Consider the following 461,373-nt stretch of genomic DNA (forward strand, 5'->3'; position numbering starts at 1 on the left):
GAAATGTATTTTTCCAAACTTACTAAGATGAGCTTTGCCTTCAATGGTTTCCTTATTCCAATTATGGCACGTACGGGTTTATATAGGTTGCTCGGCAGCAAAGCGGGAAGCATTCAGCCTAACGATGTGGTGGCGGATCACCTCAAGGAAGATTTCACTGTAACAGCAGCCAGCACGATGCTTGCGGAGGGCAAAATATTTCTGAGTGACATGGCAGCGCTGCTGGAACATCCTCCGGCTCTGGGTGATCTGGAAGTCAGCGTGATCTCGGGTACGAAACCGGGTAAGGGAGAGGGGAAAATCAGACCTGCACTCATCACGGCGCATCGCCAGACGGTGAGCAAGCTATCCAATGCAAGATGGATTGGGGCGGATCAATCGGGACATATGGTTATATATACAGACCCTCAGGTCATTATCGATGAAATTGTACGAATGATAAATGATGTAAGCTCAAGCGCAAGAACAGAACAAAAGTGATACAATACAAAGAAAAGCAGTGCGCGACATTGCTAGACCATAAAAGCGGAGTGTGGAGACAACATGAAACCAGTTGAACAAGAACCAACGGGAACCACAAATCCCGGCCGTGCCAGTGTTGGCATGGAAGATATCGTGCGTGCACATCATGTGCTGCGTGAGGTCATTGTAAGAACGCCGTTGCAGCGGGACGCTGTATTGTCGGCCAAATATAACTGTAATGTGTATCTGAAAAGGGAAGACCTTCAAGTGGTGCGCTCGTTCAAAATTCGGGGTGCCTATAATATGATTCGCAGTCTGACACCAGCCGAGATGGAGAAGGGTATTGTCTGTGCAAGTGCGGGCAACCATGCCCAAGGCGTCGCTTTTAGCTGTAATGCCCTTGGAATTAACGGCAAAATCTTCATGCCGAGTACAACCCCGAACCAAAAGGTGAAACAGGTAAGACGTTTTGGTGGTGACAACGTTGAAGTGGTGCTGATCGGGGATACGTATGATGATGCGTATGCTGAAGCGATGCGTGCATGTGACGAACAGGGCATGACGTTCATCCATCCGTTTGATCAACCGAAGATTATTGCAGGTAATGGTACAGTAGCGATGGAAATCATGGAAAGTCTCGATGAGAATGCCGACTATGTGTTCGTGACGATTGGTGGCGGAGGGCTGGCGGCCGGTGTGGGAACCTACATGAAAACCGTGAGTCCGGAGACACGAATCATTGGTGTTGAGCCACTTGGGGCAGCTTCCATGAGTGAGGCGATGTTCCGCAAACAGGTTGTAACGCTGGATGATATTGATAAATTCGTGGATGGCGCAGCGGTGAAGCGAGTTGGCGACCTGACCTATGATATCTGCAGCAGTATACTTGATGACATTGTGAAAGTGCCGGAAGGCAAAGCTTGCACAACCATTCTGGAGCTCTATAATGAAAATGCAATCGTGGTTGAGCCTGCCGGTTCCTTGGCAGTTGCGGCGCTGGAGCAGTATCGTGAGCAAATTGTGGGCAAGACGGTGGTCTGTGTCATTAGTGGCGGGAACAACGATATTGACCGGATGCAGGAGATCAAAGAACGTTCTCTCATCTACGAAGGTCTGAAGTATTATTTCATGGTTAATTTCCCACAGCGTGCGGGAGCTTTACGTGAATTCCTGGAGGAAGTTCTAGGGAAGAATGATGATATCACCCGGTTTGAATATACGAAGAAGCATGATAAGGAAAATGGCCCTGCCCTGGTGGGCATTGAGCTGATGTACAAGGAAGATTACCAACCGCTCATTGAACGTATGAACCGCAAAGGTATCGCCTATACTGAGCTGAACAAAAACCTGAATCTGTTCAACATGTTAATCTGATGAATTATTCAAGAAGGCAGTCAGACATGCAGTCGGAGGTGAAATGAAGTATGCAATCAGATCACCAAGAAACATCTCCTCTAATCAGACCAGGGCGCATAGAAGATGCTGATCAAGTCATTCCATTGTTGGTTCAGGCGATAGGAGATATTGCTTACGCGCTCGCGGGTGAGGCGGATCATGATAAGGCGATGCAGATTTTGCAGGCGTTCTATGTACAGGAAGACAATCGGATTAGCTATCGTCACGTAACGGTGATGGAGCAGGATGGACTTGTGGCGGGAATTCTCGTAGCCTATGATGGCGGTGAAGCGGATCATCTGGACCAGCCGATTCTGAATCGCCCTGGACGAAGTCGGGATGAGAAGTATGCTTTGGTTAAAGAAACCCGCCCGGGTGAGTATTATCTGGATACTCTCTCGGTAAGTGAAGCTTATCAGGGGCAGGGCATCGGCCGGGCACTGATGGCTGCTTTTGAGCAGCAGGGCAGAGATCTGGGTCACTCGCAGGTATCCCTGATTGTAGAACGGGACAACGGCCGTGCGCTAATGCTTTATGAACGGCAGGGATATGTCAAAGACGATGTCATTGTCATCGCAGGACATGAGTATAATCATATGGTCAAGCCACTTCAATAGAGTAAGAAACCAAGAAGAAACCGCTACAGAGAGATCCTGTGGCGGTTTTTTGTCGTAATGAGATGTTGTAACGTAGCCTAAGTATTTAGGCCTCAATGTTAATGTGGCAAGGAACAGATTACTCAATAATTTGCATAATCGCTGACCGGCACATGCTGCTCCAGCCATTTCTCGACTTCAGCCGTTTTCTCATACTTCGATTCTTTCACCACATCCATAAAGGCATCCAGTTTGTCGAGGAATTCGCTATCGACAGATGCAAGACGCTGCAAGACGCCATTGTAACCTCTTTGAGCATTCGCCACCATTTTGTTCGTGTCATAATCAAACAGCGGTGTGTTATTCAGCCCATAAAAAGTATACAGGGTATAACTGTTTAACAGATTATGCACCTGCTTGACCCGATTTGATTTCGGATAGAGTTCCAAAAATTTTTCCTGGCTGAGTGCTCGAAGGAGAATTTCCTGATAGCCAATGATTAGAGCTCCGTCATCCGCAGGCAATTTTTTCGTTTCCTTCGTCATGATACTGATATAGCTTGAGATATCTGCTGTAATATCAGATGAATATTTCACGAATGCCGCATAATTCATTATGGGATAGAGGGAGCCTTCGAGCATGACGAGGCGGTAGCCACTGTCACGGGCTTCTTTTAGCAGTGCACGCAAATCGGAGTCCTGGGTACGCTCCATGAGTTTGGTGAAGCTATCGTTCATCTTGTATGCCTTGATCATCTTGTCCTGAACGTTAGGAACGAGCAGGCGGTCCGTCATGGCACTCAGCGCCATCAGGCGAGCATTCTCCAATTGAAGCACCATCAGGGTGGCGTGATGTTTTGTTACTTTTTTGATATGAGATTCGAGATAAATGTCCGCGGCAGGCAGGCCGTTTTTTTTGTAGAGCATGGATTGAAATGTTTGATATATGGTTGTTGAACTGGCAGTTGTGACTTTGGAATCTGTACTGGAAGGAGCGGCAGAAGCAACTCCGGATAATGGAACGACAGTCGATTGGATCAGCATGAGGACGGCGGTTGCTGTAATGAAGGTACGCATGCCTTTACGTTTGGCAGATTGGAACGATGATGTCATAGATATGAACCTCCCGTAGTTAAGAAAATGATAGGCGTTGTTCACTAGTCACTATACATTAACGCAATTGGGGCAGGATGAGGTTGCGGAATAGTGACAAATTCTTCTGTTATTTTTAACTTTTGGAGGGTGGAAGATAGAGGAAGATTTCTGCGAAAATATTTTTTGTACAACTGGAAACTTTTGAGCTGATCTGAACGTCTTAGTTGTGCACAGGTAAATACAGGAATGAATGAAAAGAACAACGAATCTATTTCGGTGTTAACTACATGCGAGAATGGGGATATGGGATATGAGGAAAGCGGGAGGAACACAAGTGAAGAAGGTAATGTCAGCGCTGGCTGTATCGGCCATGCTGATGTCCGCACTTCCAACGTCGGTTATGGATGCAGCTGCGAGGATCAGCATATATATTAATGATGCAGAGTTATCATCTGCTCAGGCACCTGTGATGAAAGGTGGACGTGTACTGGTTCCGCTGCGGTCGATTTTTGAAGGATTGGATGCGAAGGTACAGTACACAAACAGAACCAAAACGATTGTTGCAACTCGCGACGATCAGGAAGTTACATTGACACTCGGTTCCAAAACGGCATACATCAACGGGGAAGCGATATCGCTGGATGTACCTGCAAACACGATTAAGGGCAACACGATGGTTCCGATTCGTTTTGTCAGTGAAGCTTTTGGAGAGAAAGTATTCTGGAACTCGCGTAATCAGCGTGTAGATATCAAGACAACGGCAACGCCACCAGTGGATGAGACACAATATGCTGCATGGAACATCTATGGTTCGGTATCTGGAAGTAACGGGGATGGTCGTGACCTGACCGTGAGCTTCACACGTCCAACGTCGGAGAAGGCGGTCTCTGCTTACCGGATTATGTTGGTGAAAACACGCGATGTGAATACCTTCACGGAGTCGGCAGCATCGGCCGTACCTTCTGCGAACTATACATCTGTAACACCGAATGGCAGCAACCCGAAACTGACGCTTAATGCACAGACGCGTGACGTAAACGGGGATTTGCTCAATAGCAATGAAACGTATCGCCTGTATGTACTGACTGTTGGTAACAGCAGCAATAATTATAAAAATGCATTGAACTGGTCTTCCCAGGCATTGAAGCTCAATATTGTGAAATCCACAGTACAGGCAGTTACAAGTCTGCGTGCCGCAGATATTAGTGACTATGGGAATGGCCGCGATCTGGAGATCAATTTCACACAGCCGAGCACGACATCGAACATTACGTATTATCGTGCATTTGTTGTTAAAGCGAAGGACTCTTCTGCATTCAATCTGGCTGCAGCGAATAAAGTGTCCAGTGCAAACTCCACGATTATATACAAAGGCAACACCGCTGCGGTCAAAAGCCAGCTGACTTCTTCGACACGGGACACGTCCGGCGAATTGATCAAGAGCGGTACTGCATATGTAGTATACATCTTGTCTGTAAGCACAAATACAACAACAGACAGCAAGCTGTCCGCGGCATCCTCTTCACTTACATTGTCCGTGAACACAGCAACTTCTCCGGTAATTACGCAGGTGAGAGACAACTCGGATTATGGAGATGGTCGTGACATTCAAGTGAGTTTCAACCGTTCATCAGATGAGTCCAAGGTAGCGAACTATCGCGTCTTCGTGGTGCGCAACTCGGTTGCCAGCAGCTTCAATCTGACGACAGCAAGCAATCTGTCCTCCAGTCTGTATTATACGGTGAACAAAACAGGCAACAACATTACAACGACATTGCCTTCATCCATGAAGGATACAAGTGGTTATAACGTAACGAATCTGCAAGATTATCGCATCTACGTAATGGCAGTGGGCAATCAGCAAAATGGATACACCAATGCGCTGTCAGCTTCCTCCACTGTGCTGAGACTTACAACGAACGGTAATGCGGGAGTTATCAGCAACCTGGCTGTTGCGGATATTAGTGACTACGGTGATGGTCGTGATCTGCGGGTTTCGTTCAACAAAGCTGCGGATGAATCCAGAATCTCTGCCTACCGTGTATATGTCGTTCGTTCCGCTAATGTGGGCAGCTTTACGTTGAGCGCAGCTAATGCGTCAAGCAACTACACACAGGTGAACAAAACGGGTGGTAACCTGTCCTTTACGCTTCCGAACTATGCGGTAGACACTAATGGTTACACGATTACCAATAACGTTGCTTATCGGGTATTCGTGCTGTCGGTGAATAACAACGGAAACTCCAGTCAGAATGCGTTGTCTGGTTACTCTTCCCAAATTACGCTGACACAGAACGCGGCTATAACGGCTCCGAGCAATGTGGGTGCAACGGATATTGGTGATAACGGAGATGGCCGTGATTTGCGTGTGACATTTAATAAATCCGCGGATGAGACGAATGTGAATCATTATCGGGTGTTTGTGGTGAAAGCGGGCAGCACGTTTAATCTGAACATAGCGAATGGTGTGAGCAGCGCGTATTACAGAACCGTCAGTAAAACAGGAGTTAATCAGACTGTTACTTTAACAAGTAGCTCAAGAACAGTGGATAACGAACCGATTCGTAATGATGTGGCCTACCAAGTATATGTGATGGCCGTGAATAACAATGCTTCTCTGGCAAATGCATTGTCATCGCCTTCCGTCGCAATCACATTATCCTCGAATGTCACTGTAGCAGCGGTGAGCAAATTAGAAGCGACTGTTAAAGATGCATCGCAAGCCTCAGGCAATGTAACTGATGTAACAGTTACATTTACGAAGCCTAGTACCGATACTGGCATTAAGCGGTATGTGCTAATGGTTGTACCTGCCTCAACGGCATTTGATCTGAATGCGGCCAAAACAACTGCAAATTCAAGTTTTGCAACAGTTGTTAATACTAGTCCTACAGACTTGCCGCTTTCATTGAAGGACAGTAATGGCGTTGATATCAAAGCAGGAGTTTCATACAAGGTATATATACTATCGGAATCATCAGATAGTAAGCGGGAATCCAATTTGGCATCTTCCCCTGTTTTCACGATTAACGCCAAAAAGCAGGCACCAACACCTGTTGAGAAGGTAACGGGTGTAAATGCAACGGTAACTGATAATTCCATCAATGTAAGTTTCACTAAGCCGACTAATGAGGCAGGCATTGCTCGTTACGATGTGTACATTGTTAAAGAAGGGGGCGGTACAGGTACTTCTGGTACAGTTCTAGCCACAGTAATTACGGGTACTGCTCCATGGACAGCAACAGTGGGTATTACAGCTAAGGATTCAGATAATGTAGATTTTGGAGCAGGAAAATACCGGGTTTTGGTAGTCGCAGTGGCGAGTGACACATCGTTAAATACATCCGTCACTTCTGAAGGGACTTTGACCATTCCGCCATCTTCTTCTGGTACTGATCAGGGAGCCGAAAATACAGGTACATCCTCTAATCAGGATACCGATGCAAGTGCCTCTGGTGGTAGTGGTATTTAAGTATCAGCTTGAGATACCTCATAAAACAAATAAATTTTAATACTTGGATGCATAATCTGGATAAGTGACAGAGGTAGTGAAGGGCACGGAATCGATTCTGAAGAAGCGTCAGCGTTCGCCTTTGTCTCCGAATTACTACCTTTTACAGGTTAATCAAGAAATTTGGAGACAACAGCGATCGCAAGAACGATCCGTGACCGGAACGGCCACTCAGAGAAGCGCAATCTATTTTTGGTAAAGTAACATGTTAACTCCCTTTCCAATAGAGAAGGGGAGTTTTTTTATTACCATATTGAAAATCTTGTCGCCAAAAAGGTTCCTTAGACCATTGCTGCAATAGGACAACCCGATAGATAATAGAAGGAATAAGCTAGAAGCCTATGAGCCGAAAGGAATGATGGAATGCTTGCGTTTCGTTTGACGGGCCAGCCGGATTCCCGGTTGCCACTGTACCTGTATTGTGTGGGCACGCAGGAAGCGAAAGTTCTGCATAGACCGGATGGATTTCCGGTGTATCAGTTGTTTTTGTCACGGGGTGGTGAAGGGCAGTTCAGGATTCCGGGAAAAGGGACGTGGACGATGGGAGCAGGGCAGTTATTCATCGTGGAACCCGAGGTTGCGCATGAGTATGTGCCTCATTCCAAATCCAAAGAAGAACTTGGTTATATCGGTATTGGCGGTGCATCTGCTGGATCGGTACTTCATAGCGCAGGTTTGCTTCAGAACGAGCCGTATTCCATCTCCAGTTTTGAATTCATCTGGTCGCGGTTAGCAGATCTCTGGCACGCGCTGGATCAAGGAGCAACGGAGATGTGGAACACATCAACTCTGATCTACCAGCTCATTTTGGATATAGCACAATCAAAAATTGCATCGGATGTCGGTCGTGTGGATATTGGATCATCTATGGTGCAGGAGGAGATAGTAACACGTTCGAATCGGGAGTCCGATATGGGCAAGGATGCACTCGTCCGGGCAGTAGCATTGATGCATACGCATTATCAGGATGACCTGTTATTGAGGCATGTCGCTGACGCAGTGGGTTATTCGGTGCAGCATCTCAATCGATTGTTTCATCATCATTATGGCGTGACAGGACATCAATATATGCAGCGATTGCGGTTGCAGAAGGCTTCGGACTGGTTGAACAAGCATCCAAGTGCAAGCGTGCGAGAGGCGGCAGAGAACATCGGCATGGAAGTGAACTATTTTATCCGGATGTTCAAGCGGGAGTTTGGAGAAACACCAGGCAAAGGAATCAAACATCGGCACCAGCTCCAAATGGAAAAAGACCTCACGAATTCGTAAGGCCCCTTAATCCATGATATAACGTGTTATGCTGTTTTCTTTTGTCCGAATAAGGGCCTTAACGTTGCAAGCCCCACAATGCCGATCACTGCACTCACCCATGGAGCTAGTGCAAATACCGGAAGTTTATCACGGAGCGGATACCCAACAAACAGCACGAGTACCACGACCACGATGTAGATGATGATTCCCCGAATATTGAGCTTAGGTACCTTATTTCTGTCGGCTCCTTCATCGTCTGGACGCTCAGCAAGGCGGCGGAGCATCTCTACCAATGCGATTCCGCCAACGGCGGCTACGATTAAGGAGAATAGGCTGATGTGTTGGAACGCTTCCGTATCTCCGCCAGTCCAACCTACGAATAATCCCGCACATCCTTGGATTAACATGACAAAAGACAACGCCGCCCAAGCGATCATGCCATACCACTTCGGTGTCCGTTTCGCTGGCTCGGCATTCTCCGTTGGCTGTGGTTCTGCAACGTTGGCTTTCTTTTTCGATGAAGCTGATGGACTATTGCCACGGGTTGGAGTGGATGTACCCACCTCAGTGGCAGCCGTCTTCTTCGGTGCTGTATCTGTTATCCCGAGCTGTGCATGGATGTCTTGTTCCAGATCAGGTCCGTATAGCTCGCGTGCGGGTTTGTTATCCCGCTGAGCCTGCACGATTGCTTTTCCTGCGGAGAGAATCCATTCTTCCTGTGTTCTCTCGTCCGCTGGTGCATGACGCGCAATGGTGCTGATCTCGTCATACAATTTCACATGTTCAGGTGTCATACGACTCATCTCGGTTATTTGCCGATTCTGTATTTCTTTCAGTTTCTTATAGGAAATCCCCAATGATTGCTCCCCCTGTCTACACACGTTCTGATCTTCCAGTTATCTGAAGACCCTGACGGTATTTTAGTATACGGGAAGGGCTCTCGTTTCGCAAAGTCATTCCTTATTAAAAAGCTGCTCATGGTTGGCCCAGATGCCCACACAGGCAAGAATGACACAGGTGCATAACAGTACCAGTTTACCGTGATGTTGAATCCATTCCAATAAATGTTCCATGAATTCATTCCTTTCGGCAGAAGGATTCCGAGGCATATGCTGCCAATGATTGTTCGTTTATTTTCCCCCATTCATGTGAAAAAATACCTCAGGCATCACAGATCTAACGATTGTGTGAAGTATGCATAAAGAGCAGCCAATTCCATCACAATAGTAGCATTTCCAACAGAAATCCAAGATTGGAGTGTTGTTATGGACAAACAAACAGATTTGACGCGTAAGCTGCTACTGAACAGCAACTCCCGTGGAGTTGTGGACGAGGTTGTATCCTTTGAGGAGAATCTGGAGGACACGGAGTATGCAGAAGAACTGACAGATGGGAATTTGAGGGGAAGAAGTTTCTGGGACAACAGTGATTCGGGTCATGAGCATGAGTGGAATGGACGGGTGGAGACCCACGAGATGTTCCGCAGAAGCTACGAATAACGATCCTGCAACCCTTGGTTTGAATTCCAAAAAGATAAAAGATATCCGGGCCAGCTGTCATCAGCATGGCTCATTTTTTTGCGCTTATCATCCGATAAAATGAAGACTAGCATTCAACGTAGAAAGGGTTCTTCCTTACGTTGACTTGCAGGTTACGGGATGATAATATATGAATAACATCTTAATACACACTAAACTTATCGGATTATATATATTTAATAAATGAAACATAACAGGCTAAGCGTAGAAAGGGGAAATCGGTATGGAACGTCAGATCAGTATCCGTCATGGACAGGAAGAATTAACAGCCACGATTCACTATCCGGTTGTGAAAGATATCAAGGAGGAGAAGAGTCAGCAGCGCGTACCTTTGGCAGTCATCTGCCACGGTTTCGTGGGTAGTCGGATCGGTGTGGACCGTTTGTTTGTAAAGACTGCCCGTGAGCTGGCTGAAGACGGTTATCTGGTTCTGCGTTTCGATTATATCGGTTGCGGAGAGAGCAGTGGGGAGTATGGAGCGGAGGGACTGGAGTCCATGGTGCTGCAGACACGCTCGGTGCTGGATTACGCGGTGAATTGCAGTGATGTAGATCCTACACGCGTAACGCTGATTGGTCATAGTCTGGGTGGTGCCGTTGCATTACTAACAGCTGTGCGCGACAAACGTGTCAAGAATCTGGTGATGTGGTCCTCCGTGGGTTATCCATTCAATGATATCGTGAAGATTACGGGACGGGAAGTCTACGATGAAGGCGTGAAACTGGGTGCGGCTGATTATCTTGGATACAAATTCACACCTACCTTCTTCGAATCTCTCGCTGAACATCAACCATTCCAGGAAGCAGTCAAGTTTAGTGGTGATGTTCTCGTCATGCATGGCACGTCAGATGAGATTATTCCTGTAGATTACGCATTCCTGTATCAAAAGGTATTCTGGATGCGTCAGGAAGGGCGTTGCGACAAGGAGATCATCTTCCAGGGCGATCATACCTTCTCTTCAGGTAAAGAGCGGGAACAGCTAATTACGCGTACCAGAGAGTGGCTGGGTGAACGTCAGAAGATCGAGCAGGATTGGCAGCACTGGATGATATAAATGGCAGGATTGCAACGGTTTGGGGATGTCAGCTTGGAAAAGCGCCTTCTTAGGGGTAAAATAGAAGAGTAAGCATTCTATCCGTGTCTGGAGGTTGGCAGCAATGACATTACCCGCACTTTTCATTGCGCATGGTTCTCCCGCTCTGGCGGTGGAGAGCAATGACTACACTCACTTCTTGAACCAGCTTGGAGACAGGCTGCCGGCTCCGAAAGCCATTGTCGTATTTACGGCACATTGGGATTGTCCTGAACCGTCCGTGACGATGGATGATACACATCAGACCTTGCATGACTTTTATGGATTTCCTTCTACGATGTATACGATGGAATACCCTGCATCCGGGCAGCCAGATCTGGCGAACGAGATATGTGCTTTGTTCACCCGTAGCAATCTTGCACATCAGCCGATTCGAGGCCGAGGATTGGATCATGGCGTATGGGTACCGTTGCTCCATATGTATCCCGAAGCGAATATCCCTGTGATTGCTGTATCTGTAGACTCGCTGCGTACGCCGCAGGAACAGTATGATATTGGCCGAATGCTGGAACAGCTGCGTCATGATGATGTGCTGATCATTGGCAGCGGTGGAACGGTTCACAATTTACGTATGTTGGGCGATACGGATGAACCGCAGGAGTGGGCGGTGGAATTTGATAACTGGATTGGGGATCGCTTGGAGCAGTGGAACACAAGAGAACTGTTTCAATATGAGAAAAAAGCCCCTCATGCACGTACGGCAGTGCCGTCGTATGGGACAGAACACCTTGCGCCTTTGTTCTACGCGATGGGTACAGCGGATATGTCCCGATCAGCGAAGCGTCTATTCCAGTCTTACCCTTATGGAACGCTCAGTTTGAACTGCTGGCAGTTTGGAGACGGCGTGTAACTTGGAACAGACAACAGCCTGAATATGGTGTCAGAAACCAGTTGGGTACGGATAACATGTGTTAATGTATACCATCACAATATATAAATAAAAGAAGGTTCCTTTAGACCCTTGATGGGCTAAAGGAACCTTTTTTCAATACGAGGACTTATGCATGCAATGGATCTTTATTTGCGAATTTCGAACAATTCACAGTCTGTACGCGAATGATAAGCTAGTTCACTGACACTGGATTGTACAACTACGGTATTGCTGTCAAAACGGATAATAATGCCACCCGAGTCAATCTGGTGATTATCTTTAAAAACTCGAACCTTATACTTCATATTCATGGCTTCCTGGAAGTCTGCATCGGTCTCAAGACGTCGCTGGGTCGGCATATCGTGTACTCCTTTAAAGTTCAACTTTATGTTCATCATAATATGATTTTCTGTGGATGGGCAAGTCAGTCAGGACATTCAGGATATCTTGAAAAGCAAAAAGCCCTGCTCTCCGGGGGATGGAGAGCAGGGCGGCAGCGTTGTTGATTATTGTTTAAGCTGTTTTATGAGTTGGGCTAATCGTTGGTGTGTCTTTTGGGTGATTACCTTTGTTACGAGTGATCAATCCGCGAAGGTAAGGCAGTACCCAGTGATCCAGACCGATTTTACCTGCATTTGCACCAGCAACTACTAGGAAGATTTGCATCAGAACCAGTTGAGCGTTCGTGCTTACTGTACCCGAGAAGAGGAACGCGAAGTTCATCACGAGAGCCATCAGCGCAGCCAGTGTTGTGAAGCATCCGAGAATGAGTCCTACACCTACAAGGAATTCACCAAGCGGAATGATGAAGTCGAACAATCCTGCGTTTGGTACTGCGAATTTCTCAAGGAACGTTCCCCACCATGCTTGAACTGTTGGATTTTCACCCGTTGCTTTACCGACTGCCCCGGCGAGGAACCCGCCAGCTTGGAATCCGCCAGTCAATTTGCCCCATCCGTGAGTCATCCAATCGTAACCGATATACACCCGAAGTACTGTCAAAATCCACATTGCCACTTTGTTTTCTCTAAGCCATTGGTTGAAGCTGAACATATGAACCACTCCTTCATGGAATCTAGTGTGTGTTGTTTTTGTTTTTTCTAAGTGATCACCTTTGATGTCTTTATTGTATAGTCCAAAAGTCGTTTTGTTTGTGATTAAAATCACAATCTAGTTCAAATTTTAAGTAAGGTTTGAGAAGTTCACATTTAGGACATATTTTTCTCGCTATTCACTGTTTCAAATGTGAATTTCACGCTGTATCAAGGCCTTCAGGGCGCAGACAAATCGGATGGGGTGTGATTAAATGGAAAGAAATACGTGAAATGGTTGCCCACATGAGACATATATCACAACTTAGAACCAGGCCATATCGTTCAGGAGGTCCTATATTGAAGCTTTTTAAATGGAACAAAGCAGCATCGGCTGCATCTCTGTTTATCCTCTCATTAAGTCTTGTTGCTTGCCAAAACCAGGAGGCGGCTCAGATGCCACTTCAGCCAGAACCGACACCTGCACCTGTACAAGAAGAACAGACTGTGGAGGAGTCCAACACGTCTCTCTATACAGCACCTCTTACAGGTCTGCCTGTAGATGAAGCGATTACGCGTCGACCACTCGCCGTCATGATTAATAATGCACCAGCGGCTCGGCCACAATCGGGTTTAAGTTCAGCCGATATCATTCTTGAAGTCCTCGCAGAGGGAGGCATTACCCGGTTTATAGCCATCTTCCAGAGTGAAGGCGGTGCTGAGACGGTTGGACCTGTTCGCAGTATACGTCCATATCTGATTGAGCTTGGCGAGAGTTATGATGGGGTGCTTGTTCATGCCGGAGGCAGTCCGGAGGCATATTCCATTTTGCAAAGGCAGCAGAAACAGCATATGGATGAAATCTCGAATGGTGGACCTTACTTCTGGCGTTCCAAGGATCGTAAAGCGCCACACAATCTGTATACTTCAGCGGACAAGTTAAGAGAAGGGGCAGACATCAAGGGTTATAGCCATGAGTTTAAATCTCCCGTATATATCTATAACGAAGAAGGCGCGACTTCCGCAGGAGAGGCAGTGAAGCAATTCGACATCCATTATTTATTGGATAGTTACCGGGTGACGTATGATTATGATGAAGTTAGCGGACGATATATGAGAATGGTGAATGGTAAGGCAGATCAGGATCTGGATAATGGGACTGCACTTGGCGCAGCGAATATCATTGTGGCAGGTGCAGATCACAAGGTGCTCGATAGTGTAGGTCGGTTGTCCGTCAATTTGGAACAGGGCGGGGAAGCCATGTTGTTCCAGAAGGGCAAAATGATTCGTGGGCAGTGGGTGAAGAAACAGGGGGATATTATCCGGTTTGTTCAGGATGGCAGTGAAGTGGCTCTTGTGCCGGGTAAAACCTTTATCAACATTGTTCCCAATCAACCGGAATTCTCCAGTCATGTGAAGCTGGCTGTGCAGCAATGAAGGATGTAATGAAAGAATACAATGAAACAGGTATGCATTTTGTTATCGAAAAGGCGTTATATTGTATCTTAGCGTGAAAAATAGAATCGTGTCGATTCTGTCTTTGGATGTCGAATTGTAAACGCAGTGTAAAATCTTGACTTGAATTTACCATTATTCCAAATAATTAAGATTCATTTCAGATTAATGTGATAAGAATATAAAAAAGGATCACACCTTTTGTACAAACCATGAAACAAATATGATAAGATATCAAAGGTTGTCATTTCATGTTTCATCGGTTATCGGCAATTTTTTCCGTAAAGGGGATAGGGCTATGAAGCTTAAGAAGAAGAAGGATATATTTTTTGAGACACTGGAGAACATGGCAGATACGGTTGTTCAAGCGGCAGATTATTTCTCCCAGCATGTTTCCAACCTTCAGGATGTGACTCTTTTTGCCAATGAAATGAAGAAGTACGAGTCCCAATGTGATGACTATGTGCACACAATCATTACGGAACTCAACAAAACGTTTATCACGCCGATCGAACGCGATGATATTATGGAGCTGACAACAACACTTGATGACGTATTGGACGGACTCGAAGCAACGGCTTCCCGTTTCTATATGTACCAACTGACGGATCCTGACGAATATATCGTGCAATTTGCTGAAATTTTGCGCCAATCGGCTTACGAAATTCAGAAGGCTATTCATTTGCTGTCTCAGAAAAAATTGCTGGCGATTCGTGAGTACACGATTCGATTGAATGATCTGGAAAATCAGGGTGATGAAGTGTTGCGCATGTGTATCAAGAACCTTTTCGCTACCGTTCCTGATCCGATTGAATTGATCAAACGTAAGGAAATTTACGAACGTCTTGAGACAACAACGGATGCTTGTGAACACGTAGCAAATGTGCTCGAATCCATCATCATGCGTAATTCTTAAGGAGCCAGAGAATAATGGAAACAACGATTTGGGTATTAGGTATAGTCGTCTTCCTTGCACTGGCGTTTGACTTCATCAACGGTTTTCACGACACGGCCAATGCCATTGCTACTTCAGTATCGACACGGGCACTAACGCCACGTCGCGCGATCCTTTTGGCAGCGGTAATGAACTTTGTCGGTGCGATGATGTTTACAGGCGTCGCGAAGACGATTGGGGGGAGTGTAACCGACCCCACCACGCTAGATAACGGGATCGAGGTCGTCATAGTCACCTTGATCGCTGCGATTATCTGGAACCTGGTTACATGGTGGTTTGGTATTCCGTCTTCTTCATCACACGCATTGATTGGAGCCCTTGCTGGTGCCGTGCTCGTTGGCGCAGGTTCCGATAAAGTGAAGTGGAGCGGGTTCATTGATATTGTCGGAGGTTTGCTATTATCACCTCTAATCGCATTTGCCATCGGTTATGTGGTCATGACGATTCTCAAATACATTTTTGCCAAACGCAGTCCGCATAACGTGAATAAAGGTTTCCGTACGGTACAGATTTTCACGGCAGCACTGCAAGCTTTCACACATGGTACGAATGATGCACAGAAAGCGATGGGTATTATTACGTTTGCTTTGGTTGCAGCAGGTGTACAAGATCATCTGGAAGTGCCGCTGTGGGTTAAAATCTCAGCAGCAACCGCGATGGCTCTGGGTACATCCATTGGTGGTTGGAAAATCATCAAAACGATGGGTACCAAAATCTTTAAAATTGAACCGATTAACGGTTTTGCCGCCGATCTGTCAGCTGCTTCCGTTATTTTCACAGCAACGTTGCTTCACCTTCCAGTTAGTACAACGCACGCGATCACATCAGCTATTCTGGGTGTGGGTTCCGCAAAACGTTTCTCTGCTGTGAAATGGGGACTTGCTGGACGTATCATTATTACGTGGTTCATTACGATTCCAATTACTGCTGGACTGGCAGGATTGCTGTACTGGATTATTTTCTAAAAAGAGAAGTGATCCCGTACGAATCCGGGGTTACCAGACAAACTGTTCATAACTGTGTGAATATCGGGATATGTGGACAATTATACAACCAAAATCAAGAGACGCCTGTGCATGAACGTGTGGACAGGCTGGATATGTGGATAGCCATCCGTGGAATGATAAACCAAAAGAAGATATTCCTGTGGATACAGGGAACTGTGGATAGGGAAATGAGAGAAGCCAACAGGGTTGGCTTTTTTTGTTGTCGAGTTTGTAGGTGTCTGTGGATATTTGGGGACACGTGGGAGACGTGTCTATGGTTAACGTTGTACAATGATCTAAAGATACAGGACAAGGACGTGGTCTGATTTATGATTCGTACACTCGCCATTACACGAGAACATCAAGTCTCCGTGAACGTACCGCTTACACAGCTGGATCTGAACGATTACGCCTGGGTATGGGCGGATTTTAACCAGCCAACGGAAGAGGAAAGCCGTTTGCTGGATACATATTTTCATTTTCACCCCTTAGCTATTGAGGACTGCCTGCATGTGTTGCAGCGGCCAAAGCTTGATTATTATGAAAATCTGCAGTTTCTTGTACTGCATGCACTGAACCCGTCCACACTGGAAGCCGAGGAGGTTGACTTGTTTCTCGGAGCGAACTTCCTTGTATCCTTTCATCATGGTGTACTGGAGGAAGTGGATGAAGCGTGGGAGCGATTATTGCACCATGCACATGAACGTACGATCTGGGCGCGAGGTCCAGTGGCAGCGGCCTATACGGTGATGGACAAGCTGGTCGATCATTATTTTCCGTCCCTATTTGCCATCGAGGATGAACTGGCTGAACTGGAGAACCGGGGTGGACAAGAGTCCGTTGAAGACCTGATGAATCAGGTGTTTGACTTGCGAAGCCGATTGCTGAAGCTCAGAAGAACGGTCGTACCGATGCGGGATCTGCTCTATCGAGTGGTGAACTCCCAGCATGTGCAGCGAACAGGCGAACATACGGCTTATTTTACCGATATCTATGACCATTTATTGAAGCTGACGGACATGATTGAAGCCGATCGGGAGATGACGGCCGACCTACGCGACAGTTATATTTCCCTGAACTCCAACCGGATGAATCAGATCATGAAGACACTTACGGTGATTACGACTGTATTTATGCCACTCACGCTGATCGCGGGTATTTATGGCATGAACTTTGCCTATATGCCTGAGCTTCAATGGAAGTTTGGGTATGGGGCGGTGCTGCTGTTGATGTTTGTGCTTGGCGGAAGTATGGTGGCCTGGTTTGTGAAGCGCGGATGGTTTAAGTAGAACGTGCTACATTTGGATAGCGGTGAGGGTAGGTAAGAGGAATTGCAGTTAGAATTACATATAAAAAAGGCCACTGGGTCATGATCTCGGGCAGAAATAACTGTAGGGAGATGATGTTTGCCAGGTGGCCTTTCTGATGCTGCTATAGATATGCTAGAAATATTCTATCCACATGTGAATAAGTATTTCTTTGGAGTGAGATGTGTATAACTTACGATTGCTTCCTGTTACTCCATTTCAAGAACAAAAGAAGTTGTTGCTGCCGCTTGACCATTCACTACAATCGTTAGCGTATGTAATCCGGCATAGTATTTTCTCGTTGTAATGATTTTGAACGACTGTTTGGTGGCTACCTTGGTTCTGCCTGTCGGATACATTTTATCAGAGCATTTGAATCGTTTGGGAGCCTGCTTGCCGTTTGCCTTCATATAACCCATCTCATATTCAATTCGCAGCATCTGTGACTCACCACTCTCATTAACAACATCAAATGAAAAATGAAGATCCTCGCCAATGGCAATCGTATCTTGTACAAGCTGAAGCTGCTCAATGTGAATTGAATCCTGCTCGTTATAACCAAAAAGACTTAGTGCTTTGGGATGTCCTTTCTTCAGTAAGGACCTGCTGGCATGCCGGACAATCCAATCTGTGTGGGCATGTTGTCCATACCAGGTGGTGGCCAGATCCAGGACCAGTTCGGGGTGGTCTTTGGAGATGTCATTCAGATGATTGGCAACACTTTTGCGCACATAGAGGGACTCGTCCTGTTTCAATGCGTGCAGAATCGGAAGTACAGGTGTTGGATCAGTGATAAAGTTCTGAAGTTTGGCGCCCCATGGCAAACGTGGCCTACTGCCCTCACTGGCAAGTCTGCGGATATGCTCATTGTGGCTATCTGCCCACGCCATCATATGTTTCATCGTTTGCATGGGATAACGTTCAATAAACGGGCGTACCGCAAACTCGGAGCTGGAATAAGGTGTGAAGAGGGTCAGATACTTCATGGATAATTCGTAATCCTCCGGCTCAAGTCCGTTCACTTCGATAAAATCCGGTACAAACAGATATTCAACACCTCTCATATTCGGAGCCGCTTGTTCGATAATATGTAACGCTTCTTCATAATTATTGGGCAGCACTTCGGTCAACGCTAGTGTGATTCGGCGAATGCGCCCTTTGAATTCCAACTGTTCCCAGCCTTCAGCGAAAACCAATTCATGAAATAGATGTGTATCCAGCTCTGGGTAGAATTGATGCAACAGTTCGCCTGTCCGATCGATTAGTGCGGGCGTGTATTTGTCTTTGAAAAGTTCCATGGTCCGCCTCCTTTAGTTACTATCCAGTATACCTCAAAGTTGCAAAAATAAGAACATAGGTTCCTGGGATTTTATGTGTGTAGTGATGAACGCGGTTAAGGCACCCACCTTCTGTATGGGGGTGCCTGGATGAGTTTAACGTTTGCGACTTTTGGGACGGCGCTTCGTGGAATTGGATTTGCGGCGGACTGGAGTTGTGTTGCGACGACGTGGAGTGCTCGTTTGTTTATTCGTCCGCTTGCGCTTCCGTCTCCGGGGCGGCGTATATTCTTCATAGTCTGCGTCAGCCGCGCTGTTATTACTTTTACCTTTTCCAAAAGGCAGAATGCCCATAACGAGTTTCATCATCGGAGCCATCTGCTGGATGCCGCCGACGACCTTCTGCATTTTGCCTATTCCACTCATGATTCCATCGATACCGCCGAAACGGTCGATCATTCCTTTTAACTCACCGATGTTAGCTAATGAAAAGCCTGAACTGCCAGAAGCAGGTGTCGGTACTGGAGCTGGGGCAACAACCTGTGCTGCACCTCCGTATAAGTTCCCTCCAGCTACACCTTGCCCATAGGGTACGACTGCAGATGCTTCGACTTCACCGAAGCCCGGGTAATGGGGCTCTACTCCAGGGTACATCGGTTGAACCTGAGTTTCATTTAAAGACCGCTGAACCATACCGGGCGGCACATAGGCAGAAGTATGTGCCTGCCGATGTGCATGAGAAGACGGTCGGTGCCCTTGTGCTGGCTGGCGGTGATAATAATGCTGTGGCATGAACGATCACGTTCCTTCTATTGGATTTCGGAATTGCGTTCCACAAGTTTCATGACAGTATACATCATATGCGGTAGTGGAACTCCCTTTTGTTATACTGTATGTCATTCGCGGAGAGACGGCGTAGGCGGGTATCCCGGAAAACGGGATATTTGCGGATTTGGGCGCATGGCATGATGGCAGGTTGTCAAAGAGTAAAATGTAGTTTAGACACAAAATTGTCACAATTTAGCGGGTTAAAATCCTACATAAGTAATCGGATATATACAGGTGAAAACTGGGAAATAGCGGGGTAATTTCATCTGATGTGCGCGAGAGAAGGACAATAGTACCTTTTGTAAGCGGTAACATGTATTTTTATTCTGTAGTGCGTGAAATCGGTAACGCTTGAAATACCAACTCAGTGTGAGTACAATGTAGGTACACAGTAACCGCTAGGGGATGATGATGAAATGCAGCTGAAAAAGCTAAATGATAAAAGCATTGAACAACTATTTGAGGCTATTTTGACGTTAAAAGATATTGAAGAGTGTTATGTTTTCTTTGATGACCTCTGCACAGTAAACGAGATCCAATCCATGTCCCAACGGCTGGAAGTGGCTCGTATGTTGGGTAAAGGCAATACGTATAACCAGATTGAAGCAGAGACAGGTGCGAGCACTGCTACAATCTCACGTGTCAAACGCTGCCTGAATTACGGAAATGATGGTTATAAAATGACGCTGGAACGCCTGGGACGCTAACATGAAGAAGCCGGGCGTACTCATCATCAGTCACGGTTCACAGGAGCAGACCTGGGTGGAATCCGTCGATGACGCGATCTCCCGGTTGAATCTGCCTATTCCATTGCCAGTTGAAGCTGGTTTTCTTGAACTAGTGGAAGGACGCTTAATCCAGGACGGTATCGACCGACTGGAAGCACAAGGCGTAACCGATATTCTGGTCGTACCTCTATTTGTTTCATCCGGGAGTACACATGTGGATGAAATTGAATATGCCATTGGTGCAAAGGAAACACCTGATCGCGAAACGGATCTGGAACCGTTCCATGTCAAGGCTCGGGTTCACTTCGGTTATCCAGTAGATAACGATCCGGATATTGCCGTTATGGTGTGGGATAAGGTCAAGTCACTCTCGCAGCAGCCTGAGCAGGAAACGATTCTGCTGGTGGGACATGGGAGTATTCATGATGGTTTTCGCGAGCGTTGGGAAGCCGGAATCTCTTCTCTTGCAGAGCTTGTGCAGGAAGTTAGTGGTGTAGCCCATACGGATTATGCGTTGTTGAATCCGGAGAGTGTGTATGACAAAGTGAAGTACTGGAGCGAAGAGCGGGGGAACCGGGTTATTGTGGCGCCGCTGTTTTTGAGTGCCGGTTACTTCACGAGGAACGTAATCCCGGACCGATTGAAGGAACTGGATTATGAGTATAGTGGTGAGACGCTGTTGCCTCACCCACTGCTTGGGCAGTGGCTGGAGCGCCAGATCCAGATTTTGTTGGAGAGATGTAATGAGGTTGGGGCTTCTTCTTGAAGTATATCAAAACCACGTCCAAGGACGTGGTTTTTTTGTTTGTTGTAGACCACTCGACCACTCAAACGAGGGCCCAGGTTACCCACTTATGGGAGCGTGCAAATTCAGATGTAGTTCCAGTAGATCTATTAATTGGTCAACGATCTCCTCGGCCGGATAAGGCATGGCATTCATAATCCACCACTCCAGGAGGCCTACAGCAGCGGAAGCAAGAAACTGTATGGTAATCTCTTTTTTCATACCTTCCTGGATGCCACAGGCATCCATCTGATCCTGTACTCCCTGGACCAACAATGTCATCAACTTACTACGGAATGCCGGAATACCTTTTTTGGTTAGAAGTGTAGTATAGGTAGAGGCATACTGTTCCAGATAACGGAAAGTTCTGAGCAGCGCATCCTTGGCCGTAACAGGTGTTGTAGTAGAGCTTTCGATCATGCAGGCATCCAACAACTTTTGCAAATAGGTCTCAATGCATTGATCCAACAGGTCGAACTTGTCAGCGTAATGCAAATAGATGGTTCCTCGGTTTACGTTAGCCCGATCAGCAATATCGTTTATCGTAATTTGCTCGAAATCCTGTTCCTCCAGTAACCCGACAAAAGCTTCGATTATCGCCTTTCGTGTCTTGAGTACTCGTCTGTCCATGGCCCCTCCTATAGGTGGTTTTTCAACAATAAGGAAACATTCGTTGATTATTCAACAAAAGCGGATATTTTAACGATTGAAGCATAGTAGGTGCTTTGTTACTCTTATTTTATCAACAAATGTTGATAAAACAACGATTATTCATAAAATATGAAATTGAGGGATAACCAATGAAAATATTAGTGTATGGTGCGGGGATTCTGGGGAGTCAACTGGCGCACGTCCTGGTACGCGGTGGCAATGATGTCACTGTTCTGGCTAGAGGGAAGCGGGCAGAGGAGCTGGAGAAGGATGGAGTCGTCATCCGGCATATGTTTCAATTCAAAACGACAGTTGATCCGGTTCGGGTCACCAGAACGTTGGAGGTGGATGACCAATATGATCTGATTTTTGTTGTGATGAAATATAATGATTTTCCTTCAATATTACCTATTCTGGCAGACAATCAGAGCAGCAATATTGTAATCGTAGGTAACAACGCAGATGCACGAAGCATGCAAAACTTTTTGGAGGCAAACAGCAAGGTGGCAAAACAGATCGCGTTTGGATTCCACGTAAGTGGAGGGAAGCGTGAAAAAGATCGCATGTTATCGATCGGTGGAGGCAGCGGACAAATGGTGATTGGCAGTCTGGACGGTGATATCAAATTTAAACCTTTGCTGGATCAAGCTTTCCAACATGTGAAATACAAGTTGAATGTTCTAAGAGATATTGATGCCTGGTTGAAAAGCCATATTGTGCCCATTCTGATGCTGAATGCAGTGAGCTTTAATGAGAAGTTTGAGTTGATCAAGTTGGACGGGAACAGAAAGCAAATTCATCATATGATTAGGGCGATGGATGAGGGCTTCAGCGTACTTGAGGCAATGGGCATAACGATTATACCGGAGATTCAGGCTAAAATGATTCGTAAGCATCAACGGACGTTGTACCTTCTGTTGAAGATCTACAGTGTGCTTCCAATCCATAAGCTGATTGCGGGTTCTTTTGGAGAGATTGAGGCACTAAATAATGTATTTAACGATTGGAAAAAGACAACAGGCACCCCGACACCCCATTGGGACGTGCTGAAAAGAGATTTTACTCCCCTTAAATAAAGTGTACTCTTGCTCATTAACCCAATACCGACTACAATAAAACCAACTAATAAAATAGGAATAAGGTGATATTTTGATGCGGGAAGTGCCCATGCGCTATGTGAAAGCGAATCAGGTCGGTATTGTGTTGTTTGTTTTACTTTCTTTTGTGTTCAATCCACTTGTAGTTCTGGGCGCGCTGTGGAGCATTCAGGTGGTTGGTCTGGCTTCCGGTGGCAAGCTTAATCTGTTTGTGCAAATTGGGAAAGTTGTGTTAACCGATAAAGGGACAGAAACGCAGGCGGTGGAGCTGCAGCGATTCAATAATATTCTGGCTGTGCTCTTCCTGTCTCTGGCGATCATTTCATTTTCACTCGGCTGGACGGTCGCAGGTTATCTATTTGCTGTGATGCTTCTTGCAGCTGCAAGTGCCGCCCTGGTGGGCTATTGTGTGGGCTGCACCGTATACTTCTGGTACAAACAATTGCGAGCAGGCAGAAAAATTGGATTTTGAGGTGGCCGAAGTGAGACGAAGATACGATGACGAGAACGCCCGATACTTCGAGTAAAGAGAGCTATACTCCGAGGAGTTTTCTTGCGGCAAGTATCAGCTGAACCTATAGCGATCGTGATACGATCACTTCATCATGAAATCCCCTTCAAGTGAACCGTTCACTTGAAGGGGATTTTTTTACTTAAACCAAGCCTTGTTCAGATTGTTCGTGAAATTGTTATCGTTAAAAGGTACGTTGGCGCTGCCAAAGTCCGTAGTATTAAGCGCATTTCGTGCCGCAGAAGTCAGGTCGTCCCATCCGATTAAAGGTTGTGTTCCCCCAACAGTGTTAGTAACACCAAGTTCATGGTTTAGCGGCCAGGTGCTATTATAGGAAATTAACGGATGGTTACCTTGTGTATTGGTATTGCTCGGTGAGACGTTGGTGAACTGGCCGTGACCGGAATACGCGATGGAGAGGATCTGGGGGTTGGCCACTGCTGGATTATCCACCCACACGACGATGCCTTCCCAATCATGACGATGGCCGAGTCCGGGGGAAGGGGAGTCTTTGGGGAAATACCACGAATACATGATAGCCCACACCCCATTATGCCATGCCGAGCGTGAGTAGATCTGCCCTGTACTTGAGCTACAGTTTCCATTCGATGACCCGGACGTATTCAAGCCAGCACTGGTATTGCCCTGTTGATCCACTGCGGGGAAAGGTACACAACCATGATAGACTTTGAGAAAAGGCTGAAAACGCTTGGCTGCTTGTTGTGTCACGGTAACGGGTGAGAGTTCCTGAAATCCGACAACCTGATCATGATTAATCTCCGCTGCTTCAACAACGGTGACCCAAGGGACACATGCCATAAGAAAGGCTAGGAGCATTAACACAATTTTTTTCATTCCTAATTCTCCTTCGCTGATAAGGTGTGATGCTGGGGGAGGGTGCACTAAGACTATAGTGTAAAAAGGTTTATATTATTTATCTTTTTATCTTAAGATTTGTAAATTTGTAGTATATCCATGTCATAATCAGATGAAGGTATCGAAACCGAAGACTAATTCCTGTGCAAGCGGGCAGAATGGTTGAATAATGAGACTATTTTACATAAAAGGCAGTGGGAAAGATTCAGGACTGGTGCAGGATGTTTATTGGGTATTAGATGGATTAGTGGGTACATATATGAAAAAATATACTTATAGATTATAGGCTAGGACATCTTTACATTTGATGATATGATAGGAGTTAAAGGCTTTGGAATGAGACGGAATTCCTGATGCATAGATATAGGTAAGACGAAAGATTAGAGCAGAATGAACGGAAGTTCATTGTTGTGTTAAAGTTTTGCCCTTTTGTGGACTGATGCAAGGTAAGATTATGAGGTCGTATAGACTCATGGATAATGTGGAATAGGTGGCGTATGAGATGAAAAAAGCTCGCTTAATATATAATCCGACCTCAGGCCGGGAAGAAATGAAGAAACGTCTGGCTGATATTTTGCAGCGTTTGGATCAAGGTGGTATTGAAGCTTCATGTCATGCAACAACAGGTGAAGGTGATGCAACCCGCGAAGCTGAACTCGCGATTGAACGCGGCTATGACATGATTATTGCTGCTGGTGGCGATGGTACATTATACGAAGTCATTAACGGTATGGCTGAGCGGGAGAACCGTCCTCCACTGGGTGTGTTTCCTTTGGGAACAACGAATGATTTTGCGCGTGCACTCGGCATTCCGAGACAGTGGGAAGATTACGTGGATCTGGTCATTAACCAACAGCTTCGTCCGCTCGATCTGGGCAAAGCGAATGATAAATATTTTATCAACATCGCCGGTGGCGGATCATTAACTGAACTGACCTATGAAGTACCGAGTCGTCTGAAAACGATGATTGGGCAACTGGCCTATTATATGAAGGGTATTGAGAAAATGGCGAGCCTGTCTCCTCAGGAGCTGATTATTCGCGCCGACGGTCAGGAAGAGATTCATGATGAATTCATGTTATTCCTCATCGCCAATACCAATTCGGTCGGGGGCTTCGAAAAGTTGGCTCCAGGTGCAACCATTGACGATGGTCTGTTCGATGTGATCGGTGTCCGTAAATGTAATCTGGCTGACATGATCCGACTCGTCACGCTCGCGCTGCGTGGGGAGCATCTGAACGACAAGAAAGTGGTTCATTTCCAGACGAGTCATATGGAAGTTACCTCGCCAGGCTATGTGCAACTGAACCTTGATGGAGAGTTGGGAGGCACGCTGCCAGCCACATTTACGAACCTCAAGCATCATCTGCAATTGTATCGTTAAAAATGTGGGTGCTGGGGGCAGTGTGGGGCTTGAGAAAAGCAACGTTGATCGCCTCAGAAAAGCTATGAAGCTGCAGCGGTGGTTGCACAGTATCGCATAACTGTTGAGAAGAGTTGAATTCAGCTTTGCGGTAAGGCGAGATGGAATTGGATTTTCCAGTTGCTGTGTACGGTGGGATCGCGTATAATCTCATGTGGTCACCGTGAGGTGAGCTTAACGAACTCAGAAAGCCTTAATGTGACGAATTCACCGAAGTTGCGAATTTAACGAATCTCAACGTTGTTATTTTGGAGAAAATGATCTAATAAGGTCGTAAAACACCATCTGAGGTTGATATAACGTTTCTGAAGTTCATTAGAATTCGGAACGTTATTTTTGATGTGAATAAGGTATGCCAGATTCGTTAGAATCAGGAACAAAATGAAAAATGAGATTTTTCCCTCGCCTGCACAGGCAGGGTACTATATAAGAAGAAAGAAGTGAATGTACGTTGTCTAATACGAACCGCAGCGGTCGTGGAAAAAACCGCCGGAATTCGGCTGCCTCTCAGGGGCAAGGGAACGCTTCGGCGTCCCGTCAGCCAAGTCAATCATCTCGTCAATCATCACGTCAGCAAGGAAAAGAGGTGCGGCCACAAGGCGCATCTCTTTCTGCCATTCGTCCAAAGGGGAGAGCGCGTGAATCTGCACCAATCGAAGGGCTGCCCGTTAGCAAAAATGAAGAGACCGTCATCGACATCATTGGTATGAACCATGACGGTGAGGGCGTAGGTCGTGCGAATGGATATACGCTCTTCGTGCAGGGTGCGCTTCCAGGTGAAACTGTGCGTGTGCGCGTGATGAAAACCAAGAAGCAGTATGGCTACGCCAAGTTACTGGAGATCGTGAACGCCAGCCCGGATCGTGTGTCCGCGCCTTGCCCGATCTATGATCAGTGCGGAGGCTGCCAGATCCAGCATATGAGCTATGCCGGACAGCTTGCGTGGAAACGCCAGTTGGTCGTAGATAATTTGCAGCGGATTGGCAAGTTGAACGTGATGGTGGAGGATGCAGAGACGTTGGCATCCAACGTGCAGGATGACGCTTCAGTTGGTGATGCGAATCAGACAACTGGACTGGCTACTTCTGAAGTGCAGATGATCGGCAGCAATCGTATTCGACTTCGCCTTGAAGGTGTCATGAACGGAGAAGATACGGAGCAGGGCATTCGTGTACTGCCTACGATGGGTATGGACAAGCCATGGCGCTATCGGAATAAAGCACAGGTGCCAATTGGTGTGACCGAGGGTGGCCTGGTAGGAGGATTTTATGCCAAAGGAAGCCATCGGATCATCGATATGGAGAGCTGTCTTATTCAGCATGAGCACAATGACGAAGTGGTTGCGAAGGTGAAAGAGATCGGCAGTCATTTTGGAATCAGTGCATATAACGAAGAGACAGGTCGCGGCCTGCTGCGCCATGTGGTTGTGAAGAAGGCGTTCCGTACAGGCGAGATGATGCTTGTACTGGTTACCAATGGTCGAGATATTCCGTACAAAGACGAATGGATTGGCGGTATCCGTGAAGCGATTCCGCATGTGGCGAGCATCTGCCAGAACGTGAACAAAAAACAGACCAACGTCATTTTTGGCGATGAGACCCGAGTACTGTGGGGCCGTGATGTAATTTATGATTATATCGGTGATGTACAGTTTGCGATCTCGGCGCGTTCGTTCTATCAGGTGAATCCGGTGCAGACGGAAGTACTGTATGGGAAGACGGTAGAATATGCCGGACTGAGCGGCAAAGAGACGGTAATTGATGCCTATTGCGGCATTGGAACGATTTCTCTTTTCCTCGCACAACATGCGGATCAAGTGTACGGGGTAGAGATTGTACCTGAAGCGATTGAGGATGCTCGCAGCAATGCACTCTTGAACGAGATGCGTAACGTGAAGTTTGAAGTTGGCGCATCCGAGGACGTTATTCCACGCTGGAAAGAACAAGGCATCGAAGCAGACGTCATCGTTGTCGATCCGCCGCGTAAGGGCTGCGACCCACGTTTACTCGATACCATCCTGGAGATGAAGCCGGAACGCGTGGTTTACGTGAGTTGTAATCCGAGTACGCTGGCACGTGATCTACGTGTGCTGGAGGATGGCGGGTATCGCACGGTTGAGGTAACGCCAGTGGATATGTTCCCACACACGGTGCATGTGGAGTCGGTGGCGATGCTCAAATGGAAGGGGCAGGATTAATTCCTACGCCTCTCGTTGTTCCAACTTCCTTATGAATTGAGGATTGGAAATATGTAATGTATGGCTTTGATTGAACCGTCTTGCTTTATATAGGCACGGAGTTGTTCTTCCGTGTCTTTTTTGTACCCTATAATACTAGAGACAACCAGATGACAATGGAATTCCAGAGGGCATCAACGGGCTTTTTGAAACTGTTGACAATTGGCATATATGTAATTATATTTAATATATCAGGCACTTGGTGCTGTAAAACTACTAGTGTAAACGCTACCAAGCAAAACTTTACGCAATATAGTTCAATTCCGCCGAGGAAGAAAATGGAGATTTGATGGTGTACTTAGTCTCGGTTTTGTACACGCACTGTCCATTTACGAGAGACATTCATCGTAGTTTTGTAGAGCATTTTCAGCAACGCTTCATTGCTTGGGAAAATGCTTTTTTCTTTAGGCTTTGCGATGTTGACGAAGGAACCCTCAAGTATTTCCGTCGTTGTACTCTTCGCGTCAAGCTTTTTATGTCCTGCATCGTGTCATACTCCGCCTCCAGCATGAATTGCAGAGTCTCTGCATACAACTATGCAAACAACTCTTTCAGTGCAAATTCACCTTGTCCATCATTATGGACTCATTCTTCTGCACAATTACTTTCACTTGCTCATCACGTATACTATCCTCTTTAATCAGCCTTTCTAAAGATTATCTAACGGGGGAATATGATGTCTAAATCAATAGAATTGATCTTGAGAGATGAAATTTTTGCTGAGCTGGACATCGAGTATTCGGATGACCACGATACCCGTTTGTTGGAACAAGGGATCGATTCAGTAGGCTTCATCAAGCTTATTGTTTTAGTGGAATCGAAGTTTAACATCTCGATCCCTGATGAAGATCTGTTATTTGAGAAGTTCTCCACGGCTGGATTAATCCTTAATTATTTGACTGAGAAAACGCTATGATGACTATCATTCAGCGTCTATTTCTGGAGGCCTCTGATCGCCAAGATCATATTATCCTTGAAGATCTAAAGCAGCAATGGACTTACGCAGAGGTGATGACAGAAGCTTATTTGATTGCTTTATACATCCACAAGAATTTTGAGCTTGAGTCCGGAAGTCATCTTGCATTATACACAAATAATGAGCCCTTGTTCATTTTTGCGGCGCTTGGCATTCAATTCTGCGGTTTTGTGTTAGTACCGGTTCCTTATTCGGCATCCAATACTGAAATTGAAAATATTTTAAATGCCAGTGACGCCAAATTGGTTATCAGCAAATCTGCACAGCCTGCGCATTTAAATTGCGATATTCCTTGGGTTACCGCTCAGGATTTATCGCAAGAACCAATGCCTGCGTTCGAATCGATCTCGTTAACCAATCAGTCCAATCCCAATCAATGTGCGATTCTCCTTCCTACATCAGGCACAACCGGAAAATCTAAAATCGTTATGTTATCCCATTGGAATGTATTAACGAATGCGTTGGCACATGGCGGAAAGGTGGGGTATACGGATCAAGATTCGTTTCTTGTAACGATGCCCGTTCATTTCAGTTCTACGATTGTCACGCAATTGATTTCTTGCATGTTATATGGAACCCGAATTAAACTGATCAGCTTGCCTTTGCTGCCGCGCACAGCGTTTAAACTGTTTCAGAATAAGGCGGTCACGGGATTCTCAGCGGTGCCTACGCAATTGATGCACTTTGTTTCCGATTTCCATCAGACAAAGAACTGGAGTGCTTTTGATTCAATTGAATTTATTGTAATTAGCGGTGCGGCGATTCCCGCGAAATTAGTAGACCATCTCCAGACTGTATTTCCTCACGCGGACATTATTCAAACCTATGGATTGACCGAAGCTTCTCCGCGGGTGAGCATGATGGAACGGGGAGAGCGCAGCTTATCCTGTGGATCACCCATCAATGACGTTTCTATTCGTCTTGTTGACGAAGAAGAGAATGAGGTTGAAGGAGCAGCTATCGGAGAAATTTGGGTCAAGGGCCCGAATGTGATGCTCGGTTATTACAAAAATCCGGAGTTAACGAACGCTACCATTGTTGAGGGTTGGTTAAAGACAGGAGATTTGGGATATCGGAATGAATCAGGATGTCTTATACTCACAGGCCGAAAGAAGAATATCATTATATCCGGCGGTATCAATATCTATCCAGAAGAAATCGAGGAATTTTTGTACGGCTTGAAAGAAGTGGAGGAGGTCATGGTTGTTGGTGTACACGATAATTTGTTAGGTGAAGTGCCCATCGCATTTCTGAAAGTCTTTAATGATTGCCTGGTTGATATAGATGCACTGACACGACATTGCAAATTGCATTTGTCATCGTATAAAGTGCCTAGACAATGGAGGATTGTAGATAACATTCCAAAAACAAAGACAGGAAAACTGGACAGAGCAAGTACGAAGCGCTTATTGCTAAATGAGATATACTGATTCGGAATCCTTAAGCCATTTAACCAAATAACCAGGGGTGAACGAAGGTTGAAGAATTCAACTCAAACATTGGGCAGAAAAATATTGCCGGTCAGTTATCCGATGATTACAACCTATACGCAACATGCTCATCTCTTGTCGATCCTTACTCATTACGAGTGCGCACACCCATGGATATATAGCAATTATATTCAATTATTTATTAATAAAGATTATAAACACCATTGGGGAGATTTTTATTTCCCTCTGACTTATGAGCTGAGACCTTCGGATGCGTGCAAATGGATTACTACTCAAAAGCTACATAGAGATACTGTAACAACGAAATGGGACTCTGTTATTCATTTTATTGTAGAAAATATTAATGCCAATAACTATGTCCATACCATGATCAATTATTTCTACGTGCCCTTAAGCGATCGCTACAATAAACTTCAATTGCATCATGACATATTTGTTTACGGCTATGATTTGGATAGAGAGATATTGTATGTTTCCGATTTTTTTAAGAACGGGGTGTATAGTCAGGCTGAGATATCATTTACTGATTTCAATGTTGCGTTCGAAAAGAATCATCTAACAACGAATCATGATTATCTAAAAGAAATGGTTTACCTGTATACATTCAATGATCATTATCAGGATAAATTCAGTGCAGATACCCTAGTGAATTCGATAAGAAATTATTTCACTAAGAAAACGCCGGAGTATTGGGAGATGTTTAACTACGGGGGCGACAGGCAAAATCTTGACTTCGGCATGCAAATATACACAACTCTATTTAATTATGCGAAAGAGACATCGGAACATAAGGCTATGCTTGATATAAGACCCTTTCATTTACTTTATGATCATAAGAAGATAATGACGCTAAGATTCAAGTACTTGTACGATAATCAGCATTTAATTGAATTAAATCAAGAGCATATAGATGAATTCACAGCTATTGAAATTAAAGCAAAAATCCTTGTGAATCTAGCGATTAAATATAATTTGACAAAGGATACGAGTATTTCCGAAAGTTTACAAACGCTGATTACGAATATAGAAAATGAAGAATCCATATTCTTTGAACGATGGTTGAAGAAGGTAGACATTCAGTAATGTTGAGGGAGCAGATGATCTCAGTTTTGGATATCTCTTCTTGCACCCGAATAGAACTTAGCCCGAAGCCCGTGGTGATCCGGGCATATTTATGGAGGGAGTGATGCCGGGATTATAATCGTTGCGATACAGCGTATGGAGTAAGCCGAACGTTGCTCTTGTCTTAACGATTCCGTTTGCTGACAGCCTATCGCCTTCTTGTCTTTCAACGATCCGCATTGCTTCAAGCGCTTTTTTCCGGCACAACCACAGCGAATCAGCTCACCTCAAGAATCTCTCCTTTTATTTGACCCGACATCTTGTGATTCATGCATAGCATTATACCTGTTCGATTGAATTAATAGTGGTTTCACAAACCTTAAGCAAGGGTGGGGATCATAATATTCATTGTATTAACAGGAGTTGCAGGTTTCATCGGTTCCAACCTTGCCGAGAGGCTGCTGCGGGAAGGCCATTCCGTTATCGGCGTCGATAATTTTCTGACCGGGTCTACTGTCAACATAGACAATCTCTTACGGTCGCCAAATTTCAAGTTTATCGAGCATGACGTCATTTATCCGCTCGCAATTGAAGGCCCTGTCGATTGGGTGATGCATTTTGCAAGCCCTGCCAGTCCGCCTAAATATTTGTCCTATCCGATCGAAACGATGAGGGTCAACAGCGAAGGGACGATGCATCTGCTGTATCTGGCCAAAGAAAAGCAGGCTGCCTTCTTCTTGGCTTCAACAAGCGAGATCTACGGTAACCCAACTGTTCACCCTCAGCCGGAGAGCTACTATGGCAACGTGAATTCGATTGGAGCAAGAAGCTGCTACAACGAAGCGAAGCGCTATGCAGAGGCGATCACCTACTGGATGAACAGGAAATACGGTATACCGGTAAGGGTCATTCGGATCTTCAATACATTCGGCCCGAAGATGGATCTACATGACGGACGCGTCATTACCAATTTCATTAATGAAATCATGTCCAAGCAAAACCTTACGATTTATGGCGACGGCAGACAGACGAGAAGCTTTCAGTATATCGACGATTTGCTGGAAGGGATTGTGAGACTGATGAGCACCACGTATGAACAGCCAGTCAATTTGGGGAATCCGGAGGAAGTCACCATACTTGAAGTCGCCCAAATATTGAAGGAGTTAATGAAGTCCAACGCGCAGTTAGAGTTTCTCCCGCTGCCGGAAGACGATCCAAGGAGAAGGAAGCCGGATATTACCATTTCAAGGACGATTATGAACTGGGAACCGGCGATCAGTTTACATGATGCACTCGCTAAAACGATCCATTATTACCAGGGTCAATATATCCATTAAACGGGAGGTACCTATGCAAGAACAGATCATAGCGATGATAAGCGAAATCAAGGAAGACGCTGAGCTGGCAAACCGTTTGAACGAGCATTCCAACATCATGGAAGACGGGGGATTGGACTCCCTACAGCTAATTACTTTTGTATTAAATGTGGAAGAGCGTTTCGGTATTGAGATCGATTTTGAACAATTCGACTTCGATCTTATGGAGTCGGTAACGACCTTCTGCAATTATATCTCGGAGCTACAGAAGACAGCGCCTGTATGAACGATAGACGCAAGTTCGAGCTCATTATCGGGACATTTGATGCGGAACGCTTCTGGCGCGACCCTAATCTAGCCAAACTGCCGTCGTTTCACGATCCTGAAATGGAGAATATCGTGATGGCCATGGATGAGCTGCTCTTCCCATTTTGCGAGGCGCAGGATAGGCTCATTACTCGCTATCGAATGAACATTTGCCATAAAGAGTATTTGCATGAGATCGGATTTGAATTTCTTTCTAATTCAACCGATCTCGAGAGTCCTGATGTAGGAAGCGCAGGCAGAACCGCCAATATCTTCGACCTGCTCACATCAGCCGATCGAATGGGGGACATGGATCTCTACTTGCTGGATGGCGCCCGGTTGTCGCCCTTTGCAATCATTCCGGGGGCGGATCGTACTGCAGCGCGTTACGGGTTGGAACAAGATTTTCCAGCTATCGAAACGGTTCAGACTGTCAATTCGAAGCTGTATTCAACCGAATTGAACCGTCGCCTTGATCTTCAGTGTGACAGCCAGACGGTCTATTCTCCCGAAGAGCTGCGGGCAAGCGGCTTGACTTTGCTGAATCAAGGACCCTTCCTGATCAAAGATGAGTTTGGGGTATCGGGGAAAGGGAATTTGTTGATCGAGTCGGAAGCGATTTTGCGGCGAGTCACATCCTATGTCGCCGATCAGTGTAGCAAGGGAAAAACGGTTCGGTTTATTCTTGAGCCGTTCCTCCGCAAGGAATTGGATTTTTCTTGCCAATTCCACATCGATCCGGACGGTACTTACCGACATATCTCAGTGCAGCAGTTGGTCAATCACAATTTCGCTTACCAAGGCTCCTATACAGCAGACGATAGGTTGCTTCATATGCTGCAGGAAGCGAAGTATTTTGATGTAATGAAACGGGCGGCTCGCGAGCTTTATCGTTCGGGTTATCACGGCGACGTATGCGTAGATTCTATGCTGTTGACAGACGGCCGCATCGTTCCGATTGTTGAGGTGAATGCAAGAAGATCGATGAGTCTGATCAAGCATTACGTTGACCGCTACCTGAAGAAGCACGACACGGCCGGGAGCATGACGCATGCGACTTTACAGTTTGCATGCGATGTATCATTCGATCAATTGCTTGAATCGCTGGACCGCGAGGGTGTTCTATATAAGCCTGATCGAGGATTCGGTATTTTACCGTTAAGCGCGAATACGCTCCTTATTAACAAAGTCATCAATGAGTGCAAGGGGATCCGGAATAAGCAGGTGAAAGGCAGATTATATTATTCGTTGATTGAAGGGGAATGGGATAACGAACGATTGATCGCTAAGGTTAAGGAGGTGCTGTCGTCGTTATCCTTCAAGATCGCCCGCTGATGCAGTCCGAAGCGCTTGAAGCCTTGAATGGAGGAAGAAATTTTATGGGTAAGCGGAAAGTGACGATTCTATGCTCGGGTTTCGGTCTGGGTTTCTATATTCCCGGTCTGTTAGCTGCAAGTGATTTCGAGAAAAGGGATATCGCGACGGAAGTACTCGTGTTCGAAAGCTATTTGGAGCAAGACAAGATGGATCATATTGTAGACAGCAGAAGGGCTTATCACAATAATTTCGCACTTGCCAATCTATCGGCCCGAATGCCGATGGATATCCGGGGCAGCATTGATTATGCCCAGGTCGAGCTGTTGCTGGAGGCGTGGAAAGCGGAAGACCGATACGAATTCATATCGCTATCCGGACACTGGATCTATATTCTGGATTTGTATAGGGAGAAGATGCTGCCGAATCGAATTCATGTAGACCTGCTCTACGTCGATTCAGATCTGGCCCCGTCCTGGAAGAGCTTGAAGAAGTTTCATCCTCACTACGACGAGTATTATTACAATGCTTGTCTCTATGACACCGACAAGATGGAGATTCGATGCGAAATCCCGGTTCTTCATCGTACGCCAATGCCCTTCGACTCAAGGAAGCGGCGGCTTGTTGTTCATGGCGGCGGCTGGGGGATGGGCACTTATCAAAGTACAATTCCAGAGCTTGCCGGCCATAACTACGGGCTTGATATCGTAGCTTACGATTGGAAGGAAGCGAAGCCCGATCCCGATCACCGATATTGGATGAATGATCCGGAATGGTGTGCATGGGTGAAGAGTGCGAACGGCCTGCACGAGTTTCCGCCATACATGGAAATAACGGGAGAAGGCACGAAGTCATACGCCGCTGAGGTTGATCATCATTGGTTATTCGATATCGCTTCGGAGGCGATGGCTATCGTGGCCAAGCCGGGAGCGGGCACATTAATCGACTCCCTTGCATCCGGTACCCCTCTTATTTTGCTGGAGCCGTTCGGAAGTCACGAGCTTAGCAATTTGGAATTGTGGGAGTCTCTGGGGTTCGGAATCCGCTACGAGAAGTGGAAGGAGATGGATTTTTCTGTAGAGGTCCTTAAGGAGATGCATCAAGCGATCATGAACAGACCCGGAGAACGAACGAATTATGTGGATCATTATTGTGCGAGAGTCGCGTTAACGAAGGGGTAACATTTCAATGGCAAAAGGGGTTATGCGATGAGCGTAAACAAATTGAGTGTCGTCCAAGATAAGACAATGACAAGCTATCCGAGATGGATCGTCATGCAGCTGTTGGAGGAGTGTAATTTACGATGCAAGATGTGCTATGAGTGGGGACTCGAAGGGCCGTACAAAAGCAAAAAAACGTTAGCGCATCTGGATCCGGATCTCATTAAAAAGATCATCGTCGAGTGCAGCCCGGGCAAGCCATATTACGATTTCTTCGGTGGCGAGCCACTGATGTACCCTTGGCTGGGCGACATTCTCGCCATGATCAATCACTATGGAAGTAAAGCAGATTTCCCCACGAACGGCACATTGCTTGAGCAGCATGCCGAGATGCTTGTCGAGACTGCTCCAAATAAGATCTGGATGTCTCTCGACGGCCCTGAGGAAATCAACGATAAGCAGAGAGGCAAAGGCGTATTCAAGAAAGTAATCAAGGGGATCGAGAAGCTTTATGAGCTTCGGGAAAGCAAGGGCAAGCAATTTCCGAAAATGGGTGTATCCTTTATCATTACGCCCTTGAACTATATGTACGTTGAGGAATTTTTCTTTAAGCATATCGACTTGTCGATGTTGGACCATATCAGCATGGAAGTGCAGCTCTACGCAACGGAAGAGCAGTATGCCCAATATGTGGAGGTTCTTAGTGACAAATTCGACGTGCATGAAGCTCCTTATGCCAAGGGGATGGTGTGGCGGGACACCAGTTCGTTCAGCCAGATCGATATTCCGGAATTGACGAGACAGCTCAATAATGTTAAAGCGTATTGCTTGAAAAACAGCATTCATGTGATCACCTATCCGAAAACGATAGATGAGCAAAATTTGAGCAACTATTTCTCGGGGCAATTCCATCAGATGGCTGATAAACGAAATCGCTGCTCCCTTCCATGGGTTTATGCAGAGATTACAGCAAGGGGCGACGTTTCGCCCTGCCATGCCTTCTATGATTTGACCTTTGGCAACGTGAACGAAGAGAGCTTGATGGATATCTGGAGTAGTGACAAGTACAAAGATTATCGCGCGTATATGAAAAAAAATATGCTTCCGATCTGCACGGCTTGTTCAAGGTATTATATCTATTGATTCATGTGAATGACCTAATAGGTTTAAGAGGGGTGGTGTTGATATGAATCCGAAATCAGAGATTAAACGTTCCCCAAAGGATTTGCAAATATTGAAACGTACGATCAAGAATACGGTGGAAACCAAGCGGAACATGGAGAAAATAGCGGGTTACGCGACACCGTTGCCAGAGTCGGTCGGGATTAAACTGACGAACCAATGCAACTTGCGCTGCAAGCATTGCTATCAATGGAACGACACTGGCTACCATCACTTTATGACACCGGAGCAGCAGCGGGAGCAGCTCGACTACGGGCTGCTGGAGAAGCTGATCCTTGAGACGGAACCAGCCAAGTCGAGACTCTATATCTGGGGCGGCGAGCCGCTCGTATACAGCCATTTCGACCGTTTGGCCGATTTGCTTGAAGCCCATCCTCGCGAGACGACGATCTGTACGAACGCGATGCTGATCGAGCGAAAGCTGGACACCTTGCTGAGAATCTCCGACAACCTGGAGCTGCTCATTGCACTTGATGGATTCGAAGAAGAGAATGATGCGCTTCGCGGCAAAGGGGTATTCAACAAGGCGATCGATGCTATTCGGATGCTAGTCGAGCTGCGTAAGGAAAACCAATTCAGGGGCAAAATTACGATCCATACTGTCGTTAACGATGGGATGACCGACAAGCTGTATGATTTGTTGGACTTTCTGGAGGGCGTCGGTGTAGATATGGTCATGGTCTGCTTCCCGTGGTACATCTCGGACGAATGCACGCAGGGAATGGACGATTACTTTGACCAGAAGTTCGACTTTCTTCCGGCGAGCGAGCACAAGGGCGAACGAAGCTGGCACGCCTTTAACTACAAGCTCGATCCGGAGCGTATCCCTGCTTTGATGAGCGAGTTGGACCGGGTGAATAATCGGGTCTGGAAAATGCGTTTACGCTACCAGCCGAATCTGGATTATGACCAGATCGAAGATTTCGTGCTCGGCAACGAGGTGAAGAGTAATGGCACCATGAACAAGAAATGCCTGGCTCTCTCGAACCGGATGGACATTACGCCCGATGGAACGATTGTTGCGTGCAAATTTTTCAAGGAGTTCGAGATCGGCAATTTAAATGAAGCGTCCGTACAGGAATTATGGCACGGCATGACCTACAGAAGGATAAGGGAAATGATGGATGAACGACTGACACCGGCATGTTCTAAGTGCAGTGTCTTGCATTTGCACGGTGTTTAACTATTCTACATGAGCATAAATGAGGTGAACCAGTGAGCATTATCCAAGTGGAACGCTTATCCAAAAGCTTCAATTACTACGAAAAAGAATTGGGGTTCAAAAAATCGCTGAAAAATTTAGTGAAGCGGAAATCACTGATCAAAGAAGCGGTTAGCGAAATATCACTTGTAATTGAGCAAGGCGAGATGGTCGGGTTCTTAGGCCCGAACGGTTCCGGCAAAACGACTACGCTTAAGATGCTGTCCGGCATCTTGTATCCGACAAGCGGGCAAGCGACGGTATTAGGCTATGTCCCTTGGGAGCGAAAAAAAGAATTCAAGATGCAGTTCTCGATCGTGATGGGGCAGAAATCGCAGTTGTGGTGGGATTTACCGGCGAACGAATCGTTGTACCTGAACAAATGCATTTATGAGGTCGAGGATAAGCCCTACAACCTTGTCCTGGATGAGCTTACGGAGATGCTTGGTGTTAAAGATCTGCTCAATATTCAGGTGCGCAGGCTTTCGCTGGGGGAACGGATGAAGATGGAGCTAATTGCGTCGCTCATCCACCGGCCTAAGGTGATTTTCCTGGATGAGCCTACAATCGGACTCGATCTGATTTCGCAGAAGCGCATTCGGGAGTTCCTGAAGTATTATAACCAGCAGACGAAAGCAACGGTCATTCTGACAAGCCACTACATGGCGGATATTGAGGATTTATGCAAACGCACGATCATCATCAATCAAGGGAAGATCGTATACGATGGCGATCTTCGGCGTGTGAACGAATTGTTTCATGCAAAAAAGATCATCAAGCTGCAATTTACGGACGAAGTGCCGAGGCAGGCGCTAAGCGACTATGGCGCTATTATGGAACATGACGGCATGAATGCGGTCATGGAGATCGATAAGCATGACCTCCAGCGGCTTTCCAAAATGATGTTGGACCGGTTCCCGATCCTCGATTTCACAGTGGAAGATATACCTGTCGAGCGAGGCATCGAAAGCTTGTATCAGAAAGATGGGGTCAGACATGAAAGCCTTGCAGAAGTATAAAAGGACGTACATTCTTGCGCTTCAGAATGCGATGGAGTATCGGACCGATTTCTTTATGAGTATTATCAGCGGCGGCTTCATCATTCTCGTCCAATGCTTCCTCTGGACGGCCGTGTTTCGCAGTTCGCCGCAAGAGATTATTAACGGCTATACGTATTCACAGATCATCATTTATTCCGTGTTGTCTGGCGTTGTCTCCAAGCTGGTTTCTGCCGGCTTCGAAGGGGAAATCGCGAATGATATCAAGACGGGTGGACTGAGCAAATTTATCGCTCAGCCCATTCATTATTTCAGCTATCGGATATGCAATTTTTTCGGTGGGAAAACGGTTCAAATCGGGGTCGTCCTTGTCTTATTCGTCATACTGATGATCGTTTTTACTCAGATTTGGGGGTTTCAGCTTAGAGGGGTGCAGATCGTTATGTTCCTGGTCAGCATTCTGTTCGGACTGCTCATCAACTTCCTGCTTTTTTATTCGATTAGTGCTCTCGCGTTCATCATTACCGAGGTTTGGGGCGTTTATATCGCGTTCAACCAAGGCGTCTATCTGCTCAGTGGTGCCATCTTTCCGCTTAATATTTTCGGAGATACGTTTGCCAGAATCTCCAGCTACTTACCGTTTCAATATGTCGTATTCTTCCCGGTTAACATCATCAATGGGAGCATGGCGATTCATGAAATCGTGCGCGGGCTTCTCTTACAGGTGGTCTGGGTAATTGCGCTTATGATAATTTCGAAGTTGTCGTGGGATTCCGGGATGAGGAAATATGTAGCCGTTGGAGGTTAGATCTGTGAGTATCAGCTTGACGGAGTTTCGGAAGCATGTACGTATGTTCTTTATTTTCGCAAAGAACAGCTTGGTCGGTTACATGGAATACAAAGCGAATTTCTACTCCGGTTTGATCATGGAGACTGTATTTCTGTTTTCCAAGCTGATCTATATCTTGTTCGTTTTCCAGCTCGGGATCGAAATCAATGGCATTTCTCCGGACCAGATGATGATCTTCACCGGGACCTATACGATTATGATCGCGATCTATACAGGACTGTTTATGGATAACTTTTATAGATTCGCAGGCCATATCCGCAACGGGACGCTGGACTTGTATATGACGAAGCCGCTTTCGCTGCAGTTCATGATCTCATTCCGGCACGTTAACTTCGCGTTTCCGATCCCGAACCTGATCGCCGGGATCACGATGATCGTACTGGCTTGGCGGCGTCTTGACATCGAGCCAAGCTTTATCCACGTGGCCGGATATATCGGCGTGATCTTGAGTAGCACGATCGTGACCTATTCGGTGCTTCTACTTCCGCAAATTCTTGCCTTCTGGACGGTGAAGTCCGGTTCGATCTTCGAAATACTCGACAAATGTTGGGATTTAAACAATATGCCGATGTACATATACCCCAAATGGCTGCGGAGAATAGGGCTGTATGTTGTGCCGATCTTGTTCATCACCAACATGCCGTCGGTTTATTTGATCGATCGATTGGACTTGTTCCTTGGGATATGGATTTTTGTAGCTCCCGTTATATCGCTTATCGTGGTCAGGCTGTTCTGGAAGCTGGCCGTCAAACGCTATGAAAGCGCCAGCAGTTAGAGAAATGCCCAAAAAACAAATTGTTGAGAAGGTGAATCGAATGAGCAGGACGGAGCATGAGAGCCATCCGTTGCAGACAAAGGCTATCGAAAAGAAACGGCTGCACAACGGGATCGAAATCTATCAAAACAACGAAGGCGAGACCGAGTTCCTCTACAACGAGATTTTCCACAAGGAGATGTATTTCAAGCACGGTATTACACTCCCGGATCATGGCACGGTCATGGACGTTGGGGCTAATATCGGCATGTTCAGCCTGTATGTCAGCAGCAAGAGCGACTGCAGGGTATATGCTTTTGAGCCACTGCCGCCGACTTTTAATCTCTTGAAGATGAATACGAGTTCGCTGCCTCGCGTAACGACGGTTAATGTCGGGCTTTCCAATGAGATCAAGGAAGCGGAGTTTGCCTATTTTCCTACGATGTCCACGGACTCTGTCCAGATCAAATACAGGGAGAACCACGATCAAGATCTCCGATACGGGTTAATCAACCATTACGAAGATAATTTCGCTGACCCGCGAATGCTAAACCGCTTTGTCGATCATCTTATGTCGCCGAAGCTTCTGAATGAACAAATCTATCGTTGCCAGCTAACTACGATCTCTGAAATGATCCGCTTTTACGGTCTGAACCAAATTGATCTGCTCAAAATCGATGTGGAAAAAAGTGAGTTCGAGGTGCTGGATGGCATAGAGCCGGAAGATTGGGGCAAAATCAGGCAAATTGTAATGGAGGTACACGGACTGGACGGAGAGCAGATCAGCAGGCTCGAGAACATCTTCCAAACCAACGGCTTCTATGCCGTGATCGATTATTACGAAGATTTGAATATCCCAAATTACTATAATGTGTACGCGTTGAATCAAATGCATACGTCGGCTGGGCGATAGTCATGTTACAGCATCTGCATGCAAGGTTGGTATGCTCCAGCTGCAAGGGCGAGCTGGAGCAGTTGGAAGCAGTGCTGCAATGCTGCAGCTGCGATGCGGTATATACGAACGATGATCGTTACTTATCGATGCTCGACCGGCGAGAGCAGTTTGTCCACCCTTCCGAATGGAACCGAAAAGAGGCTGAAATTCGGGATTATAGCGAGATTTCGCACTCCCTTGCGCTGTCCGGTATAGGCCGATTCGCCACCTTCTTGAACTATGGTTACGTCCCGCACGAGAATGAGCAACATGCGGTGCTCGAGCCGGGCGATGCATGGAATAGAAACTCGGTCAAGCTGCTGCTTGAGACAGTGGGCAAGACGGCGATTCGGGAGCGGCAGGTGATCGACATCGGATGCGGCAGGGGAGGGAACATAGCGGCTCTGTCTAAATATTTCAAGCCGCTGTCTATTGTGGGTCTCGACATCTGCCCGGCGAATATTGCCTTTTGCAATGCCAAATCCCGATTGGGTGAATCTTTGTATCTCGTCGGCGATGCGGAGAATATACCGTTTGCTGACGAGAGCTTCGATGTGGTGTTAAATATAGAATCCGCACATGCCTATCCGAACCGATCACGATTCTATGAAGAGGTATACCGGATCATGAGAGTTGGCGGCGTATTTCTGTATACGGAGCTGATGCTGGGAGATCAAGTAGCGCAAAACGTCAGGCTGTTAGAGGAAGCAGGCCTGTCTGTAATCCGCAATCAGGATGTGACTTCGAATGTTCTTCTATCATGTGATGAGAGTGCGAAGCAGCGTACTGGCACACAAGGAATTGCGAATAACGCCAATTCAAGCACGAACATTGGAGATATCCATGAATTCATCGCATTGCCCGGCTCGAAGAAATATGAAGAGATGAAGGCTGGAACGCGGCAATACCGTATGATGAACCTTGTTAAGAGGTAATATAGCCGTGATATCAACAATAATTTTTGGGCGTGTCTGAAAACTCTGAAGGCGGCAGATTTTGCTGAATTTTCGCTCCAAGCCAGGAAGTTTTCCGCAGGCGTGCCGGGGCACGTCAAGGGAAATTGACGTAGCAGGGGGCGAAAAGGCGGTAAAAGATGCACTTCAGTAGGTTTCAAGACACGTCCTAGGTTAGGAGAAATATTTTATGGAAGAAATTATTTCCCTGGACGCCTTTCAGCCCTTCGACGGCATGACGAAAATGTTTCCTCATCATAATTTTCCTTATTTTAATTGCGGCTACAATTTGTTATTAACGCTTGCCAGGTATTTTAAAAAAGATGAGCTGTCGATTTTGAATAATGTCATTACTATTTATAGATTTAATAAACAAAAAATACAAACAAGAGGATATTTCAAGTTAGAGGTGTTGGATCTTGAGGAGGGAGATCAGATCCTTGAGGCGATGGGGATCTCTATTCGTAAAAAATCTCCTGCACTAGATACGTTACAAGATGAGATCATAAGCTCTATTTCTAGTGGTCATCCGATTTCCATATTTATTGATTTATTTTATCAACGCGGGAGAGACTTTTACTATAACCAAAAACATGGACTGCACCCTGTTTTTGTCTATGGTTTCAATCTTACGAACGAGGAGATATATACGGTTGATGATATTACAGAATACAGACAATATGCTCTGCCATTTTCAGAATTTAAATGGTCATGCATGACTTCGGAACACGTAAAGATGCCAGACTACTTTTGGGAATATGCGCTAGTGTCCCCCGGTAATCACGAGATCTTGAACAATAAGAATTCAGCACACACAACCATCAATACATTCGTAGAAAATATGTGCAGGTATCAAAATGAAATAACGGAAAGTTTGAATAATATACTGTTGCTCGCAGAAAATTACGAGCTCATTATAAAAAATGAAACGATTATAGAAACACTGAGCAGTACGATTTATAGAAAATGTTCTGAGAAATACAGGTTAAATACTCTCTATAAGTACAACATTGATCATATCAATGCAAAACATACGCTTGACCCGTTATTGGACCAAATTATTCATGGCTGGAAGACAGTAAGGATCTATTCGAATAAAGCTATCATGTCCCAAAAGTTCACTGGGGAAATCATAGACAAGTGCATTGGTTTATTAACAAAAATATATACGAATGAAATGCATTTTAATAATCAATTATTTTTAATGTTAAAGGCTTTCAGGTAAAATCACATCTAATATTGCTAGAAATGAGCCGCCCTTCATGGGTGGCTCTGCTTCTATCATTCCTTATACAGCCCCTAAATGGTGAGTTGTTCGATGGTTTATATAATCATAGTAGAGTTGATGGTGATCTGAACAATATCAAGTTTTCCAGTTTATCCGTTTTTAATAACTTTGTGGTGTTCATTGTTTTCTAATGCTACAGTAAGACGTGGCAAAGGTATGCCTAACTTTTTTGCTTCTCTCACAACTTCAAGTACCGCAAAACCGGCTTTACTATTATTGTATTCAATGAAAAGTCGTGGTAAGCTGCCCTTTGCAAAAATAACCTTGTTAAACAGCAGGCCGAGAAGTGCCGGTGGGATCTTGGTCAACAATAGAGTAATCGCGTCCATCTTTGCGCCTCTTGCTTTAAGTACAGGGGTCATTTCCCGCATACTCTTACCGACATTTGCGAATGAGTCACTATGATTCAAGACTGATGGGAAACTTCCTCGTTGTAACACCTCGGTCTCCATCGCCGCATTCATGGCAAAATGATTCCATAGCCAGCTTTGCATATCCTTGATCCAATTGATTTTAAAATTGGCGCTTTCAAATAGTTCTTTGACCTTGTTGTTTATCTGTTCCGTGCCTACCCGTGGTTTTTCCAGAAATATCGTTTTTAAAAAGCCGCCCTTAAGCTTATTGTCCTCAATGCCGCCTCCTGCTCCTGGGAACCCAAAGACAACATTGTTCATAGACAGGGGCAAGATTGATGATTTTAAATCCTGCCAAATATTATTGAATATTAGGATCGGGGTGTTACCAGCAGTAGTCGAAAGTATTCTTGCTGCTTCGGGAAGTTGCTCCGTGTTGACACTCGCAATAATGAGATCATAATTTGGGCTCATCTCCTCATGCAGCTTGATTTTCCAGCTTTCTTGGATGAACTGTTTTCCTCTTCGTGCGTCCCACATTTCAAGCGCTATATGACTTCCGAACGTTTCTTTCCTCCCTTTTCTAACGTAAAACTCAACGGTATGCCCTGCCTTCTCTAAAGCCCAAGCGTATTGGGTCGATATTACACCTCTACCGAAAAATAAAATTCTCATCTTAGCCTCCTAATATCCATATTCCTCTTTGTTGATGATCCAACAACGTGTTGTATAATGTTATTGTATAGATTCACTATTTGGTCATCAACCATCAGATTTTTAATATCTGTCGTATAATCAATTCAACAGAAAATGGAGGTTAACAATGAAAAAGCAACCTGAAATTACGGAAAAAACAAGGCAGACATTTATAAATGTATTCTGTGATTTATATTGCCGAAAACCAATCGAAAAGATATCCATTCAAGAGATTGCTAACCAATCAGGATATAACCGGAGTACATTTTATCAATACTTTACAGATATCTATGAGTTGTTGGACTGCGTTGAAGAGCGTATGTTGAAATCGATCAAGGAGGAAATGGCAGGAAGAGAGTTTTCTACACATACTATCCAAGATGCACTTCAATGCTTGGAAAATGCAGAGGAAATTTCAGTTCTTAAAGCTGTATTGGGCGACTATGGTTCTGTTCATTTTGTGGAACGCTTGAAAAGAGAAATTCCCTTTGAACGATTGATTATGGATTTTTCAACAGATGATGTCTTGGCACCATACATCATCGAGTTTTACATATCTACATTAATATCTATGTTTCGTCTTTGGATACACAGAGACAAAGATCTATCGTCGGAGGAATTGATCAAGCTGATCGATAGTCTATTTACAAAGGGGATAACACCGTATCATATCTTTGGCACGGTCAATCCGCAACGTTCTGGAGTGTAGCGATGATGGTTAGAAAGCTAAAGATAAACAAAAAGAGGTCGAGAATTTCATATATTTTCGACCTCTTTTTTGTCTTTGTTTCAATACCATCCATTAACTAGTCTAAAACTCCAATATCCCAGACGGTATTACCGGATAGGTACGCAGATTAGGCAGCTGACTTAGAGTCTCGATATTGGAAATGGCATTGTTTTCGAGATGAAGCTCAAGTCCCATGTCCCTCCGATTCCATTTGCAGCTCAGCACAAATCATTCGTTCAGGCGATTTTATTATAGGAGGAACGGCTATTCCATGCTGAGTATAGTCGATCCAACACATAGACATCATAAATTTTGCTTTTTTCCACTTTGCAATAAAGATGGAATCTGATAGGATAAGTTTATAAATACGATGGTTTTAGTGAGGATTAAAAAGGAGGCCGCCTTGCCATGCAAGAATTAACACATCTGGATCAACTTGAGGCTGAAGCGATATACATTATCAGAGAAGTAGCAGCGGAGTGCGAGAAACCGGTCATGTTGTATTCCGTCGGCAAGGACAGCTCGGTCATGTTGCACTTGGCCCTAAAGGCTTTCTACCCCGAGAAGCCGCCGTTCCCATTCATGCATATCGATACAACCTGGAAATTCAAGGAAATGATTGAGTTCCGCGACCGAAAAGCGAAGGAATTTGGTATCGAGATGATCGTGCACTCAAATGAAGAGGCTATTCAACAAGGAATTAACCCCTTCGACCATGGTTCCGCATATACCGACATTATGAAAACCACAGCCCTGAAGCAGGGATTGGACAAATACGGATTCACGGTTGCGTTCGGTGGCGGAAGACGTGATGAGGAGAAGTCGCGTGCGAAGGAGCGGATTTTCTCGTTCCGGAACAAGAATCACTCGTGGGACCCTAAGAACCAACGTCCGGAGATGTGGAAGCTGTTCAACACGAGAATCAACAAGGGAGAGAGCATTCGAGTCTTTCCGCTGTCCAACTGGACTGAGAAGGATATCTGGCAATACATTCGTCGGGAGAACATCGATATCGTTCCGCTTTACTCCGCCGACGTAAGACCGATCGTTAATCGTGACGGGCATATCATCATGGTGGATGACGAGCGGATAAAGCTTGAGCCTGGCGAGAAGGTAGAGATGAAGAAGATTCGCTTCCGCACGTTGGGTTGTTACCCGCTCACGGGCGGAGTCGAGTCCGATGCTGTTACGCTGGATGAGATCATTGAGGAGACATTGGGTGCGTTATCTTCCGAACGGACCAGTCGGGTTATCGATCAAGAAGCGGCGGGAAGCATGGAACGACGCAAACGGGAGGGCTATTTCTAACATGAAGAGTCTACTTAAATTCATTACCTGTGGAAGTGTGGATGATGGCAAGTCCACGCTGATCGGACATATGCTCTATGAAGCCAAGCTGCTATTTGCCGATCAAGAACGCGCGCTTGAGCTCGATAGTCGATTGGGAAGCCGAGGCGGCAAAATCGACTACTCGCTGCTCCTGGATGGTTTGCTGGCCGAACGCGAACAAGGGATTACCATTGATGTGGCATATCGTTATTTTACGACGTCTCATCGTTCCTTCATCGTGGCGGACACACCGGGACACGAAGAGTATACGCGCAACATGGCTGTAGGCGCTTCCTTTGCCGATCTAGCCATCATTCTGGTGGACGCTACCAAAGGCATCATTACCCAGACCAAACGCCATGCCCGGATCTGCGCCCTGATGGGGATCAAGCATCTCGTATTGGCTGTGAACAAGATGGATCTGGTCGGTTTCGATCAGAGGACGTTCGAGGCAATCAAGGAAGAGTTCATCCAAACGACGGCCGAATTCCAAATCAAGAGCATTCAGGTCATTCCCGTGTCCGCTACGGAAGGGGACAACATTACAACCCAGTCGCCGAATGCACCCTGGTACGAGGGGTTAGCATTATTACCGTATTTGGAAAGTATAGATGTTCATACTACCGATGATACGAAGCCTTTCATGATGCCAGTTCAGCGTGTAAGCAGACCGGACCATACGTTTCGTGGGTTCCAGGGCCAGATCGAGGCTGGAAAGATTTCGGTCGGAGACGAACTCATGACTCTGCCAAGTCGGGAGAAAGCTAAGGTTAAGCGGATTTTGGTGACGGACCAAGCTCAGGATTCGGCTTATGCTGGCCAACCAGTTACGATACAACTGGACCGCGAAGTTGATGTCTCGCGAGGTTGTGTGCTCACGATGGACAATCAAGTCCAAGAAGCTGACAGCTTCGCTTCTACAATCCTGTGGATGGACGATTCCGTCCTGACTCCGGGCAAGCATTATTGGGTAAAGGTCGGAACGAAGACTCTTCCAGGCACTGTAACGGCGATTACCCATAAAATTGACATTAACACGGGCCATACCGTTCCGGCCGATCAAATTGTTAAGAACGAATTGGCCAAGTGTGAATTCACGCTGTCGGATCAGATCGTCTTCGATTCCTTTGAACACAATAAGAGCATCGGAGGTTTTATCCTCATTGATCGTGTCACCAACATGACGTCTGCTTGCGGAGTCATCGATCAAGCTCTGAAGGGAGAAAGCCGATTTGCCACGCTGGATACGGGAATCACGAGAGATGTTCGCGCCCAGCAGAAAGGACAATCTCCGCTCACGGTATGGTTTGCTGGCTCGGATACGGTAGCTCTCGCCAAGGAAGTGGAGAAGCGACTAATGTCATCCGGTTACCATACGATGCTGCTTGAGAGCGTCAGTGGAGAAACGCTCCGCGGAACGGCGGAGATGGCAAAGGTGTTGAACGACGCCGGCCTGATCTCACTGGTATCCCATGATTCTATCAGTGCGGGCGAACTTGAGACAGCTCGAGAGATCATCGGGGGCAAAGGATTTATCGAAGTTAACGCGGACGAGATCGGCGGAATATCCATCCAGGATGCCGCGAAATCCGTGGTTAAACGAGTCGTGCAATCCGTTATCGATCACAGTCCTTCGAATAACTACGACATTTAATAAGCATGTCCGATAAAGCGGTTGCCGATTAGGTAGCCGCTTGTTTGTTTCGTCAAGATCCCTCTTTATATGGGGAGACTGATCTCTGGATGCCAACATCACCCGTGCTGAGGTTGCAGCTATCGTCCAAAGAATATTGAAGGCTTCTGACTTGACTTAAAACACCGAAAGGGTTCCCCCATGCAGGAAGAACTGCATAAGGGGAACCCCTTTTTGTCTTTGTTTTAATACCATCCATTAACTGTAGTAGTCTAAAACTCCCCATCATCCCAGGCGGTAATTAATACACATGCACAACCGTACCAAGCACGGATTTGTTTTGGACGGAATTACCGGAGAGATACACCTTTTTCAGATCAGGCAGTTGGCTTAGGGTCTCGATATTGGAAATGGCATTATTCTCGAGATGAAGCTCTTCTATGGCCTGCCAGTTACTCATGAATTCGAGAGAAGCCAAATTGCTGTCTTGCAGAGTAAAGGAACGCAGAGCGGGCAGTTTCGCAAAGTAAGGCATCATTTGGTCAACTTCAGCAACAGAGGTGTTATTTATGCTGAAATATGGTTGCTCTAAGGTCAAATGTTCAAGCACGCTGTTCTCCGTGGCCGATTTTTCTTCAAAGTTCAGCCTGCACTCGGAACACATCAGAGATTTGATCTGCTTCAAACGAAATAAAGCATCGCTCTCCTGATATAGTGACGAGTCGTAAATGCTTAGAGTCTCCAGGCTGGATAAGCCGTCCAGGGCGCCCAGACGGGTTACTTCACTGACCTCTGAGAGGGAGAGTTGCTTAAGTTTCGGGAATTTCCCCAGCGCCGCCAAATTCAACTCACCACTTCCGCCACTGAGCGTCAGGCTGGTTGCGGCGGGCGCTTTCAGTCCGGCGAGAAAAGCGCTTGAAATTTCTACTCGCGTTGCCTTAGGTAATGTCAGCGCTTCTGCATTCTCGTAGTAGCCGGACAACGTTAATTCCCGCAAAGAGGACAGGCTATTGATGGCCTTTACCGAACTAAGTTGACTTAGAGAAGCTAGGCGCAGTGAAGTAATGGAGGCCTTGCCGTCCAAGGGCTCCAGGCTTGAGAAGTTTACGCTTTCGAGATCAAGCGTTTGTAGAGCAGGCATATTTTGTACAAAGTCGATAGACTTTACATTTGTTAAAAAGGATAGCTGAAGCTCCTGAAGCTGGGTCAAGGCGTACAGCGGTTGCAGGTCTGTGGTTTCACTGTATTGTATGGATAAGGATGACAGCCCGGTCATGGAGGACAACCATCCCAGTTCATCGACAAAGGTGAGCGACAGGGACTTGAGCGGTAGCTTATTCAACAGAAAGAAATCCGTTACGGATTCATCCACATAGGTAATGGATAATGAGCTCAGATTAGGAAACTCCAGCAGCATGGCCAATTCCTGATTGCTGCGAAGCTGAGTGGAAAGCTCCGTAATGTTAGTCTTGTCGCCAAAGTAGCCCGAAAATTTGCTGAAGGATTCGTTAAAAGCACCTCCATAACTTTTTAATCCGGACATATGGGCCAAAGTGGTTTGATCCGTCTGGGAGATTTCATAGGTATTCGTCAGATCGAGTGCCGTCAGTCCCGTAAAGGCTTCAAAATCCCGCTGATCGATCTCCTGGTTATTCAGTTTCTTGTCCTGAGTCACATAAGTGATTTTCTCAGCCTGTTCATCGCTGAAGGGGTCGGAGAAGCTGTATGTAAACTCCCACTGGTCATTATCCGAATAATCTACAGTTAAGTAACGAATACGAGCAAGTTCATCCTCAGTCGGCAGGGCAGTCCCTTTATCGAAGATATCTCGCAAAAAGGAGAGCAGAACCTCGCTTTCAGGCATCTTTCGCATAGGCAGTTTGGCTTCTGTTGGTGAATGAGTAGAGCTGACATTGGAGTACATATAAGTACCGATGGCACCGGTTAACACCAGCATCAGTATAAGTAAAAGCTTTACGGAGACAGCCTGCTTCGGCGTTGCCTTGGGAGGCGTTCCATGGTAATGATTAATGGTCTGGTCCACGTAATAGACATTATTTTGCTTCAATAGAAGCTCTGTTTCACAATAAGGGCACTTTAGAATTTCACCCTCTTTGTATTCAATTCGTCCGTTGCAATTGGGACAGTTTAACGGAATAAACGCCACAAATGTCCTCTCCTTCGTTATGATGTTCATCAATTTATGCCAAACGGTCATCTGACTTCATTATACCTTGTGAATTTACGTTTGATGAGAGAAAGAAGTTTCACATAACGAAGGAGCAGGGAAATCCTGCTCCTTTTGATCTTTTTTTAGGTATGGCTGAGGAAAGTATGATTAAATAAATCATTAAGCGATTGAAGTAATCGGATGTTTAACATGCACAGGGTAGAGATGATCACCAGGTATTCTTACGAATAAGCCGTCATTGGTGAGGGTACTTTTTAGAACGAGATGTTCTGTTGCATCTGGTGTGAAATGGAAGGTGATTGTCTCTGTATCCTCATCTGCAATCTTATCCAAGATATCTTTCATATTTATTTCGTTTAAGCTAACAACGTCGAAGAGCTCAATATGATTGTCTTCTTTCTGATAAATAACAATGACGTTTTCATCTTCTAAGTAATTAATATCATTACTAAAGACATTCAGGCAATAAAACATGAGTATGCCTTGCGTCTGGGCGGTTCCGAAATGCCGAGAAACCGGCAATCTTTCCGATGCGAATTTTTGAATAAGATGTAAATCATCCGCGTTAGCAATATCGAGCCTCCGAAGGTTCACAGGTTTGGGTGATTTTTTTGCCGTATAATCCATTGAAAAAAGATGTTCTTCCACCGGCTTAAAACCAAACTTGGGGTAAAAATCAAGCACCGATTCATTGACAAAAAGGTACATGAGATCGTATTTGTTCTCGTATTCCTCTAAAATTCTGTTCATTAAATGAGTGGATAGTCCTTTCCCTCGATAGTCGGGATGTGTCATCACTGTGCCGATTTGAATCGCTTTTTTCTGCTCCCCGTGAATGATGAGCTCAAGGATGTTAACGGAAGCATTGGCAACAACCCGATCTCCGTCCACAAATGAAAAAGGGATGTAGTTCTCGCCCCAGCATCCGTGCTGGTACCAATTTTCAAAATCAATATCAAAAGTCTCGGCAGCAAGCTCGAAAAAACTCTTGCGCAGTACTTCGTTGTTTTTATAATTCTTCATAAATGTTAATTCTTGCATGGTACTCTCTCCTTAACCCTCAATAGTAACTACATAATATGACCATGCAGTAACTGCAATTAAGTCAGTAATCTGGTATTCACTATTCAAAGTCTTGGTCCATTAATCTAAGGCAAAATGCACGACTGCGCTATATAACATTTTGGTGCGAATAGGATCAAACGTTACTTGATGTTGGACTTGCTTTACACGCAGCATTAATGCCTTATTGATTTCAATACGTTCTTCGATCGCTCGCGCCAGTTCATGAAAGTCATAAGCCTGCAAGCATTCGACTTTATCTTTTATGATATCCAGTGAAATTTCCATATTTAAGTCAAGCCTCCTCGGAATGTCGATCTGCAGGTTAAATGCCTGTCGAGCTTCATTGTAGAGGAGCTTTTCCAGTTCGGCAAGATGAATTCCACTCAACATATCAGAATCTAAAGAGACGAAGCCAACCGCCCGATATATATGTATAAATAAATTTGGATGTAAACATTGATTCAAGGCCGCTAATCTTTAGCATGAACGAAAAAGGAGAACAGCCAATGATCCGTGTCATGTTGATTGACGATGAAGAAGATGCACTAGATCTGCTTGAGATATTGCTTGGTCAAATGGGGAATGTGGAGATCGCTGGAAGATATCTAAATCCCCTTCAGGCGTTGGAAGATTTAAATCGAACCATGATAGATGCTGTGTTTTTGGATATCCAAATGCCGGGTATGAAGGGTACCGAAGCAGCTCGGCGAATAAGAAGCATTTCTCCTGAGTTGCCGATCATTTTCACGACGGCCTATGCCGAGTATGCATTAGAAGCGTTTGAGATTGATTCAACCGACTATCTGTTAAAACCGTTTACGGTGAGCCGTTTACAGAATACGGTGGCACGGATAACCAAAGATCTGTACAAGCAGTCCAGTCTAACAGAAGAAAATAAGCCTTTAGTTCCGTCAGTTCTTTCTCTCGGAGGATTCCATATCATATCACCAGGCGATACGGGCAAGGAAGTTATATGGAAAACGAAAAAAGAGCGGGAGCTATGCGCATTTCTAATTCATCATGAAGGTAAGCGCGTAAATGCCGCTGTCATTATAGAGGCGTTGTGGCCGGGTTACGATCTCGATAAAGCCAAATCGTATTTGTACACCTGTCTTTCTTATCTTCGAAGAAGCTTGACAGAGCATGGTGTAGCAATTCATATCCGTAAAGGAAATCAGGGGTTTTCCGCTGAACTGAACGACATTACAATAGATGTCTCTCAATTCGAGACATTGTTAAATAAAATATTGGCGGAAGAGCACATAAATGAGCTTCATTATGATCAGATGAACGAGATGTACGTCGGAGATTATATGGATGGATGCAATTTTGACTGGGCAATTGCCAGACAGTTGAATATCAAGTCGTTGTATGTCCGTGCACTTCGCAAATGGTATATGTATTATCGTAGCCAAGGAAAGCTTTTGTTTGCAGCGAATAGCTTACAGCGATTACTGTCACTTGTTCCTGACTCCGAGATCGATGGACGTGAGTTGATTAGAATTCATCTGGAACTCAGTAACCGGAGCGAGGCATACCGTGTAAGTCAGGAGTTAGAGCAAGCCGTGCGCATTCAACTTGGAACAGAACTGGAGGAGGAGACGTTGTTATTGATTCAGAACACGATGGAGGGATCGGGGCGCACATTTCAATGAAACGCAAAATCGTTGCGATCCTAATTACATTGACAATGTTGTTCGCGACTTACGGTATGCTGTTAACATACTTTACTTTTAACAAGAAAACGATGCCGATGGCGGCCAATGGAGTCATGGACTTAACCAATTGGGCATTTCAGGAGAAGGGTGTCGTCCGGCTGGACGGGCAATGGGAGTTTTACCCGAATCGACTACTCTTCAGCCATCCCCTCACCTCTGAGGAAGCGGGAGATGAAGCCCCTTCTTTCATTCAGGTGCCCGGGTCATGGTCCAAACAGATGGATACGTTGGGTGTGGCAACGTATCGTTTGAGGCTTTTAATTGATGACGATAGCGTCATATATGGAATGAAGACGGCAGCCATATTGATCTCCAATAGGCTTATCGTCAACGGGCAAGTCGTGGGCTCAAGCGGGTATCCCGATCACAAAGACGATTATTGGGCGCTTAACAAGCCATATGTCAGTTATTTCACTTTAAAGCCAGGCTGGAACGATATCGTGATCGAAGTTGCCAACCATGAATTCCGGGTAACGAGTGGAATCGGGGAGTCTATCCAATTTGGCAAGGCTGACCAAATTGCGAAAATTCGGGATGTCGCGACAGCACACGATTGGATTGCCCTAACAGCCTTCCTGATCATGGGGCTGTATTTTATCGGATTATTTTCTCAGCGCAGGAATGATCAGTCCCTTGTTGTATTCGGACTCGTCTGTGTATTTATTGCAGCGTTTACAAGCATCAGCGGTGAGAGGGTGCTGTTCGATGCGCTGGGCCCACTTCCATTTTGGCTATATTTTCGCATTCAAATGGTGTTGACCATTGGGGTAGGTGTAGGATTTTTCTTGTATGTGTATACTGCTTTTCGTCCCTACAGTTATAGAGGATTTACGAAGGCAGGACTACTATCAGGAGGTGCTTTACTTCTCTTGCATATGGGCTTTGCTACGCAAATTACGACAGGGCCGTTTCGCCTTGTGACATCACTGTACGTCACGTTAGCTTTGTTGTACGCCACCTATGTGTTTGTATATGCTGTTCTAAATAGAGTGGCTGGCAGCTGGTATCTGGCTGTGGCGGCGATGGCTTTGAACGCGCTAGTGTTGAACCAGAACTTAAACGTCTACTTTGGCGTTCCGATCTATTCGCTGCCACCCGTCGAGCCATTTCTTGTACTGCTCATGCTTGCACTATTGATGTCGCTCCGCTTCTCAAACGCATTCCAGAGAATAGAGGAACTCTCGGGTCAGTTAATGGAGGCGGACAAGCACAAGGATGATTTTCTCGCACGTACTTCACACGAATTCAAGACGCCTCTTCATGGTGTTATGAACATATCCCGGTCTATGCTTGATGATACTGCGTCACCTCCTACGTCAGGGCAACGAGAGAAGCTTCAGTTGATGATCGATATTACCAGGAAGCTTTCTCAGATTGTCTATGACATTCTGGACTTGTCGAAGCTTAAACAGGGGGAGCTTAGAATTGATCCGGCGCCAGTCGATGTCCGTTCAGTCGTAGAGATGCAAATCCGTTTCTACTCTTATCTCAGTGCGGAAAAGGAGATTCAACTCGTCAATCAGGTGCCAGCGGACTTGCCGCTCGCTTATGCTGATGAAATCAGGTTAAGTCAGGTCATTAGCAATCTGCTGGACAATGCAATCAAGTACACAGAGAACGGAACGATCATTGTTGTCGGGAAGGAACAAGAAGGCCTGTTGCAATTCGAAGTACAGGATACGGGAGCGGGTATACATCCGGAGGATATGCCGTATATCTTTGAGCCGTTCAAATCCATGGAAGAAGTAAGCCAACGCGGCTCCGGGCTTGGGCTTTCTATCGCTAAGCAGCTGATTAATCTGCAAGGGGGGACACTATCCGTGAGCTCAACCCTGGACGTGGGGACGACATTCACGTTTACCCTGCAGCGGGCAACATCAAATAATGAAAATATAGCTAGCTCGGACCATTCATCAGCATCTTACATTCAACCTTTGGAGAACGAGTATTCGTTTCCTACACCGTATATTGCGAATGCCGCTGGTAAGCGCACGATTTTGATCGTTGATGATCAATATGTCAATCTGAAGGTTTTGCTGGATACGCTACAATCCCATGACTATCGGATCATCGCAGTCAAAGATGGATACGAAGCACTTCGCCAGATCGATGAACCGGGCAGAATTGACCTTGTCATTCTGGACCTGATGATGCCAGGCATGTCCGGATACGAAGTATGTCAAGAAATTCGCAAGCGCTATTCACTCCTGGAGTTGCCCGTGTTGATGGTTACTGCGGCAATTCAACCACAGGATAAGGTGGCTGCATATCAGGTTGGAGCAAACGACTACTTGCCCAAACCGTTTGATTTGGAAGAATTAAAAGCCCGAATCGGAAGTTTGCTTGCCATGAAGGAATCATTGGGACGTGCAGTATATATGGAAGTGGCTTTCCTTCAATCGCAGATCAAGCCGCATTTTCTATATAACGTTCTTAATAGTATCGTTGCCTCCAGTTATACAGATATAGAGCGTGCGCGGAGCATGATCATCGCGTTGGCTGATTATTTGCGAGGAAGCTTTCGGTTCAGCAATTCAGATAAACGCATCGAACTCGATGAGGAATTCAAGCTTATTCAAACCTATGTACAGATTGAGCAGGCAAGATTCAGGGACCGTATTTGCTTCCAATATGAGATTCCTGAAGAGGCATATCGTTTACAGATACCGCCGTTGCTGCTTCAGCCGTTGATCGAAAATGCGATTCGCCACGGCATCGGAGATCGAATTGAAGGCGGAACAGTGAAATTGATAGTGGAGAGATTAGAAGAGGATTGGTTATTTGTTGTATCCGATGACGGAGTCGGAATTCCTCCCGACCGTAAGAAGATATTACTTGAACATAGCGAATCGGCCGTCCAGCAAGGAGTAGGTTTACGAAATATCGATAAGCGATTGAGATTTGAATACGGAACTTCACTGGTACTAACGAGTGAACCTGGGCATGGAACGAGCGTTGCCTTTCATATTCCTAATGGGCTGTCTTAAGAGAACATATGTTATATCAATGGGTTCCATCGTACATGCGGTGGGGCTCTTTTTGTATTTATTTGATGGATAGTTAACTGAAAATGTGGATTGGTGGACGGGTATGATTAATGTCGTCGAATAAAGTCGAATAACATCGTTTTTTAAGGTTTTTTTAAGGTGTGCTCCGTTATGCTGAGTAGAATGCAACTGATTAATATTGCGGAGGGGGAGACATGTAATGATTTCAGTGGGGGGAGCAAGTAAGAAATACGGAAATTTTCGAAGAATGGCACATCTGTTTCTAGCCATCATTCTTTTTATACCATCTTTAGTGATTGGGGGCGGTGTAACTTCGGCGGCATCCGGCTGGTCGATCATTGATGGGAATGGAGCAACTGGCATTAATGTAAATTCAGCCATGAGGGGTGAAAAACCTGCCATAGTGGAATGGAATGGTGAGATTTATGTGGCATGGAAAGAAACGATTCCGAGTACGCCTACGATTAGCCAGATCAGAGTTAAAAAGTTTAATGGCTCAAACTGGATTAGTGTTGACGGCGGTCACCCAACATATGGTCTGAATTACGATTTAACCAAAGATGTCGTATCTCCGACCCTCGCCGTGTACAATAACGCTCTATATTTGTCTTGGACGGAAATGAAAACTTCTTCTATTGGCCAGATTCGGGTCAAAAAATATGACGGTACGAGCTGGACAAATGCTGAAGGAGGAAGCACAGAAGGAATTAATGAAAGTCCCTCATTAAATGCGAGTACTCCCATGTTAACTGCATATAAAGGGGAGTTGTACGCAACTTGGGTTGAAGCAGCTAAGATTCGCATGAAGAAGTATAATGGCACCACGTGGGCAAGCCTCGATGGGGGCGGAACAGAGGGATTAAACGTAAACCCGGGTAGTGGTGCAGCAACGCCCATCATTACAGTAATGGGGGATGATTTATACGTAGCGTGGGTCGAGTATTTGACCGGTGCCAAGTATCAGTTGCGTGTCAAAAAATATGCTGGATCAAACTGGTCATTGGCAGACGGTGGGGTTGGATTAAATATAACTTCTACGGTTATTCCAACCAATCCCTCATTTGCTGTTATTAACGATATCTTATACATGGCATGGACAGAACCAATCAGTAGAACAGACGATCAAGTCCGAGTTAAACAGTACGATGGTAACAACTGGACCAGTATTGACGGTGGGGGACAGACAGGGATTAATGTTGGCACTGATTTTCGTACCTTCACAGTGGAGCTGGCAACTCTGAATAATGAATTATATGCCGTTTGGGGCGAATATTCCGGAGTGATCAGTAATGCTATTGCTATTTTTAAGATTCGTGTGAAAAAATATGACGGCAATGGATGGGTTCTAGCTGAAAATGGAAGGAATGGTGGATTGAATGTTTTTACAACTAAAACTGCCACAAGTCCTGCCATAACAGCAATGAATGGAGCACTGTATGCGGTGTGGGATGAGGATGACAGAAAAGTGGTAAATATAAGGGCAGCCCAATTCACGCCGCCGCCTCCACCAAGCGTCACCAGTGTAACTGTAAGCCCGATCACGACAAGTACGATGCAGGGTGGAAGCAGGCAACTATCGGCTGCTGTTAACGCCGTAGGAGAGGCGCCAACAACGGTGACATGGAGCAGTAGTGATGCAACGAACAAGGTCGCAGTTAATGCTACGGGCTTAGTTACAGTTGCACGGGACGCAACACCAGGTAATTACATCATCACGGCGACTTCCACGTTCGATAGTACCAAGACAGCAACATCAACCGTTACGGTGACATATGCACCAGCAGTTCAGAGTATAGCCGTTAATCCAAGTACGGATAGCCTGATGCAGGGTGAGAGCACCCAGTTAACGGCAACGGTAGTTGCCGTAGGTGGAGCGCCAGACACGGTAAGCTGGCATAGCAGTGATCTCAGTAACAAAGTAACGGTAGATGCAACGGGGAAGGTTAGTGTAGCATCGGATGCTGCACCGGGCGACTACACCATTACAGCATCTTCCACTTATGATACGGGTAAGAGGCAATCAGCGATCATTACGGTTACCTATGCACCAGCTGTTAATAGCGTTAGTGTTAGCCCAGATACCGACAGTTTGATGCAAGGAGAGAGCAGACAACTGGTCGCAACGGTAAACGCTGTAGGTGGGGCCGGAGCAACGGTGACATGGGCCAGCAGTGATACGGATCACAAGGTTGAGGTAAGCGATACCGGCTTCGTGACGGTTGCCCCAGACGCTATGCCAGGGAACTACACCATTACGGCAACTTCGACGGTAGACAGCAGTAAGGTGGGTACAGCAACCATTACGGTGACGTATGCACCAGCAGTAAACGGAGTTATCGTTACGCCTGATCCAGCAAGTATCGTGCAAGGAGATGGTACACAGTTAGAGGCAATCGTTGAGGCAGTTGGTGGAGCTTCGACGGAGGTAACATGGAGCAGCAGTGATCTAACTGGCAAAGTCTCTGTAAGTAATACCGGCTTCGTAACGGTTGCAGCGGATGCTGTACCAGGGGATTATACGATAACAGCTACATCGATTGAAGACAGCAGCAAGATGGGAAGGGCAACCGTTACCGTGATGTATGCGCCAGCTATTCACAATATCGCTGTCAATCCGGAAAATGCTACTGTCGCACAAGGAAGAACCGAGCAACTCACTGCCACGGTAACTGCGGTAGGTGGAGCCGATTCTTCCGTGATGTGGACGAGCACCGATTCCAGCAACAAGGTAACCGTAAGCAGCATGGGAAATGTTAGCGTTGCTTCCGATGCCGTGCCAGGTGACTATGTGATTACAGCGACATCCGTGTACGATCTAACCAAGGTTGCAACGGCAACCATTAAGGTGACGTATGCACCGGCCGTGAACAGCGTCACGGTTAATCCGATTACAGACAGCCTTATGCAGGGAGAGAGCAGACAACTGACGGCAACGGTTGATACCGTAGGCGGAGCCGATGTAACGGTGATGTGGAGCAGTAGCGATGCAACCAACAAGGTGAAGGTCAGCGATTCCGGCTATGTTACGGTAGAAGCCGATGCCGAGCCAGGGGAATATACCATTTACGCGACCTCAACAGCAGATATCAGCAAAAAAGGCAGCATGGTTCTTACGGTGACAGCAGCTCCAACGTATACGATTGCTCCAATTGAAGATCGCACATTGGAACCGCTCATGCTCGATTATGAATCCGGTACTCAGGAAACGAACAGCGTATCCATTCAGCATACGGGAACAGGAAATCTGGTTCATTTATCTGCCTCTCTGAGCGGGCATGATTCGGATGCCTTTGTTATTACGCAGCCGGATGCTGAATTGATCGCTGGAGATCAGACAGAGTTCACTCTCCGTGCCAAGGACGGATTGCCCGCAGGAACATATACAGCAACGGTTACGTTGACAGCAGATCTTATGGTACCAGTTACTTTCAAAGTAATACAGGCCGTAAATCTGCCTAATGCGCCAGCCAACCCTCGGAATCTGACAGCCGAACCTGGGGATGGTCATGTCACGTTGAAATGGGAAACGGAACCCGATGTAGAGTACCGAATTTACATGGCAACAGATGATGATCCTGATCATAGGGTTGAAATCACAGCCGAGGCATCATCACCTTATACCATTCCTGAGTTGGTTAACGGCAAGACTTATTACTTTGTTGTAAAAGCAGAGAATAAGGGAGGGCTTAGTGAAGCCTCCAATCAAGTAAGTGTAATTCCATCAAGCGTTCCGGGATCGCCAACAGATGTGACAGCGACATCGGGCAACGGACAAGCGACCGTAAGATTTGCAGCGCCAGTTCATGATGGTGGAAGTCCAATTACGGGATACGAAGTGACTGTATCGCCTGGGAATACGATAATTACAGGCAGTACTAGTCCAATAACAGTAACGGGATTGAGTAACGGAATAAGCTATACGTTTACGGTGAAAGCCATTAACGGTGCAGGCAAAAGTACAGATTCGGCTAGGTCCAATGCAGTTGTGCCTGCAGCGGCCTCTGCTCCGTCAACCAACCCGCCTGTAACACAAGCTCCATCAAACCCACAGTTAACACCTGTCACACCACCAACAACACCAACTACAGGCGTCAATATTTTGGTTAATGGAAAAGTGGAAAATGCTGGACAAGCGATCATATCCCGGCGTGACCAACAAACCGCATTGACGATTGTAGTAGATCAGCAGAAGCTGAATGACAGATTGGCAGAGGAAGGACAACACGCGGTTGTCACAATTCCTATTAATCAAACGTACGACGTTTTTGTGGGTGAGCTTACAGGCGAGATGATTAAAACGATGGAAGATTATCAAGCTATTCTCGAATTCAAAACAGAGCAGGCTTCGTACACTGTTCCTGCTGGACAAATCCGCATTGGGGAGATTGCGAGCCAAGTTGGAGTGTCTAATGACTTGCAGGAAATCAAGGTACAGATTGAAATTGCAGCTCCGACCTCAGTTCAATCGGACATTGTAGATCGCGCAGTCGCTCAGAATGATTTATCTCTGATTGCTCAGCCGCTTAATTTTACAGTTAATGCCGTTTATGGTGACAAGTCTGTTGAAGTAAAAAACTTCGATGCATATGTCGAAAGAACGATAGCCATGCCAGAAGGCATAGATCCGAACAAAATTACAACTGGCGTTGTCGTGGAGCCAGACGGATCAGTTCGTCATGTCCCGACCAAAGTACGTCAAAACAATGGCCGATACGAAGCTCAAATTAACAGCCTGACCAATAGCACATATGCAGTAGTGTGGCATCCATTACAATTTACAGACGTAATGCATCATTGGGGTAAAGAAGCTGTAAATGATATGGGATCTCGTATGATTGTGGAGGGCGTTGGCAACGGAACCTTCAATCCTGATCGAGCTGTGACCCGTGCAGAGTTCGCTGCAATCATGGTTCGTGGTCTGGGACTTCGTCCGGAGAATGGGGAAACTCCATTTACGGATGTGAAGACCGAGGATTGGTACAATGGTGCTATCCGCACAGCACATGCATATGGGCTGATCAACGGCTTTGAGGATGGCACCTTCCATCCTAACGAAACCATTACAAGAGAACAGGCGATGGTCATATTAGCGAAAGCGATGATGATTACTGGGCTAAAAGACAGCCTGAACGCAGAGCCTTTGGATGCCACGCTCCAGTCATTCAATGATGCAGCTGCTGTATCTGCCTGGGCACGCAGCAGTGCAGTGGACAGCGCGAAGTCAGGTCTTGTGCAGGGGCGCAGCCAAACTTTATTAGCACCAAAAGGTAAGGTTACACGTGCCGAGATTGCCACGATCATGCAGAGATTGTTACAGAAGTCGAATCTAATCTAGGTGGTAATCGTTAAACTTTTGGATGATTTGTAAGGTACAGTCCGGGGAAGCTAGAAAAGCGGAATGAGTGCTAATTAGTGCTCATTCCGCTTTTTTCCCATTAAGGGTGTACAGTTGGATTCATAATATACCTAATCTTCCTGATTTCCTGGTATGAGAACACGTTTCATGAAGAGAGAGGATGAAGCCTAGCAAGATATTCATTATCTTTAATGTGTCGAAAAAAAGGCATAACAAAAAAAGCCTATACTTGATAAGAATCAAGCAGAATGGCATACCGTTGATCTATTTTGTTAAATAGATGATTCCCAGGCTCATTTTATTTTGATAAATTCATTTTGGGCGGGATGTACCCAAGTAATCTGGCTATTTTTGCGATTTGTCCCTGATGATGGAATTCATGGGTTGTGCAATGTGTAAAAAGCCATAATTCACTTAATTCGGCGGTTTCACTCATCCAACCGGCTTGAATGTCGGGGTTCCAGTTGCGTCTAAAATCCTGTAGGAATTCGTTAACGAGTAAGTCTGTCGCCTCAAATAATTTACGCATCTGCTGAACATCTTGGATGGATTCTGGTTTTATTTTGGGCATGGATCGCCCAAGACCACGCACACCTAACCATACGCGATAACAATCTGTAACATGAACATGCAGGTTACGAATTGAATCTCCACCTAAAGCTTCTACCGGTTTAATATACGCTGTGGGGGACATGTTTTCACACATTCGGAAGAGGGATTCCCTTGTCCGTTTAATCATGTCGTACTGACTTTTTAGTACATCCATGTTTAATGATCTCCTTTCTAACTGTACTGTCTGTTGTATGTTAAACTGCAATCTCGAGCAAGGTCTGACACTGTCTGGTTTTAATTAAAGATTACATGTATCTATAATGTATATGATGTATTATGATGTCAAACATATATAGCTACTCCTTGATGGGTTAAATAAAGTGAATGCATAGGAATGAACAGATGGAAAAAGAAGTTAGTATAAATGTGGATAATGAAGTTGTCTTGCGCCAAGCAGTGGTTTTATAATGGTACATTCAAGAGATTTAGATATCCATTCCTACGTAGTCGACGTTGTTTATTCAGGCTGGCGGGAGAAGTATGCTTCTCTCGGGGGTGTGATATAATCGGTTACAGATGGATTTAACATTTTCGGGATAAAGAAGTTCCCTAGTATGCATAGAGAGGTTTTGGATATGACGAAAGACAATTTTTGGCGTGAATTACCACGACCATTTTTTATATTGGCACCGATGGAGGATGTGACGGATGTTGTGTTTCGTCATGTGGTGAGTGAAGCAGGGCGACCAGATGTATTTTTTACGGAATTTGCGAACACGGAGAGTTATTGTCACCCGGAGGGGCACAAGAGTGTGCGTGGGCGTTTGACATTTACAGCAGATGAACAGCCGATTGTGGCTCATATCTGGGGAGATAAACCGGAATTCTTTCGTGAGATGAGTATCGGTATGGCGAAAGAAGGCTTTAAAGGTATCGATATTAATATGGGCTGTCCTGTAGCGAATGTGGCTGAGAATGGAAAAGGAAGCGGCTTGATCTGCCGCCCGGCTCTTGCGGCGGAGATTATTCAGGCGGCGAAGGCCGGAGGACTGCCAGTCAGTGTAAAAACGCGTCTCGGATTTACTGAAGTCGACGAATGGCGCGACTGGTTAACTCATATTTTGCAGCAAGACATCGTGAATCTGTCGATTCACCTGCGGACAAGAGAAGAAATGAGCAAAGTAGACGCTCACTGGGAACTGATTCCGGAGATTAAGCAGCTTCGTGATGAGATCGCTCCTAATACACTTCTGACGATTAACGGGGATATTCCGGACCGTGAGACAGGCCTTAGACTCGCGGAGCAATATGGTGTGGATGGCATTATGATTGGACGCGGTATTTTCCAGAATCCGTTTGCGTTTGAGAAGGAGCCGAAAGAACACAGCAGTGAGGAATTGCTTGATCTGCTACGGCTGCATCTGGATCTCCATGATCAATATTCAGGACAGGAGCCACGTTCGTTCAGCGCGCTTGCCCGTTTCTTTAAAGTCTATGTCCGCGGATTTCGAGGAGCAAGTGAACTCAGAAACAGCCTAATGAACGCCAAGTCGACAAGTGAAGTTCGTACGCTGCTCCATGAATTTGGAAATAAGGATCAAGTTGAGGCGGAGGAACGTGGGATTTAAGTTTCCGAGTTCGGAGAAAGAACGGACGATAAGTAAGGTTAGTTTTGGTGTGGGCAAGCGTCATACTCTGGTCAACAAACTAACAGGGATTGAAGAGTTACGTTATTTAGGAGTACTTCCAAAGTGGGAAATCATGAGGGTATCCCGACATATTAGCAACTTCATCCATAGTAGGCTCTCAAGCCATGTCGAGTATTACTCGCACTTAGTTAGGAAAGATTAGTAGTTATGATGTATTGACGGTTATTAAGAAAATAACAGCTAAAAAAGAAGCGGGAGCAACTCCGCTTCTTTTTTAGCTGTTGTCGTCTCCTTGGAGCGTTAACGCGTATACTCCGATTGGGCCATGGCGATCGGCTGAGGATTGGTTACTACCCATAATACCGCCAACTCGGATAATCTGGCAGGCGCATCAAAATCATATCCATCATGAAGCCTGCTGACCAAGTCTGATGCTTCTTGGAGAAGTGCCGGGGCGAGTGGTTCACCAGTGCCCAGGTGACGAATCAGTGCATCCAGCATCTTGCGATACTCCCTATCCCAGTTACCTCCGCCATTATCCAATACTTCATGAGACACACGCCCTGTGATGCGGATCATCTCTCCCTGCACCGTTTGCGCATGTCCCTGGGCCGGGACAAGATATTCCCACAGCTCTTGGTGCTGCTTGGGCCAGGTGGTTGCTTTTACCTGAATGGGGGTGGTCCCATCGTGCATGATCCGATTCGCGACCGGCTCGACATCAAATAGCTGGTACAGTTTGATCAGCGCGTCTGAAACTCCATCGACCTTGTCCTTATTGAACTTCTCACGGGCGAATTCAAAATCCTTACCGATCCGCTTCACCGATTCTTTCATATCCGGGGTGAGCGATGCTCCGGCATCCAGCAGAATTGCGGCAATCTCCGCTAGATTAACAATATCACTATTCCTGCAATTGACTAAGCCCTTGGCTAATGGCGTATTTCCCTGTTTATTTTCTACGTTAATCGCAGCGTCTTGGTTTACCAACGCTTGAACCACTGTGGTTCTATATCCACTGACCGCTGCATGTAAGGGTGTTTCATTTTGGTAGTCCACAGCGTCCAGATCCGCGCCTAATTCAAGGAACAGGGGGACATTTCCTGACCAGTGTGAGGCATGGGCATGTAAAGGCGTGCGTTGATATTTGTCACGTGCATTAATATCTGCCCCTTGCTCTACCAGCCAGCGAACCAATTCATCCGAAATATGCCGAAAGCTGAGGGCCGTACCTTTGCTGTAGCCCCCACGGGCATCCCATTCGCATTGCTCGAAAACCTCTTTTACCGCAGCGATATCATTATCTTTAACGAGCTTTTCCATATGAGCAGGTAATGTTGTTTTCTTCTTAGCCATTTAAAATCCCTCTCCTTGTGAATGACATCGTATTTTCGTAATGATAGGCAATGATAGATGGATAGAAAGCAGATAATTTCTGCAAGTTTATCACATGAGGAATGTTAAACCAATTACTGGATTTAATCTGCGGATACGACGAACAGAGGAATTGAATCTGTTTTCAGATTGAATAGGGGACTTTGCTTTGTTTGGCTATGTTATAATTTTAGATGAGTTTCCGTAGGGTTGATGGATTGAAAAGTATATAAAATGATCGCCGCAATGCATGCGGTAGGTTTTTCATAATAGGAGGATCTATGTCCTGGAGTAAACTGAAGCAACAATTAGAGAGTTTTCTTAGTCCCGCGTTAATTGGAAAAGTGGAGTATCGTGCAACCAGCTATCGCTATGCCCCTGATAAATCAGGCAATTGTTACATTACCGTAGATCAAAAGAACATCCTGAATATGAGTGATATTTCAACGCCGATCCGTTGGTATCAGACGGAACAGGAGATTAAGAACGATCCTAACATTCTCATTCCTGTAAGTGAAGATGAGATTGAAGTTATCCGGCAAGAGTCCAAAGGCAATATCCCCGAGGATCGATTGCATATCATGGCAAGGAGCAGAAAAATCTCCGTACATGCCAAAGCGCTTTTGGTGGCACAGGCTGCACTCAGTAAATCAAATTTTACCGTTGCAGCTACCACATATTTATCTACTTCTATAGAAGATAATCTGGAGAGCAATGATATTTTGTATAATATTCTGGCTTTAATGGACAGACGGGTTGGCAAAAAACGAATTCTAAACATGTCCGAGCAGATCAAATTAAAACATCCAGCGGTGCAATATTTCTATGAACTGCGTCGTCGTACGGTGTGAAATTTAAATAACTGTCATGGATAGAGATACACTGTGACGAATTCAATGAAATCTGCTAACAAGTGGGTATAGCTTTTAACTATAACCAGTTATGGTTTTTAAGTATCCCTTCTAACTGCTCTCGGCGTGATATGATCATGGTATACAACGAGGGGGTAATTTACATGACTGACAAGTTCCAGATCGTAGGAAGTTTATTGCGGCCGGAAGAGCTGCTGAAATATAAAACGCAAATTGAACATAACGATGATATCCAATATCCGTTCTATGAAAACTACGAAGGATATGAGAAGTGCGAGACGGAGGCTATCAAACAAGTTGTAGCCAAAGAGATCGAACATAACTTGTCCGTTGTTACCGATGGCGAATTCTCCAAATCGATGTGGCATCTGGACTTTGTATGGGGATTTGGCGGTGTGAAGCGTTACATCGCGGATCACGGCTATTTCTTCAGAGATGTGGACGGAACTTCGAAGTATGAAACACGCAAAGATATCGGACTGCGCATCACGGACAAATTAAGCGGAAAAAATCATCATTTCATTCAATTGTTCCAACAACTGCAAGACACGGCGGGTGACCAGCAAACGAAACTTTGCGTACCATCGCCATCCCATATTTTCGGTGAACTCTCCTGGTCAGATAACATTGGGGGTACAGATTCCGTTTATCAGAACAAACAGGAGCTCAAAGAGGGCCTAGTAATCGCGTATAAGGAATTCGTCGAAGAATTCGCTGCAGTGGGCGGTAAAATTCTGCAATTCGATGATTGCTTGTGGGAACTGTTTGCAGACGACAACCCTAACTCTCCATTTACAGGGGAGCATATTAATCAAGATGAAGTACAAGGTCTCGCTTCTGAATTCATTGATATTAACAATACCGTGATTGACTTCGGACATAGCCTGGGCTTGAAAATGTGGACACATAACTGCCGCGGTAATTATGATTCCCGTAACATGGGCGGTGGATCGTATGTGAAAATCGCCAATCTGTTCCTGAAGCAATTGAAGTATGACCGTTTCTTCCTGGAGTGGGATGATGATCGTGCGGGTTCCATCGAAGCTCTGGAAGTGTTCAAGGACAGACCGGAAACGGAAATTGTATTGGGTTTGCTTTCCTCCAAAACGAGTACCCTTGATGATGAAACACGTGTTGTCCGTTTGCTGGACGAAGCATCCAAAATCATCGATAAGGATCGACTGCTGCTGTCTCATCAATGCGGCTTTGCATCCTGTGATGGCGGTAACGAATTAAGTGAAGCTCAGCAATGGGCGAAGATTGATCAAGGGCAGAAGATTGCAAAGCAATATTGGGGCGGCACCGTCTAGGATTCAAGTTGAATGTATTGTGACCTTATAAACACATTGCTCGATCAATAGTGTTCTGCGCGATAATAAAACGGCGACTTTTCCTCTGGAATCTCATCCAGGGAGAAGTCGCCTTATTTGTAGTGGTACGTGCCGTATGGGTACATTCTCATTTCAATAACTTTTTTAAACTAATGATGACGCATAGGCATGTCTTTCTTTATTTCTCCGATTCACGCTGTGCCAGCCATTCCTTTTTCAACAAAGCATATTGATACGTATTTTCATATTTCGGTGTGCCGTCCTCATTATTGACAAATGAAATGAACTCCAAAAAAAGACCTTCCCGGCGCATGCCCAGCTTCTCACACAGTTTCTGGGAACGAAAGTTATCATCCTCGACATAGGCGTACACTCTTCTTATTCCCTGTTCCATAAAGAGGTGCTCGATGAAAGCATTAGCGCTTTCACTTGCGTACCCCTTCCCTTCGAATCTTCCATTAAAATTCCAACCAATACTATACGTATCTGAATTCGAATCCTTATCTGTATCAGGATCCTGATCTTCCCTCATGCCAAACAGCTCACCGATCAGCTCGTTACTGTCTTTCAGGCAGACTGCGATTTGGGAATCGTCATTGCTTCTTTTTGCGACCTCCGCCGCCGCGTCTTCCAGTGTTGAAATTCGGTGATCCATAAAGCAATTCACTCTGGGATTTGCTGTGTATTCCAACAGTCCGGCTGCGTCTGTTGCGGTGAAATTTCGTAGGATTAATCGATTGGTTTCAAGGTTTTGCATGAGATATACCTCCAGTGTTCATATCAATAGATTGACTTTGTTCATGTTGTATTTCTTTTTATTCTACCAAACACACTATTCCTTACTATAGCTGGGTGTAGCCTTGAGTTTGGCTTTCGTTCTGGTTGTGTCAGACCGGGAGAACAATCCCACCAATTTCTCCCTATAGATATAACCGAGCACGAACCCGATTACAGCGATAACAGAAATACTAATGGCGATCGTATATTGTTGCATATGAATGGTGGACCCCACAGCGGCAGATGCAATGATCCACGGCAGACGACCAATTATAAGAATCATGAAGAACTTAAACGAACGAATCGATGTAAGAGCGGCAACAAATACAAGCATGTCTTTGGGCAAGCCGGGTATCACGAAAAAGATAAATAAAAAAGCGGAGAACTTCTTCTCATCATGTATAAACGACATCCACTTATAATTTTTCTTTTGCAGCAGCCGTGAAATGTAAGCCCGACCGATAAAACGAGTGAAATAAAAGGCGATCGCTGAGCCGAGTATCAAACCTATCGTTGTATACAATGAACCAATGGCTGTACCGTAAATATATCCGCCTGCGACTTGCACCACTTCTCCTGGAATAGGTGCAACCACGATCTGAAGAATCTGGAATAAGATGAACATGATTGGACCCCAATGTCCGGTTGAATGAATATATTCTCTGAAGTTGTCCATGGAAGACATGATTTTAATAATGGCCGGAGAATAATAGACCAGCAGACCAATGGACAACATGATGAATAGACCCAACAATAGGTTAATCATTACTTTTTTTGAAGGTTGTGGCATAGCTGACGACCCCTTTGTATAGTAACCTCTAGATATTTACAGTATAAGTCGAAGTTCTTAAGAGATACCTACATAACTTCTGAAGAATTCTTAAGTCGATTGTATTTGCTGGTAGTCGCTAATAGCGCATATTATACTGAAATTAGACGGAGGGATCAGATGAGCAAGAAAATTCTAATTGCTGATGATAACAGCGAAATTCGTGAAATTGTAAGGATTTTATTAGAGAGCGAGAATTATGAAGTCATTGAAGCGATAGATGGTCAAGATGCGATTGATAAAGTGAATGAAGAGACGGATCTCATTATCTTGGATATGATGATGCCCAATAAATCAGGTTTGAAGGCTTGTCTGGAGATTCGTGAACAAACAAGCGCACCGATCCTGTTTCTCACGGCGAAAACGCAGGATTCTGACAAACAATTGGCCTTTTCTTCCGGCAGTGATGACTTCTTGTCCAAACCCTTCTCTTATACAGAACTCGTTTCAAGGGTGAAGGCCTTACTACGGAGGTATTATGTTTATCGGGGCAAAGAGAAGACTGAAGAAACAGACCAAATTATCGTTAAAGATCTTACCGTCCATCAGGATTCAAAAGCCGTGTTTGTTGGGAAGAAGGAAATTGCTCTAACTGAAATTGAATACCAGATTTTGCTGCTGCTGGCTAAGAAGCGACGAAAGGTGTTCTCTGCAGAAAACATATATGAGAGTGTTTGGGGGCAACCCTTCTTTTATACGTGTAATAACACGGTGATGGTTCATATTCGTAATTTGAGAGGCAAACTGGAGGATGACCCGCAGAACCCTAAATATGTGAAGACCGTTTGGGGGAAGGGGTACAAAATTGAATAGATTACTAATGGGAAAAAAACTGAAGATTAAACTGGTTTTGGCGGTTGTCATCTCTTTGTTCATAGCCATGAGTGCTTTCGTTATTTTACAAGTTGTTGGCGAGACTGTATTGGATAGTTATTTAAGCAAATCCACTTTTGTAGAGAACAGGCAGCAAGATGCGCTTGAACGATTCGAAGCGTTCGTGAACAATCAGAACGTGTCAACACGTAATCATGAGCAATTGTCTGATTGGATAAGTCATGAGCGCTACTTAAATCTGTATATTTTTGCAAAAGAAAAGTTGATATTTTCCTCTAATACGGAGATTGATCCTGCCATTAACGAGGAGCTGTTAACTCAATTTGTACCATCGAAAATACCCATCACCACCATCCATTTTGCGGATCAGGATGCCCAAATATATTTGGTTGGCTTTTATGAGTATCAATATTTCAACCTCATTCTGATTATTGGTGTTTTCATAGCAGCTATCGTGTTCATCGTTTCCTTTCTACTGATAATTAATAAGAAAACGTCGTATATTGGCCTGCTTGAACAAGAGATTAAAATACTCGAAGGTGGAAATTTGGAATATTCGATTACGGTATCGGGAAAGGATGAACTGTCATCTTTGGCCCAGAGTATAGATGAGATGAGGAAATCTTTTGTGGAGCGGCTCGGCAGCGAGGAGAGGGTCAGGATGGCAAACCGCGAATTGATCACGGCGATTTCCCATGATTTACGAACGCCACTCACGATTCTATTAGGGTATATGGATATCATAGAGCTCAACAAGTATAAAACACATGAGGATCTGTTGCAGTATATTCATAATAGCCGGGAGAAGGCCTATCAGATCAAAGTGCTGTCGGACAAACTATTTGAATATTTCACGGTATCCTCTGCCGCTGAAGAAGAGGAAATAGAATTTGAAAGGTATGAGGGCAGAGCGCTTATCGATCAACTCATCGATGAACAATTAGTGGTTTTAAACGATATCGATGTGCAGGTTCAGACAGGTGCACATCATGAGGAGTTTTTACTTGAACTCAATCTGGTCGCCATGCGTCGCGTAATGGATAACATATTTTCAAATATTCGAAAATACGCCGATCCAGTGTTTCCCGTTCATATCCAGATTTCTTTGAAGCAACAATGGGTCACTCTTGAGGTGGAGAATAAGATTAAACGTGTTGGCAAAAAGAAAGATAGCAACGAAATTGGGCTCGTTAGTTGTCAGAAAATGATCGAACAGCACAACGGGACGTTGAAGGTGTCACAGGAAGAAGATACGTTTTCACTACAAATTACGCTACCTGTCATCTTCAATAAACCAACACAGACTCATATATAATGGGAAAAGAGAGATGTTACTGTATTAAAAGAGCCATGCATTCGCATGGCTCTTACGATATCGTCAGAGGGCAAGCCTCATGTCTCAAACAACAGGTTCATTCTGTTTCTTGAAATATTGTTCAATGAGAAACGAGAGCATCGGTCCAGGCTCAGCCTGCTGTAATTGAGACTGATCGCCAAATTCCATGAGATACGGCTGTTCCGTAGTACAAGGAATCCAATGAGGCATCCGTTTTCCGGTGGAATCTGGACCGTTCGGGTCACCTGTAGCAATAAAATTGGATAAATAATTGCACATCTGGCGCGCCAGATCATAATGTTTGCCCGTGAAAGGCCGCCAGCACTTGGCCAATGTCTCGAAGAAAAACCACAGATCGACGGAGTGAAAGGTTCCCGGCTGGTCCCATCCCGGAATCTCGGCGTCAAAGTTATAATAATAAAGAGGCGTCTCAGACGCATGACCGCTGTTCGCGCGGATGGCGAGCAGAATGGCATGTTGGATCATGCGTACTGATGCTTGTTGCAAAGCCTGCTCGATTTGACCGGTCTCGGTCTCACATAGCTTCAAAAAGGCAGGAGCATCCTCGCCGAACAGCTCAACTGCCATCTGTTTCAGTTCTTCCAGATTGGCTGCGGCGGGACGAGTCCAGAATTCGGAAGACGTATGCCCCAGCATGACGGGGATCGCCTCGCGCTCTTGCTGAACAAAACGAGTAAACGGATCGCCTGCGCAGAATTGATCGTCGATGACGGTTCCCCAGAAGCTTTTGTATTCAAGTGCTTTGTCACGGAGAAATTCAGCATCCAATTGTCTCGCCTCTGCAAGGGAAGATACGCCCAGGAAGTCGAAAAATGCAACCCCGGCCTGCTCTGCATCCCGCAGTGTGGAACGGACAGAAGGCACGCGGACTTTCGGGTACAACTCCGTAGCCATGCCGCTCATAATGACGGCTCGCTGGAACAAGCCCTTATTTTGCGGAGAGGTCATCTGGCTGAGTACACTTCCTCCGCCTGCCGACTGTCCACCGATGGTGATCTGGTCCGGATCACCGCCAAAGGCGGCAATGTTGCGTTTGACCCACTGCGTGCCTGCTTGTTGATCGAGATGACCGAAGTTGGCGGGTGCATGGGGAGATTCGGCGCTTATCTCGGGATGACACAGGAAACCAAAGGCATTCAGTCGATAATTAATCGTCACAACGACAATACCTCTACGAGCGATTCGCTCGCCATCAAATTCCATTTCGGCCGTATGGCCAACCTGTAGGCCTCCGCCAAAGTACCAGACAAAGACAGGTAACTTCTCGTCCGTGCGCTTGGCTGGTGTCCAGACATTCAGATACAGACAATCTTCGTCCATGGGCAGGTCAGGATCAACTGCCCATTCGCGGGTGTAGATATTGTTATCATCGATGACTGTTGGGGCTTGCATGGAGATAGGGGCAAAATCGAAAGCTTGCAGTACACCGTCCCAGTTCGACTGCGGCTGCGGGGCACGCCAGCGGTTCTCACCTACAGGAGGCGCGGCAAAAGGAATTCCCTTGAAGCTGGTAATCCGCGGATCCGCCGCAGGCAGTCCTTGCACTTGTCCATGTTCTACCGTAACCATTCTAAGCATAACAACAATCTCCTCTCTGGATTTAGGTTGTAAGCGTTACCGAACATCTGATTAACGATATTAAGATAAACCGAACGCGAGAACAGGGTAGCTGTAGAAATGGGGGAATCAAGGTTGAATCCGATTTGGCATGAGAGCAGCAGAGCCAGTAATTTGTATTTTATCAGCGGTGGTCACAAGCCAGCTAATTCTCATCAATGGGGGCCAGGCGTGCGTGACGTTTATGCGCTGCATTATATTATCCGCGGTCAAGGGACGCTGGAGACTGGAGGCCGCGTATTTCGGTTAGTCACGGGGGAAAGCTTTATCATATTTCCGCAAAAGGAGATTTATTATTATCCAGACCCGCAAGATCCATGGGAGTATGTCTGGGTGGAGTTTAGCGGTGAGGATGCCGGACGGTTGCTGGGGCTAACGCAACTTTCAGAAGTACAACCCGTAGTGACGATCTCACCGGAGACACTGCAGCCTTTTTATCACCTTGCCTGGAACGCAGGTGCATCATCCTATGAATTGCTGCGGGCGGATGCGCGTTTGCGTCTGCTGCTCTCCTACTATATGGAGTTTTATCCAAAGAGGCCGCAGGTGGAGGCCAAGGATTATGTCTGGTTGGCGAGAAAGTACATCGAGCAGAACTACTGGAAGCCGACATTGACCGTCACGGAGATTGTAAAGGCAGTCAATCTGGAGCGCAGCTATTTGTTTCGTCTGTTTAAAGGAGCAACCGGTAAGTCTGTTCTGGAGTATATTACCTCCTGCCGAATCCAGCGCGCCTGTGAGCTGCTGAAGACATCAGGTCTGCCGATTCAATCGGTAGCCTACTCCGTCGGCTACAATGATCCGTTATATTTTTCCAAAGTATTCAAGAAATCCACTTCACATACACCAACAGCATACATGATGCTGCACCAGACCAAGGCATAACGTTAACGGAACAGGGCGCAGTTCCCGGACTCGCGGAAATAACGTATCAGCTTTTCAATGGGCTCGCGTCCACAGTTCAGTTTCACTCCAAGACAATCGATGCACAGAAATTGCTGGGCAGAGCGCGAGATCAGTTTAAGGTAGATGCCCACATCGTCTGAAGAGAGCGGAACCTGACAGGAGGTGCATAGGCGATGTTGAGCCATTATTTCACCAGTTTGGCCCGGACGATGAGGCAATCATGTGCTGCGACAACGGGAGCGAAGCGTTCACGGAACACGCCAAGCTCTTTATGTTCCCAGCAGTCGTACATCGACAGAGCATAACCGGCAGCGTAAGGCAGACCCATATCCCAAAACTGCAAAGACAACTCCCGCTGGCTGTCGCTCAGGTTGAAGAAGCCAATAGCCAGATCACCATCTGTAAGTACCTTCACCAGCATAAAGACATCGTCTGTGTGAAACCATTGCGGCTCTGGTTTAATGCGGTAAGCGCCGCGAGCTTCTACATCCTGGTTGATGGCAAGAAGGTCAGGATTCAGAAGAATATCTTTGGTAATCTGGTTAGCCTTGCGCACGTCGCATCCGATCATTAATGGAGAACCCATCATGGACCAGAGGGAGAAGTGGGTTTTATATTCGATGTCGTTGCATCCGCCGATACTGCCAATATAATCATTGTTGCTTCCACCGTACATACCAACGATTAGCATATCCATATCGTTATGGCAGAAGGAGCCGGTGTAGCTTTGTTTCCCCAATTGAGATAGGGCAAGTTCCTTTACTGAGTCCCAGTTGTCGCGGATATCGCCAGTGGAGCGATACATGTGGGCACCCGATTCCCGAATCCAGTCGTATACGTCGTCAGCTCCCCAGTTGCAGGCGGAGAACAGGATATCGCGACCGCAGTTTTTCAGCGCCAGGCTCATTCGTTTGTACAGCAGCTCTCCTGAGATATGTCGTGGCTTGAAGCAATAATCATATTTCAAATAGTCAACGCCCCATTCGGCAAAAAGGGCAGCATCTTGGAATTCATGCTCAAAGCTGCCTGGATACCCGGCACAAGTATGCGTACCCACGCATGAATACATGCCGAACTTCAGTCCTTTGCTATGGATGTAATCAGAGAGCGCTTTCATTCCGCTGGGGAACTTCTCCGGGTCAGCCACCAGGTTGCCACTTTCATCCCGTTCCTTCAGGCTCCAGCAATCATCAATGACGATATACTCGTAGCCAGCGGCCAGATAACCTTCCGATACAAACACATCAGCGACATCCCGAATTAATTGTTCATTAATATCCCACGTAAAGGTATTCCACGAATTCCAGCCCAGCGCAGGGGCAAAGCCTAATACTTGATTGTTGCTCATGATCTCGCATCCTTCCTCTCCTCAATTTCGTTAACGATACTAAACTGAACATAAACGATGAGCGATGATTCCTGCCATAGCTTAACGTTGCTTGGACATGGACATATGTTGCTCAGCTGTGCTGAGAGGAATGATTGCTTCAATCCAGACTTTGGGCAGGTATTCAGAAGCGGTGGGGAGAAGCATTTAAGGAAGGAAAAATGTCTATCTGCACAGAATTTATGTTATCTTTTCAGGAATCTGTGGGGAATGATACTATGAATACTATTGTCGGTAATCATGCTCGAACAGGATAATGTGTGATTTTCCATCGGCTGTTCGCTAAACATAAGATTCTGTTTGATATGATCAGATATATAAATTATAGGATGGGGAGTGTCACCAAATGAATCTAGATGAAGTGATGCAAGAGCTGGAAGCGCTGGGTAAAGAACGAACGAAAAAAATCTACATCTCCAATGGTGCGCATGAACCGCTATTTGGCGTGGCAACCGGGGCGATGAAACCAATGGCGAAGCGGATCAAAAAGGATCAACCTTTGGCGGAGCAACTATACGAGACGGGAAATTATGATGCGATGTACTTTGCGGGCGTGATTGCCGATCCTCAAGCGATGACGGAAGCTGATTTTGACCGTTGGATCGATGCTGCTTATTTTTACATGATCTCTGACTTCATCGTTGCCGTCACGCTGGCAGAGACGGATATTGCTCAAGAAGTTTCGGATAAGTGGATTGCGAGCGGAGATGAGCTCAAAATGTCAGCAGGATGGAGCTGTTACTGTTGGTTGCTCGGCAGTCGAAAGGATAGTGAGTTTTCTGAGAATAAACTGACGGAGATGCTGGAACAGGTAAAAAGGACGATTCACGAATCTCCGGAACGAACGAAATATTCGATGAACAACTTCCTGTATACCGTTGCAACATCCTATCAACCGTTGCACGATCTGGCGGTGGAGACAGCCAAGGCCGTGGGACCTGTCGAAGTGAATAAGGACATGCCCAAGAGCAAGCTGCTGAATGCCTCTGAGAATATCCAAAAGGCAGTGGAAAAAGGGCGGACGGGGTTTAAGCGTAAATATGTAAGATGTTAGCCACGAGAAGCTTCGATGTATATGAATTAGACTATAGTACCTGTTATGGATACCACGGTTAAGTTAGAAGCCTCCTATAGCTGTGGAGTATGTTTACCAAAAGCATACATGATCAAATAGACCGCCACCTTTATTGGAGGACGGTCTACTTGTTTTTAACAGATCAATGAACCAAAGGTGAGCATAAAGTATAGTTGCTACAGTCACTTTCACAGAGGTATGCTCTCTGTTACTATTCCTTAATTCTGATGATAGGGTCTTGGTCGTGAAAAGCGATACATACTGCGAGTGAACTTTCATCAGAGAGTACCTGATATGCTTTTGCATAGGATATTACTGTTCTTGCTATTAAGTAAATGGTTGAACCAACTGCGGTCTCATTAATGTCGAATCCATCTATCTCATAAATATCAGCAAATTCTTTTAAGCGTGGACCCTGCAAATCCTCATTCCAATTGCTCGCCCAATCATCATCGTTATCTTCTAATGCACTGTATTCCTTACAAATGAAAAATGCACTATCCCAGTTATTATCTAAATCGTATTCAAAGTAGATTGCACGGGCTGTTTGTTTTTGAGCAATTTTTATTGATTGTTTAAGGCATAACTTTAAATCATTTACATATTCATTTAAGCCGAATCGCTTAATCGAATTAGCTCGGTCAGGTCCAGCTAACTTAGAACAAATATTGAAATACTTCTCTTCAATTTCTTCAAGGTTTTTTCTTCTTAGATCTACTTGTAATTTATTCAGGTGATCGAAAATGTCCATATTATTGCCTCCTATACGGCAATTATTTTCCATGGTTTAGGGCTTTATACAATTGTTCTTCGTAAGCTTTAACACTATCACTATCCGTCTCTTCAACACCTGTAAAAACATTTTTTGTGTTGTGATAAAAAGCAAGAGCGAAGTCCCTGACGACTTGAACATTGTGATGTTCTAACACAATCGATTGAAACAGATTACTTAACATATATTCGGAATTCGAGCCATCTTTTAGATAATTGAAACTCATAAATTCTTGAAGGACATGATACTTAAATTCTTCGAGTTCTTCAGTAGTAGGATTGTATTCCCGAGCAAGCTTTTCTGTTGCTTCGACTTTTTCTGTAGGTGATTGATCGCTTCTAGCTAGCTCGTTAACGGATGTCTGCCAATCTATTGCTGCTTGCTCCGTCTGTTCGACGGCACCAGATGTATATGCTTCATCTGTTACTACATCTGCATTCTCAAACTGTGATACTGATGTACTGACTTGTTTAGTTTCCTTTGTTTGTGTCACAGTGCACGCACTTAATAGAGAGGACAACACAAGAACTGACAAGACTAGTATTGATTTCTTCACAATATTTCCTCAATTGGTATGTAATCTTAGTTAGTCTACCAGACTGATGATTATGTTACTATGTTCATTTAAAATCGTATTCAAAAAATAGATCACACTAAAGAGGGAAATACCATAGATTGATCCTCATTAATCATCATCATTATATGTTATAATTTCTCACTGAGAGTACAGAAATGGAGGGCAAGAACGGATTGATCCGGCTACTCCATAGCTGCGCCCATTAGTGACCTACTGCTCAGATGAAAACTTCCAAGGGAGCACTGACTTTTAGGATATAGAGCTGCACGCAGATAAAATTATATATTATGGGAGTTGTCTAACGAATCATGAATAAAAAAGAAGTCGCGCATATACGCAAGCAGTTTAAACTCGATCACGATCTACTGAATATTTACGATATTCTCAACGTCTATATTACGAAGGAAACCAACGAGGTCTATCACTGGGAGCGTCACCCGTTCGAACTGGTGGATAGAGAGAAACAAGAGCTGTACATGGGCAATTTCAAAAAGCTGCTGACAGGTGATTTGGATCAGAAGTTGTTTGAGTTAAAATTCCAGGAAGCGGCGGAGGACCCGGCCCAGGTACTGCTTCATCAGGCTTTGGTCACAGGTGATCCAGACGAATGGCAGGACCTCATGCTGTTGCTCGTGGATCGAATGTTGGTGGATGCCAAGTATGAGCGGGACATGGTTGCTACGTTTGTGCGTGGACAGTATTATCTGCCGACCAAGGCTAGAAACGAAGCCACGGAAGAGAGTGAGAAGAATGAGGTGTTCGCCCATCCCTTCATTCTTTGCAGCGTGAACTCCACGGAGAAGCAGCGGAAAACGCTCTTGTTTGACTACGTGGAGAGAGAATTCAAATACAATATTATTGTCGATCCGATTATCAAATTAAGCACGCCAGAGCAAGGGTTCCTGTACCCTAGCGTGACGGACAACTACTCCGATGTGAATCGTGTTCTGTATTGCACCGGGAAATCCAATTTCCCGGACCCGCATTTTGTTGAAAATGTACTGAATGGCGAAAGATCCGTAACCGCACTGGAAGAACGGGCGATCTTCGAGGATATCGTCAAGGAAGTGGCCGGTGAACAGCTCGATTCAGCCACCATTGCACATGTATATGAGGAGATCAACCGCGTTATCGAAATTAACGAAGAGTCCCATGAGGAAGAACCTCCGAAGCTGGATTATAAGGATCTGGAACGTGTACTGACCGCAAGTGGTGTGGAAGATCTGACAGCGGAGAAAGTGGAGCGTGCCTTCGAAACGATCGTGGACAACAAGAATTATGAGATGAAGGCGACCAGTGTTATGCCGAAGTTTACGTCCAAGTCCATCAAGATCGAAACTAAGGTTGCTACGATTTCGGTTAGCCCGCAAGACCTAAGATATGTGAAACAGGTGAACTATCAAGGCAGACGTTGCATCATGATTGAAGTGGACGAAGATGTCGTGATTGAAGGGTTTACCCTTAATACAGAAAAACTTATCAATGAGTAATTGATTCTAGACCCTGATGATGTAAAATTATCAGTTATGGACGAATGAACGTCCATTTATGGCAAAAAGCCCAAGCCTAAAGGAACACCGAACTCTCCCTGTCGTAGTAAACCATAGAAGACTACGATAGGAGCAGTTCAGTATGCCAAGGCATGGGCTTTTTTGCTATTTCAGGACTGTCGCAACAGTTGCTTGATTTCCGCTGCCGGACTGGAGCCAAGTTCTTCTTTGAGTAGTTCCTCCAGAACAAGATACTGTCGCTGCGCTTCGGTTCTTCGTCCAAGCGACAGATACAACAGGATGATCTCACGATGAATATCTTCCCGAATCGAATCAATCTGGAGGATACGTTCAAAATAATACAGCGCCCGTAACGTCTCGCCTTTCTTCGCGTGATAGTGGGCAGCGGTTTCCATCGTCATGAGGAAGTCCAGTTCCAGCTGTCTGGACCACGCGAAAGCCCACTCATAGTGCCTTCCTTTCAGGAGTTCACCCGTATACAATGTGTCCATCCGCTCGAAGAGCTCTGGACGATGTGCCGAGGCCTGACGCATCTGGCGGAACAAGGCCTCAAACTCGTACAAATCGCAGTTGATTGCATCTCGGTCAATACGAATGCCATTCCTGTCCTTAAGAATGATTGGCACGTCACTGTTGTCGCCGATGGCACGCCGCACGTAATACAATGTGGAATTGATGTTCGTCCAGGCCTTCTGCGGACTGAGGTCCTTCCACAACGTATCAGCCAATGCATCGCGGGTGGTTGACTTGGTATACAACAAGAAGGCGAGTAACTCTTCCGTTTTGGGCGTTCTAAGTTTGATGGGGCTATCTGCTCCGGCTCCACCGAACACGGTGAATTCACCAAACAGACGAACGTTCAGTTTCGGTTCTGGCACCGCTGGCCCTGGCGTTGTCACGGATTTGTGAAGCTGCTGCTGCAACCGCTGAATGCTGCGATTCAGTCGCTCTGCCGTGACCGGTTTAATAACGTAATCGATCACCTCTTTGTCGAAGGCCTGCACCGCATATTCCTCATATCCGGTCACCAACACGATGGGAAGCAAAGGGTGATGTTTCCGCAATTCACCAATGAGGTGCATACCCGAAATGCGAGGCATTGTAATGTCCAGAAATGCTGCATCGAAGCTATTCTCTGCCGCGTATTCACAGGCTTCCTCCGGATCGTGAAACGCACGACATACTTCAACTTCTCCGCTTTCTGTCAAAATACGATTCAGTCGCTTGAGCGACAGATCCTCATCATCCACGATGATGACTTTTATCATGTCTCATAACCCCCGTTCCCATCTGTGCTAATACGTTGATTAGGAAGATCAAATGTAATGCGCGTTCCCTCGCCGTCCAGACTTTCCATCTGAAGGTGTCTGCCATACAGCAGGTTCAACCGGCTGGAGATATTCCATATTCCCACGCCGTTACTGCCGTCCGTGGATTGCCGAATTTCCTCCATTCTTTGCTTGGTTATGCCGATTCCGTTGTCCTCGATAGAGAAACGTGTTTCCGTATCATTCAGATTACGAATGGACAATATGACGCGACCACCGCGAATGCTGGACATCAGCCCGTGCCGAATCGCGTTTTCAATCAGGGGTTGCAACGTGAGGGGCGGAATGTCCATATTTCGGTTCACGTCCGCATCCACATCGATAATGACCTCCAGCCGTGAGCCAAAGCGTGCCTGCTCAATGGCAACGTATGCTTCGATCATCTCCAGTTCGTTCATCAGGCTGGTTTTGGAGTCCAGATGTTTGAAGTGCACACTGCGCCTTAAGTAACTCGATAATTGTAAAATCAATTGTTCTGCCTGATTCGGCGCATCTACACACAATTCGGCAATGGCATTCAGAGCGTTATACAGAAAGTGCGGGTTCATCTGTGACCGCAAAAAGGAGATCTCGGCATCTCGCGCGGCTTGAACAGACGTTATCATCCGGGTCAAACCGCCGATCCGTGCCAGCAATTCCTCTGATTCAAACGGTTTTGATACGAAATCATTGGCACCTTTCTCCAAAGCCAGCTTCAACTGGTTGGCTTTATTACTTGCCGTCAGCATAAGCACCGGAAGCTCGGAAGAAGAGTAACGTTCCCTGATCCGTTCCAACAATTCGTACCCTGACATGTCCGGCATCATAATGTCAGCAATGACCAGATGTACGGCAGGAAGCTGGTCGAGCAGATCCAGTACAGAAGGGGAACGTGAGGTTACCGCATAACTGTAGCCCTCCAACTTCAAGAGATTCACTATGGTCTGTAAATTAGCCGAGTCGTCGTCCACAACGATGATCCATTCGTTGAGATGCCCTTCCACAATCGTTGGTTCTTCGAACCTTAGTAACTGATTACCATGACTTGTAGGAGCTATGGTAATTGGCTTGACGTTGGATTGTTTCTCACCTTTGCCATCGGCCAACGGAAAAGTCAGGATGAACGTGGCCCCCATGCCAGGTGCCGATTCTGCATGAATGGTTCCTCCATGCAGCTCTACCAGCTTGCGTGTAATACTTAGTCCAAGTCCGGTGCCTCCGGCAACGACTGGTCCTGTATCTGCTTCCTGCTCGAATGGCAGGAAGATATGTTCCAGCTTGTCCTTGCCGATGCCACGACCGGTATCGATAATGCGGATTTCCGCTTTGCCTTGAACAACCGCAGCACGGATGCTTACCGTGCCTTGTTCCGTGAACTTGACGGCATTACCGATCAGATTATGCAAGATCTGAATCAGTCGGTTGCCGTCCGCATAGATTGGCGGGAAATTCGCCGGGATGTGGTTCATGAGTTCCACCTTTTTCGAGCCAAGCAGGAAGGAGTGCATACGCATGACGGATTCGACAAACGAGTACAGATCGGTTGAAGACCGGTAAAGCGGGATGTCGCCATGTTTCATTTTCGAATAATCCAGTAATTCATCGACCAGGTAGGTTAATCGTCTGCCGCTACCCGTCACGATCGCCAGGTTATGCGCCTGTTCGTTGGTAAGCGGACCTTCGGCACCTTTGAGCAGGCTCTCACTGATGTTCACAATGGCATTCAGCGGTGTTTTGAGCTCATGCGAGGTGTTCGACAGGAAGTCATCTTTCACCTTATCCAGCAAGAGCAACTGATCTTTGAGCGCACGGACTGTACGATATGACTCGAAGAACCGAAGTACCGCCAGAAACAACATCAGGATGCTGAACAGGACAATGGAGACCTGCCCGATGTTCATATTTTCCTTTAGCGAGATGGAGAAGAGGTTAATGTCCAGACAGTACAGCATGATGCTTAAGAGAGCCGCATACCACAAGAAAGTAGACAGCCGATCACCCTTCTCACTCGTCAGAAACTGTGATGCGCATTGATATAACAACCAGAGCAACATTAACGTGTACATAACGACAACGTAAGGTGCAGCCAGTCCGTAGATGGAAATAGGCAGGAGCGCAACCATGCATAAGTAAGCTCCGAAGATAATGAGGATTACCGTTGTAAGCAGACTGGTCAGGATGCCTGTTTTGAATCGGTAGAAGTAAAAGGTCAGCAGACCCAGGCATGCAACGGAGCAGAAATCTTTTAATTTATAAAGCGTGCTAAAGGAGATTTCCGTGTTCACCATGGATAACACACGTTCGCTGATCATGCCGTTATAGAGCGCATACAGCAGACAGATTAGACCAAGCAGCAGCAGCGAATCGTCTCTGTTTCGGTAGAGCGCAGACCCCAGGTAACTGATAAGGAATATGATCGAAATGGTAGCCAGGACAGCAAGTGTGCCGAATTCAACGGCTGTGCTGATTTGATGTTTTTTCAGCATGGCTGCTTGTTCGCCGAAAAAGAGTGGCCCCGGAATGCCAGCGTCCGTGTAATCATAATTAGCCACCCGGATCACAATCTCAATGTCACCACCATGATAAGGGAAAAAGCCGATCTGGGGGGAGTTACCTGGTCGGTATCCCGCTGATTTCTCCACGGCATGTCCGTCTTCCAGCAGCTTGTTGCCATTGATATAGATTTCGCTGGCGAAACGAATGTTCATTTTTTTGATAGCCAGCATTCCTTCAACTGGTACATTTCGGAGCACCAGTCGATACGTGGCGAAGCCGTGGGTTGGCAGTCGTTCGCCGTCCATTTTAATTCGATTCCATGAACCGGGAACCTTTGCATATGTATCGGGTGCTATTGTTGGACCAACCTGATTCGGAGTTGCAGATTCAACAGGAAGCAACTTGTTCCAGTAAAATTCCCACTCACCGTCCAGCTTGATCCGCTCGTTTTGTTCCGGGTTCCAGTCCGATAGATCCATAACACCTTGACGGGCAAGAAGAGCCGCAGATTGGGGTTCTCTGATTGTTGACAGGAGCAGTACGGTAACAGCAACTACAACCGTCAGGACCACGCCTGAAATTTTTAATAACACGAAATGCTGCTCCTTTAGAGGTTGTGTGAACCATTGGTAGATTCGAACCAAATCTCTTGTATTCTATCGGCATTGTAGCGAATATCTCTGGGGGGTGCAATCATATTTCGACAAAATCCTTCATACCCACCCCGTGAATTCCAGTATTGATGCTTTTGCAGACTGTGCTTCTGTATGGGCTGCTTTGCGCCAGGCTTTGGGTGATTGTCCCATCAGTTTGACGAAGCAGCGGTTAAAGCTGGAGATGGATCGGAAGCCGACTTGCTCGGAGATGGACAGGATGGAGGCGTCCGTGCTTTTCAATCGCTTGCATGCCTCTTCAATTCGGGTACTGTTCAGAAAATCAAGCGGTGTGGTTCCCATAATTTCATGGAACTTGCGGCGAAAATGCGTTGTACTCAGATGACACAGATCAGCGAGGTAATCGATGGTCACAGGCATCATATAGTTTTTGGTGATAAACTCCAACACGGGTGAGATGACCAAGTCTCCTTGGAGGTCTCGTTCCCGTTCCTGATTCTGGGCTGACCAGCTCTCGTTGCTTGCATGAAGTCGAAGCAGTTCGATGTATAGAGACATCAATAAGCCGTACGCGCTCTCCCGATAATAGGGGGACTGCTGCTTAATCTCTTCTACGATTGATGTTGCGAGTGAGTGAATTTTGGGATGCTGCTCCTTATTCAGAATGCAATTGGTTCCCTGAATCGCCCATAAATTCGGTTCAATGTGGTTTTGGGCTGTTTTGAGTGAATGGCGGAAGAGTTCTTCCGGTGAAAAAAAGATATAAGCCCACAGGCTGGCGTTATTAGGTGAACTATATGTAGTATGCGGAAGGTAACGGGGAATGAACGTGACGTCGCCTGCCCGAAACGGTACAGATTCGCCCTTAATCTCCATGACCCCCTCATCCGAATAACAGATGCCAATCTCCATGTGGTTATGGAAATGAAGATGCTCACTCTTGATATCGGATATTCTCCAGCGGTCTCCACTGAGTAACAGGACAGGGAAATCAATGGGCAGGCTGTAGTGACGATATTCAATGACAGGTTTCTTCGGTTTGGGCATTGTCGAGGGCTCCTATGTATAAATGATTGAAATTGCGCACTTTTGTTGTGAATATGCTTAGATTGAGACTATTTTACTGCGTACAATGGAATAAGTAAAGCGTTTACAAATGGACGGACACCTCTCAAGGCGCACTTGGGGGTGTGTGCGCAGGGAGAGGGGAATAACAATGCTTCAAGTGAAATATGACAGAGAACAGATTCTTCACGTAATCGAGAATGTTACCAAGAAAACACTGGATATGGATCTAACATGGGATTGGCCCGGCGGTGTGGCCTATTATGGTGTATCCAGAGCCTATCAGACGACAGGCAACCAAGAGATACTGGACAGGCTGGTGAAATGGGCAGACGAATATATCGAGCTGGGTCTGCCAAGTTGGACGGTAAATACATGTGCCATGGGTCATGTGCTCATCACTTTATATGAAGAAACAGGGGATCAGAAGTATTGGGATATTGTTCTCAGCAAGGTTGATTATCTCCAGAACCATGCACTTCGCTTTGGAGACAATGTGCTTCAGCATACAGTATCCGTGTCCAATGATTTTCCGGAACAGGCTTGGGCGGACACCTTGTTTATGGCGGCATTTTTCCTGCTCCGTGTAGGTAGCAAATTAAAGGATGAAGCCATGATTCAGGATGCGCTGAATCAGTATTACTGGCATATCAAGTACCTTCAGGATCCAAGCAGCAGTCTGTGGTATCACGGCTATAACAATATCAACAAGGACCACATGTCCGGATTTTATTGGGGAAGAGCGAACGCTTGGGGTGCCTATACGATGTCTCAAGTGAAGCCGCAACTGAACGACTGGTATCTGTATCCGCAATGTATGGATGTAGAATGTGCACTCCGCGATCAATTGGCGGCTCTGAAGCTGGTACAGACCGAGAACGGCTTGTGGCGTACGGTGCTGGATGACGAAGAATCGTATGAAGAGGTATCGGCTTCTGCCGGTATTGCAGCAGCCATGATCAATAACGGCAATCCACTGCATACCAAATATGTGCAAAAGGCACTGGAGGGCATCCTGAACAATATCAGCGAAGATGGGCGCGTGCTTGGGGTATCTGGCGGTACAGCAGTGATGAAGGATCGGGATGGCTATCGCAATATTCCAAAAGACTGGATTCAAGGCTGGGGTCAGGGCCTGGCACTCGCTTTTCTGTCCGATATGTTGAGATAGGGAGGGAACCCAATTGTCCAAATTAACCAAAGGCTCCTTTACACTGCCGGGAGAATCCGGTTATGAGGCACTTACGCTGGAGCTTGCCGATCGCTGGGGTGCTGATGTGATCCGTGACAGTGACGGTACGAAATTGTCCGACGAGATTATTAATGCCGGATATGGCATCTATTCAACCATTTGCATCATTCGGGATCATAATGAGTGGGCATCCCGTAATCTGGATAAGCTGCAGCAATGTTTTCTCATTACGAATCCGAAGGTCGCTGTACAAGATTATGTATCCATCTATCTGATGGAGGATTTTTTTGCTGAACAATTCAGGGTGAATGATTCCAAAGAAGCGTTTAAGTATTGGCAGGTATATGATCGAACGACTGGAGAAGAGGTACCAAGAGCACAATGGAATTATGAAAGGGAATCTGGCAATGTAGTGATTACTGGCGTTGCTCCCTGGCATAAATACACGGTAAGTTTCATGGTCTATCGGATCTGGGAAGAGATCTCCATGTACAATCATACGACGAATAACTGGGATAAAGAGCATCTGATGCAGATTGACCCAATCTATACGGAAACGCAAACCTATCTGCTGGATTGGATGGAAAATTGGTGCCAAAACCATCCGGAAACAACGGTTGTACGTTTTACATCGCTATTCTATAACTTCGCCTGGATCTGGGGCAGTGATGAACGGAATCGCCATCTGTTCTCGGATTGGGGTTCATACGATTTCACGGTAAGTTCGAGAGCGCTGGATCTGTTTGCTCAGAAATTTGGGTATTCACTCTCAGCCGAGGACTTTGTGAATGGCGGTAAATATCAGGTCACTCATATGCCTGCGGATCAGCGCAAACTGGACTGGATGGCATTTATCAATGATTTTGTCATTGAATTCGGTAAGAAATTAATTGATATGGTGCACAAGCATGACAAGCTGGCGTATGTCTTCTATGATGACAGCTGGGTGGGCATGGAGCCGTACAATGATCGCTTTCAGGAGTTTGGATTCGACGGCATGATCAAATGTGTGTTCTCCGGTTATGAGGCTAGAATGTGCTCAGGCGTTAAGGCTGATACCCATGAGATTCGATTGCATCCCTACTTGTTCCCGGTTGGCTTAGGCGGGCTTCCTACCTTCAAGGAAGGCGGAGATCCTACCCTTGATGCAAAGAAATATTGGATTAATATTCGGCGTGCGCTGCTGCGTGAGTCAATCGACCGGATAGGACTGGGTGGGTATTTGCATCTGGTTGAGCCTTATCCTGATTTTGTGGATTACATTGAGAAGATTGCCCATGAATTCAGGGAAATGAAAGAGCTCCATCAGAAGGGAAAACCTTATCAGATCAAGACAAAAGTAGCCGTTCTGCATAGCTGGGGCAAGTTAAGATCGTGGACCTTGTCCGGTCATTTTCATGAAACGCATATGCATGATCTGATTCATGTGAATGAGGCATTAGCCGGATTACCTGTTGACGTGCAGTTTATTGATTTTGAGGATATTCGTCAGGGCGTATTGAAGGATGTGGATGTTGTCATTAATGCGGGTTCTGCGGGTTCAGCATGGAGCGGTGGAGAGCACTGGAAAGACCACCAATGTGTAGACATCCTAACCCAGTGGGTGTACGAAGGCGGTACATTTATGGGGATCAACCAGCCCACAGCGACCCACGGGTACGACAGCTATTTTAGAATGGCTCATGTGCTTGGGGTAGATGAGGATACAGGTGCAAGGGTTGTTCATGGAAAATGGTCGGTTGAGGTTAGTGATGAGTATGGTTTGGTGCCTGAGGGGGCCAGCATACTTCCGAAAAAGAACATTTATCTTACTGATGGATCAGCAGCTGTAATGAGTGAAACGAATGGTCAGATCACGTTGTCCACACATGCTTTTGGAAAAGGAAAAGGGATCTACCTGCCTTCCTTCGAATTCAGCTGGGCAAATACAAGATTACTTCTGAATTTGATTCGATTTGCGGGCAATGAATTCCATGAAACATTGTACATCACGGATAACTTGTATACCGAGTGCGCTTACTACCCTGAAAGCAACATATTGGTTGTGATCAATAATAGCGATCAGGTTCAGTCCACGACGATCCATACAGAGCATGGGAAACAGACCATGGAATTGGAGCCGTATGATACGGTGATCACCAAAATTGGTTTAACCAAATCGGTATCCCCATAGAATAAATAATGATTAAATAGACCGTATCCCTTAACCAGGGAGCGGTCTATTTAGTGATTAGGGCGTGTCTGAAAACTCTCAAGGAAGCAGATTGTATAGTACGGATATTACTGTATCGTGTTAAAACTATTTAGTAGAATATTTAAATAAGGATAGGGATCATGAGCCCTAATATATTATTGTTTTCATCCTTTCAAAGGAGAGAGTGCCCTAATGTACAGTTATAAAATGTTGGACAAGATAAGCACGGAAACACTTCACCAAGCGTTTGTGGATGCGTTCTCCGACTATCAGGTTAAAATGGATCTGCCCTTTTGGAAGTTTCAACAAATGCTCCAACGAAGAGGGTATCACCCCGAAATATCTATGGGAGCCTTTAAGGATGGGAGAATGGTCGGATTTGTTATCAATGGACTTCGAAGCTGGAATGGAAAGGCAACTGCGTATGACCTTGGGACAGGCGTTGTACAAGAATGCAGACGGCAGGGCGTTACAAGCCATCTGCTCTTGAATATTCGAAAACTGCTAAAAGAAAAAAATATAGCGCAATATCTGCTGGAAGTCATCCAATCCAACGAATCTGCAGTTCAGCTTTACAGTAAACAAAACTTCAAAATTCAAAGGGAATTCGCATGTTTCCAGCTGGAAAAAGATAAATTCATACCGAAAACGGCCTGCACAGTGGAATGTGTGGAGAGAATTGATTTGGAGCAGTTTAAGGAATTTTGGGATGTGGAGCCCTCCTGGCAAAATTCAATAGATGCCATCTACGCTGTATCAGAAGCTTTTAGCTATGTAGTTGCACGTCAGGATGACAAAATTGTTGGCTATGGCATTATAGATCAAAAAACAGGTGATATTCCACAGCTTGCAGTGAACCCAAATTACCGGGGCAAAGGTATTGCAAGCAGCATCCTGACAGAGATGGTCAAGCGCACAGAATCGCCAATAATCAGTGTCCTCAATGTGGAATCTCATCTCAAACCGATGGAAGATTTCCTCCTGGTCAAATCAGGTTTTACGTATCATGTTGGCCAGTATGAAATGCTCCTGAAATTATAACGTGATCGTCGTCTCGACGTAGGATCCAATCGGGTTCATCGAAAATATGTGAGATATTCGTATCTGTCCTGTTGGGCCAGTCGATCGGGAGGTTGAATTATAGGCCTCCCGAATTCCTGGATTGGAGTATCCAATCATTCCCTTACTCGTTATAATAATGTGGATGTCAATGTAAGAGGAGACAACGATAAGACATGAGCCGCAAGATGCACTGTAAGCGCATTCAGTTTCTGGATGATTGGAGCCTCAAAACGAAGTTGTACATATTGTTCATTTTTTGTGTGCTGGTTCCGGTTCTGGTCACAAATACCGTGTTTTACCTAAGCATCAAAGGTAACATTGAGGAGAAGGAGCATAGCCGATTCAATGAAATGCAGCAAAGGATCAAGTTCAACCTGCGAAACAGTATAGACAATAGCTTGTATGTGTCCAATTTTCTCTATACCGATGGAACGCTGAACCGGTTCATGGAGTCCAAGTATCGCGATCAGGAAGACTATTACTCTGCCTACTATGATATGCTTAGCAACAACAATCTGGTCAGGTACTATTACAGCTACCAGCAGGTGAACCAAGTTACGTTTTATGTTGGAAATGATACCTTCGTCAATGGAGGAAACTTCATTAAGCTGGATGATGAGGTGAAGAAAAGTGATTGGTATCAAGCGCTGATGAACACAAGCGACCATATCATGATCTATTCGTATTTTGACAAGCAGCAGGCAGAGATGTCGCAAAGTCAGGGAGGACGCAAAGTCAGCATTATTCGCAAGCTGGATTATTTTGGGGAGCAGCAGGTTGAAAAGGTGTTAAAGGTTGATCTGGACTACGCTTTCATCAACAAATCGCTTAAAAATGAGGGAGCGAACGGGAAGGTATATGTCGTATCGGATGGCAGGGTCATTTTCTCGAACGATTCCGAAATGAACCAGACGCGCCAGCCATTTAATATGATTGCGAACAGTCCAATTGATCCTGTTCAATCCATGCAATCGATTCCCGTCGTATCCGAGGATTGGCAGATTTTCGTCAGCACGGAGAAATTGGACGTTCTGTCGGAGATTGTTAATTCCAAGCTTAATTTGACGTTGCTGATCATTCTTAATCTGTTGGTGCCCACACTGCTGATCTGGTTGATATCCAGATCACTGGTCATCAGAGTTGATCGGATAGCGAAGCACCTGGATCAAGTGAAGCATGAGAAATTTGAAGTGATATCGGGACCTGTGGGCAAGGACGAAATCGGCAGCCTGACCCATAGTTATAACATGATGGTCATCAAGATTAAGAATCTGATTGAGATTGTGTTTAAGGGGCAGGTAGAGCGGCAAGCCCTCGAGCTCTCCAAGAAGCAGGCGGAGCTGAAAGCCCTTCAAAGTCAGGTGAATCCCCATTTTATGTTCAACACGCTTGAAACGATCCGTATGCGGAGTTTAATCAAGCAAGAGCTCGAGACCTCCGATGTCATTCATAGACTGGCACTGCTGCTGCGTCAGACGATCAATTGGGGCGACGATCTGATTACCATCGCACAAGAAATCAATTTCGTGGAAAGTTATCTGAGTATTCAGCAGTATCGCTTTGGCGAAAAGCTGCAATTTGCAATCAGGATCACTGACGAATCCATTGCTGCGATGATGATACCCAAACTAACCGTTCTCACCTTTGTGGAGAATGCTTGTATCCATGGCATTGAAGGGACAGCAAATGATGGGGTCGTGGAGGTATTATTCGAAATTCGAAGTAATGCGCTCTACATTTCCATTCGCGACACCGGCGTCGGTATGGATCAGGACAAGCTGTCCTCGCTCCGCAAAATGATGCAAGACCCGAGTATGGATCGGATGAGCGAGCTTAGCAGCATTGGCATGATGAATGCATATATTCGGCTACGGATGTATTTTGATGATTTCGTTCAGGTGCACATATTCAGTGAAAAGGGGAAGGGGACAGAGATTGGCATTCAAATTCCTCTTATGCTGGCATCCCAAGAATAAGGAGCGAGGATATGATCAACGTGCTGATTGTGGACGATGAGCCATTTATTCGCCAAGGACTTCTATTGTTAATTGATTGGGAGTCTTACGGTTTCCAGATTTGTGGTCAGGCTTCCAATGGCAAGCAGGCATTGGAAGCCATACGCGCTGTGCAGCCTGATCTGGTCATTTCCGACATCAAGATGCCGGAAATGGACGGCATGCAGCTTGCTCAAACCTTGTATGAGCAATATAACGGTGATATCAAGCTGATTCTGCTTAGTGGATTCTATGAGTTTGGATATGCCAAGCAGGCAATTAAATATCAGGTGAATGACTACATTCTCAAGCCTATCGTGAAGACAGAACTGGTACAGGTGCTTGAGGAGTTTAGGGAGGCATTTCACGCACGGACAGAAGAGAAGCGTTATCAGCAAAAAAAGGATCAAATGATTATGGCCCAGCATATGCAGTCAATCTTGCTTGGGGTGGCTGAGGAGGAGGCTGTTACGAGTCTGCAGCCGCACTATCAAGATGCTGGCACAATGCGTTGCATTCTGATTGAGGTGGAAGGCGTTCCAGAACAGGGAATGGATTGGTGCGCTCGGGTTGAGGCATGGGTGGATGAGCCCTTACCGGGGCAAGTTTTGAAGCCGTTTACAGGTGATAAAAATGCGGTTCTGCTCATTGTTACGGATCTGATGGTGAAACGTAAGGCAGCGGCCTTGGAGCACTATTTGACCCAACTACATACCGAGCTGAGCCGCGATCAAGGGGCGGTGGTTGCTTGTTATGTCGGGAAGGAAGTACAGGGGTTGGAGGCGCTGCATGAGTCTTATCAATCCTGCGGCATAATGAAAAACTTACGTTTCTTCACCACGTGTGGGCCCATTTATTATTTCGAGCTTATGGATACGACCCTATTTATCAATCGGCCAGGTCAATTCGAAAAACAATTGTTCGATGGGCTGGTCAAGTCTATTGAGGAACAGCAGACGGATGAGCTGTACAGCCATGCAAAGGCCATATTTCAATTCTTTCTGGATGAGCGAATAGAGCCTGGTATTGTCCGAATCCACCTGCACTATTTGGCATACAATTTGCTGGATCTCGTGAATAACGATACGGTCACTCCAGATTCCGGGCTGATGGAATCGGCTTTTCTGAAGGTGAACTACGCGATGTTATCCATGGAGGAAAACATTGAACATTTATGTGAGTTCTCGCTTATGTGCGCAGAGGAGCTGAAGGAGCAGCAAAAGTCGAAAGGGATGGGCATATTAGCCAAGATTGAGGCCTTCATTCACGAGCATTACAGAGAGAATATCAGCCTGAAGCTGCTGGGAGAGCAGTTCTACATGAACAGCGCATATCTGGGACAGATTTTCAAAAAGCATTACTCGATCAGCTTCAGTGATTATTTGAATCAATTGCGAATAGAGGAGGCCGCGCGGCTGTTGCGCAGAACAGATCAAAGAGTATACGAGATTGCAACAATGGTGGGATATCGGGACTCCGATTATTTTATTAGCCGGTTCGAGAAACTCATGGGGGAGACGCCTGCACAATATCGTAAAAGTGCCCATGCTGCGTACTCTATTGATTCAACATCCTGCACTCCTTGACGGAGCGGCGGGATATTTTTTTCGCAGATACTGGAATTAGTGGGATTCCGTCTATAGTTTATCCCGTTGAGAGGGGCATGGAAGCATGATAATTTTAAGTCAGCCTTTGGAAAGCGCTTTCCAAAAAGCTTCTGTCAATATAATCGATGGAGGGGTCATGATGAAAAAGGATGTTAGAAAAAGAATCAAGTATAGTGCTCTGCTAGCTTTGATACTGGTCATTGCACTCGCTGGATGTACACCGGGATCGTCCTCGAAAGGGGAAACAACAGCAGATGGAAGGGAATTAAAACAGTTTTCAGCCTTTTTTGCCGTACCGGGGAAAATTGCGCCTGACGATAATCGGGTATTAAAAGCCATTGAGGAGAAAACAGGCGTCAGAGTTACGATGGACTGGCTTACGGGCCAAACAGCCAAAGAACGAATTGGTGTGCTCATTGCAGGCGGCGAATATCCCGACTTTATCGATGGGAGTGACGGTACTCAGCAACTGGTAGCAGCAGGGGCGTTAGTACCACTTGAGGATTACATCGATAAATATCCAAACATCAAAAATTACCTGGGTGAAGACTGGAAGAAGATGAAAAATACGACGGATGGACATATCTACTTCATTCCTCAGTTCGGCAATATACAAGAAAAGTCGATGAAAGTAACCCATGATGGAGAAGCGTTCTGGATTCAGAAGGCCGTACTAGAATGGGATAATTATCCGACAATCAAAACACTTGACCAATACTTTGACTTGATTGAACGGTACAAAGCAGCGCATCCGACCGTTGATGGTCAGCCAACCATTGGATTCGAGATTATCTCTTATGACTGGCGTTATTTCGCACTGGAGAACCCTCCGCTTTTCATGGCTGGTTATCCTAACGAAGGCGCAGCCATCGTTGATAAAGAAACGCTGACGGCCAAAAACTATAATACTATTCCCGAAGCGAAGGCCTATTTCAAGAAGATCAATGAGGTATACCATCAAGGCTTGGTCGATAACGAAACCTTTACAGCAAACTATGATCAATATATCTCCAAAATTTCAACCGGACGTGTGCTGGGCATGGTGGATCAAGGATGGCAGTTCCTTGACGCCGAAGCATCACTCGTGAAGCAAAAATTGTATGACAAAACCTATGTACCGTTGTCCATCACACTCTCCGAGGATGTCAAAGGACGTTATCAGAACAATCCAATCCTTAACGTAAATGGTGGCTTGGCCATTACTAAGAGCTGCGAGGATATTGAAGGGGCACTTCAATATATTAATGATTTGCTGGACCCTGAGATAGAGGTATTGAGAACCTGGGGACAGGAAGGCGTGGATTATCAGGTGGATGACAAAGGCGTGTTCTCCAGAAATGAAGAGCAACGTGCGAATTCCAAAGATCCGGACTGGGTGCTTGCGAATACGGGAAGCCCATTGGTCTATTTCCCGCATCATGAAGGCATGACTGCTGATGGGAAGAATGCTCTTGACCCTAAGGAGCAGCCGGAGGAGTACCTTGCCACATTGAATGACATCGATAAAAAAGTGCTCAAGGCTTATGGATATACGAAGTTTACCGACTTCCTGGAGCCTGCGGAGGAAAATGAACCGTGGTTCCCGATCTATACCTATAATTTCGAACCGAATAAACCGGAGACCATTGCCAGACAGAAGATGGACGATGTTAAACGCAAATGGCTGCCAAAGGTGATTATGACTTCACCAGCCGAATTTGATAAGGCTTGGGAAGAGTATCAAGCCACGCTCAAGGAGAGTGCAGATATTAAAGCGTATGAAGATGCGCTGACGGAAGAAGTTCGCAGACGTATGGAACTGTGGGGATAAAGGCCTGTCACACCGGAAGGCTATGGGGAACTCCGTAGCCTTTCTTACACGCCAGATTCGGGAGATTGGATAGGAAAGGAATCGATTCATCCAGACTGGGTGATATAGATAAACTCGTCAGCAAGGAGAGAAAAACATGGCCAAAAAGGAGCTGCAGCCTTCGTTAAAGACCAGCCATATCCCAGCGGGAACAAGCTGGATCGGGTACAACCTGTCCAGAATGAAAAGTCAGCGACAATTAATGTGGATGTCATTTCCGTTTATTGCGTTTATCGCTATTTTTGCGTATGGGCCATTATGGGGCTGGTTGATGGCTTTTCAGAATTATAGACCGGGCATTGGTTTTATGGAGCAGGATTGGGTGGGGCTGGATCATTTTCGAACGTTATTCACGGACCCTACATTTTTACGTGTCATTCGCAATACGCTGGCGATGAGCCTGATCAGTCTGTTTCTGGGATTTGTCGGTTCAATTGGTCTGGCGCTCTTATTGAATGAGCTGCGGATGGTATTGTTCAAACGCGTGGTACAGACGGTCTCTTACCTTCCGCATTTCCTGTCGTGGATCATCGTAACAGGGATCGTTGCGAATGTATTGTCAACGGAAACCGGAATTGTGAATGTACTGCTGACAAAATTGGGTCTGATTGATGCACCGATCAACTTTTTTGCGGAACCCAAATACTTCTGGGGGATTGTGGGTCTGTCCAGCATGTGGAAGGAAATTGGCTGGGGTACGATCATCTATCTGGCGGCTATGGCGTCGATTAATCCGAGCTTATACGAAGCAGCTTCCATTGACGGAGCCGGCCGCTTTCGCAAAATGTTCAATGTCACACTTCCAAGCATCAAACCAACGATCATTATCCTGCTTATCATCAACGTGGGTAACGTACTGAACGCAGGCTTTGAGATTCAATACTTGCTGGGGAACGGACTTGTGCAGGATGTGTCCGAGACAATCGATATTTTTGTTTTGAAATACGGAATTAATCTCGGCAACTACTCACTTGCCACCGCCGCAGGCATTTTCAAAAGTGTGGTCAGTCTCGTGCTCATATTTATCGCCAACGGGATTGCCAAGTCTCTTGGTGAAGAGCGGTTGATATGATAAGGGGGCAGAACTGTGAAGCGATTTCGTAGAAGACGAAGCTTGGGTGATTCAATTTTTTCCATCACGAATGGCATATTTATGTTGCTTGTCATGGTTGTTACGTTATATCCTTTTTTAAACACCATTGCCGTATCTTTCAATAACGGGCTGGATACGATCCGCGGAGGAATCTATCTCTGGCCGAGGGAATGGACGCTGCAAAATTATGTCTCCGTATTCCAGAATCCGAATCTGACACAAGCTGCATTTATTTCGGTTGCCCGAACCGTGGTTGGAACGATTGTGCAACTGTTCTGTACCGCGATGTTGGCCTATGTGCTGAGCCGCAAGGAGTATATGTTTAACAAATTGGTCACGACGCTGTTCGTAGTAACGATGTATTTCAGCGGCGGTTTAATTCCGGGATACATGCTGATCAAACAAGTGGGGCTGCTGAACAGCTTCTGGGTATACATTATTCCCGGCTTGATCGGGGTGTTCAACATGATTGTCATTCGTACCTACATTCAGGGACTCTCGGAGGGATTGATAGAATCAGCGAAGATGGATGGAGCTGGAGATTTTCGGATTTTCATGCGCATCGTGCTTCCGCTGTCCAAGCCGGTGTTGGCTACAGTTGCTCTGTTCATTGCTGTAGGTCAGTGGAACTCCTGGTTTGACTCCATGTTGTACACGGCGGGTAATCGGAATTTGACCACTTTGCAGTATGAGCTTATGAAATTATTATCCTCTGCGACCTCACAGGGTGGAACCGTCAACGTGGATTCATACAAAAATGTGACCAACATGGTGACTCCTGTATCCATTCGTGCAGCAATCACGGTTGTGACGGCCATGCCGATCGTTTTACTGTATCCGTTCTTGCAAAAATACTTTGTCACTGGACTCACCATTGGAGGGGTAAAAGAATGAAAAATGCAAATCAAAACGAACAATGCACGTTTAACAATCCGATTATGCCTGGGTTTTATCCAGATCCGTCCGTTTGTCGGGTGGGTGAAGATTTTTATTTGGTGACCTCGACTTTTGCCTATTTTCCTGGGGTTCCGATCTTTCAGAGCCGTGATCTTGCACATTGGAAACAGATTGGCAATGTACTGGATCGCTCTTCACAATTGAATCTTCAGGGGGCAGGGCATTCACAAGGAATATTCGCTCCAACGCTTCGGTATCATGAAGGGACCTTCTATATGATTACAACCAACGTATCACATGGCGGCAATTTTGTTGTAACCGCTACCGATCCGGCTGGGCCATGGTCTGATCCTTATTTTATCGAAGGCGCAGAAGGAATAGACCCTACGATTTTCTTCGATGACGGCAAAGCATATTACCTGGGTACACGTCCTTGCTCTGAGGGAGTTCGTTATAACGGAAACTGGGAAGTTTGGCTGAGGGAGCTTGATCTGACCACCATGAAACTGGTGGGGGACAGTTACGTGCTCTGGCGTGGGGCAATGGTTGATGTTATTTGGCCTGAAGGACCGCATCTGTATAAGATCGACGAATATTACTATTTATTGATTGCAGAGGGCGGCACAGGACCCAACCATGCCGTGACCATTGCGCGTAGCCAAAGCTTAACCGAAGGGTACGTTGGAAATCCCAATAATCCAATCATTACACATCGCCATTTGGGCAAACGATACCCTATTGTTAATGTGGGACATGCCGACTTGGTGCAGGCTGCGAACGGTCAATGGTTCATGGTTATGCTTGCTTCGCGTCCTTACGGTGGGAGCTTCAGCAATCTGGGGCGGGAGACGTTCCTTGCTTCGGTCATTTGGGAGGACGGATGGCCAGTTGTCAATGAAGGGCGCGGAATTCTAGAGGAGCAGGGTACGCTGGATTTAAAACCTGTTCCGGTAGAGCCCCAACTGCGTTTTGACCATTTTGACAGTGATCGTCTGGGCTTGCAATGGATGTTTTTGCGCAATCCTCAGGAAGACCTGTATTCATTAACCGAGCGAAAAGGATATCTGCGATTGAAGCTGAAACCGCAAACATTGAAGGAAAAAGAGAATTCCAGCTTTGTCTGCCTGCGGCAAAGGCATATGGATTACGTGGCAGCTACAGCAATGGAATTTGTGCCCGGTAATGCAAATGAGACGGCTGGTGTTGTCGTCATTCAGAACGATCAGTATCATGTACGTATTGAGCGTGCACTGGTTGAGAAACAGCAGATGCTGCGTGTGGTGACCTGTATAGATGGTCAGGATACCCACATTGCGCAGGTCGCGCTGGATGATGAAGTATCGCGGGTGTATATCAAACTGGCCGCAATAGGTCAGCAACTAAACTTCTACTACAGCACGGATGGAAGTCAGTATCATCTGGTTGCGGAACAGGTGGATACAAGCAGCCTGAGCACTGAAGTGGCCGGCGGCTTTGTTGGCTGCTGTATCGGAATGTTTAGCAGCAGCAACGGGACTTCATCGGATCAGGTAGCGGATTTTGACTGGTTTGAATATGGTTCCTATGAAAGTTAGTTAGATGACAGAATAACAGCAAGTAAGCTCAATCCGGTGGCGGTAGTCCAGGGATTGAGCTTTTTTTCTTTTTGTTTAAGCGAAAACTGTGGGGAGTGGGGCCGCGTTACAGTTTATTGTCCAGCTTCATGTGCTGAGTTTTTTATGATGTTAACAATTTTACGCTGAGCATCCCTGGCTTCCGGAATCGGATAGAGGACGAAGACATGATTCATTTTGGGATAAACGTACGTTTGGTGATCGATTTTCTGATCCGTCAGCAGCTTGTCGAGCTTCATATTATCAGGAAACAAACCTTCGTGAGTTCCGATAAAGATGCTGATTCTACCAAGGCCGGCGAAATCTCCGTAGATTGGACTGATTAACGGGTCATTTAGAGGTTTATCAGCTGCCCAGATTCGCCGGATGACATCATATCCTTCCACAGCGAGCATCGGGTCACGGGTCTCGTATTCAAATATGACCGGATTGTCCAGCACCATATCCACACAAGGTGATAACAAGATGATATCTTTGGGCTGCGAGAGATCATGCATTTTCAGATAATGGGCCAAGGCTAGGGATATGTTGCCTCCTGCGGAATCACCAATAATGGTGAGTTGTGCCGGGTCGTCCACAGAGGCGAGCAAATCCCGATATAGATTGAGCAGTTTCGGATACGTGTGCTGATAGTTAAAATGAGGAACCTTTGGATAGATGGGAGCAACCACCTTGGCATTAAGAGCCTGAGCCATGCGGTCCATGAATTTCCAGTGTAAAGACAGCGGCTGGTGTGTATGCGCCCCGCCATGAATGTAGAGAATGACCCTCTGTTCACGGGAATGCTGATCGTTTAATGTGAATACCTGCATGTCTTCATGGGAGCGTTCTTTGATGGAAGATGACCATTTTGTTTTAGCCAAGGTATAGGGTTTAATGTTTTCCAAGCCCATATGATCCAGATGTTTGCGAGTAAGCTCGCGTGTTGAAAAATTCTTTTTGGTATCTAACGTTGCGATATATTTCTCGAATAGAAAACTCGTCAACGAGCGTTTATGATTATGGATATACATATTCATTGAGGAATCACCCTTCCTGATGGAGTTCAGATATAAGATCTGTGAAGAAGAATATAAATAAAGTATAAAGGTTGAAGTGTACTGCAAGGTCAATCTTAATTTTTCCATCGAACCGTTTATGGTTAGAGTAAAGCATGGTATCCGTTCTATGTTATGATATTTGCATCTTCAAAAGTTCGATTGAAGGGGCATAGCGTATGAATCAAAGCATACAACAGTTTAAAGCGGATTTTTTCAAAGCGTTGGCACACCCGATGCGGATTCAGATTCTGGAGCTGCTGAGTGAAGGAGCCAAGAACGTGAATGAACTGCAAAGCATTCTGGGATCGGAAGGCTCTGCTGTTTCACAACAACTGGCTGTACTGCGCAGCAAAAATGTTGTTCAGGGAATCAAAGAAGGCACAACGGTCACCTATTCGCTGCGTGATCCGCTGATTAAGGACTTGCTGGCAGTCACCAAACAGATTTTTGACAATCATCTGGTTGATGCCATTTCCATGTTGGAAGACATTCGTAAAGAGTCCTGACACAACAAACAAGAGCAACTGGGTGTCATCACCGGAGGTTCTTGTTTTTTGTGTTAGTCTCCTGCCGGAAATGGTGTGCAATCCGATTGACAGGATGTGTGCGGGGGAGTAGTCTTTTGTTTATATTCAAATATTTAAATATATGAAGAAAAGAAGGTTTTTGTACATGAGATGGATGGGGAGATATGCAGGTTACAATGCTGCCGCTTTTCGCAAGGATCTGTTATCGGGACTGATTGTAGGTATTATTGCAATTCCACTCGGTATGGCCTTTGCCATCGCTTCCGGGGTCAAACCGGAGTATGGATTGTATACCACAATAATCGCAGGGATTCTCATTTCCTTGCTGGGTGGGTCCAAGTTCCAGATTGGCGGGCCAACGGGTGCATTCATTCCGATTCTATTCGCCATTGTGATGCAGTATGGATATGAGAATCTGTTGATCGCGGGAATGATGGCTGGTTTGATGCTTGTTCTTATGGGCGTATTCAAGCTTGGGGCATTAATCAAGTTCATTCCCAGGCCGGTGACAATCGGTTTCACGGCAGGAATCGCCGTTATTATTTTTAGCGGACAGATTACGAACTTCCTGGGACTTCGCGGCATCGAGAAGCATGAGGACTTCTGGTCCAATATGAAAGAAATGGGGATGCATATCTCGACAGTTAATATATACAGTGTGCTTACAGCTGGAATCTGTCTGGCTGTTCTTCTGCTTTTGCCCAAGTTTGCACCAAAGGTTCCTGCATCACTGGTGGGGCTGATTCTTTCGACGATAGTCGCAGCGTTCTTTTTTGAAGGGCAGGTGGCTACGATCGGTTCCTCCTTTGGCGCCATACCTAACGCCTTGCCTCAGTTTCATGTGCCGGAGATCACTTGGGAACGTATCATGAACTTGCTGCAACCCGCTTTTGTCATTGCCATGCTGGGTGGCATTGAGTCGTTGCTGTCAGCTGTGGTTGCCGATGGCATGACCGGAAGTCGACATAACAGCAATCGGGAGTTGATTGGGCAGGGGATTGCTAATATGGTGACGCCGCTATTCGGGGGCATTCCTGCAACAGGAGCGATTGCACGTACGGCAACAAATATCAAATCCGGCGCAGTATCGCCATGGTCAGGTGTGATTCACGGTGTAGTGGTTTTGCTGGTACTTGTTCTCTTTGCGCCATATGCATCCCACATTCCTCTTGCCAGTATGGCTCCCGTTCTGATGCTGGTGGCTTGGAATATGAGTGAACGGAGATCCTTCATGCATGTCATGAGAACCAAAACGAGCGATTCACTCGTTCTGCTCATTACCTTTTTGCTTACTGTATTTACAAGTTTAACGACAGCTGTAGAGGTGGGGTTGATTCTGGCTGTTGTTTTATTCGTTAAGCGGATGAGTGAGATGTTGAAGGTTGCCAAAGTACTGCCCGATCCCGAGCATAAACATGAGAAAGTCATGGCCCACATGGTTCGGGAAGGACATGACTGTCCGCAGATCAGCTTATATACGATTGAAGGACCTTTATTTTTTGGTGCGGCAGATATGTTCGAAAAGTCGGTCATGGATTCCATTCATCGTCGACCGGGCATTTTGCTGTTGCGCATGGGTAAGGTACCCTTTATGGATACAACAGGCGAGGCTAACCTGGCGAGTTTAATCAAGCATTTTGAACGGTCGGGCGGGATTGTATTGTTATCGGGCATACAGGAGCAGCCACTTGAGATGTTGAAACGAACGGGTCTGTTAGAGCGTTTAAATCCTGCACATCGGTTTGAACATACTGGGGAAGCCATTAATTATGCGTTACAGCATTTGAACGAGGAGAAGTGTAAGGGGTGCAAACATTTTGCCTTTCGTGAATGTGCTGTATTGTCGAGCGCTGGAACCGATCCAGAGCGTAATAGCCTGCTGAAATCTGGGAAGCGGGTCAATGCAAGCAGTTCTGTCTAATCCACTCAAGAGAGAAGGAATTTTGGAAATCCAACGTTGATGCACCAACCCGTTTTAAATATATATTCTGGAAAATTAACGAAAAATAGACTATGTTATAGGTTGATAGGTGAATACGGTTACATCGTTCATCAGATGAGAAATAATCATATAAACTGAAGGAGTATACATATGTCCATTCAACCGACTGCTTTACGTTCAGTGCTTAACCCCAGGTATCTGGAGTCTGCATTGAGCAATCAATATGACATTGGAACATGGGAAGAATGTTTGTTTTGGCTTAGAGGATTGAATGATACCTACCGGGTTCGCACGTCCAGTGGCATGTATATTCTCCGGATCTACCGCACTGAAATCACGGAGGAAGATGTTCAGTATGAGCTTTCGTTATTGTCTCAACTCAAGAACGTTCTAGGTTCTGCGGAACATACCGATATTGGAGAATATATTCAGAAGAGAGATGACACTGGATATACGGTACTAGAGGCGGCAGAAGGCAAACGGGTTGCTGTAATGTTTCGTTATATTGAGGGCACGGAGAACAACTTGGAGGATGAGGAGTCTTGTTACGCCTTTGGTCAATCTGCCGCTGAATTGCATAAGGCTATGGATCAGGTGAACGTGGAGCTGCCGCGATATGAGCTTGATTTGAAATTTCTTATCGACGAACCCTTAGAAAGAATCATCCGGTATATCGGTGAGAACCATGAAGCAGCAGCATTTCTCCATACGTTTGCAACAGCATTAAAAGAACGCATCTTTGCCACTTCCAGCCAAGACCTGGACTTTGGTCTGTGCCATGGTGATATGCATGGGAATAACAATGCATTTCAACAGGAGTATTCGTTTATTCATTATGACTTCGAATGGGCAGCCAAAAGCTGGCGTGCTTACGATCTGGCCCAAGTGAAAATTCGGAAACGGCAGTCGGGTGATTCAGGGCAGAAACAAAGACTATGGGATGCGTTGATGAAAGGATACCGGTCGGTTCGGAAGTTTACGGATGCAGATGAACAGGCGGTTGATCTCTTTATTATCGCTCGAAGGTTCTGGGTGATGGGTCTGGATGTTGCTTTTATCGAAAGTGATATGGGAGCTCTGGATTATGGCGAGGATTGGCTGAATGATTTTCTGGAAGAGTTCCGAGATACGGGGATTGTATCATAGCGAAGATGAATATTATTTAAGATGTATGCATGAATGCTTTAAGACCCTTCCGAGTGAACTTGAACTCGGGAGGGTCTTTTTTAACTCATATTCAAGGCAACCTGGTCCTTGTTAGTTGGAAGATGATGAAGAAGCGGCAGCAGCCGATGCTGCGGCAGCTGCGGCCATGGCTGCTTGTTGAGCGATGATAATATTCGTGATGCTGGTTGAGATCGCTGTCGTTAGCATACCGTTTCGCAGATTCTCCACATATTGAATGGCTATCAACGCGGATGAGAACAGAAGCAGCTCCTGTTTATCGATCGACCAGGCACCGAAACCTTTTTGAGTCCGTAACCATTCATTTGTCTCCGCGACTTCATCCACTAATGCGTCTCTGTCCGAGGGCAGTAGAGAAAGTAACCCGAGAGAAGGTAATGTGTACGTTTTATCCATTCGGAGATCCCTTTTACGAAAAGCTTCATTTAAGGCAATCACACGAGTCCCTGCATCCGGGGTATCCTCTCCAAGAACGAGTACCTGTGTTAACGCCTGCACACTGTTTCTGGAAGAGAACTCTGGTTTCAATTCCCCGTAGAGTTGTTCCATTCGTGCCACACCAGTATGCACGTCGAGATCGGAAAGGGCTAACATGGCAGCGAAAATGTAGTCATCCTGCCCAGTAAGGAAGCGATGCTCTGCTTTCATGCCGTCATAAAATGATTTTGCTCGCTCCACCGTAGCTTGAAACTGATCGGGTGACACCTGAGTTGCAATCTGATAGGCGGCAATAACGAGATAATCCGAGTTGCGGAATTTGATCTCTTTCATCAGATCATAGACATGCAGGGTATCTGCCAGCTTTGTGTTCTCATCCGTTGTAAGGGAGAGCATGGTAGCAATGCTAATGGCAGAATTACCTCTGAAGGCAGAGAAGAGTTTTGTGTTTTGTTTAATCAACTCTTGGCTTTGGCGTATGGCTTCTGCATCAGCAACTTTATTCTCCGCTGCATAGAGCAGGGCGGCCAGACGGTGAATCATCCCATGTTGCCATTTGAACGACTTCTTGATGATCTGAGTGTTGGAAACGAATAATTCAACTCGTTCTGCATGAGGTTGTTGCATAAGTAGACCTCCCGAATGTAGACATTTTCAACAGTTTACTATATAAATGCAAGTTCAAAAAGAACGGTTTTCAGTTCCGAATATATACAGCAACTTTATTCATTATTATTTTCCATAGCTCGATTTCATGATTAGATTACCTTTGCGCTACATCATGATCGTTTCAAACGCCCATGCCCTGAAAACTTTCCACTGCTGAGCCTCTGAGCCGTATTTCTTTGATACCTTGCTTGGGAGCGATTAAGTGTAGGAATATAAAAAGACCGCAATCAGCGGTCGTAGGTTTGATTTTAAACGGTGATAAATATTTGATTTAATTAAAAGAAATCGTATAGGCTACATTGGGATATGCCGTCGTCGAACCTGGAACACGTTCTACTACAGTGATCAGTGTCCCTGGATTGTAGTAGGCTGAACCGCCGAAGTAAGTATTGTTGTTTACGATAGCTGTACCCAGATCGAGTGTCGTATTATTGTAGCTCCAGTAATAATGTAATTGGAGGGTATTAGCTGCATTAGTCGTAATTTTCACGCTGGTACCGGTAGTTTTGGCGTTAGGGAGAATGTAGGCGTATCCTTGCCCGGCCGAGAGCGCATTGTAATAGGTGCCTCCATAACTTACAATGGCGGGATTAGCGGAAGCGGTCAGGCTAAACAGAAGGGAGATACTTAGAATAAGTGCAAAAACTGTACTAATGCGTTTTTTCATAGAATGCCCATCCTCTCAGAATAAAGTGTTTTTATAGTTTAACTCGATGTAAACCAAAAACCTTTTCGAAACGGATTGGAGCCCCTCCTTATTGAAAATTTGTTAGCGCTAACATTCCTAACGGCTATACTATATACCAATAAAATACAGATGTAAATAGTGGATCAGATTGGATGATTAGGAATATCAAATGAATTAATGATATTATTCCCATAGGGTAGATCAACAATCTGGAAAACCCATTTTTAAATTCATTGCGAGGGTGCTTTTCGAAAAAGAAGTGCAGTACGGTATGTATGATGAAGAAGATATCCAGGACCCAAAATGTAATGGTTTGGTACGAGCTAAAAAGTAGAGACAGAATGATCATGTACATAGGTAAATGAATCCAAGTGAAATACCTGTAGGCTTTATCATCTTTCATATCTTTTAATACAATAAACAATTTCCACTCGGACCGCCTGATCGCATCCATTTCATGAAGCAGGAATAGGGAAAGGTTAAACAAAAATAAGACCAGTAAGAAGTCAGGCATGTGAAGCCTCCTATTTATCAATTTTATACAAGCAGATCAATAACGACAAGTCGCATAAGACCCAAAGATACAATACGTGAGCTGTCCATAGGGGTTCCAGCAACATTCCTATTTGCTTACACAACGCTGCTGTGAATTGTTAATTGTGCTGTCTGCCATATTCATTAAGCGGTTATCCTATACCTATATGTGTAGTGAATCCGTTTCCTCACATTCCTTGTTGTATTTCTGTGGCACATCTCGTACAATTTGATGAAGCAATTCTGCATTGCGTTAATGTGAATGTGAAAATTAAAAAATTACATCAAGAAGCTGTACACAAGAAAAGGGGAGAATCGCTTGGAATCAAAGCAACTATCTAGAGGGCTAAAGCCCCGCCATGTTGAGCTGATTGCACTCGGAGGTACAATCGGCGTAGGCTTGTTCATGGGATCGGCGAGTACGATCAAATGGGCAGGTCCATCCGTGCTGCTGGCCTATTTGCTGGCCGGTATCATTATCTTTTTTGTCATGCGTATTATGGGGGAAATGCTGATTCAGGAGCCAGTCACGGGCTCGTTTGCGACATTTGCTCACAAATATATTAGTCCGCTTGCCGGATTCCTCACCGCCTGGAGTTATTGGTTCCTGTGGGTTACAGTTGGAATGGCGGAAGTTACGGCAATTGGCATCTATGTCGGGTATTGGTTCCCGGATATTCCACAGTGGCTGCCGGCACTTGCCGGGGTGCTCATCATTGCGGCGGCAAATCTGGCGGCTGTGAAGTTCTATGGGGAATTTGAATTCTGGTTTGCGATGATCAAAGTAACGGCTATTGTAGCCATGATCGTGATCGGAACGGGGTTGATCTTCTTCGGATGGGGGAATGGGGGGCAGCCAATCGGGCTGTCGAATCTGTTCAGCCATGGTGGCTTCTTCCCTGGAGGCATCAAAGGTTTCCTCTTCGCGCTGTGTATCGTCACGGCTGCTTATCAGGGGGTGGAGATGGTCGGTATTACAGCAGGCGAAGCGGAGAATCCGAAACACACCTTGCGTAAAGCGATCAAAAATATCGTGTGGCGTATTCTTATTTTCTACGTCGGTGCCATATTTGTCATCGTGACCTTGTACCCGTGGAACGAGGTAGGGGAGACAGGCAGTCCGTTTGTGCTCACCTTTGCCAAGGTCGGCATTGTTGCTGCAGCGGGAATTATCAATTTTGTGGTGCTCACGGCGGCCATGTCGGGATGCAACAGCGGAATCTACAGTGCGGGACGGATGCTGTACACGTTGGCTGAGAATGGGCAGGCACCTGCCTTTTTCAAAAAACTGTCCAAAGGTGGGGTTCCCCGCAACAGTATCGTCATTACGATCTCCTTGTTGTTAATCGGAGTTGTACTGAACTATCTGATGCCAGACTCCAAGCTATTCCTGTACATCTATAGCGCAAGTGTTCTTCCAGGCATGGTTCCATGGTTCGCGCTGGCGTTCAGTCAGTTCCGATTCAGAAAGCGCTGGGGCAACGAGATGGCGGATCATAACTTTAAGTCCAAATGGTTCCCGATCAGCAATTACATTATCATCGTGTATCTGATCCTCGTTATCATCGGTATGGCGTTTAACCCGGATACGCGCTTGCCTCTGATAGTTGGAGCTACGTTCATGGCTATCGTGGTGGCTGGATATTTCGCATTTGGCATCGGAAAAAGACAACGCATAGATGGCGGCAAAGGTCGCTAATCTAATATTCAGTAATCAACTTATATCGTAATATCATACGTGCATTCCTTGAAATGACTGGAGAACCTGCGGGTGATTCAGCATCATTCAGGGAGTGCTTTTTTTTTATCTGGAAATACATGTTTGATATAACATTCTCTAATCTCCGTAGATTCTAAGCCAGACAGTTGCCAACGAAAATGGGGCAGGTCCAGTTTAAATTTGGCCAATCTCGGTTACAAAGAAAAGAGTGAAACTTTTATGAAAACAACTTCTGTGATTGTAGTGATCACTATAAATATCCAAGGAGGAATTGAACATGGCTAATCAAGACCAGCACACCATGCAAGATCCAACGACACAATATCCGAAGGCTACACCGGAGTGGAAACAGCAACAGGATGAGCCGGGACTTCAGCGTGAGATGACTCCTGTTCCTGATGCGGGTGAAAAAAGTTATAAAGGCAGCGGACGTTTAACAGGCCGCAAAGCGGTTGTGACTGGAGCTGATAGCGGAATTGGCCGGGCAGCTGCGATTGCGTTTGCCCGTGAAGGTGCAGATGTTGTTCTGGCATATCTTCCGGAAGAGGAAGCAGATGCACAGGAAGTCGTGAAGCTGATTGAGGAGGCTGGCCGCAAAGCAATTACGATGCCAGGTGATCTGAAGGATGAGAAATACTGTGAGGAACTCATTGAATCTGCGGTCAAAGAGCTTGGCGGGATTGATATCCTAGCTAACGTGGCAGGGAAACAGCAGTTTGTAGAGCAGATCGCGGATCTGACCACCGAGCAGTTTGATGCAACGTTCAAGACAAATGTCTATTCCATGTTCTGGCTCTGTAAAGCAGCTGTGAAACACATGAAGCCGGGCAGCTCCATTATCAACACATCGTCGATTCAAGCGTACAAGCCTTCGCCAATCCTGCTGGATTATGCGACAACGAAGGCAGCTATTAACACGTTTAGCAAAGCATTGGCCCAACAGGTGGGCAGCAAAGGAATTCGTGTCAATGTTGTTGCACCAGGTCCGGTATGGACACCGCTGCAAGTTGTAGGTGGACAACCCGTCGAGAAGCTGGCCGAGTTTGGTTCCAATACACCGCTTGGTCGTGCAGGACAACCTGCCGAGATGGCTCCGGCATTTGTGTTCCTGGCAAGCCAGGAATCCAGCTATGTGAGCGGCGAAACATTGAATGCAAATGGTGGTACGGTTAGTCCGTAAGGTTTTAGATAATCCGATCATAGTATCATTATAGTATCAGAGGATACCATCTCCATAGTGGGGGCGGTATCCTCTTTTTTTCGTTAAGATTAGAGAAATAAATATTTTTATATATGAAAGCGTTCTTATTTATAACGGGAAGGGTACATGGTAATATATTCAAGTACATGTTCTTAGCTCCCAGATTTAAGAGTGCGTTGCTTATACAATGAATCTGTTCAGAAGAATACACTATGCCTAGGAATCGAAGGAGAAATTCTGTAATGGCCAAGAATGTATTTAAACTAGGTGACCCTGTCATTAGCACGTACACATCTTATGGGGCATTAACATCCATTATGCACGAAGATTTATGGCCATGGATTTTCAATAACTTTATACAGATCAGGTACGCACATGGATGGGGGATTTTTGTGCAATAATAAAGTTACTTCTGATCTGGTTTCGGGTCCTGTTGAACAATAGAACAGATGTGATTCCGTAGCGTGTGTTCCATGTTAAAATACAAGAATTACTACATATTTATATATAATCAGATATTTTGAATAGACTGGAGTGGTTCAGATGACAACAGAGCAGATTGTCAGATCCTTTTTTGAAGAGGTCCGGTCAGGCCGGAATCCGGATTATGCAAGCACTGTAATGGCGGAACAGGTACTGGCCCATCAAGTGATATCCGAAGAAGAGGTCACGGTGACCCGAACGCCTTCCGATTATGCGGATCATGTGCGAGAGATGATCGAAGCTTACGGGGATTTCTCACTTGAGATCCAGGAGTTGCTGACACAAGGGGATAAAGTCTATGTGCGCTGGAAACAAATCGGTAACCATGTAGGAGACGTGGACGGATATACACCAACGAACTTGCCAGTGATCGAAATTGCAAGTGCGGTATACCGGGTGGCAAACGAACGCATTGCAGAATATTGGATTCAGATTGACAGGTTGGGCATCGAAAAACAATTGGAACGGAATCGGAGCTGAGTGTATCAGCTCTTTTTTTAGTTTTTCATTCTCTGTAAGCGTTCCCGTGTTATAATGAACCAAGTTGTATACAAGTTACCTAAAACGTTTTCTGTTTTTTAACTCCATAATCTGAAAGCGAGGATCAGAGATGATTAAAGCAACGGAAGATAATCAGTATGTTGAACTAACAAGCCCGACAAGTTTACCGAAGGCATCCGGATTCCTTTGGAATGAAAAGATGATGATTCATGTGAATTGCCGAGGATATGCTGTGGCCCAATTTATGCAGCCCGAACCTGCCAAATATTCGTACGCGCCCAACCTGGAAGCGAAGACGTTTATGCAACCGGAGCAGCCATACTATGCCCACCATCCGGGACGGTTTGTTTACATTAAAGATGAAGTAAGTGGCGAAATCTTCTCGGCCCCGTATGAACCGGTTCGCAAGCAGGCGGATAGCTATACGTTCGCTGTAGGCAAACATGATATTCATTGGAAAGTGATTCAGGACGACATTTGCATCGAGATGTCCCTGCGTCTGCCGAAGGAAGATGTCATGGAGCTGTGGCGTGTAAAGGTAACCAATCTGTCTTCGAGAAAACGCAAGCTGAGTATCTACCCGTATTATACGGTCGGTTATATGTCATGGATGAACCAGTCCGGTTCCTATGTGGAAGAGTTACAGGGCATTGTCTGCTCGGCGGTTACGCCGTACCAGAAATATCAGGATTATAGCAAAATCAAAACCTACAGTGACAAAACCTATCTGCTTGCAGATCACCAACCGACCGCCTGGGAAGTGAATCAAGAGAGCTTTGAAGGTGAAGGGGGACTTCATCATCCTTCTGGACTTCAGTCAGAGACACTCGCTGGTGGAGATGCGCGATATGAGACACCTGTGGCCGTATTGCAATACAGAGTAGATCTGGAAGCTGGTGCTGAGCAAGCCTACCGATTTATCTTTGGCCCGGCTCATGATGAGGCAGAGATTGAGGGCATCCGTCAGCATTATTTTGTGAAGCAGAATGAGGAAGGACAGGATGGTTTTGCGGCTGCCGAACAGGAGTATGCGGATTATATTGCGGAAGGGCAGGGAAACATTCAGATCCAGACATCGGATGGCTGGCTGGATAATGTCGTGAATCACTGGCTGCCTCGTCAGATGTATTATCACGGGAAAACAAATCGTCTCTCGACCGATCCACAGACCCGGAATTATCTGCAGGATAATATGGGGATGAGTTACATTCAGCCGCAGGTTGCAAGGGCGGCATTCTTGACTGCATTGTCACAACAGCATATTAGCGGCGCCATGCCGGACGGCATTATTTTGCACCCCGACGCAGAATTGAAATATATTAACCAGATTCCTCATACCGATCACTGTATCTGGCTTCCGGTCTGTTTGAAGACTTATCTGGATGAAACCAATGACTATAGCATTCTGGAGGAACAGGTTGCTTTTACAGACAGTCAGCAGAAGCTTTCCGTACTGGAACATATGAATCTTGCGATGCGCTGGTTGATCCATGAGCGGGATGCGCGTGGGTTGAACTATATCAATCAGGGTGACTGGTGTGATCCGATGAACATGGTGGGATACAAAGGCAAAGGCGTATCCGGCTGGCTGACCATTGCAACGGCATATGCTTTTAATGTGTGGGCAGAAATTGCTGAACAGGCAGGGCATGCAGAGGTTGCAGCGGAATTCCGTCAGGATGCCAATCAGACGAATGCGACTGCGAATGAGTACCTGTGGGATGGGGACTGGTATGCCCGAGGCATTACGGATGATAATGTAGTGTTCGGTGTGAGCAAGGACGTGGAAGGACGCATCTATATCAATCCTCAGAGCTGGGCACTCATGAGCGGTGCTGCCGATCAGGAGAAACAGGAGAAGTTAATCCGCTCGGTAGAGGAGCAATTGGAGACGCCATATGGTGTCGAGAAGCTCGCGCCGTCTTTCACAGCGATGCGGGAAGATGTAGGCCGTGTCACGCAGAAACATCCGGGAAGTGCAGAGAATGGTGCAGTGTACAACCACGCGGCAGCTTTCTATATTTATGCATTGTATCTGGTAGGAGAGAAGGAGAAAGCGTATCGTTTGCTGCGTAAAATGATTCCGGGGCCCGATGCCGAGGATATTCTCCAACGGGGTCAACTGCCTGTATTTATCCCAAATTATTATCGCGGAGCTTATCGTCAATTCCCACGTACAGCCGGGCGCTCCAGTCATTTGTTCAACACCGGCACCGTGCCTTGGGTGTATCGTTGCCTGATCGATGGATTGTTCGGCCTGCAAGGTCACGCACAAGGGCTTCAGGTTCGTCCGCAACTTCCTGCCGATTGGAACGAGGCATCAGTTACGCGGTTGTTCCGCGGGGCTGAGCTGAACGTGAACATGAAGAAGGATGCAACAGTCCAGACGATTGAAGTGTATGTTGACGGTGAACGTATAGAAGGTGACATCATCAAGAATATCCAAGCTGGCGTGAATTATGAGGTGCTGGTGAAGCTGCCTTTTTAGAAAAGAGTACGGAGAACTGCCTTTCCTCTAAATAGGAGGAGGGCAGTTTTTGCTGTCAGCTTGATCAGGACTTGTTCCATTCTTTGACTCTGTACCAGTAGCTATATACTTCCGAATAACCAAGCTTGGCGTAGAGCTTTACCGCAGGTGCATTATTTGCAACAACTTGCAGATAACTGGACGTGGCGCCATTCTCTTTTGCCCAATGGAGGAGGTGAAGGATCATCTGTTCAGCAAGTCCCTGATTCCGAAAGTTAGCATCTGTAATGATATCATACAACCCAACATAGCCGCGTTCGATTACACCAAATCCACAAGCGACGACTTGCCCGTCAAGTAACAGCGAGATGAAACCTGCCTTTGTGCGAATATTGTTCAACATAAGTTCTGTCGTTTCCCGTTGCAGATTATTCACCTTGTTCAGTCGGCAAAAGTGATCCAGCCACGCTATGGTCAACTTTTCGTCAATCTGTACAGCTTGGTGCACAGGTTCTTTGATATCATCTAGACGCCGAGTCTGGATACGAGTCAGATCCACAACAGCATACCCTTTGTCCTGCAAAAGCTGGTCGAGATGATCCGGCTGAATAAACGGCGTGATTTTGAAAATCGTACTTAACTGATTGGAAGCATAGATACGCTCACATTCCTCAATTTTTTCATGCACATCCAGTGTGGAGTAGTATATGGGTTGAATGGAATTGGCACGTTTGGTATACCCTTTGGCAAAACGCAGTACCCAGCCGTCATATAGTAAGGTAGACAAGGGCTGCCAGTGGTTAAGAGATATCTCTTCAATGGTTTTGTGTTCTGTATCCGTTGTATGCGTCATATTCAACCTCCGATTTTATAATTTAATAATAATACATAATTATGTATAAAAATACAACATAAATACATCTATCGCCGAACAGTATGCATTATGATCGGAGATGGTATACAATTTGATTTGGTTGAATGAATAACTTTAGAAGCGGAGCGCATTATGTTAACGATAGAGATGCAAGGCCATAACATTAACTGTCACATCGAATACGGCAAACGCAAGAAAGTTTCCATCACGATGGACTTGCCTTATATGGTAACGATCAAAGCACCCAATGGTACCAGTGAAGACATGATCCGGCAACTTGTGGAGCAGCATGGAGATGTGATTTTGAAGAAGTCCGCTCTGATGCAGCGGGCGCTCGATGGTCCTCAAGCCAAGGAATACGAAGACGAAGGCAAAGGGAAGTTTTTGCTTTTTGGCAAGGAACACGCATTACATGAATTAATTCCTGTAGAGGGACTTACAGAAGAAGAGCTGCGAGCGAATCTGAAGAAGTTTTATTTTGCCGAGTGTAAACGCATGATTGGGGAGCGCATTGGACGTTATCAGCAGGAGTTGAAGGTGAAGCCAAAGTCGATAGAGATCGTAGATTCCCCCACCAAATGGGGCAGTTGCAGTTGGGACAAAAAGCTGACGTTCAATTACCGCCTGGCGATGGCGACACTGGAAGTGATCGATTATGTCATCATCCATGAACTTTGCCATATTCACCACATGAATCATGATCGCTCTTTCTGGCGACGGATCGGCAGCATCATGCCGGATTACAAAACAAAAGAAGATTATCTGATGCGCAATGGACGGGCCATGACGTTGTGAATTCAGGCTTAATCCTACAGTTCAAATTGCATGAAAATAGCTGTTCCGCTCCTTCATTTAAAGTACAATATAAGCAAATATGCCCGTACCACGAGACCATGCTGTATCCGTGGTGGAAGGAGTCCAAGATGGCTGAGAGTAACGATTATTCGGTGCTGGTAGATGAATATATCTCCGAGTTTGCACCCGATGTACAGGTGAGATTACAGGCGTTAAGACAGATAATTCGTGAAGCAGCTCCGAACGCCGAAGAGAAGATCAGTTACAAGATGCCTACGTATGCACAGCATGGGAATTTGGTTCATTTTGCCGCATACCAGCATCATATTGGCTTCTACCCTGCTCCCAGTGGAATTCAGGCTTTCAAGGAGGAACTCTCCAAGTATAAAGGGGCCAAGGGATCTGTCCAGTTTCCGCTGGATCAGCCATTGCCCGAGGATCTGATCCGCCGGATTGTGGAGTTTCGGGTGAAAGAAAATGTGGAGATCGCGCTGGAAAAGAAACGCAAAAAGGAAGCATCAAAGTAACCCAAGCTCGTATCATACCAAAGTTCATACCATACTAAAGTTCATATCATAAACCAAAAAACAGTCGGATGCCTATGCATTCCGACTGTTTTTGTTGTCGGATTTTTTAATCCGATCACTACTTCATTTTACTTTAGTTATTCCAGTACTCTTGCTCCAGTTCTATTCGAAGTAATACGTGACGTCTGAATTACTTGCCGTAGGAATCAAGTACATAAAGCTTGGGTCCACTTGCAAATAGATGGTCAAATCGGATACGCCCAGATTGGGAACGGTTAGACTAAACCGACCGTTAGCATCCAGCTTCACCGTTTCAGTACGAATATGCTTTTCGTCAGGTGAAGGACCGTGGATCTGGAAAGAGAATGTTTTGCCTGCATAAGCGGTGAGGGTTCCGCGTACTTTCAGCGTACGATCCGCTGTATATACGAATTGCATCAGATGATTATCCAGGTAATCCTCGTTCCCGGTATCCGGTTCTTGTGGCTCTGTTCCAGGTTCTGTCCCAGGATTCTGTGGATTAGTACCAGGCTCTTGTGAAGGATTGCTGACCGAGAAGAAACGAGTCTGATATGAAATTTCTGCTTTGGACCCGTTTTTCTTTTTCAAACCGGTAATGCGAACGTTGAACGTATCGCCTGCCTTCAGGGATTTCAAGTTATCCGGACGGAAAATGACAGCGTAGTTATATCCGTAACCATCTGTATTTACATTGAAAAAGGCCTTTGCAGGATCACTGCTAACCGGCGTTTTTGCTCCCAGTGTCCACGTTTTCTGATCGGATGAACGCACGATCTCCACTTGTACCTCGGAGTTGGAAGGCTTCGCAAAGACGTCTGGATTCAGCTGTGCAGACCAGGCTTGTGACACATGGAATGCTTCAATCGGGAATGCCCCTTTGCTTGGATACAAGTTGTAATTGTAATTTAGTTTTCCTGAACGGCTTGTATCCATCACTTGCATGGTACTGAATTGGCTCGCATAATTTTTGTTGTCCCGGGATGCGATCCCGAAGCCGACTTTCTTCATTTGCGGACTCAAAATCCAGCGGCGATGACCAAGTGCAGCAATGTTACTGGCATCCGAATCATCCATATACGCTTCGACACTTTTGACTGCAAGATTTCCTTGAACGCCATAGGCAGCATATAGATTGGAACTTGAAGCCGATTTGGCTCCCAGATCAAAAAAGTCTTTTGGCATATCGGCAGGACGGACCGGGAAATGAGTCAATTCTCCGGTAGAGACCACAACTGCTCCATGTTGGGCTTGACGATTAAGCGCAGCGTCCAGAACGAGATCCCCATCCAGACCGGAGAGATAACGATAGAAGTTGGCTGCTCCTAAAGCTTGCTCTAATGTGGAATCACTTACTACACCAGCGACGTAAGGTGCCTTGGTCGAGGGATTCTGAGTGAATGTAGCAGTTTGGTTCCTGCCACTCATCCATTGCGTCCATTTTTGACTGATTTCTTGTTCACTTCGCTCAGGCAGCAGACTGTCGACAGGGGCCGCAGCGATTGGCTGCGTTCCGAGCAGCATAAACAACAGACCTGCCAGAGGAAGAGAGAGTAGCGAGCGGATGTACCTTTTTTGAATATACATGTTCTGATCTCCTTCTAGTTAAAAATGATATGATTATGTATTCGGTGTATATTATCGACATTAAAGGTATAATTCGTTAGTTTTGTGGATGGAATTGGTGTTCAAATTCAGCGATTTTTCAGCCAGAGCGATTATAATACTCACGGAATCCTGTAATGGAAAAGGAGTTTTGGCATGTCTAAGATGCTGCATAAGTCGTTTTATCTCATTTTGCTCGTGTTTGTTGCGGTGTTTATTGCTTCATCCTTGTTGGTTCGGGCACAGTACAACTACGCCTTGTATGGGGACAATCCCATTTTGGGCATGCAGCAGTGGAGTATTTTTCTGCCGGTCATTCTTTTGCTTCTTGGTTCAGGTGTCGGGTTATATGCGCTTTGTCTGAAACTGAACAAATACACTCCAAAAGTTGTCATTCCAATCGTGCTGTTATGTTCTCTGGCCATTCAGATTATCATCATTTTCGTATTTCCAAGAGTGCCTACGGATGATTCGCAGACGGTTCTTTCACTCGCCATGAACATGCTCTATGACCAGGATTACTCCTCGTTTGAAACGGGCGGTTATTTGCACATGTTCCCGTTTAACTACTCGATCGTACTGTACCTGAAGACGTTGCTGTACCTGTTCCCGGACAACTATCTGGTTATCAAACTATTCAATATTTTGTTTTCAACATTAACCACATTCATGATTTACCTTATTTATAAACAAGTGAATGACAGATCCACTGAACGTGATTACGGTGTGTTGATCTTTGCAGCGACGTACCTGCCGTCCTTGTTCCTGAACAACCTGATCTATAACGATGTGATTGCCACAGCATTTCTGACATCGTGTTTATACTTTATCATTCGTTTTGTGCGTGAAAAGTCTTGGAAAACAATCATCCTTGCCGCCATTTTTCTCGCGATGGGCAATTACTTTCGAAGCATCGGTGTTATCGTGCTAATCGCTGCTATCATCTATATCCTGCTGAATATGCGGAGCATCGGAGCGAAGAAAGTTGTCATTTCCATCGGTGTGCTAGCTATGTTGTTTAATGTACCAACCTGGACTCAGAATGCAGTTCTTCAATCCTCCGGTGCTGTGAGTGAACCTGTTGGAGAGAATGCTGCACCAGTCTATATGTGGCTGAATATGGGGATTAATCTGGAGCGCTTTGGTTTCTGGGACAACATGGAGAGTTATCAGATCTATCAAAGGCAGGCCAACTACAATAAGGCCGAGAGCGCAGCATTGTTCAAACAAGAGATTGGCAGCAAGCTGTCCGAAGCAAGTGCGAGTGACTTGGTGCAGATGTATTACAAAAAGATCATATGGACCTGGACCGAAGGGACATACCAGATGGACCGATACGGAATCGGCAATGAAAGTTCCATCGGTGCCGGAAGAGGAAGGGGAGGCGCAATCGCAGGGTCCTATAGCTATACCAATGCGGTAACAGAACTGATGCAGGGGGATTCGGCTTATCGGACGGGATTACTCTGGATCGTTTATGTGATGAATTTCCTGATGTACTGTTTTATTTTCATCCGGTTGGTCGGTGGTATTCGTCGTAAACGGTATGACGAAGTTTCATTGATTCTGGTCATTCTCGGATTCATCGGTTTTTATATTCTCTGGGAGATTAAGTCCAGATACATCTATCCTGTATATCCGTTGTTGGTTGTGCTGTCCTATATGGGGTTCAAAGACACGTATGACTTCATATTCCATCGTAAAGGTACCTTGGAGCAATATTCCCTGAGAAAAAGGTGATCATATGCGAAAAAAACAATATTTCACATCGGTTACGCTATTCCTGTTGCTAGGATGCTTGGTTATGCTGACGGCTTGCGATGTTATAACCGCCCAGAATATTACCAACACCGGTTCTGTACAAGGTATAAACGGGTTTGGCATGCCAAATGGTGGCGGTCTGGGCATGAACGGAGGAACACCAAGAGGTGGAAGGGGTACCCCGGGCACGAATGATCGAACAGGCAGTCCCGACATGACACAGGGGACGATGAATGCCGACATTACGGGTAGAATCGTCTCCGTGGAGGGAAACACAGTTACGCTGGCGTTACTTGAAATGCAGGACACCTCATCTCCAAGCATGGAATGGAAGGATACCGGAATGGAATTGAAATTGAATATAAAAGATGATGTCACTATCACTGAAGGCATGGGGATGCCACGCTCGGGCAAATCAAGCCCGAGTGCGAATACGTCCATTCAAGTGTCTGATCTTCAAAAAGAAAATATCGTGATGGTGTGGTATAAGGATAACTCTGAGACGGTGGAACGGATGATGGTTGTGCAGTAAAAGATGATGGGATTATCGTCATTTTGTAATTGCTTACAATAGGGTTATCGGCTATTATGGAAACAACTGGTTTTTTTGAAGGGAGTGAGCGTCATGAAACGACGGTCTAAGATGGTATGTTCGATCACTACAAATAAGGTAAGAATGAACTGAATACTTCCGGCAGACCATTAGACGAAGGGTGGAACACTTTTAGTTTCCCAGTCCGATCTGAGTTCTGCCGACATATAGGGATATAACTGCTCAATTTTTCTGGCGTATGCGAGGTTTATTTGCTTGTGCAAATTTCTCATACACTCAGAATTTTTAAAAGCCGCAGGCATAGCCTGCGGCTTTTTGCGCGCAAAAATAGGCACACGATGGCTATAAACCATCCACACGAAATGATTAAAAAGGAGAAATGCCCATGTTATCATTAAAATATTTATTTCAAAATAACAACCTTGCCGAGATGATTCTGAAGAATTGGAGTTATGATCCCGAGTCACTGGATATGTTTCAGTATTATCGCATATCCTCCAATGCCGTGTATCCGTTTAGAGATCAGGGAGAGGTCCGATTGCTTCGATTTGCCCCGGTAGAGGAAAAGAATAAAATCAACCTTAGCGCTGAACTGGATTTCCTCCGTTATCTTCGAACGAATCATTATGGAGCCATGGAGGTGGTACCTGCCCATTCAGGAACAGAACTCGTAGAGACTCACACGCCGTGGGGAACATACTACGCTTCCGTATTCAAGCGAGTACCCGGATCGCAGTTAGGGAGCATTGAACTGAATGACTCCATTCTGTACAGCTATGGTGAGGCTTTGGGGCAGCTGCATCATTTATCGCGATCATTCATACCTGAGCAAAAGGAGAAGCAGCGCTGGACCTATACAGATGTTTTGGATTGGATGCAGAAGATTTTGGAGGGGTTTCCTGCGGAGGCGGCTGCTCTGAACGAGGTAGAGCTTCTTCGAACGTATTTTGCAGCATGGCCGATAAACAAGCAAAATTTTGGACTTATCCACTACGATTTTGAACCGGACAATGTCTTCTATGACGAAAAAAACCAGTCTTGTTATGCCATTGATTTCGATGACTCGATGTATCACTGGTACGCGATGGATGTGGGGCGAAGTCTGGATAGTCTGCGTGAGGAGATCGAGCCTGAGCAATGGGAGCAGAAGAAACAATGGTTCCTGAACGGGTACTGGTCCAAGGCGGGAGAACGTTATGACCTGGAGAACATGTTCCCCGCATGTCGCCGGTTTGCCAATCTATATGGATATGTGCGTGTGTTTCGGTCTGCCGAAGAGCAATTTTCACATGAGCCGGAATGGATGAGTGCACTCAGAGCAAAATTGAGTCAGAAGATGGCTGAACAAGCGGAGCAATTTGGTCATCCGATGTAAAGTCTACACGTAAACAGTGATCCCATAGATTAAACATTGAACGTAAGTCACATCCCATACCAGAATCAATCCTCATAACTAACAAACCAGCTTGGGAAATCGAATGTAGAATCCCCGAGCTGGTTTTGAGCACAGGTTACCCCGCTGATTCGGGGCAGCTCATGCTCTTTCTACATATGTATCTATTTGGTTAGTCGAGACTCAGATCGAAATCAGGCTCACACATATATTCTAATGGGTACAGATCGTCACGTGCCGAGATTAATGCACGGAAATGCAGATCCTTGATACTGTGCTCAGATGCGTTTCCATCGGCGTGATTGGAGACAAGTTCAGCTACAACAAACACATCTTCTGCGAGGTTACATTTAAACAGAACATTCTTCGGATGAATAACTTCCTCCAGGTAACTGTATGTCATCACATGAAATGTTTGTGCACGCCAGTTTGTCTTGATTACTTTATAGGACTGTGTGCGAACTAGGTCCAGATAACGTTCCAGCTGGAACGTATGTTCAAATTGCGTAATATAACCTTGTTTATCTACATCAATCGTAAACTCCACATCGTTACTGACATGCATTTCATCTTTATAAGTTCCGTTCATGACCTTCATGACCTCAAAGTGTGATCCGAATGCCGGATCCTCCACATAGGGAATGGTTACGAGTTTGGCATCAACATAATCTGTAATCTTACTGTTCATGGAAGGTGGGCTGTAATACTTCGATGGCTGAAGATTAATGGTTCCAATCATGCTTCCAGGAAAACCGGGGCTGCAAGTTATTCGCATAGTCATCTCCTTCGTTGTTGGTCAGTAGTTAGACGAACGAGTAAGAAGAAAGTTGCACCAGAATAAGGAAATGAGGGATGGACGTGAATTCGATATGTTTCTTATGAATAGGAGTACTGGCACTATTTCCAATCTTCCTGCTCTTTTGATACAGTAACTATAGTTCATATCGGAGGTATATATCATATATGGAACAAGCACTTCAGATACTGATGCAAAATGCAGGTGCAGAAGAGAACACCTTTTTGTATATGCTGCATGAGGAAGCACGTTTCGATCAGGAACTATTCTGGGAATACGTGAACAGTATTGTGGAACTGACTCGTCTTACTGCCAATCAGCCTTTGGATCGAGAACTTTCCAGTGCCGTCAGCTTCACCTATTCCAAAATCATGGAGTATTTGCAATGGCATCAGTTGGATCGTGATGTGTATGAGATTAAACAGTTTCCATATGTCTACGCACATCAGATTGTGAATCTGCTAGGCAATGTAGTTAACGGTTTCTATCAAGGTATCCTACCCGATGAAGCCAGTTTCGATGAGGAGTTCCCCAATCCAGCCTTCACAGGCAAAATGGCAGAAGAGCAACCAGCTGTTCTGCAGCTGGGCTACTATAAACAACATACGAATGTACACGCCCTTGGCTTCCGCGAGGAAGATGGGGCGTATCGAATTGTTTTGAACGAAGAAGAGGATCGGGATCTTGCAGATTCCAGGATGAGTCGCCGAGAGGTGGAGGGAACGTATCTTTTTACGGCCCCCGATGCCAGCAGCGCCTACCAATGTTTTCACGAATGGGTCATGGAGAACAGTGCCCCGTATCGCTCTTGGAGAGGAGTCCATCGAATGAATGTGAATGAACATGTAATTGAACAGCAGCCGCTTACCTTTGTGGGAATCAAACAAACATTTTCTTGTGTGGATGGTGAGAATTTAAGAGGGATCCCCAAGATGTGGCAGGAGGCTTTGGCAGATGGGATTGAGGAACGTTTAAACGGGTTCAATAACGGAGCTATTCCCGGTCTGGTGGGTATCTGTGTAGATCAGAGGGAGTTGCAGGACAATCAAATGGAGTACTGGATTGCTACCTCTCACTCGGGTGAAGTGCCTGAAGGTTTGGTGTCTATCGAACTGCCCGCGTCCCATTGGGTTGTATTTGAGGTGGATGGATTAGAACCCGAGGCGATACAACGGTTGTGGCACCATATTATGACAGAGTGGTTTCCTTCCACTACATATAAGCATGCAGGTATTCCAGAACTTGAAGTGTATAAAGGCCACGGCACACCTCCCCAAATCTGGATACCTGTAAAATCTGTGTGAGAAAAATTATATCAGGAGGCTTACGATGTTATCCAATAAAGTAATTGAACACTGCCAGGAGCAAGGCTGGTGGCATGAAGATGTTCCGGCATCATACGAAGACGCATTACGGAAGCTTGAGATTGATCTTCATTCGGATTTTGCCCAATTTTATTTACATGCAGAGGATGGACCGACTTTTTACAGCAGGCATCAGGAGTTGTATCAGATCTGCTGGTTTATGGAGAACACCGTATATATGGAAGACATGAATGTAGCACAGCTTACACTGGGACTTCCCGAGGCGTATATTCCACTGGACAGTTTTGAAGGTGAAGGTGGATTTTTCTACAACCGTCGGACGGGAGAAGTGGTGCTGGTGGAATTGGGGGAGTCCATCGAACGGTTTCTTAATGGCGAGAGCAAACCGCAGTGGGCTGATTTCAATGCTTTTCTGGAATGGTATTTCGTCCTGGAGGAGACGGTGCAATGAAAGATCTGACACCGGAACATGTCGAACTGGAGCGACAAATTATTGAGACCGTAGAAGCCGGTAATGTGCTGGATGAGACGCAGCAGCATGAACAAGCACTTATCCATTATGATCAGGCATGGGGCATGTTGCCGGAGCCAAAGATGGAATGGGAGATTGCAAGCTGGATCGCATCCTGTCATGCGAATGCACATATCGATCTGAAGCAATATGAACTGGCAAAGCCGTGGGCTGAGATATCGTTACATACGCGGAGTACGGATAGAAATACGAGTCCATTGATCGATCTCGGCATGATCTGCATGAGACTTGAACAGCATGACGAGGCGTATATGTATCTGCACCAGGCGTATGAGTTCGGCAGAGAGCGGGCATTTCAGGGAAGTTCGAAGGACGTACTGAGTTATTATAAGGAAGAGCGGGCTAGGCGCAAGTAGAGCCAATTCCATATCCATACCATGCAACGAAAAGGGTACCCCGGTTTGGCCAAACATGACCATAGGAGTACCCTTTCAATTATTACGGCATGTTCGACTTCATCTAATCCGAAATGTTACGCGTATAGTATTCAATAATATCCTTACGACGGATAATACCGAGGAAGACACGATCGACATCCACCACAGGCACAAAATTTTGGTCTGCTGCAAGTGTCAGCATATCCTCCATCTCAGCCTCAATGAATACACATTCATTATATACCCGATTGTTAATCTCATGGACTTGAACCTGATCCATCGTATCAAAAGTCAATCCGGGTGTATTTCGCATTTTCCATAACAAATCGCCTTCGGACAGGGTAGCAACATATTTTCCATCCTGGTCAATCACGGGAATGGCGGTGTAGTGGTGCGATTCCAATTGCTCAATAGCATCTTTCATGGAAGCGGTAGACTTGATATAGGCCACTTCGGCTTTGGGGAGTAAAAAATAGCTGATTTCCATCATCGGGCTCCTTTTCAGCCTTTTGCATAGCAAAAAAGCTTTAGTATGTAATCTCACTATCCTTATTTAAACATATTATGTGAGCTTTCGGCTATTTTTAATGATAAATTCGTCAGATTTGTTTCATTGTTTAAATGGCGCTGGAAATCTATAGTGTATATTAGAGGTGATGTAACCATGAAATCCAAACGTAAATTAATGTACGGACTGCTACCCATCTTGTTTGCAGGTGGAATCGGAATGTATCTATACATGCAGAATAACAAAGAAGCAGAAGCCAAGCCCCAGACTACCGTGAATCAGTACGTAGAGCATCTGCAAAAAAAGGAGTTTGACCAGCTGTATACCTTGATGACGTCTGCTTCGCTGCAAGAGTCCGGCATGAACAAGGAACAATTTGTTGAAAAATACAATGCGATCTATTCAGGTATGGAAGTATCCACCGTCAAGGCAGAGGTTAAGCCAGTAGATATTGCCGAAACGGCGGCCGATGGCAGCAAGACCGATGCAGAGAAACAAAACCCGGATACATATGAGGTGGATTATAACCTGCAGCTGACAACTTTTTTGGGGGAAGTCAGTGAGACACATACATTGAAACTGGTTCGACTGGAGCTTGAAGATGGAAGCAAAAGTTGGAAAATTAACTGGCAGCCCTCGCTGATCCTGAATGACATGATTAAGGGCAGTAAGGTACGCGTGAGGACACTGTTCCCTGAGCGTGGAGACATTGTGGATCGTGATGGTTTGCCATTGGCTACCAAGGGTACGATGAACGAATGGGGCATTGTACCTGGGAAACTTGGTGATAACCCGGACCAGATGATTACCCAAATCGCAAATCATTATCAGGTTTCGGAAGATGCCATTCACAAGGCGCTTGCACAGACATGGGTGAAGCCGGAGTACTTTGTCCCGATTGGTTCAACAGAGGAGTTTGACGTGCCAGAATCTTTGAGCGGGGTTACGATGCAAAGCAAGGAAATTCGTTATTATCCACTCGGCGATGCGGCTGCGCACCTGATTGGTTACGTGCGTAAAGCCACCAAGGAAGATCTGGATAAGGATACAGAAGGCTATTATCGCGCAGAGGATTGGATTGGCAAAGCGGGTTTGGAGCAGTCCATGGAGAAACAGCTGCGTGGTGAACGGGGTGGATTGATTGAAATTACGGATGAATCCGGCAACTCCCGTTCTGAGCTTATTCGCAAGGATGCTGTAGATGGACAGAATGTTCAACTGACGATTAGCTCCAAACAACAGAAGAAATTGTATCAGACATTGTCCAGTGGTGGAGACGCCGGTGCGATGGTTCTGATGAATCCGACGGACGGCAACTTGCTGGCGTTGGTGAGCGCGCCTTCCTATAACCCGAACAAGATGGTTACAGGACTTACACAGGCAGAGTGGGATGCTTATTCGGCGAATGAGAAGCTTCCTTTTATCAATAGAGTCACTACTCGATATGCTCCAGGATCAACCTTCAAAGCAATAACTGCGGCAGCAGGCCTAATGGAGAAGGTAACGACAGCGGACAAAACCCACGAGATTTCCGGTTTGCAGTGGCGTAAGGACGACAGTTGGGGCGGATATTACGTCAAACGGGTGAAAAGCCTGAGCCCTGTCAGTATGGTCGATGCTTTGGTGTATTCTGATAATATTTATTTTGCGATGGAAGCCACCGAGATGGGCAGTGCAAAGTTCATCGACGGAATTCAAAAGTTCGGGTTTGATGACAATTTCGGGTTGGATGAACTGTACCTGAAGCCAAGTCAATATGCGAATGAGGCTCATAAAGACCTTTCCTCCGAGGTGCTGTTGGCTGACACATCCTATGGACAGGGTGAAATGTTAATGTCGCCAATTCATCTCGCTGCTGCCTTTACGCCATTTGTGAATGAAGGAAAGCTGGTGAAGCCTGTTCTGATTGCTGGCAAAGAAACCTCTGACCCCGAGGTGATCATTACACCGGAGGTGGCAAATACGGTCAAAGACGCTCTGAGAGAAGTCGTATCTCGCCAAGGCGGTACGGCACACACATTGAGTTCTGTTGGTGGCAGTCTTGCAGGTAAGACTGGCACGGCTGAACTGAAAGCGAAGAAGGGTGAGCAAGGGCTGGAGAATGGTTTCTTCGTCACCTTTGATACTGAATCACCGTCTTTTCTGGTGGCAGCGGTAATCGAGGAAGTCAACGGCCGCGGCGGCAGCCATTATGTGGTGGATCGCTTGAAGCCGTTCTTGGAGAAGCTTAAATTGACGGAACAGTAAACGAACGATATACATTTATTAAAAAGCGGGTTGAAGAATTCATTATACTGAGATGTGATTAACTCATGGACTGATTCTCCTTGTGTGAATGGTAGTGTAGCAACTATTATTCACACAGAATCAGGGTATGAGTTTTTTGTTGTCCAGTAATGCCTCTGCGCTTAGCCCGCTATAATCCAGGTCTGTTTACCGCGATATTTCTACATTTGCTGGTCTGGAATATATATCTTCATCGCAAAAGGAAATACGTGGCTAAAAAATAAAAACTCCATCCATATCTTTTCACCAAAAGAATTAGCTCTCCGGAACAAAAAATAAATGTATAAAAGGGCTATCCCCAGTTCATACGAGGGGATAGCCCTGGCCATTACTTATCCTTTGAACTTCTGCTTATTTCCTTGCAGTTAGCATAAAACGGGCCGAATTGGTGCGAATGCCTTGATCGCATCGATATGTTTCCACAAACTGCTGGAATCGCTCAGGGTCAGAGGCAGTTTCTCCAAAACCGGGAATGATCGGTGCATGGGTGAGCAGAAACAGCAAATCATCCGGTGTGGCGTAATACTCAATCGCATCATATTCACGGGCCTGAATGTCATGAAATCCAGCTTCGTGAAGTTCATGCTTGTAACGTTCCATCAAAGTGCCAGGTTGAATGCCAAGGCTTTGTCCACGGCCGAAAACTGCTGAAATGTTGGATTTATCGTGTTCGCTGACCTGCTGAGTTAGAAAAATCCCACCCGTATCAAGTACCCTGAAAACTTCTGAAGCAGAGAACCGTGAGTGTCTGGAGGATACCACATTAAAGAAAGAATCAGGAAAAGCCAGTTTTTCTGCGTCCATTTGAAGAAAGCGTACATTGGAATGAGTTCCCGCAGTCCGAAGATTCTGCTGTGCGGTCTCAATCATTCCTTGAGCAAGGTCGATTCCCACCAATAACAAGGCCTTTCCCGCAATGGACAACACAGCTTCTCCACCGCCTGTTCCAATATCCAGTAACAGATCGGACGATCGCGTACGGCGAGCAACTTCCTCATAGAAGTTCCATCCGATGTTCTCCGAGACAACATTCATGGAGCTGAAGTTCCAGCCATTCGTCTGGCCTACGCGTTCATAAAAGTCAGCATAATCTATATTGTTTTTCATTTACATTTCCTCCAATGTGAGTTTGATTAAACAGGACAAGAGAGTTGTGCCGAATCGTTCTATTGTAAATGATCGAATGGGATCAACTGGACAGACGTATCCCTTGATAGCTGGTACGCGTTTTGACCCAGCCCGACCACTATGTACTTCGAACAATACGGATCAACATCCGTGTCACCTCACAAGTTGGAATGTCTTCATTATATTCAATTGACAGCGCATTCGCGAGGTTCTATTTTGAGTTGGAATCTGTTCTATGCAGATTTTTGTCAATTTACCTGTTCAAGACCTGAAGAAATCAACGAACCGCAGGATCAAGGATTCATGTACGGATGGAGTTTTCAGGATATGGATGATCATCTGTTGGAAGTCTTCTATATGGATCTAAGCACTTTTCCTTCGGCATGACAAAAATATGTATGTAGAGCCTTCCTATAGTTGTATAGGAAGTTTTTTTGCATTCATTATAATTCGTTCAAACGTGAAAGGTTATCGCTATCGTATTGGCAAAAAGCAATATATTGTAATCCAGATTCACCAAACGGCGAAGAGGTATGCCGACTACAGGTTAACCAGGTGGACGTGGACAAAAGCCGTTTGAAATTCCAGGCACGACAGCTATAATCTAGATAGAGGTACCATTACGAGAATGGTCAACTGAAAATATTGCATGGCAAAGGTAAAAAAGTGAAATGATTGTAGAGGGAGGGTTGGCCGATGTGCCAAGTCTCCTTTTTGATTGCTTATATTCGATGCATCTGTTAAAATACAGAACGAATGTTCAGTATGCATGGAACGGAGTGAATGGAATGAATATGAATAAAAAACAACTTCAAACCGAGCAAACCAAGAAGAAACTTGCGGATGCTTCCAAAGCCCTTTTTGTACAGAAAGGCTATAAAGCAACGTCCATTGAGGATATTGTAGCTGCGACGGGTAGCAGTAAAGGCAATATATATTATCATTTTAAAAGCAAAGAAGGTCTGTTCCTTTATCTAATCGATGAGTGGGATCGGGAGTGGGAAGCGAGCTGGGCGGCCAAGGAACATCTCTATCGCACGTCCACGGAGAAGATTTACGGACTGGCTGAACAACTCGTCATGGATGACATGAATCACCCACTGACGAAGGCGGCTGATGAGTTCTTCACTGGGGAGAAGAAAGAAAATGATATTGAGGAACGGATCTCCTTGATGTTTGAGCGACATATTCAATTTAATAAACAAATGATAGAACAAGGCATTGAGAGCGGCGAGTTCAAAGCAGACAATGTAGATCATCTCGCATTGATCTTGGAAAGTACCATTATTGGCCTAAGCCAGATGTCACGGGGCATGGAGCCTGAACAGGCTCTTGCGTTATACCGCCAGGCTGCCAGTGTATTCTTGCATGGCATTGCAAAAGATAAAGCTTAAGCAACATTTTGACAACTACGGAGGATGGAATCATGGCATTACTAACACGGAACAGGGGCGCATTGCTGCTGTTAATGTTTAATATTTTTCTTGTTTTTACGGGTATTGGTCTGGTTGTGCCGATTATGCCTGCGTACATGGATCTTCTGCATATCACTGGCTTCACAGTTGGATTGCTGGTCGCGGCATTTTCCTTTACACAGTTTCTGTTCTCCCCGCTTGCGGGTCGTTGGTCGGATACGTGGGGACGTAAAAAAATTATCGTTGGCGGTATGCTGATCTTTGCCGTATCGGAGTTTATGTTTGGTGCGGTTAATGCACCGGTGCTGCTCTTCGCAGCCCGTATGCTTGGTGGGATTGGAGCAGCGATGATCTTCCCGGCGGTTATGGCTTACACTGCGGATATTACTACGGAGGAAGAACGCGGTAAAGGGATGGGCTTGATCAATGCAGCCATTACAACCGGATTTATCATCGGACCGGGAATTGGTGGATACATTGCTGACTTTGGCATTCGAATTCCGTTTTACGCCGCAGGGGTTGCCGGTTTGCTGGCATCCATCATTACATTAATTATTTTGCCTGAATCTACCCGAAGCACAGGAGAGCAAAGTAAACCTGTGGCTGGCGAGTCGAATGTCAAAGCTCCGGGCATGATATCTCAATTACTGAATTCGTACCGTGAACCCTACTTCTTCAGCTTGATTATTGTGTTTGTTATGGCATTTGGTCTGGCAAACTATGAGACCGTATTTTCATTGTTTGTGGATCACAAGTTTGGTTTCACCACGAAAGACATTGCATTCATTATTACATTTGGTTCCATCGCGGGTGCGGTGGTGCAAGTATCCCTGATTGGTTGGTTGCTCAACCGATTTGGTGAAAAGATGGTCATTTCAGTCTGTCTGTTGTTTGTAGCCGTATTTGTATTGTTGACCTTGTTCGTGCACACGTATTGGCTCATTCTTGTCGTAACGTTTATCGTCTTTCTGGGTATGGATATTTTGCGTCCGGCCATCAGTACACAGATGTCCAAACTGGCACAGGAACAGCAGGGTTTTGTGGCTGGACTGAACTCGGCGTATACCAGCTTGGGGAATATCGCAGGTCCGATTGTAGCTGGAGCACTGTTTGATGTGAATATTAACTATCCTTACGTTTCAGCAGCAGCCGTTCTGGCGATCTGTTTCCTGTTATCCCTGCGGGTACTTCGAGGAGGCAAAACGGTGAAACAACCGAAGACTGAGATGTAATTGTATTATTGGAAATGAAGTACATTAACACAAAAAACAGTCGATCACACCTAACGTGTGGTCGACTGTTTTTTATTATGTTATTAAAGGATTACGGTATTAACGAATTTCTCCATTCGTTTCAATCAGTTTTTGATACCAGTGGAAACTCTGTTTGCGGATACGTCTCAAATCCTTGATATCAAATTCTTCACGATCCACATAGATGAATCCATAACGTTTGCTTGACCCTTGATGTGTGCTAACCAGATCGATCGCAGACCAAGGGCAGAAGCCAAATACATCTACGCCGTCCGTGATCGCCAGTTGAATCTGTTCGATATGTTTATTGAAAAATTCAATACGATACGGATCGTTAACCACGTCGCCTTCCTCCAGTTTATCAAATGCACCCAGACCATTTTCGGTAACAATTAATGGCAGGTGATAGCGAGAGTAGATCTGACGCAGGGTAGAGCGGAAGCCGACCGGATCGATTTCCCAGCCAAACTCCGTTTTTTGCAGATTGGGATTCACAGATCCTCTATATGCGCCTGGTTCACCCACAATTTCATGCTGGTCTCCTGTATGAGAGAAGTCATTACCATCGTTCAGACTTTCACCAACCGTCTGGGAAGTGTAGTAGTTAAACGCAATAAAGTCAGGATTTCCTTGCGCCAGGATGTCCATATCTCCATCTTCAATGATGGGAGTATATCCTTTCTCTTTGAGATAACTCCAGGCAATATGATTATAACGTCCGTATACCGCCATATCGAGATAGAGCCAGTTACGAATGGCAGCATAGTTATCAGCCGCGAGTGTATCTTCTGGTTTGGAGCTCGCCGGGTAAATTACACCGATATTGGGAGCTGGGCCAATCTTGGCTTCAGGCAGCATATCATGACATAGGACCATGGCCTTAGCTTGAGCAACCAGCATATGGTGATTTTGCTGATACAGTGTTTTTTGCGGATCAACAAGTGTTGTATCCAGTGTCCCCAGAGAGCCAGGATGCAGGATCAGCATATTTTGTTCGTTAATGGTCAACCAATATTTAACCCGATCTCCGTAGTTCTCATAAAGGGTCTTGGCATATTGTTCAAATGCATCAATTGTGGCACGGTTGGACCAGCCTCCTTTTTCTTCAAGCGCATAAGGAAGGTCGAAGTGATACATGGTCACAATGGGCTCAATACCATATTTAATTAATTCATTAATGAGAGAATCGTAAAAGGCTAGACCCTTAGGATTCACTTCACCTGCTCCTTGCGGATAGATGCGTGTCCATGCGATCGAGAAACGGTAGGCTTTGAAGCCCATTTCAGCCAGCAATGCTACATCTTCTTTGTACATATGATAGTGATCACTGGTTACCTTGAAGTCGGTTACACCTTCGACATGGTTTCCCATGTCGATGACAGAAGGGCCTTTACCATCTTCATTCCAGGCTCCCTCAATCTGATAGGCAGAGGTTGAACCTCCCCAGAAGAAATCTTTAGGAAATGGTTTCAGTTGAGTATGTTTCATGGTTAGTTCCTCCTAAGTTGAATTTGTATAAGATAAGTTGGGTCAGACAACGAGAGTCAGCAGGACATCATTTTTCTGTACCTGTTCCTGAGTTGTTTCGAATACATCCACTTCCTGCTGCGTAAGAGTAACAATGACAGGGGTTACGGTTTCATATCCGGCTTCCTTGATCTTATCGATGTCAAACTGGATCAACAGATCGCCCTGTCTGACGATATCCCCTTCCTGAACGACAGGAGAGAAGTGTTTTCCTTTCAGCGCTACGGTATTGATGCCAATATGAATCAGAATCTCCGTACCTGCATTGGTTGTTAATCCAATGGCATGTCCAGTCGGGAAGAGGGAAGTGACAACACCGTCTACCGGAGCAACAACTTCACCAATCTCAGGCACAATCGCCAAACCTTTGCCCATAGCACCAGTCGAGAAGGCTGGGTCATTAATGGTGTTCAGTGCTACGGCTTTACCTGTAAGTGGGCTATAAATTTGTTCTTTCTTGATCTCCGTTGTTTTGGTCTCAGGTATGACAGGAAGCTCTACCGGCGTACTTTCAGCCGATGTGTTGGAACCAGATTCATTTTTCTCAGAAGCTGTGTCTTTCGTTTTGCTTTCATAACCAAACATCACCGTCAATACCGCTGCTACCGCAAAGGAGCAGGCAATCGCAATTACGTAGACAACCGTTGGTGTATATACAGGAATGGCAAAAATATTGTGGAACACATAAGCAGTCATTTTAACACCAAAGTGACCATTAATGGCACCGCCGATCGCACCTGCGATGACTACGATAGGAATTACACGTTTATAACGCAAGATCAGACCGTATACGATTGGTTCAGTTACTCCTGCAAGTAAACCGGTAAGGCTGGTGGAGCCTGCAAGGGTTCTCAGGGTTTTGTTCTTTTTAGCTTTCAGGAAAATACCAAATGCTACACCAATTTGTGCAAATACGGCTGCAGCAGCCATAGCTTCAATTGGATCGCCGCCAACCCCAATATTCTGAATCGTGATGGGAGTGAAGCCCCAGTGGAGTCCAAAGACAACCATGAAGGTCATGAATCCACCGAGTACAATCCCTGATAATATACCGCTGACGCCAATGAGCCAAGTTACACCGGAGGAGATCCAGTCACCTACCGTGGTGCCGAATGGTCCGAAGGCCAATGCAGACAAAGGAACCATAATCATTAAAGCAATCATTGGTACAAGGAACAATTGCAGGTCTTTCAAAATGATCTTCTTGAGTAACTTATCCAGAACAGCGTAGATACTGATTGATATGAAGATTGGGAATACGCTGGCTGAATAATTCATCATCACAACCGGTATACCCAGGAACGATACATCTGAGCCCTTATCCATCAGCCCGGTGAAGCTCGGCTCCATCAGAGCGGCACCAATTACGCCAGCTACATAAGGATTGGCTTTCAGCTTCATACCCAGTGTGATCCCAAGGAAAATGGGCAAGAAATAAAATACAGCGTTGCCGGCAGCGGATAAAATCAAGTATGAGTCACTTGTATCCGACATCCATCCGAGCATGGTCAGGACAGTCAGCAAAGCTTTTAGCATACCTGATCCTGCCATAGCGGGAATTAATGGCGAGAAGCTTCCGGATATAATTTCAAAAACTTTGGATAATACCGAGGTTTTATCTCCAGTGGACTCAGAGGATGAGGAAGAATCTCCCCCGAAATCCCGGTTTTTCATAATTTCTGCGTACACATGAGCCACATTACTACCGATGACCACCTGGAACTGGCCGCCGCTTTCGACAACGGTAATAATGCCGTCGTGTTTCTCGAGCGTTTCACGTTCTGCCTTTTTTGAATCTTTCAGGTCAAATCTCAGCCGGGTCGCACAGTGGACAAGACCATTGATATTGGCTTCTCCGCCGACGAGACGAACGATGTCATCCCCCATTTTTTTATGATCCATGTTCATTCTCCTTTGTTGTTAAGATTGCCTGAAAACAAAAAAATACCTAAACGAATGGCTATGATCATCGGAAAGATGACCTGTTGCCAATCATTTAGGTATCGCCTGCTTGAGCAGTAACAATCCTTGTCGTTAAGTTGTGAGACCTACTATATATGACGCCGTAATCGTTTGCAAGCTTTTTTTATTCCGCGTCCAGCAACTCGTTACGGGAAGTGACACGTTGAATATGGATCGTCAAATACACCTTTTCATCAATGGACATGGCACTTTCAAACTTGTCTTCAAGATAATGATTAATCAACTGGGTGCACTGAAAAGCCTTGCTATATTTGTCTTTCACCTGCTCATACAGAAAGTTATCGCCTGAAGCAAATTGCTCCTGTTCATTACTTAACATTCGCTGCACAAAGTATTGCAGATGGGTAATAAACCGGGAATAATTAAATGAATTTTCATCCAGGGCGATGTGGTAATGGTTGGTCACAATGTTGAAGATATCATCAATAACTTCGGTAATTTCAACGGTCTGTTTCATGCCTTGAGCATCTTGGCGTGCGTTGACAAAATGCATGGCAATAAAACTTGCCTCATGTTCATCCATTTGGATGCCGAATTGTTCCTGGATCAGCTCCACAGCATTCATACCAACCCCAAATTCCTTCTTGTAAAACTTTTTAATTTGCCACAAAAGGGAATTCTTCAGCCCGACGGATTTACGGTACCGGGTAATGGCAAACTGAATATGATCGATCAATGATATATAGATATTATCACTAAAAATATCGCCCATTTCCTTTTTGGCATGGCCCACAATTTCGTCTGCTAACTTCAAATATTCAACCGATGTTTCCCCAATCAGATCAATGAGCTTTTGCGGTATTTTATCTGATTTCAGCACAAAGGTTTTTTCAATTTTATCCTCATCCACGGGCTGGCCGTTTTTCTTTTTAAAGCCAAGACCGTTGCCAATGACAACAAATTCGTGACCAACCTGGTTCTCAGCCCGGATGACATTGTTGTTGAAAATCTGACGAATGATCATATATGTGTTTCACCTCAATGGTCATAATAATAACAAAAAACCCAAACTAAGGCTCCATAGACAGCCTTGGTTTGGGTATCGCCTGCTTACCAGTAACAATCCCGAAGGAGATACAGCTTCCTCTTTCAATTATGTCCACTATACCGCTTTCATAACAGAATAACAATACAATGATTTATGGAAATGGACGTAAAGACGTGGATTTTTGGTATAATAAGAGATGCTGGAAGTGAATTAGATGGGCTGGGTTGCATAATAAGTTACCGAGGACGGTCATTTTTAAGCATATACAGGATTATTGGAGTGATAACATGAGTAAAGCAAAAGGTAAAGGCGGCACCGGCCGTGGCACGGGTAAAAAAGGCTGGAACCGATGGCAAGCCGCCGCTAACCGGGCAAAAAGTACACCGAAGCCTTATAAAAGTAAAGGTACGAAGAAGAAGGATGATACCGAAACTTCAAGTGGCAAGCCCGAGTAAATGTGGTTTGACGATGCCAGAGGAGAGAGCTGCCTGACTAACGGGTGGGTCTCTTTTTGTTTGGAAATATAGAAAATTAAATTGACAGTAGTGTAGATTTGGTAATAATATAGAGCTTACGCAAATTAGATGGTAGTGCTACTATATGGAGAAAGGAGCATCAGTATGCCTGTTAATATGGATGAAAATCCACTTGGACTGATTCTGTCACGGACGTATCTGGCATATAAAAAAACAACAACCAGAAATCTGAGTGAACAGGATATTACTCCGGAACAATTTGCAGTTCTGAATGAATTGAGCAAGGCTGGAAGTCATATATCACAGAAAAAACTGGCTGAATTAACCGTTCGGGACCAAACAACTGTGGGTAAAATTATAGACAAGTTGATTCGTAAAGGTCTGGTGACAAGAGAAGAAGATCCACAGGACCGCAGAGCGGTATTGCTTTGTTTGACGGCGGAAGGACTGGAAATGAATAACGTTCTGACACCAAAGGCAAAACATCAAGAGCAAGAGGCACTCGCCGAATGTTCCCCTGAAGAGCTTGAAGTATTCATGAATGTGATGAATCGCATCTATGAAAAGATGAAATAAATTTTTTTGGCCATATATGTGCATGTGCATATATATGTAGTGCAATTATTTTAATTTTAACTAATGGGAGTCGTGAACGAATGAAAAGCTTCAAAGATTTTCTTAAAGTGCCACAGACAAAAATAGGGTTGGTTTTTGCATTGATTGTTCCGCTGTTATTTGTTGTGATCTGGATGACGGGTTATCATCAAGCCACGGAGAGAGTGGATCAACTTCAAGTTGCTTTGGTGAACGAAGATGGGACACAGGGAACAGAGGTGCAGAAGCAGATTGAAACGCTCGCGCCTTTCCATGTCAATGTTCTGAATTCTTCACAGGAAGCCGAGAAACAGATGAATGCGGGTAACTATGCGATGGTTATTGTTATTCCGGAAGGATTCACTGACCAGATTGCAGGCGGTACAGACGCGAGTTTGTCCTTTTATATCAATCAGGGAAATGCCGATGTAGCCAAATCCATTGTGGAACATGCGGCGACCGGAATGACTGCACAAATGGGTCAAGGGATTCTGGAATCCAAGGTTCAAGTGACACTTAATAACGATAGTATAAACAGCGATAAACTGAGTTCAGCTATTGGACAAGCGATGGCGAAGATGAATGAAGGGCCTGTGAAGGCTGAAATTAATAAAACGAACAGTGTCAGTGATTTTGCTACATCGATGCTGCCTATGATTCTGGGTTTTATCACCTACATTGCTGCGATGACCATGAACATTCAGTTCAATATCACGTCGAATATCATGAAGCGTAATCACTCCAAATGGGAAATCTTCTGGGGACGGCAATTGCTGTTATTGTGTATAGCTGTGATCGTTCCTCTGATTGTGGATACAGTCGCTCTTCAGTTCACGGATGTGGCGAGCTCCTTCGGCGCGTTGTATCTGTATCATGTGCTGGTGAGTCTGGCTTGTATCTGTTTCACACAAATGAGTTTTGCCCTGTTTGGCAATGCAGGCCCTCTATTTAATGTGGCGATGGTTCCACTCCAGTTGATGACTGCAGGAAATATCATTCCAGCCGAGATGCTGGCGCCATTCTATCGTCATATTGGAAACTTTTTGCCCGCCTCCAATGGGGTACAGGGATTTATGCGTTTGATCTATAGTGGAGAAGCCGTAGGTGGATACATGATTCATCTTCTGTTGATCGCGGTTATAACGTGGGGGATTACGCTGCTGCGAGTTGGCATGCAAAAGAAAAAATCTGTCCAACCCACGGTCCCAACGGTTACAGCCTAAACATAATAAGAAAGATCTGATGTGCAGCAACGATCCTGAAGATACGATATATCGTATCTTCAGGATCGTTGTTTTTGTTATTGAGCCTAATAATCAGAGGTCATGTTTTAACGGTTACGAAGCCAAAATCTGTTTCAGAAAGTACAGTTATTACTTCATACGTGCCTGTTATGACATGAAAGTTTAAGTGATGAGATTGAGTGCTACACTAAGTTTACATAAAAGGCACAACAAATCTAGGAGGTAAACGAATATGCAAACGGTATTTACTGGAGAGAATATTCAATTCAGTTATAACAAAAAGAAACCAGTACTAAAACAATTATCCTTATCGGTTGGAGATCGTCAGATTTACGGCTTACTTGGTCCCAATGGGGCAGGGAAATCTACTTTAACCAGAGTTATGCTTGGGCTGGATAAACCTCAAAATGGTAAAATTCAATGGTTTAACGAACATCTCAATGCAAGCACAAACAAACGAGTAGGTTATGTTCCACAGGATTTGGCCTTGATTTATGACCTATCTGCTTATGAGAATGTATTGTTTTTCGGTAAACTGTACGGATTAAAGGGAGAGCGTTTGAAGAAACAGGTTCGTTTTGCCCTTGAATTTGTTGGACTGTGGGAAGAACGCAAACAAAAACCTAAAAAATTCTCGGGTGGCATGAAAAGAAGACTCAATATTGCTTGTGGTATTGTCCACAACCCGGATGTCATCATACTTGATGAGCCAACAGTGGGTGTTGATCCACAATCCCGTAATCGAATTTTGGATGCCATTATAGAGTTGAATCAACTTGGAACAACCGTTATCTATATTTCTCACTACATGGAAGAAGTTGAACGAATTTGCTCTCATGTCGGAATTATCGATGATGGACAATTGCTCTGCCAAGGTAAGCTCAATGATGTAATTCAGGAACATACAGACCAGGCTATCATCCGTTTGGAGCTACAACGTAAAAGTACGGCGTACACCAAGCAGCTTGAGGATTATGTTGTATTACTGGCAGAAGGCAACAATGTCGAGTTGGGAGTCCCTAAAAATGACGTGAATGCAATAAGTCAGATCAAAGATTCTTTTGGCGAAGATGTGAAAAGCTTTCAATATATTACCCCTAATCTGGAACAAGTGTTTTTCAAATTAACAAGAAAGAATCTGAGGGATTAGATCTATGTGGACGATATTTGCAACGAGTATGAAGCGTAAGCTTCAGAACCCTGTCGTATTTGTCAATTACATCCTGTTACCGCTTCTTTTGATTATGATTCTGGGGAATGCATTGTCTGGTGTGTTTCAGACAGGAGATAAGGAAACAAAGTCCACTATCATATCTCAGATTTCAACAGTTGTGGTCAATGAAGATAGTGGAGATGTTGGGAAAAATATTGTTTCATTCCTTAGTAGTGAAGACAACAAAGAGATGTTTAATGTCAAGGTAGGCTCTAGTAGCACACAAGCGCTCAAGATGTTGGAGTCTGGAGAGGTAGAACAGTATATATATCTGCCTAAAGATCTAACAAGTGAGTATGAGAAAAATAAGAACGGTAACATCACGGTGTATGGTAAGGATAATAATATTGAGAAAGTTAATATTACAGACCTGGCCCTATCAGCCTATGGTGATGGCTACCTGGCAATGGAAGTTGCGAGTGCGGGCAATCCGAATATCGTATATTCACATGAGTATAGTAACATGTTGGTTGCTCCGGGAACTGCAACAGAGGCTTCCACGGAGAGTGGTTCCAATATTTCAGCGATGAGCTATTATGGCGTGACTATGTTAGTTCTGATTCTTGTATATGGTTTGGCTAATACCATGAACTTTGTACAGGAAGAGTACAGTGAAGCATTAGGAGATCGTTATCTGGTTAGTCCAATTTCCAAAACAGCTTTAATTATGGGGCAGTTTCTAACAGGGTGTACGATATCTATTCTTCAAGGCGCAGTCATTGTATTCTGTGCAAAACTCTTCTTCAACGTCAGCTATGGAGACAACATGATGTTTGTATTCTTCATCATTATCGCAGGTTCAATTTTCTTTAACGCTCTAGGGTTGCTCTTGGGGGTTATTGGACGCCGAATCAAACAAGTGGATGGTGTAGTGACATTGTTGATTCCGGTTATGACATTTGTGGGTGGCGGATTCGTTAAACTTGATATGGGTGAGCTCAGTTCCATAAGCATCAATGAAGTGTTCCAACGTCCAATGTTCGATTATATTGGGCAAGGCGTAATTGATTTGATGCCTGTATTTACTGCCCTTATTGCTGCAATGGGATTTGTTCTAATTGCAGTGTACTCCCTCACAAGAAAGGAGGCACGATAAGATGCGGGTATTCGAACTGTATTTAAGACGTATTTTCAAGCGAAAACTTACCTTTATCTTAATCTTGTTGTTGCCAGTTGTATTTACGTATTCTGTAGTAGCGCAATATGAGGAAGCAACCAAGGTCACACTTACGATGTATGTAGAAGATTCAGCTGTGAATTCTTATATCACGGATATGCTGAAGAAGCAGAATGTCACCATTACTCAAGCAGCTTCGGCAGATGATGCTATTCATCATAGTACCAATCTGGGAATTGTATTCCCTTCAAGCACTCAGGACATATTTAATGATCCGGATCTGCTCAAGGTGAATAGTTACGTGAATGAGCAGAATTTCAATTCAAACTCGTTGGAGATTAAACTGAATAGTGTATTCTCTGTTTTAAAAACATTGGCCAAAAATGCCACCAGTGAAGAATCATTAACCGCAGGTATGAAAGAAGCTGCTGCCACCAAAGCTCCAATACAAGTGGAACAGAAGATTCTTGGAAACCCTAATGCGGTGGTATTAACGAGTTCATTCAATATGATTGTGTTTATCATTATGTTCCTTACAATGACCAATACACTATTATTCCTTGGTGATAAGGTGCATACCACGACCCAGCGTTTATTACTGGCAGCGAGTAGTAAATTGAGCTACTATGTGCAGACCGTAAGTGTGTTTGCAGTCATCGGTGTAGGACAATTTATACTTATGATTGCTCTGATGACCGGAGTTTTCCAAATTGATCTGTCTTTATCGTTCGGAGAACTTCTATTGCTCGTGTTGGCGTATGGATTACTCAATATGATCGCGGCAGGTATTGGGTTACTGCTTGTAAGTCGTACAACCAAAATGTCTACCGGGCGGTTGCTTATTACCGTAGTATCACTTCCTCTGGCGATGTTAGGCGGAACACTCTGGCCAAGTTCAATTATGCCTGAAGGCATGCAAAAGATTGCAAGTGTATTGCCTACCCATTGGATTACAGAGTTGAACAATGAGATGTTCAGTGGGTTTACAGGTAACAGTAGCATGATTACAGTGCATATTATCAGTTTGTTCGTCTGTGCTGCGGTTATTTTTGTACTACTGACAAGAGTGAGAACGGAAGATATTTAAGCTCTTCCAGCGTATAAAATATAGCAGAACCTCGTTTTCCCGGTACATCCTCGAATTTAAGGGAGATGCCGGGGATACACGATGGAGATCGGAGGACGGATTATCTTGACCATTCAGGTTGCGCAAACCATCGAATTATCCAATCTATCATCTCTACACGAAAAAATTCTGTATGCCGAGAAACATCGTAAGAACTACGATATATTCTTCACCGTGAAATATGATTCTAAGTGGGCGGCTTGTAATATAGCTGATGCTATTGAACGAGTAATGGAAGGCCATAAAGCTTTAGGATTAACCATTGTACAGAAGGAGTCCCAATATGCTTTTTGTTCAAGGCTAAACACGCCTAATTCATTTAGAAGTCATATTTCTCTTCAGGATGTCAAACTGGATGTTTTTGAGGGAGAAGGGTTGGCAAAATACTATATAGATGAAGCGGAGTGCAGAATTGAATTTCTTATCCATCATCTGGTGTTTGATGGCGATTCGATGAACGAGTTCATGACCGCATTGGAATATTCAGTGCTTCATGGTGAGTTCTCTGTTCCTGCTGGTCTGTACGATATGCCAGAGAGGTCCCTAACAATTCGAAAAAAAGATTCATCGATGCTCCATGACTATTTCGAATCCTTTAAGTCCATATCCCATTTCTCTGCTCATGAGCCATTGGAAGATCCCGTTTATGGAAAAGTCAAATTGTCATCACAAGTGTGGGAAGCCATAGGATCATTGGCACAAAAGCTCCGGATTACCAAATTTGGTGTCATATTATATGCAATAGCTCTTGCAACGGAGCGTAGGCAATCCCGTTTCGGGATAGTTATATCACGGCGGAATCATCAGACAGAACAAAATCAGATTGGTAATTATACAGATGTTGTTCCGTATTCATTCCAACTGTCAGAACAGCTGAGTTACAAGGATAACGCCAAAGCTCTGTTCAAGAATTTTTTTGTGGCTATTGAATCTTCAAGTGCATTAACTTATGAGGAATATATGAATCTTATTGGCGTGAAGGGTTTTGACTTGGTCGTCTCTTATACACGAATGTCAGATCCAATTGCCCATTCTGAAGTGTTCTCAACCTTTGTTTTGGGAGATTATTTGTACAAATATGATAACCATACCCAATTCAATGAATATGAAGACGGTCTGTATATGGAGTTTCGTTACGATAACACCTTAGTAAAGGGCGTATGTGATTGTTTGGGAGAGATGGTACTTGAATTGAATAGTATTAATCTCGATGAGCAGTTAAGTATGAGTGGGCAGGAAGTAAGTATCAAAAAAGGTGAAGTTGAGCCAAAAAACAGCGCCACTATTAGTGCTGATAAAGCTCAGCGGAGTTCTACACTCCAACTTTTGTTTGAGCGATATAACGAAGAAGATCATCTACTGGATACGGATATCACCTCTTTCGAGATTGCTCAGATCATTACAGATGCCTACGAGTACTATGACGTTCAATTGTCTTACCATGATATTTATACTTCTTCTACAATTAAAGAATTGAAACAAAAACTCAGTAAAAAGTCCATTTCAGAACGGGAGGATGGACCAGAATCGACTAACCTTAATCATTATCATCTTCCTGGCTTTTTGAAAACAATCTTTATTGATAGTTTTCGTTTCATAAATACGGATATGTACAATGTAAGTTATGCTTTACGTCTAACGTCTCAGGCAGCCAGCCATATGGAAAGGGTTAAAGAAGCTATAGAACAGGTTATTCAAGGAAATGATATTTTTTTCACTTCATTTGAAATGCAGGATGGCCAGTTTATAGCTTCAGTAATGCCTCAGCAGCAGGTACATATTGAGTGGGTGGATGTAGGAGATTTAAGCGATCTACAGCGAGATCAAGAAACACTTCGTATACATCCTCACTCACAATTATGGGACTTCAAACTTGTTCATTTGAATTCCACAGGAGATATGTATCTGTACTTCAATATTCATCATATACTTATTGATCATATGGGTATTCAAATCCTAAAAGATCAGATAACAGAGTGTTATAACAATCATAAACCTGTATATTCGCAATATGCTTCATTGGCAGAGGAGTACAGTCATGCTACCTCTATAGCCCTCAAGCAATGGGAAAGTCTTCTTCCGTACAAACAATTCCACAATCCGGGTAAATCATCTCTTGGTAGTGGATACTTTCATCCATATCACTGGAACCTGGAGATAGGCATACCGAATTTCGAAGAGACAGAATTAAGGATACTAAACGTAGTCCATTATTCATTATCCAGATATTTTGATTACGAAGAGGGATATATTGGTGCTGTCTATCATGGGCGTGTTATAGCACGAACCAGTCAAGTCATTGGTTCATTTGCCAGAGTTTTACCCTTGTTTTTCTCTACTACGAATTCGGATATTCTGAAGAACAGCCTTTATATTGCAAGAATGAACCAAACGGTATCTTTAATGGATTTGAATGAACATGGATTTAATCTATCCTATCCTCGTGTTGTTTTTCAAACACTGCAAGAAGGGGAAGAGCCTGAGGATTCATCTATATTTGATCAAACGATTGAATTTGATGGATTATCCAAGTTTCAAATTTTCGTTCAGCTGCGTAGAGGTTTTTCAAATTCCCAACTCAGTGTGTATATCGATAGTAACGTATATGACTCAGAAGAAGAAAGACGGATAATGGTTACTTTTGAGCGAGCTTTGAGGGAGTTTCAGATAATTCCTATGGATATTGAAGGAGGGGTAACATCAGATGGACCTTCTTCAATCTAGCGAACTGACATATATACAACGAAAAATGTTTATCTGCAATCAATTGCCTGTGTATCGTTTGCCATTCATCTATGAAATTCCAGAACCTGTTAGTCTTAAGGAGGTCTGCACTGCTCTTTTAATAACAATACAGGAGTGTCAAACCTTACAGAGCCGGTATACCTATGATGCGGAGCACCGAATGTTTAATCAAGTTTATCACCGCCTGGATCCACATCAATTTGAAATTCCGCAGATCTATTTAGATGAACATCCCGAAATTTATTTGAAGCAAAGGAAAGAAATGATCGATCTTACCAAAGAATATCCCTGGAAAACTCAATTCGCAGAGTATAAACAAAAGATGTATTTACTAATTGAATTTCACCATATCTGTATTGACGGATGGGGTATTCGAAACTTTGAATCTATGTTTATGGATCACCTTGCAGGACGATCCCGGAATTCACCAGATAGCGACTTTGGTTTTTACCAACGAATTAATGAGTTACAAACCAACAAGTCTTCTTTTACTAAGGAAGAATTCTTAAGGCTATCTGGACAAAATATGCATGTAACAACTAAAAAAGGTCATTTGGAACGTCTAATAAAACAATTGAAACCTGAACAATTTCAACATATTGAGAAAATTTCAACCTTGTTGAAAGTAACCAGAAATTCAGTTTTTCAAGGATTATGGGAATCGGTATTAGAACAGACTTGCACAGGCAGCGTGTATGGAACTATAGGTAATTGGCGTATGAGTATGGGAGCATTTCATGAGATTGGTTGTTTTGTACAGATGCAGTCCCGAAGAATTGTTAGGGGACGCGACATTTTAGCAACGATCCAACAGATCTCCTTGGATAATCTCAGTGCGTTTGCAGAGCGGAGCATGGAACCACCAACACGATGTAACATGGATCATCCAGTTGTCTATTCCTATGAAGAAGATATGTTCAGATACTTTCAATATATTCCTGCGGATAACTTAAACAAATTTGAACTATACATCCGTGTTTTTCTAGTGAATGGTAACGCACAGATCGAAATTGAATATAATCCAAGCCAATACAGTGAAGAGCAAATTCGATTTATGTTAGATCTAATGGATACAACGCTGAAAAACTGTCTTGTCTGAAAGGGGGATTTCTGTTGAATGTATTAGAAGAATTAGAGTGGAGTTTCAATACGCATAAGGAGAAAATTGCGATTAAGGATTCCTCAAAGACGCTGACGTATGGTCAATTGGATATACTGACAGCCAGGGTAGCAGAACATTTAATGTGGCAAAAAATAGCCAATGAAGATGTGGTAACTATTGAGGCGGAGGATAAGTTGGAGGCGATCATTCTCATGCTTGGAGTTGTCCGAGCGGGGGCTGCATATTGCGTCATTCCACAAGACTATCCGAATCATCGCAAAAATAAAATGCGTACTAAAGTGAATGGCAAAGTCGTACTTCGTAGTCTTAATGAAATAGAGAAGCAAGAGTGTGCCCGTCAAAATGTGGTACAAGACGTATTGGGGGTACAGCAAGCTTCTCGCCAAGCTAACAGTCTTTTATACATTATCTTCACTTCTGGATCAACTGGCGAGCCTAAGGCTGTAGCTATTGAAGATCGATCTATTGAAAAAATTGTGAGACAAAATGAATTCTACGAAGGCAATGTAATTGGTCAATTTGCTCCTCTTGAATTCGATGCATCCGTCTACGAAATTTTTGGCGGATTGCTGAATGGGATGACACTTAGAATGGTAAGTAAGGATGATAGTCTAGACTTTGATATCCTCCCAGAGATTTTGGAAGAGATCGATACGATATTTCTGACAACACGATTGTTTAATCTATATGTTGAAGAATGTGTGGAGGACTTGAGCAAGTTGCAACTCATCTTAACGGGGGGTGAACGTGCTTCCATCAAACATCTGCATGAAGCGGCGCAATATTGCAATGTGTACAATGTGTATGGCCCAACGGAGACAACAGTCTTTGCCACCCGATATAGGGTAATTGGGGATGAAACAGAGATTCCGATCGGGAAGATGTTTGACCAGGGAAATTCTCTCATTCTGGATGAAAGTGGCATACCGGTTAACCGTGGAGAACAAGGACAGTTATTGTTATCTGACTCAGGTTTGATGAGAGGCTACATCGACAATGACCAAGCGAATGAAAAAGCGTTTGCGTACTGGGAGGGGCAACGCTATTATCGGACAGGCGATGTTGTTTATGAGAGTGCTGGAGGGGAATTGAACTATGTCGAGCGAGCAGATCGGCAGGTTAAAGTCTCTGGATATCGGATTGAACTTGGCGAGATTGAACGTTGTGCATACAACTATGGCCTAAATAAAGAGTGTCTGGCTCATTATGATGGTACACGGCTGTACCTGTTTGTAACGGATATGATCGAACTCGAACCATTCCGTCAGCATCTTCGCAATATACTGCCAGATTATATGATACCAACAGTTAAGGTGGTGGGCAAAATCCCGATGAATAACAATGGTAAAACAGACATGCAAGCAATGAACCGACATAAAGATCAGGAGTCCAAAAGTGTAAACAAGGTTGCAGAAGTAATGACAAGTGTACTCCAAAGTGAGCTAATCATGAGTAAGACTTTTTTGGAGCTGGGTGGTGACTCTATTAAAGCAATGGAAGTCATCTGGAAATTAGGAGGAGAGGGTTATCCGATAGATCTGGATATGCTATTTACACGCACCTTAGGAGAGATTGTGAATGATGTCAAAGCCGGCTAGTGATAGTGAAAAAAGAATCATTAATAGCAGTTTACTGAATCCTACGGCTTACAATATTCCCATGATTGTGAAGTTTGGGGAAGGGCTCAATGTTGCCAAAATGTATAATCTGCTTACATTATACTTTGAACAATTTGATGTTTTCCGGACTTCCTATCGAATTGCTTCTGACATTGAGAGATGGATCACGGCAGAAGTACCTACAATTGAAATTTGCTCACAGTCTAAGTTTGAACCTCAAGCAATGCTCGATGCTCACTTGATATCGGTGGAAGATAAAGAGTTAGTCAAAATTGTATTATGTAAGGTGGCTGATGAAACCAATGATTACCTTTTTGTTAATGTACATCATGCGTTACTTGATGGCTTAAGTATTAATCTTTTTTTGCAAGATGTAATTGCAGCATATCTCTCGGATGAGCCATTGGCCTTCCAATGCAGTTCGGTGGAAGAACATACGGATTCTAATATTAACTCACAGCGTAATACAGTTGATTTTGGAGAATATGAAGGATTTAAATCTCGGTTGCTCAACAAACAGATTGAGCATGTGAACTATCGAAGTGAAACTGTGAAACTGGGGAGTATGGTCAAACACAAATACACGGATTTTTCTTTATGTCTGACTGCTTTTGCAATCAGTGTGGCCGGCTGGCTGAACCATAACTCCGTGTATCTGGCTTATCCGTATCTGGGTAGAAATCAGACCAATTTTAGAACACTTGGAAACTTTGTTCAGTTAGTTCCTTTTCATAAGAGGTTTGATACACAGAATTATTCAAGCGTGGAGCAACTCACTGCAGAAGTTCAACAACAGATATTCAAGGATCTGACAACGAGCAGCCATTATGATGCTGTGAGATATCGGGAGTCCATGAAATGTATGAACATTTTTCGGGATATCATATTTGACTACAAATCAGGAAGTCTGATCGAGACTACGCTTAGTCATGAGCATGCAATAACACTCCATGAAATCGAGACATATCGCGATGAAAAATATGGTCTTCACTTCTCGATATATAAACAACTGAATGAACTTCATATAACAATGATATCAAGCGAATATAGTTCGGAAGACATGGAACAACTGTTATCTATTTTTAGTCGTAATGTCCATGCATTATACGCTGATACGGAAATAGGGCTGGATCAAATGTTACGTTTGAAAGATGAAACTAAGACAGATGGGGATAACGCTTCTCCAAACGTTATCTTAAGAGAAGATAACTATGAAGTTATATACAAAGAGGTATCCGGGATGGTATGCACATTGCTGAATGAACAGACTGTACATGCAGAAGAGAGCTTTTTTGATCTCGGTATGGATTCGACACTCTTGGTAAAGTTCAAAAAAAGAATACGAGAACAATTCAAAGTGAATTTAAAAATAAGTGATTTCTTTAATCACTATACTTCCGAGATGCTGACACATAAAATTCTTGAACGATTATAAGGAGGATAACTCGATATGAAAATTGCAATAATGTTGGCAGGACAAGGAACTAAAATTAGCGAGGAAGTAAAGGAAGCATGGCTGAAAAATAAACAAACACTAAAATGGATTGAGCAAGCAGAGACACAGTTGCAGGAGCCGATCAGAGAGTGGTTCTGTTCTGATCTAAGCCAAGACACACGAAAAGCACAATTGGCAACTTATGTAGGGTCCATGTGCATGTATCAATTGTACCGGGAACATGTGGGTTTATATCCTAGCATCGTTCTTGGACACAGCCTGGGTGAGATTACAGCACTAACCATTGCAGGTGCTCTAAGCTATAGTGAGGGATTAAAACTGGTAGATGTGCGAGGAACTGCCATGAAAAAAGCAATTGATACACAAGAAAGTACGGGTATGACAGCAGTGTTTGCTTCACCGGAGAAGGTTGAATCATGGTTGAGCGATAGACAAGATATCTATATAGCCAATTATAATTCTTCTAAGCAAACAGTCATTGCGGGTAAGAAGACTGATCTGCAGGACTTCGTCAAACAAAACAAGGTAGAGTCTGTTCCTTTAGGAGTCAGTGGCGCTTTTCATACTCATTACATGCAGGCAGCAGCAGACGAAGTTTACAATCAGTTGAACAGTTTCTCGTTTAACCCATATTGGAGTACTGAAGTCATTAGCAACGAATTCGCAAGACCGTATCAGCCCTCTAATGTTCAGAAGGGGATATCCAGTCAGATGGTAAATCCCGTCTGTTGGACACAGTCTGTAGATTATGCAGTGAAGCAAGGCATACAAGTATTCATTGATTTATCCCCGAACGGAATGTTTGTCAAAATGCTTGGAAATCAGGTGCAAGTGCACGCTCTCCACAACGAAGAACAACTCTCAAAGCTTAGTAATGAACTGAAGGACGACATCGAAGTCAATAAACACTACAGTGTCTTTTCGCGAGCACTAGGGATTATTGTCTCGACCAAAAATAATAATGAAGATTCGGAAGCATATGAAAATATTGTGATTAGTGGATATAACCAGATCAAATCACAGATTGGAAAAGAGGCAACGGCTGAGGATGTAGAAAAAACGTTATCCTTGTTGGAGCTCATTCTTCGGACCAAAAAAGTTCCAGAGGAACAAATCATGCATTATCGTAACAAATTAGCCTGGAAAGCGGGATAAATTCCTGGAAGCTGATCAAGGAGAGGAGGAAAAGGATTGAGTATAGGAGATATTGCCATTATCGGTATGGACCTTACGCTTCCAGGGTGTGGGAATATGAATGATGCATGGAATAAAATACGTGACAAGCGAATTTCTGTGGGGAAATTTCCGACTAACAGGCATGCACAGATTGGTGAACTGGTTGAGGACATATTCATGCCAGGTTCATATCTTGAACATATCGATCAATTTGATCATAAATATTTCAACATCGCACAAAAAAGTGCTGATTTTATGGATCCCAACCAGAGATTGACCCTGTTATCAGCCACCCGGGCACTGAATGATGCGGGTTGCCTTGAGCAGATCCGCGGTACTCAAACCAGTGTATATGCAAGTGTGAACTCCACACAGCAATATCAATATCAATTATTGTTGCAGCAGCGTAAGTTGAAACCGGATCTGCTTGGGATGTTAAACTCGACCATATCAAGTCGCATCCAATATATCTATGACTTACGTGGTGCTTCCATAATGACGGATACGGCCTGTTCATCATCACTGGTATCTATTATTCAAGCGTCAAATGATCTTAGACAAGGGATTATTGATCAGGCTATAGTCGTTAGTTCTAATCTTTATGTTAAGCCGGGGTACAAGTCCGATAAATTGGTAGACATTTTGGCAACAGATGCTAGGACGCGTACCTTTGATGATCGAAGCACAGGTACATCCATTGGAGAGGGCGTAGGTTCTGTAATTCTCAAACGGAAGGAGGATGCAGAACGGGATGGTAACTTTATCTATGGTCTGATCCGCAGCTACGCCATGAATAACGATGGTCAAACGATGAATATGTCTTCGCCTAACCCGGATGCGCAAGAACGACTGATAGAACAGGCATGGGCTCCCCTTCAGGATGAGATGCAGCAGCTGGCATTTATTGAAGCACACGGTACGGGGACAGCTATCGGAGACACGATCGAATTTGAGAGCCTGAGTAATTACTTTTCAGAACGTGTTAAAACAAAACAGAAAATTGCTCTGACAGCAGGTAAGTCCAACTTCGGACATCTGGATGTAACATCAGGGTTGTTCTCATTGATTAAGTCGGCCTTATCTTTACGTAATCGCGTTGTGTTACCTCATCCAGATTTTCAGATTCCCAATGAGGAGATTGATTTTGAAACATCAGCTTTCTATATTCCGGATCAATCTGTTCCGCTGGAAGAACATGCGCTTGCAGGTATTAGTTCCTTCGGCATGACGGGTACAAATGCTCACGTTATTCTTCAACAATATAGCTGTTCGGTGCCATCCCAAGTTAAGGAATTGCCATTGAATTTAAAGAGTTACTGGTTCCCATTAGATGAAAATTCATTCACAGTACAAGATGATCTTCAGCGCTTGGAAACGGATGAGTGGCTTATCGTGCAGTTTCCTTTACACAGTAAGAGACAATGGGAGATTCGTGAACATCAGTTCAATGGAAAACATCTGCTTGTGGGTACAAGTATTTTTGAAATGATAGCCCAGGGGTTAGGTTGTACACCGTACACTCTTGAGCACTATGACATTAATGGTCTTCACATTATGAATCAGATGGCGGTTCAAGATGGCCCTCTGACGATTCTACTCAAACTGGATAAGAAAACCTTAAAGGTGGTTGTAACATATAGGACTGCTGGTGTGTTGAAGACTTGGCTACAGTTTGAGTTACATGATAAATCTTCATTGCACAAACCGATAAGAAGAACGGCTACAGAGCTGGATCAGAGAATAAAAGCAGGAGAACTTATGGAAGTCGCTGTAACAAGCCAAGTTGGGGGCGAAGGAGTAGAAGATATTGCTGTATCCCGAAGATGGGATGTAGTAGATCGTTTATGGACTAATCAAGAACATACAAGAGCTGTAGTTAAGCTGAGACCTCCTTCAGAGTACAAAGTGGAATTCTCAATGTATAGCTTTTATCCCTCCATTCTCGATCCTGCCTTCAATGCTCTAAACCGAATGGCTGAACCGGAACAGATTGTGTTTCCATGGTATTGGAGCGATATCCGTTTTGAGCAGTTTGAACTTGTAGGAGAAGAATTCTATTCGGAAATAGAATTAGTAGATCGCACCATGGATGAACGAGGAAACATCATCCTATCACTTAATGTTAATTTGTTCGATGGACAGTGGAATCTTATTCTATCTGCTGATCATTATAAAGTGAAAAATGCTCTTAACAAGGAAGAATCGAGTTCATATTTTAAGCAAGAAGAGATTATACCTGCAACGTTTACACAACATTCGTACAGTCCATCCGAAGCGATCCATTTTGTACATGAATCCTTGCGTTCCCAACTTCAACTTGATAGTCCAATAGTCTATTTTACGGAACTAACAGAAATCAACGAGAAGGCGATAGGGCTTCAAGAGAAAGATATGTTAAAGCACGTATACCTGTGGGACCGGAATTACACAGAGATAGATCGTGTTGCGGATGAGACGTATACCCTTGGAAAAGTGCTAATCAGTTTAAATAAAATCCTGCATATGAAAAAGTTTTATTACGTGAATTCAGGAGTTTTAGGATACACAGATAAGAAGAGTGAGTATCCCAAAATGAATGCGTTAAATCGTTCCATAGCCATGGGTGCCTATGCCTTAAGGCTGGAAGTGAATAGTGAAGTTATTGTTGTGGATACAGATCATACATATTCAACGGATGTGGAGCGAGTTGACTATGGGTCGGAGCAACATATTATTCACCGGGAAGGTAAGTTCTATATCCTGCGTTTGAAGAATTTGAAAGTGGATGAATCATCCCGGGACAAATTCTCCGAAGGTAAGACTGTACTGATCGTTGGGGCCAGTTCTGGAATTGGTGAGGCATACACAAGAGATTTGGCTGATCGATATGCTGACATCCATATCATAGCTGCGGGAAGAAGGTCCGTGTGGGATGGTCTGCCATCAAGAGATAATGTGAGTTATCTCAAGTTGGATATATCTAATGAGGATGAAGTTTCTTCTTTTGCTGCTCAGTATCATGGCAAACTTGATTATATTTTGAACTTTGCAGGTGAGCCGGCTCAGGGATTGTTTGTTAACAAGTCCAGGAATGAGTTTTGTGCGAAAACAAAAAGTAAAATAGAAGGTTCACATCTGTTGGGAATGTATTTCCCTGAAGTACAAGAGATCATTCATTTTTCCTCACTAGCGGGTGTAATTGGGGCGATGGGACAAGCGGAGTATTCCATGGCTAATGCATATCAATCGGGCTTGCCCTTAACGAATACGAATGTAAGAGTTCTCAATCTAACGGGTTGGCAGGATGTAGGTATGTCAGCAGGAATGGAAGATTACTATTTCGAGAAATTAACCAGTGCAGAGGGCATTCCATTATTAAATCGGTTCATTCAATCGAATGCCAAGTCGGCTGCTCTCTTTAAGCTAAAACGTACAGCAGATGAATATTCTTCTCTCTTCAGTCCTGTTACAAAAATGCACAGGAAGCAACAAACTGAGAAGGTATACACGGGTTCTGATCGTGTTAAAGATCATATCGTTGCTGCATGGGGGAGAACTCTTGGTGAAGATGATTACGACCATAATGTTAGTTTCTTTGAACAAGGAGGGGACTCTATTACAATCGTACATTTATGTGATGAATTGAATCTAGCGTTTCCTGGACAATTCGATGTAACAACATTGTTCTCTATTGCAACGATACAGGGTCAGGTTGATCTTATCAATCAGCTGGACAACCAGGAGGCAGTGACAGAACAAAGTGATGGTCATTATGATGCAGCAGAGATGCTGGCATTTCTCAATAAATAATAATCATGAAAGAGGCGATTGAACATGAAGGCGAGTGAGTATATCTTCGGTCAGATTCAAAAGGGCCAACTTGATTCAGCAGTAGGCAAAGACTTATTAGAAGAGATTATTCCAGATGATATTGCGATAGTAGGCATGTCATGCGAATACAGTGATATCAAAGATACATTTGAGTTTTACCAAACGGTTAAAAATGGAAAGCAGGGGTTTAAGGAATTTCCCAAAGGTCGAATTGCTTATATTCCCGAAGATCACACTTATCTGCACAACGGAGCCAAACATTTAAAGATCACACCAGAGGAATTCCTGGAGAGATTGTGTAAAGAAAAGGGATCTTATCTCGATGATATTGATACCTTTGATTATGAATTTTTCGGTATCAGTCAGGACGAAGCCAGATATATTGATCCCACGCATCGTTTGGTTATGAAGCACTCCTATCTTGCTTTGGAGGATGCAGGTATTCGCCTATCCGATGTTAAGGATAGCAAAACAGCTATCTATGTAGGCAAAGACAAATCCATTACAGCAAGTTATCGTTCTGAGATTGAAGAGGACTCCAATCATATAAACTCAGGAAACTGGGAAGGCATACTGGCAAGTCGTCTCAATTATATATATAACTTGTCCGGAGGTTCGTTTGTCGTTGATACAGCTTGTTCTTCCTCGTTGGTCGCTGCACATATAGCATTGAAAACACTTCGGGATAAAGAGATTGATACAGCAATTGTTGGCGGTATTGCTCTTGGACTATTCCCACGTCAAGGCAGCGTACTCGATCAATACAGTAATGTGGAGACACCGCGTTCCTTCCTGAAAGTATTTGATGCCGAATCTCAAGGAACGATCTTTGGCGAAGGTGTCGGTATTGTCATTCTGAAAAGGTTGAAAGATGCGATAGCAGACAATGATAACATTTATTCTATTATCCGTGGCAGCATGATTAATAGTGATGGCAAATCTAACGGTTTGACCGCCCCTAATCCACATGCTCAAAAGGATCTTCTACTGGATGCCTATACAAGCAGCCATATCTCACCTGAAACGGTGGATTACATTGATGCACACGGAACGGGCACGAAACTTGGCGATCCGATTGAAGTTCGAGGGCTAACGGATGCATATAAAAAATATGTGAACAAACGCGGTTTTTGTGCATTAACAAGTTTGAAAGAAAATATTGGTCATACCGTAGGAGCAGCAGGGGTAGGCGGATTGATTAAGATGTCGCTGGCTCTTCGCAATCAGGAAATCTTCCCCAACCATTCTTTTGAAGCTCCGAATGAATATATCAAGTTTGTGGACAGTCCATTCTACATTCCTACTCAGGCTGAGAAGTGGATCAAAGGAAAGTACCCGCGTCGAGGAGGAATCAGTTCCTTTGGATTCAGCGGTACCAATGCTCATGTGATCCTTGAGGAATATGAGCACGCTATAAGCGAATCAGATCATAATCAACATACCTTTCCATTTGTTTTCACGGCACAATCGACTAATCAATTAATCAAGATGTTGTACAAGTACGTGCGGCATGAAGAATACATGAGCGAATATAGACTACAAGATATTTCATATACCCTTATTCATAGAAGAAACTGGTTTAATACAGGAGTTGGTTTCAAAGCTAATTCAATGGAAGAATTCATAACAAAAGTAAGAGCGGCGATAACATTGCTGGAAGGCCAAGTGCCAACTGACGAAATCTTTACGACCAGTGATCGTGAAGTAACAACGGATATGAAAAAACTTATCCATTATCAATTGAAAACAGACTATAGACAATTTGACTTGAATGAGCTTATTCAACTCAAACTGGATGGGTACGAGACGACATTTGACGAATATCCGTATGAGAAGGCCAGAACTGTAACATTACCAGGTTACGAATTCAAATCTGATATTCTATGGGCTACAGTTAAACGATATAGTCCACCTGTTCAATCAGGTCCAAGTCTTCCAGTGAAAGCGACATTAATTCAAGAGCAAGTGATCAGATCCGCCAAATCGGATGTGTACCAAGTCAACTTATCCCCAGATGATTGGTTCGTGGATGATCATCGGATTGGAGGTAAGCGTACGTTCTCGGGTACCACGTATACCGAATTGGCTGCTGAGTTAGCTTCCTTATACTTTGACGAACCTGCGTTCACGTTAGAAAAGTTGTATTTCAAAAATCTGATTCAGCTCGATGATAAAACAGATAAACGTTTCCTGATTCATGTTAACAAGCTGTCTGCTAAGCAACTGGATATTGAGGTTCTCTCGTACGAGAATGATGATCTGGAGCAGTATACGACTCATGCGGTCTTTACACTTAAACCTCAGGAAGTAATGGATAAGCATAAGCTTGATTTGTCCTCAGAGGTAAAGAATCAATTGAAACCTACAACGATGGGAAGTACAGAAGAGGAAAATAACTTCTTCAAAGGACGTTGGAACTTTATCGCTCAGGACTTCCGGATGGTTCATATGGCCGATTCCAAATTGCTTCTCTCACTTGATCTGCAAGAGGAGTTCCTTGAAGATCTTGACGCCTACCATCTGCACCCTTCCATGTTGGATGGAATTCTGGGGGCTATGGTGTATGAACGGGCTCAGGCTCGCCAGAAGACATATCTTCCCTTATCTTATGGTCGGTTTACCTATACAGGAGTAAGATTCACCAAGAAGATGTATTCCGTCACCGAACTTCTTTATGACATTACCGGTGATCATGATGTAATCACTGCGCACATCCATGTGTACAATGATCAGGGGGATCTAGTTGCTTATGTAGATAAATATGTTATGAAGTCTTTTGCCAATATGTTATTTAAGCCGTATCTTCATACTATTGGGTGGGGACGTTCAACGGTTGAGTTTACAGGTGGAGAAGAAGAACATTGGGTAGACAAACAAGTGTTGCTGATAAGCAATGATCTGGTTTCAACGCCTGAATCTTCTACAATAACTCATGTGAATTATGAACAATTAGATCAGATAACAACAGGGGTTAGATATGATCTGGTAGTTTATGCACCGTGGATTGGATTGGACATGTCTGATCCCGGGAAAATTGAAGATGAGATGATGAAGTACTTCCTATTCGCCAAGACAGCTAACAAGTTCATCAAGAGAGGCGGTAAATTAATTTTTGCAGCTGATCAGGGTCTTGCTTTGAAGAAAGACGAGCTTCAAGTTAACCCGCTTCAATATGCAATGCTGAGTTCAGGTCGGATTGTGGGTATGGAGAATACGGGTTTCACCACACAAATGATTCAGATCTCCGAGTTTAATATTACCGAGTTGTTAAAGGTCGCTGCTCGCAGTGAACTGGACGGTAAAAAAGTCATTGTTAATGATGGAATCATATACGAAGAATCTCTCATCGAAAATAAAGATTTGAAGCATAGATCTGTAGACTTGTTGAAGGATGACTGCGTTATTGTCACAGGGGGTTACGGGGGTATCGGGCTTGAATATATTGAGCAACTACTCGATGTGAATGCCGAAGTACACATAGCGGTATTGGGACGTACGGATATCCAAGCAGCCCTGGCTTCCAAACAAGAACGCACACCATATGAAGACAGCAAACTAAATAAATTGAATAAGCTGATATCTAAAGGGGCTGACCTGGAGTTCTACCCTTGCGATATTTCACATGAGTCTGAGGTACAGACAACTATAACTAGAATTCAAGGGAAATATAATATAGCTGGAATTATTCATTTGGCGGGAGTTCCAGAGGAGGGCATGTTGTTCTCCAAAACGGAGGATGAATTCAAAAAAATTATAGCACCAAAGGTTACGGGTACACTTTTGCTTCAAAAGTATGTCGACGCAGACAAGTTACAATTCTTTGTTACCAGTTCTTCAATGACTACAATTACAGGTTCTGCCGGCCAGTTCTCTTATACCGTGGCTAATGCATTTTTGGAAGGGACGGCACTATCTGATTCGTTAATAACAGCAATACAGTGGCCGGGATGGAAAGAAACGGGAATGGCCCTTAATTTCGGAGATCTGGATGCCGCGGATGAACATCTCTTAATGAAATCTGTTACTAACATGGAGGGCAGAGAATATATTAAACTTTCGCTTCATGCGGGAGACTCCGGTTTTATTGCAGGTGAATTTAACACATCCAAGGTCGAAGAATATTTAGGCGCATATATCCAGTTACCAAGCGGTTACTGTGATGGGAAATCTCGAAATAATGTGGAAGGGGAAGAGGAGGAGGCTCGTCCTTATCAGATCAAGGATTATGGTTCTTTAACTGTAACTGGGACGGATCGTCAGGATGATATTGAGAAGTTTGTTACCGTCGTATTTGCTTCGGTGCTTGATCTTAATGAGATTGATGTGCATAAGAGCTTTACCGATCTGGGTGGAGATTCTCTCAAAGCATTTGGTATTTACGGGCCTATTGCAGAGCAGTTTAACATTGATATAGAGGTTGCTGATGTATTTATCTACCCGACGATTGTGCAGTTAAGTGAATATGTGAAAGAGCTGATGGAAGAGGCTGCAGCATGAGTAAATCCAGTTCTCGTGTCGTCATAGTAGACTACCGTTGGGATATGCCGGCGAAGGATGATTCGCAAGCGAAGCAGCTTCTCCATAGCAAGGACAAGCTCTGGGAAAATAGAATAGAGCAGTTGAGCGAGCGCTTTAGTCAAGATTTCCACGGAGCTAGCTCATTCGATGGGATTTTCTATCCATCCATTGAAGAAAGATTTGCTTTAGAAGGCATAGATGAGGAAAAAACAACATATTTGCTCTCCAGTGAAAGAATCACACTATCGTTGTTTCAGTCGCTCATCAATCAGAATGTCGTGACAACGAAGCACGATGTGTTGGTATCCAACGGAAGTGCACAAACAGACTTGATATCCAAATCGGCCTATTTGGGAATGCAGGGTGTTGATTTCATGAAGGCTATAGAGTTACTTGATCCGTTGGCATATCTGAAAATGCTACGTTTATCCAGGCCGCCAGCAATTCAGATGGTAAGCGAAGCATCAACTTCAGGTATAGGGGCTTTATATAGCGGGTATAACGCCGTTAAAAAGGGGAAGTTTAACACAGCCTTGGTCGGTGGTTCTTGCGCTAGTACGATGCCATTCCCCCATGAGTTATCCCACTTTGGGTTTGGTTCTGATCGATTCACTCAACCATTCGAACAAGGTGCTTCGGGGCACTATTTTTCAGAAGGAGGCGTTGCCTTTCTAATTAAAGAAAGGCAGCAAGCCCTTGCAGATGGAGATCACATTCTTGCTGAGATTAAAGATATCACCGCAGGCACTATGGGAAGTCCTGTAATTAATCGCAATGCAGTTAAAAAACTGGTGCTTCAATCTCTGGCAGATGCCGGGGTACTTCCTACAGATGAGATATTTATGGACCTGTATGGAAGAGCTAATGAGATCGATGATACTGCTGAGTTTTCCTGTTTGAAAAATGTACAGAAGGTATTCCCTGGTTTAAAGGGAGGATATCTCAAACAGCATGCTCAATACATGATTGGATACTATGGACTAATAGGATTATGTCGTTTGCTGGAATCGAAGAAAAATAACACAGAGCTACAGGGTAGAGTTGTTACTCAGCCAAACTCCTATATAGGCAAGATAGAACCGGATCAATGGACGACTCAAGTGAATGACTATCCTTGGATTACAATGCCCATGTATTCAATGCATGGTAACGTGTATAACTTAGTCATTCATATGAATCCTGATGAAGGATAGAGGAGGAAATAGACATGCAACTGATATGTTTTCCTTATGCTGGAGCTCATGTAAATGTATTTGTTGAACTACAAAATCAAATCAAAAACAAGTATCCCCATATGCAGATCATGTCTGTGGAATATGCTGGGCATGGGAGACGGTTTTCTGAGACAGCGTATCAGTCCATTCAAGAGAATGCGGCCGATCTATACATGAGAATTACAGCAACAATGAATAAAGAAGAAGAAATCATGTTGCTTGGATACAGTATGGGTTCAATTGTTGCCTATGAAGTTGCACAAATGCTAATCAGGGAAGGCTACAACATAGTCAAACTAATTTTTATGGCCGCTACTCCGCCTCATCGAATAGATATTCGAAATGAGGATTTATCAGGAGATGAGGAACTTCTTCTACGCTGCAAACATTACGGATTGATTAAAGAAAGGCAGTTTGATTCTGCACAGATGCGTAAGCTGTTTCTGCCAGCGCTTCGCCATGACATTAATGCAGTGAATACGTACAATGTCGTCAACAACTATCAGAGCTATACATTTGATGAGAAGGTTCAAATTGCTGTTTTTCTAGGTCAGCAGGATCTGTCTGTCGCCGATGAAGATTATTGGACAGACCTTTCCGAGAATGATGTACAGTATCATTTCTACCCTTCTGGACATTTCTTCTTATATGACCACCAGAATCAAGTCAGTCTGGATGTTATTGATTTTATTACTAATTCAAATAAGACCATTATCTGAGGAGGGGTTAGAATATGAGTTTACTTGGAATGCTTCAGCAAAGCGTGGAGATGTATAAGAACAAGATTGCCATTTCCGAAACGAATCGTATGGTTACTTATGGTGAATTGAATGCATTGTCGAACCAGTACTATGACTGGCTAGAAGAAAAAGGGGTATCCGTTAATGATATTGTTGCTATTGAACTGGAGAGAAGCATAGAAGCTATTGCTGCAATGATCGCCATATTAAAACATGGTGCAGCATATACGGTTATTAATAAAGACTATCCAGAGACTCGTAAGGAGTATATGAGACAAACACTGGACATTAAGATAACCATCGAATCTGTTTTTGAGGTAGATCATCAAAGGATGGAAGAGTGGTCAGGTGTAACGAGAACAGAGGATCAAATGTGTTATGTCATTTTCACATCGGGAACAACATCCCTTCCCAAGGCAGTGGGAATTCCTGATCGTGGAGTGGTGCGATTATTGCATGAAGATCGTTTGGGATGGGACGCAGCTAAGACCATCTCTCATATCAGTCCTCTGGAATTTGATGCTTCAATTATTGAGATCTGGGGGGGATTGCTTAGTGGCATGACCATTGCGCTACTTTCCAAAACAGAGGTTCTGAACATTTATCTGGTTGAAAAACGAATTCAACAAGAAATAGATATCATGTGGATAACGAGTTCCTTGTTTAATTTTTGGGTGGATAAAAAACCTGAAATGTTCAAGAAATTAAGTCATGTTATTGTGGGCGGGGAGCAGCTAAGCTTGTCACATGTGGAGAAGGTCCTGCCATTTACGAAAGTTATTAACGGATACGGACCTACGGAGAACACTGTTTTCACTACACTAGATGTAATGGAAGGTTCTGTGGACGAGATTGCAATAGGAACGCCAATTTTCGGAACGGAAGTATATATCGTTAATGAGCAAGGTGAGATGAGTAATGAAGGGGAACTTTACGCAGCGGGAGAGGGAGTAGCCTTAGGATACCTTGGTAACCCCGAGAAGACGAAGGAATCTTTTATTAGCTGGAATGGCCTACCTGTGTATAAGACGGGTGACCTTGTACGAGTGAATGCAGACGACCGAATAATCTATATGGGAAGAAAAGATACCCAGGTTAAAATTAATGGTTACCGCATTGATCTTCAGGAAATCGAATCTACTGTAAAGTCGTTGGGTATCTCCAACTGTCATTCTTTTGTACAGGATAAAAAAATCTACCTTGCTGTTACAACACGCCAAGAAAATATAGCAAGCCAACTAAAACGATTGCTTCCTATTTACATGATCCCGTCCAAAATAGCTTATGTTAGCGAATTGCCTTTGACAGGGAACGGGAAGACCGATACTAAAACGTTGTATGAGCATTATTTTATTACCAAAACGAAAAGACTTATTCGAATTTTACAGCGGTATTTGAATGCGGACATCACTGAACAGACCAATTTGTTTGAGTTCGCCATCGATTCAATTACGATCTGGGAGATTGCAAGAGAGATTAATCATTCGTTCCACAGTGATCTCAGTTTCTTTGATATTATTGAGAATCCGACAGTCAATGAGATTACCAAAATGTTAGGAGAAGAATATGATGCAGCGTACAATTTATGATTTTCTGCTCCGAAAGTATGAACTGCATCATGCAGGTCAAGACCCTTCATTTAGGAAAACATTTACGGGAAGCATGAAGTGGTACTGGGGATTAAAACTGATTGTAGTGGGCATCTACATTGCTCTTTTTCTCCATTATGTAGGAAAGGATCAGTTTCTTCCGTCGGAAACGTATTGGTTCATTGGGGGAATTGTGTTCTCATTATTCGTTATTACCTTATCCTACCTGAATATTTTTACAGCCTGGTTTGCCATCATGCTTGGAAAACATCGTAAATGGATAGACAATCTATTAATTATTACAGGTATTCTGTTGTGTATAAAACTCCCCGTGTATACGTTTGGAAATGGTGATGTTAACTTTTTCAATATACAGGATTCACTGCTTCTTCCCGGTATATTGATGATTGCTATGGGGCTCTATCGTAAAGTTCATTACAGATCTTCAAAAGTAGTACCTTGGTGTGCAGCCGTGAGTCTCTTGATCTCAGCAGTTATTCTTGTTAAATTCCCAATTGATTCTATCGGCCAGAGTATTTATCTTGGATTTATAATGTTGGTAAATGCAGGTTTTATCATTGATTTGCTAGTGCTCTATATGTTGCATTTCAAATCAAGAATGCTGGCACATTGAGGTGAATGCGTATGATTACTCCAAATCTGATTGCTATTAGTGAGCAAGAGATTGAGGCTGACGACATCTTGAGTCCTTATGAGCATGAAATATACGATAACATAACCAATGAAGGCAGAAGGAAAGAGTTTCTTGTCGGGCGATATGCTATTAAAAAAAATCTGAAGGATCAATTTCCCTCATATCATGGGGAGATGAATAATATCTCTGTTGAATATGGGAGCCTGCGTTTTCCGCTGATTCATGACAATCTGTTCGAAGTGGGATTAAGCCACTCTAAGACGTATGCTCTTTCTGTACTATACAGCAAGGATAACGTAGTCGGAGTTGATATAGAGACCATACGTTCAGATATCCCAATTGCAGAGATGCTTAGTGAGGCCGAGAAAAAACTTATAGAACATCTTTACCCAGCTTTACAATTTGCCTATATATTCTTCAGTTGTAAAGAGGCACTGGGGAAAGCGTTGAAAATGGGACTTCTAGCTGATTATTCAATCTATGAGATAAGTGAAGTTGTTTCAGAATTAATACATGGACAAGAAGTGTTTCGTATACAATTCAAACGATTTCCGTTCCTTACAGGTTATAGCTTTATGAAAGATGATAAAGAAATATGTAGTTTGGTTGTACCACAAAAAGTTGATATAAGGGAGGTACTGAGATTACTCATTGCTTCCTGAATCAAGAAATAGAAAAACCACCATGGTTAGTAGTCGTACAGACTACGAAATCGTGGTGGTTTTGTCTTTTCATGCAGTTACGTGACATTATGAAGCGCTTATGACATAGGTGAAGGCAGATCATGTACGTTTGTGACGGAAAGAATCAATAGTAGGAAGGGAACGGATGTATAGGTCTTTACTCCCCTATAATTAGTACCAGAGAGGTGATCAACATACAAGAACAACCCGCAGTACATACCAGCTTAACGGAAACATTGGCTAGTAAGATTGCACTATGGATTAACAAGGAGCGTGATGGAGAACACATTCGATACTTAAAGATGAAGCTTGGTATTGAAACGTTATTGATTAATACCATGAAAAGTGTTTTGGTCTATGGTCTGGCTCTCTTATTCAATATGCTTCTGGAAACGTTAATTGTACATGCTACATATTATGCTGTCCGTCGAATATCATTTGGATTGCATGCCAGTACAAGCTTCAGATGCAGCATGATCAGCATCATGTTATTCGTTGGTTTACCCTACATATGCTCATACATAATGATTGGCAACGATATGGTTTTAATTACTGGATTGATCTCTGCAGTGCTTCTGTATCGATATGCGCCAGCAGATACTGACAAATTCCCACTTCTTGGAGCGAAGAGAAGAAAGAAACTGAGAATGGCTTCTGTACGAACAGCAGTAATTCTCACTTTAATTGCACTTTTATGTCCAAGTCATACGGTGAAAACATTAATGATGACAGGCATGTTGTTACAGATCATTTCAATTCTTCCCGTAACATACAAAATACTTAAGAGGAGTGTTAGAAATTATGAAAAATATGAAACAGATGCTGTTGGACGGATTTAAGAATAATGTAGCGAAATCAATGGAGGTAATGGCGATTAAAAGTGGAGAGATAGCGATGGAAACGAGCTGTTCACTTTTTAATTATGAGTCTAAAATCCCGAGCGAATTGTTGTTGAGTAATAAGGAGTAGTTAAATATTACCTGATTTATCCTAATAGTCTATCTTACTTTGTACCCAGCTATGGACTGGTGAAACAGTAAGATAGACTATTTTGTTGATAAATTTTACATTATTTCATATAATCATGATTATGAACTACTGCTAATTTTTGTTAATGATTCAGAATTTATTCAGGCAAGAATCGCTCAATCTTTATCACATAGAGAGAAGGGTAATTGATAATGTTGCTGATTATTGGTTCTATAATTCAAATGGTAACTTTTAGTTTGTCTATTCCTATCATGTTGAAGAATCAATTTAGTCGGAAGTATATTGCTTTTATGGTTACTGTTTCAATCCTTCTAGGATATTTCTTTTTTTTAGTTATGGGATCAGCAAGTAGTTTTGTAGTTTTATTATTTCTAATGTTATGTGTGTATTACAAATTGAGAAAGTTCATTCTTAGCTTTCTAATTCCTACGATTACGCTTATTTTTATGGTTATAAGCGACTACATATGTGGTGTAATAAATATCAGGGTTATTGGCGGTTCTAATGTATCTCTTCAAAATAATCCGTTCTATATGTTACTCTCTGTGACCGGAATTATGCTTTTAACATTTCTAATGAGCGCAATAGTTAGGGTATTACTTATGAAGTGGAGTAATCATGATATCTTTTTAAAAAGATATGGTCTATACCTAACGGTACTATCTTTTTTTACTGTTGTGATTTTTTATATAAACATATGGATAGGACAACGACAAGGTTTTTCCGATGAGAACATTCAAGCGAATAGTATTCTTTTTATATTCTATTTTGCATTGTTAATTGGAGTTTTCGTTGCATTAACTCGAACAGTTATGAAAGAGTCGGCACTTCAGAATCGACAGGAACAGTATGAACAATTAACAGAGTACACGGAAAATTTAGAACACTTATATACTGACATGCAGAAATTCCGACATGATTATATTAATATTCTTCTGAGTATGTCTGAATTTATTCGAAATAAAGATATGGAACAGTTACAAATTTACTTTGAAAAAAAGATTATGCCAATCAGCCAAGGGATGCAGTCTAATACATACAAGTTAGGGCCGTTACATAATCTGAAAGTACAGGAATTAAAAGGTGTCATATCTGCCAAGATGATTAAAGCACAAGAGTTGAACATTGATGCGGTAATTGAGGTGATTGAGCCTATTGAGCACATCAATATGGATTCCATTCAATTATGCCGATGTGTAGGGATTTTGCTAGATAATGCTATCGAAGAAGCGATTCATTGTGACGAACCGATTGTGAATTTAGCACTGATTCGTAACGAAAAAGGCATATTAATTGTGGTTATGAACAGTTGTAGAGAGGAAACTCCTGCATTATATAAACTTTTTGAAAAGGGCTTCTCAACCAAAGGCAACAATCGTGGACTTGGTCTTAGCAACTTAAAAGAGATGGTTTCACAGTGCAAGGGCGTTGCTTTGGATACGGAGCGCAAAGAAAAGACATTTATTCAAATATTAGAAGTGCTCGAGCCCTCGTTCAATAGTGATGCCAATAGATCTGCGAGCAGTGTGATATTAGGATAACTCAATTTAAGTGGGGGGAAGGGCATGTTGGAGATTTTTATTTGTGAAGATGATGAAGAACAACGCAAACGTTTAACCAAATATGTAACGGACTATATTATGATAGAGAACTTAGATATGAAGGTTGTTGTCTCTACTGCACATTCTAATGATATTATTGAATATCTCCAGCAAAATAATACAACAGGTCTATATTTTTTGGATGTAGACATTCAGGAAGAGAAGAGTGGAATTGCACTCGGAGCGGAAATTCGTCAATATGATACTCAGGGAGCCATAGTATTTGTGACGACACATTCAGAGCTGACCTATCTAACATTTACTTATAAAGTAGAAGCAATGGACTATATTACAAAAGATAATTTCACTGATATACAAAAACGAGTTATCGAATGTATTAATACGGCAAATCAGCGATATGTTCAAAATAAACAAAACAGTCGTAAAATTTTTCAAACAAAGTCTGGCGATAAAGTCATCAGTATTGAATACAACGATATTTTATTTTTTGAAACCTCTCCGCAATTACATAAAGTGATTCTTCATGCTAAAAATCGTCAAGTTGAGTTCTATGGAAAATTGAAAGCTTTACTTGAGATGGACAGCAGGTTTTATCGTTGTCATAACTCGTATGTAGTGAATAAAGATAATATTTCAGAAATTGATTTTGCCACGAGGGAGATTCAGATGGTGAACGGTCAGATCTGTTATGCTTCCAGTCGGTTTTTGAAAGGATTAAAGGATATCGTTCAAAAGTGAGTATATTAGCCCTCATTTGTTATAGCTGCTTACAGTCTATTATAAATGAGGGCTAATATTATGTTTGAAGTGGAAATGAATCTTATACACTCATAAATATGTGTCTATACATATTTTATTAATGAAGAGAAAGGTGATGAGCCAAGAAGGGCTGCAACTAAATAAGTATTTTTAATAAAGTGTTGCAATTGATGATCTGGCGTGATATATTATTAGTCCGGCCAAGAAAACACGAGAAACACGGTGCGGCAAGCGAATCAAATAAGCTTCGAAAGAAACTTAAAAAAAGAGCTTGCAAAGTTGGTTCGAACATGATATTATATAAGAGTTGCTGAAAAGAACGACATTCGGTAACGAAAGAAGTTTGATCTTTGAAAACTGAACAACGAGTGGGTAAACATTCTGCTTGCAGAATGAACGCGAAAGTTTGAAACAAGCCTTGGCTTGGATCGACTGGAGCACAAATGAGATGTTTAATCTCGTCAGATTCAAAATGAGCTTATCGCTCTTTTCAATACTTTATTGGAGAGTTTGATCCTGGCTCAGGACGAACGCTGGCGGCATGCCTAATACATGCAAGTCGAGCGGAGTTGATAAGAAGCTTGCTTCTTTGATACTTAGCGGCGGACGGGTGAGTAACACGTAGGCAACCTGCCCTCAAGTTTGGGACAACTACCGGAAACGGTAGCTAATACCGAATAGTTGTTTTCTTCGCCTGAAGGAAACTGGAAAGACGGAGCAATCTGTCACTTGGGGATGGGCCTGCGGCGCATTAGCTAGTTGGTGGGGTAACGGCTCACCAAGGCGACGATGCGTAGCCGACCTGAGAGGGTGATCGGCCACACTGGGACTGAGACACGGCCCAGACTCCTACGGGAGGCAGCAGTAGGGAATCTTCCGCAATGGGCGAAAGCCTGACGGAGCAATGCCGCGTGAGTGATGAAGGTTTTCGGATCGTAAAGCTCTGTTGCCAGGGAAGAACGCTTGGGAGAGTAACTGCTCTCAAGGTGACGGTACCTGAGAAGAAAGCCCCGGCTAACTACGTGCCAGCAGCCGCGGTAATACGTAGGGGGCAAGCGTTGTCCGGAATTATTGGGCGTAAAGCGCGCGCAGGCGGTCATTTAAGTCTGGTGTTTAATCCCGGGGCTCAACCCCGGATCGCACTGGAAACTGGGTGACTTGAGTGCAGAAGAGGAGAGTGGAATTCCACGTGTAGCGGTGAAATGCGTAGATATGTGGAGGAACACCAGTGGCGAAGGCGACTCTCTGGGCTGTAACTGACGCTGAGGCGCGAAAGCGTGGGGAGCAAACAGGATTAGATACCCTGGTAGTCCACGCCGTAAACGATGAGTGCTAGGTGTTAGGGGTTTCGATACCCTTGGTGCCGAAGTTAACACATTAAGCACTCCGCCTGGGGAGTACGGTCGCAAGACTGAAACTCAAAGGAATTGACGGGGACCCGCACAAGCAGTGGAGTATGTGGTTTAATTCGAAGCAACGCGAAGAACCTTACCAGGTCTTGACATCCCTCTGACCGGTACAGAGATGTACCTTTCCTTCGGGACAGAGGAGACAGGTGGTGCATGGTTGTCGTCAGCTCGTGTCGTGAGATGTTGGGTTAAGTCCCGCAACGAGCGCAACCCTTGATCTTAGTTGCCAGCACTTCGGGTGGGCACTCTAAGGTGACTGCCGGTGACAAACCGGAGGAAGGTGGGGATGACGTCAAATCATCATGCCCCTTATGACCTGGGCTACACACGTACTACAATGGCCGGTACAACGGGCTGTGAAGCCGCGAGGTGGAACGAATCCTAAAAAGCCGGTCTCAGTTCGGATTGCAGGCTGCAACTCGCCTGCATGAAGTCGGAATTGCTAGTAATCGCGGATCAGCATGCCGCGGTGAATACGTTCCCGGGTCTTGTACACACCGCCCGTCACACCACGAGAGTTTATAACACCCGAAGTCGGTGGGGTAACCGCAAGGAGCCAGCCGCCGAAGGTGGGATAGATGATTGGGGTGAAGTCGTAACAAGGTAGCCGTATCGGAAGGTGCGGCTGGATCACCTCCTTTCTATGGAGAATCGTTTCCCGCGTGGAAACATTCAAATACAAGTCTTCAGGAAGCATGCTTCCGAAGCGAGCTTTACTTCGTAAAGCTTTTAACTCACTCGTTGCTCAGTTTTGAGAGCTCAAACTCTCAAACAGCTTGCTTTTGCATGGAGCTTGTTCTTTGAAAACTAGATATCGAAACGAAAGTAAATGCGAATTAGAACATTCCTTTTTAGCTGAACTTGTGTATAACAAGTTTCAATAAAAACGGTAGTTAATTGCTGTTGCGATGGTATCGAGTGGGAGCGACTTTTGGCTTTGGACGCAGTCCAAAACAAGGGAAGCGAGCGATCGAAACCGGAGCAATTTGGTTAAGCTACTAAGAGCACACGGAGGATGCCTAGGCGCTAGGAGCCGATGAAGGACGTGGCGAACAACGAAACTGCCTCGGGGAGCTGTAAGCAAGCTTTGATCCGGGGGTGTCCGAATGGGGAAACCCAGCTGGGGTAATTTCCAGTTACTCACAACTGAATACATAGGTTGTGTAGAGGCATACCAGGGGAACTGAAACATCTAAGTACCCTGAGGAAGAGAAAACAATAGTGATTCCGTCAGTAGCGGCGAGCGAACGCGGAGAAGCCCAAACCAGAGAGCTTGCTCTTTGGGGTTGTGGGACGTCTCACATGGAGTTACAAAGGAACCGGTTAAGCGAAGAGGTCTGGAAAGGCCCGCCAAAGAAGGTAAAAGCCCTGTAATTGAAAGTCTGTTCCCTCCGAGACGGATCCCGAGTAGTGCGGGGCACGTGAAACCCCGTATGAATCCGGCAGGACCATCTGCCAAGGCTAAATACTTCCTAGCGACCGATAGTGAAGCAGTACCGTGAGGGAAAGGTGAAAAGCACCCCGGAAGGGGAGTGAAATAGAACCTGAAACCGTGTGCTTACAAAAAGTCAGAGCCCGTTTTAGGGGTGATGGCGTGCCTTTTGTAGAATGAACCGGCGAGTTACGTTCCCGTGCAAGGTTAAGGTGAAGAGCCGGAGCCGCAGCGAAAGCGAGTCTGAATAGGGCGACATAGTACGTGGACGTAGACCCGAAACCGGGTGATCTACCCCTGTCCAGGGTGAAGGTGCGGTAACACGCACTGGAGGCCCGAACCCACGCACGTTGAAAAGTGCGGGGATGAGGTGGGGGTAGCGGAGAAATTCCAATCGAACTCGGAGATAGCTGGTTCTCCCCGAAATAGCTTTAGGGCTAGCCTCGGAAAACAGAGTCGTGGAGGTAGAGCACTGATTGGGTGCGGGGCCCGCAAGGGTTACCAAGCTCAGTCAAACTCCGAATGCCATAGACTTACTTCCGGGAGTCAGACAGTGAGTGCTAAGATCCATTGTCAAAAGGGAAACAGCCCAGACCATCAGCTAAGGTCCCCAAGTGTGTGTTAAGTGGGAAAGGATGTGGAGTTGCACAGACAACCAGGATGTTGGCTTAGAAGCAGCCACCATTGAAAGAGTGCGTAATAGCTCACTGGTCGAGTGACTCTGCGCCGAAAATGTAACGGGGCTAAACACACCACCGAAGCTATGGCTTGATGCTTGCATCAGGGGTAGGGGAGCGTTGTATAAGGGTTGAAGGTGTACCGTAAGGAGCGCTGGACATTATACAAGTGAGAATGCCGGTATGAGTAACGAAAAGATCAGTGAGAATCTGATCCGCCGAAAGCCTAAGGGTTCCTGAGGAAGGCTCGTCCGCTCAGGGTAAGTCGGGACCTAAGGCGAGGCCGAAAGGCGTAGTCGAAGGACAACAGGTCGAAATTCCTGTACCACCGTAAGCCGTTATGAGCAATGGGGGGACGCAGTAGGGTAGTGACGCGGACTGATGGATGTCCGTCTAAGCAGTGAGGCTGATGTGTAGGCAAATCCGCACATCATTAAGGCTGAGCTGTGATGGGGAGCGAAAATTGTAGTAGCGAAGGTCATGATCTCACACTGCCAAGAAAAGCCTCTAGCCAGGTGAAGGTGCCCGTACCGCAAACCGACACAGGTAGGCGAGAAGAGTATTCTAAGGCGCGCGGAAGAACTCTCGTTAAGGAACTCGGCAAAATGACCCCGTAACTTCGGGAGAAGGGGTGCCCCGGTAGTGTGAATAGCACGAGGGGGCCGCAGTGAAAAGGCCCAAGCGACTGTTTAGCAAAAACACAGGTCTGTGCGAAGCCGTAAGGCGAAGTATACGGGCTGACGCCTGCCCGGTGCTGGAAGGTTAAGGGGAGTGGTTAGGAGCAATCCGAAGCTGTGAACCGAAGCCCCAGTAAACGGCGGCCGTAACTATAACGGTCCTAAGGTAGCGAAATTCCTTGTCAGGTAAATTCTGACCCGCACGAATGGCGTAACGACTTGGGCGCTGTCTCAACGAGAGATCCGGTGAAATTTTAATACCTGTGAAGATGCAGGTTACCCGCGACAAGACGGAAAGACCCCATGGAGCTTTACTGCAGCTTGATATTGAATTTGGGTACGATCTGTACAGGATAGGTGGGAGCCTTTGAAACGTGAGCGCCAGCTTGCGTGGAGGCAACGTTGGGATACCACCCTGATCGTATCTAGGTTCTAACCTGGTACCGTAATCCGGTGCGGGGACAGTGTCAGGTGGGCAGTTTGACTGGGGCGGTCGCCTCCTAAAGAGTAACGGAGGCGCCCAAAGGTTCCCTCAGAATGGTTGGAAATCATTCGAAGAGTGCAAAGGCATAAGGGAGCTTGACTGCGAGACCTACAAGTCGAGCAGGGACGAAAGTCGGGCTTAGTGATCCGGTGGTACCGCATGGAAGGGCCATCGCTCAACGGATAAAAGCTACCCTGGGGATAACAGGCTTATCTCCCCCAAGAGTCCACATCGACGGGGAGGTTTGGCACCTCGATGTCGGCTCATCGCATCCTGGGGCTGAAGTAGGTCCCAAGGGTTGGGCTGTTCGCCCATTAAAGCGGTACGCGAGCTGGGTTCAGAACGTCGTGAGACAGTTCGGTCCCTATCTGTCGTGGGCGTAGGAAATTTGAGAGGAGCTGTCCTTAGTACGAGAGGACCGGGATGGACGTACCGCTGGTGTACCAGTTGTTCCGCCAGGAGCACCGCTGGGTAGCTATGTACGGACGGGATAAACGCTGAAAGCATCTAAGCGTGAAGCCCCCCTCAAGATGAGATTTCCCAGTATGTAAGACCCCTTGAAGACGACGAGGTAGATAGGCTGGGGGTGGAAGTGCAGCAATGCATGGAGCTGACCAGTACTAATCGGTCGAGGGCTTATCCAAATATGCAAGTGATAATTCGCATGTTTCGTTTCGAATCTAGTTTTCAGAGAACGATCTCTGAAATGTAAGCTATGCGTTTGGTGGCGATGGCGGAGGGGTTCCACACGTACCCATCCCGAACACGACCGTTAAGCCCTCTAGCGCCGATGGTACTTGGACCGCAGGGTCCTGGGAGAGTAGGACGCCGCCAAGCAATTGAAGGACACACTTGATGATATCGAGTGTGTCTTTTTTTATTTTAATGTAATTCATTGGTTCTGATTTGACTTGTTATATACATAAAATACTGGCGTTCCAATCCTTAAAGCTGTGATACAATAGGTGAGGTCTATATAGAAAACGGAAACACGCATAAGTACGAGGAGGAACAGTGAACACAATGAAATCAGCCCCGTTTATTGCCGTGGAAGGTCCGATCGGAGCGGGGAAAACAACGCTGGCAACGATGCTTTCCCATGAATTGAATCTTCCGTTAGTTAAAGAAATTGTAGAAGAGAATCCATTTCTGGCTTCCTTTTATCAGGATATCGACGAGTGGAGTTTCCAATTGGAAATGTTCTTTCTGTGTAATCGGTTTAAACAACTGGAAGACACGGGTGCTCATTATGTAGAGCAGAATACCCCAGTTATTTCGGACTACCATATTTATAAAAATATGATTTTTGCCGATCGTACCTTAAAAGGAACGAAACGGGATAAATACCGTCAAATTTATCATCTGTTAACAGATGATCTGCCCAAGCCCAATCTGGTGCTTTATATTGAAGCTGAACTCGATACGCTGATGTACCGCATTAACAAGCGTGGACGCTCATTTGAGCAGGACATGGACCCGGCATATATGGAACAACTGATCGCTGATTACAAAACAGGTATGGACTATCTTGCGAATAGCTCAAATCCGCCAGTAATCATTAAGGTCAATGCAGAGCAACTTGACTTTGTGGAACATCCTGAACACTTCAGGCAAATTGTTAATCAGGTAAAGGAGTATATTATATGAATAACTATGGCATTCCAACGAATGCATTAATTACGGTAGCAGGTACGGTTGGAGTGGGTAAATCCACTTTAACAGCTGCACTCGCACAGCGCTTGAATTTCAAAACTTCTTTGGAACAAGTGGATCATAATCCATATTTGGAGAAGTTCTATCATGACTTTGAGCGTTGGAGCTTCCATCTGCAGATTTATTTCCTGGCAGAGCGCTTCAAGGAACAGAAAAAGATTTTTGAACTGGGTGGGGGATTCGTACAGGATCGTTCCATCTATGAAGATACGGGTATTTTTGCACAAATGCATGCAGATCAAGGAACCATGTCTGCTACAGATTTCGAGACATACAGCAGTTTGTTTGAAGCGATGGTGATGACACCGTATTTCCCGCATCCAGATGTACTGATCTATCTGGAAGGAAGTCTGCCTTCAATTTTAAACCGTATTACGGAACGCGGACGCGAGATGGAGATTCAGACGGATCGCTCATACTGGGAGCACATGCATGAGCGCTATTCGGTATGGATTGATCAGTTTACGGCTTGCCCTGTGCTGCGTCTGAACATTGATGAGTATGATGTGCATGATCCGGCATCGGTGGATGCTATTTTGGCACAGATTGCAGCTGTCATTCAGCCTGCCAAGGAAGCGCAAAGATAAGAGAGAATGCGTTTTTCAATGTAGTTTTCTGAATTACAGTGGTTATATCTAAAATATAGATACGGATAACATCCCTTTTACGGCTATTATGCTGATGGAAGGGATGTTTTTTATGGTCAACAGTAGAAAAATGTTGAATAATAGGCCTTTTTGTGGTTTCATAGGAAAGGTGAATTCTGGAAAAGAAGCATATGCATGACTCAGGAGGGAAAGACAACGTGGAAGAGAAACAAGGAGTTAAAATTGGTATGCCGATCATTGGTGGCTTAATTGCAGCCATTCTTGGGGGCATCGTCTGGGCGGCAATTGCTGCAATGACCGAGTATGAGGTAGGATTGATTGCAATTTTGATTGGAGCACTCACGGGTTACGCCGTTGTATTGTTCTCCAATAAACGAATTGCCACAGTACATAAAGTTATTGCCGTAATGTTTGCGCTCGTTGGCATTTTGCTGGGGAAATATCTGACGGTGGTTTATTTTACTTCCGAACTGTTTGGCGATGTAAGCGTGATGGAACTCGTGTTTGATAGCGAGATGATCAGCGCGTTTGCAGAAACCTTCCAGGACTATTTCAGTCAACCGATTGATTTGTTATTCATTGTGCTTGCGATTGTATCTGCATGGCAGATTCCTGGTCGGATGGCGAGAACCAGTCTGGCTTCAGACGCAACTTCATCGGATCACGCGCCAAGAGCTTAATCCGATAGACGGTGGACGCTGGTAGCAAATTGAAGGACGTCTGACAGAAGAAACTTAATGCTCATCATCCTAAGCATCTGGTGAAGTTATATCGAAGGACGGGGAACAGAAAGTAGTAAAGAGCATCTACTTTAAAAGATATTCATAAAGTACTCAGAGTGATCAGCAGTTAGGCTAGTTCACATTGCGGCTGAGGTACTTGAATACATAAAAGGGACGTAACGCCTGAGAGGGCGTACGTCCTTTTATGTATTTACTAGGCTGTAGGCGGGTTATGGCTCATAACTGATGTAATAACTTGAATGGATCAAATTATTTGCAACGTACCTAGGATATATCCAGCTTGTTCATAAGGTTAATTCCAAGAACGATATGACCAACGCAGGAGGAAGGTTATAATATCCTGATCTCATATACAGCGAATAAGGCTGATGACGAGAGATAACGTTTACTACTATAGGACAGAGGTCCAAGTTACAGACGATCGTTTACAGCGCTCATCTGATGGCAATGAGAGTTGAATATATTGCTTGTGTTTGAAGACAGGGCTATATTATTTGTTTTGGTCAGCAAATACAGCCATAGCATCTCTCATAAATACTGCCAAACCATCGCCAAACTGATCAATATTACGCGTGAAGCGCTCATCGTCCACGTACATCTGACCAAGTCCTCTGAAGGCTTCAGGCGAGTAGCTTCCCATTTGGTTTAGCCAAGTGTACCACTCTTTGATGCCAGACTGTGCCTCCGCAGATGCCGGTTCTGTGTGACGAAGTGAAGCCAGATGTTTGTAAATTTCGTTCATTTGATCGGATAGCGCTTTCTGCGCCGTGGTTGATTTACTGTACAGCTTCTGATTTGCCTGGTCTACAGCATGGTCTCCCCACCGTTCGCGCGCTTCCTGTTCATACGGATTCTGGCTAAAATTAAATCCTTCGAATTGTTCTTTGGCTGTCATTTTAATGTCTCCTCTCACGTGTAGGACTGTTTTATCAATGGTAGCAATCATCTGGTCCAAGCGTTGGCGCTTCTCCAGCAGTATAAGTCGATGCATTTTAAGTGCTTCTTCCGGGTTGAAGGAGGGGTTGGTTATAATGTTTTTGATCTCCTTCAGAGAGAAGTCGAGTTCCTTGAAAAACAAAATCTGCTGCAATCGTTCCAGGTTGGCGTCTGAATATAATCGATACCCGGCAGCAGTTACTTCGTCCGGAGTTAATAGCCCGATCTCATCATAGTGATGCAGTGTGCGCACACTGATTGAGGCAAGTTCAGCAACTTCTTTTACCTTCATGGCCATGAGTGAAACCTCCTTACAACACTGATTGTACAGTGTCACGTTACGTGAGAGTCAACAGTTGAAAATGTAAAAAACAAGATGCGGCAGGAAGCTGCATCTTGATCATGGATTGGTTACTGGATGTGACTAGGGCTGATTGGAATGTGGCTAGATATGACTAGATGTGAATAGGTGGACGAAATAATTGCATTATTCAGTCACTGTAGGGTGGCGGCTGGGCTTCTGTCGAAGACATGGGCTGCTGCCGCGCCGTAGGGGTGTTGTGGAGCTCCTCTGTTATGGAGAGGAGAGCGATTGGTTGTGGGTTGTGGCTGCACCATGTATTCGGTGCAGCCCGCGGGCTGGCTGTGCAGGGAAGCAGGGCTACGCCCGCATCCCGCGCACTGCCGCAGCGAACTGCGCAGCCGCTGCGCACACGTCGGCCGCGCCCGCGATGGCGGAGATGACGGCTACGCCGTCGGCTCCAGCCGCCATCACGGCGGCCGTGGTATCGGGCGTAATGCCGCCGATACCCACAATCGGAACTGCGATGCCTGCGGCGCGCAGTTCCGCCACCCCTGCGGGGCCCAGCACAGCGTGGGCATCCGCTTTGGAGCGCGTCGGGTACATGGGCCCGACGCCAAGGTAGTCGGCGCCCGCCTGCACAGCACGGCGCGCCTCATCCACAGCGTGGGCGGATACGCCAAGCATCCGCCCAGCGCCAATGCGGGCGCGTACCAGCGCCGCGTCCGCATCATCCTGGCCGACATGCACGCCGTCGGCCTCCACCGCTACAGCCAGCTCCACATCATCGTTCACGATGAACGGGACCTCGTGCTGGCTGCACACCTCGCGAAGCCGCATCGCAAGCGTCATGCGAGCTTCGCCGATCAGGGCGCCAGTTCCCTTTTCGCGGAACTGGAATAGCGTAATGCCGCCAGCAATGGCTTGGCGCAGCACCTCGACGGGGTCTTGCGTCGTATTTACGCTGCCCATGACCAAATACACCTGCATCGCACGTTGTACCGCTTCTGCATCCCAAGGGCGCATCACTGCTCACCCCGCTGTCTGCGCTGATACGCAAAATGATTTGTTGGCCCATGTCCGGCCCCAATCCCCAGCTCGTCTTCAATGGCTGCCTGAATGAATGCTCTCGCGGTCGTTACGGCAGCCAGAACAGGTGAACCCTTTGCTAACTCTGCGGTGATCGCAGCAGAGTATGTGCATCCCGTTCCGTGTGTATGACGTGTTACCACACGAACATTCTCCAGATAATGAAAAGACTGCCCATCGTAGACTACATCCACGATCATGCCACTTCCTTCATCATGACCACCTTTGACCAAAGCATACGTCGAGCCCATTTGTACAATCCGTCTCGCGGCTTCTTCCCGCTGACTAAGATTCGTGATGGACATTCCGGTAAGCAGTTCGGCTTCCGGAATATTAGGTGTTGTGATCAGGGCATGGGGCAACAGCTCTGTAATCAGCGCCTGTACAGCTTCCTGCTGGAGCAGGGGGGCTCCGCCTTTGGCGACCATCACGGGATCGATGACCAGATTAGACCAATCATATTGCTGCCACTTCTCAGCGACGAGTCGAATAATCTCGGCACTATATAACATGCCGGTCTTCACCGCAGTTGGCTGAAAGTCTTCTCCGGTTGAGTCCAATTGCTGGGCAATGCCATCGTAAGGGATGGGGAAGACTCCCTGTACACCTGTTGTATTTTGTGCAGCAATAGCGGTGATAACCGTCATGCCGTATACGCCAAGCTCCTGAAATGTTTTCAGATCAGCCTGAATTCCTGCACCGCCCCCGTTATCGGAGCCTGCAATGGTTAGGGCTTGAGGAATGCTCATACCACACCTCCACGGATCAGACGAATCTGTGCGCGTTCTGCCACAAGGTCGGGTGTTACTTGTGCCAGTTGATTCAAGAATTCAATCTGGAAGCTGCCCGGCCCCTGATGAGCCGTCTTCTCTGCCGCCAGTTCAGCCGCTACGCCATAAAAAGCGAGTGCTTCAACAACACTGCCTGGAAGATCGTCTTCGGATTCCGCAATGGCTGTAAAAGCGCCAATCACCGAACTTAGCAGACAGCCAGCACCTGTGACCTGAGTGAGCAGGGCATGTCCATTACTCGTGAGGAATGTAGATTGTCCATCGGTAATGATATCTTCTTTACCGGTAATGACCACGACACAGCCAAGTTTATGCGCTGCCCGCTCCGCTATGCCGATCCGGTCACCCTCACCTGATCCCGCGTCCACACCTTTGATACTCCAGCTCTCACCGATGACATTGGCAACCTCCGCCACATTGCCGCGCAGTACCGTGAGGCGAAGCTCACGAACGAGCATCTGAACGGTTTCTGTACGATAGGCGGTTGCGCCTGCGCCGACGGGATCTAGCACCACAGGTACATGATGCGCATTAGCCGATTGGCCTGCCAGACGGATGGCCTGAACGATTTTATCATCGAGTGTGCCAATGTTGAGCACCACGGCTCCTGACATCTTGGCAACATCAGCGACCTCTTCATGAGCATAAGCCATAAATGGGGATGCACCAAGTGCAAGCAAACCATTGGCTGTAAAGGGAGCAACGACAAGGTTGGTGATATTGTGTACCAGCGGATTTTGCGTACGAACACGTTTCAGATAAGACATATAATTTCCTCCTTGTTTTGAAGTAACGCCACCGGCAGAAGCCTGATATGCAGAGTCACTCAACAGAATAATAGGATATGAGTCTCCGTGTTGAGCAGGGCGAATAGTGTAAAGACACCGAGAGACGTTACAGCGGTAAAAGCAGATGTAAAAGATAAATCCAATTCATAATGCAATAAAGATGGATTAATGTAACTGGATATGGAAGAACAAACGATCAATATCTAGCCTTGATTGAAACAGCTAAAAGGTAGAGCCACATAAAAATGTAATTCGCAAAAAATAGTAATAATACAAAAACGCGACAGTACAACAGTACAGCAATGTAACAATGCAACAGTAAAACAACGCAATATACAGAAAGTGAACCCAGGGTAAGTCTCCTAATTCAGGCAAGCAGTATAGTGAAGGACTTGGCGTTCAAATATAGTCTTGAAACCCAAACCTAAACCAAGCTGGTAGCTCTTTTGGCGAATTCCTTCCGCAGGTTTAGACGGTGTTTCTAAAGAACCCGGGACATCTTATTTGGCTAATCAAATCCTACTTTTGAAATGTAAGGAACGTCAGACACGTTATTTCCCTGAATTCCTTGATTAAAACGATGCAAACGGCTGTTTATTCTAATATTGCGTGTCTCAGATTCCTTAGATTTCTGAGACTACTTTAAATCCTCGAATAAGACGTCTCAGATTCGTTAGCGCTCGCCGCATGCTCTACTCCGAACACATTAGGACGCGATTCAGCTCCCGGTAGATTTGAAGATGTGCGCTAATGTACATGAACAAATGCATAGCTCCAAGCCGCCTAAACGTATACAAGGTACTCGATCGCATACCATGTCATCCAAACGTATACAAGGTACTCGATCGCATACCATGTCATCCAAACGCATACAAGGTACTCGATCGCATATCATGCCACCCAAATGCATATCAAGGTACTCAATTGCACATCAAGTCACGTAGAATTGTTAAAGATTATGATTCTCCACTCCTTGCTCCAGCCAGTTCCATTACGGAAACCTTTTACATACTGCAAACCTTGTTGCCCCTAACGCCACGTCCTTGCTAACTTTCTATTCATTCCTCTTACTTGCCGATCCCTTTCTTTTAGTCACTTTCCCTTTATCCTCGTGGCTTTTCTTTACTTACTCTCCTTGCAGATTAATAAACGCATCCTCGGCTTTCACCGATTCAGGAATCATTTCAGTTGCAACGAGCCATGCACGTACATTCTCCCACGACTCCATTTCCTGCCGACCAAACGGTTGACCTTCTTCATTCATGAGTGGCAGTAGAATAGCCAGGCTTTTGGTTTCGATCTCCGGGTCAAGCGGAGATGTTTCATTCTCATGAGCAAGCAGAATATTCAAGGCTTCTTCTGGATGCTCCGTGACATATTTCTGTCCTTCCTGGATCGCTTTGACGAACCGGGTCAGTTGTTCTTTTTTGGCTTCCATACCAGCTTCACTTGCAGTCAGGACCAATTCATAATAATCAGGCACGCCATAGTCGACAGGGTTAATCGATTTCATGGCATGGCCTTCTTTCTCCAAAATCAATTGTTCATGGTTAATAAAACCACCCATAATCGCGTCCGCCTGTCCGGAAGCCAGGGAAGGAATCAGATCGAATCCAACGTCGACCAGATTCATGTTGTCTGGGTTGCCACCATCTTGGCTGATCATCGTCCGTACCATCGCGTCATACAGCGGAATCGAAGAATAGCCAACCGTCTTTCCTTCAAGGTCTTTGGGTGAACGCACGTTGCCATTTGCTTCGGTCAACAGATGTACGAGCGGGTGGCGAACAACAGCAGCAATGGAACGTACAGGAATGTTCTCACTACGCGCGAGCAAGATTTGAGGCTGATAGCTTAGAGCCAGATCGATTTTACCGGCAGCAACAAGTTTGAGTGAGTCATTGGTATCCGCAGGCATCTGAATGTCGACATCCAGACCTTGGTCTGCAAAGTATCCATTTTCCTGAGCTACATAGATGAAGGAATGTACTGCATTGGGGTACCAGTCGAGCATGATGGACAGTTTATCTTTGGTGTCTGATGCTGGTTCTGTTACAGGCGAGTTTGCTTGCTGTGCATTGGTTTCCGATTCTGTTGTTGGCGTGTTTTTGCCAGCACCCGTGTTGCCGCATCCGCTAACGATCAGCAACAGGCTTATGAGCATAATGGGAAGCAGGGAGTATATACCTTTGTTAGTCATAAATGAAGTTCCTCATTTCATCGTTTGGGTTTGTAGAAAATGGACAGCAGTATGTTAACGGATAAGGTGACAATGTACTGATTGAAGTTAGCTGCTGAAATGGTGCATAAGTTATGTTGTGTAGAGCGTAATTCTTGTAGTAACATCTAAAATCTAAATTCTCTCTACGTTTTATCCAGCTATTTTTTCGCTTCATGGCGCCGAGTGCCAAACCGTTTCTCCAGCCAGGCAATCAGTACAAACAAAACGATCCCGAGCAGGGATAACAGCACAATAGCGGCGAACATCGCGTCCGTGTTCATGTTGCTGGACATGCGGCGGCTGAAGTATCCGAGACCTTTACTGCCACCGAGCCATTCGCCTATCGTTGCACCAACCACGCAGTACACCACAGACATCTTTAGCCCCGAGAAGAAGGCGGGAAGTGCCAGTGGAACCTGGAGTTTGCGAAAAATATCCCACGTGCTGGCTCCCATGGTGAGCAGTAGTTCACGCTGCTCTGGATCGCCTTGGCGAAGTCCATCGTAGGTACTCACCACAATGGGAAAGAAAGCGATCAGGAACACCACCGCAACTTTGCTCCACAGCGTGTAGCCAAACCATAGGATGAAGACGGGGGACAGGGCAATCAACGGGATCGTCTGACTGATTACGATGAAGGGATATAACGCTTTTTCAATCGACCGATTCATATGCATACCAGTTGCAAGTGCAATCCCGGCACCAATGGACAAGCCAAAACCAACAACAACCTCCATCAAGGTAGCAGGCAGATGTGTAGCCAGCAGGAGGTGACGATGCTCATACAGGGAGTTGGCAATCGCCGTTGGGGCTGGAATGATGAAGGAGGGCACCCATCCCATACGCACAATCCACTCCCAGAAGACAAGCAGCAAGAGCAGGAGCCAAAGAAACAGACCATAACGGTCAAGCCAACGCCTTACGCTATTCTTCATGCAGTTTCCCAAGTTATTCTCTCGCATGCAATTGTTCCTCCAGTCGTCGTCTCATCTGAACGAGCGCCGGTTCGTAGATCATGTCCGAATGTCTTGGACGTGGCAAAGGTACCGTCAAATCTTGTAGCGGTTGGCCTTGGCTCCCCGGAGTTAACAGGATAATTCGATCACTGAGTAGCAGGGCCTCTTCAATATCATGCGTAATGAACAACACGGTTTTGCCCAGATCTTCCCACAGCTCCAGTAGCCAGCGATGCATCTCGCGTTTGGTTAAGGCATCGAGTGCGCCGAATGGTTCATCCAGCAGCAAGAGTTGGCCACCTGTCAACAAAGTACGAAGCAGCGCGACACGTTGGCGCATGCCACCCGACAGCTCGTCCGGGTAAGCATGCGCGTAGCCGGATAAGCCAAATCTGTCGAGCCCTGCCATAATGTCTGCGCGAATTTTTCCCTTATCCTGTCGCCCTGGAGCAAGTTCAGCGGGGAGCATGCAATTCTCCATGACGGTTCGCCAGGATAACAGGAGGTCCTTTTGCGGCATGTAGGCCACCTGCCCCAGTCGCTTTCCATCAGGGACCCAAGGAATTTCAATGGTTCCGTGGGTTGGCTCAAGCAGGCCTGCCAGCAGCTTGAAAAGGGTGCTTTTACCGGAGCCGCTGGAGCCGATGAGCGAGACGAATTCGCCGTTGGTAACACGCATCGACACATTGGAGAGCACGGGGGAATCCCTTTTTCCCGGGAAAGCGTAGCTCATGTTGTGAATGGTTATGTTATTATCCATCTCGTTCTGTTCCCCCTTGTTATTCCAAATTCAACTTCAAACTGCGGGATCTTTCATTACACCTGCTGATCTGCCCGCAGAACGCGAAAAAGACCCACCCATTTCCGGAGAAATGAGTGGGTCTGTAAGTTCAATTCACATTAAAATTCATCATCAACATGAAAAAATCCGCTTACTGAAAGGCCGCTCCACTTCCCTCCGCTGGTATGATCCAGATCAGGTTCAAAGGGTCCGAATCATTCGATTCGTCTCAGCCGTAAGGCTCCCCTAGTGCATTGTTCAAGATATGCAGTTATGTGTTCAGCATATATCACATGCAAGTGGAATGTAAAGGGGCGCTCAGAAAGAATGTGAGTACTGATCTGAAAATGGTTCCGTTCGGATTATTAGGATTGCACAGCCAGATTATTCGGGCAGACGCATTAATCCGTTGCCGGAATTGCTCCAGTTTCCTCAACTCCTCTTACTGTGGCAGGTTTATTTAATGAAATAGATACGATACAATATCTACTGAATTTCTATACACTGCTTTCGGGATGTAATCAATGGAAGGGGACGTGTAATATGAGAACGATTGGTCTTATTGGTGGAATGAGCTGGGAGTCATCGTTAGAATATTATCGAATTATTAATGAAGAAGTGAAAAATAAATTGGGAGGATTGCATTCAGCCAAGTGCATTTTATATAGCGTGAATTTTGAAGAGGTCGAGCGTTATCAAGCTGAAGGTGATTGGGAAAGCGCTGGTGAATTATTAGGGAATGCTGCTCAGTCTTTGGAAAAGGCAGGAGCAGAAATGATTGTAATTTGTACAAATACGATGCATAAAGTGATTAAACATATTGAAGAAAAAGTGACACTACCCATCGTACATATTGCTGATGCAACAGCAAATCAAATTCATAAGTCCCATATAAGTACGGTTGGTTTACTCGGAACCAAATATACGATGGAACAAGACTTTTATAAAAAACGAATTGAATTTAATGGTATTAAGGTTTTGATACCGAATGAAGAGGATAGAAAAGTTGTCAATAAAATAATATACGAGGAATTATGTTTAGGGAAAATTGAGCCCTTATCAAGGGATTATTATAAAAAGGTGATCCAAAGGCTGGTTGATGATGGAGCTGAGGGAATCATATTAGGTTGCACCGAAATTGGATTATTAGTAAAAGTAGAGGATTCAGAAGTTCCATTATTTGATACAACACATATTCATGCGATTGAATCTGTTCATTTGGCACTAGCCAAATCATTTGACTCAACCCGATAAACCCGTTCTCTGATTTACCTTGGCTCATGAACTCGATATAATAGGGATGGGCCGTACAGGCCGGATCACAAAATGCAGGTGGGATTGTTCTCCCTCCTAGGCAGAATGGGGACCCAAGTTGAAAACGTTCAAAAAAGTATATATTGAGATCACGAGTATCTGCAATCTGGCTTGCAGCTTCTGTCCGCAGACGCAGCGTGCCAAAGGATTCATTGACCCTGAAGTCTTCAACAATATACTGGAACAAGTTAAACCACATACCAATCATATTTATCTACATGTCAAAGGCGAACCCTTGTTGCATCCCAAAATAGATCTTCTGCTAGATTCCGCACACGAGAAGGGACTCAAGGTGAATATTACAACGAATGGTACACTGCTGCCCAAGACTCAGCATAAATTGCTTGGTAAACCGGCGCTGCGTCAGATGAACTTCTCCCTGCACAGCTTCGATGGGCACGAAGGTTCAACAGATCGTGACGGATACCTGCGTCATATTTTGTCCTTTGTACACGAGGCCGTTAAGCACAATGTCATCATTTCATTCCGACTGTGGAATCTGACGCAGGATAACTTCACGAATGCTCAGATGAATCGAAATCGGGAGACCCTTGAAGTGCTGGAACGTGAATTCAATCTGGACTTCCGCATTGAGGAAAAAGTGGTTCCAGGCAGCGGCGTCAAAATTGCTCCGAATGTATACCTGAATCAGGACCACGAGTTCCAGTGGCCAAGTCTGGATGCACCTGAAGATGACGGCAAAGGCTTCTGCCACGCATTGCGTAGTCAGGCGGCTGTGCTAGTGGATGGAACGGTGGTTCCATGCTGTCTCGATGGCGAGGGTGTGATTAACCTGGGTAATGTGCACGAGAAGTCATTCTCAGAGATCATTGAAGGGGAGCGAGCGAACAATCTGGTATATGGCTTTTCCAAGCGGGAAGCTGTGGAAGAGTTGTGTCGAAAGTGCGGTTATCGTCAGAGGTTTGGAGCCTGACATCTTATAACAGCAAGCTGGAAGCCATTCAAGATCACACATTTGAAAGACAAATGTAGTGATCTTTCTTGTTTACTGGGGATTAAAGTCAGAGGTACTTACGTTACAAATGAGCATACCAGAGGTTGATATCAGCATATTGTTCAAAGATCCTGACTTGCAAAAAATGCCGATATGACAGTCATTATGCGATGTCAGGATATATCTGATCTAATGATTATTCTAGTTACCTTCCTTATTTGGTAGGATTAGGTTGTGAGTTGGGCAGAGGTGCACCTCTGGCGAACTTTCAGTACAAGCACAGGCTTGTACACGATCCATAACGAGAGAATAAGGGAGGAATAAAGTAATGAAAAAAATGTTGACGTTGTTGTTGTCTGCTGGTTTGGTTGCTTCCATATTTGGTGCGGTTCCCGCTGCTGCTGCGCCTACAGTTGTTAATTCAACGATTATTGTTCCAGCGGGCACGACTTATGACGGTCAAGGCAAAACATTTGTAGCCAATCCTTCCACATTGGGTGACGGGTCTCAAGCAGAGAATCAGAAACCGGTATTTCGTCTGGAGGCAGGGGCTACGCTCAAAAATGTAAATATCGGATACCCTGCTGCCGATGGTGTTCACTGTTATGGCAACTGTAATATATCAAATGTAGTCTGGGAGGATGTGGGTGAGGATGCACTCACATTGAAGTCGGCCGGAACGGTCAACATTACCGGCGGTGCGGCGTATAAGGCCTATGATAAAGTATTCCAGATCAATGCAGCCGGAACGATTAACATCAAAAATTTCCGTGCAGATGATATCGGCAAGCTGGTACGTCAAAATGGTGGAACGACCTTCGCAGTTAACATGACGCTGGATAACTCCAATATTTCCAATGTGAAAGATGCTATTATGCGTACAGATAGCAGTGTATCTCAAGGGAAAATTACGAATACCCGCTATTCCAAAGTGCCAACCCTGTTCAAGGGATTTGCTTCAGGTAAAACCAGTCAATCCGGCAATGTCCAATATTAAACGAGAGACTCAATCGCTGGAGTTGTTAAAAATATAAGCTCCACTTAATTGGAAGTAAGCCGGAATATAACGCCAAAAAAAGAGCGTCCCAAGGTCATTGTCACACTGACTTTGAGGAACGCTCTTTGTAATGCAGATGTCACCATAGTATAGTTCTGCTGAGTAATGTTTCATTGTGGAGGCACATATTATTTCTCTCCCGGAACCTCAACGATGACTTTGCCATGCTCGGGGGCAACGGAACCGCTATCCGTGGAGCCCAACTTGTTTATGACCTCATATGAGGTTTCTTCAAGCATGCGAGAGTACTTGAATGATACGAGTGTTTGACCTGCTACGGAAGGACGAGTTCCTGCTTCAGCAACGGCTTTGGTTTTAATAAAGAACAGGTCACCGATAGTTCCTGCATTATTGCTGATGTTGGCCTGCCATCGCAGCAGTGCACTTCCATTTTTAAGAACATAATAACTGACCAGATCGTTATCCTCCACAACGAAGAAACGATCTTTTTTGCCTTTTTCAAAAATGTATTTAATGGAGGAATCCACCGGACCCAGAGGGTTGCGAATATCCAGACGTGTTTGTCCGAGTTCAGAGAAGCGTGGCAGATGAAGTGCGGCTTCGCGCGCCACAGTCAGATCAGAACTGTTATATTCTTTTACAATCGTAGCATCGGTAGTGTAAATGTAGGCTTCCTTGGCCTTCTGATTCCACTGCACCTTCGTACCAAAAGCCTCACCAATGGCACGGAGCGGAAGCATCGCTTTACCATTCACCAGAATCGGGGCGGAAGACAATGTTGCATTTTGGTCATTTTTCTTCATTGTCTTGCTATTAGGTTTAAGGACATAATTATCGCTGCCTGTGCTAATGCTGATCTCTTTTGTTTTGTTATTGTAGCCAAACGTATAGTTGCCGAGGAATTGAAGCTCAGTCAATGCCACGTACATGGTCCCCTGCCGGATGACAACTTCATATTGAGCTTGAACATTGTTAATATAAGCTGTCGGTTTAGGTTCAGTTGCCGCGGCTTCCGCCACAGTGGATGAGAGTAAGGCAGGTGCCGTACCTGCGGTAAGTATCGAAGCGGCAAGGATCATTTTCCATGTTTTGAGCTGCCAAGCAGAGTTATACATTTTCATTACTATCAATCTCCCTTCTAGTATTTCAGACGGACTACATAACCTAAATGTTTCATATTATGGAAAGTGTACAATAGATATCCCCTGTTCATATACCCCAAATGAAGCATGGTGATACTTCTGGGGATTGCCACAAATACCCATCTGATGTACATTAGAAGCAATGAAATAAGTGAACCGGGAGCTCAATGAAGTTGGGCTGAGAGAGTGGCCTTGTGCCGCTGACCGTACATCTGATCTGGGTAATGCCAGCGTAGAGAACATGGATTTGCAATATGTAAGGGTGAAGTGTAGGAATGAACGTGGATGAACTACAGACCTTTTTGAACTGTGGTGGTGTATCTGCCATGGCGGAGAGGGATGGTTGATATTCCGTATTTTCGACATCCACCCAATACATCATTGTGAGGATTGTATACTGCGTGTTAGGCCTGCCCGGAACCGGGGAGGCTTTTTTTGTTTATTTTTAGAGGTTGTTCAACCAGTCTTTTTGAACACACACTTTTACAACCCCACAGGGGACAGAGGAAGGACGTAGAGAACATGGCAACAACAACAGGCAACAAACGATTGAAATTAACGGATATTCTGGTAACCATCGTAATCGCAGTGGTGTTTGGGGTGATTTACAAGATATGGGGACCTACGTATGACTTGATGAAACCATTCGGCGTTCATGCGGAGCAGATGATTTACGGCATGTGGTTTATGGCGGGCACGTTTGCATTTGTCATCATTCGTAAACCAGGCGTGGCTATCTTGGCCGAGGTTGCGGCTTCAACGGTAAGTGCTTTTCTGGGCAGTGAATGGGGCATGTCCACACTGGTGTATGGTCTGTTGCAAGGATTGGGAGCTGAGATCTTCTTCGCAGCATTCCTGTATCGTAAAACCAATCTGTTTGTCACTTGTCTTGCAGCCATTGGAGCCGCAGCGGCCTCGCTTTTGCTGGATTATCAGTATGGCTATATCGATTCACTCTCGGCCTGGAATTATACGTTATTCATCGGTTTCCGCTTCATCGGAAGCATCCTGATTGCAGGAGTGTTTGCTTATTATCTCGCCAAAGCTTTGGAACTGACTGGTGTAACACGTTCACTCAGACCGGTATCCAAACAGGATTATGAGGCGTTGGATTAGATGAGCGGAGAGGGGAATTCGCAGGCGGTAAGTGTGACGAATCTAAGATGCAAGTTCCCGGGAGAGAAAGCCTTGGTATTTCAAGGCTTGTCTCTTTCTGTGCGTCAAGGGGAGAAAGTGCTGCTGCTTGGACCAAGTGGCTCCGGTAAATCGACGTTATTACAAATCTTGAGCGGTCTGATACCTCGTTCGGTTGAAATTCCGATGAAATGTGATGATATTCAGGTTCCCGTCAAAGCAGGAGTGGTCTTTCAAGATCCGGATACCCAGTTCTGCATGTCCTTTACGGATGAAGAGATCGCATTTGTTCTGGAAAACCGAAGTATTCCGCGTGAAGAGATGCCTGCTCTGATTAAATATTATCTGAAACAAGTGGGGTTATCCTTGGAACAGAACCGTGTATTGATCCAGTCCATGTCTCAGGGGATGAAGCAACGTCTTGCGATTGCCTCGATGCTTGCCATGGACCCGGAGGTATTGTTTTTGGATGAACCCACGGCACTGTTAGATGATGAGGGGACTTCCCAGGTGTGGGATACCGTCAAACGGATCGCCAGTGATAAAACGATCATCATCGTTGAACACAAAATAAACGAGATTGTAGATATGGTCGACCGCATCATTGTCTTATCACCTGAAGGAAAGATTGTGGCGGATGGGCCAGCACAGCAGGTATTCACGGATGAACGGAGCAAGTTGAGGGATTATGGAATCTGGTATCCAGGCGTGTGGGAAGAGCATGAGCAGGAGAGGGTAACAAAAGAAGAAGAGGGAACTTATGGAGAGCTTCAAGCGTGTGAGAATCAGGGGATCTCAACCTTGGAAGCACAGCAGTCGTCTGGCTTATCTGATGCAACGGAGATTTTCCCCGTATCTCATGTATCATCCTTATCGCCTGTATCGTTAGCCGATCAGCCTGCACTGGACTTGCAGCAGTTCACTGGATGGCGTGGAAAAACACCTTTCATTCAGGTGGAACAGGCCAAGGTATGGCACGGAGATTGGATTGGTATTGTCGGGGCCAATGGAGCTGGCAAGAGTTCATTGTTGTTATCTCTGATGAATATTCTGAAAACAACAGGTCATTATGAGGTGCACGGTCAGCCTTCTGGCAAAACGGAACAGCTTGCAGATCAGATTGCGTTTGTCTTTCAGAACCCGGAGTTTCAATTTGTAACCAACACCGTCGCGGAAGAAGTGGAATTCTCATTGCTGGGGGGCAGGCTTACAACGGAAGAAAGACATGCCAGGACTCATCATATGCTGAATCAATTTGGACTAATCGACTTGTCCGAGCGCCACCCCTATCAATTATCGATGGGGCAGAAACGACGTTTGAGTGTGGCGTCCGCATTGGTCAGAGAGCAGCGAATTCTGTTGCTGGATGAACCTACTTTTGGACAGGATGCCCGTAATACCTTCGCCATGTTGGCACAACTGGAGCAATTGCGGCGTGAAGGAACAGCTATCGTTATGGTTACCCATGATCGTGAAATTGTAAAAAGATATTGCACCCGAATCTGGTCGGTGGATGAGGGGAGGTTAAGTGATGCAACTGTCGTTTCCTCATCGTGAAACCTGGCTTCATTCCGTTAATCCGGGGTTGAAGATGATTATTCTGACACTGATGTTTGTCATCGTTATCCTTATTCACAATCTGAATGTAATGGCCAATGTTGCGGTGGTAATGATGTTATTACTGTGCTGGACAGGCCATCCGTGGTACAGATTGATTCTGTACGCATCACCATTCATTCTGGTGTTTATCTCTACGTCTGCGGGCATGATGATGTTTGGCAAGGGAGAGACCACTTGGTATAAGTGGGGGCTGATTCACATCACCGAAGAGAGCTTCTATCGCGGTCTACACTTGGGTTTTCGCTCGCTGACTATGGCCGCGGCTGGGTTACTCTTTGGTCTTACGACCAAGCCAGTACGGCTATTTTATTCCCTGATGCAGCAGTGGAAGCTTCCTGCAAAATATGCCTATAGCTTTCTGGCCGCGATGCGCATGATCCCCATTTTGCTGGATGAATTCCAGACGCTCCGTTACGCTATTCGTATTCGTGGAACAAGGCAGCGCGGTTCGCACTGGAACGTGTATGGTACACTCAAGCGTTATGCTATTCCTCTGCTGGCACAGAGCATTCGTCGTGCACAGCGAATGGCGGTAGCGATGGAAGCGAAGGGATTCACGGATGGGGCGAGCCGAACGTATTACATTCAGATGGGCTATTCCCGAGCTGATCTGTGGTTTGTATTTTATTATATCCTCACCTTAACAGCTGCTTATTACATCGGGATTACCTTTCCTTATCATGCTACGATGGTAGATGTAAGGTAATACTGGGAGATAGAGAGAAATATATTGAGGTAAACGGTAACTTTTTCCTGCGCACAACGTCTATATGGAAATAACTTCTAATGGATGGGGATGAACGAGAGTGAAGACGGGTCCTGACTGGCAGGGAATGGGGTACAAGTGGATTACCATGACTGGATTATCAGCTGTACTGTTGACGGGATGGATGATGCTTGATTCACAAAAGGTAGTGCTTGGAGGACAAGCTTCGGTTACAACGCCCCAAGCTTTGGGAGCAAGTCCCCAAGCCTTATCAACAAAGTTGGCCTACAAACAAGGAGACTCCGTTACGCTCATGAATGATATTCCCCTGTTTCAAAACAGGAGGGACAGCAGTGTGGCTCCTGACCAAATGAAGATTGAATACTATACTACAAAAAACGAGAAGTATAGGTTGGCATCGGTTCGAGGCGAGTGGTTGCAGCTTAAGTCATCCGATCATGGAGACTTCTGGTTGCCAAGTTGGTATGCATTGAAGGAGAGCAGAAGCATGACGGAAACAGCTCCGCAAAGTCTCAAGATCCAATCGGGCAGCAAGCTGTATCTGGCTCCAGACAGTGCTACAACCTGGACTTTTGAGAAAGCGCTAACAAGTAAAGCTGTTATTGTTGCAAAGTGGAAAGGATGGTATGGCGTCTCCATTGCTCCACGAACCTGGAGTAAAGAATCCTCCACGTATCGGCCAGGACTCTTCTGGATCAAGGCAGGGGCTCTAGAGCAGAGGAAGAATGTGGCTGATGGTTGGTTCCAACAGAATATATCGCTACCGACTTCGGTTATTCGTCATTTGACGGATATTAAGCTGAACATGGCAACCACCTCCAAACAAGTGGCCGAGTGGTTAGGCGAGCCCGATTGGAGAGAGGGTTCAAGCAATCTAAATGATACGGGGTATGCAATGAGTATTGGACAGACCTGGAGATATGAGCGGCAAGATGGACAATTTTTGGTCACATTCAACAAGAATGGCAAGCTGGTCAGAACTCGCTGGAATCTACCACAGCATGATCGAAATACTGTCTTTTCTGATTGGAATATCAGTCGGGCGGATGAATATGGGTTTACGACAAAAATGTACGGCACAACGCTGCCGAAGACAATCCCTTGGAAACCGGTCTGGACTAACCAGGGGGATATTAACTACACTTTTTTACAAGCAGCGACGGATGATGTACTCCTGATGAAGGGGGATGACGGTGGATTTAGCGGGGGCTACTACGAAGGTTCCATATATGCCCTTGACCGTCATACGGGCCAGAAATTATGGAGGATCAATGGGGGTTTTGGAAGACAGCAGGCTGAGGTGGATACAGCACGCCAATACGTTACAATCTACAATGATTATGACCCTGACAAGAAAAAATACGTGGATCGTATTCGTCATCTGAACTTGAAGAGCGGGAAGGTCGCATGGACGTACACCCCTAAGCAAAATTTTAGACTAAATGGCATCACCGCTGCGAAAAACGTTGTGGTCGTGGATAGCCCGGTTGTTGAGAGCTCAAGCAACAGTTGGTTGACGGTACTGGATAGTGCAAACGGAAAAACATTGTGGACGCGAAAACTCGTGAAAGGTTATGAATTATTGAACAAGAGTGCAGATGACCCTTATGTGTTGTATTGGGAAAAGAATAAGCTGACTGCAGCCGATCCGCAATCAGGGCGAACCGTATGGAGCTTGAAGGCCAAGCGATCTACCATAGAACAACTTGGGAATGATCCATATTTTGATGGAATTGAACGTCTGGATCCCTTTGTAACCAGGAATGCTGGAAGATGGCTATCGTTAGATAATCAGTGGCTGCTGCTTGATCTGAACACGGGGAAAAAGCTTGCCCAATTTCCTGCTCGGGTAGGACAGAGATTGGAGGAGCTGAATGATGGCATGCTGTTGATCCGTGAGAATCAAAACGGCGATCATTACGGAGAGTATGAAGATTTTACAACCACCCTGTACGATGCCAAGACAGGCCAAACACGGTGGACGCTCAATGGCAAAATTGAACGAGGACTGGTGGAAGATGATCAGTTATATGTAATTAAAAATGGTTACCCCGCGGCTTTGAATTATGATACGGGGGAGACGCGTTGGAATGCCAAAGATACGATTGCCACTCTCAGGTATCCCACGAATCAGGGGAGCTATCTGGTCATTGATGATCAGTTGCTGCTGCCCATGGATGAGAATTGGTTGGTATTGAATAAAAACAATGGAGCCTTGTTAGGTCGTGTACATGACGTGGCGATGGGAAACCCGGAGCATCGCGACCGGGATGCGAAGAACGGAACGATCAACCGGATCGGCAATGAAGTGTATGTGGGTTCGTCCAACGGACGTTTTCGCGTGTATGAAGCCAGCCGCCTTCAGGAGGCAATCTCACCTTAAAAGCTTGTCTCATCAGGGATGTTGATTTATTATAAATGAACAGGATTGCTCGCGCTCCGGTTATCGGCTGTGCGGGCTTTCTTCATGTGTTCTTGAAGAACCATGCATGATCATTCACGGGAGGACTCTCCATGATCTCATTATATGGTGTAAGCAAACGTTATAACGAGCGCGGTTCCCGTGCAGATCAGGGATTCGAAGCGTTAAGCTCGGTGTCGCTCGAAGTGGGACAAGGCGAAATTCACGGCATCATCGGTTCGAGTGGCGCAGGCAAATCCACGCTTCTGCGGATGCTCAATGGTCTGGAAAAGCCGGATGAGGGTGAGGTTGTTGTGAATGGGCAGCACCTGACCCAGATGAATGAGCGCACTTTGCGTCTGGCACGAAGGTCCATTGGCATGATCTTTCAGCACTTCAATCTGGTCAGTAATCGGACGGTGAGTGGCAATGTCTGTATGCCGCTGGAACTGGCCGGGATGTCCCGTACACAGCGAGTCGAGCGTGGACTTGAGGTGCTTAGGTTTGTTGGACTGGAAGACAAAGCGGGTCAATATCCTGCTCAGCTTAGCGGAGGACAGAAGCAACGTGTGGCGATTGCACGCGCACTCGCCAGTCGTCCGGATGTGCTTCTCTGTGATGAACCGACTTCTTCGCTTGATCCACAGACTACGAATGGCATACTGGATGTGCTACGTCATATCAATGAAACGCTGGGCGTGACCATTGTCGTCGTGACGCATGAGATGGAAGTGGCTCGTAGACTATGTCACAGGGTATCCGTCATGAAGGATGGGCGACTCGTACGAACATTGACTGAAGCGGAAGTGAGCAGTATTCCCGCTCCGCAGCCGGATCTGCTGACCTCCTTGCTTGCGGGTGATGAATATGGGATGGCAGGTTCGTCTTTGTTCCGTCAGACAGAACAGGGGGACAAGTCATGAGGTTACCTGAATCTGTACTGAAGTATCAGCATGAGATATGGCAAGCGATCGGAGAGACTTTTGTCATGGTAGGCATTTCCATTGCAGCGGCTGTTCTGATCGGGTTACCTCTGGGTACACTTCTGTACTTATTCCGGAGAGGACAACGGTATCAGAATCAAACGTTGTCTTTTGTACTCGGCAGTATCGTCAACATCATTCGTTCGTTTCCATTCTTACTGCTGGTTGTCTTCATGATTCCATTCACACGAATCGTCGTTGGAACGTCGATCGGTACACTGGCGGCAACCGTTCCACTCTCGGTCATTGCGATTGCCTACTATGCCAGACTCGTGGAACAAGCGTTGCTGGATGTACCGAAGGGCGTGGTTGAAGCTGCATCATCCATGGGGGCATCGACGATGCAGCTCGTGGTGAAATTCCTGTATGTGGAGGCAAGATCTGGCCTTGTACTGGGACTCACCACAGCTACGATTAGCTTTATCTCCTACTCGACGGTGATGGGCATTGTAGGTGGCGGCGGGGTTGGAGATTTTGCCATTCGCTACGGTTATCAGCGCTTCGAAACGGAGATCATGGTATTTACGATCATCATTATGATTATCCTGGTACAGATGATCCAATTCACAGGCAGCAGATTGTCCCGCTGGCTGGATCGCAGATCCTGAGCGTAGTGACACGGTACATGATTGAAGAAAGTGCAGTAACAAGGAAGACCAATACAGATTATATGATGAGGGGTAGACATACAATGAAAGCAAAAATGATGCTTATGTTGCTTGCAGTCATGCTTGTCGTAGCTGCTTGTGGCAAAAAAGAAGAAACACCTGCGGCTGAAGGAACGAAAGAAGATACACAAGCTGCACAAGAAGTTACGCTGAAAGTGGCCACATTGATTCCGCCAATGACAGACGTACTGGATATTGTTAAACCACTCTTGAAGGAAGATGGCGTCAATCTGGAAGTTGTTGTATTGTCGGATAACGTTCAACCGAATACAGCACTCGCGAACAAGGAAGTAGATGCAAACTTCTTCCAACACGTGCCTTACATGAATCAATATAATGAAGCAAACAATGCGAACCTGGTGCCCGTGCAGCCCATCTATAATGCCATCTACGGCGGCTACTCCAAAAAGTACAAAACGATTGAGGAATTGCCAGAAGGTGCAACGATCGCCATTGCGAACGATCCTTCCAACATTGGTCGCTCTCTTGTGATGCTGGAGCAGAACGGATTGATTAAGCTGAAAGAAGGCGTAGGTTTTAACGCTACACAGGCAGATATCACCGAGAATACGAAGAACTTCAAGTTTGAGGAAGTGGACTTGCTGATGCTTGCACGCATGATGGATGACGCTGATCTGGTAGCCATGACACCTGCTTATGCCAGTCCGCTCGGTCTTACACCGAAAAAGGATGCACTGTTAACCGAGAAGGATGATTCCCATTTTGCCATCACTCTGGTTGCCCGTGAAGATAATAAGGACTCCGAAGCGATCCAGAAGCTGGCTAAACGTATGGCGGGCCCGGAGGTCAAAGCCTTCTTCGAAGAGAAATATGCAGATATCGCTATCCCGGCATTTAAATAGAGAATACGTGAGAACAACGTGAATAGTCTTAAGATCTAAGCGATAACGCTTGGATCTTTTTTTGTCCTCACGTGCTTATTAACAAGTATTTAGAAAGTTAACAATTAGGTCATATCCCCGGAACATTTTATTTAATAGTTTTTTTGTATAATTTGTTTGAAAATAGTTCTTTAGGATTATAAATTAAGAGATTTTATTGTCTTTTTGAGCGTGAAAAATGTCTTTTACAAAAATGGAGACCTAGTTTTTAGAAAGATGGTTTACACTCTATGAGAGCTATATAAAAGCTATATAAGATGTATTAATCATTTACACGAAAACGGAGAGGACAGAAAAAACTGAAAAAGCGAAGCGGTCGCCTAAAAGCTTTCTGAAAGAAAGCTGCATCGGAAGCATAAGCTATCACCGGATTTCCCTAAAAAAGGGGAATTAAAAAAATCTGGGGGATAACAGCGATTGGAAGGTTGTAAAATTAATCTGGAAGAGGTAGAGAAATTTGTCCCAAAACAATAGCAAACCGACCTGGTTCAACAAGATACATAAGAGCTTTAAGACAAAGCTGGTGGTGTCCTTTATTGCTTTCCTGGCCATTCCTTCGTTAAGTATTGGAATCTTATCGTATAACAGTGCCAAAGGTGAAGTAGAGAAGCAAATTTTACATAGTGCGATGGAAAACGTGAACCTTGCCAGTGCGACGATTGATCTCTCAATCAATGCCAAACGGAATCATATTGAATACTATGCGAAAACACTTGCAGAGCAATTAAGACAGGAAGATGCCGAGGTTCGGGTTGTGAACGAATTGAAGGGGTATGCTGCGCAGAACACAGACATCATCACCATAGGTGTGGGCACAGAGGCAGGTGTGTATCTCATGTCCTCTGATGCGGAGATGCCTGAAGATTATGATCCGCGAACCAGACCATGGTACACGGAAGCCATGGGAACTCCACAGCATGTGATTGTTACAAATCCCTATATATCTGCTGAGACAAAAGAGATCACCATTACGATTGCAAAGGCATTGGAAGACCAATCCGGTGTGGTCCAGCTGGATCTCGATCTGTCGGACATTAGCCAATTGGTTAGCGGAATTAAAGTTGGAGAGCAAGGGCATCTGATTCTGCTGGATGCCAGTGAAAAGTATATCTATCATCCGACAATGCAACCTGGAACAGATGCAACAGAAGATTTTTGGACACAAGTGTATACGAACGAATCCGGTAACTTTAGATATACCTTTGATCAGATGGATAAGGTCATGTATTACGCTACGAATGCATCCACGGGATGGAAGGTCGCTGGCACCATGTTCTCCTCTGAAGTAGAGGATGCTGCTGCGCCCATTTTGAATCGAACGATTATGGTAATTGTTTCTTTTCTCGTCATCGGAATTATGATCATCTGGCTGGTGATGCGATCGATTGTTAAACCGATTCGTCAGTTGAAGGTTCAGGCGATTCAGGTGAGTGAAGGAGATCTAACCCAGACGATTACAAGTACAAGTAATGATGAGATTGATGAACTGAGTGAAGCATTTGGCAAAATGCAGAGCAACCTGCGTGTATTAATCCAAAATGTGGAGAACAGCGCCAATCAGGTCGTCATCTCATCGGATGAAATGACTCAGAGTGCGGAATCAACCAGTGCAGCCAGTGAGCAAGTAGCACGAGCTATTCAGGAAATTGCGAGTGGCGCAGAGAAACAGACCCAGGGAATTGAACATAACCATCAGGCCATGAATGAAATCACGATTGGCATTACAAGGATCGCCGAACGTTCCATACATGTTGCTGATTTGGCTAAACATACAACCGTACAAGCGGAAGAAGGCGGCAACACCGTCAAACAGACGGTGAGTCAGATGCAATCGATTCAAGAGACGGTAGAACAGACAAATCAATTGATTCAGGCGTTATATGAACGATCACACCAAATTTCAGCGATCACGGAGTTAATCGGAAACATCGCCAAACAGACAAACCTGCTCGCACTGAACGCATCCATCGAAGCTGCTCGTGCAGGTACACATGGCAATGGATTCGCCGTTGTAGCAACAGAGGTTCGCAAGTTGGCAGAGCAATCCGGGCAGTCTGTCAATGAAATTACCGTGCTGACTACGGCGGTACAGGAAGATATGGCTGCTTCCGTTCGCATGATGGAGAAGGTAACTTCAGAGGTGGGAGAGGGCATGGAGATCTCTACAGAAGCGATTCGAAAGTTTGAACGCATTCTGGATAGCATGCGTGAAACGACACCTCAGATTGAAGAGATTGCAGCTACGTCACAAGAGATTACAGCAGGTGTACAGGAAGTATCTGCTGTATCCAATGAGTTGGCTGGCATTGCGTCAGGCAACGCTGCAACTTCCGAAGAAGTGGCCGCTTCCTCAGAGGAGCAGCTGGCAGCGATGGAGCAGATTTCTGCCTCTGCTCGTGGCTTGTCTACCATGGCGGAAGAGCTGCAGCACCTGATTAGACAGTTTAAGTATTAATCGGGATCGTAGATACGAATATCACACAGGGACAGCATCACATGATGTTTCATCAGAGGGAGTGGACAGCCATGCAACCAGAACTCAAAGCCTTCTTGCTGCTAACGGATGCGGTCATGATTACAGATGAGGAGGGTGTGATTCTAGATGTGAATTCCGTTTATGTAACCAAAACAGGATTCTCACGGGAAAGCACCATAGGTCAGCCTGCCCGATTGCTAATGGATACGCACTGGAGAGGAAATCAGACCTGGTCCGGCGTAGCCAAACTGATGAAGGTAGATCAGGAATTTTGGGAAGCTCAAGTTACGATTACATCGGTTTATTTGAACGATTCTCTCTTTTATATCAGTATTTTTAATGATGAATTTTCATGAAAAAAAATCGTTGTTTTGTGATAAGGGTATGTTAGCTGAAAGTGGGAATTATTTTCAAAAAAAAGGTCAATATCGTCAATTGAATAAGGGAGCCTGGCATACTATGATTTGTGTACCGGGGGACTGCGAACGTGAATCTGGCAACATTCATTGAATGCATGAAATCCTGAAGTCGTAATGTGGACGGTGACCATTTGCTACGCGATCTTGTGTTAAATTTCACGCTAATTCTGATCTTTGTTTTCCTGACTCATCACTATCTGAACCAAACCAATGCTACCCGTTCCACATCCATCACGACTCGGATCATTATTGGTATTACACTGAGCATGTTGGGTACGGCGCTCTATTATTTCTCTATTGTGCTTGAGGATGGAACATTGTTGAATTTCCGGGCCAGTGTATATCTGCTCGCCGCTTATTTTGGTGGAACTGGCTCTGCCTTTGTTACTTTTGCATTCATGTGGATTTTTCGCATTAATATGGGGCGTAATCCTTTGTTGGAGAACTGGCAGTATGCGTTGGCAGAGTTGTTATTTGTTGTAGCCGTATGCCTGATCTTTCAGTATGTTAGGGGATTTATGCAAAAGTGGTTGTCTGGAGCGTTGCTGCTGATAACTGTGTATGAGTTTTTCGTACTAAAGATATATTCTCCTTCTCTGCTAATGTTGGGACAGATTCTCCTTTTCCAAGGTATCTGCATGCTCTTCGTTATATTATTCCTGTACTATCTGAACCAAAATCATCGATATAGGAGATTGGTCATTCAAAGGGATCAGGAAATGCTGGAGATGCTTCGGATGCAGCCGGGTTTTACGTTTAAAATTCATAAACAGAATGGGAAATTCGAGTACCTTCTGCTTGAAGGGGAGATGCTCTCCCGACTGGGCTTGGATATGAATAGTCTGAAGCAAGACTACAAGCTGGGTACATTGAACATTTTACCTCAGGAAAAGGTAGAATTTCTGCGAAAGCAGTTTAACCGGGCCTGGGAAGGGGAATCTTTTTTTTACGAGATTGAGCATGAAGGGTTCTATTCCCTGGTGAAAATTCGCCCTCTTCGAGAAGAGGGGGTTGTGAAATATGTCGTGGGATATGGACTCGATATCACGGAACACAGAGCGGTTAAACGAAGGATTCAAGAAAGTGAAGAGCGATATCGAACACTTGAGCGCGTGTCGGCAGACTGGTTCGTCGGTATGGACAGCAACAGGTGTATTGTGTCGGTTAATCAGAAATTTCTGGATGTGCTCGGTCTCAGCAGGCAGGAAGTGCTTGGTCGTCAGCTTGAAGAATTATTGTTCATTGAGCAGTTGGATAACTGGTTGTTCATTTTCCAAAAAGCCTTGCATCACAATATAGCCCAGGATACGGAATTGAGTTTCATCATTGGAGAAGCTCATGAGCAGCATGTTCGGGTTCACCTGTATCCTGTCAAAGGACTAAACTCAAGTGAGAAAATTAAGGCAGTCATTCGTGACATTTCGGATCACTATAGACGTGTTAAGGCTGACAAAGCAAGTCAGGCGAAGAGTGAGTTTCTCGCATTCATGAGCCACGAGATTCGTACCCCACTGAGCGGCATTATCAGCTTTTCGTTGTTGCTTCAACGAACAGATCTATCTCCACAACAGAAGGATTATTTGAGTAAAATTAATGCGTCCTCCCAGACCTTGCTTGCCCTCGTAAATGATATTCTTGATTTTTCGAAAATTGAGGCAGGCAAGCTGATTTTGGAGAAGATTTCTTTTTCACCGGAGGATGTGATCAAACGTGTGGCAGATCAGGTCGGTGTGGCCATCGGGCACAAAGATATCGAAGTGATCTTTACAACCGATCCCGATCTGCCGTTAACGGTGATTGGTGATCCCTTCCGACTTGAACAGGTGTTATTGAATCTGCTGAGCAATGCGATTAAATTTACGGAGCATGGATATGTGACGTTGCAGGCAGAGGTGCTTTCATTGGAGGCGGAGCAAGTTCAGGTCCGTTTTGAGGTAGAGGACACGGGAATCGGAATCTCACCCGAACAATTGGAACGGCTTTTTGTCCCGTTTACTCAAGCGGAACCTTCAACGTATCGAACATATGGTGGTTCTGGTCTTGGACTGGTCATCTGTTACCTTCTGGTGACCTCCTTGGGAGGAAGTTTGCAGGTGGATAGTGTTCTGGGAGAGTACAGTCTGTTCTCATTCGACTTGATATTTGAACTGACAGAATCGGAAGAAGAAAGTTCCTTTCTGCAAACATACCCTCTTCTATATTACGCGGATGATGTGGTGATCGTTGAGGAAGATGAACGAATGGGTGCGAATTTGAAGCAGATCCTCCACTCATTCGGGATGAAGCCGAAGCTGTATCCTTCGTTGAACCATATGATGGAAAGTGATTGGTGTATACCAAAGGCAGAGGGGATAAGTTCAATATTATTGATGATAAATATGGATGCAGCACACGCACACCATCGTTTACCTTGGAACAACCTGATGAAGCGATTGAATCGAACCAAATTTCAGATGGTGGGTTATACCCATGCCTTTAGTGAAAATGCCCTGTGGAGTGAGGAGAGATCCTTTCGCCCGGATCTCATGATGATCAAACCGATTACACGTCTGGGATTGTTCGAAGTGTTACTTGCACTTCAGGGTGAAGGTCCATTGGAGGACAAGCGGATGAGCGAAGGCGACGAGTTCCATTCGCGTAACCTGAAAGGCCACATTCTGATAGCTGAAGATCATGAAATCAATCAATTGGCCATTCGGGCTATGCTGGAGCATATCGGATTCAAGGTGACGCTAGCAGACAGTGGCACAGAGGTTTTGGAGAAATTGCACGAACAAACATGGGAACTGATTCTGATGGATCTCTTAATGCCAGATATGAATGGTATTGATGCAGCAAGGCACATTCGCAAGATGAGGAAATATGACCGTACACCCATTATCGCGCTTACAGCGAATGCTTTAAAAAGGGACGATGAGTTATATCTTGAAGCGGGCATGAATGCAATCCTGACTAAGCCCATACAGGAACAACAGATCGAAGATATGTTGGACACATGGATTGATCTAAAAGGCATAAGAGAGATCAATGGAATCGATTCAGATAAGGCCATTAGACAGATGGACGGCAAGCCGCATATTCTGCAATATGCGCTTACGAAATTCAGGACGGAGTATGGTTCGTTTCAGCAAAAGCTGGCGGCACAGCTTCAGCAACAGCAGATTACTGAAGTAATCCGTAATGTTCATTCTCTTCGAGGCGTAGCTGCGAATCTGCATGCAGTGGACCTGATGTGTACGGTTCTCCAGCTGGAGTTGCTCTTATCCGATCCGTTACTCGAAGAAAAGGCACTAAACTCGGTATTAGAGAAGGTGCAACAGGAAATTGATAAAATTACCGGGTCTCTGCCATGGTGACCTTAATAAAGTTATATTATTTTAAGGAGTAAACTTATATCCGACCCCCCAGATGGTTTGAATGTATTGGGGGTTTTTCGGATTGTTCTCGATTTTTTTGCGAAGCTTGGTAATGTGCACATCGATGGTGCGATCATTAATGCCGGCATCAATACCACGAATGGCTTCAATCAGGGCATACCGGCTGTAGACCTTGCCAGGATTGAGGATAAACAGCTTCATGATCTCAAATTCGGAAAATGTCATCTCCACTCGCTGGTTATTTAACAGAACGGTTCTTCGCGCCAGATCGAGAGATATTCCAGTTTCCTGTTCAGTGACAATAGAGCTGTTCAATATGGCGTAACGACGCAATACAGCCTCAATACGTGCTTTCAGTTCCTGCATGCTGAAAGGTTTACATACATAGTCATCAGCCCCATCTGTTAATGATCGAATACGTTCGGATACTTCGGTTAACGAAGAGATGACAATGATGGGGATTGCCGTATGTTGGCGCATGAGAGAACAAGGATTCTTATTACCCGAATCAGGGAGCAGCAAGTCAAGAAGCAGGATATCAGGCCGCGCTTGAAGCTGTAGAAGACCATCTCTTGCGTTATCGACACGGGTAACATCATACCCTTCACCTTGTAAATACAAGGATAATGTATCGCCTAACATGTTGTCGTCCTCTATGATAAGCACTTTCGTCATGATATTCCTTTCTGAACCCCCTTCTTGTAGAAGGATTAAGATCCATGGATTAACTTAATATACCTGATATTTAAAACAGGCTGCATGAGGATGTCAAGACTCTAACATGACTCCAAGAAGGTGAGAGAATCTGGTTTATTGCTCGCCCAAATGTGGATGAGCTTCACGCTCGATCAGGCGCATCAGTTTGCGCTCGGTGGCTGTCTCTGGTGCAGGGGTGTAGACACTGCAACGCAGATCGGAACTACCCTGAACCTGCAACGAAGTCAGGTCAAACAACATTTTGCCTGCTTTGGAGTGCCTGAATTCGATTAATACGTCCGGGGCACTGCTGACGCTGCTTTGTTTCCAAAGGGTGTGAAAATCGTGATGTCTGTTCATCATGTCGTCCAAAAATAAATTATACCATTCATCATCAACATACTGACCATAATAAGCACGAAAGATTGCCAGAAATCCGCTAACAAAATCCTCCCAGTTCACCGCGAGCCTGCGAAACTCCTTTCGATCAAATAACAGACTGATCATATTCCGCTGTTCGGGGGCAATCTGTTCAAAATCCATAAAAACATGCCGGGCTGCATCATTCCAGCCAACAATGTAACAACGCCGATCCGAGATCACGGTAGGGCAGTGATGAAGTTCTTGCAAAATTTTCTGCAAGGAGGGGTGAAGTTGAACAGGTTCTTCTTCCAGTGTCGGCAGTTCGGAGTGATGTTCCATGGCAAGTGAAAACAGATATTTTCGCTCATCCGCAGTAAGTCTTAGTGCTGAAGCGATGTTATCCAAAACCGAGTGGGATACCTGAATATCCCGACCTTGTTCAAGCCAGGTATACCATGTTGTACTTACACCTGCCAGTTGGGAAACCTCTTCTCTCCTCAAACCAGGCGTTCTGCGCCGGCTTCCAGTGGGTAAACCGACAGATTCGGGAGAAATTTTGGAACGCTGTGTTTTTAGAAAAGTAGACAATGCCTGTAACCTGACATCGTAGTTCAATCCATCACCTTCCGTCCTCGTTATCATGGTAGTCATTATACTATTATAATTGACAACTTGTAATAGGATATTCAAAAGTGCACTATTAGTGGCATAGCGTAAGAATGAAGGAAGATAACAGCGCTGAAGGAGGATGGATATGGAACGAGTCGTCATTACAGGTATGGGAGTCATCTCTCCTTTGGGAAATGATGTACATACATTCTGGAATGGATTAATTGAGGGTAGATCAGGAATATCAACAATAGAACATTTTGATACAGCTTCCTATAAAACCAGAATCGCTGGTGTTGTCCGTGATTTTGATGGTGAAGAGCAATTTGGACGCAAGGAAGCAAGGCGTATGGACCGCTTCGTTCAATTCGCTGTTGCTGCTGCGGACCAGGCAGTATCCCAATCGGGTCTTGTGATGGACGAACTGGATCGCGAACGGGTAGGTGTATATATTGGTTCAGGAATAGGCGGAATTCAGACATTGATGGAACAAGGCAAGGTCCTGTCTGATCGGGGACCTGCAAGAGTCAGTCCAACACTCGTACCTATGATGATATCCAATATGGCTGCAGCTATGGTTAGTATGAGGTTTGGTTGCTGGGGGCCGACATTGTCACCAGTAACCGCTTGTTCCATTGGCAATACAGCCATTGGAGAGGCTTTCCGTCTTATTCGTCATGGTGGAGCCGATGTCATTATTGCTGGCGGGACAGAAGCCGCTGTAACTGAAGTGTCACTGGCAAGCTTCGGTAATGCGACAGCGTTGTCAACAAGAAATGAAGCGTTCCATGCAGCAAGCCGTCCATTTGATGCGGGGAGAGACGGTTTTGTCATGGCGGAGGGCGCTGGGATACTGGTTGTTGAGTCACTATCTCATGCACTGGAACGAGGGGCAAATATTCTTGCCGAAGTAATTGGATATGGTGCCAGTTCAGATGCATATCATATGGTAGCAACCCACCCGGAAGGACGGGGGGCATATCTGGCAATGAAAGCAGCGCTTAAAGAAGCTCAGATTGAACCTGAAGACATCGATGTAATTAATGCTCATGCCACCAGTACGGAGGCGGGCGATCTCTCTGAGACGAGAGCGATTAAGCAACTTTTCGGGGAAGCTGCCTATGATATTCCGGTCACAGCGAATAAGTCCATGACAGGACATATGCTTGGTGCAGCTGGTGGTGCGGAGGCGATCTCACTTATTCAAAGCCTGCGTCATGGCATCATTCCTCCAACCATCAATCAGGAGCAGAGTGACCCTGAATGTGATCTGGACTATGTACCCAATGAGGCAAGAAGAGCAGATTTGCGGATTGGAATGTCCAATTCCTTTGGTTTTGGCGGTCATAATGCGGTGATTGTTCTTCAAAAATATTCTTCTTAAGCTAAAAGAACAGCTGAAATAACCAAAGGAACAGCGCAGCCTGGTGAGGCCACGCTGTTCCTTTGGTTATATGCGAATCATTCGTATCACGGAACCCTATTAACAGGCAAGTGTTTGCATGCCTTACGAAGAGAGAGGTGTTGATTCCGCTAAGCCTTTGCTGCCCCGACTCAACCAGCTTACACGCCAGCGGGATTGCATGAAGAGAACAAGGAACAGGGAAGCTGCAGCAATCAGGCTAAGAATGACGAAGCCTGGAGTGTAGGATTGGTAGCTGCTATACAGTTGACCGAGAATCAGCGGCAGTGCGTATCCGCCCAACCCGCCAGCCGCGCCTACAATGCCTGTCATCAGGCCAATCTCGTTACCGAAGCGTTGCGGAACCAGTTGGAACACGGATCCATTTCCAGCTCCCAAACACATCATACCGAGGAACAGCATGACCACTACAACAGGAAGTGGTGGCATGAAGGATACTCCAATCAACATGACGCAGGCTCCTGTATAAAGGAAAGTCAGCATGCGGGTTCCACCAATTTTGTCTGCCAGATAACCCCCTACAGGCCGGAAGAAGCTGCCTGCAATGACACAGAAGGTGGTAATATCTGCGGCTCGAACAGGTGAAAGTCCATACTGGGTGTTGAAGAAGATGGTTAGATAGTTACATAATCCAACGAAGCCGCCAAAGGTTACACAATAGAAGGCACAGAACACCCAAGCATCTTTTTGTTTAAGCAGACTTCCATATTGGGACAATTTTTTGGGCTCAGGCCGGTTAGGACTATTCTTGGCAAAGAGAGAAAAGAGAATAAATACGAGAGCAATCGGGATAATAGCAAGTCCGAACACAACTTCCCAGCTGCCAAAATGCGTAGCCAAGCGATTGGCAAACAACGTCGCGAGTACGGTTCCGCTGTTACCCGCCCCGGCGATACCCATGGCAAGACCCTGGTGCTCTTTGCCATACCATTGGCCCGCCAGCGGCAACGCAGCAGCAAAGGAGGCACCAGCCACACCCAGCAAGAGTGCCACCACGTAAAGCTGGCTTAAGGAGTCAACCCATAACCAGCCGAGTAATAAGGGAACCAGAGTGACGAGCATCCCGATCTGTGCGGTTAGTTTCGGACCGATATAATCAGACATGAAGCCGAGTACAAGTCGCAGGATGGAGCCGCCAAGAATAGGCAATGCGACCAGATTGGCCTTTTCCAATGGAGTCATCGGATAGTCCAATGCGATGACAACTGCGAGTGGACCCAGCATCCCCCATATCATAAAACTGATGTCAAAATACATAAACGCCCCGAACAGAGTGGGCTTATGCCCGCTTTTCCAAAAACTTTTGCTCTCCATCATCCATCATCGCTCCTCATCCAATTAAGATCTTCGTAATTTGTCTATGTGCTTGTTGAGGCAGAAAAAGGCCGCAATTCGTCCAGATCAGAACGATTTGCGGCCCCGTTGCCGACAGGCGGTACACGTCATTGTGTTCCCGCATCTGAGTTGATCACAGCACTGTGATTTTGATTCAAATTATAAGCAAGAGAAAATGGTCATGTCAACAAAAATTACACGTAATTTTAATTAATTCTTTTTTTGATCGTGTTTCGTGGTTTTGATGTTAATTATATTGACATTGTATTTGGATTCCCTTAATCTGAATCTAATATGAATCCACACAATGGCGTGTGGATTCCGGAGGCAACGGTGCCCTTTTCCGAATGATGGAGAAGGGATTTTTCTGTTTATTTTCAGGTGAAAGAGATAGGGGGCAGCCCATGAGCAGAAGCAAACTGGTGATTATCGGGAATGGCATGGCAGGAATGAAGTGTGTTGAAGAGATCATCGCACTGGAGCCTGATACGTATGAGATTGTAATCTACGGCAATGAACCCCGTCCCAATTACAATCGGATCATGTTATCAAAAGTATTGCAGGGGGAGCATTCGCTACAGGATATCATAATCAATGACTGGGGCTGGTATGCCGAGCATCAAATCCGGCTATGCACAGGTGAGACGGTACACCGAATTGATACCCGAGGGAAATATATAGAGACTGAATCCGGCCTAAGAGAAACATATGATGTCTTGATTCTGGCGACAGGGTCTTCACCGTTTATTCCACCGATTCCAGGAGTGGATAAAGAACGGGTCATGTCCTTCCGAACCATTGATGATTGTATGCGTATGTCCGACTATTCCAGAGAATTTCGCAAGGCCGCCGTTATTGGGGGTGGATTGCTTGGACTGGAGGCAGCACGTGGGTTGCTGCATCTGGGGATGGAAGCTGTGGTGATTCATAATGCACCTTACATTATGAACCGACAGTTGGATCAAAAAGCAGCTGCGATGCTTCAGAAGCAGCTTGAAGACCAGGGTATGTCCTTTCTTTTGTCCAAAAACACGCAGAAAATTACCGGACGATCACAGGCGCAGGGGTTGCTGTTCACAGATGGTTCCAAGCTTGAAGCTCAGGTTATCATTGTCGCTGTAGGCATTCGGCCAAATGTGGATCTCGCCAGACGAAGTGGAATTGCTACAAATCGGGCAATTGTGGTAGATGACTATATGCGCACCAATGTACCGGATATATATGCAGTTGGGGAATGTGCCGAACATCGGGGAATCAGTTATGGTCTGGTGGCCCCCTTATACGAACAGGGGAAGGTGCTTGCACGTACGCTCTGTGGACGGGAAACGCATGAATACAAAGGATCGATTCCCTACTCACAGTTGAAGGTATCGGGAGTTGATGTTTTCTCAGCCGGCGAGATTAGTGGTGAAGGTGTACAGACCGCAATTCAACATCTGGATGGCATTCAAGGCACATACAAAAAGGTACTGATGCAGGCTGGAAAAGTGCGAGGAGCCATCTTATTTGGAGATACAACCGAAGGAACGTCGTTGCTTGGACTTGTGCAACGAGGTGCGGACGTTGCGGAATTGGCTGCGCGTGAAGGGGCACCGGACCCGGCTGAGATGGCTGCTGCCGCATTATCGGCTCAGGAGACGGTGTGTGCCTGCAACAATGTGACCAAGGCTGCCATTATGAAGGCAATTCAGGAACAGGGACTGGAAACGGCAGATCAGGTGAAGGAGCAGACCAAGGCATCGGGTTCATGTGGTGGCTGTCGCCCGATGGTGGCTGCACTGCTGAAACATACGCATAACCTGAAAAATAACGGGGGTACTGGAGTGGTAGCCACAGCAGATAAACCTGTTCCAATGCCTGTATGCAGTTGTACGGCGCTTGGGCATGCAGAACTGAAGGAAATGCTGGCTGACATCGTTGTTCCGAAGACAGATCTACCTTTGATCTTGCAGAAGCTGGGTTGGGGTTCGAAGCTTGGCTGCGCGGTATGTCGTCCAGTGATCCACTATTACTTGCAGGTATTCGGTGGAACGATAGCTGCTCCAGAGATCGAAGGTCACTCCGAGGTTCAGGTGCGCTGGGATAATTATATCCCGTCGTCATCCTATGCCAGAGATGTGAGTAGGTTGGCTGCACAGCTTCGTGCCAGTTGGATCGGTGCAGTGATGCCGTCATCCGTGAATATAGGGGTTGCACCAGGGCCGGGGTCATTAGTGAGCGTACTGGTTCAGGATATTGGTTTGCTGGCTTCACCAGCTGGATGGGAGATCTATGCAGGTGGTCATGCAGAGCATCCGGTGAAGGAAGGTGAGTTGCTTGGGGTGGCCGAGACAGAGATGCAAGCGGCTATGCTTGCATCAGCCTGCCTTCAATGGTATCGCCAAACCGCTTGGTATGATGAGCCTTTATGGGCATGGACCGAGCGAATGGGATTCATGACGATCCGGGAAACGCTGCTGGATGACCAACTACAGAAGGAACTTGTTGCGATTCATCATCATGAGCGGGATGCGGCTTCAGCATCCCCAATGAAGCAATCTCCTGAATCTTCCGCGGTGCAGGGCACCGTCTGAAACGGATCAGTATTACAGCTGAAAGGCAGGGATGGGAAAATGGAATTATCGATAACTTCGGAAATGGCGGTATCCAAGCTGTATGTAAAAGAAACACAGTGTCCATATTGCAGTGTGCAATGCAAGATGACAGTTGAAGAGCTGGCCGCACCTGTTGCAGGTCAGAGCCGAGCGGAATATACGGTCCAAGGCGTTCCGAATGAAGCTTCTCAGGGCAGGCTGTGTGTGAAGGGTATGAATGCTCATCAGCATGCGCTCAGTGGTCAACGATTAATGCATCCGCTGATTCGTCGCAATGGTGAGCTTGAACCCTGTTCCTGGGAGGAGGCTGTTCAGACTATCGCACAGCGGTTTCAGAACTTGAAAGATTCATACGGAGCAGATACGGTTGGAGTATACGGAGGCGGATCTTTAACAAATGAGACAGCCTATCTGCTCGGCAAGTTCGCCAGGGTAGTTTTGGGGACGAAATATATCGACTATAATGGACGATTCTGTATGTCAGCTGCCGCCTCGGCCGGAAGTAAAGTATTTGGAATGGACCGAGGACTAACGTTCCGCCTGTCCGATATACCGAAAGCGGGCTGTATTATACTTGCCGGAACCAATATCGCAGAATGCCAACCTACACTCTTGCCGTACTTTAATCAGGCGAAGGAGAATGGGGCCTTTCTCATCGTTATCGATCCCCGTAAGACGGCAACCGCTGCGATTGCCGATCTTCACTTGCAGGTAAAGCCCGGAACGGATGCCTTGTTGGCGGATACCATGTTAAAAATATTGATCGATGCCGGATTGGTGGATCCTCATTTTATAGGAGAACGAACGCATGGATACGAGCAATTGATACAAGGGTTGGCTGATCTCCAACTCGAACAGTCGGCACTAGCATGTGGAGTCGATCTGGCCCTGATTCGTCAGGCTGCACTGGCCTATGGTGAGGCAGAGACAGGCATGATCATGACAGCACGTGGCGTTGAGCAACAGACGGATGGACATATGGCTGTCAGACACTTTCTCAACCTGGTGTTAGCGACTGGCAAAATTGGCCGAGAAGGCTGTGGATATGGTGCGATCACAGGTCAGGGAAACGGGCAGGGTGGACGGGAGCATGGGCAGAAGGCTGACCAGCTGCCGGGCTATCGATCGATTGAAAATGAAGCTGATCGTGCCTATGTGGCATCGATCTGGGGCGTGGACCCTGCAAGTTTACCGGGTAAAGGAGTCTCGGCCTACGAGATGATGGAGAAAGTTCATGACCAGGAGATTCGGGCTTTGCTTGTGATGGGCTCCAATCCGGTTGTATCCAATCCTAATGTGCGTTTGGTGGAAGAAGGTTTGCGTAAGCTGGATTTTCTAATCGTGGCAGATATGTTTCTGTCCGAGACTGCACGAATGGCGGATCTGGTTCTTCCGGTTACCTCTTATATGGAGAATGAAGGTACACTGACCAATCTGGAGGGGCGTGTTCTGCTCCGTGAACAGGGGCGGCCTGCGCCGGGCGAAACGCTCAATGATTGGGAGATATTATGCCGGATTGCCGCGCAATTGGGTAAAGTTTCTTACTTTGAATATGAAACTGCTGAGGATATCTTTAATGAGCTTCGGTTGGCGAGCCGTGGTGGAGTGGCTGATTACTATGGCATTACCTATGAGCGTTTGCGTAACGAGAAAGGGGTATACTGGCCGTGTTCTTCCCTTGAAGAGCAAGGAGAAGGCCTGTTATTCGGTGATCGATTCGCACATCCCGATGGCAAAGCGGCATTCACATGTGAGTCAAGCCTGGGATGGAATGATATATCACCGGAATTCCCCTTAATTCTTACCAACGGACGTGTGCTCCCTCATTATCTTACAGGGGTGCAGACGCATCGCAGTCCGGCACTTGCAGCTCGTGAATTGGAGAACTTCGTTGAGCTTCATCCGGTTACCGCTGCCCGTCATCGTATTCACGATGGAGAGTGGGTAGAGATACAATCGGAGTACGGAAGTTTCACGGTTCGTTCGCGCATCAAGGATTCCATTCGGGAGGATACCTTGTTTGTGCCGATGCATTGGGGTGGTGTTCAAAATGTGAATCGGGCAACCCGACCGGAACTGGACCCGTTCTGCCGTATGCCCGGATTCAAGACGGCGGCAGTAACCATTCGACCATTGCGATTAGCCAAATAATCCATACAGGTTTCAGCATACAGGTTTCCAGGCATCATAAGCTGCTCTAATGCTAACTTCGAGAACGGATATGTAAATGACTGGAACTTAAAAGCAGAATAAAGCGTTAAGAATATATACTGACTAAATAAGAGGTGGTCAAACCTTTGAAAAAGAAAACATTGGTTTCACTACTCACCCTACCACTGGTAGCTGCATCTGTATGTGGCTACATGTACTTGAACAAGCCGTCTATAGTTAGTGCTCAAAGCGATGTTGAAGCAGCAGCACTTAAGGCGACCCAGGGTAAGGTGGATTATATTAAGGAATCGTTTGAAGACGGATCATATATCGTTCGCTATCGGGACCGTGTGAATTTGACAGAAGTCACTGAGGAATACCGTGATAACCAGCTTCATTACAAAATGATTATTGAAGATGGTGGTAAGAAAATCACTTCGTATGGTCGAGATTTTGAGACGGGAAAATTGGTTGGGAACACTTGGACCATGCCGGACAACATAGCTGCTGAAAATGAGAAGTTGCTACAGAACTCGCTGTTGGAAAATGCTAAAGAAGAATTACAAGGTCAGGATTGGACCGTACTGGAAACTGCGGGAACACACTCCCGTTCTGCTACAGAGCGTAACGAGCAAAAGGCTGTTTCTGAAGACGCACTCCACAAGGAAGTGGTGACCATTGATGTAAATACGGGTTTACCGACGCAACGTGTGATTTATCAGAAAGACAAAAACGGTGAAATTGTAACCAGACCAACCAAGACCGAAGAGTACAAGCATTTGGATTCTATCCCGATGAAGATCCAGAGCTTTGCTCCGGAAGAATCGATTGAGATTAGAGAAATACCGGCGCCGGTCATTGAAGATAAGGTGCTTGGAGGGTCCTAAGATTTTCTATTTCATCAGCAATTACAATTACAAGAAAGCCAGCCCTCATATTTGTTGAGAGCTGGCTTTTTCCTTGAATTTAGCCCTCGATCTGGAGTGTATGGCGAAGGCGCTTGATATCACTTTTAGGAGGAAGGCCATACATGCGGGCGTACTCCCGACTGAACTGGGAAGGACTCTCGTACCCAACCTGGAATGCCGCATCGGCCGCATCGGTTGAACCTGCAAGTAACATTCGCCGGGCCTCCTGCAATCGAATCTGTTTTTGATATTGCAGTGGGCTCATGGCGGTAACGGCTTTGAAATGATAATGCAATGAGGACGTACTCATGTTAATCATGGAAGCCAATTGCTCGATTCGCAGTGGATGGGCGTATTCGGAGTGAATGACTTCAATGACTTGGGCGATATGCTGTGCATGACTGTTTTGGACTGCAAACTGCCTGATGGAATGTCCGTGTTCATCCTGAATCAGGCGATATAGAATCTCACGAGTCATAAGAGGTGCAAGTGCAGGTATATCTTCAGGTGTATCCAGCAATCTGACCAATCGGATTACGGCTTCCAGAAGCGGAGGTTTGTTTGAGCTTACAAACAACCCACGACGTGTTGAGTTGTTGGATTTGGTGTGTGCGGAAGGAGAATCTTGAACAAGATCAAAAACCTGCCCCGAATCAAAATCAAGTCGTAAGCAGAGATAAGGGTGTTCTGTCGTTGCCTGTACCACTTGTCCTGAAATAGGCAAGTTTATGGAAGCGACCAGATACTGTGAAGAGTCATAGGTATAGCTCTCTTGTCCGAGAATAACCAGTTTGGAACCTTGGGCCACAATGCACAAGGCGGGTTCGTGCACGGTATGAATGGGCTCTGAAACCTGGGAAGCACGGATCAAAGCAAGCGAAGGAATTGCTGTTAGATGAATCCCGTCATCGTGGGCGAAACGACCGATTAAGCGGGCCAATTCCTGTTGCTGCTCAATAATAGCTGTACCCTGTTCCGTTTTGGATAGCATGGATTGCAGGCCCCCTTTCCTGATACTCATAACCATTTTAAAATGCGTTGGACGAATAGGCAAGAATACTGTGGGATTCTTCTATCGTACAGAGACTGATCGACTACATAATGAAATTAAGCAATTGAATCTGTTGGCAACAGAAAGGAGTGACGTGGAAATATGGCAGGTAATAGATCAGAAGACAGACCAGAATTGGAGCACCCGTATGTAGGAATGTGGGTGACGAAGGACGGGTACATCCGACATGAACTGCTTCCTTCCGGTCGTTATGACGAATCACGGGGAGATAGGCAAAGTGCGTACCAAGGTCGATATGTAGTCGAAGGAGATCATATTGAATATGTGGATGATACTGGCTTTACTGCGGATGGAGACTTTAAGGAAGGCGTGCTTTATCATGCAGGCATGGTTCTGTACAGAGAAGATGCACAATCAAATACCTAATAGGGAGAGAAGTCGATATGTTTAATGTAAAAGGGAAAGTCGTTGTAATCACGGGTGCAAGCAGCGGAATTGGGGAGGCAACAGCGCGTCTGTTAGCAGAGCAGGGAGCACATGTTGTTATTGGTGCAAGACGAGTGGATCGCCTAGAGGTGCTGGCTTCCGCCATTCGCTCGGAAGGTGGTTCAGTAGAATATCATGCCCTTGATGTTACACAGCTGGAAGACATGCAAACGATCGTAGAGCTTGCGCTCAGTCGTTATGGACGTTTGGATGTGATAGTTAATAATGCCGGGGTCATGCCACTATCAACCCTTGAAGCACTAAAAGTGGACGAGTGGAATCGTATGATTGATGTTAATATTCGGGGTGTTCTACACGGTATTGCAGCTGGGCTGCCCGTTATGAAAGAACAGGGTTTCGGGCAGTTTGTTAATATCGCTTCCATTGGAGCTTATGCCGTGACACCAACAGCCGCAGTATATTGTGCAACCAAGTACGCTGTCCGGGCGATCTCGGAGGGTCTGCGACAGGAGGTAGGCTCAGATATCCGCGTGACCCTTGTATCGCCAGGTGTGACTGAATCCGAACTTGCCGAATCCATCTCTGATCATGGAGCACGGGAGTTTATGAAAGATTATCGGAGCATATCCATTCCAGCTACGGCTATCGCTCAAAGCATACTATATGCGATCAACCAGCCGGCTGAGGTGGATGTGAATGAAATTGTGGTAAGACCCACTGCAAGCTTAGTTTAAACCTCGCTGTAAGATTCCGAAGACGCCCCTACCATATATACGGTTGGGGCGTCTTTTTGTACCTTATAAACAACTTGGTTCATATCTCAGGGTGACCAACCACTAATGCTATCAACAGTAAGATAGAAGAATTTAACATGGGGGCAATCCAGAAAGAGTGTATTAGCTGATTTTGCGTATATCTACGCAAGTAGTTCATAGTTCCGTGGTTCCACGTAAACATGAGGATTGGCTCATGAATATGGATTGAATTTTAGTTATGATGTTCATTAGGGGTACATATGTACGTATTTTTAATTTTATTTTGGGATAGATCGTCATTGTGAGTTTAGGTTATTACGCATCGTGGTATAGATATCGGGGCTTATGGAAGCTTCTTCAAATAGGGCAGGACAGAGGGGGCATGACAGTGAACATATGGATAACGGTAAAAAGTCTGGGTAAGCGCAAGCCGGTACTTGCCAAGCAAGCTGCTGAACTTCCGGAAACAACTCATACGCTAAGGCAGCTCATTGAAAATATGGTGGCTCTGCAAGTAAAAGCTCTTCAGGACAAGAAGCAACAGGCGGAATTGCTCGCCTACCTGATGCCGGATGATATTGAATCGCAGGGAGCGGCGGGGAAAGTCGGGTTTGGCGCAGTATACAATGAGGGTGTTCCTGATCTGAATGGCGCGATGGAGACAGCTATAACTGCCTATGAGGATGGATTGTACAAAGTGTTTCTCAACGATGAAGAATTGCAGGAACTGGACAAGTCAATTTTGATACAAGACGGCGACAACGTGGTGTTTATCCGATTTACAATGCTTGCCGGACGTCTGTGGTAGAGAGTGATGAAGGAGGAGAACAGGATGAATCAGGAAGATCAAGTGCAGGTGTATATGGATGAATTGCAGGAAAGAGCCAAGTCGTTAACAGGGGTACAGCTTGAGTTGGCAGGTTATGTTGTGGAGATCGCCGGGTCTACGTATTTGCGTGGAGACGAAAAGATGTTTTTGAATACAGAAAAGTTGCTTGAAAGGCTGGCTGCAGAGACACAGAAGCCATTATTCCAGCCACTATTGGATGTGCTCCAGCATCTGGCGAGTGAGTCATTGGTTGCACGATTCCGTTATATTGCAGAGCGTGCGACCCGTTTCCCATACAGTAACAACTATGAACGCAGGCCCTTCCGCACATCCGATCCGGGGCAGCATGTAGCACAGGTCATCCGTAAACTGATGGGGTTGTTCCGGATGGAAATGAATAATTTTTCTCTGGAAGAATATGTGTCACTTCGTGAGTACAAGCTGGATTATCTGCATGAGATCCGTTGGGTCCTGGCGGATTGTATCGCGTATGAACTGGATCATCAGGGCGGAGGTATGAAGCAGGCGCTGCACGATATTATATATGGTGACAATCAGAATGCACTGTTAACCCATGAAATGATAAAGGGCATATTCATGAGCGATCAGGTGGAAGCCTATCAGATGGTAGGTGAGCTGCTGGTTGCAGCACGGTTGCAGGAAGGTCTGCGCCAAAGCATTGTGGAGCGGATGGATGAAGGAACACTGGAAGCCTATATTTACATATTAAAAATCATTATCGACAACAACCTGATTCGTTTCAGTTCTGTGGTAAGAGCGCTCGCTGTCTGGACGGGGATCGGCATAGAAGCAGCCAATCAGCGAGTTGCTGCACAGCTCATTGAACAGGCTCATGAGGCGCTGGTACAACCAGAGGTACGAGAAGCCTGGCAGCAGGAAGCGAACGCGAACAAACTCTTTATCAGCCTGTGGGCGACAGCAGTCATCGAAGAGAATGATTTGAAGAGCAAGATCATCGAGATTATGGATCAAGGCCAATTATATCAGAAGATCGTTGCCCAATATGTACTGGCTAACAGCCAGAACCGAGAGCTTCGATTGGACATTGCACGTCGGTATTTGGAAGCGCAGGATACCGAGTTAATGCACTGGATTGTGACCAACTATGACGCCATGTATATGTATAACTGGAGTTTCGAGAATGGTGAGAATCAGCGTAGCGTTTACGTGTGGCCATTGCAGGCTCTTGAAGATAAGGCCTTGCGGCGTCAGGACTTTGAACGATTCAAACAGATGCTGGGTGTCATTCCAAAAGGCGGGTCAGGCGGACCATCGGGTGTACTTGAGTATGTTCACTACCGGATTGATATGGATGATGTAGTCAAAAAAATGTTATATCTGGCCGCTTATGATATGGACCCGGAATGGATCGGCGAAGTCATTGCAATCAAGGACCGCCTAAGCCCGGAACTGCGCGGAGAACTGTTATCCCAGTTTGTTCAGCATCCTGAGAATGAGGTGCAAAGACAGTTTGTGTTTGAGAGTCTGTCTGATAAAAGTATGAGTAACCGGGAGAGTGCACTCGCCAAGGCGAAGTTGCTCACGTTGACAGTTGAAGAGATGGAACAGATGGAGACACTGATGAAGCTCAAGACAGGCTCACTTCGTCAGAAGGTCATCCATGTGTTATTACTGCAACCTATAGACCAATTGAAGGTCTCACTGAAGCGACTTTTGCAGGCCAAGAGTGAGTTGCAGCGTCTGGGCGCACTCGAATTGTTGACCGAGATTGCGGCAGATCCGGAGCGGGCAGATCAGCAGGAGGCATTACAGCCATTGGCGCAGCTTATTGAGACACCAACTGCCAAGGAACAGAAACTGCTGGATAAGCTGACCGATCAGGGGAGTCGTTACACAGCCTCCAATGGATTTGGTTTATTTGATCCGAAGCGACGTGAGCCATTGCTGGATGAGATGCGTGATCTCAAGGACGTTACTCCGAAGGACATCTTCACGCTATCTCTGGATAAGACCAGACCTTTTCTGGAGGGTCTCAATGAATTGGTGCATGAACACAGGGATTATGAGTATGAAGTGGAGTACTACGCTGGCTATAAAGAAACATTGTTAGTTGGAGCGAGTCTTCGCTCCAAGGTTCCGTATGGAGAGCGCAATGAAATGAAGCATATGCAGCAGTTTCCGCTTCATGAGGTATGGGAGAACTATATTCAACATGGCGAGTTTAGCAGTATGGAGTTAATGCAGTTGTATATGGTTATACAGCTCCGGGATTTCAATGGCAAATTGAGCGACCATTACAGTTACTTCCATGATCAGTATAGCTATGAAGAACTGCAAAAGATTCCGTTACTGGAAGGCTGGCGCAAGACGTTTGCTGAACAAATCTATCCGCTGGAGGATATCGAAAAACTGCAGCAGATGCTGAATTCGTTACCGTATAAGGATCAGGTAGTGGCGCTTATATCGGCGGCATTTCTGGATAGCGATCCGATCGATACGTTTGAGATAGCCGAGAAGACTTGGGCCTCTATTATTGCGAGTATGCCTGCTGATCGACTCGAAAAGGAGTCAGGCATGCTTCACATTCTGACTGGACCCTGGAATTATGTGGTTCGTGGCAAAATCCATGACGATAACAGCTTCAAACGTTTCTTCCAGACGGCTTACCAGTTCACCAGTCTTGTAGAGCGTAGTGAGCCGCTGTCTTTACTGTCACTTGAAGATTTCCTCCGTGCGTACCAGTTGAACCTGATTGGCGAACAGGAGATATATCGACAGGTTCTGGTCGGTGGGAATCGTCTGATGTTTATTCGGAACTTAACATCCACTCGTACGGAAGAGATCGCAAGTGACCCGAAGCTGATTCACTTACGGGATACGGTCGTTAATCGGATTCTGGAAATCGAGCTGACCCGGGGAGAACTATCTACAGAAGTAAGTACACTTGCCATGAAACTGGAACGAATTGAAGGCATGGAACACTGGGTACATCTAGTCTCTGCGATGGATCAGGATACTTTTGTCCGTGGATATATCTACAGTTATGGGGACAACACAACACGCAAAGAGACGTTCAGCTATCTGATTCAGAATTGTCATCCACGGGATGGAGAAGATGAGAAACAACTCGGAGAGTTGCTCCAGAAATACCCGATTAAAGAGAAAAAATTGCTGGAAGCAGCCATGTACGCGCCACAGTGGATGGAGATTGTTGCAAAACATCTGGGATGGGAAGGTCTTCGCAGTGCGGCATGGTACTTCCATGCTCATATCAATGAACGCTTTACTGCGGAGAAAGAAACCATCGTGGCCCACTATTCTCCAATCTCACCACAGGACTTTAATGAAGGTGCGTTTGATATCGCTTGGTTTGAAGAAGCTTATGCTGCTGTCGGGGAGGAACGGTTCAATCTCTTATACGATTGTGCCAAGTATATTTCCGGGGGAGCCAACCATCGCAGATCTCAATTGTTCGCGGATGCTGCACTGGGCAAGCTTCGGCTGGAGGATATGCGTGATTCCGTGTCAGACAAGCGAAACAAAGATCATTTATTAACTTACAGTCTGATTCCATTCGCCGTAAATCGTGAACAGGATCTGCGTGAGCGTTACGACTTCATTCAGAAATTCCTGACGCAGAGCAAGCAATTCGGCGCACAACGCCGCGCAAGTGAAGGTGTAGCATCACAGATTGCACTGGGTAACCTTGCTCGTAATGCTGGATATGCCGATGTTACGCGGCTGATGTGGGACATGGAAGCACGTAAGCTCGATGAAATGAAAACTTTCTTTGAGCCACATGCATTGGATGCTGACACGACAGCACAATTGGTCATCGATGAGGAAGGCCAGCCCGAGATGGTTATCGTTAGCAAAGGCAAGACACTCAAATCTGTACCTGCCCGGTTCAAAAAAGATGGATATATCGCTGAACTGAAAGAGCTCAAAACGGATCTGGTGGATCAGTATCGCCGGGCAAGACAGGAGCTGGAGCGTTCGATGACGGCTGGAACATCCTTTACACGTCAGGAAATTGCCAGTCTGATGCAAAATCCGGTTATACATCCGTTGGTAAGAACGCTTGTATTCCAGTCAGGTGACAAGATGGGAAGATTCGATGGTTCGTCCAGTGGTCTGGTTGCTCCAGGACCAGAGGGTACGATCCATGCCCTAGCGGAACAGGATCAACTGTTGATTGCTCATCCGCTTCATCTGTATCAGAGCGGAAGCTGGAGTGAATTCCAACGGGATCTGTTCACCCGTCAGGAGCGTCAGCCGTTCAAGCAGGTATTCCGTGAATTATATCTTCCTAACGAGGACGAATTGGCTAATGGTACGGTGTCCCGTCGATATGCCGGGTATCAGATTCAACCGAAAAAAACAGTTGCTCTGCTCAAAGGACGCCAATGGACAGTCAGTTATGAAGAAGGTCTGCAGAAGGTAAGCTACGAGCATAATCTGATTGCAAATCTCTATGCCATGGCCGATTGGTTCTCACCGGCAGATACCGAAGCACCAACACTGGAGACGGTGCAGTTCTACGATCGCAAGAGCTACAAACCTGTACCGTTGCAAGATGTGCCGCTGACGTTCTTCTCGGAAGTTATGCGTGATATTGATCTGGTGGTCAGTGTTGCACATGTGGGAGGTGTAGATCCGGAAGCCAGCCTGACCACCATCGAGATGCGCCATGTCATTGTGAACGAGTCGTTGCGTCTGCTGAAGATCGACAATGTACGTCTGGATGGGAATTACGCACGGATTGATGGTAAATTGGGTGAGTATGCTGTTCATCTGGGTAGCGGCAATGTATTCAAACAAGCTACAGGTGCCCTTCATATCGTACCAGTGCACAGTCAGCATCGGGGTCGAATCTTCCTGCCATTCCTTGATGAAGATCCGAGAACGGCCGAGATTCTGTCCAAGGTGATGTTGCTTGCCGAAGATAAGAAGATCAAGGACCCGCAGATTCTTGCACAGTTACAGAATTAGAAGTTAGCGAATTAGAAGGGAACCGCCCTGTGGGGCGGTTTTTTTTATTTGTTACCCCGATTTTCAATGTATCTCCGAATCTCGTGAACAAGCGGGAGAGACTTCAACATAAGCGGCTGAGGAACCTGATAAAAGGGACTTCAGTTGCTTTTATATTTTGGATAAATCAATGGGCCGGATTGGTTCCGGTTTCAAATAGACCTAGGACCCAGAGTATCTCAACATATTCCTTAATATGTTAATTAATTGCATTAATTGGTTGGTGAGGAGTGGGTCGAACCGACTGTTTTTAAAAGTAGAGAATTTGTTCAGAAATAGTTACGGAACTGTAAATAATTCGCTTTCTTGTTATGTTATCTGAATTTAAAGTGAGATGATTCCAAAGGACTAGGCTCGCTATAATCTGTTATTTACCAAATATAAGGGGGTGTAATTCATGATCATGTCGGCTATCGTTAGGAAGCGAAATCTGCTGTCTTGCTTGCAGGCTGCAGTTTCCGAAGCCATGTGCAGGACGACCTGAATGCTTGAAAGACTGGGATCAAGCCAGTTTGCATTCCCTTGTATACATGTATTCAATATGTGCACAAGAAAAATGATCAAGAGAGAGGGAGAACTTACAACATGAACAGAAGACTCAATCTAATTTTCCTCAAACGATGGTTTATGCTATTAATCATCGTGGCGGTTGCGGCTATGCCGCTGCATGCCTTCGCCGCGGAGGCGGAATTCGGGGCTGATCGGCCTTGGATGAACAAATCCTTATCTGCGGAGGAGCGCACCGAGCTGTTGCTCAAGGAGATGACGCTGGAGGAGAAAGTTGGATTCGTAACTGGTAAAGTAAATAACTATTATGGTTTCTATAATGATGGATTGGAGCGCCTCGGCATTCCGGCATTACAGATGGCAGATGGACCTGCAGGGGTACGTGTGGCCAACCCGGATGTGCAGGACAAAAAGTCTACGGCACTGCCTGCACCAATTGCGCTAGCTGCTTCCTGGGACACTAATCTTGCCAAGAAATATGGTGATCTGATCGGTCAGGAAGCACATGATACAACACATAATGTAGTTCTCGGCCCTGGGCTGGATATTGCACGTACACCATGGGGTTCCCGGAACTTTGAATCGCTCGGTGAAGATCCATTGCTGGCTTCCGGTATGGGTGCAGCGTATGTAAACGGGATTCAAAGCAATCCGGTTATCGCTACAGCGAAACACTACATCTTGAACAACCAGGAGACGGAGCGTTTCACCACCAATGCAACAGCCAGCGAACGTGCCATTCAGGAAGTCTATGCACGTCCGTTCCAAGCGATGGTTGAAAAAGCGGATCTCGGTTCCGCAATGTGTTCATTTAACCAGGTGAACGGTACATACGCTTGTGAGAACAAGGAGATGCTGACCGATGTCCTTAAGGATCAGTTTGGCTTCGAAGGGTTCGTCATGAGTGATTACGGTGCAAACTTCAGCACTGCCAAATCCGCCAATGCGGGTCTGGATCTGGAGACACCTGGGGAGCCGTATGGCAAATGGGGAGACAAATTGCTGGAAGCCGTGAACAAAGGCGAAGTCAGCGAGCAAACGATTGATGAGAAGGTTAGACGCATTTTGCTTCAGATGTTCGATAAAGGGCTGTTCGATAATCCTGTAACGAATACACAAATCAATGCCAAGAAAGACGGCAAACAAGCGCGTGAAATTGCAGAAGAGAGCATGGTTCTTTTGCAAAACAACGATAATGTACTGCCACTTTCCAAGAAAGACGTGAAATCCATCGCGGTCATCGGACCGGATGCAGATAACGCATCAGCTGCTGGTGGTGGTAGCAGTCTGGTTAACCCGACGTATACCGTAAGTCCACTGCAAGGTATCCGTAACCGTGCCGGTAACGGTGTGGATGTAAAATATGCGGCCGGAACTGATCCAATCTCCGCAGGAGATGCATTTAATGGACCGTCTGCCGTACCTTCCACTCTTTTATCGCCAGCAGATGCTCAAAAAAGTGAAAGAGACTATGGTACAGATCGTGCGGAATACGGTCTGCGTGCTGAATACTGGACGAATAAAGATATGGAGGGTAACCCTTCTCTGGTCCGTACAGACAATCAGGTCAACATGAATCTTGGATTTTACAACTATGAAGGTTTTAACGCACAATCTTCCAAGCTTCCCGTGACACCAACGAAATTCAATGCCAAAATGTCCGCTCGTTGGACAGGGGCAATCACAGCCCCTCAAACGGGTGAATATAAACTGTCCCTGACCAGTCTCGGTTCTGCGAAACTGTATGTGGATGATGAGTTACTCGTAGACAATCAAGGTGATACATTGAGCACAACGAAGAAGGAAATCACGTTCAAAGAAGGCGAGTCCCACGACATTCGGATTGAGTATCGTACCGATTTCCCGGTACAGTCCAATCATGATATGGGCGCACAGGTTCGTTTTGGCTGGGAAGCTCCAGAAGACGCTGTTGATATTAAAATGCAAAAAGCAGTTGAGCTGGCGAAAAAATCCGATGTTGCCGTCGTAGTAACACGTACGTATGACAGTGAAGGTTATGTAGACCGTTCCGATCTGGAACTGCCGAATAACCAGGAGCAACTGATTCGCAAGGTAGCGGCAGCCAATCCGAAAACGATCGTGGTGCAGATGAGTGGTCGTGCTGTAGAAATGGATTCCTGGCAAAAAGAAGTACCATCCATCGTTCAGGCTTGGTATGCAGGTCAGGAACAAGGTAACGCCGTGGCACGTGTTCTGTTCGGAGATGTGAATCCATCCGGTAAATTGCCGGTGACGTTCCCATCTGATGATTCCCAGACCCCGGTATCCACTGCGGAACAATTCCCGGGTGTAAATGGGGTGGGTAACTACTCCGAAGGTATCTTTGTAGGGTACAAAGGATACGACAAAGAAGGCATGACACCCGCGTTCGCCTTTGGACACGGACTGTCGTATACCGATTTTAATTATCGCAATCTGCATGTGAAGAACACTGGCAAAGGCGACAAAGCAACCGTTGAAGTGTCTCTGAACCTGCGCAATACCGGCAAAGTTTCCGGTGCAGAAGTGGTACAGGTCTATGTCGGCAATCTGCCAACCAAAGTGGAGACGCCAGAGAAGCAGCTCGCTGGTTGGGCAAAGGTTGATCTGAAGGCAGGCAAGCAGCAAAGAGTGAACATTCAACTGGATCGCAGTGCACTGTCCTATTGGGATGAAGCATCCCATGAATGGGTAATGCCTAAGGGTAAAGTTCAAGTGTATGTCGGTAGTGCATCAGATGATATCCGTCTGACAGGCAGTGTGAATATCGGAAGCAAGTCCGGTAAATAAAAGTGAAGTCAGGGAGATCGCAAAAATGAGTCGTGGCCTAGTGGCCGCGGCTTTTTCCATAATGGAAGGAGAGTGAAGTGTGATGATCATAGGCTGGCGAGAGCATCCCAAACGATGGATCATCCTGTTCATCGCTGTTTGTTGTGTCGGTGTAGGGGTCTGGATTATCTTCAACCGAAGTGAACAACCCGCTCCGCCACCGGTTGTGGACAAGCAGAGAGCGGCCGAAGTCTGGTTAACCACAGGAGATCAGCAAAATCTGCTTACACCACAAAAGCCTATTCCAATTACAGATCAGAATGATGCAGACACAGGCTCTTCAGTTGCTTCAACGCAGGAGTCAGACACTTCTTCGTCGGAGTTCACCATACAGATTGATTCGGACAAGACGTATCAAACCATGGATGGATTTGGCGCAGCGATGACAGGTTCGTCGGTACATCTGATTAATCAGCTTCCAGGGGAAAAGCAAGAACAACTGCTGAAGGAACTGTTTACAACAGAAGGGCTAAACATGGATATGGTGCGTCATACGATTGGTGCCTCCGATTATTCAGTGGATGAATTAGGCAAGGCTTCAAGCTATACCTATGATGATATCGAGTCCGGCACGGATTATGAGATGCAACACTTTTCGATCGATAAAGATCAGGATGTTGTGAATATGTTGGAGCGTGTAGCTGGATTGAAACCGGATCTTAAAGTGTTTGGCACACCGTGGACGGCCCCGGCTTGGATGAAGTACGGGGAAGAGAAGACCACTAACGGCTGGTATCTGGATTATAACAATCCCAAGGTATATGAAGCTTATGCGAGATATTTTGTGAAGTATATCGAAGCTTATCAGGCGAAGGGCATTCCCATCTACGGGATCACGTTGCAAAATGAACCGGAGTTCACCTCGGATAAATATCCGAGTATGAGTATGGGGGCCGAAGAACAAGCCATATTCATTCGGGATGATCTCGGCCCGGCACTACAGGATGCGGGACTGGATACACGAATCATCGCATATGATCATAACTGGGATCGGGCGGTCGAATATACCGGCAAGGTGCTGGGTGATGAGCAGGCTGCTGCCTATATCGATGGATCTGCTTTTCACTGTTATGCAGGTGATCCATCTGCCATGTCGGAAGTGCATGAGCGCTTCCCGGATAAACATATCTATTTTACCGAATGTAGTGGTGGGGAGTGGAGTCCTGATTTTGGCGAGAATCTGAGCTGGCAGATGTCCAATCTCATCATTGGTGCACCTCGCAACTGGGCGAAGAATGTACTGCTCTGGAACATTGCACTCGATCCGCAAGGGGGTCCCACGAACGGGGGCTGTGAGAACTGCCGTGGGGTTGTGACGATTGACCCGGACAGTGATGAAATCACTAGAAATGTCGAGTATTATGCGTTGGGCCACATCAGCCGTTATGTGCGTCCGGGAGCTGTAAGAGTGCATTCCACGCAAGAACATGGGCAGATCGAGAACGTTGCCTTCCGCAATCCGAATGGAACGATGGTGCTGGTTGCAGCTAATACGGGTGAAGCAGATGTTTCCTTTGATGTAGTCATGGATGGAGATACGTTTCGATATGTGCTGACTTCCCAATCGGCAGTTACCTTCCGTTGGAACCCGAAAATGGGGACAGAGCATTAATTCAAGCTTGGGGATTAGAGTGCAGATGGAAGGATGGCATGGTAAAAGGCTTTTGGAGTTTTTTGAATAGGCTGATAAATGATAAGAGGCAGGCGGGGTAACGTAAGCTTGCCCATAGATAAACACCCCGGCAACCTTTCCCCTGAGATGGGAAGGTTGCCGGGGTGTTTATCGTTTCTCTTACCGGTTAGCCACGGTCAATGGACCGGGCCGGAAGGGAATCTTTTTTTACCGGAGATTAATGTGTCTCTTCATCCAGAAAAGGTTTGTTCACCGCATAATACATAAAGCCCATCAGCAGCACACCACCCACCAGATTACCCAAGGTCACGGGCACCAGGTTGTGAAGCACACCTTCAAATGAGATCGTCCCCGGGTGATTCAGCACAAGCGCGATCGCGAACGTACACATATTGGCGATGCTGTGCTCATATCCCGAGATGAAGAAGCAGAACACAAAGAGCATCATGGCAAACATTTTGGCTCCATTCTCCTTCATGAACATCGGGACAAAGAACGCCATACATACGAGCCAGTTACACAAAATTCCCCGGAAAAAGAGCTGCATGGTTGGGACCTCCATCTTGTGCTCCACTACGCTTAACAGAAACCCATTCACCTGAGACGAGTCGAACAATCCGGTCAGGTATATTAACAAGGCAAACACGGCTGCGCCCATCAGATTACCGCTATAACTTGCAATCCACAGCTTGATCACTTCGAACCAGCGCAGTTTCTTGCGCAGCGCCGCATACGTGTAATAGAACGTATTGCCCGTGAACAGGTCACCCCCACCGTAGGCGATCAGGATGATGGCCGCGCCAAACGTAATGGCTGCCATCGGATAGGTAAACGGGGACTGCTCCATATAAAAGAAGTTACCTGTCTTAAACGCCACGATGACGCCGAATCCGATAAACATACTGGCCAGCATGGAACGTGCAAGGTACCTGATTAAGCTTTGTTTGTAAATCTTGTGTTTCTTCAGAGCAAGTTGTTCCACGTTCCGTAGAGCTTCCGTTTCCATAATTCTCCTCCAGTAGTTAAGTTGAATGATTGCATTAACTTACAAATCTCACCAAGTTCCTTTTATTATAACGATTTTTGAGATAGTAACACGCTTTTTCAGAAAGAATATCTTTAATCAGTTAAAGTTTATTTTGGATGTGAACTTATAATATGGGTTCATATTGTTTGCATTTTTTGAATAGTTATTTGCATATTTTTCTCGTTCCGTAATTCTGAAATTTATATAGAACAATGTATCCCCATGTTAAGTGAAATTTGTATGGGTTACATCGATATAATCTTCTTTTATCTGGTTTTTTTACTAGTTGTTTCGTTCAGAAATTGTTCAGAGTATCTTGATAAAATTTGTGCGGAAAACGAAGTTTTATTGGGAGGAACAAATATGAATCAGGATTGGAAAAAAGTGTTGCTGACTTCACTGGTAGTAGGCATGCTGTGGGGAACTCAATTTGTCAACGCAGCAGAGCAAACCGGAGAAGCAACAGTCTCCGTATCATCGGTTTTTACAGATCAGAACGATATACGATCGTCCTCTCTTCAAGCGGTAAAGGAAGCAGTAGAGAAAGGGTTGATCTCGGGTTATCCAGATGGATCATTTCACCCGGATAAGCCTTTGACTCGGAGAGAAATGGCTGTGTTGTTGGCCAAAGCATCACAATTAGAGACTGATAAGAATTCCAACACTGGGCTTAACCATTCAGATTGGGCCACTCCTTATATTGAAGCAATTCGTCAAGAGGGATGGATGACCAGTGATGCAACAGGTAATTTCCGTGCTAACGATCCGATTCGTCGTGAAGAGCTTGCTTCCATTTTGGTAAGAGTTACAGGAACACAAGGAGCAAAGGGAGGCCAACAGCAGACGCTTGCAGATGAATCTACGATAAGTGGTTGGGCTAAAGAACAGGTACATACGGCGTTGAAACTGGGGTTATTGGATTCCAATGAGGGGAAATTCGAATCCAAGGCTTTGGTGGAGCGGCAAGATATAGCAAAAGTTCTCGTTGATGTTTTCCAGACGGGTGAGCGGACAGCCTCTTTGACTGCACTGGACGGAGATATTGCTTATGTGGATGGACGTCCATTTGTGATTAGTCAGGCATTGCAAAGAATTTTGAATGACGAGAACAAAGAAGCATTGCAGAACGCAGTAATTACTTATGATGCACGTACACGTAACCTGTCTGCCTTATCAGAAATCCAGATCACCCAAGCAGGCACGCCACAAAATTACGTGAAATTAAATTTGGTCGGTACCTCCTATCAAGGTGTGGTCACAGTCTCTTCAAATCATGTTGCTCTCAAGGCTGATACCTTGTCCAAGGTTGTATTAAAGCCAGGCGTAAGTGCGATAACGATTGATGGAGATATCGATGCGGTAACCGTAGATACGACTGACAAAGTCACTGTTCTAGGAAGTGGAACGTGGAAGGAAATTGTGTTAAAAGACGTGAAATCCATTATTCAATTACCGACAAGTGTAAAAACAAATACAGTTATTCTTCCAAAAGGCGGTGTAACCTCACAGATCATTCGTAGTGCACCACCACTAACCGCACCATCCAGCAATACCGTGGCAAACAACTCCAATTCTGGCTCAGGATCAGCGACACCAACAACTCCTACACCGACTCCGACTCCAGAACCTGAGCCGCCGGTTATTGTACCTCCGTCTCCTCAGAATAAACCGCCTGTTGTTCAGTCTAACATCTCTGACATGATGGTGTTTTTCGGACAAGGCATGCAAGAGGTTGATCTTGGAGCTGTATTTACTGATCCAGATGAGGATGAGCTAAACTATGAAATTACCGAAATCGATCATAATATCGCTACTGCGAATATTCAGGGTTCAAAATTAAAAATTGTGGACGTTGCTATAGGGCAAACCACGGTTACGGTGAAAGCTGCAGATGGAAAAGGAGGAAGTGTATCGGCTACATTCATTTATTTGGTGAAACCGGCCTTTGTTCCACCACCATTCCCGCCTTTACCGCCTATCATCATCCCACAACCACCAATCAACCATGCTCCTGAAGTGGTAAAAACACTGCCAACTGTTACGGTTGAATTGGGTACCGTGAGTAAGACAGTTGATTTGGCTGATGTGTTCGCTGATATGGATGGCGACATTCTATCGTATTCAGCGCAATCTTCTGATCCCGCTGTGGTAGAAGTGAGTGTACAAGGAGATATATTGACTTTAGATCTCAAGAACGTTAAAGGTTCTGCCACCGTTAGCGTCAAGGCTACTGATCCCGCTGGTAAAGACGTTGAGACCACATTCACGGTTAAGGTGGAGGACCCGGATGCAGGAAAGAGCCTGTTTATTTCCGAGGTGGTCTGGGGAGAAGGCACTACTCAAGCGATCGAACTGTATAATCCAACGTCCAAACCAATTGAACTCAGTCAGTTTGAAATTAAACGTAGTGATATAGACGATCCGATTACGTTTGCTCCTGGAACTATCATTGCACCTTATAAAACAATGGTCATTGCCGATGACTCCACAGATTTCACGATCAATGAGGACGAAATCTATTATGTGTCTTTTAATTTTGATATTGATCAACCCCAAGACATTACTTTGATACTCTATCAGATTAACGATGGGGAACCTATGGATACAGCCATCTTGAAGCCTGCGCAATCTTTAACAAGGACGTCAGGCAATGTTCGTGGTGATGCAAATTATGAAGGAGCACGATGGATCCAACAAGGAGAGAACTATTACAACGGTCTGGGTAACTACACATCCTCACCTTCGATTCCTTAATTTTGAATATCCCACATGAAGGAGAACATCTATGCCCAAAATAAGAAGGACTGTGCAGCTCGCTTTGATTGCGTTGCTTCTTTCCAACACTGTACCTGTATCTGCACAACATGATAAGTCGGAGGCACAGATTATGTCTGTGTCTGACATATCCTCAGATGATAATAACAATAGCAAATTAAACGATGCTATGAATAGGGCCGTAACCATGGGGTTCATCAAAGGTGATCCGGATGGGGATGTTCGTGCAGCTGACCCAATCACCCGTCAGGAACTGGCAGTTGTTCTTGCTCAAGCTCTGGGTCTCACACTGGACAAGTCAGTCTCAGCATCTTTTACGGATGTGAAATCTACTAGTTGGTCAGCACCTTCGATTCAGGCGGTCAAGAAGGCGGGGATTTTACAAGGAGATGCAACAGGACGTTTCCGTCCACAGGCCCAGATTACTGGACAGGAACTGGTGACGGTTCTTGTAAGAGCCACGGCTTTGGCTAAACAAGAAGTTCAGGGAGATTCTCTCCCCTCAGATTGGAAAGAAGCGAGTACATGGGCTGCTCCATACATTCGAACTGCTGAGAAGGCTGAAATTCTAAGCGAATATCAGGGACCAAATAAAGTTAAACAAGGGCTTGTTCGGGGTGAAGCCATAGGCATGTTGTTGTCGGCCCTATTCCCGGAAAACCGCTTGTCTGTCATTCAGTCAATCGAAGGAAAGCAGATTCAGATCAACGGTGTTGTCTATCAGATTTCTGAACAAGTGGGAGGCCTTTTGAATAATCGCAATAAGGCTGTACTGGTTCAGGCTGGAATACGGTTTAAGAGTCAAAATCATACACTCACCGAGATCAAGGGGTTGGAAATTAGAACGGGGGGTCAGGATGCGGCCTCAGGAAAAGCTGAATTTAGCGGAAATCTGCTATTGGAGGGTGGAGACGCCGTAATTCATGGGGATCTAACGACGAAGGCAGACTTTGTTTCAGTGGAAGGACTTACAGTCGAGGGCAAGCTGACGATTGCCCCCGAGGTCAAACATGATTTTTATGCCAAAAATATCAGTGTGAAACAGTCTGTTTTCGTTTATGGCGGTGACAGTAATACGGTTGTATTTGACAATTCCACTCTCAATAATGTGGATGTAGATAAAAGCGATGTACATGTGGCACTAACAGGGGATACCCGTACTCAAGAAGTCAACATTAGATCAGACAGTATGCTTGATATCGGGAAAACAGCTAATCTCCCGTTATTAAATATTCTCGAAGGTACAAGCAAAGTAGAGCTACAAGGAGCCGTTGATACGGTTCAAGTGAATACATCCAAGTCCCTCCAACTCAACGGTAACATCACTTTACAGCAACTCAATGTCGATGGGACAGGCGCTGTCAATATTAATGCATCAGGCTCCATTCAACAACTTCAAGTGAATAACCCTTCCGCCCAGGTTAATGTGGCGGGCAATGTGAAAGTTTCGGAGATTTCTTTGGCTGCTGGAGTCTCGTCTTCAGCTGTAAGTGGAAATACAGGAACGTCATCTCCAAATCCGGTATCTTCTTCATTAGGGGGAGCAAGTGGGGGGAGTGGAGGCGGAACATCTCCTGTTGTTGCCAATCGTGCTCCTGAACTACTCAAATCATTCGAAAGTCGCAAGTTTACACGGAATGGACAAGGGGCAACGTTAAACCTAAACAACTATGTGACAGATCCGGATGGTGACTTGGTAACTTATACGGTCAGTTCATCCAAACCTGCCGTTGCAAAGGTTATCCTGAATGGATCGCAATTGGATGTTGTTCCCTTGGAGGATGGCACGGCTACCATAACAGTAACTTCCAATGACGGCCGTGGTAAAAGGCTGAGATCCACATTCGAAGTCTACGTGAATAGACCTCCTCTTGCATCACCAATTCCTGATCAGGAATTGATAGCTGAGTCAGGTAGCAAGGATGTAGATCTCATGGTCTATGTTATGGATGATGTGAAGTATGAATCGGAGTTGCTATACAGTGTAACAAACAGTGCCCCGGAAATCGTGCACACTGAAATCGTGAAATCGAACTATGCTGAATCTGTACTGAGGTTAACGCCTAAAAAGGCAGGTGAAGTTATTCTTAAAATTAAGGTAGATGATGGGCAAATAGCAGATGATGGCAGTACGGGAGTTACTGAGCTTGACATGAAAGTTGTTGTTCTGCCACCACTCAATCGTGCGCCCGTGGGGGAAGCCCCATCGAAAATAGAGGTATACCTGGGGGAAGACATCCCTGTAGTAAAGTTGAACGAGGGATATACTGATCCAGACGGTGATCCTTTGACGTATACAGCGACTTCATCCAATCCAGACGGGGTAACAGTAGAGGAAAATGAGGGTGAACTGAAGTTAACATCACTTCAAAATGGGACGTATACGATATCATACACAGTGAATGACGGTAACGGAGGAATCACTACAGATTTCTTTGAAATCGATATTCTACTCGTTCCAAATCATAATCCGGTAGGAAATTCACCAGGATGGGTTGAAGCATACCTGGGTTTCCTCACAGATCCTATCCCCTCGGTTGACTTGAATGATTATTATACAGATCCGGATGGTGACCCACTCACATTCAGTGCATACTCCTCTAATCCTCACTTAATTGTTAAGGAGGAAGCTGGTGTACTGAACTTTACCACTATAGAATTTGGAGAATACATCATTTATTATTCAGTTGAGGATGGAAAAGGTGGTCTCATTTCAACTGCATTTCAGATAAGGGTTAATCCTAAGCCTAATGCTTCTCCAGTGCTTACTCAGCATCTACCTGCTCAAACGGTGTTTGTAGGTAAGGAAGATGCGGTCATTAATCTCTCGGATTATTTTAATGATCCCGATGGAGATGCATTAGAGTTTAATACACCACTTGATTTCAATAATCTCCTGATCGCAGCGGTGGATATTCAAGAAAACAAGCTGATTATTCATCCAAGACGGGTTGGTAAATTTCAAGCTAACATCAAAGCAAAAGATATGTATGGAAAAGAAGCGTCAGCCTATATTGACATTGAAGTTCTTGAATCTGGGAATATCAGTTCAATTCCGGATCAAACGGTAACATGGCCTTGGTCTGTTCTGAATCTTGATCTGACATCGTACCTGCTGAATTTTGATTCAGCTACGTTAACAGTGGATGCTTCCTCAGCAGATCCCAATATTGCGACGGTCTCTACCAATAGCTCACAGATAACTGTTGCTCCAGTTGCTGCAGGAAATACGACAGTCACGTTAACGGTATATGACCAGAAAGGTCGTAGCGAACAAGCATCCTTTGGCGTGACTATACAAGGAGAGCCTACTGGCCCTAACTTGACCCCTGAGGTAGTGAGTAGCATTTACGAACAAGTATTGACACCTAATGTAACGAATGAGCGCACGTATGATCTGAGTCAATTGTTCAGTGACCCCGATGGAGATGCGATGCAATTCACGATAAGCAACAGCTCAAATGAAGCGGTGAATGCAAGCATTAATGGTAACCAGATTATACTAAAACCGGGAACAGGGAATGTCGTTGCCCCTTTAACGATAACAGCAAAGGATGGGAAAGGTGGACAGGTAGATTACACCTTCAACGTTCGCACTGCTTCTCTGGTTAACGGTGGGGTTATGCAGATCAATACGAAGTCCGGCGTCATAGATCCTCTGACCCTTACAGCTTCCAATTGGTTCCCTGGGCAGACGAGTTTTAAAGTATATAGCGGTACGCCGGATTCGACGTTTACAGGACCGGATACGATTAATTCTTCCCAGATCCCTTTGAGTGTATCTCCGTTATTATTCTGGATCATAGGGGATGACGGTAGGGCCGTGGTCGTTCAGGTAAACTCGAAAAATCAGGGCACCTCAGAGTTGTTCTTCTCTCAGTATGCAGACGCAGGGGACGGACGCAGTGTAGTTCAACTTTATTACACAGGTGACGGTGATCCGTCGCATAAAGCAACCGGATATCAGTTGGAAGTTCATCAATGGATGAAAAAGACATCCACAATGAAAGTGACAACAAGAAACATATCTGATGTTACTTCAGGGTTACCTTATTTAAACATCAATTATACTTTTTACGACTTTTTCGATATAACGTCAGCTTGGTACTATAATGATGAATTGGAATTGTATAATCCGAATGAGTATAATGTCGTTGCGTTCGTTCTGAGAAAAGATGGACGAATCGTAGATGTCCTAGGTGACCCAACTTCACATGATCAAATCATGCCTGCTGGCGGGACGTTTATTCGAAAACGGGGGATATATACAGGTTCACAACAGTTCTCATTAACCGGTGAATGGAATGAGTTTCCTAAAGGAACTCTACAGTACGTGGACAAACATACACCGTAGACTTGTATTTGCTACAATGACGTTCAGTTTAACAGAGGGTACGTCCTAATAACGAAATGAAAATCCTCCATGCTCTGAAAGAGAGTATGGAGGATTTTTTCATTTAACCGGATACGGATACATGCAGGATCTAAGAATTTCGTTCTTCTGCTCCTCTGTTCGTTCACGCGGTGCCAATTCTTCTGCATAGGAACGCTCCACCTTGGCGCGCATAAAACGCTCCGCATATTCGTTTGGACGAGAGTGGAGTTCTTTGGCGTACTCACCAAATGAGCTGACATCCCGTACCTTTTCCAACACACTGTTCAGTAGCGGACTGCCTGCATAGAGCAAGGAGGCCGTCTCTTCAGATTCAAACTTGAGGAACAGAATAGCTTTCTGTAGGGCGTTGATCTCACCTTGGGTGAGGTAAACAGCCTGCGTAGCATGCTCTCCTGATGCTTCTGTTTCTTCTGCTTCTTCTGATGCTCCTGGTGTTCCCGGTGAAAATGGTTCATGGTCCTGATTCATAGATCATCACTTCCTGATATGGAATGCAGTTCTCGCTTGGCGGAAGCGCCGAAATGCGGATGAGATTGAAGAGATTTTAGCGCAAGGACTGCGCCCGGAACATGTTTGTGAGCAGCAAGAATAGCAAAAGCTGCACCTTGAAGTAATATATAGGCATTCCCCGACAATACATCCTGGGCCAACGTAATCTCAGCTTCCGTAGCAGGTAACAAGGCTAGAGTCTGTAAAGCATAGATCTGTACATCCTCATCTTCTTCCGAGTCACGAACAAGCTGCACGGCCGCATGACGAATTTCATCCAAAAGTGAGGAAGACTCTGCCATGCCCAAAGCTCGCCATGCTTCGATACGGATGAGATCCTCTTCATGTGTATCCATACCGATAGATAGAACTTGATGTGTAAGTTGGCTATCGGTTAGATCGATCAGATCACGAAGTGCCTGGATTTTCTCTTCACCACTGATTTCGTTAAAATCAGGGTGTTCATTGTTGTTATGATTGAAATGATTCATATCAGACATCTGCATCATTCACCTCCTGAAGAATATGAAGATGGGGGCGGAAGAATGATTGGACGAGCTGCCAACGCCTCCTCTACAATCTGTTCTGGCGTCAGGTCTCGATCATCCCAGTAAATCAGGTTACTGATCTCAGCGTGAGGCACCTGTTGTTGTAGCTCCGTCAACATGTCATCCAACTCGGCTTCGCTTCCTTCGGCGTCCATTAGTTTGCGAACCAATTCTATCAGATGCGAACGATTGTCCATATGTATTTACACCTCCTGAATGATTAATATCGTGAAGCAACTAGTCTTTCATGGGCTCATTCAATGGATCATATATAATGATCACCGGTAAAAATTTGGGCTCAAGCATCAGACTAATACGTTGTTCATCTTGATCAGTATAAGAAATGATATAGTTCCCGAAATGAGACTCGTATATGAAGTCTTTGAATCGAAAGGAATGTTCTGGATACTTTATCTTCACATATAGCGCAGTAACTCCACGGGCTAAAGTTTCTTTTAACACAGGAATTTGGGCCAAAAGCATAATAGCGACCAGAAAAATTAGTATACGTTTAGCGAGACGGGTCAAATGGATTCACCCCATTATCGTAAATCAATATTTTAACAAATCATGAAGGCCCATCTCAAAATAGATTTCACTCCATACGTATAGCCAGATTACCAAACTGCTCGCCATTTTCCATACGTTCGAACGCTTTCGCTACGTCCTGCAACGGATATACGCTATCGATCACAGGATGTATATCATGTTGCTCAACCCAATGCAGCATCTGCACAAACTCCTCACGGCTGCCCATAGAGGTGCCGATCAGACTGATCTGCGGGAAGAAAATAGAGCGAATGGGTAGAGTCAGATCATCCCCCGAGCTTGCACCATACATCACGATACGTGCACCTGGTTTAATTATATCAAAATATTTTGGGAACATGGATTGTCCGATGCTATCCAAGATCATGTCCACAGGTTCCAAATCGTTCTGCAAATTCCAATCGGCATGACTATCCAGTGCATGGGTAGCTCCCAAGCGCAGTGCCTCATTTCTTTTGGCTTCACTTCTGGAGGTGACAGTCACCTTCGCGCCGGCAGCGACAGCCATGAGCAGGGCATAGGTCGCCACACCACCACCAATACCGGGAATGAGCACATGTTCACCTTGCTTTAATACGCCGCGAGTAAATAAGGCGCGATAGGCCGTCAGCGCTGAGAGGGATAATACGCCTGCTTCCTCCCAAGATAGGTGGACTGGTTTAGGCAGGGCATTTTCAGCAGGCAACGTTATATATTGAGCCAGTGTTCCATCCGTAGGACCACCAACAATATCGGGCACGATGGGTACGTTATTCGCATCTTCCCAACCGAGCGTAGGATGGATAATGACTTCATCCCCTATCGCGAGTCCACTTACTCCTTCGCCAATCCCAACAATAATACCTGCTCCATCGGAACCGGGAATGAGCGGGGTGTCCTGAGTACCGCGTCCTGCCATGATGAATAGATCCCGATGGTTGATACCAGCGGATTTTAATTGAATCTGCACTTCCCCGGCTTCGGGTACCCGAGATGTTGACTCTGTATATTGAAGACCTGCAAGGCCGCTCTGGCCTGAATGTACGATAGCTTTCATATTCAATATTCCTCCTGTCGATATAATCGGATTTCACTACTGAGCCTCATTGTACAGATGGTGCAGATTCACGTAAAATGAACAAAAATGATGGTCAGTATCATTGAAAATAATAGATAAGCAATTTGCATGAATCGATGATGTAGAATGCCGATATAAACGACGAGCAGGTGATCAGGGTATGGATGCAGGTGATTTAAAAATATTTCAGGCGGTTGCCCGCGAAGGTAGTATCAGTAAAGCTGCACTCGCACTCAATTATGTACAATCCAATGTGACCACACGAATCAAACAGTTGGAGACACAGCTACAAGTTCCGCTGTTTCATCGTTCCAATCGGGGGATGTCTCTTACACCAGCGGGCGAGAATCTGCTGGTGTATGCGGATCGAATTTTGCAATTATTATATGAAGCAGAGCAGGCGACACAAGTGGGAAATCCGCCTTCCGGCATGCTTCGTCTGGGTGCCATTGAGACAGCAGCTTCCACTTTCCTCACGCCGCTCCTGGCTGAATACAGCTCATGCTACCCGGAGGTACAACACTCGCTTGTCACGGGTGGGACCCATGAGCTGAATCAGAAGGTGATCCAACATGAATTGCATGGGGCGTTAATATATGGCCCAATCGATCATCCTGATCTGAACTATATGAAGATGTATGACGAGGAATTGGTGTTGATCGCTCAACCTGGAGTGCATGAGATACACGAGTTATTATCCAAGCCAATGTTGTTTTTTGAGATTGGATGCACACATCGCACTCAGGCGGAATCCTTTCTGCAAGATCAGGGTATCCCGTCACTAAGCGTTATGGAATATGGAACATTGGACACGATTCTGAATGGGGTATCTGCCGGGCTCGGTGTATCATTGATGCCACGATCTTCAGTTACCAAAGCAGAATTAAGAGGTGAGATCGCGGTGATGTCTTTGCCAGATCCCTATTGCCGGTTGGAAGTAGGATTTGTGTATTCCCGTGGTGAACATATATCAAGTGCGCTAAGCGCTCTGGTACAGATCATTACAGAACCAGAACTATAGCGGTTATTGAAAAAGTAAGCTTTTGAACACGCATTATTAAAGGAGTGAATGGCTTTGGAGGATACTACGTTAACATTGGCTGATGCATTTAATCAGGTAGAATTTATTGTGGGCGGTCATGGCAGTCGCCAAGTGAAGGTGCTTCAGAACGTACTGGACCAGATGGATGGGGAGACCTTCAGTGATCACTACGGCAATGGCCCGATCATTGAAGAATTTCAGCAACAGATGGCTGACATTCTCGGCAAGGAATCGGCGGTATTCTTCCCAAGCGGAACGATGGCGCAGCAGATTGCGTTACGAATCTGGTGTGACCGCATAGGAGTGAAGCGAGTAGCTTACCACCCCCTATGTCATTTGGAAATCCATGAAGAAGACGGATTGAAGGAATTACACCAGATTGAATCGATTTTGCTGGCGGACAAGGATCGGCTGATTCGTTTGCAAGATGTACAAGCGCTTGATCAGGACATTGCCTGCCTGCTCTTGGAACTGCCACAACGCGAGATTGGCGGGCAATTGCCAGCGTATGAAGAACTCGAAGCGATCTCGGCCTATTGCCGTGAACGCGGAATTAAGCTGCATCTGGACGGGGCACGCCTGTTTGAGATTACTCCCTATTACGAGAAAACGCCTGCGGAGATTTGCAGTCTGTTTGATACGGTGTATGTGTCCTTTTACAAAGGGATCGGGGGCATTGCGGGGGCCATATTGGCCGGGGACACGGATGTGATGCAAGAGTCGAAAGTATGGAAACGGCGGCACGGCGGTGATCTGATTGGCCTGTATCCGTATATTCTGAGTTCCCAGTATTATTTCAATGAACGGATTGGCAAAATGGAGCTTTATTATGAGCAGGCTAAAGAACTGGCATCTCTATTGAATGCGTGTCACGGGATACATACCTTGCCTGAGGTCCCGGTATCCAATATGTTCCATGTGCACTTTGCGCTCGCTGCTGACGAAGTTGAACCAATTCTTGTGCAAATGGCTCAGCGGTATGGCATAGGAATGACTTCATATCTGAACAAAACAAGTGCGAACAGCTGTGCTTTTGAATTGTCCACGGGGGATCGTTATGAGAAACTTCCCCAAGATAAGCTGCGTGCAGCACTGGAATGGCTGGATCAAGAATTGCGTACACAGGTGAGATAACAAGAGGATTCTAGTGTAAAGGAGGAGTTCAAGTGAAGTCGATGGAATTGGAACCGATTCGTGATCTTTTGGTGAAAGCTTACGATACGCCAATTCGAGAGATTGCAGCAGACTTTAATGACTTAATGACGCAGCTGACGGAGTCCGCGATCTGGGTACAGGAACAGATGAATTAACAGGGAGACGGAAGGAAGCGCAACAGACCTATGGATATTCGTAAGTTAAGATATTTTATAACCGTGGCGGAGGAGCTTCATTTTCACCGTGCAGCGGAAAAATTAAACATGACGCAGCCACCTTTGAGCCAGCAGATTCAAAATCTGGAGGAAGAGCTTGGCGTAAAGTTATTGGAGCGCACGAGAAAAATGGTTCGTTTGACACCAGCGGGTGCCATCTTTCTGGAACAGGCCAGACTCATCATGGCCCAACTTGATCGATCCATTCAGCTTACACAAAAGGCTGATCAAGGTATCATTGGACATATATCCGTGGCCTTCGTGGACTCCGCTTCGGGCGGGATCATGGTGGAGGTGCTTAGAAAATTTCGCACTGCATATCCGCAGATTGAATTGACATTACATGAGATGACTTCATCCCAACAATTACAGGCATTGGAAGACGGACAGATCCATATTGGATTTTTGCGGTATCAGGAAGATACCCGGCATGTTTCCTTCCGCCCCTGTCAGGAGGAAACGTTGCTCGCCGTGTTACCTGATCATCACTCCATGGCAGCCCAGTCTCAAGTTTCGATTCGGGAACTGGCGGATGAAGATTTTATTTTATTCCCACGGCATCTTGGCTCCCCATTTCATCGAATGGTTCTGGACTATTGTAGAGCACATGGTGTAAATCCACGAATTACGCAGGAAGCGATCCAGATGTATACGATTGTAAATCTAGTTGCAGCGGGCATGGGGATTTCCATTGTTCCCTCCTCGGTGGATGTGTTCCAGCGAAAGGGTGTGGTCTTTCTTCCCTTACAAGAAAATCCGCCCTCCGTACCGTTGTATACGGCATGGCGGACGGATATGAATCAGGAAGTGGTATCCCGTTTTATGGACATTGTTGAGCGAGAATATGAGTTGCACTAAAGGTTATTTACACTTACACTGCGATGACAGAACAACCTTCCAATCGCTGTTATCCCCAGATTTTTTGATCCCTTTTCTCAAGGGGAGACTGGTGCTAAAGGCGAAGTGTATGCTTCCGAAGTAGCTTTCTTGCAGAAAGCTTTTAGCTCCGCTTTTTCAGGTTTTTTTTGTCCTCTCCGTTTTCGTGTAAATGATTAGTTCAACTTAGTATGTTGTGAGTAGTGAAAAAAGAAACTATCCCGTCTTGGCTGGATCACGCTCAATCCAAGGATTCAGTATTTCATCAATACGAGTCATGATCGCAGAGTCCAGTTTCACACCGGAGGCTTTTACATTTTCCAATACCTGCTCCGGCCTAGATGCGCCAATAATAACGGAACTGACATACGAGTGCTGAAGAACCCACGCCACAGCGAGTTGAGGAAGAGTTAGACCAATCTCTTTAGCGAGCGGAACAAGCTGTTGCACAGCGGTAAGAACATCTTCGCGTAGCCACTGACCAGCCAGTTTATTGAAAAAGGGTGCACCTGCCTCCCCAGCTGCACGTGATCCGGCGGGCAACGCTTCGTTAGGCACATATTTGCCTGATAGTATACCCTGAGCCAGAGGAGACCATGTAATCTGTCCAAGTCCTGCCTGATCGCTTGCAGGTACCACTTTTTGCTCAATCACACGCCATAACATTGAATATTGGGGCTGACTTGCAATGAAGGGTACATGAAGTTCCCGCGCCAAAGCGGCTCCTCTTGCAATCTGATCCGCGTTCCATTCACTCACCCCGATGTAGTGAACCTTGCCCTGACGCACCAGGTCGGAGAATGCCAGAAACGTCTCTTCCAGCGGCGTGCTGTAATCATAACGGTGAGCATAATAGACATCGATATAATCAGTCTGTAGCCGCCGTAATGAACCATTGCATGCTTCCATGATGTGTTTACGTGAAAGTCCGCGGTCATTATGACCTGTGCCGGTTGGGTGACAGACTTTGGTGCATAGTTCAATACTTTCTCTTCGTATATCCTTAAGAGCCTGTCCCAAGACGGTTTCTGCCTTCGTATTCGAGTACACGTCTGCCGTATCAAATGTGGTAATGCCTGCATCCAAAGCGGCGCTTACACAAGCTTCTGCTATTCCATCATGTACTTGCGCTCCATGCGTAATCCAATTGCCCAGTGAAATCTCACTGACGGTTAATCCACTGTTTCCTAACTTGCGATACTCCATCCATGCCGCCTCCCTATATGATCTGGACTCCATTGTAGCAATGGCAGATTAATAGGTGAAATATCTTTTACCCCCATCTTTGATATGAAAAAGATATCAGTGCACCTACATGTTCTCCTGTATGTATTTACGATAGAGGGCAGGCGTAATTTCCTCGAACTTTTTGAATATTTTGATAAAATATCCCGAATCATTGAATCCCAGCTCATCACTGATCTGTGAGACAGGCATGTCGGTGACCTCCAGCAATTGCTTGGCCCACTTAATCTTGAGTTTTGCCAGGTAGGTTGTGAAGTTCTCACCCGTTTCCTTGGCAAACAATCTGCTGAAATAACTCGGACTCAGGTGGCACAGATCAGCCATTTGTTTGAGCGAAACCTGTTCGCTTTTGTGACTATGAATGTATTCAAAAGCAGGCTGAAGCACCGGACTGGAGCTTTCCGCATCACTTGGGCTGTTCTTGAGATAGGCATCCGCAATCGCATTGGTCATCTCTTTTTTGATCGACTCGATATTACGAATGGAGTAACCCGGCAGAATGGTGGAGAGGTTCAGAGACTCCTGATTGCCTGAAGCTTTCTCGAACATTTCAACTAATAAATTTTTGTTGAGCGCTTCCTCCACAATGTAGTTGCAGAGCAGGGATAACATGTTGGAGATTTTCACAATCTCTTCATAGGTCATCACAGGCAGCTGGGCGTAATCATCCTTTAGTTCCTCCAGCTTCGCTGCATGCATGGGGACGTTTTTGGACGTGACAATTTGCTCCAAGTCGCTACCTTTCTCGGGATCGGCGAGTTTCACTTGTCCTGCCATGACGGCGCCGATATATTTGCCATCGATTGTAATCGGAATCGCGATATCTATAATATTGAAATGGCATAAATACACATAAGGCTCATTCAACCGAACGGCTTCCAGACCGCCGCGTGAATCACATTTTTGGCAGTAGGGGAGCAGCTCGGGGTCTTTGCGTACGTTCTGGCAGAAGGCCTGACAACTGCTATGACTGGTTACAGGAATGCCTTTATAATCAACGGTGAGGATCGCCAGTTTGGTTACTGTTGCAAGAGAATCTTGTAGACGCTTCCATTTATTAAGGTCCAAAATTTTATTGATATGCAGATATTCTTTGATCATTGGTGCAACCTCCATATCTAACCTAATTCATGATTTAGGCCGTTAAAAGTTAGCAAGTTGTACATATTAAGATGTAATGATGACGGGTAATGTATGATGGGAGGTCAAAATTCAACCATCTCATGACAATAACATACCATGATTGCACCAAAAAGCAAAAAATTACGATTGTAAGTTATAATAATTTGTTATCAAAGTCCACTGTAAACCTGCTGGCTATGCGTTATATTAAGGTCAATTGCAAGAGATTAAAATTTAATGTATTCACTACACCATTCCATATCCTTAGGAGGCTATATTAATATGAGAAAAGCGTTTATCAGCCCAACCAAATATGTACAAGGCGAAGACGAATTGTTGAACCTGGGGTACTTTGTGAAATCCTTTGGAGAATCTGCCTTGCTAATCGCACATCCGGATGATGTACAGCGTGTCAAAGCAAAGCTTGATGCAACAGCTGAGAAATTCAATATTACGTTTGTTGAAAGCGGTTTTAAAGGGGAATGTTCCCGTGAGGAAGTTGCGCGTCTGCAAGCAATCGCGAAGGAAAAAGGATGTGACTCTACGATCGGTCTTGGTGGCGGTAAAGCCATTGATGCAGCCAAATGTGTAGCTGAAGGCGAAGCATTGATCATCTGCCCAACGATCGCGGCAACAGACGCACCGACAAGTCACTCGGCTGTATTGTACACACCGGAAGGTTCGTTCGATGACTATGCTTACTTTAAACAAAGCCCAAGTGTCGTTCTCGTCGATACAACGGTTATCGCCAACGCACCAACACGTTTCCTCGTATCGGGTATGGGAGATGCGCTCTCTACATACTTCGAAGCAAGAGCAACAGCGAAATCCTATTCCCGTGTAAACGCAAGTTTGCCAATGGGTTCTCGTGAAGGATATACATCATCCGCAGTAGGTACCAATGCGGCACTTGCCCTGGCAAAACTGTGTTATGAAATGCTGCTGACGGATGGTGCAAAAGCGAAAGTGGCCAGTGACAGTAACGTCGTGACCCAAGCGCTGGAAAACATTGTTGAGACCAACATACTGTTGTCTGGCCTTGGATTCGAAAGTGGGGGTCTGGCTGCGGCACATGCGATCCACAACGGTTTGACTGTTTTGGAGGGAACACATCACTTCTTCCACGGGGAAAAAGTATCTTTCGGTACGATTGCACAACTCGTTCTTGAAAATGCACCAACCGAAGAGCTGCATGAAGTCATGGACTTCTGTCTCGAAGTAGGACTGCCGATCAGCTTGGCGGATATCGGTGTAGATACAATTAGTCAGGAAGAGCTGTTGAAAGTGGCAGAGATCGCTTGTATTCCGGAAGAATCCATTCACGCGATGCCATTCCCAATCACCGTTCCTGAAGTGGCTGCTGCCATTGCTGCGGCTGACCGAATGGGTCGTGAGTACAAAGCAGCACGCCGGGAGGCAAAATAATGAAAAAAATCATTAACCAAGCTGAACATGTTGTTATGGAAATGTGTAACGGGATTGCGCTTGCACACCCGGAGCTTGAATTTCTGAAAAAATATAAAGTCATCAAACGCAGAGAGATTCAGGCTGATAAAGTCAGCCTGATCAGTGGTGGCGGCAGCGGACATGAACCGGCTCACGCAGGTTATGTGGGTAAAGGGATGCTGGATGCAGCGGTATGTGGAGATGTATTCGCATCTCCTTCTCAAATCCAGGTGTATCAAGCGATTAAGGCAACAGCTAGCAACAAGGGTACACTCCTGATCATCAAGAACTATAGCGGTGACATGATGAACTTCAAGAATGCAGCGCATCTGGCTGAAGAAGATGGCATTGACGTACAGTATGTTCGTGTTGAGGATGATATCGCTGTGCAAGACAGCTTGTACACGGTAGGACGCCGCGGTGTTGCGGGAACTGTACTGGTTCACAAGATTGCCGGAGCAGCAGCCGAAGAAGGCCGCAGCCTGGCAGATGTGAAATCCGTTGCTGAGAAAGCAGCTCAGAATGTTCGCAGTATTGGTTTTGGATTCACATCCTGTACCGTGCCAGCCAAAGGTACGCCTACCTTCGAAATTGCTGAAGACGAGATGGAATTCGGCGTAGGGATTCATGGTGAGCCAGGAATTCGTCGTGAGAAAATCGTATCTGCGGATGAATTGGCAGGACGTATGGTTGAAGCGTTGCTCGCAGACATGAAGCTGGATAAGGATGCATCCGCTGAGATTGCGGTACTCGTGAATGGTTTTGGTGCAACGCCACTGCAAGAACTGTACCTGCTCAACAATTCCGTTCAACGTGAGCTTGCAGGACATGCAGGTCTAAAGGTTGCGACTACGTTTGTAGGCAACTACATGACAAGTATCGATATGGCAGGGGCATCGGTTACGATTCTGAAACTGGATGATGAACTGAAAACGCTGTTGTTCAAGGAAAGTGATACTCCTGCGTTTAAAGTATCCGGTCCTCCAGTGGCACAAGTGGCGTATTCCGAAGCGTTGGAAGCGGTTGTTGGTGAAGACGCTCCCGTATCTTATGAAGTGGAGACGGATGCATCTGCTGCGGTAATCGAAGGCAATCAATTTTCATTGGACAATGTCGTCTATCTGATCGATAAAATGGGTGAGATCATCATCAAGAACGAGGTACCGTTCTGTGAACTGGATTCCCATGCCGGTGATGGCGACTTCGGTATGAGTGTGGCCAAAGGCTTCCGCCAGTTGAAACGCGAATGGAATCACATTGTTAACGAACATAAACAAGACATCGGATCGTTCCTGGATGCATGTTCCTTGGTCATCATGGAATATTGTGGCGGCGCATCCGGCCCAATCTGGGGTTCGGCATTCCGTGCGGCTGGCAAAGCTGTAGGGGATAAACAGCAATTAAATGTTGCTGAATTTGCTGAGATGATGCATGCAGCCGTGCAAGGGATTCAGTCTACTGGAGAGCGTTCCTTCGGACGAGGTGCCGTTGTAGGCGACAAAACCTTGATCGATGCACTCGTTCCATGTGCCGATTCCTGGACACAAAGTGCGGAGTCTGGTGATGACTTCAAAACTGCATTTGCCAAAGGTGCAGCAGCAGCCGTTGAAGGTGCGAAGAAAACAGAAGATATCGTGGCACGTATGGGCCGCGCAGGTACTGTCGGCGATCGCAGTCTGGGGTACCCAGATGCTGGCGCGTATGCGCTGGGTGTTATTTTCACAGAGCTGTCCGAGTCGATGAAGTAAAGCTGTCGGCAAACTCGTAACTGTAAAATTATAGAGTGTTTCTACGAAGAGGATGTCCATAAGTCATGAATATGACGGGGGACATCCTCTTTGCTGTGTTTTTTTGTGGTAATGAATCTGTGTTGGGTTCGTTAGCAATTGGAGCGAGGGTGAATTCCTTTTGAGACAGCTCCTCCGTTGTAAAGAGTACATAGTCAACCTAAATGAGCTTATTGAAACTTCTATAATAAACTCTATCTGGAAATTACAGGTGATAATTCATATACTTATAGGAGTATGGAGTCTGCACAAGCGATCAGATTTCTCACATCCGTATCTGACGGAAGAAGCTTAGAATGCTTATAAGGGGCGTTTGGATTTGGTCTATAGTTTTTGATAAAAAATGATACGGAGGTAGAAGTTATGAGCGATATAAAACTGCCAATGATAAGACCTTCTGTACATGGTTACCTATGTAATGCCTATCCACTCTCAATTGTAATGCAGCATAAACAATCGGAGGCTTGGTTTTACAGTAATTATATTCAATTGATTTGTGCTGGAAACTTTCCAGAAGGGAAATTCTTTTCGTTTTATACATCTAACTTGCCTTGGTATGATTTCTTTATGAGTTGTCCTCTCATTAACTATCAAAAGATCAACCAACGCTTTTTGGAAAAATATATGGGGGGCATCATCAGCTTTATTTGTGATTCTATTGATCAAAATCAATATATTCATTTGTATGTGGATGAAAGTTATATTGCCCATAAAAAGGCGTATAAAAAATATGCTTTGCCGCATGAAATGTTAATTTTCGGTTATAACAAAGAGACTTTAAAATTTTATGTATCAGGCTATAATTCAGATGTTATATTCGGAGAATATGAGGTAGGCTTTGAAGAGCTTCTAGTCGCTTTTAACAATTGTGATAAAACAAAAAATAGAGAATATGTATGTTTATTATCTTATAACCCAGAGCATAATTATCATTTTGATCTAAAATTGATTATTAGATCTTTGAAGGAGCTAAGGTTTAGTCTCAATTCATCTTATCATTATCGTTCTATGAGCACTCCTTCTAATTGGATCTTTGGATTATCCATCTATGATCATATTGTTCAATATTTAAGTGATCAAGTTAGTACATCAAGGGAAAAGATTGATATACGAATCTTTCATACCATGTGGGAGCATAAGCGTGTGATGTTGGATAGATTAGATTATTTGAAAGAACATCATTATTTGGACGATGCTGACGAGCTTATAAAAATATATTCTGAAATCGAATCGGATTCAAAAATTTTAAGAAATTTGGCTATAATATATAACAAAAATGAGAACGCCACCAGTATAACTTCTATCATTGAAAAACTGAAAAAAATCAAGACTATAGAAGAGGATGCGTTAAGCGACTTAATTTCAAAGTTGGAAAGTGTGGAGATCGATGAAAAGCTCCTGAGTCATTATTATCTATAATGTATACAGAGGTGCAGTATGAGGTATAGGGATCTGTGATGCGTGTAAAGTATAGCCATAAACCTTTAAAAAAGTTGTCTGATTTAATGTTTAATGTAGACAATACACAGCTAGCGATTTATTAGCTACAACTAAAGGGGGAGTCAGAGAAAGCGGACTTAGCTCCCCTTCGTATCAACTAATGAGCCTCCAATTTCCTTCCGAATGTCCTGTTCTCTACACGCTTGAATACCCCATACATAACCATGTTTAATAAACCGAGTACAGCCCGCTTCCAATCCTAAGACTACACTTTCCTAGACAATGGCTAGGACAACGCTCAGCATGCTGAATAGGCTTATGAGCTGTATCTCACTGTTACTCTAGTGTTATTGGCTTGATAATGTTAAATAGTGTAAGCTTGAGAGCAGATATAAGGGTTCTAATGATGCGTAATGCGATATGTCAAACGGGCAACAAAAGTGGTATCTATATGAATGAGAAGGGATCTGGATGATTCAATGACTCAAAAAATCTATTATGACTCTGCTTATACAAGAGAGTGGCATACAACAATTACTGGCAAAGTAGACAAGGAAGATGGAGTATATGTCACGCTGGCGGAGACTGCTTTTTACCCGCATGGGGGTGGACAACCTTGTGATGTGGGACAAATTGGCGGCATTGCTGTACTGGATGTAAACATCGAAGACGGAGAGGTATGGCATAAGCTGGAACGTGCTCCTGAACAGAGCGAGGTACAGTGCGAGCTGGATTGGGCGCGAAGATTCGATCATATGCAGCAGCATACGGGGCAGCATTTGTTATCGGCAATGACGTTGAAAGTGGCTGAAGCGATGACGCTCAGTTTCCATCTCGGTACGGAGTATGACACGATTGATGTGGCTGCTGAGTTGGGAGCGGATCAATTGACCATCATTGAACAAGAGGTGAATCGTCAGATCTATCGTAATGCTCGCATCAACACGTCCTGGGTTACGGCAGAAGAGGCTGCACAATTGCCGCTGGTGAAGCAACCTACGGTAACGGAAGACATTCGTATCGTCGAGATCGAAGGTGTGGAGTATAACGCCTGCGGTGGAACCCATGTGTCGGCGACAGGTGAGATCGGCATCATCAAACTGTTAAAGACCGAAAAAGTGAAGGGCGGTACCCGTATTTATTTCAAATGTGGAACAAGGGCGCTGAATGAATTCACATCCACACAACATGTGCTCAATAGCATTATGGTTAAATTAAAGACCAGCAAGGACGAATTATTGGAGCGCATTGAGAAAATGGAACTGGAGCAAAAACAGCTGCAAACTGAGCTGAATGCAGTGAAAACAACCAATGATGCCTACTATGCGGAGCAACTTCTGGCTGCTCGCGAAGGGCTGGTGATTGCTCAGGTCTTTGAAGACAAATCGCTCAAGGATATGCAGAGCCTGGCTACCAAATTGACGACAGACCATGAAGGCCTCGTACTCTTTGCCAGTATCTCCGAGGCGAAAGTTGTTCTGGCACAGAACGGACAGCCGCCTGAATGGGCTTGCGGACCTTTCTTCAAAGGCAATCTTGGTGCCTACCAGGGCAAAGGTGGCGGCAGTGAGAAAATGGCTCAGGCCGGCTTTGCCAGCAGTGAAGACGCGCTTGCCTTTTACGAATTCACCAAGGACCAGTTGGGACATCACTGATCTGTATTTTGCAGATACGAAACAGGCAGTATTGAAATATGAGTGGGACAAGCACGTCACATTGTGGCGTGTTTTCCATGGATATCGAAGGGACATGGGTTACTGGTTACATGAGTTGAACGATTGGCAATCGTTGAAGGAGGTTGGAAGATGACAGAACGAATTCCGTGTATACGGGAGGCATGTGCAAACACCATTTTGCCAACAACGGCTGCCAGAACAGGTGGGTTTTGCATGCCTTGCAAGCAGGAGATGGAGCGCGAGGAGCGCCAGAGATACATTGAAGCGAATCGACGTGACGTGAACGTGTATGCAGGTATCACAGACCCGGTCGAAGTATTGAAAATCATGCATGAACCTCAGGTTCGCGACCCATTAATTCGTTATGTGCCCTATGAAAAATCCAAGGAAGAGGTATATCTATCCTTGTCTGCAGAGCAACAAGATCAGATGAAGGATTATGCGATGCAACGGATTCGTACAGGTGATGAAGATACCGGCAAAGACATTCTGATATATCTCGTTTGTTACCATGATATATCGTTGACCGCCGAAATTCCTGAGCTGCTGGAGCAGGAGATCTATTATCCTGCGATTTTGTATAAGAGTGCTCCGGTAGCAGTGCGAGATCGACTCTTGCAGCAGGTGAATACCGATGATGAGAATCGGAACCACATATTGCTCATGCAGGCCCATATCGGGGATGATGTTGTCGTGCAGCAGTTCCGGCAATGGAGACAATCTCCGCCATCCTGGGCGAGCGAATTGTACGTGGCACCTGAGCATTACACCACTGAAGCAGGATGGGAGCTTACGAATGACGGGCAGCGCAGAGAATTATTCACCTCCCCAAGTTATTCACTCTATAAAGTAACAGAAAATGAAGCAACTAACGTGGCAATATCCGGAGATTCGCTATTGATGCTGACCCCGAGCGCTCAAGGTTGTCCATGGTGTGGTAGTGCATTAACGTCCTTAATTAATCTGGATGTGAAGCATCCGGCACTGCGGGATGTGTCTTGGCATGCCGAGCGACTTCAGATCCAGACTTGCGTGATATGCAGTAGTTATGGCGTGGTTTACATGGAACTGGACGCAGCCGGGGAACCGTTATGGAGCTCACATAATGTCATGCCTATGGGAATGGATGAGATTGACCTGGAAGACTATGGTGAACTTGCACCGGATGTCGGCCGGCAGTTTAGGATTGCGAATGCATCGCGTCATGCATTCCATGCCAGCGAGTGGGGGATGGAGCCCTCGCTATCTCAGATCGGGGGCCATCCGGGTTGGGTTCAGGATGCGGAGTATCCACCATGTCCATGCTGTTCCGCGAGAATGAAGGCTGTCGCACAACTGGATTGGGGCGAGGTTGAGGAATATGGTGAGGGCATGTATTACATGTTCATATGTGAGCCGTGCCAGATGACCGCCGTATCGTACCAGCAATCTTGAAGGTGGAAGCTATGATTATAAGCCATTAACACATCTATAGTACTACAGGACCGATTCGGTTGTAAGAGAGTGGACAGTTGCAATCATACTATGACTATATAAGGCATCCCGTAAGTTCTTGAACTTCATGGATGCCTTTTTGCTTGCTCTGCGCAGGATACAAGGGGGCTATCTGCTCCAATTAGCCTTTTTTATGTTAGTTATTTAGTCAGCAGTGAGAGAATGGGCGGTTTTTCTGCGTGCTTGGGCAGCTTTGTCGTACGCACACAATGTAACGAACCCAGCACATCTTATTAGGCGATTTTGCAGCACTGTAGAATTCTAACGAATCGTAGCGATGTTATTGCTTCTTATGCCAGGTGTTTTCGAAGCAAATCAGAGGTTTTATCTGTAATAAGACTGCTGAGATTCGTTAGAATTTCATATGGCTGTATAACAGCGATATAAGGTGTGTCCGATTCGTTAGCGCTTGGCCCGAACCCGAACCCGAACCCGAACCCGAACCCGAACCTAAACTCACCTCATACACACCGCCCGCGCAATTACTACTCATACACACTAGCTCCACACTAGCCGCCAGCATAATAACACCTAAGTTACTTCTACTGCGAGCGTATGCTCCTGTTCAATACATCCGTCTACAATTCCGCAGATGCCTGCTTTAACAAACCAGCCAACCACTCATAATCCGGCGTATCTTTTTCCTTGAGCTTGATCGTTTTGCGTTCTTCCGGGCCTTCAAATATGCCATCGGGTAGATCAAGTCCGGTTGCATGAAAGATCGTGAAGGATACGGCTTGTTTGGATGGAGAGATGACCGCAGCGTAACTTCCGTTTTTCAAAAAATGAGGTTTCTTGTATTGCACGCGTTCCTGCACGTCTGGGATGGTATCATGCACCATTTGTCGCAATTGTTCAGCGACCTGTACTTGCCAGGGGATCTGAATCTGTTCAATAAACGCAGTAACTTCTCCATTCTTGTTCATGCTTGTTCATCCTCCGTATGGATCTGATTGTGTGTTTCCCATTCTGATCTCAGGATTCCCATCATTAAGCGGTCGTAACGTTTGCCATCACGATATACTGCTGAACGTGCCCGACCTTCCAATTGAAAACCAACCTTCTCATAGGAACGAATCGCTTTGGCATTGTAGGCGATGACATCGAGACCAACCCGGTCCAGATTCATCTCGTGGAATGCATATCGTAAAATAAGATTCAACGCTTCCGTGCCATATCCCTTGTTGCGATGTTCCGCAAGTCCGATGCCAATGGCAAGCTGTCCGCAGCGGTTGTTCCATTCAATACTATGAATGACGACAAAACCTATCAGCGTATCCTCTTCATGCGTGCGAAGTCTGAAGTACACTTCCTTGTTCTTAGTCTCTCCCTCATCTTCCAACTGTTTCTCTGAGTAGGGAATGGCAAGATCAGTATCCACATTCCGTAGATATTCCGGGTCTTCGTTCCATTGCAGCATGGTCTGCACATCTTCAGCACGTGGGGGTGTCATTTTCAATCGTGTGCTATAAAACAGGTTATCCGTTGTTAGTGTCATAGGGTTCTCCTTTTGCATCTGATAGCCTCATCATAATGGAAATAATAGGTGAATCACAATAGAACATTTTATTGCATATAAGTGGCCTCTTGTCATGAAACCTAACACGGTAGTAAGATGAATTAATCGAAATGCATTCAGTGATAGAACCAATAAAAATGTCAGCAGGAGTGATATGTTTTGGAGATCAAAGTGGATGATTTGAGTGGAGTACAAGTGAAGGCATTAATCGCAGAGCATTTGCAAGGGATGGCAGCGGATTCGCCTCCGGAAAGTATTCATGCGCTGAATCTGGATGGACTCAAGAAGCCTGAAATTACATTCTGGTGTGCATGGGAAGCGGATGAACTAATGGGCTGCGGGGCCATCAAAGAACTTGATCCAGAACATGCAGAATTGAAGTCGATGCGTACGGCTTCGGCCCACTTGAGAAAAGGCGTAGCGAGAAAAATTTTGGCTCACATTATGGAGGTTGCCACAGAACGTGGCTATAAACGAATTAGTCTGGAGACGGGTTCAATGGATTCATTTATCCCGGCAAGGAAGCTGTATGAAGATTTCGGATTCGAATATTGCGAACCATTCGCGGACTATATTTTGGACCCGAACAGCGCATTTATGACGAAAACAATCTAAATGGATTCGCATGAGAAACCAGCATTCTGTTTGCTGGTTTTTATTTATTTTGCAACATATCGTACATTTTTAAAGTTGGAAAAAGAGTAGAATACACGCAATGATGTAACATGGACCATGCTATGAAAAGGGTGGAGGGAGCTGTGGATGATATATTGGTGGCTAGATCAGATGAATCCGCTGTTTGCCGTCTTGGTGTTATGTCCTATAATTGCTGTGGTGCTTACCTAGATTGTATACAGATTGCTTTGTGCCATTGTGGGGTATAAAACATAGGTTATGTCCAAATATGCTTGGGATGAATTGGCCATAAGGAACTTCTGGGCTGATTGCTGGACAATAGGGTATACTGGACATTATGTCTATGAAACAAGACAGTATTACAGACGTTTTTTACATCAGGAGGATTTGAATTGGCTCAGACAGAAGGAACACTACAGAAGAAGCTTAAACCAAGACACATCAGTTTTATGGCTATGGGCGGTGTGATTGGTACAGGGATTTTCAAAGGCAGCGCAGAGACGATCGGACTCGCAGGTCCGGGCGTTATTATCACGTACATTTTTGCCGGATTATTGTTGCTGGTGGTTATGGCCGCGATGGCGGAGATGGCTACGGTGTATAAAAACAAGAATATGAAAGACTTCGTGCAGGAAGCATTCGGTAGCAGAGTTTCCTTTGTTATGGGATGGATGTATTGCTTCCTATGGTTATCGGTATGTGTTATTGAGGTGATAGCCGCCGGGAGCTTTTTGCAGTATTGGTTTACAGAAGTACCGTTGTGGATGCTGAGTCTGGCGTGTGCGGCGTTCATTATACTGGTTAATCTGCTAAGTGTGGGTGTGTTCGGGGAATTTGAGTTCTGGCTGGCCGGGATCAAAATTGCCATGATCATCATTTTTATCTTCCTGGGTGCAGGGTTGATCTTTGGCATTATTCCAAGTGATAACACCCCTTATCTGCAAAATTATACACAAGCAGGCGGGTTCTTCCCCAACGGTTGGTCATCGATCTTCTCGGCATTGCTTGTGGTCATGTTCTCTTATGGGGGATCGGAGCTGATTGGTCTGACTCTGACGGAGACGGAAAATGCAGAAAAAGTGATGCCCAAAATCGTGGGCAATTTCATGCTTCGAATTATTCTGTTCTTCACCTTGCCGATTCTCATCATCTGTGGTCTCATCCCATGGAATGAGATTGGGCCGGAAAGCAGTCCGTTTGTACAGGTACTCGCCTCAACGGGACTACCAGGAGCAGCACACATTATGAACTTTATTTTGGTGACGGCAGTTCTGTCCGCTGCAAATTCAGGGATCTACGGTGCATCCCGGATGATGCATTCCATGGCAGTGGGTGGTGAAGCTCCGAAGGCATTATCACAGACAAATCGTAACGGCAGCCCGGTTAATACCTTGCTGGTGTGCGCGGTTGTATTGCTTGGAGGTTCCATGCTTGGCCTGTTCGCGCAGGATCAACTGTTCCGTGTATTGCTCGCAGTTCCGGGCTTCGTGGTCATCCTTGTGTGGATCTGTATTGCCTCATCACAGTTAAAACTGCGGAAGAGATATCCGGTTCAACCGACCTTCAAAGTTTGGGGTTTCCCTTACATCACCGGAGTGGTGGTACTATGTCTCAGTGTGATTGCTGTGATGTTTGTGTTCGATGAAGGTAATCGGTTCAGCATTAGCATCTGTCTTGCCGTGCTTGCGTTGCTGATCATCTGGTCCCTGATTAGATTCAGGAGGACGAATGGACGAACAGTTTAGTATGAACGGGTAGTCATCATTAATGAGAAAACTTTATAAGTAAAATAGGGGCTGCTTTTAGCAGTCCCTATTTTATACACTTTGAGCGAATATATTTTGTTCTATAACCAGAACCGCTTGCTAGAATGGACATTAATACATTCCTACTACTTATTAGACATATATCTAATCTTTGGGTAGCTTTTCCCAAGGGGTGGAGTACTTTGCGGCGATTTCACCAAAGCGTACTAGATTATGCTTCGTCCTTTTTGTTTAAGTGCATGTCAGCTTTCAATCTTCAACTTTAGAAAACGGAGATTTGATTTTAAAGAATTCCTTATATGACATTGGTTTTCGGCCAATCAGACGTTCAAGATCTCCAGATGTTTCCGAGAATTCTCCAGTGTTGATTGCCCGCATCCAACCTAATAAGAAATCAGTCATATGAACAGGTAAGCCATTCGCTACCATAGTGTCTATATATTCGGTTTCGCTAATTGCCTCATAAGGGATATTGATTTCACTAATCTCCGAGAGGGCTGCAGCGATATCTTCGAAAGAGCTTCCCTCACTGCCGCTTAGAGTATATGACTTATTTTCGTGCCCGTTTTCGGTGAGAACGGCTACGTTGGCTGCCGCCAAATCATCCAGAGATGCAGCGGATACTTTACCGGAACCCTTTGGTACTCGCACACTTCCAAATTTAAGTGCATCTCCAGAGAACGAATTTATGACTTCAAGATACGGTGGATTCCGCAGGATTGTATAGTCTAATCCGGATGCTTTAAGCGTTTGTTCAGCGAATAAGTCTGACATCGTTACTTCGGGCAAAATTAGATTTGAATTTTCTTTTCGTATGATCGACGTGAAGATGACTTGCTTAACCCCAGCCTGCTTTGCAGCGCGATGACGTTGAAATGTTGTGTATTGCGATCGGTAAATGCTACGGCGGAAATGAGCATCACTTTTTCAACACCATCAAAAGCTTGTAGAAGAGAGTTATAATCAAAATAGTCGCCTTGATGGGCTTCCACACCTTCTTTAATCAATCTTGCCACTTTATCAGATTCCGGATTACGGACTAATATAGCCACCTGATTTGACGGAACTTTTTTGAGAAGAAGTTCTAGCGTTCTGCTTCCGAGATTACCTGTTGCTCCAGTAATAAGTATTTTCCCCATATTTACAACTCCTTTGAACGTCTATAAATACATGAAAATATTTTGTTTCACATGCTCATCTTGAAAACTTACCGTCTTACATTCGTCAGTGTACTACCCCATTCACCGACTGGTTCAAGCCAGCTTACGATTCTATCATCAATGAGGTTGGTAAGCGCACCTTCATACTCAGCACGATAAGGTTTAGTAAGTTCATCTTGAATCCAACTTTCTCTTGTTCCTTGCCAGATTTCATAGATCACCAGATCATCAGAATGATCAAGATCATCGGAGACGATCGCATTAACAAAAGTGGGTTCACTTTTGAAATGGCTAATCATCGCGAATAGATTGTCGCGGAAAGTTTCTTTCTTACCGGGCTTAATTTTGAAACGGATATTGAGAATGACTTGTTTGTTGGTTGTTGACATCGTTACACACTCCTCAATTCTTTTATTTTCTTTATATTACAAGGCTCATTATGTACCATGTAGCACTTTTAAAATAGTACGTACTTTTTGGTTATATAGTAACCAAAAAGTGATAATTGTGATGAATCAGATCATAAATTGATTTTGAAATTACTCTATTCTACATTTATTCTCTGATATTCATCCTTGCTCAATGTCTTCTCTGCATAATTCTGACCCCATTCACAAAGAGCTCGCAGAGTGGGTTCAAGTGACATACCCATTTCTGATATTGAATATTCCACTTTTGGTGGTACCTGATTGTACATTGTTCTTATAACTAGATTATCACCCTCCAACTCCCGTAATGACTGGACTAACATTTTCTGAGAAATGGTTGGCATGAGTCTTTTCAATTCACCGGTCCGTTTAGGACCTTTTAATAAATAATACAGAATAAGAGGTCTCCACTTTCCGCCAATGACATCCAAGGTAATTTCCAGATCACAATAAAAAGTTTTCAATTGAGAAACACCATCCCTCTTTTAGTTTCGATTATTATAGTACATGTGTTGATTCAATCAACCTTCCTACACAACACTCCTAATACTGAATAAACATAACTCATTTAAGCCTAAATGCAGTTCCATCGACCAAAGCTACCACAACCATGATAGCGTTTTTATTTCAACCCAATATTTTCTTGCCTAATTCGACATATTCGTTTACTATTTTCCCATACTTAGTGCTTCAAGCATGCGTTTTTTGGGTAGCGTCTAGTCAAAAAGGCTTGGGTTCACGGGAGAGGAAGAGGAGCGGATGATCGGTTTTTTTAGAAAACGTTTGGTTGTACGCATTGTTGCAGTCGTTACACTGGCCATGACGATTATAGCTGTTGGCAGCATGCTGTTACAGGTGGCCAATATGAAACTGGCTGCACAGGAGGCCATTTCGAGTTACAATATCCAAATTGCTCAGAGTTATGTGAATCAGCTGGATACAGCATCTTATGCCGAGTTTGCCAAGGATCCCAAAGAGAATGACGCATTCTTGAAGATTCGTGATGAACTGGATGATTTTCGTGTAAGGATTGGTGCAATGTATGTCTATTTCGTCAAAATAGATGACAAAGGTACCCCACTTATTATGGTGGACGGTATGAAGGATGCGGATAAAGCTTCACCGATTAATGAAGTCACGGATGTCCCTCAGGAGGCTGTCCAGAAGCTGTTGCAGGGGCAACCAGCCAGTTCTTCAATTATTAATAATGAGGATTATGGCAACTATATTTCCTCTTACGCTCCTATGCTCGATAGTAATGGCACTGTAACAGGTGTAATTGGTATCGATACGGCGGTATCGGTGATCGGAAACATTGAATCGGATATCATGAAATCCAGTATTCCCTTCTATGCCTTATTGCTACTAATTACCCTTATAGGTATTGCCGTTGTCATGACGTTTATCGTAAGGGGGCTGCGACCACTTCAACCGCTGAAGGCGAGTGTGGAAAAAATGGCGCAGGGTGAGCTTGCAGAAGCCAACCAAATTTTGACGTCTTATCGTCTGAAAAGCAAAGATGAGATTGGAACCACATATCAAGCAATGATACATATGTCCGGCAACTTGAACAAGATCGTGAGTAACATGGTTGAAGGCGTGGCAGTAACCACCAATATTTTATCGGAATCAACGAAGGAATTTAATCGCAGTACCGAAGAGATGATTGAGATGAGCAAGACGGTTGATCAGTCAGTCGAACAGATCAGGCAAGGGGCGCATACGCAGAAGCAGGGCGCAAGCGATAGTGCGAATGCGATGGAGGAGATTGCCAAAGGCATAACGGACATTTCCGAATCCTCCATGATCGTATCGGATGCAGCAACAAGTGCGCTTGCTACAGCAGAGTCCGGTAAACAGAGCATGACATTGATGAAAACACAGATGGAAAGCATCTCACATGTCTCAGGTGAAGTTGTAACGATGGTTCAGGTGCTGAACAACTATTCCCAGGAGATTGGTGGTGCCCTGCACACGGTTCGTGATTTTGCGAGTCAGACGAAGCTGCTTGCACTTAATGCATCCATTGAGGCAGCTCATGCAGGAGAACATGGCAAAGGTTTTGCGGTTGTGGCGGATGAAGTTCGCAAGCTGGCTGAGGCCTCAAGCACATCTATGGAACGGATCTCCGACTTGCTGCTTCGCATTCAACAAGAATCACAGCAGATTGGCTCACAGATGGGGGTTACCGCGCAGGAGATTGGACAAGGTGTTACGATTACCGCAGAGGCGGAGCAAGCTTTCGCCCATGTGGTTGATGCGTTCCAACTGGTGACTCATCGCATTCAAGAAGTCTCCGCTGCGGCAGAGGAAATCTCGGCAGGATCGGAAGAGGCCGCAGCCTCCGTCAATACGATCTCGCAGATCTCAGCCGGGGTCTCGGATCATTCGGATGAAATCTATCGCTTGATGCGTGAACAGTCGGCCATGTTCAACAGGGTGGCGCAGACTTCCACCATGCTGGAGCAGCAGACCAACGAGATGAGCGAAGCTGTGCGTAAAGTAAAAGTATAGTTTTTGTAGTTGGAGTATGCTGTAGCCATAGTTAACGTAAGAGGCAGCAGAAAAAAACCTGGTCTGTTGTATAGCCAGTGTAACGATGTAAGGCATAAAAAAGTGCTCCGTTCCTGGAGAAGTTGGTGTGTATCCCAAACTTCCTTCAGAGGCGTAGAGCACTTTTTGTTTTTCATATCACTTTGATAGATGATCCAGCTCTATCGCCTGTCTGAAGCGTCGGGCGAATCGTTCTGCGGCTACGGCGGCCTCTTTGGATTCCGTCTGCACGAAGCCAATTTGCATTTTGGGTTGATCGATTCCAGCGATCTCTACCATCTTCACCAGACCTTCCTTCCATAATGGATTTTGGTAAAAGGAAAAGTCGTGACCAATCGTGGCAGCAATATCGTTTCGTAACACCATGTTGATGGCTTCTGAATTATTTGTTTTGAACAAAATGGACAGGTATCCATGATCATAGGTGAATTCCCTGAGAAAGTCTTCGATGAAACCATCTCGATAGAGTGCAAGCTTGTGTTCTTTTAATTGATCTGGTGAAACACGGCTGTGCTTGGCAAGTTCAGACAGGTGATGAGTACCAATTACCAGCTTGCCCGAGTACATGGGACTGAAGTGAAGTCCATCGAATTCCCGCAATTGCTTGGCATAGATCGCGATAAAGCCCAGATGGGTTTTGTTATTCCGAATATCCTCGATAATTTCCATGGACCCTTTCTCTTCAATGGAGATGTTAAGTTGCGGGTGCTCACGCTTCATATCTGCAGCAGACTGGACAAGATAGGGCATGACACTTGGAAAAGTAGCCACATGAAGCTCACCGCTAAGAGAGGAGGCTTCTGCGTTCAGAGATTTCAATTCATCAATCCGCTGTAAAATGTCCAGTGCCTTGGCTATGAATTGTTTGCCTTCGGGCGTGGGATGAGTTCCCTGCCGCGAGCGTTCGAACAGGATGATCCCCATTTCTTTCTCCAGACGATGAACCGATTGGCTGATCGCCGATTGTGTGACATGCAGATGCTCCGAGGCGGCGGAGAAGGATTGGGTTTTCGCAATTTCAACGACATATTCGAGCTGTTCCAGATTCATGAGTTCATCTCCGTTTAGCATTAATACAACTAATGTTAACATTAGTATCTATAAATATGAATAATACATGAACAGCGATATAATATATAGACAATCATATAAAGGGGATGAACTTCATGAAAGCAGCAGTATGGTATGCCCATAAAGATGTGCGTGTTGAAGATCGCGAGGTTCCGGTTGCTCAAGCAGGACAAGTCAAAATCAAAGTGGAATATGCGGGGATCTGCGGCAGTGACTTGCATGCTTATCATCATGGTGTGGGCATTCAAGAAGGCGAGAATCATCCGCTCTCAGGACAGAAAGCACCGCTCACATTGGGTCATGAATTTGCAGGAACCGTGAGTGAATTGGGTAGTAATGTAAGCGGTATCAGTGTGGGGCAGCGAGTTGTGGTAGAGCCATTGTACCACTGTGGAAAATGCGAATACTGTATCCAGGGGCGTTATAACCAGTGTACTCAATTTGGATTCGTTGGACTGAATGGTGATGGTGGTTTTGCGGAGTATGTTGTTGTTGAATCCTATATGGTACATCCCATCCCGGATAACGTAACCTTCGAAGAAGGTGCCCTCGTAGAGCCTACGGCAGTAGCATTTCATGCGGTTCGACACAGCAAATTGAAAGTGGGGAATAAGGTAGCCGTGTACGGAGCCGGTCCAATTGGATTATTGACCATTCTGTCTGCCAAAGCAGCAGGCGCTTCTGAAATCTATGCAGTCGATGTATTTGAGGAACGTTTGGACTTGGCAGCCAAGCTGGGAGCTGTTCCGGTGAATAGTGCCAAAGTTAATGCAACCGAAGTGATTTTGCAACAATCGGGTGGCATCGATGTGGCTTATGAAGCAGCGGGAGTGCAACCAACCATGGACAGTGCCGTTGCGGTTGTCAAAAAAGGTGGAGAAGTTGTTGTGATCGCGGCGATTCCAAATCCGCTCCAAGTGAACTTCTTCGATCTTCTGGTGAAGGAAGCGAATCTGACAGCAACGCTGGCCTATCGTCACATTTTCCCTGAAGTAATCTCATTGATTGCGGAAGGGTCGCTTGATGTGAAACAGGTCATCACCAAAAAAATTAAACTGGACGACATCGTAGAGGAAGGGCTGGAGCTGTTGATGAGCGACAAGAGCCATGCGAAGATTTTGGTGGAGATCGGCGGCTAAAGACTTTTCGCTAACTTCTCACTAACAAGGATAGATTTTCATATCAACGTAATTGAAGTATAAATTTTAGATCGCGAAAAAGGCCGTTCATCCGCATGAATGGTCTTTTTCGCTTTATTCAAGTAGAACAGTGAGCTTTCACTAGCTACTCATTATGAATCAATTCCGCTGATCGCGGTTCGTTAAGCTAATACCCAAAACTAGGAATCATAGCGGTAGCAAATCGCCTTACCCCCGCTACTCTCGGAGCTAAATTCCTTATCCTCATAGAATCCAAAACGCTCATATAAACGGATGGCATTCACCATCTGACCGCCCGTATATAAATACACCGTATTTTTGCCCATGTCTTTGGCAGATTCCACACACTGCTGGAGCAATGCTCTGGCGATCCCATGACCTCTCCATTTTGGATCAACACCTAACAGCCGAATAAACGGATAATCGATTGGCAATTCAAAGTCTGGATAAGCCTTGCGCGCTGTTTCGAACAATTGGACTGTACCGACAATCTGATCATCAATCTTGGCGATCCATAATTGTGTCAGGTACGGATTAACCACGGACTCTCTAATGTCTTTTAAGTAGGCCTCCCAGCGTTCATTTTGCTCAAAAGTCTCCCGATACTCGGCATAACTTGCAATAAGGATATCTACAATCTCTGGATGGTCCGTTTCTGTGGCGGGATGAATCGTAACGGCAGCCGTTGTCATCTTTTAATTCCTCTTCTCTTATGGGTTAAGTATGATATAGAGTTTTCTTGCATTTTACCATAACGGATTCCATCCGATTCATTCAAATTTTCTATAGTTCACTCAGTCATTTCTATAGGTCAAAGCATATCAGCGATTGAGCTGTGTGGAATACAGATGATTGCGATATTCGGTTGGCGTATTGCCTTCGTATTGTTTGAACATGCGCAGGAACAGCTTGTAATCGGAGAATCCGCACTGTCCGGCGATTTCTTTTACACTGGCATTGGTATTGAGCAGCAGTTGTTTCGCCCGGCGAATACGTTCGGTGAGGATATAGGTTTTGAGCCCGGTACCTTTCTCGCGTTTCACCATTTTGGAGATATAGTCTTTGTTAAAATTAAAATTCTCTGCAATCTGACTCACCGTAATGTTTGTATGCAGATGAATATCGACCCACTTGCAGATATGGTCCACAATCGCATTGTGCGGGCGATAATCGGCCTCTATATTACGCTCCAGTTCTCTGAACAACAATAGTAGTGCAGCGTCGGCTTCCTCCGGTGAGAAGGATGACACATGCAGCAGCTGCTTGAATAACTGATTGGCCATGGAAGGTACCTGGATGGTGGCATGTGTCCTGAATTGGTTGAATTCTGGCTGGATGGCATCATAGTGAACCCAGTAGAAGCTGACGGGTGTGTCACTGACCTGATAGCCATAGTGGGTGCGACCCGCGCGCAGAAACAACAGATCGTTGGCACGAACTACGTACTTTTCGTCGTCCTCCGCGATGTACATCTCACCTTCCAGCATCAAAATGATCTCGTGAACAGGCATGCTGCGTCTCATGTGGCTCCAGTTGCCGTCGGATATGAACTTGCCGCAAAGGTAATGTTTCAGTGGCTTTTGCATAGGACGGATTTATCCACCTTTTCTTGGATTATGAGTCTGATGTTATTACATTTTATTTGATAACATGGGGTTATTCAAGCAGTGGGGTGGATTGTTGAGTATAGGACATATGGAACGGAACACGGATTTTACCCCTCTGGATGTATCAATGAAAATACAAGTGCATATCTGTCTAGTACATACCGTGAAGGAGTGAGTGTCATGATTGATACGAAAAAAGGATTTCTGGGACCGGAACATGTAGAGCTGTTACATGGTGTGTTCCAAACATCACAAGAGGTGGGAGAGCGTTACCTGTTATCGCTGGATATGGATCGGTTCCTGGCTCCATGCTTCGAGGCTCATGGTTTACCTGCCCGAAAAGAACGCTACGCGGGTTGGGAGGCACGTACCATCAGCGGACATTCCCTTGGACATTATCTGTCTGCCCTGGCTGTGACGTATCAGGCAACCGGGAATATGACGTTAAAAGAAAGACTGGTTTATGCTGTCACCGAACTGGCGAGAATCCAAGAGACCACGGGGAGCGGGTATATCGGTGGTTTGTCCGAAGAACCTTTCCACATGGCTTTTCGAGCAGAGAATATCGGTGGATTCAATATCGGTGAATACTGGGTTCCCTGGTACAGTGTGCACAAAATCTATCGCGGTCTGATTGATGCGTATAAACTCACTGGTAACGGACAGGCACTTGAGGTGGTTACTCGATTTGCAGACTGGGCGGTAGAAGGTTTACTCCCGATGACAGAAGAACAGATGCAGACGATGCTTCTAAGTGAACACGGGGGCATGAATGAAGTATTTGCACATTTGTATGGGATCACGGGCAAGGCCTTATACCTTGAGATTGCCAATAAGTTTACCCATCAATTGATCCTGAGACCTTTGGAGCAGAAGCAGGACGATCTTCAAGGCAGACACGCCAATACTCAGATTCCCAAAGTGATCGGTGCTGCTGAAATCTATAATCAGGACCATAGCCATGAGAGTTATAAGACAGCGGCAGAATTTTTCTGGAACACGACAGTGCATCATCGTTCTTACGTATTTGGCGCGACGAGCATTTCGGAGCATTACGAAGCGAAGGGCATGGAGAGTCTGGGCATCAAAACAGGAGAGAGCTGTTGTACCCACAACATGATGCATTTGACCAAACAACTCTTCGCCTGGAATCACGATAGCGCCTACATGGACTATTATGAAAACGCCATCTATAATCACATCCTCGGCACGCAGGACCCCGATACGGGGAACAAAACGTATTTTGCCTCAACACTGCAAGGGCACTACAAAATCTATGGAACTCACGATACCGCCTGGTGGTGCTGCACAGGATCAGGCATGGAGAACCCGGGCAAATATGCCGAGGCGATCTATTTCGAAGACGAGCAAGACCTTTACGTCAACCTGTATATCGCTTCCCAGCTGGACTGGAACGCTCAGGGAATATCCCTGAAGCTTGAAACCGACTTTCCTTATTCGGAAAAGGTAACCCTGACGATCACCGGCGGCAGCGCCTCGGCTCATCTAAGATTACGCGTGCCCTCATGGCTGCAACAGCCAATGACGGCAACAGTTAACGGGGATACGGAACATCCGTATACACGGATGGAACCCGGCTATCTGTCCATCGACCGCACATGGTCTGCGGGCGATGTCATCACAATCACCCTGCCGATGTCGCTTCGCCAGTACACTGCCCGGGATGATGCGCACAAAGTAGCCTTTCTGTACGGCCCGATTGTGCTCGCCGGTGCACTGGGAAGCGAGGGTCTTCCAGAAGACACAATTGTGGACGAAACAGCATTGAATCCCAAGACCGCACCTGTACCTGTGATCTGGACGGAGCAGGAGGATGTACAAGAGTGGATCAAGGTCGTAGATGCAGACACGTTAACATTTGAACTTAGCAAAGATGTCACTTCCACGGGCGAAGCCGTGAAGCTTATTCCGTTCTATGATGTGCATCATGAATTTTATACTGTGTATTGGCCGTTTAACGATGAAGGTGATGCGCTCGAAAAAGAGTTGAACGATATCACGATCGACAGGGTTCAGGCGGATGGTCAACAGGATGAGATTGGACATCAACTGGATAGCAACTGCCGTGGGGAGCATTACAACGGTTCAACTACAGATGGCCGTAAGAAGTTGCATATGTGGCGAGAGGCTTTTGGCATCAGTGGAGCTTACTTCAGCTACCAACTGGCGGTGGATCGCGCCGCAACCAATTATCTATGTGTGGCCTATTGGGGTGGAGATTATTCCACATTTGAACGGGAAGGTATGTCGTATGAGAGACAATTCACCATTACCGTGGATGGCACACGCATTGGAGAGCAGCGAATTCATATGAACAAAATCGGCGACGTATTCTATGTGACCTATAATATTCCTGAGTCCGTTACATCAGGTAAAGACAGCGTTAAGGTCATGTTCCAGGCGGAGGGCGACAATGGCTGTGCCGGGAAAGTTGTCGAGGTACGCACTACGCGAAGCAAACCCGAATCTCTCTTTGCATGATAAGAGGCATGGTGTGAAAAGGCGCAAACACAATGTTATAATGATAATAAATTACGGTTAGTTGGGAAGAGGAGGTTGGAAGTGTGGCAAAACCCGATAATAAAGGTACGTATAACTTTCAGGATTGGTTAACTTGGGAGGGGGCATGGGAATTAATTAACGGCAAAGCTTTTAATATGTCTCCAGCACCCACTTCATTGCACCAGTTTATTGTGGGTGAGCTGCACTTCTCTTTGCGGACTTTTTTTCAGAATCGGAAATGTTTCGTGTTTGTTGCCCCTTTTGATGTGTATTTTAGCGAGAATGAACAATATGACCTGCCAGATCAAGTTGTACAGCCTGATTTATCGGTGGTTTGCTCCAAAGACCAGATATCTAAGAATGGCTGTCACGGTGCACCTTCTTTAATTATCGAGGTGTTATCGCCTTCGACTGCGCTAAAGGATTTTAATGAAAAATTTAACTTGTATCAGAAATACGGCGTGAACGAATACTGGATTGTTGACCCCGGGAATCAAACCGTCCATGTGTACACGTTGGAGGATGGCAGTTATCAGACCCGTCATCTGTATACTGAGCAGGAAACGATGATATCTGTCTTGTATCCTGAATTGCACATTCCGCTGGATTCGTTGTTCAAGCTAAGGTAATGCGAAGCGTCAACCTGTCCGCTACAGAGGAAGCAATAGGGTAGCCGTTTTCTAATGCTAACGAACCCTACACGCCTTAATTGAGCAAATTGGATGAGGTGGAAAATGTAACGAATCTCAGCGACGCTACTTCATCTGAAATAGGCGATAAACAACGTTTTTACACCTAATACACGAACATAACGTGTCTCAGGTTCGTTACATTTTCAGATGAGCTGACATGCACCCAATAACGTTACCTCAGTTCGTTAGCTATAGATAACCCAACCTTAAACGAAGAAACAACGCATAAGGCGAAATCGGATGATCTCCGTTTCGTCTTTTTTTATGCATCAGTAGTGTTTGTAGTTCTAACATGTTGTGTGAGTGTTCTTGTGACCCCTGTTTTGCATTGCTTATTTTTCAGACAAGTCTTATATAAAAAATGACACGCATAGCCATTTTCCACGTATTACCTGATAACATTTCTTATCCACAATCTGCTGTCTTGTAAAACTCACTTTGTACGGATTGACCACAACATTTCCTGCCAAGTTCCACGTTGTCCCTGAAAATATGAAATGGGATAAGCCCAAACCACGTATATTATGAGTATCCCAATATCCAATGTTATCCACCTGAGAGCGTTAACATCATGTACAATAGAAAAAGTGGAACAGGAAAATAACGACATATAGCTTCAATATATAACATGAAAGGAGGTCGGATGATTGAACATGATTAAGTACATACAATTCATGGGATTAATCCTTGTTGTTGTTGCTGTGAATGTTCTGGCATTCTCACCCGGCTTTATCGGGCTGAATTTCGGGGAGGGTGCATTTACAACTTCGCTATCCGTTACCCTGTTGTTCGGCAGTGCAATGGCACTCTTATATGGCAGTTACACCATGCTGTTCAGACAGCCGGTGGTTCTGCCCGTGAAGCATATCGAAACACATGAAGATTATGTGGAAGCTTTATCTTTTTATAGACGCATCAAAGTACTCGAAGAAGATATTACGCTGGGGCTGTCTCAACTTAGCCGGATGAAAAAGAAGAAAGAAACACTTCTGAATGTGCTTCATCAGCGGTTTGATCAGGGGGAACTAAGCTACAAAAAATTCGCATCAGTCACGATGGAAGTGGAGAAGCTGTTATACCTGAATATCCGCAGTGTACTGAATCGGTTGAATGTATTCGATGAAGCCGACTATGCCAACATGATGAAATCCAAATCCTCAAACCTTCCCCAGAAACTTTTTCAGGAAAAAACCAAGGTATACAACGATTATCTGTCTTATGTGAAGAATGCATTACACACCAATGAGGAAATTTTGCTCAAGCTGGATCAGTTGTTACTTGAGATTTCACGCCTCGACAGCTTTGAAGCAGGAGATATTGAACAGATGCCTTGTATGCAGGAGATTGATCAGTTAATCAAGCACACCAAATTATACAGACAGTGAGGGGTTGCTCGTATGGCCAAGAAGGGAAAGTTTTTTTTCATATCGATTGTAATGCTGGTACTCGTATTCGGTCTGGTCTATGCAGGAATAACATTAACATCGAACTTTGGCAAGTCGACCACACAGGTGAGCACAGAGAATGCAGGTAAGGAACTGGGCAAACTGTACGCAAACATTGCACCAGCGACGGCAGAACCGGTCAAAGGACAGATTGATCTCGATCCGGTCGACGTAGCAGAATCGCTGCCGGATATCTCCAAATTCGCAATTGCCGTAGAGAATACAACGAATGATTACGTAGAAATCTTCTCTTCCACAGAGAAGTCAGGCAGCGGGGTAGATGGCTGGTTAACTGAAGTGGGCGAGGAATTCAACAAAGCAAAAATTACCGTTGGCGGGAAACAGGTATCCGTCAAAATCCGCAACATTGCCTCCGGAACGGCTACCGATTATATCAAGTCGGGCAAGTATATACCTGATGCATTCACGCCTTCTAATGAACTGTGGGGCGAGATGGTTGAGGCCAGTGGGGTGAAAACAGAGATGGTTTCCAAGCGATTGGTTGGGAATGTCCCTGGTATTGTCATTTCCAAAGCCAAGTATGATGCACTGGTTGATACTTACGGCTCCGTGAATGTAAAAACCGTAACCGAAGCGATTGCCAACAATGAACTCGCGATGGGATATACCGATCCATTTGCCAGCTCCACAGGACTGAACTTCCTGGTGACTGCTCTGAATACGTATGATAGCGCCAATCCGCTGGGCGAGAAGGCGATTGAGGGATTTGAGAAATTCCAGACGAATGTACCGTTTACAGCCTCGACAACCATTCAGATGCGGGAAGCTGCCAAGTCAGGCCGACTGGATGCCTTTGTACTCGAATACCAGACATATGTGAATACTGCCGATCTGAAGAGTGGTTACGTCTTTACACCTTTTGGCGTGAGACATGACAGTCCGCTGTATGCATTGGGACAATTGCCGAAGAACAAACAGGAGATTATCCAAAAGTTTGCGGAATTTGTAACCCAGGCGAAGTATCAACAATCAGCGGAAGAGTTTGGTTTCAACGGGTTGCAGGATTACAAATCCGAACTGGCCACCGTGGATGGCGGCACGTTGTTGTCTGCACAGAAAGTATGGAAAGAAAAGAAAAACGGTAGCAAACCGATTGCCGCTGTGTTCGTGACGGATGTATCCGGAAGCATGGACGGCGAACCGCTTAACCGACTGAAGGAGTCCCTGCGCAAAGGTCAGAAGTACCTGGGTACAGACAACAGTATTGGCTTGGTTTCATACTCCAGTGGGGTAACCGTGAATCTGCCCATTGCCAAGTATGATACGAACCAACAGTCCATGTTTGTCGGAACAGTGGATAGTCTGCAAGCTGGCGGAGGGACGGCGACGTTTGACGGGATCGTGGTAGCGATGAAGATGTTGGAAGATTACATGGTTGCTAATCCAAACGTGAAGCCGTTAATCTTTGTCCTGAGTGATGGCGAGACCAATGAAGGTCATACCCTGAAGGATATTCGGGATCTGGTCGAGACGTACAAAGTGCCAATCTATACGATTGGGTACAACGCAGACATCAAGGCTTTGGAGAGCATCTCCAGTATTAACGAAGCGGCAAGTATCAATGCCGATACCGACGATGTCGTGTACAAGATCGGTAACCTGTTTAACGTACAGATGTAATCTAAAGGGGGAACTATAGATGTCATTTTCAATGGAAATACCAAGCCAAAAGGAAATTCAGAAGGTGATTGAAGAAGAGGTGAAACCCGTGCCCGCTGAGGTCGCGGAGCTTCAACAAGTGGCGAATGCCAACGTAGAGATGATCATGACACTGGATCTCGAATCCCTGGAGAAGCGCAAAGAGATTCTGCAATCCATTGACGGCTTTGGCATGAACACGATGAGATCCTCTTCCGAGAAAAACGCCTTGCTTCAAGTCTCCGTTGGACATCTGTCCAAGACGGGAGACGAAGGCGGTCAGGTCGCCAAAGGTTTGACCGAGCTGCATATGCAACTGAAGGATCTCGACCCGAGCGTGGTCGACTTTGCCAAGACCGGTTTCCTCGGGAAATTGTTCAATCCGCTTCGCGCCTATTTCCTGAAATATCAGAAGGCTGATGCAGTCATTGCTGACATCGTAACCTCTTTGGATAAAGGCAGGTCCACACTCCGGAACGATAATACAACCCTGGAGATTGAGCAACAGAACCTGAGAGAACTCACCAAGCGTCTACAAAAGGAAATTCAGCTTGGCGTGCTCATGGATGAGTCCATCGACGCGCAGATTGAAGCCGCCAAGGTCCGCAATGAGGACCCCGAGAAAGTCCGTTTTATTACGGAAGAAGTGTTGTTCCCGCTTCGTCAGCGGGTCATGGATCTGCAGCAAATGCTGGTCGTGAACCAGCAGGGCATCATGGCGATTGAAGTGGTCATCCGTAACAACAAGGAGCTAATCAGAGGGGTAGACCGGGCCAAGAATGTAACAATCTCGGCACTGAAAATTGCCGTTACGGTAGCGAGTGCTTTGTATAATCAGAAGATTGTATTGCAGAAGATTGAATTGCTGAACCAGACAACCAATGATCTGATTGCGGGTACATCCAAAATGCTCAAGGATCAGGGGATTGCCATCCAGAAGCAGGCGTATGAAGCCAGCATCTCCGTGGATACGATGAAACAGGCATTCACCGATGTGTTGTCTGCACTCGATTCGATTAGTCTTTATAAGCAGGAAGCCCTGCCAAGAATGCGCGAGACGATTAACCAGTTCCGTGAACTTGCGGATACCGGGGAGCAGCAGATTCAGCGGTTGGAGAAAGGGCAGAAGTTGGGGCTGTAGGTCAGAAGATGAAAATTGGGATTTTAACGAATTTGAGTGTTGTCCTTATTTCTATAATTAGAAAAAGCGACTGTTCTCCATTAAGCATGGGGAATGGTCGCTTTTTGGGCTTCTATGAACCGATTAATGAACATGGACAACTTAGAAATCTTCGCCTATCTGGAAAGTCTGTTGCAAATATCGTTAAATTAATCAATCATTTTTCGGAACTTTAATTTTGCTGGATTGGGGAGCTGAACGAATTTGAAGCACCTTGTTGCCGATAATTTATTTATTCTTTACCAATCGTTCTACATATGCTATATTGTTGACGTAGCAGAAATAGAAGGATACAAGGACGAGCGTGCAGATGATTAGTATCTTGTATTCACTGTGAGTTATGTTATTTTTGATAATTCAAGAATGATTATTCTTAAATAATCAATACTTTAGGAGGTACACGAAAGAAATCAAAAGCAGACGAAGCGGCAATCAAATTACAGGCTGAAGGAGTTCAATCTATTGGAGTACAACTCGAAGTTAGGAATGCTGAACACATTACGACTAGCCGTTATTTCGCCTGATGACCAAGCATGGGTTACTCAAGATTGGTATCCTAGATCAATTGAGAGGTATGAGTACAATAGAAGAGAGATCAATGAAAGCAGTATAAAACTCGTACTAATTTAAACCATGTTATGTACAAATAACCTTGGAAGAACAGATGTAATACCTTAATTTTTAAAGGTAATTAACCTAATTGGATATATAATTGGAGGCTTAATATATGAACTGGTATTATTTAATCGCTTCAATTCTCATGTTTGTAGTTGGACTTGTTCACTCTATATTAGGTGAGGTTCAGGTATTCCGACGAATGAGAGAAAATGGATTTATACCGACAAACGGTGGAAATGTGCTCAGCGAATCTTTTGTTCGTATTATTTGGTCTAGCTGGCATGCGCTGACGGCATTTGGATGGGGCATGTCTTTAATTTTACTCTGGCTTGCGCGGAACTCATCCCTCAACGAAGCATTCGTATTACTTGGAAATTATATTGCAATTTCAATGTTCATAGGTTCAATTCTCATATGTATCGGTACGAAGGCGAAGCATCCCGCTTGGATCGGTTTATTGGGAGTAGCAATTATCGTATTTTACGGTGGTATTGCATAATAATCTAATAACTCACTAAAGGGAGTCAACCTAATGTTTTAAACGGATGTCGAAGAGGACAATAATATATTTTCAATCATTTATTATATATAGGTGTCTACCATTCATCCGCCATGTTTGGCGGATTTTTTGTGTTAAGCTATAAACTTCATTACGATATCGACTACGACTTTAATGATTCCATAGGTTTGTAAGGGCTAGGACAAAAGTGAAATTCTTAACGACTACGATCAAGCGAGTACATTGAAAATATGCTTGCCATTCCAGTACTCAACTAGTTAGACTCCCAAATATTATAGGACGTTGCCAAACGCTCAAATTCGTTTAGCTGACCTTCTATGTATCTCTCCGACCCCATAATCCTGAGTTATTACATCTTCCAACTGTTACCGCAACGGATGATTGAGAATCTCAATATAATCGATATTGAATTAAAACAAGAGAGTATCATCATTTAACACGGCGAGCGCTCTCCCGTTACATTGTGAAAGCGCTCGCCGTGTTAAATTTTTTTTTAATTAACTACCGTATTACCAAGGCAGCTCTGTGTCCATATGAAAGAACTTGCCTGTGGGTCCGTCCGAAGGCAACGTGGCAAGTATTACACTTGTCTTACCGCCATCTTCAAGATCCATATCAGCGTATTTTCCGCCCAGTGGAGTCTTCACCCAACCAGGGTGAGCAGAATTTACTTTGATTGGTGTATCTTTCAGCTCATGTGCAAGATGGGTCGTAAAGGTATTCATTGCTGCCTTCGAGGCATTGTAAGCAAGAAGCTTGACATCATAACTTGGAGCAGCAGGATCGGAATGGAGTGTATTCGATCCAAGCGCACTGGATACATTAACAATTCTTCCAGCTGGTGCTTTGCGAATCAACGGCAGCAGTAGCTGTGTTAACTCAATCATACTGAAGAAATTGGCATCGAAGGTTTCACGCATAATGGCCGGCGAAACGGTACTTGTTTCATTAATTGGTGCAAGATCTTCAATCTCTATCTGTATCCCAGCATTATTTATCAATATATCAAGCTTACCGTACCGCTGTTCAAAAAAATTGTAAGCTGCTTGATGGTCTTCGGCTAGATTGACGTCCAATTTGATATTCTCTGCTTGAATTCCCTCCGAACGAAGTGTATTCGCAGCAACCTTTCCTTTCTCCAAATCACGTGACCCAATAACGACCGTGGCGCCAAGATTACCTAATTGACGTGCCGTTTCCAATCCAATGCCACGATTTCCTCCAGTTACCAAAGCAACTTTACCGTCCATGTTTATAGTCATTTTTAAACTCTCCTTTGAGATTTATTTTTTATACAGTCCTCTGACTGTAGCTCTGATGAAATTATGATTGATATCACACTAAAATTAATGCCTCTTTCGTCTTGAATTAAGAATGATCATTCTAATTATGTTAAAAAAACAGCCTTGACGCTAGAATAAGTCCATTGCCTTATCTAATACCACGTTGAATTCAAACTTCGTGCTTCTCGCCATGATTATTCACACGCCTTTTGCTGTCCCACCTCCTGTCGCAAATTCATATTATCATATTGAGAACGATCGGTAAAGTATCGTTTTTATGATTACTTTTCTTGCAGTTTTGATCCAGAGCGCTAATAAAACAACCGCCTCTTGTACACTAATGTGTGAAGAGGCGGTTGTTTGTTTGGTATAGATAATGCAATATAGCTCAATTGGATTTAGCTTACCTTCACATCATGTATCTTGAAAATGAGAAGCTTCTCCAAGACATCCGCACAACCTGGACAAACGCATTATTGGTCAACAGAGCAGGACGTTCGATTGATGATATTAGTGTAGATATTGATAATGGTACAGCTGATTTGGTACCCGTTGGTGTATGGTCATTGGCTAATCCGGGGACACGACTCAGAAGTTGTAGCGGTACTATAACTACCTTCATGATCCTTAGAATGATATATATGAAACTAATAATTTTATATTTTCTAGTTGCCGAAGGGGAACGTAAGACAAATACTCAGTTATGTATGAATATACAAATTGAGTTTGTTCATTTTCTCACTAATTATGACAACGCACTGGTCATTTTCAAAATCACTCTCAATAATCACTCTATAGGAAAGTTTGGCGATTTGAATGTTCAGTCTCTTAACACGACATTGTCAGGCTTGTAATGAATGATCTTAAATAACTCCTCGGCCATGTAGGCGGGGCTATGCTTGAAATCCTGTCTGATCCACTCCATGATCATGCCAAATATCGCATGAGATTGGTAACTTGCCAGAAGTTCAGGGTTAATGTGCTGTGGGAAGATGTGGTTCAGATCCTGTAAGGCGAGATCCCGAAGAACATCACAGATCATGCGCTGAAAGTTGGAGGAAGCCTCGGACTGTACAACCAGTGTGTAGAATTGTGCATGCTGGTGCACATGTTCAAATATCGTTATGGCCGAAGAGGGCATCAGACCAACCTCGAACTCTTTCAACCCTTGATAGGGTTTGCGAAAAGAAGTCACCAGATCCTGAATCACATCATTGATGATCTCATTGAACAGGTCTTCCTTGTACTGATAATGTCTGTAAAATGTACCTCGATTCAAATCGGCACGCTCGACAATATCTGTAATCGATATTTCCTTAAAGGGATGTTTTTGCATCAAATGGATGAGTGCATCCTTCAGCGCAGCTTTTGATTTCTTGATTCTTCGGTCCATCGAATTCGGAGTTTCAGACATCTATTTTCCTCCTCACTACATAATTTGAATTAAAGCATATTTACACTGACCACTTCGATGACAGAACAACCTTCCGATCGCTGTTATCCCCAGATTTTTTTGATTCCTTTTATAAATGGTAAATCCGGGGATAAAGGCGAATAGCATATGCTTCCGAAGTAGCTTTCTTTCAGAAAGCTTTTAGCTTGCGCTTCTTCAGGTTATTTCTGTCCTCTCCGTTTCGTGTAAATGTTTAGTTCAATTTCTATAGTTCACTTTAATAGTTAAAGTACATTCGGAATGATAAGTGTTGTTTAACGTACAACTGGACAAGCTTTTACTGATTGAAGTGAAACGCTATGACTTATTATACTAAGGATAAGAGTTAATGAACATTTGTTTGTTAACTTATTGTAAACGAATATACAAAGGGGGATACATGGAATGAAACTTCAAGATAAAGTGGCAGTTGTTACAGGTGCTGGTTCAGGTATGGGGAAAGCGATCGCCACGTTGTACGCCCAAGAGGGTGCGAAAGTAGTCGTATCGGATATTAACGAGGAATCCGCACAAGCGGTAGTGAATGATATTAAGGCACAGGGCGGAGAAGCGATTGTGGTTCTGGCCAATGTAGCCAAAGAAGAAGATGTGCAGAATCTGATTGATACAACGGTGAGCACTTATGGTACAGTAGATATTTTGATTAACAATGCGGGCATTATGGATGGCATGGAGCCGGCAGCGGATATAACGGATGAGAAGTGGGAGAGATTGTTCGCAGTGAACACAACCAGTGTGATGCGGACAACACGGAAAGTATTGCCGATCTTCCTGGAAAAACAAAAAGGCGTCATCGTGAATATTGCTTCGGCAGGTGGATTGCACGGCGGACGTGCAGGAGCAGCCTATACGGCTTCCAAACATGCGGTCGTGGGCTTCACCAAAAATACAGGGTATATGTATGCTGAGCAAGGCATTCGTTGTAATGCGATCGCCCCAGGTGCCGTGGCAACCAACATCAGCGCATCCATGGCTGGCATTAGCCCATACGGTGCAGGACGGCAACAGCTGGGCATGGCAATCAACCCACGCATCGGGACGAGTGAAGAGATCGCCAAGGTGGCCTTGTTCCTTGGGTCGGACGAGTCCAGCTTCGTGAACGGAACCGTCGTTACAGCTGATGCAGGTTGGAGTTCCTATTAATCCATTCAAGCGCAGTCGAGCATGGAGTACCGAAATAGTGCGAACAGTCAGGAAGCCGCATAACCATATGCGGCTTCTTTTTTGTGTTACTCCGAGAACGGTGGATCACAGCGCCATATCCCGTATAGGACAAACGTTTGCATTTCTACACGGATGCTTGAAATGAATCAATTTAACGGTGGTTTTGGTTTGGAAAAGAGTGAGGATTCACGCACAATCAGACGATGGGGAATAATGACCGGATTATGAGGCTGTGGCTCCCCGCTTAGAATTTTCAACAAGACCTGTACGGCTGTATAGCCCAGCTGATAGGTTCCAATGTCTATAGAGCTTAAGGGTGGTGAAGCCAGCTCCGATAAAGCAATATTGTTAAAACTGACCACGCTGATATCCTCAGGCACCAGATAATGAAGCTCGGCAAGAGCTCTCAATACCCCAAAGGCTACATTGTCATCAATGACAACGATTGCGGTGGGTCTGTTCGGCAAGGACATGAACAGCGACATCGCCCTGAATCCACTTTCCTGTAGAAATTCACCTTCCACAATCCAGTCACTATCGGCATCCAGCCCGGCTTGGGCAAGCGCTTTTTGGTATCCTAGCATGCGATCATGCGATAACGTAATGTCCGGTGGGCCGCTGACAAATCCGATTCGCGTATGCCCTTGGGCGATCAGATGATGTGTCGCATCATAAGCAGTCTGTACATTATCGTTATCCACCATGGGGGCATTGGGATGAGCTTCGCTGCGACCGATTAACACAAAAGGAAACTTTTCCGCTTCCAAAAATGAAATGATGGGATCGTCTCGTTTGGACCCAAGCAACAGAATGCCATCCACTCTGCGACCATGAACAAGACGGGAGATCGCGTGCAGTTCATTGTCTGATGAAGTTTCAGTGGTTAGCAGCAATTCATAATTCATACGGGTGGCATGTGTAATAATACCCCGCAGCAGTTCCCCGAAAAAGTAATTCTGAAACAACTCTTCAGCAGGACGCGGAAGCATAATGCCAAGGGTATGGGTCGTCTTGGAAACCAGGCTCTTCGCCATGATGTTGGGATGGTAGTTTAATTCTTTCATGATTTGCTTCACTTTGAGAGACGTCTTGGTGCTGATTCTGGGATGGTTGGAAATCACTCGTGACACTGTAGAAGGGGAAACACCCGCCAATTTGGCAATATCCTTGATCGTAATCATGTAAAAAATCCCTTCTGAACAATCGTATAAATATTCTCCTATGGTAATCCAAAGGATACGATAAATCAATTGCTAACTGCCACATATGGGTTGCACAGGAAGTAAAATAAAGGAAGAAAGAGTCTGAACAAGAAAATAGGAAATTACTGTAGGTAGAAGAGGTAAATTGGTTAAAATTGAGCAAATATGGCTTGTGCAAACGTTTGTGCAAAGAAAGTTAGGTATTGTATGATGTGATTGTTATTGTAGCGCTTACATCTATGAATTTACATACTTCTTGACTTATTTCCCCCTACATATTGAACGAAGGAGTCATCTTGTCTTCCATTTGAGCAAACGTTTGTACAAATGTGAACATGGAATGCAAAACCTGACAACATACGCAGACAAAAGGGTGAAAAGCGCGAACATTGTTGGACCAAGCAGAGGGAAGGGGACATTTTACATGAGAAAATGGCAAGGGGCAACATTGTCCGTCATGATGGCTTTCACACTGGCTGCATGCGGGGCTGGAGGCGGAAGTCCATCTCCAACTACGGCAGGTGAAAATCCGGAGGAAGTGGTAGAGCTGACAGCCGAGAATCTTCAACCGGAAGAAGGGGCAACCCTGGTGATCTGGGAGGACAAAAATCAAAGCAGTTTTATTGAGCAAAGAGCCAAAAAATTCGAAGAGAAGTACGGGGTAACGGTCAAAATGGAGGAGCTACCTCCAACCGATCAGGTCACCAAACTAACGACGGATGGCCCGGCGGGTCTCGCGGCAGATGTTGTCGTTTTCCCACATGATAAGATTGGTAGCGCTTCAGAGGCGGGACTTATTCTGCCCAATGACATATTCGAAGCAGAGACCGCAGAGAACACCAGCGACAACGCACTGAAGGCGGTAACGTTCAAGGATATCCTGTACGGCTATCCGTACAGCGTGGAGACGTATGCTCTCTTTTACAACAAAGCATTGTATCCAGAAGCTCCGAAAAACTTTGATGAGATTATCAGCTTCGCCAAGACGTTCAATAACGTGAAATCCAATCAATATGCGTTGATGTGGGAATTGCAGCAATTTTACTATAACTATGCATTCCTGGCTTCACAGGGCGGTTATATTTTTGGGGACAACGGGATGGATAGCGCGGATCTCGGTCTGAATAACGAAGGAGCCCTGAAGGGTGGGCAGTTCTTGCAGAAGCTGAAGTCGGAAGTACTGCCGCTCAAGATGGGTGACGTGAACTATGATATCAAAAAAGGATTATTCTCCAGCGGCAAGCTGGCTATGGATATTAACGGTCCGTGGACCATTGCCGATTATCGCAATGCCGGTATTGATTTTGGCGTTGCTCCGCTTCCGGCAATTGATGGCAAACCGATGACCTCCTTCTCAGGTGTTAAAGCCTATTATGTAAATGCATTTACACAATACCCGAATGCATCGAAGCTTTTGGCAGCGTTCCTTTCCAATGAAGAAGCTCAGATGGAGAACTTTGATCTAAACGGTACACTCCCTGCGAACAAAAACGTGGCTGCTGATTCGAAGGTGCAGGAGGACCCAATCAATAAGGCGTTCTTGGAACAGTTCAACAACTCTACACCAATGCCTTCCCTTCCTGCCATGGACAGCGTATGGGGACCAATCACGTCTGCGATTACGGATATATGGGATACCGATAAGGACGTGAAGGCATCGCTGGACAATGCCGTGAAACAGATCCAGGAAAGCCTTGCTACCGTCCAATAGGGACGAACGACGAATCCGAAGATATGCATAAGAATTGTATAGATTGAACTTCATATTTACACAAAAACGGAGAGGTACAGTGTAAGCACACTTTGTTCAATGTATACACGTTAGCAATAGGCGGGGAGGAGAGAGCAAATGCAGCAGCAGCATGTCCCGGTGCCCGTTGGACCGAACAGGGAAAGACAACACCGGATGACAGCGGCTATATGTTCCATCATACTGCAAGGTCTTGGACAGCTGTACAATCGACAGTGGATTAAGGGAATTTGTCTGTTGTTACTGGAGGGAGCAGGGCTTGCGTACCTGCTTCCTCGTCTGTCACAGGCTGTATGGGGCATATGGACACTGGGGGAAAATACACAGCGTTTTGTCAAAGTGAATGGGTCCACCGTACTTCAAAGGGGAGACCATTCCATCTTTTTACTGTTGGATGGCATTATCGTACTACTGGTGTTTTTTGTGTTTATTCTGATCTACATCCTGAATATTCGGGATGCATACGTCACGGGAGTCGCCAGGGAAGAAGGGAAGAAGACCCTGGGCGCAGGGGCTTCGCTTCGAAACATGATGGACAAAAACTTTCCCTACCTGTTTCTGTCCATTCCGGCACTGGGCATTCTGTTTTTCACCGTTATGCCGATTCTGTTTACGATCACGATTGCATTTACCAACTACTCAGCCCCGGATCATATTCCGCCAGCCAAACTCGTGGACTGGGTTGGCTTCAAGACGTTCAGTGATCTGATTCAGTTGAAATCCTGGAGCCAGACCTTCTATGGCGTACTGACCTGGACGGTCATCTGGGCCATTCTGGCGACAGTCACCACCTATTTTGGCGGTGTGCTTGTGGCACTGTTGATAGAACAGCGGGGCATACGCTTCAAGAAGCTATGGCGCACGATTTTTATTTTGCCTTATGCGATCCCGCAGATCATTTCTTTGCTGCTCATGCGTAATCTGTTCAATGGCCAGTTCGGACCAATCAATACGTACATGCGAGCGTTTGGGCTGGAGGGATTACCTTGGCTGACAGATCCGTTCTGGGCGAAAGTCACCGTCATTGTTGTCAACATGTGGATCGGTATTCCCGTCAGTATGGTGCTTATTCTGGGTGTATTGACGGCCATCCCTCGTGATCTCTACGAGGCTGCCGAAGTGGATGGAGCATCCGCATTTCAGAAATTCCGAATTATTACGATGCCGTTCATTCTTTTTGCTACAACACCGGTACTCATCATGCAGTTCGCCGGAAACTTCAACAACTTCAATGTCATCTTCCTGCTGACGAACGGAAATCCGCTACGCGGAGATTATCAGTACGCGGGGGCGACGGACCTCTTGGTAACCTGGCTCTACAAGCTCACGCTCGACAATAACAAATTCAACATGGCTTCAGCGGTAGGGATTATTATCTTCCTCATCATCGCTTCATTCTCCATCTGGAACTTCCGCCGCTCCAAATCATTCAAGGAGGAGGACATGATTCAATGAAGACACGTAATAATCCGCTGCGTCTGGCCCTGAGTTATGTGTTATTGGTGATTATCGCCGTTGTCTCCATCTATCCGGTACTCTGGATCTTTCTTTCTTCCCTGAGACCCGGTGCGGCATTGTTCAGTGAGCGGTTATGGCCCGAAGCTTTCACGCTTACCCATTACGGTGAACTGTTCAATAACCCGTCCTTTATGTACGGCAGATGGTATATGAATACATTAAAAATCGCCTTTTTCACAATGATTTTCTCCACGTTGATGGTGACACTCGGGATGTACGCACTGTCCCGCTTCCGCTTCCGTGGACGTAAAACCATTCTCTCCACCATGCTGATTCTTGGCATGTTCCCAAGCTTTATGAGCATGATTGCGATCTATATCATTTTGCTGCAAGTTAAATTGCTCGACACCCACGCTGCGCTCATCCTGGTCTATTCATCCGGAGCAGTACTGGGTGGATTTATCGTCAAAGGTTTCTTTGATACGATTCCTCGCAGTCTGGACGAAGCTGCTCGCATGGATGGTGCCAGTCACCTGCGGGTATTTACCAGCATCATCCTGCCCTTATCCAAGCCGATGCTAACCTATGTGGCACTAACCAGTTTTACCGGTGCGTGGATGGACTTTATCTTCGCCCGGCTGGTATTGCGGACGAAGGAAAATTGGACGCTGGCGGTGGGCATGTGGGATCTGGTCAACCGTTATCAGGACAGTAACTTTACGATGTTTGCTGCGGGGGCGGTACTGATCGCCATTCCAATTACCCTGCTGTTTGTATTCCTCCAGCGATTCCTTGTTCAAGGGCTGACAGCAGGTGCTTCCAAAGGGTAATGCCGTGCCATAATAGCATAGTCAGCCGCGGTAAATACGGCACTTCAACCAGGCACTTCCGTAATGTCATGTCTTTGTCGACTGACAGAACTGCGGAAGTGCCTGGTTCTATATGGGCTCGAATCTTGATTAGGGAGGAACCTGATGTATGGGCATAAACCCGTCCAGTGAGCCCGAGGTTACGGGATATCAAGGAGGACAAGCTGCATTGCAAAAATCCAAGACTCCGCGAACGCTTTGGCGTAATGTTACCTTTCGGAGGATATTGTACGGCTATGGTATCTCCGTATTCGGGGATTGCTTTAATGGGATTGCGATCAGTCTGTGGGTGTTACAGACCACAGGGAGTGCGAAGAGCATGGCGGCCGTACAGATCTGCAATATGGCCGTCAGTTTTTTATTCGGATCGGTGGCGGGTACGGTTGCAGACCGATTGGATCGCAGGAAGCTGATGCTGGCCTCGGATGTATTCCGCGGCGTAATGGCTGTGCTGATTGCGATTAGCTTATTTGGTTGGCATGCGCCGTTCCCGGTGGTACTGCTGTTGCTCTCACTCTCCATGTTTTCAAGTCTGTTTCAGGCACCTGCATTCCACGCCTCAGTGGCAAGTATGGTAGGCAGGGAGCATATTCAACAAGCAACCGGAACCATTCATATGGTGGATAATCTTGCCCGAATCAGCGGTCTGGCCGCGGCGGGAGTTGCTGTGGCTGCATTTGGAGGATTCGTCGCTATATTAATTACAGGGGCAACCTTTCTGTTGTCCGCAGTCTGTGTGCTGATGGCGGGCCGCTTTCCTGAAGTACAGCGATCCGTTAGTCAGCAGACCACGTTTGTTCAGGAATGGCGCAGTTCGTTTGGCTACATTTATCGGAATCGTCTGATTCGATCCATTGTATTGCTCAATCCAGTGCTAATCTTGTTTTTCATGTCAGCCATGATGCTGGTTCAAGTGATGGCAGTTAAGGTATGGGAGGCGAATCCGGTACAGTTTGGATTAATTGAGACCTGTATTCCACTTGGATATATGATGGGCTCTGCACTGCTGATTGCTTCGGGAAAACGATTGAAGCGAAGAGGGAGATGGGTATTTATCGGTCTGATTGTTTTAGGCCCACTCTATATTCTTTTGGCGAATGTATCCTCACCAATCATGGCGTTGCCGTTAATCGTGGGCGGAGGAGCGATGTTCGCCTGCTGTACGATGCTCACCCAGATTATGCTGAGGACAGCCGTACCGGACGAGCTGCAAGGAAGGGTCTATGGTGTCGTTGGAACAATCACCAGTACAGCGCCTATTCTGGGATTGACGGTTGTCTCCGTATTGGCAGATCAGTGGGGGGCAGCTTCTGTGCTGCAAAGCGTGGGCATATTGCTGTTGGCCACAGGTATTCTGGCAGCCACAACATTGAAGTCGATTCGAACCTATCAATAAAACGTAGTAGGGAGTATGCATGATATGGATTGAACCACATGTACACATCAACAGAGAGTGGGATTGAGGTAATCTTCGCAGCTTATGAAGAACCTAAGCATTCTGGCTAAGTTAAACAAAACAAAATAAAACAAAACCCGGAGCATACGCTGCGTTAGCGTAACTACTCCGGGTTAACTTGTGGACAGAATATTCTATTGCCAGTTTACATTTACAGTCGCTGTACCGCTGGCTGGTGTGGTAAATGTGTGGTTGGAACCACCTTCCCACGTAATGGTTGCCCCATTTTTCTTGAAAAATTTGAACTCCAGCTGTTTTCCGGCAGGAACGCTCACATCATAGTACCAAGTTGGGTAGGCGTGGATAACCTGATTGAATGCAGGCCCAATAGCTGTTGTGCCCGTACTCCAGTTGCCCAGTTCTGCCACATTACCTGTCAGATAGATGTTCTGACCCAGTGTGGTGGAAGCGTTGTTAATGACGAATCGTACAGTGACCTGATCACCTGTAAGGATGGTGAAGTTGTTATAGGCATTGCTGTTGACGCCATTCGCAGCTACTTTCACAGCATAATTGCCTGCGGCAACAGCTGGGATCGTCACTTTGATTTGCGTATCTTCCCAGGATGTAATGGCTGCACCAGTAACGGCTGTTGTACCGAAGTATACGGTACCTTTGGTGGAGCCAAATCCACGTCCGCTAATCGTAACAACATTACCTGGTTTGCCCATCACCGGACCTACATGTCCAATCGTTGGTGTTGTTTCGCTTGTTGTATACTGCCAGACCGCGGTTGCCCCGGCAGCAAGCGTGAATGAAGAGACGGTACCATTGGTGGAAGTGATGTTATTACCGTTCAGTGCGCCGCCCAGTACATCGGTGTAGTTGCCTGTTGGCAGTGAAGTGCTTAGATTCGCAATGCTCGCTGGTGTGGAGAGATTACGGTTCACGGCAACAACAGCTACACTTTTGCCGAATTTGCGCTCATAGATATACACATCATTATTGATCCAGCGTTGCTGCGTGGAGCCGTAGGCGATCGCCGGATTGGATTTGCGAAGAGGAGCGAGCTTGCTGATGACGTTGAAGGCCGTTGTTGTTTTGGAGAAAGAAGGCATTTTGGCCCGATTGTCAGGGTCCCCGTTACCTGTCAGATACTGTTCGGTACCATAATAGATGGCAGGTACGCCGCGTGAAGTCAGCGTGAAGGCCAGCGCCTGTTCCAGACGACGGTTATTGACGGCACTTGTTTTGAAGCGATCCATATCATGGTTGTCGATAAACGTAACTTGATCATTTACCTGATTATAATCTGCCGCTGTGCCTGTAATCATCGAATCGAGGGCATACATGTTGGATGTGTTATCCCGGAAGACGTTACGTACGGCAGAGTTAAAGCGGAAATCAAGCAGACTCATCCCGGATTCATTGGCAAATTCCGTGTTATCCGCATCGGATGCAGCAGATCCCAGGAACCATTCACCGAAGGTGAATACAGGTTTATGTGCATAGATGGAGGACATCCAGCTCTTTTGCCAGCCGAGAGGCATATGTTTCACCGCATCAACACGAATGCCGTCCACGCCCATATCAAGCCATAGCTTGATTGCATCTTTGAAATATTGGTCAATAGTACTGTTATTGTGATTCAGGTCTGCGAGGTCATAGAGGTTTTTGTAGATACCATTCTCCAGGGAGGAAAAATCGGAGCCGCCGTTGTGATGGAAATAGCCATTCGTATCATTTGTGTATCCGCCAACCAGATTACCGTTATCGTACAACTTGCCATTCTCAGCAAAGGACGTATCGGTTTCCATGGCAGGAGACGTATGGTTCGGTGCAAAGTCAATGACGATCTTGATACCTTTGGCGTGAGCGGTCGTAATCAGATTCTGAAAGTCAGCCATCGTTCCGAAATACGGATTGGTCTTCTTGAAATCACGTGCCCAGTAGCCATGATAAGCTGTGTTGATTACGCCGCCATAGTTGATCGTGGCGAAGATATTCTCAACCGGCTGGGAGATCCACAATGCGGTAACGCCCAGATCGCTGAAATAGTTATCGTTGATTTTGTTGATCAGGCCTTGCCAGTCGCCTCCGCAATACAACTTCAGGTTGCTGCAAGTGGCATCGTAGGCAGCTCCAGTGGGATTGTTGGAAGGATTGCCGTCTAGGAAGCGGTCCGTAAAGATCTGATAGATGACGTCTGTACTGAAGTTCTGCTTGTTGGTAACTGCGGTATCCGCATCGGCATAGATCGCGGAAGCAGGCAGATAGGGAAGTGCGCCTCCTGCAAGTAAACTGAGTGTCAGTGTTGTGCTGAGGAGTACGCGTTTGGCCATTTGAAACATAGTAATCCACCCTTCTCGTGAATGTAGTAGTTTAGATAAACAACCAACCTGGCTTTTGAATAATAGCGCTTTCAATACAACGGAATGATACGCAGTGGATTAAAGACTTCCCTCCTTTTGACACGCCAACAACCCCGGCATCTCCTTCGGGAGTTACCGGGGTTGTCCTAAACCGCTCTGGTTTAAAAGCATGGCCCTCGAGTTATGATCACAACGTTATCGTAAGAAATATTGGATCTTATGTCAATAACTTTTTTGAGAGCATTTATTTTCTATTTTTATGTTTACAAAAGCCCGTAAGCGCATTAAACTATTCGCAGATTCACAATATAAGGGCTATGTATCCCGGGACACGCACGTGTGTTTTGGGACAACCCCGTCTCTTCTGAGGCGGGGTTATTTGTATTATGCAGTCGAATCGGGAGAAGAGAGGCGGTTGATGATCGTTGAGTACCCATTCTGTCATCGAATGTTTGGAAGGCATTCAGGCGTCACGGCTGGGCAATATCCGCAACATTTATGTGTATCTCCCGCCCGGTTACCATGAGCATACAGCTCGGCGTTATCCGGTTCTGTACGTTCATGCAGGGCAGCGGGCTTTTGGTCCGTCCGGGCCAGGCAATGAAACATGGAATATCGATCAGGCAGCAGACGGTCTTATTTCTTCTGGGCAGATTGAATCACTGATTATTGTCGGCATTACGCATGTCCGTCCAGTCACGCACAACGAATTCTATCACTTCATCGCTCCGGAGAGAGAGGCCGTGAGTGTGGGGTGCTCAGGCATCGCCTATGAGCATTTTATCATTCATGAACTCAAGCCGCTCATTGATCATCGGTACCGGACGTTGCCGGACAAGGAGAATACCGGGCTGTTGGGTTCATCTGCTGCGGCACTTTGTACATTGCACATGGGGATGCGAAATTCGGATGTTTTCGGAAAACTGATCATGATGTCGCCATTCTATGTGGATGTGCAGCTGGACGAAACATCGGAAAGCGGGCTGTTGGAAGAAAACATGTATCGCTTGCCAGAAGAGGTACCCGACGTTCGGATGTGGATAGATATTGGAGACACGGAAGGCCTGTTTCTGCCTTCCCAGGTCAGAAGGGTAGCTCATCAATTACTTGAACGCGGAGTCAGAGCGGATGAGGAATTGGCATTTCTGGAACAGCCGGATGCCTGTCATCAGGAAGGTGACTGGGGAGCACGCGTTCATCTCCCGTTACTATACATGTTCGGCCACGTAGGTAAACCCACCTCGCTTCAACTGCTTGGCAGGGATGTCATCGGACTACAGGGTGGAATGACCGTGTGTATCAATGCACTAATGCACTACGAGAGCGGATGGGTTCGGAGTCTGCTGCATGGAAATTATACTTCAAGTGACCCGGATGTAATCCAGGTTCGTTCGAATGGAGAACTGGTGCCTGTCGGTATTGGAAGTGCATCCATCACGCTGACTATGGGGGGACTGTCTGCTACACGCATCTATACTGTGGTTCCTGAATTGTCCACTCATGTGGAGGTCTGCATTCATGCAGAGGTAGCCTCAGAGGAAGGGACGCAGGAAACGATCTATGGTGGGATGGGCATGAAGCTTGTCCGTTCCGGTATAGGTCGATATGAAGGTTGTTACCGTGTTCCGCGTGATAGTGGATTCTCCTTCCGGTTTACTCGGGGTTTCCGCCGCTTCGAGACCGATGTGGATGGCAAACCTGTTGTCAATCGTGTATTTCGAGCGACAGATGATATGTCTGTACATTATTTAATCCAATCCTGGGGCAGTACTTCAGCCAAAACGGGAACAGGAGGCCCAAAATGATCATTCCTTCATTCGCTCCAGTGCTGGACATTCCCTATTATTATCCCTGCAATTTCCCTCTGATTCATGAAGTGCTCCATCAGCAAGGATCCATCACAAGTCTTGCACTGCTGGCGGCAAGCCGGTTGTACAGCCTTCCATCGTGCGGGGATAACGGACTGGTAAAGCCTTATTTTCACAAACTGGATTATGTTGAGCCGATCTGGGAGATGTATGGTCAGCGAGAGCTGGACAGCTTCGAGGAAGGCAAGGCGCAGATTAGGCAGCATATCGGCGATGGGGGGCTTTTTTTGGCTACAGGAACCAGTTATCATCTGCCTTATTGTGAGGATTATCAGAATCCGGAATACATTCGCAAACACGTGAAGCAAGGCTCCCGACTGCATCTGGTAGACCATTGGATTGCCGTGTATGGTCTGGAAGATGAGCATGTTCACGTCTATGATCCAGTGCCCTCCAAGTACAAGGGGAAGGTTGCTCAAAGAGCCTTTCATGATTTCTGGAAAGGGAACCAATGCATACCCGAGCTTGCTCAGGCGAAGCGCAAAGAGAAACTCCGAACGTTTGGCACCATGGACATTCGGGCAACTGTGCAGCTTGATTCTGCCGGGTACCGAGACATGTTGAACCAAGCGTTAACAACGCAGATTGAAGAATTTCTGACAGGCCGGACGATTACACAAGGAGAGAGGAATTATTATTTTGGACATGCGGTGTCTCTGCAGCTCATGGATACGTTGCATGGGACGAAAGAAGGAGATCAAGCCAATGAAATGTTAATTTCGGGTCTGCTCTTCGATATGCGATGGAGCCGGTATTTTCTTCGAGATCTTCTTCAGGAGTCTGCCTTATGGCTAGGTTCACCACTTGATCAATATGCAAGAAAATTCAGCGACATCATTGTACGGTGGGAGAAGGCATACAATATGCTGCAGGTCAGCCGGATGAAGAACCGCGAGCACTGGAAAGTACAGCTTACAGGTGTCATTAAAATGTTGATCACGGATGAGTGGCACTGGTATGAGTCGCTTCGACAGTCCATGCCTCAGGCAGATTGCTTTCAACGTCAGACCGTGCCAATGATTGAACAAGAACACAGGGAGGCTTTGCTTCGTATCGTGCTGGATAGTTGCCGGGAGTTAAATGCATACCATAATACATCGATTCCGCTTGGTGAGGGCGGTAACGCTCTGCTATACGGACGAAATGGACAACTGGATTCGCTGGAACTCGTGTCATTGCTTGCTGTGGTGGAGCAGGGAATCGAAGATCGTTGGGGTACGGGAATGGGAGCTGCTCTGGCGGAGATAGCTGCTGCTTCCATGCCGGAAAGTCCCTATCAGACGGTAGGCTCACTTGTTGATTATCTCGCACAACAATATTCGCCTGCCGGTGAGGAGGAAGCAAAATGTTAAACCAATTCTTGCTTGAACGATTCGAGGAACAGGGACAGCATCCTGCACTGATCTGGAAGGATCAGGAGTACAGCTATCAGTGGCTGCTGGAACAGGTTGGCGTCATGAGTGAGTGGATTATAGCAGAAGGGCTAACGGGGCAACTTGTAACGCTGGAGGAAGACTATTCCCCATATGCAGCGGCAGCATTGGTTGCTTTGCTCGGGCAAGGGTGTATCCTGCTCCCCATGGATCGGTACCTGGTTGAAGCCAAACGACAGGAATATATTGAACTGGCACAGGTGAAATGGCGATTGGGCGTTGAAGATGGCAAGCTGTGCATTCGGCAAACGTGTGAAACTTCTGGAGAGATTCCTGTGTTGTTATCTACGCTGGCACAGGAGGGTGTAGGAGGCCTGGTACTCTTTTCATCCGGATCGACCGGAGTGAGTAAAGCGACTGTGCATCGTGCAGATCGGCTGTTATATCGTTTTCGCCGGCGGGTTCGGCCCTTGCGAACGATTCCATTCATGATGTTTGATCATATCGGCGGTGTGAATACCATGCTGCAGTCCCTGTCCAGTGGGGGATGTCTGTGTATCATTGAGGATCGATCTCCCGAAGAAGTGTGCCGGACGATTGAGAAGTTTCGTGTGCAGGCGCTGCCCGTCTCCCCAACATTCATGAATCTGTTGCTGTTGGGCAGAAACGATGAAGGGTATGACCTGTCCAGTCTCGAGGTTGTATCATACGGATCGGAAGTGATGCCTGAGTCCGTACTGGCAGCCTGGAATCGGAGATTTCCACAGATCAGGACGATACAGGCCTATGGTATGTCTGAACTTGGTATTCTGCCAACCCGTTCCAAAGAACCAGGTTCTCTGCTGTTCTCCATTCAAGATGAAGAGGTCAAGTACCGGGTGGTGGAAGGAGAATTGCAGATTCGTACAGCAACAGCGATGATCGGATATCTGAATGCACCATCACCTTTTACGGAGGATGGATGGCTGCGTACCGGAGATGAAGTCGTATTGGAGCAGGGGTACATTCGCATTTTGGGCCGCCGTTCGGAGATTATTAACATAGGGGGACGGAAGGTATATCCTGCCGAGGTTGAGGGTGTGCTGGAAGAGATGGAATGTATTGAAGCGGCGGTAGTTTCGGGAGAACCGAGTGGTATCACGGGTCAGAGAGTGAAGGTGACTATCCGGCTGGCTACAGAATGTACTCTAACCGATCTGCGGCGGTCCATCTGGGAATATTGCCGGGACAAGCTGCCTTCTTATAAGATTCCGCAGAAAATCGTAATTACACAGGGAGAACTCGTAAGTTCGAGAATGAAGAAAATTCGTAAACCGTCGATGTCGATATCCTTCGCCTCGGCTGGGAAATAGGTTGCTGCCACCAATGAGTTTTATCTCAATTGAATCGCTACCGCTAACGAATCTCAAACGTCGTATTAAGGGGATGATCAAGAAAAGTAAAACTTAACGAATCTCAGCAACGTTATTCCGTCGAAAACACCGCTTCTGCTTGCGAAAATCGACTTATTAAACAAAATAACATTTCTCTGATTCGTTAGACATTTAGCCCGGATATAATGAAGCAAATAACGTGTGCTTGGTTCGTTAGAATATGACATATAAAACGCATAAGATGCAGGAGAGGCTGTCCCTGGTCGTCAATATGACCTGGAGGACAGCCTCTTTTGGAGTTATATCGCCTTGTTAGCTGTATTTATATCAAGCTTCCGCAGGTTGTTTGACCTCCATTTGCAGTAAGGAGAAGCCGTAAGCTTCCAGATCGAGGGTCAGTTTATTTTGCCGGGATTCCACTTCGTTTGATGTGTACAGATTTCGCCAAACGTTACGATCTGCCAAAGGCAGTTCAAGAGTACATGGCTCATCTCCTGCATTCAGCACAAGAAGCATGCGCTCACCTGTATGCGAATCCGATCGTTCGATGGCAAGACAAGGGTCTCCGGCTTTTGCATATACAATCTTCAGTTCCGTGCTGCGCAGCGCAGGGTGCTGTTTGCGAAGGGCAATCGTATGGGTGAAGAATTCCAGAAGTTTACGGTTCTGCTTGGTCTCATCCCATTCCATACACTTGCGGCAACCCGGATCATATCCCCCGTCAAGCCCCACTTCGTCTCCATAATAAATACATGGCACACCTGGATACGTAAGCAGCAACGTAACGGCAAGTTTCATCTTACGCTCGTCTCCATCACATAAGGTCAGCAGTCTGGGTGTATCATGACTTCCAAGCAGATTGAAGGCAGCTTCAGTAACCGTTTGTGAATAGGCTGCAAGCAGTTTGCCGATCTCATTGGCAAATCCGAGTCCATCGAGCTTTCCGTTCACGGTGTAGTCCAATACCGAATTGGTAAACGGATAATTCATCACGGCATCGAATTGGTCCCCCTGAAGCCACATGAGCGAATCATGCCAGATCTCACCGAGCAGATACGCATCAGGTTTGATGGCTTTTACCGTCTGACGGAATTCGCGCCAGAACTGGTGATCCACCTCGTTGGCCACATCGAGCCTCCATCCGTCAATGTCCATCTCCTCGATCCAGAACCGTCCGACCTCCAGCAGGTATGCCTTCACGTCAGGGTGTTCCGTGTTCAGCTTTGGCATAAGCGGTTCAAAGGCAAAGGTATCATATGTGGGTATGCCATCCTCCACACGTGGCGGCCAGTCTTTGATATAGAACCAGTCTGCGTAGGGGGAATCGGCTCCATTTTTCATGACATCGACAAAAGGAGGGAACTCTCTGCCGGAATGATTGAACACCGCATCCAGAACGACACGTATGCCGCGCTGATGACATGCATCCACAAAGGTCTTGAACTGTTCATTGGTTCCAAAATGAGGATCGACCTTCATATAATCGCCTGTATTATATTTATGATTCGTGGTGGCCTCGAACAGCGGACAGAAATAGATGGCATTGATGCCCAACTGGCTGATGTGATCCAGATGATCAAGCACACCTTGCAGGTCCCCGCCGAAGAAGTTCACAGGTGTGGGTTCCCCTCCCCAGGGTTCAGCATTGTTGGGACTGATAGATGGATCGCCATTGGCATAACGTTCGGGGAAAATCTGATAAAACACGGCGTCCTTCACCCACGCAGGCGGTTCAAAAATGTCGACCGGATTCATAAATGGAAAATCAAAAAACTCCAGTGGATGGTCAGGCAGCGCCTGCTCGAATCCGCGCTCCGTCATCCAGACTGATTCCTCTCCCTGAATCAATTGGAAGCCATACCGTAATCTGCGATAGGGAGGTGAGGTCTCGGCTTCCCAATAGTCGAACATCTCATCCCGGGCAAAGATGCGCATGGGGATGTGTGTGATTGTTCGATCCCAGGCATATTTGTCCCCGGTAATGGCAATCACCGCATCCAGATCACCGCGTTTGGAACGAAGACGCAAATGCATGGTCGAGCGATCATAAGCATAGGACCAATTGAGTTTGGGACGATGATAAATGGCTTCAAGAATCATGTGAATCACTCCTCGTTAGATGATGAGATTTCAGATCAATGCGGCCATAAAACGCAAAAAAGGCACAACCTCTATTGTTCACGAGGTTGTACCTTTCGGCAGCATAGCCTTTTGATTATAGTGCTATTATACGAACTAACTCAGCAAAAGAAAACACTTTTTTTCCTTAAATTTCAAAATTGTTTTTTAGAAATCATATCCAAGATTATTGGCGTAGGCAGACAGTTCTTTTTGATATTTCTCGATATTTTTCTTGCCGGCAGCAATTTTGGCATTAGCTTGTTTCAGGACAGCGCTGTTTACCGTAGTTTTGGAGACCGCTTTTTTGGCGAGTTGGAATCCTTCCAGTTGCGTATAGCTCCCTTTGATCAGGCTGGCATGGATTTTTTGCAACTCTGCAGTTTGCGGTTTAATCAGTTTCAGCTTGGATACATATTTGGTGTAGTTAGGAATTGCAGTGTTGGTCAGTTTCAGGAACACGGACTTGCGATTGGAAGATGTAATGTAAAATCCGCCTCCCAGTGCATTGAAAGCTTTCTCCTCATATACTGCTGCGAGATCCAACTGATTCAGGTAGTCCAGGAAATCTTCTTCTTCAACCGTAGGAATCGGTTCTTGTTCGGACGTGTCAACTTCTTCATAGTATTCGTCTTCCGAATATGTGGTGGTTGAGTCATCCGCAGCAGCGGCATAAGACCCTGCAGGTGCGAACACCCCGCCGAGCAAAACAAAACTCATAATGATTGATAGTAACCATGATTTCTTCACGTGCCAATATCCCCTATCTATAGATGTGATTTTATTCCAATGGATAATCTAACATAGTACGACAAGAAATTACAGGAAGGGTTTTACAGCAAAATCCTTTTCATATGCATAAAAATGAATAATTAATTTACCATCAAAATTACATTGTATTAGATGAAGAAGAATTACGATGAGAAATGGGGCTAATTCGCATAAGGGTAAAAATTACATATATGGTGAGTAGGGATGCGTATTGTATCGATATATATTATATGGTCTCAATTAATATGTATCTATTTATAGTTGTTTTCAGAAGTAATAGGAGCTACGAGCGAGTGAGAAGTTTTCCTAAATAAAATGCTTGTATAATGATTTCATCTCCATTACAATACAATTGATAATGAGATTCAATATCATTTAGATAAAAAGGGGAGACAAGTTACATGTATAAAGTAAAGAAAAAGCTATACATTTATGCAGCATTTATTCTGATGATTTCACTGCTTGCTGGTTGTGCTTCGGGGGGAAGTGCCGAGACGACGAATACGTCCAGTCAAGCTGCAAGTAATAGTGAAAGTGATACAACTGCCAGTGCGGCTGAAGATCAGACCCGAGTGATCAAGCATGCCATGGGTGAAACGACAATAAAGGGAACACCGCAAAAGATCGTGACGCTGTTCCAAGGTGCTAATGATGTAGTCGTTGCACTGGGCGTGAAACCGACAGGCGTGGTTGAATCATGGGTTCAGCAGCCCGTCTATGAATATCTGAGAGCCGATCTGGATGGAGTTCCACAAGTAGGACAGGAATCCCAGCCCAATCTGGAGGAGATCAACAAATTGAAACCTGACTTGATTATTGCTACGAAGATCAGACATGAAGAGATCTATGATCAATTGTCCCAGATCGCACCAACGGTAGTAACGGAGACCCTGTTTGATTGGAAAGAAACCGTGAAGATGGCTGGGGAAGCGATGAATATGGTTGAGCAATCGGATAAACTGTTGTCAGATTGGGATGCCCGTGTAGCAGATTTCAAAGAGAAAATGGGTGATCGTCTGCCAATTGAAGCAACCATCACGAATTTTAGAGCCGATCAGGTTCGTATTTTCTACATGGGTTATGCAGGTAAAATTCTGAAAGAGCTTGGATTCACCAGACCCGAAGGACATGATGCAGACACATGGGGAGTTGAATTGACTTCCAAAGAGAATATTCCGGACATGAATGCGGACATGATCTTTAACTTCAATTCAGGCACCAAAACCGATGCGATTCAGAAAAATTATGATGATTGGACCAGCAGCCCGCTGTGGAAGAATCTTGATGCAGTCAAGAACAACCAACTGGTTCAGGTTGATGAAGTGGCCTGGAACATGGCAGGTGGATACACATCGGCGAACATGATGCTGGACGATCTATATAAGCAGTTCAACCTGAACTAACTAACAGGAGCAGGACCTGCCGTGCACCAGGACATTCGTTAACGAAGTGTATGGGCAGGCAGGTCCTTTTCATTTTACAGATGAAAGAGTGAGAATATGTTTCCCCTTTTTACAAAGGCAAGCGCCAAGATCTATGGGCTGGCTGGTTTATTCATATTATTTCTACTTGCTTGCACAGCCAGTATGATTCTGGGACGCACGCATATCACATTTCAGATGGCATGGGATGCGCTGCAATTCTATGACGATAGCTCGGTGGAACATGTGGTGCTCCTGACAGAGCGGTTGCCACGTACCATTATTGCCGCTGTCGTTGGAGCAAGTTTGGCTGTGGCGGGTGCACTGATGCAGGCATTGACACGTAATCCGCTTGCCTCACCAAGTGTGTTCGGGATCAATGCAGGGGCAATCTTTTTTATTGTCATTGCCATCGTAGTATTGTCCGTATCCTCGCTGACCACCATGATGTGGTTTGGTTTTGCCGGAGCTGCGGTTGCCGCGGCGATTGTGTATGCCTTGGGTTCCCTTGGTCGGGATGGCCTGACACCGATCAAAATTGTACTGGCGGGGACGGCAATCTCGGCATTGTTTGCCTCGTTCACACAGGCGATTCTCGTGTTGGATGGAACCGGATTACAGGATGTGCTCTTCTGGCTTGCCGGTTCAGTTAGCGGGCGGACATTGGATATGTTATATCCCGTTCTGCCGTACATGACAGCCGCAGCCATTGTCTCTCTGTTCATGGGCAGAGCGATTAATCTGCTATTGACGGGAGACGATATCGCCAAAGGCATGGGACAGAATGTACTTCTGGTCAAGGTGCTCATGGGCGTTGTTACCGTATTGCTAGCGGGTGGTTCGGTTGCCGTAGCCGGTTCGATCGGTCTGGTCGGTCTGGTTGTTCCGCATATCATGCGTGCACTGGTGGGCAATGATTACCGCTGGCTCGTTCCTTACTCTATTGTAGGGGGAGCCATTCTGCTGCTGTCCGCAGATGTGGTTGCCAGACTGGTAATCATGCCGCAGGAAGTTCCACTCGGTGTCATGACTGCATTGATTGGCGGACCTTTCTTCGTATACATTGCCCGCAAGGGGGTGACGAAGATATGAGGAAGATGTTGACTTTCCGCAATAAAAAAGACACCTTATCGATGCAAATGGAACGAAAATCACTGGTTGTCATCAGTGTGTGTATGCTCTTGTTTGTAGTTGCAGGAGTAGTCGGTACCAGTGTGGGCAGTGACTTTATTTCTCCGCTGGATGTACTTCGAACGATATTTGGTCTGAACGAAGGGGAACATGACTTCGTCGTGCTGACCCTGAGATTGCCACGAGTGTTATTGTCCCTGCTTGTGGGTGCAGCGCTCGGTATGTCAGGCGCGCTCCTGCAAGGTATTATCCGTAATCCATTGGCCTCACCGGATGTCATCGGTATCACTGGTGGTGCGGCTGTTGCGGCTGTGGGGTTTGTCACGTTGCTGGGCGGAGCGGTGAGCATCAAGTTATTGCCGCTATTTGCCATTGTCGGTGCACTTCTGACGGCATTGATCATCTACATGCTTGCCTGGAAAAAGGGAGTCAGTCCGATCCGCTTGGTATTAATCGGAATTGGAGTGTCGGCCATTACCGGAGCTGGAACGACCTTTATGCTGATCCTGAGTCCGTTCTACACGGCAGGTCAAGCCTATATCTGGCTGACAGGAAGCGTGTATGGAGCATCGTGGACCGATGTTCGAACCATATTGCCGGTTATTGTGATTGTTGTACCGCTGGCGATCTGGTTCGCCCGCAGCCTGAATGCACAGGAGTTCGGGGATGACTTGGCCACAGGGCTGGGTGTAACGGTACAGTGGCATCGTTCTGCATTGCTGTTATGCAGTGTACTGCTTGCGGGAATCGCCGTGGCTGTGGCCGGAACCATTGGTTTTGTAGGTCTGATCGCACCACATATTGCCCGGAAACTGGTCGGTCGGATGTTTGGCAGTATGCTGATCGTGTCTGGACTGGTTGGTGCTCTGCTCGTATTTGCCGCAGATCTCATAGCACGTACGGCCTTTCTACCGCTTGACGTTCCCGCAGGGGTATTCACCGCAGGCGTAGGCGCACCGTTTTTCCTGTATTTGTTGTTCAAGAATCGAAATCAGTTTTGAGGAGGAGAGGACTGTGAGTATTCTGGAAGCCAAGGAGCTTACGATCTCCTATGGAGCAGATCCCATTATTGATAATTTGAACCTGACCATTCCCAAGGGACAGATCACCGTTCTGATTGGCAGCAACGGATGTGGTAAATCTACGCTGCTGCGTACGATGGCCCGGTTGCTGAAATCCAGTTCAGGTTCCGTGCTGCTGGATGGTGAAGAGATTGCGAAGCTGCCGACCAAGGAGATTTCAAGACGCATGTCCATCCTGCCACAGGGTCCGACTGCCCCGGAAGGCCTGACGGTGAACCAACTGGTGAAGCAAGGACGTTATCCGCATCAGACATGGTTGAAGCAGTGGTCACGAGAGGATGAGCGCATGGTCAAGCTGGCACTGGAGTCCACGCATCTGACTGAACTTGCGGATCGGCCTGTAGATGCCCTGTCCGGTGGACAACGTCAGCGTGCCTGGATTGCAATGACCCTCGCACAGGGTACGGAAACGCTGCTGCTGGATGAACCTACAACCTATCTGGATATGACTCATCAGATTGATATCCTGGATCTATTGTTTGAGTTGAATGAACGGGAAGGACGCACGATTGTCATGGTACTTCATGATCTGAATCTGGCATGTCGGTATGCGCATCACATTGTGGCTGTTCACAACAAGTCCATCTACGCGGAAGGTAAACCGGAAGACATCATTACGCAGGAGATGGTCCGTAAGGTCTTCCAGATGGAGTGTGAGATTGCGGTTGATCCACTCTTCGGTACACCAACCTGCATCCCGCATGGAAGGGGAAGGAAACTGAATGGGGAGCAGCGTTACACTCAGTTGGCTTGATTACTTCAATAAATGATTCGACGAATGATGATTCAAGCGATATCGCTATTTTTTTTCAACCCACCTCGTCAACACTTCTGCGTTTAATGAAGATAACAGGAACAGGCAAGCTCTTGGTTTCATACAATCCAGAGCTTGCCGCTTGTTGTACCTGTTTTTCGATGTAACAAACCACACCAGCATAAATCTAACCTAAAATCAATCTTAATTTTCCTTAAAAGTTTATTATTGACAACAAAGAACGAATTGCCATAAAATAGATTTTATATGATATTGATAATCATTATCAATATCATACTACAATAAATATTGATGAACGTAGGAGCAATATAAGTTGAATTAATCATTTACATGCAACGGAGAGGACAGAAAAAACCTGGGGATAACAACGATTGGAAGGTTGTCCTGTCATTGTAGTGTTGGTGTAAATAATCTTTAATTCAACTTATATAGGAGCGAGTACCTTCATTCGATCGAGGAGGATTTTCAGTGTTTCCGAAAGGGATTCATAATCTGCAAAACCGACTCATTATAAGCAAAGCGAGGGAAATGGGGATCACCTGTGAGCCCCTTCTTGAGGGATGCGAGGATTTTCTGAAGCTGGCAGTAGGGGACAAGCAGATCATCATTAACAAAACCAGATCTCATCGTCTGCCGTTAATCGCCGGATTGCTCGCGAAGAACAAGCAGGCATGTAATATGCTGCTGCATGAACAGGGCATGCCTGTACCTTCCTATATCGTGATCCCGGAGATGGGGAGTGAAGCAGTAGCTTTTCTGAATAGATACCGCTCCATTGTGGTGAAACCGTTGGATGCGAGCAGCAGCATGGGCGTGACGCTGGATGTGCGTACTGAAGAGGAACTGGAGGCAGCCATTCATCTTGCGAGTGTGCACGGCAGCAGCATTATGTTGCAGCAATATGTGACCGGAATCGATTACAGAGTGCTGATCATTAACGGTGAAGTGGCGGCTGTGAATGAGTATCGACCTGTCTATGTCGAGGGGGATGGAACTTCAACCGTTCGCACATTAATTGAACAGTTGAATCAGGAACGAATGAAGATTACGTCCATTGGCGAGTATGAAGCCTTTCCCCAGGTGCATGCAGAAACGGAACGATTGTTGGAGGTATTACATGCACAAGGCACAAGCCTGGATGAAGTTCCTGCCGCTGGTGAAGAAATCGAGCTATATGATCTCCGTAACTCAGCCGCCGGAAAAATCAGTGAATTCTACAAGGATTGTACCGAGATCATTCATCCCGAGAATGCGCGAATGATCGTTCAGGCGGCCCAAACTCTTCAGATTGATGTAGCAGGGGTCGATGTTCGTTGTCGTGATATCCGCACGCCGATCTCCAGAGAAGAAGGGGGCATTCTGGAAGTGAACGCCTTGCCAGATCTCACACACCACGTCTTTCCCCATGGGGGGACAACTCGTGATGTGGTGCGGTTATACCTGGAATACTTGTGTCAGGAACAACTTGAATATAACTCATATAACTTATAACAACGTATAGAAGACAATATATAACGGATATCAGATGACGGATACCCTTATTTATAATTCGGACCTTGCCTGATTTTGAATCCATACCATGCGATATGCAAAATGCAGAACAAGAAATTACAGGCAGCAGTTAAGCCTGAATCGATGATAAGGAGCGTTAAAGGGCTATGTCAGTAGAAGTGCAGACGGAATATCTGAAGATGCAAAATGAGAAGGAATCCAATGCAAGATCGTACCCCAGACATTTCCCGCTTGTTATTAGCAAGGCCCATGGGGTGAAGGTTACCGATACGGATGGCCGCGTATTCTACGATTGCCTGGCTGGTGCAGGAACATTGGCGCTGGGGCATAACCATGACACGGTAATCAATGCTATCCGCGATGTCCTGGATCAGCAGATTCCGCTACATACTCTGGATTTGGCAACGCCGCTGAAGCTTTCATATATGCAAGAATTGTTCTCCATTCTTCCAGCAGCGATGCAAAATAAGTCCAAAATCCAGTTCTGTGGTCCAACTGGAGCGGATGCTGTAGAAGCAGCTATTAAGCTGGTCAAACATGCAACAGGTGGCAAATCCATTCTTGCCTTTCAGGGAGGTTATCACGGTTCGACCCAAGCAACCATGTCGATGAGTGGCAACCTGAGCAAGAAACAGCATCTGCAAAGCCTGCTGCCAGATGTACATTTCCTGCCGTTTCCTTATGAATACCGCTGCCCTTTTGGTGTTGGTGAGGGCATGACGGCCCGGTTAAGTGCACAGTATATCGAGAACTTGCTCGATGATTGCGAGAGTGGTATTGCTGCACCGTGCGGAGTCATTGTGGAGACGGTGCAGGGCGAAGGCGGGGCGATTCCAGCAGACATTGAATGGCTGAAGGAGCTGCGCCGAATCACAGCAGAGCGAAGCATTCCACTCATTATCGACGAAGTGCAGACAGGCATCGGACGCACAGGCCGTATGTTTTCATTTGAACATGCCGGAATTGTACCCGATGTAATTATCTGCTCCAAAGCGGTTGGCGGAAGTCTGCCCATGTCTGTCGTCATCTATAAGGAAGAGCTGGACCAATGGCAGCCTGGTGCACACACAGGAACATTCCGTGGCAATCAGCTGGCCATGGCTGCGGGACTGGCCACACTTCGTTATATCCGGGAACAGGATGTTCTACACAATGTACATCTGCGCAGTGAGCAGTTCATGAAGCAACTGAATGCATTGAAAGAGCGCTATGCCGAGATTGGTGACGTCCGAGGCAGAGGACTGATGATCGGCGTTGAGGTGGTTAATCCGGCAGGCCGCAAGGATCGTTTGGGACATTATCTGCCTAATGGTGCACTTGCTGAGTCTATTCAACGTGAATGTTTCAAGAATGGATTAATTGTGGAACTGGGCGGTCGTCATTCAGCGGTTGTTCGTTTTCTGCCGCCGCTGAATATTACGGAGCAAGAATCGGGCGCGATCCTGGCGATCTTTGAGAAATCGGTAGCTGAAGCAATTGCCTTAGCAACGGCTGCATGCTGAAGCTGTCCCTGATGAAGAGGCATGCCGTATTACTCGCGATTCTGCTCGGTGCTTTTTCGCTGGTACTGACCAACAGTGCATTTAATCTGCTGCTGCCTTATTTTGTGCAATATTATCAGATCTCTACGACAGCAGGCGGATGGATCATCGCCCTCTACATGCTGGCCATGACGTTAACGATGCCGCTGGCTTCCCTGATCGTAGACCGACTGGGCCGGAAGCAGACGTATATGCTGGGTATCACCATCTATGGCGTGTTCTCGGTGGCAGGTGCACTTTTTTATCACTCGATTGAGGTACTGCTGCTGGTGCGTTTCATGCATGGGGTTGCCGCCGGGCTGATGATTCCGTTATCGCTTGTGTTGCTGTTTGATGTATATAGACCGGAGGTAAGGGGACGAATTACAGGAGCGTGGGGGTTGCTGCTTATGCTGGCTCCTGCGGCTGGGCCAACGCTGGGCGGCTTCATCATTCAGTATGGACGGCTTGAAATGCTGTTCTGGCTGAATGTGCCGCTGGCTGTATTTTCGTTCATCGGGTGCGGTCGAGTCATTCAGACTTATATTCCCGCCCGTAGGAAACGATGGCATCCAACCAGTATCATGCTGCTGATCTGTTCGGTAGGTGCCCTTAGTCTGGGCGTACAGTTGTATGCGAGTCCTGTCGCAGAGGTATGGGTACCTTGGCTGCTGATTTCGCTCGGTGTGGTGTTACTTATTCGTTTTGTCCAGACCGAGAACGGTCGCAAGGAACCACTGATACGTTACCAGTTGCTGCGGCGTAATGCCGTCTTTCCACTGACCGTGCTGATCTCGACCATTCAGGATTGTGTCATGTTTGGCGTGATCTTTGCATTGCCATTATTATTCCAGGATGTCTTCCACCTGTCTCCGGCCTTATCCGGTGCATTGTTCATACCCTTGTCGTTCTGCACAAGTCTGTTCATGTGGATCGGAGGCAGTCTGCTGGATCGCGGTCGATCCATGCATTTTATCGCATGGGGCACGTTGCTGGTGTCGATATCGATCTTGTCGTTTGCCGTTCTACCCATGGGAGCATCGATCTGGATTATCGGTATGCTCATGGCGTGCCGTGGAATTGGCGTTGGCCTGTCAGGCATGAGTATCTCTGCGATTGGTCTGCAAGCATTACCAGACGAAGACATGCACGAAGGGTCGGTGTTATCGACCACGATTGAGCGGCTGGCTTCTTCGTTTGCAGTGATGGGTATGACCCTGTACTACGATATGCGCTGGCAATGGCTAGCCGGGGCAGGAACATCTATGGAGATGGCAAAATGGGGAGCGCTCAAAGAGATCTGCCTCGGCCTTGGCTGCGCCATACTGCTTACACTTCCCCTGGTACTACTTATAACCCGAAAGAAGGTTGGCATCATTGTTCGAGATGGAAAACAAGCTCCGGTCTGAGGCAGAGCAGCAGGCTCATGAACATTCGTGCAAGCTTCTGCTGAACTGTTACATCCGTGAGCTTGCGTTAGAGAAGGAAAATGATATTCGGATCAATCCGAATAAGCTGACGTACGCGGTTGCTTTTCCAGCCAGTGGGGTGACGGTGACAGGACAACTATCCTATTACTCTGCGATGGGAGAGCATGAATATCTCAGCATGGAATCTGGCGGAGAAGCGGTGCATTATCGCGACCTGGTTCGCTGGATCACATCTGAGCTAATTGGAGATGGGGAACAGGGAGCGAGTTCGGACCAACATGGAATGTTGAAGAGTACGGTCCAAATGAAGAGTTCACTTGAGCTGGAGAATGTACATCCATTGAGTGAGAATACGAATCGTGTCGAGGTGGCGTGTGCCAGAGATTTTGCACAAAAGGTAGATAACAGCGTAGGTAACCTTACGTTGTATATCGGACAAGCGGCCAGTCTCGACATCCACGACTATCGGACATCGGAACAGTCACTGTTATATGGTCATCCGTTTCACCCTTTTCCGAAGAATTCCAAAGGCTTCAGCGAGCAGGATGTTCGGAAGTACAGTCCGGAGCTACGCACATCGTTTCAACTCTGTTATATCGCGGTGAGGCAGGACGTCTACGTGCAGGAATGGGTGGATGACGAGGCGGTAATGGATTTGCAAGAACTCCTGCGGAGCCATGTGCAGCCGATTTTAAAAGAAAAGAGTGAAATGTATGGGCTGCTGCCCGTCCATCCATGGCAATACGCTTACCTATCACGGTTGACCGAGATACAGCACTATTTTCAAGATGAGAAATTAATTCTGCTTGGCACTGCGGGTCCTCCCGTCTATCCAACCTCTTCGGTACGTACGGTCTATGTTCCGGAATGGAACTGCAATATCAAGCTGTCACTGAACATGCAGATTACCAACATGATTCGCACCAATAGTGCTGAGCAGATGCGCAGAACACTGGATGCCTCCAGATACGTCAGGCAGCATGACTGTTTCGGTGCTGAGCCGAATACCCATATTGCGTATGAGACAGGTGTGGCGACTTGTGCTTTTGATGATGAAGAGTTAACGAGCCTGTTTACGATAGCTTATCGACCCATTGAGTTCGACCCTGCGAATACGTATGTCTTATCTAGTTTGGTTGAGACACCACTTCCAGGGATGCGTTCCAGGTTGATGACGATGCTGGGGGGTGGGCGTATCAATGCTGAGCGTTGGCTGGATCGTTATCTGGCATATTCTCTGCTGCCGATTGTACGGGCGGCGGGAGAGAAAGGCATTCATTTTGAAGCTCATTTGCAGAATACGCTCGTGACATTAAAGGATGGCATGCCTGTGGACTTTATCGTCCGCGATCTGGAAGGGGTCAGTGTGGATGAGGAACTTATCCGTGAGCAGGATCGCGGTGCGTCCGATTTATTGTTTTATCCGCGAGAGAACGCCTGGGCGCGGACATCGTACTATTTTATCGTCAATCATCTGGGGTCTCTGATTCATGCCCTGGCGCGAGATGTGAACGTTCCGGAGGAGCATTATTGGAAACAGGTACGTGAGGTACTTGAGGGTGAACTGGAACGAACGGGCAATGCATATGTGCAACATCTGCTGACGACGGATGCATTTCTGGCCAAACAAAACTTGGTGAGTTGTCTAAGAGGGATCAGCCAGACTCCGGTTTATGTGCCGGTGAACAATCCAATGAAACGAATAGGGAGTGAAGTGCGTGGGAGTCGTGGGATACAGGGCTGAAACAAGCGGCAGGACAGAAGCAGTCTACGTGAGTGTACAGGAACGGATCATGCGACAGACATTGGAGGCGATGTGGTTCGAGGGCATTTTGGACAGCCAAGTCAGTGGGAGCGAGTGGCGAACCAGCGGCCTCACATCTTCTGGCGAATCTGTAGCGTACACGTGTGAAGCGGAGCGGAAGTTTTCATTTGGCCGGGTGAAGGTGAAGAAGGGTTCGATTCAAAGGGAAGGCGTAGCCTGCACCGATCTGGATCTGTTTTTGGAGGAAATCGTGCTGAATTCATTAAAGGGTGCGAATGTGACGGCTTTTATTCAGGAGCTGCTCGAAACGATGGCAAAAGACAGCCAGTGCCGGGCGATATTGCCTTTGAACATTCCGCTAGAAGATCGGCATTATGATGCGCTCGAAAGTCACATGACCGACGGTCATCTGTATCACCCGAGTTATAAGTCGCGGTTGGGGTTTTCTCTGAAAGACAATCTGGCGTATGGGCCTGAGTTTAACTCTGAAGTTGCATTAGTCTGGGTGGCTGTGAAAAAAGAACTTGCTCAGACCGCTGTATCCGCAGGGTATAGCTCTGAAGAATTGGTAAGGCAGCATCTGACTGTGGAGGATATGAAGCAATTTCAAGAGGTTCTGGAGGGTGACGGGAAGACAGGTTCTGACGCGGATGAACGATATGTATTCATTCCTGTTCATCCATGGCAGTGGGAGCATCAGTTGGAATCGGTATATGCCCGTCAGTTGATGGATGGAGATATGGTGTACCTCGGTCCATCGTCTTCGCCCTATCGCGCGCAGCAGTCGATCCGTTCGCTGTCGAACCGGGTTAACTCGGAAGCCCCTTACATCAAGCTGGCTCTCAGCATTACCAACACGTCGAGCACACGTATTCTGGCACAGCATACGACCCAGAACGCACCGCTGATCAGTGACTGGCTGGATAATCTCGTTCGTGAAGATGAGCTGTTGCAGCGGGCGCAGTTTGGTATTTTAAAAGAAATCATGGGACTGTCGTTCCGTTATGAGCAGTTGCCTGCAACGCAGTATGGGCGGGCTTACGGTACACTCGGAGCCATCTGGCGGGAGAATGTATCGGTTCACCTGAAGCAGGATGAGACGGCGTGGCCGCTGAATGCGCTGATGTTGGTGCAACCGGATGGTGTTCCATTTATCCAGGATGCTGTAGAACGACATGGTGTGGAAAAGTGGAGCGAGGCCCTTGTTCGCACAGTTACACTGCCGATTATACATTTGCTCTATGCACACGGGATTGCGCTGGAATCTCATGCTCAGAATATCATTTTGGTACTGGAAGACGATCTGCCGAAACGAATTATAATCAAGGATCTGCATGATGGTGTTCGCTACGTACCGGATCAACTGTTACACACGGAAAAGGCACCGAAGCTGAACCCCGAGCCGGAAACGCATCGCAAGTTCAATCGGTACTCTTTCATCTATGCGGGAGATGTGTCGGAGGTCCGTGACTATACGTATGACGCATTCTTCTTTATCTGCATGACGGATATTGCGTTGGCCTTTGAGAAGTTTGGATTGTCAGAGCAGTCATTCTGGCAGCTGTGCGCAGGTGTAATTCTGGATTATCAGAAGCAGCACCCGGAATACGCAGAGCGGTTCGTTGCCTTTGACCTTTTTGCCGAAGATGCACTGATCGAAGAGATGACCAAGCGCCGTCTGTATGGGGATGGGGAGTTGTATTTCCGTAAGGCGAGCAATCCGCTCAAGGTATCGAAGGATGCACTGGAATCACAGGGAATGCCCGAATTAAAGGGAATCGTCGAATGAGAATTAATACGCTGCAGGAAAAGATTGCACGGAAACAGCCGGTGTATGGCCTTTTTGTATCCATACCACATCCAGTCATCATTGAGATGATTGGACATGCAGAATATGACTTTGTCATCATTGATCTGGAGCATGCCACAACATCGATGGAATCGGTAGAAGAGTTAATTCGGGCGGCGGAACTGGTCGGCCTAACTCCGCTGGTACGTATCTCGAAGGTGGAGCGAGCGGAGATTCTTAAAGTGCTGGACTGTGGCGCACAGGGCATCGTTATTCCGCATGTCGAGCAGCTGGAGCAGGTGGAAGAAGCGGTTCGTCACACTTACTATCATCCGGTTGGCATGCGGAGTCTGAATAGTGGTCGTCCTGGTGTATTTGGGAAATATCCGCTCACGGGATACATTGGGGATGCGAACGAACAAGTGATGATTGTCCCCATGGTTGAAAGTGCAGAGGGCGTTCGGCAAAGTGCACAGATTCTGTCTCATCCTCAGGTGAGTTTTGTATTGGAAGGGGCGGCGGATCTGTCGCAATCCCTCGGCGTGCCATGGCAGACCGAGCACCCGGATGTGAGACGTGCGCTGGATGAATTGCATGCTACCGCGCAGCAGTGCGAAGTACCTTATGCTACGGTCACGAGAGGTGTGGAAGACATGGCGCTCTGGGCTGAGCGGGGAGTACATATATACGTGCTGGGTGATGATCGGAATACGGCATTTCGGGCGTATATCCAAAAACGGAATGACTACAGGAATGCGGGTGGGCAGATATGAAACCAAGTGTATGGCAGGCGATCAATGAACTTCAACGAGGGACGGAAGACCCGGTATGTGCGTATATCTATGATCTGGCTGGCATGCAGGAACAGGTACGTCAGATGCTGAGCAGCATGCCCGGAAACACACAGTTGTTCTATGCGATTAAGGCGAATCCAGATCCACGCATCATTGAGGCGTTGCTTCCATTGGTAAAGGGCTTTGAAGTGGCTTCCATTGGAGAGTTGCTCAAGGTTAGAGCTGTAAGTCGAGAGGTTCCGATTCTGTTTGGAGGTCCGGGTAAAAAGGAGAGCGAGCTGCGACTGGCCATTGAGCATGGCGTGAGTTACATCCATGTGGAGAGTCTGCTGGAGCTGCGGCGCATCATTGCGATTGCGAAAGAGCGAGCAATGAATCAGGCGCAGGCGCACGAAGGCAAGCACATGCGAGGACAGAAGCAGGCACAGGAGGACGCGTATGAACACCACAGTGAGCATGACCGTGGTCAAGCTCATGAGGTTCGCATTCTGCTCCGAATTAATCTGCGAAGCAGTACGTTACCCCGGACGAAGATCGTCATGGGCGGCGGACCAAGTCCTTTTGGAATCGACGAAGAGGCAGTGGAAGAAGCGATCGAGCTCATTCGTGTGGAAGGCGCGGGTGTGATTCGGTTGAGCGGGTTCCATTTTCACTCTTTGTCCAACAATATGGACGCCAGGCTGCACGCCGAGATGATTGAGCTGTATTTGCAAAAGGTAGAGCAGTGGCAGCACCAGTATGGTCTTCCTGTGGAAGTGGTGAATGCAGGAGGAGGATTCGGTGTGACGTATGATGGAAGTCCGGGATTTGACTGGCCCTTATTCACTTCCCTGCTGGAGCAAAGTGAAGCCAGACAGCGCCTTGCTTCACGTGGAGGCGAGTTGTATTTTGAATCGGGCCGACTTTTGGTGGCAGACCACGGGTATTACGTAGCAGAAGTTACGGATATCAAAACTTCTCATGATCAGCATTTTGCTGTGTTAAGGGGAGGTACGCATCATCATCGTCTGCCTGCTTCATGGGGACATAACCACCCGTTTCAGATTATGGCGACGGAGCGTTGGAAGCATTCATTTGCCCGGCCAGAGGTAAGGGATGCTCGAGTCCATATCGTAGGTGAGCTGTGTACACCCAAGGATCGCATGCATTCCGATGCGGAGGTAGCACTGCTGCGGGTGGGAGATATTGTTTTGTTTGAAAAGTCTGGAGCTTATTGCTGGACCATTTCGCATCATGATTTTCTGGGGCATCCGCACCCGGCATTCCATTATCTAACGGAGGACAATAATCATGTCAACACTGATGAAGCGTTCCAGTCTGCAAGCTGCTGAACGCCGGATTATGGCGGATCTGATGAATTCATTTTTGGCCGAGCAATTACTCCCACTGGAGGATCACCCATTCATTGATTTTGCCGCAGCACCTGCACCGTTCAGACGATTGTATAAGGAATATGACGGCGAGGTGCAGAGACAGAATAGTGATTCTTACATTAGATTGCATACGCATGGTGTATTGTGTCTGATCGAAACAGGAGTAAGACAGGCGATTCAATGGGTTCAGGGTTCACCGATCTACGAAGAGAAAACAGATGGAAGCTGGGTTCTGCTTGATTCTCCGGCTGAGGTTGGACGTGCAGTGTTACAGAGGGCTGTGTCAGATGAAGAATATAGGCAACCCGGAGTGGCGGAATTCCTGACTAGTCTGGATATTGCTGTAGAGCAGTATGCTCTGGGCTGGGAACAAGTCCAGTACCTGTCCGCCAACGTTCCGGCGACTGCTTATGAGTGGTTTATCAAAGGTGAGCGTGTTGCTGCATTGCGGGATCGTCCGTTCCACCCATCGTCCAAAGCCAAGGTGGGATTCAACGCAGAAGATGTAACACAGTATGCAGCGGAATTCGGGAAGGCGATTCCGCTGCGCTGGGTGGCTATACGTTTGGATGCCGTGCAGCAAGGTTGCGAAGATGGGTTGTCCATTTTGGACGTCTTAGACGATGTTCAGCGTGAAGTGGTGGAAGCCGAGTTTGCTCGTAAAGGAATCACTTTCGACGAATATCTGCCGATGCCTGTTCATCCGTGGCAATTGCCGCATGTCATTCTGCCTCGCTTCACTGGAGAGATTGAAGAGGGCAGCATTGTTGTATTGGATATAGAAGCGGGCGACGCACAGGCCACATCCTCTCTGCGCTCGGTGGCTCCGTTAACCGAATCTAATCTGATGCTCAAGCTGCCCGTTAGTGTGCTGTCGCTGGGAGCTGCTCGTTATCTGCCAGTGGTCAAGCTGCTGAATGGTCTTGCTGGAGAACAGATGTTAAGACAGGCCGTTGCTTGTGACGAGACGTTGAAGGACAAGGTATATATGTGCGAAGAGCAGAACTGGTGGGGCTTCATGCCGGAATCCATGGGACTGTTCGACGATCATCCCCGCCATCTGGCTGCACAGATTCGTGTGTATCCCGCTGAATTGTTGGGTGAATCCTACAAAGTCATCCCCATGGCAGCACTGGGTGTAAATCTGGATGGACATCATCTATTAACGGAGATTCTGGGAGATGACCTGAGCAGCGCGGACGTGGTGGAATTCTATACGAGTATAGCTACGACTTTCTATGACATCGTAATGCGTCTATTCAAGGTGGGCGTTGTACCTGAGATTCATGGTCAGAACTGCTGTCTGGTGTTACGGGATAATCAGGTAAAGGGGCTCTTGTTCCGCGATCATGATTCCGTACGTCTGCATCAGCCTTATCTGGACAAGCATGGCATTGCAGACCCTGCCTATCATATTCGCCCAGGATACTCGAACAGCCTGTATAACGAGACGATCCAGAAGTTGATCTTCTATGTGCAGTCGCTGGGGACGCAGGTGAATCTGGCTGCGATCATGGAGGCACTGAGCGAAGTGTATCACATCCCGGAAACGAAGTTATGGGAGATCACGGAGCAGGCTTGGAAGGAAGCACTGACGCAGGTGCAGCTTCCTGAGGGTGACCGGGTCGCCCTTGCTTATGCGATATTCGAGAGCGAGGCGTGGCCCGTGAAGTTAGTTGTCCGTCCGCTGCTTGAAGCGGACGGAGTGCCTGGCGCGATGCCATCGGGCAAAGGCATAGGGTGGAACCCTTTTTATAAGGGATAGGTATGGAACAGAGAAGGTGACCCGTTTGACGGGTTGCCTTTTTGGCTTGTTGTTATTGGGAGTTGAAATGCTTGGAGGGGATTAAAACGTTCAACAATCTGGCTAAAAATTCTTATGGAATGGAGTTACAGGAAAGAGACTGATGGTATAATCGGGTTATGTGTTATAGTCATATTTAGCAATACCGAAAAGGTTTTCGTAAAAATCGATATCAACTGTTGTAACCGCAATCATAATTTACTTCAAGAAAGTGAGAATCTACGATGAATCAGAAGAGGCTTTTTAATGATGGATGGCAATTTGCGAAAAGTAAGCTGGATGTTACGGAACCTGCAGGTCTGGTGTATGAACCTGTGGAACTTCCCCATGATTGGCTGATATATAATACGCTCGAACTGTACGAGGATAGCATTGGATGGTATCGCAAAACGTTTCATTACACGAAGGATGAGCAGCAGCTATTGCTCTGTTTTGATGGCGTATACATGGATTCGTCCGTGTATGTGAATGGGCAGCTGGTTGGGGAGTGGAAGTATGGATACTCTGCTTTTGAACATGAGATCACGAATGCACTGGTGGAAGGCGACAATGAGATTGTGGTCAAAGTCGTGCATCAGAGCCCGAACAGCAGATGGTATTCCGGGGCTGGAATCTATCGCAACGTGTGGCTAAAGACAAGGGACCGCAACCATATTGTGACGGATGGAACGTATGTATCTATCAAGCAGCAGCCGGATGGCTGGCAGGTGGAAGTGGATACGGAACTGAACCTGGAGCAGAATCAGCAGGCAGAGCTGGTGCATACGATCCGGTATGAAGGTCAAGTGGTGGCATCCAGCCAAGCGAATGTTACGACTTCGGTGGGAGAGAATGCGGTTGTATTGACAGATAGCCAACAGATCATTGTGGAGAATCCAAACCTGTGGAGCCCGGATGCACCACATCTGTATGAGCTGGTCACAGAACTGAAACTGATCTCGGAAGATCAGAGCCAGAAGATCATTGAGGCGGTATCCCAACGTATTGGATTCAAGGACGTTAAGCTGGATCCGAGTGAAGGTTTCTATCTGAATGGGGTCCATACGAAGATGAACGGTGTGTGTGAACACCATGATCTCGGGGCATTGGGAGCGGCATTTAACCTGACGGCATTGCGTAGAAGATTCGTTTTGCTCAAAGAAATGGGCGTTAACGCCATCCGAACTGCGCATAATATGCCAGCCAAAGAGTTCATGGAACTTGCAGACGAGATGGGCATGCTGATTGTGTCCGAAGCCTTCGACATGTGGGAACGGGCCAAAACGCCATATGACTATGCGAGGTTTTTCCCAGAGTGGGCACATACCGACGTGAAGAGCTGGGTGAAACGCGACCGTAATCACGTCAGTCTGATCATGTGGAGTATCGGGAACGAAATCTATGATACCCATGCGGATGAGCGCGGTCAGGAAGTGACTCGGATGCTGATGGATTATGTGCTGGAATTTGATCCAAAAGGCAATGCGGGCGTGACCATCGGTTCCAACTACATGCCTTGGGAAAATGCACAGAAATGTGCGGATATCGTGAAGCTGGCAGGTTACAACTACGCGGAAAAATACTATGATCAGCATCATGCAGAACATCCGGACTGGATTATCTATGGCAGTGAGACCTCATCAGTGGTGCAAAGTCGTGGCATCTATCACTTCCCATTTGAACAGCCGATCTTGGCTGATGATGACGAGCAGTGCTCGGCACTCGGGAACAGTACGACAAGCTGGGGCGCGAAGTCGGCAGAATATTGCATTTTGGCTGAGCGGGATCGTCCGTATTCACTGGGCCAATTCCTGTGGACCGGATTCGACTATATTGGTGAACCGACACCGTATCATACGAAGAATTCGTATTTTGGGCAGCTGGACACGGCAACGTTCCCGAAAGATGCTTATTATATCTACCAGGCGGCATGGACGGATTATAAGAAAAATCCGATGGTTCACCTGTTCCCTTATTGGGATTTCAACCCGGGTCAAATCATTGATGTACGTGTGTGCAGCAACGCGCCGAAGATTGAGCTGCAACTTAACGGGTTGACGATTGGCACCTACGATATTGACCATGCGCATGGAACACAGCTATCTGGCTGGTGGAAAGTCCCTTATGAAGAGGGTGAGCTGAAGGCGATCGCTTATGATGAGAATGGTGTTGTGATTGCAACCGATGTACAACGCTCCTTTACGGATGCGAAGAAGATTCGTCTGCAGGCGGATCGGGAGCAATTACAGGCGAGCGGCACAGATCTCATTTTCGTGGAAATTACGGTGGAAGACGAAGCGGGTAATCCGGTGCACAATGCGAACAACCGCGTTCAGGTTCAGGTGTCTGGTGCCGGGCGATTACTGGGTCTGGATAATGGAGACAGCACGGACTATGATCCATACAAAGGACTCAGCAGAAGGTTGTTTAGCGGTAAACTGATGGCCATTATCGGAGCAACAGATGAGGCTGGGACAGTACGTATTGAAGTATCTTCGGAAGGATTGGAAGGTGCCGCAGCTGAGTATGAAGTGCAGGTTGTGGGTGCGACGGATGTCGATGGTGATATAAAAGAAGTGCATTCCGTCTTCATGGTCAATGAAGAACGTCCGGTGCTGACGGGCAGTGCTCAGGAGATTCCTTTGCGGAAAATCGAGATCATCAGCGAATCAGGACAGTTGCTTGATCCGTCCAACCCGGAGTTGGTCGTAACGGTCAAGCTGTATCCGGAGAACACGTCCTATCGGGACATTGAGTGGGCTGCTGTAAATGATGGCGGCATCGAATCCAACATTGCCAAGGTGGAAGTCCTTCCTGCGGGAACGGATGGCAATGGAAAGAATCAACATACGGTGAAAGTATCTGCGATTGGTGACGGGGCGTTCCGACTTCGCGCTACCAGTACGAATGGTACGGACAAAACAAAACTCATCTCCCAGCTGGAATTCAAGGCGGAAGGTCTCGGTACTGCCTACAAAGATCCATACGGCTTCATCACGGGCGGATTATATGATTACACCAAAGGTGAGGTTGGTAATGGGAATGAACGCGGTGTAGCAACAAGTCGGGACGGGGAGACCCATGTGGGCTTCCGCAATATTGACTTTGGACCCTATGGTTCCGATACGATCACCATTCCGATCTTTGCCTTGTCAAGCGAGGAGTACTTCATTCAGATCTGGGAAGGCATGCCGGATGAAGAAGGCAGTACGATGATTGCAGATGTCGTGTATGACAAGGAGTCCAAATGGAATGTGTACCAGGAAGAGACGTATCAGCTGTCCAAACGCTTGAGTGGGATTACGTCGATCTGCTTTGTGTTGAAGCAGAAGATTCATATTAAAGGGTTCTCGTTTGAGCGCCAGAGTCGGGCCTTTGAACAAAATGCGGCGGCATCCTGTGACCATCTTTATGGAGATACCTTCAATATTGAAGGTGATCGAGTGGAAGGCATCGGGAACAATGTATCGCTGGAGTTTGAAAACATGGACTTTACGGCAGAAGGCACGTCGAAGCTCGTCATTCATGGCCATTCACCGATTGATAAGAATACGATTCATATCCGCTTCGCAGGTGCGGACGGACAGAGTAACCAATTGGTTGAGTTCACACAATCCGAAGGATATGAAGAACGTGTATTTGAGCTTGAACGGGTGACAGGTGTGCAAAAGGTAATCTTTATCTTCTTGCCGGGAAGTCAGTTTGACTTCGACTGGTTCCGGTTCGAGAAGTAAGCAAGATGTAAATTAAATTTAAAACCCCTTCAAGCAGGCATCAGTCCATGGGAACGTGGATATGAATCGCTTGCGTGAAGGGGTTTTTCTTATATGTAGGTGTAAAAGAAAACATCAATGAACCTGCTCTGCTGCAACTGAGAGATCTAAGCGATGACCTATCCGGCTATGAATGTACAATTTAATATCCGTGTCTTGTAATGCAAGCAGATTGATCGTTTTATCACTATTTCTGCTGATAGATGTCTCCATAGGTTCACTTACTTCATTGACATACATCTTCACATATACCGTGTGGTTGCTGTTGTTTTCAATCGATATGTTGGCATGTGTCCCGTTCGAAGCAACCATTGTGAAGCTGCCGTTGTATGCGGAACGACCTTCATGTTGAGTTGGGGCAATGAGCAGAACAGATGTAGATGTTGGGAAGGAGCGCTCCATTTCATGGGCTAATCCCTTTGACTGTCGTTGGTTCGTTGAAGCTGGAGTCGCTATATTGGCTGAATGAGTGGATATGAGTATAGATAGAGCCAGTGCTACACCGAGCATTGTTTTTAACGTCATTAAATCAACCCCCTGCTGCTGAATGATAAATCACTAAAATTTTCGTTCCTGTTTATACATTTCTATGATTCTAAACGTTTGGGACAACGAGGGAGTTTCAGATAAATGACAAATTAAGCATAATCATGCAACAAAGGATAGTATTGAAACGTTCCATACATGAGGTGATGGAATGAAAATTATGCTTATATTATTGTTAGCTTTCATGCTTTTAACTGCCTGTGAGGCAAATAATCCAACAACGGATGCTTCCGGAATTACGCAAGCTTTTCCAGAAATTATTGAGCCCCATAATCCAGAGCAAGCGGAGCAAAACGGGGATGTGGTTGTGCTTCATGGAGACATACGGAACGAAGATAAGTGGGACACATTTATGAAAAATGTGAAGAAAAAACAGCAGGATCAGGTTCGTGTAACGATGTATACCATTGAAGGTGGGGCTATTATCCAGGAATTGATATACGATGGCTCAGCTATTCAATCGACTTACGATAACTCAAGGGATGCTTATGGCTCCAAACACGGAGTGAAGACCGACACCTGCAAAGGGATCGGGACGATGAAGAGTGAGGAAGGGAATGTGTTTTACGTGTTAACTGGTTGCGAGAAGGAAGAGAACCCTTTTATGATGCCTAAGTTGTAAATGAACCTTCGGGGCAATGGAATATACGATTGGCAAACTCGGTGCAGCTCACTGTGCTGATGTATACTCCAAAGGTGCTACCGGAATTACCGGTTCCAGGTTCGTGGAGCATATGGGCAAGGCAAAGAATTAATGGCAGGGACTGTGGTCTTATGATCTAATGGGCTTCCATCATAGTTATTCGCACACTCTCCGAATGTGCCACTGACATATACATAGGGCATACACACTGTGTGCATCGGCCTAAGGAGAGTGACTATTTTGAAGAATCTGAACAAGAGGACAGCTACCCTCAACAAATTAAGGCCCAGACGTGCTAGATTGAAATACAAAAACAAAATTCGACGAAAACGGAAATATAAGATGATTCGTAAAGTGTGCCGAAGAAAGTACCGCTCCCTGAAGCGTCCAGTAAAATCACAGACAATGGTCTGTGACAAAAAAGTCATTGCATTACCGAGAGGGGGAGGCAGCAATCCTGTATGTTGTGAGCCTTCCCCACTGCTCGCTCCGTTGAGACAACATGAATTGGAGACGGTTAGTCTCCCCGGGACGCAAGGGGTTGCAGGCGCCCAAGGTCCCGCGGGATCTCACGGCGAGTCAGGTCAACCAGGTATTCCCGGAGCGCAGGGTCTCGCAGGCCCTCAAGGTGGGCTGGGTCAACCGGGAGTTCCCGGAGCGCAAGGCCCGGCAGGTCCTCAAGGTGAGCCGGGTCAACCGGGGGTTCCCGGAGCGCAAGGCCCGGCAGGTCCTCAAGGTGGGCTGGGTCAACCGGGAGTTCCCGGAGCGCAAGGCCCGGCAGGTCCTCAAGGTGAGCCGGGTCAACCGGGGGTTCCCGGAGTACAGGGTCCAGCAGGCCCTCAAGGTGAGCCGGGTCAACCGGGAGTTCCCGGAGCGCAGGGTCCCGCAGGTCCTCAGGGTGAGCCAGGTCAACCAGGAGTCCCCGGAGTGCAGGGTCCAGCAGGCCCTCAAGGCGAGCCGGGCCAACCGGGGCTCCCCGGAGCGCAAGGCCCCGTAGGCCCTCAGGGTGAACCGGGTCAACCGGGAACTCCCGGAGCGCAAGGGCCAACGGGTCCCCCAGGTGAGCAAGGTCCGCCGGGCACCATACCCGGAATTGAAATCATTCCTACGGTAAACCGTTACTTCTATTTTCCAGATATCGATCTGGATTTGTCGGTCTCAGTTATAATTCCTGCCACAGCATTCACTAATGACGATGGCGACAGCATAACCCAATTTGCCGGGATTGGACTTAACAGCTTTAACAATCTTTATATCAACGGGGTCGTCCAACCAGGAAACTCATATAGTGTAAGTGCGGATAGGTTGTCTTTTTCGTCACAAAACGGTGTGATCTTTGCAGGGACACCTATTATTATCGAGATGATTATAATAACAACCAATATCATAAATGGTTAAAATTGGTTTTATTCACCGGTTCCTTTGCCCTCACTGCGCTCGAATCTACCACATATACTATGTCAGGTAGGAGGTGAGAAACATGCCACTCGTGACCCCATTTCAGAACAGTTTGAGATTTGCTGCAACCATTGGTGACGGAACCGGGACTGGAGCAACATTTGCGATTGCTGCGACAGCTTTTACAAATGATGCGGGTGTAGCTGCAACGGCATTCCCAGGCACGTTCAACTATTACAATCTTTATATTAATGGCCTTATGCAAACAGCAGATACATCCTCGGCTACGACGACTACACTTACAATCCCTGGTGGAGATGCATTAAATGCAGGGACTCCAATTGTTGTACAATTTGTAGTGTCTTAATGAAGATGTAATCATGCTGTATCGTTATCTTGTGCGACTTCTATCTGAGGGTAGAAGTCGTTCTTTTTGTACAAGACTCTCGTCGACATAACAGTATTCATTCATGCATTAATGTGCAAAAATGGTTACCCAAGGATGTTGCCCAACTACCGGATAACCTCTGAGGAAATGATCCTTCCGTTTGATTCCAATCCTCACTCTCACTTGTTAAAATTTAGGTACATAAACTATGGTCAGGTTGGCGGTGAAGATAGGATGCAACGTATTCAGGTACATCCCGATGTGTTGGACGAGAAAGCTCGATTGGTCCAGCAGAAGAAACAGGAACTGGAGCGAATGGTCTGGGAACTGGAGAAATCCATCTATATGTTGCAATCCGATTGGTCGGGTGTGACCGGAGAGCGTTTCTTCTGGGATTTTATGCAGGCAAAAGAAGTGTTCCCGACTACACTCGGTCTGTTGGACAAGATCCAGAATGAGTTTACGTTTATCGCAAAGAACTTTAGAACAACGGACGGCTCAGGCGAGGTGGCGTTGTACATTCCAGAAGAGCTGAAGCGCAATTTCGCTGTAGGGCTGCTTGATAAATCCATAGGAGAAACAATAACGGGAATGGGGCAGACAGCAGAAGCGTTCTTCGATAACCCGTTCAGTACATTAGGCAGTATGGCATATGCCATGACCGTAGGCAAAGTTATAGACGTTGGGCGGGGTATTCAATTTGCATGGGATACCGCCTGGGGCACGAGAACGGCGAGGTCTGATATAGAGCAATTTGTAGAAGACCAGAAGAAGCAGATTGATGAGAGTGGGGCAGGATATTACGGTGGAGCGATGACAGGGCAGGCTCTGGCGTATGTATTGTTTGGGAAAGCCTTTCGTTCGATGGATGACAAGCATACCGATCTGGGTGGATCTGGTGTTAAAAGAGAGGGACCGTATACTCTCAATGAACCTGTAAAGATTAGAACAAATAAAGGGATAGAAGTTGAGTTCACGAATCCATCAGGAAATAAGATTAGCTGGATTGAACAGAATCCTAAAAATATACCAAACGCAATCGAAAGTTCGTTAAAGAGTCCTAACTCAGGTAGAGCTCTAGAGGGAAGGGTGGCGGAGTATGTTCAGCAAAGAATTGAAGTACTTGGATTTGCATTAAAAGCAAATAATCTTACGAATAATGAGGTTGCAGGAGATCTAGATGTTGTTACTAGTAAACAAATTATTGAAGTTAAAAAGTCTACAGCGGCCTTAGACATGGAACAGATAGATAAATATATTAATTCAGACAATGCTAAGTTTTTCAATCATGAAATGAAAGAAGTTATTGTCTATATTGACAAGCCAATTGATTTGACGAATAAATACGTAAAAGAGAATATGGATTCTCTTAAAAATTCAGGTGTTATTGTTGTAAATTCACTAGATGAATTAGGAGGAAATAATGGGAACGTCAGCAGCTGTTGTATTTAGAAGTGGGGAAAGTATCGAAATAAATAAATTATTACTCCGTTTAGAAGAGTTATGTAATAAGGAGGGATTATTTTATAGTCATGACTTGAAAAAGATTGATGAAGCCTCAAAATTAAAATATTGTGAGTTTTGCATTAGTGATATTCCATTAAAAGATAGCTTTGACAGACAACTGATGTTTGGACTAGCAGATGAACCATACCCTCATAAACTTGTTAATTTTGAATGGGATTCTCCAGAAATAGATTACTTTAAAGCAGTAGTATCTGGTGATTTTGAAGATAATGAAGATTTGTTATTTAAATTTCTTTTTTTATTTTTGAATGAATTTCCGGATGCAAAAGCATGGATTGAGGAAGATTGGTTTTATAACTTGGATGATATGAGAAAGATAAAAGTATCCTACAATGACAATTGGTGTTACATGGATCCTAAAAGCCTTTGAAATAAAAATATACAACTGAATTATAGATAAAGCATATAGCACTTTTACCATACTATGTTGGAAAAAAAGGATAAATATCTTCTCGATTGGTGTTGATGTAGAAGAGGAAGATGTACCGATGATTATTGAGGAACTACTTCTGGTGAAGGATTGGGCTGTCAAGAATTTAAAAGATGAGCAAAGGGATAAAAAGAGGGAAAGCTAATCGACAAGTTGAAAGAGGGCTGTTTGAGATGAGTTCTTTGATTTTTTTGAAAAAGATTGAAAACTATTCTCCTGAAAAAGCCATTGAAGATTTTAAGAAAGCAGCGCAAAAAGCGAATATATTTTGTATTTTGATAAAAGATAAATACCGTAGGGATCTCTTCATATCAGCTGAGGGAACACTATCAGAAGTTGATGAATTTACTTTTAAAAACATGGATAAAAAGGACAACTTAAAGTACTTCACATTTAATGTTAATCAAGTAGAAGAAGACTCAGTCGATAGTTTCACTTGGCTTACTCAAGACGAAAATTACTTCTGGGCTTTAGATATTGAAAATATAAATCACGAGTACAAATTTATTTTTAGATTTGTTGTAGAGTATTTTAAAGATAATGGCGAGGATTATTTATGGTTTGATGATGCCGAGTGGTATTACACAGCTGATGATATTTTAAAATTAAGTCAGATGCCATATGATCCGAACTGGTGCAGTAAAAAGATTGTCTAATTTTATATAATTGAAAATAACGAGGTTTTACTAGGGATAAGAGATAATCGGGGAGTATTGAAATAATGGGAATGCCATCTTTTTTATTATTTAAACGTGGAGAAAGCACATCAGCAAGTAATTTATTGAGTACTATTAATAATATATGTATAAAAAAGAAACTATTCTTTGATAATGATGAAGAAACTTACGATAGCGAAGGTACATTAAAATATACTCGACTATATATAAGCGAAACGCCATTTAAGGAAAATTATTCAAGAAACGCAAAATGAATATTTTAAAGCAGTAGTTTCTGATGATTTTGATGATAATGAGGATTTATTATTTAAATTCCTTTTTGATTTTCTGAACGAATTCCCCGATGCAAGAGTATGGATTGAGGAAGATTGGTTTTACAATTTGGAAGATATGAAAAAGATAAAGGCATCTTACAATAATAATTGGTGTTATATAGATCCAAACAACATTTGAGTGAAACACATAATTAAGATTCAGGCACTTCTACCAGATGGTAAGTAGAGGTGCGGATGTTCTTTTCACGGCAAGAGTTTACCGGAGGACGAGTCGCGGCACAGATCAGTTTTACAGCGGCCTTGTTGACGTCGTGCCCGTTAGTGTGTTTGTTGATCATTTTCTATTAAATCAACCCTTTCATCCACATAGCAACTTGTACTTGTACAATGGCAAAAAGGGAGATACTGGCGCGAGGCTTGAAGGCTCTCACAGCAGAAAGGATTTATACCACATGCCTACATACAACAAATTGGTGCGGGACAAGATTCCGCATATTATCACATCCAGTGGTAAAGAATGCCGCACACGCTTTCTGGACCCGGAGGAGTATAAACAAGAATTAAGAACAAAGCTGCAAGAAGAAGCGGATGAGTACATGAGTTCAGGAAGCGATCAGGAAGCTCTGGAAGAATTGGTAGACTTGCTCGAAGTGATCCGGGCGCTGGCGGAGGTGCATGGTGCGAACGCGACACAGTTGGATAAGCTGAGAGCTGGCAAAGCTGAGGGGCGTGGTGGATTCCAGGAACGGGTGTATCTGATCGATGTGGACGAAGCTTAATGTTAAACGCAACTCATTACAGATCACTTGGCAGATGAACTGATCACCCGGATGCATCATGCGTCCGGGATTATTTTGTTACTGTGAAATAACTTCCTTTGCCGGAAATAATAGTGAGTTCATCAATTCTTACATAATAGTTCCAGTGAAATGGGGTGTTATCCGGATAGACGATAATATACTGTGGATCATTAAAGGAGTAACGTTGTTGCAAAGAATAACTTATTATTGCATTAGAAATTCCTAAACTTACAACAAATGAAGCTGCTAATACTAATGAGACTATTGCAAGTGGTTTAACTTTTTTATAAATTAATGTGATTGCAGTGGTGATGGTTAACAACGCAAAAATGATGAGTTCATTATTTGATCCCAAGATCGCGAAATTCTGTTCTTGGTTCATAAAAGGGTAGAACAGATTAATTCCATTACCAAGAAGGTCTATAAGAAGGTGCCCGATGATTAATGTGGCCATCGTACTTATCCATGCCCAGAAGAACCGAACGTTTAAGGTTCTATAGATGATCCAGCCATATGCAGCTCCAATTAAGGGGGCCGTAGTAAGAGAATGCAACAATATATCACCAAAATACTTAGTGATATCAGGAGTGATAGCAATAATAGATCCCAAAACAAAAGTAATTATATAGTCTTTAGAAAAAGATAACTGCTTATTTAAAAAAAGTAATAGAATCGTTCCGCCCGTAATTAAGTGTATAGCCATATGAAGAAACATTTGCATCGAGTTACCTCCTGAACCTGGTTCATACATTTAATTCTTTTAGTGATGTATGCTCACTTCACACCAAATCACTTTTCCTTACCCTCCACATAAAACATAATCGCTTGATACAAAAACCTCAAAAATCCCTCATCACCAAACTGATCAAAATAACCCGCATAGCGACGATCCGTCGTATAGGCTTCTGAGATACACCTCAAAATCTCAGCATCACAGACCATAAACTGCTCCAGACAACTTTTCCATTCACCTACTAACTTTTGTACCTCACTAGAAGCAGGAGGTAGATCCTGATGCTTTGCCAATTTCCGAAATATCTGCTCCATGTTGATCGAGAACTGCTGGTAGGCTTGTTCTTGCTCTTCCGCAGACAGCTGGTTCACATTCGCTTCGAATTCCTGATATTTCTCGGTAGCTCCGTAGATGAACTTTGCCTCAGATTCATATTGTTCTTGAATAGACAGGATGGAAGAATCATCAAACAGATGAAGATGAGAGATATCCGTCCCATCCACATACGCATCCAACTGGTCGATGATGGTTTCGAGTTTTTGTTTGCGTTGAACGAGTGTACTGCGGTGCTCTTTTAGAATATCTTTTTGTTCACCTTTCGAAAGTTGCATCATGGCGGCAATGTCTTTCAAGGAGAAATTCATTTCTTTGAACAAGAGGATCATTTGCAGATCCCCCAGTGCCTTTTGATCGTAATACCGATAGCCATTGTCCTCGACTTTGCTCGGTTTTAGGAGATCCGTTTTATCGTAATAGTGTAATGCGCGTTTGGTGATGCCTGTGATTTGAATAATATCTTTAACGGTGAAATAGGGTGTCTTCATTCCAAAAGTCCTTTGTTTCAGCAAGGATAACACTTGCCGGAGTAATAGTTGCTTCGGTGATCGGTGTACCTGTTTTGTTCAAGTAGTATTGAATTAGGTGATAACCGCAGGCATAGCCAGCCGCATAGGGCATACCTACGGGCGTGAAATTTTGCATTGTGGCAAGTTCATCGCCGTATAGATACGGATTAATCTGGTCAAAACCAGTGACATGCAACTGATCTTTCATCTTCGGTTTGATAACGTTGTTCAAAGTCTCCATATCTGTTTTGGCTACCCAGGGGCCCAGCAACTCTTCTCCATACAGGGATGTCGCAAAGCTCTCAGCCAACCCCTCGCTAACAAGCATCTCTCCAAGCGTAATCTGTGGATTCCACTGGATATATTGGTACCTCACATTATGATTGCATTCATGGGCTAACACGGATTGCATACGAGGTAGAGTATATCTATTTGGAATCAGGTTCGCAATAATGTAACCGGGGATTCCACCGTCTCCGCTGATACCTTCGTTCATGGTCAGTGAAGGGCTAGTCTTGTCGCCTAATAAAATGGTATATAGATATTCGGAGACCGATAGCTCAATCCCGTGCTCTATAAAGGTGGATAGACTCCTATGAACAGCTTCATGACACTGTTGCCAAAATGCTTCAGACGAGATCGCAGCTAACGATTCGTTAATCTCAGGAGTGATATCTGTGGGAGCGATGTTCATAAAGTTATTCATCATAATCACATCGAAGCCATTAGGCTCTTGAGATCGAAACGGGATCTGTTGAATGTTCCATTTGTTCATAAAGGGACCCATCATTCGCTCGCGGTATAACTCCAATTTCTTATCGGGTGCAGCCTGGAGGATCTCTTCATAAATTAGATCTGAACGTAACGCGGTAATTTTCATCCTTAATCTCTCCCTCATGTAAGCATGAGATCATTATCAAGTATGACCTAACGTAACAGTCAAGCATTGATGTTAGGCTGCTGGCTCTCTGCATGATTCTTCATTTTCATCGTGAATACCAGACCAGACAGAATATAGATCAAGCTTAGCAAGAGATAAGGGAGTTGCAGCGAGAATACGCGATCGAACGTCGTTTCACTAACCCGCACCAATAATCCGCCGAGAAGCGTACCAATGGCACTAATGCCAAAGGAAAGAAAGCGAAATACACTTCCAACCCGGCCAAGCATCTCATTAGGAACGGAACGTTGCAGGATGGAGGAACGGGTAACATTGTAGACAATAATGAAAAATGCAGCACAGAAATATAGGCCACCTACCATATATGCATTCGTGGTTAGACCCACGACACCGTAGATGATTCCCATGCACAGAATGGAGGAGATAATTAATTGTTTTGTACTCCATTTCTTGCGCATATATGCAACAGCTTGGCTTCCTACAATGCTGCCGATGGTTGCGATGGAGATGAGCATACCGAATGCAAAAGCATCCAACCGAAGCACATCTCGTACAAAGAAAATCTGAGTAGCCAGGATGATGGAATACATCAGCGTAATGGTGACAGACAGAACGGCTAATCCGCGGAGAAAACGATCATGATAGACATATTGAATACCGGACCACATCTCGCGTTTCCAATTCTTCATCGGGCGAACTTGCTTCTTGGTTGTTTCCGTATCTCCTGGGTAGAAGTTTCCCTTCATACTGATCAAAAAGAGCAGAGCAATAACAGCCGTTACCGCGTCTATGGCAAAAGGGAAAACAATATGCAGGGTGATGATGAACCCTCCCAGAGCAACGCCCAGAATATCACTTGTGATTAACTGTCCGGCGGTGAACTGCCCATTTGCTTTTTCCAACTTACTCTCATCTACCAGTTGAGGAATAACCGTCTGCACCGTACTGTCGAATACCACTCGACTAAGACCAATTCCAAACATGAACAGAGCCAGAATCGGAATACTCACCCATCCTACCCAGATACATAACGTCAGAGCAAGCAGAAGGAGCATGCGTGTAAAGCCAGCCCCAATCAGCATATGTTTGCGTGAGTATCGGTCAATGAGAACACCTACGGGTAGACTAAAGAGAAGCCAGGGTAGACGAAGTGCCGTCATGGTAACAGAGGCATACAGCGTATCGCTTGTAAGTGTGGATATGAGCCAAGGAACCGCAGCAAGCGTGAGTCCATCACCCAAAAATGTCAGCGAAAATGCACCGAATAACTTGGTATAGTTCGACTTAATTTTCATCGTTCCCTCCACCAATAAGATGTAAAGCATAGCTACAAGAAGATTGGGAAATAATGTGTTTTCACTTAATAACAATGTATGTTATTGCAAAATGGTTTTCAATCCTATTTTTACATTAAATAACTTCACAAAACGCTTACAAACTTTCAATTCTACCCTACCTTTTCCGCTGTGAAGCTGAGATAATGGGAGAGGAATAAGGCATGAAACAGATGCGACAACCATCTTCACCAACAGCCCAAAAATAAAAGCTGCACATCCATAGGAGGATTATTAATGACGACACAACCATTGAATCTGATCCAATCCACGGAGGGTCAAGCCTTGCTTGCCCAAATGTATGGACAATCACAAGTAGCGGAACAGACTGCACGTTACACGAAGTTGAACGCAACGTTCGAAGAGTACTTTGGCGCACAAGAAGCAAGCAAGCTGTTCAGCGCGTCAGGACGCAGTGAGATTGGCGGCAATCACACCGATCATAACCATGGTAAGGTGCTGGCGGGCAGCATTACGCTGGATACGATTGCAGTGGCAGCACCAACTGCGGAGTCGGTAATTACCTTTTACTCAGAAGGCTATGACAAGAAATATGTAATCGATCTCACGGACCTCACGCCAAATACGGAAGACGATGGCACAACAGCATTGATTCGCGGTATGGCTGCGGGATTTGGAGAATTCGGATATAAGGTAGGCGGCTTCCAGGCGTACCTCTCCAGTAACGTGTTCTCGGCATCTGGAGTGAGTTCTTCGGCGTCATTCGAGATGTTGATCTGTACGATTTTGAATCACTTCTATAATGATGGAGCAATGGATGTTGTCACTTTGGCCAAAATCGGTCAGTATGCGGAGAACCATTATTGGAACAAACCTTCCGGTCTGCTGGATCAGATGGCTTGTGCGTACGGCGGACTGATTGCCATTGATTTTGAAAATCCTGCACAGCCGGTTATCGAGCCTGTTCAATGGGATTTCCAACAGAACGGTTACTCATTGGTCATTGTAAATACGGGCGGCAATCACGCCGATCTAACGGAAGATTACGCGGCTGTGCCCAATGAGATGAGAGCGGTTGCTCAGGCGCTGGGCAGTGAGTATGTTCGGGAAATTACGGCAGACGCAATCTACGCCAACCTCAAGAAGGTCCGTGAAGCGGCTGGAGATCGTGCCGTGCTGCGTGCGCTTCATTTCCTGGAGGAAAATAATCGCGTCGATGGTGAGGTTCAGGCGTTGCGTGATGGACGTTTTGCTGATTTCCTGAAACTGATTACCGCGTCCGGTAACTCGTCATGGAAGTGGCTGCAGAATGTATATCAGAGTGGTGCTGTGAAGGAGCAAGAGATTGGCATCGCGCTGGCACTGACCGAGAATTATCTGCAAAACCTGGGTGACGGCGCTTGTCGGATTCATGGCGGTGGATTCGCAGGGGTTATCCTTACAATTCTTCCGAACGAAAAAGTGGAAGAGTATATGTCTTGGATGCACGACATGTTGGACACGCCAATTATTGTTGTTAATGTGCGTGCGCAGGGTGCGGTGTGCCTGAATGCATTGATTGCCTAATGTAAACAGATAGGAAGAATGGCTGAACTGAAATTTCATATGTAACAAAAAGCGGTTATTTGCCCCCGATATGGTCAGGGTGAATTACCGCTTTTTGTTATGCGAAATGCAAGGTTAGTGCATGAAAATGATGTGTATATTTACTCAGAACACCCTCAAAACATAGGATTGTAAAGAGAGTGTACTTTTTCGTGTCGAAATTTGTAATAAAATGTACGTAATTTAAATAATAGATAATATCCCTTTAAAACATACTTCAGGGTATTGAAGTGCTTTTTGTTTTTATATGTAGAAAAATGACAAAATATAGAGTATAGTTAAGGGATAATTTAACTATTTTTTTCTATGAATTGGGATGTAAAGGTGAATATTGGATTTTGGTAGTTTTAAAAGCAATGAATCTAGTAACGGGGGATGGATATGAGCTCATTCAGAAACTGGCTTAACTCAACCAAGCAAGGTCTTGAGGACCAGGTTAAACGATTCAAGAATAAAGATTTTATGGATGCGGTAGTGGCCGGCTGTGCCTTGGTTGCTTTTGCGGATGGAAGCGTTGATGCTTCAGAGAAGAATAAGATGGCGGGATACATAAATCTGAGTCAGGAATTGAAAGTATTTGATATGGCGGTTGTCATCGAACGTTTCAATCATTATGTCAATAACTTCGAGTTTTCTCCCGAGATCGGGAAACAGGAAGCTTTGAAAGCAATTGCCAAGTTTAAGTCGAAGCCTGAAGTCGGCCGTGTCATTGTAGGTGTGTGTAGTGCGATTGGTGCTGCTGATGGTAATTTTGATGATCAAGAGCGCAGAGTCGTAGCTGAAATTTGCACGGTTCTTGGTTTGAACCCGGGTGAATTTAGTCTGTAGCCCTCTAGGCATCTGAAGATGAAAGGAGGTGAATATCAGTGGCTGGTATTAATTTGGTCAAGGGACAGAAAATCGATCTAACCAAGGGCAAAGCAGGATTAACTCAAGTCATCGCCGGTTTGGGTTGGGACCCAGTAGCCTCCAAGGGATTCTTCGGAAGAAAGAAGCAGGCGAATATCGATTGTGATGCTTCGGCATTGCTGTTGGATGAGCATGGTCGTCTAACGAAGGAAACCAATCTGGTCTGTTTCCATAACAAGCAAAGTTTGTGTAGATCTGTAGTTCATTCAGGAGATAATCTAACGGGCGAGGGTGAAGGAGACGATGAGCAAATCAGAATCAATCTCTCCTCCGTACCTGCCGATGTTCATAGAATTCTTATCGTTGTAAACATCTATGATTGTGTGAATCGCAAACAGGATTTTGGCATGATTGAGCGTGCATATATCCGCATTTTGGATGGGAAAAACTCTCAAGAACTGGTCAAGTTTAACCTATCGGATAGTTACTCAGGCATGACAGCCCTCATCTGTGGCGAAATGTATCGACATGGTGCAGAGTGGAAATTCTCTGCAATCGGTGAAGGTGCGCATGCGGTACATATCGATGAGCTTGCTCGTCGTTATACGTAGTAAATGATTACGCATAATGCAATTTTGCATCTAATTATATCGTGAAGCGGAGATGAATCGAATGGCTATCAATCTATCCAAAGGTCAGAAGATCGACTTAACCAAAACAAATCCGGGGTTGGCCAAAATCACTGTAGGTTTGGGCTGGGATACCAATAAGTATGATGGCGGCAAGGATTTTGACCTGGATGTATCCGTGTTCTGTGCGAATGCTGACGGTAAGGTTAACGGAGAAAAGAATTTTATTTTCTTCAATAATCCGCAAAATGAAAATGGTTCCGTTGTTCATACGGGTGACAACCGTACGGGTGAAGGGGATGGCGATGATGAGCAAGTGAAAATCGACCTACCTAACGTTCCGGCAGATGTCGAGAAAATTGCATTCACCATTACCATCTATGAAGCACAGGAGCGCAGCCAGAATTTTGGACAGGTATCCCGCGCATATGTACGTATCGTAAACGAAGCAAATTCGGAGGAATTGATCCGTTTCGACCTTGGTGAAGATTTCTCCATTGAAACAGGTGTTGTGGTTGGAGAGTTGTACCGTCATAGCGGTGAGTGGAAATTCAGCGCGATTGGTAGCGGTTATCAGGATGGTCTGGTTGGCCTTACACGAGATTATGGTTTGCAATAGGCTCCAGTGAATATATCCATTTTTGACCTTATACAAGACAGGGAAGCCGTCGATTAGACGGTTTTCCTTTTCATTACTGTAGGCATCTCTCATGAAGAAAGGTGGACGAATATATGACAATTAGTTTGGCGAAAGGACAACGTATTGATCTGACCAAAACAAACCCTGGTTTGACAAAAGTTGTGGTGGGCCTTGGATGGGATACCAATAAATATAGCGGCGGAGTCGATTTTGACTTGGATGCTTCAGCATTTTTGCTTCATGAAGACGGTAAAGCCAAAGGAACGGACGATTTTGTATTTTACAACAATCCAACGGGCGGTGCCGGGTCACTAACTCACACGGGAGATAACCGTACAGGTGAGGGAGAAGGCGATGATGAGCAGATTATCGTCGACTTCAGCAAAGTTCCTGCGAATATTACCCGGATCGGTATTACCGTAACGATCTATGATTATGAAGCACGTGCACAAAATTTTGGACAGGTGTCCAACGCTTTTGTTCGCGTCGTAGATGCGTCCAACGAACGTGAAGTTCTGCGTTATGATCTGGGAGAAGACTTCTCGACGGAAACGGCTGTTGTTTTCTGTGAATTTTACCGCTCAGGTTCCGATTGGAAGTTCCAGGCAATCGGTAGTGGTTTCGCCGGTGGACTTGCTGCGCTCTGCGAGAACTACGGATTAGATGCCAAATAGGAGAAGAAAGGTGAATCTGTTATGGCTGTAACTGTCGTCAAAGGGCAAAAAACGGACCTGACCAAAACCAATCCGGGACTTTCACGTCTTACGATTGGTATTGGTTGGGATTCTCCTTCAGCGCTTGAACTTGATACATCTGCATTCCTTCTCGGGGCTGGTGGTAAAGTATCCGGTGATGAAGATTTTATCTTCTATAACCAGCCGACAACGGCATTTATTACGTACAAGGATACACCGCAGCAATCGGACAAAAAGCAATTTGATATTGATCTGAGCAAAATTCCTGCCCGTATTGAGAAAATTGCGTTCAGTCTGACCATCTATGAAGGTGAGTCCAGAAACCAAAGCTTTGGTCAGGTTCAGAATACCTATATTCGCTTTGGGAATGCCAGTAACGGACAGGAAGCATTGAGATATGATCTGGCTAGTGGATTTACCGTGGAAACGGCGATCGTCATTGGCGAGTTATATCGACATAACGGAGAATGGAAGTTTAATGCGATTGGCTCCGGTTTTGCCGGGGGACTAAATGCATTGTGTGGCAATTTTGGCGTGAGCGTCGAGGATAATGCTTCATCTTCACAATCTGCTCCTCCTGTACCTCAGCCGCCCGTACCTCAGCCCCCAGCGCCGAAGCCTCCGGCTCCGCCAGCTCAACCGCCTCAACCCAAGATTGAACTGAATCTGAACAAGATTGAGCTGAAGAAAAAAGGCGATACGATTAACCTGAAGAAAAATGCAGGAGGACTCGGAGAGATTTTAATCAATCTCAACTGGAATCAACAGACCAACCGAGGGCTGTTCGGGCGAAACAAGAGTGTGGATCTGGATCTCGGTTGCCTCTATGAAATGATGGATGGCAGTAAAGGGGTCATACAGGCTCTTGGAGAATCATTCGGGTCCCTTAACCGATATCCGTACATAGCTCTGGACGGGGATGACCGGACAGGGTCAGTGAGGACTGGAGAGAATCTTCGTATTAATGGTGAACGTGTTGCTCATATCAAGCGTATCCTCGTGTTCACTTACATTTATGAAGGTGTCAAAAACTGGTCACAGGCTGATGGAGTCGTAACGATTAACCAGAAAGACGGTCCTGATATTATCGTCCGCATGAATGAACATGGAAGTTCCTTGGGAATGTGTGGTATTGCCATGTTCCGCAACGTGAATGATGAGACGTTCAGTATTGAAAGAATTGTCCAGTTCTACAATGGACACCGCGCCCTGGATGAAGCCCATGGGTGGGGAATGCGCTGGACTGCCGGCAGTAAATAACAATTTGAGTTAGCGGAGGCTGCCTTTTCATGTTTAGTGATTTCTTTAAAAGCATTAGTGAGAACTACGGCCATTTCTTCTCTTGGACCGAGATTGTAGCCACACTATCTGACCCTGTAAGCTGGGGGATTATTGGTAGCTTGATCTTGCTGGAGGGGCTTCTGTCTGCGGATAACGCGCTGGTACTGGCTGTTATGGTTAAGCATCTGCCCAAGGAACAGCAGAAGCGGGCATTATTTTATGGTATCTTAGGAGCTTATATTTTCAGGTTTATTGCGATTGGGCTAGGGACATTCCTCGTGAAGATCACCTTGATCAAAGTGCTCGGAGCATTATACCTGTTATACATCGCCTACAAAGGACTATTCAAGTCTCAGGAAGACGAGAATCAGGAAGGCAAGCAATATTCATTCTGGAAAACCGTACTCATGGTCGAACTGATGGATATTGCTTTCAGTATTGACAGTGTTATTGCGGCGTTTGGTATTAGTGAGCAGATTTGGGTACTTTTCCTCGGAGGTATCATCGGAGTACTCATGATGCGTGGTGTTGCGCAGATCTTCCTTAAACTTATTGACAAGTTTCCTGAACTGGAAAAAGCGGCATTTATCCTTATTGCTATTATTTCAGTGAAAATGATGTTGAGTGCTTTTGGTTTCCATATCTCTAACGTGATCTTCTTCTCGTTATTGGTCGCTGTATTTGCTGGAGCGATTCTCCTCGGTTCGGCAAGAAGAAAAAAGGAAAACAAAGGTCAGACCTCTTAAAAAATGTAACTCTGCCCTCAATCCCTCCGCTTCTTGGAGGGATTGGTTTTTATACCCCGACAGCATTCATTTCATCATGCAGACTGACTTGAAGTCAGAAGATGCAAGGAGGAGAATAACCTGAAATATTTTAATTTTTTGAACTCTGAGGAGGAAGAAGCGCTATTTTTTTCTTCACCCGTATCGTTTAGTCATCGAACCTCCAAAGAAATACTGGCATATGCTGTTGGGGCTGCTTTGTACATGCCAGCCACCCGTCCGCATATTGCGGACGATATTATGAACGGTAAGCATGAAGGACTCACGACCATCATCATTGACCTGGAAGATGCAGTAGGTGACGAGCAAGTAGAATTTGCGGAGCAATGTTTGGCGCAGCAGCTTACATTTCTAGCAGGGCACCTGGAGACGGGAAAGTTATCGCCCAATCAATTGCCTTTGCTTTTTGTCCGGACGAGGTCCCCGGAGCAGCTGGAACATCTTTTTGAGGTGTTAGGTGAGCGAATGACCTTGTTAACAGGTGTGGCACTTCCCAAGTTTGACTGTACGAATGGAAGGGCTTATCTGCAGCTTGTTCACGAATATAATCAGCAGAAAGACAGTACTCATCCACTCCTGTACGCTATGCCTATTTTGGAGACAGCGGGTGTGATCTATCGGGAAACACGCTGGGATACATTGATCCAAGTGAAACAGATTGTGGACGAGTATGCTCCCTATATCCTGAACATCCGAATTGGTGCAACGGATTTCTCAAGCTTGTTTGGTCTGAGACGAAGTCCCGAACTCACGATATATGATATTGCAACCATACGTGATTGCATATCCGATATCATCAATCTATATGGACGCGCAGACAACGGTTATGTAATATCCGGGCCGGTATGGGAGTATTTTAGCCAGCGGGAGCGTGTATTCAAGCCCCAATTAAGACAGACGCCATTCGAAGAATCACTAGGTAAACCGGGCAAGAACCTGAGAATGAAATACATCTCTAACTCTATGGATGGACTCATGCGTGAGGTCATGATGGATAAGGAGAATGGCATTGTCGGAAAAACGATCATTCATCCAACACAGATCAAGCCCGTTCAGGCGATGTATGTCGTAACGCATGAAGAATTCATGGACGCACAGGGCATTGTAGGCCGTAATGACGGAAGCATGGGTGTTTTCAAAAGTACGTATACCAACAAGATGAACGAGATTAAACCACACTTGAGTTGGGCGAAACGAATTTTAATCCGATCACAAATATATGGGGTGTTACATGAACAGCAGCATTATGTCGGGCTCTTGCCCAAACATGAACAAACATACGTTTCCTATTCTTGATCAATTCCATGTCACGATTGAGACCACACATAATCCATTGGAAATTCCATTGGAGTATCTGTTCTCCATGGCGGCTCGTTTGAATAAAAAACGATCATTTCTCTTTGTCAGTAAATTGCTTGGCAAGCATATAGCCGTCAATCCGTATACTTCACTGCTCAGCGGAGCGGCTCTGGCGGTTCTGCTGTATGAAGATTTAAGTCAAGGAGAAGACAAACGAATTGCAGCGTGGAAACAATGCATGGTCCGCGGATTAATTGATCCGGATCAAGCTCGTGAGGCTTATGAGTCTTTAATGAAAGTTCAGATGACTTTGCCTGAAGACGTGAGATTTGTCGGTTTTGCCGAGACAGCTACCGCTCTGGGACACAGCATGTACGAGCTGTTCGCTGATCGTGCAACGTATATTCATTCCACAAGAGAGTACCTGCCTGAAATCGAGCCGGATATTCAATTCGAGGAGGAGCATTCTCATGCGATGTCTCATCGCTGTTACGCTCTGGACTCCGAATCACTCGCAGAGGGTGGACCTCTTGTTCTTGTGGATGATGAGATCACAACGGGCAATACCACATTGAACATTATTCGGGATATCCAGCGCACCTATCCGCGCAAACAATATTATATTGCGTCTTTGCTGGATTGGCGGACTGATGCAGATGAGCAGAAATTCACAGCACTGGAGCATGAACTTGGAATAACGATCACTCCACTATGCTTGTTAAAAGGAAAAATTCAGGTGATGGGCGAACCATCTATCGATGCTTCTGGAGAGAAGACGGGTACTGAATCCGCATCGTTGATACATGTTATATCTGTTGCCGGTGAACTGGAGCCATGGCGCGCTGTATCTGCGGATTCGAAGGGGAATCGCTGGTCGGCTCCTTATCTTCGGTACACAGGCCGATTCGGCATTCATTCAAGTCATAATGCTGGTCTGGACTCAGGTATCTCCAGGATCGCAGCCCTGTTGCGAGAAAAAAGGAAGGGCCGGCATACCCTTGTGATGGGTACAGGGGAGTTTATGCATATTCCGATGCGAGTTGCCGCTGAGATGGGTGACGGGGTGATGTATCAGTCCACGACTCGGAGCCCAATCCATACGGTGAATCGTCCAGGATATGCGGTTATTGCAGGTGAAGGATATGCTTCGCCAGAAGATCCGACTGTTCGCAATTATATATACAATGTATTACCTGGGCAATATGATGAGATTTTTGTTTTGATGGAAAGACATATGTCTGAAGAACGAATGCAACCTATGCTGGATGTATTATCCCAACTCGGATGTAAGCAAATATACGTGGTGTACTGCGGTGTTCCACAGGAGGGCTGAGAAGACAGCTATGAACGTACCTACAATTGAGAGTGTGCTGAAGCGCAAAGTTAAATCACCTGACCCACTAGGCAGTTATGACCCGTCTGACGTTGTATTTCTGTTGAAGGATTTAAGTAATATTCAGTTGGAAAAAGAGACCGGAGAGCGTGAACAAGCCATTCAGTCGGGTGTGCATTATTCGGAAATGCTGCCCGTGGAGTATCACCCTACGGATGAATATATTGAGTTGTTCCATGATACATTGGCGCAATCCGCAGAGAAAGTCGCTCTGGCTGCTGCCGTCGTAGCGGAGATGATCGTGCGCAAGAGGGGACTGGATACCGTTCTGGTCTCGCTCGCTCGTGCCGGAACGCCAATTGGCATTTTGGTCAAACGTTATATTTCCATGAAATACAATGTGGATATGCCTCATTACAGTATTTCCATTATTCGTGGAAAAGGGATTGATGAGAACGCCATTCTATATATTTGGCAGCAGCATGGACTCCATGCACCTATTCAATTCATTGATGGCTGGACAGGCAAGGGAGCCATTCGCAAGGTGCTGGTGGAAGCTTGTGAAAGCCTGAATGAACGTTATGGTATCCGATTGGATGATGATCTTGCCGTGTTGGCCGATCCCGGGCAATGCTCGGCTACCTATGGAACCCGAGAAGATTACCTGATCCCAAGCGCTTGTCTGAACTCAACCGTATCCGGCCTAATGAGTCGTACCGTACTGCGGGATGACCTCATCGGACCGGAAGACTTCCATGGAGCCAAGTGGTACAAAGAGTGGGCTTCATCCGATCTGTCCAACGTGTTTGTGGACAAGGTATCTGATTACTTTGCCAAAGTTGAACAGGAGGCATCCCTTCAAGCGGATGAAGCACTTGCTCATCCCCCCGAAGTGACCTGGCAGGGAATGCAGGATATCCAATCCATTCAACAGGCATTCGGTATCGGTGATGTGAATCTGATCAAGCCAGGGATCGGAGAGACGACGCGGGTACTATTGCGCCGTGTACCTTGGAAGATCCTGATTGATCGTCCGAACAATCCTAATCTGAGACATATTATGCTGCTCGCACAAGACCGGGGTGTCCCGGTTGAAGTGTTCCCTGGATTGAGCTATTCATGCTGCGGTATTATTCAATCGGTAAAGGGGGGCGGCGAATGATTTATGCAAGTGATCTGGATCAGACCCTGATCTATTCCCGGCGTTCGATGGGCGTTTCCGAGGATGCCCCAGGACTCGTCCCAGCCGAATGGATTCGTGGTGAATTATCAGCCTTTATGTCAGCCGAGGCGTTGCATCGTCTCAAGACTCTCCCCGAAGATATTATATTTATCCCTGTGACTACACGGACAGTGGAGCAGTACCAGCGTATTCGGATTTTTCAGCAGGATGTCATTCCGGCTTATGCGATAACGAGTAATGGTGGAAATATTCTAATTAACGGTGAAGTGGACCTAGCCTGGAACGAATATGTTCGTTCTCAGCTTCAACAGCATTCGGCTACGGCAGATGAGGTAAGACAGATGTTTGGTGATGTGCTGAACAGCGACTGGGTTGCAGGGGAGCGACTATGTGATGAGTTGTTCTATGCCTTTGTCATTCATCGTGACCGTATGCCGTTAGAGCAAGTTACAGAGAAGATTCAGGCGTTGGGAGCGTTGGGATGGGAGGCTTCCATCCAAGGGCGCAAGCTGTACCTTGTTCCTTCTGGAGTGAACAAGAGCGCTGCGGTAGAACATGTTCGACAGCAGATCGGACATGTTCCTGTTATAGCCTCTGGGGACTCTTTACTGGATCGTTGTTTACTCGATTTCGCAGATTATGCTATTGCTCCACGGCATGGCGAACTTTACCGGGAGAAGCAGCGGAATCCCGATGTGATCCCTTACCAGTTCACCGAACAATCCGGTATATTTGCCGCCGATGAGATATTGGAATATGTCCGCTCTACACACCATGTTGCGATAGGAGATGCTGTCTCATGAACAAGACCCGTATTTATTTTAATCGTTGGTTCTCGGTGGCGTATCACTATATGAATCTGATTCGAAACAACGAAGATGGTATGCAGTTCGAGATCTACGGCACGCATTCCGATCCGAATAACATGGCACTCCAGGGATGTGATCATGCGGAGTTGGAACCAAAGGTTACGGGAAAAGAGTATGTTGATTTCTGTCTTGATTTTTGTCGTAGACATCAGATCCATATATTTATCCCACGTCTCCATATGCTGGATATCAGTAAGAATGCTCATCTTTTCGAAGAGATCGGCACCAAGGTTCTGGTTTGCAAGGATACAGAGTTGTTGGAACAATTGATGGAGAAAGACCGTTTCTATGAATCTGTACGTGAACTGGGAATCATGAATATTCCGGATTACTTCACTGTCAGCAATGCCTCCCAATTCAAACAGGCCTATGATGCACTTTCCAACGCTGGACATGAGGTGTGTTTCAAACCATGTAATGGTGAAGGCGGCATGGGATTCCGGGTGATCGACAATAGTCGTAATCCATTGGAAGAGTTGTTTGGGCACACTCAGAACCGTATCTCTTTTGAAGATGCTTTCCGTGCCTTTTCTACTGTGGAGTCCTTTCCAAACATTATGGTCATGGAACGTCTCGAAGGTTATGAATACAGTATAGATTGTTTGGCTGACAGTGAGGGGAATCTGCTCGCGGCTGTCCCTCGCTGCAAAGCAGGTGGACGACTAAGAAGGCTTGAAGAGCATGCTGAACTATTAAAAATTGCAAGTGATGTTGCTGCTGCTTATCGCATTCCATATAACTTCAACATCCAGATGAAATATCGTAAAGAGACTCCGAAACTTCTGGAGATTAATCCAAGAATGTCCGGGGGATTACATGTGTCCTGCCTTTCGGGAATCAATTTCCCATATCTGGCTGTGAAGCTGGCTCTGGGTTATGAAGTCGGCCCCCTTTCTCCGCAATACGGTATATTGGGAAGTCATGTGGAACAACCATTAATTATGGATACGCAGAAAGTTAGAAGCCATTAGAGATTAGTTTCCAAACATTGACACCTTCTGACTGGTTTTCTTACAATACGATTATGAAGATGATCTTGATAATTACACAGGAATCAAGTGATCAAGTGCAGTCTTCATTTGTTCATTGTATATCATGTGTTGTTACAGGCAGGAGGATAAATGATGTTACGCATAACAAAAATCGGGCTGGGTGCGCTGATTGGATATGGCCTTGCGGCTGTAAGCAGTCCCTTTGTTCCTGAATTTGTATCATGGGCAATCCCGGCTTTGGCGACAATGGCCGGAGGTATAATTCCTTCAAGGCCCCATGGGCCAATCATTGAGACATCTGGTTCTGACCCCGATCGCAGAAGAGTTGTTGAAATGAACGGCGGAGCAGGGGAACAAGCTGTGGGTAATCGATCTGCTAACCAGGAGGTCAGTCCGACCACTGAACGTGCAGAAACCTCTGGACGATCGGAAGCAGGACGTTCGCCACAACAAGAAGAATCAGATCCTATTTTTGGTCCAGTCATTGAATATCTCGAAGTTTTGGAAGATATGGTGATCTCTGAGGGCCAAAAAAATGAACTGGACAATGAAATTGTGGAGAAGTCATTAGCCCTTTTTGCCAGATTGCAGCGAGTCATTCCGGCACTGAAAGAGTTAAACAACGGGGATATTAACCATACGATGCGCAGATTGATTTTGAAAGATTTAAATGGTTTTATTAACCCTTTTCTCCGTTTGAGTGGAGAAGCCAAGCGAACCAATCGCAGAATGTTGTTAAATGGCCTGAAGGATGTCGATTCCAAGATTTCAGAGATTGTATCTACAATCGAACATAAAGATCTATTGGAGCTTCAGAACAAAGCAGAGCTTATTCATCAAAGGTATAATAGCTCCGAATTATAGGAGGGATGGTTGGTATGGCAACGGAATATATTCAATTAAAACAGGATGACCAGCAGCGGATTAATCAGGAGGCAACCCAATTAATTCAAAAGGTATCGCAAACCGATGCTGTTCAACTGGATTTATTAATGGATGATATCGGCAAGCTGGGTGTGAAGACACAGGAAAAAGCGGGACAAACGCTGAAAATGCTGGATCGACCTGTGAATGATCTCATGTCCGGCAATCGGGCTGAAGTGTCCACGATGATCTTGAAGCTGAGAGATGAGTGTGAAAGTTTACAGCAGAGCAAAAACGTTAGTTTTGTAGGGCGGTTACTGCGCAAAAGTCCACTGAAGAACTATGTCTACCGTTACCAGTCTGTGCGAACCAATATTGATAGTATTATTAATGGTTTACGGGATGGGAAGGACAATCTGGAAGAGAGCATTGTGAGTATGCGTCAGTTAAAACGGTCTTCCATTCAGGAGATTTATAACCTGCAAACCAAAATTGCTTTTGGTAATCAGTTGAAGGATCTGTTTGAGGCAGAGATTGCCAAGCCTGAGAATGAGAGCCGCAAGGCTCACTTGGAGCGTGGATTGCGTAAGGTGGTTACCCGCACTCAATCCATGACCGAAATGATCATGCTGTATAATCAAGCTATTGCAGCTACGGATATTATTAATGATAATAATGATAAACTTATTGATTCCGTGAACAATGCCATTGATAAGACAGCCAATCTGATTACGGTATCTGCCATGATTGCCATGGCTTTGAATGATCAGGAAAAGGTCATTTCCGCTGTGGAAGCAACCAATAAAACAATTGAAGAACAGTTCAAGGAAAATGCCAGATTACTGCGTACAACGACAGAAAAGACCAATGATTTGTTAGCCAAACCGGCCATGTCCATGGAATCGGTGAACCAGGCCATCGGAGATCTGATGTCTGCTCTCGATCTGTCTGAGCAGTCCAATCGCCGCATTATCGAGAGCTGTAATGACTATACAGCCAAGATGACTGCGCTCAATGCAGGCATGAGTGAAAGGTTGGGGCTGGAGGCTCCCAAGGCGGGGAATATTCAATCTAAAAACCAACCCGATGCCAACTCGTTAAGCTCTTATTTGGATTAGTTTTACATTTGGTTTCTATGTTTGAGTTTCATATTTTTTTCATAGGATTGAAGTAGAGAGGCGCTGGTGCGTCTCTTTTTTGCGTCTATAGCTTGAATTCATAGAAATCCTTAAGGTCGAGATCAATCCAGGTTTATTCAATTTTTCAAGCGGGAATACTGGGCATATACTGCATTCTATTGCATACCATATGTATATATGTTGCAGCTTCATAATGAAAGGGGCCAGGGGTATGCTATCTCTCATTATTGCCGGTATTGCCTGTGTATTAATCGTTGTTGCAAGTAGCGAGAAGGCTGAGTCGATTGCGGAGTTGAATGACCGTTAAACTTCTGTATTTTTTATGGAGCGTTTGATAGAATGAAGGTAAACTTTGGAAGTGTGTGAAGGAGATTACTTAACATGCTGGAATTTTCATTCGAAATTATTGACGAGACCAAGATTAACATTCAGTACAAATACGGCAGTCAGTTATTTAATTTTAATCTGTTTTGGTCCAATGGACATTGGACATTGCATCCATTTGATGGCATTCTAATCGAGAATCGGGATATGTGTAGCCTAATTGTTGCGGACTTGCTGAAGAACAAGGATTTTCACGTGATGCTTGCAAAAGAAAAGATCATGCTATCTCATTTGCGAACTACCGTAAATCTTCAGCCTGACGAACCGGAACAATTCGAAGTAAATCCTCGAATCGATGATCGTTCATATCAGGGTGATGATGGTCTCATGAGTTACATAGAAAATCATAGTTTTGAAGAGATACTTCAGCAAGAACAGCAGCAGATCCATGCAAGAGTGGATTTTTTTCAAGAGATCATTCAAAAAATGTTCATGGAAGGCATCGGACCCGAAGATCCTGATTTTAGCAAGGTTCAATCGATTATTCGAATATACAAGGATACATTCGATAGGCTGGGGAATATCAACGATAATCATATGGGAGATTACAATAACAAAAGATGGTAGAGTTATGACTCCGATATAGTGGTGAAAGATCAACCATCCACAATAATAACAATGAAGTGTGTATTAATCCAAGTCCGGGCTATACCGGGCTTTTTGGTTTGTTCATTTTTTTGTGAAAACGTCAAACCTTGCAGGTCTGTAATGTGTTATTTAAGTAATGTAGTGGCATATTTAGGCGGGAAATACAAATATGTAGGCGTGTTAGTGAGGTTTGATTAGGAGAGGGGCTATATCTCAATAATGTGCTCATGGGGGGAAGGATCAGATGATTACACCTACAGTAGCAAGGCAGGAAGAGGCTCAATTATACGAGGAGTTACGGCGTGCGATCGAAGAATTCGAAGAGGGCGAGCATCGACAAACCGTTCTGAATCGGATGATCAGACAGCTCAGAGTCGCCAAGTGGCGCAAAGATCGAATGCGTAAGATCGATGCATACTGCCAAAGCATAAAGCCCGCAACACTTTGGATTATCTTAGCCACAGGTGCGCTTGCGCCCGTCTTGTTATTTACGATGTTCATTTGGGTATCTCTATGGGTAGAGTAGCAGACAACTAGAGAGATAAGGAGAGATCAATTCCGTATGTTATTTATTGTGTTTTTGATTGCGCTCGTATTTGGTGTTTTGTTGATTTTTCGAATGGATGAGGATAGAAGGTTGAAAGCCGGAGCGCTGACCGTGGTCGTGTTCAGTATTTTGCTGTGTATGCTACTCATATTCCAAATGGGTAGTTACGGAGGCGATTCTTTTAGCTATCTGGGGTTTTTCAACATGTCGTATGGAGCGGCCAACGTATGGATTCACATCTTTATTGTGACGACGCTGGCGGGGTTACTGACGTATCTCGGTGCGAGTGAGTAGCAGAGAAGTGAGGTTAGACCGTGAGGGGAGTTGGTCAGGACTACTCGTCACAGTCTAACCTTTTGCATATAAAGAAGTGTAACTAATCTCATAAAAGAGCCTTACTTTTTTTACAAGGATGAGTCACTCGGGTAAACAGAACCAATACTGTTTAGTGTAAATCATGAGTATTCTTGTTCAAAGATTGTACGTTTCCCTGAATGTACTGGTGGTAATCGCGGAAGCTGCTGATGTGATGCAAGGAATCGGAATTCTCGGATTGAATCTTAATCTTGCCATCCTGAGGCAATTTCTTCATCTCGGCAATGACCGATTTGGAACCTTGAATATCACCTGACATGTCCTGAATTCGCTGTAATAAAGCGGGATGTCCTTCATGCTGGAGCATTTCGGCGAGTGGTCTCATCTCCTCCAGCTTCTGGCTCGACCGATCAAGCACGGTCATTACTTTGTCTCCATCTGTGCTTGCACTAAGCGAAACCATCCGGTGGATATGATCTTTCTCCATACGCTCAAGTGCTTCGAGATGGGAAGCTTCCAGTCGTTTGGGATCGCTCCAACTCTCCGATCGGACGGTGTCATTCTGCTGCTGGGAAGCATTATTCGCAGTGCCATTGCCACATCCCCATAACAAAGTTGAGCAAGTTAACACAGCTCCAACAGCAATCATACTTTTTAATCTCATACTGTCACTCCTTCGATAATTTCCTGAAGGTAGTATGAGCAATTATATCCAAAATGATGCTTACTCGCTTCATTTCTTTCCCATAATTAAGCATATCACTGGTTTATCTGGTCAAAACGGCCTAGATGAATTCAAATTTATTTAGCTATTCAAACGAAATTACAGACTTTCTGCTTATTTTTGCAGGCATCTGTTTTCGGGTGTATAGATATTGATTTATAATGAATGGATATAAATACAGGTAAATTGTTACAAATAAACTACACCTAACAACTGAAAAAAAAGAGACCTGGACGTTTTGTCCAGGCCATTCCTAATGAAATATAAAAATTGGTGTATCACTTTGCAGTTTTTTCTCAGGAAGAAGGTACTTCCTTTTTTGGATTTCGACTGTCGATAAACCAACCTGGTCCTTCTACACTGATAACCTCCTGTGAGTCGTAGTTATAGGAAACGGTGATACGTTCATCCTCATGTCCCGTTATATGACCGTATAGATATAGACGTGAATGGATGGAAGGATCATCAATATCGTGACTCGTTACAATAAAGTCCGCATTATAGTATTTCTTTATGTACTCAACACTTATTGGTGTAGCTGTTTCAACAATACTTTGCTTATCTGAGGTAGACATACTTGAACATCCTCCTAATAAGAATAGAAAAATAAGTAAGGTCAGAGCTGCAGGTTTTATTCGCATAAGCGTTAATTCTCCTTTTATGGAAATAAACTCTAAGCACACTTTAATACAAATTAATGTAATAGACAAGGTGGGGTATCATGACATACATAAATGATAAGACCTATTGGACCATTGCTGATGAGGTATACAAACGAGATTTACCATCTTCCGGATATAAGAATGAAAATCTTCCAGGTTGGACAATAGTTGAACCGAAGGGGGCCATGCTTCATGATACAAATGGTTCTGGATTTGATGCTACTGTGTTTTACAATGAGGATAATAATCAAGTTATTATTGGTTATCGGGGAACTGAACCCCCTGATCGTCCCAAATGGAGTGTACTAACAGATTGGGAGACTGATTTAAATGATGTTGTAGGTAATCGAACCAAGAATTTGGAGGAAACTCACAATTATATGGAGCAGTATAAGGAAGAGATTGCGGCGCTGCCTCTGCATCAACAAATGCCTTTTATTGAAGCTGAATCTAGGTATCAGAATAATCAATTTATTCAGGCACTGAACCTCTTTGATAAAGTAAAGGAGGAGTACCCGGAAGCTGATATCTCAACCACTGGACACTCGTTGGGAGGTGCTCAAGCCGAATATGTTGCGATTCGTAATGGAGTATCATCAGCGAGTTATAATCCGCCAAGTATCGTACATTTACTTCCTGATGATTTGCAAGAGAAGGTTCGGAACGGAGATTATCTGAAAACGAATGTGGCCTATGTCCATCCAGGGGATTCTGTGGGTTCTGGTGTGAAGAATGCCGAGCAGCATGTTGGTGCTACTTATTATATCAATTCTACTTTTGAAGATGCTAATCGTTACGAGACAATCCCCATGTTCTTACCGATACCTCGCGAGACGTGGTGGGAACAAAGATTGTTCGGTAACAAGTGGTCGTTTGAATTTATTCGTGTCCCGTCTATATCCGGAGAACAGAGTGTATTATCCAAGTTTTTGGATTCCATGCTAGTCGGTCAGAGAACACATAGTATGGATCATTTTACATTCGATGAGAAAGGGAACATAAGTAATACATTGTTTACGATAGATGGGCAACGTGTGGATGGTCAGCCTAGAGTAGAAAATTATTCAGAGATGATGAAGGCAAGAGAAGAGTTTAAGGAAGCGATGAATATGCTGGTTGAGAAGCATGGTTCAGCTATGGGAGGGTTCGGCCAACTTGCGGCAACAGTACTAGGAATCAGTCCAGACGCTATGAATAGACAGAACTCAGCATACTATGTTGGCGACCGACATGGGAGCACTATTCAACTAACACCTGAGGAGCTTGGACATGCTTCCAGACAGATGCGGGAAAGTCTGCATGGCTTTGCCAATGATGCCCGCTCTTCAATCCAGATGTTCCAAGCACATATATCAACAAGTGAGAGTCAGTCCTTTACACCCATTGCCTATGATGCTACGGCAACGTTGGAGCGGATTAATCGGTGGTACCAAGAATCCATTACAGAGATCGCAGATTATATCGAACGGAAAAGACAGGATTTTGTTCTGGCAGATCGATAATAGTTTAGCTGCAATGAACTACAGGAGGTGTACATATGGGGAGAATATCTGTCTCTCTGTCAGATTTGAGAAGAGCGATCCAGCAGTGTGAACAGTTACAGCAACGCTTGATTCAACAGGAGCAGCAGATGCGAAACATATATGGAAGACTGCAAGATTGGAAGGGAGAATCTGCTGTACAGTTGTCTGCAAAAATGTCAGCGTTTCTTGAAGGAACTACATCCAAACTAGCAGAGCTAGAAGCACACAAAGAACAATTAAAACAATATATAAGGAAGATGGAAGAAGCCGACCGCGAAGATCGACGCAAAGCTCGGAACCTTTAGTAATCGTCCTTATTTTTCGAGCTGGGAGGAATAATGTTTATCTACAACAATTTGATCTGGCGCTGGACCATCAATCTTCTGTATCCTGCCATCATCTTTGTCTTCCAGAGCTGGGGACCGATACTGGATACTTGGACAGGTCCTATTTTGTTCGTCGCGGTGTTCTGCTTTCTATGGAGTGATGTGAAAGATATGTTCCTTTCTACGGGCTTGACATGGTTTATTGCCATCCCGTGTTGGTGGTATTGGATTGAGCGTCCGAAACCATCATTCGGTGCTGAGAATTTTGCCGCACATCTATGGTTAATTGTACTTATGTACATTGTCTTTGTGCTCATCCCTCAGACGTTGGTCCTGACTACGCGGTTGCGGGTCATGGATTATTATAAGAAATGAAAGTTACAAGACCTCGCTATGAACGGTCTGACTCCTGCGGTAATCCAGCAACCGATTAAGGAGATGATATGGGACATAAAAGGTCTGAACGACGAAGGATATATTATCTACTCATCTTTTGATAATGAAGAGTAGGAGGTGAATTATAACCTAAAAAAATAAGCCATCCTCCTGTGTTGTTCCTCATGATAAGCGGGATGGCTTGGTTCTATACTTTTCTCTTATATTTTCCTGTATATGGGATCGTAAGGTGTATATTGAGTTCCTCAATAGAATCCTCGGATAGAATTAATTTTTCTCCGTCACCGGATAACTTGTGCCACAATTTCGGGTCTTTGCGGTACAGTTTTTCTTGCAGGCCGAATACATCAACTCCTCGTTCCAAGCCATGGCGATACGTTTCCATAATCTGTTCTTTTAGTTTATCTTCACTTACCCGGGTCATTTCATCGTATGGCATGGGAACCAGATATTCATATAATGCTGTTAGATATTTGGCATCAATAGAGAATGTGACGTGATCTCCGTGGATAATCGGTTTAATTTTAATGGTAGGCAGACCAACACTGAGAGCACCGTAGATGACATTGTCCTTCTGGATCAGCAAGGGTGCTCGGCGCATGCCTTTGACCAGCCAGTGGTAACCCGGTAGATCATTGTGTGACATGAACTCAAAATTCTTTCCCGTCCTCTCGAAAAAGGCTCCTTCGATCAGGAACAGATCATGTTCTTTTTTATTTTGGAGCCAGAGTTCCTTATTCAAAGAAATGACTGGTAGATACGTCGTAGTTGCTGGATCATTGTGCGTTGCAATCAATTCGAAGCTGAGAACGGGTGCAAATAAAGAATTTTCCATGTAACTGGGCAAAGGATTGTGGAGGATGCTATCCAGCGGTGAAAGATTGTAGATGGATGCTGTGCTCAAAATATCCAGTAAAGGTTCACGTGTACCATATACCCAGGTGGTATAACGGGCCTCGGGGAAGCGCCCGAGCATGTCGAACACATCCTTGATGTGTTTGTTATTCAACACTCCGTCTGCAAGTACAATCGCGGTCACATGTCCCCAGGCAATGTGTAATTGTGAGGCACGCCATAATTCGTTCATCGCGAGACTCATTGTCTTCCCTTCAGCATGACCAACCCAGATCGGAGGTGCTTCCGCAGTTTTGCTGGAACTCTCACTTTTGGCTATACTCGAAAAATCCAGTGTCTGTACGTAAATGTGATACATACCGTCTTTGAAATCGATACCGATCGCCTTTGCATAGTCTACCTGCTGAATTTCGTATGCACTCCAGCATCCGGTCGTCATGAGGACTAGGGAAAGACTCAACAATCCTAGCACACAGCGACGCAACAGTCTGTTCATCGTTCATTACCTTCCTTGCGCGGTTTCTGCGTCTCCAAATAGACAGGTCTGCGTTTGCCAATGCCCGTTGGCATTTTGAATAAAGATGAGAGGGCTTGTTTGAAACTCAGTGGGGTTAAAGGCGTCAGATAGGGGATGCCAAATGACTTGAGATCAGTCAGGTAGATGAGAAACAAAATCATCGACAGAATGAACCCATAGATGCCCAGTGTTACCCCTAAGACAAAACATAGAAAACGAAGAATCAGGATGGAACTTGTCATAACTTGATTGACAATGGTTGCCCCAGCAACCACCGTTACTGCAATAACGACAATCATCAACGGGGATACCATACCGGCACGGATGGCTGAGTCCCCGATAATCAAGCCACCCACGACCGTTAAGGTCTGACCGATTGCGCTTGGCAAACGAACCCCGGCTTCCCGGAACAATTCCATCAGCAACATGATTAGAAACATTTCTATGCCCGATTCCATAGGCAAACCCATCCGTCCAACAGATATTGTTGCCACGAGTGGAAAAGGAATCTGATCCATATGAAAAGAGGTTAACGCAATATAAAATCCGGGCAAAAATATGGTGACCAACAGACCGATAAACCTCAACATGCGACCTACATTGACAGGTAAAAAAGGAAAGCTGGCATCCTCTGGTGATTTGAGCAACAGAAACAGATTAACGGGTCCGATGATTGCACTGGGATTACCATCTACAATAAGAATGAAGCGACCATTGAGCAAGCATTCTGCTGCAAAGTCTGGCCTGCCGGTATAGTGAGTTAACGGAAATAAGGTGATCTTGGCAGGTGATAACAACTCTTCAAGTTCATTGGCCGTCATGATACGCTCTGTTTGGATTGTGCGAAGACGATGCTTGACTTCATCAATTAATTCCGGATTGGCAATGTTCTTGATATACATCAATGCTACCTTGGTGGCTGACCGTGAGCCAATAAGTTCGATATTGCAGGCTAATTGGTTGGTACGCAGTCTGGTACGAATCAAAGCGACATTCACTGCAAGAGGTTCGATAAAACCGTCCCTCGCTCCACGGATGGATACTTCTGTCGTGGATTCTTCCGGTGTCCGTGTAGGTATGTTGGAAATGTCTAGACTCCACATGGCTTGAAGAGAGGGGAGGCAGATTAGAATATGTCCTTCAAATACACGTAGGGACATGAGTTCAGTCCCATACGCCGGATCATTCAGATCAACAGTGCTCCACTGGAGACTGATGTTTTTTTCGATGTCAGAAATGCGAACAAAATGAGTTGATTCATAGGTCCTTTTCAAATCTGGCAGAATGATATCATAGATAGCTTGAGTATCGACCATACCGCTGCAATAGCACATAATCAGCTTCATTTGCGAATCGCCAAATATATGTTTATCGATGATGACATCATCAGACCCGGCAAAAAAGGTTGTCAGATTGTGTTCGGTCATATGGAAAGGTGTATTCGGTTCAGGTTTTGTTGGTGTTGTTTTGGGTGGATTCGACATGTTGAGCAACCTCCTTGTCCTTTTTGTGAATGAGAGCGGCCAGCGTTAACAGGACAGTAACGATTGCCACATAAGCGAGCATGACGGGAAACTGGATATGGTCCACATAATAATCCACATAATCAATGCGCCACCACTGGATGGCAAAAGCGCACATAACGAATGAGATACAGAGAATGGTGATATATCGCTTCTTCGGTCTGCGGATATCCAGCAGGTCCACGATAAGATATATCGAGATGGCTACTCGGGCGAATGAACCGCTCAGCCATTGGTATATGGAGAGAAAATCCACGTGCTGAAACAACTTACCGATATTCACAAGTTTCCATTGTTCATAGGGACTGTTTCGCTGTTTGGCAGCCTCTTCTGGGCCAAATTCCACAATGGCTCCCATGGTAGGTCCAATGGCCATACTGATCATGAAAATTCCAAGTAACAGGACATGCCACCAGCGCAGTTTGCTTTTGATCTCATGCTGGAATAACATTAGAATCCAAATCTCCATTAGTCCGGCAAGAGAATAGATCATACCCCGCATAATCGGAGCGAAGCCGTGTTCCATCATGGGGAATAACTGACCATAATCTTTATACTTCATATTGGCAGACATGACGAAGTAGCCAAGCAGAATAACTAGTGGCAGAAGGATACTCGAAGTCATGGCAATAGAACGGATTCCTTTAGCTGCTGACCATGCTGCAACGAGTACACCGACTCCGGCTAACACATAGGTGGGTGTGAACGGTAGATAGGTAGATACCGTCCAGTTCGTTGTTTCATATAAAGTATGTGTCCCTAACGCAAGCAGCAAAATTGCAGCGGTTATGCGAAAAATCCACGATGGAATAATGCCAAACTCTCGGGTGATCCAATCGGTCAACCGCTGTCCACGCACGCGCCGAATAACGATAAACATCATGCATAGAAACAACATGAAGAGCGGTGCAGCTACAACAACTGACAACCAGCCGTCCCGACCAGCCTCTTCAAGAATTGCAGGAATGGACAAGACGTGACAGACCAGTCCGGCACTTAATAAAATGATGGAAAAGGATAGCCAGATCGTAATTTGTCCTTTTTCCTGGCTCATGGCATTCACCGTCCGCTCAAGGTAGTTTACGTTAGGTTGCACAGCATATGGGAAATTGATTCCTTTTTCAGATTTTTTCACAAAAAGCTGCAAACGAGATGGACGGACTAACCAGAAAGCTATAACATACAGATATAGCAATGTCGAAGACAAGCACTGAGCGAAGCATAGAGAAATAGGGAAATTAGGGAGGAAACCTGCGATGACAAATACAACGAAGGCACCTGGAGAGACGAAAGTTGGCTTTATTGGTACAGGCGTGATGGGGAAAAGCATGGCTGGGCACATCCAGCAAGCGGGATATCCGCTGCATGTGTACACGCGAACCGCTGCCAAGGCGGAAGCGTTAGTGAAAGAAGGCGCCGTATGGCATGATACACCAGGCAAACTGGCTGCCGCGTGTGATGTCATCATCACGATGGTGGGTTATCCCAAGGATGTGGAGGAGATCTATCTCGGTGAAGATGGTCTCGTAGCCAATGCTAACCCTGGGTCATATCTGATTGATATGACAACATCCAGTCCGCTTCTGGCGGCAAGAATCTCTGAAGCTGCGGAAGCCAAAGGACTGCATGCACTGGACGCACCTGTATCGGGCGGCGATATCGGAGCGCAGAATGCCAAGCTGTCCATTATGGTTGGAGGAAGCTCGGCGGCCTTTGAAGCCGTGCGTCCGCTGTTTGAGCAGATGGGCAGCAACATTGTGCTGCAAGGCAAGGCAGGAGCCGGGCAGCATACCAAAATGTGCAACCAGATTGCCATTGCCTCTGGCATGATGGGCGTATGCGAAGCACTCGCCTATGCCAAGACGTCTGGTCTGGACGCGGAGACCGTGCTGAAGAGCATTGCTACCGGGGCAGCCGGAAGCTGGTCACTCAGCAATCTCGGTCCGCGCATGATCGCAGGCGATTATGAGCCTGGATTCTATGTGAAACATTTTATCAAAGACATGGGTATTGCACTGGAGTCTGCAAAAGAGATGGGCATGAACACGCCTGGGCTGGCTCTGGCCGAATCCCTGTACCAGGAAATAGCGAATAATGGTCTGGAAGAGAAGGGGACACAGGTCCTCTACACCTATTATCTTCAGGCTTAACAACCAAGAGAACAGCAGCGCATTCTTTTTCGATTCAGGAAAGGTTGCGCTGTTTTTTTTATTTTACGGCTTATTTATGCGTCTAAAGTCACGGAATTGGTTAAATGTTCATATGTACTTTGCGTATTAGAGAGATTTTGGTCGTTAACCCTTTATTTTAACCCCTCTTTATCCGACATAAGTAATAGAAGTTTACATAATGAATGTGTCAAAGGATGTTATTCCTCCTGTAATGGTCACCCGTAACCCACACTATAATAGAACGGAGCTTGCCCATGTTCAAGAAAATCCTGTCTCTGTTCAAGACACAGCCAGAGCTTGCGAACCCGATTACAGCCTCCGCTTCAGCTTTACCATCGACGACAGCCATTCCTCCGCGTATGGTCCGCAGTAAACGCAAGAAAAAAGCGGAAGGGGACTGGACACGCCCGCCGGAGGAGCCTAGTACAGCAGATCAGCTGATGGGTCTTCCAAGTGAGTATAAAGTGCTGAACGATCTACTTATTACCAATCCGAAGTCACGCTCTGGTTATTCGCAGATCGATCATGTTGTAATTGGACCTCGGGCCATCTTTGTAATCGAAACCCGAAATCTGACGACAGGTGAGATTCGCGGCGGAAGAAGAGAGGCCAATTGGTCGGTCAGCAGCAGCCGGGTCAAAATGTACAATCCACTCATGCAGCATCGTGCGCATGTGGAAGCCATCCATGCACACCTCGGAGACTACAAGAGAGTGCGTCTCGTCTCCATGGTGACCTTCACGAACCGTTGCCGCATTAGTGTGGATCCTGCTGTAAGATATGTGAATTCGGATGAACTGATCATCTATGACCATGAATTGGTGGAGACAATTCAGCGCAAGACGGAACGACTTGAGTCTGAAGTTCCTGAGACTGTATTTCAAGAGAAGGATATTCAGGCGATTCACGCCCTTTTATCATCGGTGAACTCGACCGATCCTCAGATTCGGTCAGAACACATGGAGAAGGCCAAAGGAATTAAATAATCACACTTCATGAACACTGTTATCCATACGGATGACAGTGTTTTTGTGTCGATCTTGTCAGTTAATACACGAGTAGTAAAAGGCTTTAGACACAGGTATATCGTCGTATACACCCCATTTTTGACTTATGATACAATGTAGAACGTGTTCAGTTGTGAATCGATTATGTTATCTGAAAGGATATTTTTGTAAATGAATTGTTCAAGGGTTGGAGTAGAGGTTAATGTTTCTCAGGAATATACATACGATAGGGGAAGATCATATGATGAAATGGAATGATACGATAAAGACGTTTACGGTTATGTTCAGTGTGGCAGCGATACTGACAGCTTGTGGTGGTGGAGCGAAAGAGGCGTCATCATCATCCGAAACAAGCAGCTCGAATGCTGCTGTAACCGAAACGGTAGCAAACGGTTCGACTGCTGGTGAGGAGACAGGTTCAGACGCCAAAGAATCTTCTTCGACTGATGACGGCAAGATTGGAAAGGACTCTACACTGGAAGAGTTGAAGCAGCAGTATGCGGATAAGCTCGGCTATATCCGTATCCCGCTTAATGATCATCCGGTGCGCCGGGTTAGTGAGAACGATTCCAAAAATATAAATGTGGCCAATTATAGTGATGCTGTTGTGGACATGAATGCCGAGGTGCCGATTCATTCCGATTCACAGCGGTTGATTGATGATGCCTTTCCTTATTTCACAACTGTACAAGCACCTGATGAATCCTATGTTACTTGGGAAGAAGCAACCAATCTGGAGCGTGCCATGGTGAAAACGCTGTTTATCGCCCGTGAAGGTCTGTTGATTACGGATGATGCGATGAAAAATAAGGATTACAGCAGTACATCATTCCAGGACTCTATGGATTTCTTCCGTGTGACAGCAAAATTTGAATCCATGGCACCTGTTGCTCAGCATCCGCGTGACATCACGCTTAGTACGCTATACGACAAAGCCCGTACTTCGTGGGGCAAGCTTGCGGAGATGGACCCGGAGCAGGATGAAGCGGCGTTTGCCGAGATGTATAAGACGGCGAGAAGTGATGCCAATAATGCCATGGGGCTTCTCAATGTTCTGCTGTCTACAAATGAGGAAGAACGTGTAGAGGAGATCTACGGAAAGTGAAAGTAGTAAAGTCATAGTAGTGATGAACAGAATTGGAATGCGTTGAACGAATGAGCTATATGCCTAGGTCTCACATAGAACCCTGACTACCGGGATGATCGGTGGTTAGGGTTCTATGCGTTGTAGCGAAGGGGTGCTTCATTTTTTGCTGCCAAAATGATGATAAGTTTGTTGTTTGGGAAAAGTAGGGTAATAAGAATAGAAGCGGCATTGTAAAATACGCTATAATAACCATATGTGTACATAGAAATGATTACATATTGGACGCAGTGGAGAAATCAACATGTCTAATGGAGGCTCTGAGCTGGAACGTGTTATCGGTTTAGGGTGCTCCGAGCCGGAGGAATGCTTATGATCAAGCTGTTGTACTACTTGAAGAAATACCGAGTTGCCGCGATTGCAGCCCTGGTCATGATGTTAATTGAGCTTGCGGTGGAGCTGGCTCAGCCTTATCTGATCTCCAAGATCATTGATAATGGTATTCAGCAGGGAGACCTGTCTATTGTCTGGTTATGGGGGGGTGTGCTGGTTGGCAGTGCTGTCGTGGCTTTTGCTGCCGGAATTGCCAGTTCGTTCTTTGCATCCCATGCGAGCCTGGGGTTTGGATACGATCTGCGGGAGAAGTTGTATGACAAAGTGCAAACGTTCTCTTATGCCGTCTTTAACCGGTTCGCGACATCGTCCCTGATTACCCGATTAACGGGAGATGTGACCCAGGTTCAGGACACGGTCTTCATGAGTCTGCGCTTCATGACACGTGTACCGCTGGTGGTCATTGGCAGCATGATTATGGCAGTGATCGTGAATCCGAGGTTGGGTTTGCTGCTGGTTGTCATGGTACCTGTACTGCTCATTGTTGTGGTGTGGATGATTAAAAAGGCAGCGCTGCTGTTCCGCAATGTGCAGCGCAGACTGGATGCCGTCAATGGAGTCATCCAGGAGAATCTGACAGGCATTCGGCTGATCCGTGTCTTCGTACGGATGGGCCATGAGATTGAACGCTTTGCCGGATTCAGCGGCAAGCTGATGAAAGGCACAATCTCCGCGCTGCGCCTGACGGAGACCACGATGCCGTTCATGCTGCTGATGATGAATGTCTGTATCATCGCCGTGTTATGGTTTGGACGAGTTGACATCGCCTCCGGTAATGCAACCGTAGGTGAAGTGGTTGCGGTCATTAACTATCTGCTTCGCACCATTGGTGCCATGTCTGCATTATCATGGATTCTGGTGACGTTCTCCAGAGCAAGCGCTTCGGCACAACGACTGAATGAAGTATTTAATACGGAGGATACGTCAGAGACTGAACAGAATAAGGCGGTATCAACGACTACACCAACTGCTGGATCTGTACAATCTTCGCATTTTCCGCAATCTGTATATTCAGCGAAGAAACAGCGCACTGTGCAGGGAGCGGTTGAATTCCGCAGCGTAGGCTTCAGTTATCCGAATAGTGAAATTACAGTGCTGGACAACATCACATTCACCGCAAAAGCGGGGGAACGTATTGCCATTATGGGAGCAACAGGCTCAGGCAAATCTTCACTGGTGCAGCTTATTCCACGGTTATACACGGAGGATCAAGGTAAGGTCCGGATTGATGGTACGGATGCAACAGAACTGGATCTGTCCATGCTGCGTGGTTCGATTGGTTATGTGCCTCAGGAGGTTGTGCTGTTTACCGGTTCCATACGGGAGAATATAGCCTGGGGCCGAGAAGATGCCACATTGGAAGAGATCGTGGAAGCCGCCAAGCGCGCCCAGATTCACGAAACAATTGAGAATTTACCCAACGGTTATGATACCTTGCTGGGTCAACGGGGCGTCAATCTCTCCGGTGGTCAGAAGCAGCGTCTATCCATTGCACGAGCACTGGTACGCCGACCAAGTATTCTGATTTTGGACGATAGCACGAGCGCACTGGACGTGGCGACAGAAGGCAGACTGCTGGATGCACTGGAAGAATTGTCGTGTACGACGTTTATCATCACCCAGAAGATCAGTTCAACGACATCTGCGGATCTGATTCTGCTGCTGGATGATGGACAACTCATTGGACAGGGAAAACATGAAGACCTGATGGAATCATCAGGGCTGTATCGTCGAATTCATGAATCACAATACGGGGAGGGTGCACAGCATGTTCAAAGCATTCATTGAGCCTTTCCGTCAGCCGCCACCGCCGATTGACCCGGAGACGTTACGATCAGGCGGTGGTCGCAAACCCAAGGCAAGAGCGAAGAACTGGTCCGGTACACTTGGTCGGATCTGGACCTATCTGGCACGGCGCAAGGTCAAGCTGTCCATGGTATTGCTGATGGTTCTTGCCAGCTCCGCACTCGCTTTGCTTGGCCCCTACATGGTAGGGGTGGCCGTGGATGATTTCATCGCGGGTGAAGCCGGTTCAAGCTGGACACGGTTTCTGATTGGATTAACCGCAGTGTACGTCTTGTTCTCTCTAACATCCTGGTTACAAAATATATGGATGATCGAAATTGCACAGGAAACTGTGTTCCGCATGCGGTATGATCTGTTTTCCCATCTGCACAAGCTGCCGATTCCATTCTTCGGTAAACGCCAGCAGGGGGAGATTATGAGTCGGGTAACCAATGATATCGAGAATGTCAGCGGTACGTTGAACAGCTCAGCCATCCAGATTTTCTCAAGTGTATTAACGCTGCTCGGAACGTTTGGGGTTATGCTGTGGCTCAGCCCGCTATTGACGCTGCTTACCTTTATCGTTGTGCCTTTGATGGCCATTGGTATGCGTTGGATTACACGCAGAACGGGACCACTCTTCAAGGAGCGTCAGCGCAATCTGGGTGAACTTAACGGTTATATTGAAGAGACGTTATCCGGACAAAAGATCATTAAGGCATTCTCCCAAGAGGAGCGGGTGATTCGCGGTTTTGAGGAACGGAATACCCGCATCCGGATTTCCGGATTCTGGGCACAGACCATCTCCGGTTTTATTCCGAAACTGATGAATGGATTGAATAATCTGAGCTTTGCAATTGTTGCGGGTATCGGTGGTATTCTGGCGATTCAGGGTTCCGTTACGGTCGGGGTGATCATTATCTTTGTGGAATATGCCCGTCAGTTTACCCGTCCGCTCAACGATCTGGCGAACCAGTGGAATACGTTATTGTCCGCAATTGCGGGGGCTGAGCGTGTATTCGAGGTGCTGGACGAAGATGAGGAAGCGAAGGATGAAGGGGCAGCGGTATCTCTGGATAAGGTGGAGGGAGCCGTTCGTTTCGACAAAGTATCCTTTGGATACGATGAAGGACGTAACATTTTGCATGACATCAGCTTTGAAGCCAAACCGGGTGAGATGATTGCCCTGGTAGGTCCGACCGGAGCGGGGAAAACAACATTGATTCAGCTGTTATCCCGTTTCTATGATCCGACAGGTGGAACATTAACGGTAGATGGTCGTGATATGACCACCATTCGACGTGAGAATCTGCGGTCTCATATGGCGTTTGTGCTTCAGGATTCCTTCCTGTTTCAGGGTACGATCCGGGAAAATATTCGGTTTGGCCGTCTGGACGCGACGGATGAAGAGGTGGAAGCCGCTTCACGGTTGGCGAATGCCCATTCGTTCATTGTGCGAATGAAGGATGGGTACGACAAAGTGCTCCAGGCCGACGGAAGTGGTATCAGTCAGGGACAGAAGCAGCTGCTCGCCATTGCCCGGGCAATTCTGGCGGACCCTTCCATCCTCGTTCTGGACGAAGCGACGAGTAGCATCGATACTGTTACGGAGATTAAAATCCAGGAAGGACTGCAACGTCTGATGCAGGGACGGACCAGTTTTGTCATTGCCCACAGACTGAACACGATCCGTCAGGCCAACCGAATTCTGGTGCTGAAGGATGGGCATCTACTGGAGCAAGGCTCGCATGATGCACTGCTGGAACAAGGCGGTTTCTACAGCGAGCTGTATTACAGCCAGTTGCGTAAAAAGGCGCAATAGAGCAATAAGTAAGGTGCAGCAGTAAGGGAAGGCAAGGTGACGAAGGAATACAGGAATCGGTCCTGCTGACGATCCCTTTGCGCTCAAGTTTGGGAAATGACTTGAGCTGTACCTTTTATTCTGGTGAGGACGTTAACGTGTACAAGGCTCAATATTGACAAAAGGATTGGAGACCCTAGAAGGGGGCCCTAATCCTTTTTTTATATGTGTGATATGAAATGGAGAGCGTTCGAAGTTGTCATATCGTCAACATACTCGATGTTACTACAATGCAGGCTCAGCAAAGGCTGTACCAACTTTAACGAACATGACAGACGCTATTTGCCGAGATACAAAGGTTGTGAGATTCTAACGAACCAGACAGATGTTATTGACCTGAATGAGCGTATTTTAAGCTGATGCTGGCCTGGAAATCGGAATATAAGGCTTCTGAAGTTTGTTACATTTTGAGATCATGCAAAAAACCTCGAATAAGGTGCCTGATGTTCGTTAGCGTTCGGACCTACCTGCGAGTTGCCCTTGTCGGAAGCTGAAGCTGAGGAAATCAAAGTATAAGTTAAAAAGGGTTGACCCGAGGGAAAGCGAGCTGCCGAGCTATTGTGGAGTTGGTCACTCGGTGCAATCAAAGGAAGAGCAGGAAGGAGGGCATGAGGATTATGCCTTCTTTCCTGCACTTGAAATTTACACGTACAATGGCGAATGCACCGACGAGTGCACTGACAAATGTACTGACAAATGCATCGCATTATGCAACGCGGCATCTGAACCTGACATTTACTTTGTTACACTGCTCAGCTTAAATGCTCCGTCTGTCAGCTTATTCGTATTGGCGAAGTCCACGCCAGGCTGAGTTGTTGATGGATCGATGATCGCAATCGCAATATCATAGGTGCCAGCAGCAAGACCGGAGACCGAAATGGAGTCGGTCAAGGTGTAGGTACCCGTTTTCCATGTGGTCAGATTAACGTTTATAGTTTTCTTCGCAACAACGGTATTGCCGCTGCGGAGTTGAATCTCAACCGGCCAAGCAAACGGGAAATGCTGTACGCCTTTATTTTCCACCTTAATCGTTGTGGTAAACGTGCTTCCGCTAATGGTGGATGGATGCGATATTTCCTTCACGACAAAGTGGTAACCCATTCGTTTCTTGAGTGCGTCAATATTGGCCTGTAATGCATGATTCAGCGGGAGTGAGGCCGGAGAATTCGGTCCAAGCCAGCTTGGTTTACTTAGCTCCGTTTGACGCAACGTTTCCGTAAATCCGCTACCGGAGGTTAAGGATGCCAACATTCCTGAGGCACCGCCATAAAATTCTCCACCAGAGATACGGGTTTCCCAGAAGTTCGGGTGTCCTGGTTGCTGCTGGCCGATGTCATCCCAATAGCCATTCTGGGTACCTGTGTACCAGCCCCAATCGGCATCGAAGCTGTCTTTATGTCCAAACACATCGTTGAACATGCCCATAACCATGCCTTTATTGTTGGTTTTCGCCAAGGCGATACTGCGGCGGATCAGAACCTGCATTTTGTCCTCTTTGCCAGCAAACGCATCAATGTAATGCTGAACATACTTGTTCGAGATGTCATTGGTAGGGAAAGCGCCTGTGTAATTGGTTTCACCATTGGGTCCGACATAAGGCCATGTATGGAACTCGCCCCAGTGACCGAGGGAACCAATCTGGACAAAAGCGACCGGACGATCATTCGTATTGTACCTTGCGGCAATGGCTTCGATGGCTAATTGGTGCCGTTCTTGCAGATAGGTGGAGTTGTAGTTGGGAGAGAAGCCCATGTTGTTGCCCGTACCCATGCCTCCGGTTATATCGTTGTATACGGTTCCGGGTGATTCTCCACGGGCAACCATGTCATTGTAGAGCCAGTCGGGAATATCCCGATGAGCCTGTCCTGTTGGGCTGTCCAGAATGAAGCGAAACACCACTTTGACGCCTTTACTTTTCCAGTAGGCAAAATTATTGGTGGCTTCAATCGCACTAAAATCATAGGTGCCTTTGGTGGACTCCAGCTCCTTCCAGGTTACGCCGGCATATACGAGCCTGTGTGGCTGTGCATATGTCGTGCTCTTGGCCGAAGGCGCCCAGCCTTTGAATGGATTGTTGAGTGGGCTGTCCAGCTCTACAGGATTCACCACGGTATTGTTCCCCGTACCCCCGCCCGATCCAGACGAGGTCAGGAGATAAGCGGGCAGTGTTTGTCCAGCTGCGGGCAGTCTGGATGTATCCGAGCTGTTATCGATATACCCGACTCGAACTGTACTGCCTGCACTGATTTGCAGTGTCGAGAGAGGGATAGCAACCTCGATGATGGAGGAGCTACGGTAGAATTGGGAGCTTGTTAATGTGCTGTTGAAATTCCAGCTCCAGTCGGTTCCGCTGCCGCCATAGCGGTATAATCCCGTATTTTCAAGGAGCCACTCCACACCTGTAGTCCCCCAGCCCGCAGCCTGGTAACCGGTTGAAGTATTATTATCGGTGTTAATCCAGAAGTTGCCCATCGCCGTACTAAGACCAGAGCCTTGAACGAGCAGATAGAGGTTGGTCCCATCATTCGTTACTTTGAGCGTCTGGGCTGTGCCGCTATTGGTCGTGAGAGTACTAACGCTGCTCCAGTCGCTCACATTGCCATCAATGGTGATGGTTGCAGCAGAGGCTTTGGGTAAGGCTCCCGCAGGCAAAAGCAGGGTAATCATGAGGACAAAAGCCAAAAATAGTCCAAAGCTCCTCTTACTTGGATCAAATAATCTTGTCATGGTATACCTCCTGAATAATGAATTATGGATGATAACTCGTTCTGTCACACCTTCATGTCATGAGGGACAGTTAAGGAAGCTCAACTCCTTTCGAATCCGCATGGAGCGGTACGATAATGACGTTGTATGTAAGAATCATGGTAGTAAGTGAGGGTAAATGACTGAAAAGATGAGGGAATTAGTTTGCGGCAAATATAAAATGTGATATTAGTTCTTGAATTCCGCGTCTAAATTGCATTATAGGGGATGAATAGAGGAGATTCAATAGATTTTTTTCCAGAATTTATTGAGTTTTCTATTGAAAATAAGAGTGCTATATTGAAAAATAAACATAATTTTTTATAATTTCAATGTTATTTTTGCCGCAATAAAAAATATAATTACAATAAATTATATGACATAGAAATAAAAATGTAAACGCTTAATTCGCGATAATTTCAGAGTTAAGTAGTTTATTTGTATATAAAAACGCTTGAAAATATGTTGCGGCAAAATAATTAAAAATCTAGCCAAAACCAATTGACAAGCAAATAAAACTATTTTACTATCGTTACATAGTCATCGTCTTGTTAGATTTCTTTACATCGAATTGGTGTCAAGGCATTTGCCGCAAATTTATGAGCAACGGAGAGTGTAAGCATGGGGAAGATAAAAATGGCTTTTATCGGTGTAGGAGACATGGGGTCACATCATTGCATTGGTTTTGATTTGCTCGAAGAGAGTGAGGTTCGTTATATCTGTGATATGAATGAGGCCAATGTGGCACGTACACTGGCTGAACTCAAGAACAGTAACCCCACTATAGTTAGTGATTATCATGAACTGCTTGCCAAGGAAGATTTGGATGCGGTGGTCATCAGTGTGCCGAACTATCTGCATCGTGAAGTAGCGGTCGCTTTTTTGGAAGCTGGCAAGCATGTATTTCTGGAGAAACCGGTCGCCCATACCATTGAGGACTGTGATGCCATTATAGAAGCGGCGGAAGCCTCGGGACAGGTATTGCAGATCGGATTGGTTTATCGGTATTCGAATCTGTATCGCCGAATGGAGAAGGAATTGGAGAACGGCCGTCTTGGCGAAGTGAAATTGATGTGGTGCAAAGAATTCCGAGACCCGTTCCCACCTGCGGATTGGTTCTATGACAAAACCAAGTCCGGGGGAGCGATTGTAGAGAAGGATTGTCATCACTTCGATATTTTCAACTGGATGATCCAGGCGAAGCCTGTCCGCGTGTTTGCCTCTGGAGGCCAGCATGTGATGAAGCAAGGAGAGCGCAATCAGATTCAGAATTCATACAGTCACTATCCGACAAAAGAAATCTCGGATACCTCCATCGTCGACCATGCCTTTATCACCATTGATTATGATAACGGCAGCAAGGCCAATCTGGGCCTATGCATGTATCTGAAACCGCGCAATCTGATGGGAGAAGGGCTTGAGATTGGCTTGATCGGAGAGAATGGCGGTCAGATGGTGGCCCGTAATGACAAGACGATTGATATCGTTGGCGGGCAGGACTGGACGAAGGATCATCTGGAGATTGATGTGACGTCGGATTCCATTATGGGCGGTCATACGGGGGGACAGACTCAGCGTATTGATTTTCTTAAATGTGTACAGGAAGGCAAGCAGCCTTTTGCAAGTGCACAGGTTGGTCGTAACGCGTTGCTTATTGCCCTGGCGGCAGAGAAATCCATTTTGGAAGAACGGTATGTCTATTTAGAAGAAATTTCAGGCTGAGGGGTGTCATCATGAACAGGTTGAGAAAATATGACACGCTGCTGTTCTTTCTCTTCATTTTGCCTTGGATCATTGGATTTATCACCTTTTTTATGATTCCTTTTGGAACCTCGGTATTCTATGCCTTTACGGATGCCAGACTTCCTGGAGCAACCAACTTCAACTTTGTCGGGATCGATAATTTTACACACATGATGGACGATCCCATCTTTTTGAAAAGTCTGCTGAACACGATGTATTTTGTAGTATTTGGTGTTCCGATTGTAACAGCAGGCATGCTTGGTCTGGCAATGCTGCTTAATTTTAATGTCAAAGGAATTGCCTTGTTCCGCACCTTCTTCTATTTGCCGACCTTGGTGCCGATTGTGGCAACGGTCATAATCTGGCGGCTGGTATTCAACTCCGAATTTGGCATCTTGAACGCTGGACTTGGCGCACTTGGTATAGGCAAAGTGGACTGGATTGGCGGGGAACATACGATTAAGCCGGTCATCATCATGCTTCAGGTCTGGATCTCCGGCAGCGGGGTACTGATCTTCCTGGCTGCACTGAAAAATGTACCCAGACATCTGTATGAAGCGGCAGCCATCGATGGTGCCAGCGGGATACGTCGATTTTTCCAGATTACGCTGCCCATGATCAGTCCTTCCATTCTGTTTGTCATCATTATTCAGACCATGTATAACTTTCAGATGTTTACGGAAGCACTCCTGTTATCCAAGGGTGGTCCGAACTACTCTGCCTATACATTTGTCTACAATATCTACAAGTCGGCCTTTACCGATCTGAAATTCAGCATGGCGATGACACAGTCCATTTTCCTGTTCGCCGTGATCTCACTTGTCACCCTGATCCTGATGAAAGTATCAAACCGCTTTGTGTACTACGAGGGAGAACGATAGGAGGAGAGTTACATGAATAGCCGAAAAATAGCGGTAAAAACGTCCCAATATACGTTGCTGATCGCAGCGTTAATGCTATTCGCAGGGCCTCTTGTATGGATGCTCTCGACCATGCTGAAAACCAAAGCGGAAACGTATAAGGTACCTCCAACCATCCTGCCAGACACATTCAGTCTGGAAGCCTTTGAACGGTTGTTCGCTGTACAGCCGATGATGTGGCAGTGGATTCAAAACTCATTGTTCATTTCCTTTTCTGTTGCAGCGGGAGCGGTGGTGTCCAGTTCACTTGTCGCTTACGGTTTCTCCCGCTTTGCGAACAGATACCGGAATATGTTGTTCCCGGTTGTACTTGTTACGTTGATGATTCCCCCGTCCATTATGATGATTCCCTCGTACGTCCTTTTTTCCAAGTTAAACTGGATTGACACCTGGTTGCCGCTCATTGTGCCAGCCTGGCTCGGAGGCGCCTATTATATCTTCCTGTTTCGCCAATTCTTCATGACCATTCCCCAGGAGCTGGATGAAGCTACATATCTCGATGGCGGCAATCGCTGGACGGTATATGCACGAGTGATTATGCCGCTGTCCAAACCCATTATTATGACAACCATCATTTTTGCCTTTGTGAATTCCTGGCTCGATTTTCTGGGGCCGTTCCTGTATATCAAAAATGCAGAAATGTTCACCCTGAGCGTAGGCTTGCAGCTCCTGATTGGTCAGACGAGCCAGGATCTTCCAGCACTTGCTGCGGGAGCATTCATCAGTATTGTTCCGATCGGTCTGCTATATCTGTTTGCACAACGTTATATCGTTGAGGGGGTGGTGCTCACGGGCACCAAAGGGTAGAGAGGCTGCCTGCTTTCCGGTTTTCAGGTGAACAGGACTTATTGATATGACTTAAAGGGGAGCTGTGTATATGAAAGCGAAGAGCAAACGGCTATTCAATGTGTGGGCACTTGTACTTGCTACAATGGTGGTCATCAGTGGATGTGCGAATGGAGGATCGTCGGAAAATGCCAACTCTGGAGGTTCCGGAAGCAGTGAAGGCTCAGGCGAGCCGGTAACCATCACGTACTCACAATGGGGGACGGCAGAAGAGCTTCATCGTACACAGGAACTGCTGGATCAGTTCATGAAGGCCAATACCGATATTAAGGTCAAACTGGAAGGCAAGGATTGGGGCAGCTATTGGGACGGACTGACAGCGAATGCGGCGGGGGGGACACTGCCGGACGTGTTCAAAACGAGTTATGCATACGTGGAGAAATACGCCGAACTGGGTATTTTCAAGGAATTGGATGGCTTGCTGGCGGAAAATCAGTTTGATCTGAACAATGTGGACAAAAGTCTGCTAGGTCTTCACCAGTATCAGGGTAAACAAGTATCCTTACCTATCGATGCCAACGTCATCGTATGGTATTACAACAAGGCGATCTTTGAGAATGAAACCACTAATCCTCATGATGCTCCCGTCCCTTCGCTCGAGCCCACATGGGATGAAATTACCGATATTGCAACCAAGCTGACGCTGGATAAGAACGGGAAAAGCGCAGACGAAGCGGGTTTTGATGCCGGAAACATCAAGCAGTGGGGCTTGTCCATTTCACCAGGATCAACGATGGATTGGTTTCTGGAGCCGGAACTGTGGTCCAATGGTGCGAAGCTGGTGAATGATGATGGTTCCCTTGCGCTTGAGACACCTGAAGCGATGGAAGTGCTGAACTATTTTATTGACTTGACCAAAAATAAAAAGATCAACACCACACCTGCACAGATTGAAGGTTTAGGTGGACAGGTGAATCTTGCGATTACGACATCCAAAGTAGCGATGAATCCGGGTGGTAGCTGGAATACAACCAACTACCAGGAGGCTGGCGTAGATTACGGTATCTCGTATTTACCAAAATTCAAAACAAACCAAACTGTTGTTCAGCCGGCAGGTCTTGCGATCAGTTCCAACACCAAGCATGAAGAGGCAGCATACAAGCTGCTTGCCTGGCTTGCGGGTCCGGATGGACAGACTGAACTTGCAAAGCAAGGCTATTCCATTCCGGCTAACAAGGCCGCAGCGGATGCTTATATCGCTACTGTAGGTGAAGATAATAAAATCTTCCTGGATGCTCAGCAGTATGGCATTGTATCCCCATTTACAACCAAGAAAACCGATCTGGTCTGGACGTACGGCGAGCAATCACTCAAACTTCCTCTCGCTGGGGACGGTGACCTAACCGCAGCATTGAAGGATTTGGCCTCCAAGATGCAATAAGCAGATAAAGAGGTGGAGAAATAGAAGGCTATAACCAATTGGCGGCAGTCGTGGGGAGATCGAGTTCCCTGGCTGCCGTTATTATGTTACGGAGACTGTGTTCTTTGTTGTAAGGGGCGGTTGGAAAGGAAAGGGAAGGGGGTGTCTTGTTGTTCGATGCCTCGTATCGCATTGACTTATGATGAGTTGAAATATAGAATTATATTTGCCGCAAATTTGGTTATGCAGGAATGAAATTGCCCCAATACGAATGGGGTTTTAAATACATAGATTAGAGGAAAGGTGGGGACTTCACATGGCAAAATTGAAGGATATTGCAGACCGCGTTGGTGTATCGATCTCTACCGTTTCACGTGTGATGAAGAACGATGTCAATCGATCGGTCAGCGATGAAACCCGCAAAAAGATCTGGGACACCGCTGAGGAGCTGGGTTATCGCTCACAGCGTCCGGCCAAGAAAAAGAAGACTGAACCTAAAACGGCCTATGCAATTGGTTGTGTGGTCGCCATTCCGCAGAACAAATACAACAGCCCTTATTTTTCAGTCATTATGGAAGGCATAGAGAAGCAGCTTGCTGAAGCGGGAATGCGGCTGGAATTTGTGTATAGCATCGAGAACGATGGAGATACCGTACAATTGCAATCTCTGGTGAAGGAACATCGGATTGATGGCATGATTGTAGTGGAACGAATTGACCCGGAAGCTTATCGCTGGCTCAAAGCCAATGTACGGACTGTTGTTGGAGTGGACATTACGGACCCGGACATTCCAGTCGTTGGTTATGATCGTGAAGAGGCGGCGAGAGAGGCCACGAATCATCTGATTGAGCAAGGACATCGGATCATTGCCTACATTGGCGGTGCGGAGTACAAGAATGATTTTCGTGAGGAAAAACGTTTCCTTGGATACCAACGTGCGATGAATGGTGCGGGATTAACGATTGATGATCACTGGGTTATTGATGTGAAATGGGATGTTTCGCTGAGTTATGAATTGACCAAGCAGGCATTTACCAATAATGCGAATAGACCTACAGCCATTTTTGCCGCCAGTGATATGATGGCCATTGCAGCCATGCGCGCTGCAACAGAACAGGGACTCCGCATCCCGGAGGATATCGCCTTTTTTGGGGTGGATAATATTGAAATATCCGAATTCACCTCTCCGCCATTATCGACCATTCATGTACCGAAGCTGGAGATGGGCATGTTCGCGGTTAAACAGCTGCTCGATTATCTGGATCATCAATATGAAGTGGCTGTCAAAATGATCGTTCCGTACCGCTGCATATTCCGCCAATCTTCCAATGGCAAAATAGAATAGCTATCAACCCAAGAGTTCCCTTGTCCAAGTTGGACGAAGGGAACTTTTGATTTAAGAAATTAATCGTAGATCACATTTTTCCCTTCTTCACTTAGTTTCTTTAAAGAGGTGAGCATATGATTGATCTCTTCATCGGAGTGTCTTTCCCAGGAAGCTAATTCCGCTACTATTTTTAGAGGTGATTTAGATCGATATGAGCGTGTTGGATTGCCGGGGAATCTTTGATCCGTTAAGTTAGGATCATTTTCAAAATCTCCTAATGGTTCTACAATGTAGATTCTTTCTTTGGCATTCGTTTTTGCTAATTCAGCACCCCACTTAGCAGCATTTAATGTTCCGGTGAAGTAAATGTGGTTAGATTTTTTATCTTGGTAGTTGGATAAGTATTGCGGTTCTAATAAATCTCCAATGTTCAGTTCTGCTTTAGTACCATGAAAAAAAGGTCCATGATCTAATACATTTTTTGGGTCATTCATACGGATGCACCTCTTTTTTTAGATTTGTATTTTAGCAGTATAGTGTAGGAATCGCCAAAAAAACAGTCTATAAAAAACATAAAAATAACGTTACAATAGAAATAGAGAGAATGATATTGAGCGGAAATTACCTATATAGGCTGAATTAAAGGGTATGGTTTGGCACGGAAAAATGAACTATTTATGTTGTTCGTGATATTTCAAAAAGCAAGGAGCAGACTGCACTCGGCAGTCTGCTCCTTTTTTATAGCATTCTGGACAACTTCCGGTATTCCCGGGGGGAAATGCCTTCATATTTGCGGAACATGCGGCTGAAATAATGAATGTCCGGGTAACCGCTTTGTATACCGACCGCCTCAATGGAATGATCGGTTTCCCGCAGCAACTTACGTGCCTCGCTTAGACGGATGGATTGAATGTATTCATTGGGCGGCATGCCCGCAATCTGTTTGAACAATTTGGCCATGTGATCCACACTCAGGTTTAATTGTTTGGCGATGCCCGAATTGGTCCACGGATTGGAAGGGGCGCCCTCTATACGTTTCATGAGCTCAAGCAGCTTCTCTCCGTGTACCGAATCATGGCGTGACGAACTTCGCCAGGATGAACGCAGCAGATGGGTCAATATTTGCAGCATCAAGGCTTTGCATACGAGCTCATATCCCGGTGGGCGCATCGTAAATTCATGTACCAATTGTTCCATAAGCTGCACGGTAGCTGGAGAAGGGGTATAGGTCGGGTTGAAGGATAGCGGCGTCATGCCTTCTGCGCAAGCTTCCACTGCGAATTTATGATGCAGAACAGTCTCTTCGTTCACAACCATATCGGCCTCGGTCTGAATGGTCAATTCGTTGAAGAAATCAAAATGAATGCCAATGAAACGTGCTTCCGGGCTGGAAACCACCTCATTCTGATGATAGACACCGGCAGGCAGCAAGATTAGCTGACCAGCCTTCAGATTAAAATTAATATCGTTCATATAAGTTGCAGCTTCGCCTTGAGAGACGTACAGAAGTTCAAAATCATACAAACGCCGCTTTGCCAGTTTGCCGGGAGGAAGGCTCTGGAATTGAGCATAATGCACGTTGGGAGACCATTCCTTGTAAGTGACGGTTCGTTGCAGAGGATATATCGCTTGTTGCAGAGACATAAGTTCCATCTCCTTTTTCAATGAGATTGGGCCAAATAGATCTAATTGAAACTGAACGGAATTGTGCAAATAATCTCTTTATCTCCTAAATAAATAATCACGTAATTTATTTATAATATATGTATTATCACATGTTCTTACGAGAGAGACAACATCACGGATTAAGCTAAAAAAGGAGAGGATGGACATGAACTCTCTCCCGGTGGAACGGAGCACGAGTTATTGTTGCGAACGACTCAGGTCCGTTGCACAGAATGGATTTCCCACGGCTACGGATTGGGAGCGATGTGTTCCAGTGGAACTGGTGGACACGGTAACAGGCAGACCACCTCATCAATCTACAGAAGTTCGATTTGGCTGGAGTCCCGAATACTTGCATATTCGCTTTGTATGCCAGGATGATCACGTCGTATCTGATTTCACGGAAAGGAACCAGCCATTATACGAGCAGGATGTGGTTGAACTGTTCATTGATGAACAGGGGGATGGCAGGAACTACATGGAACTTGAGATCAGTCCGCACAACGTGATATTTGATGCATTCATTCACAATAACGACGAAGGTTCAGCATTCCAGGCAGATGTAACCTGGCAGCTGAAGGGGTTGCATACGTCTGTGGAAGTGGATCGTCAGGGCCATCGGGTGTATCTGATCCATATTCCAGCGAGTAACTTCCAGTCGCCCCTGACTAAAGGGGTGTGCTGGAGGGTCAACGTGTACCGTATTGATGAGAATGTGCAGGGAGATCGGGAGTATCAGGCATGGCAGCCCACAGGGGCTGTAAACTTTCATCTACCTGCCCGGTTTGGTTATTTTCAATTGGGATAGCTGTGCATCACTGAAGAACAGGTTTGTATATTTTGGAGGAGGGTATTCGGATGAAAAAAGGGATTAATATATGGTCGTTTCCAGGAGATGCCTCTATTACGGATTGTATTCAGACGGCGAAGCAAGCTGGCTTTGAGGGGATTGAACTATCCCTTAATGCAGAAGGTGAACTGAGTCTGTCTGCCACAGATCAGGAGGTTCGTGACATTCAGGGACGTCTGGAGGAAGCTGAACTCGAAATCGCGGGACTTGCAACCGGGTTGTACTGGGATTACCCGATGACGAGCGCTCGTCCGGAGATTCGCACGAAAGCACTGGATGTGTGTAAAAAACAGTTGGAACTTGCCGCGGCATTTGGTGTGGATACCATTTTGGTCATTCCGGGCGCGGTTGGTGTGGATTTCATTCCAGACAGCGAAGTGACGGATTATGAAGTTGCTTATGAACGGGCGCAAGAAGCCCTTGCGCACCTGCTGCCGTATGCGAAAAGTGCAGGCGTATCCATTGGCATTGAGAACGTATGGAACAAGTTTTTGGTATCACCGTTAGAACTGCGTGCCTTTATTGATTCTTTTGGCTCAGAGTATATAGGTTCGTATTTCGATGTGGGCAATGTCGTGCAGAACGGTTACCCGGAGCAGTGGGTTCGCATTCTGGGTCATCGGATCAAAAAGGTGCACTTCAAGGATTACCGTCGTCAAGCGGGAGGGCTTCATGGATTTGTGGATCTGCTGGCTGGAGATGTGAATTATCCGGCGGTGATGCAGGCATTACAGGCTATTGGTTACGACAACTACGTGACTGCGGAGATGATTCCGCCTTACGCTCATCATTCGAAGCAGATCATATTCAATACATCCAAAGCGATGGATGCCATTCTTGGGCGTTCTCAGTAATAAATTCGGATAACAACGTTTATTGGGATATTCATTCTATTTTGATATGGGAGGTAGAAATATGTTAAAAGTGGGATTGATCGGTTTTGGGTTTATGGGACGTATGCATTTTGACAACTATGTACGCCTTGCCTCCGAAGGGGAACCCGTGGAATTGGTAGCCATCTGCGATCTGAGAATAGAGGAATTGAAGCACGGTAAAGCAGCCGGTAATATGGCAACAGAGCAAGAGGTATATGATCTCACACCTTATCGTTTGTACGACAATATCGACGCGATGCTGGAGCAAGAGGAACTGGATATCATTGATATTACGCTGCCCACACCATTGCATGCTGAATTAACATGTTCCTTGCTGGAGAAAGGTTATCATGTACTGTGTGAGAAACCGGTTGCGCGCCATTCGGCGGAAGGCTGGAAGATGGCAGAAGCCGCCAAAGCGACAGGAAAAACACTGATGATTGGGCAATGTTTACGCTTCTGGCCAGCCTATGCCTATCTAAAATCCGTAGTAGAAGATGGTCGTTATGGAGCGGTCAACGCAGGTTATTTCTTCCGCGGTTCGGGTTTGCCTCAAGAGTGGTTCCTGGATGGGGAGAAAAGCGGGGGCTGCATATTAGATATGCACATTCATGATGCGGATATTATTCACTGGGTGTTTGGCAAACCGGATCAAGTATCCACGCTCGCTCGTAATGTTATTCCGGGAAGCGGCTATGATACCGTGTCTACCAATTATGTGTATCCTGATGGAAAAGTGCTGAATGCCCAAGCCGACTGGACGCTGGGGGGAGACTACGGGTTCTCGATGACGTATCGGGTGAATTTGGAGCAAGGGAATCTGGCCTTTGAGAATGGAGAGCTAAAAGTAAATCCCAACCATGGTCCTGGTTTCGTCGCGGAGCTGTCACCCGACTCGGGATATTATCACCAACTCAAATATTTTATCCAGTCTGTTCACACGGGCACGCCTGTATCTGTATGTACACCAGAGAGTGCAACAGGCACGCTTGAGTTAATTGAAGCCGAGATACGTTCAGCAGATGAGCATGGCACATTGGTTACGGTAAATTAGGGGCAGATTGAGAAGTCGTAGAGCTTGATATTGTAAAAATAAAGAAGGGGCTGTCCTTGTCATGAATATGACGGGACGCCCCTTTTAATCATCGAGGGGGTGGCTCGTTCCACTCGCTTACAATTACGGTGTGAGCAGAGAGAGGCGCAGAGGGATGAGCGCTAACGAATCGGAGACACGTTATTCAGGAGTATGAAGCAACTACGGAAATCTAAGGAACATGAGACGCCCTATTTAGAGATTTTGAGCCGTATATCGCGTTAATCGTCAGATTTTTAGGAAATAGCGTGTCTGGTGTTCCTTAAAAATTATTAATGAGGGGAGGGAGCACAAATAAGACTCCCTGGATTCCTTAGAATAAGAAAAAAGCCTACGAGCAGCCTTAAAACAAGAAACAGCCCTACAAGCTGGAAGCAGCTCACACGCTAACTTGTATGCCAAATCTTTTTAAAGCCGCCTAAACCCTCCTAAATCATTCTAGATCATTCTAGATCATTCTAAATCCTTCGAAATTACCTACCCGAGTCCATCGACAGTAGCAGTCATTCCCCCTTGCGACCAACAACCCGCCAGTTATCCGCATGCTCCACTGTTAACGGTTGGTGTCTGCGGATGTAATCCTCTACCAGTGCGGCCATATCTGTCGCGCCTTCGTGCAACACTTTTTTACCTGGATACATCGCATAATCTCCACCGCCAGCAGCACGGTAGCTGTTCATCACAACAGAGTACATGCCATCCATATCCATTGGCTTGCCTTCACGTTCCAGCTTCACAACTCGACTACCTACAGGCTGGGAGATATCCAACTCGTATTCCATACCAGCCCACATATCGTAATTATAATGCTGAGGTTTGGGTTCCATATAAGCCGGATTGACTGCCACCTCGCCAGAAGCATTTACTTCAAAGTAACGAGCTGTTTGTTCCAACGCCTCCCGGACATCCTGACCACTCAGCTCCAGCACGGTCAGAGTATTAGGATAGATAAAGTTGGATAACACGTCCCGTACGGTGATGTGACTCCCGAAACCACGGGCTTCTTCACTCAGCATGGCGGTATTGGAGAGCTGCGCTCCAGTCGCTTCCATCTGCACTTGATGTACAAAAGCAATAAAAGGATGCGCCTTAAGCCGCAGAGCCGTTGCATTGGAGATGGACAAATCCCCAGCCACCTCGCCAATCGGTTGATCCAACCATGCTTGTGCTTCAGCTTCCAGCTCGTCCGTAAGCTTCATAACTGTAGCATCAGGCTTAACTTCCTCATTATGTTCATCCAAAAGCAACAATCGTGCCTTTTTATCTGTAATCTTCCATTCCCCGCCCGATGATTGCTCCAACTGAACGGATACATGCCCCGCACCATTTCCGCTGAATCCCGGTTGAATGACGGTTACACCATGAATAGTAGCGGTAAGCTGACGATGCTGATGTCCGGTAAGCAGCACATCGATGCCTTCAATGTCCCGACAGATGGCATAGCCTTGATTTTCTCCAGTTAACCGTTCGGCAGGCTCTCCTGTTTCCAGATCACTCTCAAACCCGCCATGATAACTGACAACCATTACATCTGGTTGTTCATGCTCGCGTATATAGCCAACCCATGTACGAATGTTCTCCAAGGCATCAAGGAACTGCAGACCTTCGATATTCTTCGGATGCTCCCAGTTCGGGATATAATGTGTCGTTGCACCCAAGAGTGCAATTCGAACACCGGAGGAGAGTGTCTTCATTAGATAGGGAGGGCCGAAGGCTGGCAGAGCTGCACCTGTTGGAAGATCTCTCGAAGATTCTGATTCATTGGCTCTGTCGTGCTCAGCATGAACAATGTTGGCAGACAGCCAAGGGAAATTGGAAGCTTCAACTGCTCCGCGCAACAGATTCTGACCATAGTTAAACTCGTGATTTCCCATCACCGCAGCATCATAACCGAGTTCATTCAGAACTGTGATGAAGGGATGCCCTTCGTTGTTGGAAATCTGTGAAGCTGCATAAGAGGCCAAGGGTGATCCTTGCAGCAGATCTCCATTATCCACTAGCATCAGTTCAGGTGAACGTTCGCGTTCCTTACGAATCAGGGAAGCCAGCAAGGCAAGCCCAGCCGGGCGGTACGCATTGGTATTGTAATGAATGGGGCGAATCGCCCCGTGCAGATCACTGGTATACAGAATATCGAAGCTTGCCGTAGGGTGTATGGATGTCATTTTACAATCTCCTCTAATATATAAGTTCTTCCCATATCTTCAACCATAATGAGCCTATTTTAACAGACTACAAGTCGCGCTGACAGCCTGACAGGAAACTTTACAAAACTCCAAATTTCGTTTCACATCGCGCAAATATTTGGCAATTATAGTAGACAAGTACTGAAAAATAGAAACTCTTTGGAGGGTGTTCGTTTGAAGAAGTCTGCTTTATTTTTACCATTGTTGATTTTGGTTCTGTTTCTGAGTGCTTGTGGGTCTAGTAGTAGTACGACAGGTTCGGCTAACGGAGATAATTCGAGTTCGAATGCATCCGGTACGGCGACGGCAGAGACAGAGAAGCCTGTCGAAGGTTATGTGCCAACGGAACTGACGGTTCAATTTGTTCCTTCCCAGAATGCAGACACGCTTGAAGCCAAAGCGAAACCGCTCGAGAAGTTGCTGGGTGACAAACTGGGCATCCCGGTAAAAGTCAGCGTATCCACGGACTACAACACAATTATTGAAGCCATGGCTTCCAACAAAGTAGACGTAGGTTTCTTGCCTCCGACAGCTTATGTACTGGCAAAAGAAAAAGGCGCTGCACAAGTTATTCTGCAAGCACAACGTTTTGGTGTAAATGATGAGACTGGAGCTCCAACAGAGCAACTGGCGGATTCCTATAAATCCATGTTTATCGTGAAAAAAGATTCGCCGATTCAATCCATTGAAGACCTTAAAGGTAAAAAAGTCGCTTACCAAAACGTAACGTCTTCCGCAGGTTATGTATGGCCAGCAGGTCTGTTGCTCGACAGAGGCATTGATCCATTGAAAGATGTAACACCTGTAACGTTGAAAGGTCATGACCAAGGTGTGATCGCTGTATTGAACGGCGATGTTGATGCGGCAGCTATCTTCCAAGATGCCCGCAACACGGTAGCCAAAGACTATCCGACTGTATTTGAAGATACACGTGTACTGGCGTTCACTGAGCCTATTCCTAACGATACCATTGCCGTTCGTACAGACATGAATGCTGATTGGACTGCGAAGATCAAACAAGCCTTCATCGATATCGGTAAAGATACGGAAGGTCACCAGATCATCAAAGAAATCTATACGCATGAAGGTTATGTAGAATCCGATGATAGCAAGTTTGAGATCGTTCGTCAGTATGGCGAAAAAGTGAAAGGTGAATAATGTGGATCCAAAAGTAGTTCGGGATCTGTTCACTTTGTAGTCGCTCTCTTGGATGGGAACAGCTTAATCGTAGCAATGGACAGGCCAGTTCAGCGTGATCTACGCTGCGCTGGCTTGTGCCATTATAGCAAGGACTTAGGTATGTTTGATCATTATGAATGAAAGAAGGATTATTGCCATGATTGAGCTTCATAACGTTACCAAAACTTACGCTAACGGCACCAAGGGCCTGGATAATATTAATCTAAAATTTGAGCAGGGGGAATTCATTGCTGTAGTGGGTCTGTCGGGTGCGGGTAAATCAACTCTCCTGCGATCCATTAATCGGCTGCACGACATTAGTGAGGGCGAGATTCTGATTAACGGAAGTTCCATCACGAAGGCGCAAGGCAAACGGCTACGCATGATCAGACGTGACATCGGCATGATTTTCCAAAGCTTCAATCTGGTGAAGCGGTCTAGTGTACTCCGTAATGTACTTGCTGGACGCGTTGGATACCATTCCACCATGCGTACCATTCTGGGTCGTTTTCCCAAAGAGGATATTGAACTTGCATTTACGGCGCTGGATCGGGTTAACATCTCGGAGAAAGCCTATTCCCGTGCAGATCAGCTATCCGGTGGACAACAGCAGCGTGTGGCTATTGCCCGTGTACTGGCACAGGAAGCGAAAATCATTCTGGCTGACGAACCAGTTGCTTCACTCGACCCGCTTACAACGAAACAGGTCATGGATGACCTGAAACGCATTAATCAAGACCTTGGGATTACAACGATTGTCAATCTTCACTTTATTGATCTTGCGAGAGAGTATGCGACCCGGATTGTCGGATTGCGAGCAGGCGAGGTCGTATTCGACGGCCCGGTGGAAGAGGCAACGGATGATCGCTTTGCAGAAATATACGGCAGACCGATTCTCGCTGACGAATTGCTGGACAAGCAGGCTGTGCATGAGCAGGGAGAAGTTGTGGTATGAAGGGGCAGTCCAACGTTCCACTTCAGAATGTAGGCGGAGTGGGGAAGGAACCTGGTTTCAGCCCGGCTCAGGTTGTGAATCGCCCGAAACCGCCTGGGCGTACGAAACATCTGCTCACCCTAGTGATCATTCTGCTCCTTCTGTGGGCCAGTGCCAAGCAGACGGATGCCAGCTTCACGGAGCTGTTTGAAGGTTTTCCCAACATGCTGGATCTGCTGAAGGAGATGTTCCCACCCCGGTGGAGTTACTTTGATAATATCGTGCAAGGCATGCTGGAAACAATTCGAATGGCCCTGATTGGAACAACCATTGGTGCCATTATTGCGATCCCGATCTCGATTATCTGCGCGGGTAACCTTATGCCGAGTCGCTGGATCTATTATCCGGCGCGCTTTCTGCTGAACCTGATTCGGACTGTACCGGATCTGCTGCTTGCTGCTCTATTTGTAGCTGTGTTTGGTCTGGGTCCAATCCCCGGAATCTTGGCACTGGCTGTGTTCTCGGTTGGTCTGATTGCGAAGCTGACCTATGAGACGCTGGAAACCATTGATCAGGGGCCGCTGGAAGCGATGACGGCTGTCGGTATGAACCGGACTCAGCTCATTGTATATGGCGTGGTGCCGCAATTGGCTGCCCAGTTCACATCCTATGTGCTGTATGCTTTCGAAATTAATATACGTGCTGCTGCCATTCTCGGACTGGTGGGAGCCGGAGGAATTGGACTCTATTATGAGGCCACACTTGGATTCCTGGAGTATGACAAGACCAGCGTAATCATTCTGTTTACCCTCGTCATTGTTCTGGTCATTGATTATGTAAGTACTAAGCTGCGGGAGAAATTGCTATGATGAAAAATGAAACAAGCCGCATCCGGCCAAAACCACGGAAGAACCCGCTACGCTGGGTCATTGTGTTACTGCTGATCCTTGTATATGTCTGGGCTCTCGCCGGTGTACCATTCACTGGTTTCAAGGAAACTGCTGCCCAGATTATGAAGGCTATTGTAGCCGGAATATTCTCACCGGATTGGGATTTTGTATACTTGCCAGAGGGAGAAGACCTACTTCGGGGACTGCTCGATACACTGGCGATTTCCGTGTTGGGTACCGTAATCTCGGCAGTACTCTGTATCCCGTTTGCTTTCTGGTCTGCCCGCAATATGAGTGGGCATCGTTCCATCTCGGGTGCAGGGAAAATGGTACTCAGCTTCATCCGCACGTTCCCTGAGATTATTATGGCCTTGTTGTTCATTAAGGCCGTAGGCCCAGGTTCGTTCGCAGGGGTACTCGCCCTTGGATTACACTCCATCGGCATGTTGGGCAAATTGTACGCAGATGAAGTCGAGAATATCGACTATGGCCCATCTGAGGCGTTGCTTGCCTCTGGAGCCAATCGCATGCAGCAGTTGTGGTTCGCCATCCTGCCGCAGGTGATACCTGGGTTCCTGAATTATACGTTGTATCGTTTCGAGATTAATGTACGTTCTGCGACCATACTCGGCGTAATTGGAGCAGGGGGGATTGGAACCCCGCTTATCTTTGCACTTAGCACACGGAACTGGCCGCGAGTAGGTATAATCCTGCTGGGAATTATCGTGATGATCACGATTATCGACTTGATCTCGGGATATATTCGTAAGAAGCTGGTGTAGGCTAATGTGAGGCTACGAGGCATATCAGATAGTGGTGCCATAAAGTATATTAGATAATTAAGTAAGGTTAGATGATAGAGTAAGAGGAGAGGACTATTCGCTGCCAGAAATATAGCCAGGGATAGTCTTTTTTTTGTGTCTGCAAATCAACAACAGAATGTTTTATTGCCGTGCTGATCATTATTCATAAGGATGTTCAATGAATATGCAGACCGAGGATTGAATTAATTTCCAATGACATGTAGTATTAATAGATTCCTATATAAAGGCAATTAAGGATATTAATCAATATTCCTCATAGATAACCATTACAAGTAATCAGTTTTTCAAAAGGAAGGTGACCTATGGAATTATTTCAATATATATGGATTGGGTTTATGGTACTCCTGTTACTCTACAGAATGGTTTTTCAGAAGTTTAAAAAACATAACAGAGAAAATATTGGACTCAGTGCAATCCTGATTATTTTCACAGGAAGCGCTTATACGTTTACACACATGAACTTGATTTTTGTCATCAGTATCATCGCCGTGGCCGCTTGTTCTGCGGTATGGAACAGCATTCTATTTGTTAGAAATGGATATGTGCCGGAACGTTTGAAATGAATCCACGTTCTGCATTGCTTTTACAATATGTAACCAAAGTAGCGTCGCAGGAGCTGGTCTAACGAACTTGAGAGTCCTTATTTGGTAACATGAGGCGTCACTGGCATTCTAACGAATCGTAGTGACGCTATTTGTTGAGTCTAACCTGAATTAACCCTCTTGGAGCGGAAATATAGTTAAATAGCGACACTGAGGTTCGTTAGATTTTAGAATTCCGTCAAAATGGCTGAATAAGATCTGTCAGATTCGTTAGCCGCGTTAAGGGGGAAGGGTATCACGTGAAATTCCCAATACATAAGCGCACGAGGCAATGAGCCGAGAAGCCCACGATCCCAAGAGCGTCAGCCCCTGAGATTCATAAGTAACAAGTCACTTTAGCGTCATGAGTGAATTGGTACCGTATAAGTCAAAGTATTCCGATGTTCCTCTGCTCAACTAAAAAAAACCGAAACCAGGTTGCCCTGAATCAGGCAATGTTGGTTTCGGTTTTTTAGTAGCTTGGTTAAAAGTCAGGCTTCTTTATTGAGACCTAGCTAGCCAATGGCAACGCTTTGGTTACTTGAACCGTAATGGTCTCTGTGCTGGTCACGCCTGCGGCGTTGATCAGCTCAGCGCGGTACGTGTATGTTCCGTTAGCACGACCGGACAATTCCGTAAACGCACTTTGAGAAGCGGGTGTAGCGGCTTTCAAAGTTTGTGTATCAATCAATACATCATTCTCATAGAGACGGTATTCGGTAGCGTTCGTACCCCACCAGAGGTTCATGGATACGCTGTAGTTGCCATCACCATCCCAGTTGTTTTGGGACAATGTTGCTTTGCCAGGGGAGGCGTTCGTTACTTGTACCGTCAGCACGTCACTGCGTGTTGTGCCTTTGTCATTGGTCAGCTCGGCAACGTAAGTATATGTGCCATTCGTTTTGCCAGTAATGGCCGTTTTAGCAAACTGTGAAGAAGGTGTAGCCGCAGTCAACTTCTGCGTATCAATCAGAACACCGTTCTCATACAGTTTGTACTCGGAACCATTTTCACCCCACCAGAGGTTCATGCTTACGTTATACGAACCTTCGAACAAGCCAGTCGTATATCCATTATCAGAAGAAAGCACCGGTTTACCCGGCGCTTCTGCAGCTGGAGTGGAAGGCTGTTCGCCTCCACCTTGATCTTCAGCAGGTACAAAATCATTCAAGCTTCTAGGTTTCAATTGATATACGTCTTTGAAAATAGCAGAAACGCCTGTGATATCAATTTTGTCCCCAGCAGTATAAGGGAAGGAAGTCTCCGTCACGCCTGTACGGGTGTCTACACGGATATGTGTAGTTGCTCCGTCCGCAGCCACTGCGTCAAATTCGAAAGATCCAGCCGGTGTAGCGCTGATGATATTCTCAATCGTTACATCTTTCAATTGAACCAGTTGACCCTGGTTCGCATCTGTAATGGCTGTAACTTCAATTGGAGCAGGTACGGAAGCCGTACCTGTTTTCTCAATCGCAACGATGTCGGTAAGCTCGAACTCGCTGTTATAGATGGTTGTTGCTGCCGTTACTTTCACCGTGTCACCTGCATGAAAACCACTTGTGTGTTGGAAGACATAAATTCCGGCAGTTTCATCTTGAAGATAAAAGGCTTGTCCACCGAATGCACCTGGTTCTGTCGTTACAACACCTTCGATGGTTACGGTAGTACCGACAGCTTTGGTGCGTGCTTCAGCAACGGTAATCGCTGCTGGAATCGGTCCTTCTTCTTCCGGAAGCTGTTCAGCTGGCACATTGCCAACAGTCACGGCATTGGTAATCAGGTTACTGCCGTTCAGACGGAGACGCAGGCTTGCAGCGCCAGTTGTACCCGGTTTGATACGTACATTCAGATCTTTGATCCCGCGACCTTGGCTATCCGAGGTTACACTGAATGTGGAGCTGTAACCGTACGATGTCGGCCAAGTACCACTTTCATTCTGAATCATGGCTACCTGTGTTCCGCCAGTCAGATAGATACCAGCACTATAACCGGATACGGTTGTGTTTGGAGCCATGTTCTCCACAACGACACGAATCTGGAAGTCTTCTGCATTCGGAAGCGTATCCTGTTTCACGAAGCTGTAAGAAGCATTTGCGCTGGATGCAGGGCCGCCGTAAGAACCAGCCTTGAACGTGGAACGATCGAACCACTTGTATCCAGCAGCAGGTGCGGCCCAAGGTTCAGCCTGTGGTTCTGTAGAAGCAGCCGGCTCTTCGAATGGCAACAGCGCTGTAGCTGTATCCAGTTCAAGTCCGTTTACTTGAGTGAAATCCGTGTAGTTCTCTTGTGTAGCAAGCCAGTTCACCGTGTTCACGAGCAATACGGCATCATCGACTTCTTTGAATCCGTCATAGGTTGTTTTACGTGTGCCCGTCTCTTCACGCAAGTATTTAGGCGATGCATCTTCTACTGGAGAGGAGTCACCGATGAAGGCAGCCTTACCAGCTCCAAGCTTGGATACGGCTACGTAAGGACCTTCTTCGATCCCGCCGCCGTTGTATACGCCTTGGTCCACCGCGTTGTTCCATTTGGCGTTGGTTTTTGGCAGGTACACAATGCCTTTTGCCTTTTCCGGATCAGTGATTGCGAGGGTTGAGCCGGCATGCATGGCTACAGCCGACACGCCTTCTGTGATGCCGAAGGCTTGATCTGCCGGTACAATGATATTGGCATTGATATCGCCAAGTGCGTTATAGCGGAATCGTACGCCAAAATTATCGGACAACCAGTCTGAGCTGGTGATGTTTTGCATGGCTTCAGAATTACGCTCATCTGTGCTCATGCCTTTGGCTGGATCTTCGAATGCTCCACGACGATAGCCATTGATAACTTCAGAGCCATCCCAGCGGTTTTTATTACGGTCTGCATTATAGTGATCTCCAACGAAGAAGATGCTGCCGCCGGTTTCAACATATTGTTTGAGTGCTGCCTGTTCGGATGTTTTGAAAGGAATTTGAGGCTCTGCAATAACGAATACGTTATACTCTTTCAGATCATCATAGGTAAATGGAGTCGTCTTGCGAAGTTCTTTGACATAATAACCATCATTCGCGAGTGCATTCCCGAAGTCAGAGAAACCTCCATCGATGACCCAGTCTGCTGCTCCAGCCGTCTGGCCGTGTGAGTTGTCGAACAATACTTTCTTGCCTGCATTTTGGTTCACAACCTTCGCTTGGATGAATGGTGCCGGGTCTGTCGGTCCTTCCGCATGAACCGATGCATCTCCGTTCCATAATCCGATCTGAAGCGGCAAAGCCATGGACAATGCGAGGAGTGATTTTAGAAATACTCCGCGCATACCTGTTAATTTACCCAACCAAATCCCTCCCAAATATTAGTTAATTCATGAGTTCGTCCATATTCTACCACATGAAAATCTCACATAGTCATAACAATTTGTAAAAATTAACTCGATATTTGTAAAATTGGGTCTTTTGACATATCCATAGGTATTTCGGTCCTGTCTTAACACTCCCATCCGGCGTCACTGTTGATTTTGCATAAAAAAAGCCATCTCTATGAGATGACTTTGGCCCGAATTCGATTGACGGCATGGAAGACAGAAGACTTAATCATGCCTTCACTGCGATTCACCAGCTCTGCCGTTTCCTTGATGGAGTATCCGTGGATGAGGCGAAGTTCTAATATTTTTCGGTGTTCCGTGTTGTTGATATGGGAGACAAGATCATGAACGCCTTCATTAATTTCAAGTTGGGGTGTATCGAGGTGATGGGTAGGTACCTCCAGACGGCTGTCACGTTTAAGTGTACGGGTTCGCCTGCGGAAACTGTCCATGGCAAGGTTTCGGGCAATCCGTTTGAGATAATAGAGGAGTCGATCTTCAGGGATATCTACGGTCACATTCATCAGTCGAATGAAGCAATCCTGAGCCAGATCTTCTGCGTCTTGTGGCTGTTTGACGATATGGGATAGATACCGTGTGATTTCTGATTTATAGTTGACATAAGCATCGTTGATTTGTGCAGTGTTCATATGATGTGAATCCCCCTTGGATACAGATCAGGCTTGGGTCCGGTCTGGTATGAGTCTCTTATGATCCAAGTATATCGGGAGGTTGTTTCCAAACGGTTCAGAGTTGTATCGAAGTTGTAACATTTCGTGCTTCCCTCTATTTAAGCACAAGGCTTGGGATACAAAATATAGGCAGATGAAATTCATAGAGCAGGGAGATTACGAGGGTATCATGAGACCAAAAGAGATTTTAATTATTGAGGACGAGGAGTCCATTCGAGATATTTTGTCCTATTCGTTACGCAAGGAAGGATTTGAGATCAAGGAAGCAGCTACGGGTAAAGAGGGGTTGAATCTGCTTCGGGATTCGAAGCCGGATCTGATCCTGTTGGATCTGATGCTGCCGGATATGAGCGGTTTTGATGTGTGTCGGCAACTGTCTGTGAACTCCAAGATACCCGTCATCATGATCACTGCGAAGTCTGACATGCTGGACAAGGTACTTGGCATGGAGCTTGGGGCGGATGATTATATCACGAAACCTTTTGATATTCGTGAGGTGGTTGCGCGCATTCGTGCAATCTTTCGCCGAATTGATCTCATCAGCGAGACGCTGGAGAATCAGTCCTATGAGGTGGTCAGGCTTGGCAAGCATATTGAGATTCGCAAGGATGAACGGGAAGTGTGGAAAGACGGGGAACGCGCAGGACTCACCAATAAGGAATATGACCTGTTGTTATTTCTCGTGACCCATCATCGTAAGGTACATACACGTTCTGAACTGCTGGACAAGGTATGGGGATTTGATTTTGCAGGAGATACCCGAACGGTGGATATTCATATACAACGGATTCGCAAGAAATTGGATAGTGGTGTGCAGGGCATTTCGATGATCGAGACTGTATTTGGTGTAGGGTATAAGCTGAATATTCAGGTGCAGACATGAAGTGGACCATCCAGTTCAAAATGGTGGTGCTCTTCTCGGTCATCGTCTTTATCGGATTCTCTGTTCTGCTGATTCTGTCCAATAAGGTGGCACAGGAGAATATGTACCGGGAAGTGCATGAGGACATGGTGCAATCGAAGAAAAATCTGGATATCGCGCTGAATCAGTACTTCCTGATTCATAACAAACGCATGAGCAGAGACTCGCTCGAAGCAGGAAGCCGCGAGCTTGCGGAGCAGATTGGTTCAGCCGTTGGCGGAAAAATTACCGTATATCGCCCCGATGCTTCACCATACGGATCTACTGGCAGTGAAGCTAATGTCGCTATGCGGTCTGACCATCCTGATGTGAAGGCGGCCATACAATCCAAGATCGCGTATACCACAGTTGTGGATAAAGGTCGGGTCACCTCCAGGCTGTCCTTTCCGCTTCAGATGGATCAACAATTGATCGGAATTGTTCAGATGGAGAAGGATTACACGGATTTGTTCAAACGCAACCTGCGTTTTCAAAATACGATCAAACTGTTCGCAGCGGTGATTTTCGTATTTGTATTTATCGCCTCCATCTTCATTTCCCGGAAAATCACCCAACCTATCCGTGTACTCACGAAACGTTCTGCGGAAGTGGCTCAGGGGAGTTTGAATGCAGACATTCAGATAACCACTAAGGATGAGATTGGTGAACTGGCTTCAAGCTTCACCATCATGATTGATCGTGTGCGGGAGCAGATTGATGTGATTGAGCGAGAACGGGACGAAGTGAATCAAGTACAGGCGCGAAGCAAAGTCTTTTTTGACAATGTGACACATGAACTGAAGACACCACTAACGACCATTCTGGGATACGCCCAGATTTTGCGGGATAACGGATTTACCGATCAGGATTTTTTTGACAAAGGCATGAATTATATTATCAAGGAAAGCCAGCGTCTCAACACGATGGTTGCGGATATCCTGGAGGTCTCGGTCTCCTCTGCGGTCATTCAGGCGTACCGATTCGAACGTATCGATGTATCGGATGTTATTCGTGAAGCTTGTGAAGACATGTCGATTAAGGCGGGCAAGTACAATATAGGCATTCACTATGAGCTGGAGGAACATCAGTATCTACAGGGAGATCGGGACAAGCTGAAGGAGGTATTCCTCAACGTTCTGGATAATTCGGTTAAATATAGTGATGTCAATTCAATCATTGAAGTACAATCTTTCCGGTTAGGTGAGACTATCGCTATTGTGATTCGTGATCAGGGGGAAGGAATCGGAGCTGAAGCACTCCAGCATGTATTTGAACCCTTTTACCAGGATAAAGGAATCAACAGGGTGGAGAAGGGCAGCGCAGGACTGGGCTTGTCTATTGTGAAGAACATCGTGGAGCGTCATGGAGGAACAGTGGAGATGAAGAGCATCATGCGGCAAGGGACACAAGTAAATATCAGTCTTCCGGGGGAAATGAACGCATGAGACATCCTGGATTCTGGCGAAAGCACCGTGACAAATTGATGTTGTCAGGGCTGTTAATCGCATTTGTCAGTGGAATTTTCGGAATCGGCAGTCTGTTCAGTATGGGGAATCTCAAACCAAGAACGGTGATTATGCCAAGCGAGCAATTCAACAGCCGTCTGGCGCCGCCGCCCAGCAGTACGATTCAAGTCGAGTCGGCAACGAAGATTCCGAATGACTTCGCAATCTATGATTTTGAAGTGGTAGACCGAAATACAATTATATTAAATCAACCGGAACCTTCCTATTCAGGGCTGCGGCTGTCTCTCCTGCATCTGGATGATAATGAAGTGAAAAATATTGCAACGAATACGGATTACGGTGTAGTCATCAGCCCGGATCACAAGAAGTTGATATACTCCCAATATCGGGCGGGTCAAGCGCAGAAGACGACGTATGAGTATATGATTCAGAGCGGGGAACGTCGCAAACTTTCGAACGATAACTCGTATTACAGAGTGTTTACAGGGAATGAATCCTACATCGGTCAGGATGATCTCTTATTCAAACAAGTCGATCTAAAGCAGGGAACGAGTCAGACCATCTACACGCATGATGAGCTGATGGGCATGTTTGCTGGAACAGGACAAGGACAAGAAAAAGGATCGAGTGATACATTTATCGTTATGGATGTCTTTGAGGTCAGTGAAGATCTGAAGCGGTTCTATATGCTGGTGATGCTGAAAGAAAACTATGCCATATATCGTGTGTCGCTTGAGGATGCGCATGAAGTGAAGGCATATGCGGCAATGGAAGAGATTCAACAGTACAAGTTACTGAAGAACGGGGACATGCTCATCCAGGGAACGATCAATAAGGTGCAGGGATTATATCGGTATCGCGCAGAACAGAAGCAATATGAACTGGTCCTGAAAGGGTCCATCTGGAGCTTCGAACTGGATGCAGATCAATCGCGAATTGCTTATTTTTTGCCAATGGATAATCAGAATCAGAAGAATGAATTGCATATTGCCTATCTGAATGACAGCAAGCTTTCGTCAGATACGGTGATCTACCGTAATATTGATAGCTTCATCAAACTCAGATGGAATGATGACGAACTATTTGCAGTAGGAAGCACCATGGATAAAAGTGAAATGTACCGCTTTAGTTTCAGAGCCTGGTAAACTATGGAAGGTATATGAAGATAAGACCTTGGTCTGGATGAGGCTGGCGACAGCTCCCATGCGGACAAGGTCTTTTTGTTATGACAATTTACAAATTGGATACAACTCCGGTCAGCCTGGATACATCTCCACCCTATAATAAAAGGGAATATGCTACGCGAATCTATACATACTTGGCAAGTAGAAAGGAAGACATGCAGTAATGCTTCAAGTTGATCAATTATCCCACTCGTTCCGTAATAGCCAGGGAATCGTACCGGTGCTTCAAGACATCAACCTGACGATTGCAGAAGGCAAGATGGTGGCGCTGCTGGGAAGTTCAGGTTCAGGCAAGTCCACGCTGCTGAATCTGATGGCGGGGCTGATGAAGCCGGATCAAGGCAGGATTCTGATTGCGGGACAAGATATTGTTCGTTTCAGTGAGAATCGCCTGGCTGAGTTCAGGCGCAGTCATATCGGATTTATTTTCCAGTCGTATGAGCTGCTGTCCAATCTCACGATTCGGGAAAATGTAGAGTTACCGTTGGTGTTCATGGGGATCAGACCTTCGAAGCGCAAAGCAAAAGCATTGAAACTATTGGATCAGGTTGGACTAAGTGAAAAAGTAAACTTGTTCCCGTCCCAGTTGTCGGGCGGTCAACAACAACGTGTCAGTATTGCACGCTCACTCATTACCGAACCCTCGGTGATCTTCGCAGATGAGCCTACCGGGAATCTGGATACCGAGACAGAGGAAGAGATTATTGCAATTTTGCAGCAGCTTAACCGGGAGCTGAATACCACCTTTGTCATTGTGACACATGAAGCAGAAGTCGCGGAACAGATGCAGGTTGTACTTACATTGCAACATGGAATATTGGTTGAAGAGGCTGTAAGGGAAGTTTGAGGCAAAAGGAGAGGAAATGTGAGAATACGGGATGTAGCACGTATGGCCTGGGGACAGATCATTCGCAGGAAAATGGTCACGCTGCTGTGCATGATGGGGTTGTCCATCGGTTCTGCCGCCATGATCATTGCACTTAGCGTGGGGCAGTCCGTACAGGCCTATAGCGAGAAAACATTGAACGACAATTACAAGATGGATGAGATCACAATTACGCCCAATGAAGGCATACGTACGGGGAACGGCAAGGGGGGCGGTCAGAGCTCGACATTTGAACGCGGTGCGCTGACGCTGGAGAAGATTCAGATTATTCAGAGAATTCCCCATGTGGTTGCTGTGGCACCCATGTTAAAGCTGGATTCGTTGGAGATGGTGCTTCCGGATGGTCGCAGTACATACGTTGAAGTTATTGGCACGGAGCTGCAGACCCTGGGCGGGTTCGGATATAAATATGCCGAGGGACGTGCGGCGGAGGATGGTCGTATGGCGGTGACCAGCTATGGGGCCGCATTCGGACTTGTAGACCCGAAAGTAACTCAGAAGTTATTCGAGCAGTTGAATGCTGATCCATATAACAATGAGCTCCTGCAGCAGTATACGGAAATGTCATCCAAGCAGGATCAGCTGGTTCAGCAGCGTGTCCAGTTCCGATATGAAGATTATGCGGATGCGAGTAAAACCAAAATGAGTGGGTCTGTACGTGTATCAGGCGAGCTGACGAAACCTTCCAACATGGATGAGATGAGTGCTCAGGGCGACAAAAAAGTATATCTGCCGCTGGACACAGCACGTGCATTGCAGGATGAGCTTGGGTTGCAACAGGCGGATAGTAGTGCAGCCAAGCGTCTGAACTCAGCCTTGGTCAAAGTGGAGGATAAACGCTATGTATCCCAGGTTGAAGAACAGATCCAGAAGCTGACGTTAAATACACAGAGCAATCTCTTCCAAGAGGAAGCAATGGCTGGCCAACTGGGGATGTATCAACAAGCGGCATTGGGCATCGGTGGTTTTATCATGTTGCTGGCCTCGTTGTCCATTGTTGTAGCGATGATCATGTCTACGCATCAACGGCGCAAGCAGATTGGTGTAATGAAGGTGCTGGGGGCGAATCTGTGGCAGATCCGCCAGATGTTTATAACGGAAGCAGCGATGCTTGGATTAATGGGCGGCATGGCAGGTGTTGGAATTGCCTTTGCTGCCCTCGACGGGGTGAACAGTCTGCTCGCGAGTCAGATGGCAGATCAGGTCAATGGTCCGATGACCGTGGTTATTCAGCAGTCCGCTCTGCCGCTCGGCATCGTGTTTGCTGTGCTGGTCGGTGTTGTTTCGGGAATATATCCGGCAATTAGCGCATCGCGGACCAACGCATTAACTGTGATCAAATCAATGTAATTTTATCAGCGAAAGGGAAATTGGGCACATGAAGAAATGGATTAAAATCATCATCACGGTTGTACTTTTGGCAGGTGTGGGGTACTGGCTGTATGAAAAGTACAAACCAAAACCGGAGGCACCTGTTGAGATCCCGCCGCCAATTACGTTTGATGTTACACAAGAAACGATGACGCAAACGATTCAGGTAAAAGGGAAAACCGTATATACCGATCAGACGGATATCTATGCTCCATATGCTTCGAACATCCAGCAGTGGCATGTGAAAAGTGGTGAGCAGGTGAGCAAAGGGGATATCCTGTTTACACTCGACACGTCCACGTTACAAACGGAAGTCGAGCAATTGCAGAGCGATTTGGAGAAAGCCCAGCTTGAAAATAAGATGAATCAGGTTAGCCTGGATCAGGCGAATATGAGCGAACCGCTTGGCGTGACGGAAGAAGAGCGCAAGAAGGCATTTGCGGACCGGGAAGCCAAACGCCTGACGTATGAATTGAATCAAAAAGCACTGGTCCTGAAGGAGAAGGAGATACAGAAAAAGCAGGCCGTGATGAGCAAGTCCACTGTGTATGCTTCCGCCTCCGGTATATTTCAGATGAATGAAGAGGACAGCAAGACACGTGCAGTGACGGAAGGACAGCTAATCGGGTCCATTACCAATATCAGCAAACTGAAATTCATGACGATTGTTGGCGAAGAAGAGATGTTCAGACTTAAGGTGGGAATGCCGGTTAAGGTACGAATGACAGCGCAGAAAGACCTGCAATTCACCGGGAAGGTAAGCAAGGTGTCCAAGTTCGCCCGGAAGAGTACCGATACAGACCTCAAGCAGGCTTCCCAGTTTGACGTGGTCATTGATCTGAAGCCGGATGCAAGGATGTATGGAGGCGTGAGTCTGGAAGGCGATATCGAGACGATGCGTAAGGATAAAGTGACGGTTGTGTCCAGCTTGGCCATCATGCGGGATCAGACCGAACCTTACGTCCTGTTAGACAAAGGGAACGGACTGACAGAGCCGCTGACCATCAAGGCTGGAATAGAATCGGGGGACAAGACGGAAGTGGTAAGTGGGTTAAAACCGGGAGATGTCGTTGTTCTGCCCTAGACAAACGGGTGAAATTCGACCTTGATCAACACGAGGTTCATTGTGGTATAAGGCCAGGATGAGCCTCTGGTGTGGTTAGGGGCAAGGGGTGTCCAGATTCCTGCCTGAATTATGGAAAAAAATATAATTAAATTTATTTAATTCAATTTACAGTAATATTTACATGTCGTATAATCGTACATAAGGAGGTGACACCGAACATCAAGTTTGTAGATGGGCAGGCGATGGCCTTTTTTTAAACCGATTAAAGAAAGCGCTTACTGAAGTGAAAGATTCAAGTATCCTGTAAATCCATCTCCACACTTCTTCATGTCTAACACACAATCACCCACACCCACCACATTATACTCATTCTCATGGTTCGCCCTCACACAATTTGTTTGACCAAGTTTCCAGTTATACAACCATTTCTTATGGAGGTGATACAACCAACTCATCCGAACGTTCTCTTCGTGCTAAGCATCATCATGACACAGAGGATCAGACATGAGTACAACCCAATCTAACTAAAGGAAAGGTGGAACTATGAAGACTACATTGAAAACCAGATCAAGAGGTAAGAAGATCCTGCGCAAAGGAGTAAAGCAAATGTTGGCGGCAACACTGCTGGCGGCGGGGATTTTCCCGGGAATGTCTCCGGGCCTGACTCAGGCGGCTGAAGCACATGTGGATAATCCATTTGTAGGGGCAACAGCTTATTTGAATGAGGACTATTCGGCTCTTGTGGATACGTCCATTGCGTTGACCAATGATGCATCGCTGAAGGCACAGATGGAGACGGTCAAATCGTATCCAACCGCAGTGTGGATTGACCGGATTGCTGCGATCTATGGCGGTACGGACAATGCGGGTCGCAAAAGCGTTGAGGAACATCTCGATGCTGTTCTTGCCCAAAAGAAACCCGGGACACCAATAACGGCTTCATTTGTTATCTATAACTTGCCAGGTCGGGATTGTCATGCCCTTGCTTCGAATGGTGAACTTCCACTAACACAGGCTGCACTACAGACGTATAAAACGGATTATATTGATGTGATTGCAGATATCTTCGCAGATCCGAAGTATCAGGATATTCGCATTATCGCTGTCATTGAACCGGACAGTCTGCCTAACCTTGTGACCAACCTGAGTACACCAGCTTGTGGTCAAGCCAGCTCAACAGGTATCTATGAGGCCGGTGTGAAGTATGCATTGGACAAGCTGCACGCGATTCCGAATGTGTACAACTATCTGGATATCGGTCACTCCGGCTGGCTTGGATGGGATAACAACCGTTCTGCAGCAGTTGCGTTATATACGGACGTAGTTAATGATACTGCGGCAGGTCTGCAGAGTGCAGATGGCTTCATTACGAACACGGCGAATACCACACCGCTGGGAGAGCCGAACCTGTCCAACCCGGATCTCAATATCGGTGGACAACCGATTAAATCAGCCAAGTTTTATGAGTGGAATCCGTATTTTGACGAAACCGATTTCACCGCTGCGCTGTATACCGATTTCGTACAAGCCGGCTGGCCAAGCAGCACAGGTTTCCTGATCGATACTAGCCGGAACGGCTGGGGCGGGGTAGACCGTCCAACATCGGCTACGGGCAGCAACATCAACGATTATGTAAATTCCGGACGTGTAGATCGCCGGGAGCATCGAGGGAACTGGTGTAATGCCAGTGGAGCTGGCATAGGGGAAGTCCCTAAGGCAGCGCCAGGACCAGCGCATCTGGATGCGTATGTCTGGGTGAAACCTCCGGGTGAATCCGATGGCTCCAGTTCCGAAATTCCGAATAACGAAGGCAAAGGTTTCGACCGGATGTGTGATCCGACCTTCACCACTCGGGATGGTGTACTAACAGGTGCATTGCCCAATGCTCCGGTATCGGGTCACTGGTTCCATGATCAATTCGTGGCACTGGTGAAGAACTCATTCCCTGTGCTGCCTGCAAGTAATGGTGGAGGCAATCCTCCGGGAGGTAATACAGCTCCGGCTGCACCCACAGCTTTGACGGCTACTGCCGGTAACGCTCAGGTCTCCTTGACGTGGACGGCTTCTGCAGGTGCAACGAGTTATAGCGTGAAGCGGGGACTGAGCGCATCAGGTCCATTCACAACGATCGCAGCCAATGTGAGTGGAACATCCTACACCAATACTGGCTTGATCAATGGTACAACCTATTATTATGTGGTCACGGCAACCAATGCTGTAGGTGAAAGTGTTAACTCTGCCACAGCAATTGCTACACCGGTTGCAGGGGTAACGGCGCCAGCTGCACCGACTGCGCTCACAGCAACCGCAGGTAATGCACAGGTGAGTCTGACGTGGACTGCCTCTACAGGTGCAGCAAGTTATAATGTGAAACGGGCGCTGAGTGCAGCAGGTCCGTTCACAACAATCGCGACGAATGTGAGTGGTACGTCATACACCAACACTTCCCTGACGAACGGAACAACGTATCATTATGTGGTAAGTGCAGTGAACACAGCAGGGCAAAGTGCCAATTCTGCTGTAGCTTCCGCGACACCTCAAAGTGTCGTTGTACCGACAAGTGATCTTGTCCTGCAATATCGTGCTGGAGATACCAATGCGCTGGACAGCCAGATCAAACCGTATTTCAACATTAAAAATCTGGGCAGTACTGCTGTGAATCTGAGTGATCTGAAGATCCGGTATTACTTCTCCAAAGAAGGATCGGCTGCAATGGATTCTGCCATTGATTACGCTCAAGTTGGCGGAGCCAATATTCAGCGCACCTTCACAGACTCGTATGTAGAGCTGAGCTTCACAGCTGGCGCTGGCAGCATTCAGGCTGGTGGACAGACTGGCGATATCCAGCTTCGCATGTACAAAACAGACTGGTCCAACTTTGACGAGACGAATGATTACTCCTTCGATCCAACGAAAACATCCTATCAGGATTGGAACAAGGTAACACTCTATCAAGGTGGAAACCTGGTATGGGGCATTGAGCCTTAAACTTTATTGTAACTGTCTTAACCGCGATCCTCAGTGTGTTAGAGGATCGCGGTTTTTGCTATGCATTACAAGAGTCATTCTAGATTGAAGTTCTCACTTGAACAATGTATGTATAATCGCTTGAAGATCCGTAATTAGGGATGTAAGAGCGGGCGTATCAGGCTGGGCTGTCCTCTGTTCATGAAAATGAGCAGGGGACAGCCCTATTTCTTTTCTAACGAACAGAGGACACGCTATTCAGTTGAATTGATGCATTTGATAAATCTAACGAATCGTAGACACGCTATTTAGTTAATTTGGGTAGATTTTGATCCTCTTAGACTCGTTTTGGTCCAAATAAGGTTACTGAGATTCGTTAGGATTCGTTGTTGCAGTTTCACCACCTAATAGGGTGCGTGGGATTCGTTAGAAAAAACTTGGCGGTGAGTCTGAATCATGCTTCAGCTTGAATCGTTCATCGGTTTGATTTACAAAATGACTCCTAAAAACACTGAATATTGATCGTTTTGGACGGATATTTGCCTAGGGTCTGGCAGGCAGGATGTCTATAATAGAACCGGATGGGCGGGATCACCTCGCTCAGAATGGAAAGAGAATGAAAGGAGGACCGCACTCTGGTAGTCGGGCAAGCTGATTTCTCTTTTTTAATTTTGTAAGCGTAATCATTAAAGTTTGGAATCATTCGTTGAAGAGGTCTACATGGGTGATCGAATGCCTGTACGGGTAATCGAATGCTCAATCATCATCGAAGTGTATCAGCATCATCTATTCTGTCTCAAGGAGCGTGAAGGTGGATGAACTCAGAAACAACAGCGCCGGTACATAAGGGATCGGCTTCAGGTCAGCAATCCGGTCGCAGGAAGGCACGGTTGCCACTTGCAGCCAAGGTACTCTCTTCGGCACTCAGCGTAGCTTTGCTTATTGGAGGAACAGCGGGAGTCACTGGAGCCGAAGCTTCGAATGGAAATAGTACAACGGAGAGTGGCCTGCAATCACATAAGGAGGGCAGTCACTTGAAAGAGATTCAACTGGAATATCTGGATCGCGGTCTGGTAGCTGCATCAACATCCGAAGGTGTTTTTCTTAGCTGGAGATTGCTTGGTGACGAGGCCACAGGGTATAGCGATAAAGGGCTGACAGGTACGGACTTTAACGTCTATCGTGATGGCAAAAAGATCGCTACGGTCACGGATAGCACCAACTATGTAGATGCCACAGGTAAATCTTCTTCCCGTTATGAAGTGGCAGCGGTGAACAAAAAGGGTAAAGAGAGCAAACGCAGTGCATCCGTCAAACCTTGGGCGAACGGCTACGTGGATATTCCACTGCAAAAACCGGCCGATGGCGTGACGCCTGCCGGCGAAGCCTATACGTATTCCGCCAATGACATGAGCGTGGGTGATGTGGACGGGGATGGCCAATATGAGTTTTTTGTCAAATGGGACCCTTCCAACGCCAAGGATGTATCGCAAAAAGGATACACGGGTAAAACCTACGTAGATGCTTACACCCTGGACGGACAATTGCTGTACCGGATCGATCTTGGAGTCAACATTCGCGCAGGTGCTCATTATACACAGATGCTTGTTTACGATTTTGACGGGGATGGCAAGGCTGAGATGATGTTCAAGACTGCTCCGGGCACGAAAATAATCCAATATAACAAAAAAGGAAAAGTGACATCCGAGAAGTATATCACCTTACCGAAGGAAGACCGCAAGGCAGGCGTGAAGAACGAGGATGATTATCGTTTAAGTGCTGACGGTTACTACGATCACGTGGTGGATATGTTCAGAAACTGGCATAAACACGAAGAGGTTGTGAAGGGCAACTGGCCTGCGACATTGGAAGAGGCATTTGGAATGGAGAAAAAGTATAACTATCCATTATCTCAGCAGGATGCCGAGAGCTTGGCCGATTACTTCATTGATGTCTACGCGGTAGAACGCAGCAACCGAAATGAGTTGCGCAAGTTCGAAGGGTTTATCGTGGATGGGCCGGAGTATGTCACCGTATTTGAAGGGAAATCAGGCAAAGAGCTGGAGACGATCCCCTACGAACCTGAACGTCATGATGATGGCTTGATGTGGGGCGATTATGCTATGGCACGGATTGAACCGGGCAATCGGGTGGACCGTTTCCTGGCGGGCGTGGCTTATCTGGATGGCAAGAAACCATCTGCAATCTTTGCACGCGGATACTATACACGTTCGACCATGGTTGCTTATAACTGGGATGGCAAGAAGCTGAAAAAGGAATGGAAAGTGGACAGCGGCTGGACACCGATGAAGAACCCGTTCAATGATGGGCCGCATGGCGTGGATGGCACAGATCCAGAGTATGGCTCCATTACAACCCAAGGCGCGCACTATTTCAGTGTGGCAGATGTGGATGGAGACGGCAAACAGGAGATCATTTATGGCTCAGCCACAATTGATCATGATGGTAGCGTACTGTATAGCTCCACAGACCTAATGCCAGCCGAAAGTGCTGCACCGGGAACGATTGCCCGTCTGGGTCATGGGGATGCCCTTCATGTAGCAGATATCGACCCGGATCGTCCGGGACTTGAGATCTTCATGGTTCACGAGGGTGGTCCGTGGGCTCCATATGGCTACTCCTTGCGGGATGCGAAGACCGGAGAAGTGATCTATGGCGGATACACAGGGAAAGATACAGGACGCGGCATGGTGGGAGATGTTGATCCGACTCGTCGTGGACTGGAGACTTGGGCTGTAGGATTGTGGACAGCACAGGGGGAGAAAATCAGTGATCAAGCCCCTGGTACGAATATGAATATTCGCTGGTCTGGCGATATGACGACCCAGATTGTAGATGGTGCTATTGACGTCACGCCAACTATCAAGGATTGGAAGCGTGGCACGTTGCTGACGGCAACAGGCACATTGACTAACAATTACACCAAAGGTACGCCTTCGCTCGTAGCTGATATTTTCGGGGATTGGCGGGAAGAGATGCTGGTGAGAACCACCGATAGCTCTGCGATCCGCATCTATCTGAGTACCGAGAAGACGGACCGCAAGCTGTACACGTTGATGCATGATGCGATGTATCGCGTGGGCATTGCTGGACAGAACAGTGGATACAACCAGCCTTCCTATCCGTCCTTCTATATGGCATCGGATATCGACTGGTCGAAGGTAACGCTGCCCAAATTCTACACGCCAGGGAAGGGCGGAAAATAATCGAAGTGCTTTAAAGCTCTGGAATCTCCCATGTGTCTCGGCATATGGAGGTTTCAGAGCTTTTTTACATGAGGATCGGTGGACATCACTTGGCGTTTTTCAATCTATCCGTGGTACGTCATTCTTCTACATCCTTAGTTAGGCTAAATGCGCGGTAGAAGCGAACGCTTCAATGGTGAAGTTTCCTTGATCATGGATTAGTGTGGTAATGGAGCATTCGGGGATCAATTGGATCTGCATCGCTATAAAGTCGGAATGCCAGACATTAAGCTCGCGCTCGGTAAAAGTCTGCACCAGAAAATCCGTAATGAGTCCACCATGTGTAACCACAATAATGTTACTGTTCTCCTACTCTTCATTCGTCAATTCGGTTAAGCGGGAGGCCAGACGTTCACCAGCCTGTTTGGCCGAGTCTCCCACAGGTGGAATGTAATCGGGGTCAGACGTGCATCGATCCCACATCGCAATGAATTCTTCGAATGACTGATCCGGGCCATCTCCCCAATTGGCACGTTCACGCAGGCGAGGCTCTACTATTATGGGGGATTGAGTATGGCTGGCAATCATACTTGCAGTTTCTTGGGCACGCCGAAGTGGGCTAGTAAGAATTTTAGTAACAGGAAAGGCAGCTCTGGCAAAATGAAGTGCTGTGGCTTCGGCTTGTAAAACCCCTTCGGAAGTGAGGGGGACATCACCGATTTGTCGTTCTTTAAGTCCGTGTCTTACCAGATGAAAGGTGATACTCATGCGTAGGAACCTCCTTTAAGTATAGATAATTCACATAAATGATTAGATGATATACTAATTATATATTTATCTAATTATAAAATACAATCATCATTTGAGTCAGGACGTTTATATCCAACCTACATAATTGTTACAATGGAGAAAAGTGAGGATCGATCGTTGAAGGACTGGAGGTATGGACATGAGCATCTCGAAGCGCTGGACAGGAAGCCTGTATCAGGAGGCATTGCGAACAGAGGATTGTGGGCCGCGTTTTTACGCGTACTATTATAAGCAATGGGACAACTACCGTATGTCCTATCACCATCATGATTCCATGGAGATTATGTATATTATTTCGGGAATGTGTCGTGTGGACGTACTGATGCCGGATGGGAGCTCGGAACAGGCTGTTCTGAAAAAAGGGCAGTTCATTATGCTCGATGCCGGCGTCCCGCACCGTTTGCTGGTGGAAGATGGCGTGCCTTGCCGGATGCTCAATGTAGAGTTTGGATTCTCGGGAACACCAGCCGGTCAGCTGTCCATTCGACAGCTCGTACAGGAAGAGGAAGAAGTCCACACTTTGCTGGCTAATGCCTCGCCATATCTGGTACTGCCTGACCCGGAAGAGGTGTATTACATTATGAAAAGTCTGGTGTTGGAGCTCGATCAGCGTGGTCTATTGGAGCAGGGAAGATCCTCTGTCCCATTAGGCGTTATTCCCAGAGAGGACCGTGCACAACATCGCGAAGCCCGGAATCTGTCGTCCCCGGAACAGGGAATGCTGGTGCGCACGTTGTTCATCCAGTTGATCGTCCGTGTAGCACGTCTGCGCGGAGAAATGAACCGGAGTGCGCCAGATCAGGCAGAGTTGTATGTCAAACGAACGATCGAATTCATGCACCATAATATGGATCGCAATATTCAGATGAAGGACATTGCCGCAGCCGTCAATCTGCATCCGGGTTATTTGCATCGCATTTTCCGTCAGCACACGCAGCGTACACCAACCGATTACCTGACCATGCTTCGGATGGAGAAGGCCAAGATGCTGCTACAGCAGACGAATATTCCGATTTCTGAGATCTCCGACTATGTTGGAGTAGGGAGTCGTCAGTATTTTCATATGTTATTCAAAAAATATACCGGCTGTACGCCTGTTGAATTTCGCTCCTCGATGGAACGACATGTGAGTCAATATCCGACGGATGAATGAGTCATTTTCAGTAATTTCGAACACAAGTATATTAGTGGATCTGGTCTTTAAAAGTTAGGATTTTTGACAACAGGGACTTGAACAGGTCATGATTTTGATAACGCTTCCCCTATTGGCGTTGGTACAATGATTTCATGAAGAGAGTCATTAACCGAAGCGAAATATTCGGATTAGGGGAGGATTTAAACATGTCGTTTAAAGTGGCGTTTATCGGGGCAGGAAGTATCGGATTCACTCGGGGATTGCTGCGGGATTTGCTCACGGTACCGGAGTTTAACAACATCGAAATTGCGTTCTGCGATATTAGTCAGCACAATCTGGACATGGTGACGGAGCTGTGTCAGCGGGATATCCGTGAGAATGGATTGAATATTCAGATTCAGCCGACAACGGATCGGAAAGAAGCGTTAAAAGATGCGAAGTATGTACTGTGTACGATTCGTGTTGGGGGACTGGAAGCTTTTGCAACGGATGTGGATATTCCACTGAAATATGGGGTAGACCAATGTGTCGGCGATACGCTGTGTGCAGGTGGCATTATGTATGGACAACGCGGAATCGCCGAGATGCTGGACATCTGTAAAGATATTCGTGAACAGAGCGCACCGGATGTACTTCTCTTGAACTATTCCAATCCGATGGCGATGCTCACATGGGCATGCAATAAGTATGGCGGTGTGCGGACGATCGGACTGTGTCATGGCGTACAGCATGGTCATCATCAGATTGCGGAAGCTTTTGGCTTGAAAAAGAGTGAAGTGGATATTATCTGTGCCGGCATCAACCATCAGACCTGGTATATTCAGGCTTCTCATGAAGGCAAAGATCTTACAGGTGACCTGCTCGAAGCCTTCGAAAAACATCCCGAGTATAGCCGCACCGAAAAAGTGCGGATCGATATGCTGCGCCGCTTCGGATATTACAGTACAGAATCGAATGGTCATCTGAGTGAATATGTGCCGTGGTACCGCAAACGTCCGGAAGAGATTAACGAATGGATCGACCTGGGCAACTGGATCAACGGAGAGACAGGTGGGTATCTGCGGGTATGCACCGAGGGGCGCAACTGGTTTGAGACGGATTTCCCTAACTGGATGAAGGATGAACCGATGCAATTCATTCCCGAAAAACGGGGCGAGGAGCATGGTTCGTACATTATCGAAGGGCTGGAGACCGGACGTGTCTATCGCGGACATTTTAATACCGTTAATCAAGGAGTCATCTCGAACCTGCCGGACGATGCGATTATTGAAGCACCAGGATATGTGGATCGCAACGGCATTTCTATGCCACATGTAGGTGATCTGCCACTAGGACCAGCCGCGGTATGTAATGTGAGTATTTCCGTGCAACGTCTGGCAGTTGAAGCTGCGGTGAACGGAGACGACCAATTACTTCGTCAGGCGTTCATGATGGACCCGCTCGTAGGTGCCGTATGTAATCCAAAAGAGATCTGGCAGATGGTCGATGAGATGTTGGTTGCACAGGCTCAGTGGCTGCCACAGTACGGGGATGCGATTGCTGCCGCAGAAGCAAGACTTGCTGCGGGTAATCTTATTCCGACGAAGGAGTATGAAGGTGCAGCACGTCTTAAGGTGAAAACCGTTGAAGAGATGCAACAGGATCGTGATGCTGCCAACAAAAACGCAGGTGAATCCGATAAAGGCAAGGATCGTGAGAAAGTGCAGCAATAGACAAAACGAGTATAGGGCTTCTCCATAATTGGAGGAGCCCTGTTTTATTTTTTTGGACGCCGCGGACGAAGGCTAAAGTAACGTTCACATCGTGCTTATGAATTGTATTATAACCACCTCTTTATTCCTTCCAGGTGAAGAGCAAGAGAGGAATATTGCAACGTTGCTCACTTTGAGGCGTATTTACCATGTGATGCATATTACCTTTACAGACATAGTAATATGTCTTATAGTATACGAAGGATGGAAGAAAGTCGGTGAATTTTGCAGATGGATGTTCAAGTAATTAACAGTGATCTGATTCGGGGCAATATTGACCCCATCATTCTGAGTGTACTTATACCTTCTGATAACTATGGTTACAGCATTATTAAGGAGATCTATCGCAAGAGTGGAGAGCAGTTTGAATTGAAGGAACCTACGCTTTATTCCAGTTTGAAGAGGTTGGAGAAGAGTGGATATGTGGAGTCCTACTGGGGGGAAGAGACGCAGGGAGGACGACGCAAATATTACCGGATTACAGTGCAAGGCCTCGAAGCCTATAGAGAGCAGGTTCAAGCTTGGCAGGCAGCCAAGGCACTGATTGATTGTATGATTGTCACTGGAGAAAAAGGAGATGAAGACCTATGAGATTGGAAGCACGCATCACCCGTCATGTGAATCGTCTGTTCGCTCACTCACCAGATACATTGGATAATCGGGAATTAAAAGAAGAGATTCACAGTAATCTCGCTGCGCGGATTGACGATTATATCTCGCAGGGGATGAGTGAAGATAAGGCGTTCCAGACCGCCATTCAGCATATCGCTGGTATGGATCAAGTGATGAGTGACCATCGGAGAGTGCAACGTGTTCCGTACTGGACAGCGTTATTACAGTCTGCTCTGATATATTGCCTTATAGCCTGGATCATAACCATTCCAACGAGGGTGGTGATGCAAGGCTCCGCCATAAACAACCTGCTTATGCTCGTGAGCCTCCTTGTTGGGGGATCATATGTATTGTATATGTTGACCAACAGGACGAATGATCCGGCAACTTCAGTGAAAACTACAGTGATTCAAACCGATGCCTTTATGCGGTGGAATCGCAGAATTTGGTGGTTGTGGGCGGTGTTCATGATTGTACTATGGGGAACACAGGCGGCGTTGCGATTTGGAAGCAACATCTGGTTTAATCGACCCATTCAGGTGGATGGACCTTATCAATTTGCTGTGATGGCCATTGCCTTTGCTATCCCGCTACTGAGCGTTATTATTCCTTTGGTAGTGCATCGGGCGTATCGGATCATTAGCAAATATGAAGTGAGTGATGTGTCATGAGAGGGAAAAATATATGGATTATTGCACTCGTTGTTCTCGGTGTGGTTGGCCTTGTGTTCGTGGAGGGTTTCGTTAATCCGAGGATCGAGGCACAGCAGGATCAGTATGAAGCAGAGCAGAATAATCCGCTGACGCATGATTTTGCCGCTTTAGTGAAATACCGCAGTCCCTACATGGGTGATAATTCAAACCTTAGTCATCTGAATCAGGCCTTACCTTTACAAGAAAGATTGGATGGTTACCAACTGTACCCGGAGACGTTCACGGCTCAAGTGAATTATAGCTTGAATACGCACGAGATGGATACAGAGGAACTTGAGCGGATACTGGTATATAATGCGATTGCGAACTTTGTGATGATCGATAATCTGGAGCAGGTTGTCTACCAGTTAGAGAATACCAGCTATACCTTACATCGTGAATCCGCCCAACAATGGGCAGGTACGGAATTAAAGAAGCTTCAGAACCTGGAGCTATGGAATTCGATTGTACGCGAGAAGCTCGTGGAAACGGCACAAGTGAAAGCAGCTTTTTCACAAATTGTTGACAATTAAGTTGCATGAAATAGAAGGAAATAGGCAAGAGACTCGACTCTTCTTCCATGCTATGTTATTATAAATCTCTGATAACGTGGTAACGAACTAAAGCGTTTGGGTTTTGGATATAGACATGGAGGGGTTCAAGTTGAGAAAAAAAGCGATTCTACTATTATTCATTAGTATATGTGTATTGATTGTAGCGGGTTGTTCCAGTTCCGCAAGCAAAGACGATAACACGATTGTTGTAGGCATTGACGATAAGTTTGCTCCAATGGGTTTCCGGGACGAGCAGAATGAAATTGTTGGTTTTGATATTGATTACGCACGAGCTGCAGCGGAGAAAATGGGTAAAGAAATCACATTCCAGCCGATCGACTGGTCTTCCAAAGAATCGGAGCTGAATAGTGGTCGAATCGACATGATCTGGAACGGATACACCATCACGGATGAGCGCAAAGAGAAAGTGCTTTTCACGAAGCCTTATCTGGAAAACAGTCAGGTCGCGATTACCTTGGCAGACTCGCCAATTACGAAGCTGGATGAACTTGATGGTAAAAATGTGGGATTACAGGCATTGTCCTCAGCGGCAGATGCACTGGCAGCTAGTCCCCTGAAGGATAAAGTAAAAGCTTCCGAATTCAAGGATAACGTGCTTGCTCTGACTGACTTGAAAACAAAACGTCTGGATGCGGTCATCATCGATGAAGTGGTCGCGAGATACTACATGTCCAAGGAAGAGGGAACATTCAAACTGCTGGATGAATCTCTTGCACCGGAACAATATGGAATAGGTATCAAAAAAGGCAATGAAGAGCTTCTGAATCAGCTGCAAAAAGCGCTGGATGAGCTCAATGCAGATGGAACAGCAGCTAAAATCTCCACCCAATGGTTGGGTGAAGACAAGGTTCTGAAATAGGCAGGTTACACACCTGATATATAGTTTGAACAAAACGGACCCCGTATTCCACGCTGGAGCGATACATGCCCCAGAGGAATGCGGGGTTAACAGATTAGAGGAGATAAAATAATGAGTTGGGATTATCTATCGACCATTTTAAAACCGATGCTAGAGGGTGCGCAGACCACCATTTTCATGTTCTTACTGGCGATCGTGTTATCTGTACCGCTTGGATTTGCGGTCACGCTCGCGATGAGAAGCCAGATTAAACCACTGGCGTGGATTGCTCATACCTACGTCTACGTGATGCGAGGAACACCACTGCTGCTCCAAATTCTATTCTTCTGCTTCGGTTTACCGTTGCTTCCGGTGATTGGAGAGTACCTGGTGTTTGATCGCTTTGTAGCAGCGGGGATTGCATTCATCCTGAACTATGCGGCGTACTTTGCTGAAATCTTCAGGGGCGGACTGCTGTCCATTGATAAAGGGCAACATGAGGCGGCAAAGGTCCTTGGATTGACGAAGTGGCAGACGATGACCAAAGTCATTATTCCTCAGATGATTCGTGTAGTGTTGCCTGCAACGGCCAATGAGTCCATTACTCTGATCAAGGATACGGCACTGCTCTATGCCGTGGCTGTACCCGAGCTGTTGTATTACGCCCAAGCGGCAGTGAATCGGGATTTGCAGTTAATCCCGTTCTTCGTAGCGGCGATTATGTATCTGCTCATGACTCTCGTGCTTACTTTGCTGTTCAAGGCGCTGGAGAAGCGGTTTTCATTTGAATAAATTAAATCTGATTAATCAAAGGACTGTCTGCATATGACACATATAATAGAAGTAAATCAGTTGAGAAAATCATTCGGTACACTTGATGTGCTGAAGCAGGTATCCTTCAATGTGGAACCAGGCGAAGTAATTGCCGTGATTGGGCCCTCGGGTTCAGGTAAAAGTACGATGCTGCGCAGCCTGATTCATCTGGAGGATATCTCGGGCGGAACGATTCGCATTCAGGATCAGACATTGGTCGATAATGGTCGTTACGCGGGTGCCGCAGATATTCGCAAGATGACGGATCGTATGGGTATGGTATTCCAGCATTTCAACCTGTTCCCACACCTGACCGTACAGGCTAATCTGGAACTCGCACCGAAGACTTTGAAAAAAGAAAGTTCAAGTGTCATCCGGTACCGCAGTCTGGAATTACTCGGCAAAGTAGGACTGTCGGACAAGGCAGACGCGTATCCAGCCAATCTGTCCGGTGGACAGAAACAACGTGTAGCTATTGCCCGCGCACTCATGATGCAGCCTGACATTCTTCTGTTTGATGAGCCGACATCGGCCCTCGATCCGGAGCTGACCGGGGAAGTGTTACGCGTAATCAAACAACTTGCGCAGGAAAATATGACGATGATGATTGTCACGCATGAGATGGGCTTCGCCCGTGATGTTGCGGATCGTGTGTTCTTCATGGATAACGGGGAAATCGCAGAGGCGGGACCGCCAGAACAGATCTTCGGCAATCCAAAGCTTGCACGTACTCGGACATTTTTGCAGCGGGTGGAAGTGGAAGGATAGAAGACATTGCATCTAAGAAATGTGGAAAGAACGCAATCCTTTGAGTAGTAAGGGATTGCGTTCTTTTTTAATAATAGCTTATGTCCACAGGTATGTATTCCAGATAATTAATACCATGGTCAACACGATATAAGTCACTACATTCCAATGTGTTCGAATTGCATAAGTGGTGTAACTCATAATTCCAAACAAAAAATACTAAAACACAACGAGTTCTAAACTTTATATTCTAGAAGTACAATGTTTAAGCTTACGCTTCAACTATGTGTTCAGAGGATGGATACAATAAAATTAATAACAACTCGCTTTTTACAAAATGTGGTACACTCATTCCCTCTAAAACATTATAATGAACATACTTATTAAACAGGGAGGGGTTCTACGTTGGAACATCGCGATCGCGAAAATGATGTGAATCGTTATTATAACGACACATTTCCACCACCACCTTATGTAATACCAAAAACCAATAGTAAATCGATTGCAGCTCTTGTCTTGGGCATATTGTCCATCGTAATTCCATACGTGGGCTTACTGATTGGTATTGTTGCCATCATCATTGCCTCTATATCGCTCAAAGAAATGAAGACCCGCATGGAACAGGGCAGAGGATTAGCCATTGCTGGCCTTGTCTGTGGAATCATCAGTGTAGCGTTGTATGTATTACTGATTACGCTCGCGCTGTTATTTTCTTTTGCTGTCTCGAGTTCTGATATGTACTCTACATACTAGGAAAAGGAATAGGAAGAATATAAATGCTATTGATCACTAGAAAATCTATATACCGTTTAGCTGAACCATACAGAGAACCTGATATGCTGGCCTGTTACGCCATTTCACAGACGATTTCATCACCGACGAGTAAAGCGATTTTACTAATCAATAGAGACAGATTAAAAGTTCTCTTTCTCAATGTATTTTCCTCGAAAGTTGTAGAAATAATTGATTTTGCTTTGGATGATCTGAAAAATCAAAAATTAAAATCTGGAATGGGGCTCTCCGCTATGTGGTCATTCCAGCTCAATGGTACCCATTGGCGATTTAGCATGATCAAGAAAATGCTTACCCTTGGCTCCATGCAAGGTGATTTTCTGAGTTTTCTGAACCAACACATTGTGAAGGATCTTGGCTAAACTCAATATCAAAACTAACAAAAAGACAAAGGCATATCCCTTTAGCCCAGACTTGCGATCATCCAGCGAGTCAGGACAAGGGGATATGCCTTGTCTATTTTTTCATACTACGCGTGCAGTGCAACTTCACTGCTAACGTTTTCGCTCTCCGTGGTGCGGTGCATCAGGAAGTACGTTAGAGTTCCTCCAAGACCAATTACCGCAAAGATGCACAGTATACCGAGCTGATCCCAAGCCACGCCGAACTGTCCGCTTGAGATAACTGCTTTATAACCTGTTACCGAATAGGTCATAGGCAGCCATGGATTAAACACCTTCAACCAGTTTGGAATCAGTTCGAGCGGGAAGGTACCCGCGCTGGTCGTAAGCTGGAAGATTAGCATCAGAATTGCGAGGAATCGTCCCGGATTTTCCAACCAAGTCACCAGTGCCTGAATGATGTACATGAAACTTAGGCTGGTCACAAAGCTGAACAAGAGGAACAACGGAACGCTCTGAACATTCAGACCCAAGCCGTACAATACGAGCCACGAAGCAAGTAGGGATTGCACAGCACTCATAAGTGTGAAAGCCAGCGTTTTACTCACAAAACGATTCCAGCCACTTGCCTCGCTAACCGTGCTACCGCGTGTTGGCACAACCAATGTCGCAATCAATGCCCCGACAAACAGCCCCAGTGACAGGAAGTATGGCGAGAATCCTGTACCATAATTGGGTACCTCATTATATTTATGCTCATCGACCTGAACAGGCTCCGCATACATCGTTACCAGTTCATCGGTCTTTTTCACACTCCCCGTCTGCTCAGCCGCTTCATTCAGCTTGGTGGCAAGTTCACCAGAGCCATCCGTTAACGTCAACGTACCTTCTTTTAACTGACCGGCGCCGTCATCCAGCTTATGTGAGCCATCTGCAAGTGTTGAGATTCCGTCTGTGAGCTGGCTTACACCCGCAACCAACTTGCCTGCACCAGCATCCAATTGACCTGAACCGTCCGCAAGTTTAGCTGCTCCAGACGCTGCTTCGGATAATTTGGAATTGAATTGCTGTAGGCCCGTCGCAAGCTTTTCGTGTCCGGCGGATAATTGAGTGGCACCTTGTACGAGTTGTTGTTCACCCTGTGCCAACTGGCTGCTGCCTTGATGCAGTTGCTGCTGTGCAGCGTACAGGTTTTGGCTGCCTGCGACCAACTGCTGTCCGCCCTGATACACTTGTTCACTGCCAGCGGCTACGGCCTGACTTGCTGCCAGGAGCTGCTGAACAGCAGGACTTGCGGCCAGTTCCGGACTGGATTCAGCCAATTGGGCGAGTCCTTGTGCAACCGTTTTGGCACCCTCGCTAACTTTGCCGCTGCCCTCAACAGAGCTTTGCAGTCCAGCTGTTAGCTTCGCACTACCTTCCTCGGAAGCCGCAAGTCCTGCATCCAGCTTAGCCGCACCTTCCTGAGCAGATTGAAGACCAGCCTGTAACTGTTTGCCGCCCATTTCGGCCTGGGTTGCTCCATCACTCAGCTTCGTGCCTGCTGCTGCGAGTTGGGATAGCCCACTGGAAAGGGCACTTGCGCCAGTATGAAGATCACCTGTGCCTTGGGCGAGAGTGGACGTACCTTCTTCTAACGAAACCACGCCCGTTTCGAGCTTGTCGGTGCCAGCAACCAGTTTGGAGAGGTTCTCTTTTAATGTAGCAGCACCCTCATCCAGTTTGATCGCACCATCATGAATCTGACCTGCGCCATCCCCGGCATCCGCCAGACCGCCTGAAATTTTTTCGACCTGATCCAATAACGTTTCGGTATACGATTCTGTGACTTTGGCAGCAACTTTGGAGCGGATTTGTTTAACCGCCGTGCCACCGATCTGACCCGCGAGGAAGTTGTATCCTTCATTGGGTTCGTAGATCAGATCTGCTGGCTCAGGGTGCTCATCCATCAGGGTCGTTGCTTTGGAGGAAAAGTCCTCCGGAATAACAATCGTCATATAATATTTATTGTCTTCCATGCCTTGATCTGCTTGTTCACGAGTAACGAATTGCCAGTTGAAATCATCGCTTTTTTTCAATTCATCGATCAGATTCTGACCGACCTCCAGTGATTTGTCGTTGTAGACTGCACCCTGATCCGTGTTGACCACGGCTACAGGTAATTCATTCATTTTGCCATAAGGGTCCCAGAATGCATTCAGGAACAGGCCGCTATACAATACCGGAATGAACAGTACAACGAGAATCGGAATAAATACTTTTGGTTTCTTGAAGGCGGACTTCAGATCCTGCCCAAATACGTGGAATGATTTCATCATGTTCTCTCCCTATCCTTACGCTCATCCATTTGTTCTGTCTCTATTATGTGTTGGATCTAGTAGGTTGCCTTTCTCTAGGTGGGGGATAAGCCATTCTTGAGAAAGAGGCCCACAAAATCCTTGATCTGATCCTTATGCAGCGTAGGATGCGCTTTGTTCCAATCCGAGGTTAAGGTGACATACAGCTTCAGCAGGACAAAAGAAACCAGTTTGGGATCGTCTCTGCGAATCTGCTCTAACTCCATGGCACGGCTGACCTGACGCTCCAGATATTCGAGAATGGCTGTCTCCACTTGCTGCAAACCTTCCTTGGCTTGCAGTGTACCGAACTCGTTAACCTCCTGAAAAAGCTTGATCAACAACTCATGTTCCTCCCGGTACTCCAGCAGAGAGTCCATACTCATATGCACGTTATCCAGAAAGGAATTCTCTTCCTTCACGGTCTGCTCTGTAATCTGTCTCATGTCCGTAATGATCGAGCGCAGAATCTCGCTGAACAGTTCTTCTTTATTTTCGAAAAAAGTATAGATCGTTCCCTTGCCCACATTGGCAAGTCTCGCAACCTGCTCCATCGTTGTGGCCTTGTAGCCAAACAGGGCAAAGGATTTCTCGGCAGAGTCCATAACCTGTTGCCTTCGATCTATCGTTTTCATGGTATTTACACCTCCTTGTGGTTGAAAGGATAAATGGGAAGATAAAACTTTTATGACCGATTTACTATTATGGTCAGTTGGTCGTTAACAAATGTAGCACTTGAACAGGGAAGGTGGATGTGATCTTTGTCATAAAAGTGCTGGGATAGGTTCCATAGGTGCGAATGTGATGCTCATATGAAAAAGCAATGACGGAGCGTTTAACGAGTAAAATACTGAGCGAAAAAAAGCTTGTAACTATGTCTTCGTTGAATCCGTCTAATAGGTTGAGGTGATTGAGAATGAAACCATTTAAATATTGGAGCCAGCGTTTGAGTATGCTTTTGATGCTAGTCATTATTGTTGGCTGTGGAATATCGAATAAGGGGGAAATAACATCCAAACCCCATGAAACGAATACGGAAGAAGTGGCAAAGGAATCAACGAAGGGATGCCCGGGAACCATTGAATGGATTGATTTTCTGATGTTCAATGATGTTACATACTTTCAAAACAACGAAGGGACCAAAGAGGTACCTGCAGAGCAAATTGGGGACAGGATAGGGGAAGTGAGCTACATGCTGAACGAGCATGTGTGTGCGGATCACGTGACCGAGAATGGAGATGCGGCATATCTTCCAATTGGAACGGTTATGTATGAACTAAAAGGTTATAAGTCACATTATCGCGTGGTAGCGAATAATAAGGTTTACGAAGCAAAAGAAAATCCCCATGCGAAGACAATGGGAGACCTGATGGACATTGAAGGCAAAGTGGAAAAAGTCAGCCTTGAAAGCGGCAATGATGGCAGCTCAATTGGTGACTTCCCCCAGGAAGCCGCATCTGAATTCATGAACGAGCTTCTGCCGTTGCGATACGTTGGCTTTGATGAAGTGTATAAGAAATCCAAGCATGAGACAGGAATTTTTTTACGTGTGCATCTTCAAGATGGAACATCTTTTCGAATGGTTTATTATCCAGAAGCGAATGCTTTCTCAGCAGGTGCTTTTGGAACAGAAAAGTTACAATCGTTAATCGTTTCTCAGAGAAAAGAAATTAAAGCAGCTGCTGGATTATAGTGTGGAGTGGAGGTTCAACAATTCAGCTACAATGACGAGAAAAAGATGATTATAAATGCAGAAGAATTACTGTTTGTTAAATGATACCTGGAACCTATCCACCTACCCTGGTAACAACAAAAAACCAAGGCTTCGAGTTAATTACTCATGAGCCTTGGTTTTTACTGTGTCTTATTATTGTTATCTGTATCTATTCCTGTTATCTGTGTCCTACTTAATTCTATTCTGCTCGTACTTTAAAGAATGAAATCAGTTCTTGCAGCTGCTCGGAGACAACCGAGAGTTCATCGGAGGCACTTACAATGGCAGCCATGGAGGCTTCCTGCTCCTCAATGGACTGCTCAATTTGTTTACTGCTGCTTGCTGCCTTGCTGACATTGGCAGACAGTTCATCCGCCGTGGCAGACATTTCCTGTGTGCTTGCCGAGATCTCTTCGGTTGAACTGGAGATATCCTGAATCTGGTTTGCAACTTTATTCGTAGCAGTCAGAATATTCTCGAAGAATACACCTGTCTCTTGGGTAACTTCCAAGCCTTTCGTTACTTCCTTGGAACCCAACTGCATCGCCGCGGCAGACTGAGTGATATCCCGCTGGATCTCCTCAATTAACTGTCTAATCTGCTTGGCTGATTCCTGGGATTGTTCCGCCAGATTACGTACCTCGCCTGCAACCACGGCAAAACCTCGTCCTTCTTCACCTGCGCGTGCTGCCTCAATGGAAGCATTGAGTGCAAGCAAGTTGGTTTGTCCGGCGATCTCCGTAATCAGATTGACGATGTTGCTAATCTCATTCGAGTTATTTTCCAACGACTGAATCGAGTTTGACGTATTTTGCACTGCACCGGAGATCAGGCGCATTTGCTCAATAACTTGCTGCATCACTACATTACCTGTACTGGAGCGCTGCTCCATGCTGAGTGCTTCGTCTGCCACATCAGCTGAACTGCTGGCGATGGTCTGTACGACCGTTGACATCTCTGTCATGGCACGTGCATTCTCTACCGTTGCTTTGTCCTGAGACACCAGTCCGGTGGATATCTCCCGAATATTGGTGCTGATGGATTGAATGTTCACATTATTTTTCTCGGAAATGCCCAGTAGTTGTTTGGAAGATTCCGAGAGGTGATGTGAAGTATTCTGTACTTTATAGATGGTTGTATTGAAGCGATGGATCATCGCATTAAACTTCTCGTTGATGATACCCAGATCATCTCGCCCGGTGTCGATGATTACGTCCAGATTACCCGTGCTGACTTCTTCGATACCTTTCATCAGGTTGCGAATTGGAAGCAACGTTCTTTTCAGCAATATGAATTGCAACACCATGAACAGGATCAGGAATCCGACAAGGAACATCAATCCGTACGTAAGCAATTCCTTAAGTCCTTTTGGAACGGCACTTGCATCAACATCGAAGTAAAGAGCAGCGTACATGGAGCCATCTGCATTATTAATAGGGTAGATCAGAGTGGTCCAAGTTCCGTACTCGTCCGTGTAGAAGTCACTGAAAGCAGGCTTCCCGTCCTTTTTCATCTGTTCCAGCACCACAACGTTATTTTGAGGTAGCGGATACATGGCACCTGCGGGCAGATTACCTTCCTCAAATGGTTGCAACAGGTTCGTTGGAATGGCGATGATGGACGTTCCGTCTCCTTCTTCAAGTTCTGAACCGAAAATGTACGCCTGTGCGATGTTTGGATAGAACTCATGGATGGAATCAAGGTAAGCTTTCATTTCCTGCTGTACAGGACCGGAGTAGCTTTTTTCCTTAGCCGCTTCTGCCACTTTGGCAGTGTCGAGATCATCGTACCATTTCTGGGTGATGACGGTAGCCTGGTCGTGCAGCTGTTCAACCAGAATGTTTTTCTGCAATTGATATGCGGCAGTGATCAGGATTACACCAATCAACGTGATACTGCCGAATGAAATCACCAAATTTTTGATAAAGAAAGGCATGGTACTCCAGCGAAGCTTATTAAACAAGATGGTTCACTCCTTCTACAAATATGAAAATGCACTATACCTGGATGGGATGCTATACGCTATGTAATCTAACGAATATTTAGTGGGAAATGATTATCGTGCAACTTCTATAATTCTTATTTTTACTGTGGTTATGTGACATTCTCTTATGATGCAGTGTGCTTCTTGCATTGTTACAAGTTCTACTTCACTTATAGGACCCCCAGGTAAGTTACTTCGTAGAATATATCGTTATAAAGTCATATTAATATTAGCTTTTCGTGCAAAAATGGTTCTAAGGTACTGGTTCTGTGGGCGTGTTTTTCGTTTTCGATCTTTATTATTACGTTTGTTAATGCAAGGTCAGAAGGACTGAAACATGATATAACAAGACGTTGGATTGATGACTAATTTCAAAATAAATGGGACTCCCCTTTCATAAAGGGGACCTTTTGGGTTTGTTTGCCATGACCTAAAGAAAACACAAGAGAACGAAAAGACAGTCCATTGTTGCCCTTATGCAGGAGCGCTAAGATAAAGTTGTTAAAGCGTTTACATTATGGATTGAAGGGAGCTTAACTCGGATGCCAGAAATTACGATCAGGCTGTATGAAGGCAGGACGGATGAGCAAAAGCAGGAGATAGTGGAGGTGTTCACACGCGAGCTCTCGCGTATTATCGACCGTGAGCCGAATTATATTTCCGTTGAATTTAATGAAATCCCATGGGACGAGAACGTTCCTGATAATTTGAGAGCCATGCAAACACAGAAGCAGGGAGGGGAGAAGACGTGAAGCCGGCGGATATCGTGCCACCAAGCCGGGGAACAACCGGACTTCACTCGTCTGGTCTGGGCACCCGGCTCGGAGATACAGGACGTTATCTGTGGCGATACCGGATCCTATATCTGCTCTCCGTACCGGGTATCCTGTATTTTTTCCTCTTCAAATATGTGCCTCTCTTCGGCTCCATCATTGCCTTTCAGAACTACAACATTTTCAAAGGTATCACCGGCAGTGATTGGGTAGGATTGGAACATTTCCAGAAGATGTTCAGCCATTATGACTTTTTGCGAATTCTCAATAATACACTTCTGCTTGGACTATATGATCTGGTAATTGCATTCCCGGTACCGATCTTACTGGCCATTCTGCTAAATGAAGTACGGATGATTGTATTTAAGCGGTTGCTGCAAACGATTGTATACATGCCTCACTTTCTATCCTGGGTCGTTATTAGCGGAATCTTCATGGGCATTTTCTCGATGGATGCCGGGGTGGTGAACAAGGCACTTGGGTTTCTGGGGATGCAACCAATCTACTTTCTTGGAGAAGACTCGTATATTCGTTCCATTCTGATTGGTTCCGGCATCTGGCGTGACTCTGGGTATGGAACGATTATTTTCCTGGCAGCCATTGCTGGCATCAATCCCGATCTGTATGAGGCGGCAGAGGTGGATGGAGCCGGACGTTTGAAGCAAATATGGTCGATTACCCTGCCATCCTTGCTGCCGACGATTATGATCCTGCTCCTGCTGCACATTGGGAAGTTCCTCGATCTGGGCTTTGAGCGTGTGTTTGTATTCCTGAATCCGCTCAATCTGGAATCGGGTGAAATTCTCGATACGTATATTTACAAAGCCGGGCTTCTCTCACAGCAATACAGTTATACAACGGCCATCGGATTGTTCAAGTCGGTCGTGGGTTTGATGCTTGTTCTACTCGGTAATTTCTTCAGCAAAAAAACAACCGGCGAAAGCCTGTATTAGGAGGCGAGCTCTATGCGTACCCCCAGTGTCCGTTACCGTATATTTCGCATTGGTAATCTCGTTTTTCTAACGCTGCTCTCGTTGACGATGATTCTGCCTTTCATTAATGTGCTGGCCCAATCACTCAGCAGCTCGGAAGCGATCATGGGTGGAAAGGTTAGCTTCTGGCCTGTTGATTTTACCTGGATCAATTATGAATATGTATTTGGCGATGCTGCATTCTGGAGGGCATTTGCGGTATCGGTTGGGGTGACGCTGTTCGGGACGCTGGTCAATCTTGCGGCAACGGCATCACTTGCGTATCCTGTGTCTCGTCCAGAGTACAAGGGACGCTCTCTCGTTGTCATGTTTGTCCTGGTAACCGTCGTATTCTCGGCGCCGCTCATTCCGAACTTTATCCTGATGAAAGAACTGCATCTGGTTAACAATCCACTGGTGCTGATTGTGCCCGGAGCGATTAATGCCTTTAATTTCTTCGTTATGCGCTCGTTCTTCGCACAGCTGCCGGGTGAGCTGATTGACGCTGCTCGTATCGATGGCTGTGGAGAATTCGGTATCATCTGGCGTATCGTCATCCCATTGTCCAAACCGGCCATGGCATCACTCGGTATTTTCTATGCGGTAGGCCACTGGAATGCGTATTCCACGGCGCTCTATTATCTGAATGATCCGGCCTGGTGGCCGATCCAGGTAACACTCAAGAAGCTGTTTGAAAGTGACGATATTTCCGTCGATCCAGGTTCTGCCGTCTATAGCACCCTTGCGCATACATCGCCGGAAGGCATCAAAATGGCAACCATTATTATCGCCACCTTGCCGATCATTATCATTTACCCTTTCCTGCAAAAGCATTTTGTAAAAGGAATCATGGTCGGCTCCGTCAAATCTTAAGTACAAGCAACATACAGATCTGACGGAAACGGGGGAATGGCGATGTTCAGAATCTTGATTACGGACGATGAGCCAATGATTCGAATGGGTCTGGCGAAGATGATCAAACAAGCGGGACTGTTCGACTGTGAGATTCGGCAGGCTGCACATGGGGAAGAAGCTCTCCAAGTGATGGGAGACTTTCGGCCGCACATCCTGTTTACGGATATCCGCATGCCAACGATGGACGGTATTGAGCTCTGCCGTCGTTTATCCGAGCAAGGCAGTACGATACGCATTGTTGTGGTCTCCGGTTATTCGGACTTTGAATATGCAAGAGCCTGTATGGATTATGGGGTAAAGCGATATTTGCTGAAACCTGTGGGACGACAGGAGCTTCATGAACTGCTGCTCAAATTGCTGGCATCCGAAGAGGATAAACCTACGGTTTCTCTTGTACCCGTGAGGGAGCTGAACGATTGGGCGATGCGTCTGGAAGAGGCGATATGGGAGCTAAGACAATCCGATGTGACGGAGTTGCTCGCAGCATGGTCAGATCGTTATCCGGCATATGCCCTGATGCCTGAGCAGACAGCGGAGCTTTTTCAGGAATTGCTGGAATTGATTGTAGCCAGAATGAATGCACGGGGAAACGGAACCATGAGTACGTCCAGTCAGATTAATGAAAGCGCTTCCTCAAAAGAGTGCTTCAAGGCTCTGGGCAACGAAATCCATATGTTGATGAAGACGATCAAGGAAAAGCGCAGCGGCAAGCGCAAACATCCGGTGGAAGAAGCTAAGGCTTATCTGGAACAGCATTTGCGCAGGGAAGTGTCGCTTGACGAGATTGCCGCCAAGTTGGGACTGAACCCGTCCTATTTCAGCCAACTGTTTAAACAGACGACAGGTCAGACCTTTATTCAATACCGGATACGCAGCAAAATGGAACTGGCCAAACGCATGCTGGAACAGCCGGGCAACCGGATTACGGATATATCCTACGAAGTGGGGTATGCGGATCATCCCCATTTTACCAAGACATTCAAGAAGATTACCGGACTGACCCCGTCCGAATACCGTAGCAAGTTGGGCATTGAATGATGAAGCGCAGCTTGTCGATCCGCCTGTTCTTTCATTTTGCCATCGTAATTACGTTGTCCCTGTCTGCTATCGGCTTGTTTACCTACACCTATGCCTCAACTGAGATGAACGACCAGTTGGCGGGCAACATCGCCCAAACGATGCGTAATACGGCGTACCAAACCGACCTGTATTTGCAAAATTATGATCGCTCAACGTACTCTATCCTCTCTAATGGAAGTGTGAAGCATTTCCTCGATATGAATTCGGAGGATAGTTATGCCTATTACGAGTACAGCCGTCAGATTAAAAGGAACGTGTTCCCGCCTGTATTTATGTTATATCCACAGATCAAGTTCCTGTATGTTATCGGGGAGAACGGGCGGGTTGTCATCGATGACAACCAGAATTCAGCGGGCATACCCGATATCGATGCTGCCCAGCAGTATAAGGAGCTGCTCGCTACGACCCCTGCGAATGGCGAATCGACGTTGCTCACCCGCAGTATTCGCAGTGGACAGAGTTCGAATGTCATTACGATTGCACGCCGGATCAGGGGGATGTCCTCCTACACACCAAACGGAGTGCTGGCGATGGAAGTGAATGTGCTGGAGCTTGACAACATCTGGGGAGAACTCGATCTCGGTCAAGGGGGATATCAGTATGTGATGGATCAGAACGGAAATGTCATCTACCTTCCTGGGGTCGAGGAGGCGCAAACCGTGATGTCATCCAGCACCGTGGACAGACTTATGCACATGGAGGCAGGGTCACTGGAACAGAATACGGATGGCACCAAACGGCTGTTTATATCGGAACTGTCTGCCTATTCGGGCTGGCGCTTTGTCGCTTCCGTGCCGCTGTCGGAGCTTCAAAGGCCGATTGCAACGATTCGCTCAGCTACATTATGGGTTGGTGCAGGAACCTTGCTCGCTGCGCTTGTTGTGGCGTATCGGATCGGAGCATCTCAAGTGGAACCCATTCGGGTGCTGATGAACGGAATGAGACAGACGGAGAAGGGAATCTGGAACAAGGTGGAGATGAAGGAAAGGCGTGATGAGATTGGCGTGCTGATCCGCAGCTATAATCTGATGGTCAGCCGTTTGTCGGACATGATTGAGAGTGTATATGAGTCGGAGCTGCGCCGCCAGAAGTCGGAAATTGAGCTACAGCAGGAGGCGTTGGAACGACACCGTGCGGAATTTCAGGCGCTCCAGTTGCAGATCAATCCGCATTTTCTCTACAACACGCTGGAGACGATCAAATGTTATGCCGTTGTACAGGACTCCGAAGAAATTGCACAGATGGTGGAATCGATGGCCCATATGCTCCGTTATTCCATTCAGACCAATCTGGAGGAAATTACGGTGGCCAATGAGTTGAAGCATGTGCTCGCCTACCTTTCTATCATGAAACATCGCATGGATCGGGAGCTTGAAGTGGAGGTCATCATTGCACCGGATCTGTTGCTGGAAAAAATGGTTCGTCTCACCCTCCAGCCCCTGGTGGAGAATGTGCTGCAACATGCGTTTCCACAGGGCATGGAACCGGGTCATTATATCCGCATCGATGCTCGGCGCCTGGAAGATCGCTTCCTTGTGATCGTGCAGGATAACGGCATGGGCATGAACGATGAACGCCTGAAGAAGCTGCGTGACCGTCTGGAATTAAATCGTCTGGCAGGGGAAGATTCCGATGATTTCTACCATCGTGGAGGCATTGGTCTCATGAATGTCCATCGACGGATTCAACTGGTATTTGGAGAAACGTATGGCTTGATGATTGAGAGTGAGCGAGGCTTGGGAACGACCATTACGATGGCGCTTCCGGCCGATCAGCACAGCAAGCGGATTTAATGTAATTGAAACCAATAACAGGGAGGAAGATCAAACATGAATATTAACTTGCAGAACAAAATTGCGTTGGTAACAGGTTCCAGTGGAGGGATTGGCGCTGCTATTGCCGGGTCATTGGCTCGCTGTGGGGCAAAGGTGGCTGTGAATGGTCTGCATAATATGGAGCGGGCGGAGGAGGTCGTGGCAGCGATTCGGGATGCTGGTGGTGAAGCGGCGGCATTTCAGGCCGATGTGACCGATATGGATGCCATAGAATCGATGGTTGGGGATATCACGCTTCGTTTCGGCGGTCCAATTGACTTGTTAATCAATAATGCGGGGCATCTGGTGGAGCGGAGCCCTATTGAAACGATGAGCGAGGAGCTTTACAGCCGGATTATGGATGTCAATCTGAAGAGCGCCGTATTTGTCTCCAAAGCGGTCATTCCTGGCATGAAGGCGGCTGGAGGCGGACGAATTATCAATCTGACCTCGGTAGCGGCTCATAACGGGGGCGGGCCGGGTGCAGCTATTTACGCAGCCTCCAAGGCGGCTGTCATTGCGTTAACCAAAGGGCTTGCCAAAGAACTGGCTCCTGGGGGGATTACGGTTAATGCCCTTTCACCGGGCTTCATTGGACAGACGGCATTCCATGCTACGTTCACCTCGGCAGAAGGCCGGACTTCTGCAGTAGGCAGCATCCCGCTTGGACGGGAAGGGACTCCCGATGATGTTGCAGGAGCGGCGTTGTACCTGTGTTCTGACCTGGGGGCTTTTATCACCGGAGAGACGATAGAAATCAATGGCGGAATGTACATGCGTTGAGGCTACAACATTGCGATAAGGAGGGAATGATACGATGGAAGTGAAACGGAAGCTTGCAGAAAGACTGTTGTACCAACCTATTAGCGGGCCGTTCCATGTGGACTATGCACCTGATGAACATACCATTCTGGCAGAGAATCCGCCAAGGTTTACCTGGATGGCGGCACAGCAGGAGGATGAGAATGCCTATCTGCTGCAAGTATCGGCGAGCCCTTCTTTTCAGAAAGAAGAGACGATGACCTTTACGCCGCTCCCGTATAATTTTTTCACACCTGAGCGGGTGTTTGAACCTGGAGAGTATTATTGGCGATATGCGCTGCTTATAGATCAATCAATGCAGCAAGGAAGCGAAGCCGAAACGGATGCCGTGCAGGAGAAACAGCAGGAAATGTCATCATGGAGTGAGGTGCGGCGGTTTACGGTTCCAGCGGGACTACCGGAGACACCTCTACCCTCCCGGGCACAACGATACGTTTGCACAGACACATCTCACCCACGGCTGTGGCTTGGTGAGCGTGGACTGAATGCGCTTGCCGATGGTGTTGCGTCCGACTCCACGTATTGCGGCTGGGATGTGTTTATGGCAAATTCCGTGGAACCGTGGGCAGACCGTGACCCAATTCGTGAACCGCTGCCTTACCCGGATAACAAACGTGTCGCCACGTTGTGGAGACAAATGTACATTGACTGTCAGGAAGTGTTATATGCCATTCGTCATCTGAGTATCGCTGGGCGGGTGCTTCGAGACGAACGGCTGCTTGAAGCGGCGAAAACCTGGCTGCTGCATGTGGCGGCCTGGGATACGGAGGGAACAACCTCCCGCGATTATAACGATGAGGCAGCCTTTCGGGTCGCAGCGGCGCTTGCTTGGGGCTATGACTGGCTGCATGATGAGTTGAACAGTGAAGAGCAAGATGTGGTAAGACGCAGTTTGCTGCGGCGGACAGAACAGGTAGCCCAGCATGTAATGGTCCGCTCAAAGATTCATCATGTGCCCTATGACAGCCATGCAATTCGTTCATTGTCTTCCGTACTTGTACCGTGCTGTATGGCTTTGTTGCATGAGGAGCAGCAAGCTGCAGCGTGGCTGGATTATGCGATCGATTATTATGCCTGTCTGTACTCCCCTTGGGGTGGCAGTGATGGGGGTTGGGCCGAAGGACCGATGTACTGGACAACAGGCATGGCCTATGTAACCGAAGCGATGAATCTGCTGCGAAACTATGCGGGCATCGACTTCTTCCGTCGACCGTTCTTCCAGCGTACCGGGGATTTTCCACTCTACGTGTACCCGCCTGATGCACGGCGCGCCAGCTTTGGAGATCAGTCTACGCTGGGTGACCCGGTCAATTTGAAAACAGGCTATCTTGTGCGCCAACTGGCAGGTGTTACAGGCAACCGCTGGTACCAGTGGTACTTTGAGCGTGTACGCCAATCCGATCCGGGGACAGAGGGAGCCTTTTATAACTACGGCTGGTGGGATTTTAACTTTGACGAATTGGTATATCGCCACGATTATCCGCAGGTGGAGGAAGAGTCACCTGTGAACATCGAGCCGCTCAAATGGTTCCGGGATGTGGGATGGGTAGCTATGCATCACCGGATGGATGATCCGGATGAGCATATGATGCTGCTGCTCAAGTCAAGCCGTTATGGCTCCATCAGCCATAGCCATGCGGATCAGAACAGCTTTACCCTGCATGCATTCGGTGAGCCGCTTGCGGCGGATACCGGCTATTATATCGCGCATGGAAGTTCCTTTCACCGGGAATGGCGCAGGCAGACACGTTCCAAAAACAATCTGCTGATTGGCGGAGCAGGTCAGTATGCCGAGAACAACAAAGTGCTGAACATGGCGGCAACCGGGCAGATCGAAGATGCGTATTGGCGAGACGGTGATGGTTATGTGCGCGCGGTAGCGACCGATGCCTACGCCAGCACCGTACCGCATGTGAAGCGTGTTGTACGGGAAATACATTTTCTGCAATCATCCTACTTCGTCATTGTGGACCACATTGACCTGAAGCAGCCGGACAGCGTTCAATGGCTGTTCCATGCACTACACCCGTTACAGCTGAAAGGGCAGACCTTCCGTCTGAACGGTACTAAGGCAGGGCTTGAGGGGACATTTGTCTATGCTTCCTCCGGTGAACTGTCGCTCAGCCAGACGGATCAATTCGCAGAGGTGGACCCGGCAGAGTATGAAGGGCTGGACAGACATTATCATCTAAGCGCGGAAACGCGGCCTGCTTCAAGCCATAGAATTGTAACGCTGCTTGTGCCATATAAGATTGAGGAGCCGAAGTATGTCCCTTATTTCATCGATGACCAGGATCACGGCATTCATCTCTATTTTACCGACAACGGTATAACAAAGAAGATCGAGGTATCCAAGACGTACTAGTAAGTGCTGACCTAAAGAAAACGCAATCTCATCTAAAACATCCCCATTGTTGCAGGCGGTGGGGATGTTTTAACATCTATTTGAAAGCGCTTTACCAACGAGTGGTACCTAAATCTAAATCAGGATGAAAAGAGGGGTAGCATGAAAAAGTGGATGGTCACAGGCATGGCGCTATTGCTGGCGACAACCGTCATGGCGGGATGCAGCACTGGAAGCGGGGCGAAATCCGGTGAGAATGGGGGAGACGGCAAGACGAGGTTCTCCATGTCACTGCGAACGCTGGCGTATACGTATGTGGAGAAGTCGCCCGACATCAACCAGGATAAATGGGTGAAAAGGCTGGAGGATCTGACCAATACCGATCTCAAAATTGTCCTGGTGCCTCATAAGGAATATGAGCAGAAAATGGTGCAAATGTTTGCCACCAATGATATTCCTGATGTGGTGCAGGGTGACGGCGGCGTCAACGGCAAGGAGATGGCCGGCTCGGTCGAAGCCGGAGTATTTCAGCCACTGGATGAGTTGTTGCAGCAGTATGGGCAAGATTTGCTGAAAGCCGTGCCGAAGGAAGCCTGGGACCAGGTCACCCATGACGGCCAGATCTATGCCATCCCTGAATATTTATCCAATCCATCCCGCCGGGCAACCTGGATTCGTAAGGATTTGCTGGATCAAACCGGATTGCCGGTGCCTACTACGGTGGAGGAGACAATGGAAGTGCTGCGCGCCTTTAAAAAGCTTGGCGTGGAGAATCCATATATGGGGCGTGAGGATTTCAAATATGCGGATACCTTCTTTGGTGCCTATGATGTGCAGCAGTTCTTGTCCATGATGGAGCAGCAGGGCGACCAGATTGTACCGAAGTTCATGGATAACGAGAATATGCAGCAAGCCCTGACGGTGTATAAGACGATGTATGAGGAAGGGCTTATCAACAAAGAGTTCGCAACGATTAATTCCACCGTATTCAAAAATACGATCCTCTCCGGCAAAGCAGGCATGTGGTCCATGAATGCCAACGAACTGATCCAGTGGGAGAAGCAGATTAAAGCCTCGGTTCCCGATGCCAAAATCGAGATTATCCCTTCCCCTGTCGGCCCGGACGGAAAAGGCGGTTATTATCTGTACGGTCCTGTGACACGTGCCTACTTTATTAATAAGAATGCGGCCGATCCGGCTTCCATTATCCGTTTTTTCAACTGGATGGTGTCTGACGAAGCGGAGAAATTCTTCACGTACGGTACGGAAGGAGAGACCTATACAGAGGATAATGGTGTGATTTCATATACAGCTCCGACAGACTCTGCTGGCGTGGACGAGGAGCGTTACCGTCAATCGTTCTTATGGTTCGTACAGGACACAACATACAACAAAGGCTCCCTATCCCTGACTGAAGAAGGCAAAAAGCTGATGAATATTTACGATACGGTTTTAGCCAAAGAAGGTCGGGATGGCATTAACTTTGATCCGCGTTTGGAAGCTTTTGTACAGAATCCCGATATTGCTCCCAATTCGGATACACCTCCTCAGGTATTGCTCACACATATGATCAAGATGGTATATGGCAAGGAGCCGATCTCCGATTGGCCGAAGGTAGTTGAGGAATGGAAATCCAAAGGCGGGGATCAGGCTATCAAGGAAGCCACAGAGAAGTTCAAGAACGGTGAAGGCGTGTCGGCACCGCGTCGCTAGAATTGTTCGACATAAGCATGATTAACATCAGCAATTGCAAAGGTATAACGTCAGGAGATTGGACTACCGTGCGGAGGGGATACAAGTGAATAATTTGTTCAAAACGTGGAAAAAGCGCGTTGTCCTTGTTGCCATGTCTATGATTCTCATTAACGGCACCATCGTTCCCATGCATGAAGTCCGGGCGATGGAAGATGTTGTTCCTAGCTCTATTCGTAACCCTATACAGGAAGAAAGAGAAAACGTCCCGGAGCCGGAGGGCCCGGAGCTAGAGATTTACGCGGAAAACTTTGATGACCCGGACAATTTTGGCTCTACAGGTGGAATTGCATTGAGAGCTCCCTGGTCGCAGGAAGGGGCAGGTGGAAGCAAGGCCAAGACGTCATCTTCCACGACTGCTCCCTCGCTGCCCAATATGATCAAGATGGACGGAACCGATGCGCTTGCACTGCCTCTAAACTTGACTGGATACGGAAATATACGGCTGAGCTACTACACGCGTGCTTCCTCCTATATAACTGGAAGTGTGATTATCGAATGGTCGAAGGATGGTGGCACATCCTGGACGACGCTGGAGACATTTGAACTTCCCCCGGGCACCCCGGACCTGAAGAATAAGGAAGGCAATACGCTAAAAAGCTGGACGCTGGGTTCGGAAGCGAACAATAACAGCACGGTCAAAATTAGATTTCGGACAGGAGATGCCATGCAGGCCAACATGTATATCGACAATGTTGCCATATACGGTCAGGCTATTCCCGGAATAACGCCTGCCCCATCCCCAGTGCCGCCTGGAGAAGAGAATACTGAATTCACGCCACCGCAAGGAGTGACTTTATACGAGGATGTGGAGATCGGTACGGCTGGTGGGCGGGCGATGTATTCGTCCATTGCCGTTCCCGAGACAGCGGCAGCTGAACCGATGCCAGTCATGGTCTATATCCATGGAGGTGGATGGAATCACGGGGACCGGAAGCAGGCATTGAACTCCATATGCAACTATGTACTCAAACGCGGTTACATCGGTGTGTCTCTGGACTACCGACTGACGCCTGAGGCACCTTTCCCTGCCCAGATTCAGGATGTAAAGCTTGCTATTCGATACCTGCGAGCTCACGCTGAGCAGTACAATCTGGACCCAAGCCGTATTGGTGTCTGGGGATCATCGGCGGGCGGACATCTGGCTGCATTGCTTGGTACGACAGGGGACATGGTCGCTGGTAACACTGTAGAGCTCGATACAGGGGTGACAGTAGATATACCTGATCTGGAAGGTTCAGGCGGATGGTCTGAGTATTCCGACAAAGTGCAGGCGGTCGCCGACTGGTACGGACCTGCTGATTTTACAACGACATTTGCTAATAACTATAGCTCGGTCACAGCTCTGCTTGGCGGGCATCGCGCGTTCGATGTTCCGGAGCAGGCCAGACTTGCCATGCCGGGCACGTATGCCTCACCAGATGATCCACCATTCTGGATTCGGCACGGTGATGCTGACGCCACTATTCCCTATACCGACAGCGTTACTTTCGCGGGACAGCTTCAATCTGCGGGTGTGCCGATTGTGGATTTGAAAGTCGTGCCTGGTCAGGGCCATGGATTTACAGGGACCGCTTCCGAGACTGCGAATGCAGAGGCATGGGCTTTCATGGATGAACATGTGAAGAACCGGATTGTAACGGAGCCTATTATTTTCAAAAGCAATCCTGAAGACACTTCGCCTGAAGATGAAGAAGTGGCTGAAGAAAAACCGTTGATTGAAAAGGTCATCGCCAGTAAGCTGCCAAGCGACGATGCGGCGATTGACAGCAGCAAGCCTGACCTGAATTTCAATCAGGCCACGGGCTCCAGCAACGGATTACTGAGCATCTCTTCCACTTCATCAACCAAGAAATATGTGTACTTCAAATTTAATATGACTGGAAATGAGCCGGAAGGAGATCGGTATCGATTGCGGATTGCCGCCAAGAAAGGCACATCAAATATTGATACCACGTTGTCTCTGTACGGTTTGAATGTAACAGACTGGAGCGAATCATCGTTAACCTGGTCGAATGCTCCGGTCCAAAGTCTGAGCGAAGGTTCGCTGCTCGGCACATTCCAGGTTACGGCAGATCGGAATGGAAGCCCGGCCGTCTATGAACTGGATGTAACCGATGTTGTGAAGAGTCGTCCAGATGCGGAGCAGGTTGCATTTTTGCTTGCGGATGCGGAATCAACGGGTGTTTCCATAAACGTATACACCAAGGAAGCGAACGGAACGAGCAATCCGCGTCCACAGTTAACAGTCATTGCTTTGATCGAAGAAGGCAGTGACACGCAGTCACCCGAATGGGAGCAGGGAGCTGAGCTTGAGGTTCGCAACTGGGGGACAGATTTTGCGGAACTAAGATGGCCAGCGGCCAGCGATGATACAGCTGTATCTGCCTACCGAATTTATCGGGATGGAGTCCTGCTGGCAGAACAAAGTAAGCGGTCATTTCGTGACAGCGAACTTGCAGCTGGGACATCGTATACGTTTCAAGTGAAAGCAATTGACGAGGCGGGCAATATCAGCAGTGCTCTATCAACCGAAATGACAACCCTAGACGTCCCGTTATCGTCCCTGCCTGTGGCTTCTGTCACGGCAAGTGGCAGCGACGGCAACCTAGCGACCAATACCATCGATAATAACAGCTATACACGCTGGTCTGTTGCCGGGGAGGGGCAATGGATCACATTTGATCTGGGTCAGATACAGTCAGTGGGTTATGTGGGGATTGGTTTTTACAAAGGGGATGTCCGAAAGACCTTTTTTGAGATGGAATCGTCTGTTGACGGTGAGCAGTGGACCCAGGTATTCAACGGCGAAAGCAGTGGGGATACAACCGAAATGCAGGCATTTGATATCCCAGACACTTCTGCACGTTATGTACGAATCACAGGGCATGGCAATTCAGATGCGAGTATTTACACAAGTCTGACCGATGTGCATCTGTATGCCCCTTTTGCAGGGGGAGGGACACCTGTGGCTCTGATTCCATATATCGTGCCACAACCACCTGAAGGGACGATGCCCTTTATCGCCCCAGGTCTGACGGAAACAGATGGCACACCACATGTTGTCCATGTTCCACATGCCGTGACCGGACGTACAATTGATGTACGGGATTTTGGAGCAAATCCTGCCGACAACACGAGTGATGACCGACCAGCAATACAGGCTGCTATTGATGAGGCTGAGGTGGGTGATGAAGTGTTTTTACCCAATGGAGTGTACAATTTGTTATCCGGGCCGGATGGAACCACCAACCTGATGCTCAAATCCGGCGTGAATCTGAGAGGAGAGAGCCGTGAAGGAACCGTGCTCAAGACATCGCTGGATCAGGTAACGGGCAGTGCCGTTCTGAAGGCATCAGCTCAGCATAGCATTCTCGTATCCAACATGACCCTAACTTCATCCTGGTCCGGCAGCTACACGACGGATCATCAATCCAATAATCCCTCCGCTGGGGGGCCGGATAGTCTGATTCACATCGCCAATTATGGTGAGTTACCATCGTATGACATTACAATTGAAGGCGTAATTGTGGAGAAGTTCAAACGAATGGCGATCCGAATTGAGCACAGCCGCGATGTTGTTGTGAAGCATGCAACCTTTCGCAATGCAACAGATCTGGGCCCCGGAGGTTCAGGATACGGAATTTCGATTCAGGGAACGGCCAAGACCGATCGACTTGGTTTTGATAATGATACGTTATGGAATGTGGTGGAGGACAGTGCATTTGAGGGTCCTTATCTCAGACATGGAGCACTGATTCAGTTTGTGGCTCACAATAACGTGTTACGCGGCAATACATTTAATGGAACCAAGCTGGATGCCATTGATCTTCATGGTGAACTGGAGTATTTGAATGAAATCTCCGGCAATGTCATTACGGATGTGCTGACAGGTGCAGGGATTGGGCTTGGCAATACAGGGGGTTCAGCGCCCAGCAACCACAGCAAGTCTGGCAAAGGAAACTACATTCATGACAACACAATCAAGAACAGCCGGATCGGTATTTCGGTGACGATGGGTACTCCCGATACTCTAATTGAAGATAATCTCATCGAGAATACAACCACGATTGCAGATGCGGCTGGAATCAAAGTATTAAATGGACCAGGTACGGTAATTCGCGGCAATGTGATTCGTAACAATACTGCCAGTGGATACTGGGGCGTACGGCTTGAGCGCGACAAAGGCGATGCTGGAGCTGGCAATATAGGCGAAGGGAATCCCGAGAATGTGTTGATCGAGGATAACCGAATCGAAGGTAACACAAACGGAATCGGCTTGTTTGCCGGAGTCGGCATTCTGCTAAACGCTAACATTCTAAACAACGTGAATGAGGACTACTACCAAGCAGAAGGTGTGACCGTTACCGAACTATAAAGGATCAGAATAAGTAGCCTAGCAGGTATCTATATAAGTTGAAGCTCAATTTTACACCTAAACGGAGAGTGCAGAACCAATTTGAAGAAGCGTAGCGTTAGCCTTTTATCACCGGATTTTCCCCATAAACAAAGGGAATGATGAAAATCTGGGGATAAGAGCGATCGGAAAATGGTACTGCAATCGGAGTGATAAGGTGTAACATTCATAGTTCAACTTATGTAGCCTGATGGGCTACTTTTTGTTGTAGTCGTTTTTTTGTTGTAGTCGTTATTTAAGATTCACTAAAGGTTCGTCCTCTACCATGGTTACATAAGCCTCAGTTGCTTAACAGAAACCAAGAAGGAGGATTCATCATTTGAATATACTATTACGAAAAGTTGCAGTAACGGCATTATCCGTGACTATGGTAACGTCATCTTTTGGCCTGATGGCAGGTCCAAATACGGCATTTGCCGCAGAGAGCACAGCGACAACCGCGAGTGCAGGCGTGACACAAGCTTATGAATCGTTGTTCCAGACGGACAACGTGATTGATGTGAATGTAACGATTGATGATGCAGACTGGAAGAGTATGCTTGAAAGTCCGCTCGATAAGGATTACAAGAATGTGAGTGTGGACGTGGACGGCAACAAGCTGGACAACGTTGGTTTCTCCACCAAGGGCAATCTGACCTTGAAAGCCGTAGCCTCGATGGAGGATTCGGATCGATACAGCTTCAGACTGAAGTTCGATAAATACGACAAAACACAAACCTTGCTCGGACTGGACAAAATGGTGCTCAATAACAACTATGCAGATCCATCCTATATGCGTGAGGTACTTCACTATGAAGCGCTTCGCAGTATTGGCATGGATGTGCCGATGACAAACTATGTTAATCTGTATGTTAATGGCGAACTGGTCGGTTTCTACACCGGGGTTGAAGCCGTAGATGACAGTTACTTGGAACGCAACTACGGTGAGGATTACGAAGAAGGCGTGCTATATGATACAGATGAGAAGAGTTATCTTCAATATGAAGAGGGCAGTGACTACAGTACAATCACCAAAGACTTGGGTACGGATAAGGACAAAGCCAAACTAAAAACCTTCATCCAAACGCTGAACGAGATGCCAGAAGGTGAAAAGGGTGATATCGAGAGCGTGCTGGACGTGGATTCGGCGCTTCAATATATTGCAGGCAACATGGTTTTCGGCAACTATGACAGCTATAGCGGCGACAAAGGACATAACTACATGCTCTATGGCGATGAGGATGGCAAGTTTACCGTTGTACCTTGGGACTTTAACATGTCCTTCAATGGATACTCCGGTGGAGGCGGACGTGGCACAACAACCGGATCAACCACGACTAACACCAACGCAACGAACGTATCTGTGGATGAGCCTGTACTAGGCATTAGCATGGAAAATGTACCGATGATTAACAACCTGCTTGCTGTACCGGAGTATAAGGAAAAATATATGAGCTACGTCAATGAACTGACGGACTATATGGAAGGCATTCAGAATCGTATTACTGATCTTGCCAATGAGATTCGTCCATATGTAGAAGCAGATCCAACGAAATTCTATACGACAGAACAGTTTGAATCCAACATTGCTTATTCTGCCAATGCAGATGTCGCTGGGGGGATGGGCGGTACACCACCTGAAGGATTTGAGGGAAAGACACCACCTGAGGGCATGGAAGGCATGACACCGCCAGAAGGTTTCGAAGGAATGACACCTCCAGATGGAGCAACACCTCCGGTTGGCACAACGGGAACAGGAACAACAGATAGCACAGGCAATACGCAGACACGTCCTGGCGGTAACTTTGGCGGTGGAGGCGGAGGTATGGGTTCCATGGCAGCCGGGTCACTAACCACATTTGCACTGAACCGCCTTGCAAATCTGCAAGAGCAACTTGGGCGTGAAGTAACGCCGCTGCCTGAGACTGTGGAAGAGACAGGTTCGAATACTTCATCCGGAACAAGTGACAAAACCATTACTGTAACACTCGATGGTAAATCGATCACATTCCCGGATCAGGACCCACTGCAGCAAAGTGGCCGAGTGATGGTACCTGTGTATGCAATCCTCGAAGCACTTGGTGCAGAAGTGACTTGGGACAAAACGGCGAAGACCGTAACAACCGTTCTGAATGACCAGACTCTTGTGCTCAAGATCGGAAGTAGCACAGCAATGGTAAATGGAGAGACAATTGAAATTGATGCCCCCGCGATCATTCAAAACAGTCGTACACTCGTACCCGTTCGCTTCATTTCAGAAGGACTGGGATTAGCCGTGGATTGGGATCAAGCTGCTGCACAAGTAAGCCTTACATCCAAATAAGCAATATCTTCTGCGGAGCAACGTTGTTGTACGGAGAATGAGAGAAGGGATTCGATGGTCAGATCGAATCCCTTTTTGTTCTGCTTTTGTAGATTAGAAAGGAGCGAAGACATATCTAATTTATCGTTCCAGATTGATATTTAATTTCCAACCAGCAGATCATTCTCACATAATTACGGAGAAAGCGGAAAAACTTTGATTTTTAATTTCAACTAAATGTGATGAAAGTCACTGAAATATTATAAAAAATGTGAAAGCTCCTACCGATAAGACTATAGTGATATTCGAAACAGACTCGAAATCGGCTTGAATATCCCCACAATTACATAGGGAAAAGGGTGGCTCACACACATGCGAAGCATGAGCATCGGTACCAAAATCAGTTTGATCGTTATCAGTATATTTATCGTCTTCTCCTCAGCCGTGGCGGTAAGTGTAATCATGGAGATGAGACAGGGGATTACGACATTCGCTACAGAGAAGGCGAAGCGAGATTTGGAGATGGCGAATAGTATCATTACATATAAGTATCCAGGAGAGTGGGCCATTCAAGACGGACAATTATTCAAGGGAGATATCGCGCTGGAAGGTAACTTCGAACTGGTGGATGAGATTGGACAAGCATCTGGGGACACGGTGACCATCTTCCGAGGTGATGAACGTGTCGCTACGAATGTTATGATAAACGGGGAACGTGCTGTTGGCACGAAGGTATCTGAAGAGGTCGCCCAGATCGTTTTGCAGCAAGGGGAAAAATACTTCGGTGAAGCCGTGGTTGTGGGTCAGAAATATCAAACGGCCTATGAACCCATCAAGAATGCATCCGGGGAGATTATCGGCATTTTCTATGTTGGTGCTTCTCAATCATTAATTGATGTGATTATCTCCTCGTTCCTCAAGACATTCCTGATCGTATTCCTGCTCGCAATGTTGGTCGCAATTACCCTGATCCTGTGGTACGTTCGCAGGGTGAGAGTACGAATCGAGCGGGTATCCGTGGCAATCAAGCGGGCGGGCACAGGTGATTTTACACAGCCTGTAGTTGATAACGTCAAAGATGAAATTGGCATGCTGGGCACGGGATACAATGAGATGAGAAGCAATCTGCAGATGATCATTCAGGGTGGACTTCAAGCTGCGGAGAAAGCAGAGCATTCGACTGGATTGCTGCTCAAGATTGCGGATCAGACGGGTAATGAATCGGCACAGATCGCATCTTCTGTTGAACAAGTCGCGCAGGGAGCCGAGCGTCAGACGGTCAGTACGGAAGAAAATCTGCAGGCGATGGAAGAAGTGGCTATAGGCGTACAACGTATGGCAGACAAGGCCTCCAGCATTTCTGACTCTGCTATGTATTCACGCAACCAGGCAGAGACCGGAGGTGAAGCGGTGCAACTTACCGTTCAGCAGATGTCTACGATTGAATCCTCCGTTACCAGAACGGATGAAGTCATTCGCATGCTGGAAGGGAAGTCGGCACAGATTAGCCAGATGGTTTCCACCATTCATGAGATTGCGAATCAAACGAATCTGCTCGCCCTCAATGCATCGATTGAAGCGGCAAGAGCCGGGGAACATGGCAGAGGATTTGCCGTGGTATCTACCGAGGTTCGTAAACTCGCTGAACAAGCGGGAGAATCTTCAGATCGTATTGAAGAACTGGTCAAAGCCATGGAACAAGATATGCAGCAATCGCTATCGGCCATGTCGAGAGTGAAGGATGAAGTGCAAGAAGGGCTGCGCTTGACCCGGGAAACGGAACAAAACTTCAGCCTGATCCGGGATACGAACTTGCGTATGGCGACAGAGATTGAGGACATGGCTGCGACGAGTGAAGAGATGTCCTCAGGCGTGGAGCAGATTGTGGCTTCCGTACATGAGATCGCTCGCCATGCGCAGACGGCCAGTACCAATTCACAGCAGGCTGCCGAATCTGTTCATGAACAGCTCAAGTCGGTAGAGCAGATCAAGGCTTCTACGGCTATTTTGTCTGAAGTGTCGACAGAACTCCAGACTTCACTTCGTCCGTTTAAGATATAATATCTGTTACAATAGGGAAAAGGAGGGACTTCAATATGGCTCCTGATAAAACAAAACTTTTCCCCAATGAGAATATCCGCACCGTATGTTACATTCAAAACCTGCCGCCTCGTTCCAACGTGGACATCGGTGATTATACGTATTATAGCGATAACAGCAATCCGCCAGAGCAATTCTATGACCGGATACAACATCATTATGACTTTATTGGTGATCGCCTGGTTATTGGCAAGTTCTGTGCAATTGCGGAAGGTGTGACATTCATTATGAATGGCGCGAATCATCGGATGGAGGGCATGACGACGTATCCTTTTAACATTTTCGGTGGAGGATGGGATCGTGTGACACCTACACTTGAGCAGCTTCCATATAAGGGTGACACGATACTGGGGAACGATGTATGGCTTGGACAACATGTGACGATCATGCCTGGTATCACGATTGGAGACGGGGCAATCGTTGCCTCCAATTCAACTGTTGTGAAGGATATCGAACCCTATACGATTGTTGGTGGTAATCCAGCCAAAACTGTTAAAAAGCGTTTTGATGAAGAAACAATTGCACTGCTGCTGGAATTGAAGTGGTGGGATCAGGATGAGGAGTGGCTGGATACGCACCTGGAACGTCTTGTCTCTACATATGATCTAGAGATATTACGCGGACTTTTGAACAGCAAGTAGAGCAGGTAGAAACTGTATTTAACCAAAGCAAATCAGGCCCTGGACCGTTTTGAGCGGATCAGGGCCTCTTGTTGTCCAAGATGAAATGTTAGATTAGCGGATGGGGGGACGTAGAGTGCAATCAGACTTTGCTAGTGGGGGTTTTGAATGAGTATGAGTTTCTGCATGATCCGTGTTTGTCTGTTTGCCTGAATAAAAGTTAATGATATCATCAACGGTAGTAAACACGACATTTAAATCCATATTATCATTGTGTGTTTGAATAAAAACCTCTTTTCAATGGGTTGTTGCGTTGTTTAATTTAAAGCTTCTTTCATGCTTAAGCCTGCTGTGAATACAGGAACTTTACCTGCAGGTAGTTGAATTTCTTTGCCTGTTCTCCGACTTCTTCCCGTTCTTGCCTCACGCTTCTGTACTTCAAATTTCCCGAATCCAACCAGTTGAACTTCTTTACCTTCTTTGAGAGCTTCCAGAATTGAGTCCAGTACAACGGTTACCGCCTTTTCAGCATTCTTCTTGGAGAAACCGCCAGCCTTGGCTACTTCTGTGATCAATTGTTCTTTATCCATGGGGAATACCTCGCTTTCATTGTTGGGGTGTGAAATTCTGTGCTGTACAACCTATGAGTAAATAAAAAGCTGCCTTATTAATAAGGCAGCTTTCATATAATTAAAGTTTAGTAACGTTCTCAGCTTGTGGTCCACGGTTACCTTGAGTTACTTCAAATTGAACGCGTTGACCTTCGTCCAAAGATTTGTAACCTTCACCTTGAATTGCACTGAAATGAACGAATACGTCTGTTCCTTCTTCAGTTTCGATAAAGCCGAATCCTTTATCCGCGTTGAACCATTTCACTGTACCTGTTTGCATGTGATTCCTCCAAAAAATAAGTTTTTAGCCGATCATTATGACGAGTATATTTGAAAAATTGACACTCACCTGGTGCATTTAAACCACAGACTTGATGTCCGCTAATGTATCGATTAATATTATAATACCATGTCCGCTAATATAAGTCAAGATTTGGAGGTAATTTCTAATGAATCAGTCATCAGGGATTTCGGTGCAGCGGGAGCCAACGATAGAAGAATTCATTCATATGCTTGCCAATGAGGATGAATTACAGCCCAAAACCGTGAAGGAATATGCAAGTGATCTGAAGCACTTTATTGAATGGTACAAGGAAAACACCCTGCTCGGGGAAAAGGTTACATTGAGAATTGAAGATGTAGATACATCCACTTTAGTCCATTATCGTGAAGATTCACACAAGGTTATGCTATTGAAACCAGCCACCATTAACCGCAGGTTGATTACGCTGAAGCGTTTTTTCAAATGGGCTGTTCTGGAATCCAGACTCAATCATGACCCCTCCAAAGCATTAAAATTCATTCCGGAAGACAAAGTCAGTCCACGCCGAATGACATCCGAAGAAGAAGAAGCGTTCCTCGAGGCAGTGGAGTACGTTAACTCTCTTCGTGATCGGACTATCCTGACCCTTATGTTCCATACAGGCTTGCGAACGATGGAGGTATGCAATCTCACGCCTGGTGATATTGAACTTGGTAGACGAAGTGCTTACCTGACAGTGAGAGCCGATAAACGCAACCGGGAGCGTAAGGTCCCTTTGAATATGCAGTGTATTGTAATATTGAATCAGTACTTATCTGATTTTGCTACCGATCATACGTACCTTTTTCCTTCAGAAAAGACAAACGATCGTTTAACGGAGAGAGCACTACGCCATCTGATTAAAAAAGTAATGATTGCAGCAGGGCTGGAAGGTCTGAGTTCACATGATCTGCGTCATCGTTTTGGCTACGCCATGGCAGAGCATACGCCACTGCACCGTTTGGCGGAGATGATGGGGCACACCAATCCAGATACGACAATGATTTATATCAAAGCATTAAGTACGAATCAGCGGTGAAAACAAGAATAAAGGATCCATATGATAGTTAGAATTAAACCCCTCTTATTAGAAGTTCTTCGAAATTTCCGTGTTTGTATTACTTTAACCTAACCTTGGCATTCATATACTCTCCTTCACATTTCACTTAGGCACTGCCCGACAGGGTTGCCTTACCTCTCTTGAAGAAAGCGATTACATATCCCTGATAATATTGTATATTATGATGGCAACCTTGGATCTGATCAACATGATTCCTTAGCATTTGGCATAAATTCGGTGAGAAATAAGAAATCCAATGATTCACAATATCACACATATATCAGTTGTTAGGGCATACAGCCCATTATAAAAAGGAGGAATCCGAACGTGTACCGGGTACTGCTGGTGGATGATGAAGAAGATGTGCGGGAAGGACTTGTTGTAGAGGTCGATTGGGAAGCGCTCGATCTGCGGATTGTCGGTTTGGCTGAGAATGGGCGAGAAGCTTTGGAGATGGCGGAGCGGGTGGAGCCGGATATTGTGGTGACCGATATCAGCATGCCCTTCATGAATGGTCTGGAACTCGCGCAAAGATTGAGGAAGCGTAATCCACTTGTGAAGGTGGTCATCTTAACTGGATATGATGAATTTGATTATGCGAGGCAAGCCATCTCGTTAAGTGTGGATGAATATCTGTTGAAGCCGTTCTCGGCAGGACATCTCACCGAACTGCTCACAAGACTGCGCGCCCAGATGGCCGCTGAAGTGGCCGAGCGTGAAGATGTACAGCAGCTGCGTGAGCACTATCATACCAGCTTGCCATTACTGCAGGCAGATCTGATGGCGACCCTGCTCCATCGGCAGAAATCTTCGACATATATTCATAGTAAAGCCAAACAATGTGGTTTGGATCTGGCAGGAAAACGCTACGGGGTGTCTGTATTGACACTGCATATGGAAGGAGATGTGCAGAAGGACAAACCTGAGGAAGTATTCAACGAGCTGCCGCCGCGGCATAACCAATCAACATCTGAGGAAGCGGATCAGTCTGAGCTATTCGTTCCCGGAGGTTCATTGCGTCAATCGGAAGATGCTGAACTGAAACGCTTTGCTGCACTTAACATTGCGGCAGAAGTATGGGCGGAACACGGGGCTGGTCATGCCTTTATGCATCAGGAGACGATTGTCCTGCTCTATGTGGATCGCTTGGGCGGTACAGATGGCGCGAAGCGACAACAGAAGGCATTGGAAAATGTGATGCGCAGCATCAATCACTACTTACGTATCCCCGCTACGGTGGGATCTGGTCAGATCGTGGATACACTTGCGGAGGTGAATCAGGCCTATGAAGATGCCCTGCTCGCCTTGGATTATCGGCTTGTACCCGGAACGGATTCAATCATATATATCGCGGATGTAGAGCGGCAGACGGCGGGCAAGCTGCGGTTCGACGAGTTAAAGCAGCAGACGCTGACACGTTGTCTTAAGGCGGGTACACAAGTGGAACTGGAGGAAGCACTGGCGATCATTTTCCGGGAAATTACAGTGGAACATGGGCGCAGTGATATTCAGCTCTATCTGATTGAAGTGTTAACAACAGTATGGAAGGCAGCGCAGGCATCCGGAGAAGAGATGGAGGACATCTTTGGAGCAGGTTTCCAATTGTATGCAGATCTGTTCCGACTGCCAGGTCTTACTGACGCACAGAAGAAGGTACGGGAGGTCTGTCTACTTGTACAACATCGCATTGCCAGTGGTCGCCAGCATGTATATAAGGATATTGTTGAGCAGGCGTTAGTCTTCACCAAAGAGCATTATGCCGACCCGGATCTGTCCATTCAGAAAGTGTGCGGACATTTGCATATCAGCTCCGGTTATTTTTGTGGCATTTTCAAAAAAGAAGTGCAGCTTACCTTCCTGCAGTATCTGATGCAGATCCGGATGGAGGCGGCCCGTGAACTGCTTCGCTCGACAGAGCTGAAGTCGTTTGAGATTGCGGAGCAGGTTGGCTTTGCTGAACCGAACTACTTCAGTTTTTGTTTCAAAAAACATATTGGCGTCTCGCCCAAAGAATATCGTAAACAGGCTTCCCAGGCAGCACATGAAGGTTCAATCCGATGAAGTTCTGGTCCAAGTGGTTGAACTCCATGGGAATTCATTTTCGCTCCAGGCTGCGCTCGTCCAGAGTCAGCAGTATCCGTTTTATTATTACGTGGTCCTTCTCCGTCTTTATCGTTCTGGTGCTGACCATCATGGCGATGCTTCTGCATGACAAGTTCACGCAGGCTGCCGAGCGAAGTGCGGAACTGACGACGAGACAGATTGTGGATCAGGTCAGTTATAACCTGGAGGATTACGTCCGCAGCATGTCTCATCTGTACCGTGCCATTGAGGAACATATGCTGCGTGACGGGACATGGGAAGGGGAGTTGGTGGACAAACAGCTCGACACATTGCTCAGCAGTCGTGAAGATATCATCTCGATTACCCTGCTCGATTCCACGGGTCAATTGCTCAAGAACCGACCTACAGCTGAATTAAAACCGAGTGCCCATGTGACACAGCAAGGGTGGTTTCAGTCTGCGCTTCGTGTGCCGGATCACCTGAGTTTCTCGTTACCTCATATTCAGAATATGTACACAGGCCCATATAAATGGGTCGTTTCCATGAGCAAAGGCATAACGATACGGCAAAATGGTCAGGATCGGCAGGTTATCCTGCTGGTCGATATCAATTTCAAACAGATGGATGAATTGAGCCGCCGGGTCAGTCTGGGGCAACGGGGATACGTCTACATCATTGATGAGAGTGCGGGCAATATTGTGTACCATCCGCAGCAGCAATTAATGTATATGGGACTCAAAAGTGAGAATATCGAACAGGCTTTGGTGGCTTCCGGCAGTTACGAAGATGAGGCAGATGGACAGAAAAGGCTGAATACCGTGAAGTCCGTTGCCAATATTGGATGGAAAATTGTCGGTGTGGCCTATTTGGATGAAATTATGACAACACGTCAGGAAGTGAACGGATATCTCATTCGTGTACTGGTCGTTGTGCTCGTGCTGGTCATTCTCGTATCGCTGTTTCTTTCCTCCAGTCTGACTCGTCCGATCCGGCGAATGGAGCGCAAGATGAAGGCTGTGGAGCGCGGGGATTTCAACGTGGAGTTGCCTATCGAAGGACCGCTTGAGGTGGAACGTTTATCGCGTCGCTTCAACCTGATGGTCAATAAAATCCGAACCCTGATGGATGAGATCATTCATGAACAGGAGCAGAAGCGTCGTCTGGAGCTGGAAGCCTTGCAGGCCCAAATCAATCCGCATTTTTTGTATAATACGCTGAATTCCGTGGTGCGAATGGTCGGCATGAGCCGCAATGAGGAAGTGATCACGATGATCACGTCTCTTTCGCGCCTATTCCGCATCAGTCTCAGTCAAGGTAAAACGATTATCACGGTCAGGGAAGAGCTGGAGCATGCGCAGCATTATTTGACGATTCAACAGATGAGATTCAAGCGAAAATTCAACTTTAACATTCAGGCAGATGAGACGCTCCTGGAATGCCTGACCTTAAAGCTGGTGCTTCAACCCCTGATTGAGAACGCCATTGTTCATGGCATCGAGTACCACATGGACGAAGGAAGTATTGAGGTCGATGTTTATTGTGAGGACAACAAGCTGGTGTTTCGCATTACAGATAATGGGGTCGGCATGACGGAAGAACAGATGTCGGGATTGTTAAGTGGCCGTCCGGTTGTCAAAAGCGGTGCAGGATCAGGTGTCGCGGTACGCAATGTACATGACCGAATCCGGCTCTATTACGGGGAGGGTTATGGTCTTGAATTTGCAAGTGAGCTGGAAGAAGGCACCACGGTCTGGATTCGAATTCCCATTCAATCGCAGCAGAAGGAGGTCGAGCCTGATGACGGAGAAACAAGTGAATAGGAACGATGCCCGTAGAGTTAAAGGATTGAATATTTGTACGTATTGGAAAAAGGTTGCTGCGAGCATCCCGGGATTTCGGAAACGTCGGTTGTTAACTGTGACAGTTGCAAGCTTCTGTCTGCTTATAAGCAGTGCCTGTGGCCTCTCGAGTCCAGATGCTGCGGCAGTACCATCACGTATTGCGCTGATTACACCAGCAGGCACTGGCGAACTTGCGGAAGCCATCCGGCTTGGTGCCGAAGCGGCTGCCAAAGAGAGTGGGGTGGAACTGATTACCGTGGAAGCATACCCTTCCGAGGGTCATGTGTACACACCTGCCCTTCTGGACGCTGATCGAAGTCAGATGAAGGTCAAACAGGCAAATCCGAACAGCCAAACGTTGTCTCGCAGTGTGCGAGAGCAGGCACAGGTTGAAGCAGCCGCATTGGCTCTGAAGCAGGGGGCATCAGCTCTATTGGTTGATCCCCTGAGTGAGAAGGCACTTAGCAATATTATTCAGGAGGCACAGACATCAAATTCCGATGGAACCATCGTTCCTGTCATTGTGCTTAACGATGAATTTCCCGTGAAAGGTGTAACCAGTATCATCTCCATGGATAATGTCGAGGCAGGGAGACAGGCGGGCCAGGCCATGGCGGAGCTGCTGAAAGGGCGAGGGCGTGTAGCTTTATTGGGTCCAGACCCCGTTAATTCCGGTCTGATTCAGAGAGAGCAGGGGGTAATGGAAGTCCTGGTACAGTATCCTGATATTCAAGTGGAACCCAAATCGATATGTAATACACGGGATGGATGTTGGCAGACTGCGAAGCAATTGCTGGACCAGCAGGATGTGGATGGCTTTATCACTCTTCAGGAACCGGCTTCACTGGGAGCAGCTGATGAACTGAATCGACGCAACTCTGCAGACAAAGTAAGAATTGTTGGATTCGGCAGTGAACAACAGCAACTGGAGCAATTGCAAGAAGGGGTCTTTGATCATCTTATCGTCCAGAATGGATATAGCGCAGGTTATCTGGGATTGAATCAAGCCGTTGCACGGCTGAACAATCAACAGGTGCAATCGAGAGTTCTACTTGAGACGAAGCTGGTTAGTACAGACAATATGTTCTGGATGGATAACCAGAAGCTGTTGTTTCCTTTTGTACAATGAACGGATGCTGGAACGAATGGTGAATGAGAAAAATTAAGCTGTTTTTTAACTTGAGGAAGATTTCGATAGAACAGGTGAAGATATTGTATTCGAATTTAATGTAAACCCTTTCATAATAAAGACATCGGTTAAGCCGAATGAACTTGGGGGAGGTCATTAGGATATGAAGAAAACATGGATGACACTGTTGATTACAGCATGTATGGTTGTGGCGGCGGGTTGCAGTAGCGGTGGAGACAGCGCAGGTGGAAGTACAGGAACAGATACAGGAGGCCAAACAGCAGCCGGGACGGAAACGCCCAAGATTGGTGTCGCCATCTACAAATTCGATGATACATTCATGACGGGGGTACGTAATGCGATGACCGCAGCAGCGGAAGGTGTTGCGACTCTGGATATTGTGGATAGCCAGAATGCACAGCCAACCCAGAACGAGAAGGTCGATCTGTTTGTGTCCAAGAAATACAATGCCATGGCCGTGAATCCGGTGGACCGGACGGCAGCAGGTGTCATTATTGACAAGGCTAAGGCAGCGAACATTCCAGTGGTTTTCCTTAACCGTGAGCCCGTGGCTGAAGATATGAACAAGTGGGATAAAGTGTACTACGTAGGAGCAAAAGCGGAGGAGTCCGGTACGATCTCTGGACAGCTGATTGTGGACTACTGGAAGGCACATCCGGAAGCCGACAAAAACGGCGATGGCAAACTGCAATACGTCATGCTGAAAGGGGAACCGGGTCACCAGGATGCAGAGCTTCGGACCAAATATTCGGTTCAGGCCATCCAGGATGCCGGTATCGAAGTGGAAGCATTGGCGGAAGACACGGCGATGTGGGACCGTGTGAAGGGTCAGGAGAAAATGCAAGCGTTCCTGGCATCCCACGGCGACAAGATTGAAGCCGTTCTTGCGAACAATGATGACATGGCCTTGGGTGCCATTGAGGCATTGAAAGCAGCCGGATACTTCAAGGATGGCAAATCGATGCCGGTTGTAGGTGTGGATGCAACAGCTCCAGCCATTCAGGCTCTACAGGATGGAACGATGCTGGGCACGGTGCTCAATGATGCCAAGAATCAGGGGGCAGCCACGGTGGCACTGGCTTCCGTACTAGCCAAAGGTGAAACACCAACGAAGGAAAATACCAAATACGATATTACCGATGGTAAATACGTCTGGATTGCATACAAAAAGATTACCAAAGACAACATTGCCGACGCCCAATAACAGCACGAGACAGGGACGTCCGACATTCGGGTAACGTCCCTTTTTTGCTGGTCATATGGAAGGGAGGAACCAAGATGGAGTCACCTTACCTGCTGGAGATGAATGGAGTCTCGAAAGCATTTCCTGGTGTGCAGGCACTAAGTCAGGTCACATTGAAAGTGAAGCCGGGAACGGTTCACGCCTTGATGGGAGAGAATGGAGCGGGCAAATCCACACTAATGAAATGTCTGTTCGGGATGTATCATCCGGATGAAGGAACGATACGCATCGAAGGAAAGGATGTGGATATTTCGAATTCCAAGGCGGCACTTCAGCAAGGCATATCCATGATTCATCAGGAGCTGAATCCGGTCCCGCATCGCCCGGTGATGGAGAATATCTGGCTGGGGCGTTTTCCGATGAAGGGAATACTGGTGGATGAGAAACGGATGTATTCCGATACACTGGCTCTGTTTAAGGACCTGAATCTGGATATTGATCCGAAGGCTCAAGCGGGAACATTGTCTGTCTCCAAGATACAATCGATGGAAATCGCCAAGGCGGTCTCATTCAATTCCAAAGTTATTGTCATGGATGAACCCACCTCTTCCCTGACAGGCAAGGAAGTGGAGCAACTCTTCGCCATTATTAATGAACTACGCAGTCGGGGGGTGTCCATTATCTACATTTCCCACAAGATGGAGGAGATCCTGACGATCTCGGATGAAGTGACAATCATGCGTGATGGCTTCGTTGTCGGGACTTGGGATGCTGCGGATTTAACGACAGATCTGATTATTACACGCATGGTGGGTCGTGATCTGGATGAACGTTTCCCGGAACGCACCAACGTACCTGGTGAAGTGATATTAAAGGCCGAGGGTCTGACATCCAACCAGTCCAAATCGTTTTGTGATGTATCCTTTGAGCTGCGAAAAGGTGAAGTGCTCGGTATTGGCGGCTTGGTTGGAGCACAGCGGACAGAACTGATGGAATCCTTGTTCGGACTGCGCGGACTCGCTTCAGGTACGATTTCGATTCATGGGCGCAAGGTGAAGATTAATTCCCCCGCAGCAGCGAAACGTCATAATATCGCGTTGCTCACGGAAGAACGAAGGGTTACAGGAATATTCCCCGTGTTGTCGGTGTATGAGAATACGATCATTGCCAGTCTGGGGCGCTACCGCAATCGCGTGGGCTTGCTGGATGAGAAAAAGGGACGGGAAGAAGCACGGGAACAGACGCAGAAGTTCAGAACCAAAACGCCTTCAGTTAACACGATGATTCGAAACCTGTCTGGCGGTAATCAACAGAAAGTTCTGTTGGCCCGCTGGTTGCTGACTGATCCGGAGATTCTGTTGCTGGATGAACCGACACGTGGAATCGATGTAGGGGCCAAGTTCGAGATTTACACCATAATTACGGAACTGGCTCGTCAGGGCAAAAGCATTATTATGATTAGTTCGGAGATGCCTGAACTGCTTGGTATGTCGGATCGCATTATGGTGATGAGTGAAGGGCGTCTAACCGGAATCGTGGACGGAGCCGAGGCAACAGAGCAGGATATTATGAGGCTGGCCGCTCAGCAGCGGATGGCTTAGTCAGGAGGGAAACAGATGAACACACAGATGATCAATCAAGTGAAAAATTATGTAACACAACGCGCCATCTTTATCGTATTGATTCTGCTCATCATTGGTATAGCTATTGCCGATCCGAATTTTCTTGCCTTCTCTACACTGCGGGACATCTTACAGCAATCCTCCACACGGGCCATTATTGCACTCGGTGCAGCCTTTATCCTCGTCACGGGTGGGGTCGATCTGTCCGCGGGAAGGGTGGTTGGTCTGACGGCTGTTGTATCGGCATCGATGCTGCAAATTGATGAGTATGCGAACCGCTTCTTCCCCGATCTGCCCCATTTGCCGGTGTTGTTGCCGATTCTGGTTGGAATCACCGCAGGTCTATTCGTGGGTTTGGTCAATGGACTGATTGTCGCCAAATTACATGTGCCCCCTTTTATCGCAACGCTGGGTACAATGGTTGCCGTGTATGGACTGAACTCCATCTATTTTGATACGGAACCCAACCAGTCACAGCCGATCGGAGGATTAAGACCTGATTTTACCGTCATTGGCTCTGGATACATTGATCTGGGCGGGGGTTATTCCATCCCGTATATTGTCCTTATCGCTATTGCGGTGGCTTTAATTTGCTGGGTGATCTTTAACAAAACACGTCTCGGCAAAAATATGTATGCCATCGGCGGTAACATTCAGGCAGCGCATGTATCCGGAATTCATGTGGCCCGCAACCTGGTTGCCCTGTATGCCATTGCGGGTGCGTTATATGGCCTGGGTGGTGTGCTTGAGGCAGCCCGAACGGGCGGAGCAACAAACAATTACGGTAATATGTATGAGCTGGATGCGATTGCCGCATGTGTGGTAGGTGGCGTATCAACGGCGGGTGGTATTGGAACGGTACCTGGAGTTATGGCGGGTGTGCTGATCTTCGGGGTCATTAACTATGGTCTGACGTTTATCGGTGTAAGTCCGTACTGGCAATTGATTATCAAAGGATTGATCATTGTTGCTGCGGTGGCTTTTGACATCCGTAAGTATATGGCGAAGAAATAAGATTAACGTGAAAAGGTTACACCGTTGTACTCCGAGTGCAGTACCATCTTCCGATCGCCCTTATCCCCTGATTTTCTTGATTCCCTATATTAATAGGGGAAAATCCGGTGATAAGCGTATGCTTCCGATGTAGCTTTCTTTCAGAAAGCTTTAGGCGAACGCTCTCGCTTCTTCAGATTGATTCTGCACTCTCCGTTGTGGTGTAAAAATTCCATTCATCTTATATGAAAAAGTAGCAAAGAAGCCAGCCCTCGGGATATAGAGAGCTGGCTTTAAGTGTTTAACCATTGACCATCCAATCGATAACGGGGATAACGGGTCCAATGATGCACAAGAGCAACATAAATCCGGCGACATTATAAGATAGCCGGGTACCGAAATGCGCACGATATTTTTTGGCGATCAGGAAGGCTGGAATCCAGAAGAGGGCTGCTACTACAAATGGAATGTGAAGTCCTTGAGTTCCATTGCTATAAATAGGTATGTTTATTAAGTTGAAACGGTAATGACTGAACATAAAATTGGCTTTGCCCCATGGAAAGTTAAAGGCAAGACCCATCGTCAGTACGAGCAGAGAAAGCGTCCCGAAGCCCAGTGGTTTGCGTTGTGTAGTCATATGATATCCTCCATAACCAAGAATTTATCCTAAATTAATCCATTAATGTATTGTAACACAATACTAACCATGCGTAGAGGAATTGTTTCACTTTTGTCGATTACAATTACATCATATGTCCTATTGCCTTCATAAATTATACATTCATGTGAATTTGACCAGCCTCCATTAATCGACAACATCAGCTAATCATAATCGATATAATACATGTACATAAGTTGTTTGATGTGAGTTTTATGTCAAAGGGGGCGAGGCTATTTGCTAAGTTACACGATGAAAATGGTAATTTTCCCACTGGGCTGTTTGCTTGTCATTCTGTCCTCTTATGTTCTAAGGCTTACCCCTCATTTGGCAATCATGTTGCTTTCGGGGACTTTATTGGTAGCAAGTATTTATGGGGAGAGAAGATATCCTGTACTTAGGAAATTTCAATGGATTTTTCTCGGAACATTCCATTATTTCAGTGAGCTGAACTGGTGCAACATGTTGTATTATATGCTCATCCTTTCCATGATCCAGGGCAAACAGCGTGTAGCGCAGACCTTGCCCATTTCACTGCTGTTTATGCTGGAATATACGGTGATTCGCCTTTCCTATGTGCCTATAGATGCATATGCATTGCTGGTATCCATGTTTGATTTGTTAACCTCTATTGTCATTATATTTTTATATCATACCTTGGTTAACAGTGAGACCGAGAAGCGCAGACTTCGGGAAAAAAATCGGTTCCTCACCCTCCATGATCCGCTGACCGGACTGCTGAATTACGAAGGGTACATGGAGATGCTAAATAAGGCAGTAGAAGAACATCGTTCTTTTTTGCTTATCCTTTTGAACGTTAATAACTTTAGCGGTTATAAAAAAGCTTCAGAAGATCCTTGGTGTACGGTAATCACAGGCACAGGCCAGATGATAAGCAATCATTTCACCGAGGCCTATGGCATATCCCGGTATGCAGGAGATCGATTCGCGGTCGTTTTGCCGGAGATACAGGATGTGGAAGAACGAATGTCGTCATTGCTATCCGTTCAGCTGCAAGGACTCCAAGTAAGCTATAGTATCTCCCTGTACCCGGAAATGTCGAATTCGTTGCAGCACTTTATGACGGTGGCCGAGGATAGACTGCTTCAACAACAGCGCAGCAAATGGCTGAAAAATGAAGAAGAAGTATTTCGTTCCGAAAGGCTAAGGGCCGTAGGTGAACTGGCCGCGGGGATGGCTCATGAAATTCGGAACCCGCTTACCGCAATTCGAGGATTCCTGCAGCTGTCACGTGGACAAGCATTTAATATCGCACCATGGTATGAAGTGATTATGGGTGAGGTGACGAGAGTGACCGATCTGACGGCCGAATTTTTACAGTTTTCGAAACCTCATGCCAATCATATGAAGCCGGAACAATTGGGTCACTGCCTTGAGCGGGTGATGTCTTTGACCGAGTCAGATGCGGCATCCCGTGGACATCGAATTACACTTGAAATGTCGAATGAACCAGTCGTGATCAACATGGATCGGGATAAGATTGTGCAGGTATTGATCAATCTGATTCGTAACGCCTTTGAAGCAATGACAGACCCTGGCGAGGTTCATATGGATTTGTTACAGGAAGGAGACGCCGTACTCATTTCCATTACAGATACAGGAAGCGGCATTCCGGAAAATTCGCTATCCACAATCTTTAATCCCTTTTATACAACTAAAGAAGAAGGGACGGGACTGGGACTTGCACTCTGCCAGAAAATCGTTCAGGATCACAATGGCAAAATCACTGTCCATAGCGAAATGGGGGTTGGTTCAACCTTCACGCTTCATCTGCCAATGGAGACGTAATGCGTATATCAAATTTTGGGACAGTAGCAGCATGCTTTCATTTAAAAAAAACAAAAAAACGCCGCATTGGGATTGAAGAACCCCATGCGGCGTTTTGTATTTCGAATAAACTATTGTGCACAAACCACATCGGTTCAGATCATTTTAGCTAATTTCTAAGGAAAATAGGACGTCTTATTGGCCCTCAGGTCCTTACTTTAATTTGTAAGAAACTTCAGACACGTTATTTCCCAAAAAAACATGAAAAAAACGCTGAAAACGCCTGTTTACTCGGATATAACGTGGCTCTGGTTCCTTAGATTTCTGAAGGAGCTTCAAAAGCTTGAATAAGACGCCTCAGATTCGTTAGAGCTCGCCCCACACGCTTTAGTTCGACTTATTTAGATGCCCCTGATGTAACTGATAGTAGAATCCTTGTTGCTGCATCAATGCGTCATGGCTTCCACGTTCAGCGATCTGTCCATCATTAATGACGAGAATCTGATCGGCTTCACGAATTGTGCTCAGTCTGTGGGCGATGACAAAGCTGGTACGATCCTTCATTAACGTCCGCATCGCTTCCTGGATCTTCATCTCAGTACGCGTATCAATGCTGCTTGTTGCTTCATCCAGAATAAGAATGGCCGGATCAGCCAGAATTGCCCGGGCAATGGTCAACAGTTGTCGTTGTCCTTGGCTTAGATTGCTTCCCCCGGAAATGATGGGGGTATCGTAGCCCTGTGACAGTTTGCGGATGAATGAGTGTGCATTTGCAAGCATAGCTGCTTGCCTGATCTGTTCATCCGTTGCATCCGGCTTGCCGTAGGCGAGATTGTCACGAATGGTACCCGAGAACAGGTAGGCATCCTGAAGTACAATGCCGAGTTGCCGACGGAGTTGATCCTTCTCCAGTTCCGAGATGTCACATCCATCAATGGTAATCCGTCCGCCTGTAATCTCGTAGAAACGGGGTAACAGATTGATAATGGTCGTTTTACCTGCGCCAGTGGGGCCAACAAGTGCAATCATCTCGCCAGGTTTTGCAGTAAAACTGACCTTCTTCAGAATGTCTCGTTCCGCACTGTACCCGAAGGACACATCCTCAAATACAACTTTACCTTGAATCTGATCCAGTTGTTTCTTCTGTTCCTCCACATATTCGCCAGGCGTATCCATGATGTGAAACACACGTTCAGCACCCGCAATGGCAGCCTGAATCAGATTGTACTGATTGGCCAGATCGCTCAGCGGTCGCTCAATCTGGCGGGAGTATGCGAGAAAACTGACAATTAGTCCGATGGACGTCAGATCATGATAAGCCATCCATCCACCTACAGAAGCCAGTATGGCAAAACCGATATTGTTCATCACGTTCATCGTAGGCCCAACCAAACCCGAAACCGTCTGGGCCTGGGTGCTGGATGTACGAAGTTTCTCGTTCAGGTTCTGAAAATGTTGATGTGCCTGATCCTGACGGTTATAAGCCGCTACGACTTTCTGTCCAGCAATGGTTTCCTGAGCATACCCATTCAGTTCACCGAGCAATTTTTGCTGGGCGGTGAAATGTTTGCGTGTTCTTGACGCGATCAGACGAGTGGCGATGGTAATTAAGGGTACCGTCACCAGACTGAGCAGGGTAAGCCGAACATCAAGTGCGAACATGATCGACAAAGAGCCAACGAGCAGGATGGCACTGGACATCAACTGGGTTACGCTTTGATTCAGCGTTGTAGATACATTGTCAATATCATTGGTGGCCCGGCTCATCAGATCCCCGCTTTGATTTTTATCAAAAAAGCTGACAGGCAGCTCTTGCAGTCGGGAGAACAACGCATGACGCAGATCTTTAACGGTCAGTTGGGACACACCAATCATGACATAGGATTGAGCCCACATCAGGAGTGAGCCAAGGACATAAACACTCAGCAAGAGGAGACATTCTTTCAGCAAACCCGCTGTTACTTTGGGAACGATATGTTCATTAACGGCACGGCCGAGAAGGTAAGGTCCCGCCAGATTGAGCAGTGTTCCGAGAGCGGTCAGCACCAATGCAGCAATGACTCCTTTGCGGTGACGTCCCATGTATGACCATACCCGGATTAAGGCGTGGCGGGCATTTTTGGCTCTGACTTTGGGAACAGGTCCTCTGCCCGCAGGTCCGGATCTTCCGATGGGAGGCACGACCGTTTGTTGTATGGAGGAAGAGGCAGGTTTAGCCAAATTGAACATCCTCCTTCCGTTGCTGCGAATAATAGATCGATTGGTAGTGTGATGAATGAGTCATAAGGTCATCATGTGTGCCCCTGGCAACGATCTGTCCTTCATCAATAACATATATACAGTCTGCATCCTTCACGGAGGGGATCCGCTGTGCAATCAAGAAGGTGGTGCTGTCTTTCATTAGGGACTGCAATGCTTTCTGAATACTTGCTTCTGTGCGCAGATCCACAGCACTGGTGCTATCATCCAGAATCAGCACTTCCGGTCGCATGAGCAGGGCACGTGCAATGGATATACGTTGTTTCTGCCCACCGGACAGATTGACTCCGCGCTGACCCAGTTCCGTGTCATACCCGTCTTTCAGTTTCATAATAAAATCATCCGCAGCTGCAGCTTGTGCCGCAGCTCGCAATTCAGCATCTGTTGCACCGGGCCGGCCGAAGCAAATGTTATCCCGGATGCTGCCGCTGAACAGAATGGATTCCTGGAGCACAATGGACACACGGCTACGAAGATCCTGAAGATCCCAGTTGCGTACGTTCACTCCATTCACGAGCACTTCACCCTGCGAAGCATCATACAGACGGGGAATCAGCTGCACCAGCGATGTTTTGCCTGAACCTGTGGAACCGATCAGGGCCACTTTCTCACCCGGGCGCGCGATCAGGTTAATGCCAGAGAGTGCATGGTCTCCGTCATAACGGAAAGACACGTCCCTGAACTCTACTTGACCAGCTGTGCGCGACACGACAGGAGATGGTTGGGATGATCTCTGGTGGTCACGGGTAGACGGAAGTGACTGTACAATCCTGGAGTTATCGCTTCCTGATTGAATATCCGGCTGTGTATGTAACACCTCGTTGATCCGGGCGGCAGATACCTTGGCTCGGGAGAAACTCATCATCATCATGCCGATCGACGTGAGGGATGAGAGTACAACCGTGACATAGTTGATAAAAGCAATCAGATCTCCGGCAGCAATATCGCCTCCAACTACCTGGAAACCTCCGAACCACAGCACCGCTACAATGGTAGCGTTCAGCATCAAGCTGAGCACGGGTGCATTCAGCGTGACTATACGCCAGGCTTTGAGGGCGGTTGAAGTATAATCTTCGTTGGATTGCTTGAACCGCTTTTTCTCCAGACGTGCACGTGCAAACGCCTTGACGACACGGATGCCGGCAAGATTCTCCTGGAGCACGGCGTTGACCTGATCAAGCTTGCTCTGAACACTGGCGAACAGCGGATAGGAAGCTTTTATCAGAATAAATAAAATAATAAACAGTACCGGCACAGTGGCAATAAGAATCAAAGCCAGCTTCACACTAATCGTAAATGCCATGATGATACTACCGATGATCAGCATCGGCGAACGGATGAACATCCGCAGCAGCATCTGTACAAAAGTTTGCATCTGTGTAATATCACTGGTCAGACGAGTAATCAGAGATCCTTCCTGAAACGTATCCAGATTACGGAAGGAGAAGGTCTGAATATGATCAAACAGTTCCTGACGCAGGTCCGTGCCGTATCCTACGGCAGCTTTGCTTGAATAGAGTGTGCAGCCTGCGCCGCCAACCCAGCCGATTAACGCAACAAGTAACATGATCAGACCTGTAGTTACGATATGGGACAGATTTCCTGCAAGTACACCATCATCCACGATGCTGGACATCAGCTTGGGCTGGAGCAGATCCATGGTTACCTCAAGTACCATGAGTAGCGGGGCGATGATCGCCGCTGACTTATACGGTGTCAAGAATCGTTTTAACGTCCACAATAGGAAATCACCTCGGTTTTAATTGCATAAGTAAATCAATTTCATCAATCTTTAGTTGCTTCAAGCCAGTTGTTATTAGCGATATCGAGAGTTTGCATCACCTCAGGATTCACGCAGGTTTTGGAGCATACGCTGTGCAAGTGCAGACATGATCTCGGATTCTTCCGGCGTAAAATCTTTCTGAGCCTGCTGTTCCAACTCCTGAATCACGATCCTCAATTCTTGCAGCGCGGAGCGTCCCTGATCCGTCAGGTATACCCGCAGACTGCGCAGATCCTTCGGGTCTGCTTCACGTCTCACATAACCGGATGTTTCCATGCGCTTGAGCATGACGGTTACCGTTGCGGGGCTGCGCTGAAGTTGTTCGGCCAGTTTTTTCTGGGATTGGCCATCCTCCCGTTCAAGCTGGAACAACAAAGGTGGCTGCCCCGGGTATAACTCGGGGTGGTTCACAAGTTTCTCATGAACCTTGTAACGTTTGAGTTTCACAAGTTCGGATAGCTGTCCCATTAACCGATCATTGTGGACTGGGTTCATATCATCCGCTCCATTTCTACCTTCATTTCATCTTCTCGGTACTGAAAACTAGACATTTTTGAACACATCATTTAGTTAGTCGACTAACTAAATTTTAAGTTTGATTTGACATATCGTCAAGTGAATATAGATCATATATTTGGATTGGAAATATTGACCTGAGATAAAACGATGTGATAAATTGATATTATCTAATTGTTAATAACAAAATGTTAATAACAGAATGGGGTTTATATCGTATGACTAAGGAAGGTTCCTCTGGAGGAAATACTCTCGATTACCAGGAGCATCAGGATCAGGCTTATATTAGTGAAGAACAGTTTTTGGACAGCTATGATGCTGGCGATTATGAACGTCCTTCCGTCACCGTGGACATGTTGGTATTTACGATCCGCAGTGAAGCTCAGGAGAATTATCGCAAACTCGCGGAACCCGAACTCCAGTTGCTGCTGATTCGTCGAGGCGGCCATCCCTATCTGGGACAGTGGGCGTTACCGGGCGGATTTGTCTCCATGCAGGAATCACTGGAAGATGCTGCTCGGCGGGAATTGTTGACAGAGACGGGGCTGGATGATATTTATCTGGAGCAACTGTACACCTGGGGAGATGTGGAGCGAGACCCACGTACACGGGTTATCAGCTGTTCCTATATGGCACTGGTCGATAGTAGCGAGCTGGAGCTTCAGGCCGGTGATGATGCCAGTGAGGCCAGTTGGTTTCGGGTGGAGCAGCGTCTTCTGGAAGAGAAGCGCCATATCCATGAGCGTGGACGTGTGACAGAACGCAGGCTGCAGTTGATTTTGACCAATGGAACAGAAGAGTTGTCGGCCATTGTTGAGACGAAAGAAACGATAGAAGGAAAAGTACGGAGCCATCATGTGACGTTGGGTGAGGTTCAGGGGATTGCATTTGATCATGCCAAAATCATTCATTATGCACTTGAGCGTCTGCGATCCAAGATCGAGTATACGGATATTGCATTCAATCTGATGCCAGAGACGTTCACATTGACTGCACTTCAGAAAGTACATGAGATCATCAGTGGAAAAAAACTGCTGGCTGCTGCTTTCCGGCGCAAAATCGCCGATTGGGTCATTGAGACGGGAGAATATGCGAGCAGTGCCGGTCATCGACCATCACGTTTATACAGATTGAATCCAGAGAGGCATACACCATAGAAACGGTAGGAACCAATGAACTCGTACGAAGTGATTCAGGCCAGAGGCCCGGATCGTTGTATACATGAGGAGCAAGTAAAGAGGGGATATGGATGGAAAAGTTTACGTTTTTCTGGCGGACAGCATCGCCGTTCTCACAGTGGCACCCGGCGGACTTTACCGTGAACGGGGTTCACTACACGAGTGCGGAGCAATACATGATGCACCAGAAAGCACTGCTATTTGGGGATCAGACCATGGCAGACAAGATTCTGAAGGCAAGCTCTGCTTCGGTACAAAAAAAGCTGGGCAGACAGGTTACGGGCTTTGACCGGGCTTTATGGGAAGCTGAGTGCCAGCGCATCGTTTACGAGGGCAATTTGGCCAAATTCACACAAAACGAAGAACTGCTAACCGCGCTGCGTGCCACTCGTGGAACGACCCTTGTGGAAGCAAGCCCGGATGATCGCATCTGGGGTGTGGGACTGGCGGAGGAAGACCCGCGCATTCGCAATCGAAGAACATGGCGGGGAACCAATTGGCTGGGTGAGATTCTGACCCGTCTAAGAGAAGATATAGGAAGTGATTCAGATGAGTGATTCTAGTAGATCAAGGGGTAATGGTGGCTCCAATTCACGTTCCAAGCGGGCTAATATCGCACAGCAGACGTTGGCTATTTTGGATGAAGGGCATTACGTAAATGGGTATGATCGCAAGGTTGGGATCGGTACCGATGTGCAGCAAGCCGTCCGAAATTCGGTCTTATACCGTCCAGCAGCATTGTCCGCGCTCAGAGAAAAACGTCGTACAGAAGCTCACGTTGGAATTCAACCCGCTGCCCCATCATCTGAAGTTGAAGCTGCATTGGGTCGCATTGAAGTTACTGGCGAGACTACACTTGGAGCCGCTTCACGTTTGGCAATAGCTGAAGGAAGAGAAGATGTGGTCTGTCTAAACTTTGCATCAGCGAAAAATCCGGGCGGCGGTTTCCTTGGCGGAAGTCAGGCACAGGAAGAGAGTCTGGCCCGAGCGACAGGACTATACCCGTGCATCGCCCAGATGGATGAAATGTACGAGTACAATCGCAAACAGCGATCGGGTCTCTATTCGGATTATATGATCTATTCACCGGATGTTCCGGTGATCCGTGATGATGAAGACAGGCTGCTGGATAAATATTATGTATGCTCATTCATTACTGCGCCGGCGGTGAATGCGGGTGTGGTGAAAGAGCGTGGAGAAGCGGATGATTTACAGATTGAATCGGTGATGAAGGAACGCATCCGTTATATTCTGGACGTGGCTGTTGCGAATGGTCACCGCACGATTGTTCTGGGTGCGTACGGTTGCGGCGTATTTCGTAATGAACCAGCAGTAGTGGCGAAGTATTTTCATGATGTGTTAGTGGGAGAGGCTTATAAGGACGCCTTTGAACGCATTGTATTTGCCGTATATGATCGATCAGCAGGTCAGAGAACATTAAAGGCATTTCAACGTATTTTGGCAGAGGTCTAATAAATAAAATAAGGATCTGTGTAAATAGGATAAAGGAGAGAGATGACATGCAATTTCATGAGAGACAGCAGGATTTATTTGATCTGGGAGATGATTACTCGCTTGCGCATTGCATATCAGCCGATGCAAGGATGGGCAAGGGCATTGCGGTACAGTTCCGCGAGCGATTCGGTTTGGAGAATCTACAAGAACAGGCCAAACAAGAGCCGCTTGAGATTGGACGATGTTATCCGGTAGGACGGACGCTCAATCTGGTCACCAAAGCAAAGTTCTCCAATAAGCCGACGTACCAATCGTTGACGAATGCGGTAGAATCCATGCGGGACGTATGTGTGATGGAAGGGATTACGAAACTGGCGATGCCCCGGATCGGATGCGGGTTGGACAGACTGAAATGGGAGAAGGTCAGCCCAATTATTCAGGAAGCTTTTGCCGATACGGATGTTGAGATTATTGTCTGTACAGTGTGAGCGCGCTTGGTGGAAAAGGGTAGATCGCAGCCTGCTGACAGATTCAAAACAAAAAACCTCAGCTTTGACCGGAATAGAGCGTCAGTATGATTCATACCAACGTTGTTCCGATTTCAAAGTGAGGTTTTTTTTTGTTATTTTTTGGAGAACATTTCTTTGGCTTCATCCATGGCCATTTTATTACCAATCGATGAGTAATCGAGCCAAGGTTGTGCCCCAATCGGGTAGACATGACCGGCTTTGACTGCTTTCAGACCTTGCCAGATCGGATTGTTTTGCAGCTCCTTGAACATGGTTTGGGCTTCATCATCCGAATTCACTACCACAAAGATTGCATCTGCATCATAGTCCGGCAAGATTTCACGGGAGACGACCTGGTACGGTTTCGTTGAATCGATATCTGTGATGCCTTTGGCAGGCGTCAGACCGAGATCCTCATACAAAATGGGACCCATGGGACGGCGTGTACTGAATACACGCAACTCTTTGGCAGTAACACGAATCGCCATTACGGTACCATCACCAATCGTGTCATGAATCAGAGATTTCACTTCTTCCGTTTCGGTCGCGTAGTCCTGAATGTACTGCTCGGCTTCCTTCTCGCGATTCACGAGTTTGCCAATGTCTTTCAGATGATCACGCCATGTACCGTCATCCAGGTTGAAGACATGCACCGGAGCAATTTTTTCGAACTTGGCAATATCATCACCCGAGAATTCTTCGTCCAGATAGATTACATCGGGTTTCAGAGCAAGCAAAGCTTCCATATCCGGATCTTTAACCGGACCAAGTGGCGTTGTATTTTGAAGTTGATCAGCAACGTGAGACAGGAAGCCTTTGGCTTCACCACCGATAACAGAACCAACTGGCGTAATCCCGAGTGATAGCAGATCATTGGTCAGATGGATCGACATGGAGGCAATACGTGGTTCCCCTGAACCTGCACTGTTGTCCTGATTGTTGGTTGAAGTATCCGTGGATGAACCACCAGAAGCAGATGACGAGTTATTGGCCGTTCCACAGGCAGCGAGCACAAGCACCAGACAGATACTCATGACAAGCATAAGGTTTTTCTTTAACATGGGTAGTCACATTCTCCTTGAACATCTCTGGGATGTAATTATTGTTTTTGTAAAAAAAAGATCACTTGCTTCGTACTAACAGGTACAAAAAGTAAGGTGCGCCAATCGCGGCAACCACTACACCTGCCGGAATGGCGTTAGGCTGAAAGATCGTTCGCCCGATCGTATCAGCGCTCACCAGAATAACCATCCCAATGAGTCCGGCAGCAGGGATCAGATGCCGATGCATCGGACCGACAAGTCTGCGCGCCAGATGTGGTGCGGCCAGACCGATAAAGCCAATCCCCCCGGCCATCGATACACTGACGGCAGACAAGGCTACGGCACAGAGCAACAAAATAATACGCTGGGATCGAACAGGCGTCCCAATGCTGGTTGCGGCAGCATCTCCAAGGTTGAAGGCATCGAGCGTTTTGGATCGACTCCAAATGTACGAGATACATAGCACCACCCAGGGAAGCAACGCTTGCACATGAATCCAATCCCGGCCCCAGACGCTACCTGCCAACCAGCGGGCGGCAAAGGAATAGGTGTCTTCATCCAAACGCAGGGATAAGTAGAGGGTCAACGCATGGAACCCGGCCGCTACCGCGATTCCCACCAGAATCAGCTTAATGGGAGATACGCCGTTATGGCGATCATAAGATAACAGCATGATGATCAGGGCGGCGGCAACACTGCCTGCAAAAGCGAACAACGGAATCAGCAAGGCTACAGAGCCATCCATTGTAAAGGAGAGACTAACAAACACCATTAGTCCAAACGCTGCCCCTGCATGTAATCCCAGAATGCCCGGGTCCGCCAGCGGATTGCGGGTAATCCCTTGCAAGGCTGCCCCGGCAATACCAAGTCCCGCTCCGGCCAGTACAGTGACCAGGATGCGAGGCAGTCGGTAATCAAACAGTACAATCTGATCATCCGAACTGCCATGACCAAGCAAGGTCTGTAACACAGCTACTGGGGAGAGGCGAATGGTTCCCGTGTTCAGGCTGATCACAATAACGGCAATGGCGATGCAGAGCAGTGTGATGCTGACGACTAACGAACGTTTACCTCGTGATCGTGAAGGTGTATTGAAATTCATCGCTACAAGGCCCTCCTTTCTTTACGGGCCAGATAGAGGAAGAACGGTACACCAACAAAGGCGACCATAATGCCTACTGCGAGTTCTTCCGGCGGGTTCACGATGCGTGAGCCCAGATCGGCGAGCACCAGTAATATCGCACCAAGCAGAGAAGACATCGGAATGATGAGTCGATAATCCACACCCACCAGTTTGCGTGAGATATGGGGGATGACGAGTCCAACAAATCCAATTGAGCCTACTGCCGACACGGACACACCAGCCAGCACAACAACTGCTGCGAGGGCGAGAAACCTCGTCCAGCGCAGGTTGATCCCGAGATTAATCGCGACTTCTTCTCCGAGTGACATAAGGGATACACGCCGGGCGAGTGGCATAATCAGGACGAGTGTTGCGAGCAGCACGGGAAGAATCAGCTTGAGATGCCGCCATTCAATTCCGCCAAAACCTCCTGCATACCAGAAGGCCAGATCCTGACTCAGGTCAAAATAAATGGCAACGCCTGTGCTGAGCGAGGTTAACATGGCTGCAATAACGGCCCCTGCGACCGTCAGTCTGATGGAATTCAGACCACCCGGTGCTGCCATTCCAAGCAGGAAGATAAGCAGTGTGCCCAAGACAGCCCCCACGAATGATAAAACCATGATCCAGCCATAGGGCAGTCCGGGCCAAAAGGCGAAGCTCAGTGCTACCACAAAAGTGGCTCCGGCATTGATGCCCAGAATGCCCGTGTCTGCCAGCGGATTACGTGTAATGCCTTGCATTAAAGCTCCTGCAACAGCAAAGGCAGCGCCGATGATAACCGCTGCAAGCACACGAGGCAGCCGCAGTTCATGAATAATCTGATGTGGTGTCAAAGCCGGGTTGTACTGAAATATGGCAGCCCATACGGTTTCCAGCGTTAGCCCTTTGGCACCTAACGAGATGGCGACAAACATACTTAGCAGCAGTATGGCTATGGCAGACAAAAACGTCAGCCCAACGGTCACCGCAGATTTTTTTGAATTAGATGGACGATGTGGCAGTCCCGGATGTTGAATACGGGTCACTCCTTTGGTACCAACAACGTATTTCATTGTTATTGATTATCATTATCAATTAGTCATCATTATAGAATCTTAATTCAGGCCCGTACATGGCATAAATTAAGATTCTGGAGATGGACATTTTTTAGATTACAAAAGTGAAGGTTTGTTCGTCAACATAGAGAGCGCTTCATCGAGCTGGATGTTGATGGAATATGGAGCATATACGACCCATGAGTTCCAGTCGATGAGATGCACACGTCCGTTTTTTACCGCGGGATGGCTGTTCCATAGTGGATTCGAAGCCATCTCTTTCCATAGTGTTGCCTTTTCATGCATAGAATTAATCGCCAGTACCAGCACATCTGCCTCCAAACCATCCCACTCTCCTGGTGTGAAGGGCAACCAGTTGAATCCGACGCCGGGAGGTTTGCCAGCCAGTTCGGTCTGAATGCGCTGAGGAACGGCCAATTGCAGACTGCGGTAAAAGACATGTCCGAAGTTGCGATGGCTGTACATCCGTGGGCCTTTAGGCGTTAACGTGCCAACGGCAACGGTAATATCTCCGACGATTTCCTTCATTTTTTTGCGTGCACGCTCCGCTTTGCGCTCATGTCGATCCAGCCAATCTGTCGCGGCTTGGGTACGATCCACAATGGATGCGATCTGATGCAGATGACCGAAGACGTCTGTCTGGTTCCAGGGAATGGTGATGATAGGGGCGACATCGCCAATATGCTCCATGGCTTTTGCAGTGGCATTGTCCTTGGTCAGAATCAAATCAGGATTCACATTGAGGAATGCCTGACGTCCTTGTTCCCACGGTTCGTAAGCATGGAAGGGCAGTGCCAGCGATTTGGGCAGATGAGGCAGGTGCCCCTGGATCTGAGCTGCGCATGGTGTGACGCCAAGTGTCATCAGATGGTCCGTGTATGGGTAGGAGAGCGACACGATGTTCCGGTGGACCTGCTTCGCATAGGAAGTTGGCGCATAACCAGCATGGTTCCGGAAACGTCGGCTGAAATAGAATTCGTCACGGTAACCCACTTCACGAGCCACATCACGGATACGCAGATCGGAAGTGAGCAGCAATTCCTTGGCCCGGTTCATACGCAGATGAGTGATGTATTCAATGGGATTCTTCTGCATGCGGCTCTTGAATAGCTGTGAGTAATAGGACGGATGCATGTCGGCCAGTTCAGCCAGCTTTTCCAGCTTGATCTCATGCATATAGTTTTCACGCATATATTGCAGGGTGGACCTGAGCCACTGTTCTGGTTCATCCTGCCCAGCCGCTGCGTCCGTCTGATCTTCTTGTTGTTGGGGCCAGAGCATATGTAACAGTTCCGTCAGGAAGAGCTGCGCCTTCAAGTCTTTTTGTGCATTTTCGTTGTTAAGGTGTGTAAGCTGCACGGCAATGCGCTGTATACCGTAAAATGGGCCCTGAATCCAGCCTGTAACCGGTGAACTGAGTTCACGTTCGTAGATGCGTCTGGCTTTGGTTTTCTCCGTAGCCCGATATAGATCGAAGTGAATGATATATAGTTCAATATCATGTTCTTCATCTCCGATCAGTTCAATTGAAGCGTCGGGTGTGCACAGACAAGCTGATTTGCGAACCACGTGGGATTCGGTCCCATTCATGATCAGTTGGCCTGTGAATTTGTGCATGTATATAAAGGTATGATGAGCAAGTTCAGTAGTGGACCAGCGCCATTTTCCATGGGTTATTATATGTTCTGCCTGACGAAGTTCGATCAGGGTATCATTCAGGAATGCATCCAGATCTGCCCGGTTTGAGGGTTCCTTTTCTGAACGGGGATTTGTCTGCTGATGCAACAGGTATGGATTGATGCCGCTGTGGGCCGTACCAGGGATGGTAGTCATGGTGCTTGTGACCTCCTCTCTTTTGAAAAGTTATTAGGTAATCATTGAACAGTTATTTAGGTCATGATTGAAGCGGGAACGTACGATATTTTGGCGGACCTGAACGTCTTTGTTGAACATCCATTGATCGCGTGGCATGAGGCAAGAATTGTATGGATTGAATAGGGGCATATACCCGGATCATGCCGTGTGGACACATGTGCAGATTCTGGATCGCGCTTAGTGATAACTATACCAAGAGCTTACCGTCAGCTCGGAGTGCTGGATTATAATAATTGGTTGCCTTGTCTGTCAGGGCCCGTTGGCAGTATAGTTGATATTTTTATATACCTGTAAGACAGGGATAGGATGTTGTTAATCAGGTATGATGGTTGATTTAACCGGATTATTGTGAGTTACAACCATGCCACGGGACAAGACCTTTTGGCTCCTAGTCTGCTGATAATCTTAGCAAATCTACTGAAGAATTGAAATGTACACAGATATGTTCGAGGTGCAGATGAGATGGAAGTCTAATGAACGTAAATAAAAGTAAATAATCGAAACCGTTTTCTGACGTAGGCGTTTCTTTTTGGTAAAATAAAGGGGATAACCTGTTGGCCTGATCTGAATCATGAACCTTTTCAACACCATTTGCAGTTAGGGAGGCTTTAAAATGACCGAAGTAGCGGGACGGGACAAAGTACGTTGGGGCATTATGGGCACGGGATGGATTGCATCCCAGTTTGCAAGGGATCTGGAGCATGCCGGGAACGCAGTGAAAGCAGCGGTAGGTTCACGGACAGCCGGTAGCGCGGAGAAGTTTGCAGCTGAATATGGTTTTGCACGCGCTTACGGTTCTTATGATGAGATGCTTCAAGATCCTGAGGTAGATATTATCTATGTGGCAACACCTCATCCTGTGCATAAGGAGAATGTCATGGCTTGCCTCGAGGCAGGTAAGGCGGTGCTCTGTGAAAAGCCGTTTACGATGAATGCGCGTCAACTGGAGCAACTGGTGGAGACGGCACGGGAGCGCAATCTTTTCCTGATGGAAGGGATGTGGACACGCTTTTTGCCGCCGATTGCTCAAGCTAGAGCATGGATCGCAGAAGGTCGAATTGGTGAAGTGCGTTTGCTTCAGGCAGACTTTGGATTCCGTGCCGGTTGGGAGCCGGAAGGAAGGTTGCTTAATCCGGATCTGGGCGGAGGAGCTTTGCTTGATGCAGGGGTGTACCCGATCTCCTTTGCTTCGATGATCTTTGGCGAACAGCCCCAGCATGTATGGAGTACGGCCAATATTGGTGAGACGGGTGTGGATGAGCAGTTTTCCGTGTTGTTGTCCTATTCCGAGGGACGCTCTGCTTCATTGAGTGCTGCCATTCGTCTGAACCTCAGCAATGAAGCGGTCATATACGGTACGGAGGGCAAGATTCGTCTGCCTTTGTTCCTCGCGGGCAAAGAAGCTTATCTGCATGTGAACGGTCAGGACGAACCGGAGAAATTCACGGATGATCGAACATGTATTGGTTATGCTTTTGAGGCAGAAGAAGCCGGACGCTGTATCCTCGAAGGTCGGACGGAGAGCAATACGATTAAACTGGACGAATCCCTGGAAATTATGAAATTGATGGACACGATACGGGGGCAGTGGGGATTGCGTTACAAATCAGAGTAAATAGACAGGAGCTGACGTGTAATGGTGAAGATTCTGATATCCGGGTTTGAACGTTTTGGCGGGGACACAGTGAATCCGACGGGAGCGTTAATGGAAGCTCTTGCGAACGAGGTGGTGGAGGGGGCTGAGCTAAAAACAGTACTGTTGCCCGTGCACTTCGATGAATGTGCAGACCTGCTCATCGCAGAGATGGAAGCCTATCGGCCGGATGTTGTTATCGCCTGTGGGCTGGCCAAGGGTAGAACATGCATCACACCGGAGCGGATTGCCGTGAATGTCAAAGACATTCCGCCTGGCTCCTACGCGGATAATCAGGGGCAACGTCCCGTGGACGAGCCCATTGTAGACGGCAGCCCAGATGGTTTGTTCTCCACGTTGCCGATCCGAGCCATGGTGAATGACATGTCAGCAGCAGGCATTCCCGCAGCCGTCTCTAATACAGCAGGCACATATATCTGCAACAACACGATGTACCGGTTGCTCGATCACATTCGAGTAGGGCAACTTCCGATCCGTGCCGGATTTGTACACTTTCCGGCCTCGACAGAGATGGCTGTGTTGCAGCCTTCCGTCCCTTCGCTACCTATACCCGTGATGCTGGATGCGCTGCGGATCATGATTCGCACCATTGTGGCTGAATCGTAGGGAAGGTTTGCTATCGTTCGGTTGCGGTTGCAGCAGATCGTAGGCGATGGTTGGATTTGTATCGTAGACCGCAATTGTGAATGGGAGAGCAGTGGGCTGGGATAATGGAGTACAGTAGGGTTCAAGATGACGTGGAGAGCTTGGAGTTGCATGGGGTTCTTTCTGCTTTGATCTTGGGTTGAGTAGAGTGATAGATATGAAGTTGAACATGAAGTAGAATAAAAAGTTGAAATAAGAAGTTGAATATAGAATTGTATATAAAGTCAAAAAAAAAGAGTTGTCCCATCGTCATGAATCTGACGTTAGGGGACAGCTCTTTCTGCTTCTATGTCGAGATCGTGTGTCGCTCAAGTCTAACGAACCCAGCGCACGCTATTCGCTTGAAATTTGCACATACCCATTTCTAACGAATCGTAGAAGCGTTATTGAATGAAAATAAGCGAAATTTCAGTGATATGACCCATTTCTAGATGAATAGAGTGTCTGAGATTCGTTAGAATTCTCAACGCATGATATTAGGCTAAATAGGGTGCGTAGGGTTCGTTAGATTTAGAGCGTACAGATTATAGCCAGCATAATAGCTAAAGAAATAGCTAAAGAAATAGCTGAAAAAAATCTAATATTAGATCCGCAACAGATCAAGATCGAACTCAGGAACGAGTCCTTCTTTCATGGCACGTCCAAGTAGTGCAGTAATCGCACCATATCCATCATCGCCCAGATTAGCGCTGAATTCGTTAACATACAGTCCGATATGCTGTGCAGCCACGTCAGGATCCATTTCTTGAGCATGTTCCATCACGTATGCTCTCGACTCATCCGGGTGCGCCCATGCATATTCAACGGAGGCGCGTGCCCATCCGGCGAGGGCGTGAGCATCCATGTCGCGACGTGCAATGATTGCTCCGAGCGGAATCGGAAGACCAGTATCGCTTTCCCACCAGTTACCAAGATCCGTCATCAGTTTGAGATCATAGTTCTGGTACGTGAAGCGTGCTTCATGGATGACAAGTCCGGCATCAATCTTGCCGTCCCGCACAGCAGGCATGATCTGGTCAAATGGCATGACCACAATCTCACCTACGCCGCCAGGAACATTTTGCGCTGCCCATAGACGGAACAACAAATATGCTGTTGAGCGTTCGCTCGGCACAGCAACTCGTCGTCCAGACAGATAGGCTGGATCGGTCGTACCGTTTGCGGTCAGAACCAGCGGACCGCATCCTCTGCCGAGTGCACCTCCAGCTGGAAGCAGAGCGTAGTCAGATAACACGTATGGCAGTGCTGCATAAGATATTTTCATCACTTCAGGTGTGTCGGGTCCATCCGGATTTGCCGCCAGACCATTGGTAATATCAATATCAGCATACCGGACATCCAGTCCAGGTGCGCCCGGAATCAGCCCGTGCACCCACGCGTGAAAGATAAATGTATCATTTGGACAAGGGGAAAATGCAATTTTCATGATGTAATAACCTCCCGTAAAATGGAACTTGCAGCCTGGAGCGCATCGAGGGCATCCTTGATGCGCCAAGCGTCGCGGTCGCGTGGACCGACCGCGTTGGATATGGCCCGGAGTTCGAGTGCTGGCACGCCGAACTGCTGGGCAGCGGTTGCCACGCCGAAGCCTTCCATGCCTTCGGCGGCGGCATCCGGCACGCGGCGCAATAGCTCCGCGGCCGTCTCCGCTGTTCCGGTCGCCGTGGACACGGTGACCGCAGTGCCTCCGCTGACAGCGAGCCCGGCCCGCTGCAGCTCATGGCGCAGGCGAGCGGCAAGCTCCGCGTCCGCCGCCACAATGGACGAGCCGAATCCGAGCTCGTCCACACTAAGGAAGCCGTCTGGCGTCTGCGAGCCCAGATCGGCAGCAACCATGGCGTCGGCTACCACGAGGGAGCCGACGTCCGCCCGGCCGGGGAACCCGCCGCCGATGCCGGCACTGATCACCAGCCTGTAGGCTGGTGAATATCCGGCCCCGGCAAGGGGCCCCGGCCCATCGGATGTGGCAGATGTCTGTGCCACATCCGATGGGCTTGGCGCGGTGGAACCGTGCGCCAACGCACTTGTGCTCGCAGCCGCTACGGCATATGCCAATGTAGCGGCTGTTCCAGCTGCGGCCGAGGCTGGGCCAACGCCCGCAGCAATGACGTCAAAACGTTCCGCGGCCGTGTCGCCCAAGCCGCGGAGAACTGCATCTTTTTCCGCATCCACCGCAGTGACAATTAACACACGTTGTGATGAATTTGTTTGGACCGACCGGATATCTGAAGTGATCATCTCCCCAGTTATTTCCCCCGGGTGTCCATTAGCTTCGAGTGATGCGTTCGGTTTATTACTTTGCTGTTCATCCTGTTTATGTTCATTCATCTCGAATTCTCCTTGTGAGGTATTAAGGTTGTAACAGATGCTTTGGAGGTAGCTTCCTACAGAATGTTTCAGCTACACTTCTTCGGCTGTATTCCTGCTTTGAATATTTATTCTCTGATTATTTATTTCTCTGTGAATGTATAGTTCAACTTGTATCCGTTAAATACGATCATATATTTGTCCACTACAAAAGAACATTTATCTCAATTTTGTCTTTCAAAGAGTGGACACTTTTTCTAAAAAGGTACTATATCTCTCCAAATAAATGAAACACTACATATAGAAGTTGTTTGATTAAAGAAATGTTAACAATCTATATGCAGAATATTAATTTCAGCTTGATTACACATGTCCGTGTCCACCCTTTGAAAGACATATCTGCAATATGTATGCGCAGGGCGGACAACACGAGTTGGCACCTCATACGAACAGACAAATATCAATCTTCAAATTTCATACCAACAAACCCAATGAATAACAAGCGAAGTCTACACTCAACCACTGCATAGTAGCTCATTCATACCAACCCCGAATTTAAAGCAAGTGCATCGTTTTGCTAACTCTAATATAGCTGCTTGCTGAACAGCCAACCACCGTGCAGACAATGAATCTACCAAGCAACACAACATATAGCGCATGACAGACCTAACAATCAATCAGGTTAAACGTGCACAAAATAGTAATCAAGATACAGTGATTATTGAACAATAGTTCATCTCCATCATAACGGAAGGGGAAAGACCTGAACAACCTTTGTAATGTAATTCTGTCAAAAGCGTCAAGCAAAGGTCTCGGGTAGGCGTATCACATCAAATAACCATAACGCTTCAAGTAGACGTATCACTTCAGTAAGCCTATCTCACCTGACCTCATATGAATGCCACTCTAATTATACCCCGTACTAATCCGAGACGAACTTGCTCCCAAATATTTTGATATGTCAAATAAACCATATGTTATCTCTTTTAACGTACTCCGAATAAAACAGGAAGTCAAAGTTAACGGTTGACAATCCGATTAACTGTATTAATAATAGTAGTACAGTTAATACACCTAATACACTTCAGATACAGTCATTTAAACCCATAGGTTATTTCAAACATTTACAGAAAGGAGGTGCGGGATGTTCGAATTAGATGTACGCAGTCGTAAGGCGATCTACGAGCAACTGGTGGACAAAGTCAAAGAAATGATCGTATACGGTATTCTAAAGCCTGACGAGCAGCTTCCTTCCGTTCGTGCGTTATCCACGCAGCTGACTGTGAATCCGAATACGATTCAGAAAGCGTATCGCGAGCTTGAACGTGAAGGTTACATCTATTCTTTGCAGGGAAAAGGAAGCTTCGTATCATCGTCAGTGGAACATCCGAATGAAGCCATGAGAGATGAGATCAGAGAGTCTCTGGTGAAGTTGATTGCAGAAGCTTCGTATTCCGGTATGACCAAAGCGGATATGACGCTTTTGTTTGAGGAAGCGATGGCCCGTATAGAGAAGGAGGAGCCTCATGATTGAGCTGAATCAAGTCGTCAAAGCGTTTGAACAGGAAAAGGCAGTGGATGGCGTAACGATGAACATACATAAGGGATCGATCTATGGTTTGCTCGGTTCCAACGGGGCAGGCAAGACATCGCTGCTCAAAATGATGGCTGGTATTTACCGTCAGGATAGCGGGACTGTTCGTATCGAGGATGCTGAAATTTATGAAAATATGGATCTCAAAGGCCGCACGATCTTTATGGCAGATGCGCCCTACTTTTTCCCACAATCTTCAATAACTCAGATGGCTGCATTTTATCGTTCCGTATATCCACGCTGGAATGAGGAGCGGTTCAAGCAACTGGCCACCGTGTTCAAACTGGATGTAAAACGTAAGCTGCATCGCATGTCCAAAGGCATGCGCCGTCAGGCAGCCGTATGGCTGGGACTTAGCTGCATGCCTGAAGTGCTGCTGATGGATGAGCCGATTGACGGCCTCGACCCGGTCATGCGCCAGCAGATCAAAAACTTGCTCTTCCAGGAAGCAGCTGAGCGTCAGGTAACCATTGTTATCTCGTCGCACAACTTGCGTGAGATTGAAGATCTGTGTGACCATGTGGCGATTATGCACAAAGGCCGAATTATTGTAGAGAAGGATCTCGATGATCTGAAGGCCGATACGCACAAAATCCAGGTTGCTTTCCGACATCCGGACCATGCCAAAGCCATGGATGAACAGATTGATATTTTGCATGAAGAAAAACGGGGAAGTGTATCTCTGTACATTGTCAAAGGCAACCGACAACAGGTAACGGATCAATTCCGTATACATGATCCGTATCTGCTGGATGTACTGCCTCTGACGCTCGAAGAAATCTTTATCTACGAAATGGAGGACGCAGGGTATGATATTCAACCGATTGTTCTGTAACCGGGGCATCCTGATCCAAAATTTCAGACAGCATGGATGGATCGGCATTTTATATCTAATCACGTTGCTGTTCTCGTTACCGTTATATATCGCTACGGAGTACAGGGACGTGCCACAGCAGATTACAAGTCTGTTTCAGGCCAATGGTGAAGTGCAGATTCTGTTCGCCATTACACTACCCGTAGCGGCTGGAATCTTTCTTTTTCGATATATTCAATCCGGTTCACCTTCTGATCTGTTCCATAGTTTGCCTTTACGTCGTAAACATCTGTTAACGGTTAATCTGTTGACTGGATATGCCATGATCCTGCTTCCAATCTGGATTACAACTGCGATTACCGGCTGGGTATGGGCAGTGCTGGACCAACCTGCTTTTCTGTTCGATGGCAGTGCGATCTGGATGTGGGGCTTGAGCATGAGTATTTACTCGTTGTTTATGTTCATGCTAACTGTGGCGGTCGGCATGTGCATTGGTCAATCTGTTTTGCAGGGGCTCACTGTGTACGCGCTACTCTTGTTACCTGTTGTTGTGTGGTTCATTATGTCACTTCATCTCCAGCATTATTTGCTTGGATATCCGTACGATGAATTGGGACGTAATGCGGAAGAAATGTCACTTGTTCTTCGTGTAGCTTCAATCAGTTATTCTCCTGTCACTAATGGAGAGCTTATAATCTATTCGATATTTACAATCCTGTTTATTCCGCTGACTTATGTGCTCTATGCAAAGAGACAGGTTGAGTCCGCTACACAAGCAGTTACATTCACTCTAGTAAAACCTATATTCCGCTTTGGTTTAATGTTTACGCTTGTTCTGATTGGCGGAGCTTACTTCACGATCATTGCTCCAAGAGAATCAGCCGGATGGGGAATCTTCGGATATATTCTTGGTGGAATTGTAGGTTATATCATTGCCGAGATGATTATTCGTAAAACATGGTTGATCTGGAGCAGCAAGTTACTACCCAAGATGATTCTATATGGTATTATCGCTGGTCTGATACTGTACGTACCTATTGCCGATTGGAATGGATACGCTGCCCGAGTGCCTGAACTGAATAAGGTTAAAAGTATCAAGCTTGGCGGGGATCGTTATATCTATAGTAATGGTGTCAATCAGAAGATGGATGACGGTCACCTCTATTCCAATGATTCGGAATACATGGGGGCAGTTATCGCTCTTCATCAAAAAATTGTCGATTCCGATCTTCCTTTATTGAATGATCCGATCAATCCAGGGATGCGTAACGATGAGTATGTATTTATTAACTACAAGCTGGATAACGGCAAGTTGATAAAACGTAAATACTATATTCCAGAAGCTGAATTCCATCAGGAATTGATGGCTCTGAAACAATCCCAGGACTACAAAAGAGTTGCCTTTGAAACGTATAAGCTGGAAGAAGATGCATTAAGTTTTGGCATTCGTTCTTCCACAAGTTCATACCGAAAGGTGTACATCAGCAATCCGGAGCAAGTCCGTGAGTTCAAGGAACTATTGAGACAGGACATTTTGGATCAGACCTACGAAGAACAGCGCTCTCCGTGGCAGTCGTTTGCTTACGCAGAGATGAATCAGGACTCGTCTTCGAAAGATCCAACTCAACCGAGGGAGATGTGGAATTTTGAGATCAAACCTAGCTATGATCGGGTGCTGGCCTGGTTGAAGGAGAACAACTTATACGACCAGTTGCTTGTCCAGGCAGACGAGATTGTCTCCGCACAGTTTGTGAAGCAGGAGATCAACAGTCCGGGTTCGCTTCAGTGGGCGAACCCGGAGCCCGAATATATCGATGGGAGTCTAAGTATCAAGAAGCAGGTCGCAACCCAAAATAAAGAAATCATTAGCGATTTGCTCAAACGTCAACGGTCTGGTTATAAAACAGAGAAAGATACCATCTACCAGATTAAGTTGAATGTGACTCGTGGCGAGAACATCTACATGATGCTGAAAGAAGAAGACCTAACAGAGGCAATGAAAGCTATACTGGTCAATCAATAAGTTGAGTTATATAGGTTGTTAACCATAAGCGGGAAGGGTTCTCCCGTTGATTAAAGGGTTGATATTAGACCAGGAAAACTATATAAATTGAACTAAACTATTTACACAAAACGGAGAGGACAGAAAGGACCTGAAGAAGCGGAGCGTTCGCCTTTATCCCCGGATTTCCCCTTTATAAAAGGAATCAAAAAAATCTGGGGATAACAGCGATCGGAAGGTTGTTCTGTCATCGGAGTGTGGAGTGTAAATATTCTTTAATTCAATTTATATAGACTCGACTTGACCAGATACAGCGAATGGAATATATTAGAAAAAGGGAAGGTTCGAGCGACTCGTTCAATCGAATCTCATATGGAACGGCTTATGAGGGAAGCACCCGTAAGAGCAGGCAAATGCCTGTCTTGCGGGTGCTTTTTTGTCGTTCGCTGATTTCGTTGGCGATTCTGCTACATATTTTAGATGAAAGGGTGTAGAGACGCATGCAAACAGAAGTGTGGAAGGAAACGATAAACGATCAGGAGGCCATGATAGCGATGATATGTGGTTGTTCCCTATTGGAACGATTAAGCTCACATCACTTCATAAACCATCATGGTTTCTTGGAAGGAAAGAAGGGTCGACAGCCTATCGAAGATTTAGCTTTAGAGGACATGGCTTCAATGGAGACAATTGTAGATCCATCTCGTGTTCTGACAGGACATAGCGGTAGTCACGCAGCACGTCAACGTAAAGTCCAACGATCTCATTTGCGATCATTCGCTCATATTTTATTTGGATCACGCCTGCTTATAGGACTTGTGATTTTGTTCGGCGCAGGCATGAGCTATTTTGCTTCTTCAGTCGAGGCGGCGGGCATAGATCTTGGTGTAACCGCGCAGAAAGCCTGGGATTCCGTTTTGAACAAAGCTGATGCCCAAACCAAGTTAACCTTGAAGCAAACGTATGAGAAAGTAGGGAACTGGAAGGCTCAAGAGCAGGCTTGGGAACAAAAAATAAAGACACTTCATGCCGCCAATACCGCGGAATTGGAGCGATTGCGTGTAGTAATAAGACAAACTGATGACGCGAAGATCGCAGCTCTAACTGAAAAGGTAAAACAAACCCAAGCCCGATATGAACCTCTATTCGCCCTCTATAGTTCAGTCAATCGACAGCTGGATGCAGCCAAAGCCATCAAAAATAAGGAATGGAGTGCTGCGATTCGCACGCAGGCGGAGACATTAAAACCCGTTGTGCAGCTTGCCAGAGAAGACATTCGGATCAAGAAAAAGGAACTTGCTGAAGCGCGTAAAGGGAAGAGCGCTGAAATAAAACGTTTACGAGCTATGCTAGCAGGGGCCGACTCGGCGAAAAAACAGATTCAAACGGCGAAAAAACAGGCAACTCTGGCAAAAGAACGATATTCGGGCGCGCTACAACAGTTCAAACAGAATACAAAGCAAGGCCAAGCGTCACGTGTACTCAGCTCATTGAACGCATTGGCTTCTGCAGCAGAGAAGTGGGCAGGTACAAAACAACATATCCACACTTTGGAGCAGAAAGTATCCACTACATATATGAAAGTCAGACAGGAAATCGCCAAGAGATCCAAATAAGAGGAAACCCGGTCCTCTCCGCAACGTACACCACTTTAGATGTAAAGACGCTTCGATGATGATGGAACGAGGTGAAGCTGTTGCAGTCCAAGTTGGAGGCAAAACGTACGGGGGCAAGAGGGTTTAAACGTAAACGGTACTGGATTCCCAGCGTTGTACTCATTTTCATCATAGGTTTTGTTGGAATGGGTGCTCAATTCACACCCAAAATAACGGTATTTTTATTAAAATCATTCATTGAGATTGCTAATCAAGATACGAACAGCAAAGATCGTATAATCTCGGAAGGCGTAACTCGTGTTGCGAATGTGCCCTATGCAGACGAAGGCCGTAATGACAGTACGCTGGATATCTATCATCCTTCCGTAACATCGGAACCTTTGCCGGTCGTGTTGTGGGTTCATGGCGGTGGATGGGTCTTGGGAGACAAAGCGGACATCGCAGAGTATGCCGTACAATTAGCCAAGCAGGGTTACGTTGTCGTTAGTATGAATTATGCGCTCGCACCAGATACGACATATCCCACTCCCGTGATCCAGACGAATCAGGTTTTGACTTACGTGAAGAACCATGTCAGCGAGTATCAGGGTGACCCGGAAAACATATTTCTCGCAGGCAACTCGGCAGGTGCCCAGATTGCAAGTCAGACTGCGGCCGTGGTGACGAATCCATCCCTCGCCAAGCTGATGAATATAACACCATCCGTTCAGCCAGAAGAATTACGTGGGGTTCTTCTATTCTGTGGTCCTTACAATCTGAGCACAGTAGCGGAAACAGGCTTTCCACTCATACGTACATTTCTCTGGTCATATACGGGAGTCAAAACATTTGAAGACTACCCAAGATTAGATGAAATGTCGACCGTTCTACAGACTACCGAAGCGTACCCGCCTGCATTTATTACCTCAGGCAATGATGACCCGTTGACCAGTCAATCGATTGAGCTGGCACAAGTCTTGAAGCGACTTGATGTTGATACGGAAACGTTATTTTTCTCGAACTCCTCAGAGAAGCTGGGACATGATTATCAATTTGATCTGAAGAGTGATGCTGGTCAACAGGCAATACGTTCGGCAGTACGATTTATGCAACAGTATAGTCGATGAGCAGACAAGTCTGTGGTACACTCGAAGCAAATGAGGGCGCAGGAGGAGAAGCATGGCAGACAAAGAAGATTTGACCCGGTTCGGGGTGGCGTTTCCGACACCTCTAATTGAGCAGTTTGACCAGTATATTGAGGAACAGGGATACAAAAACCGATCCGAAGCTTTCCGTGATCTTGTTCGCAAAACATTACTTCAACCTTCCGTACTGCAATCCGATCAGGATGTAGCTGGCACCATTGTGATGGTCTATGATCACCATATCAGTGATCTTCCCATTCGCTTGATGGAGCTCCAACATGAGGCGCATCATGACATCATCTCCAATATGCATGTACACCTGAACCATGACCAATGCCTGGAGGTCATTGCAGTACGGGGAAACCTGGGACGTTTGCGACATCTGCATCAACAGATCCAGGTGCAAAAAGGGGTCTTGTATGCTGAGCTTTCTGTGACTTATGTGGATGAACTCAACAAACTGGCTCATGCTCAGAGTCTAGATCAGGAAGACAATCCGAATCAAAGTCAGGATCACAGTCACAGTGTGAATCAGCATGGTCACAGTCATCATCATAAACATCATCGTTCTGCCGATTAAGATGAAATGAAGTGTGAATTAATTTCTATGAAAATATAGCGAATCTAAAAAACAGACCTTTGGTTAGATGCCAACCGTCTGTTTTTTTGTTGTTTGTTACAATACCTAACTTTATGAAGCGATACAGTTGTCGGTTTATATGAATTTTCAATGATTAGATCGAATATATGAAAATATTTGGATTTTGAAGTTAACTTTATTGACATAAGTTTTGCGTTTTGTGCTACAATTTCCGTAAAAAGTAACACGGAATAAGTGAGTGCAGCACATATTTAGAGGGGGAACGACCAGAATGGACAGATTTACATGGAGATGGGGAAAACGAAGAACAGTTAGAACAGGATTAGGCATCCTGCTTATATGTTCCATTGGATTATCGGGTTGTGCACAGGGATCGGCGCCAACAGCTTCATCAGCAGAGAATGGCCAGTCCGGAACAACCTCAACCAAGGACGAATTGGTGCTGGCTGTTGGTACCGAGCCGGAAGGCGGGTTTGATCCGACAACCGGATGGGGGCAATATGGTTCACCGCTTTTCCAGAGTACTTTGCTGAAGAGAGGCGCCAAGCTTCAACTGGTTAACGATCTGGCTACGGCATACTCCGTTAGTGAAGATGGGTTAACCTGGAAGATTACGCTTCGGGATGATGTGAAGTTCTCTGATGGGGAACCTTTGACGTCTGAAGATGTGAAATTTACGTTTGATACGGCTGCTCAGAGTGGTTCTGTGATTGATTTGACGAATATGGCTGATGTGCAGGCACCTGATGATCAAACGGTCGTATTCACACTGAAGTCGCCGCAGTCAACATTCATCAGCCTGCTGACGACACTCGGCATTGTGCCTGAACACGCCTATGGTGCTGATTATGCAGAGCATCCGGTTGGATCAGGACCGTACAAGCTGGTTCAGTGGGACAAAGGACAACAGGCCATCGTTGAAGCCAATGAAGAGTATTACGGTAACAAGTCTGCATTCCACAAACTCACCTTCCTCTATCTGGATGAAGATGCGGCCTATGCTGCTGCACAGGCAGGTACAGTGGATATCGCTGCGATCCCGGCAGCATTTAGCAAACAACAGGTGAATGGCATGACATTAGAGGCCGTAAAAACGGTAGATAACCGGGGCATTATGTTCCCCATGCAGCCTGCTGGTGCCAAGTCGGGCGATGGTCTCCCCGCAGGGAATGATGTGACATCCGATCTGGCGATTCGCCAAGCGGTGAATGTCGTGATTGATCGTAAGGCTTTGGTTGAGGGTGTACTTGAAGGATATGGTCGTCCTGCTTATTCCGTCAGTGATGATCTGCCTTGGAGCAATGCAGAAGCTGTATTTACGGATGCCAATCTTGATGAAGCGAAGCGCATTCTGGCGTCTGGTGGCTGGGTGGATGCAGATGGTGATGGTATCGTCGAGAAAAACGGCACGAAAGCCGAGTTCAATCTGCTTTATTTTGCAGGGGATTTAACAAGACAATCTCTGGCCTTAGCTGCTGCGGATATGGTTGCCCAGGCGGGAATTAAAATCAATGTTGAAGGCAAAAGCCGTGAAGAGACGAAAAAGATGGCTTACTCCAACGCTGTATTATTTGGTTGGGGCAGTCATGATCCACTGGAAACCTATAACCTCTATAGCAGTACCCACAAGGGAGAGGGATATTACAATGTAGGACTGTACAGTAATCCTGTCGTGGATTCATGGATGGAGAAGGCCCTTCAGGCCACCAGTGAGGAAGAGGCATTGCCCTACTGGCAAAAAGCGGAATGGGATGGCACAACAGGTTTCAGTTATCAGGGGGATGCACCTTGGGCGTGGCTCGTAAATATAGACCATCTGTATCTGGTTACGAATGGATTAAACATTGGCGAGCAGCAGATTCACCCCCATGGTCACGGCTGGCCAGTGACATCCAATCTGGAGGAATGGTCCTGGGATAACAGCGCGAAATAAGAAGCATAGCGGTAGCTTTAGCCTGAATTGGGGAGAGATTGGATGACGGGCAGGAATGGATGGGCCAGATTTGTTGGTAATAAAGTGTTGCGACTTGTATCTCTATTGGTTGGAGTCAGTGTGGTGTCTTTTATATTAATGCAATTTTCCCCTGTGGACCCGATCGAAGCTTACATTGGTGGAGACATGATCAGGGTAAGTGCGGAACAGCGCAGTTTAATCGAAGAGCGTTGGGGATTGAATGACTCTCCAATGGAACGATTGCTGACCTGGGGACAAGCACTGATTCAGGGAGATTTGGGAACATCAATGATCTATAGACAACCTGTAGCGGATATTATCCAGGAACGATTCATGAATTCTGTCGCGCTTATGGTTGTAGCCTGGCTACTGTCTGGTATCTTCGGGTTCACTCTGGGTGTAGTTGCTGCCATGAGAAGGGATTCAAGGCTGGATCGCCTGATCTGCTGGTATTGTTACACGCTGGCCTCCACGCCGGTATTCTGGATTGCGCTGTTGCTGCTAATGGTATTTGGAGTGTGGCTCGGATGGCTTCCAGTTGGCCTTGGGGTACCCGCAGGGATGTCGGCTGATCAGGTGACCTGGGGAGATCGGGCTATTCATATGATTCTGCCAGCGTTGACTCTCAGT

The 461,373-nt window shown here is 46.1% G+C and carries 366 protein-coding genes, 3 rRNA genes, 1 pseudogene and 2 riboswitches (2 of these 372 cut by a window edge); of the genes and pseudogenes, 267 read left to right on the top strand and 103 right to left on the bottom strand.

Translation table 11 applies throughout. The features are described 5' to 3' along the window. The 3 genes from MKZ12_RS03730 to MKZ12_RS03740 form a co-directional block, all read left to right on the top strand. Positions 1–480 carry the 3' portion of an alpha/beta hydrolase gene (locus tag MKZ12_RS03730; RefSeq protein ID WP_339258788.1) on the top strand. It extends 411 nt beyond the left edge of the window, so only the last 480 of its 891 coding nucleotides appear in the window; its start codon lies beyond the left edge, outside the window; its stop codon occupies positions 478–480. Positions 481–543: 63 nt separating this feature from the next. Further along, on the top strand, positions 544–1,836 hold the full coding sequence (gene ilvA / locus MKZ12_RS03735; RefSeq protein WP_339239493.1) for a threonine ammonia-lyase IlvA: 1,293 nt from the start codon (positions 544–546) through the stop codon (positions 1,834–1,836). Positions 1,837–1,886: 50 nt separating this feature from the next. Beyond that, positions 1,887–2,474 (top strand): GNAT family N-acetyltransferase, encoded by a 588-nt coding sequence (locus MKZ12_RS03740; RefSeq protein ID WP_339258790.1) that lies wholly within the window; start codon positions 1,887–1,889, stop codon positions 2,472–2,474. A 122-nt stretch (positions 2,475–2,596) separates the two neighbouring features. Here the strand turns inward: MKZ12_RS03740 and MKZ12_RS03745 are convergent, their stop codons facing one another. Then, entirely contained in the window at positions 2,597–3,565 is a 969-nt protein-coding gene (locus MKZ12_RS03745) for a hypothetical protein (protein WP_339258792.1), read from the bottom strand. Between the two features lie 316 nt (positions 3,566–3,881). Here MKZ12_RS03745 and MKZ12_RS03750 point away from each other — a divergent pair, with 316 nt between their 5' ends. Both MKZ12_RS03750 and MKZ12_RS03755 read left to right on the top strand, forming a co-directional pair. Then, positions 3,882–7,019 carry a copper amine oxidase N-terminal domain-containing protein gene (locus MKZ12_RS03750; RefSeq protein ID WP_339258793.1) on the top strand — a complete coding sequence of 1,046 codons (3,138 nt, stop codon included), beginning with the start codon at positions 3,882–3,884 and terminating at the stop codon, positions 7,017–7,019. Positions 7,020–7,421: 402 nt separating this feature from the next. Then, on the top strand, positions 7,422–8,327 hold the full coding sequence (locus MKZ12_RS03755) for an AraC family transcriptional regulator (protein WP_339258795.1): 906 nt from the start codon (positions 7,422–7,424) through the stop codon (positions 8,325–8,327). A gap of 26 nt (positions 8,328–8,353) precedes the next feature. Here the strand turns inward: MKZ12_RS03755 and MKZ12_RS03760 are convergent, their stop codons facing one another. After that, positions 8,354–9,166: a hypothetical protein gene (locus tag MKZ12_RS03760; RefSeq protein ID WP_339258796.1), complete on the bottom strand. Its 813-nt coding sequence runs from the start codon at positions 9,164–9,166 to the stop codon at positions 8,354–8,356. Between the two features lie 408 nt (positions 9,167–9,574). On the opposite strand from MKZ12_RS03760, the gene MKZ12_RS03765 reads away from it, so the two are divergent. The 3 genes from MKZ12_RS03765 to MKZ12_RS03775 all read left to right on the top strand — a co-directional run bounded on the left by MKZ12_RS03765 (position 9,575) and on the right by MKZ12_RS03775 (position 11,790). Continuing rightward, positions 9,575–9,808 (top strand): hypothetical protein, encoded by a 234-nt coding sequence (locus tag MKZ12_RS03765; protein ID WP_133387380.1) that lies wholly within the window; start codon positions 9,575–9,577, stop codon positions 9,806–9,808. A gap of 262 nt (positions 9,809–10,070) precedes the next feature. Beyond that, entirely contained in the window at positions 10,071–10,901 is an 831-nt protein-coding gene (locus tag MKZ12_RS03770; protein ID WP_339239500.1) for an alpha/beta fold hydrolase, read from the top strand. A 103-nt stretch (positions 10,902–11,004) separates the two neighbouring features. Beyond that, complete coding sequence (locus MKZ12_RS03775; RefSeq protein ID WP_339258797.1) at positions 11,005–11,790, top strand: class III extradiol ring-cleavage dioxygenase; 786 nt, start codon at positions 11,005–11,007, stop codon at positions 11,788–11,790. A 167-nt stretch (positions 11,791–11,957) separates the two neighbouring features. Here the strand turns inward: MKZ12_RS03775 and MKZ12_RS03780 are convergent, their stop codons facing one another. Both MKZ12_RS03780 and MKZ12_RS03785 read right to left on the bottom strand, forming a co-directional pair. Continuing rightward, a complete protein-coding gene (locus MKZ12_RS03780) occupies positions 11,958–12,170 on the bottom strand; it encodes a hypothetical protein (RefSeq protein WP_017690673.1) in 213 nt (70 codons plus the stop codon). Between the two features lie 154 nt (positions 12,171–12,324). Next, positions 12,325–12,864 carry a DoxX family protein gene (locus MKZ12_RS03785; protein ID WP_339239503.1) on the bottom strand — a complete coding sequence of 180 codons (540 nt, stop codon included), beginning with the start codon at positions 12,862–12,864 and terminating at the stop codon, positions 12,325–12,327. Positions 12,865–13,202: 338 nt separating this feature from the next. Between MKZ12_RS03785 and MKZ12_RS03790 the strand changes: the two genes are divergently transcribed. The 4 genes from MKZ12_RS03790 to corA all read left to right on the top strand — a co-directional run bounded on the left by MKZ12_RS03790 (position 13,203) and on the right by corA (position 17,527). Continuing rightward, on the top strand, positions 13,203–14,279 hold the full coding sequence (locus MKZ12_RS03790) for a DUF3048 domain-containing protein (RefSeq protein WP_339258799.1): 1,077 nt from the start codon (positions 13,203–13,205) through the stop codon (positions 14,277–14,279). Between the two features lie 316 nt (positions 14,280–14,595). Then, positions 14,596–15,213, top strand: coding sequence for a DUF47 family protein (locus tag MKZ12_RS03795; RefSeq protein ID WP_062836231.1), 618 nt, complete (start codon positions 14,596–14,598; stop codon positions 15,211–15,213). A 14-nt stretch (positions 15,214–15,227) separates the two neighbouring features. Next, positions 15,228–16,217 (top strand): inorganic phosphate transporter, encoded by a 990-nt coding sequence (locus tag MKZ12_RS03800; protein ID WP_062836232.1) that lies wholly within the window; start codon positions 15,228–15,230, stop codon positions 16,215–16,217. Between the two features lie 350 nt (positions 16,218–16,567). Then, positions 16,568–17,527: a magnesium/cobalt transporter CorA gene (corA, locus tag MKZ12_RS03805; RefSeq protein WP_076333421.1), complete on the top strand. Its 960-nt coding sequence runs from the start codon at positions 16,568–16,570 to the stop codon at positions 17,525–17,527. A gap of 227 nt (positions 17,528–17,754) precedes the next feature. Here corA and MKZ12_RS03810 read toward each other — a convergent pair whose 3' ends face one another. Then, a complete protein-coding gene (locus tag MKZ12_RS03810) occupies positions 17,755–18,843 on the bottom strand; it encodes a DNA alkylation repair protein (protein WP_339258801.1) in 1,089 nt (362 codons plus the stop codon). Between the two features lie 135 nt (positions 18,844–18,978). Further along, positions 18,979–19,614, bottom strand: a complete 636-nt coding sequence (locus MKZ12_RS03815; RefSeq protein WP_339258803.1) for a tyrosine protein kinase — start codon at positions 19,612–19,614, stop codon at positions 18,979–18,981. Positions 19,615–20,066: 452 nt separating this feature from the next. Between MKZ12_RS03815 and MKZ12_RS03820 the strand changes: the two genes are divergently transcribed. Continuing rightward, positions 20,067–20,357, top strand: a complete 291-nt coding sequence (locus MKZ12_RS03820; RefSeq protein WP_017690665.1) for a YerC/YecD family TrpR-related protein — start codon at positions 20,067–20,069, stop codon at positions 20,355–20,357. A 1-nt stretch (position 20,358) separates the two neighbouring features. Beyond that, positions 20,359–21,144 (top strand): CbiX/SirB N-terminal domain-containing protein, encoded by a 786-nt coding sequence (locus MKZ12_RS03825; RefSeq protein WP_339239507.1) that lies wholly within the window; start codon positions 20,359–20,361, stop codon positions 21,142–21,144. Between the two features lie 78 nt (positions 21,145–21,222). Here MKZ12_RS03825 and MKZ12_RS03830 read toward each other — a convergent pair whose 3' ends face one another. After that, positions 21,223–21,792 (bottom strand): TetR/AcrR family transcriptional regulator, encoded by a 570-nt coding sequence (locus MKZ12_RS03830; RefSeq protein WP_339258804.1) that lies wholly within the window; start codon positions 21,790–21,792, stop codon positions 21,223–21,225. Positions 21,793–21,962: 170 nt separating this feature from the next. On the opposite strand from MKZ12_RS03830, the gene MKZ12_RS03835 reads away from it, so the two are divergent. Both MKZ12_RS03835 and MKZ12_RS03840 read left to right on the top strand, forming a co-directional pair. Then, on the top strand, positions 21,963–22,889 hold the full coding sequence (locus MKZ12_RS03835) for a 2-dehydropantoate 2-reductase N-terminal domain-containing protein (protein WP_339258806.1): 927 nt from the start codon (positions 21,963–21,965) through the stop codon (positions 22,887–22,889). 76 nt (positions 22,890–22,965) lie between these two features. Next, complete coding sequence (locus MKZ12_RS03840) at positions 22,966–23,382, top strand: DUF4395 domain-containing protein (RefSeq protein WP_339258807.1); 417 nt, start codon at positions 22,966–22,968, stop codon at positions 23,380–23,382. Between the two features lie 177 nt (positions 23,383–23,559). Here the strand turns inward: MKZ12_RS03840 and MKZ12_RS03845 are convergent, their stop codons facing one another. Further along, positions 23,560–24,276 (bottom strand): NPP1 family protein, encoded by a 717-nt coding sequence (locus MKZ12_RS03845; RefSeq protein WP_339258809.1) that lies wholly within the window; start codon positions 24,274–24,276, stop codon positions 23,560–23,562. Positions 24,277–24,799: 523 nt separating this feature from the next. Here MKZ12_RS03845 and MKZ12_RS03850 point away from each other — a divergent pair. From MKZ12_RS03850 to MKZ12_RS03930, 17 genes are all read left to right on the top strand, one after another. Next, the gene (locus MKZ12_RS03850) at positions 24,800–25,681 is read left to right on the top strand and encodes a diacylglycerol kinase (RefSeq protein WP_074093499.1); all 882 of its coding nucleotides are present in this window, start codon (positions 24,800–24,802) and stop codon (positions 25,679–25,681) included. A gap of 490 nt (positions 25,682–26,171) precedes the next feature. Beyond that, positions 26,172–27,917, top strand: coding sequence for a 23S rRNA (uracil(1939)-C(5))-methyltransferase RlmD (gene rlmD, locus MKZ12_RS03855; protein ID WP_339258812.1), 1,746 nt, complete (start codon positions 26,172–26,174; stop codon positions 27,915–27,917). A gap of 712 nt (positions 27,918–28,629) precedes the next feature. Then, positions 28,630–28,872: an acyl carrier protein gene (locus tag MKZ12_RS03860; protein ID WP_339258813.1), complete on the top strand. Its 243-nt coding sequence runs from the start codon at positions 28,630–28,632 to the stop codon at positions 28,870–28,872. Continuing rightward, positions 28,869–30,362 (top strand): class I adenylate-forming enzyme family protein, encoded by a 1,494-nt coding sequence (locus MKZ12_RS03865; protein WP_339258814.1) that lies wholly within the window; start codon positions 28,869–28,871, stop codon positions 30,360–30,362. Before MKZ12_RS03860 ends, MKZ12_RS03865 begins: the two co-directional genes overlap by 4 nt. Positions 30,363–30,410: 48 nt before the next feature. Beyond that, entirely contained in the window at positions 30,411–31,466 is a 1,056-nt protein-coding gene (locus MKZ12_RS03870; RefSeq protein ID WP_339258815.1) for a hypothetical protein, read from the top strand. Positions 31,467–31,834: 368 nt separating this feature from the next. Continuing rightward, positions 31,835–32,782: an NAD-dependent epimerase/dehydratase family protein gene (locus tag MKZ12_RS03875; RefSeq protein WP_339258817.1), complete on the top strand. Its 948-nt coding sequence runs from the start codon at positions 31,835–31,837 to the stop codon at positions 32,780–32,782. Positions 32,783–32,795: 13 nt separating this feature from the next. Continuing rightward, a complete protein-coding gene (locus tag MKZ12_RS03880; protein ID WP_339239517.1) occupies positions 32,796–33,047 on the top strand; it encodes a phosphopantetheine-binding protein in 252 nt (83 codons plus the stop codon). Beyond that, positions 33,044–34,402, top strand: a complete 1,359-nt coding sequence (locus tag MKZ12_RS03885; protein ID WP_339258818.1) for a hypothetical protein — start codon at positions 33,044–33,046, stop codon at positions 34,400–34,402. The genes MKZ12_RS03880 and MKZ12_RS03885 overlap by 4 nt, the downstream gene beginning before the upstream one ends. A gap of 44 nt (positions 34,403–34,446) precedes the next feature. Further along, on the top strand, positions 34,447–35,562 hold the full coding sequence (locus MKZ12_RS03890; RefSeq protein ID WP_339258820.1) for a UDP-glucuronosyltransferase: 1,116 nt from the start codon (positions 34,447–34,449) through the stop codon (positions 35,560–35,562). A gap of 27 nt (positions 35,563–35,589) precedes the next feature. Then, positions 35,590–36,684 (top strand): radical SAM protein, encoded by a 1,095-nt coding sequence (locus tag MKZ12_RS03895; RefSeq protein WP_339239520.1) that lies wholly within the window; start codon positions 35,590–35,592, stop codon positions 36,682–36,684. Between the two features lie 43 nt (positions 36,685–36,727). Next, positions 36,728–37,906 carry a radical SAM protein gene (locus MKZ12_RS03900; RefSeq protein WP_339258822.1) on the top strand — a complete coding sequence of 393 codons (1,179 nt, stop codon included), beginning with the start codon at positions 36,728–36,730 and terminating at the stop codon, positions 37,904–37,906. 32 nt (positions 37,907–37,938) lie between these two features. Next, on the top strand, positions 37,939–38,943 hold the full coding sequence (locus MKZ12_RS03905) for an ATP-binding cassette domain-containing protein (protein WP_339258824.1): 1,005 nt from the start codon (positions 37,939–37,941) through the stop codon (positions 38,941–38,943). Further along, positions 38,921–39,730: an ABC-2 family transporter protein gene (locus MKZ12_RS03910; RefSeq protein ID WP_339258826.1), complete on the top strand. Its 810-nt coding sequence runs from the start codon at positions 38,921–38,923 to the stop codon at positions 39,728–39,730. The genes MKZ12_RS03905 and MKZ12_RS03910 overlap by 23 nt, the downstream gene beginning before the upstream one ends. 4 nt (positions 39,731–39,734) lie before the next feature. Beyond that, a complete protein-coding gene (locus tag MKZ12_RS03915; protein ID WP_253430156.1) occupies positions 39,735–40,547 on the top strand; it encodes an ABC-2 family transporter protein in 813 nt (270 codons plus the stop codon). A gap of 4 nt (positions 40,548–40,551) precedes the next feature. Next, positions 40,552–41,439: an FkbM family methyltransferase gene (locus MKZ12_RS03920; protein ID WP_339258827.1), complete on the top strand. Its 888-nt coding sequence runs from the start codon at positions 40,552–40,554 to the stop codon at positions 41,437–41,439. Positions 41,440–41,441: 2 nt separating this feature from the next. After that, positions 41,442–42,395: a class I SAM-dependent methyltransferase gene (locus MKZ12_RS03925; protein WP_339258829.1), complete on the top strand. Its 954-nt coding sequence runs from the start codon at positions 41,442–41,444 to the stop codon at positions 42,393–42,395. Positions 42,396–42,603: 208 nt separating this feature from the next. Beyond that, entirely contained in the window at positions 42,604–43,638 is a 1,035-nt protein-coding gene (locus MKZ12_RS03930) for a hypothetical protein (protein WP_339258831.1), read from the top strand. Positions 43,639–43,790: 152 nt separating this feature from the next. On the opposite strand, the gene MKZ12_RS03935 is transcribed toward MKZ12_RS03930, so the two are convergent. Further along, complete coding sequence (locus MKZ12_RS03935) at positions 43,791–44,729, bottom strand: 2-dehydropantoate 2-reductase N-terminal domain-containing protein (RefSeq protein WP_339258833.1); 939 nt, start codon at positions 44,727–44,729, stop codon at positions 43,791–43,793. A 148-nt stretch (positions 44,730–44,877) separates the two neighbouring features. On the opposite strand from MKZ12_RS03935, the gene MKZ12_RS03940 reads away from it, so the two are divergent. The 3 genes from MKZ12_RS03940 to MKZ12_RS03950 all read left to right on the top strand — a co-directional run bounded on the left by MKZ12_RS03940 (position 44,878) and on the right by MKZ12_RS03950 (position 48,463). Beyond that, positions 44,878–45,459 carry a TetR/AcrR family transcriptional regulator gene (locus MKZ12_RS03940; RefSeq protein ID WP_339258834.1) on the top strand — a complete coding sequence of 194 codons (582 nt, stop codon included), beginning with the start codon at positions 44,878–44,880 and terminating at the stop codon, positions 45,457–45,459. Between the two features lie 429 nt (positions 45,460–45,888). Further along, the gene (cysD, locus tag MKZ12_RS03945) at positions 45,889–46,788 is read left to right on the top strand and encodes a sulfate adenylyltransferase subunit CysD (RefSeq protein WP_253430176.1); all 900 of its coding nucleotides are present in this window, start codon (positions 45,889–45,891) and stop codon (positions 46,786–46,788) included. 1 nt (position 46,789) lies between these two features. Continuing rightward, positions 46,790–48,463 carry a GTP-binding protein gene (locus tag MKZ12_RS03950; RefSeq protein WP_339258836.1) on the top strand — a complete coding sequence of 558 codons (1,674 nt, stop codon included), beginning with the start codon at positions 46,790–46,792 and terminating at the stop codon, positions 48,461–48,463. A gap of 280 nt (positions 48,464–48,743) precedes the next feature. Here MKZ12_RS03950 and MKZ12_RS03955 read toward each other — a convergent pair whose 3' ends face one another. The 3 genes from MKZ12_RS03955 to MKZ12_RS03965 all read right to left on the bottom strand — a co-directional run bounded on the left by MKZ12_RS03955 (position 48,744) and on the right by MKZ12_RS03965 (position 51,983). Then, positions 48,744–50,510 carry a leucine-rich repeat domain-containing protein gene (locus MKZ12_RS03955; RefSeq protein ID WP_339258837.1) on the bottom strand — a complete coding sequence of 589 codons (1,767 nt, stop codon included), beginning with the start codon at positions 50,508–50,510 and terminating at the stop codon, positions 48,744–48,746. A gap of 282 nt (positions 50,511–50,792) precedes the next feature. Beyond that, complete coding sequence (locus MKZ12_RS03960; RefSeq protein WP_339258839.1) at positions 50,793–51,674, bottom strand: GNAT family N-acetyltransferase; 882 nt, start codon at positions 51,672–51,674, stop codon at positions 50,793–50,795. A gap of 102 nt (positions 51,675–51,776) precedes the next feature. After that, positions 51,777–51,983 (bottom strand): DUF2536 family protein, encoded by a 207-nt coding sequence (locus tag MKZ12_RS03965; protein ID WP_339239535.1) that lies wholly within the window; start codon positions 51,981–51,983, stop codon positions 51,777–51,779. Between the two features lie 221 nt (positions 51,984–52,204). On the opposite strand from MKZ12_RS03965, the gene MKZ12_RS03970 reads away from it, so the two are divergent. From MKZ12_RS03970 to MKZ12_RS03980, 3 genes are all read left to right on the top strand, one after another. Continuing rightward, a complete protein-coding gene (locus MKZ12_RS03970; protein ID WP_339239536.1) occupies positions 52,205–53,353 on the top strand; it encodes a response regulator in 1,149 nt (382 codons plus the stop codon). After that, positions 53,350–56,403 carry an ATP-binding protein gene (locus MKZ12_RS03975; protein WP_339258840.1) on the top strand — a complete coding sequence of 1,018 codons (3,054 nt, stop codon included), beginning with the start codon at positions 53,350–53,352 and terminating at the stop codon, positions 56,401–56,403. Before MKZ12_RS03970 ends, MKZ12_RS03975 begins: the two co-directional genes overlap by 4 nt. A 220-nt stretch (positions 56,404–56,623) precedes the next feature. Continuing rightward, positions 56,624–61,759, top strand: a complete 5,136-nt coding sequence (locus MKZ12_RS03980) for an S-layer homology domain-containing protein (protein WP_339258841.1) — start codon at positions 56,624–56,626, stop codon at positions 61,757–61,759. Positions 61,760–62,078: 319 nt separating this feature from the next. Here the strand turns inward: MKZ12_RS03980 and MKZ12_RS03985 are convergent, their stop codons facing one another. Beyond that, positions 62,079–62,546 carry a DinB family protein gene (locus tag MKZ12_RS03985; protein ID WP_339258842.1) on the bottom strand — a complete coding sequence of 156 codons (468 nt, stop codon included), beginning with the start codon at positions 62,544–62,546 and terminating at the stop codon, positions 62,079–62,081. A gap of 421 nt (positions 62,547–62,967) precedes the next feature. On the opposite strand from MKZ12_RS03985, the gene MKZ12_RS03990 reads away from it, so the two are divergent. Continuing rightward, on the top strand, positions 62,968–63,960 hold the full coding sequence (locus tag MKZ12_RS03990; protein WP_339258843.1) for a tRNA-dihydrouridine synthase: 993 nt from the start codon (positions 62,968–62,970) through the stop codon (positions 63,958–63,960). Positions 63,961–64,281: 321 nt separating this feature from the next. On the opposite strand, the gene MKZ12_RS03995 is transcribed toward MKZ12_RS03990, so the two are convergent. After that, entirely contained in the window at positions 64,282–65,337 is a 1,056-nt protein-coding gene (locus tag MKZ12_RS03995) for an ankyrin repeat domain-containing protein (RefSeq protein WP_339258845.1), read from the bottom strand. Positions 65,338–65,636: 299 nt separating this feature from the next. Between MKZ12_RS03995 and MKZ12_RS04000 the strand changes: the two genes are divergently transcribed. Then, positions 65,637–66,206 (top strand): hypothetical protein, encoded by a 570-nt coding sequence (locus tag MKZ12_RS04000; protein ID WP_339258846.1) that lies wholly within the window; start codon positions 65,637–65,639, stop codon positions 66,204–66,206. Between the two features lie 164 nt (positions 66,207–66,370). After that, positions 66,371–67,537 carry a 5-methyltetrahydropteroyltriglutamate--homocysteine methyltransferase gene (locus MKZ12_RS04005; protein ID WP_339258848.1) on the top strand — a complete coding sequence of 389 codons (1,167 nt, stop codon included), beginning with the start codon at positions 66,371–66,373 and terminating at the stop codon, positions 67,535–67,537. Between the two features lie 199 nt (positions 67,538–67,736). Here the strand turns inward: MKZ12_RS04005 and MKZ12_RS04010 are convergent, their stop codons facing one another. Together MKZ12_RS04010 and MKZ12_RS04015 are read right to left on the bottom strand one after the other, a co-directional pair. Next, on the bottom strand, positions 67,737–68,315 hold the full coding sequence (locus tag MKZ12_RS04010) for a GNAT family protein (protein WP_339239547.1): 579 nt from the start codon (positions 68,313–68,315) through the stop codon (positions 67,737–67,739). Positions 68,316–68,390: 75 nt separating this feature from the next. Continuing rightward, complete coding sequence (locus MKZ12_RS04015) at positions 68,391–69,125, bottom strand: TVP38/TMEM64 family protein (protein ID WP_339258850.1); 735 nt, start codon at positions 69,123–69,125, stop codon at positions 68,391–68,393. Positions 69,126–69,284: 159 nt separating this feature from the next. On the opposite strand from MKZ12_RS04015, the gene MKZ12_RS04020 reads away from it, so the two are divergent. Continuing rightward, positions 69,285–69,977 (top strand): response regulator transcription factor, encoded by a 693-nt coding sequence (locus tag MKZ12_RS04020; protein WP_339258852.1) that lies wholly within the window; start codon positions 69,285–69,287, stop codon positions 69,975–69,977. Next, a complete protein-coding gene (locus MKZ12_RS04025) occupies positions 69,970–71,313 on the top strand; it encodes a HAMP domain-containing sensor histidine kinase (protein WP_339258853.1) in 1,344 nt (447 codons plus the stop codon). The genes MKZ12_RS04020 and MKZ12_RS04025 overlap by 8 nt, the downstream gene beginning before the upstream one ends. 84 nt (positions 71,314–71,397) lie before the next feature. On the opposite strand, the gene MKZ12_RS04030 is transcribed toward MKZ12_RS04025, so the two are convergent. Then, entirely contained in the window at positions 71,398–72,933 is a 1,536-nt protein-coding gene (locus MKZ12_RS04030) for a carboxylesterase family protein (RefSeq protein ID WP_339258855.1), read from the bottom strand. A gap of 114 nt (positions 72,934–73,047) precedes the next feature. Between MKZ12_RS04030 and MKZ12_RS04035 the strand changes: the two genes are divergently transcribed. Continuing rightward, a complete protein-coding gene (locus MKZ12_RS04035) occupies positions 73,048–73,857 on the top strand; it encodes an AraC family transcriptional regulator (protein ID WP_339258857.1) in 810 nt (269 codons plus the stop codon). Positions 73,858–74,062: 205 nt separating this feature from the next. Here the strand turns inward: MKZ12_RS04035 and MKZ12_RS04040 are convergent, their stop codons facing one another. Further along, positions 74,063–75,226 (bottom strand): glycoside hydrolase family 27 protein, encoded by a 1,164-nt coding sequence (locus MKZ12_RS04040; protein WP_339258858.1) that lies wholly within the window; start codon positions 75,224–75,226, stop codon positions 74,063–74,065. 385 nt (positions 75,227–75,611) lie between these two features. Between MKZ12_RS04040 and MKZ12_RS04045 the strand changes: the two genes are divergently transcribed. Further along, complete coding sequence (locus MKZ12_RS04045; RefSeq protein WP_339258859.1) at positions 75,612–76,319, top strand: DNA alkylation repair protein; 708 nt, start codon at positions 75,612–75,614, stop codon at positions 76,317–76,319. A gap of 232 nt (positions 76,320–76,551) precedes the next feature. On the opposite strand, the gene MKZ12_RS04050 is transcribed toward MKZ12_RS04045, so the two are convergent. Together MKZ12_RS04050 and MKZ12_RS04055 are read right to left on the bottom strand one after the other, a co-directional pair. Next, positions 76,552–77,091, bottom strand: coding sequence for a hypothetical protein (locus tag MKZ12_RS04050; RefSeq protein ID WP_339258860.1), 540 nt, complete (start codon positions 77,089–77,091; stop codon positions 76,552–76,554). A 22-nt stretch (positions 77,092–77,113) separates the two neighbouring features. Beyond that, positions 77,114–77,668, bottom strand: a complete 555-nt coding sequence (locus tag MKZ12_RS04055) for a hypothetical protein (protein WP_339258861.1) — start codon at positions 77,666–77,668, stop codon at positions 77,114–77,116. Positions 77,669–77,997: 329 nt separating this feature from the next. Between MKZ12_RS04055 and MKZ12_RS04060 the strand changes: the two genes are divergently transcribed. Continuing rightward, positions 77,998–79,179, top strand: a complete 1,182-nt coding sequence (locus MKZ12_RS04060) for a DUF4317 domain-containing protein (RefSeq protein ID WP_339258863.1) — start codon at positions 77,998–78,000, stop codon at positions 79,177–79,179. A 170-nt stretch (positions 79,180–79,349) separates the two neighbouring features. Here the strand turns inward: MKZ12_RS04060 and MKZ12_RS04065 are convergent, their stop codons facing one another. From MKZ12_RS04065 to MKZ12_RS04075, 3 genes are all read right to left on the bottom strand, one after another. Beyond that, positions 79,350–80,468, bottom strand: a complete 1,119-nt coding sequence (locus tag MKZ12_RS04065) for a response regulator (protein WP_339258864.1) — start codon at positions 80,466–80,468, stop codon at positions 79,350–79,352. Beyond that, complete coding sequence (locus MKZ12_RS04070; RefSeq protein ID WP_339258867.1) at positions 80,465–83,596, bottom strand: ATP-binding protein; 3,132 nt, start codon at positions 83,594–83,596, stop codon at positions 80,465–80,467. Before MKZ12_RS04070 ends, MKZ12_RS04065 begins: the two co-directional genes overlap by 4 nt. 120 nt (positions 83,597–83,716) lie before the next feature. Further along, positions 83,717–84,664: an AraC family transcriptional regulator gene (locus tag MKZ12_RS04075; protein WP_339258869.1), complete on the bottom strand. Its 948-nt coding sequence runs from the start codon at positions 84,662–84,664 to the stop codon at positions 83,717–83,719. A 169-nt stretch (positions 84,665–84,833) separates the two neighbouring features. On the opposite strand from MKZ12_RS04075, the gene MKZ12_RS04080 reads away from it, so the two are divergent. The 9 genes from MKZ12_RS04080 to MKZ12_RS04120 all read left to right on the top strand — a co-directional run bounded on the left by MKZ12_RS04080 (position 84,834) and on the right by MKZ12_RS04120 (position 98,144). After that, positions 84,834–85,853 (top strand): glycoside hydrolase family 88 protein, encoded by a 1,020-nt coding sequence (locus MKZ12_RS04080; RefSeq protein ID WP_210110177.1) that lies wholly within the window; start codon positions 84,834–84,836, stop codon positions 85,851–85,853. A gap of 13 nt (positions 85,854–85,866) precedes the next feature. Then, positions 85,867–88,047 carry a 1,3-beta-galactosyl-N-acetylhexosamine phosphorylase gene (gene gnpA, locus MKZ12_RS04085; RefSeq protein ID WP_339258871.1) on the top strand — a complete coding sequence of 727 codons (2,181 nt, stop codon included), beginning with the start codon at positions 85,867–85,869 and terminating at the stop codon, positions 88,045–88,047. A gap of 213 nt (positions 88,048–88,260) precedes the next feature. Further along, on the top strand, positions 88,261–89,109 hold the full coding sequence (locus MKZ12_RS04090) for a GNAT family N-acetyltransferase (protein ID WP_339258872.1): 849 nt from the start codon (positions 88,261–88,263) through the stop codon (positions 89,107–89,109). 194 nt (positions 89,110–89,303) lie between these two features. Continuing rightward, on the top strand, positions 89,304–91,106 hold the full coding sequence (locus MKZ12_RS04095; protein ID WP_339258874.1) for a sensor histidine kinase: 1,803 nt from the start codon (positions 89,304–89,306) through the stop codon (positions 91,104–91,106). Between the two features lie 11 nt (positions 91,107–91,117). Continuing rightward, positions 91,118–92,710 carry a response regulator gene (locus MKZ12_RS04100; RefSeq protein WP_339258875.1) on the top strand — a complete coding sequence of 531 codons (1,593 nt, stop codon included), beginning with the start codon at positions 91,118–91,120 and terminating at the stop codon, positions 92,708–92,710. A 157-nt stretch (positions 92,711–92,867) separates the two neighbouring features. Continuing rightward, positions 92,868–94,541 carry an extracellular solute-binding protein gene (locus tag MKZ12_RS04105; RefSeq protein ID WP_339258876.1) on the top strand — a complete coding sequence of 558 codons (1,674 nt, stop codon included), beginning with the start codon at positions 92,868–92,870 and terminating at the stop codon, positions 94,539–94,541. Positions 94,542–94,677: 136 nt separating this feature from the next. Beyond that, complete coding sequence (locus MKZ12_RS04110; RefSeq protein WP_249913521.1) at positions 94,678–95,652, top strand: ABC transporter permease subunit; 975 nt, start codon at positions 94,678–94,680, stop codon at positions 95,650–95,652. Positions 95,653–95,667: 15 nt separating this feature from the next. Next, on the top strand, positions 95,668–96,567 hold the full coding sequence (locus MKZ12_RS04115; RefSeq protein ID WP_339258878.1) for a carbohydrate ABC transporter permease: 900 nt from the start codon (positions 95,668–95,670) through the stop codon (positions 96,565–96,567). Beyond that, on the top strand, positions 96,564–98,144 hold the full coding sequence (locus MKZ12_RS04120; protein WP_339258880.1) for a glycoside hydrolase family 43 protein: 1,581 nt from the start codon (positions 96,564–96,566) through the stop codon (positions 98,142–98,144). Before MKZ12_RS04115 ends, MKZ12_RS04120 begins: the two co-directional genes overlap by 4 nt. Positions 98,145–98,257: 113 nt before the next feature. Here the strand turns inward: MKZ12_RS04120 and MKZ12_RS04125 are convergent, their stop codons facing one another. Further along, a complete protein-coding gene (locus MKZ12_RS04125) occupies positions 98,258–99,202 on the bottom strand; it encodes an alpha/beta hydrolase (RefSeq protein ID WP_339258882.1) in 945 nt (314 codons plus the stop codon). 197 nt (positions 99,203–99,399) lie between these two features. On the opposite strand from MKZ12_RS04125, the gene MKZ12_RS04130 reads away from it, so the two are divergent. From MKZ12_RS04130 to MKZ12_RS04140, 3 genes are all read left to right on the top strand, one after another. Next, positions 99,400–99,729 (top strand): metalloregulator ArsR/SmtB family transcription factor, encoded by a 330-nt coding sequence (locus tag MKZ12_RS04130; RefSeq protein WP_091038881.1) that lies wholly within the window; start codon positions 99,400–99,402, stop codon positions 99,727–99,729. Between the two features lie 166 nt (positions 99,730–99,895). Beyond that, on the top strand, positions 99,896–101,671 hold the full coding sequence (sulP, locus tag MKZ12_RS04135) for a sulfate permease (protein WP_339258884.1): 1,776 nt from the start codon (positions 99,896–99,898) through the stop codon (positions 101,669–101,671). Between the two features lie 171 nt (positions 101,672–101,842). Beyond that, positions 101,843–102,838, top strand: coding sequence for a phosphotransferase (locus MKZ12_RS04140; protein WP_339258886.1), 996 nt, complete (start codon positions 101,843–101,845; stop codon positions 102,836–102,838). 111 nt (positions 102,839–102,949) lie between these two features. On the opposite strand, the gene MKZ12_RS04145 is transcribed toward MKZ12_RS04140, so the two are convergent. From MKZ12_RS04145 to MKZ12_RS04155, 3 genes are all read right to left on the bottom strand, one after another. Then, positions 102,950–103,942: a DUF4003 family protein gene (locus MKZ12_RS04145; RefSeq protein ID WP_339258888.1), complete on the bottom strand. Its 993-nt coding sequence runs from the start codon at positions 103,940–103,942 to the stop codon at positions 102,950–102,952. A 313-nt stretch (positions 103,943–104,255) separates the two neighbouring features. After that, entirely contained in the window at positions 104,256–104,651 is a 396-nt protein-coding gene (locus MKZ12_RS04150; RefSeq protein WP_339258890.1) for a hypothetical protein, read from the bottom strand. Between the two features lie 124 nt (positions 104,652–104,775). After that, the gene (locus MKZ12_RS04155; protein ID WP_339258891.1) at positions 104,776–105,186 is read right to left on the bottom strand and encodes a DUF6713 family protein; all 411 of its coding nucleotides are present in this window, start codon (positions 105,184–105,186) and stop codon (positions 104,776–104,778) included. A gap of 339 nt (positions 105,187–105,525) precedes the next feature. Between MKZ12_RS04155 and MKZ12_RS04160 the strand changes: the two genes are divergently transcribed. The 4 genes from MKZ12_RS04160 to MKZ12_RS04175 all read left to right on the top strand — a co-directional run bounded on the left by MKZ12_RS04160 (position 105,526) and on the right by MKZ12_RS04175 (position 111,599). After that, positions 105,526–106,905: an amino acid permease gene (locus MKZ12_RS04160; protein ID WP_339239597.1), complete on the top strand. Its 1,380-nt coding sequence runs from the start codon at positions 105,526–105,528 to the stop codon at positions 106,903–106,905. Between the two features lie 298 nt (positions 106,906–107,203). Next, on the top strand, positions 107,204–108,106 hold the full coding sequence (locus MKZ12_RS04165) for an SDR family oxidoreductase (protein WP_091038895.1): 903 nt from the start codon (positions 107,204–107,206) through the stop codon (positions 108,104–108,106). Positions 108,107–108,670: 564 nt separating this feature from the next. Further along, a complete protein-coding gene (locus tag MKZ12_RS04170) occupies positions 108,671–109,090 on the top strand; it encodes an ester cyclase (protein WP_339258893.1) in 420 nt (139 codons plus the stop codon). A gap of 130 nt (positions 109,091–109,220) precedes the next feature. After that, entirely contained in the window at positions 109,221–111,599 is a 2,379-nt protein-coding gene (locus tag MKZ12_RS04175) for an amylo-alpha-1,6-glucosidase (RefSeq protein WP_339258894.1), read from the top strand. A 64-nt stretch (positions 111,600–111,663) separates the two neighbouring features. On the opposite strand, the gene MKZ12_RS04180 is transcribed toward MKZ12_RS04175, so the two are convergent. Then, complete coding sequence (locus MKZ12_RS04180) at positions 111,664–112,431, bottom strand: GNAT family N-acetyltransferase (protein WP_339258896.1); 768 nt, start codon at positions 112,429–112,431, stop codon at positions 111,664–111,666. Positions 112,432–112,584: 153 nt separating this feature from the next. Here MKZ12_RS04180 and MKZ12_RS04185 point away from each other — a divergent pair, with 153 nt between their 5' ends. After that, positions 112,585–113,247: a SprT family zinc-dependent metalloprotease gene (locus MKZ12_RS04185; protein ID WP_339258898.1), complete on the top strand. Its 663-nt coding sequence runs from the start codon at positions 112,585–112,587 to the stop codon at positions 113,245–113,247. A gap of 128 nt (positions 113,248–113,375) precedes the next feature. Further along, a complete protein-coding gene (locus MKZ12_RS04190; RefSeq protein ID WP_339258899.1) occupies positions 113,376–113,774 on the top strand; it encodes a DUF1801 domain-containing protein in 399 nt (132 codons plus the stop codon). Positions 113,775–113,936: 162 nt separating this feature from the next. On the opposite strand, the gene MKZ12_RS04195 is transcribed toward MKZ12_RS04190, so the two are convergent. Next, on the bottom strand, positions 113,937–115,379 hold the full coding sequence (locus MKZ12_RS04195; protein ID WP_339258901.1) for a CAP domain-containing protein: 1,443 nt from the start codon (positions 115,377–115,379) through the stop codon (positions 113,937–113,939). A gap of 174 nt (positions 115,380–115,553) precedes the next feature. On the opposite strand from MKZ12_RS04195, the gene MKZ12_RS04200 reads away from it, so the two are divergent. From MKZ12_RS04200 to MKZ12_RS04210, 3 genes are all read left to right on the top strand, one after another. Then, positions 115,554–117,137, top strand: a complete 1,584-nt coding sequence (locus MKZ12_RS04200; protein WP_339258903.1) for a glycosyltransferase family 39 protein — start codon at positions 115,554–115,556, stop codon at positions 117,135–117,137. A 4-nt stretch (positions 117,138–117,141) separates the two neighbouring features. Continuing rightward, a complete protein-coding gene (locus tag MKZ12_RS04205; RefSeq protein ID WP_339239614.1) occupies positions 117,142–117,690 on the top strand; it encodes a hypothetical protein in 549 nt (182 codons plus the stop codon). 406 nt (positions 117,691–118,096) lie between these two features. After that, entirely contained in the window at positions 118,097–119,086 is a 990-nt protein-coding gene (locus tag MKZ12_RS04210; protein ID WP_339258905.1) for a phosphotransferase, read from the top strand. Between the two features lie 190 nt (positions 119,087–119,276). Here the strand turns inward: MKZ12_RS04210 and MKZ12_RS04215 are convergent, their stop codons facing one another. Beyond that, the gene (locus tag MKZ12_RS04215; protein ID WP_339258907.1) at positions 119,277–119,879 is read right to left on the bottom strand and encodes a hypothetical protein; all 603 of its coding nucleotides are present in this window, start codon (positions 119,877–119,879) and stop codon (positions 119,277–119,279) included. A gap of 188 nt (positions 119,880–120,067) precedes the next feature. Between MKZ12_RS04215 and MKZ12_RS04220 the strand changes: the two genes are divergently transcribed. From MKZ12_RS04220 to MKZ12_RS04230, 3 genes are read left to right on the top strand one after another with little or no spacing between them, the layout of a single operon-like run. Continuing rightward, on the top strand, positions 120,068–121,204 hold the full coding sequence (locus tag MKZ12_RS04220; protein WP_339258909.1) for an Imm41 family immunity protein: 1,137 nt from the start codon (positions 120,068–120,070) through the stop codon (positions 121,202–121,204). A gap of 25 nt (positions 121,205–121,229) precedes the next feature. Further along, positions 121,230–121,676: a hypothetical protein gene (locus MKZ12_RS04225; protein WP_339258910.1), complete on the top strand. Its 447-nt coding sequence runs from the start codon at positions 121,230–121,232 to the stop codon at positions 121,674–121,676. Then, positions 121,673–122,113 carry a hypothetical protein gene (locus MKZ12_RS04230; RefSeq protein ID WP_339258912.1) on the top strand — a complete coding sequence of 147 codons (441 nt, stop codon included), beginning with the start codon at positions 121,673–121,675 and terminating at the stop codon, positions 122,111–122,113. The genes MKZ12_RS04225 and MKZ12_RS04230 overlap by 4 nt, the downstream gene beginning before the upstream one ends. 103 nt (positions 122,114–122,216) lie before the next feature. On the opposite strand, the gene MKZ12_RS04235 is transcribed toward MKZ12_RS04230, so the two are convergent. Beyond that, positions 122,217–122,621: a CBS domain-containing protein gene (locus MKZ12_RS04235; RefSeq protein WP_074093601.1), complete on the bottom strand. Its 405-nt coding sequence runs from the start codon at positions 122,619–122,621 to the stop codon at positions 122,217–122,219. Positions 122,622–122,798: 177 nt separating this feature from the next. Between MKZ12_RS04235 and MKZ12_RS04240 the strand changes: the two genes are divergently transcribed. Next, on the top strand, positions 122,799–124,889 hold the full coding sequence (locus tag MKZ12_RS04240) for a penicillin-binding transpeptidase domain-containing protein (protein ID WP_339258914.1): 2,091 nt from the start codon (positions 122,799–122,801) through the stop codon (positions 124,887–124,889). 390 nt (positions 124,890–125,279) lie between these two features. Here the strand turns inward: MKZ12_RS04240 and MKZ12_RS04245 are convergent, their stop codons facing one another. After that, positions 125,280–126,035 (bottom strand): class I SAM-dependent methyltransferase, encoded by a 756-nt coding sequence (locus MKZ12_RS04245; protein ID WP_339258916.1) that lies wholly within the window; start codon positions 126,033–126,035, stop codon positions 125,280–125,282. 300 nt (positions 126,036–126,335) lie between these two features. Here MKZ12_RS04245 and MKZ12_RS04250 point away from each other — a divergent pair. The 3 genes and pseudogenes from MKZ12_RS04250 to MKZ12_RS04260 form a co-directional block, all read left to right on the top strand. Further along, positions 126,336–126,443, top strand: a pseudogene (locus MKZ12_RS04250) (glyoxalase/bleomycin resistance/extradiol dioxygenase family protein); the annotation flags it as partial. Positions 126,444–126,850: 407 nt separating this feature from the next. Next, positions 126,851–127,450 carry a TetR family transcriptional regulator C-terminal domain-containing protein gene (locus MKZ12_RS04255; protein WP_339242912.1) on the top strand — a complete coding sequence of 200 codons (600 nt, stop codon included), beginning with the start codon at positions 126,851–126,853 and terminating at the stop codon, positions 127,448–127,450. 32 nt (positions 127,451–127,482) lie between these two features. Then, a complete protein-coding gene (locus MKZ12_RS04260) occupies positions 127,483–128,703 on the top strand; it encodes an MFS transporter (protein WP_339258918.1) in 1,221 nt (406 codons plus the stop codon). Positions 128,704–128,802: 99 nt separating this feature from the next. Here MKZ12_RS04260 and MKZ12_RS04265 read toward each other — a convergent pair whose 3' ends face one another. The 3 genes from MKZ12_RS04265 to MKZ12_RS04275 all read right to left on the bottom strand — a co-directional run bounded on the left by MKZ12_RS04265 (position 128,803) and on the right by MKZ12_RS04275 (position 133,198). After that, the gene (locus MKZ12_RS04265; protein WP_339258920.1) at positions 128,803–130,212 is read right to left on the bottom strand and encodes a glycoside hydrolase family 1 protein; all 1,410 of its coding nucleotides are present in this window, start codon (positions 130,210–130,212) and stop codon (positions 128,803–128,805) included. A gap of 42 nt (positions 130,213–130,254) precedes the next feature. Further along, positions 130,255–132,153, bottom strand: coding sequence for a beta-glucoside-specific PTS transporter subunit IIABC (locus tag MKZ12_RS04270; RefSeq protein WP_339258921.1), 1,899 nt, complete (start codon positions 132,151–132,153; stop codon positions 130,255–130,257). A 184-nt stretch (positions 132,154–132,337) separates the two neighbouring features. Next, entirely contained in the window at positions 132,338–133,198 is an 861-nt protein-coding gene (locus MKZ12_RS04275; RefSeq protein ID WP_339239640.1) for a PRD domain-containing protein, read from the bottom strand. A 311-nt stretch (positions 133,199–133,509) separates the two neighbouring features. Between MKZ12_RS04275 and MKZ12_RS04280 the strand changes: the two genes are divergently transcribed. The 28 genes from MKZ12_RS04280 to MKZ12_RS04415 all read left to right on the top strand — a co-directional run bounded on the left by MKZ12_RS04280 (position 133,510) and on the right by MKZ12_RS04415 (position 171,311). Further along, on the top strand, positions 133,510–133,677 hold the full coding sequence (locus MKZ12_RS04280; protein WP_076333364.1) for a DUF3934 family protein: 168 nt from the start codon (positions 133,510–133,512) through the stop codon (positions 133,675–133,677). 165 nt (positions 133,678–133,842) lie between these two features. Then, on the top strand, positions 133,843–134,274 hold the full coding sequence (locus tag MKZ12_RS04285; protein ID WP_339239642.1) for a MarR family transcriptional regulator: 432 nt from the start codon (positions 133,843–133,845) through the stop codon (positions 134,272–134,274). Positions 134,275–134,354: 80 nt separating this feature from the next. Next, positions 134,355–135,515: an ABC transporter permease gene (locus tag MKZ12_RS04290; RefSeq protein WP_339258922.1), complete on the top strand. Its 1,161-nt coding sequence runs from the start codon at positions 134,355–134,357 to the stop codon at positions 135,513–135,515. 253 nt (positions 135,516–135,768) lie between these two features. Continuing rightward, positions 135,769–136,686: an ABC transporter ATP-binding protein gene (locus tag MKZ12_RS04295; protein ID WP_339239647.1), complete on the top strand. Its 918-nt coding sequence runs from the start codon at positions 135,769–135,771 to the stop codon at positions 136,684–136,686. Between the two features lie 4 nt (positions 136,687–136,690). Beyond that, positions 136,691–137,845, top strand: coding sequence for an ABC transporter permease (locus tag MKZ12_RS04300; RefSeq protein WP_339239650.1), 1,155 nt, complete (start codon positions 136,691–136,693; stop codon positions 137,843–137,845). A gap of 1 nt (position 137,846) precedes the next feature. Continuing rightward, positions 137,847–138,953 carry an ABC transporter permease gene (locus MKZ12_RS04305; RefSeq protein WP_339239653.1) on the top strand — a complete coding sequence of 369 codons (1,107 nt, stop codon included), beginning with the start codon at positions 137,847–137,849 and terminating at the stop codon, positions 138,951–138,953. Positions 138,954–139,058: 105 nt separating this feature from the next. Then, positions 139,059–141,716 (top strand): condensation domain-containing protein, encoded by a 2,658-nt coding sequence (locus tag MKZ12_RS04310; protein WP_339258924.1) that lies wholly within the window; start codon positions 139,059–139,061, stop codon positions 141,714–141,716. After that, positions 141,697–142,836, top strand: coding sequence for a condensation domain-containing protein (locus tag MKZ12_RS04315; protein ID WP_339258925.1), 1,140 nt, complete (start codon positions 141,697–141,699; stop codon positions 142,834–142,836). Before MKZ12_RS04310 ends, MKZ12_RS04315 begins: the two co-directional genes overlap by 20 nt. 14 nt (positions 142,837–142,850) lie before the next feature. Beyond that, entirely contained in the window at positions 142,851–144,458 is a 1,608-nt protein-coding gene (locus MKZ12_RS04320; RefSeq protein ID WP_339258926.1) for a non-ribosomal peptide synthetase, read from the top strand. Then, positions 144,439–145,914 carry a condensation domain-containing protein gene (locus MKZ12_RS04325; protein ID WP_339258927.1) on the top strand — a complete coding sequence of 492 codons (1,476 nt, stop codon included), beginning with the start codon at positions 144,439–144,441 and terminating at the stop codon, positions 145,912–145,914. The genes MKZ12_RS04320 and MKZ12_RS04325 overlap by 20 nt, the downstream gene beginning before the upstream one ends. 15 nt (positions 145,915–145,929) lie before the next feature. Continuing rightward, entirely contained in the window at positions 145,930–147,090 is a 1,161-nt protein-coding gene (locus MKZ12_RS04330) for an ACP S-malonyltransferase (protein WP_339258928.1), read from the top strand. A 36-nt stretch (positions 147,091–147,126) separates the two neighbouring features. Further along, a complete protein-coding gene (locus MKZ12_RS04335) occupies positions 147,127–150,900 on the top strand; it encodes an SDR family NAD(P)-dependent oxidoreductase (protein ID WP_339258929.1) in 3,774 nt (1,257 codons plus the stop codon). Between the two features lie 24 nt (positions 150,901–150,924). Beyond that, a complete protein-coding gene (locus tag MKZ12_RS04340; protein WP_339258931.1) occupies positions 150,925–155,418 on the top strand; it encodes an SDR family NAD(P)-dependent oxidoreductase in 4,494 nt (1,497 codons plus the stop codon). Then, a complete protein-coding gene (locus MKZ12_RS04345; protein ID WP_339258933.1) occupies positions 155,415–156,632 on the top strand; it encodes a beta-ketoacyl synthase N-terminal-like domain-containing protein in 1,218 nt (405 codons plus the stop codon). Before MKZ12_RS04340 ends, MKZ12_RS04345 begins: the two co-directional genes overlap by 4 nt. 14 nt (positions 156,633–156,646) lie before the next feature. Further along, positions 156,647–157,372, top strand: coding sequence for a thioesterase domain-containing protein (locus tag MKZ12_RS04350; RefSeq protein WP_339239675.1), 726 nt, complete (start codon positions 156,647–156,649; stop codon positions 157,370–157,372). 14 nt (positions 157,373–157,386) lie between these two features. Next, entirely contained in the window at positions 157,387–158,982 is a 1,596-nt protein-coding gene (locus MKZ12_RS04355; protein WP_339258934.1) for a non-ribosomal peptide synthetase, read from the top strand. After that, on the top strand, positions 158,960–159,616 hold the full coding sequence (locus MKZ12_RS04360) for a hypothetical protein (protein WP_339239679.1): 657 nt from the start codon (positions 158,960–158,962) through the stop codon (positions 159,614–159,616). Before MKZ12_RS04355 ends, MKZ12_RS04360 begins: the two co-directional genes overlap by 23 nt. Positions 159,617–159,627: 11 nt before the next feature. Further along, a complete protein-coding gene (locus MKZ12_RS04365) occupies positions 159,628–160,299 on the top strand; it encodes a 4'-phosphopantetheinyl transferase superfamily protein (RefSeq protein ID WP_339239681.1) in 672 nt (223 codons plus the stop codon). A 206-nt stretch (positions 160,300–160,505) separates the two neighbouring features. Continuing rightward, complete coding sequence (locus tag MKZ12_RS04370; protein ID WP_339258935.1) at positions 160,506–161,159, top strand: accessory gene regulator B family protein; 654 nt, start codon at positions 160,506–160,508, stop codon at positions 161,157–161,159. Beyond that, positions 161,140–161,289: a cyclic lactone autoinducer peptide gene (locus MKZ12_RS04375; RefSeq protein WP_339261306.1), complete on the top strand. Its 150-nt coding sequence runs from the start codon at positions 161,140–161,142 to the stop codon at positions 161,287–161,289. The genes MKZ12_RS04370 and MKZ12_RS04375 overlap by 20 nt, the downstream gene beginning before the upstream one ends. A gap of 212 nt (positions 161,290–161,501) precedes the next feature. Next, entirely contained in the window at positions 161,502–162,851 is a 1,350-nt protein-coding gene (locus MKZ12_RS04380) for a GHKL domain-containing protein (RefSeq protein ID WP_339258937.1), read from the top strand. Positions 162,852–162,875: 24 nt separating this feature from the next. After that, positions 162,876–163,610 (top strand): LytTR family DNA-binding domain-containing protein, encoded by a 735-nt coding sequence (locus MKZ12_RS04385; RefSeq protein WP_339239689.1) that lies wholly within the window; start codon positions 162,876–162,878, stop codon positions 163,608–163,610. A 519-nt stretch (positions 163,611–164,129) separates the two neighbouring features. Continuing rightward, positions 164,130–165,681: ribosomal RNA gene (locus MKZ12_RS04390) — 16S ribosomal RNA — on the top strand. Between the two features lie 347 nt (positions 165,682–166,028). Further along, positions 166,029–168,954 (top strand): 23S ribosomal RNA (locus MKZ12_RS04395). Between the two features lie 76 nt (positions 168,955–169,030). Then, a 5S ribosomal RNA gene (gene rrf, locus MKZ12_RS04400) occupies positions 169,031–169,147 on the top strand. Together the 16S, 23S and 5S rRNA genes form the textbook arrangement of a ribosomal RNA operon. Positions 169,148–169,333: 186 nt before the next feature. Then, on the top strand, positions 169,334–169,957 hold the full coding sequence (locus MKZ12_RS04405) for a deoxynucleoside kinase (RefSeq protein WP_017690540.1): 624 nt from the start codon (positions 169,334–169,336) through the stop codon (positions 169,955–169,957). After that, on the top strand, positions 169,954–170,610 hold the full coding sequence (locus MKZ12_RS04410; protein ID WP_339239693.1) for a deoxynucleoside kinase: 657 nt from the start codon (positions 169,954–169,956) through the stop codon (positions 170,608–170,610). Before MKZ12_RS04405 ends, MKZ12_RS04410 begins: the two co-directional genes overlap by 4 nt. Before the next feature lie 218 nt (positions 170,611–170,828). Continuing rightward, positions 170,829–171,311 carry a hypothetical protein gene (locus MKZ12_RS04415; protein WP_339258938.1) on the top strand — a complete coding sequence of 161 codons (483 nt, stop codon included), beginning with the start codon at positions 170,829–170,831 and terminating at the stop codon, positions 171,309–171,311. Between the two features lie 553 nt (positions 171,312–171,864). Here MKZ12_RS04415 and MKZ12_RS04420 read toward each other — a convergent pair. The 7 genes from MKZ12_RS04420 to MKZ12_RS04450 all read right to left on the bottom strand — a co-directional run bounded on the left by MKZ12_RS04420 (position 171,865) and on the right by MKZ12_RS04450 (position 179,216). Beyond that, a complete protein-coding gene (locus MKZ12_RS04420; RefSeq protein ID WP_339258939.1) occupies positions 171,865–172,608 on the bottom strand; it encodes a MerR family transcriptional regulator in 744 nt (247 codons plus the stop codon). A 363-nt stretch (positions 172,609–172,971) separates the two neighbouring features. Further along, entirely contained in the window at positions 172,972–173,637 is a 666-nt protein-coding gene (gene thiE, locus MKZ12_RS04425) for a thiamine phosphate synthase (RefSeq protein ID WP_339239699.1), read from the bottom strand. Then, a complete protein-coding gene (gene thiD, locus MKZ12_RS04430; RefSeq protein ID WP_339258941.1) occupies positions 173,637–174,449 on the bottom strand; it encodes a bifunctional hydroxymethylpyrimidine kinase/phosphomethylpyrimidine kinase in 813 nt (270 codons plus the stop codon). Before thiD ends, thiE begins: the two co-directional genes overlap by 1 nt. After that, positions 174,446–175,258, bottom strand: coding sequence for a hydroxyethylthiazole kinase (thiM, locus tag MKZ12_RS04435; protein WP_339258943.1), 813 nt, complete (start codon positions 175,256–175,258; stop codon positions 174,446–174,448). Before thiM ends, thiD begins: the two co-directional genes overlap by 4 nt. Positions 175,259–176,405: 1,147 nt before the next feature. Further along, positions 176,406–177,479: an ABC transporter substrate-binding protein gene (locus tag MKZ12_RS04440; protein ID WP_339258944.1), complete on the bottom strand. Its 1,074-nt coding sequence runs from the start codon at positions 177,477–177,479 to the stop codon at positions 176,406–176,408. Positions 177,480–177,658: 179 nt separating this feature from the next. Continuing rightward, positions 177,659–178,462, bottom strand: a complete 804-nt coding sequence (locus tag MKZ12_RS04445) for an ABC transporter permease (protein WP_339258946.1) — start codon at positions 178,460–178,462, stop codon at positions 177,659–177,661. After that, positions 178,449–179,216, bottom strand: coding sequence for an ABC transporter ATP-binding protein (locus MKZ12_RS04450; RefSeq protein WP_339258947.1), 768 nt, complete (start codon positions 179,214–179,216; stop codon positions 178,449–178,451). The genes MKZ12_RS04445 and MKZ12_RS04450 overlap by 14 nt, the downstream gene beginning before the upstream one ends. Positions 179,217–179,392: 176 nt before the next feature. Next, a riboswitch (TPP riboswitch) is annotated at positions 179,393–179,495 on the bottom strand. Positions 179,496–179,780: 285 nt separating this feature from the next. Between MKZ12_RS04450 and MKZ12_RS04455 the strand changes: the two genes are divergently transcribed. From MKZ12_RS04455 to MKZ12_RS04465, 3 genes are all read left to right on the top strand, one after another. After that, entirely contained in the window at positions 179,781–180,491 is a 711-nt protein-coding gene (locus tag MKZ12_RS04455; protein ID WP_339258949.1) for an aspartate/glutamate racemase family protein, read from the top strand. A 118-nt stretch (positions 180,492–180,609) separates the two neighbouring features. Next, on the top strand, positions 180,610–181,485 hold the full coding sequence (locus MKZ12_RS04460) for a radical SAM/SPASM domain-containing protein (RefSeq protein ID WP_253430463.1): 876 nt from the start codon (positions 180,610–180,612) through the stop codon (positions 181,483–181,485). Positions 181,486–181,834: 349 nt separating this feature from the next. After that, positions 181,835–182,503, top strand: a complete 669-nt coding sequence (locus MKZ12_RS04465) for a pectate lyase (RefSeq protein ID WP_339239716.1) — start codon at positions 181,835–181,837, stop codon at positions 182,501–182,503. Positions 182,504–182,691: 188 nt separating this feature from the next. Here the strand turns inward: MKZ12_RS04465 and MKZ12_RS04470 are convergent, their stop codons facing one another. Beyond that, positions 182,692–183,645, bottom strand: a complete 954-nt coding sequence (locus MKZ12_RS04470; RefSeq protein WP_339258951.1) for a copper amine oxidase N-terminal domain-containing protein — start codon at positions 183,643–183,645, stop codon at positions 182,692–182,694. Between the two features lie 166 nt (positions 183,646–183,811). After that, a riboswitch (TPP riboswitch) is annotated at positions 183,812–183,922 on the top strand. Positions 183,923–184,188: 266 nt separating this feature from the next. Between MKZ12_RS04470 and MKZ12_RS04475 the strand changes: the two genes are divergently transcribed. The 10 genes from MKZ12_RS04475 (at position 184,189) to MKZ12_RS04520 (ending at position 198,352) form a co-directional block, all read left to right on the top strand. Beyond that, positions 184,189–184,782 carry an ECF transporter S component gene (locus tag MKZ12_RS04475; protein WP_339239720.1) on the top strand — a complete coding sequence of 198 codons (594 nt, stop codon included), beginning with the start codon at positions 184,189–184,191 and terminating at the stop codon, positions 184,780–184,782. Further along, a complete protein-coding gene (locus MKZ12_RS04480) occupies positions 184,783–186,357 on the top strand; it encodes an ABC transporter ATP-binding protein (protein ID WP_339258953.1) in 1,575 nt (524 codons plus the stop codon). It begins immediately after the preceding gene. After that, positions 186,332–187,126: an energy-coupling factor transporter transmembrane component T gene (locus MKZ12_RS04485; protein ID WP_339258954.1), complete on the top strand. Its 795-nt coding sequence runs from the start codon at positions 186,332–186,334 to the stop codon at positions 187,124–187,126. The genes MKZ12_RS04480 and MKZ12_RS04485 overlap by 26 nt, the downstream gene beginning before the upstream one ends. 100 nt (positions 187,127–187,226) lie before the next feature. Next, positions 187,227–189,530, top strand: coding sequence for a PQQ-binding-like beta-propeller repeat protein (locus tag MKZ12_RS04490; protein ID WP_339258956.1), 2,304 nt, complete (start codon positions 187,227–187,229; stop codon positions 189,528–189,530). Positions 189,531–189,661: 131 nt separating this feature from the next. After that, positions 189,662–190,471 carry an ATP-binding cassette domain-containing protein gene (locus tag MKZ12_RS04495; RefSeq protein ID WP_339258957.1) on the top strand — a complete coding sequence of 270 codons (810 nt, stop codon included), beginning with the start codon at positions 189,662–189,664 and terminating at the stop codon, positions 190,469–190,471. Beyond that, a complete protein-coding gene (locus tag MKZ12_RS04500; RefSeq protein ID WP_339239730.1) occupies positions 190,468–191,139 on the top strand; it encodes a methionine ABC transporter permease in 672 nt (223 codons plus the stop codon). Before MKZ12_RS04495 ends, MKZ12_RS04500 begins: the two co-directional genes overlap by 4 nt. A gap of 83 nt (positions 191,140–191,222) precedes the next feature. Then, positions 191,223–192,062 (top strand): MetQ/NlpA family ABC transporter substrate-binding protein, encoded by an 840-nt coding sequence (locus MKZ12_RS04505; RefSeq protein WP_339258959.1) that lies wholly within the window; start codon positions 191,223–191,225, stop codon positions 192,060–192,062. Between the two features lie 496 nt (positions 192,063–192,558). Then, positions 192,559–194,556: a methyl-accepting chemotaxis protein gene (locus MKZ12_RS04510; protein ID WP_339258961.1), complete on the top strand. Its 1,998-nt coding sequence runs from the start codon at positions 192,559–192,561 to the stop codon at positions 194,554–194,556. A 71-nt stretch (positions 194,557–194,627) separates the two neighbouring features. Next, positions 194,628–194,933 (top strand): PAS domain-containing protein, encoded by a 306-nt coding sequence (locus MKZ12_RS04515; protein ID WP_339239734.1) that lies wholly within the window; start codon positions 194,628–194,630, stop codon positions 194,931–194,933. 194 nt (positions 194,934–195,127) lie between these two features. Then, entirely contained in the window at positions 195,128–198,352 is a 3,225-nt protein-coding gene (locus MKZ12_RS04520) for a response regulator (protein WP_339258963.1), read from the top strand. Between the two features lie 21 nt (positions 198,353–198,373). On the opposite strand, the gene MKZ12_RS04525 is transcribed toward MKZ12_RS04520, so the two are convergent. Together MKZ12_RS04525 and MKZ12_RS04530 are read right to left on the bottom strand one after the other, a co-directional pair. Next, positions 198,374–199,048 (bottom strand): response regulator transcription factor, encoded by a 675-nt coding sequence (locus MKZ12_RS04525; RefSeq protein WP_339239740.1) that lies wholly within the window; start codon positions 199,046–199,048, stop codon positions 198,374–198,376. A 135-nt stretch (positions 199,049–199,183) separates the two neighbouring features. Further along, positions 199,184–200,047, bottom strand: coding sequence for a helix-turn-helix transcriptional regulator (locus MKZ12_RS04530; protein ID WP_339239744.1), 864 nt, complete (start codon positions 200,045–200,047; stop codon positions 199,184–199,186). 139 nt (positions 200,048–200,186) lie between these two features. Between MKZ12_RS04530 and fabF the strand changes: the two genes are divergently transcribed. Further along, positions 200,187–201,425 carry a beta-ketoacyl-ACP synthase II gene (fabF, locus tag MKZ12_RS04535; protein ID WP_339258964.1) on the top strand — a complete coding sequence of 413 codons (1,239 nt, stop codon included), beginning with the start codon at positions 200,187–200,189 and terminating at the stop codon, positions 201,423–201,425. Between the two features lie 123 nt (positions 201,426–201,548). Here the strand turns inward: fabF and MKZ12_RS04540 are convergent, their stop codons facing one another. Beyond that, positions 201,549–202,778, bottom strand: a complete 1,230-nt coding sequence (locus MKZ12_RS04540; protein WP_339261308.1) for a nitrate/nitrite transporter — start codon at positions 202,776–202,778, stop codon at positions 201,549–201,551. Positions 202,779–203,203: 425 nt separating this feature from the next. On the opposite strand from MKZ12_RS04540, the gene nirB reads away from it, so the two are divergent. The 3 genes from nirB to MKZ12_RS04555 all read left to right on the top strand — a co-directional run bounded on the left by nirB (position 203,204) and on the right by MKZ12_RS04555 (position 208,431). Continuing rightward, the gene (gene nirB / locus MKZ12_RS04545) at positions 203,204–205,372 is read left to right on the top strand and encodes a nitrite reductase large subunit NirB (protein WP_339258966.1); all 2,169 of its coding nucleotides are present in this window, start codon (positions 203,204–203,206) and stop codon (positions 205,370–205,372) included. A gap of 39 nt (positions 205,373–205,411) precedes the next feature. Then, positions 205,412–207,544, top strand: a complete 2,133-nt coding sequence (locus MKZ12_RS04550; protein ID WP_339258968.1) for a molybdopterin oxidoreductase family protein — start codon at positions 205,412–205,414, stop codon at positions 207,542–207,544. 146 nt (positions 207,545–207,690) lie between these two features. Beyond that, positions 207,691–208,431 carry a hypothetical protein gene (locus tag MKZ12_RS04555; protein ID WP_339239756.1) on the top strand — a complete coding sequence of 247 codons (741 nt, stop codon included), beginning with the start codon at positions 207,691–207,693 and terminating at the stop codon, positions 208,429–208,431. Positions 208,432–208,510: 79 nt separating this feature from the next. Here the strand turns inward: MKZ12_RS04555 and MKZ12_RS04560 are convergent, their stop codons facing one another. Further along, entirely contained in the window at positions 208,511–209,443 is a 933-nt protein-coding gene (locus MKZ12_RS04560) for an AraC family transcriptional regulator (RefSeq protein ID WP_339258970.1), read from the bottom strand. Between the two features lie 162 nt (positions 209,444–209,605). Here MKZ12_RS04560 and MKZ12_RS04565 point away from each other — a divergent pair, with 162 nt between their 5' ends. The 6 genes from MKZ12_RS04565 to MKZ12_RS04590 all read left to right on the top strand — a co-directional run bounded on the left by MKZ12_RS04565 (position 209,606) and on the right by MKZ12_RS04590 (position 221,456). Next, positions 209,606–209,890: an Atu4866 domain-containing protein gene (locus MKZ12_RS04565; protein ID WP_339239761.1), complete on the top strand. Its 285-nt coding sequence runs from the start codon at positions 209,606–209,608 to the stop codon at positions 209,888–209,890. A 17-nt stretch (positions 209,891–209,907) separates the two neighbouring features. Then, on the top strand, positions 209,908–210,645 hold the full coding sequence (locus MKZ12_RS04570; RefSeq protein WP_339239763.1) for an SDR family oxidoreductase: 738 nt from the start codon (positions 209,908–209,910) through the stop codon (positions 210,643–210,645). Between the two features lie 403 nt (positions 210,646–211,048). Beyond that, positions 211,049–211,474, top strand: coding sequence for a hypothetical protein (locus MKZ12_RS04575; RefSeq protein WP_339258971.1), 426 nt, complete (start codon positions 211,049–211,051; stop codon positions 211,472–211,474). A 24-nt stretch (positions 211,475–211,498) separates the two neighbouring features. Then, complete coding sequence (locus tag MKZ12_RS04580) at positions 211,499–216,469, top strand: DUF4132 domain-containing protein (protein ID WP_339258973.1); 4,971 nt, start codon at positions 211,499–211,501, stop codon at positions 216,467–216,469. A 624-nt stretch (positions 216,470–217,093) separates the two neighbouring features. Beyond that, entirely contained in the window at positions 217,094–219,805 is a 2,712-nt protein-coding gene (locus tag MKZ12_RS04585) for a glycoside hydrolase family 3 C-terminal domain-containing protein (RefSeq protein ID WP_339258975.1), read from the top strand. A gap of 82 nt (positions 219,806–219,887) precedes the next feature. After that, positions 219,888–221,456 carry a glycoside hydrolase family 30 beta sandwich domain-containing protein gene (locus MKZ12_RS04590; protein WP_339261310.1) on the top strand — a complete coding sequence of 523 codons (1,569 nt, stop codon included), beginning with the start codon at positions 219,888–219,890 and terminating at the stop codon, positions 221,454–221,456. Positions 221,457–221,694: 238 nt separating this feature from the next. On the opposite strand, the gene MKZ12_RS04595 is transcribed toward MKZ12_RS04590, so the two are convergent. Then, positions 221,695–222,483: a formate/nitrite transporter family protein gene (locus MKZ12_RS04595; RefSeq protein WP_017690511.1), complete on the bottom strand. Its 789-nt coding sequence runs from the start codon at positions 222,481–222,483 to the stop codon at positions 221,695–221,697. Positions 222,484–222,867: 384 nt separating this feature from the next. Between MKZ12_RS04595 and MKZ12_RS04600 the strand changes: the two genes are divergently transcribed. After that, on the top strand, positions 222,868–225,258 hold the full coding sequence (locus tag MKZ12_RS04600) for an S-layer homology domain-containing protein (protein WP_339258977.1): 2,391 nt from the start codon (positions 222,868–222,870) through the stop codon (positions 225,256–225,258). Positions 225,259–225,289: 31 nt separating this feature from the next. Continuing rightward, positions 225,290–229,633 carry an S-layer homology domain-containing protein gene (locus tag MKZ12_RS04605; protein WP_339258978.1) on the top strand — a complete coding sequence of 1,448 codons (4,344 nt, stop codon included), beginning with the start codon at positions 225,290–225,292 and terminating at the stop codon, positions 229,631–229,633. Positions 229,634–229,732: 99 nt separating this feature from the next. On the opposite strand, the gene MKZ12_RS04610 is transcribed toward MKZ12_RS04605, so the two are convergent. From MKZ12_RS04610 to MKZ12_RS04625, 4 genes are all read right to left on the bottom strand, one after another. Further along, on the bottom strand, positions 229,733–230,143 hold the full coding sequence (locus MKZ12_RS04610; protein WP_339239783.1) for a hypothetical protein: 411 nt from the start codon (positions 230,141–230,143) through the stop codon (positions 229,733–229,735). Next, positions 230,140–230,664 carry a HEAT repeat domain-containing protein gene (locus MKZ12_RS04615; protein WP_339258980.1) on the bottom strand — a complete coding sequence of 175 codons (525 nt, stop codon included), beginning with the start codon at positions 230,662–230,664 and terminating at the stop codon, positions 230,140–230,142. The genes MKZ12_RS04610 and MKZ12_RS04615 overlap by 4 nt, the downstream gene beginning before the upstream one ends. Before the next feature lie 5 nt (positions 230,665–230,669). Beyond that, positions 230,670–230,909, bottom strand: coding sequence for a bacteriocin immunity protein (locus tag MKZ12_RS04620; protein WP_339258982.1), 240 nt, complete (start codon positions 230,907–230,909; stop codon positions 230,670–230,672). 398 nt (positions 230,910–231,307) lie between these two features. Further along, a complete protein-coding gene (locus tag MKZ12_RS04625; RefSeq protein ID WP_339258984.1) occupies positions 231,308–232,297 on the bottom strand; it encodes a zinc-binding dehydrogenase in 990 nt (329 codons plus the stop codon). A 181-nt stretch (positions 232,298–232,478) separates the two neighbouring features. Between MKZ12_RS04625 and MKZ12_RS04630 the strand changes: the two genes are divergently transcribed. From MKZ12_RS04630 to MKZ12_RS04645, 4 genes are read left to right on the top strand one after another with little or no spacing between them, the layout of a single operon-like run. Next, positions 232,479–233,339, top strand: a complete 861-nt coding sequence (locus MKZ12_RS04630; RefSeq protein WP_339258986.1) for a LysR family transcriptional regulator — start codon at positions 232,479–232,481, stop codon at positions 233,337–233,339. Between the two features lie 48 nt (positions 233,340–233,387). Continuing rightward, a complete protein-coding gene (locus MKZ12_RS04635; protein ID WP_339258988.1) occupies positions 233,388–234,494 on the top strand; it encodes a beta-eliminating lyase-related protein in 1,107 nt (368 codons plus the stop codon). 32 nt (positions 234,495–234,526) lie between these two features. Beyond that, positions 234,527–234,670, top strand: coding sequence for a hypothetical protein (locus MKZ12_RS04640; RefSeq protein ID WP_339258989.1), 144 nt, complete (start codon positions 234,527–234,529; stop codon positions 234,668–234,670). A gap of 30 nt (positions 234,671–234,700) precedes the next feature. Next, positions 234,701–235,588 carry a LysR family transcriptional regulator gene (locus MKZ12_RS04645; protein ID WP_339258991.1) on the top strand — a complete coding sequence of 296 codons (888 nt, stop codon included), beginning with the start codon at positions 234,701–234,703 and terminating at the stop codon, positions 235,586–235,588. A 234-nt stretch (positions 235,589–235,822) separates the two neighbouring features. Here MKZ12_RS04645 and MKZ12_RS04650 read toward each other — a convergent pair whose 3' ends face one another. Beyond that, positions 235,823–236,812 (bottom strand): aldo/keto reductase family protein, encoded by a 990-nt coding sequence (locus MKZ12_RS04650; RefSeq protein WP_339258993.1) that lies wholly within the window; start codon positions 236,810–236,812, stop codon positions 235,823–235,825. A 105-nt stretch (positions 236,813–236,917) separates the two neighbouring features. Next, positions 236,918–237,952: a PocR ligand-binding domain-containing protein gene (locus tag MKZ12_RS04655; protein WP_339258995.1), complete on the bottom strand. Its 1,035-nt coding sequence runs from the start codon at positions 237,950–237,952 to the stop codon at positions 236,918–236,920. Between the two features lie 303 nt (positions 237,953–238,255). Here MKZ12_RS04655 and MKZ12_RS04660 point away from each other — a divergent pair, with 303 nt between their 5' ends. From MKZ12_RS04660 to MKZ12_RS04680, 5 genes are all read left to right on the top strand, one after another. Further along, positions 238,256–239,398 (top strand): glycerol dehydrogenase, encoded by a 1,143-nt coding sequence (locus tag MKZ12_RS04660; RefSeq protein WP_339258997.1) that lies wholly within the window; start codon positions 238,256–238,258, stop codon positions 239,396–239,398. Further along, complete coding sequence (gene dhaK / locus MKZ12_RS04665) at positions 239,398–241,167, top strand: dihydroxyacetone kinase subunit DhaK (RefSeq protein ID WP_339258999.1); 1,770 nt, start codon at positions 239,398–239,400, stop codon at positions 241,165–241,167. The genes MKZ12_RS04660 and dhaK overlap by 1 nt, the downstream gene beginning before the upstream one ends. A gap of 402 nt (positions 241,168–241,569) precedes the next feature. Continuing rightward, positions 241,570–242,625, top strand: a complete 1,056-nt coding sequence (locus MKZ12_RS04670) for a hypothetical protein (RefSeq protein ID WP_339259001.1) — start codon at positions 241,570–241,572, stop codon at positions 242,623–242,625. A gap of 500 nt (positions 242,626–243,125) precedes the next feature. After that, entirely contained in the window at positions 243,126–244,301 is a 1,176-nt protein-coding gene (locus MKZ12_RS04675; protein ID WP_339239805.1) for an alanyl-tRNA editing protein, read from the top strand. A 150-nt stretch (positions 244,302–244,451) separates the two neighbouring features. Next, entirely contained in the window at positions 244,452–245,756 is a 1,305-nt protein-coding gene (locus MKZ12_RS04680) for a DUF1963 domain-containing protein (RefSeq protein ID WP_339259002.1), read from the top strand. A gap of 412 nt (positions 245,757–246,168) precedes the next feature. On the opposite strand, the gene MKZ12_RS04685 is transcribed toward MKZ12_RS04680, so the two are convergent. From MKZ12_RS04685 to MKZ12_RS04695, 3 genes are all read right to left on the bottom strand, one after another. Continuing rightward, entirely contained in the window at positions 246,169–246,309 is a 141-nt protein-coding gene (locus MKZ12_RS04685; RefSeq protein ID WP_339259004.1) for a hypothetical protein, read from the bottom strand. A gap of 85 nt (positions 246,310–246,394) precedes the next feature. Beyond that, positions 246,395–246,742 (bottom strand): DUF1801 domain-containing protein, encoded by a 348-nt coding sequence (locus MKZ12_RS04690; RefSeq protein WP_339259006.1) that lies wholly within the window; start codon positions 246,740–246,742, stop codon positions 246,395–246,397. Continuing rightward, positions 246,739–247,314, bottom strand: a complete 576-nt coding sequence (locus MKZ12_RS04695) for a GNAT family protein (protein WP_339259008.1) — start codon at positions 247,312–247,314, stop codon at positions 246,739–246,741. The genes MKZ12_RS04690 and MKZ12_RS04695 overlap by 4 nt, the downstream gene beginning before the upstream one ends. A 180-nt stretch (positions 247,315–247,494) precedes the next feature. On the opposite strand from MKZ12_RS04695, the gene MKZ12_RS04700 reads away from it, so the two are divergent. Together MKZ12_RS04700 and MKZ12_RS04705 are read left to right on the top strand one after the other, a co-directional pair. Next, the gene (locus tag MKZ12_RS04700; protein WP_339259009.1) at positions 247,495–247,950 is read left to right on the top strand and encodes a GNAT family N-acetyltransferase; all 456 of its coding nucleotides are present in this window, start codon (positions 247,495–247,497) and stop codon (positions 247,948–247,950) included. Positions 247,951–248,363: 413 nt separating this feature from the next. Then, positions 248,364–249,716: an amino acid permease gene (locus MKZ12_RS04705; RefSeq protein ID WP_339259010.1), complete on the top strand. Its 1,353-nt coding sequence runs from the start codon at positions 248,364–248,366 to the stop codon at positions 249,714–249,716. 270 nt (positions 249,717–249,986) lie between these two features. Here the strand turns inward: MKZ12_RS04705 and MKZ12_RS04710 are convergent, their stop codons facing one another. The 4 genes from MKZ12_RS04710 to MKZ12_RS04725 form a co-directional block, all read right to left on the bottom strand. After that, complete coding sequence (locus MKZ12_RS04710) at positions 249,987–250,511, bottom strand: hypothetical protein (RefSeq protein ID WP_339259012.1); 525 nt, start codon at positions 250,509–250,511, stop codon at positions 249,987–249,989. A gap of 17 nt (positions 250,512–250,528) precedes the next feature. Then, a complete protein-coding gene (locus MKZ12_RS04715) occupies positions 250,529–250,876 on the bottom strand; it encodes an NmrA family NAD(P)-binding protein (RefSeq protein WP_339259013.1) in 348 nt (115 codons plus the stop codon). 68 nt (positions 250,877–250,944) lie between these two features. Continuing rightward, the gene (locus tag MKZ12_RS04720) at positions 250,945–251,286 is read right to left on the bottom strand and encodes an antibiotic biosynthesis monooxygenase (protein ID WP_339239821.1); all 342 of its coding nucleotides are present in this window, start codon (positions 251,284–251,286) and stop codon (positions 250,945–250,947) included. 155 nt (positions 251,287–251,441) lie between these two features. Beyond that, positions 251,442–251,789, bottom strand: coding sequence for a helix-turn-helix domain-containing protein (locus MKZ12_RS04725; protein ID WP_339239823.1), 348 nt, complete (start codon positions 251,787–251,789; stop codon positions 251,442–251,444). 295 nt (positions 251,790–252,084) lie between these two features. Between MKZ12_RS04725 and MKZ12_RS04730 the strand changes: the two genes are divergently transcribed. After that, on the top strand, positions 252,085–253,839 hold the full coding sequence (locus MKZ12_RS04730; protein WP_339239825.1) for a HAMP domain-containing methyl-accepting chemotaxis protein: 1,755 nt from the start codon (positions 252,085–252,087) through the stop codon (positions 253,837–253,839). 177 nt (positions 253,840–254,016) lie between these two features. On the opposite strand, the gene MKZ12_RS04735 is transcribed toward MKZ12_RS04730, so the two are convergent. Further along, positions 254,017–254,928, bottom strand: coding sequence for a LysR family transcriptional regulator (locus MKZ12_RS04735; RefSeq protein WP_339259015.1), 912 nt, complete (start codon positions 254,926–254,928; stop codon positions 254,017–254,019). A gap of 116 nt (positions 254,929–255,044) precedes the next feature. Here MKZ12_RS04735 and MKZ12_RS04740 point away from each other — a divergent pair, with 116 nt between their 5' ends. Further along, positions 255,045–256,088 (top strand): 2,3-butanediol dehydrogenase, encoded by a 1,044-nt coding sequence (locus MKZ12_RS04740; RefSeq protein ID WP_339259017.1) that lies wholly within the window; start codon positions 255,045–255,047, stop codon positions 256,086–256,088. 200 nt (positions 256,089–256,288) lie between these two features. Here MKZ12_RS04740 and MKZ12_RS04745 read toward each other — a convergent pair whose 3' ends face one another. Both MKZ12_RS04745 and MKZ12_RS04750 read right to left on the bottom strand, forming a co-directional pair. Beyond that, positions 256,289–256,801: a GNAT family N-acetyltransferase gene (locus MKZ12_RS04745; RefSeq protein WP_339259019.1), complete on the bottom strand. Its 513-nt coding sequence runs from the start codon at positions 256,799–256,801 to the stop codon at positions 256,289–256,291. A 129-nt stretch (positions 256,802–256,930) separates the two neighbouring features. Then, entirely contained in the window at positions 256,931–257,695 is a 765-nt protein-coding gene (locus MKZ12_RS04750) for an AraC family transcriptional regulator (protein ID WP_339259021.1), read from the bottom strand. A gap of 201 nt (positions 257,696–257,896) precedes the next feature. Between MKZ12_RS04750 and MKZ12_RS04755 the strand changes: the two genes are divergently transcribed. From MKZ12_RS04755 to MKZ12_RS04780, 6 genes are all read left to right on the top strand, one after another. Then, the gene (locus MKZ12_RS04755; RefSeq protein ID WP_339259023.1) at positions 257,897–260,218 is read left to right on the top strand and encodes a beta-L-arabinofuranosidase domain-containing protein; all 2,322 of its coding nucleotides are present in this window, start codon (positions 257,897–257,899) and stop codon (positions 260,216–260,218) included. An 83-nt stretch (positions 260,219–260,301) separates the two neighbouring features. Further along, positions 260,302–260,868, top strand: coding sequence for a Uma2 family endonuclease (locus MKZ12_RS04760; RefSeq protein ID WP_339239834.1), 567 nt, complete (start codon positions 260,302–260,304; stop codon positions 260,866–260,868). A gap of 716 nt (positions 260,869–261,584) precedes the next feature. Then, complete coding sequence (locus tag MKZ12_RS04765; RefSeq protein WP_339261312.1) at positions 261,585–262,316, top strand: hypothetical protein; 732 nt, start codon at positions 261,585–261,587, stop codon at positions 262,314–262,316. Positions 262,317–262,328: 12 nt separating this feature from the next. Beyond that, positions 262,329–264,017 carry a VWA domain-containing protein gene (locus MKZ12_RS04770; protein ID WP_339259024.1) on the top strand — a complete coding sequence of 563 codons (1,689 nt, stop codon included), beginning with the start codon at positions 262,329–262,331 and terminating at the stop codon, positions 264,015–264,017. Between the two features lie 19 nt (positions 264,018–264,036). Then, a complete protein-coding gene (locus MKZ12_RS04775; RefSeq protein ID WP_017690481.1) occupies positions 264,037–265,176 on the top strand; it encodes a toxic anion resistance protein in 1,140 nt (379 codons plus the stop codon). A 766-nt stretch (positions 265,177–265,942) separates the two neighbouring features. After that, positions 265,943–266,332, top strand: a complete 390-nt coding sequence (locus tag MKZ12_RS04780; protein ID WP_339259025.1) for a hypothetical protein — start codon at positions 265,943–265,945, stop codon at positions 266,330–266,332. A 530-nt stretch (positions 266,333–266,862) separates the two neighbouring features. Here MKZ12_RS04780 and MKZ12_RS04785 read toward each other — a convergent pair. Continuing rightward, positions 266,863–267,615 (bottom strand): SDR family oxidoreductase, encoded by a 753-nt coding sequence (locus tag MKZ12_RS04785; protein ID WP_339259026.1) that lies wholly within the window; start codon positions 267,613–267,615, stop codon positions 266,863–266,865. 841 nt (positions 267,616–268,456) lie between these two features. Next, positions 268,457–269,050 carry a TetR/AcrR family transcriptional regulator gene (locus MKZ12_RS04790; protein ID WP_339259027.1) on the bottom strand — a complete coding sequence of 198 codons (594 nt, stop codon included), beginning with the start codon at positions 269,048–269,050 and terminating at the stop codon, positions 268,457–268,459. Between the two features lie 423 nt (positions 269,051–269,473). Here MKZ12_RS04790 and MKZ12_RS04795 point away from each other — a divergent pair, with 423 nt between their 5' ends. Continuing rightward, complete coding sequence (locus MKZ12_RS04795) at positions 269,474–270,232, top strand: SDR family oxidoreductase (protein WP_074093664.1); 759 nt, start codon at positions 269,474–269,476, stop codon at positions 270,230–270,232. Between the two features lie 167 nt (positions 270,233–270,399). Here the strand turns inward: MKZ12_RS04795 and MKZ12_RS04800 are convergent, their stop codons facing one another. Next, positions 270,400–271,434 (bottom strand): LacI family DNA-binding transcriptional regulator, encoded by a 1,035-nt coding sequence (locus MKZ12_RS04800; protein ID WP_339239846.1) that lies wholly within the window; start codon positions 271,432–271,434, stop codon positions 270,400–270,402. Positions 271,435–271,879: 445 nt separating this feature from the next. Between MKZ12_RS04800 and MKZ12_RS04805 the strand changes: the two genes are divergently transcribed. From MKZ12_RS04805 to MKZ12_RS04820, 4 genes are all read left to right on the top strand, one after another. Continuing rightward, on the top strand, positions 271,880–273,166 hold the full coding sequence (locus MKZ12_RS04805; protein ID WP_339239847.1) for a maltose ABC transporter substrate-binding protein: 1,287 nt from the start codon (positions 271,880–271,882) through the stop codon (positions 273,164–273,166). A 138-nt stretch (positions 273,167–273,304) separates the two neighbouring features. Next, a complete protein-coding gene (locus tag MKZ12_RS04810) occupies positions 273,305–274,660 on the top strand; it encodes an ABC transporter permease subunit (protein ID WP_339239848.1) in 1,356 nt (451 codons plus the stop codon). Continuing rightward, a complete protein-coding gene (locus MKZ12_RS04815) occupies positions 274,657–275,493 on the top strand; it encodes a sugar ABC transporter permease (protein WP_339259029.1) in 837 nt (278 codons plus the stop codon). The genes MKZ12_RS04810 and MKZ12_RS04815 overlap by 4 nt, the downstream gene beginning before the upstream one ends. A 148-nt stretch (positions 275,494–275,641) precedes the next feature. Then, positions 275,642–276,928: an MFS transporter gene (locus tag MKZ12_RS04820; RefSeq protein WP_339259031.1), complete on the top strand. Its 1,287-nt coding sequence runs from the start codon at positions 275,642–275,644 to the stop codon at positions 276,926–276,928. 194 nt (positions 276,929–277,122) lie between these two features. On the opposite strand, the gene MKZ12_RS04825 is transcribed toward MKZ12_RS04820, so the two are convergent. Next, positions 277,123–279,279, bottom strand: coding sequence for an alpha-amylase family glycosyl hydrolase (locus tag MKZ12_RS04825; protein ID WP_339259033.1), 2,157 nt, complete (start codon positions 279,277–279,279; stop codon positions 277,123–277,125). 446 nt (positions 279,280–279,725) lie between these two features. On the opposite strand from MKZ12_RS04825, the gene MKZ12_RS04830 reads away from it, so the two are divergent. The 3 genes from MKZ12_RS04830 to MKZ12_RS04840 are packed head-to-tail and all read left to right on the top strand — an operon-like array spanning position 279,726 to position 283,893. Then, complete coding sequence (locus MKZ12_RS04830; protein ID WP_339259035.1) at positions 279,726–281,105, top strand: alpha/beta hydrolase-fold protein; 1,380 nt, start codon at positions 279,726–279,728, stop codon at positions 281,103–281,105. After that, positions 281,102–282,520: a hypothetical protein gene (locus tag MKZ12_RS04835; protein WP_339259037.1), complete on the top strand. Its 1,419-nt coding sequence runs from the start codon at positions 281,102–281,104 to the stop codon at positions 282,518–282,520. Before MKZ12_RS04830 ends, MKZ12_RS04835 begins: the two co-directional genes overlap by 4 nt. Continuing rightward, positions 282,514–283,893 (top strand): fatty acid--CoA ligase family protein, encoded by a 1,380-nt coding sequence (locus MKZ12_RS04840; protein ID WP_339259039.1) that lies wholly within the window; start codon positions 282,514–282,516, stop codon positions 283,891–283,893. Before MKZ12_RS04835 ends, MKZ12_RS04840 begins: the two co-directional genes overlap by 7 nt. 348 nt (positions 283,894–284,241) lie before the next feature. Here the strand turns inward: MKZ12_RS04840 and MKZ12_RS04845 are convergent, their stop codons facing one another. After that, complete coding sequence (locus tag MKZ12_RS04845; protein WP_339259041.1) at positions 284,242–286,014, bottom strand: alpha-glycosidase; 1,773 nt, start codon at positions 286,012–286,014, stop codon at positions 284,242–284,244. A 186-nt stretch (positions 286,015–286,200) separates the two neighbouring features. Then, positions 286,201–286,782, bottom strand: coding sequence for a hypothetical protein (locus tag MKZ12_RS04850; RefSeq protein WP_339259043.1), 582 nt, complete (start codon positions 286,780–286,782; stop codon positions 286,201–286,203). Between the two features lie 422 nt (positions 286,783–287,204). Here MKZ12_RS04850 and MKZ12_RS04855 point away from each other — a divergent pair, with 422 nt between their 5' ends. The 13 genes from MKZ12_RS04855 to MKZ12_RS04915 all read left to right on the top strand — a co-directional run bounded on the left by MKZ12_RS04855 (position 287,205) and on the right by MKZ12_RS04915 (position 306,912). Continuing rightward, the gene (locus MKZ12_RS04855) at positions 287,205–288,206 is read left to right on the top strand and encodes an iron-siderophore ABC transporter substrate-binding protein (RefSeq protein WP_339259044.1); all 1,002 of its coding nucleotides are present in this window, start codon (positions 287,205–287,207) and stop codon (positions 288,204–288,206) included. A 96-nt stretch (positions 288,207–288,302) separates the two neighbouring features. Beyond that, positions 288,303–289,316: an iron ABC transporter permease gene (locus tag MKZ12_RS04860; protein WP_339259045.1), complete on the top strand. Its 1,014-nt coding sequence runs from the start codon at positions 288,303–288,305 to the stop codon at positions 289,314–289,316. After that, complete coding sequence (locus MKZ12_RS04865; RefSeq protein ID WP_339259046.1) at positions 289,313–290,356, top strand: iron ABC transporter permease; 1,044 nt, start codon at positions 289,313–289,315, stop codon at positions 290,354–290,356. The genes MKZ12_RS04860 and MKZ12_RS04865 overlap by 4 nt, the downstream gene beginning before the upstream one ends. A gap of 13 nt (positions 290,357–290,369) precedes the next feature. Then, positions 290,370–291,191: an ABC transporter ATP-binding protein gene (locus MKZ12_RS04870; protein ID WP_339239876.1), complete on the top strand. Its 822-nt coding sequence runs from the start codon at positions 290,370–290,372 to the stop codon at positions 291,189–291,191. 489 nt (positions 291,192–291,680) lie between these two features. Then, positions 291,681–292,703, top strand: coding sequence for a hypothetical protein (locus MKZ12_RS04875; RefSeq protein ID WP_339259048.1), 1,023 nt, complete (start codon positions 291,681–291,683; stop codon positions 292,701–292,703). 167 nt (positions 292,704–292,870) lie between these two features. Beyond that, positions 292,871–294,226, top strand: coding sequence for a diaminobutyrate--2-oxoglutarate transaminase (locus tag MKZ12_RS04880; protein ID WP_339239880.1), 1,356 nt, complete (start codon positions 292,871–292,873; stop codon positions 294,224–294,226). Then, positions 294,220–295,653 (top strand): MFS transporter, encoded by a 1,434-nt coding sequence (locus MKZ12_RS04885; RefSeq protein WP_339259049.1) that lies wholly within the window; start codon positions 294,220–294,222, stop codon positions 295,651–295,653. Before MKZ12_RS04880 ends, MKZ12_RS04885 begins: the two co-directional genes overlap by 7 nt. Beyond that, on the top strand, positions 295,631–297,418 hold the full coding sequence (locus MKZ12_RS04890) for an IucA/IucC family protein (protein ID WP_339261314.1): 1,788 nt from the start codon (positions 295,631–295,633) through the stop codon (positions 297,416–297,418). Before MKZ12_RS04885 ends, MKZ12_RS04890 begins: the two co-directional genes overlap by 23 nt. Beyond that, entirely contained in the window at positions 297,393–299,228 is a 1,836-nt protein-coding gene (locus MKZ12_RS04895; RefSeq protein ID WP_339259050.1) for an IucA/IucC family protein, read from the top strand. Before MKZ12_RS04890 ends, MKZ12_RS04895 begins: the two co-directional genes overlap by 26 nt. After that, the gene (locus MKZ12_RS04900; protein ID WP_339259051.1) at positions 299,225–300,001 is read left to right on the top strand and encodes an aldolase/citrate lyase family protein; all 777 of its coding nucleotides are present in this window, start codon (positions 299,225–299,227) and stop codon (positions 299,999–300,001) included. The genes MKZ12_RS04895 and MKZ12_RS04900 overlap by 4 nt, the downstream gene beginning before the upstream one ends. Beyond that, positions 299,998–301,353, top strand: a complete 1,356-nt coding sequence (locus MKZ12_RS04905) for a type III PLP-dependent enzyme (protein ID WP_339259053.1) — start codon at positions 299,998–300,000, stop codon at positions 301,351–301,353. Before MKZ12_RS04900 ends, MKZ12_RS04905 begins: the two co-directional genes overlap by 4 nt. Continuing rightward, a complete protein-coding gene (locus MKZ12_RS04910; RefSeq protein ID WP_339259054.1) occupies positions 301,313–303,160 on the top strand; it encodes an IucA/IucC family protein in 1,848 nt (615 codons plus the stop codon). Before MKZ12_RS04905 ends, MKZ12_RS04910 begins: the two co-directional genes overlap by 41 nt. A 263-nt stretch (positions 303,161–303,423) precedes the next feature. After that, the gene (locus MKZ12_RS04915) at positions 303,424–306,912 is read left to right on the top strand and encodes a glycoside hydrolase family 2 TIM barrel-domain containing protein (protein WP_339259055.1); all 3,489 of its coding nucleotides are present in this window, start codon (positions 303,424–303,426) and stop codon (positions 306,910–306,912) included. 114 nt (positions 306,913–307,026) lie between these two features. Here MKZ12_RS04915 and MKZ12_RS04920 read toward each other — a convergent pair whose 3' ends face one another. Continuing rightward, a complete protein-coding gene (locus tag MKZ12_RS04920; protein ID WP_339259057.1) occupies positions 307,027–307,476 on the bottom strand; it encodes a hypothetical protein in 450 nt (149 codons plus the stop codon). A 172-nt stretch (positions 307,477–307,648) separates the two neighbouring features. Here MKZ12_RS04920 and MKZ12_RS04925 point away from each other — a divergent pair, with 172 nt between their 5' ends. From MKZ12_RS04925 to MKZ12_RS04960, 8 genes are all read left to right on the top strand, one after another. After that, a complete protein-coding gene (locus MKZ12_RS04925; RefSeq protein ID WP_339259058.1) occupies positions 307,649–308,119 on the top strand; it encodes a DUF4362 domain-containing protein in 471 nt (156 codons plus the stop codon). Between the two features lie 363 nt (positions 308,120–308,482). Next, complete coding sequence (locus MKZ12_RS04930; protein WP_339259059.1) at positions 308,483–309,538, top strand: DUF4183 domain-containing protein; 1,056 nt, start codon at positions 308,483–308,485, stop codon at positions 309,536–309,538. An 82-nt stretch (positions 309,539–309,620) separates the two neighbouring features. Then, positions 309,621–309,905, top strand: coding sequence for a DUF4183 domain-containing protein (locus tag MKZ12_RS04935; protein ID WP_339239900.1), 285 nt, complete (start codon positions 309,621–309,623; stop codon positions 309,903–309,905). Between the two features lie 255 nt (positions 309,906–310,160). Beyond that, a complete protein-coding gene (locus MKZ12_RS04940; RefSeq protein ID WP_339259061.1) occupies positions 310,161–311,378 on the top strand; it encodes a WXG100 family type VII secretion target in 1,218 nt (405 codons plus the stop codon). Next, complete coding sequence (locus tag MKZ12_RS04945; protein WP_339259063.1) at positions 311,350–311,823, top strand: hypothetical protein; 474 nt, start codon at positions 311,350–311,352, stop codon at positions 311,821–311,823. Before MKZ12_RS04940 ends, MKZ12_RS04945 begins: the two co-directional genes overlap by 29 nt. Positions 311,824–311,996: 173 nt before the next feature. After that, positions 311,997–312,539: a hypothetical protein gene (locus tag MKZ12_RS04950; protein WP_339259065.1), complete on the top strand. Its 543-nt coding sequence runs from the start codon at positions 311,997–311,999 to the stop codon at positions 312,537–312,539. 65 nt (positions 312,540–312,604) lie between these two features. Continuing rightward, on the top strand, positions 312,605–312,814 hold the full coding sequence (locus MKZ12_RS04955; protein ID WP_339259067.1) for a hypothetical protein: 210 nt from the start codon (positions 312,605–312,607) through the stop codon (positions 312,812–312,814). A gap of 473 nt (positions 312,815–313,287) precedes the next feature. Continuing rightward, complete coding sequence (locus MKZ12_RS04960; protein ID WP_339259069.1) at positions 313,288–313,614, top strand: nucleoside triphosphate pyrophosphohydrolase; 327 nt, start codon at positions 313,288–313,290, stop codon at positions 313,612–313,614. Between the two features lie 70 nt (positions 313,615–313,684). Here the strand turns inward: MKZ12_RS04960 and MKZ12_RS04965 are convergent, their stop codons facing one another. The 4 genes from MKZ12_RS04965 to MKZ12_RS04980 all read right to left on the bottom strand — a co-directional run bounded on the left by MKZ12_RS04965 (position 313,685) and on the right by MKZ12_RS04980 (position 317,409). After that, complete coding sequence (locus MKZ12_RS04965; protein ID WP_339259071.1) at positions 313,685–314,356, bottom strand: metal-dependent hydrolase; 672 nt, start codon at positions 314,354–314,356, stop codon at positions 313,685–313,687. 68 nt (positions 314,357–314,424) lie between these two features. Then, the gene (locus MKZ12_RS04970) at positions 314,425–315,192 is read right to left on the bottom strand and encodes a MerR family transcriptional regulator (RefSeq protein ID WP_339259073.1); all 768 of its coding nucleotides are present in this window, start codon (positions 315,190–315,192) and stop codon (positions 314,425–314,427) included. Then, complete coding sequence (locus MKZ12_RS04975; RefSeq protein WP_339259074.1) at positions 315,167–316,093, bottom strand: DUF2268 domain-containing protein; 927 nt, start codon at positions 316,091–316,093, stop codon at positions 315,167–315,169. The genes MKZ12_RS04970 and MKZ12_RS04975 overlap by 26 nt, the downstream gene beginning before the upstream one ends. 59 nt (positions 316,094–316,152) lie before the next feature. Beyond that, positions 316,153–317,409, bottom strand: a complete 1,257-nt coding sequence (locus MKZ12_RS04980; protein ID WP_339259075.1) for an MFS transporter — start codon at positions 317,407–317,409, stop codon at positions 316,153–316,155. 276 nt (positions 317,410–317,685) lie between these two features. Between MKZ12_RS04980 and MKZ12_RS04985 the strand changes: the two genes are divergently transcribed. The 17 genes from MKZ12_RS04985 to MKZ12_RS05065 all read left to right on the top strand — a co-directional run bounded on the left by MKZ12_RS04985 (position 317,686) and on the right by MKZ12_RS05065 (position 333,385). Continuing rightward, the gene (locus tag MKZ12_RS04985; protein ID WP_339259076.1) at positions 317,686–318,975 is read left to right on the top strand and encodes a galactokinase family protein; all 1,290 of its coding nucleotides are present in this window, start codon (positions 317,686–317,688) and stop codon (positions 318,973–318,975) included. Between the two features lie 420 nt (positions 318,976–319,395). Further along, on the top strand, positions 319,396–319,842 hold the full coding sequence (locus MKZ12_RS04990; RefSeq protein ID WP_339259077.1) for a tellurite resistance TerB family protein: 447 nt from the start codon (positions 319,396–319,398) through the stop codon (positions 319,840–319,842). A gap of 38 nt (positions 319,843–319,880) precedes the next feature. Then, positions 319,881–320,474 (top strand): TerD family protein, encoded by a 594-nt coding sequence (locus MKZ12_RS04995; RefSeq protein WP_339259079.1) that lies wholly within the window; start codon positions 319,881–319,883, stop codon positions 320,472–320,474. A 61-nt stretch (positions 320,475–320,535) separates the two neighbouring features. Then, a complete protein-coding gene (locus MKZ12_RS05000) occupies positions 320,536–321,111 on the top strand; it encodes a TerD family protein (RefSeq protein WP_090917591.1) in 576 nt (191 codons plus the stop codon). Positions 321,112–321,224: 113 nt separating this feature from the next. Then, positions 321,225–321,806 (top strand): TerD family protein, encoded by a 582-nt coding sequence (locus MKZ12_RS05005; protein WP_264934654.1) that lies wholly within the window; start codon positions 321,225–321,227, stop codon positions 321,804–321,806. A 21-nt stretch (positions 321,807–321,827) separates the two neighbouring features. Then, complete coding sequence (locus tag MKZ12_RS05010; protein ID WP_339259086.1) at positions 321,828–323,087, top strand: TerD family protein; 1,260 nt, start codon at positions 321,828–321,830, stop codon at positions 323,085–323,087. A gap of 29 nt (positions 323,088–323,116) precedes the next feature. After that, positions 323,117–323,854: a TerC family protein gene (locus MKZ12_RS05015; RefSeq protein ID WP_339259088.1), complete on the top strand. Its 738-nt coding sequence runs from the start codon at positions 323,117–323,119 to the stop codon at positions 323,852–323,854. A gap of 138 nt (positions 323,855–323,992) precedes the next feature. Next, complete coding sequence (locus MKZ12_RS05020) at positions 323,993–325,189, top strand: HpcH/HpaI aldolase/citrate lyase family protein (protein WP_339259090.1); 1,197 nt, start codon at positions 323,993–323,995, stop codon at positions 325,187–325,189. Next, positions 325,125–326,525 (top strand): phosphoribosyltransferase family protein, encoded by a 1,401-nt coding sequence (locus MKZ12_RS05025; RefSeq protein ID WP_339259091.1) that lies wholly within the window; start codon positions 325,125–325,127, stop codon positions 326,523–326,525. The genes MKZ12_RS05020 and MKZ12_RS05025 overlap by 65 nt, the downstream gene beginning before the upstream one ends. A gap of 10 nt (positions 326,526–326,535) precedes the next feature. Beyond that, a complete protein-coding gene (locus tag MKZ12_RS05030; RefSeq protein WP_339259092.1) occupies positions 326,536–327,687 on the top strand; it encodes a cysteine protease StiP family protein in 1,152 nt (383 codons plus the stop codon). Next, on the top strand, positions 327,684–328,511 hold the full coding sequence (locus tag MKZ12_RS05035; protein WP_339259094.1) for an HAD family hydrolase: 828 nt from the start codon (positions 327,684–327,686) through the stop codon (positions 328,509–328,511). The genes MKZ12_RS05030 and MKZ12_RS05035 overlap by 4 nt, the downstream gene beginning before the upstream one ends. Beyond that, entirely contained in the window at positions 328,508–329,548 is a 1,041-nt protein-coding gene (locus tag MKZ12_RS05040) for an ATP-grasp domain-containing protein (protein ID WP_339259096.1), read from the top strand. The genes MKZ12_RS05035 and MKZ12_RS05040 overlap by 4 nt, the downstream gene beginning before the upstream one ends. A 153-nt stretch (positions 329,549–329,701) precedes the next feature. Beyond that, complete coding sequence (locus tag MKZ12_RS05045) at positions 329,702–330,433, top strand: hypothetical protein (RefSeq protein ID WP_339261316.1); 732 nt, start codon at positions 329,702–329,704, stop codon at positions 330,431–330,433. A gap of 14 nt (positions 330,434–330,447) precedes the next feature. After that, on the top strand, positions 330,448–331,551 hold the full coding sequence (locus MKZ12_RS05050; protein ID WP_339259098.1) for a toxic anion resistance protein: 1,104 nt from the start codon (positions 330,448–330,450) through the stop codon (positions 331,549–331,551). 402 nt (positions 331,552–331,953) lie between these two features. Further along, a complete protein-coding gene (locus MKZ12_RS05055; protein WP_339259099.1) occupies positions 331,954–332,523 on the top strand; it encodes a hypothetical protein in 570 nt (189 codons plus the stop codon). Positions 332,524–332,788: 265 nt separating this feature from the next. Beyond that, complete coding sequence (locus MKZ12_RS05060) at positions 332,789–333,070, top strand: hypothetical protein (protein ID WP_339259101.1); 282 nt, start codon at positions 332,789–332,791, stop codon at positions 333,068–333,070. Positions 333,071–333,106: 36 nt separating this feature from the next. Then, positions 333,107–333,385, top strand: a complete 279-nt coding sequence (locus MKZ12_RS05065; protein WP_339259103.1) for a hypothetical protein — start codon at positions 333,107–333,109, stop codon at positions 333,383–333,385. 151 nt (positions 333,386–333,536) lie between these two features. On the opposite strand, the gene MKZ12_RS05070 is transcribed toward MKZ12_RS05065, so the two are convergent. Beyond that, positions 333,537–334,070: a hypothetical protein gene (locus MKZ12_RS05070; RefSeq protein WP_339239937.1), complete on the bottom strand. Its 534-nt coding sequence runs from the start codon at positions 334,068–334,070 to the stop codon at positions 333,537–333,539. Positions 334,071–334,426: 356 nt separating this feature from the next. Next, entirely contained in the window at positions 334,427–334,705 is a 279-nt protein-coding gene (locus tag MKZ12_RS05075) for a hypothetical protein (RefSeq protein WP_338591354.1), read from the bottom strand. 146 nt (positions 334,706–334,851) lie between these two features. On the opposite strand from MKZ12_RS05075, the gene MKZ12_RS05080 reads away from it, so the two are divergent. Genes MKZ12_RS05080 through MKZ12_RS05090 form a run of 3 tightly spaced genes read left to right on the top strand, consistent with a single transcriptional unit; the run spans position 334,852 to position 337,016 of the window. Then, complete coding sequence (locus MKZ12_RS05080; RefSeq protein ID WP_339259105.1) at positions 334,852–336,294, top strand: hypothetical protein; 1,443 nt, start codon at positions 334,852–334,854, stop codon at positions 336,292–336,294. 35 nt (positions 336,295–336,329) lie between these two features. After that, positions 336,330–336,620, top strand: coding sequence for a hypothetical protein (locus MKZ12_RS05085; protein ID WP_339259107.1), 291 nt, complete (start codon positions 336,330–336,332; stop codon positions 336,618–336,620). Positions 336,621–336,653: 33 nt separating this feature from the next. Next, on the top strand, positions 336,654–337,016 hold the full coding sequence (locus tag MKZ12_RS05090) for a hypothetical protein (protein ID WP_339259109.1): 363 nt from the start codon (positions 336,654–336,656) through the stop codon (positions 337,014–337,016). 208 nt (positions 337,017–337,224) lie between these two features. Here MKZ12_RS05090 and MKZ12_RS05095 read toward each other — a convergent pair whose 3' ends face one another. From MKZ12_RS05095 to MKZ12_RS05105, 3 genes are read right to left on the bottom strand one after another with little or no spacing between them, the layout of a single operon-like run. Beyond that, on the bottom strand, positions 337,225–338,388 hold the full coding sequence (locus MKZ12_RS05095) for a Ger(x)C family spore germination protein (RefSeq protein WP_339239943.1): 1,164 nt from the start codon (positions 338,386–338,388) through the stop codon (positions 337,225–337,227). After that, a complete protein-coding gene (locus MKZ12_RS05100; protein WP_339259111.1) occupies positions 338,385–339,893 on the bottom strand; it encodes a spore germination protein in 1,509 nt (502 codons plus the stop codon). The genes MKZ12_RS05095 and MKZ12_RS05100 overlap by 4 nt, the downstream gene beginning before the upstream one ends. Beyond that, a complete protein-coding gene (locus tag MKZ12_RS05105; RefSeq protein WP_339239947.1) occupies positions 339,856–340,986 on the bottom strand; it encodes an endospore germination permease in 1,131 nt (376 codons plus the stop codon). The genes MKZ12_RS05100 and MKZ12_RS05105 overlap by 38 nt, the downstream gene beginning before the upstream one ends. Positions 340,987–341,188: 202 nt before the next feature. Between MKZ12_RS05105 and MKZ12_RS05110 the strand changes: the two genes are divergently transcribed. The 5 genes from MKZ12_RS05110 (at position 341,189) to MKZ12_RS05130 (ending at position 348,194) form a co-directional block, all read left to right on the top strand. After that, on the top strand, positions 341,189–342,082 hold the full coding sequence (locus tag MKZ12_RS05110; protein ID WP_339259113.1) for an NAD(P)-dependent oxidoreductase: 894 nt from the start codon (positions 341,189–341,191) through the stop codon (positions 342,080–342,082). Positions 342,083–342,357: 275 nt separating this feature from the next. Next, complete coding sequence (locus MKZ12_RS05115; RefSeq protein ID WP_339239950.1) at positions 342,358–343,089, top strand: nuclease-related domain-containing protein; 732 nt, start codon at positions 342,358–342,360, stop codon at positions 343,087–343,089. Between the two features lie 262 nt (positions 343,090–343,351). After that, the gene (locus MKZ12_RS05120) at positions 343,352–344,215 is read left to right on the top strand and encodes a hypothetical protein (RefSeq protein ID WP_339259115.1); all 864 of its coding nucleotides are present in this window, start codon (positions 343,352–343,354) and stop codon (positions 344,213–344,215) included. A 351-nt stretch (positions 344,216–344,566) separates the two neighbouring features. Beyond that, the gene (locus tag MKZ12_RS05125) at positions 344,567–346,375 is read left to right on the top strand and encodes an ABC transporter ATP-binding protein (protein ID WP_339259117.1); all 1,809 of its coding nucleotides are present in this window, start codon (positions 344,567–344,569) and stop codon (positions 346,373–346,375) included. Continuing rightward, a complete protein-coding gene (locus tag MKZ12_RS05130; protein ID WP_339239955.1) occupies positions 346,356–348,194 on the top strand; it encodes an ABC transporter ATP-binding protein in 1,839 nt (612 codons plus the stop codon). Before MKZ12_RS05125 ends, MKZ12_RS05130 begins: the two co-directional genes overlap by 20 nt. A 774-nt stretch (positions 348,195–348,968) precedes the next feature. Here MKZ12_RS05130 and MKZ12_RS05135 read toward each other — a convergent pair. After that, positions 348,969–350,960 (bottom strand): DUF4832 domain-containing protein, encoded by a 1,992-nt coding sequence (locus MKZ12_RS05135; RefSeq protein ID WP_339259118.1) that lies wholly within the window; start codon positions 350,958–350,960, stop codon positions 348,969–348,971. A 639-nt stretch (positions 350,961–351,599) separates the two neighbouring features. Between MKZ12_RS05135 and MKZ12_RS05140 the strand changes: the two genes are divergently transcribed. From MKZ12_RS05140 to MKZ12_RS05160, 5 genes are all read left to right on the top strand, one after another. Then, positions 351,600–352,700, top strand: coding sequence for a Gfo/Idh/MocA family oxidoreductase (locus MKZ12_RS05140; protein ID WP_339239957.1), 1,101 nt, complete (start codon positions 351,600–351,602; stop codon positions 352,698–352,700). Between the two features lie 11 nt (positions 352,701–352,711). Beyond that, positions 352,712–353,602: a sugar ABC transporter permease gene (locus tag MKZ12_RS05145; protein ID WP_339259119.1), complete on the top strand. Its 891-nt coding sequence runs from the start codon at positions 352,712–352,714 to the stop codon at positions 353,600–353,602. 12 nt (positions 353,603–353,614) lie between these two features. Then, positions 353,615–354,448, top strand: coding sequence for a carbohydrate ABC transporter permease (locus MKZ12_RS05150; protein ID WP_339259121.1), 834 nt, complete (start codon positions 353,615–353,617; stop codon positions 354,446–354,448). Positions 354,449–354,518: 70 nt separating this feature from the next. Further along, entirely contained in the window at positions 354,519–355,868 is a 1,350-nt protein-coding gene (locus MKZ12_RS05155; RefSeq protein ID WP_339239960.1) for a sugar ABC transporter substrate-binding protein, read from the top strand. 295 nt (positions 355,869–356,163) lie between these two features. Beyond that, complete coding sequence (locus tag MKZ12_RS05160) at positions 356,164–357,192, top strand: LacI family DNA-binding transcriptional regulator (protein ID WP_278296594.1); 1,029 nt, start codon at positions 356,164–356,166, stop codon at positions 357,190–357,192. Between the two features lie 59 nt (positions 357,193–357,251). Here MKZ12_RS05160 and arr read toward each other — a convergent pair whose 3' ends face one another. Further along, positions 357,252–357,668 (bottom strand): NAD(+)--rifampin ADP-ribosyltransferase, encoded by a 417-nt coding sequence (gene arr, locus MKZ12_RS05165; RefSeq protein WP_339239963.1) that lies wholly within the window; start codon positions 357,666–357,668, stop codon positions 357,252–357,254. 244 nt (positions 357,669–357,912) lie between these two features. Further along, on the bottom strand, positions 357,913–358,818 hold the full coding sequence (locus tag MKZ12_RS05170) for a helix-turn-helix domain-containing protein (RefSeq protein ID WP_339259123.1): 906 nt from the start codon (positions 358,816–358,818) through the stop codon (positions 357,913–357,915). A 187-nt stretch (positions 358,819–359,005) separates the two neighbouring features. On the opposite strand from MKZ12_RS05170, the gene MKZ12_RS05175 reads away from it, so the two are divergent. From MKZ12_RS05175 to MKZ12_RS05185, 3 genes are all read left to right on the top strand, one after another. Next, complete coding sequence (locus tag MKZ12_RS05175; protein WP_339259124.1) at positions 359,006–359,647, top strand: carbohydrate-binding family 9-like protein; 642 nt, start codon at positions 359,006–359,008, stop codon at positions 359,645–359,647. A 50-nt stretch (positions 359,648–359,697) separates the two neighbouring features. Continuing rightward, positions 359,698–360,543 (top strand): sugar phosphate isomerase/epimerase family protein, encoded by an 846-nt coding sequence (locus tag MKZ12_RS05180; protein WP_339239966.1) that lies wholly within the window; start codon positions 359,698–359,700, stop codon positions 360,541–360,543. A 61-nt stretch (positions 360,544–360,604) separates the two neighbouring features. Next, the gene (locus tag MKZ12_RS05185; protein ID WP_339259126.1) at positions 360,605–361,618 is read left to right on the top strand and encodes a Gfo/Idh/MocA family oxidoreductase; all 1,014 of its coding nucleotides are present in this window, start codon (positions 360,605–360,607) and stop codon (positions 361,616–361,618) included. 542 nt (positions 361,619–362,160) lie between these two features. On the opposite strand, the gene MKZ12_RS05190 is transcribed toward MKZ12_RS05185, so the two are convergent. Beyond that, complete coding sequence (locus MKZ12_RS05190) at positions 362,161–363,822, bottom strand: bifunctional UDP-sugar hydrolase/5'-nucleotidase (RefSeq protein ID WP_339259127.1); 1,662 nt, start codon at positions 363,820–363,822, stop codon at positions 362,161–362,163. Between the two features lie 195 nt (positions 363,823–364,017). On the opposite strand from MKZ12_RS05190, the gene MKZ12_RS05195 reads away from it, so the two are divergent. The 5 genes from MKZ12_RS05195 (at position 364,018) to MKZ12_RS05215 (ending at position 368,233) form a co-directional block, all read left to right on the top strand. Next, positions 364,018–365,001, top strand: coding sequence for a phosphate/phosphite/phosphonate ABC transporter substrate-binding protein (locus MKZ12_RS05195; RefSeq protein WP_339259128.1), 984 nt, complete (start codon positions 364,018–364,020; stop codon positions 364,999–365,001). Positions 365,002–365,179: 178 nt separating this feature from the next. After that, entirely contained in the window at positions 365,180–365,977 is a 798-nt protein-coding gene (gene phnC, locus MKZ12_RS05200; RefSeq protein WP_339259129.1) for a phosphonate ABC transporter ATP-binding protein, read from the top strand. Further along, positions 365,974–366,825 (top strand): phosphonate ABC transporter, permease protein PhnE, encoded by an 852-nt coding sequence (gene phnE, locus MKZ12_RS05205; RefSeq protein WP_339259130.1) that lies wholly within the window; start codon positions 365,974–365,976, stop codon positions 366,823–366,825. The genes phnC and phnE (MKZ12_RS05205) overlap by 4 nt, the downstream gene beginning before the upstream one ends. Beyond that, a complete protein-coding gene (gene phnE, locus MKZ12_RS05210) occupies positions 366,822–367,628 on the top strand; it encodes a phosphonate ABC transporter, permease protein PhnE (protein WP_339259131.1) in 807 nt (268 codons plus the stop codon). Before phnE (MKZ12_RS05205) ends, phnE (MKZ12_RS05210) begins: the two co-directional genes overlap by 4 nt. Positions 367,629–367,972: 344 nt before the next feature. Next, complete coding sequence (locus tag MKZ12_RS05215) at positions 367,973–368,233, top strand: hypothetical protein (protein ID WP_339259132.1); 261 nt, start codon at positions 367,973–367,975, stop codon at positions 368,231–368,233. 529 nt (positions 368,234–368,762) lie between these two features. On the opposite strand, the gene MKZ12_RS05220 is transcribed toward MKZ12_RS05215, so the two are convergent. Next, a complete protein-coding gene (locus MKZ12_RS05220; protein ID WP_339261318.1) occupies positions 368,763–371,510 on the bottom strand; it encodes a DUF5689 domain-containing protein in 2,748 nt (915 codons plus the stop codon). Between the two features lie 257 nt (positions 371,511–371,767). Further along, positions 371,768–372,244: an RNA polymerase sigma factor gene (locus MKZ12_RS05225; protein ID WP_339259133.1), complete on the bottom strand. Its 477-nt coding sequence runs from the start codon at positions 372,242–372,244 to the stop codon at positions 371,768–371,770. Between the two features lie 211 nt (positions 372,245–372,455). Between MKZ12_RS05225 and MKZ12_RS05230 the strand changes: the two genes are divergently transcribed. The 8 genes from MKZ12_RS05230 (at position 372,456) to MKZ12_RS05265 (ending at position 385,354) form a co-directional block, all read left to right on the top strand. Next, on the top strand, positions 372,456–373,169 hold the full coding sequence (locus MKZ12_RS05230) for a response regulator transcription factor (RefSeq protein WP_253430918.1): 714 nt from the start codon (positions 372,456–372,458) through the stop codon (positions 373,167–373,169). Then, positions 373,166–374,632, top strand: a complete 1,467-nt coding sequence (locus MKZ12_RS05235; RefSeq protein WP_339259134.1) for a HAMP domain-containing sensor histidine kinase — start codon at positions 373,166–373,168, stop codon at positions 374,630–374,632. The genes MKZ12_RS05230 and MKZ12_RS05235 overlap by 4 nt, the downstream gene beginning before the upstream one ends. Next, positions 374,629–375,798 (top strand): hypothetical protein, encoded by a 1,170-nt coding sequence (locus MKZ12_RS05240; protein ID WP_339259135.1) that lies wholly within the window; start codon positions 374,629–374,631, stop codon positions 375,796–375,798. Before MKZ12_RS05235 ends, MKZ12_RS05240 begins: the two co-directional genes overlap by 4 nt. A gap of 202 nt (positions 375,799–376,000) precedes the next feature. After that, the gene (locus MKZ12_RS05245; RefSeq protein ID WP_339259137.1) at positions 376,001–376,684 is read left to right on the top strand and encodes an ABC transporter ATP-binding protein; all 684 of its coding nucleotides are present in this window, start codon (positions 376,001–376,003) and stop codon (positions 376,682–376,684) included. A gap of 18 nt (positions 376,685–376,702) precedes the next feature. Next, a complete protein-coding gene (locus tag MKZ12_RS05250; protein ID WP_339259138.1) occupies positions 376,703–378,073 on the top strand; it encodes an ABC transporter permease in 1,371 nt (456 codons plus the stop codon). 28 nt (positions 378,074–378,101) lie between these two features. Further along, on the top strand, positions 378,102–379,178 hold the full coding sequence (locus MKZ12_RS05255) for an efflux RND transporter periplasmic adaptor subunit (RefSeq protein WP_339259140.1): 1,077 nt from the start codon (positions 378,102–378,104) through the stop codon (positions 379,176–379,178). Positions 379,179–379,703: 525 nt separating this feature from the next. Then, on the top strand, positions 379,704–382,148 hold the full coding sequence (locus MKZ12_RS05260; RefSeq protein ID WP_339259142.1) for a glycoside hydrolase family 6 protein: 2,445 nt from the start codon (positions 379,704–379,706) through the stop codon (positions 382,146–382,148). Between the two features lie 794 nt (positions 382,149–382,942). Then, positions 382,943–385,354, top strand: coding sequence for a rhamnogalacturonan lyase (locus MKZ12_RS05265; protein WP_339259144.1), 2,412 nt, complete (start codon positions 382,943–382,945; stop codon positions 385,352–385,354). A 138-nt stretch (positions 385,355–385,492) separates the two neighbouring features. On the opposite strand, the gene MKZ12_RS05270 is transcribed toward MKZ12_RS05265, so the two are convergent. Further along, entirely contained in the window at positions 385,493–385,684 is a 192-nt protein-coding gene (locus MKZ12_RS05270; RefSeq protein ID WP_339259146.1) for a hypothetical protein, read from the bottom strand. 18 nt (positions 385,685–385,702) lie between these two features. Next, positions 385,703–386,101, bottom strand: coding sequence for a histidine phosphatase family protein (locus MKZ12_RS05275; RefSeq protein ID WP_339259148.1), 399 nt, complete (start codon positions 386,099–386,101; stop codon positions 385,703–385,705). A gap of 181 nt (positions 386,102–386,282) precedes the next feature. Between MKZ12_RS05275 and MKZ12_RS05280 the strand changes: the two genes are divergently transcribed. The 10 genes from MKZ12_RS05280 (at position 386,283) to MKZ12_RS05325 (ending at position 394,460) form a co-directional block, all read left to right on the top strand. Continuing rightward, positions 386,283–387,296, top strand: coding sequence for an AraC family transcriptional regulator (locus MKZ12_RS05280; protein WP_339259150.1), 1,014 nt, complete (start codon positions 386,283–386,285; stop codon positions 387,294–387,296). 188 nt (positions 387,297–387,484) lie between these two features. Continuing rightward, positions 387,485–388,990 (top strand): alpha-glucosidase/alpha-galactosidase, encoded by a 1,506-nt coding sequence (locus tag MKZ12_RS05285; protein WP_339259152.1) that lies wholly within the window; start codon positions 387,485–387,487, stop codon positions 388,988–388,990. 270 nt (positions 388,991–389,260) lie between these two features. After that, complete coding sequence (locus MKZ12_RS05290) at positions 389,261–389,620, top strand: PadR family transcriptional regulator (protein ID WP_339239986.1); 360 nt, start codon at positions 389,261–389,263, stop codon at positions 389,618–389,620. Further along, entirely contained in the window at positions 389,617–390,312 is a 696-nt protein-coding gene (locus tag MKZ12_RS05295; protein ID WP_339259153.1) for a permease prefix domain 1-containing protein, read from the top strand. Before MKZ12_RS05290 ends, MKZ12_RS05295 begins: the two co-directional genes overlap by 4 nt. After that, positions 390,309–390,866, top strand: coding sequence for a DUF4825 domain-containing protein (locus tag MKZ12_RS05300; protein WP_339259154.1), 558 nt, complete (start codon positions 390,309–390,311; stop codon positions 390,864–390,866). The genes MKZ12_RS05295 and MKZ12_RS05300 overlap by 4 nt, the downstream gene beginning before the upstream one ends. Before the next feature lie 130 nt (positions 390,867–390,996). Beyond that, positions 390,997–391,767, top strand: coding sequence for an amino acid ABC transporter substrate-binding protein (locus MKZ12_RS05305; RefSeq protein ID WP_036672520.1), 771 nt, complete (start codon positions 390,997–390,999; stop codon positions 391,765–391,767). Between the two features lie 111 nt (positions 391,768–391,878). Next, positions 391,879–392,538, top strand: a complete 660-nt coding sequence (locus MKZ12_RS05310) for an amino acid ABC transporter permease (protein ID WP_253430947.1) — start codon at positions 391,879–391,881, stop codon at positions 392,536–392,538. A 33-nt stretch (positions 392,539–392,571) separates the two neighbouring features. Further along, complete coding sequence (locus MKZ12_RS05315; protein WP_339239993.1) at positions 392,572–393,327, top strand: amino acid ABC transporter ATP-binding protein; 756 nt, start codon at positions 392,572–392,574, stop codon at positions 393,325–393,327. A 384-nt stretch (positions 393,328–393,711) separates the two neighbouring features. Next, complete coding sequence (locus MKZ12_RS05320) at positions 393,712–394,059, top strand: DUF4190 domain-containing protein (RefSeq protein ID WP_339259155.1); 348 nt, start codon at positions 393,712–393,714, stop codon at positions 394,057–394,059. Between the two features lie 23 nt (positions 394,060–394,082). After that, on the top strand, positions 394,083–394,460 hold the full coding sequence (locus MKZ12_RS05325; protein ID WP_339259156.1) for a hypothetical protein: 378 nt from the start codon (positions 394,083–394,085) through the stop codon (positions 394,458–394,460). 107 nt (positions 394,461–394,567) lie between these two features. Here the strand turns inward: MKZ12_RS05325 and MKZ12_RS05330 are convergent, their stop codons facing one another. Together MKZ12_RS05330 and MKZ12_RS05335 are read right to left on the bottom strand one after the other, a co-directional pair. Beyond that, positions 394,568–396,754 (bottom strand): YhgE/Pip domain-containing protein, encoded by a 2,187-nt coding sequence (locus tag MKZ12_RS05330; RefSeq protein ID WP_339261319.1) that lies wholly within the window; start codon positions 396,752–396,754, stop codon positions 394,568–394,570. 77 nt (positions 396,755–396,831) lie between these two features. After that, a complete protein-coding gene (locus tag MKZ12_RS05335; protein WP_339239997.1) occupies positions 396,832–397,410 on the bottom strand; it encodes a TetR/AcrR family transcriptional regulator in 579 nt (192 codons plus the stop codon). Between the two features lie 281 nt (positions 397,411–397,691). On the opposite strand from MKZ12_RS05335, the gene MKZ12_RS05340 reads away from it, so the two are divergent. Then, positions 397,692–398,468 (top strand): hypothetical protein, encoded by a 777-nt coding sequence (locus tag MKZ12_RS05340; protein ID WP_339259158.1) that lies wholly within the window; start codon positions 397,692–397,694, stop codon positions 398,466–398,468. 220 nt (positions 398,469–398,688) lie between these two features. On the opposite strand, the gene MKZ12_RS05345 is transcribed toward MKZ12_RS05340, so the two are convergent. Further along, positions 398,689–400,425, bottom strand: coding sequence for a HAMP domain-containing methyl-accepting chemotaxis protein (locus MKZ12_RS05345; RefSeq protein ID WP_339261320.1), 1,737 nt, complete (start codon positions 400,423–400,425; stop codon positions 398,689–398,691). Between the two features lie 590 nt (positions 400,426–401,015). Between MKZ12_RS05345 and MKZ12_RS05350 the strand changes: the two genes are divergently transcribed. The 12 genes from MKZ12_RS05350 (at position 401,016) to MKZ12_RS05405 (ending at position 420,383) form a co-directional block, all read left to right on the top strand. Continuing rightward, positions 401,016–401,225, top strand: a complete 210-nt coding sequence (locus MKZ12_RS05350) for a tautomerase family protein (protein ID WP_339240000.1) — start codon at positions 401,016–401,018, stop codon at positions 401,223–401,225. A gap of 56 nt (positions 401,226–401,281) precedes the next feature. Further along, the gene (locus MKZ12_RS05355) at positions 401,282–402,199 is read left to right on the top strand and encodes an ABC transporter permease subunit (protein WP_253442400.1); all 918 of its coding nucleotides are present in this window, start codon (positions 401,282–401,284) and stop codon (positions 402,197–402,199) included. Between the two features lie 12 nt (positions 402,200–402,211). Continuing rightward, positions 402,212–403,090, top strand: coding sequence for a carbohydrate ABC transporter permease (locus MKZ12_RS05360; protein ID WP_124117211.1), 879 nt, complete (start codon positions 402,212–402,214; stop codon positions 403,088–403,090). A gap of 42 nt (positions 403,091–403,132) precedes the next feature. After that, positions 403,133–404,170 (top strand): response regulator, encoded by a 1,038-nt coding sequence (locus tag MKZ12_RS05365; protein WP_339259160.1) that lies wholly within the window; start codon positions 403,133–403,135, stop codon positions 404,168–404,170. After that, positions 404,167–406,005, top strand: a complete 1,839-nt coding sequence (locus MKZ12_RS05370) for a sensor histidine kinase (RefSeq protein ID WP_339259161.1) — start codon at positions 404,167–404,169, stop codon at positions 406,003–406,005. The genes MKZ12_RS05365 and MKZ12_RS05370 overlap by 4 nt, the downstream gene beginning before the upstream one ends. A gap of 36 nt (positions 406,006–406,041) precedes the next feature. Further along, on the top strand, positions 406,042–406,809 hold the full coding sequence (locus MKZ12_RS05375; RefSeq protein WP_339259162.1) for a 3-oxoacyl-ACP reductase family protein: 768 nt from the start codon (positions 406,042–406,044) through the stop codon (positions 406,807–406,809). 34 nt (positions 406,810–406,843) lie between these two features. Further along, positions 406,844–409,213, top strand: coding sequence for a DUF4962 domain-containing protein (locus MKZ12_RS05380; protein WP_339259164.1), 2,370 nt, complete (start codon positions 406,844–406,846; stop codon positions 409,211–409,213). A gap of 141 nt (positions 409,214–409,354) precedes the next feature. After that, positions 409,355–410,905: an extracellular solute-binding protein gene (locus MKZ12_RS05385; RefSeq protein ID WP_339259166.1), complete on the top strand. Its 1,551-nt coding sequence runs from the start codon at positions 409,355–409,357 to the stop codon at positions 410,903–410,905. An 85-nt stretch (positions 410,906–410,990) separates the two neighbouring features. Next, on the top strand, positions 410,991–415,322 hold the full coding sequence (locus MKZ12_RS05390; protein WP_339259167.1) for an alpha/beta hydrolase fold domain-containing protein: 4,332 nt from the start codon (positions 410,991–410,993) through the stop codon (positions 415,320–415,322). 358 nt (positions 415,323–415,680) lie between these two features. Next, on the top strand, positions 415,681–417,663 hold the full coding sequence (locus MKZ12_RS05395; protein ID WP_339259168.1) for a CotH kinase family protein: 1,983 nt from the start codon (positions 415,681–415,683) through the stop codon (positions 417,661–417,663). A gap of 351 nt (positions 417,664–418,014) precedes the next feature. Further along, the gene (locus MKZ12_RS05400; protein WP_339259169.1) at positions 418,015–419,703 is read left to right on the top strand and encodes a methyl-accepting chemotaxis protein; all 1,689 of its coding nucleotides are present in this window, start codon (positions 418,015–418,017) and stop codon (positions 419,701–419,703) included. Positions 419,704–419,738: 35 nt separating this feature from the next. Further along, positions 419,739–420,383: a Vat family streptogramin A O-acetyltransferase gene (locus tag MKZ12_RS05405; RefSeq protein WP_339259171.1), complete on the top strand. Its 645-nt coding sequence runs from the start codon at positions 419,739–419,741 to the stop codon at positions 420,381–420,383. A gap of 296 nt (positions 420,384–420,679) precedes the next feature. Here the strand turns inward: MKZ12_RS05405 and MKZ12_RS05410 are convergent, their stop codons facing one another. Both MKZ12_RS05410 and MKZ12_RS05415 read right to left on the bottom strand, forming a co-directional pair. Continuing rightward, positions 420,680–420,952, bottom strand: coding sequence for an HU family DNA-binding protein (locus MKZ12_RS05410; protein WP_169480336.1), 273 nt, complete (start codon positions 420,950–420,952; stop codon positions 420,680–420,682). Positions 420,953–421,052: 100 nt separating this feature from the next. Then, positions 421,053–421,253 carry a cold-shock protein gene (locus MKZ12_RS05415; protein WP_017690333.1) on the bottom strand — a complete coding sequence of 67 codons (201 nt, stop codon included), beginning with the start codon at positions 421,251–421,253 and terminating at the stop codon, positions 421,053–421,055. Between the two features lie 169 nt (positions 421,254–421,422). Here MKZ12_RS05415 and MKZ12_RS05420 point away from each other — a divergent pair, with 169 nt between their 5' ends. The 7 genes from MKZ12_RS05420 to mglC all read left to right on the top strand — a co-directional run bounded on the left by MKZ12_RS05420 (position 421,423) and on the right by mglC (position 431,208). Further along, on the top strand, positions 421,423–422,313 hold the full coding sequence (locus tag MKZ12_RS05420) for a tyrosine-type recombinase/integrase (RefSeq protein WP_339259173.1): 891 nt from the start codon (positions 421,423–421,425) through the stop codon (positions 422,311–422,313). Between the two features lie 348 nt (positions 422,314–422,661). Next, positions 422,662–424,395: a response regulator gene (locus tag MKZ12_RS05425; RefSeq protein WP_339240017.1), complete on the top strand. Its 1,734-nt coding sequence runs from the start codon at positions 422,662–422,664 to the stop codon at positions 424,393–424,395. A 26-nt stretch (positions 424,396–424,421) separates the two neighbouring features. Continuing rightward, positions 424,422–426,218: a sensor histidine kinase gene (locus tag MKZ12_RS05430; RefSeq protein ID WP_339261321.1), complete on the top strand. Its 1,797-nt coding sequence runs from the start codon at positions 424,422–424,424 to the stop codon at positions 426,216–426,218. After that, a complete protein-coding gene (locus MKZ12_RS05435; protein ID WP_339259175.1) occupies positions 426,196–427,368 on the top strand; it encodes a substrate-binding domain-containing protein in 1,173 nt (390 codons plus the stop codon). The genes MKZ12_RS05430 and MKZ12_RS05435 overlap by 23 nt, the downstream gene beginning before the upstream one ends. A 163-nt stretch (positions 427,369–427,531) precedes the next feature. Beyond that, complete coding sequence (locus MKZ12_RS05440) at positions 427,532–428,593, top strand: galactose ABC transporter substrate-binding protein (protein WP_036606548.1); 1,062 nt, start codon at positions 427,532–427,534, stop codon at positions 428,591–428,593. Positions 428,594–428,667: 74 nt separating this feature from the next. Then, positions 428,668–430,173: a sugar ABC transporter ATP-binding protein gene (locus MKZ12_RS05445; protein ID WP_339259176.1), complete on the top strand. Its 1,506-nt coding sequence runs from the start codon at positions 428,668–428,670 to the stop codon at positions 430,171–430,173. A gap of 15 nt (positions 430,174–430,188) precedes the next feature. Continuing rightward, positions 430,189–431,208, top strand: coding sequence for a galactose/methyl galactoside ABC transporter permease MglC (gene mglC, locus MKZ12_RS05450; RefSeq protein WP_076214373.1), 1,020 nt, complete (start codon positions 430,189–430,191; stop codon positions 431,206–431,208). 280 nt (positions 431,209–431,488) lie between these two features. Here mglC and MKZ12_RS05455 read toward each other — a convergent pair whose 3' ends face one another. Then, complete coding sequence (locus MKZ12_RS05455; RefSeq protein ID WP_339259177.1) at positions 431,489–431,824, bottom strand: hypothetical protein; 336 nt, start codon at positions 431,822–431,824, stop codon at positions 431,489–431,491. 258 nt (positions 431,825–432,082) lie between these two features. Here MKZ12_RS05455 and MKZ12_RS05460 point away from each other — a divergent pair, with 258 nt between their 5' ends. Next, positions 432,083–433,654, top strand: coding sequence for an ATP-binding protein (locus tag MKZ12_RS05460; protein ID WP_339259178.1), 1,572 nt, complete (start codon positions 432,083–432,085; stop codon positions 433,652–433,654). A 366-nt stretch (positions 433,655–434,020) separates the two neighbouring features. Here the strand turns inward: MKZ12_RS05460 and MKZ12_RS05465 are convergent, their stop codons facing one another. The 3 genes from MKZ12_RS05465 to MKZ12_RS05475 all read right to left on the bottom strand — a co-directional run bounded on the left by MKZ12_RS05465 (position 434,021) and on the right by MKZ12_RS05475 (position 438,170). Next, positions 434,021–435,853, bottom strand: coding sequence for an ABC transporter ATP-binding protein (locus MKZ12_RS05465; protein WP_339259180.1), 1,833 nt, complete (start codon positions 435,851–435,853; stop codon positions 434,021–434,023). Further along, positions 435,846–437,633, bottom strand: coding sequence for an ABC transporter ATP-binding protein (locus MKZ12_RS05470; RefSeq protein WP_339259181.1), 1,788 nt, complete (start codon positions 437,631–437,633; stop codon positions 435,846–435,848). Before MKZ12_RS05470 ends, MKZ12_RS05465 begins: the two co-directional genes overlap by 8 nt. Positions 437,634–437,735: 102 nt before the next feature. Further along, positions 437,736–438,170 (bottom strand): MarR family transcriptional regulator, encoded by a 435-nt coding sequence (locus MKZ12_RS05475; RefSeq protein ID WP_339240032.1) that lies wholly within the window; start codon positions 438,168–438,170, stop codon positions 437,736–437,738. 239 nt (positions 438,171–438,409) lie between these two features. Here MKZ12_RS05475 and MKZ12_RS05480 point away from each other — a divergent pair, with 239 nt between their 5' ends. From MKZ12_RS05480 to MKZ12_RS05495, 4 genes are all read left to right on the top strand, one after another. Then, positions 438,410–439,348, top strand: coding sequence for an NUDIX domain-containing protein (locus MKZ12_RS05480; RefSeq protein WP_339259183.1), 939 nt, complete (start codon positions 438,410–438,412; stop codon positions 439,346–439,348). Positions 439,349–439,440: 92 nt separating this feature from the next. Beyond that, positions 439,441–439,926 carry an NADAR family protein gene (locus MKZ12_RS05485; RefSeq protein WP_339259185.1) on the top strand — a complete coding sequence of 162 codons (486 nt, stop codon included), beginning with the start codon at positions 439,441–439,443 and terminating at the stop codon, positions 439,924–439,926. After that, the gene (locus tag MKZ12_RS05490; protein ID WP_339259186.1) at positions 439,919–440,842 is read left to right on the top strand and encodes a TIGR02452 family protein; all 924 of its coding nucleotides are present in this window, start codon (positions 439,919–439,921) and stop codon (positions 440,840–440,842) included. Before MKZ12_RS05485 ends, MKZ12_RS05490 begins: the two co-directional genes overlap by 8 nt. A gap of 47 nt (positions 440,843–440,889) precedes the next feature. Next, positions 440,890–441,312, top strand: a complete 423-nt coding sequence (locus tag MKZ12_RS05495; RefSeq protein WP_339259188.1) for a macro domain-containing protein — start codon at positions 440,890–440,892, stop codon at positions 441,310–441,312. Positions 441,313–441,446: 134 nt separating this feature from the next. Here the strand turns inward: MKZ12_RS05495 and MKZ12_RS05500 are convergent, their stop codons facing one another. The 4 genes from MKZ12_RS05500 to MKZ12_RS05515 form a co-directional block, all read right to left on the bottom strand. Continuing rightward, positions 441,447–442,394 (bottom strand): iron-hydroxamate ABC transporter substrate-binding protein, encoded by a 948-nt coding sequence (locus MKZ12_RS05500; protein WP_339259189.1) that lies wholly within the window; start codon positions 442,392–442,394, stop codon positions 441,447–441,449. 61 nt (positions 442,395–442,455) lie between these two features. After that, positions 442,456–443,478 carry an iron ABC transporter permease gene (locus MKZ12_RS05505; RefSeq protein ID WP_339240037.1) on the bottom strand — a complete coding sequence of 341 codons (1,023 nt, stop codon included), beginning with the start codon at positions 443,476–443,478 and terminating at the stop codon, positions 442,456–442,458. A 2-nt stretch (positions 443,479–443,480) separates the two neighbouring features. Then, positions 443,481–444,554 (bottom strand): iron ABC transporter permease, encoded by a 1,074-nt coding sequence (locus MKZ12_RS05510; protein ID WP_339259190.1) that lies wholly within the window; start codon positions 444,552–444,554, stop codon positions 443,481–443,483. A gap of 99 nt (positions 444,555–444,653) precedes the next feature. After that, on the bottom strand, positions 444,654–446,390 hold the full coding sequence (locus MKZ12_RS05515; RefSeq protein WP_339259191.1) for an AraC family transcriptional regulator: 1,737 nt from the start codon (positions 446,388–446,390) through the stop codon (positions 444,654–444,656). 655 nt (positions 446,391–447,045) lie between these two features. On the opposite strand from MKZ12_RS05515, the gene MKZ12_RS05520 reads away from it, so the two are divergent. After that, positions 447,046–448,047: a Gfo/Idh/MocA family oxidoreductase gene (locus MKZ12_RS05520; RefSeq protein WP_339259193.1), complete on the top strand. Its 1,002-nt coding sequence runs from the start codon at positions 447,046–447,048 to the stop codon at positions 448,045–448,047. 21 nt (positions 448,048–448,068) lie between these two features. Next, entirely contained in the window at positions 448,069–448,692 is a 624-nt protein-coding gene (locus tag MKZ12_RS05525; RefSeq protein WP_339259195.1) for a pyroglutamyl-peptidase I, read from the top strand. A gap of 622 nt (positions 448,693–449,314) precedes the next feature. On the opposite strand, the gene MKZ12_RS05530 is transcribed toward MKZ12_RS05525, so the two are convergent. Together MKZ12_RS05530 and MKZ12_RS05535 are read right to left on the bottom strand one after the other, a co-directional pair. Then, complete coding sequence (locus MKZ12_RS05530; protein ID WP_339259197.1) at positions 449,315–450,157, bottom strand: 1,4-dihydroxy-6-naphthoate synthase; 843 nt, start codon at positions 450,155–450,157, stop codon at positions 449,315–449,317. Further along, on the bottom strand, positions 450,154–451,059 hold the full coding sequence (locus MKZ12_RS05535) for a futalosine hydrolase (protein ID WP_339259199.1): 906 nt from the start codon (positions 451,057–451,059) through the stop codon (positions 450,154–450,156). The genes MKZ12_RS05530 and MKZ12_RS05535 overlap by 4 nt, the downstream gene beginning before the upstream one ends. Positions 451,060–452,182: 1,123 nt before the next feature. Here MKZ12_RS05535 and MKZ12_RS05540 point away from each other — a divergent pair. The 8 genes from MKZ12_RS05540 to MKZ12_RS05575 form a co-directional block, all read left to right on the top strand. Beyond that, on the top strand, positions 452,183–452,572 hold the full coding sequence (locus tag MKZ12_RS05540; protein WP_339240045.1) for a GntR family transcriptional regulator: 390 nt from the start codon (positions 452,183–452,185) through the stop codon (positions 452,570–452,572). Then, positions 452,565–453,467: an ABC transporter ATP-binding protein gene (locus tag MKZ12_RS05545; protein ID WP_339259201.1), complete on the top strand. Its 903-nt coding sequence runs from the start codon at positions 452,565–452,567 to the stop codon at positions 453,465–453,467. Before MKZ12_RS05540 ends, MKZ12_RS05545 begins: the two co-directional genes overlap by 8 nt. Further along, positions 453,442–455,469, top strand: coding sequence for a hypothetical protein (locus MKZ12_RS05550; protein WP_339259203.1), 2,028 nt, complete (start codon positions 453,442–453,444; stop codon positions 455,467–455,469). The genes MKZ12_RS05545 and MKZ12_RS05550 overlap by 26 nt, the downstream gene beginning before the upstream one ends. 659 nt (positions 455,470–456,128) lie before the next feature. Next, positions 456,129–457,064: a hypothetical protein gene (locus MKZ12_RS05555; RefSeq protein WP_339259205.1), complete on the top strand. Its 936-nt coding sequence runs from the start codon at positions 456,129–456,131 to the stop codon at positions 457,062–457,064. Between the two features lie 80 nt (positions 457,065–457,144). Further along, a complete protein-coding gene (locus tag MKZ12_RS05560; RefSeq protein WP_339259207.1) occupies positions 457,145–458,170 on the top strand; it encodes an alpha/beta hydrolase in 1,026 nt (341 codons plus the stop codon). Positions 458,171–458,222: 52 nt separating this feature from the next. Further along, positions 458,223–458,768, top strand: coding sequence for a nickel-responsive transcriptional regulator NikR (gene nikR, locus MKZ12_RS05565; protein ID WP_339240057.1), 546 nt, complete (start codon positions 458,223–458,225; stop codon positions 458,766–458,768). Between the two features lie 292 nt (positions 458,769–459,060). After that, positions 459,061–460,722 carry an ABC transporter substrate-binding protein gene (locus tag MKZ12_RS05570; protein WP_339259208.1) on the top strand — a complete coding sequence of 554 codons (1,662 nt, stop codon included), beginning with the start codon at positions 459,061–459,063 and terminating at the stop codon, positions 460,720–460,722. Between the two features lie 42 nt (positions 460,723–460,764). Then, positions 460,765–461,373: the 5' portion of an ABC transporter permease gene (locus MKZ12_RS05575; RefSeq protein WP_339259209.1), read on the top strand. The gene runs 387 nt beyond the window's last position; only the first 609 of its 996 coding nucleotides appear in the window; the start codon lies at positions 460,765–460,767; the stop codon falls past the right edge of the window.

The organism is Paenibacillus sp. FSL R5-0713 (assembly GCF_037973325.1).
In the GTDB taxonomy this organism is placed as follows: domain Bacteria; phylum Bacillota; class Bacilli; order Paenibacillales; family Paenibacillaceae; genus Paenibacillus.

Excerpts from the sequence above, each read along its gene's own strand:
- ilvA (WP_339239493.1), top strand. The coding sequence starts at position 544 with ATGAAACCAGTTGAACAAGAACCAACGGGAACCACAAATCCCGGCCGT.
- MKZ12_RS03740 (WP_339258790.1), top strand. The coding sequence starts at position 1,887 with ATGCAATCAGATCACCAAGAAACATCTCCTCTAATCAGACCAGGGCGC.
- MKZ12_RS03745 (WP_339258792.1), bottom strand. The coding sequence starts at position 3,565 with ATGACATCATCGTTCCAATCTGCCAAACGTAAAGGCATGCGTACCTTC.
- MKZ12_RS03755 (WP_339258795.1), top strand. The coding sequence starts at position 7,422 with ATGCTTGCGTTTCGTTTGACGGGCCAGCCGGATTCCCGGTTGCCACTG.
- MKZ12_RS03765 (WP_133387380.1), top strand. The coding sequence starts at position 9,575 with ATGGACAAACAAACAGATTTGACGCGTAAGCTGCTACTGAACAGCAAC.
- MKZ12_RS03770 (WP_339239500.1), top strand. The coding sequence starts at position 10,071 with ATGGAACGTCAGATCAGTATCCGTCATGGACAGGAAGAATTAACAGCC.
- MKZ12_RS03775 (WP_339258797.1), top strand. The coding sequence starts at position 11,005 with ATGACATTACCCGCACTTTTCATTGCGCATGGTTCTCCCGCTCTGGCG.
- MKZ12_RS03780 (WP_017690673.1), bottom strand. The coding sequence starts at position 12,170 with ATGCCGACCCAGCGACGTCTTGAGACCGATGCAGACTTCCAGGAAGCC.
- MKZ12_RS03785 (WP_339239503.1), bottom strand. The coding sequence starts at position 12,864 with ATGTTCAGCTTCAACCAATGGCTTAGAGAAAACAAAGTGGCAATGTGG.
- MKZ12_RS03795 (WP_062836231.1), top strand. The coding sequence starts at position 14,596 with ATGAAGCTTAAGAAGAAGAAGGATATATTTTTTGAGACACTGGAGAAC.
- MKZ12_RS03800 (WP_062836232.1), top strand. The coding sequence starts at position 15,228 with ATGGAAACAACGATTTGGGTATTAGGTATAGTCGTCTTCCTTGCACTG.
- corA (WP_076333421.1), top strand. The coding sequence starts at position 16,568 with ATGATTCGTACACTCGCCATTACACGAGAACATCAAGTCTCCGTGAAC.
- MKZ12_RS03810 (WP_339258801.1), bottom strand. The coding sequence starts at position 18,843 with ATGGAACTTTTCAAAGACAAATACACGCCCGCACTAATCGATCGGACA.
- MKZ12_RS03815 (WP_339258803.1), bottom strand. The coding sequence starts at position 19,614 with ATGCCACAGCATTATTATCACCGCCAGCCAGCACAAGGGCACCGACCG.
- MKZ12_RS03820 (WP_017690665.1), top strand. The coding sequence starts at position 20,067 with ATGCAGCTGAAAAAGCTAAATGATAAAAGCATTGAACAACTATTTGAG.
- MKZ12_RS03825 (WP_339239507.1), top strand. The coding sequence starts at position 20,359 with ATGAAGAAGCCGGGCGTACTCATCATCAGTCACGGTTCACAGGAGCAG.
- MKZ12_RS03830 (WP_339258804.1), bottom strand. The coding sequence starts at position 21,792 with ATGGACAGACGAGTACTCAAGACACGAAAGGCGATAATCGAAGCTTTT.
- MKZ12_RS03835 (WP_339258806.1), top strand. The coding sequence starts at position 21,963 with ATGAAAATATTAGTGTATGGTGCGGGGATTCTGGGGAGTCAACTGGCG.
- MKZ12_RS03840 (WP_339258807.1), top strand. The coding sequence starts at position 22,966 with ATGCGGGAAGTGCCCATGCGCTATGTGAAAGCGAATCAGGTCGGTATT.
- MKZ12_RS03845 (WP_339258809.1), bottom strand. The coding sequence starts at position 24,276 with ATGAAAAAAATTGTGTTAATGCTCCTAGCCTTTCTTATGGCATGTGTC.
- MKZ12_RS03850 (WP_074093499.1), top strand. The coding sequence starts at position 24,800 with ATGAAAAAAGCTCGCTTAATATATAATCCGACCTCAGGCCGGGAAGAA.
- MKZ12_RS03860 (WP_339258813.1), top strand. The coding sequence starts at position 28,630 with ATGATGTCTAAATCAATAGAATTGATCTTGAGAGATGAAATTTTTGCT.
- MKZ12_RS03865 (WP_339258814.1), top strand. The coding sequence starts at position 28,869 with ATGATGACTATCATTCAGCGTCTATTTCTGGAGGCCTCTGATCGCCAA.
- MKZ12_RS03880 (WP_339239517.1), top strand. The coding sequence starts at position 32,796 with ATGCAAGAACAGATCATAGCGATGATAAGCGAAATCAAGGAAGACGCT.
- MKZ12_RS03885 (WP_339258818.1), top strand. The coding sequence starts at position 33,044 with ATGAACGATAGACGCAAGTTCGAGCTCATTATCGGGACATTTGATGCG.
- MKZ12_RS03890 (WP_339258820.1), top strand. The coding sequence starts at position 34,447 with ATGGGTAAGCGGAAAGTGACGATTCTATGCTCGGGTTTCGGTCTGGGT.
- MKZ12_RS03895 (WP_339239520.1), top strand. The coding sequence starts at position 35,590 with ATGAGCGTAAACAAATTGAGTGTCGTCCAAGATAAGACAATGACAAGC.
- MKZ12_RS03900 (WP_339258822.1), top strand. The coding sequence starts at position 36,728 with ATGAATCCGAAATCAGAGATTAAACGTTCCCCAAAGGATTTGCAAATA.
- MKZ12_RS03910 (WP_339258826.1), top strand. The coding sequence starts at position 38,921 with ATGAAAGCCTTGCAGAAGTATAAAAGGACGTACATTCTTGCGCTTCAG.
- MKZ12_RS03920 (WP_339258827.1), top strand. The coding sequence starts at position 40,552 with ATGCCCAAAAAACAAATTGTTGAGAAGGTGAATCGAATGAGCAGGACG.
- MKZ12_RS03925 (WP_339258829.1), top strand. The coding sequence starts at position 41,442 with ATGTTACAGCATCTGCATGCAAGGTTGGTATGCTCCAGCTGCAAGGGC.
- MKZ12_RS03930 (WP_339258831.1), top strand. The coding sequence starts at position 42,604 with ATGGAAGAAATTATTTCCCTGGACGCCTTTCAGCCCTTCGACGGCATG.
- MKZ12_RS03935 (WP_339258833.1), bottom strand. The coding sequence starts at position 44,729 with ATGAGAATTTTATTTTTCGGTAGAGGTGTAATATCGACCCAATACGCT.
- MKZ12_RS03940 (WP_339258834.1), top strand. The coding sequence starts at position 44,878 with ATGAAAAAGCAACCTGAAATTACGGAAAAAACAAGGCAGACATTTATA.
- cysD (WP_253430176.1), top strand. The coding sequence starts at position 45,889 with ATGCAAGAATTAACACATCTGGATCAACTTGAGGCTGAAGCGATATAC.
- MKZ12_RS03950 (WP_339258836.1), top strand. The coding sequence starts at position 46,790 with ATGAAGAGTCTACTTAAATTCATTACCTGTGGAAGTGTGGATGATGGC.
- MKZ12_RS03960 (WP_339258839.1), bottom strand. The coding sequence starts at position 51,674 with ATGCAAGAATTAACATTTATGAAGAATTATAAAAACAACGAAGTACTG.
- MKZ12_RS03965 (WP_339239535.1), bottom strand. The coding sequence starts at position 51,983 with ATGGAAATTTCACTGGATATCATAAAAGATAAAGTCGAATGCTTGCAG.
- MKZ12_RS03970 (WP_339239536.1), top strand. The coding sequence starts at position 52,205 with ATGATCCGTGTCATGTTGATTGACGATGAAGAAGATGCACTAGATCTG.
- MKZ12_RS03975 (WP_339258840.1), top strand. The coding sequence starts at position 53,350 with ATGAAACGCAAAATCGTTGCGATCCTAATTACATTGACAATGTTGTTC.
- MKZ12_RS03980 (WP_339258841.1), top strand. The coding sequence starts at position 56,624 with ATGATTTCAGTGGGGGGAGCAAGTAAGAAATACGGAAATTTTCGAAGA.
- MKZ12_RS03985 (WP_339258842.1), bottom strand. The coding sequence starts at position 62,546 with ATGGATGTACTAAAAAGTCAGTACGACATGATTAAACGGACAAGGGAA.
- MKZ12_RS03990 (WP_339258843.1), top strand. The coding sequence starts at position 62,968 with ATGACGAAAGACAATTTTTGGCGTGAATTACCACGACCATTTTTTATA.
- MKZ12_RS03995 (WP_339258845.1), bottom strand. The coding sequence starts at position 65,337 with ATGGCTAAGAAGAAAACAACATTACCTGCTCATATGGAAAAGCTCGTT.
- MKZ12_RS04000 (WP_339258846.1), top strand. The coding sequence starts at position 65,637 with ATGTCCTGGAGTAAACTGAAGCAACAATTAGAGAGTTTTCTTAGTCCC.
- MKZ12_RS04005 (WP_339258848.1), top strand. The coding sequence starts at position 66,371 with ATGACTGACAAGTTCCAGATCGTAGGAAGTTTATTGCGGCCGGAAGAG.
- MKZ12_RS04010 (WP_339239547.1), bottom strand. The coding sequence starts at position 68,315 with ATGCAAAACCTTGAAACCAATCGATTAATCCTACGAAATTTCACCGCA.
- MKZ12_RS04015 (WP_339258850.1), bottom strand. The coding sequence starts at position 69,125 with ATGCCACAACCTTCAAAAAAAGTAATGATTAACCTATTGTTGGGTCTA.
- MKZ12_RS04020 (WP_339258852.1), top strand. The coding sequence starts at position 69,285 with ATGAGCAAGAAAATTCTAATTGCTGATGATAACAGCGAAATTCGTGAA.
- MKZ12_RS04030 (WP_339258855.1), bottom strand. The coding sequence starts at position 72,933 with ATGCTTAGAATGGTTACGGTAGAACATGGACAAGTGCAAGGACTGCCT.
- MKZ12_RS04040 (WP_339258858.1), bottom strand. The coding sequence starts at position 75,226 with ATGAGCAACAATCAAGTATTAGGCTTTGCCCCTGCGCTGGGCTGGAAT.
- MKZ12_RS04045 (WP_339258859.1), top strand. The coding sequence starts at position 75,612 with ATGAATCTAGATGAAGTGATGCAAGAGCTGGAAGCGCTGGGTAAAGAA.
- MKZ12_RS04050 (WP_339258860.1), bottom strand. The coding sequence starts at position 77,091 with ATGGACATTTTCGATCACCTGAATAAATTACAAGTAGATCTAAGAAGA.
- MKZ12_RS04060 (WP_339258863.1), top strand. The coding sequence starts at position 77,998 with ATGAATAAAAAAGAAGTCGCGCATATACGCAAGCAGTTTAAACTCGAT.
- MKZ12_RS04065 (WP_339258864.1), bottom strand. The coding sequence starts at position 80,468 with ATGATAAAAGTCATCATCGTGGATGATGAGGATCTGTCGCTCAAGCGA.
- MKZ12_RS04075 (WP_339258869.1), bottom strand. The coding sequence starts at position 84,664 with ATGCCCAAACCGAAGAAACCTGTCATTGAATATCGTCACTACAGCCTG.
- MKZ12_RS04080 (WP_210110177.1), top strand. The coding sequence starts at position 84,834 with ATGCTTCAAGTGAAATATGACAGAGAACAGATTCTTCACGTAATCGAG.
- MKZ12_RS04090 (WP_339258872.1), top strand. The coding sequence starts at position 88,261 with ATGTACAGTTATAAAATGTTGGACAAGATAAGCACGGAAACACTTCAC.
- MKZ12_RS04095 (WP_339258874.1), top strand. The coding sequence starts at position 89,304 with ATGAGCCGCAAGATGCACTGTAAGCGCATTCAGTTTCTGGATGATTGG.
- MKZ12_RS04100 (WP_339258875.1), top strand. The coding sequence starts at position 91,118 with ATGATCAACGTGCTGATTGTGGACGATGAGCCATTTATTCGCCAAGGA.
- MKZ12_RS04105 (WP_339258876.1), top strand. The coding sequence starts at position 92,868 with ATGATGAAAAAGGATGTTAGAAAAAGAATCAAGTATAGTGCTCTGCTA.
- MKZ12_RS04110 (WP_249913521.1), top strand. The coding sequence starts at position 94,678 with ATGGCCAAAAAGGAGCTGCAGCCTTCGTTAAAGACCAGCCATATCCCA.
- MKZ12_RS04120 (WP_339258880.1), top strand. The coding sequence starts at position 96,564 with ATGAAAAATGCAAATCAAAACGAACAATGCACGTTTAACAATCCGATT.
- MKZ12_RS04125 (WP_339258882.1), bottom strand. The coding sequence starts at position 99,202 with ATGAATATGTATATCCATAATCATAAACGCTCGTTGACGAGTTTTCTA.
- MKZ12_RS04130 (WP_091038881.1), top strand. The coding sequence starts at position 99,400 with ATGAATCAAAGCATACAACAGTTTAAAGCGGATTTTTTCAAAGCGTTG.
- sulP (WP_339258884.1), top strand. The coding sequence starts at position 99,896 with ATGAGATGGATGGGGAGATATGCAGGTTACAATGCTGCCGCTTTTCGC.
- MKZ12_RS04140 (WP_339258886.1), top strand. The coding sequence starts at position 101,843 with ATGTCCATTCAACCGACTGCTTTACGTTCAGTGCTTAACCCCAGGTAT.
- MKZ12_RS04145 (WP_339258888.1), bottom strand. The coding sequence starts at position 103,942 with ATGCAACAACCTCATGCAGAACGAGTTGAATTATTCGTTTCCAACACT.
- MKZ12_RS04150 (WP_339258890.1), bottom strand. The coding sequence starts at position 104,651 with ATGAAAAAACGCATTAGTACAGTTTTTGCACTTATTCTAAGTATCTCC.
- MKZ12_RS04155 (WP_339258891.1), bottom strand. The coding sequence starts at position 105,186 with ATGCCTGACTTCTTACTGGTCTTATTTTTGTTTAACCTTTCCCTATTC.
- MKZ12_RS04165 (WP_091038895.1), top strand. The coding sequence starts at position 107,204 with ATGGCTAATCAAGACCAGCACACCATGCAAGATCCAACGACACAATAT.
- MKZ12_RS04170 (WP_339258893.1), top strand. The coding sequence starts at position 108,671 with ATGACAACAGAGCAGATTGTCAGATCCTTTTTTGAAGAGGTCCGGTCA.
- MKZ12_RS04175 (WP_339258894.1), top strand. The coding sequence starts at position 109,221 with ATGATTAAAGCAACGGAAGATAATCAGTATGTTGAACTAACAAGCCCG.
- MKZ12_RS04180 (WP_339258896.1), bottom strand. The coding sequence starts at position 112,431 with ATGACGCATACAACGGATACAGAACACAAAACCATTGAAGAGATATCT.
- MKZ12_RS04185 (WP_339258898.1), top strand. The coding sequence starts at position 112,585 with ATGTTAACGATAGAGATGCAAGGCCATAACATTAACTGTCACATCGAA.
- MKZ12_RS04190 (WP_339258899.1), top strand. The coding sequence starts at position 113,376 with ATGGCTGAGAGTAACGATTATTCGGTGCTGGTAGATGAATATATCTCC.
- MKZ12_RS04195 (WP_339258901.1), bottom strand. The coding sequence starts at position 115,379 with ATGTATATTCAAAAAAGGTACATCCGCTCGCTACTCTCTCTTCCTCTG.
- MKZ12_RS04200 (WP_339258903.1), top strand. The coding sequence starts at position 115,554 with ATGTCTAAGATGCTGCATAAGTCGTTTTATCTCATTTTGCTCGTGTTT.
- MKZ12_RS04205 (WP_339239614.1), top strand. The coding sequence starts at position 117,142 with ATGCGAAAAAAACAATATTTCACATCGGTTACGCTATTCCTGTTGCTA.
- MKZ12_RS04210 (WP_339258905.1), top strand. The coding sequence starts at position 118,097 with ATGTTATCATTAAAATATTTATTTCAAAATAACAACCTTGCCGAGATG.
- MKZ12_RS04215 (WP_339258907.1), bottom strand. The coding sequence starts at position 119,879 with ATGCGAATAACTTGCAGCCCCGGTTTTCCTGGAAGCATGATTGGAACC.
- MKZ12_RS04220 (WP_339258909.1), top strand. The coding sequence starts at position 120,068 with ATGGAACAAGCACTTCAGATACTGATGCAAAATGCAGGTGCAGAAGAG.
- MKZ12_RS04225 (WP_339258910.1), top strand. The coding sequence starts at position 121,230 with ATGTTATCCAATAAAGTAATTGAACACTGCCAGGAGCAAGGCTGGTGG.
- MKZ12_RS04230 (WP_339258912.1), top strand. The coding sequence starts at position 121,673 with ATGAAAGATCTGACACCGGAACATGTCGAACTGGAGCGACAAATTATT.
- MKZ12_RS04235 (WP_074093601.1), bottom strand. The coding sequence starts at position 122,621 with ATGGAAATCAGCTATTTTTTACTCCCCAAAGCCGAAGTGGCCTATATC.
- MKZ12_RS04240 (WP_339258914.1), top strand. The coding sequence starts at position 122,799 with ATGAAATCCAAACGTAAATTAATGTACGGACTGCTACCCATCTTGTTT.
- MKZ12_RS04245 (WP_339258916.1), bottom strand. The coding sequence starts at position 126,035 with ATGAAAAACAATATAGATTATGCTGACTTTTATGAACGCGTAGGCCAG.
- MKZ12_RS04255 (WP_339242912.1), top strand. The coding sequence starts at position 126,851 with ATGAATAAAAAACAACTTCAAACCGAGCAAACCAAGAAGAAACTTGCG.
- MKZ12_RS04260 (WP_339258918.1), top strand. The coding sequence starts at position 127,483 with ATGGCATTACTAACACGGAACAGGGGCGCATTGCTGCTGTTAATGTTT.
- MKZ12_RS04265 (WP_339258920.1), bottom strand. The coding sequence starts at position 130,212 with ATGAAACATACTCAACTGAAACCATTTCCTAAAGATTTCTTCTGGGGA.
- MKZ12_RS04270 (WP_339258921.1), bottom strand. The coding sequence starts at position 132,153 with ATGGATCATAAAAAAATGGGGGATGACATCGTTCGTCTCGTCGGCGGA.
- MKZ12_RS04275 (WP_339239640.1), bottom strand. The coding sequence starts at position 133,198 with ATGATCATTCGTCAGATTTTCAACAACAATGTCATCCGGGCTGAGAAC.
- MKZ12_RS04280 (WP_076333364.1), top strand. The coding sequence starts at position 133,510 with ATGAGTAAAGCAAAAGGTAAAGGCGGCACCGGCCGTGGCACGGGTAAA.
- MKZ12_RS04285 (WP_339239642.1), top strand. The coding sequence starts at position 133,843 with ATGCCTGTTAATATGGATGAAAATCCACTTGGACTGATTCTGTCACGG.
- MKZ12_RS04290 (WP_339258922.1), top strand. The coding sequence starts at position 134,355 with ATGAAAAGCTTCAAAGATTTTCTTAAAGTGCCACAGACAAAAATAGGG.
- MKZ12_RS04295 (WP_339239647.1), top strand. The coding sequence starts at position 135,769 with ATGCAAACGGTATTTACTGGAGAGAATATTCAATTCAGTTATAACAAA.
- MKZ12_RS04300 (WP_339239650.1), top strand. The coding sequence starts at position 136,691 with ATGTGGACGATATTTGCAACGAGTATGAAGCGTAAGCTTCAGAACCCT.
- MKZ12_RS04305 (WP_339239653.1), top strand. The coding sequence starts at position 137,847 with ATGCGGGTATTCGAACTGTATTTAAGACGTATTTTCAAGCGAAAACTT.
- MKZ12_RS04315 (WP_339258925.1), top strand. The coding sequence starts at position 141,697 with ATGGACCTTCTTCAATCTAGCGAACTGACATATATACAACGAAAAATG.
- MKZ12_RS04325 (WP_339258927.1), top strand. The coding sequence starts at position 144,439 with ATGATGTCAAAGCCGGCTAGTGATAGTGAAAAAAGAATCATTAATAGC.
- MKZ12_RS04330 (WP_339258928.1), top strand. The coding sequence starts at position 145,930 with ATGAAAATTGCAATAATGTTGGCAGGACAAGGAACTAAAATTAGCGAG.
- MKZ12_RS04340 (WP_339258931.1), top strand. The coding sequence starts at position 150,925 with ATGAAGGCGAGTGAGTATATCTTCGGTCAGATTCAAAAGGGCCAACTT.
- MKZ12_RS04345 (WP_339258933.1), top strand. The coding sequence starts at position 155,415 with ATGAGTAAATCCAGTTCTCGTGTCGTCATAGTAGACTACCGTTGGGAT.
- MKZ12_RS04350 (WP_339239675.1), top strand. The coding sequence starts at position 156,647 with ATGCAACTGATATGTTTTCCTTATGCTGGAGCTCATGTAAATGTATTT.
- MKZ12_RS04355 (WP_339258934.1), top strand. The coding sequence starts at position 157,387 with ATGAGTTTACTTGGAATGCTTCAGCAAAGCGTGGAGATGTATAAGAAC.
- MKZ12_RS04360 (WP_339239679.1), top strand. The coding sequence starts at position 158,960 with ATGATGCAGCGTACAATTTATGATTTTCTGCTCCGAAAGTATGAACTG.
- MKZ12_RS04365 (WP_339239681.1), top strand. The coding sequence starts at position 159,628 with ATGATTACTCCAAATCTGATTGCTATTAGTGAGCAAGAGATTGAGGCT.
- MKZ12_RS04375 (WP_339261306.1), top strand. The coding sequence starts at position 161,140 with ATGCTGTTGGACGGATTTAAGAATAATGTAGCGAAATCAATGGAGGTA.
- MKZ12_RS04380 (WP_339258937.1), top strand. The coding sequence starts at position 161,502 with ATGTTGCTGATTATTGGTTCTATAATTCAAATGGTAACTTTTAGTTTG.
- MKZ12_RS04385 (WP_339239689.1), top strand. The coding sequence starts at position 162,876 with ATGTTGGAGATTTTTATTTGTGAAGATGATGAAGAACAACGCAAACGT.
- MKZ12_RS04405 (WP_017690540.1), top strand. The coding sequence starts at position 169,334 with ATGAAATCAGCCCCGTTTATTGCCGTGGAAGGTCCGATCGGAGCGGGG.
- MKZ12_RS04410 (WP_339239693.1), top strand. The coding sequence starts at position 169,954 with ATGAATAACTATGGCATTCCAACGAATGCATTAATTACGGTAGCAGGT.
- MKZ12_RS04420 (WP_339258939.1), bottom strand. The coding sequence starts at position 172,608 with ATGGCCATGAAGGTAAAAGAAGTTGCTGAACTTGCCTCAATCAGTGTG.
- thiE (WP_339239699.1), bottom strand. The coding sequence starts at position 173,637 with ATGCGCCCTTGGGATGCAGAAGCGGTACAACGTGCGATGCAGGTGTAT.
- thiD (WP_339258941.1), bottom strand. The coding sequence starts at position 174,449 with ATGAGCATTCCTCAAGCCCTAACCATTGCAGGCTCCGATAACGGGGGC.
- thiM (WP_339258943.1), bottom strand. The coding sequence starts at position 175,258 with ATGTCTTATCTGAAACGTGTTCGTACGCAAAATCCGCTGGTACACAAT.
- MKZ12_RS04440 (WP_339258944.1), bottom strand. The coding sequence starts at position 177,479 with ATGACTAACAAAGGTATATACTCCCTGCTTCCCATTATGCTCATAAGC.
- MKZ12_RS04445 (WP_339258946.1), bottom strand. The coding sequence starts at position 178,462 with ATGCGAGAGAATAACTTGGGAAACTGCATGAAGAATAGCGTAAGGCGT.
- MKZ12_RS04450 (WP_339258947.1), bottom strand. The coding sequence starts at position 179,216 with ATGGATAATAACATAACCATTCACAACATGAGCTACGCTTTCCCGGGA.
- MKZ12_RS04455 (WP_339258949.1), top strand. The coding sequence starts at position 179,781 with ATGAGAACGATTGGTCTTATTGGTGGAATGAGCTGGGAGTCATCGTTA.
- MKZ12_RS04465 (WP_339239716.1), top strand. The coding sequence starts at position 181,835 with ATGAAAAAAATGTTGACGTTGTTGTTGTCTGCTGGTTTGGTTGCTTCC.
- MKZ12_RS04470 (WP_339258951.1), bottom strand. The coding sequence starts at position 183,645 with ATGAAAATGTATAACTCTGCTTGGCAGCTCAAAACATGGAAAATGATC.
- MKZ12_RS04475 (WP_339239720.1), top strand. The coding sequence starts at position 184,189 with ATGGCAACAACAACAGGCAACAAACGATTGAAATTAACGGATATTCTG.
- MKZ12_RS04480 (WP_339258953.1), top strand. The coding sequence starts at position 184,783 with ATGAGCGGAGAGGGGAATTCGCAGGCGGTAAGTGTGACGAATCTAAGA.
- MKZ12_RS04485 (WP_339258954.1), top strand. The coding sequence starts at position 186,332 with ATGCAACTGTCGTTTCCTCATCGTGAAACCTGGCTTCATTCCGTTAAT.
- MKZ12_RS04495 (WP_339258957.1), top strand. The coding sequence starts at position 189,662 with ATGATCTCATTATATGGTGTAAGCAAACGTTATAACGAGCGCGGTTCC.
- MKZ12_RS04500 (WP_339239730.1), top strand. The coding sequence starts at position 190,468 with ATGAGGTTACCTGAATCTGTACTGAAGTATCAGCATGAGATATGGCAA.
- MKZ12_RS04505 (WP_339258959.1), top strand. The coding sequence starts at position 191,223 with ATGAAAGCAAAAATGATGCTTATGTTGCTTGCAGTCATGCTTGTCGTA.
- MKZ12_RS04515 (WP_339239734.1), top strand. The coding sequence starts at position 194,628 with ATGCAACCAGAACTCAAAGCCTTCTTGCTGCTAACGGATGCGGTCATG.
- MKZ12_RS04525 (WP_339239740.1), bottom strand. The coding sequence starts at position 199,048 with ATGACGAAAGTGCTTATCATAGAGGACGACAACATGTTAGGCGATACA.
- fabF (WP_339258964.1), top strand. The coding sequence starts at position 200,187 with ATGGAACGAGTCGTCATTACAGGTATGGGAGTCATCTCTCCTTTGGGA.
- MKZ12_RS04540 (WP_339261308.1), bottom strand. The coding sequence starts at position 202,778 with ATGGAGAGCAAAAGTTTTTGGAAAAGCGGGCATAAGCCCACTCTGTTC.
- nirB (WP_339258966.1), top strand. The coding sequence starts at position 203,204 with ATGAGCAGAAGCAAACTGGTGATTATCGGGAATGGCATGGCAGGAATG.
- MKZ12_RS04550 (WP_339258968.1), top strand. The coding sequence starts at position 205,412 with ATGGAATTATCGATAACTTCGGAAATGGCGGTATCCAAGCTGTATGTA.
- MKZ12_RS04560 (WP_339258970.1), bottom strand. The coding sequence starts at position 209,443 with ATGCTATCCAAAACGGAACAGGGTACAGCTATTATTGAGCAGCAACAG.
- MKZ12_RS04565 (WP_339239761.1), top strand. The coding sequence starts at position 209,606 with ATGGCAGGTAATAGATCAGAAGACAGACCAGAATTGGAGCACCCGTAT.
- MKZ12_RS04570 (WP_339239763.1), top strand. The coding sequence starts at position 209,908 with ATGTTTAATGTAAAAGGGAAAGTCGTTGTAATCACGGGTGCAAGCAGC.
- MKZ12_RS04575 (WP_339258971.1), top strand. The coding sequence starts at position 211,049 with ATGACAGTGAACATATGGATAACGGTAAAAAGTCTGGGTAAGCGCAAG.
- MKZ12_RS04580 (WP_339258973.1), top strand. The coding sequence starts at position 211,499 with ATGAATCAGGAAGATCAAGTGCAGGTGTATATGGATGAATTGCAGGAA.
- MKZ12_RS04585 (WP_339258975.1), top strand. The coding sequence starts at position 217,094 with ATGAACAGAAGACTCAATCTAATTTTCCTCAAACGATGGTTTATGCTA.
- MKZ12_RS04590 (WP_339261310.1), top strand. The coding sequence starts at position 219,888 with ATGATCATAGGCTGGCGAGAGCATCCCAAACGATGGATCATCCTGTTC.
- MKZ12_RS04595 (WP_017690511.1), bottom strand. The coding sequence starts at position 222,483 with ATGGAAACGGAAGCTCTACGGAACGTGGAACAACTTGCTCTGAAGAAA.
- MKZ12_RS04600 (WP_339258977.1), top strand. The coding sequence starts at position 222,868 with ATGAATCAGGATTGGAAAAAAGTGTTGCTGACTTCACTGGTAGTAGGC.
- MKZ12_RS04605 (WP_339258978.1), top strand. The coding sequence starts at position 225,290 with ATGCCCAAAATAAGAAGGACTGTGCAGCTCGCTTTGATTGCGTTGCTT.
- MKZ12_RS04610 (WP_339239783.1), bottom strand. The coding sequence starts at position 230,143 with ATGAATCAGGACCATGAACCATTTTCACCGGGAACACCAGGAGCATCA.
- MKZ12_RS04615 (WP_339258980.1), bottom strand. The coding sequence starts at position 230,664 with ATGTCTGATATGAATCATTTCAATCATAACAACAATGAACACCCTGAT.
- MKZ12_RS04620 (WP_339258982.1), bottom strand. The coding sequence starts at position 230,909 with ATGGACAATCGTTCGCATCTGATAGAATTGGTTCGCAAACTAATGGAC.
- MKZ12_RS04625 (WP_339258984.1), bottom strand. The coding sequence starts at position 232,297 with ATGAAAGCTATCGTACATTCAGGCCAGAGCGGCCTTGCAGGTCTTCAA.
- MKZ12_RS04630 (WP_339258986.1), top strand. The coding sequence starts at position 232,479 with ATGGATGCAGGTGATTTAAAAATATTTCAGGCGGTTGCCCGCGAAGGT.
- MKZ12_RS04635 (WP_339258988.1), top strand. The coding sequence starts at position 233,388 with ATGGCTTTGGAGGATACTACGTTAACATTGGCTGATGCATTTAATCAG.
- MKZ12_RS04645 (WP_339258991.1), top strand. The coding sequence starts at position 234,701 with ATGGATATTCGTAAGTTAAGATATTTTATAACCGTGGCGGAGGAGCTT.
- MKZ12_RS04650 (WP_339258993.1), bottom strand. The coding sequence starts at position 236,812 with ATGGAGTATCGCAAGTTAGGAAACAGTGGATTAACCGTCAGTGAGATT.
- MKZ12_RS04655 (WP_339258995.1), bottom strand. The coding sequence starts at position 237,952 with ATGATCAAAGAATATCTGCATATCAATAAAATTTTGGACCTTAATAAA.
- MKZ12_RS04660 (WP_339258997.1), top strand. The coding sequence starts at position 238,256 with ATGAGAAAAGCGTTTATCAGCCCAACCAAATATGTACAAGGCGAAGAC.
- dhaK (WP_339258999.1), top strand. The coding sequence starts at position 239,398 with ATGAAAAAAATCATTAACCAAGCTGAACATGTTGTTATGGAAATGTGT.
- MKZ12_RS04670 (WP_339259001.1), top strand. The coding sequence starts at position 241,570 with ATGAGCGATATAAAACTGCCAATGATAAGACCTTCTGTACATGGTTAC.
- MKZ12_RS04675 (WP_339239805.1), top strand. The coding sequence starts at position 243,126 with ATGACTCAAAAAATCTATTATGACTCTGCTTATACAAGAGAGTGGCAT.
- MKZ12_RS04680 (WP_339259002.1), top strand. The coding sequence starts at position 244,452 with ATGACAGAACGAATTCCGTGTATACGGGAGGCATGTGCAAACACCATT.
- MKZ12_RS04685 (WP_339259004.1), bottom strand. The coding sequence starts at position 246,309 with ATGAGTAGTAATTGCGCGGGCGGTGTGTATGAGGTGAGTTTAGGTTCG.
- MKZ12_RS04690 (WP_339259006.1), bottom strand. The coding sequence starts at position 246,742 with ATGAACAAGAATGGAGAAGTTACTGCGTTTATTGAACAGATTCAGATC.
- MKZ12_RS04695 (WP_339259008.1), bottom strand. The coding sequence starts at position 247,314 with ATGACACTAACAACGGATAACCTGTTTTATAGCACACGATTGAAAATG.
- MKZ12_RS04710 (WP_339259012.1), bottom strand. The coding sequence starts at position 250,511 with ATGTCAGACTTATTCGCTGAACAAACGCTTAAAGCATCCGGATTAGAC.
- MKZ12_RS04715 (WP_339259013.1), bottom strand. The coding sequence starts at position 250,876 with ATGGGGAAAATACTTATTACTGGAGCAACAGGTAATCTCGGAAGCAGA.
- MKZ12_RS04720 (WP_339239821.1), bottom strand. The coding sequence starts at position 251,286 with ATGTCAACAACCAACAAACAAGTCATTCTCAATATCCGTTTCAAAATT.
- MKZ12_RS04730 (WP_339239825.1), top strand. The coding sequence starts at position 252,085 with ATGATCGGTTTTTTTAGAAAACGTTTGGTTGTACGCATTGTTGCAGTC.
- MKZ12_RS04735 (WP_339259015.1), bottom strand. The coding sequence starts at position 254,928 with ATGAATCTGGAACAGCTCGAATATGTCGTTGAAATTGCGAAAACCCAA.
- MKZ12_RS04740 (WP_339259017.1), top strand. The coding sequence starts at position 255,045 with ATGAAAGCAGCAGTATGGTATGCCCATAAAGATGTGCGTGTTGAAGAT.
- MKZ12_RS04745 (WP_339259019.1), bottom strand. The coding sequence starts at position 256,801 with ATGACAACGGCTGCCGTTACGATTCATCCCGCCACAGAAACGGACCAT.
- MKZ12_RS04750 (WP_339259021.1), bottom strand. The coding sequence starts at position 257,695 with ATGCAAAAGCCACTGAAACATTACCTTTGCGGCAAGTTCATATCCGAC.
- MKZ12_RS04755 (WP_339259023.1), top strand. The coding sequence starts at position 257,897 with ATGATTGATACGAAAAAAGGATTTCTGGGACCGGAACATGTAGAGCTG.
- MKZ12_RS04765 (WP_339261312.1), top strand. The coding sequence starts at position 261,585 with ATGATTAAGTACATACAATTCATGGGATTAATCCTTGTTGTTGTTGCT.
- MKZ12_RS04770 (WP_339259024.1), top strand. The coding sequence starts at position 262,329 with ATGGCCAAGAAGGGAAAGTTTTTTTTCATATCGATTGTAATGCTGGTA.
- MKZ12_RS04775 (WP_017690481.1), top strand. The coding sequence starts at position 264,037 with ATGTCATTTTCAATGGAAATACCAAGCCAAAAGGAAATTCAGAAGGTG.
- MKZ12_RS04780 (WP_339259025.1), top strand. The coding sequence starts at position 265,943 with ATGAACTGGTATTATTTAATCGCTTCAATTCTCATGTTTGTAGTTGGA.
- MKZ12_RS04785 (WP_339259026.1), bottom strand. The coding sequence starts at position 267,615 with ATGACTATAAACATGGACGGTAAAGTTGCTTTGGTAACTGGAGGAAAT.
- MKZ12_RS04790 (WP_339259027.1), bottom strand. The coding sequence starts at position 269,050 with ATGTCTGAAACTCCGAATTCGATGGACCGAAGAATCAAGAAATCAAAA.
- MKZ12_RS04795 (WP_074093664.1), top strand. The coding sequence starts at position 269,474 with ATGAAACTTCAAGATAAAGTGGCAGTTGTTACAGGTGCTGGTTCAGGT.
- MKZ12_RS04800 (WP_339239846.1), bottom strand. The coding sequence starts at position 271,434 with ATGATTACGATCAAGGATATTGCCAAATTGGCGGGTGTTTCCCCTTCT.
- MKZ12_RS04805 (WP_339239847.1), top strand. The coding sequence starts at position 271,880 with ATGAGAAAATGGCAAGGGGCAACATTGTCCGTCATGATGGCTTTCACA.
- MKZ12_RS04810 (WP_339239848.1), top strand. The coding sequence starts at position 273,305 with ATGCAGCAGCAGCATGTCCCGGTGCCCGTTGGACCGAACAGGGAAAGA.
- MKZ12_RS04815 (WP_339259029.1), top strand. The coding sequence starts at position 274,657 with ATGAAGACACGTAATAATCCGCTGCGTCTGGCCCTGAGTTATGTGTTA.
- MKZ12_RS04820 (WP_339259031.1), top strand. The coding sequence starts at position 275,642 with ATGGGCATAAACCCGTCCAGTGAGCCCGAGGTTACGGGATATCAAGGA.
- MKZ12_RS04825 (WP_339259033.1), bottom strand. The coding sequence starts at position 279,279 with ATGTTTCAAATGGCCAAACGCGTACTCCTCAGCACAACACTGACACTC.
- MKZ12_RS04835 (WP_339259037.1), top strand. The coding sequence starts at position 281,102 with ATGATCATTCCTTCATTCGCTCCAGTGCTGGACATTCCCTATTATTAT.
- MKZ12_RS04840 (WP_339259039.1), top strand. The coding sequence starts at position 282,514 with ATGTTAAACCAATTCTTGCTTGAACGATTCGAGGAACAGGGACAGCAT.
- MKZ12_RS04845 (WP_339259041.1), bottom strand. The coding sequence starts at position 286,014 with ATGATTCTTGAAGCCATTTATCATCGTCCCAAACTCAATTGGTCCTAT.
- MKZ12_RS04855 (WP_339259044.1), top strand. The coding sequence starts at position 287,205 with ATGTATAAAGTAAAGAAAAAGCTATACATTTATGCAGCATTTATTCTG.
- MKZ12_RS04860 (WP_339259045.1), top strand. The coding sequence starts at position 288,303 with ATGTTTCCCCTTTTTACAAAGGCAAGCGCCAAGATCTATGGGCTGGCT.
- MKZ12_RS04865 (WP_339259046.1), top strand. The coding sequence starts at position 289,313 with ATGAGGAAGATGTTGACTTTCCGCAATAAAAAAGACACCTTATCGATG.
- MKZ12_RS04880 (WP_339239880.1), top strand. The coding sequence starts at position 292,871 with ATGTCAGTAGAAGTGCAGACGGAATATCTGAAGATGCAAAATGAGAAG.
- MKZ12_RS04885 (WP_339259049.1), top strand. The coding sequence starts at position 294,220 with ATGCTGAAGCTGTCCCTGATGAAGAGGCATGCCGTATTACTCGCGATT.
- MKZ12_RS04890 (WP_339261314.1), top strand. The coding sequence starts at position 295,631 with ATGGAAAACAAGCTCCGGTCTGAGGCAGAGCAGCAGGCTCATGAACAT.
- MKZ12_RS04900 (WP_339259051.1), top strand. The coding sequence starts at position 299,225 with ATGAGAATTAATACGCTGCAGGAAAAGATTGCACGGAAACAGCCGGTG.
- MKZ12_RS04905 (WP_339259053.1), top strand. The coding sequence starts at position 299,998 with ATGAAACCAAGTGTATGGCAGGCGATCAATGAACTTCAACGAGGGACG.
- MKZ12_RS04910 (WP_339259054.1), top strand. The coding sequence starts at position 301,313 with ATGTCAACACTGATGAAGCGTTCCAGTCTGCAAGCTGCTGAACGCCGG.
- MKZ12_RS04915 (WP_339259055.1), top strand. The coding sequence starts at position 303,424 with ATGAATCAGAAGAGGCTTTTTAATGATGGATGGCAATTTGCGAAAAGT.
- MKZ12_RS04920 (WP_339259057.1), bottom strand. The coding sequence starts at position 307,476 with ATGACGTTAAAAACAATGCTCGGTGTAGCACTGGCTCTATCTATACTC.
- MKZ12_RS04925 (WP_339259058.1), top strand. The coding sequence starts at position 307,649 with ATGAAAATTATGCTTATATTATTGTTAGCTTTCATGCTTTTAACTGCC.
- MKZ12_RS04930 (WP_339259059.1), top strand. The coding sequence starts at position 308,483 with ATGATTCGTAAAGTGTGCCGAAGAAAGTACCGCTCCCTGAAGCGTCCA.
- MKZ12_RS04935 (WP_339239900.1), top strand. The coding sequence starts at position 309,621 with ATGCCACTCGTGACCCCATTTCAGAACAGTTTGAGATTTGCTGCAACC.
- MKZ12_RS04940 (WP_339259061.1), top strand. The coding sequence starts at position 310,161 with ATGCAACGTATTCAGGTACATCCCGATGTGTTGGACGAGAAAGCTCGA.
- MKZ12_RS04945 (WP_339259063.1), top strand. The coding sequence starts at position 311,350 with ATGGGAACGTCAGCAGCTGTTGTATTTAGAAGTGGGGAAAGTATCGAA.
- MKZ12_RS04950 (WP_339259065.1), top strand. The coding sequence starts at position 311,997 with ATGAGCAAAGGGATAAAAAGAGGGAAAGCTAATCGACAAGTTGAAAGA.
- MKZ12_RS04955 (WP_339259067.1), top strand. The coding sequence starts at position 312,605 with ATGGGAATGCCATCTTTTTTATTATTTAAACGTGGAGAAAGCACATCA.
- MKZ12_RS04960 (WP_339259069.1), top strand. The coding sequence starts at position 313,288 with ATGCCTACATACAACAAATTGGTGCGGGACAAGATTCCGCATATTATC.
- MKZ12_RS04965 (WP_339259071.1), bottom strand. The coding sequence starts at position 314,356 with ATGCAAATGTTTCTTCATATGGCTATACACTTAATTACGGGCGGAACG.
- MKZ12_RS04970 (WP_339259073.1), bottom strand. The coding sequence starts at position 315,192 with ATGAAGACACCCTATTTCACCGTTAAAGATATTATTCAAATCACAGGC.
- MKZ12_RS04975 (WP_339259074.1), bottom strand. The coding sequence starts at position 316,093 with ATGAAAATTACCGCGTTACGTTCAGATCTAATTTATGAAGAGATCCTC.
- MKZ12_RS04980 (WP_339259075.1), bottom strand. The coding sequence starts at position 317,409 with ATGAAAATTAAGTCGAACTATACCAAGTTATTCGGTGCATTTTCGCTG.
- MKZ12_RS04985 (WP_339259076.1), top strand. The coding sequence starts at position 317,686 with ATGACGACACAACCATTGAATCTGATCCAATCCACGGAGGGTCAAGCC.
- MKZ12_RS04990 (WP_339259077.1), top strand. The coding sequence starts at position 319,396 with ATGAGCTCATTCAGAAACTGGCTTAACTCAACCAAGCAAGGTCTTGAG.
- MKZ12_RS05000 (WP_090917591.1), top strand. The coding sequence starts at position 320,536 with ATGGCTATCAATCTATCCAAAGGTCAGAAGATCGACTTAACCAAAACA.
- MKZ12_RS05005 (WP_264934654.1), top strand. The coding sequence starts at position 321,225 with ATGACAATTAGTTTGGCGAAAGGACAACGTATTGATCTGACCAAAACA.
- MKZ12_RS05010 (WP_339259086.1), top strand. The coding sequence starts at position 321,828 with ATGGCTGTAACTGTCGTCAAAGGGCAAAAAACGGACCTGACCAAAACC.
- MKZ12_RS05015 (WP_339259088.1), top strand. The coding sequence starts at position 323,117 with ATGTTTAGTGATTTCTTTAAAAGCATTAGTGAGAACTACGGCCATTTC.
- MKZ12_RS05025 (WP_339259091.1), top strand. The coding sequence starts at position 325,125 with ATGAACAGCAGCATTATGTCGGGCTCTTGCCCAAACATGAACAAACAT.
- MKZ12_RS05030 (WP_339259092.1), top strand. The coding sequence starts at position 326,536 with ATGAACGTACCTACAATTGAGAGTGTGCTGAAGCGCAAAGTTAAATCA.
- MKZ12_RS05035 (WP_339259094.1), top strand. The coding sequence starts at position 327,684 with ATGATTTATGCAAGTGATCTGGATCAGACCCTGATCTATTCCCGGCGT.
- MKZ12_RS05040 (WP_339259096.1), top strand. The coding sequence starts at position 328,508 with ATGAACAAGACCCGTATTTATTTTAATCGTTGGTTCTCGGTGGCGTAT.
- MKZ12_RS05045 (WP_339261316.1), top strand. The coding sequence starts at position 329,702 with ATGTTACGCATAACAAAAATCGGGCTGGGTGCGCTGATTGGATATGGC.
- MKZ12_RS05050 (WP_339259098.1), top strand. The coding sequence starts at position 330,448 with ATGGCAACGGAATATATTCAATTAAAACAGGATGACCAGCAGCGGATT.
- MKZ12_RS05055 (WP_339259099.1), top strand. The coding sequence starts at position 331,954 with ATGCTGGAATTTTCATTCGAAATTATTGACGAGACCAAGATTAACATT.
- MKZ12_RS05060 (WP_339259101.1), top strand. The coding sequence starts at position 332,789 with ATGATTACACCTACAGTAGCAAGGCAGGAAGAGGCTCAATTATACGAG.
- MKZ12_RS05065 (WP_339259103.1), top strand. The coding sequence starts at position 333,107 with ATGTTATTTATTGTGTTTTTGATTGCGCTCGTATTTGGTGTTTTGTTG.
- MKZ12_RS05070 (WP_339239937.1), bottom strand. The coding sequence starts at position 334,070 with ATGAGATTAAAAAGTATGATTGCTGTTGGAGCTGTGTTAACTTGCTCA.
- MKZ12_RS05075 (WP_338591354.1), bottom strand. The coding sequence starts at position 334,705 with ATGTCTACCTCAGATAAGCAAAGTATTGTTGAAACAGCTACACCAATA.
- MKZ12_RS05080 (WP_339259105.1), top strand. The coding sequence starts at position 334,852 with ATGACATACATAAATGATAAGACCTATTGGACCATTGCTGATGAGGTA.
- MKZ12_RS05085 (WP_339259107.1), top strand. The coding sequence starts at position 336,330 with ATGGGGAGAATATCTGTCTCTCTGTCAGATTTGAGAAGAGCGATCCAG.
- MKZ12_RS05090 (WP_339259109.1), top strand. The coding sequence starts at position 336,654 with ATGTTTATCTACAACAATTTGATCTGGCGCTGGACCATCAATCTTCTG.
- MKZ12_RS05095 (WP_339239943.1), bottom strand. The coding sequence starts at position 338,388 with ATGAACAGACTGTTGCGTCGCTGTGTGCTAGGATTGTTGAGTCTTTCC.
- MKZ12_RS05100 (WP_339259111.1), bottom strand. The coding sequence starts at position 339,893 with ATGTCGAATCCACCCAAAACAACACCAACAAAACCTGAACCGAATACA.
- MKZ12_RS05105 (WP_339239947.1), bottom strand. The coding sequence starts at position 340,986 with ATGAGCCAGGAAAAAGGACAAATTACGATCTGGCTATCCTTTTCCATC.
- MKZ12_RS05110 (WP_339259113.1), top strand. The coding sequence starts at position 341,189 with ATGACAAATACAACGAAGGCACCTGGAGAGACGAAAGTTGGCTTTATT.
- MKZ12_RS05115 (WP_339239950.1), top strand. The coding sequence starts at position 342,358 with ATGTTCAAGAAAATCCTGTCTCTGTTCAAGACACAGCCAGAGCTTGCG.
- MKZ12_RS05120 (WP_339259115.1), top strand. The coding sequence starts at position 343,352 with ATGATGAAATGGAATGATACGATAAAGACGTTTACGGTTATGTTCAGT.
- MKZ12_RS05125 (WP_339259117.1), top strand. The coding sequence starts at position 344,567 with ATGATCAAGCTGTTGTACTACTTGAAGAAATACCGAGTTGCCGCGATT.
- MKZ12_RS05130 (WP_339239955.1), top strand. The coding sequence starts at position 346,356 with ATGTTCAAAGCATTCATTGAGCCTTTCCGTCAGCCGCCACCGCCGATT.
- MKZ12_RS05135 (WP_339259118.1), bottom strand. The coding sequence starts at position 350,960 with ATGACAAGATTATTTGATCCAAGTAAGAGGAGCTTTGGACTATTTTTG.
- MKZ12_RS05140 (WP_339239957.1), top strand. The coding sequence starts at position 351,600 with ATGGGGAAGATAAAAATGGCTTTTATCGGTGTAGGAGACATGGGGTCA.
- MKZ12_RS05145 (WP_339259119.1), top strand. The coding sequence starts at position 352,712 with ATGAACAGGTTGAGAAAATATGACACGCTGCTGTTCTTTCTCTTCATT.
- MKZ12_RS05150 (WP_339259121.1), top strand. The coding sequence starts at position 353,615 with ATGAATAGCCGAAAAATAGCGGTAAAAACGTCCCAATATACGTTGCTG.
- MKZ12_RS05155 (WP_339239960.1), top strand. The coding sequence starts at position 354,519 with ATGAAAGCGAAGAGCAAACGGCTATTCAATGTGTGGGCACTTGTACTT.
- MKZ12_RS05160 (WP_278296594.1), top strand. The coding sequence starts at position 356,164 with ATGGCAAAATTGAAGGATATTGCAGACCGCGTTGGTGTATCGATCTCT.
- arr (WP_339239963.1), bottom strand. The coding sequence starts at position 357,668 with ATGAATGACCCAAAAAATGTATTAGATCATGGACCTTTTTTTCATGGT.
- MKZ12_RS05170 (WP_339259123.1), bottom strand. The coding sequence starts at position 358,818 with ATGTCTCTGCAACAAGCGATATATCCTCTGCAACGAACCGTCACTTAC.
- MKZ12_RS05175 (WP_339259124.1), top strand. The coding sequence starts at position 359,006 with ATGAACTCTCTCCCGGTGGAACGGAGCACGAGTTATTGTTGCGAACGA.
- MKZ12_RS05180 (WP_339239966.1), top strand. The coding sequence starts at position 359,698 with ATGAAAAAAGGGATTAATATATGGTCGTTTCCAGGAGATGCCTCTATT.
- MKZ12_RS05185 (WP_339259126.1), top strand. The coding sequence starts at position 360,605 with ATGTTAAAAGTGGGATTGATCGGTTTTGGGTTTATGGGACGTATGCAT.
- MKZ12_RS05190 (WP_339259127.1), bottom strand. The coding sequence starts at position 363,822 with ATGACATCCATACACCCTACGGCAAGCTTCGATATTCTGTATACCAGT.
- phnC (WP_339259129.1), top strand. The coding sequence starts at position 365,180 with ATGATTGAGCTTCATAACGTTACCAAAACTTACGCTAACGGCACCAAG.
- phnE (WP_339259130.1), top strand. The coding sequence starts at position 365,974 with ATGAAGGGGCAGTCCAACGTTCCACTTCAGAATGTAGGCGGAGTGGGG.
- phnE (WP_339259131.1), top strand. The coding sequence starts at position 366,822 with ATGATGAAAAATGAAACAAGCCGCATCCGGCCAAAACCACGGAAGAAC.
- MKZ12_RS05215 (WP_339259132.1), top strand. The coding sequence starts at position 367,973 with ATGGAATTATTTCAATATATATGGATTGGGTTTATGGTACTCCTGTTA.
- MKZ12_RS05220 (WP_339261318.1), bottom strand. The coding sequence starts at position 371,510 with ATGGCTTTGCCGCTTCAGATCGGATTATGGAACGGAGATGCATCGGTT.
- MKZ12_RS05225 (WP_339259133.1), bottom strand. The coding sequence starts at position 372,244 with ATGAACACTGCACAAATCAACGATGCTTATGTCAACTATAAATCAGAA.
- MKZ12_RS05230 (WP_253430918.1), top strand. The coding sequence starts at position 372,456 with ATGAGACCAAAAGAGATTTTAATTATTGAGGACGAGGAGTCCATTCGA.
- MKZ12_RS05235 (WP_339259134.1), top strand. The coding sequence starts at position 373,166 with ATGAAGTGGACCATCCAGTTCAAAATGGTGGTGCTCTTCTCGGTCATC.
- MKZ12_RS05240 (WP_339259135.1), top strand. The coding sequence starts at position 374,629 with ATGAGACATCCTGGATTCTGGCGAAAGCACCGTGACAAATTGATGTTG.
- MKZ12_RS05245 (WP_339259137.1), top strand. The coding sequence starts at position 376,001 with ATGCTTCAAGTTGATCAATTATCCCACTCGTTCCGTAATAGCCAGGGA.
- MKZ12_RS05255 (WP_339259140.1), top strand. The coding sequence starts at position 378,102 with ATGAAGAAATGGATTAAAATCATCATCACGGTTGTACTTTTGGCAGGT.
- MKZ12_RS05260 (WP_339259142.1), top strand. The coding sequence starts at position 379,704 with ATGAAGACTACATTGAAAACCAGATCAAGAGGTAAGAAGATCCTGCGC.
- MKZ12_RS05265 (WP_339259144.1), top strand. The coding sequence starts at position 382,943 with ATGAACTCAGAAACAACAGCGCCGGTACATAAGGGATCGGCTTCAGGT.
- MKZ12_RS05275 (WP_339259148.1), bottom strand. The coding sequence starts at position 386,101 with ATGAGTATCACCTTTCATCTGGTAAGACACGGACTTAAAGAACGACAA.
- MKZ12_RS05280 (WP_339259150.1), top strand. The coding sequence starts at position 386,283 with ATGAGCATCTCGAAGCGCTGGACAGGAAGCCTGTATCAGGAGGCATTG.
- MKZ12_RS05285 (WP_339259152.1), top strand. The coding sequence starts at position 387,485 with ATGTCGTTTAAAGTGGCGTTTATCGGGGCAGGAAGTATCGGATTCACT.
- MKZ12_RS05290 (WP_339239986.1), top strand. The coding sequence starts at position 389,261 with ATGGATGTTCAAGTAATTAACAGTGATCTGATTCGGGGCAATATTGAC.
- MKZ12_RS05295 (WP_339259153.1), top strand. The coding sequence starts at position 389,617 with ATGAGATTGGAAGCACGCATCACCCGTCATGTGAATCGTCTGTTCGCT.
- MKZ12_RS05300 (WP_339259154.1), top strand. The coding sequence starts at position 390,309 with ATGAGAGGGAAAAATATATGGATTATTGCACTCGTTGTTCTCGGTGTG.
- MKZ12_RS05310 (WP_253430947.1), top strand. The coding sequence starts at position 391,879 with ATGAGTTGGGATTATCTATCGACCATTTTAAAACCGATGCTAGAGGGT.
- MKZ12_RS05315 (WP_339239993.1), top strand. The coding sequence starts at position 392,572 with ATGACACATATAATAGAAGTAAATCAGTTGAGAAAATCATTCGGTACA.
- MKZ12_RS05325 (WP_339259156.1), top strand. The coding sequence starts at position 394,083 with ATGCTATTGATCACTAGAAAATCTATATACCGTTTAGCTGAACCATAC.
- MKZ12_RS05330 (WP_339261319.1), bottom strand. The coding sequence starts at position 396,754 with ATGAAATCATTCCACGTATTTGGGCAGGATCTGAAGTCCGCCTTCAAG.
- MKZ12_RS05335 (WP_339239997.1), bottom strand. The coding sequence starts at position 397,410 with ATGAAAACGATAGATCGAAGGCAACAGGTTATGGACTCTGCCGAGAAA.
- MKZ12_RS05340 (WP_339259158.1), top strand. The coding sequence starts at position 397,692 with ATGAAACCATTTAAATATTGGAGCCAGCGTTTGAGTATGCTTTTGATG.
- MKZ12_RS05345 (WP_339261320.1), bottom strand. The coding sequence starts at position 400,425 with ATGCCTTTCTTTATCAAAAATTTGGTGATTTCATTCGGCAGTATCACG.
- MKZ12_RS05350 (WP_339240000.1), top strand. The coding sequence starts at position 401,016 with ATGCCAGAAATTACGATCAGGCTGTATGAAGGCAGGACGGATGAGCAA.
- MKZ12_RS05360 (WP_124117211.1), top strand. The coding sequence starts at position 402,212 with ATGCGTACCCCCAGTGTCCGTTACCGTATATTTCGCATTGGTAATCTC.
- MKZ12_RS05365 (WP_339259160.1), top strand. The coding sequence starts at position 403,133 with ATGTTCAGAATCTTGATTACGGACGATGAGCCAATGATTCGAATGGGT.
- MKZ12_RS05370 (WP_339259161.1), top strand. The coding sequence starts at position 404,167 with ATGATGAAGCGCAGCTTGTCGATCCGCCTGTTCTTTCATTTTGCCATC.
- MKZ12_RS05375 (WP_339259162.1), top strand. The coding sequence starts at position 406,042 with ATGAATATTAACTTGCAGAACAAAATTGCGTTGGTAACAGGTTCCAGT.
- MKZ12_RS05380 (WP_339259164.1), top strand. The coding sequence starts at position 406,844 with ATGGAAGTGAAACGGAAGCTTGCAGAAAGACTGTTGTACCAACCTATT.
- MKZ12_RS05385 (WP_339259166.1), top strand. The coding sequence starts at position 409,355 with ATGAAAAAGTGGATGGTCACAGGCATGGCGCTATTGCTGGCGACAACC.
- MKZ12_RS05400 (WP_339259169.1), top strand. The coding sequence starts at position 418,015 with ATGCGAAGCATGAGCATCGGTACCAAAATCAGTTTGATCGTTATCAGT.
- MKZ12_RS05405 (WP_339259171.1), top strand. The coding sequence starts at position 419,739 with ATGGCTCCTGATAAAACAAAACTTTTCCCCAATGAGAATATCCGCACC.
- MKZ12_RS05410 (WP_169480336.1), bottom strand. The coding sequence starts at position 420,952 with ATGGATAAAGAACAATTGATCACAGAAGTAGCCAAGGCTGGCGGTTTC.
- MKZ12_RS05415 (WP_017690333.1), bottom strand. The coding sequence starts at position 421,253 with ATGCAAACAGGTACAGTGAAATGGTTCAACGCGGATAAAGGATTCGGC.
- MKZ12_RS05420 (WP_339259173.1), top strand. The coding sequence starts at position 421,423 with ATGAATCAGTCATCAGGGATTTCGGTGCAGCGGGAGCCAACGATAGAA.
- MKZ12_RS05430 (WP_339261321.1), top strand. The coding sequence starts at position 424,422 with ATGGGAATTCATTTTCGCTCCAGGCTGCGCTCGTCCAGAGTCAGCAGT.
- MKZ12_RS05435 (WP_339259175.1), top strand. The coding sequence starts at position 426,196 with ATGACGGAGAAACAAGTGAATAGGAACGATGCCCGTAGAGTTAAAGGA.
- MKZ12_RS05440 (WP_036606548.1), top strand. The coding sequence starts at position 427,532 with ATGAAGAAAACATGGATGACACTGTTGATTACAGCATGTATGGTTGTG.
- MKZ12_RS05445 (WP_339259176.1), top strand. The coding sequence starts at position 428,668 with ATGGAGTCACCTTACCTGCTGGAGATGAATGGAGTCTCGAAAGCATTT.
- mglC (WP_076214373.1), top strand. The coding sequence starts at position 430,189 with ATGAACACACAGATGATCAATCAAGTGAAAAATTATGTAACACAACGC.
- MKZ12_RS05455 (WP_339259177.1), bottom strand. The coding sequence starts at position 431,824 with ATGACTACACAACGCAAACCACTGGGCTTCGGGACGCTTTCTCTGCTC.
- MKZ12_RS05475 (WP_339240032.1), bottom strand. The coding sequence starts at position 438,170 with ATGAACCCAGTCCACAATGATCGGTTAATGGGACAGCTATCCGAACTT.
- MKZ12_RS05480 (WP_339259183.1), top strand. The coding sequence starts at position 438,410 with ATGACTAAGGAAGGTTCCTCTGGAGGAAATACTCTCGATTACCAGGAG.
- MKZ12_RS05485 (WP_339259185.1), top strand. The coding sequence starts at position 439,441 with ATGGAAAAGTTTACGTTTTTCTGGCGGACAGCATCGCCGTTCTCACAG.
- MKZ12_RS05490 (WP_339259186.1), top strand. The coding sequence starts at position 439,919 with ATGAGTGATTCTAGTAGATCAAGGGGTAATGGTGGCTCCAATTCACGT.
- MKZ12_RS05495 (WP_339259188.1), top strand. The coding sequence starts at position 440,890 with ATGCAATTTCATGAGAGACAGCAGGATTTATTTGATCTGGGAGATGAT.
- MKZ12_RS05500 (WP_339259189.1), bottom strand. The coding sequence starts at position 442,394 with ATGTTAAAGAAAAACCTTATGCTTGTCATGAGTATCTGTCTGGTGCTT.
- MKZ12_RS05505 (WP_339240037.1), bottom strand. The coding sequence starts at position 443,478 with ATGAATTTCAATACACCTTCACGATCACGAGGTAAACGTTCGTTAGTC.
- MKZ12_RS05510 (WP_339259190.1), bottom strand. The coding sequence starts at position 444,554 with ATGAAATACGTTGTTGGTACCAAAGGAGTGACCCGTATTCAACATCCG.
- MKZ12_RS05515 (WP_339259191.1), bottom strand. The coding sequence starts at position 446,390 with ATGACTACCATCCCTGGTACGGCCCACAGCGGCATCAATCCATACCTG.
- MKZ12_RS05520 (WP_339259193.1), top strand. The coding sequence starts at position 447,046 with ATGACCGAAGTAGCGGGACGGGACAAAGTACGTTGGGGCATTATGGGC.
- MKZ12_RS05525 (WP_339259195.1), top strand. The coding sequence starts at position 448,069 with ATGGTGAAGATTCTGATATCCGGGTTTGAACGTTTTGGCGGGGACACA.
- MKZ12_RS05530 (WP_339259197.1), bottom strand. The coding sequence starts at position 450,157 with ATGAAAATTGCATTTTCCCCTTGTCCAAATGATACATTTATCTTTCAC.
- MKZ12_RS05535 (WP_339259199.1), bottom strand. The coding sequence starts at position 451,059 with ATGAATGAACATAAACAGGATGAACAGCAAAGTAATAAACCGAACGCA.
- MKZ12_RS05540 (WP_339240045.1), top strand. The coding sequence starts at position 452,183 with ATGTTCGAATTAGATGTACGCAGTCGTAAGGCGATCTACGAGCAACTG.
- MKZ12_RS05545 (WP_339259201.1), top strand. The coding sequence starts at position 452,565 with ATGATTGAGCTGAATCAAGTCGTCAAAGCGTTTGAACAGGAAAAGGCA.
- MKZ12_RS05550 (WP_339259203.1), top strand. The coding sequence starts at position 453,442 with ATGATATTCAACCGATTGTTCTGTAACCGGGGCATCCTGATCCAAAAT.
- MKZ12_RS05555 (WP_339259205.1), top strand. The coding sequence starts at position 456,129 with ATGGAGACAATTGTAGATCCATCTCGTGTTCTGACAGGACATAGCGGT.
- nikR (WP_339240057.1), top strand. The coding sequence starts at position 458,223 with ATGGCAGACAAAGAAGATTTGACCCGGTTCGGGGTGGCGTTTCCGACA.
- MKZ12_RS05570 (WP_339259208.1), top strand. The coding sequence starts at position 459,061 with ATGGACAGATTTACATGGAGATGGGGAAAACGAAGAACAGTTAGAACA.